Here is a 448,863-nt window from a genome sequence, read left to right on the forward strand (position 1 = left end):
ATCGGCACGCGGTTGCCCTTGTCGTCGATCCGGCCCGGGCCGACAGCGAGGACGGTGCCCTCCTGCGGCTTCTCCTTGGCGGTGTCGGGGATCACGATGCCCGAGGCGGTGGTGGTCTCGGCCTCGTTCGCCTGGACCACGATGCGGTCCTCGAGCGGCTTGATCGCAACCTTGGTCGCGGTAGTCACGGGCATACCCTCCCGGGTACTTGGTGTCGTTGCCGGCCGGCGTGCCGACCAGCGTCAATCTGCCACATGCCACCGGGCGGGGCCGTCGTCGCGGGTGCCGGTCCGCCTGGCGCTCAACCCCCGGGCACGAGGCTCGGGCGTTGGCACCCTCAGGGTGAGAGTGCTAATCGCAGGTTATTCCTCGGCTAGCACTCCGTCAAGGAGAGTGCCAACGCGCGTCGCCCTCCGTGTCGCGCCGGAACCGGCCCGGGAGAATGGGCGCGTGGATCTCGACCTGCTCGCCGTGCTGCGTACCCCCGAGGGGTCGGCGGCGCTCGCCGCGGCCGGGCGGGTGGCCGGCGGCGACCCGCTGGCGGCGGCGGCCGCGCTGCGCTCGGCCGGGATTCCGGGCGACCTCGCCGCCGCCGCGCTGACCCAGGCGGAGCTGCGCCGCCGGGCAGCAGGCAAGTTCGGCGCGGCGGCGGCCGGGATGTTCCTCACCCGACCCGGGCTGGAGCAGGCCACCCGCGGGGTGGTCGCCGGCCGGCGGGCCGCACGGCTGCGCGCCGCGGGCGTGACCACGCTGGCCGACCTGGGTTGCGGCCTGGGCGCCGACGCGCTCGCCGCCGCCCGCGCCGGCATCCGGGTGTACGCGGTGGAGGCCGACCCGCTGACCGCCGCGATGGCCGCCGCGAACGCCGAGGCGGCCGGGCTCGCCGATCTGGTGACAGTCGAGTGCGGCGACGCCACGGAGTTCGACGTGAGCCGCGTCGACGGCGCGTTCTGCGATCCGGCGCGGCGGCGGGCCGGCACCGGGCGGCGCGTCTTCGACCCGAACTCCTACTCCCCGCCGTGGGACTTCGTCACCGGTCTCGCCGCGCGGGTGCCGCGCACAGTGGTGAAGGTCGCGCCGGGGCTGGACCACGCGCTGATCCCGGCGGGCGCCGAGGCGGAGTGGGTGAGCGTGGACGGCGACCTGGTCGAGGCCGCGCTCTGGTGCGGCGAGCTGGCCGGCGTACCGCGCCGCGCCACCCTGCTGCGCGAGAAGGAAGGGCCCCTTCTTAACGCCTCCGGTAGTAAAAGGGTCCCTTCCTATCACCTCACCGGCACGGGCGCGCAGGAAGCGGAGGTGGGGCCGGTCCGGCGCTTCCTCTACGACCCGGACCCGGCGGTGGTGCGCGCGCACCTGGTCGCCGAGCTGGCCGCCGACCTCGACGCCACGCTCGCCGACCCGTCGATCGCCTACCTGTACGCCGACGTGGCCCGGCCCACCCCGTTCGCCCGCTGCCTGGAGATCACCGACGTGCTGCCGTTCTCGCTGAAGCGGCTGCGCGCCCTGCTGCGGGAACGCCGGGTCGGCCGGGTGGAGATCCGCAAGCGCGGGTCGGCGCTGGAGCCGGAGAAGCTGCGCCGTGACCTGCGGCTGTCCGGCGAGGCGGCGGCCGACCTGGTGCTGACCCGGGTGGCGGGCGACCCCACGGTGCTCGTGTGCCGGCCGGTTCCGGTCGGCGGCTGACCCGGCTCACGTTTCCAGCTCGCGGTGTCGCGGCGCGCGGGTTAGCTTGAGCCCGTGGCGGGCCCTGGCACTCCGGCGATCGCGTTGCTGAGCAAGCGGAAGATCGCCCACAGCATCCACCCGTACGACGTCTCGCCGGACGCGCCGAACTACGGCGCGCTCGTGGCCGCGGCGCTCGGGGTGGCACCGGACCGGGTGTTCAAGTCGCTGGTCACCGAGGTCGACGGCGGGCTGACGGTGGCGGTGGTGCCGGTGACCGGCGAGCTGGACCTGAAGGCGCTGGCCGCCGCGATGGGCGGCAAGCGCGCGGTGATGGCGGACCGGGCGGTGGCCGAGCGGGCGACCGGGTACGTGCGGGGCGGCATCAGTCCGCTCGGCCAACGTAAGCGGCTACCGACAGTCGTCGACTCCTCGGCGCTGGCGCACCCGACCGTGTACGTGTCGGCGGGCCGCCGGGGATTGCAGGTGCAGCTCACGCCGACGGATCTGGTGGCGCTCACCGGGGCGGCCACGGCATCGATCGCCGCTGCCTGAGCGGGCTCGTGACGGTACGTGTGGGAGCGTTCCCGGAGCGCGCTCTCCCGGCGGTGTCCCGCGGGTGACAACCGCGTTGCTGAATTGTTACCGCCGCCAACAAACTTCTGACCTCGGCAGTCTTGCGGCGCATGGGAGGCGGGGAATACGTTGCCGGACACAACAAAACATCACCACTCCCCCACCTCCGAAAGGACCCTGCACATGCGCAAGGGCTTCCTCACCTTCGCGGCCGTCGGTCTCCTCGCGACCGGCAGCATGGCCGCCTGCGGTGACAACGGCGGTTCTTCCGACGAGGCCGGCGGCTCCAACGCCAAGAAGCCGAAGATCGGCGTGATCCTGCCGGACAGCAAGTCCTCCGCCCGCTGGGAGGGCGCGGACCGCAAGTACCTCAAGGCGGCGTTCGACGCGGCCGGCGTCGACTCCGACATCCAGAACGCGCAGAACGACAAGACCGCGTTCCAGACCATCGCCGACCAGATGATCACCAGCGGCGTCAACGTCCTGATGATCGTCAACCTGGACTCCGGCACCGGCAAGGCCGTGCTCGACAAGGCCAAGTCGCAGGGCGTCGCGACCATCGACTACGACCGGCTGACCCTGGGCGGCTCCGCCCAGTACTACGTCAGCTTCGACAACGAGGCCGTCGGCAAGCTCCAGGGCGAGGGCCTGAGCAAGTGCCTGACCGACAAGGGCGTCAAGAACCCGTCGATCGCGTACCTCAACGGCTCGCCGACCGACAACAACGCCACCCTGTTCAAGAACGGGTACGACTCGGTGCTCAAGCCGAAGTTCGACTCGAAGGAGTACACCAAGGTCGCCGACGACCCGGTGCCGGCCTGGGACAACGCGCAGGCCGCCACGATCTTCGAGCAGCAGATGACCAAGGCCGGCGGCAAGATCGACGGCGTGCTCGCCGCCAACGACGGTCTCGGCAACGCGGCCATCTCGGTGCTGAAGAAGAACAAGCTCAACGGCAAGGTCCCGGTGACCGGTCAGGACGCCACCAAGGAGGGCCTGCAGAACATCCTCGCCGGTGACCAGTGCATGACCGTCTACAAGGCGGTCAAGAAGGAGGCGGACGCCGCCGCCGAGCTGGCCATCGCGCTCGCCAAGGGGGAGCGGAAGGACACCGGCCAGACGGTCAAGGACCCGGAGGGCAACCGGGACGTGCCGGCCGTGCTGCTGGAGCCCAAGGCCATCTTCAAGGACAACGTCAAGGACGTCGTGGCCGACGGCTACGTCACCAAGGAAGAACTCTGCACCGGTGCCTTCGCGAAGCTCTGCACCGACGCCGGCGTGAGCTGACCCACCCGCCTCAGGCGGCGCCGCCCGGCACGGGTTCTCCCGTGCCGGGCGGCGCCCGCGCCGGACGGGATCCGAGACCTCCCTCCGCCCAAAGGAGAACCCCGTGTCCGCTACCCCCCTGCTGGAGCTACGCGGGATCGACAAGAGCTTCGGTCCCGTCCAGGTGCTGCGCGACGTCGCCTTCGCCGCGCACCCCGGCGAGGTGACCGCGCTCGTCGGTGACAACGGCGCCGGCAAGTCGACCCTGGTCAAGTGCATCAGCGGCATCCACCCCACCGACGCCGGCGAGTTCCTCTTCGACGGCCGGCCGGTGACCATCAACAGCCCCCGGGACGCCGCCGCGCTCGGGATCGAGGTCGTCTACCAGGATCTCGCGCTCTGCGACAACCTCGACATCGTGCAGAACATGTTCCTCGGCCGGGAGAAGCGCAGCGGCATCGTGCTCGACGAGCCGACCATGGAGCAGATGGCCGCCGAGACGCTCGCCGGCCTGAGCGTGCGCACCGTGAAGTCGCTGCGCCAGCACGTGGCCAGCCTCTCCGGCGGCCAGCGGCAGACCGTCGCCATCGCCAAGGCCGTGCTCTGGAACAGCCGGCTGGTCATCCTGGACGAGCCGACCGCCGCGCTCGGCGTCGCGCAGACCGCCCAGGTGCTGGAGCTGGTGCGCCGGCTGGCCGACAACGGCCTGGCCGTGGTGCTCATCTCGCACAACATGAACGACGTCTTCGCCGTCTCCGACCGGATCGCCGCGCTCTACCTCGGCCAGATGGTCGCCCAGGTGAAGACCACCGACATCACCCACTCGCAGGTGGTCGAGCTGATCACCGCCGGCCGATCCGGCGGCCTCGGCCTCACCGGCGAGCCGGGCGGCAACGGCGCCGCGCCCGCCGACACCACCCCAGGAGCCATCCGATGACCGCCATCGTCGTGAAGAAGGAAGGCCCGGCCGGCGTCGCGCCGACACCGACCCTGAACAGCCACGTGAACAACTACTGGCGCCGGGTACGCGGCGGCGACATCGGCGCGCTCCCCGCGGTGGTCATGCTCGTGGCGCTGGCGGTGGGCTTCTCGATCGCCCGCCCGTCGTTCTTCACCGCCGGCAACCTGGCGAACCTGTTCACTCAGGGCGCGGCGGTCACGCTCATCGCCATGGGCCTGGTCTTCGTCCTGCTGCTCGGCGAGATCGACCTCTCCGCCGGCTTCGCCAGCGGCGTCTGCGCCGCGATCCTGGCCAACGTGGTCACCGTGCTCGGCTACCCCTGGTACGTGGCGGTGCTCGCCGCCGTCGTCACCGGTCTGGTGATCGGCACCGTGCTGGGCCTGCTGGTCGCCAAGGTCGGCATCCCGTCCTTCGTGGTGACGCTCGCCGGGTTCCTCGCCTTCCAGGGTGTCGTGCTGACGCTGATGGACGAGGGCGCCAACATCGCGATCCGCGACGACGTGCTCGTCGCGATCGCCAACCGCAACCTCTCCCCGGCGCTGGGCTGGGCGCTCGCCGCGGTGGCCGTCGCCGGGTACGCGGCAGTGCAGTTGCTCCGGTACCGCAACCGGGCCGCCCGTGGCCTGCTCACCGACCCGCTCACGGTGGTCGGCGCGCGGATCGCCGGCCTGGCCGTGATCCTCGGCGTGGCGGTCTACGTCCTCAACCTGGAGCGCAGCCGCAACGTGCTGATCACCTCGCTCAAGGGCGTGCCGATCGTGGTGCCGATCATCGCGGTGCTGCTGATCGTCTGGACGTTCGTGCTCCAGCGCACCAGCTACGGGCGGCACATCTACGCGGTCGGCGGCAACGCCGAGGCGGCCCGCCGGGCCGGCATCAACGTCGACCGGATCCGTATCTCCGTCTTCGTCATCTGCTCCTCGATGGCCGCCATCGGTGGCATCGTGGCCGCCAGCAGGGGCAACTCGGTCGACCCCAACACCGGGGGCAGTAACGTACTGCTCTACGCCGTCGGCGCGGCGGTGATCGGTGGCACCAGCCTCTTCGGCGGCAAGGGCCGGGTCCTCGACGCCGTGCTCGGAGGCGCGGTGGTCGCGGTCATCGACAACGGTATGGGACTGATGGGATACAGCTCGGGCGTCAAGTACGTGGTCACCGGCGTGGTGCTGCTCGCCGCGGCGACCATCGACGCGCTCTCGCGTCGGCGGGCCGCCGCGACCGGCAACCGCTGAGCAGGGGTACGGAAACACCATGGCAGTGGCAATGCGCGCGGGCCCCAGTCAGGACGAGATCCGTCGGCAGAACCTGGGCGCATTGCTCCGATACGTGCACGTCCACGGGGCCACCACCCGCGCCGAGCTGACCACCGCGCTCGGACTCAACCGCAGCACCATCGGCGCGCTGACCGCGGACCTGGCCGGCGCCGGTCTGGTCAGCGAGGGGACGCCGAAGGAGACCGGCCGGGCCGGACGACCGTCACTCGTCGTCCGGCCCGAGTCGGGGCGGGTCTACGCGTACGCGTACAGCGTCGAGGTGGACCGGCTGCGGGCCGCGCGGGTCGGACTCGGCGGTGAGGTGCTCGACCGCCGGGAGATGGACCGGCCGCGCAACCTGGTCGCCGGGGAGGCCGCCCCGCTGCTCGCCGGCGCGGTCAAGGAGATGCACCAGTCGGTGCCGCCGGACGCGATCTGCGTCGGCGCCGGCGTGGCGGTGTGCGGCATGGTCCGCCGCGAGGACGGGCTGGTCCGGCTCAGCCCCACCACCGGCTGGGTGGACGAGCCGATCGGTGCGGCGCTCGCCGTCGAGCTGGGGATAGACGTACCGATCACGGTGGGCAACGTGGCCGACGTGGCCGCGTACGCCGAGCACGCCCGGGGCGCGGCGGTCGGCTGCGACAACGTCATCTACATCTACGGCGACGTCGGTGTGGGCGCGGGCATCATCGCGGGAGGGCGGCGGCTGAGGGGGCACGGCGGCTACGGCGGCGAGGTGGGCCACATGGTGGTGGTCCGCGACGGGGTGCGCTGCGACTGCGGCCGGCGCGGCTGCTGGGAGACCGAGATCGGCGAGCACGGGCTGCTGCGCGCCGCCGGCCGGTCCGAGGCACGCGGCCGGGACGCGCTGCTGGCGGTCTTCGACGCCGCCGACCGGGGCGACGCCCGCGCGCAGACCGCGGTACGGCAAGCCGGCGACTGGCTCGGCTTCGGCGTCGCGAACCTGGTGAACATCTTCAACCCGGAGATGGTCATCTTCGGCGGCACCATGCGTGACCTCTACCTGGCCTCCGCCGCGCAGGTGCGCAGCCGGCTCAACTCCAACGGGCTGCCCGCGTGCCTGGAGCACGTGCGGCTGCGTACCCCGAAGCTGGGCGACGACGCGGCGCTGATCGGCGCCGCCGAGCTGGCGTTCGAACGACTCCTCGCCGATCCGCTGAACTGATCGGCCCGGTGATCCGTACCAGTGTGCGGACGGGCGGCCGGCTTGCGCGGCCGTCCACGACCCCGCGTACCGGTCCGGACCGAGGAGGCACCGCAACCATGGCATCGCTGGAATCCGCACGCCGCAAGCTGGCGCACCGGGTGGTACTGCTGCTCGCCGCGCTGGGCGCGGGGATCGGCGTCGTTCCCGGGACGGCGCAGGCCGCGCCCAACCCCGGCGTGCAGATGAACGCCGCCGACATGACGCTGCTCAACGGCGTACGGCTGGCCGGGCTGTGGGAGATGCCGGCCGGGCAGATGGCGGCCGAGAAGGGCCAGTCCGCCCGGGTACGCGAGGTCGGCGCGGAGATCGCCAAGCAGCACGCGGAGCTGGACCAGCTGGTGGTCGAGGCGGCCAACAAGCTCGGCGCCACCCTGCCGACGGATCCGACGGCAGAGCAGCAGGGGTGGCTGACCGAGATGCGGAACGCCACCGGCGCCCGGTTCGACCAGATCTTCGTCACCCGGCTGCGGGTCGCCCACGGCAAGATCTTTCCGGTGATCGGCGCGGTCCGGGCCAGCACCCGCGACCCGATCGTGCGGAAGCTGGCCGAGGACGCCAACAAGTTCGTCAACGACCACATGACCATGCTGGAGAGCACCGGGCTGGTGCGCTGGCAGCAGTTGCCGCCGGCCGCGCTGCCGCCCGCGCAGAGCGACTCGCTCGTCGCCGCCGCCCAGGCCAACGTGGGCAGCGGCGGTGGGCTCCAGGTCGGCACCGGCCTGGTGTGGGCGGTGTTCCTGATCGCGCTCGGCACCGGCGGGTACGCGACCTGGCGGCTGACCCGCCGCTCCTAGCGGGGCGGCGGCGTCAGCGGTCGACCTGGGCGAAGTCCCAGCTGTGCGGCGGGCGGGCGATCAGGCGCGCCGGTGGCTCGGGCAGTTCCCGGGGGTTGTTCCGCCACTTGGAGATGACCACGAGCCGGTGGTCGGTGGAGGAGAACACCTCGCTGGAGACGTGCATCGGGTCGTGCTCGAACTCGGGCAGCGCGGTCTCGCAGACCCAGGTGATCAGGTCGGCGAAGCCGTACGACTCGGCCTTGGCCTCCCACATCCGGACGATCATGTCGGTTTCCTCCCCGCTCACACACTGACCACTGTCAGCGGCATCGCCGAGTCGGCCGGCAGGTCCAGCCGGCTCGGCGCGACGCCCGCGGCGACCAGGTGCGAGCCGAGCGCGGCCACCATCGCGCCGTTGTCCGTGCAGAGCTTCGGCCGGGGCGTACGCACCCGGATGCCGTACTTGTCGGCCCGCTGCTCGGCCATCGCCCGCAGGCGGGAGTTGGCTGCCACTCCGCCGCCGATCACCAGCGTGTCGATGCCGCTGGTGCGGCAGGCGTCGATCGCCTTGCCGACCAGCACGTCGCAGACCGCCTCCTGGAAGGACGCCGCCACGTCGGCGACCGGGACCGGCTCACCGGCCCGCTGCCGCGCCTCCACCCAGCGGGCCACCGCCGTCTTCAGGCCGGAGAAGGAGAAGTCGAACCGGTGTCCGACCAGGTCCTTCGCGGCGGTCAGCCCGCGCGGGAAGGCGATCGCCGCCGGGTCACCGGCACGCGCTTCGCGGTCGATGTACGGTCCGCCCGGGAACGGCAGCCCGAGCAGCCGGGCCACCTTGTCGAACGCCTCGCCGGCCGCGTCGTCGATGGTGGCGCCGAGCGGTACGACGTCGCGGGCCAGGTCGTCGACGCGCAGCAGCGAGGAGTGGCCGCCCGAGACGAGCAGCGCGATGGCGGGCTCGGGCAGCGGGCCGTGTTCGAGCGTGTCCACAGCGACGTGCGCGGCGAGGTGGTTCACCCCGTACACCGGCTTTTCCGCCGCGACCGCGTACCCCTTGGCGGCGGCGACCCCGACGAGCAGCGCGCCGGCCAGGCCCGGCCCGGAGGTCACGGCGATGGCGTCGATGTCGGCGATGGTGACGCCGGCCTCGCGCAGCGCCCGGTCCATGGTCGGCACGATCGCCTCCAGGTGGGCGCGGCTGGCCACCTCGGGCACCACGCCGCCGAACCGGGCGTGCTCCTCGACGCTGGAGGCGAGCGCGTCGGCGAGCAGCGTGTGCCCGCGCACGATGCCCACGCCGGTCTCGTCGCAGGAGGTCTCGATGCCGAGGATCAGTGGTTCGTCAGCCATGCGCGTCAGTCCTCGTTGCGCTGCATGACCAGCGCGTCGGTGTTGCTCGGTTGGTAATAGCCGCGCCGTACGCCGATCGGCTCGAAGCCGTAGCCGGCGTAGAGCCGCTGCGCCGGGGCGTTGTCCGCGGCGACCTCCAGCAGCGTGCTGCGGACGCCGCGCCGGGCCGCCTCGGCGAGCAGCGCCTCCAGCAGCAGCCGGCCGATGCCCCGCCGCTGCGCGTCCCGGCGGACCGCGACGTTCTGCACCCACGCCTCGTCGGGCGGGTAGACGGCCAGCCCGGCGTAGCCGAGCACGGTGCCGTCGTCGTCGGTGGCGGCGAGATAGAAGTGGCCGTTGGCGAGTTCGTTCCAGAACATCGCCGCCGACCACTGCTCGGCGCCGAACAGGTCCGCCTCGATGGGCAGCACCTCCTCGACGTGCCACCAGCGGAACCGGCCCAGCCTCATGGCAGGACCGGCTTGTGGCCGGTGGCGGCGACCGCGTCCGGGCGGCGCAGGTAGAGCGGGGTGAGCGTCTCGCCGGGCGCGCCCGCGCGGATCCGCGGCGCGGCGAGACGGGCCAGCGCCAGCGGGTCCGGGTAGCGCGGCTCGTCCCGCACCGGCAGGCCGAGCACGTCCGCGTACCGGTGCGCGCCGTCGCCGACCGCGACGCTGACCGCCAGGTCGCGCGCCCGCTGCGCGACCACCGCCGGGGCCGCCACCTCCGGGCCGGCCAGGCGCTGACCGGCGCCGTCGTAGACGGCCCAGTAGATCTCCCGCCGCCGCGCGTCGCTCGCCGCAAGCACCGGCTCGCCGGCGGCCGCCGGGTGGCCGAGCCCGTCCAGCGAGCAGACACCGTACGTGGGGACGCCGAGCACCTGACCCATGGTGGCGGCGGTGACCAGCCCGACGCGCAGCCCGGTGAACGGGCCCGGGCCGAGGCCGGCGACGATCGCGGCCAGGTCGGCGGGACGCGCGCCGACGTCCGCCAGCACGGCGTCGACCTGCGGCGCGAGCAGCTCGCCGTGGGCGCGGGCATCGACGGTGCACCGGGACGCGCGAACCGCGACGCCGTCCGCCGAGACCTCGGCCAGCGCCGCGGTCACCGCGGGCGTCGAGGAGTCCACCACGAGTACGAGCACGGTAAGCCAGCCTAGCCGTCCGCCCCGTCCGCCCTCGGCACGCCCTCGCCGCTGACCCGGTCACGGTGCGTAGTGTCCCGACGGAAGAGGTGACCTGGGAGCGATATACCTCTCGGTCATAAATATGACTCACAGGTATATCGCTCGACGGCGAGTTGCCATCCTCCGGAGATGACGGAGAGTCGCCTGGCCCAGGAGATCGCCCGCGCCCTGCGCCACGAACGGGAACTGGCCGGACTCACCCAGCAGGCCCTGGCCGTGCGGGTCGGGATCAGCCAGGCCGCCGTCGCCCGGATCGAGCGCGGCGACCGGCTGCCCAGCCTGACCACCGCGGAACGTCTGCTCGCCGCGCTGGATCGGCAACTGCGGATCGAGGTCGAGCCGCTGGACAGTCACCTGGACGCGGCGCTTGACGAAATGGCCGGGACCGCGCTGACCGAGCGGATCGATCATCTCCGGCTCGACCCGATCATGGACGCGCTGGGCGACCTGCCGTACGTGCTGGCGGGCGGCACGGCGGCCCTGTTGCAGGGCGCGCCACTGCCGGTGGACGCGGTCGAGATCGCGGTGCGGTGGCGGGACTCCCCGCGGTTCACGGCGTTCCTGGAGCGGGGCCGCGCGCAGCGCTGGGATGCCCGATGGCAGGAGTGGGGCGGGGACCACCCGGAGCCCGAGGAACCGGGCGAGCACCGCTGGCGGACCCGGTTCGGCGAGCTGCGGGCCCGGATGTGCGACGAACTGCCTGAGCCCATCGAGGTCCGCCTCGGTGAACGTACGTACCCGGTGGAGCCGCTGATCGAGGTGGAGGTGACCGACAAGCGCACGGCCGAGCTGCTGTCCCGGTACCGCCGGCGCCTCGCGGCGGCGGGCGAGGCGCCGGACGGGTCAGCCGGCTGAGCGTTCCCAGTCGACGGTGGGCAGCCCCGCGTCGGCGAGCGCCTTGTTTGCCGCGCTGAACGGACGGCTGCCGAGGAAGCCGCGCGGGTTCATCGGGCTCGGGTGCCCGGCCTCCAGCACCACGTGCCGCGGGTTGGTCACCAGCGCCGCCTTCTTGCGGGCGTAGCCGCCCCAGAGCAGGAAGACCACGCGCTGGTCGAGCGCGTCCAGCGCCCGGATCGTGGCGTCGGTGAACTCCTCCCAGCCCTTGTTCGCGTGCGAGCCGGGGGTGGCCTGCCGGACCGTCAGCACCGAGTTGAGCAGCAGCACGCCCTGCGCGGCCCAGCCGTCGAGGTTTCCGCTGCGCGGCTTGGGCACGCCCAGGTCCTCGCTCAGCTCCTTGAAGACGTTGCGCAGCGACGGCGGCACCGCCACCCCCTCGCGCACGCTGAAGCTCAGCCCGTGCGCCTGGCCCGCCTTGTGGTACGGGTCCTGGCCGAGGATGAGCACCCTCGTGTCGGCCGGCGCGCAGTGCCGGTAGGCGGAGAACAGGTCCTCCAGCGGCGGGAAGACCGTGGCGGTCGCGTACTCCCGGGTGACGAACTCGGCCAGCGCGGCGGTGCGGGCCGGGTCGAGGTGGGGGGTGAGCACGGCACGCCAGGCCTCCGGCAACAGCGCCGGCAGGTCCAGGGTGGGGGCGTCGGGCATCGGCAACCTCTCCTAGTCGGTCGCCATCTTCCTACCAGCCGCGACCGACACTCCCGGGCAGCGGCCGGGCCGGGTACTGGACGGGAAAAGTTACCGGAGCGTAACCTACTGGCAAGTTACTTACGCCACACCACCACTGCTAGCTTGCATCCACCACCATCGATGCTCGCTAGGAGTGCCCGTGAGCAGCAGGAACACCCGTCCCCGCACGCCCTCCGCCCGCCGCGCGATCGGCCTCCGGATCCTCGCCGTCGCCGCGGCGGCAGCCACCTACCTGGCCGGATCCGGCGCAGCCGCAGCCGCCGACGACGCCACGCCCGTGGTCTCCCGCGGCGTGACCATCCCCGCCTTCTACCACCCGCCCGCCGACCTGCCCGCCACCAACGGCACGCTGATCCGCACCGAACCGCTGCCGCTCGGCCTGAGCATTCCCGGGCTCGACGGCCGCGCGATGCCCGGCACCGCCACCCGACTCATGTACCGGTCCACCGACTCCAACGGACGGCCCGTCGCGGTGACCGGCGCCTACATCGAACCGTCGGCGGCGTGGCGGGGCGCCGGCCCGCGCCCGCTCGTCGCCGTCGCCTCCGGAACCATGGGGCAGGGCGACCAGTGCGCGCCGTCGTTCTCGCTGCAACACCCGCTCACGCTCACCGGCGACACCCTGTCCGTCGGCTACGAGGCCCTGGCGATCTATCGCCTCCTCGCCACCGGCGCGGCCGTCGTCGTCACCGACTACGTCGGTCTGGGCACGACCGACCGGCTGCACACCTACGTCAACCGCCTCGACGGCGGCCACGCCCTGCTCGACGCGGCCCGCGCCGCCCGCGCCGTACCCGGAGCATCGGTCACCGCCCAGTCCCGCGTCGGTCTGTACGGATACAGCCAGGGCGGGGGCGCCAGCGCCGCGGCCGCCGAACTCCACTCCACCTACGCGCCCGACGTGCCGCTCGCCGGCACCTACGTCGGCGCGCCGCCCGCCGACCTCACCGCGGTCATCGGCGGCATCGACGGCAGCGCGCTGGTGGGGGCGCTGGGATGGTCGCTGAACGGCTTCGCCCAGTCCGACCCGGCGCTGCGTGACGTCATCGAGGCCGCCGTCAACGACACCGGCCGGGCGGCGCTGAAGGACACCTCGACCATGTGCGTCGGCGACGCGATCCTCCGGTACGCGTTCACCAGGAGCAGCAAGTGGATCACCGGCGGCCGGTCCCTCACCGCCGTCATCGCCGCCTCGCCCGAGGCCCAGGCCGTCCTCGACCGGCAGCGCATCGGCACGCTCAAGCCCACCGGCCCGGTACGTGTGGCAACAGGCATCCAGGACGACATCGTGCCCCACCGGCAGGCCCGTCAACTGGCTGTCGACTGGTGCCGCAAGGGCGGCAACGTGACCTACCAGGCGATCAGCCTGCCCAACCTCGGCGACAAGATCCTCACCAACCACCTGGTGCCGCTCATCACCGACCAGGGCGACGCGGTGGCCTGGATGAGCGACCGGCTCGCCGGGCGGACCGCCTACTCCAACTGCTGGACGATGCCCCTTCAGCCCTGACTCAGGACAGTTCGGCGACCCGGGCGGCCCAGTCGCCACCGACCGGTTCCAGCGTGACCGCCCGGGTGTCGTCGTCGCGGCGGTCGATGCGTACCCGCAGGTGCGCGTCGACCAGCTGCTCGACCATTCCCTCGCCCCACTCCACCACTGTCACCGCCTCGTCCACCGAGGCGTCCAGGTCGAGGTCGTCGATCTCCGCCCGCGGGTCGGCGGCCTCACCCAGGCGGTACGCGTCGGCGTGCACGAGCGTCACCCGGCCGCCCCGATCCGGGTCGGGGCGGTGCACCCGGGCGATGACGAAGGTGGGCGAGGTGATGTCGCCGCGTACGCCCAGGCCGGCGCCGATGCCCTGGGTCAGCGCGGTCTTGCCGGCCCCGAGCGGGCCACTGAGCAGCAGCAGGTCACCCGCGCGCAGCACACCGGCCAGCCGCCGCCCGAACTCGTGGGTGTCGTCGACCGTCTTCAGCTCCACGACCACTGTCATAGCGAATCCAGGAACCTCTCCAGCGCCGCGTTCACCTCGTCGGCGTGCTCCAGCATCACCACGTGCCCGCTGTCGTCGATCTTCACGAACTCGGCGTGCGGCAGCCGCCGGACGATCTCCTCGGAGTGTGTCACCGGCGTGATCATGTCCTTGTCCCCCACGATCACCAGCACCGGCGTGCCGGCCAGCGCGGCAAGCGCCGGGAACCGGGAGTGGGTGGCGATCGTCCGCAGGTAGCGGGTGACCGTGTCGGCCGAGGTGCGCGAGTTCATCATCTCGACGTACGACACCAGGGCCGGGCTCGGCGCCGAGGTGCCGAAGCCGTACTTGCGGGTGAGCAGCCAGGCCACGTTCGAGGTCGACCGGCGCGCCCGGTCGATCACCGTGCCGCCGTACCGGGTGGCGTTGCTCATCATGTAGAGCACCGGCGAGCCGACGCGGCCGAGCAGCGCGGGCGCCACCAGCTTCGTCTCCGCCGCCAGACCGCCCGAGGTCGCCATCAGCACGGTGCCGACCACGCGGTCACCGAACATCTCCGGGTACAGCTCGGCCAGCGCCATGATCGTCATGCCGCCCATCGAGTGCCCGACCAGCACCAGCGGGCCCTCCGGGGCCACCTCGTCGAGCACCCGGCGCAGCGTGTGGCCCAGCGCGGTCAGGTCGTACTCGCCGCTCTCCAGCCGGCCGGAACGGCCGTGCCCCGGCTGGTCGTACGCGACCACCCGGTAGTCGCCGCGCTCGGCGAGCCGCTTGCGCTGGAAGTGGAACGTGCCCATGTCCAGGCAGAACCCGTGCACCAGCACCACAGTCGGGTGCCCGGCGACCGGGCGGGTCGGCTCGACCACCTCCACGTGGATGTCGGTGCCGTCCGGCATCTCCAGCCGGTACGCCTGGTCGTAGCGCTGCTCGCCGAAGACCTCGTCGGCGTACCTGTCGGTGGGGTCGTTCTTGAGCCGGCGGACCAGCACCCGCTCGCTGACCACGCCCGCCGCGAGCCCGGCGGCGGCCACCCCGACGGCGGCGCCGACCAGCCCGGCGACCTTGCCGGCGGCGGTACGCGGACGCGGCAACCGGAGACTCATGCGCGCTCGCCGTCGTAGAACCGGGGCACGCGCACGCCGCCGAAACGGGTCACGATCTCGTAGTTGATGGTGCCGACCGCCTCGGCCCAGTCGTCGGCTGTGGGCCCGCCGTCCGCGCCGTCGCCGAACAGCGTCACCATGTCACCGGCGGCCACCTCGTCGTCGCCGCAGTCGACCACGAACTGGTCCATGCAGACCCGGCCGGAAATGTTCCGGCGCTTGCCGGCGAGGTGCACCGGGCCGGTGTTGGAGGCGTGCCGGGGCACACCGTCGGCGTAGCCGAGCGGCACCACCGCCAGGTTGGTCTCCTGCTCGGTGAGGTAGGTGTGCCCGTAGGAGACGCCGGTGCCGGCCGCGACCCGCTTGGTCAGCATCACCCGGGCGCGGGCGGTCATCGCCGGGCGCAGGCCGAACTGCTCGCCCGCGACCGGCGACAGACCGTAGACCGCGATGCCGGGCCGGACCAGGTCGAAGTGCGTGTCCGGCCGGGTCAGCGTGGCGGCCGAGTTGGCCAGGTGGCGGTACCGAGGGCGCAGACCGGCGCGCGTCACCATCTCCAGCCCCTCGTGGAAGACGGCGAGCTGGCGGTCGGTGGTGGGGTGGCCGGGCGAGTCCGCGTACACGAAGTGGCTCCACACGCCGACCACCTCGACCAGGCCGTCGGCCTGGGCCTTCGCGGCGGCCTCCAGCAGCGCCGGCCAGTCGGCGACGGTGGCGCCGCCCCGCGCCAACCCGGTGTCGATCTTGAGGTGCAGCCGGGCCGGGCGGTCCGCCCGGCGGCTCGCCTCGATCATCTCGTCGAGCTGGGTGAGGCTGGCGCAGCCGAGGTCGACGCCGACGGTGATCCCGTCGTGCAGCGGCAGCGCGGGTGTGAGCAGCCAGGCCAGCACCGGCGCGGTGATGCCGTCCTGGCGCAGCCGCAGCGCCTCGTCCAGCGTGCAGACGCCGAGCTGGTCCGCCCCCGCGTCGAGCGCCGCGCGGGCGGCGGGCACCATGCCGTGGCCGTAGCCGTCGCCCTTGACCACCGCCATCAGCTCGGCGCTGGTGCCGGCCTTGAGCCGGGTCACGTTCTCCCGGATCGCGTCCAGGTCGACGCGCACCTCCGACTGCCACATGTCCCCAGCCTACTTCCGTCAGTGATCATCAGCGCCCTGAGCCGTGCGGGCGGTGCCCGTCGCCACCCGGGCGTCGCCGCCCGGATCAGCCCAGCCGGGCCAGTACCGGACGCAACGCCGCCGCCACGTCGGGCGCGGTGACCGGACCGCCGCGCGCCGCCTCCCGGCCGGCCAGCCCGTGCAGGTACGCCGCCGCGGCGGCCGCCCGCTCCGGGGCCAGCCCGGCGGCGAGCAGCGAACCGAGCAACCCGGCCAGCACGTCGCCGGTGCCACCGGTGGCGAGCACCGGCGTGCCGGTCGGGTTCACGTACGCGCGGCCGTCGGGCGTGCCGATGATCGTGTGGTCACCCTTGAGCAGCACCACCGCGTTCATCCAGGCGGCCAGCCGCAGCGCGGCGGCGACCCGGTCCTCCCCCGGCATCTCGCCGCAGAGCCGGGCGTACTCCCGGTCGTGCGGCGTCACCACGATCGGCGCGTCCCGGCCGCGCAGCCGGTCGGCCAGCTTGCCGTCGACGAGCAGCGTCAGCGCGTCCGCGTCGAGCACCACCGGCACCGGCGCGGCAAGCACCGCGCGCAGCTCGGCGGCGGACTCCTCGCCCGTACCGAGGCCGGAGCCGCACACCCACGCCTGCACCCGGCCCGCGTCCGCGACCCGGCCGGTGGCGATCACCGACGGGTGCTGGTGCAGCACCTCGCCCTTGGCGCTCCCGGCGTAGCGGACCAGGCCGGTCGGGCCGGCAAGCGCCCCGGCGACCGAGAGCACCGCGGCGCCGGGGTAGGTGGCCGAGCCGGTGGCCACGCCGACCACACCCCTGGTGTACTTCTCCGACGACGCGCCCAGCTCCGGCCACCAGCCGACCACGTCCGTCTGCTCGATCACCTGGAGCGCCGGGGTGCCGCGCAGCCACGGCGTCAGCCCGATGTCGACCAGCTCGACCTCGCCGGCCAGCTCGGCGGCCGGGCCGACGACCAGCGCCGGTTTGAGCGCGCCGAACGCCACCGTCACGTCGGCGCGGACCGCGCGTGGCCGCCCGGCGTCGGTCAGCGGGACGTGGCCGGTGTCGACGGCGACGCCGCTCGGCACATCGACAGCGACCACCGTAGCGGGCCCACCGTCGCGCCCGCGCTGCCCGGTCAGGCTCGCGGCCAACTGCTCGGCGGTCTCCCGCAGCCCACCGGTGCCGCCGATGCCCACGATCCCGTCGAGCACCAGGTCGGCTCCGGCGGGCGGCCGGTCGACGACGCGCCCGCCGGCGGCACGCAGGGCCGCCAGCCCTTCCGCGTGCGCCCGCCCGGGGCTCAGCAGCAGCGCGGCCACCGCCGCGCCCCGGCGGGCCAGGTGCGCGCCCGCGAAGAGCGCGTCACCGCCGTTGTCGCCGGAGCCGATCAGCAGCACCACCCGGGCGCCGTAGACCCCGCCCCGGTCACCGAGCAGCAGGGCGCAGCGCCGGGCCAGCCCGGCCGCGGCCCGCTGCATCAGCGCCCCGGGCGGAAGGGTGGCCATCAGGCCCGCCTCCGCCGCGCGAACGTCCGCGACGCGCCATACCGGTCTCATGCCACCCCGTCCCGTTCGTCGCGCCGGCTCAGCGCCCGCCCGCCGCTGTCCCGGTCACGGCCTCACCCTACCGGCGGTACGAACCCGGGACCGGCCGACGGAAACGCCCTGTGGAAAACCCCGGCCGTTGTCCACAGGGGTCGGCGGCCGGGTCGCCGGACGGCCTAGCGTCCCGGTGTCCGGGGCCGGTGGGTGGCGTCGGGCGACGTGGGGAGGTCACGTGGTGGAGAAACCGTTCGACGTCGACCCGGAGCTGCTGCGCGCGGTCGCACGGGAGCTGGCCGACGACGCGTACCGGCTGGCCCGAGGGCCGGGGGCGGCGCCGGAGGCGCTGCTGGTGGCGGCGCCGGACGGCTGGCGGGCCGGGGCGGCGCTGGCCGACCTGGAGTCCGCGGTACGGCGCTGGTCCGGCGCGCTCGGCACCCGGGTGGCCGACACCGCCGGGGCGTTGCGCCGCGGGGCGGACGGCTACGAGGCGGTGGACGAGCGCGCCGCGCGCCGCCTCAGCGGGGTGCTCCGGTGACCGGCGGCGCTCCCGGGCGGCCCGATCCGAGCTCCGGAGGGCCCGGCGAGGGCCCGGCGGACGTCGGGTACGCGCAGCTCTGGCGGGCCGATCCGGGCGCCTGGTCCACGGCGGGGGTGGCCTGGCGAGGGCTCGCCGGGCCGGTGCGACGTCGCGCCGACGCGCTGACCGCCCGGATCGGAACGCTCCGGCCCGGGTGGTCGGGCGCCGCCTCGGTCGCGGCCCAGCAGCGGATCGGGGACCTGCGCACCGACCTCACCGACGTGCTGCCCGCCCTGTTCGAGGTCGACCAGGTGCTGGCCGAGTTCGGCGCCCGGCTGGGGGCGGCGAAGGCCCGCCTCGGCGCGGAGGTGGCCCGCGCCGAGTCCGGCGGCCTGCTCGTCGACCGTGCCGGCGCGGTGCGGCCCGATCCGGCCCGCCCGGTGTCCCGGGCCGGTCCGGCGGTGGTGGACGCGCGGGCCGGGATCCGGGGCGCGCTGACACTCGCCGGCGCCGCCGACCGGGAGGCTGCTCGCCGCCTGGCGGAGCTGACCACCGCCACGGTGACCGGCTGGGTCAGCGTCCCGCCCGCGTGGCGTCCGGGCCCCGGCGCCGGGCCGGCCGAGGTGAGCCGCTGGTGGGCCGGGCTGAGCGCGGCCGAGCGGCGCTGGCTGGTCGGGCGGGAACCGGATCGGATCGGCCGCCTCGACGGCGTGCCGGCCGCCGCCCGGGACCAGGCCAACCGGCTGCTGCTCGGCGACCGGCGGGAGCAGTTGCTCGTCCGGCGGCTCGCGCTGCTGCGGCCGCTGCCGGCCGGACCGTTGGAGGCGTCCCGGCGGGTCCGGCTCGCCGGCGTCGAGGCGGCGCTGCGCGGGCTGAACCGGCTGAGCGAGCGGCTCGCCGCGCCCGGGCTGCCGCGGGCGTACCTGCTGGGGCTGGACCCGCGCGGCGACGGGCGCGCGGTGGTGGCGCTCGGCAACCCGGACCGGTCCGCCGCGGTGCTGACCTACGTCCCGGGCATGACCTCGGACCTCGCCGACGCGCCGGACGAGCTGGGCCGGGCCGCCCGGGTGCTGCAGCGGTGCGCGGCGCTGGGGCCGGGCGAGGAGGCGGCGGCGGTGCTCTGGCTGGACTACGACGCGCCCGACTTCCTCACCGAGGCGGCCGGCCCCCGGCAGGCCGAGGACGCCGGGCCGGCTCTGCACCGGTTCCAGGAAGGGCTACGCGCCGCACACGAGGGTTCGCCGGCCCGGCAGACGGTGCTCGGGCACAGCTACGGCTCGCTGGTGGTCGGCGCCGCCGCCCGGGACCACGGGCTGAGCGCGGACGCGCTGGTATTCGTCGGCTCGCCCGGCGTCGGCGTCGACCACGCCACCGAGCTGCGGATGCGCGCCGGCGAGGTCTGGTCGTCGACCGCGCCGGACGACGTGATCCGGCTGGCGCGTCCGCCGGACGAGCTGGCCCGCCGCGCCCTGCTCGCCGGCACGCCGCTCGGCCCGGCGCTGGCCGTGCTCGACCCGCACGCCGAGCGGCTCTGGTTCGGCACCGACCCGAGCGCGCCGGGTTTCGGCGGGCGGCGGTTCCCGAGCGCCCCGCACGGTCACACCGGCTACTGGGACCCGGACAACCCGGCGCTGGACGGGATGGCCCGGATCGTGCTGGGCCGATGAGCCGCCCGATGCCGTCCGGCGGCCGTCCCAAAGGATCCGGGAGCCGCCCGGGGCGGGCCGGAGACGGCGCGGTCCCTCCCCCCCGGCCGACGGGTGGAGGGACCGCTGGCGAAAAGCGGACTACTCGACAGTGACCGACTTGGCCAGGTTCCGGGGCTGGTCCACGTCGTGCCCGCGGGCGGCGGCGATCTCGGCGGCGAGCACCTGCAACGGCACGGTGGTCACCAGCGGCGCCAGCAGTGTCGGCGTACGCGGCACGTAGATCAGGTGGTCGGCGTAGCGGACCACCGCCTGGTCGCCCTCCTCCGCGATCACGATCGTGCGGGCGCCCCGGGCGCGTACCTCCTGGATGTTGGAGACGACCTTGTCGTGCAACATGCCCCGGCCGACCGGCGACGGCACGATGCAGATCACCGGGGTGCCCTGGTCGATCAGCGAGATCGGGCCGTGCTTCAGCTCACCGGCGGCGAAGCCCTCGGCGTGCATGTACGCCAGCTCCTTGAGCTTCAGCGCGCCCTCCAGCGCCACCGGGTAGCCCACGTGCCGGCCGATGAACAGCACCGTCGGCTCGGACTTCAGCTCGCGGCCCAGCTCACGGACCGGCTCGATCCGGTCCAGCAGCTCCCGCAGCTTGCCCGGCATCTCCTGGAGCTGGGCGACCACCGCGCCCACCTCGTCGGCGAACTTGATGCCGCGCACCTGGGCCAGGTGCAGGCCGATCAGGTAGCAGGCGACGACCTGGGTGAGGAACGCCTTGGTGGAGGCGACGGCGATCTCCGGGCCGCCGTGGGTGTAGAGCACGGCGTCGGACTCGCGCGGGATGGTCGAGCCGTTGGTGTTGCAGATGGCCAGCACGCGGGCCTTCTGCTCCTTGGCGTGGCGCAGCGCCATCAGCGTGTCCATCGTCTCGCCGGACTGCGAGATCACCACGATCAGCGTGGACCGGTCCAGCACCGGGTCGCGGTAGCGGAACTCGCTGGCCAGCTCCACCTCGCAGGGGATTCGGGTCCAGTGCTCGATGGCGTACTTGGCGACCAGGCCGGCGTGGTAGGAGGTGCCGCAGGCGACGATGAAGATCTTGTCGACGTCGCGCAGGTCCTGCTCGCTCAGGCGGACCTCGTCGAGGGCGATCTCGCCGGTCTCGGTGAGCCGGCCCAGCAGCGTGTCGGCGATGGCCTGCGGCTGCTCCTCGATCTCCTTGAGCATGAACCAGTCGTAGCCGCCCTTTTCGGCGGCCGACGAGTCCCAGTCGATGTGGAAGTCGGTGCCGCTGGCCGGCTGACCGTGGAAGTCGGTGATGTCGATGCTGTCCGGCGTGATCAGGACGATCTGGTCCTGCCCCAGCTCGACCGCGTCCCGGGTGTGCTCGATGAACGCGGCGACGTCGCTGGCCAGGTAGTTCTCGCCGTCGCCCCGACCGACGACCAGCGGCGAGTTGCGCCGGGCGCCGACCACCGCGCCGGGGATGCCGGCGTCGACGGCGAGCAGCGTGAACGCGCCCTCCAGGCGCCCGCAGACCACGCGCATGGCGGCGGCGAGGAGCTGCGGGCTGTCGGTCTCGCCGGCCGCGCGCAGGTCGGCCAGCGCGCGGGCGATCAGGTGCGCGGCGCACTCGGTGTCGGTGTCGCTGGCGAACTCGACGCCCTCGTCCTCCAGCTCGGCGCGGAGCTTCGCGAAGTTCTCGATGATGCCGTTGTGGATCACCGCGACGCGGCCGTCCGGGGAGAGGTGCGGGTGGGCGTTGCGGTCGGTCGGGCCGCCGTGGGTGGCCCAGCGGGTGTGGCCGATGCCGGTGGTGCCGTCGCCGATGCCGATCGGGCTGGCGGCGCAGTCCTCGGGGTTGTCGGCCGCCCGCTCGGAGAGGACCTTCTCCAGGTTCGCGAGCTTGCCGGCCTTCTTCTCGGTCAGCAGCTCGTCCTCGCAGACCACGGCGACACCGGCCGAGTCGTAGCCGCGGTATTCGAGCCGCCGCAGTCCGTCAAGCACGATGCCGAGCGCCGGGCGGGCACCGGCGTAACCCACGATTCCACACATGGTCCGCAGCCTAACCGAGTTTCGCTCATCGCGCGTGCTCGGAAGGCCGGTTAACGATCACTGAATTTGAGCGAACCGAACACCGGGGTTGCTATGTCGGACAACGCACCAGCCGGGCTCATCTGCCGTTTGCGTACCGGTTCGGGACGTGCCGCGCACCGGGCGGACCGGGTCCACGCGGGTGGCCGCCACGGCCTACATTGGGGCCGGGCTCCGCCCCCGGGCCCATCGTTCCGCGGGCGTCCGCGCCGTACCCCTGTGAGCTGAGCCGATGTCCGAGACGACCCCTTCCCCCGAGCCGACCTCCGGACCGGTCGACCCGACCGCCGCGCCGGTGACCCCGCAGCCCTCCACCTGGACCCCGCCGGACCCGCTGGCCGCTCCGCAGCCGTGGACGCCACCCGAGCCCTGGTCGCCGTCGTCACCGTCGCCCTGGAGCGCCCCCGGCGCCGGTCACCCCGGTCAGGCGGGCGGCGCCGAGGGGCGGCCGGCGGGCGATCCGGGCCGGGCCGCTCCGGCCGACTCGCCGGGCGCCGGCGACCAGGGACAGCCCGGGACGCCGGGCGGGCCCGCCAACCCGGACGCACCGCAGTGGCCGGCCCAGCCGGGAGCGCCGGGCTGGCCGGCGCAGCCGGGCACCCCTGGCTCGTCCCCACCGCCGAGCGCCTACCAGCCCGGCACGTATCCGCCCGGGCCGTACCCGCCCACCGCGTACCCGCCGGGGCCCTACCCGCCGCCGTACGCGTACCCGGGGATGCCGCCGCGCCGCAGCGGCGGCGGTTGGGCGGTCGGGGTGGTGGTCGGCATCGTCACCGTCCTGGCGCTGATCGTCTGCGGCTGCGTCGGGCTGGCCTTCCTCGGCAGCACCATGGACGACGGGACCGCAGCCGGCACCGGGTACGAGGAGCCGATCTACGGCGAGCCCGGCGACTGGACCGACGATCCGAGCGCGCCCCCGGCGAGGCCGGCGACCACCCCGTCCGGCGGCCCCGGCAAGTACACAGTGCTGTACGAGGTGACCGGCTCCGAGGGCGACGCGGAGGTGCAGTACTACGACGCGAACGGCGACTTCCACCAGCTCAACCTGGTGGACTCGTCCTGGCGGCTGAGGTTCACCACGAACAACCGTGAGCGGGTCCAGATCGTCACCATGCCCGGAAGCGCTGCTGGGTTGACCTGCCGGATAACCATCGACGGCAAGGTCGTCTCCCAGAAGTCGGGAAGGTGGGGCGTGACCTGCTTCGGCTGGTGAGCCCGTGGTGGCGGGCCGTAGGCTCGCAGCCGTGACGACGACCGATCCCCTGGTGGCCCGGATGCGGCCGTTCGGCACCACCGTCTTCGCCGAGATGTCCGCGCTGGCCGTGCGTACCGGGGCGGTCAACCTCGGGCAGGGCTTCCCGGACACCGACGGCCCGCCGGAGATGCTCGCCGCCGCCGCCGAGGCGCTGCGTACCGGCCACAACCAGTACCCGCCCGGCCCGGGCATCCCCGCGCTGCGCGTCGCCGTCGCCGCGCACCAGCGCCGGTTCTGGGACCTGGAGTACGACCCGGACGGCGAGATCGTCGTGACGGCCGGGGCGACCGAGGCGATCGCGGCGAGCATCCTCGCGCTGTGCGAGCCGGGTGACGAGGTGATCTGCTTCGAGCCGTACTACGACTCGTACGCCGCCTCGATCGCGCTGGCCGGAGCGGTGCGCCGCCCGGTGACGCTGCGGCCCGGCGCCGACGGCAGGTACGCGTTCGATCCGGACGAGCTGCGCGCCGCGTTCGGGCCGCGTACCCGGCTGGTGCTGCTGAACTCGCCGCACAACCCGACCGGCAAGGTCTTCACCGCCGACGAGCTGACGACGGTGGCCGAGCTGTGCCGGGAACACGACGTGTACGCGGTCACCGACGAGGTGTACGAGCACCTGGTGTTCACCGACGCCGCCGCGCCGCACGTGCCGCTGGCCACGCTGCCCGGCATGCGGGAGCGGACGCTGCGCATCTCGTCGGCCGGCAAGACGTTCTCCTGCACCGGCTGGAAGGTCGGCTGGGTGAGCGGCCCGGCGCCGCTGGTGGCGGCGGTGCTGCGGGTGAAGCAGTTCCTGACGTTCGTCAACGCCGGGCCGCTGCAACCGGCGGTGGCGGTGGCGCTCGGGTTGCCGGACGCCTACTTCACCGAATTCCGGGACGACATGCAACGCCGGCGGGACCAGCTCGCCGCCGGGCTGGCCGACGCCGGGTTCGGCGTGCTCGCGCCGGAGGGCACCTACTTCGTCACCGCCGACGTCACGCCGCTGGGCGGCCGGGACGGGGTGGAGTTCTGCCGGGCGCTGCCGGAGCGCTGCGGCGTGGTGGCGGTGCCCACGCAGGTGTTCTACGACGACGTGGAGGCCGGCCGCCGGCTGGTCCGGTTCGCGTTCTGCAAGCGGCCGGAGGTGCTGGCCGAGGCGGTGACCCGGCTGCGCGGTCTGCGCGGAAACTGAACCGCCCGCTGGAGGGAGATCCCCAGCGGGCGGGCGGCGTGGCTCAGGCGACCGGGCTGGCGGTGCGGACCTGCTCGGCGATGCGCTCGGCGACCTCGCGCGCGGTGTCCTCGGTGGCCGCCTCGACCATGACCCGCACCAGCGGCTCGGTGCCCGACGGGCGCAGCAGCACCCGGCCGGTCTCGCCCAGCTCCGCCTCGGCGCGCTCGACCTCGGCCCGGACAGCCGGTGCGGCGGCACCGACGGTACGGTCGCCGACCGGCACGTTGATCAGCACCTGGGGCAGCTTGGTGACCACGGCGGCCAGCTCGGCCAGCGAGGTGCCGGTGGCGGCCATCCGCGCCATCAGGTGCAGGCCGGTCAGCACGCCGTCGCCGGTGGTCGCGTACGCGGGCAGCACGATGTGCCCGCTCTGCTCGCCACCGAGCGCCAGGCCGGAGGCGCGCAGCTCCTCCAGCACGTACCGGTCGCCGACCTTGGTCTCGACCAGCCGGATGCCGTGCTCGGACATGGCCAGCCGGAGACCGAGGTTGCTCATCACGGTGGCGACCAGGGTGTCCTGGGTCAGCTCGCCGGCGTCCCGCATGGCCAGCGCGAGGATCGCCATGACCTGGTCGCCGTCGACCTCGTCGCCGTCGGCGGTGACCGCGACGCAGCGGTCGGCGTCGCCGTCGTGGGCGATGCCCAGGTGCGCGCCGTGCTCGACCACGGCGGCGCGCAGCGCGTCGATGTGGTTGGAACCGCACTCGTCGTTGATGTTGAGCCCGTCCGGCTCGGCGTGGATGGCGATGACCTCGGCGCCTGCCTCGCGGTAGGCGACCGGGGCGACGTCGGCCGCCGCGCCGTTGGCGCAGTCGACCACGACCTTGATCCCGTCGAGGCGGTGCGGCACGGTGCCGACCAGGTGCTGCACGTAGTGGTCGGCGCCGTCGAGCAGGTCGTGTACGCGGCCGACGCCGGCGCCGGTGGGGCGCTTCCAGGCGGTGGTGGCGTTCGCCTTCACCGCCTCCTCGATCCGCATCTCGATCTCGTCGGGCAGCTTGTGCCCGCCGGCGGCGAACAGCTTGATGCCGTTGTCCGGCATCGGGTTGTGCGAGGCGGACAGCATCACGCCCAGGTCGGCCTTGGCCTCGGCGGTGAGGAACGCCACGGCCGGGGTGGGCAGCACGCCGACCCGGACCACGTTGGCGCCGGCGCTGGTGAGCCCGGCGACCACCGCCGCCTCCAGCATCTCGCCGCTGGCCCGGGTGTCCCGGCCGACCACCGCGAGCGGCGGATGGCTCTTGTCGGTCTCGGCCAGCGTGTGGGCCGCGGCCACCGCGACCGCAAGCGCCAACTCCGGGGTGAGATCCGCGTTCGCCCGCCCGCGTACGCCGTCCGTGCCGAACAACCGGCCCATACCCGCCAACCTCCGTGGAACTGCCGATGAGGAGAGAAACGCGGAACGGCCGGTCCGCCTCCCGGGAAGGGGAAGCGGACCGGCCGTCCGTCAGAAGTACAAGGCGCTTGTGGTGATCAGCGCTTCGAGTACTGAGGAGCCTTGCGGGCCTTCTTGAGGCCGTACTTCTTGCTCTCCTTGACCCGGGCGTCACGGGTCAGGAAGCCGGCCTTCTTCAGGGCCGGGCGGTCGTCGGGCTCGCTGACGATCAGCGCCCGGGCGATGGCGAGCCGCAGCGCGCCGGCCTGGCCGGTGGTGCCGCCGCCACGCAGGTTGGCGATCACGTCGAACGCCTCGGCCTTCTCGGCGGTGACCAGCGGGTCCTTGATGAGCTGCTGGTGCACCTTGCTCGGGAAGTAGGCCTCGAGGTCGCGGCCGTTGCAGGTGATCTTGCCGCTGCCCGGGACGATCCGGACCCGGACGATGGCTTCCTTGCGCCGACCCACGGTCTGGATCGGGCGGTCACCACGGGGCGCGCGCGCGACGGGCGCCGGCGCCTCGGTGGCCTCGGGGGCGACCTCGGTGGCGGTGATGTCGGTCATGCTGCTTCCTTCGCCCGCGCTCACTGCGCGATCTGCTTGATCTCGAACGGCACCGGCTGCTGCGCGGTGTGCGGGTGCTCGGCACCGGCGTAGACCTTCAGCTTCTTGAGAAGCTGACGGCCCAGCTTGTTGTGCGGGAGCATGCCCTTCACGGCCAGCTCGATGGCCCGCTCGGGCCGCTTGGTGAGCAGCTCGTCGTAGCCGACCCGCTTCAGACCACCCGGGTAACCGGAGTGGCGGTAAGCGACCTTGGTCTGGCGCTTGTTGCCGGTCAGCGCGACCTTGCCCGCGTTCACGATGACGACGAAGTCGCCCGTGTCGACGTGCGGCGCGAAAGTCGGCTTGTGCTTGCCACGCAGGAGCGTGGCGGCGTGGGTCGCCAGGCGGCCCAGCACGACATCAGAGGCGTCGATGACGTGCCACTGACGCTCGATCTCACCCGGCTTCGGGCTGTACGTACGCACAGGTCTACCTTGTCTCGTCGTCGGTCTGGGGTCGCGCGCCGAGGTGACCGGGAATACCCAGCCGGACCAGCGCGCACGAACGACCAAGCGTACCTGATGCGGCACGCCTAAGAATGTCGTACAACAGCAGGCAACGATACCCGGCCGCCCGGCGGCAGGTCAAAACGGGGTGGTACCCCGCGTGGCCTGCGCGTTCGCCATGGCGCAGCTCACACGCCGACCAGCGTACGCGGCCCGGGACGCAGGTAGACCACCCAGGTCACCAGGAAGCAGAGCGCGTACCAGGCGATGAATGCCAGGTAGGCGGCGTCAGCCGTGCCGGAGGTCAGGAACGACTGCCGGAACGCCACGTTCACCAGCACCCCGCCCGAGGCTCCGACCGCCCCGGCGATGCCGATCACCGCCCCGGACAGGCGCCGGGCCCGCCGCTGCGCCGCCTCCGGGTCGCCGGTCAGCTCGCTCTCCGCGACGGCCCGGGCCCGGAAGATCGCCGGGATCATCTTGTACGTCGAGCCGTTGCCGATGCCGGAGAAGACGAACAGCGCCAGGAACCCGGCCAGGTAGAGCGGGAACGAGCGCTCCCGGGCCGCGTACAGCACCAGCCCGGCTCCGGCGGCCATGGCCACGAAGTTCCAGAACGTGACCCGGGCCCCGCCCAGCCGGTCGGCGAGCTGGCCGCCCACCGGCCGGATGAGCGACCCGATCAGCGGCCCGAGAAAGGTCAGCCAGGCGGCGTCGACGGGCGTCGGGAACCGCTCGTGGAACTGGAGTTGGAGCACCTGGCCGAAGGCGAACCCGAAGCCGATGAACGAGCCGAACGTGCCCACGTAGAGCAGCGACATCACCCAGGTGTGCGGGTCGCGGGCCGCCGCGCGCAGCGCGCCCGGCTCGTTGCGCGCCCCCGGAACGTTGTCCAGCCAGCGGGCCGCGGCCAGCGTGGCCAGCACGATCAGCGGCAGGTAGACCGCCGGCACCAGCCGGGGGTACGCGGCGCCGGCCGTCGCCAGCACCGCCAGCCCGACCAGTTGCACGGCAGGTACGCCCAGGTTGCCGCCACCGGCGTTGAGCCCCAGCGCCCGGCCCTTGAGCCGCTCCGGGAAGAACAGGTTGATGTTCGCCATCGAGGAGGCGAAGTTGCCCCCGCCTACGCCGGACAGGCAGGCCAGCACCATCAACGTGGCGTACGACACCCCGGGCTCGATCAGCACCGCCATCGGCACCGCCGGCACGAGCAGCAGCAACGCGCTCACGATGGTCCAGTTCCGGCCGCCGAAGCGGGCCACCGCCAGCGTGTACGGCAGCCGCAGCACCGCCCCCAGCGCGGCCGGTACGGCGGTGAGCAGGAACTTCCCGGCGGGGTCGATGCCGTACTCGGGACCCAGGAACAACACGGTCACCGACCAGAGGCTCCACACGGAGAAGCCGACGTGCTCGGCGAAGATCGACACGTACAGGTTGCGCCGGGCGACCCGGGCGCCCCCGGCGGCCCAGAACGCCGGGTCCTCCGGCCGCCATTCGGTGAGCCGTCCGGCGGTACGGGCCGACGGCCGGGTCGGTGCGGAAACGAGCGTGCTCACGGCGACTCCTCCTCGTCGATGACGAGGGGACGCTCTCAGCCGGCGGTTTCCCCGGCGTACCCCGCGCGCGTCGGCGCGGCAACGGAGATCGCACGTCCGCCGGAGGGCGCCGGTGAGGCGGTCACAGCTCCTGGAGGATCCGCAGGGCCCGGCCGACCCGCTGCATGGTCTCGGTGTCGGCCACGTCCACGCACTCGGCGAACCACTTCTTCATCGGTGCGGAGATCCGGTCGGGCATCACCACGTACGGGCCCATCGGCACGGCCAGCGGCGAGTCGCGCAGCAGCGACTCCTCGACCACCTCGGCCACGATCACGATGGGTACCGCAGTGGCGTTGTAGACGTCGGAGCTGATCACCAGACCGAACCGTTCCCGGGCGCCGGAGATGCGCCAGACCTCACCCCTACGCAGCACGCGGACGCCCGCCGAACAGGGCGTCGTCGACGAGCGCGGCCTCCTGGGCGTCGGCCAGGGCGGCGGCTTCCAGGTCCAGGCCGGCACGGCCGACCGCGTCGGCGTGCGCGGTGAAGACCTCGCGCAGCGCCTTCTCCCGGGCGGCCTGGTCCATCCAGGCGGAGAGGGAGAGCCCTTCCCGCTTGGCGAACCGGCGCGCTTCCTCGATCGTCTCGTCGGAGAACGACAGTGTCACCTTGGCGGTCATGCCGGGAAGACTACCCAGCGGTATGACCAGCAGTCATCCTCGTTCCCGCCGATCGCGGAAACGGACAGTGATCAGGGACGCCGGCCGCCGAAGACCGCGAAACGCCATTCCTTGAAGAAGCAGTCCACGTCCACCAGCCCCGCCTCGGTCAGCCACCGGCACTGGTCTGCCACCGTGGCCGGCCGGTCGTGCCGCATCCGCTGCCGGGCGCCGGCGATCTCCTCGGCGTCCGAGCCCAGCTCGGTGATCCGCGCCGTCCACACCTCGTCGTAGCGGCGGTCCAGCGCCGGCGTCGGCCCGGCCACCTGCTCGGCGTTGACGAACACGCCGCCCGGCGCCAGCGCGCCCGCGGCCCGCTTGTACAGCGCCCGTTTGCCCTCGTCGTCGAGGTGGTGGATGGCCAGCGCGGAGACCACCGCGTCGTACCGGCCGGCGGGCAGCGGGTCGGCCAGGTCGGCGTGCACAGTGCGGTGCGCCACGCCGCGTTCTGTCAGGTGTCCGGCGGCCACCGCGAGCATGCCGGGGGCGCCGTCCACGAGCGTCAGGCGGACGTCGGGCACGGCCGCGGTCAGCAGCAGGGACAGCAGGCCGGTGCCCGCGCCCAGGTCCAGCACCTCGGGGGTACGCCCGGCGGCGAGCGCGGCACGCAGCGGCGGCGCGGCCACCTCGACGGCGGTGCCGTAGAAGGCGTCGAAGCAGGGCACCAGTCGGCGTCGGGCCTGGTCGTAGCTGCCGGCCACCGCGTCGAACGCGTCCGCCACGCCCATCAGAGCCTCCCGTTATTTGAGACAACTTTCCCACATTGTAAACCCCGCCGGGGACGACGTCACCTACGTGCGGTGTGAAGCGCTCGTGACAGGACCGAAACAGAGCAGACCCGGACCGGAAACCGCCCGACGGCACGCTTTTCCGACATGACAGACGGTGCACGCACGGCGACGCGAACGGGTTCAGGCCCCGCGCAGGCCGCCACGCACTGCCCGTACTGCGCCCTGCAGTGCGGCATGGTGCTGCGCGCCACCGGCGACGGCGTCGAGGTCGGCGCCCGGGACTTCCCGACCAACCGGGGCGGGCTGTGCCAGAAGGGCTGGACCGCCGCCGACCTGCTCGACCACCCGGACCGGCTCACCACCCCGCTGCTGCGCGACCGGCCCAGCGGCGAGCTGCGCCCGGCGACCTGGGACGAGGCGGTCGACCGGATCGCCGCCGGGGTGCGGGACGTGCAGCAGCGCCACGGGCCGGACGCGGTAGCGGTCTTCGGCGGTGGCGGCCTCACCAACGAGAAGGCGTACGCGCTGGGCCGCTTCGCCCGGGTGACGCTGCGGACCCGGCACATCGACTACAACGGACGCTGGTGCATGTCCTCGGCCGCCGCGGCCGGCAACCGGGCGTTCGGGATCGACAGGGGGCTGCCGTTCCCGCTGGCGGACCTCGGCCACGCGGACACGCTGCTGCTGGTCGGCGCGAACCCGGCCGAGACCATGCCGCCGCTGATGCGGCACGTCACCGACCTGCGGGAACGCGGCGGCCGGCTGATCGTGGTCGACCCGCGCGCCACGGCCACCGCCCGCCAAGCCGACCTGCACCTGCAACCGCTGCCCGGCACCGACCTCGCGGTGGCGAACGCGCTGCTGCACATCGCGCTCACCGAGGGCTGGCTGGACCGGGCGTACGTGGCGGAGCGGACCACCGGCTTCGACGAGGTCCGGCGGACGGTGGCCGGCTACTGGCCGGCGGAGGTGGAGCGGCTCTCCGGCGTGCCGGTGGCCGACCTGTACGCGACCGCCCGCGCGCTGGCCACAGTGGACCGGGCGATCATTCTCACCGCGCGGGGCGCCGAGCAGCACGCCAAGGGCGTGGACACGGTCACCGCCCTCATCAACCTGGCGCTCGCCCTGGGCCTGCCCGGCCGCCCCGGCTCGGGTTACGGCTGCCTGACCGGGCAGGGCAACGGGCAGGGCGGCCGGGAACACGGGCAGAAGGCCGATCAGCTCCCCGGCTACCGGCGTATCGACGATCCGGCGGCCCGCGAGCACGTGGCCGGGGTGTGGGGCGTCGACCCGGACTCGCTGCCCGGGCCGGGGGTGCCCGCGTACCAGCTCCTGGACGCGCTGGGCACGCCGTCGGGCGCGCGGGCGCTGCTGGTGTTCGGCTCCAATCCGGTCGTGTCCGCGCCCCGCGCCGCGCGGGTCGAGTCCCGGCTGCGCGCCCTGGACCTGCTCGTGGTGGCGGACTTCGTCCGCTCCGAGACGGCCGAGCTGGCCGACGTGGTGCTGCCGGTCGCCCAGTGGGCCGAGGAGGACGGCACGATGACCAATCTGGAGGGCCGGGTGCTGCGCCGCCGGGCGCTGCGTGAGCCACCGGCCGGGGTCCGTACCGAGCTGGAGATCCTCGCCGCGCTCGCCGGGCGGCTGACCGACGGCGCGCCACTGCCGAGCGACCCGCGCGAGGTGTTCGCGGAGCTGGGCCGGGCCTCGGCCGGCGGTCCGGCCGACTACGCCGGGATCACCTGGGACCGGATCGACGCCGACACCGGCGTGTTCTGGCCCTGCCCGGACCGGGACGGCCCGGACACCCCCCGGCTGTTCGCCGACCGCTTCCCCACCCCGGACGGCCGGGCCCGGTTCCACGCCGTGACCCACCGGCCGGCCGCCGAGTCGGTGTGCGCCGACTATCCGCTGCACTTCACCACCGGCCGGGTGCTCGCGCAGTACCAGTCCGGCGCGCAGACCCGGCGGGTCGCCGCGTTGCGCCGGGCCGCGCCGGGCGGCTTCGTCGAGCTGCACCCGGACCTGGCGGCACGGCTCGGCGTGACCGAGGGAGCGCCGGTACGTGTGGTCTCCCGCCGGGGCGAGCTACGGGCGCCGGCCCGGCTCAGCACCGCGATCCGGCCGGACACCGTCTTCGCCCCGTTCCACTGGCCCGGCGCGCAACGCGCCAACTCGGTCACCAACGACGCGCTCGACCCGGTCTCCGGGATGCCCGAGTTCAAGATCTGCGCGGTCCGGGTGGAGCCGGCATGAACGAGCGCATCGTCGTCGTCGGCCACGGGATGGCCGGCGCCCGGCTCGCCGCCGAGCTGCACGCACGCGGCGGGGACCACTCGATCACCGTGCTCGGGGCGGAGCCGCACCGCGCGTACAACCGGATCATGCTCTCCACGCTGCTCGCCGGACGCATCGGCGAGCCGGACGTGGAGCTGGTCGAAGCGGTGGGGCCGGGCGTCGAGGTGCACACCGGCGCGGCGGTCACCGCCGTGGACCGCGCCGCCGGCGAGGTGGTCACCGACGACGGCGAGCGACACGGGTACGACCACCTGGTGCTCGCCACCGGCAGCCGGGCCGTGGTGCCGCCGCTGCCGGGCCTCGCGCCGATGCCCGAGCGGGTCGTCCCGTTCCGCACGCTCGGCGACTGCCGGCGGATCCTCGCCGCCGCCGAGGGCGCGCGCCGCGTCGTCGTGCTCGGCGGCGGGCTGCTGGGCCTGGAGGCGGCCCGCGGGCTGGCCGCGCGGGGTCTCGACGTGACAGTGGTCCACCCGGTCGGACACTTGATGGAACGCCAGCTCGACCCGCCGGCCGGCGCGGTCCTCGCGGGCACGCTCGCCGGCCTGGGCGTCCGGTCCCGGCTCGGCGCGGCGGCCACCGCCGTGACGGCCGACGCCGACGGCGTCCGCCTGCACCTGGGCGACGCCGGGACGCTCGACGCCGACCTGCTGGTGCTCTGCTGCGGGGTACGCCCCGACACCGCGCTGGCCGCGGCGGCCGGGCTCGCCGTCGAGCGGGGCGTGGTGGTGGACGACCGGATGCGGACCAGTGACCGGCGGATCTCGGCGATCGGCGACTGCGCGCAGCACGACGGCACGCTGACCGGGCTGGTCGCGCCGGCCTGGGCGCAGGCCCGGGTGGTGGCCGACGTGCTGACCGGCGCGGACCCGCTGGCCCGCTACCGGCCCCGCCCGGCGGTGACCCGGCTCAAGGCGGCCGGCATCGATCTGGCCGCGATGGGCGACGTGGCCGGGACCGGCGACCCGGGCGGGCCGGTCGAGGAGCTGACCTTCGCCGACCCGGCCCGGGGCACGTACGCCCGGCTGCGCATCCGGGACGAGCGGCTGACCGGCGCGATCCTGCTCGGCGACAACCCGGCGGTCGGCACTGTGGTGCAGCTGTTCGACAGGGGCGCGCCGGTGCCGGCGGACCGGCGTTCGCTGCTGCTCGGCCGGGCGTTCGGCGAGGCGCCGGCCGGGCCGGCCGCGTCCCCGGCGCTGATGCCGGACGCCGCGACCGTGTGCCGGTGCAACGACGTGAGCAAGGGCGCGCTGGTGGCGTGCTGGCGGGCGGGCGCCCGGACGGCGGCGGCGTTGTCCGCGTCGACCCGGGCCGGCACCGGCTGCGGCAGTTGCCGGGACGCGGTGGCCGGCGTCGCCGCCTGGCTCGCCGAGGCCGACCCGGAGGCGACCGACGCGGTACGCGAGACGGTGGAGGTGGCGTCATGAGTGAGCTGATTGTCGTCGGGAACGGCATGGTCGGGCAGCGCTTCGTCGAGGCGCTGCGGGCCCGGGACACCGGCGGGCGGTGGCGGGTCACGGTGCTGGCCGAGGAGCGGCGTCCGGCGTACGACCGGGTGCGGCTCTCGGCCGTCTTCGACGGGGTGGACGCCGACGAGCTGACTGTGCACACCCCCGACGCCGGAGTGGACCTGCGCCTGGGTGAACCGGTCACCGGCGTCGACCGGGCACGGCGCGTGGTGACCACGGCGGCCGGCGAGTACCCGTACGACGCGCTGGTGCTCGCCACCGGCTCGTACGCGTTCGTGCCGCCGGTCGACGGCACCGATCTGCCAGGCGTCTTCGTCTACCGGACACTGGACGACCTGGCCGCGATCCGGGAGCACGCCCGGGGCCGCCGCACCGGCGTGGTGATCGGTGGCGGGCTGCTCGGGCTGGAGGCGGCGAACGCGCTGCGGCTGCTCGGGCTCACCACGAGCGTGGTCGAGTTCGCGCCCCGGCTGATGCCGGTGCAGGTGGACGAGGCGGGCGGGTCGATGCTGCGCCGCTACGTCGAGGAGCTGGGCGTCACGCCGTACCTCGGGGTGGCCACCACGGCGCTGCGTCCCGGGCCGGACGGCACCGTGGCCGCGCTCGACCTCGCCGACGGGCGCACGCTCGACGCGGAGCTGGTGGTGGTGGCCGCCGGGATCCGGCCGCGCGACGAGCTGGCCCGGGCGGCCGGGCTGCCGCTCGGCCCGCGCGGCGGCGTGCTGGTGGACGCCTCCTGCCGTACCGCCGACGAGCGGATCTGGGCGGTCGGTGAGTGCGCCGCGGTGGACGGGGTCTGCCACGGGCTGGTCGCGCCCGGGTACGCCACCGCCGAGGTGGTCGCGGACCGGCTGCTCGGCGGCGCGGCCACGTTCCCCGGCGCGGACACCGCCACGAAGCTGAAGCTGCTCGGCGTGGACGTGGCCTCGTTCGGCGACGCGCACGGCGTCACCCCGGGCTGCCTGGACGTGACGTTCACCGATCCGGCCACCCGCGCGTACGCGAAGCTGGTCCTCTCCGACGACGCGCGGACGCTGCTGGGCGGCGTGCTGGTCGGGGACGCGAGCGCGTACCCGGCGTTGCGGGCCAGTGTCGGCGGGCCGCTGCCCGCTCCCCCGCTGGCGTTGCTGGCGCCGGCCGGCGGCGCGGGCGCCGGCGCGGGGGCGCTGCCGGCCGCCGCCCAGGTCTGCTCCTGCAACGCGGTGACCCGGGCCGACCTGGACGCGGCGATCGCCGGCGGGGCGACCGACGTGCCGGCGTTGAAGGCGTGCACCCGGGCCGGTACGAGCTGCGGTTCCTGCGTGCCGATGCTCAAGCAACTGCTGGACGCCGCCGGGGTGCGCCAGTCCACCGCGTTGTGCGAGCACTTCGACCTGAGCCGGCAGGAGTTGTTCGACCTGATCCGGGTGCGGGGCATCCGCACGTTCTCCCGGCTCGTCGCCGAGCACGGGCGCGGGAGCGGCTGCGACATCTGCAAGCCGGTGGTGGCCTCCATCCTGGCCTCGCTCGGCGCCGGTCACGTGCTCGACGGCGAGGCGGCGTCGCTGCAGGACACGAACGACCACTTCCTGGCCAACCTGCAACGCGACGGCAGCTACTCGGTGGTGCCCCGGATTCCGGGCGGGGAGATCACCCCGGAGAAGCTGATCTCGATCGGCGAGGTGGCCCGCGACTTCCAGCTCTACACGAAGATCACCGGCGGGCAGCGGATCGACCTGTTCGGCGCGCGGGTCGACCAGTTGCCGCAGATCTGGCGCCGGCTCGTCGACGCGGGCTTCGAGTCGGGCCACGCATACGGCAAGGCGCTGCGTACCGTGAAGTCCTGCGTCGGCGACACCTGGTGCCGCTACGGCGTGCAGGACTCGGTCGGGCTCGCCGTCGCGCTGGAGCTGCGCTACCGGGGGCTGCGCGCGCCGCACAAGCTCAAGTCCGCCGTCTCCGGCTGCGCCCGCGAGTGCGCCGAGGCCCGCAGCAAGGACTTCGGCGTCATCGCCACCGAGGGCGGCTGGAACCTGTACGTCGGCGGCAACGGCGGCTTCCGGCCCCGGCACGCCGACCTGTTCGCCACCGACCTGAGCACCGCCGAGCTGGTCACGCTGATCGACAGGTTCCTCATGTACTACATCCGCACGGCCGACCGGTTGCAGCGCACCGCCGCCTGGATCGAGGCGATGGACGGCGGCCTGGACCACCTCCGGTCGGTGATCGTGGACGACTCGCTCGGCCTCTGCGCCGACCTGGACGCGGCGATGGCCCGGCACGTCACGAGCTACTCCGACGAGTGGCGCGACGTGCTGGACGACCCGGACCGGCTGCGCCACTTCACCTCGTTCGTCAACGCGCCCGGCGTGCCCGACCCGTCCATCTCGTTCACCCGGGAGCGGGGCCAGCCGGTGCCGGCCCGGGACGCCGGGCACCGCCGACAACCCGTAGCGCTCGGACTGCCGGAGGTACGCCGATGAGCCCCGTCGTCACGCTGGACTGGACACCGGTCTGCCCGCTGGACCGGCTCGACCTCGACCGGGGCGTGGCCGCGCTCGTCGACGGCGTGCAGGTGGCGGTGTTCCGCACCGCGCACGGCCTGTACGCGGTGGACAACCTCGACCCGGTCGGCGGCGCGTACGTCATGTCCCGCGGTCTCGTGGGCAGCCGGGGCGGCGTGCCGACGCTCGCCTCGCCGCTGCACAAGCAGGTCTACGACCTCACCACCGGGCGGTGCCTGGACCTGCCCGGCGTGACGTTGACGCGGCACCGGGTGCGCTGCCGGGACGGCCAGGTCGAGGTGCGGTTACGGCAGGAGCAGTGATGCGCGACGAGCTGGCCGGCTTCACCATCGGGGTCACCGCGGACCGGCGGCGCGACGAACTGGCCGCGCTGCTCCAGCGGCGCGGCGCGCGGGTGGTGCTCGCCCCGGCGCTGCGGATCGTCCCGCTCGCCGACGACACCGACCTGCGTGAGGCCACCCGGGCCTGCCTGGAACATCCGCCGGACGTGCTGATGGCCAACACCGGCATCGGCATGCGGGGCTGGCTGGAGGCGGCCGAGGGCTGGGGGCTGGCCGAGCCGCTGCGCGCCACGCTCGCCCGCGCGTACGTGGTGTCCCGGGGCCCGAAGGCGACCGGGGCGATCCGCGCCGCCGGACTGCGCGAGCACTGGTCGCCGGGCTCGGAGAGCTGCGACGAGGTGGTGGAGCACCTGGTCGCGCGCGGCGTGGCCGGCCACGTGGTGGCGATGCAACTGCACGGTGAGCGGCAACCCGAGTGCACCGACGCGCTGGTGGCGGCCGGGGCCACGGTGATCGAGGTGCCGGTCTACCGGTGGGCGCCGCCGGCCGATCCGGCGCCGCTGCACCGGCTCATCGACCTGGTCGCCGGGCGGCTCGTCGACGCGGTCACGTTCACCTCGGCTCCGGCGGCCGAGGCCCTGCTGCGGGCGGCCGGGGACCGTACCGAGACGGTGCTGGAGGCGCTGCGCGGCGACGTGCTGGCCGGGTGCGTGGGCACCGTCACCGCCGAGCCGCTGGTCCGGCGTGGGGTGCCGGTGAGCGCGCCGAGCCGGGCCCGGTTGGGCGCGCTGGTCCGCACCATCGTCGAGGAGCTGCCCCGGCGCACGGTCTCGGTGAAGGCGGCCGGGCACGTGCTGACGCTGCGCGGCCACGCCGCGGTGGTGGACGGGGAACTGCGCCAGCTCGCGCCGGCCCCGATGGCCGTGCTGCGGGCGCTCGCCGCGTCACCCGGCAAGGTGCTCTCCCGCACCGCGCTGCTGCGTACGCTGCCGCGCGGCGCCGACGAGCACGCCGTGGAGATGGCCGTCGCCCGGCTGCGGGTCGGCCTGAAGGCGCCCCGCGTGGTGCAGACGGTCGTCAAGCGGGGGTACCGCCTGCGGGTCGACTGACCCGCAGGCGGTCAGCCCACCGAGGCCGGGTAGCCGTGCTCGGCCTGGAGGCGGAGCATCGCGTGCTCGACCACTGTCACCAGCACCTGCTTGACCGAGTCGCGCCGACGGGCGTCGCACAGGACCATCGGCACGTCCGGGGAGATGGCGAGCGCCTCCCGGATCTCCTCCATCTCGTAGTGCGGCGCGTCGTCGAAGCGGTTCAACGCCACGACGTACGGCAGCTTGCGGTTCTCGAAGTAGTCCAGCGGCGCGAACGCGTCGGTGATCCGCCGGGTGTCCACGAGCACCGCCGCGCCCACCGCGCCCCGGATGATCTCGTCCCACATGAACCAGAAACGGGTCTGGCCCGGGGTGCCGAACAGGTAGAGGATCAGGTCCTCGGCCATGGTGATACGGCCGAAGTCCATGGCGACCGTGGTGGTCTCCTTGCCCGGCACCTTCGACGGGTCGTCGATGCCCACGCCGGCCGCGGTCATCAGCGCCTCGGTGGTCAGCGGCTGGATCTCGGAGATCGCACCGACCAGCGTGGTCTTGCCCACGCCGAAGCCGCCCGCGACCACGATCTTCGCGGAGATGATCTCCCGGCCGCGGTTCACCCCGTCGGGGTCATAGTTCGCGAAGTCCACTTAGCACCCTTCCAAGCAGGTTCATCCGCGCCGCGAAACCCGTCGCGGGAGCGGCAGTGTGTAGCGTCAGCAGGCCCTCGGCCACCATGTCGGCGACCAGCACCCGGGTGACGCCCAGCGGCATCCGGGTGTAAGCGGCGATTTCCGCCAGCGACTGTGCCCGGCCTTCACAGACCGAGGAGATGCGGTACTTGTCGTGCCCGGCGAACCGCGCCTCGGCCGACTGCGTGGGCGTGCTGGACAGCACCGCCTCGAGCGCGATGTTCTGCAACGGCTCGGTGCGGCCCCGGGTGACCGCGTACGGTCGCACCAGCGCGCCACGCGGATCACGTCGCGGTTCCATCTCGCGATCACCTCCCCTCGTACGGAGCGCAGCGGCTCCGGCTCATGTCGGCGGGCCCGGTCAGGACCGGACGGCGTCCCTCGGCAGCGGGACCAGCGCCTGCCCGACCCGTTCCACGAGCAACGCCATCTCGTAGCCGACCTGGCCCACGTCGCAGCTGCGCGCCGCGAGCACGGCCATCGACGAGCCGTCGCTGATGGACATCAGGAACAGGTAGCCGCTGTCCATCTCGATCACGGTCTGCAGCACCCCGCCGGCGCTGAACATGCGCGCCGCGCCCTCGGTCAGGCTCACCACGCCGGAGGTGATCGCGGCAAGCTGGTCGGCCCGGTCCCCCGGCAGATCCCGGGAGGAGGCGAGCAGCAGCCCGTCCGCGGAGACCGCCACCACGTGGGCGATGCCCGCCACGCTGTCGGCGAAGTTGGTGAGAAGCCAACCCATGTCCTGCATGGCCGCCGGCCTGTTCATCGGTTCGTCTCCTTGGTCGAGGTGCTGTTCAGGTCGGCGCCGGCCGTACGGCCCCGCTGGACGCCACGGTGGTAGGCGGAGAGCAGCCCCCGGACCTCGTCCGGCGTGCGCCGGCTGCGGTCCCGGCCGCTCTTCGGCTCTATCCCACCAGGCACGAGCTGAGCCTGCGGCACCCGCTTGGGCAGGCCGGAACGGGTGGTGCCGCCGGTGGTGGGCTCCGCGGCCCGGCTGGCCCGCGTCCAGCCCTCGTCGGCCGCCGTACGCCAGGCGCTCGGGTCGATGGCGGGTGCGGGCTCGGCGGCGGGTGGCGGCGCCGGGGCGGCCGGTGGCGGCGCCGCGGCAGCCGTGGGCGGCGACGCGACGGCGGGCGACGACGGGGCGGCGTCCGCGGGTGACGCGGACGGCACGGCCGGTGCGTGGTACGCGGCCGGCGTGCTCAGCCCCGACGCCTGGGCGCCCGGGGTACGGGTGGGCAGGGGCGGGCGAGCCGACGCCGCGGGCGGCGGCACGGCCGGCTGGGCCGGCGCGGGCGGCTCGTCGAAGGTGGGCCGAGTGAAGATCGTGGTCTCGTCCTCTCCGTGCGAACGGAACCAGACCGCCTCCATCTCCCGGAATATCGGGGCCTCGGCCCGCTGCTCGGGACGGGCCACCACGGGCGTCGCCGGGGTGGTCTCCACCGCCGGCGCCGCGGCGAGCGGCTGGTAGGCCGGAGGTGCGACCGGCTGGGCGGCCTCGACGCCCGGCGACCGCTTGGGCAGCGGGTCCAGCGCCGGGTACGCCACCGTCGGCCCGCCGGCCGACCAGCCCGCCCCGGAGACCGGGGCCGGCGTTGCCGGAGGCGCCGGGACCGCCGGCAACGTGCCGGTCGCCCCGCCCAGCTGTACGGCGGGAGTGGTGTCCCGCGCCTCGGCGGGCGCCTGCCACCTGGCGGGCGGGGCGGTGGTCGCCCCGCGCCACCCGTCGGCGAGCGTCGCGGTGGCGGCGCCCCGGCCGGCGCCGGCAAGCGCGTCGGCGACGCCGACCTGGCTCAGCGGTGACTGCTCGACGGCCAGCGGCTGGCGCGGCCGGGTCAGCGGGGCCTGACCACGGTTGGCCGGCAGCACCACTGTCGAGTTCGGCAGCGTGACCTGGGCGACAGTGCCGCCCTCGACGTTGCGGCGCAGCTCGACCCGGATCCCGTACCGGGAGGCGAGCCGGCTCACCACGGCCAGACCCATCAGCCGGAACGCTGCCACGTCGACGGTCGGCGGCGCGGCCAGTCGCCGGTTGAGCGAGTCGAGCTGTTCGTCGCTGAGGCCGAGCCCCCGGTCCTCGATCTGGATCAGCACGTAGTCGCGGATCCGGCGGCCGTCGGCCACCACCGAGGTGTTCGGCGGCGAGAACCGGGTGGCGTTGTCGAGCAGCTCCGCGACCAGCCGGACGACGTCGTTGACGGCGTGGGCGGCCACCGAGATGTCGGTGTCGACGGTGCCGAACTCGATCCGGTTGTAGAGCTCCACCTCGGACTGCGCGGCGCGCAGCACGTCGACCAGGAGCGCGTCGTCGCGACGCGGCACCGCCGAGTCGGCACCGGCGAGCACCAGCAGGTTCTCGTCGTTGCGGCGCATCCGGGTGGCCAGGTGGTCCAGCTCGAACAGCTGCGCGAGACGCTTCGGGTCCTCCTCGGACCGCTCGATCGCGTCCAGCTCGCCGATCATGCGGTCGACCAGGCTCTGCGAGCGGCGGGCCAGGTTGAGGAACATCGCCGAGACGCTCGTGCGCAGCGCGGCCTGCTCGGCCGCCACCCGCACCGCCTCCCGGTGGACCACGTTGAAGGCAACGGCCACCTGGCCGACCTCGTCGCGGTTGGTCAGCTTGATCGGGTCCCGGACCTGCTGGACGATCTCGTCCACGCCGCCGTCGCCGATGGCGTTGACGTTCTGCAGCCGGCTCACCGCGTCCGGCAGGTCGTGGTTCGCCACCGCGAGCGCGCCCTCACGCAGCCGGCGCAGCGAGTCGTTCAGCGACCGGGCGAGCACCACGGCGAGCGTCACCGCGACGGCCAGCGTGATCAGCACCAGCAGGCCCTCCACGACCGCCTGCTGGATCACGTCGGCGCGTACCTCGTCGGCGTCGGCGAGCAGGTCGTCCAGGAGCTGGATCTCCGCCCACCGCATCAGCTCGTCGACCGCGCCGATGGCGTCGGACGCCTCCTGGCGGGTGACGAGCGCGGGCCGCCCGACCGAGCGGGACAGGTCGGCGGCGACCCGGTCGGCGAGCTGGACCGCGTCACCGGACACGGTGCGGTCCACCAGGGCCCGCTGGGCCGGCGTCGCGGACCGGGAGAACGTGAGCAGCGCCTCCTGCTGACCGGTCAGGGTCGCCACGAAGGAGGAGAACTGCTCCTCGTCGATCCGGCCGGCGCCGAGCGCGGTGAAGGCGACCGCCTGCTCCTCGGCCACCTCGGCCTTGGCGTGGGCGAACGCGGCCACCGCGCGGCGGGCGTCGGCCAGGCTCTCCGCGCCCGGCTGCTGGGCCAGCGCGTCGCTGTACGCGACCAGGTCGTCCAGGACGATGCCGTAGCGCAGGCTGGCCTCGGCCACCGGCATCTGCGACCGGTCCAGCACCTCCTGGCGCGTGCCGTTCAGCGTGGACAGGTGGGCGTCGATGACCTTGAGCTGGCTGCTCACCGCGCCCGGCACGTCGCCGAGGCGGCGCCGCTCCTCCTGGTACGCCGCGATGCGCTCGTCGGTCTGGCGCACCCGCAGGTTGTACGCGTCCGGCTTCTCGTCCGGCTTGGCCAGGAAGACCGCCGCGGCCATCCGCTCCTTGTGGAGGTCCTGGGTGAGCGCCGAGATGTCGACCGACACGGCCGTCAGCGACCGGACCCGGTCCGCCTCGTACGCGCCCTGCCCCACCGAGACGAGTCGGATAGTTGCCAGTGCGATGACAGCCGCGACCGGAACGACCAGGATGAGGGCGAGTTTCGAGCGGATCCGCGCGTCGCGCAGCCTCGGCAGGCGCCGTCGCCGGTTCCGCTGTTCGGCGTTGGGGCTCCCGGGCAGGGTCGTAGGTCCGGTGCTCACGACATCGCCTCCGTCGTTTCTTCCACGCGCGACCCACTGACCCGTGCCTGGTGCAGCGGCCAGCGCCACGCGCGGCACGGCCGCGATTTCATCAGACGAGATCGTGTTTGGGAAGCCGCAGGGAGGCAGGAAACGGTCGGGGTCGGCGCAACCCGTGATCCGATCACCTAATACCTTCTTTTCTCCAACCCCCTGATCAGGGGATGTCACTCCAGAGTGGTCACACGCTTCTGTGCAGTAATTGTCAGTTAATGTTCCGTGTCCCCAGCATGTGGGATGGCTGTCCCGAAACAGCACTCGAGATCCCGGCTTGACCACAGGCCCCGGCATTGGCAAGGTTTTGCAGGCTTCGCGCACACCGTACGGCACACCAATCCCGTTCCTCCACTGAGGACGGACTAGCGGCGGTGATCGGGCGTCGGCCCGCGCCGCACCTGGAGGACTGAGTTGAGCCCCATCCGCTCCGCGAGCATCGCGGCGCTCGCATCGGCCGTGCTGGCCACCACGCTCACCGGCTGCGGGATCGGCGGGGAACCGCAGGACACCAGCCCCATCGTCATCGCCGCCGACCTGGAACTCTCCGGCGCGTCCGCGCCGGTCGGCAAGGTGTACCAGCGGGCGCTGGAACTGAAGGTCGAGCAGTTGAACTCGTCCGGCGCGCTGGGCGGCCGGAAGATCGATCTGCGGGTCAAGGACAACCGCTCCGACGCTGCGGAGTCCTTGCGGAACATCAATGATTTCAGCGGCGACTCACGGGTGAGCGCCGTCATCATGGGCGGCTGCAACGAATGCGCGGTGGGCGCGGCCCGCACCATCGGCGAGAAGCGCATTCCGACGATCGCACTGGCCTCCTCGAGCGCGGTCACCGAACCGGTGGGCGAACGGCGATATGTCTTCAGGCTCGCCCCGAACGCCGCCGACAGCGCCGCCGCGCTCGCCACCGAACTGGACCGGCGCGACATCCGCAAGGTCGCGCTGCTGCACAGCGCCGACGGTTACGGCCAGGAAGGGCTCACCGCGCTGCGCCGGGAACTGGAAAAGACCACGGTGCGGCTGGTCGGCAACGAATCGGTGCGGCTCACCGACACCGAGGTCGGCACGCAGGTCAACGAATTGATCGCCGCCAAGCCGCAGGCCCTGATCCTCTGGACCACGCCGGAGCAGGCGACGCTGGCCGCGACCACGGCCCGGCAGAGCAAGTTCCGCGGGTCGCTGTTCTTCGACGCCGCGGCCGCCGGCGACCTCTTCCTGGGCCCGTCGGCCCGCTCCACCGAAGAGGCCACGCTGATCTTCACGCAGACCATGGTGATCGACGACGTGATCGCCACCACACCGGCCAAGGCGGCGCGCCGGCAGTGGTTCCAGGAGTACACCGCCCGCTTCGGCGGCTACAACGGCTTCTCCTCGTTCGCGGCCGACGCGGTCCAGCTGATCGTGGACGCCGAGCAGCGCGCCGGTGGCGAACCGGGCACTGTCGACCGGGACGCGCTGCGCGACGTGCTGGAGACCTCGCAGCTGGACGGGCTGTCCGGGCCGATCCGGATGACGCCGGACAACCACTCCGGGTTGATGCCGCAGGCGTTGACGACGCTGGTGGCGCGTGGTGGTCGCTGGCGGCTCGCCGGTTAGTCACTGTTGGGGCGTGGCCCCACCGCAACCGGCTCCGGGCGGTCAGGCTTGATCCCTGCGCCGGTTGCGGTGGGGCCACGCCTGTCGTGGTCGGCCGCCATCCGTGGGTTGAGGTCTACTTCCGAGGGTCAGCGGGCTGAGGTGGTGGCCTTCACCCAGGGCAGGGCCAGGCGCTCCACGAGGCTGAGGGCGGCGTAGAGCGCGATGCTCATCAGGGCCACCAGCACGATCGCCGCCCAGGCGGTGGCGGTGTCGCCGACGCCGTTGTACTGCAGGATCTGGTAGCCCAGACCGGGACGGTCCGAGTAGAACTCGCCGATCACCGCGCCGATCGCGGCCAGCGGCATGGCCACCTTGAGCCCGACGAAGATCTGCGGCAGCGCGGACGGGAAGCGCACCTTGCGGAACGACTGCCACCACGAGGCGTTCAGCGACCGGCTCAGCTCCGCCAGGTCCGCCGGCGTGGTGGTCAGGCCGGTGGCGGTGGAGAGCACGATCGGGAAGAAGCAGAGCAGGAACACCATGGTCAGAATGGGTTTCTGACCCCAGCCGACGGCCACCACCAGCAGCGGCCCGAACGCGATCTTCGGGACCGCGTTCACGGCCACCAGCAACGGCGCGAACATCCGCTCGACCCGGCGGGACGCGGCCAGCGCCATCCCGATCAGCACCCCGGCGGCCGACGAGAGCAGGAAGCCGAGCACCGTCATCCAGGTGGTGATGCCCAACGCGGGCAGCAGCACGTCGGTGGCGTTCGCGAGGGACTCCCCCACCGCCTGCGGCGGCGGCAGCGCGGCCGGGTGCACCAGGTTCAGCCCCGAGGTGACCAGCCACCAGCCGGCCACCGCGATCACCAGGCCGAGCGCCGGCAGCCCGACCGCAGCCGGACGTACGGCGAACCGGCGCCGGACCGCCGGGCGCGGCTGTGGCGCCTCCGGCCGGGCCTCGGTCAACTGTGTCAACGTGTCCTCCTCTCTGCGCCGGTCGGTGCGACCGGCACGGGAAGGGGGTGCGCCCCGCCGGGTGTCCGGCGGGGCGCACCCCCGTTGGCCCGAGCGGACCGGTCAGGCCTTCGGCGCGAGGTCGAAGTCGATGATCTGGTCCGGGGTGAGGTCCTGCTTGAGCGCGCCCGCGCCCTTCAGCAGGGCGATGCTCTTGGCCACCCGGCCGCTGTCCAGCGTGCCGATCGCGGTGCCGGAGTTGCTCGACCGGACGTACGCGGCCATCAGCTGAAGCTCGGCGGAGGCCGCGGCCGGGACGGCGGCCGGCACGTTCTTCTTCAGGATCTCGGCGGCCTCGTCCGGGTTCGCCAGCGAGTACTCCAGGCCCTTGAGCAGCGCGGCGGTGAACTTCTTCACCATCTCCGGCTTCTCCTTGGCGAGCTTCGTGGAAGTGATCAGCGCGTTGCCGTAGAGGTCCTGCATCACGTTGCTGTATGGCAGGATGACCGGCTTCTTCTTGGTCACCGTCTCCACCGTCGGCTGGCCGACGACGAACTGGCCGATGCCGTCCACCGCGCCGGAGCCGAGCATCGGCATCAGGCTCTGCGCCTCACCGTTGACCCAGGTCACCTTGCTGCCGTCGATGCCGGCGAGCCGCGCGTACGTGGGGAAGAGGTTGCGCACGACGGAGGAGGGGGTGTCCGCGAGCTTCTTGCCCTCGAGGTCCTTCGGGGTGGCGATGTTCTTGCCCTCGACCGTGACGATCGCGGCCATGGTGCGCTGCTGGATCGCGGCCACCGCCACGAAGTCCTTCGCCAGGCCGTTGCCGAGCTGGAGGATGCCACCGGTCAGGTCGATCGGGCCGAACTGGGCCTGCCCGCCGGTGATGGTCTGGATGACGGAGCCGGTGCCCTGGCCGGGCTTGATGTCGACGTCGAAACCGGCCTCCTTGAAGAAGCCCTTGTCCTTCGCCACCCAGGCGTAGGAGTCACGGCCGAAGTTGCCGAACGAGGTGAGGTACGTCACCTTTTCCAGCGCGCCGCCGTTTCCGCCGCCGCTCTCGGACTTGTCCGAGTCGCTGCTGCAGCCGCCCACGAGGGCGAGGGCGGTAGCCAGAGCCGCGGCGGCGACCGTACGGGTCAGCCTTCTCATCAGTGCACCATGTCCTTTCCGACCAGGACTTTCTCGCCGGTCGGGTCGTGGGTCCGACGGGGCCGGCAGGAGGGTTGGGCCGACTGGACCGTCGTGAGGGGACTCTTCGCGCGCAACAGCGTACGAGAAGGCGGATGGTGTGCCCCCTCCGTCCCGGTTGCGGAACGGAAACGAAGTTGCGTGACGGAAAGCGGACTGACGTCCACCCCGGACAGTGCTATAAGCACCGTCCGCTACGCTAGCCCGGCTCGCATTCGGACGACGTGGAAGGGAGCCGGCGGAAGATGATCCGACTGTCCGGGGTGTCCCGCACCTTCGACGGCCGATCCGGGCAGGTGGAGGCGCTGCGCGGCATCGACCTCGACGTCGCCGAGGGCGAGTTCGTCGCCGTACTCGGCCGGTCCGGCTGTGGCAAGTCCACGCTCCTGCGCATGATCGCCGGCCTGCTCCCGGTCAGCGGCGGCGAGATCACCGTGGCCGGTACGCCGATCACGAAGCCCCGCCGCGACGTGGCCATGCTGTTCCAGCGGCCGGCCCTGCTGCCCTGGCGCACGGTGCTGGACAACGTGCTGCTGCCGGTGGAGATCTTCGGCTGGCGCCGGGCCGAGCACCGCGACCGCGCCCGCCAGCTGCTGGAGATGGCCGGGCTGGGCGGCTTCGAGAAGCGGCTCCCGCACGAGCTGTCCGGTGGCATGCAGCAGCGCGTCTCGCTCTGCCGGTCGCTCATCGGCTCACCCCGGGTGATGCTCATGGACGAGCCGTTCTCCGCGCTCGACGCGCTCACCCGCGAGGAACTCTCCGGCGAACTCCAGCGGGTGCACATGGAGACGAAGGCCACGATCGTCTTCGTCACCCACTCGATCGACGAGGCGGTGCTGCTCGCCGACCGGGTCGTCGTGCTCAGCCCGCGCCCCGGCCGGATCCGCGAGGTGGTCGAGGTGAACGTCCCCCGGCCCCGCACGCTCGGCCGGCACGAACACCTGGCCGATGTCGCGCGGATCAGCGCCGAGCTGCACGAACTGCTGATGGAGCGGGACGCCCCCGGCGTACCCGTGGGAGGACGGTGACCATGCGGGTCTCGGTCTTCACCGAACCCCACCGCGGAGCGGACTACGACGACCAGCTCCGGTTCGCCCGGCTGGTCGAGGAGACCGGCTTCGAGGGCTTCTTCCGGGCCGACCACTACCGGGCGATGGGGGACGAGCCGGCGCTGCCCGGCCCCACCGACGCCTGGCTGACGCTCGCCGCACTGGCCCGGGAGACCTCCCGGATCCGGCTCGGCACGCTCGTCACGTCCGCCACGTTCCGGCTCCCCGGGCCGCTCGCCGTCATGGTCGCCCAGGTCGACCGGATGAGCGGCGGCCGGGTCGAGCTGGGCATCGGCGCCGGCTGGTACGAGCGCGAGCACACCGCGTTCGGCATCCCGTTCCCGCCGGTCAGCGAACGCTTCGACCGGCTCGCCGAGCAGCTGGAGATCGTCACCGGGCTGTGGCGCACCCCGGCCGACGAGACGTACAGCTTCACCGGCGAGCACTACCGCCTGGTCGACGCGCCGACGCTGCCCAAACCGGTGCAGCAGCCCGGCCCGCCGGTGATCGTCGGCGGCCGGGGACCGAAGCGCACGCCCGAGCTGGCCGCCCGCTACGCCGACGAGTTCAACATGCCGTTCAAGAGCGTGGCCGAGACCGCCTCCGCGTACGACCGGGTCCGGGAGGCGTGCGACCGCACCGGCCGGGACGCCTCCGGCCGGGCCCCGCTGACGCTCTCCGCCGGCATCGTCGTGGCGATCGGACGCACCGACGCCGAGGCGCAGCGCCGGGCCGCCCCGCTGCACGTCACGAGCGCGCTGCCGCCGGAGGACCCGGTGGTCGGCTCCCCCGCCCAGCTCGTGGACCGGATCGGCGAGTTCGCCGCGATCGGGGCCACCCGGGTGCACCTGCGCCTGATCGACTTCGACGACCTCGACCACGTGGAGCTCATCGCCGCCGAGGTGCTCCCCCGACTGGACGGACCACGATGACCGAACTCTCCACCGACCTCGAACTCGGCCCGGTGGGCCAGGAGATCGTGTACGAGAACGACCGGGTACGGGTCTGGCACATCCGGCTGGAGCCGGGTGAGCGGCAGCCGCTGCACCGCCACGACCACCCGTACCTGGTGGTGGCGGTCCAGGGCGCGAAGAACGTGGTGCAGACGATCGACGGCACCACCATCGACGCCGACGAGCCGACCGGCGGCGTCGTCTACCGGGATCCGGGCGCGGTGCACATGCTGACGAACGTCGGCGACACCACCTACCTCGCCCGCCTGGTCGAGCTGAAGTAGCCACGCCGGCAGGTTCGCCGCGCCGCGCGGCGGCAAGGTGGCGATCGGGGGCACCGGGCCGTAACGTGCCGGACATGGCCTTTCGGACGTGGGGCAGGCTGCTGCTCACGGCGCTCGGAGTGAGCGTACTGGCCGGGGCCGGCCAGTTGGGCATCGCGTACGGCTTCGGAGTCGTCCGCCTCGACGGCGCGTTCGTCGACGCCTCGGTGAACAGGTGGCCCGCCCAGCTCGTCTGGGTGGGCTGGTTCGCCGTGGTCGCCACGGTCGCCGGAGCCGTCCTCACCGAGCGCTTCGCCCGCCGCGACGACCTCCTCGGCGGCACCACCGAACTGCTCTCCATCGCCGGCGTCAGCGCGCTGGGCGCGACGGTGGTCGCCCCGCTGTGCATGCAACCGGCCCGCGCGGCCGAGCTGGCCGGATCCGTCGACCCGGTCTGGGCCGCCGGTGTCTGCGCCGCGCTCGGCGCGGTGGTCGGCGCGGGCGCGGCGATCGCCGTACTGCTGAAGCCGCCATTCGGCTGGGGTGTGGCGATCACCGCCGGGATCGTCTGGCTGCTGGCGCTGCTGTCCGTCGCGCCCACCATCGTCTCGGACCGCCCGCTGGCATCCGTCCGTCTCGGCGTCCTCGAACCGTCCTGGCTGGACCCGGCGGCCGCGCAGCGCCTGTCCATGCTGCTGCTGCCCACCCTGGCCCTGCTCGCCGGTGGCGCGGTCGGCGTGCTGGCCCGCCGCGCCGGATGGCCGCCGCTGGTCGGTGGCGCGGCCGGCGCGGCCGGTCCGGTGCTCGTCGCGTTCGCCTACCTGACGGCCGGCCCGGGCGCGGCGACCGACAGGTACCAGATCGCGCCCTACTACGGCGCGCTGATCGCTGTCGTCGCCGGTGCGCTCGGCTCGACCGCCACCACGATGCTGCCCCGGCCGGTCACCGCCGGCGGCGATCCCGATGCAATCGAGGCCACCGACATCCTCGCGCCGCTGCCGCACTCGGCCGCTCCGGGCGTACCGGCCGCGCCGCCCGTGCCTCCGGTGACGAGCGGCGCCGCCGCGCCCGCGCACTGGAACTGGCCGGAGCCCGGCGGCTCGGCCACGGCGACGGCTCCGGCCGGTACCGATCTTCCCGCCGCCGGCCGGCCGGCCCTCGCGGATCTGCCCGCCGCCGATCTGCCGACCGCTGCGGAACGGCCGGCGGGTGAGCGCCCGGCCGTCGCCGACACGAGCCACGGCCAGCCCATGCCGGGTCTGCTGCCCCCGGGGCGCCGGACCTCGGCCATCGACGTCCTCGCCGCGGGCCGCCCCGACCCGGTCGCGGGTCCGGGCACGGGTCCGGGCACGGCCCACGCGGACAGCACCGGCGAGGCGGCCACCACGGACCGTCCGGCCGCTCCCGACCCGGCCGCCGGTTCCGAAGCCGCCGATGGAGCGTCCGGGCAGGCCACCGGCATTCCGGCCGACAGCGAGACCGCTACCGGCACCGGCACCGGCACCGGCACGGACGATGCCGCACCGGCGCCGGAAGCGGCGGCGACCACGCCACGGGTGACCCGGCCGCGCCGCACCCGCGCGGGCCGGTCCAGCGGGACTACCGACGGGCCGGTGTCATCCGCCGACGGCACAGCACCCCGCCCCGGAGACGTCACCACTCCCAGCGCCGGCGCGGGCACCACCGCGAAGGACGCATCACCGGCCACCGCCGACAGCCACGTTCCCGGCCCGCGTACGGACAGCGGCGCCCTCGCCGGGCCGGTCACGGCCGACGCGGGCAGTGACACCCCCGCCGCGCCACCGGCCGAAGCCCCCGGAGACACCGGCGCGGCCGGCCGCGCCGCACGCCCCCGGCGTACCCGCACTCCGAAGGCGCCGCGCGCCACCGGTCCGGCCTCCCCCGGCCCGGCCGAGACCGCGCCGACGACACCGGGCGGCCGAACCGAAGCTGCGCCGAGCGGGGGAGCCGACGCCGAGCCGACCCCCCAGGCCACGAACCCGGACCGGGACGACACGAGCACCGACTCGAACGTGGTGGCGCCGACCGGGCGTACCGGACGCAACTTCTTCTTCGACGACCCGGCGCCCGCCCCGTCGACCCGGCCGCGGTTCGCGATGTTCGAGGACGTGACCGGGCAGCCCGGCGAGGTGCGCCCGGCCTGGCCGATCACCCCGGCGGGCCGGCCGCACCGCGCGACCGCCGAACCGGACGCGCCGGACCGGGACGCCGCGGACGCGGTCGCCCCGGGCGAGCCGGCGCCGCGTCCCCGGCACCGTGGTCTGCCCGAGCCGGGTGCGAGCACCGGTTGGGACGCGCTCGCCACGAACGCCCGCCCGGCGGGGCCGCTCGCCCGGACGGAGGCGGGGATGCCGCTCGCCCGGCCGGAGGCGGCGACTGCCGTACCGGGCGAGGCGGGTGCCGCGCTGCCCGAGGCCACGGAGACGGAGGCGGACTCCCGGCGCGGGCGGCACTCCGGACCGGACGACGCCGACGCGCCCGCCGGGAAGTCGAAGGCCCGGCGCGGCCTGTTCCGGCGCAACCGGGCCAAGGATGAGCCGGAGCCGGCCGAGCGTACGGCCGAGCCGACCACCGCGGCCGACGACGAGTACGTGGACTGGGTCGCCGGTCTCGCCTCGGACGACAACGCCGACGACGCCCGCTCGCTGCGTACCGGGCGGCACCACCGCGACTGAACGAGCACCGGGGCGGGCCGGGACACCAGGCCCGCCCCGGCTCCGGTCACGCCAGTGGCAGGTAGACCCGTGACCCGCCGGCGACGAACTCCTCCGACTTGTCGCGCATGCCCCGCGCGGCGTACTCCTTTAACTCCTGCGTGATCTTCATGGAGCAGAACTTCGGGCCGCACATCGAGCAGAAGTGCGCGGTCTTCGCGGGCTCGGCGGGCAGCGTCGCGTCGTGGTACGCCCGTGCGGTCTCCGGGTCGAGCGCCAGGTTGAACTGGTCTTCCCAGCGGAACTCGAACCGGGCCTTGGAGAGCGCGTCGTCCCACGCCTGCGCGCCGGGGTGCCCCTTGGCCAGGTCGGCCGCGTGCGCGGCGATCTTGTACGCGATCACGCCCGCCTTCACGTCGTCGCGGTCGGGCAGCCCGAGGTGCTCCTTCGGGGTGACGTAGCAGAGCATGGCGGTGCCGAACATGCCGATCATCGCCGCGCCGATCGCCGAGGTGATGTGGTCGTACGCGGGCGCGACGTCGGTGGTCAGCGGCCCGAGCGTGTAGAACGGCGCCTCGTGGCACCACTCCTGCTGGAGGTCCACGTTCTCCTTGATCTTGTGCATCGGCACGTGCCCGGGGCCCTCGATCATCACCTGGACGTCGTACCCCCAGGCGATCTTCGTCAGTTCGCCGAGCGTGCGCAGCTCGGCGAACTGCGCCTCGTCGTTCGCGTCCGCGATCGAGCCGGGGCGCAGCCCGTCACCGAGGGAGAACGTCACGTCGTACTTCGCGAGCAGCGAACACAGCTCCCGGAAGTTGGTGTAGAGGAAGTTCTCCTCGTGGTGCGCCAGGCACCAGGCCGCCATGATCGAGCCACCCCGGGACACGATGCCCGTCACCCGGTCCACCGCCAGCGGCACGTACGGCAGCAGCACCCCGGCGTGTACGGTCATGTAGTCGACGCCCTGCTCCGCCTGCTCGATGACGGTCTCGCGGAACACCTCCCAGCTCAGCTTCACCGGGTCACCGCCGACCTTCTCCAGCGCCTGGTAGATCGGCACCGTGCCGATCGGCACGGGCGCGTTCCGCACGATCGCCTCGCGCGTCTCGTGAATACGCTTGCCGGTGGACAGGTCCATCACGGTGTCCGCGCCCCACCGCGTGGCCCAGGTCAGCTTCTCCACCTCCTCGGCCACCGACGAGGTGACAGCCGAGGTGCCGATGTTCGCGTTGACCTTCACCAGGAACGCCTTGCCGATGATCGCCGGCTCGCACTCCGGGTGGTTCACGTTCAGCGGCAGCACGGCCCGACCGGCCGCGATCTCGTCCCGCACGAACTCCGGCGACACCGACTCCCGGATCGCCACGAACTCCATCTCCGGCGTGACGATCCCGGCCCGCGCGTACGCGAGCTGAGTCGGACGGGTTCCGGCCAGCGGCGTACCGGCGCCGCGTACCGGGGCGACGTCGCCGCGCTCGGCGATCCACGGCCCGCGCAGCGCGGGCAGCCCCACCTCCGGGTCGGAGCCGGGACCGGAGGTGTCGTAGAGCCGTACCGGTGGGTTGTCCCCGGTCAGCGGCACCTCGGCGAACGGCACCCGGATGTCCGGGCGCGGCCCTTCCACGTACACCTTGCGACGTGCCTGCATGACAGCCTCCCTGTCGCTCATGCGGACCAGCCGAAGTGGTCCAGCGGGCCGCGTCCCGCGCCCAGCTCCCAGGTCCGCGCGCCGGTCAGCGCGCGGGTGACGTACTCCTTGGCGGCCGCCACCGCGACCGGCACCGCGTCACCCGCGGCGAGCCGGACCGCGACGGCGGCCGAGAACGAACAGCCGGTGCCGTGGTTGTGCCGGGTGTCCACCCGGGGCGCGCGCAGCAGCCGAGTGGTTCCGCCGCCCGACAGGACGTCCACCGACTCGCCGTCGGCGTCCACGTCACCGCCGGTCACCACCACGAACGCCGGTCCGCGCGCCGCCAGCGCCTCGGCCGCCGCCACCATTTCCTCGACCGTGCCCACCGGGCCTCCGGTGAGGGCCGCGGCCTCCGCGCAGTTCGGCGTCGCCACTTCCGCGTACGGCAGGAGCCGCTCGACCGCCTCCACCACGCCGAGCCGGTGCCCACTGGTGGCGACCAGTACCGGGTCGACGACCAGGTGTGGCAGCCGCCCGGCCCAGGCCGCCTCGGCCACCGCGTCGGCGACCGCCGGGGTGCCGAGCATGCCGCTCTTCACGGCGCGCACGTCGAAGTCGCCGAGCACGCTGTCCATCTGGTCGCGCACCGTCTGCGGGGGCAGCGGCAGGACGGCGTCCACGCCCCTGGTGCTCTGCGCGGTGACAGCGGTGAGCACGCTCGTGCCGTACGCGCCGAGCGCGGCGAACGTCTTGAGGTCGGCCTGGATGCCGGCTCCTGCTCCGGAGTCGGATCCGGCGATGCTGAGAACTGTTTTCGGCGTCACTGGTCTTCTCCGGTGGTTTGACGGCTGCGGCCGACAGTGGTTGCGGTTCGGGGCTGCGGCCGACCGTGCCCACTCCGGGCGGTCAGGCTTGATCCCTCCGTGGGCACGGTCGGCCGCAGCCCTGTCGCGTGCGGGCTTGCGTCGGATCGCGCGGGGTGGGTGCGCGCCAAGTGGGTGGCCGCCTCCTGGAAGGCTCTGCCCAGCGTGGTGGCGGTTTCTCTCGGGTCGTCCGCGCGCATGATCGCGCCCAGCACGGCTACTCCGGCGGCGCCCGCCTCGACGCATGCGTGGACCTGGTCCGGGTTCTCGATGCCGCCCAGCGCGAGGACGGGCACGGGGCTGACCGCGATCAGCTCGCTCAATCCGCCCGGTCCCAACACAGGGCCGTAGCCGGGTTTTGTCTTTGTCTCGTAGAGCGGGGACAGGGTGGCGTAGTGCTCGGTGGTGAGGCGGGCCAGCTCGGCGGTGTCGTGGCAGGAGCGGCCGACCAGGCCGACGGCGGGCGGCGGGTACGGGCCGGCAGCCGGTAGGTGCACCGCGTCCCCGTCGAGCGGGTCGGGTCCGGCGACGACGAGCGTGCCGCCCGCGTCGGCGAGGATCGCGCGCAGGTCGACGGCGAGCGCGAGGCGTTCGGGGCGCGGCAGGTCCTTCTCCCGCAGCACCACCCACCGCACTCCCCCACCCACGGCAGCCGCCACCACGTCGACGAGCGCCCCCCGGGCCACCCGCCGATCGGTCAGCAGCACGACCCCGCTCGGCCCGCCCTGGATCTTGGTACGCGGCCGCCCCTCGGGGGGCGCCTCCGTACCAAGATCCGCTACGCGTGAGGCGGTCACAGGTCGGGCCGTCCCTCGTCGGGGGTGGACGGCAGGGCGTGGAAGCGGCGGGTGATGCGGCCCGCGCCGTACGCGAGGCGGCCGGCCTCGACCGCGTACCGCATCGCCGTGGCCATCGCGACCGGGTCGGCGGCCCGGGTCACGGCGCTGGCGAGCAGCACCGCGTCGCAACCCAGCTCCATGGCGAGGGCGGCGTCGGAGGCGGTGCCGATGCCCGCGTCGAGCACCACCGGCACGTCGACCGCCGCCCGGATCAGCCGGATGTGGTGCGGGTTGCCGATGCCCAGCCCGGAGCCGATCGGCGACCCGGCCGGCATCACCGCCGCGCAGCCCACGTCGGCCAGCCGCCGCGCGAGCACCGGATCGTCCGACGTGTACGGCAGCACGGTGAACCCGTCCGCGACCAGCTCCTCGGCGGCGCGCAGCAGCTCCACCCCGTCGGGCAGGAGCGTGCGCTCGTCGCCGATCACCTCCAGCTTCACCCAGTCGGTGTCGAACGCCTCCCGGGCCAGGTGCGCCGTCTTCACCGCCTCCACAGCGGTACGGCAGCCGGCGGTGTTCGGCAGCAGCCGTACGCAGCACCGCTCCACCAGGTCGAGCAGGCCACCCGACCCGCCGGGCGTGGTGTCGACCCGGCGCAGCGCCAGCGTCACCAGCTCGGTGCCGGCCGCGCGGATCGCCGCCTCCAGCACGTGCAGGTTCGCCGCGCCACCGGTGCCGAGGATGAGCCGGGAGCCGAACCCGACCCCGCCGATCTCAAGCGTGGACATCCTGCTCACCCGCCCTGGGTGGCGCTGAGCACCTCGACCCGGTCGCCGTCGCGCAGAACGCTCGCCGACCAGCCGCCGCGCGGCACCACCTCGCCGTTCACCGCCACGGCGAGCCCGCGCTCCCGGTCGGTGACGGTGCGGACCACCTCGGCGACGGTGACGCCCTCGGGCAGCGTCCGGCCGGTGCCGTTGACGATCAGTTCCACGTGCGCTCCTTCCCGAAGCGGTCCGGGGTGAAGGGGGCGAGCGCGGGATCCGGCTCGCCGGTGACGATCAGCTCGGTGACCAGGTCGGCGGTGACCGGGGTGAGCACGATGCCGTGCCGGTGATGTCCGGTCGCGGCGAGCACACCCGGCTGCCCGGGCAGCGGCCCGATGATCGGCGCGTTGTCCGGCGTACCAGGGCGCAGCCCGGCGACTGCCTCCACCAGCTCGTACTCGACGAGTTCCGGCACCAGCTCCGTGGCGGCGCGCAGCAGTGTCAGCACGCCACCGGCGGTGACAGCGGTGTCCGCGCGCTCCTCGACCGTCGCCCCGACCACGACCTCGCCGCTGTCCCGGGGCACCAGGTAGACCGGCTCGCTGTCCGCGTACCCCCGGATCACGTGCCGGAAGCCCGGCGGACCGCCACCCGGCGCGCGCAGCCGCAGCACCTGGCCCTTCACCGGCCGGACCGGCAGGCCGGTCAGCGCAGCCGCGCCGCAGCCGGCCGCGACCACAGTGACCCGCGCGTCCACCTCGGACAGCGCGCCGACGCGCGCCGGGCGCAGCTCCACGCCGGCGCGCTCGGCGGCCGTGCGCAGCGCGACGACCAGCCGCCGCGGGTCGACCTGGTGGTCGCCGGGCGCGACAGCGCCGCCGCGCACGCGCGGCGCCAACGCCGGCTCGCGGTCGCGCAGCTCCGAGGGACGCAGCGGCGTGATCGGCAGTTCCAGGCCCTGCTGGTACGACCACAGCCGCCTCGCCTCGGCCAGGTCGTCGGCAGTGAGCCCGACGACGAGCGTGCCCTCGGTGCGGTAGCCGATGTCGACGCCGCTCGCCCCGGCCAGCTCGGTCGCGAAACCGGGCCAGCGGGCGGCGGACTCGACGAGCAGCGCGGTGAGTTCGTGCTCACCGAAGTACGCCTCGGCGACCGGCGACAGCATCCCGGCGGCCACCGACGACGCGCCCGACCCGGGCCGGTCGTCGTGCACCACCACGCGCAGTCCACGTTGCGCGCACCGCCACGCGATCGCCCACCCGACAGGCCCGCCCCCCACCACCGCCACGTCGTTAAGGAAGGGCCCCCTGTTAACGCCTCCGGTAGAGGAAGGGCCCCCTGTTAACACGTCAGGGCCCGCAGCAGCTCGGCGGTGGCGTGCGCGGGATCGGCTGCCCCGCTGAGCGCGCCGACCACCGCCACCCCGTACGCCCCGGCGGCCCGCAGCGCCGGCACGCTTGAGGCGGTCACCCCGCCGATCGCGATCACCGGCACGGTCACCGCTTCGGCGACCGCGCGTATCCCCTCGGGGCCGATCGGTTCCGGCAGGCCGAACTTGGTGGTGGTGGCGTGGCACGGGCCCACGCCCAGGTAGCTCGCGCCCGCGTCCACCGCGGCCCGGGCGGTCACCGGTTCGCGGGCGGTCGCGCCGAGCACCGCGTCCGGGCCGAGCACCCGGCGCGCGGCACGCACCGGCAGGTCGTCCGCGCCGACGTGGCCACCGGCGGCGTCCACCGCGAGCGCCACGTGCAGCCGGTCGTTGACCAGGCACTGTGCTCCGTACGGCCGGCAGGCGTCGACCACCAGCCGGGCCAGCTCGTACGCCTCCCGGTCGGTGGCGTCGTCCTCCACGCGCACCTGCACGACGAGGTCTGCGCCCGCCACGGGCAGTGCGGCACGCAACACGGCGAGCGGGTCACGCCCCGGCCGGGTGTCGGTGATGAGATGCAGTCGTCCCAGGGACAGCACGGCAACGCTCCTCCCTGCGCCGGCATTACCCGGATCAGGTTCGACGGTCGGGGGCTCCCAGCCCCCCTCTCAGCCCGGTCCGCACCGGGCTCCCGTGGGTCACTTGCGGCCTACCGTACGACGCCTCCCGCCCGTACGGAAGCCCGGGTGAGGTTTTTCCCAGGAACCAGCCGTCCGCCGGATCGGGGCAGCGGGTGACCGTCCCGTCACGACACGCTGCCTGGGTGTCCGTTCCCGCCCGTGTTCCGCGCCGCCTAGAGATCCTGCCGTTCCGGGGCAGCCGTGCCGTCTCCGAAGGGCTACTCACCTGGACGATGCTGCGCGGGCAGACCTGGATCCGCCTGCTGCCGGACGTGTACGTGCACCGCGACGGGTACCGCGCCGACGACCACCGGATGTGGTGCGAGGCGGTGGCGTTGCGCCTGCCGCCGGGTGCCGTGCTGGCGGGGCGCAGCGCCGCGTGGTTGTTCGGCGCGGACGTGCTCCCCCGCGACGCGCCGGTGACAGTACTGTTGCCGACTGCTGCGCGGCTGCGACCGCACCCACGGTTGCGGTTGGTCCGGTCACCGCTGCCGGAGCGGGACCGCACCCTCGTCGGCGGGCTGCCGGTCACCACGCCCCTTCGCACGGCGTTCGACCTGGGCCGGCAGGGCTCACTCGCCGAGGCGTTGGTCGCCGTCGAGGCGCTGCTGCGTCGCCGGGCCGTGAAGCTGCCCGCCCTGCGGGCCTACGCCGCCGCCCGGCCGGGCTGGCCGGGCGCTCCGCTGTTGCGCGAGGTGCTGGCGCTGGCCGAGCCGTTGAGCGAGTCCCCGATGGAGACTCGCCTGCGGCTGCTCCTGCTCGACGCCGGCCTCGGCCCGCTCACCGCCCAACACGAGGTACGCGCCGGCGGACGCTTCGTGGCCCGGGTGGACCTGGCCTGGCCGGCGCTCCGCCTCGCGGTCGAGTACGACGGCGACCACCACCGCGAACGGGCTCACTTCCGCCGTGACGTGGCTCGCCTGAACGCGCTGCGCGCAGCCGGGTGGCTCGTGCTCCGCTTCACCGCCGACGACGTGCTACGCCGGCCCGACGCCACAGTGGCCCTGGTGCGCCAGGCCTTGGCAGAACGTCGTGCCACCGAGGCGAACCACTGATCCGCGCCCGCGGCCACGAGCCTCACCCCGCTACGCCCCCGGCCCGCCACACGTCACCGCTGGCCCCCATTTCGCCACCTACCACCCACCGGACCACCCACCACCCACCGGGCCCCCATTTCGCCACCTACCACCCACCGGGCCCCCGGCTCGCCGCCCGCCACCCGTTGGGTCCCCGGTTCGCCACCCGTCGAGCCGCCCGAGACACCACGCGCGTCAGAGGCCCGCCCGCAAACACCCATCGCGTTCCACTCGTCGCCAGATCCAGCCCCGAGTGGAACGCCATGGGTGTCATAAGGGCCTTGAGACACCCATGGTGTTCCACTCGTCGTGAGCGCTGCCTCTGGGTGGCACGCCATGGGTGGCTGACGCGTGGGCGAGCCTTGATGGGGCGCAGGCCGCGCGGGCGCGCCCCCAACCGAGGGCGCACAGTCCACGTGCGGGCGGAGCCGAACGCGTGGGTGAGCTGAGCGCGCGGGCAGCCCGGTGTGCGCAGGCCCAAACGGGTGAGCACACGCCCCGACGCACACACCCGACACACGAGCACACGCCCGACGTGCAAACCCGAGCGCGCCAGCACACGCCCGACGTGCAAACCCGAGCGCGCCAGCACACGCCCGACGTGCAAACCCGAGCGCGCCAGCACACGCCCGACGTGCAAACCCGAGCGCGCCAGCACACGCCCGACGTGCAAACCCGAGCGCGCCAGCACACGCCCGACGTGCAAACCCGAGCGCGCCAGCACACGCCCGACGTGCAAACCCGAGCGCGCCAGCACACGCCCGACGTGCAAACCCGAGCGCGCCAGCACACGCCCGACGTGCAAACCCGAGCGCGCCAGCACACGCCCGACGTGCAAACCCGAGCGCGCCAGCACACGCCCGACGTGCAAGCCCGAGCGCGCGAGCGCGGACAGTCAGAGGATGGCGTCCAAGGCGGCCAGGTCCTCGTCGGACGGCTGCCACGTGCCGGCTTCGGCGTTCGCCTTCACCTGGTCGGGAGTGGTGGCGCCGGCGATCACGGACGTCACCGCGGGACGGGCCGCCAGGCCGCCGATGGCCACGTGCAGCATGCTGATGCCGCGCTCGGCCGCGTACGCATCGATCGCCTCGATGACGTCCCAGCGCGCGGCGGCCAGCCGCTCGGCGTACCGGCCGCCGCCGGCCAGCCGGCTACCGGCCGGGGGCGCCTCGCCGCGCTTGTACTTGCCGGTGAGCAGCCCGTTGGCCAGCGGGAAGAACGGCAGCATGCCGAGGCCGAACCGCTCGCACGCCGGGATCACCTCGGCCTCCACCCCGCGTTCCACCAGCGAGTAGTGGTTCTGCGCGGAGATGAACCGGGAACGCCCCTGCGACGACGCGGTCCAGTCGGCGTCGGCGATCTGCCAGCCGGCGAAGTTGGAGTTGCCCAGGTAGCGCACCTTGCCGGCGGTCACCAGGTCGTCGAGCGCGGCGAGCGTCTCGTCGATCGGGGTGCCCGGGTCGGGCTCGTGCATCTGGTACAGGTCGATGTGGTCGGTGCCGAGCCGGCGCAGCGACGCCTCGACGGCGCGGGCGATGTAGCGGCGGGCACCCCGGGCGTCGTGGTCCGGCCCGTTCGCGCCGTGCATGTCCATGCCGAACTTGGTGGCCACCACCACGTCGTCGCGGCGGCCTTTGAGCGCCTGGCCGAGCAGTTCCTCGGAGGCGCCCTGCGGCTCGCCGTAGATGTCGGCGGTGTCGAAGAAGTTGATCCCGGCGTCGAGGGCGGCGTCGACCACCGCCCGGGTGCCGTCGAGGTCGAGTTTGCGGCCGAAGTTGTTGCAGCCGATGCCGACCACTGACACCACGAGCCCGGAGTCGCCCAGCCGGCGATAGGTCATCTCACTCACGAGATCCACCCTATGCCCGCTCCCCGGGGCCCACCCGGGGAGCGGCTCAGGCCACGTCCCAGACCGGCGCTGGCGTCTCCACCACGTCACCGTCGCCCCGGAACAGCACGAACCGGTCGAAGGTACGGGTGAACCACCTGTCGTGGGTGACCGCGACGACAGTTCCCTCGAACGCGGTCAGCCCGGCCTCCAGCGCCTCGGCCGAGGCCAGGTCGAGGTTGTCGGTGGGCTCGTCCAGCAGCAGCAGCGTCGCGCCGGACAGTTCCAGCAGCAGCACCAGGAAGCGGGCCTGCTGACCGCCGGAGAGCGTGCCGAACCGCTGGTCGCCCTGCCCGGCCAGCTCGTACCGGGACAGCGCCGCCATGGCCGCGTGCCGGTCCATGCCGGTCCGGTGCTCGTCGCCGCGCCACAGCACCTCGACCAGCGTCTTCGCCATCAGCTCGGGGCGGTCGTGGGTCTGCGAGAAGTGCCCAGGCCGCACCCGCGCGCCGAGCCGGACCACGCCGCCGTGCGCGACCGGCGCGAGCGCGGCGGCGCCGTCGACCGGGGTGTTGCCGGGCTCCGGGTCGGTGCCGCCGCGGGCCAGCAGGCGCAGGAAGTGCGACTTGCCGGTGCCGTTCGCGCCGAGCACCGCGACCCGGTCGCCGTACCAGAGTTCCAGGTCGAACGGGAACGTCAGGCCGTCCAGCTCCAACTGCTCGGCGATGACCGCGCGCTTGCCGGTCCGCCCGCCGGTCAGGCGCATCCGGATGTCCTGGTCCTTCGGGGGTACGGGCGGCGGCCCGGCCTCCTCGAACTTGCGCAGCCGGGTCTGCGCGGCCTGGTAGCGGGACGCCATCCCGTCGTTGTACGCGGCCTTCTGCTTGTACATCAGCATCAGCTCGCGCAGCTTCTGGTGCTCCTCGTCCCAGCGTTTGCGCAGCTCGTCGAGGCGGGCGTGCCGGGCGACCCGGGCGTCGTGCCAGCTCGCGAAGCCGCCCGGGTGCACCCAGGCGCTGCCGCCCTCCACCGCGACGACCCGGTCGGCGGTCTGGGCCAGCAGTTCCCGGTCGTGTGAGACGTACAGCACGGACTTGACCGACTCGCGCAGCCGCCCCTCCAGCCAGCGTTTGCCGGGTACGTCGAGGAAGTTGTCCGGCTCGTCGAGCAGCAGCACCTCGTCCGGGCCGCGCAGCAGCAGTTCCAGCGCGAAGCGTTTCTGCTGGCCGCCGGAGAGCGTGCGCACCGGCCGGTCCCGGGCACTGTCCCACGGCAGGTCCAGCACGATGGTGGCGACGGTGTCGAAGAGGACCTCGGCGTCGTAACCGCCGGTCTCGCCCCAGGCGGCGAGCGCCTCGGCGTACGCGAGCTGGGCCTTGGCGGCGGCGGAGCTGTACTTGCCGCGGACCTCGGCCGCCCGCATGGCCGCCTCGGTCTCGGCGAGCCGCCGCCCGGCGTCGCGCAGCGCGGGCGGGGCGAGGGAGAGCGCCAGGTCGGCGAGCGTTGACTCGTCGCCGATCATGCCGATGAACTGCCGCATCACGCCCAGCCCGCCGGAGCGCGCGATCGCGCCGGTCTTCACCGGCAGGTCACCGGCGACCATCCGCAGCAGCGTGGTCTTGCCGGCGCCGTTCGGGCCGACCAGCGCCACCTTGGCACCCTCACCGACCCGGAACGAGACGTCGCTGAACAGCTCACGCCCGTCCGGGAGGATGTGCCCGACCGCTGCCACGTCCACGTATCCCACGCGGGCATCCTGCCCGAGCCGGGCCGCTGGACGACACCGGATTACCGGGTGACGCGCAGCACCCGGTAGCCCTTCTGGCTGGCGTGCCGCTCGACGGACCAGCCCTGCTCGACCAGCCAGCGGTGCAGCGAGTCGCCGCCGAGGTGCCGGGCGACGACGAGCCAGGCCACGCCGTCCGGGGCGAGCCGGGGCAGCCAGCGCAGCAGCAGGCCGTGCAGTTCCGGTTTGCCGATGTGGATGGGCGGGTTGGACCAGATCTGGGTGAAGGTGACGTCGTCCGGCAGCTCGTCGGGCGCGACGGCGCGTACCCGGTCGGCGGCGCCGACCCTTGCCGCGTTGGCGGTGGTGAGGGCGCGGGCCCGCTCGTTGACGTCCACGGCCCAGACGGTGGCCTCCGGCGCGACAGTGGCGAGGACGCAGGTGATCGGGCCGAAGCCGCAGCCGATGTCGAGCAGCGCGCCGGTGACGTCGGCGGCCGGCAGGTCGGCCTTGCGCAGCAGCACGGCGGTGCCGGGGTCGAGCCGGTCGGCGGAGAAGACGCCACCGGCCGAGCCGAGCGTGTAGTCGCGCCCGGCGACTGTGAACTCGACCTCGCGCGGGCGGGCCGGGCCCGAGGGCTCAGCGGTGAAGTAGTGGTCGCCGGTCACGCAGGCATTCTCGCACCGGGCCGGGGCGGTTCCGGCAACGGTGTCAGAGGCGGAGCCGGACGCCACTCCGCCAGATTTTCCCGATATTACCCCTGAAAGGGACAATCAGTCCTACTCTATGCCACATGGTGTACCGGTACGAGTCCGATGAGGACGCCTTCCTGGAGTACCCGAAGCCCGGGTCGGCCCCGCACGGGCCCGCAGCCACGACGCCGCCGCCCGCGGGTCCGTCACGCTCCCGGTTCCCCACGCCGTCGCTGCCCCCGCCGCCGCGCCCGCAACCGGCGCTGCCGCCGGCCGGCGCGGCCGGGCAGGACGACCCCGACGGGCAGGCGGTGGCGGACGACACCCGCGCACCTGCTCCGGCGCCACCGGCCCCGGCGCCGACACCGGGACGGCCCGCGCCACCACGGGAGCCGTCCCCGGTGCCGCAGCCCGCGCCACCCATGCCCGCGCCCGTACCGGCGGCGACGAACCGGCCGACAGTGCCGATCCCCGCCAACCCGACCGCCCGCGCCGGCGACGTCTCCGAACTGCCCCGGGCCCGGCGCGCCGACCGCCGCAACGGCGGCAGCCGGTTCTGGCAGACGCTCGTCGGTGGCGCCGCCGTACTGCTGCTGCTCTCGCTCACCGGGCTCGCCGTCGCGGCGCTGCTGGACGAGCGGACGGCCACGCCGTCCGCCGGCCAGCCGACCCCGCAGCCGAGCGAATCGAGCACCCCGGCCGGCGGCACCGACCTGGACTCCCGGGACACCGACCAGGCGACGCTCACCGCCAAGGAGGTCTTCCCGACCAAGGACCTGGTGCTCACCGACGGGAAGCCGGCGTACCGGGTGCTCAAGACCCAGGCCAGTACGAAGTGTCAGGTCGCGGCCACCGGCGAGATCGCCGACCTGCTGGTCCGGCTCGGCTGCAACCAGGTCGTGCGGGGCACGCTCCGCTCCCCCGACGGCGACCACCTGATCACCGCCGGTCTGTTCAACCTCACCGACGTGGCCACCGCCCAGCGGGTACGCGACCGCATCCGGCCGCTGCTCGACGCGCGCCAGGGACGGTTCCGTGGCATGGCGGCGGGCGACGACACCGAGGTGGTGGAGAAGGCCGCGGCCCGGGTCGCCTGGCAGGTACGCGGACACTACGTCGCCTACTGCCTGGTCACGCGCGCCGACGGGGAACGCATCCCGAGCGACGACGCAGCCGCCCGCGAGATCATGTACGACATGGTCGAGCTGCACCTCAACCGGGCTGTGCTGGACCGTCGTGCGGCGGCCGGAACGGCCGGGCAGCCCGACGCGGAGTCGGCCGGGGACAGCGCCGGTCAGCGGGGCACCGACTGACCTCCGGTCAGCCCTCGGCCACCGGCACCCGCAACCGGCGGGTCAGATCGGCGCGGCGGGCGTACTCGGCCGGGTCGGCCGGGTAGCCCACAGCGACCAGGGCGAGGCCGTGCGCTGGCGCCACAGTCACCTCGCTGGAGCGCTCACGCCGGGTCAGCAGGCCGGCCGGCCACTGCACCGGCCGCCGCCCGTCCCCGGCCACCAGCATCGCCCCGACCAGGCTGCGCACCATGTTCTGGCAGAACGCGTCGGCCTGCACGGTGGCGACCAGGATCCCGTCCGGATCGCGCCGCCAGTCCAGCCGGGTCACCTCGCGCAGCGTGGTGGCGTTCTCCTTGCGCCGGCAGTACGCGGCGAAGTCGTGCTCGCCCACCAGCCCGGCCGCGGCCGCGTTCAGCGCCGCCAGGTCCAGCGGCTTCGGCCAGGCCAGGGTGTCCCGGCGGCGCAGCGGCTCGGCGCCCCACGGGGCGTCGGTGACCCGGTACTCGTACCGCCGGAACGTGGCCGAGAAGCGGGCGTCGAAGTCGGCCGGCACCTCGGTCATGGCGCGTACCCGCACATCCGGCGGGAGGAGCCGGGCCAGCCGGCGCAGCAGCCGCCCCTCGTGCTCCCGCCACACCCCGACGGGCAGGTCGAGGTGGCAGACCTGCCCGGTGGCGTGCACCCCGGCGTCGGTACGCCCGGCCACCGTCAGGCCGGTCGCCGTGCCCCCGCCGAGCACCAGGTCCAGCGTCTGCATGAGCACGCCGGCCACGGTGCGCCGGGTCGGCTGGGGCGCCCAGCCGGAGAAGTCCGTGCCGTCGTACGAGACGTCCAGCCGCAGCCGGATCCGCTCGTCCACCTCGTACCTCCTGTCGACGGCGACGGGCCCGGCACCCCCGAGGGGATGCCGGGCCCGGTCGAGCCTGATCTCAGGCCTTGTCGTTCTCGGTGGCCTCGTCGCTGTCCTCGCGGGCGGCGGCGGTGTCACCCGACGCGGAGACCGGGGCCTCGGCGTCCTGGTCTCCCTCGCTGGAGCGCGGCTTCTCCTCGGCCGGGGCCAGGGCCTCGACCTTGTCCTGCTGCGCGGCCTTGCGGGCGGCGGTCTTCTTGTTCGCCTTCGGCTCGGCGACCTGAAGCTCCTCCACCAGCTCGATGATCGCCATCGGAGCGGCGTCACCCTTGCGCGGACCGGTCTTCACGATCCGGGTGTAGCCACCGTTGCGGTTGGCGTACCGGGGCGCGATCTGGTCGAACAGGGCGTAGACCACGTCCTTGTCCTTGACGACGCCCAGCACCCGGCGACGCGAGGCGAGGTCGCCGCGCTTGGCCTTGGTGATGAGCTGCTCGGCCAGCGGACGCAGCCGCCGGGCCTTCGTCTCGGTGGTCTGGATCTTGCCGTGCTGGAACAGCGCGGTGGCCAGGTTGGCCAGCATCAGCCGCTCGTGCGCGGGGCTGCCGCCGAGGCGGGGGCCCTTGGTGGGCGTGGGCATGCTTGGTGCTCCTCAGGTGTGGCGGCAGCGCGGACTAGAGCTGCTCGGTCTCGCGGTAGTCGTCGGTGTCGTAGTCCGCCTCACCGAAGGCGTCCACGACGTGCGCCGGGTCGAAGTTCGGAGCCGAGTCCTTCAGCCCCAGGCCCATCCCGGCGAGCTTCATCTTGACCTCGTCGATCGACTTCTGGCCGAAGTTGCGGATGTCGAGGAGGTCGGCCTCGGTACGCCCGATGAGCTCACCAACGGAGTTGATGCCCTCGCGCTTGAGGCAGTTGTAGGAGCGGACGGTCAGGTCCAGCTCCTCGATCGGCAGGGCCAGGTCGGCCGCCAGCTGGGCGTCCTGCGGGGACGGCCCGATGTCGATGCCCTCAGCGGTCTCGTCCAGCTCACGGGCGAGCCCGAACAGCTCCACCAGCGTCGAGCCGGCCGAGGCCAGCGCGGTACGCGGGCCCATCGACGGCTTGGTCTCGACGTCGATGATCAGCCGGTCGAAGTCGGTCCGCTGCTCGACACGGGTCGCCTCGACCCGGTACGTCACCTTGAGCACCGGCGAGTAGATCGAGTCGACCGGGATCCGGCCGATCTCGGCGCCCGCCTGCTTGTTCTGCGCCGCGGTGACGTAGCCGCGACCCCGCTCGACGGTCAGCTCCATGTCGAGCCGGCCCTTGCCGTTGAGGGTGGCGAGCTTCAGGTCCGGGTTGTGCACCGAGACACCGGCCGGGGGCTGGATGTCACCGGCGGTCACGTCGCCCGGGCCCTGCTTGCGCAGGTACATGCTGACCGGCTCGTCGTGCTCGGAGCTGACGCACAGCTCCTTGATGTTCATGACGAGCTCGACCACGTCCTCCTTGACCCCGGGGATCGTGGTGAACTCGTGCAGCACACCGTCGATCTTGATCGAGGTGACCGCCGCACCGGGGATGGAGGACAGCAGCGTACGCCGCAGCGAGTTGCCCAGCGTGTAGCCGAAGCCGGGCTCCAGCGGCTCGATGGTGAACCGGGAGCGGGTCTCGTTGATCGACTCTTCGGAGAGAGACGGTCGCTGGCTGATGAGCATCTTTTCTCTTCTCTTCCGGGGCGCCCGCTATTTGACGCCCACGACACAACTGTTCCGGTGGCCCGCCCCGGAGGACGGGCCACCGCAACGAGCCCTTACTTGGAGTAGAGCTCGACGATCAGCTGCTCCTGGACCTGGGTGTCGATCACCTGGCGGGCCGGGAGCGAGTGCACGAGGATCTTCAGCTGGCTCGGGATCGCCTCCAGCCACGCCGGAACGGTCCGCGAGCCGGCCTCACCCTGCGCCACGAGGAACGGGGTGAGCTCCTTGCTCTTGGCACGCACCTCGACGATGTCGTGCTCCTTGACGCGGTACGACGGGATGTCGACCTTCTTGCCGTTCACCGTGAAGTGGCCGTGCTTGACCAGCTGGCGGGCCATGTCCCGGGACTTGGCATAGCCGGCCCGGTAGACCACGTTGTCCAGCCGCGACTCGAGGATCTGCAGCAGGACCTCGCCGGTCTTGGCCTCCTTGCTCACGGCCTCTTCGTAGTAGCCGCGGAACTGCTTCTCCAGCACGCCGTAGACACGACGGGCCTTCTGCTTCTCACGAAGCTGGAGCAGGTACTCCGTCTCCTTCGTGCGGCCGCGGCCGTGCTGCCCGGGCGGGAACGGCCGGGACTCGAACGGGCACTTCGGGCCATCGCACTTGCTGCCCTTGAGGAACAGCTTCATCTTCTCCCGCCGGCAACGGCGGCAGTCAGCACCGGTGTAACGAGCCATCTCTCTCTAACCTCTCAGACCCGGCGACGCTTCGGCGGACGGCACCCGTTGTGCGGCTGCGGCGTGACGTCGGAGATCTGCCCGACCTCGAGGCCCACTGCCTGCAGCGAACGGATGGCGGTCTCCCGGCCGGAGCCGGGGCCCTTGACGAACACGTCGACCTTGCGCATGCCGTGCTCCATCGCGCGGCGCGCGGCGGCCTCGGCGGCGAGCTGCGCGGCGAACGGAGTCGACTTGCGGGAGCCCTTGAAGCCGACCTGGCCGGAGGAGGCCCAGGAGATGACCGCACCGGTCGGGTCCGTGATGGACACGATGGTGTTGTTGAAGGTGCTCTTGATGTGCGCCTGCCCGTGGGCGACGTTCTTGCGTTCCTTGCGCCGGACCTTCTTGACGGCGGCTCCGGCACGAGCCTTCGGTGGCATAAGTCTGTGCGCTCCTAGTTACTTCTTGCCGGGCTTCTTCTTGCCGGCCACGGTCCGCTTCGGGCCCTTCCGGGTCCGCGCGTTGGTCTTCGTGCGCTGGCCACGCACGGGCAGACCGCGGCGGTGCCGGATACCGGCGTAGCAGCCGATCTCGACCTTGCGGCGGATGTCAGCGGCGACCTCGCGGCGCAGGTCGCCTTCAACCTTGTAGTTGCCCTCGATGTGGTTCCGGAGCTCGACGAGCTCCTCGTCCGTGAGGTCCCGAACGCGCTTGTCCGGCGAGATGCCGGTCGCGGCGAGCGTCTCCAGGGCGCGGGTGCGACCGACCCCGAAGATGTAGGTGAGCGCGATCTCCATCCGCTTCTCGCGGGGGAGATCCACGCCGACTAGACGTGCCATGTGCGGGCGTACTCCTCGTGATGTTGTGGCGGAGGTGTGGACCCGTCCCACCCCGCTACCCGACCCTCCCTGTCCTTCCGGCGACGAACGCCGGCGACCGGGACGGGTCGCTGCCCGAGCGGGCCCCGGCCTCCGACCGGGGGTCAACCACGAGGGGGTACGCGCTGCGCGCCCGACCGCGGCTGGGACGAGTTGGTGATGTGTGGGGCGTCAGCCCTGGCGCTGCTTGTGGCGCGGGTCGGTGCAGATGACCATGACCCGGCCGTGCCGGCGGATCACCCGGCACTTGTTGCAGATCCTCTTGACGCTCGGCTTGACCTTCACGGTTGCCTTACTTCCCATCTGGCCCGGAGGCGCGACGCAGCGCGACCCGGACGTCGAAGACGGACACGGGAACGTCCCGGCCGCCGTCAGGCTTACTTGTAGCGGTAGACGATGCGCCCGCGGGTCAGGTCGTACGGCGAGAGTTCGACGACGACCCGGTCCTCCGGCAGGATGCGGATGTAGTGCTGCCGCATCTTGCCGCTGATGTGAGCCAGCACCTTGTGACCGTTCGCGAGCTCCACCCGGAACATGGCGTTCGGCAGGGGCTCGATGACCCGACCCTCGATCTCGATGGCTCCGTCTTTTTTCGGCATGTCCTCCGCTGTCCTGACGTCGGTTACTCCGGACGGCCCACAACGTCTTACACGGGAGAACTGACCAAGATCAGGAAACCCGCGCCAGCCGCGGCTCCGACTCCCACCGAAGCGCAGGGTGGGCATGGCGGAGTGGACGCTGTGCGCCGATCTGAAAGTGTACGCCGACCCGCGCGCGCTCGCCAAACCGACCGGCGGGACCGTCACCCGCAGGGCGTGAATATGACACAGCTCACGTCTCCGGCAGCTCCCGCTTCGCCCGGCGGCGCGCCTCCCGCTCGACCTGCTTGCGCCGCCGGCGCTCCGCGTCCTTCTCCGGCGCGCCGTGCGCCAGCCCCTGGATCGTCTGGTAGAGCACCACGGCGCCCCACGGGCCGAGCACCCAGATCGGCCAGTAGTCGTCGAACTCGCCCTCACCCAGTTGGGAGACGAACCAGATCGCGGTGAGGATCAGGGCCACCTTCAGCCAGGGCCCCCACACCCCCAGCAGCCAGACGCTGCGCGTGCTCACGGCCGCCTGGTCCCGATCAACCGCCGGGCTCTTCCCGGCCGTGCGCGGAGCCGGCAGCGAAGTCTCCGCCGGCCGGGAACCGGGCAGGTCGGTCAGCAGCTCGTCCAGCTCGCCGTAGGTCTTCGCCCCGTACGCCCGGCGCAGCCGCTCGTCGTACTCGTTCAGGTCGAGCCGGCCCTCGTTCAGCGCCGCCCGGAGACGATCCGCGGTGGCCTCCCGGTCCGCGTCGGCCGCCCGCATCCGGTTGCGCTCATCCATGGGAGCAAGCATGTCATCCGGCCGCCAGGCCCGCAGCACGGCGCCCGGGACGGGCGTGCGCCCGCTCAGACCGCCGGAGAGTCGACAGACGTCTGCCGGGCGGTCACCAGTTCGCCCAGGCGCCCCCGTCCGCCGTCCTCGGCGGTCAGCACCCACACGCCGTCGTCCAGCAGCGCCATCGAGTGCTCCACGTGCACCGCCATGGAGCCGTCCCGGGTCACCACGGTCCAGCCGTCGGCCAGCTCGACCGTACGCGGCGAACCCATGGTGATCATCGGCTCGATGGCGAGCGCCAGGCCCGGCACCAGACGCGGCCCCTTGCCGGGGCGCCCGTGGTTGAGCACGTGCGGGTCCTGGTGCATCTCGGTGCCGATGCCGTGACCGCCGTAGCCGTCGACGATGCCGTACCGGCCGCCCTTGCGGACCGCGCTCTCGACCGCGTGGGAGATGTCGGTGAGCCGGCCCTTGCCCGAGGCCGCCCCGCGCGCCGCCGCCGCGATCCCGGCCCACATCGCGTCCTCGGCCACCGCCGTCATCCTCAGCAGCGCCGGGTCGACCTCGCCGACCGGCACCGTGACGGCCGCGTCGCCGTGCCAGCCGTCCAGCACCGCGCCGCAGTCGATCGAGATCAGGTCACCCTCGCGCAGCACCTGCTGCGGCGACGGGATGGCGTGCACCACCTGCTGGTTGACCGAGGAGCAGATCGACGCCGGGAAGCCGTGGTAGCCCTTGAAGGACGGCACCGCGCCGGCCTCGCGGATCGTCGACTCGGCGATCGCGTCCAGGTCTGCCGTCGACACGCCCGGCGCCACCGCTTCCCGCATCCGGCGCAGGGCACGGGCGACGACCAGACCGGCGGCCCGCATCAGCTCGATCTGCTCGGGGGTCTTCAGCTGGATGTCCAGCTGGTGACGGCGCATGGTGGTGGTTACCTTTCGTCGCGCGTACGCGGAGCAGCGGGGCACGTCGCACGTACCCCGCTGTTCGCACTCTATCCGCCGGGTGGCGGGTGGGACCTCAGCCGCCGTACGAGCGCAGCGCGTCGATGGCGCGGACGGTGACGTCCTCCACCGGACCGGTCGCGTCGATGCCGACCAGCTTGCCCTGGGCGCCGTAGTAGTCGACCAGCGGCGCGGTCTTCTCGGCGTACTCGCGCAGCCGGGCGGCGATGGTCTCCGGCTTGTCGTCGTCCCGCTGGAACAGCTCCGCGCCGCAGCGGTCGCAGATGCCCTCCCGGCTGGTCGCGTCGAACTCGACGTGCCAGATCTTGCCGCAGCCCCGGCAGGTGCGCCGGCCGGACAGCCGCCGGATCACCTCGTCGTCGTCGACGACCAGTTCCAGGACCAGGTCCAGCGCGGTGCCGAGGTCGGCGAGGAGCTTGTCCAGCGCGGCGGCCTGCGGCGTGGTCCGCGGGAAGCCGTCGAGCAGGAAGCCCTCGCTCGCGTCCGGCTCGGCGAGCCGGTCACGCACCATGTTGATGGTGACCTCGTCCGGGACCAGCTTGCCGGCGTCCATGTACCGCTTGGCCTCGACTCCCAGGGGCGTGCCCTGGGAGACGTTCGCCCGGAAGATGTCACCGGTCGAGATCTTCGGCACCGAGAGGTGAGCGGCGATGAACTCCGCCTGTGTGCCTTTGCCCGCGCCCGGCGGGCCAACCAGAACGAGTCGCATCTACCGCAGGAACCCTTCGTAGTTCCGCTGCATGAGTTGGCTTTCGATCTGCTTCACGGTCTCCAGACCGACGCCAACCATGATCAGCACAGCGGTGCCGCCGAACGGGAAGTTCTGGAACTGCTGGTTGTCCAGCCAGATGAAGAAGAAGTTCGGCAGGATCGCGACGATGCCCAGGTAGAGCGCGCCCGGCAGGGTGATCCGGCTGAGGATGAAGTCGAGGTACTCGGCGGTCGGCTTGCCGGGGCGGATACCCGGCACGAAGCCGCCGTACTTCTTCATGTTGTCCGCGACCTCGGTCGGGTTGAACGTGATCGACACGTAGAAGTACGTGAAGAAGATGATCAGCAGGAAGTAGATCGCGATGTGCTCCGGCGCGCTCGCCTTCACGATGTGGTTCTGGATCCACGCCTGGACCTTGCCCGGGTCGTTCTGATCGAAGAACTGGAGCGCGAGCTGCGGCAGGTAGAGCAGCGACGAGGCGAAGATGACCGGGATGACGCCGGCCTGGTTCACCTTCAGCGGAATGTAGGTCGAGGTGCCGCCGTACATCCGCCGGCCGATCATGCGCTTGGCGTACTGCACCGGGATGCGGCGCTGCGCCTGCTCGATGAACGTGACAGCGGTGATGACCACCAGCACCAGGGCGATGACGAGGAGGAACATCCCCCAGCCCTTGGTGGTCTTGATCTTCCAGCCCTCACTGGGGAGCCGGGCCGCGATCGAGGTGAAGATCAGCACGGACATGCCGTTGCCGACGCCCCGGTCGGTGATCAGCTCGCCGAGCCACATCACCACGCCGGTGCCGGCGGTCATGGTCATGACCAGGATCGTCAGCGTCAGCCAGTCCGGGATGCCGGTGCCGCGGGGCACGATCGGGAACTGGTCGCACTGGTTGTTGAACAGCTGCCCGGAGCGGGCCAGCGCCACGAACGCCGAGGCCTGCAGAACGCCCAGACCCAGCGTCAGGTAGCGGGTGTACTGCGTGATCTTGGCCTGCCCGGCCTGGCCCTCCTTGCGGAGCTGCTCCAGGCGCGGGATCACCACCGTCAGCAGCTGCAGGATGATCGACGCGGTGATGTAGGGCATGATGCCCAGCGCGAAGACCGAGAGCTGGAGCAGCGCGCCACCGGAGAAGAGATCCAGCAGGTTGAGCACGCCGGTGCTGCCACCCTGGATGGTGTCGAGACACTTCTGCACGTTGCCGTACGAGACGCCTGGGCTGGGCATCGTGGCGCCCAGCCGGTAGACCGCGATGATGCCTACTGTGAACAGCAGCTTCTTGCGCAGGTCAGGCGTACGGAACGCACTGAGAAAGGCGGACAGCAACTTCTTCCTCCTGCGCGACGCGGGCCGCCGGTGACGAATCCTGGCGGGGCGGGGTGGTGTGGCCGGGCGGCGTGCCCGGATTCCATGGCTGGGAACGGACTCTAACAGTCCGATCCCCCTCCGGGCAGATGTGCCCGGCTACATAAAACGAATCCGATGTTACCCGGCGCACACGTGGCCGGTAGACCATGGCGCCCGCCCAGTTGCGAACAACTGAGCGGGCGCCATGAACATCGCCTTACAGCTCGGTGACCGAGCCACCGGCGGCGGTGATCTTCTCCTTGGCCGACGCGCTGAACGCGTGCGCCGAGACCTGGAGAGACACGCCACCGAGGTCGCCGGTGCCGAGCACCTTGACCGGGTGACCCTTGCGGACCGCGCCGGCCTCGACCAGCTCGACCGGGCCGACCTGGCCGCCGTTCGGGAACAGCTCGGCCAGCCGGTCCAGGTTGACCACCTGGAACACGACCTTGAACTTGTTCTTGAAGCCCTTCATCTTCGGCAGGCGCATGTGGATGGGCATCTGCCCACCCTCGAACGCCGGCGAGATGTTCTTCCGGGCCTTCGAACCCTTGGTACCGCGACCGGCGGTCTTGCCCTTCGAGCCCTCACCGCGACCCACGCGGGTCTTGTCGGTCTTGGCACCCGGAGCCGGACGCAGGTGGTGCACCTTGATCGTCATTACTCGACCTCCTCGACCTTCACGAGGTGGTTGACCGTGAAGATCATGCCGCGGATCTCCGGCCGGTCCTCCTTGACCACCACGTCGTTGATCCGCTTGAGACCGAGCGAACGCAGCGAGTCACGCTGGTTCTTCTTGGTCCCGATCTCGGACCGGACCTGGGTGACCTTCAGGCGTGCCATCAGGACGCCACCCCCGCCCGCGACGCCAGCATGGCGGCCGGCGCGACGTCCTCGACCGGCAGACCACGACGGGCCGCGACCTGCTCCGGGGACTCGAGCCCCTTCAGGGCCGCCACCGTGGCGTGCACGATGTTGATCGGGTTGGACGAGCCGAGGCTCTTGGAGAGCACGTCGTGGATGCCCGCGCACTCCAGCACGGCACGCACCGGACCACCGGCGATGACACCCGTACCGGCGGAGGCCGGCTTGAGCAGCACCACACCGGCCGCGTCCTCGCCCGTGACCGGGTGCGGGATCGACTGACCGATCCGCGGCACCTTGAAGAAGTGCTTCTTGGCCTCCTCGACACCCTTGGCGATCGCCGCGGGCACCTCCTTGGCCTTTCCGTAGCCCACACCGACGGTGCCGTCGCCGTCGCCCACGATCACCAGGGCGGTGAAGCTGAAGCGACGACCACCCTTCACGACCTTGGCGACGCGGTTGATCGCGACGACCCGCTCGAGGTGCGGGGTCTTCTCGACGGGCGCGTTTCCGCGGCCGCCCTCACGGCGGTTGTCGCGGCGACCACCCTCGTTGCCACCGGACCCGCCGCCACGGCGCTGTTGACCTGGCATCAGCAGCCTTCCTTCTCTCTCGTGACGGGGTTTCTAGAACTCGAGCCCGGCTTCGCGGGCGGCGTCGGCAAGCGCGGCGACACGCCCCGCGTACCGGTTGCCACCGCGGTCGAAGACGACCTTCGAGACGCCGGCGGCCTTGGCGCGCTCGGCGAGCAGGGCGCCGACCTTGCCGGCCAGGGCGCTCTTGTCGCCCTCGGCGCCGCGCAGCGAGGCGTCCATGGTCGAGGCCGACGCCAGGGTGTGACCCTTGGTGTCGTCCACGACCTGGGCCACCATGTGCCGCAGGGAGCGGGTGACGACGAGGCGGGGACGCTCGGCGGTGCCGCTGACGTTCTTGCGGACCCGGAAGTGCCGACGCGCACGCCCGACGGCACGCTTGGCGGCGACGCCGCGGCGGCGCTTGAGCAGCGTGGCGCTCACTTCTTACCTGCCTTTCTCACGGCCTCACGGCCGGCGGACGACCTCGCCCGGGTGTTGATGGCCGCGGTCACTTCTTGCCCGCCTTACCAGCCTTGCGGCGGATGACCTCGCCCTGGTACTTCACGCCCTTGCCCTTGTAGGGCTCCGGCGGGCGGATCTTCCGGATGTTGGCGGCGACCTCACCGACCTGCTGCTTGTCGATGCCGGCCACGTGGAACAGCGTCGGCTTCTCGACCGTGAAGGTGATGCCCTCCGGCGCCGGCACGAGGACCGGGTGCGAGAACCCGAGCGCGAACTCCAGGTCCTTGCCCTTGGCGGTCACGCGGTAACCGGTGCCGGCGATCTCCAGGCTCTTGCGGTAGCCCTCGGTCACGCCGACGATCATGTTGGCCACCAGCGTCCGGCTCAGGCCGTGCAGCTCCTTGGCCTTGCGCTCGTCGTTGGGCCGGTTGACGTGCAGCTCGCCGTCCTCGCCCCGCTCCGCCGTGATCGGCTCGGCCAGCACGTGGCTCAGTTCGCCCTTGGGGCCCTTGACCTTGACGGTCCGGCCGTCGATCGTGATGTCGACGCCGGCAGGCACCGGGATCGACTTACGTCCAATACGCGACATTTCTACCTGTCTCCCGTTACCAGACGAAGGCGAGGACTTCCCCGCCAACGCTCCGCTTGCGGGCCTGCCGGTCGGTGAGCAGCCCCTGGGACGTCGAAATGATCGCCACGCCCAGCCCGCCGAGCACCCGCGGGAGCCCGTCCGACTTGGCGTACACCCGGAGACCGGGCTTGGACACGCGCTTGATGCCGGCCAGGCTCCGCTCGCGGTTCTGGCCGTACTTCAGCTCGACGACCAGTCGCTTGCCGACGGCGCCCTCCTCGGGCTCCTCGACCGACCAGGTGGCGATGTAACCCTCGGCCTTGAGGACCTCGGCGATGTTCGCCTTGATCTTCGAGTAGGGCATCGTCACCCGGTCGTGGTACGCCTGGTTGGCGTTACGCAGACGCGTGAGCATGTCTGCGATCGGGTCGGTCATCGTCATGAAAACTCGTCAACCTTTCTCGCCGGGGTTCCCCGGGCCAGGCCCGGGGCCTACGGCGAAGAGACAGTTCAGCTGACGCGCCGGAGCGCGCCGGGCTATTACCAGGAAGCCTTGGACACGCCGGGCAGCTCACCGCGGTGGGCCATCTCCCGGATGCACACCCGGCAGAGACCGAACTTGCGGTAGACCGCCTTCGGACGCCCGCACCGCTGGCAGCGGGTGTACGCGCGAACCGAGAACTTCGGCTTCGCGGCCGCCTTGAGGATCAGCGCCTTCTTGGCCATCTCAGTTCTCCTTGAACGGGAAGCCCAGGAGCTTGAGCAGCGCCCGGCCCTCGTCGTCGGTCGTGGCGGTCGTGACCACCGTGATGTCCATGCCCCGCTGGCGATCGATCTTGTCCTGATCGATCTCGTGGAACACCGACTGCTCGGTCAGGCCGAACGTGTAGTTGCCGTGCCCGTCGAGCTTGCGCCCGTCCAGGCCGCGGAAGTCGCGGATACGCGGCAGCGCGATCGAGAGCAGCCGGTCCAGGAACTCCCACATCCGGTCGCCGCGGAGGGTGACCTTCGCGCCGATCGGCATGCCCTCGCGGAGCTTGAACTGCGCGATGGACTTGGTGGCCCGCCGGACCTGCGGCTTCTGGCCGGTGATGGTGGCCAGGTCGCGAACGGCCCCGTCGATCAGCTTGGCGTCGCGAGCAGCCTCGCCGACACCCATGTTGACGACGATCTTGACCAGCCGCGGCACCTGCATCGGGTTGGCGAACTCGAACTGCTTCTGCAGCTCGGCCACCACCTCGTTGCGGTACCGCTCCTTGAGGCGCGGCAGGGTCTTGGTTTCGGTAGCCGTGGTCATCAGAGGTCCTTACCGGTGCTACGCGCGATGCGGACCTTCTGGCCGTTGTCGTCGATCCGGTAGCCGACGCGGGTCGGCTTGCCGTCGGAGTCCAGGACCATCACGTTCGAGACGTGGATCGGGGCCTCCTGGGTGACGATGCCACCGGTCTTGGCGCCACGCTGGGTGGTGCTGATACGGGTGTGCTTCTTGACCCGGTTCACGCCCTCGACCAGGACCTTGTCCTGCCGCGGGTAGGCCGCGATGACCTTGCCCTTGGCACCCTTGTCCTTGCCGGCGATGACGACGACCGTGTCGCCCTTCTTGACCTTCACGGTCACAACACCTCCGGCGCGAGAGAGATGATCTTCATGAACCGCTTGTCCCGCAGCTCCCGGCCGACCGGGCCGAAGATACGGGTACCGCGCGGGTCCCCACCGTCCTTGATGATGACGGCGGCGTTCTCGTCGAAGCGGATGTACGACCCGTCCGGCCGCCGCTTCTCCTTGGCGGTCCGAACGACGACAGCCTTGACGACGTCGCCCTTCTTCACACCGGCACCGGGGATCGCGTCCTTGACGGTCGCCACGATGACGTCGCCGATGCTCGCGTAGCGCCGACCGGAGCCGCCGAGCACCCGGATGCACAGGATCTCCCGGGCACCCGTGTTGTCGGCGACGCGCAGTCGCGACTCCTGCTGAATCACGTCTATCTCCTATGTCTGCCGGTTCTCCGGCCGCTCGGGGCGGCCGGAGCCTGGCGGAACCTGCGCCCGACCGAGACCCGGCCGAGCTCGAGCCTTCGCTACTTGGCCTTCTCGAGGATCTCCACGAGCCGCCAGCGCTTGGTGGCGGACAGCGGCCGGGTCTCCATGATCAGGACCCGGTCGCCGATGCCGGCCGAGTTCTGCTCGTCGTGCACCTTCAGCTTGCTCGTCCGGCGCATGATCTTGCCGTACAGCGCGTGCTTGACGCGGTCCTCGACCTCGACCACGACGGTCTTGTCCATCTTGTCGCTGACCACGAGGCCCTCGCGAACCTTGCGGCGGGCCCGCGCGGGGGCGGTGGTGTTCTCACTCATGATGCAGTCACCTCAGTCGGCGCGGCCGAGAGACCCAGCTCACGCTCACGCATGATCGTGTAGATCCGGGCGATCTCCCGACGGATGACCTGCAGCCGCCGGTTGTTGTCCAGCTGCCCGGTTGCGGCCTGCACGCGGAGGTTGAACAGCTCCGCCTTAGCCTCGCGCAACTTCGTGACCAGCTCCTCCTCGGAGAGCTCACGCAGCTCGGAGGGCTTGACGCCCGCTGCCATCAGGATTCACCCACTTCGCGCGTAACAATGCGGCACTTCATCGGGAGCTTGTGGATCGCGCGACGCATCGCCTCTCGCGCGATCTGCTCGTTGGGGAAGGACATCTCGAAGAGAACCCGCCCCGGCTTCACGTTGGCGACCCACCACTCGGGCGAACCCTTACCGGAACCCATCCGGGTCTCGGCCGGCTTCTTGGTGAGGGCCTGGTCCGGGAAGATCGTGATCCAGACCTTGCCGCCACGCTTGATGTGACGGGTCATCGCGATACGCGCCGACTCGATCTGGCGGTTGGTCACGTACGCCGGCTCGAGAGCCTGGATCCCGAACTCGCCGAACACCACCCGGTTACCACCCTTGGACGCGCCGCTGCGGTCCGGGTGGTGCGGCTTGCGGAAGCCCTTCGGGGGCTTGCGCGGCATCAGCATCTGTCAGCCCTCCTGCTGCGTTTCTGCCGGCTGGTTACCGACCGGAGCCGAGGCGGCTGCGGCGACAGCGCTGCTGTCGACCGGCTCACCGGCCGGCGTCTCCGCCTGCTGCGCGATGGTGGTCGCGGCAGCCCGGCCGGCCTCGGTGCCACCGGCGGTCGTACCGGACGAGCCCGAGCGGCCACGGCGCGGCCGGTCCGGCCGGTCGCCACGGTCGCGGCGCGGGCCGCGCGACGGGGCGGCCTCGGCCGGGGCCTCGCGGCCCGGGACGGCGTCGCCCTTGTAGATCCAGACCTTCACGCCGATCCGGCCGAAGGTGGTACGGGCCTCGAAGAAGCCGTACTCGATGTTGGCCCGCAGCGTGTGCAGCGGAACCCGGCCCTCGCGGTAGAACTCGGTCCGGCTCATCTCGGCGCCGCCGAGACGGCCCGAGACCTGAACCCGGATGCCCTTGCAGGCGGGGTTCTTCATCGCGGACTGCATCGCCTTGCGCATGGCCCGACGGAAGCTGACCCGGCTGGACAGCTGCTCGGCAACGCCCTGGGCGACCAGCTGCGCGTCCGACTCGGGGTTCTTGACCTCGATGATGTTCAGCTGGACCTGCTTGCCGGTGAGCTTCTCCAGCTCGCCGCGGATCCGGTCGGCCTCCGCACCCTTACGGCCGATGACGATGCCCGGCCGGGCGGTGTGGATGTCGACGCGGACCCGGTCCCGGGTGCGCTCGATGTCGACCTTGGAGATGCCGGCGCGCTCGAGGCCCTTGGACATCATGCGGCGGATCTTGACGTCCTCGCCGATGTAGTCCTTGTAGAGCTTGTCCGCGAACCAGCGGGACTTCCAGTCGGTCGAGATGCCGAGCCGGAACCCGGTCGGGTGAACCTTCTGACCCATTACTCGGCACCCTCCGTCGTGCTCTGCTCCTCGGCGGCCGGCTTGGCCGGAGCGGCCTTCTTCGCCGACTTCTTCGGCGCGGCCGGCGCGACCGCCTCGACCGCCACGGTGATGTGGCAGGTGCGCTTGCGGATCCGGTACGCCCGGCCCTGCGCACGCGGCCGGAACCGCTTCATGGTCGGGCCCTCGTCGACGAACGCCTCACTGACGAGCAGCGCGTCGGGGTCCAGCCGCTCGTTGTTCTCCGCGTTGGCGATCGCGCTCGCGAGCACCTTGTACACCTGCTCGCTCGCAGCCTGCGGCGCGAACTGCAGCACCGTGAGCGCCTCCTTCGCGGGCAGGCCGCGGACGAGGTTGACCACCCGGCGCGCCTTCATCGGCGAGATGCGCACGTGCCGCGCAACCGCCCGCGCGCCCGGAAGCACCGGAGCGTCGCCCTTTCCTGGCATCGCTGTAACCCCTTGTTCCTCTATCCGTATGCCCGCGGCGTCAGCGCCGGCGGCTCTTCCGGTCGTCCTTCTCGTGACCCTTGAACGTGCGGGTCAGCGCGAACTCGCCGAGCTTGTGCCCGACCATGGCCTCGGTCACGAAGACCGGGACGTGCTTGCGTCCGTCGTGCACGGCGATCGTGTGACCCAGCATCTCCGGGATGATCGTCGAGCGGCGCGACCAGGTCTTGATCACGTTCTTCGAGCCCTTGTCGTTCTGCGTCTCCACCTTCTTGAGCAGGTGGTCGTCGACGAACGGGCCCTTCTTCAGGCTGCGAGGCATGTCTTATCTCCCTCAGCCGCGCTTACGCGTGGCGTAGCGGCGGCGGACGATCAGCCGGTCGCTCGGCTGGCCCTTACGACGGGTGCGGCCCTCGGGCTTACCCTGCGGGTTGACCGGGTGGCGACCACCGGAGGTCTTACCCTCACCACCACCGTGCGGGTGGTCGACCGGGTTCATCGCGACACCACGGACGGTCGGGCGCTTGCCCTTCCACCGCATACGGCCGGCCTTACCCCAGTTGATGTTCGACTGGTCGGCGTTGCCGATCTCGCCGATGCTGGCGCGGCAGCGCACGTCCACACGCCGGATCTCACCGGACGGCATACGCAGGGTCGCGTACGCGCCCTCACGGCCGAGCAGCTGGATGCCGACGCCGGCCGAGCGGGCCAGCTTGGCGCCGCCACCCGGACGCAGCTCCACGTTGTGGATGGTGGTACCGACCGGGATGTTGCGCAGCGGCAGGTTGTTGCCCGGCTTGATGTCGGCGCCCGGACCGGACTCGACGCGGTCGCCCTGCTTCAGGTCCTTCGGCGCGATGATGTAGCGCTTCTCGCCGTCGGCGTAGTGCAGCAGCGCGATGCGCGCGGTGCGGTTCGGGTCGTACTCGATGTGGGCGACCTTCGCCGGCACGCCGTCCTTGTCGACCCGCTTGAAGTCGATCAGACGGTACTGGCGCTTGTGACCGCCGCCGTGGTGCCGCGTGGTGATCCGGCCGTGGGCGTTGCGTCCGCCCTTCTTCGGCAGCGGAGCCAGCAGCGACTTCTCGGGCGTCGACCGGGTGATCTCGGCGAAGTCGGCAACGCTCGAGCCACGCCGGCCCGGCGTCGTCGGCTTGTACTTACGGATAGCCATTGTCTACACCCCTCAGCTGACCGGGCCGCCGAAGGCCTCGATACGGTCACCGTCAGCCAGCTTCACCATCGCGCGCTTGGTGTCCTTGCGCTTGCCGAACCCGGTACGGGTCCGCTTGCGCTTGCCCTCGCGGTTGAGCGTGTTGACCGTCAGGACGCGGACGTTGAAGATCTGCTGGATAGCGATCTTGATCTCGGTCTTGTTGGCGTCCGGGTGCACCAGGAAGGTGTACCAGTTGCGGTTCAGCTCGCTGTAGCTCTTCTCCGAGACGACCGGCGCGACGATGACGTCACGCGGATCGGCGATCGTGCTCACTTGCCATCCTCCTCGGTGGTCTCGGCGGGAACGCCCAGGAACTCGTCCAGGGCCTCCTTGGTGAAGACCACGTCGTCGGCCACCAGCACGTCGTAGGTGTTGAGCTGGCCGGCCTCGATCAGGTGCACCCGGCTGTCCCGCGCGTTGCGCAGGTTCCGCAGCGACACCCAGTTCAGCTCGTCGGTGCTGCTCAGCACGACCAGGACCCGACGGGCCTGGGTCAGCTTGGTCAGCGTGGCCAGGGCCGCCTTGGTGGACGGCTTCTCGCCCGAGACGAACGCCTCGACGACGTGCACCTGGCCGGCGCGGGCCCGGTCGGAGAGGGCGCCACGCAGGGCGGCGGCCTTCATCTTCTTCGGGGTGCGCTGGCTGTAGTCGCGCGGCACCGGGCCGTGGACCACGCCACCGCCGGCGAACTGCGGCGCGCGGGTCGAGCCCTGGCGGGCACGACCGGTGCCCTTCTGCTTGTACGGCTTCTTGCCTCCACCGGAGACCTCGCCGCGGGTCTTCGTCTTGTGCGTGCCCTGGCGGGCCGCCGCGAGCTGGGCCACCACGACCTGGTGCATCAGGGCGATGTTGGCCTGCGCGTCGAAGATGTCGGCCGGCAGCTCCACGGAGCCGCTCTTGGCGCCTTCGACGTTGATCACGTCAACGGTGGTCACTTGGCCGCACCGCCCTTCTTCACCTTCGCCTTGGCCGCGGTGCGGACCAGGACCAGCGCGCCCTTCGGGCCAGGGATGGCGCCGCGGACGAGCAGGAGGTTGTTCTCGGTGTCGACCGCCTGGACGGTCAGGTTCTGGACGGTGTAGCGCACGCCACCCATCCGGCCCGCCATCCGGGTGCCCTTGAAGACGCGACCCGGGGTCGCGCAGGCGCCGATCGAGCCGGGCGAGCGGTGCTTGCGCTCGACACCGTGGCTGGCGCGCAGACCGTGGAAGCCGTGCCGCTTCATCGGGCCGGCGTAGCCCTTGCCCTTGGTCTTGCCGGTCACGTCGATCACGGCGCCGGCCGGGAACTCCTCGACCGTGACCTCCTGGCCGGGCGCGTAGTCCGCGGCGTCGGAGGTGCGCAGCTCGACGATGTGCCGGCGCGGCGCGACGTCCGCCTTGGCGTAGTGCCCGGCGATCGGCTTCTTGACCTTGCGCGGGTCGATGACCCCGTACGCCAGCTGGACCGCGGAGTAGCCGTCCTTGTCGGCGCTACGAACCTGGCTCACGACGCACGGGCCGGCCTGAACCACGGTCACGGGCACAACCTTGTTGTTGTCCCAGACCTGGGTCATGCCGAGCTTGGCGCCCAGGATCCCCTTGACTTGCCTGTCCATTTGTCCGGTCCCTACAGCTTGATCTCGATGTCGACGCCAGCCGGCAGGTCGAGGCGCATGAGCGAGTCGACCGTCTTCGGGGTCGGGTCGATGATGTCGATCAGACGCTTGTGCGTACGCATCTCGAAGTGCTCGCGCGAGTCCTTGTACTTGTGCGGCGAGCGGATGACGCAGAAACGGTTGATCTCCGTGGGCAGCGGCACCGGGCCAGCGACCTGCGCCCCGGTACGCGTCACCGTCTCGACGATCTTCCGAGCCGAGGAGTCGACGACCTCGTGGTCATAGGCCTTGAGCCGGATGCGGATCTTCTGTCCCGCCATGGTGGCTTCTGTTCCTTCTCTCGATGCCGCTGTGTTGCGGGCGCCTGTACCGGCTGGCACAGGCCCACTTCCGCCGACCCCCGCGGTCGGGCGTGTCGCGCCCGTGGGCCAGGCTCCGCCCCGGGACTCCGGAGCGATTCTCTGACCACGCGGTGGGTCATGGCGCCGATCGCGGGGGCCGCGACCTGGACGCCGCGCGAGGGTGGTTGACCGCCGATGGCGATCAACCACCCTACGCGAGACAGTCTGACTCCCGGAGGTCCAGCGTTAACCGGACGCAGGCGACCGACTGTCGTTACGCAACCTGACTAGTATGCCGCACGACCGGCGGCGACGCTAATCGGGGTTACCCAGCTCACTTGATGATCTTGGTGACGCGACCCGCGCCGACCGTACGACCACCCTCGCGGATCGCGAACTTCAGGTTCTCCTCCATGGCGATGGGCTGGATCAGCTTCACCGTCATCGAGGTGTTGTCGCCCGGCATGACCATCTCGGTGCCCTCGGGCAGCGTGACGACGCCGGTGACGTCCGTGGTCCGGAAGTAGAACTGCGGGCGGTAGTTCTGGAAGAACGGGGTGTGCCGGCCGCCCTCCTCCTTGGAGAGGATGTAGACCGTCGCCTCGAACTCCGTGTGCGGGGTCGTGGTGCCCGGCTTGATGACGACCATGCCGCGCTCGACGTCCTCGCGCTTGATGCCGCGCAGCAGCAGACCGACGTTCTCACCCGCGCGGGCCTCGTCGAGCAGCTTGCGGAACATCTCGATGCCGGTGCAGGTGGTCTTCATCGACTTCTCACGGATGCCGACGATCTCCACCTCCTCGTTCGGCTTGAGGATGCCGCGCTCGGCGCGACCGGTCACCACGGTGCCGCGACCGGTGATCGTGAAGACGTCCTCGATGGGCATGAGGAACGGCTTCTCGGTCTCGCGCTCCGGCTGCGGGATCGCGGTGTCCACGGCGTTCATCAGGTCCAGGAGCTTCCCGGTCCACTCCGGGTCACCCTCCAGGGCCTTCAGCGCCGAGACCCGGACGACCGGCAGGTCGTCACCCGGGTACTCCTGCGAGGAGAGCAGCTCACGGACCTCGAGCTCGACGAGCTCCAGGAGCTCCTCGTCGTCGACCATGTCGCTCTTGTTGAGCGCCACGACGATGTACGGCACACCGACCTGACGGGCCAGCAGCACGTGCTCGCGGGTCTGCGGCATCGGGCCGTCGGTCGCCGCCACCACCAGGATCGCGCCGTCCATCTGCGCGGCACCGGTGATCATGTTCTTGATGTAGTCGGCGTGACCGGGGCAGTCGACGTGCGCGTAGTGACGCGCCTCGGTCTGGTACTCGACGTGCGCGATGGAGATCGTGATGCCGCGGGCCTTCTCCTCCGGCGCCTTGTCGATCTCGTCGAACGGCGTGTACGGGTTCAGGTCCGGGTACTGGTCGTGCAGGACCTTGGTGATGGCCGCCGTCAGCGTCGTCTTACCGTGGTCGATGTGACCAATGGTGCCGATGTTGACGTGCGGCTTAGTCCGCTCGAACTTCGCCTTCGCCACTGGTGTCCTCCTGTGGACTTTCTTGGTTCGTTCGCCCCGGCGCGCCGTTCGGCGCTTAGGACTCTGTCGACAGCCTTTCCGGCCGGAAGGCCGGAGAGCTTTTGTGGGTTCTGCGGCGATGAAGCCTACAGGCCCGGTCTCACGCAATCCGATCGAGGTGGCCGCGGGCGGGAGAACCCTCCCGCGACCGCCCTCGTGTCATCGGATCAGCCGAGGGTGAGTGTCACTCACCCGTCGCCTTGGCGATGATCTCCTTGGCCACCGAGTTCGGAACCTCGGCGTAGGAGTCGAACTGCATGCTGTAGCTAGCCCGGCCCTGGGTCTTCGACCGCAGGTCGCCGACGTAGCCGAACATCTCCGACAGCGGCACCAGGGCCCGGACGACGCGAGCGCCGCTGCGCTCCTCCATCGCCTGGATGATGCCACGCCGGGAGTTGAGGTCGCCGATGACGTCACCCATGTTCTCCTCAGGAGTGGTGACTTCAACGGCCATCATCGGCTCGAGGAGAGCGGGGTCGGCCTTGCGGGCCGCCTCCTTCATCGCCATCGAGCCGGCGATCTTGAACGCCATTTCCGACGAGTCGACCTCGTGGTACTGGCCGTCCACCAGGGTGAGCTTGACGCCCACCAGGGGGAAGCCGGCGAGGATGCCGTACTGCATGGCGTCCTGCGCGCCCGCGTCCACCGAGGGGATGAACTCCCGGGGGATGCGGCCACCGGTCACGGCGTTGGCGAACTCGTAGGTCGGGGCCTCGTTGCCGAGCGGCAGCGGCTCCACGCTGATGATCACGCGGGCGTACTGGCCGGAGCCACCGGTCTGCTTCTTGTGGGTGTACTCGACCTTCTCCACCGCGCGGCGGATGGTCTCGCGGTACGCCACCTGCGGCTTACCGATGTTCGCCTCGACGTTGAACTCGCGGCGCATCCGGTCGACCAGGATGTCCAGGTGCAGCTCGCCCATGCCGGAGATGACCGTCTGACCGGTCTGGTCGTCCAGCTTGACGCGGAAGGTCGGGTCCTCCTCGGCCAGCCGCTGGATGGCGGTGCTGAGCTTCTCCTGGTCGGCCTTGGTCTTCGGCTCGATGGCCACCTCGATGACCGGCTCCGGGAAGGTCATCGACTCCAGGATGACCGGGTTCGCCGGGTCGCACAGCGTGTCACCGGTGGTGGTCTGCTTCAGACCCTGCACCGCGATGATGTCGCCGGCCTGGGCGGAGCTGCGCTCCTCCCGCTTGTTGGCGTGCATCTGGTAGATCTTGCCGATCCGCTCCTTGCGGTCCTTGGTGGAGTTGATCACCTGAGAACCGGACTCGAGCGTGCCGGAGTAGATCCGGACGTACGTCAGCTTGCCGAGGTGCTTGTCGGTCTGGATCTTGAAGGCCAGGCCGGAGAACGGCTCGGAGACCGAGGGCTTCCGCTGCAGCGGGGTCTCGCCGTCGGTGGCCGTACCCTCGATCGCCGGGATGTCCAGCGGCGAGGGCAGGTACGCGACGACCGCGTCCAGCATCGGCTGGATGCCCTTGTTCTTGAAGGCGGTACCGGTGAGGACCGGGTTGGCCTTGCCGGCGATGGTGGCCCGGCGGATGGCGGCCTTGATCTCGTCGGCCGAGATCTCCTCGCCCTCGAGGTACTTCTCCATCACCGAGTCGTCGACGTCGGCGAGGGTCTCCATCAGCTTCTCGCGCCACTCCGCGGCGGAGTCGGCGAGGTCGGCCGGGATCTCCTCGACCGCGTAGTCCTCACCCTTCTGGGTCTCGCCGCGCCAGGTGAGCGCACGCATCTCGACCAGGTCGACCACGCCGATGAAGTCGGACTCGGCGCCGATCGGGATCTGGAGCACCAGCGGGGTGGCGTTGAGCCGGTCGATCATCATCTGCACGCAGCGGAAGAAGTCGGCGCCGGTCCGGTCGAGCTTGTTGACGAAGCACATCCGGGGGACGTTGTACTTGTCCGCCTGCCGCCAGACGTTCTCCGTCTGGGGCTCCACGCCGGCCACGCCGTCGTAGACCGCGACCGCACCGTCCAGAACCCGCAGCGACCGCTCGACCTCGACCGTGAAGTCGACGTGGCCGGGCGTGTCGATGATCTGGATCGTGTGGCCCTTCCACTCGCACTTGGTGGCGGCGGAAGTGATGGTGATACCGCGCTCCTGCTCCTGCTCCATCCAGTCCATGACGGCGGCGCCCTCGTGGACCTCACCGATCTTGTACGTGATGCCGGTGTAGAACAGGATTCGCTCGGTGGTAGTGGTCTTACCGGCATCGATGTGGGCCATGATGCCGATGTTGCGTACGTTGGCGAGCGCGTCTGCGGCGGCCACTTCAATCCCTACTTATCGTCGTCTCGACACAACTGGTGGCGGTTCCGGCGCCTGCCGGCGCCGGAACCTCAGGTGTTACCAGCGGTAGTGCGCGAAGGCCTTGTTGGACTCGGCCATCTTGTGCGTGTCCTCACGCCGCTTGACGGCGGCGCCGAGGCCGTTGCTCGCGTCCAGCAGCTCGTTCATCAGCCGCTCGACCATGGTCTTCTCGCGCCGGGCCCGGGAGTAGGTCACCAGCCAGCGCAGACCGAGCGTGGTCGCGCGGGACGGCCGGACCTCGACCGGAACCTGGTAGGTGGCGCCACCGACACGGCGGCTGCGCACCTCGAGGGTCGGCTTGACGTTGTCCATCGCGCGCTTGAGCGTGACGACGGGGTCGGTGCCGGACTTCTCGCGGCAGCCCTCCAGGGCGGCGTACACGATGCGCTCGGCGAGCTGACGCTTGCCGCGCAGCAGGATCTTGTTCACCAGCTGGGTGACCAGGGGCGAGTTGTACACCGGGTCAGCGACCAGCGGCTTCCGCGGAGCGGGTCCCTTACGCGGCATGTCAGCTCTTCTCCTTCTTCGCGCCGTAGCGGCTGCGAGCCTGCTTGCGGTTGCGGACACCCTGGGTGTCCAGCGAGCCGCGCACGATCTTGTACCGCACGCCGGGGAGGTCCTTCACACGACCGCCGCGCACGAGCACGATCGAGTGCTCCTGAAGGTTGTGGCCGACGCCCGGGATGTAGGCGGTCACCTCGATCTGGCTGCTGAGCTTGACACGAGCGACCTTGCGCAGCGCCGAGTTCGGCTTCTTCGGGGTGGTGGTGTACACGCGGGTGCACACGCCGCGCCGCTGGGGAGACCCCTTGAGCGCCGGGGTCTTGGTCTTGGTCGTCTTGGCCTGACGGCCCTTTCGGACCAACTGCTGAATGGTGGGCACCGGGTTTCTCCGCTCCCTTCGGCCGCTGCGAGGCGACCGCGCCGTCTGCTCCAGCCGTCCGGATGGGCGGCTCTCCTACATTCCAACCGGGGCCGCCTGACGGCGTCCCAGCACCCGCGGTCGGGCGTGTCGCCCAAGTCACGGTCCCGGTGCCGGCCGCTGGCGCGTCGTACCGGGTTGTTTGGTCTTGATGGTGCGACCGCGCGATTCACCGGCTGACCGGTTCCAGCGCACGCACGCATTGCCCGGGCGAGCCCGGGCACAAGGGGAAAGAGTACCTACCACAGCCGCGCCGGTCAAAACGGATGGGTCGGGAGGACCGCTGCCGCGGTCCGCCGGGCCGGTCTCCGGATCGCCGACGCGCCCATGATGGGCACCTACAGTGACAAGTGTACCGGCTCGTCCGCCGCGCGGCCCGGCGGCCCCGACACAGCCCACCCCCCCCGGGCACCCGGACATACCGGTCGCGGCAGGTCACCGGCCGCACCGGCCCCACCGGGGACCTCAGGTGATCTGCACCACGAGGGCCAGCCCGAGCCCGACCAGGCTGAACAGCAGCCCCACCCCGCCGCAGGAGAGCCCGGCCACGGCCAGGCCGGCGCCGGTGAACCGCACCGCCGGCGGCGGCGCCGGCCGCCGGATCTGCCGCCGGGCCAGCAGCCCGGCGACCACCGCGCCGACCCCGATCAGCGCGCCGAGCACGGTGAACGCGCCCGCCGCCCAGGCGCCACCGTAGTCCGGCCCGGCGATACCGAAGCAGAAGACCAGAAGAGAAACCAGAATCGCGGCGATCCCCGCGATCAACGAGCCGATGGCGAGCCCCGAGGTGACCGGCGGCACGTCCAGGTGGACCACCCCGAACGGCGTACCCGGCACCGCGTCGACCCGCTTCGGCGGCCGCGGCGCCTCGGCCGGCGGCGGCGGGAACGCCGGCCCCCAGCCCCCGTGGCCGGGCGCGCTTCCCGGCGCCGGCCACCCGCCGCCGTGGGCCGGCGCGTTCCCCGGGTACGCCCCGTGCGGGTGATGCGCCGGCGCGGACGCGGAACCCGGCGGATACGGCCCCGGGCGGTTCGGGTCGCCTCCCGGCGCGGCCGGTTCCGTCACGGTTCCTCCTGTCCACACCCGCCCGCCACCCGGCGGACACCGGCCAGGCTACCGTCGCCGGTCACGGCCGGGTGGGCGGGCGCGGCTCCGCTCCCCCGCCCGGTCAGTCGAAGTTCGGCGCGAAGTCGTGGCCGAACGAGCCGTCGGCGTACCGGACCACGCCGATCACCACCGCCGCCACCACCGCCGCCGCGGTCAGCACCAGCCCGGTCCGCGCCATCTGCTCGCCGCGCCGCAGCCAGTCGCCGCCGGTGAGATAACCACCAGATGTGTACGCCTCGCGGCGCGCCTGCCGGGCCAGCGTGAGCGCGATCGTGGCCGGCACCGCGCCGCCGACGAACAGACCGGTGAGCGCGCCGATCAGGCCGAGCGCGAAGACCGCCCGCGCCTTGGTGGAACGGACCGGCTCCGGGTCGTGCGGATGGCGGTGCGCCTGCGGCACGACGGGCGCCGGCCCGGGCACTGTCGTCATGCCCTCCATCATGCCCCGGATCCGGTTCCCCGCTCCCGGCAAGCCGGCCCGGACGCGACGAGGCCCCCGGCTGCTGCCGGGGGCCTCGTCGTTTCCTGGTGCTTAGCGGTACGACCCGAAGTCGAAGTCGTCCAGCGGAACCGCCTGGCCGCTGGCCGGCCCGAAGCCGTAGTCGGTCTCCGGGTAGCCGGTCATCGAGTAGACCTTGGCCTTCGCCTCCTCGGTCGGCTCGACCCGGACGTTGCGGTACTTGCTGATGCCCGTACCGGCCGGGATGAGCTTACCGATGATCACGTTCTCCTTGAGGCCGATCAGCGAGTCGCTGCGGGCGTGGATCGCCGCGTCCGTCAGCACCCGGGTGGTCTCCTGGAAGGAGGCCGCCGACAGCCAGGAGTCGGTGGCCAGCGAGGCCTTGGTGATACCCATCAGCACCGGGCGACCGGCGGCGGGCTCGCCACCCTCGCCGACGAGCCGGCGGTTCTCCGACTCGAACAGCGCCCGGTCGACCAGCACACCCGGCAGGAACTCGGTCGAGCCGGAGTCGATGACCGTCACCCGCTTGAGCATCTGGCGGATGATGATCTCGATGTGCTTGTCGTGGATGAGCACACCCTGCGACCGGTAGACCTCCTGGACCTCCTGGGTCAGGTGGACCTGGACCGCGCGCGGGCCGAGGATGCGCAGCAGCTCGTGCGGGTCGATGGTGCCCTCGGTGAGCTTCTCGCCGACCTCGACGTGGTCGCCGTCGTGCGCCCGGAGCCGGACCCGCTTCGAGATCTTGTCGTAGACGATCTCGTCGCTGCCGTCGTCCGGGATGACCACGATCTTGCGGGACCGCTCGCCGTCCTCGATCCGGATGCGACCGGGGGTGTCGGCGATGGGCGCCTTACCCTTCGGCACCCGGGCCTCGAAGATCTCCTGGACACGGGGCAGACCCTGGGTGATGTCCTCACCCGCGACACCACCGGTGTGGAAGGTACGCATCGTCAGCTGCGTACCCGGCTCACCGATCGACTGGGCGGCGATGATGCCGACCGCCTCGCCGACGTCCACGGTCTTGCCGGTCGGCAGCGAGCGGCCGTAGCACGCACCGCAGACGCCCAGCTTCGACTCGCAGGTGAGCACGCTGCGCACCCGCACCGTCTCGGTACCGGCGGCGACGATCGCGTCCACCAGGATCGAGTTGATGTCCTGGCCGCGGTGGGCCACCACGGTGCCGTCCGGCCCCTTGATGTCGTCGGCCAGCGTCCGGGCGTGCACGCTGGTCTCGGCGTGCTCGTGCACGACCAGCTTGCCGTCGATGCGCTCGCCGACCTGCATCGGGATGGCGCGGTCGGTGCCGCAGTCCTCCTCGCGGATGATGACGTCCTGCGAGACGTCCACCAGACGCCGGGTCAGGTAACCCGAGTCGGCGGTACGCAGGGCGGTGTCCGCGAGACCCTTACGGGCACCGTGCGTGGAGATGAAGTACTCCAGCACGGACAGACCCTCCCGGTAGCTGGCCTTGATCGGCCGCGGGATGATCTCACCCTTCGGGTTGGCCACCAGACCACGGATCGCCGCGATCTGCCGGAGCTGGAGCAGGTTACCGCGGGCGCCCGAGTTGATCATCTTCCACAGCGGGTTCTCCTGCGGCAGCGCGGTGTCCATCTCCTTGGCGACCTCGTTGGTCGCCTTGGTCCAGATCTCGATGAGCTCGCCGCGACGCTCCTCGGCGGTCATCAGACCACGCTGGTACTGCTTGTCGATCCGGTCGGCTTCCTTCTCGTACCGCTCCAGGATCTCCCGCTTGCGCGGCGGAGCGATGACGTCCTCCATGCCGATGGTGACGCCGGACCAGGTGGCCCAGTGGAAACCGGCCTCCTTGAGCCCGTCCAGGGTGGCCGCCAGGGCCACCTTCGGGAAGCGCTCGGCGAGGTCGTTGACGATCGCGGAGAGCTGGCCCTTGCGGATCTCGTAGTTCACGAAGCGGTAGCCCGGGGGCAGCGTCTCGTTGAACAGGACCCGGCCCAGCGTGGTCTCCACGGTCACCGGCTCGCCCTCGGTCCAGCCCTCGGGGGCGGTCCACGGCTCGGCGCCGGCGCCGTTGTCCACACCGACGACGTCGCGCAGCCGGATCCGGACCGGCGCCTGCAGGTGCAGCTCGCCGTTGTCGTACGCCATCCGCGCCTCGGCGTCCGAGCTGAACGCCCGGCCCTCGCCCTTGCCACCCGGAGTGAGGTGGGTGAGGTGGTAGAGACCGATGACCATGTCCTGGGTGGGCATGGTGACCGGCTTGCCGTCGGCCGGCTTGAGGATGTTGTTCGACGACAGCATCAGGATCCGCGCTTCGGCCTGGGCCTCGGCGGACAGCGGCACGTGGACCGCCATCTGGTCACCGTCGAAGTCGGCGTTGAACGCGGTGCAGACCAGCGGGTGGATCTGGATGGCCTTGCCCTCGACCAGCTGCGGCTCGAAGGCCTGGATGCCCAGACGGTGCAGGGTCGGCGCGCGGTTCAGCAGCACCGGGTGCTCGCCGATGACCTCTTCCAGCACGTCCCACACGACCGGCCGCTGCCGCTCGACCATCCGCTTGGCGGACTTGATGTTCTGCGCGTGGTTGAGGTCGACCAGCCGCTTCATCACGAACGGCTTGAACAGCTCCAGCGCCATCTGCTTGGGCAGGCCGCACTGGTGCAGCTTGAGCTTCGGGCCGACCACGATGACCGAACGGCCGGAGTAGTCGACGCGCTTGCCCAGCAGGTTCTGGCGGAACCGGCCCTGCTTGCCCTTGAGCATGTCGGACAGCGACTTCAGGGGCCGGTTACCGGGGCCGGTGACCGGACGACCACGACGGCCGTTGTCGAACAGCGCGTCGACGGCCTCCTGGAGCATCCGCTTCTCGTTGTTGACGATGATCTCGGGCGCGCCGAGGTCGATCAGCCGCTTGAGGCGGTTGTTCCGGTTGATCACACGCCGGTACAGGTCGTTCAGGTCGGAGGTCGCGAAACGGCCACCGTCGAGCTGCACCATCGGGCGCAGGTCCGGCGGGATGACCGGGACGCAGTCCAGCACCATGCCGAGCGGCGAGTTCCGGGTGTTCTGGAACGCCGCGACGACCTTGAGCCGCTTGAGCGCCCGGATCTTCCGCTGGCCCTTGCCGGAGCGGATGGTCTCGCGCAGGTTCTCCGCCTCGGCCTCCAGGTCCATGTTCTGGACCAGGGCCTTGATCGCCTCGGCGCCCATGCTGCCGGTGAAGTACTCACCGAAGCGGTCGCGCAGCTCGCGGTAGAGCAGCTCGTCGGTGACCAGCTGCTTCGGCTCCAGCTTGCGGAAGGTGTCGAGGACCTCGTCGAGGCGGTCGATCTCGCGCTGGGCCCGGTCGCGGATCTGGCGCATCTCGCGCTCTCCGCCCTCCTTGACCTTGCGCCGGACGTCCGCCTTCGCGCCCTCGGCCTCCAGCTCGGCCAGGTCGGCCTCCAGCTTGGCGGCCCGCTTCTCGATCTCCGAGTCGCGGCTGTTCTCCGCCTGCCGCTTCTCGGCCAGGATCTCGTTCTCGATGGTCGAGAGGTCGCGGTGACGCGCTTCGGCGTCCACGCTCGTCACGACGTACGAGGCGAAGTAGATGATCTTTTCGAGGTCCTTCGGGGCGAGGTCCAGCAGGTAGCCCAGCCGGCTCGGCACGCCCTTGAAGTACCAGATGTGGGTCACCGGAGCGGCCAGCTCGATGTGACCCATCCGCTCCCGGCGAACCTTGGAGCGGGTCACCTCGACGCCGCAGCGCTCGCAGATGATGCCCTTGAAGCGGACCCGCTTGTACTTACCGCAGTAGCACTCCCAGTCCCGCTGAGGACCGAAGATCTTCTCGCAGAAGAGCCCGTCCTTCTCCGGCTTGAGGGTGCGGTAGTTGATGGTCTCGGGCTTCTTGACCTCGCCGTGGGACCACTGACGGATGTCGTCAGCGGTGGCGAGGCCGATGCGCAGCTCGTCGAAGAAGTTGACGTCGAGCACTATGTCCCCTATGTCGTCGTCTTTACAGCTAGATCATGGGCGGGGTCGGGGGCCGGCCGGCCCGCGTCGGGATCAAGCCTGACCGCCCAGAGCGGACCGGTCGGCCCCCGACCTCACCACTTACACCTCTTCGACCGAGCTCGGCTCGCGCCGGGACAGGTCGATGCCCAGCTCCTCCGCCGCCCGGAACACCTCGTCGTCGGTCTCGCGCATCTCCAGGGCCACACCGTCGCTGGAGAGCACCTCGACGTTGAGGCACAGCGACTGCAGCTCCTTGAGCAGCACCTTGAACGACTCCGGGATGCCCGGCTCGGGGATGTTCTCGCCCTTGACGATCGCCTCGTAGACCTTGACCCGGCCCAGGACGTCGTCGGACTTGATGGTCAGCAGCTCCTGCAGGGCGTAGGCGGCGCCGTACGCCTGCATGGCCCAGCACTCCATCTCACCGAAGCGCTGGCCACCGAACTGCGCCTTACCACCCAGCGGCTGCTGCGTGATCATCGAGTACGGACCGGTCGACCGGGCGTGGATCTTGTCGTCGACCAGGTGGTTGAGCTTCAGGATGTAGACGTAGCCGACCGCGATCGGGTCGGGCAGCGGCTCGCCGGAACGACCGTCGAACAGCTGCGCCTTGCCGCTGCCCCCGATGAGCTGGTTGCCGTCCCGGTTGGGCAGGGTCGACGCCAGCAGACCGGAGATCTCCTCCTCGCGGGCACCGTCGAAGACCGGCGTGGCCACGTTGGTGTCCGGCTCGGACTCGTGCGCGTTGATCGAGCGGAGCTGGCGCTTCCACTCCTCGTCGTCGCCGTCCACGCTCCAGCCGGTCTTGGCCACCCACCCGAGGTGGGTCTCCAGGACCTGGCCGATGTTCATCCGGGACGGCACGCCGAGCGGGTTCAGCACGATGTCGACCGGGGTCCCGTCCTCCAGGAACGGCATGTCCTCGATCGGCAGGATCTTGGAGATGACGCCCTTGTTGCCGTGGCGGCCCGCGAGCTTGTCACCGTCCTGGATCTTGCGCTTCTGGGCCACGTAGACCCGGACCAGCTCGTTCACGCCCGGGGGCAGCTCGTCGCCGTCCTCGCGGGAGAAGGTACGCACACCGATGACCGTGCCGGTCTCGCCGTGCGGCACCTTCAGCGAGGTGTCCCGGACCTCGCGCGCCTTCTCGCCGAAGATCGCGCGGAGCAGCCGCTCCTCGGGGGTCAGCTCGGTCTCACCCTTCGGGGTGACCTTGCCGACCAGGATGTCGCCGGGGACGACCTCGGCGCCGATCCGGATGATGCCGCGCTCGTCGAGGTCGGCGAGCATCTCCTCGCTGACGTTCGGGATGTCGCGGGTGATCTCCTCCGGGCCGAGCTTGGTGTCCCGGGCGTCGACCTCGTGCTCCTCGATGTGGATCGAGGTGAGCACGTCCTGCTGCACGAGGCGCTGCGACAGGATGATCGCGTCCTCGTAGTTGTGGCCCTCCCAGCACATGAACGCCACCAGCAGGTTGCGTCCGAGCGCCATCTCGCCCTCGTCGGTGCACGGACCGTCGGCGATGACCTGACCGGCCTCGACGCGGTCGCCCTCGAAGACGACTGGCTTCTGGTTGACGCAGGAGCCGGCGTTGGAGCGGCGGAACTTGTGCAGCAGGTACGTCCGGCGGTGGCCGTCGTCCTGGTGGACCGTGATGTAGTCCGCGCAGAGGTCCTCGACCACACCGCCGACCTCGGCGACGACCACGTCACCGGCGTCGACCGCGGCGCGGTACTCCATGCCCGTACCGACGAGCGGGGCCTCGGCCTTGACCAGCGGCACCGCCTGACGCTGCATGTTCGCGCCCATGAGCGCGCGGTTGGCGTCGTCGTGCTCCAGGAACGGGATCATCGCGGTGGCGACCGAGGTCATCTGCCGCGGCGACACGTCCATGTAGTCCACGGCGCCCGGCGCGACGTCCTCGGTCTCGCCGCCCTTACGGCGGACCAGGACGCGGTCCTCGGCGAAGGTGCCGTCCGACTTCAGCGGGGCGTTGGCCTGCGCCTTGACGAACCGGTCCTCCTCGTCCGCGGTCAGGTAGTCGATCTGGTCGGTGACCCGGCCGTCGATGACCTTCCGGTACGGCGTCTCGATGAAGCCGAACGGGTTGACCCGGGCGAACGTGGAGAGCGCGCCGATCAGGCCGATGTTCGGGCCTTCCGGCGTCTCGATCGGGCACATCCGGCCGTAGTGGGACGGGTGCACGTCCCGGACCTCGAAGCCGGCCCGCTCACGGGACAGACCACCAGGGCCGAGCGCGCTCAGCCGGCGCCGGTGGGTCAGGCCCGCCAGCGGGTTGGTCTGGTCCATGAACTGGGACAGCTGCGACGTGCCGAAGAACTCCTTGATCGCCGCCACCACCGGGCGGATGTTGATCAGGGTCTGCGGCGTGATCGCCTCGACGTCCTGGGTGGTCATCCGCTCGCGGACGACCCGCTCCATCCGGGAGAGACCCACCCGGACCTGGTTCTGGATCAGCTCGCCCACGGTACGCAGGCGACGGTTGCCGAAGTGGTCGATGTCGTCGGCCTCGTAGCCCTCCTCACCGGCGTGCAGCCGGCAGAGGTATTCCACGGTGGCGACGATGTCGTCCTCGGTGAGCGTGCCGGTGGTGATCGGCACGTCCAGCTCGAGCTTCTTGTTGAACTTGTAGCGCCCGACCTTGGCGACGTCGTACCGCTTCGGGTTGAAGAAGAGGTTGTCGAGCAGGGTCTGGGCGTTCTCACGGGTCGGCGGCTCGCCGGGGCGGAGCTTCCGGTAGATGTCGAGCAGGGCCTCGTCCTGGCCGGCGATGTGGTCCTTCTCGAGCGTGGTCATCATGAGCTCGGACCAGCCGAACTTCTCACGGATGCGCTCGGCGGACCACCCGATGGCCTTGAGCAGGACGGTGACGGCCTGGCGGCGCTTGCGGTCGATGCGAACGCCGACCGTGTCGCGCTTGTCGATGTCGAACTCCAGCCAGGCACCCCGGCTCGGGATGACCTTGACGCTGGAGAGGTCGCGGTCGGAGGTCTTGTCCGGCTGCTTGTCGAAGTACACGCCCGGCGAGCGGACGAGCTGGCTGACCACGACGCGCTCGGTGCCGTTGATGATGAAGGTGCCCTTCGGCGTCATCATCGGGAAGTCACCCATGAACACGGTCTGGCTCTTGATCTCGCCAGTGGTGTTGTTGGTGAACTCCGCGGTCACGAACAGCGGCGCGCAGTAGGTGAGGTCCTTCTCCTTGCACTCCTCGATCGAGGCCTTGACCTCGTCGAAGCGCGGAGCCGAGAAGGAGAGCGACATGGTGCCGGAGAAGTCCTCAATGGGACTGATCTCGTCGAGGATCTCCGCGAGACCCGAGCGTGCGTGCGGGTCGTCCGCCGACCGGCCCTGCCAAGCCTCGTTGCCGACGAGCCAGTCGAAGGACTCGTTCTGGATGGCGAGGAGGTTGGGGACCTCGAGGTGTTCGGTGATCCGACCGAAAGAAACTCGGCGGGGCGCGAATGCGCTCGACGTACGACTGGTCTTCGCAGGGCGGGAAGCTGCCAAGATGCGTCCTTCCGAGGACCGGTGCTGCAGAACGGCTGGTACGCGTGCACTCCAATGACCCCACCAGAATTATCCGTAAACGGACATTTCCGAGCAGGGGTCAAGTCGGAAGGCAGCGCAAACTAGCAGTGTAGCCGAGAGGCTAACCGCTGTCCAGCCCACCCCGCAGGTCGTCGCGGAACAAGCCCTGGGACCTCGGAAAACCGGGTCGTCCGGGCCGCTCGGAACGCGACGCTCCTGCCGGTCCGCTCGGGTGCCGCGGCGGCGGTGCTGCCGTTGCCATTACCCGAGTGGCGGCCGTTGCAAGCGCGGAAAGTCTTGCTGATGTCAGCGTGCCTGGCAGGCCGGTGCCGCGTCAAGGGCCGGTTACCGGTCGGGGTGTCTTTCCCACCGACGGGCTACCGACAGACGCCACTGACCAGCCGGCACACGGCCGTCGTACGCCCTGCTCACACCGCTGCCGTCCGGGACCACCAACACGGCGGGCGGCGATCCGATTCCGGATCACCGCCCGCCGCGACGCGGTGTGCCCCGGCTCACGTGAGCCGGACGCGCGTCAGGTGGAGCAAGGTCACTTCATGGTGACCTTGGCGCCCTCACCCTCGAGCTTGGCCTTGGCCTTCTCGGCGGTCTCCTTGTTGACCTTCTCCAGGACGGCCTTCGGCGCGGCCTCGACCAGGTCCTTGGCCTCCTTGAGGCCCAGGCCGGTCAGCTCACGCACGACCTTGATGACCTGGATCTTCTTGCCACCGTCGGCGTCGAGGATGACGTCGAACTCGTCCTTCTCCTCCTCGGCCGGGGCGGCAGCGCCGCCGGCGGCCGGGGCGCCCGCGGCCACGGCGACCGGAGCGGCGGCGGTGACCTCGAAGGTCTCCTCGAACTGCTTCACGAACTCGGAGAGCTCGATCAGCGTCATCTCCTTGAACGCGTCGAGCAGCTCGTCGGTGCTGAGCTTCGCCATGTCTGGCGTCCTTTCTCGCAATGAAAACTAAGAACGTGGTGCGCCGGGAGGGCCTCAGGCCGCCTCGGCGCCCTCCTGCTCGCGCTTCTTGTCCGCCAGGGCGGCCGCCGCGCGGGCGGCCTTGGAGAGCGGCGCCTGGAACAGGGCCGCGGCCTTGCTCAGGTTGCCCTTCATCGCGCCGGCCAGCTTGGCCAGCAGCACCTCGCGGGACTCCAGGTCGGCGAGCTTCGTGACCTCGGCCGCGGAAATGGCCTTGCCCTCGAAGACACCGCCCTTGATGACGAGCTTCGGGTTGGCCTTCGCGAAGTCGCGAAGCCCCTTCGCCGCCTCGACGACGTCGCCCGAAACGAAAGTCAGCGCGGTAGGACCGGAGAACAGCTCGTCGAGGCCGGAGATGCCCGCATCGGCCGCGGCACGCTTGGCAAGCGTGTTCTTCGCGACCGTGTAGCTGGTCTCCTTGCCGAGCGAGCGCCGCAGCTGGGTGAGCTGCGAAACCGTGAGCCCGCGGTACTCGGTGAGCACGGTCGCCCCCGCGTTGCGGAAGCTCTCGGTCAGCTCGGCGACGGCCGTGGCCTTGTCGGCCCGGATCGGCTTGTCCGCCATGTCCCTCCTCTCTCGTTGCTCGGAGCTGGTACGCCGGCGACGAGCCAAGGCTCGACGGCGGCGGCGGAGGCATCACGACAACGAAAAAGCCCCGGCGCAGGGCGCACGGGGCGAGGGCCGGCGGCACGGGCACAGTCGGCGGACCATGCATGACACCGATTTCGCTTACCGCCCTGCGCGGGTCGCCCGTCGTCGCGGGACCTTCGACCGTGCCGGGGCACGGTGACCAGCGGTCTTTGGGTGGAACTACCGCACCAGGTTACGCGACCGGGACCGCAGCGCCAAATCGCGCCCCGGTGCTCCCGGTCACCGCGCCTCAGGCCCGGGTGCGGCGGGCCCAGGCGTAGCCGCTGAGCGCCACCGCCGCCCAGAGCGCCGCCCAGCCGGTGAGCAGCAGGCCGGCACCGGTGGCGACCGGCCCGGTGACCTCCCGCGCGGTCGCCATGACCGGTGGGGCCAGCCACGGCGCGACCGAGCCGGAGAGCCCCAGCACCACCACCCCGACCGCGCCGGTCACCAGCACCGCCACCCCGTAGCCGGCGCTGCGGGTCACGGCCCGGCTGGCCAGCGCGCCGAGCGCCACCGCCGCGGGCAGGGCGAGCAGGTGCGCCCAGAGCCCGAGCGCCACCCCCACGAGCACCGGCCGCTCCCCCGGCGCGACGGCCGCGGTCACCCCGCCGAGCGGCCACGGCAGCGCCAGCGCGACCACCACCACGGCGAGCCCGGCCACCAGCGCGGCGAGCAGCCCGGCCGCCCACTCCCGGCCCGGCCCGACCACCACCCGGGCCAGCCGGCGCTGCACGTCGGGCTCGACGTCCAGCAGGATCTTGGCCTGCCAGGCCAGCACCGGGAACAGGACCACGGCGGAGACGCCGTAGGCCTCCGCCGGGCGGGCCCGGCCGCCGCCGTGGAGGACGCCCAGGACGAGCAGGCCGGCCAGCACCGGCGCCAGCGCCCGTCCGGTACGCAGGAAGCCGGCCAGCCGCAGCCGGACCAGCGCGATCACCGGGCGACCTCCGGCGCCGGCCCGGGGCGGCCCGAGTCCCCGGCCCCGGCGTCAACGTGGCCCACCGGGCCGGATAGCGCGTCCGCATCCGGGCAGTCGTCATCGGCGGACGGGCCGACGGAGGCCGGCACCGGGTGCGTGGCCGGAGGCGGGACGGCGTGGTCGCGTACCCGAAGGATCTGGTGGCCGTCGGCGCGCAGGCGGGCGACGGCGGCGGCCAGCCCGGCGGCCGGCACCGCCAGCTCGACCACGGCGACGGCAGCGCCGCCCGACGGCGCCTGCTCGGTCACCGTGCCGTCGGTGACCGACCAGTGCCGGGCACCGGGCAGCCGGACGGTCTCGCCCCGATGGTCGCTCACGAGTACGGCGCCACCGGCGGCCAGCACCTCGCCGATGATCTCGGGGACCGCCTCGCGGGCGGCGGCGTCCAGCCCCTCCCAGGGCTCGTCGAGCACCAGCAGGCCGGGCGGGCGCAGCAGCGCCTGCGCCAGGCCGACCTTCTGCGCGGTGCCCTTGGACAGCCGGGGCAGACGGACGTCGTGGAACCGGGCCAGGCCGAGGCGCTCGACCCAGTGGCGCACCGCCCGGTCGGCGGCGGGACCGGGCAGGCCGGCGACGCGGCCCATGGCGGTCAGGTAGGCCCCGACGGTGAACGGCTGGTCGGCGGGGAAGCGCTCCGGCACCCAGCCGACCACCGGCGGCCGGTCGGCGACGCGGCCCCGGGACGGACGCAGCACCCCGGCGGTGAGCTGCAGCAACGTGGACTTTCCGGCCCCGTTGCGGCCGAGCACCACGGCGACCTCACCCGGGCCGACGGCGACGTCGACCTGCCGCAGGACCCAGGGGCCGTGCCGGTGGTAGCGGAACCACACGCCGTCGAGCCGCATGCGCCGAGACTGCCACACCGGACAGACGAACGGGGCCCCGCCACGACCTGGTGGCGGAGCCCCGTCCGGGACGTGCTGGTTGCTCAGGCCTCGGTCGAGGCCTCCTGCAGGTTCTTCACGACCTTCGGGTCGACCGGGACGCCCGGGCCCATGGTGGTGGTGAGGGTGACCTTCTTGAGGTACGTGCCCTTGGCCGCGGACGGCTTGGCGCGCAGCACCTCGTCCAGCACCGCGGCGTAGTTGTCGACCAGCTGGGCCTCGGAGAAGGAGGCCTTGCCGATGATCAGGTGCAGGTTGGAGTGCTTGTCCACCCGGAAGGTGATCTTACCGCCCTTGATGTCCGAGACGGCCTTGGTGACGTCCATGGTCACGGTGCCGGTCTTCGGGTTCGGCATCAGACCGCGCGGGCCCAGGATCCGCGCGATCCGGCCGATCTTGGCCATCTGGTCGGGCGTGGCGATCGCCGCGTCGAAGTCCAGCCAACCGCCCTGGATGCGGGCGACCAGCTCGTCGGTGCCCACCTCGTCAGCACCTGCGGCGACGGCCTCCTCGGCCTTCGCGCCGGCGGCGAAGACGATCACGCGGGCGGTCTTACCGGTGCCGTGCGGCAGGTTGACCGTGCCGCGAACCATCTGGTCCGCCTTGCGGGGGTCGACGCCGAGGCGCATCGCGACCTCGACCGTGGCGTCGAACTTGGTGTTGGTGGTGTCCTTGGCCAGCTTGACGGCCTCGACCGGGGTGTAGAGCTTCGACCGGTCGATGACCTCGGCGGCCTTGCGGTAGCTCTTGCTGCGCTGCATTTCTGGTGACTCCTGTGGTCTCTGGCGGGCGCGCGGCGTGCGCGGCCCTCCCACGAACAGAAAGATCGGGTGGAGCGGTGGAGCGAGATCAGTCGGCGACGGTCAGGCCCATCGACCGGGCGGTGCCGGCGATGATCTTCTCGGCCTGGTCGATGTCGTTGGCGTTGAGGTCCGCCATCTTCTTCTCGGCGATCTCGCGCAGCTGGGCGCGGGTGACCGAGCCGACCTTCTCCTTGTGCGGGACGCCCGAGCCCTTCTGCACACCGGCGGCCTTGATCAGCAGCCGGGCGGCGGGCGGGGTCTTCAGCACGAAGGTGAACGTGCGGTCCTCGTAGACGCTGATCTCGGCGGGGACGATGTCGCCCCGCTGGGACTCGGTCTGCGCGTTGTAGGACTTGCAGAACTCCATGATGTTCACGCCGTGCTGGCCGAGCGCGGGGCCGACCGGCGGCGCCGGGGTGGCCTGGCCCGCCGGCAGCTGAAGCGTGAACGTCTTGACGAGCTTCTTCTTCGGAGGCATGTCTCTTCCTGGGGCTTGAAACTGGGATTCTCGCCGGTCCGCGGGCGCGCACGGTCAGCGCGGTGCGGACAGCCGACGTTCTAGGGTAGCGCAGCCGTCGGCCACCCTCCGCGCCGAGGTCGGCAGGCGGCGAAACGGCGCACCGGCGGCCACCCCGGAAGGGGCGGGCCGCCGGTGCCGACGTACGTCAGATCTTGGCGACCTGGTTGAAGTTCAGCTCGACCGGCGTCTCCCGGCCGAAGATCGACACCAGCACCTTGAGCTTCTGCTGGTCGGCGTTGATCTCGCTGATCGTCGCCGGCAGCGACGCGAACGCGCCGTCGGTGACGGTGACCGAGTCGCCGACCTCGAAGTCGAGGACCTTGACCTCGGGCTTGGCCTTCTTCTGCTCGGTCTCGACCGCCGGGGCCAGCCACTTGAGCACCTCGTCGAGGCTCAGCGGCGCCGGCCGGTCGGCCCGGTCGGTCGCGCCGACGAAGCCGGTGACCCCCGGGGTGTTCCGGACGCAGGAGTAGGACTCGGCGGTCAGCTCCATCCGGACCAGGATGTAGCCCGGGAAGACCTTCGCCTGGACCTGCGACCGCTTGCCGTTCTTGACCTCGACCTCTTCCCGGGTCGGCACCTCGACCTGGTAGATGAAGTCCTCCATGTCGAGGGAGGTGATCCGGGTCTCGAGGTTGGTCTTGACCTTGTTCTCGTAGCCGGCGTACGAGTGCACCACGTACCAGTCGCCGGGCGCGTAGCGCAGCTTCTGGCGCAGCTCGGCGACCGGGTCGAAGTCCTCGTCCGGGGCCGGCTCGGTGGTCGGGAACTCCGGCTCGCTGGCGGCCTCGACCGACTCGTTGTTGGCCGCCGTCGCCACCGTGGACTGGTCGTCCGGGGTTCCGGCGGTCTCGTCGTACTCAGGCACGCTCGCTCACTTCCGTCAGTATCGCTGTCCGCAGGTCAGCTCGGCTCGCCGAAGACCCACAGCACCGCCTTGGCGAAGCCGTAGTCCAGGCCGGCCACGATCGCCAGCATCACCGCGACGAAGGTGACCACCACGGCCGTGTAGGTCAGCAGCTCCTTGCGGGTCGGCCAGATGACCTTACGCAGCTCTGCCACGACCTCGCGGAAGAACCGCGCGATGCGGGCGAACAGCCCGATCCGCTCGGTGTCCTTGCGGGTCTTCCGGCCCTCGGCCGGCTCGGCCTGCGCCCGCTTACGGGTCGCGGTGCCGCCCCGGGAGACCGGCTCGTCCGCGTCGGTGGCGTCGTCGTCGGCCACGTCGTCGTCGGCCACGCCGTCGACGGTCGCGTCGTCGTTCAGACGCTCGTCGCCGTCGTCCTCGCCGCGGCGCTTGCTCTTGGCCACTTCGCCCTCCGTGCGGGATATGGGGTCGCACGCCGGGCGGCGTGCGCGGCGTGTTGGTCACGCCGGCCGGACCAACCGTCCCGCGACGGGCCGCGGCCGGCGGACCGGCCGGGAGGGCCCGAGCGCCTCGGAACCACCCCACCGGTGCCACCACCACGGGCCGGACGCCGCCGGTGAGGGCGACGCGACCCACGGAACGGTCAGGCCTGAGGCGCAGGGGTGACAGGACTTGAACCTGCAGCCTGCGGTTTTGGAGACCGCTGCTCTGCCAATTGAGCTACACCCCTGTGCGGCAACTCACCTCCACCCGGACACACTGTGCCGAGCGGGGGTCACTTGCCCCACGGCGGACCAGTGTACGGGTAGTCGTGCGACTTTCCCAACCGGTCTGCCCCTCGCGCGTCGGGCGGACCCTCAGCGCGTCGTGCGGATCAGTGCCCGGGCCTGCGACAGCACCTTCTCGCCCTGGCAGGTGGCGGTGATGTCGAGCCTGGTCAGACCGTCTTCGGTGACCTCCTTGACCACCGCCGACACCTCGATCTCGGTGCCCTCGTCGGTGTCCGGGACGACCACCGGCCGGGTGAACCGGACGCCGAAGTCGACCACCGCGTCCGGCGCGCCGGCCCAGCCGGTCACCGCGCGGCCGACCAGGGCCATGGTGAACATGCCGTGGGCGATGACGCCCGGCAGCCCCACGTCGGTGGCGACGCGGTCGCTCCAGTGGATCCGGTTGAAGTCGCCCGAGGCGCCCGCGTAGCGGACCAGGTCCGCGCGGGTCACCCGGTACGTCTGGGTGGGCAGCTCCATGTCCTCAGGCCTCCCCGCGTACGACGATCTTGGACCAGACGGCGACCACCGGCTCACCGTCCACAGTGCTCACATCGGTGCGGGTGGTCAGGAAGCCGTGCCCGCCCCGGGTGGTGACCTCCTCGATGGTGCTCACGCACACCAGCTCGTCGCCGGCCACCACCGGCCGGGTGTACGCGAACCGCTGGTCGCCGTGCACCACGCGGCTGTAGTCGACGCCGAGCGCCGGATCCTCGACGATCTGCCGGCTCGCCGCCATCGTGACGAGCACCGGGAACGTCGGCGGGGCCACCACGTCGGCGTGGCCGAGCGAACGGGCCGCCTCCGGATCGTGGTGGGCCGGGTCGGTCGCGCCGATGGCGGTGGCGAACTCGCGGATCTTTTCTCGGCCCACCTGGTAGGGGGCGGTCGGCGGGTACGTCCGGCCGACGAAGGACGGGTCCAGGGACATGCCGCCGAACCTACACGGAAAACACGAACGCCGATCCGCCCGGTCGGGCGGCCCGGAGGCCACCCGTCAGGTGGATCGGCGTACGCGGAAGCTGGTGCCGACCGGCTGCGCCGGTCGCGATCAGCGGGTCTCGCGGTGAACGGTGTGCTTGCCGTCCCGGGGGCAGAACTTCTTCAGCTCGATGCGGTCCGGGTCGTTACGGCGGTTCTTGCGCGTGATGTAGTTGCGCTCCTTGCACTCCACACACGCCAAAGTGATCTTCGGCCGAACATCGGTCGCCTTCGCCACGGCGGAGTGCCTTCCTCGCTCACGGAACAACTACGGCGTGTCAGCCTACGCGCTGACAACGCGGACATGCAAAGTGGGCGCCTGTGGCGCCCGTCCCACCGACCACCGGGTGTACCCGGAGGACGAGAGTAGCGGTGGCCGGACTTGAACCGGCGACACAGCGATTATGAGCCGCTTGCTCTGCCATCTGAGCTACACCGCCGTGGCGGGTCCAGCCGGACCCTCTGAGCCCCCTTACGGAATCGAACCGTAGACCTTCTCCTTACCATGGAGACGCTCTGCCGACTGAGCTAAGGGGGCCTGCCCGATCACCCCGGGGGGTGTCGCGCAGGGGAAACAGTACACGACCGCGTCGCCGAGGTGAAATCGGATCCCCCAGGTACGTGTCGGCCCTGCTCAGGGCACCACACGCAGCCGCGGCAGCTCCCCCGTGGCCACCGTCTCCGGGTCGACCTGGGCACCGAACCAGGCCTCCAGACGCTCGTACGGCAGGGGGCGGCTGAACAGGAAGCCCTGGCCGATCTCGCAGCCGATGTCCTGCAGGAGTTCCAGCATCAGCTCGCTCTCCACGCCCTCGGCCACCACCGCCAGGCCGAACTGCTGGGAGAGCGTCACCACCGCGTTCACGATCGCCAGATCACCCGGATCGGTCGCCATGCCCTGCACGAACGACCGGTCCACCTTCACCTCGTGCACCGGCAGCCGGCGCAGCTGGGCCAGGGACGAGTTGCCGGTGCCGAAGTCGTCCACCGAGAGCCGGACACCGAGGTCACGGAGGCTGCGCAGGGTCGGGATGGGACGTTCCGCTCCGTCCAGCACACCGGCCTCGGTGACCTCCAGTGTCAGCCGCTGCGGCGGCACGCCGTACTCGGCCAGCAGATCGCGTACCAGCGCCGGGAAGTGCTGGTCGGTGAGCGTACGCGCGGCGAGGTTGACCGCGACGGAGAGCGGCTGCTCGCCGTGGCTCCAGTCGCGGCTGCGCCGCAGGCTCTCCCGGAGCACGAACTCGGTGAGCCGGCCGAGCTGGCCGGTGTGCTCGGCCACCGCCACGAAGTCGTCCGGCGAGACCGTGCCGTGCGCCGGGTGCTCCCACCGGGCCAGACACTCCACGCCCACCAGGCGGCGGTCCCGCAGCGTGACCTTGGGCTGGAAGTAGACCTCCAGCTTGCCCTCGTCCAGCGCCCGTTGCAGGTCGCCGGCGAGGCCGAGCCGGCGCAGCGACCGCGACTCCAGCGCCGGGCTGTAGAGCTGCACGCTGCCCGGGACCGACTTGGCGGCGCTGGCCGCCAGGTCGACGCGCTGCAACAGCGCCACCGCGTCGCTGCCGTGGTCGGGGTGGACCGCCACGCCGACCACCGTGTCCACGTCCACGGTGAGCGCGTCGAAAACCATCTCGTCGCGGATCTGCTCCCGGAGCTGGGCCGCCAGTTCCAGGGCCGCCTCGGTGCTCTCCAGCCGGAGCGTCACCAGGAACTCGTCCCCACCGGCGCGGCCGACCAGCGCCGAGGAGGGCGCGCAGGCGCGCAGCCGCTCGGCCACCTCGACGAGCACCTTGTCCCCGGCGGCGTGGCCGAGCGACTCGTTGACCTGGCGGAGCCGGTCGACGTCGAAGAGGAGCAACGCGACCACCTCGCCCGGCGCGCCGATCTTCACCGCCTCGGCCACCGCCGCGGTCAGCCGGCGCCGGTTGGGCAGCTTGGTGAGCGTGTCGTGGTCGGCGTCGTGCCGCAGCCGGTCGACCAGGCGAGAGTTCTCCAGGGCGACAGCGGCGTGTGCCGCCACCGTCTCCAGGACCGCGACGTCGCGCGCGGTGAAGTGCGAGGGGTCGACCAGCCGGTTGGTCACCTCGAGCGTCCCGATCACCACCCGGCCCGAGCGCAACGGGACGATGATCGTGTCCTTGACGCCCTGTTCGGCCAGGCTGGCCCGGAACTCCGGATCGCTGCACACGCCCCGGCCGACGGTGACCGGGCGGGCCTTCTGCATCGCCCGCTGGCGCAGCTCCACCCCGGTCGGGGCGGTGTCCAGCAGGCCGGGGTCATCGACCCGCGCGGTGAGCAGAGTCTCCGGGTGCCGGCCCTGGGCGGGCAGCCACAACGTCGCGTACTCCGCCTGCATCAGACCCCGGACACGGCCCAGCAGGGCGTCCGCGAGCGTGCCGTCCTGGCCGCTGGCCGAGATCGCCCGGCTCAGCTCGTACATGCCGCTGAGCGTGCGGTGCTGCTGGAAGAACTCGGTGTACGACCGGTAGACCGCCACCAGCCCCGCGGCCAGCGCGGCCAACGGCACCAGGGACCACCAGGACTGCTCCAGCAGCATCAGCACGATCAGGCCGGCCGACACGTTGATGCCGTTGGTCAGCACGCCCGAACGCAGCGCCCGGAACGTCTCCCGGCCGGCGTGCCAGCCGATGAGCAGGGTCTGGACCGCGGCGATCGAGGTGAGGCTCACCAGGATCACCATCGCCACCGCGAGGCAGAGGCCCAGCCACGTGGCGGGGCCCACGCCCTCGGTCGGCGGCAGGATGGTCAGCACCAGGGCGCCGACCGAGGTGCCCGCCGCCGCACGCGCGACGTTGAACCAGAGCTTCGGCGCCGACAACCGGTGACGCAGGTGCGTCACGAGCGAGGACAGCGTGTAGATCAGGACGACGGTGAGCGGCGGCAGGAAGTAGAAGGCGAGCACCAGCGGCAGCTCGGTGAGCGTCATACCGAGTGACTGCCGGCGGATGACCACGCCGACGACCGGCCCGCTGGCGACGATCATCAGCGCCAGGAGCAGCACCGCCGGAAGCCACCCGCCGATGGGTGGCTTCGCGATCAATCCGGTGACCGTCGAACAAGCCACCGCTACCAGGGCGAGCGGCGCGGTGATTATCCAGGCGTCCTCGGAGGGTCTGCGCCTCGGGTTGTCTCGCCCGCTCATCCCACTCCCTGTCCGGTGGGTCCCACTCCCGGTCCGGCGGGCAGGACCCACCGGCTTCCGCCCCCGTGGAGGTCAGCCCGGGTCGCTGTCAGACCCAGACGTAGTCGAGGAGGCGGAGGTCGCCCAGGCCGGACTTTGCACTGATTACCGAAACGCCCAAGGCGGCGGAAACGAGGAGGAGCGAGCCAAACAGCCGGCCCAGCCTACGACCAGACATGATTGCTCCTGTCGGGAGAGTTACAACCATCGTGAAGGTTCCACGATCGTGCCACACCCCGCTCACGGGCAAAAGCTGCGCGAGCCCTCGCGCAGGGGCAGTGGCAGGGAAATCATCCGTTCGACAGGCGCGGCTCACCCTCCGGCCCAGCATACCGTCACGATCAGCCCCGCAGCCGCTACGGAAGGCGCGCACAACGACTTCGCGCGTAAACCACGCTTAGCGCCTGATTCACCCGTCAGCCGGTCGGCACCCGGCCGCGGCCACAGTAGATGGCGTCGGCGCTCCCGTCGGCCGCCCTCGGACAGCCTCTACCATCATCGATGCCTGAGGCAAGGTTTCACGCCAGGAGAACCGAGTGAATCATCAGCCGGCCGGTGGCGGTTGCCCCGACGGCGTCGCCAGGTGCGACACCCACCCGCCTGACTGCTTCACCGCCGACGAGGCGGGCAACAGCCGGTGGCAGCACCCTGACGGTCGGCTACCGCCTCTGCCCGTTCACGCGGGCTTCGTGCCGGTGACGTCGTACTCGAACAGCGCCTTGTTGGAGTTCCGCTTGCGGATGGTCTCCACCTTGACGTCCGAATAGCCGAGTTCGCGCAGCATCACGGCATACCAGGTGTGCGCTGGCACCTCGTGCTTGTAGAAGGTGGAGTTTCCGACGATGTAGGAAACGCTGCCGCCCGGCTTCAGGTGCTTCGTGACGCTCTGGAAGTGCAGCCACATGTCGTGGTGGTACTTGTGAACGTAGCTGGCAAGCAGCGGACCGTTCTTGCCGCCGTCGGCCGCGATCTTCTCGCAGACCACCTTCATCGCCCCGTCGACAGGCGTCCCGACGTCCGGCTTCCACGTGTTGAGCTTGCTCGTGGCGGTGCCCCACGTGCCACCGATGGCGCGCCAGTCGAGCTCGCCGGCGTCGCCGGCCACATCCAGGTAGCGGAGCCAGTACATGTACGGGCGAAGCTCGCGGATGTAGCTCATCCGATTCACGTACGGCGGTGAGGTCAGCACGAAGTCCGCAGGCTCCAGGCCGTCCAGACCCGTCCGCGAATCGCCCTGCCGGACAACCGCCGTGCCGGCGAGGTCGAAACGGGCGGACTCGATGATCGTCGCCATTTCCGTGGCGTACGTGTCGAGCGCCTTGTCGAGGTCGTCGACCACGAAGAGCGCCTGCTCGGCCGGCGCTTCCTTGAAGGACATCGACTGATGGTTGAAAGCCGCGTTGGAGCAGGAGATCAGCGACCGGCAGAGACCGATCTCCAGCAGGTCGCGGATCTGCCCGTCGAAACGGTCGATCTCGTTCCGAAGCGCCTTGAGGGCGTGGAGCGCGCCCGGCGACCACCACTTCTCGATCCTGAACAGGCTCGGCTGCCAGAGATCGGCGTCCTCGTCGTGCGCCCGCGCCCCGTCGAGCACACTCGTCACGGCGTCAGCGAGCGCGACGAGCGTGTCCTCCGGGTAGTTCGTCGTCTTGACCGTGCCGAGCCAGACCAGGAACGGGTTGATGTCCACCGACTGCCCCCGGTGACCGAGCTCGGCAGCCGCGAGCGGCGTCGTGCCCGTGCCCGAGAAGGGGTCGGTGACGATGCTGCCGCTCGGCATGTGCGACATGCGATCGCGGACGAGGCGTACGCCGTAGGCGGGCGTGAGGCGCAACCAGCCGTGCCTGCCCACACCCATGTTGGCGCGGAACGTCATGTGCTCGTTGCGGCTGTGCGCCGCGCGCTCGACGATCTCCGTCATGTCGCCTCCGAGAGTCGCCGCAGAACGTGCTCCGCACCGGCGCGCAACTCAGTGGTCTCCCGCTGGACGTAGCCGACAACGTCCCGCAGGAAGCCGAAAGTACTGGACAGGGGGTCATGCCCGCCCACGGCTGGGAAGACACTCCAGTTGCCGGTCAGGTATCGCGAGCAGACCATGTGACCTGGTTCTCGGACAGTCCGAACTCCGCCTTGAGGACCTGGCGGAAGATGCGCTCGCAGCCGACGCCGAACTACCTGTGGATCGACGTCACGCCGCCCGCGGCTCTGCGCGGCGAACATCAGGGGCGAGGCGACGCCCATTCAGCGACAGAGCGGGTCAGCGCCGTACAGCGCGGTGAAGCCGGCAAGGTCGACCTCGTCGGCCCCTCCCATCTCGGGAAGGCAATCCGCCGACGTGCGGAGCGGCGCGAGCAGGATCTCGCGGTAGAGCCGGTCCCGCTCCTCAGTGCTCGACGCCATGGGACGGCAGCTTACGGCAAAGCTCAGACACCCCCTCGCACCCACACCAATCAAGCAGTTCAGTCCCATTTGGCGCAGATCCGGCGCTCTGCTCGTCACGAGCGCACTTCAGCAGCGGGATGGGCCGAGGCAGCTGCTGCTTTCCTGCCGACCAGCCAGGGCTTGCCGGTCCACGGCCCCCGTTTGCCCAACGCCCATGGATCCACCCCTGCCACCGTTCCCGGCGCCCAATAACTTCCGCGACACCACCAGCTTGCCGACCGATCATGTGTCGATGACCAGGGAAGCGGCTCTTGCCAACCTTCACGACACCGTCGCCTTCTGGAGCATCGGCTCCGCCACCGCGGTTGACGTGGTCAGGGCCGCCTGCGACTGCCTGGTGGCAGGCGTCGACAGTCCGACCCTCCGGATCCTGGCCGGCGTCTCCCCCGTGAAGGGCAGCGAGGACGACGAGCTGCGTCGCTGGCTGGCTGATGCGTTCGCGGAACTCTCCCTGACCTACTACGGGGAAGCGAGCCGGAAGGCCGAAGAGGAAGTCCTCCGCATCATGGCGCGACGACTGCTCGCCAGGAAGATCGCGCCTCGCGAACTCACGTCCTGGGTCTCACAGTTCATCACCTACGCCGGGACTCCCCTGGCAGGCGAACTGATCAACCTGGAGAGCGCCTACGAGTACGTCGAGGCCGCCAACGAGGTACACATGCTGGTCAGCACCAAGCCCGAGGATCTCGATGCGGAGGTCATCGCCGAAGCTCGACGACTGGTCGGCGACAGCGGTGCCGGCAGGGACCAGGGTTGAGCCACCACGGATCATCCCCGATCTTGTCGTGGACGTCCTTTCCGTGGCCCGCCCGCAATCAGTCGCAGACGGCTGGACTCAGCCGGACTCGGCCAGACGAACGAGAACGGCCCCCGATCAGCATCTCTGCTGGTCAGGGGCCGCATCTGCACCTGGTGGCGGGTAGAGGATTCGAACCTCTGTAGCTTTCGCGACGGATTTACAGTCCGCTCCCATTGGCCGCTCGGGCAACCCGCCAGGGCACACCACCGCGTCGCAACGCGGCGGCGGAAGCAAGGATAGCGGTTGCCCCCGGTACCGCCGCAACCGGGTACCGTCAGGAGGTCCCACGCTGGTCAGCGCGGGACGGACCAGGACAGACCGCCGGACAGCAGGAGCATGAGCATGGCAGCGAACCCCTCGTTCGACATCGTGAGCAAGGTCGACCGGCAGGAGGTCGACAACGCTCTCCGCCAGTCGGAGAAGGAGCTCTCGACGCGGTTCGACTTCCGGGGCACGGGTGCCGAGATCTCCTGGTCGGGCGAGGAGGCGATCAGCATCCAGGCGGAGACCGAGGAGCGCGTACGGGCCGCGCTGGAGGTCTTCAAGGAGAAGCTGATCAAGCGGAACATCTCGCTGAAGTCACTCGATGCCGGCGAGCCCAAGCAGTCGGGCAAGATCTTCAAGATCGATGCCAAGGTGGTGCAGGGCATCGACTCGGACAAGGCCAAGGCGATCAGCAAGAAGATCCGCGACGAGGGCCCGAAGGGCGTGCAGGCGCAGATCCAGGGCGACCAGCTCCGCGTCACCGGCAAGAAGAAGGACGACCTCCAGGCCGTCATCACGCTGCTCAAGGGTGAGGACTTCGGTCTGGCTCTTCAGTTCACCAACTACCGGTAAGAGACTCTGGCCGGCCTGGTCATCGGGCCGGCCGGGCCTTGCCACCCGCGCGGATGTCGGTCGGCCTCTCCTCGACCCGGCGCGCGCTCCGACCCCTCGCGGGCAAGGACCGCTGATGGGACACGACCCCTTCGGCCGGACGCATGATCGGAACGTGTTGCAGGCTCCTCGAAGACCCACGGCGGCCTACCGCAACCACCATGGACCGTGAGCCGTCGGCGGGCCTCCGTCATGCCGAAGGCGGGTGCGACCGGCCGGCCGGTCGCACCCGCCAAGGGATATCTCCTAGTTCGTCGCCTCGACACCAGGCGTGGCGGACGTCGCGGGGCCGAGGACCAGGTGCGGATCGAGCACCACGCCGATTGCCTGGTCCGGTGTCAGTGGCAGAGATCCGTTCCTCGCGGTGAGGCGGAGGGACGCTGCGGACCCGTCGGGCCGGAGCAGGTCCACGCTGAGCGTCTCGTACCGCACGACCTCGGCGCCGCGCTCCGCCGGAAGCCGGTGCTCCCGGAGCGAGGTTCGTACTTTGATCTTCTCGCCCGCGGGGCCCACCTGCTGCACACAGGTGCCGCTCGCCGTGCGGGAGGGGCAGGCAGTGGTGATCATCGACGCGAGGGAGGTACCGGCGTTTCGCGTGAGCTGGACCGACAGGTGAGCGTTGCCGTTCCCGGCGCCGAGGGTGCCCTGACCCCAGTAGCCGGTGAGAGTCGTCTCTCCCTCCGTCCCGCCTTGCTTGTTCCAGTTGCTGAGCAGGTCGGGCCGGGTCGGGCCGCTCAGCTCGGGCGCCTGTCGAAGCAGCGCCGGGATGACGGCCGCGTCGATCCGGGCCCAGTCTTCGGGTGTGCCGGCGGCGGTGGTTACGGTCGGGGTGGGCGACGGCCCAGCCGGTGGCACCGGGTCGGTTTGGCGGGGTGCGCGGACGAGCGCGGTGGCCCCGATGGCCACCACGAGGACCGCCACAGCGGCCAACGCCATCCCGCTTCTGCGGTGCCGACGACGCGAGTCGACGGCGGCCCGGAGATCGTCGAGCGGTGGCTGACGGACGGCGTCGGTGATGGTGTCCACGTCGAACCCGCTGAACTCACGATCGGACATCGGCCCTCCTACGACTGGCTACGGCATCGACGGTGTCGGCTGGGGAGAGCAGCAGGGCGAGCGCCTGACGCCCCCGGGACAGCCGGGACTTGACTGTGCCGACGGAGACGCCCAGGGTTCGCGCCACCTCCTCGACCGGCAGGTCCACGAGGTAGTGCAGGGCCAGCGCGTGCCTCTGCCCGTCCGGCAGGCGCCGCAGCGCGGCCAGCAGCGCCAGATGCTCCGGCGCGCTGTCGGCGACCACCGGCGGCGACCACGTCCGTCGCAGCAGCCCGTCGAGCACCCGCCGACGCCGATGCCGGCTGCGGGCGACATTGACCGCCACCCGGCGCAGCCACGCCTCCGGGTTGTCGAGGCCGGCGAACCGGCGGGGCGCGGCGAGCGCCCGGGTGAACGCCTCCTGTACCGCCTCCTGCGCCTCGCTCAGGTCACCGGTCACCGCGTAGAGCTGAACGACCAGCCGCCGGAAACACCCGGCATAGACATCCGCGATCACGTCGTCGTCGGACACCCTCACCTCCCTGCTCAGCTTGTTCCACTCACGGCGGGGCGGAAAGGTTCCGTCGTTTCCGGCCGGCTTCTGCCCACAGGCAACTTCGTTGTTCCGGAGGGCGGGCGTGGGGTCGGGTGGTAGCCATGACCTCCGCGCTGCTCCTCCCCTACCGTCCGGTGCTCGGCCATCCCGTGCTGCGCCGGCTGCTGCCGGGCCTCGCCACGTCCGCGCTCGGTGACGGGCTGGCCCTGGTCGCGGTGACGTGGCTGGCGCTGCAACTCGCCCCGGAGGGGCAGCGCGGCACCTGGACCGCGTTGGCGGTGGCGGCGTACACGCTGCCGGGGGCGGCCGGTGCGGTGCTGCTCGGTCGCTGGCTGGGTGGGCGGAGCGGGGCTCAGCTCGCGGGCTGGGACGCCACGGTACGGGCGGCCGCGCTGGGCGCGATCCCGGCCGCACACCTCGTCGGGGTGCTGGACGCCGGTCTCTACGTCGCCCTGCTGGCGGTGTCCTCGCTGTTGCACCCGTGGGGGTCGGCCGGTCGGTTCACGCTCGTGGCCGAACTGCTGCCGCAGCGGCACCACCTGGCCGCGAACGCGCTGCTCGGGACCCTCGGCCAGGCGGCGACGATCGTGGGGCCGCCGCTGGCCGGTCTGCTCATCGCCGGGGTGAGCCCGGTGTGGGTGATCGCGATCGACGCGGTCAGCTTCGCCGTGCTGGCCGTCAGCTACCGCCTCGTCATCCCGACCACCCGCCACGTGGGCACAGACCGCCACGAACGCACCGCCGGCACAGACCGCCACGCAAGCAACGCGAGCACAGGCAACCATGCAAGCAACGCCGGCACAGACCGCCACGCGAGCAACGCGGGCACGGGCAACCGCGCAGAACGACCGGCCTCCGGATTCCGGATCATCGCGCGGGACCGGTCGCTGCTCGGTCTGCTGTCGCTGTCCTTCGCGTTCTTCTTCCTCTTCGGCCCGTTCTACGTGGCCATGCCGGTGCACGTCACCGACGACCTGCACGCCTCCGCCGGAACGCTCGCGGCCTACTACACCGCGTTCGGCGTCGGCTCGCTGCTCGGCGGGCTGCTCACCGGGCACCTGCGCGGCTGGCCGCCGCGGACCACGCTCGCCGGCATCGTGGCGTTGTTCGGCACCGCGCTGCTGCCGCTCGGCCTGGGCGCACCGGTGGTGCTATCACTGTCCGCGTTCGCGCTCGCCGGGCTGGTCTGGGCCCCCTACCAGCCGACCGTGACGGTGTTGTTCCAGCGCCGGGCCGGGGCCGCCGACCTGCCTCGCGTACTGGCGGCGAACGGGGCTCTCCTGGTGCTGTCGGTGCCGCTGGGCACCATGCTCGGCGGTCCGGCGACCGCGTTGCTCGGGGCGCGGCCCACCCTGCTGGCGTGCGCGGTGGCGATCCTCGTGCTGGGCCTGCTCGTGGCCGGGCGCCCCGGCCGGGGAGGCGCCGGGAGGGGACCGGGCCGCCGGCCGGCGCACCCGGACACCACCGGTCAGGCGGCCAGTGACTGCTCGGCGCGTACCGCTGTGGCCTCGGCCCGGGAGATCGGGCCGGCGGGCAGCGCGGCGACCGCGGCCCCGACGGCGACCGCCACCCCGGCGAAGACGAACGCCCAGGACACGCCGCCGGCGTGGTCGATGATCAGGCCGGCGATCGAGCCACCGGCGGCGCTCGCCGCGACCGACATGGTCACCACCCAGGTGTACGCCTCGTTCAGCATGCCGGCCGGGGCGATCCGCCCGACCAGCGTGTTCTCCAGGGTGAGCGCGGGGGCGATGGCCGCGCCGCCGAGTACCAGCGCGACGCCGAGCGCGGCCGGGCCGGGCATCACCGCGAAGACGGCGAAGCTGGCCGCGACGGTGCCGAGCAGCCAGGCGAACTGGCGGGTCATGTTGGCGGCGGGCTTGCGTACGCCGAACCAGAAACCACCGATGGCGCTGCCGATGCCCCAGACGGCGAGCAGCACGCCGGCCAGGCTTTCCGGGTCGTCGGCGCCGGAGTTCCCGGCGAAGGCCGGGACGATGACGCCGGAGGCGCCGAACGCGATGCCGAGGCTGGCCACGCAGAGCAGCAGCGCGGGGAAGCCGCCGATCCGCAGCGGGCCGAGGCCCCGGGCGTGGTGCTCGCGCGGGTGCGGGCGCCAGCCGCGCATGACCCGGCCGAACGCGACGGCGCCGGTGCCGATCAGGGTGACCACGGCGGCGCCGACGAGCGCGGCGGAGGCGTCGGCGAACAGCACGAACCCGGCCACCAGCAGCGGGCCGATCACGAAGACGACCTCGAAGAGGGTGGTTTCGGCGGCGAGCGCGGTGTTGCGCAGGTGCGCCCGGCCGGTGGCGGGGGCGGTGAGGTCGTTCCAGGCGCCCCGGATCGCCGCGGTGAGCGGCGGGTACGTGGCGCCGGCCAGGCCCGCCGCCAGGTAGATCAGCGGGAGGTTGCCGGTGCCGGAGCGGGTGGCGACGAGCAGCCCGATCAGGGCGAGTGGGTGGGCCAGCGCGGTGGCCACCAGGACGGGGGTGGGGCCGACCCGGTCGGCGATGCGTCCGGCGACCGGGCTGAGCGCGGCGCCGGAGAGCGCGTAGATGCCGCCGGCGACGGCGGCCAGGGAGTAGCGGCCGGTGACCTGCTCGACGACGAGCAGCAGCGCCAGCGGGGTCATGCCGATCCCGAGCCGCCCGATGATGCCGAGGATCAGCAGCATCGGCGCGCCGGGGATCCGCCAGACGCCCTGGTACTGGCGCAGTGCGGCCACAGTCGACCTCCGAGGGAGTAATGGGTGGGAGACGTTTCGACCCTAACGGCGCGAACTGATCGGGGGAAACGCATTGTGCCCGGACACACCACCGCGCCCGCGTCCTGGGGACGCGGGCGCGGTGCGGGCGTACGGCGGGTCAGCGCTGGAACTGCACCGGCCCGGAGTTGCGGGCCATCTGCTCCAGGCGGGCCACCCGCTGCTCCATCGGCGGGTGGGTGGCGAACATCGCGGCGATGCCGCCGCCCCGCTTGAACGGGTTGTCGATCATCAGGTGCGCGGTGCTGGCGAGCTGGCCCTGCGGCGCGAGCGGGCGCGCCTGCGTACCCATGTGGATCTTGCGAAGGGCACTGGCCAGGGCCAGTGGGTCGCGGCTCAGCTCAGCGCCGGACTGGTCGGCCTGGAACTCCCGGCTCCGGCTGATCGCGAGCTGGATCACCGTGGCGGCGATCGGGCCGAGGATCAGCGTGAGCAGCAGCACGGCCGGGTTCGGGCCGTCCTCGTCGTCGGACGAGCCCAGCGGGATGAACCAGGCGAGGTTCGCCAGCATGGTGATGATGCCGGCCAGGCCGGCCGCCACGCTGGAGATCAGGATGTCCCGGTTGTAGACGTGCGACAGCTCGTGGCCGATCACGCCACGCAGCTCCCGGTAGTCCAGGATCTCCACGATCCCCTGGGTCACGCAGACCGCCGCGTTCTCCGGGTTACGGCCGGTGGCGAACGCGTTGGGCTGCGAGGTCGGGCTCACGTACAGCCGGGGCATCGGCTTGCCGGCGAGCGTCGACAGCTCCCGCACCATCTGGTAGAGCTCGGGGAACTGTGCCTCGCTGACCGGTTGCGCCTTCATCGAGCGCAGTGCGAGCTTGTCGGAGAAGAAGTAGGTGACGCCGTTCATCAGCAACGAGACGACGACGGCGATGACGAGACCGCCGCTACCGCCGAACCAGTAGCCGATCGCGAGGATCAGCGAGGTCAACAGGCCGAGCAGCGCTGCGGTCTTGAGACGGTTGTGATGCACGATCTCTCCTTCGGTGCGCGGGCCCTTGCGGGAGGCCCGCTGACCGGTTCAACACACCGGTACCCGTCAACCATCCGGCTCATGGCTGAAAGTTGGCTGGATGTTGCTGTGCACACGCTGAAGCGGTCGCCCACCAGGGCACGAATCGGTCAGCGCGCCGCCACGTCCAGCACCAGCTGCGGTGCGAAACCGATCACCACCGCCGCCACGGTGGCCACGCCGAGCGCCAGCGCCACGGTCCGCGCCGGCCGGACCGCCGCCGCGCCCGTGGGCGTCGCGTAAAGCGAGGCGGTGACCCGCAGGTAGTAGGCCAGGCCGATCACCGCGTTCAACGCCACCACCAGCGCCAGCCAGCCCGCGTGCCCGGCCAGCAGCGCGCGTACCACTGTCACCTTGGCGAACAGCCCGGCCAGGCCCGGCGGCAGACCGGCCAGCCCGATCAGCGCCAGCGCGAACGCGCCGCCCACCCACGGGTGCCGCCGCGCCGCGCCGCGCAGGTCGGCCAGCGTGCCGCCGTCGCCGTCCGCCGGGCGCAACGCCACCACCGCGGCGAACGCGGCAAGCTCCAGCAGCACGAAGAAGATCGCGTACGCGATGGCTGCCGCGTACGCGGCCGTGCGCGCGTCGCCGGTGCGGCCCGCGGCCAGCGCCAGCGCGCCCAGCGGGGCGAGGATGTACCCCGCCTGGGCCACCGACGACCAGGCGAGCAACCGCACGGTACGCCGCTGACGCAGCGCCACCAGATTGCCGACGGTCATGGTCAGCACCGCCAGCGCCGCCAGCACCGGGCCGGTCTGGTCACCGGGCAGCGCGCGCTGCACCACCGCCAGCAGCGCCACCACGCCACCGAGCTTGGAGGCGGTCGACAGGTACGCGGCCACCGGCAGCGGCGCGCCGTCGTACGTGGCGGGGGCCCAGGCGTGGAACGGCACGGCGGCGACCTTGAACGCGAGCCCGGCCACCACGAGCGCCGCCGCGACGCCGGTCAGCGGCAGGTCGGTCAGGTCGGCGCGGTCGGCCAGCGTGGCGCCGAGCCGGTCCAGGTGTAGCGTGCCGGCGACCGCGTAGAGCAGCGCCGCGCCGAGCAGCGTCACAGTGGTGGCGACCACGCTGACCACGAAGAACGTCACCGCCGCCTCGGCGCCGGCGAGGCTGCCCCGGCGCAGGCCGACCAGCACGTACAGCGGGAGCGTCAGCGTCTCCAGCGCCACGATCAGCGTGATCAGGTCACCGGCGGCGCCGAGCACCACGCCGCCGGTCATCGCGCAGGCGAGCAGGAAGCAGTATTCCCCTACCGGGGTGCGCCCGGCGCGCAGCAGCGGGCCGGACAGCGCCAGCACGCCGAGCGTGAGCAGCGCGATCACGGCCCCGGCCAGCGCGGCCCGGCCACCCCACACCCAGGAGCAGTCCGCGCCCACGCAGAACGTGCGCCGCTCACCGGCCGCCCCGACCAGTGCCGCGCCGGCCGCGGTGCCGGCCGCGCCGAGCGCCGCCACCGCCACCGTGACGGCGGGCCGGGCCACCAGCAGGTCGAACAGGAGCACCAGCACGGCCGTGCCGGCGGCCAGGTACGCAGGCAGCATCGCCAGGTTGTCGACAGGCTGCACCAGGCTCATGGGACGACCCCCAGCAGCGCCTCCACCGGGCCGGAGGCGTAGGACAGGACCAGCGCCGGGGCCAGGCCGACCGCGAGCGCGAGCAGCACCAGCGGCGCCCAGGCGGTCAGTTCCGCGCCGGCCAGCCCGGGTGCGAGCCCGGCCACCGCCGGGCTGGGCCGCCCGTGCGAAACCCGGCGCAGCAGCCGCAGGAAGTACGCGGCGGTGAGCGCCCCGCCCAGCGCGGCCAGCACGGCGAGGGTCAGCCAGAGCGGGCCGCCCCGCTGCACGGCGGCGACCACGGCGAACGCCTCGCCCCAGAACCCGGCCAGGCCGGGCAGCCCCAGCGAGGCGACGGCCGCGAAGCCGAGCAGCCCGGCCAGCCGGGGCGCGGTCTCCCGCAGCCCGGACAGGTCGGCCAGCGAGCCGGTGTGCGCGCGGTCCTTGACCGCGCCGGCCAGGAAGAACAGCAGGGCGGTGATGACGCCGTGGGCGATGTTGCCGATCAGCGCGGCCTGGAGCCCGGTGGCGGTGAGCGTGGCGATCCCGAGCAGCACGAAGCCCATGTGGCCGACGCTGGAGTACGCGATCAGCCGTTTCAGGTCGTCCTGGGCCAGGCAGACCAGGCCGCCGATCAGAATGGCGGCGACGGCGAGCACGCCGAGCACCGGCGCTGCCCAGCGGGCGCCCTCCGGGGCCACCCCCACGGCGACCCGGATCATGCCGTACGTGCCCATCTTGAGCAGCACCCCGGCGAGGATCACGCTGCCGACCGTCGGCGCCTGGGTGTGCGCGTCGGGCAGCCACGAGTGCAGCGGCCAGAGCGGGCTCTTCACCGCGAACGCGAGCGCCAGCAGCGTGAACGCGGCGAGCTGGGTGCCCCGGGACAGCCCGGCGCCGCCGGTGAGCGCGACCAGGTCGGCGGTGCCCGCGGCGGCCACCACCACGTAGACGCCGACCAGCAGCAGCACCGAGCCGAACAGCGTGTAGAGCGCGAACTTGCGGGCCGCCCGACGACGGTCCGCGCCGCCCCAGCCGGCGATCACCGCGTACATCGGCAGCAGGACGACCTCGAAGAACAGGAAGAACAGCACCAGGTCGAGCGCGAGGAACGTGCCGAGGATGCCGACCTCGACCACCAGCAGCAGCGCCACGAGCGCCCGCCCGCTGCCGCCGCCGGACGGCACCCGCCACAGCGTGTACGCGCAGCACAGCAGCGTCAGCAGCGCGGTCAGCACCACCAGCGGCCAGGAGATGCCGTCCACGCCCAGGTGGAAGCGCAGGTCGAGCCCGGGCACCCACGCCACGTCGACCTGGTGCCAGGGCTGCACCGCCGGGCGGGGCCCGTACCCGAACCAGCCGTGGTCACCGCCGACCAGCGGCAGCGTCGCCAGCAGCGTCAACGCGGCGGCGACGGTGCCGACCACCCGGCCGGCCCGGTCACCGGGCACGACCGCGGTGGCCAGCGCGCCGAGCGCCGGGACCGCCACCACGGCGACCAGCAGGACCTGCCCGAACGTCATGACGTGACTCCGATCAGGGCGACCGCGAGGCCGATCAGCAGCGCGCCCGCCAGCACCCCGGCCGCCGCCCGCGGCAGCGCCGCCCGGTGCAGCGCGGCCAGGCCACCGCCCACCTCGACCGCCGTCCGGCCGCTGCCCTCGACCAGCCCGTCCACGCCCAGTTCGTCACCGGTACGCACGACCCGCGCGAGCGCGCCCACCGGGCGTACGACGACTGTGTGCTGGACGTCGTCGAGCCGGAACGCCCGGGCGAAGACCGGCCGCAGCGGACCCAGGAAGCGGGCCGGGTCGGCGGCCGGGTCGCGGCGCCAGCCCGCCCAGGCGACGCCCGCGCCGACGAGCAGCAGCAGGAACGGCAGGACCAGGTTCGGCGCGAGGTGCACCAGCTCGACCGCCTCGCCGGTGTCGTCGCCCGGCACGCGCAGCCGGTCGGCGAGCCACGGCGCGAACGCGGCCAGGCCGAGCAACGCGGCCGGGACCGTGAGCAGCAGCACCGGCCAGCGCAGCAGCGCGGGCGGGTCGTGCGGGCGCAGCAGCGGCGTGCGCGTGGTGCCGAGGAACGTGCGCAACAGCAGCCGGGTCGCGTACCAGGCGGTCACCGCCACGCCGACCAGCCCGGCCAGCCAGACCAGCCAGCCGACCCAGGCCGCGCTCGGCCCGGCGCCGTCGAGCGCGGCCGCCTCGGCGGCGGCGAGCACGCCGTCCTTGCTCCAGAAACCCGAGAGCGGGGGTACGCCGGCCAGCGCGCCCAGGCCGACCACAGTGCACCAGAACGTCACCGGCATGGCGGTACGCAGCCCGCCCATCCGGGACATCAGCGTGGTGCCGACGGCGTGGATCACCGCACCGGCGGCGAGGAACAGCAGCGCCTTGAACGCGGCGTGGGTGAGCAGGTGGAACAGCGCGGCAGCCGGTGCGCCGACCGCCAGCGCGCCGGTCATGTAGCCGATCTGCGACACGGTCGACCAGGCGAGCACGCGCTTGATGTCGTCCTGCGCGGTGGCGGCGAACGCGCCCAGCAGCATCGTGATCGCGGCCATCACGCCCAGCACGGCGAGCGCGGCCGGTGCGCGCTCGAACAGCGGGAACAGGCGGGCCACCGCGTACACCCCGGCGGCGACCATGGTGGCGGCGTGGATCAGCGCGGACACCGGCGTCGGGCCGGCCATCGCGTCGGGCAGCCAGGTGTGCAGCGGGAACTGGGCGCTCTTGCCCGCCACCCCGGCGAGCAGCAGCAGGCAGGCGGCGGTGAGCGTACCGGTGCCGTAGTCGTGGGCCAGCACGTCGGCGATCCGGAAGCTGCCCGCGCCCACGCCGAGCAGCGCGATGCCGAGCAGGAAACCGACGTCACCCACGCGGGTGACAAGGAACGCCTTCACCGCCGCGCCGGGCGCCTCGGGCAGCCGCCGGTCGTGGGCGATGAGCAGGTACGAGCAGACGCCCATCACCTCCCAGCCGACCAGCAGCATGATCAGGTCACCGGACACCACCACGGTGAGCATGGCGGCGGTGAAGAGGCTCAACTGCGCCGCGTACGGCGGGTAGCGGTGGTCGACGTCCACGTCGTCGTGCGGGCCCCGGCGCAGGTAGCCGATCGAGTAGACCTGCACGGCCAGCGCGACAGCCGCCACGGCCGTCGCGACGAGCACTGCCACGCCGTCCAGCCGCAGGCCGAGCGTGACCCGCAGCCCGCCCAGGTCGACCCAGGTGGTGGACGCCTCGACCGGCGCGTCCACGCGGACCAGCAGCGCCAGCGCGGCCAGCAGCGACACCGCCGCACCCGTCACGCCCAGCGCGACCGCCAGCCGCCGGGCCGACGCGCGGTCGTGGCTCGGGGCGGGCGGCAGCAGCAGGCCGAGCAGCCCGGCGACGAGCGGGGCGCCCGGCAGCACCGCCGCGAGCCACAGCGTCGGCGTGCTCACCGGACCGCTCCTTCCGGGCGCTCGGCCGCGGTCACCGCGGGCGCCGGCTCGGCCAGCGGGACGTCGTCGACTGTGACGCTGGCGCGCAGCCGGTAGAGCTGGAGCACGATGGCCAGCCCGACACCGATCTCGGCGGCGGCGAGCACGATCACGAACAGCGCGAACACCTGCCCCGAGTGCGGCAGCACGGCCTTCACAGTGGTGTCGGCGGTGACCAGCACCAGGTTCACCGCGTTGAGCATCAACTCCACCGCCATCAGCACCAGGACGGCGTTGCGGCGGCGCAGCACGCCGTACACGCCGAGGCCGAACAGCAGCGCGGCGGTGACGTACGGGATGACCGGCCTCACGGGCGCCCGCCCTCGTCGGCGGACCGGCGGCCGATGTCGGGGCGGGACAGCACGATCGCGCCGACCAGCGCGGCCAGCAGCAGCACCGACAGCACCTCGAACGGCAGCACCCAGGAGCGGAAGATCTGCTCGCCGAGGCGCTCGGCGGTGCCGGCGGCCGGCAGGTCCACCCGGGACCAGCGGAACGCGTCGATCAGCAGCACCGCCAGGCCGAGGCCGCTACCGCCGCCGACCAGCGCGGCGGCCCAGCCGGGCCGGTCCAGGTCGTCCGACGGGCCGATCGGCGCGCGGGTCAGCATCACCGCGAACAACAGCAGCACCACCACCGCGCCGACGTAGATGAGCACCTGCACCCAGGCCACCAGCTCGGCGGTCAGCACCAGGTAGTCACCGGCGAGCGCGCCCAGGCACACCACCAGCCACAACCCGGCCCGGACCAGGTGCCGGGTCGCGACCACCAGCGCGCCCGCGCCCACCGCCACCGCGCCCAGCGCGAGCAGCAGCACGTCCGCACCGGTCATGAGGCGGTGCCTCCGCCCGGATCGGTGGCGGCGTCCGGGCGTACCCGGGAAGGAGCCGGACGGGCCGACGGACCCGCCGCCTTCCGGGCGGCGGTGGTCTCCTCCTTGGAGGGGTCGCCGAGCGGGTCGTGCGCCGGCGGCGGCGGGACGGTGGCCATCCACTCGCCCAGGTGGTCCTTGTCGTGCAGCAGGTCCTTGATGTCGTACTCGGCGTACTCGAACTCGGGCGACCAGTAGAGCGCGTCGAACGGGCAGACCTCGACGCAGATGCCGCAGTACATGCAGAGCGAGAAGTCGATGTCGAACTTGTCGAGCACGTTGCGCTGGCGGGGGCGGGCGGCGCCGGGCACCGCCACCTCCTCCTTGTGCGAGTCGATGTAGATGCACCAGTCCGGGCACTCGCGCGCGCAGAGCATGCAGACCGTGCAGTTCTCCTCCAGCAGCGCGATCACGCCACGGGAGCGCGGCGGCAGCTCGGGCGCCACATCCGGGTACTGCTGGGTGGTCGAGCGGCGGGTCATCGTCTTCAACGTGACCGCCAGGCCCTTCACCAGACCGCCGCCGGGCACTCCACCGTGCTCGCTCATGCCGCCCATCCTGCCCTGTGACCCGGGCGCGCGCGACCACCACCCGGCGCTTTGGCCCGGGCGTGCGGCCGGATCACGCCTCGCCGGGTGTGAGTGGGGGCAGCATCTCCACGCCGAGCTGCTGGAGCACCTGGAACAGCTCGTTGACGCTCCACACGTCCACGATCCGCCCGTCGTCGTCGAAGCGCAGGAACGTCGCGCCCGAATAGCTGACCACCCGGCCGGTCGGCGGCACCGGGCCGAACTGGCCCGCCTGGGTGCCGGCAGCCCGCCAGCGGACCGCCACCCGCGTACCGGCCGCCACCACGTCGACGATCTTGTAGCGCAGGTCGGGGAACGACGCCCGCCGGTCCCGGTGCCACGCCAGCATCGCCGCCGGGCCGGTGCCGCCCAGGCCCGGGCACTCCGCCGCCACCAGCTCGTACGCGCTCTCCTCGCGCCCGGCGTTCCACACGTCGGCGACGAAACGCCGGGCCGCCGTCTCCACATCGGTCACGGCGGGCAGCCTATGCCTCTTTGTGACGCGCTCGACCTGCCGGGAGCCGCCCGAGCGACCATGATGGGAGCGAAAAGCGAACTCGGAGGTAGAGCGTGGGCGGCAGCGACGACGAGGTCCTGGACCGGACCGGCGGCAAGTACGTGGAGCCGGGTGGCGAGTTCACCCGCGACCAGCGCTACATCGCCACCCGGATCACCGCCGACGGGCGGGACGGCTGGCCGGTGGAACCGGGGCGCTACCGGCTGGCGGTCAGCCGGGCCTGCCCCTGGGCCAACCGGCTGATCATCGTCCGGCGCCTGCTCGGGCTGGAGGACGCCATCTCGATGGCAGTGGCCGGGCCCACCCACGACAAGCGCAGCTGGACGTTCGACCTGGACCCGGACGGCAAGGACCAGGTGCTCGGCATCGAGCGGCTCGCCGACGCCTACTTCGCCCGCTTCCCCGGCTACGAGCGCGGCATCACCGTCCCGGCGCTCGTCGACGTGCCCACCGGCCAGGTCGTGACGAACGACTACGCCCAGATGAGCCTGGACCTCACGACCGAGTGGACGGCGTACCACCGGCCGGGCGCGCCGGACCTCTACCCGGAGCCGATGCGCGCCGAGATCGACGAGGTGAACGCGGTCGTCTTCGCGGACGTCAACAACGGCGTCTACCGGTGCGGCTTCGCCGGCAGCCAGGAGGCGTACGACAAGGCGTACCACCGGCTCTTCGACCGGCTGGACTGGCTGAGCGAACGGCTGGCCGGGCAGCGGTACCTGGTCGGCGACACGATCACCGAGGCGGACGTACGGCTGTTCACCACGCTCGTCCGCTTCGACCCGGTCTACCACGGGCACTTCAAGTGCAACCGGCAGAAGCTCAGCGAGATGCCGGTGCTGTGGGCGTACGCCCGGGACCTGTTCACCACGCCCGGGTTCGGCGACACCATCGACTTCGACCACATCAAGCGGCACTACTACGAGGTCCACCGGGACATCAACCCGACCGGGATCGTGCCGCTCGGCCCCGACCTGAGCAACTGGCTCACCCCGCACGGCCGGGAGGAACTGGGCGGTCGCCCCTTCGGCAACGGCACCCCACCCCCGCCCCCGTCCGAGCAGGTGGACCCCGCCCACACGCCGTTGCGCTGACGCGCTCTCTTCCGCCCCGCCCCGCCCGCCCCGCCCTGCCCCGCCCGCCCCTGCCTCGTCGATCTTGCACATTGAGCCCGGAACCTGCGAGCTCTGCCCCTTTCGCCGGGGCAGAAAGTGCAAGATCGCCGGGGAGAGGGCGAAGGGTGGGGAGGGGGGTGGGTTACAGGGCCAGGCGGACTGCGGCGGTCAGGACCAGCTGGGCCAGGGCCAGGGGGACCAGGACCAGCCAGCAGAGGCGCTGGAGCTGGTCCTCGCGCAGCCTCGGGTAGCTCACCCGCAACCAGATGATCACGAAGGCGACGGCGAACACCTTCAGCAGCGTCCACAGCCAGCCGAGCTGCGCGTCGGCGAACGGGCCCTGCCAGCCGCCGAGGAACAGCACAGTCGTCAGCGCCGCGATCACCACGATGCCGACGTACTCGGCGAGCAGGAAGAACGCGAACCGCAGACCGGTGTACTCGGTCATGTAGCCGAAGACCAGCTCGGAGTCGGCCACCGGCATGTCGAACGGCGGGCGGCGGATCTCGGCCAGCCCCGCCACGAAGAAGATCACCATGGCCGGCGCCTGCCAGAGCAGCCACCACGGCTGCCACGCCTCCACGATGCCGGAGAGGCTGAGCGTGCCGGCCGCCATCGCCACCGAAGCGGCGGCCAGCACCAGCGGCAGCTCGTACCCGAGCAGCTGGGCCGCGCCGCGCAGCCCACCGAGCAGGCTGTACTTGTTGGCCGACGCCCACGCGGACATGAGCACCGCCAGCACCCCGACGCCCACCACGGCGAGCACGAAGAACAGGCCGATGTCCAGCGGCTGGGCGACCAGGTCACCCGGCCCGAGCGGGATCACCAGCAGCACGAGCAGGTACGGCACCAGCGCCACCGCGGGCGCCAGCCGGAACACCTGCCGGTCCGCGTCGCGCGGGGTGACGTCCTCCTTCTGCACGAACTTGATGCCGTCGGCCACCAGTTGCGCCCAGCCGTGGAAGCCACCCGCGTACATCGGGCCCAGCCGGCCCTGCATGTGCGCCATCACCTTGTGCTCGGCCTGGCCCACGATCAGCGGCAGCGTGAGGAACGCGACGAGCACGCCCGCCACGCGCAGGACCAGCTCCAACCAGTCCGGCATCAGCTCTCCCCCGCCGCGTCGGGGTCCGGCTGCTGCCGGGGCGGACCGGTCGGCGGTTCCCCGGGCAGCGGCCGCCCGAGCGGACCCGCCTCATCGGCCGCCGGAGCAGCGCCGGACCGCGCTTGCCCCGCGCCGGTGGAGGGACGGGCAGCACGCGCCGGACGCTCCCGGGCAGGGCGGGCCGGCGTACCCCCGCGGGGGCCCTCACCGGCGCCCGCCGCGCCCGCCGGCGTGGGCGTCGTGCCCCACTCACCCGGCGCGGGCACGCCCGGCGGCCGGACCGGCCGGCGGCCGCCGCCCGCCTCCGACTCGCCCGGCTCCTTCGCGCCGGGCCACGGCTTGGCGACCCGGGAGGCGAGGACGAACTCCTTGCGCAGCGGGTGCCCCTCGAACTCCGGCGGCAGCAGCAGCGGCCGCAGCTCGCCGTGGCCGGCGAAGTCGATGCCGAACATTTCGTGGGTCTCCCGCTCGTGCCAGGCCGCGCCGGGGAACAGGTCGACCACCGAGGCGACGACGGGCGCGTCGCGGGGCACCCGGGTGCGCAGCAGCAGCCCGTGCCGGTGCGCGACCGACCAGAGGTGCAGCACCACGTCGAAGCCGTCGGCCAGCTCGTCCACCGCCGACAGCCAGTCGAGGAAGTCGAGACCCAGCTCGGCGTCGTCGCGCGCCGCACGCACCGCGTCCGCCCAGCTCGCCGGGGGTACGTCAACGGTGGCGCGGGCGTACCCCTGACCGCCGGAGACCGACGCGGTGGCCTCCACGGGCGCGAGCAGCTCGACCACCCGCCGGCCGACCTCTTCCGGAGTCATGCGCTGATCCTATGGCCGACGGCTGCGGACCGGGTCGGGCCGCCCGTGCCGGATCGTCGCTTTGCCGGGCGGACGGCGGGAGCGCGCGGGAGGATGAGGGACGTGCGCGCTGTGACTGTGACCCCCGGTGTCCCGGACTCGCTGCGGCTGGTCGAGGACTGGCCCGAGCCGGCGCCCGAGGAGGGTGCGATCCTGGTGGAGGCGCTGGCGGTGGGCGTCTGCGGCACCGACCACGAGATCGTCGCCGGCGAGTACGGCGAGGCGCCGCCGGGCCAGGAGCGGCTGGTGCTCGGGCACGAGTCGCTGGGCCGGGTGCTGGAGGATCCGACCGGCACGTTGCAGCCCGGCGACCTGGTGGCGGGCGTGGTCCGCCACCCCGATCCGGTGCCCTGCGCGAACTGCGCGGTGGACGAGTGGGACATGTGCCGCAACGGGCTGTACACCGAGCACGGCATCAAGGGACTGCCCGGTTTCGCCCGGGAACGCTGGCGGCTGCAGCCCAAGTTCGCGGTCGGCCTGGACCCGGCCCTCGCGTCGGTGGGCATGCTGCTGGAGCCGGCCAGCGTGGTGGCGAAGGCGTGGGACCACATCGAGCGGATCGGGCGCCGGGCCGAGTGGACGCCGAAGAGCGTGCTGATCACCGGGGCCGGGCCGATCGGCCTGCTGGCGGCGCTGCTCGGCAGCCAGCGTGAGCTGTCGGTGCACGTGCTGGACCGCAACACCACCGGCCCGAAGCCGGACCTGGTCCGGGCGCTGGGCGCCACGTACCACACGTCGTCGGTGACCGAGCTGGACGTGAAACCCGACGTGGTGATCGAGTGCACCGGCGCGCCGACGGTGGTGCTGGACGCCATGTGCAAGGCCGCGCCCACCGGGATCGTCTGCCTGACCGGTGTGTCCAGCGGCGGGCGGACCATCAACTTCGACGCCGGGGCGCTCAACCGGGAGCTGGTGCTGGAGAACAACGTGGTGTTCGGCTCGGTGAACGCCGGCCGGCGTCACTGGGACCTGGCCGCCGAGGCGCTCGCCCAGGCGGACCAGTCCTGGCTGACGTCGCTGATCACCCGCCGCGTACCGGTCTCGAACTACCGGGAGGCGTACGCCCGCACCGGCGAGGACATCAAGGCGGTGCTGGACTTCACGCAGTGAGGCGGGGCGCCGCGGTCGGCGCCCCGCGCCCTCAGATGCCGGGCAGCCGGCCGTTGCGGAACAGGTCCACGAAGAGCTGGTGGTCCTCGCGGGCCCGGATCCCGTACCGGTGCGCGAAGTCGACCAGGTAGTCGACGAACCCGTCCGGGTCGGAGTCGACGGCAGCGACGATCGCCTCCTCGGTGGAGTAGTCGACCAGGTCGTGGCTGGACTCGTCGTCGGCCACCGAGTGCATCCGGGCCACCGCGCGGCCCAGGTCGGCGAGCACCCCGGCCAGTTCCTCCGGCTCGTTCACGTCGGCCCAGTCGAGGTCCGCCGCGTACGGGGAGACCTCCGCGACGAGCTGGCCGACGCCGTCCAGCTCGGTGAAGCCCAGCCACGGGTCGGCGTGCGCCTGCAACGCGCGCTGCGACTCGGCGGTGCGGTGCCCCTGGTGCCGGAAGTACGACCGGACCCGCTCGTCGTCGACGTACCGCGCCACGGCCGGCACCTGCGCCTGCTTCATGTAGATGACGACGTCGTTCTCCAGCGCCTGGGTGTGCCCCTCCAGCAGCAGGTTGTACGACGGCAGCCCGGCCGACCCGATGCCGACGCCCTTGCGCAGCACCACGTCCTTGATGCCGGTGGCCACCGGGCGCAGCCGGGCGGCCGAGTCCGGCAGCGTGTGCAGGTAGTCGGCGAACGCGGCGCAGACCTTCTCCCGGGTCGCGTCGTCGATCTCGTGCACGCCGTCGCCGAGGGAGAACCGGCGCTCGTAGTTGTCGACGGTGGTCTGCGCGGCGAGCAGGTCCACCCGGGTGTTCAGCCGCGCCTGCTGGAGCACCCGGCGCAGCACGCCGTCGGCGTTGTCCAGCGTGATCGAGCCGATCGCGTCGTCCCCGCCGGCCGCGATGGCCCGCAGCTCGGCCAGGTACGACCGGGCGAAGCCGGTGACCAGTTCGCCGATCACCCGGTCGGAGAGGGCCTTCGCGTAGCCGATCAGCGCCACGCTCGCCGCGAGGCGCTTCAGGTCCCAGGTGAACGGCCCGACGTACGCCTCGTCGAAGTCGTTGACGTTGAACACGAGCTGCCCGGAGGCGTTCATGTAGGTGCCGAAGTTCTCGGCGTGCAGGTCGCCGTGGATCCACACCCGGCTGGTCCGTCCGTCGAGGAACCGGTCGCTGCCGAAGTCGCCGCGCTGGTCGGCGTAGAACAGCGCCGCGCTGCCCCGGTAGAACGCGAACGGTGACGCGGCCATCTTGCGGAACTTACGGCGGAACGCCGCCGGGTCGATCGCCATGGACGCGCCGAACTCCTCGGTCAGCACGTCGATGATGAATGCGGAGCGCTTCTCCGCGAAGTCGGTCATGAGCCGCAGGCTAGACCGGCGGCGCCACCCGACGGCTCAGCCGAGCGGCGGACGGACCGGCGGCGCGGTCAGCGCCTCGACCGGCCGCGCCACAGCGTCCGCCGGAGAGGCGAGCGCGTCGGGGCGGGCCACGCCGCCGACGCCGGACTGCTCGGCGGCGATCTTCTCCTGGAGGCGCAGGATGCCGTGCAGCAGCGCCTCCGGGCGCGGCGGGCAGCCGGGCACGTACACGTCGACCGGGATGAGCTGGTCGACGCCCTTGGTGACCGAGTAGGAGTCCCAGTACGGGCCGCCGCAGTTGGAGCAGGCGCCGAACGAGATCACGTACTTCGGTTCGGGCATCTGGTCGTAGAGCCGCTTGACCGCCGGGGCCATCTTGTCGGTGACGGTGCCGCTGACCACCATCAGGTCGGCCTGCCGGGGGCCGTGGGCGAACGGGATCACGCCGAGCCGCATGAAGTCGTGCCGGCCCATGCTGGTCGCGATGAACTCGATGGCGCAGCAGGCCAGGCCGAAGTTGAACACCCAGAGCGAGTAGCGGCGGCCCCAGTTCAGCACGAACCGGATCGGCTCGCCGAGCACGCCCGGCAGCTGCATCTCCGACCTCCCGCTGTCCGTGAACCCCGAGCAGACAGTCAACCACAGCGGTCCGGTGTCGTACCCACGACAGGGAACCCGGGCAACTGTCCCCGGGGCCGGCGGGTGTCTTCACTGTCGGGCGGACGGAACCACCGCCGCCCACCACGGGGATCACGGAGGACCTGTCATGACCACACGCACGGCACGAGTCGCCACCGCGCTGCTGGCCGGGGCGGCAGCCCTGTTCGCGCTGGCCACGCCCGCCGCCGCCACGAGCGGCACCGCGGCGGCACGGCTGACCGTCGACACCGGGCCGCTGGTGCTGACGCCCACCGACCGGGGGTACGTCGGCACGCTGACCGCGACGATCAGCAACCGGGGCCGGGCCGACGGCGTCGCCGACCTGCTCATCACCGAGCCGGCCGGCGCCTCGTTCATCGGCCTCGACGACGGCACGCCGTGGTTCACCGAGGGCCTGGTGGACAACCGCCGGGTCATCGGCAGCTTCGGCGGCCGGGTCGCGGCGGGCGACAGCCGGGCCCTCCGGCTCAACTTCCAGGTCTGGACGACAGCCCGCGCCTACCCGATGATCGCGCCGGGCGGCTCGGTCGCGGTGGTGCCGGGCGGCGGCACCCGGGTCGCGGACCGCGACGCCTTCCCGACCGTGTTCCGGTCGACCTCGGGCAGCGTCCGCGCGCCGCGCGTCTACCGGCAGGCCACCGCGACGGACCTGACCGTCAGCGGTGGTGACGCGACGCTGACCCGCCAGGCGGACGGAAGCCTGCTGGGCCGGATGCCGGTGACCGTGCGCTACGGCAACGACGCGCCGTCGTTCCGGCTCGCCGCGCGGGCGGTCCTGCCCGCCGGGGTCGAGGTGTGGGGCACCGACCCGCAGGACCTGCCCAGCTTCCCGGACTCGTTCGACGTCCCGGGTGGCCGGTTCATGCCGGGCGAGGAGCGCACGTTCGACGTCGTCCTGCGGGCCCCGGCCGGGACGCCGGCCGGCGCGCTGGGCAGCGGCTCGTTCACCGTCGAGGCCCGCTACGTGAACGAGCCGGTCGCAGACGTCGACCCGGCGGACGACACCACCACGTTCAGCATCAGCGCGGCCGGCTGAGACATCGCACGGCGCGGCCCGCCCGGTCTCCGGGCGGGCTGCGTCCGCGTCACCAGGCCGGGCGCTGGAGCAGCCCGACGAACTCGGCGAGCAGCCGCTCCCGCAGCCGGGCCGGCGCGGCGTCGAGGAGCGTGTTGACCACCGCCATCCGCTCCGGCGCACCGGCGCCGTCGGCCAGGCCGAGCCCGCCCGCCAGCCCGGCCACCAGATCGGGGGTGAGCGCCTCCGGGGTGAGACTGCCGGCCAGCGCCAGCAGCTCCGGCGGCAGCACGACCGGCCCGGCGGCGCGGGCCGCCGCGACCGCCTCGGCCAGCGCCGGGCCGAACTCGGCCACCCGGGGCGCCACCGCAGCGGTCACCGTGAGGTGCACGCTGGCCGGCAGATCGGCGTACGTGAGCTGGGGCTGGGTGTGCCAGCCGCGCGCGGTCAGCTCGTCGACCAGCACGAACAGGTCGAGCCCCGGATCGCCGCTGGTGAAGCAGACGACAGTGGTCTCCGGTTCGGCCATCAGCCGCAGCCCGTCGGTGGCCCGGATCGCGTCGGCGAGCCCGGCGACCGCGTCCCGGGTCGCGGCGGCCAGCCGCAGGTACCCGTCCTCGCCGAGGTGCCGCAGCGTGGCGTACGCGGCGGCGATCGGCCCGCCGGAGCGGGTGGAGGCGATCACCGGGTTGACCATCGTGTACCCGGGCCAGTCCGCGTACGCGAAGAACTGCGGGGCGCGCAGCGCCGGATCGCGGTGCAGCAGCACCGAGACGCCCTTCGGCGCGTACGCGTACTTGTGCAGGTCCACCGAGACCGAGGTGACCCCCGGCACGGCGAAGTCGAACGGCGGCACCGGCGCGCCGAGCCGCCGTAGCCAGGGCAGCGCCCAGCCGCCGAAGCAGGCGTCCACGTGGCATCGCACCCCGGCCGCCTCCGCGACGGCGGCGATCTCCGCGACCGGGTCGACCACCCCGTGCGCGTACGACGGCGCGGACGCGACCACCAGCACGGTCTCCGGGCGGATCGCGGCGGCCACCGCTGCCACGTCCGGGCGCAGCGTCACCGGGTCGACCGGCACCGTGTCCAGCGCGACCCGCAGGTAGTGCGCCGCCTTGGCGAACGCGGCGTGCGCGCTGGCCGGCGCCACGATCCGCGGCTCGGTCAGGTCGGGGCGGGCGTCCCGGGCCGCCTTGACGGCGAGCAGCAGCGACTCGGTGCCGCCACTGGTGACGCTGCCCACCACGTCCGGCGCGCCGGTGCCGGGGCCGCCGCCGAGCAGCCGGGCGGCGGCGCCGACGAGCGCGTTCTCCATCGCCAGCAGCGACGGGAACGCGGTCGGGTCGAGGCCGTTGACGTGGGCGCTCTGCGCGTACGCGGCCTGCGCCAGCTCGTCCAGACCGGCCACGCCGGGGTCGTAGACGTACGCGAACAACCGCCCGCCGTGCGTGGGCCGGTCGGCGTCCCGCAGCGCGCGGATCTCGCCGAGTACGTCCGCCGCGGGCATCCCCTGGGCGGGCAGCGCACCGGCGCCTGCCGTGTCGGTCATCGGGTGGTTCCTCTCGTGGACGGGGTGCTCACGCCCGCGCGGCCGGCGCGGCGTCATCGGCCTCGGGTGCGGCGGCGGTCAGCTGGGCCGGGGTCAGGGTGTAGCCGCGCAGCAGCACCAGCGGGATCGCCACCAGCAGGGCGGGCAGCACGGTGAAGCCGAGCAGCACGCCGAGACGTGCCGTGTCGGACTGGGCGGCGGCGGTACCGGTGGACGAGGAGACATAGCCGGACAGCTGGAGCACCAGCCCGTAGATGCCCGGCCCCAGCGCCAGCCCGAACGTCTCCCCGGCGGTCCAGAGCCCGGTGAACACCCCGGCCTGCCGGCGCCCGGTGCGCGCCGTGTCGTACGCGATGCAGTCCGGCAGCATGGCCAACGCGAACACCTGCTGGCCCGCGTACCCGACGCCGATCACCGCGACCACCGCGTAGGCCGCGGCGGCGGGCAGCGCGGGCGCGGCGACCAGGGCCAGCGCGCCCACCGCGAAGATCAGCGACGCGGCGACCAGCGACGCCCGCTTGCCCAGCCGGGCGCCGGCCCGCGACCACAGCGGCATGACCAGCAGCGCGGGTGCGACGAAGCAGGCGAACAGCAGCGTCGGGCCGCTGTCCGGCTCGCGCAGCACCTGGCCGGCGAAGTACTTCACCCCGGCCAGCACGGTGGCCACCCCGGCGGACTGGATCACGAAGCAGATCAGCAGCACCCGGAACGGCCGGTTGCCGGTGGCGACAGCGAGCTGGGCGCGCAGGCTCGGCTCGCTCTCCCCCACCGTGCCGGTCGGCGCGGACCGGGTGCCCAGGAACACGCCGACGGTGCCGGCGACGATCAGCGCGGCGACGAACAGGCCCATCCACCGGTGACCGGGCACGCCGTCGCCGCCCGCGCTCACCACGGCCGGGGCCACCGCGCCGGAGACCAGGATGGCCAGCGCCAGCACCGCGATCCGCCAGGTCATCAGCCGGGTACGCTCCGCCGGGTCGGCGGTCAGCTCGGCCGGCATGGCCACGTACGGCACCTGGAAGAACGCGAACGCGGTGGCGGTGGCCAGGAACGCCAGCGCCACGTACGCGGCGGCGGCCGGACCGTTCGCGAACGGCGCCGCGAAGATCGAGGCGAACAGCACGGCGAGCGCCAGCCCGCCGACCAGCAGGTACGGACGGCGGGCGCCCCAGCGGGAGCGGGTCCGGTCGGAGATCCGCCCGGCGACCGGGTTGACCAGCACGTCCCACGCCTTCGGCAGGAGCACCAGCAGCGCGGCCAGCCCGGCGGCGACGCCGAGCGTGTCGGTGAGGTACGGCAGCAGGAGCAGCCCGGGCACGGTGCCGAACGCGCCGGTGACCAGGGAACCGAGCGCGTATCCGAGGTGCACCCGGCGGGGCAGGCCCGAAGCTGTCATGGAGCCGAATGCTACTCACGTTATGGCTCGCGTCACATCCCCTCCCGGACGCTGCTTGTTCGATGCCGCCAGGCGCTCGCGAGTCGCAACAAGCCGCAGGTCGGCACCGTTACCCTGTAGGGCATGGACCCGGCCCGATCCGTTCGCAGCTCGCGGGCACCGTACGAGGCCCGCCCCGGCCGCCGTGCGGTCGTGGTCCCCGCCCTGAGCGAATTGCAGGGCCCGGTCACCGGCATCGTCGAGTTGCCCCACCGGCTGTTCTGGCAACCCGACCGGCACGTCGACCTCGACGTTCCGGGGCTGCTCGCCTGGATGTACGAGACGGTGCTCACCGAAGCCGTTCATCCCGACGAGCTGCGCACCTGGCTGCACGGACCCACCCTCGTCCGGCTGTGGCCCGAGCTTTACGTGCCCCGCGGTGTCCGCCGCGCCTGGGAAGAGAGCCACCCGGTGCTGCGCGCCCGGGACGTCGCCGCCTGATGTCACCCGCGCCGGACCCGTTCCAGCACGAGGTCGCCCGTATCGCGCTCGCCGTGGCCGGCCGACACGGCTTCGCCCTCGCCGGCGGCCAGGCCCTCATCGCCCACGGCATCGGCGCCCGTCCCACCGAGGACGTGGACCTGTTCACCGATCTCGACGGCGGGGTCACCGCAGCCGCCGAGCTGGTGCACGCCACCCTGCTCGATGCCGGGTTCCAGGTCGAGACCATCGCCGAGCCCACCGAGCTGGACGATGTCTTCTACGGCTTCGAACACGACATGACCGAGTTCGAGGTTCGCCGCGACGACCGGACCGTACGACTGCAACTCGTGCAGCGCCAGCCCGATCGTGCTCGACGTCGGGCCGGTGCTGCACCTGGACGACGTGATCGGCACCAAAGTCGCCGCCATGGTGACCCGTGCTCAACCCCGCGACTACATCGACGTAGCCGCCGCGCTCCGCCGGTACAGCAGGAACGACCTGGTGGACCTCGCACGGCGTGCCGACCCGGCGCTCACCGACGAAGAGTTCCAGGACGCGCTGCAGCGCCTCGACCGCCTCCCCGACACTGTCTTCGCGCTCTACCGCCTCACCCCGGCTGAGATCCACGACCTCCGGCACGCGTTCTCCGAGTGGCCGCGATGACTCGGCCCCGTTGAGCGGAGTCGCGATCGATCGACCGGCCGCCTCCGACGCGGTCGGGTCACCCCTCGTCCGGCGACCAGGACGCCGCCGCCAGGTCCACGCGGTCCCCACGCAGCGGGCACCCCTCGGCGAGCAGCCTCTCCCGCGCCTTGCGCTCGTGACCCGGCGGCAGCCGGCCGGCCGAGTTCACCACCCGGTGCCACGGCACGCCGCCCCCGTGCCGCGCCATGATCGAGCCGACCAGCCGCGGCGACGCCCGCCCGGAGCGGTCGGCGAGCGCGTCGGCCACCGCCCCGTACGACATCACGCGGCCCGGCGGGATCCGCTCGACAAGTGCCAGCACCGCCTCGACGTACTCGTCAGGTGTCACGAGCTGCCACGATATGGGAACGCGCCGCGGCGTCACAGACCGCAGCGCGCAGAATGGTCGGGTGCGCGAAGCAGTCACCTCGGCCCGCCGGATCGTCGTCAAGATCGGTTCGTCCTCGCTGACCACCGCGACCGGCGGCCTGGACGACGCCCGGGTCGACGCGCTCGTCGACACGCTCGGCGGGCTGGCCGCCGCCGGACGCGAGGTGGTGCTGGTCTCCTCCGGCGCGATCGCCGCCGGCCTCGCCCCGCTGCGGCTGCCCCGGCGCCCGCGCGACCTGGCCACCCAGCAGGCCGCCGCCAGCGTCGGGCAGGGCCTGCTGATCGGACGGTACGCTGCCGCGTTCGCCCGGCACGGCCGCACCGTCGGGCAGGTGCTGCTCACCGTGGACGACGTGACCCGGCGCGCGCACTACCGCAACGCGTACCGGACGCTGCGGAAACTGCTCGACCTGCGGGCCGTGCCGATCGTCAACGAGAACGACACGGTGGCCACCGAGGAGATCCGGTTCGGCGACAACGACCGCCTCGCCGCGCTCGTCGCCGCGCTCGTCGACGCCGACCTGCTGGTGCTGCTCTCCGACGTCGACGCGCTCTGGACCGGCAACCCGGCCCGCCCGGGCAGCACCCGCATCACCGAGGTGCACGGCGAGGGCGACCTCGCGGGCGTGGACATCGGCGGGGCCGGCCGGGCCGGGGTGGGCACCGGGGGCATGGTGACGAAGGTCGAGGCGGCCCGCATCGCGACCGGCTTCGGCATCCCGGTGGTGCTGACCGCCGCGCCGCTGGCCGCGCCGGCGCTGGCCGGGGAGCCCGTCGGCACGTACTTCCACCCGAGCAGCCGCCGTCCCGCCGCGCGCCTGTTCTGGCTGGCGCACGCCACCGCGCCCCGGGGCCGCCTGCACCTCGACCCGGGCGCGGTGCAGGCGGTGGTGGGCCGCCGCAAGTCGCTGCTGCCCGCCGGCATCACCGCCGTCGACGGCGCGTTCACCGCCGGGGACCCGGTCGACCTGGTCGACACCGCCGGCGCGCCGGTGGCCCGCGGGCTGGTCAACTACGACGCGGTGGAACTGCCCGGCCTGCTCGGCCGTTCCACCTCCGAACTCGCTGCGGCGCTCGGCCCGGCGTACGAACGTGAGGTCGTCCACCGCGACGACCTCGTCCTGCTGTAAGCAAGGGCCCCTTATTAACAGACGTCTGTTAATAAGGGGCCCCTCCTTAAAACACCTCCGAAGGAGTACGCACGATGAGCGTCGTCGAGCAGGCCCGGCGAGCCCGGGACGCGGCGGAAGCCCTGGCCACTGCCACCCGTACCGTCAAGGACGCCGCGCTGCACGCGATGGCCGACGCGCTCGTGGCGCGTACCCCCGAGGTGTTGGCGGCGAACGCCGCGGACCTGGCGGCCGGGCGCGAGGCCGGGCTGTCCGCGGCCGTGCTGGACCGGCTCGCGCTCGACGAGGGCCGGGTGGCGGCGATCGCCGACGCGCTGCGCCAGATGGCCGCGCTGCCCGATCCGGTCGGTGAGGTGGTACGCGGCTCGACGCTGCCCAACGGCCTGGAGCTGCGCCAGATCCGGGTGCCGTTCGGGGTCGTCGGCATCGTCTACGAGGGCCGGCCGAACGTGACAGTCGACGCGGCCGGGATCTGCCTGAAGTCCGGCAACGCGGCGCTGCTGCGCGGCTCCTCGTCGGCCGCGCACTCGAACGCGGCGCTGGTCGAGGTGCTGCGCGACGCGGTCGCCGGCGCCGGACTGCCGGCCGACGCGGTGCAGCTGCTCGACTCCAGTACCCGTGACTCGGTCAAGGAACTGATGCGCGCCCGCGGCCTGGTCGACGTGCTGATCCCGCGCGGCGGCGCGTCGCTGATCCGCGCCGTGGTCGAGGAGTCGACCGTGCCGGTGATCGAGACCGGCGTGGGCAACTGCCACGTGTACGTCGATGCCGCCGCCGACCTCGGCAAGGCGCTGGCGGTCACGCTGAACGCCAAGACCCAGCGCCTGTCCACCTGCAACACCGCCGAGTCGCTGCTGGTGCACCGCGACGTCGCCGACGCGTTCCTGCCGGCGGTGCTCGCCGCGTTCGCCGAGGCCGGGGTGACCGTGCACGGCACGCCCGAGGTGGCCGCCCACTCCGACGCCGTGGTGCCGGCCACCGAGGAGGACTTCGGCACCGAGTACCTCTCCGCCGACATCTCGGTCGCGGTGGTCGACTCGCTCGACGCGGCGGTCGCGCACATCCGCCGGTACGGTACCGGTCACACCGAGGCGATCGTCACCGACTCGCAGCGGGCGGCCCGGGAGTTCGTGGCCCGGGTGGACTCGGCCGCGGTCATGGTCAACGCGTCCACCCGGTTCACCGACGGCGGCGAGTTCGGATTCGGCGCGGAGATCGGCATCTCGACGCAGAAGCTGCACGCGCGCGGCCCGATGGGCCTGCCGGAGCTGACCAGCACCAAGTACGTGGTGACCGGCGACGGTCACCTACGCTGACCGACCTTGCCCGTTGTGGCGCGCCGGCGCCACCCCCGCACTTTGATGCCACCACCTCCCCGAACTGGTGTTGATCATCAGCTGGCCGGGCTAGGCGATCTGGAGTGGATCTCCGTCGGCCGGTGCGGCGGGGTCGACCGGCGGAACTGTGCCGGGCTGCGGCGGTGCGGCGATCACCTGGGCGGTGGGCTCCGATGGCGGCATGACCAGCGGAGGCAATCCCGGAGACACCGGGGCGGCCGGTGGCACCGCAACCGCCGGAGGCAGAGCGGGCGGCACCGGGCCGGGCAGCAGCTCCGACACCAGCTGCGCGGCAGGCCCGGCGCTCTCGTCGGGAAGCAGATCGGGCGTGACGATCCAGGCGGACCACGGCCCCGGCCCGCTGTCCGCACCGGCCGACACCTCAGCACCGGCCGACGGATCAGGCCCTGCTCCCGATCCGGGCATCGCATCCGGCCCGGTGTCCGGACGGAACCAGGTATCCGGCCCGAGACCCCGGGCCGGAAACAGCTCCGGCGCGCCGTCCGACAGCGCGGGCGCGATCCCGGCCGACGGGTCGGTGCCGAAACTGGACGACAGGTCGGAGCCGAAGCCCGCCGAAGGGTCGGAAGCGGGACCCGCCGATGCGACCGATGCCTCGGCCGGGCCGGTCAACGGGCGAGCCGGGGCGGGCAGCGGAGACACGGGCGCAGGCGACACGGGCGTGGAGGCGGGCGGCCCAGAGTCGGGCGCGGGCGGCGGAGACGTCGATGCGGGGAGCCGGCGCGGGCGCGGGGCCGGCACCGCGGGCGGCGGGGGCAGCTCGGCGGGGCGCGGCGCCACGAACGGCGCGCCGGCTACCGGGGCCTCGGGCGTGTTCGGACGGCACGCCCGGATCGCCCGCAGCGTGGTGTGCACGTCGAACTGGTGGCCGTCGTCGCTGTCCCAGCCGCCGTCGCTGCGCTGGGTCTCGGCGAGCCGCCTGCGCGCGGACACCAGCAGCCACTGCTCCTCGCCGACGTCGACCCGGCGCAGCGTGGCGGCGAGCCAGGCCACGTCGGCCGGGGACATCCGGGGGATCCGGTCGGCCAGCACCGCCTGGATGCGCGCCGACTCGTAGTACATCTGCTGGCGGTGCAGCACCGCCGCGGCGAGCCAGCCGGCGGGCAGGAAGGACGGCCAGCTTCCGTCCGGGGCGAGCTGGGCGGCGAGCGCCTGGGCCGCCGCCTGCACCACACCGGCGTACGCGCCGCCGACCCGGTGGTCCAGCGGCCCGGCGGCCCGGGCGTCCAACCCGGCCACCGTGAGCCAGAATCCGGCGTTGGCGGTCTGGTAGAGCCGGGCCTCCGGATCGCCGGGGGTGGCCCATTCGGGGGCGAGCCCGGCCAGCGACGGATCCTCGTCCCAGCCGCCGTCTGGTAGTTGCCGGGCGGCCAGCCAGTCCAGCGCGTGCCGGGCCGCCGGGCGGCCGAGCGCGCCGAGGTCGTCCAGCTCGGCCAGGCGAAAGCAGGTCGCGTCGATCGAGGCGACTTCGCCGTCGAGTACGGCGGGCCAGCCGCCGCCCGGCGCCGGCCCGGACTCGGCGGCGTCGAGCACGTCGGACGGCACCGGAGCGCCGGTGCGCAGCCGGGAGAGACGGGCACGGTCCACCGCGTCTCCGTGAGCGACGACGAATCCGATCGCCGCGTCCAAGTCCACCACGGCCCTGACGGTACTGGCGCGGCCGGGGTTACGCCTCGGTAGCTCGGTCAGGGCCGGTACCGCCCACCGGTCGCCGAAGGCATCCACCTGCGGGTCGGGCGACCAGGCGTTTGTCCACGCCACGGGGTACGGAGAGCACGACGGGCCCGCCCGGGGAACCGGGCGGGCCCATCGACGTGACTCAGTACGACGGCAGGGACGGGTCGATCTGCTTGACCCAGGACAGCACACCGCCCTGGACGTGCACGGCGTCGTTGAAGCCGGCCGCCTTCAGCGCGGCGAGCGCCTCGGCCGAGCGGACGCCGGACTTGCAGTGCAGCACGATCTGCCGGTCCTGCGGGAACTTCGCCAGCGCCTCGCCGGAGAGGATCTCGCCCTTGGGGATGAGCGTCGAGCCGGGGATGCGGACGATCTCGTACTCGGCGGGCTCGCGCACGTCGACCAGGAAGATGTCCTTGCCGGAGTCCTGCCAGTCCTTCAGCTCCAGCGCGGTGATGGTCGAGTCGACCACCGCCTCCTGCGCCTCGTCGGAGACCGCGCCGCAGAAGTCCTCGTAGTCCTCCATCAGGTCGGTGAGGGTCGGGTTCTCACCGCAGAGCACGCAGTTCGGGTCCTTGCGGACCTTGATCTTGCGGTAGCTCATCTCCAGGGCGTCGTAGACCATCAGCCGGCCGACGAGCGGCTCACCGATGCCGGCGAGCAGCTTGATCGCCTCGTTGACCTGGATCGACCCGATGGACGCGCAGAGCACGCCGAGTACGCCGCCCTCGGCGCAGGAGGGGACCATGCCGGGCGGCGGCGGCTCCGGGTAGAGGCAGCGGTAGCAGGGCCCGTGCTCGGCCCAGAACACCGACGCCTGGCCGTCGAAGCGGTAGATCGAACCCCAGACGTACGGCTTGCCGAGCAGCACCGCGGCGTCGTTGACCATGTACCGGGTGGCGAAGTTGTCGGTGCCGTCCACGATCAGGTCGTACCGGGAGAAGATGTCCCGGACGTTCTCCCGGTCCAGCGCGGTGTTGTGGATCTCCACGTTGACCAGCGGGTTGATCTCGCGGATCGACGCGGCGGCGGACTCGGCCTTGGAGCGGCCCACGTCGGAGACGCCGTGGATGACCTGGCGCTGCAGGTTCGACTCGTCGACGGTGTCGAAGTCGATGATGCCGAGCGTGCCGACACCGGCCGCGGCCAGGTAGAGCAGGGCCGGCGAGCCGAGGCCGCCGGCGCCGACACAGAGCACCCGGGCGTTCTTCAGCCGCTTCTGCCCCTCGACCCCGACGTCCGGGATGATCAGGTGGCGCGAGTATCGGCGGATCTCGTCTACGGTCAGCTCGGCGGCGGGTTCGACGAGCGGGGGCAACGACACGGTGGACTCCCCGGGATCGGCGGTGTGACCGCGCCATTGTCGCTCGCCCGGGCGGGGATCGGCCATGATGAGGGACACTCGGCCCGAACTGCGGGACCGGGAATAACTCAGACCCCGTCGGTGGGCTCGCCGGAGTATCGAGCCCCGTCGACGTACGGCCAGGCGTTCGGCAGGCAGCCGTCCAGCCCGTACGTCTGCTGCTGCATCACCGGGGCGGGCACGCCGGGCGCCGGGCACGCCTGGTGCAGCTCGCCGAACTCGTGCCCGACCTCGTGGTTGATCACGTAGGTCCGGTAGACGTCCAGCGGGGCGCCGTAGTCGGGCACCGCCGTCATCCAGCGGGCCAGGTTGAGCACGACCCGGCCGGGCAGCCGGCAGGAGGTGTACCGGTCGGTGCGCAGTCCGCCCTCGGCGCACATCCGCTCCGAGGTGACGGGGGTGGCGAGGTAGACGGTGAAGTCGGCGGCGGCCGCCTCGGGCACCCGCTGCACCCGCAGTTCCCCCGAGGCAATCCAGCTGCGCGGGTCACCGAGCACCGCGTCCACGGTGGCGGCGAAACCGTCGGCGTCCTGCCCCGTACCGTGCTCGACCTCGACCCGGTAGCGGCGCAGCGGCCCGGCGTGTCCGCGTACCGGGGATCGGCCCTGGGCCACGGCGAACGTGCCGGGGCCGGCGGTGGGGTAGCCGGTCGGCGGCGCGGCCGGGACGTCGGCCTCGGCGGCCCCGCGGGCGAGCGACGGCTCGGCCGCGAGCGACGTCCCGCCGGGCCCGGGGGCGTTCAGCCGGGTGACGCCGACCGCTCCGCTGCCGGCGGCCAGCAGCATCGCCAGCAGCAGCACCGAGCGGCGGCGACGACGGCGCATGCGGCGCACCGTGGGACGCTCGGCCGGGTGACGGGGCGGCGGTCGGCGGCGCGGCTCGGCGTGCATGTCGTAAGGGGACGACGAGGTCATGACATCAGCGTGCCATGCAATTCGGGCATTTAGCTGCTTTTACCGCCTATGCCGCGAATGTTCTTCACGAACCGGCGGTCACAGGCTCGGCCCGGCGTACCGCTTCCCGCCCACGTAGGGCCAGGGGTTCGGGCGGCAGCCGTTGAGGAAGAGCGTCTGCTGCTGCATCACCGGCGCGGCCCGCCCCGCCCGCGGACACCCCTCGTGCCGGTGCCCGAGCTGGTGGCCCACCTCATGATTGATCACGTAGAGCCGGTAGTCGTCGAGCGTCATCCCGGCGGCGACCAGGTGCGGCGCGGAGGTCCGCCACCGGTCCAGGTTGATCACCACCTTGCCCGGAACCCGGCAGGACGTGTACGGCACCCCGCCCACGCGGATGTCGATCCCGCCCGCGCCGCACAACCGCCGCGCCGTCTCCCGGGTGGCCAGGTAGATCGTGAAGTCGTACCCGCTGCCCGGCCCGACCCGCTGCAACCGCAGCCGGCCCCCGTCCACCCAGCTGCCCGGGCCGGCCAGCGCCCGCTGCACCGCCTCGCCGAAGTCGCGGACCTGCTCGCCCGAGCCGTTCTCGACCGCCACCCGGAACCGCTGCAGCGGCCCGGAGCGGCCCAGCACCCCGCCGGGCCGGTCGTCGTAGCCGAAGCTGCCCCGCCCCTTCGCCGGCCCCGGGTCGGACAGCGTCAGCACCGGCGGCGGCGAGGAACTGGGCGTCACCACCGGCGACGGGGACACGCTCGGCGGCGTCCGCGTCGGCGCCGGAGGCTGGGCCACGAACCCGTCGGTGACCCGCGTCCCCGCCCCCGCCGACGGAAGTTGCAGCGCCGCGCCGACGCCGACCGCGGCGACGGCGAGGAAGGCGCACACCACGAGGGCGGAGCGCCAGGGACGAGCGGAGGCCCGGGACCGGGCGGTGCGGGGAGGGCGTGAGCTGGGCATCCGGCTCAGCCTGCCATGTCGCGCCCCGTTCCGCTCTCCCCCGCACCGGCGTCCGGCGACGACGGCTCGCCGAGCAGCCCCAGCACCGCCCGCGCCACCGTCCGCGGGACCTCCAACTGCGCCACGTGCCCGACGCCGTCGAGCATCAGCAGCCGGCTGTCCGGGATCACGCGGGCCGCCTGCGGCGCCACCCGGACGTCGACCAGGCGGTCCTGCCTTCCGCCCACCACCAGCGTGGGCGCCCGCACCGCCGCCGCCTGCCGCCACAGCGCGCCCTCCCCCGGCAGGTACGAGCGCAGGAAACTGCCGACCAGTCCCCGGAAGGTACGCACGTACGCGGCGGCGTGGTGCGCGGCCTCGTACCGGACCCGGATCTCGTCGATCGCCTCCTGCCGGCGCTGCTCGCTGATCCGGGTCAGATCCGCGACGCACGCCTCCATCACCTGCTGCGCCGCCACCTCGGGCGTGAACTGGGCCAGCCGCCAGGCGGCCAGCCGCTCACCACGGGGGATCGCCAGCAGCGGAAGCATCCGCCCCTGCAACGAACGCCGGAAGTCCAGGAACGGCAGGGCCGGCGAGATCAGGGTGAGCGTGCGGACCAGGTCCGGCCGCAGCGCCGCCACCCGGACCGAGATCGCGCCGCCGAGCGAGTTGCCGAACAGGTGCACCGGCCCCCGGTCGGTGTGCTCGATCCAGCGGATCACCCGGTCGGCGAAGGCCGGGATGGTGTAGCGCGGTCCGGGCTCGCTGCGCCCGAAGCCGGGCAGGTCGATCGCCTGGCCGTCGAGCCGGCCGGCGAGCAGGCCGGCCAGGTCGGTCCAGTTCTGCGCGGACCCGCCGAGGCCGTGCACGTACAGCGCCGGTTCCGCGCCGGGCCCGGTCGCCGGGGTCTCCCGGACGTGCACGAGCGTGCCGTCGAGCCGGACGTGCCGGCCGGGCCAGGGCGGCGGGACCTCGTGCGCGGGGAGGCTGTGCTCCGGCCAGAGTGCGGCGCGTTTCATGTCTCCAGTCTTCCCCGCGCGCGCCGTACCGCACACCGTTCAGGCGAGCAGCGCCTCCAGCCGCCGGTTCACCGCCGCCAGCGTGGCCCGCACGACCGCCTGCCGGGGATCCCCGGCGACCAGGGCCGACCCGGCCAGTTGCTCCACCCAGCCGTCGCAGACCAGCAGCACGACAACGGTCGCCACCTCGCAGTTGCCGAACGGCACCACGGCGGCGTGCTCCACGAAGCACCGGCCGTGCTCACCGGCCGGGACGCCCCGGCCGAGCAACTCGTCCACCGCCGCGGCCGCCGCCACCGCGCACAGCCGCAGCACGTACCCGTCGACGGCCGGCCCGGTCGCGTGGCCCTCGGCCGTCCGGTCGCCCGCGATCAGGCGGACCTCAGTGGTGGCGTCCAGGCCGAACGTGCTCACCAGGACGTGCTCGATGACCACCCGGGGCCCGGGCGCGCCGCCGGTGTCGAGCGGTCGCGACGGCGCGGTCTCCGTCGTGGTCATCTGCCCACCGGAGTACGAGGTGCCGAGCGTCACCGGGCTGCCGGTGGACATGCCGGTCGGCGCGGCGGCCAGCGACGTCTCGTCGACAGCGGCCCGGCCCCGGTGGGTGGCCTGCCGGCGGCGGCGCGGCGGCTCGTCGCCCTCGGCCGGGGCGTCGGCCGGACGCGCCGCGCGGTCCGTGCCGCCGAACCGCCCTTCGCCGGAGCGGTTCGCGGCCGGGCGCACCACACCGGTACGCGTCGGCGTCTCGTCCCCGGCCGGTCCGGGCTCGTCACCGTTGCGGGGCGCGGGCACCGCCGTCCGCGTCTCGTCCGGCAGGGCGCGGGCGTGGATCGGCCCGGGTGAACGGCCCTCGCCCGCCCGTGCCTCACCGGCCCGGTCCAGCCGGGCCGATCGGCGGCGCAGTGGGGCCGGCGGCGGCACGACCGGCGCGCCGGGCAGGTTCTGCGGCGCCGCCGCCAGGCCCATCCGTTCCTGGAGCAGCCGGGCCACCAGGCGGCTGACCTCTGCCGGGTCCGCGCCGTCGGCCAGGTCGAGCCGGAGGCTGTGTGCGCCGGCCGGGGTACGGCGCAGCGCCGCGTCCCGTACGCCGGCCACCTCGCGGACCGCGTCCAGGATCGCGTTGACGTCGAAGCCCTCCGGGCGCTCACGCAGCGGCGCGGGTTCGTCGTCCCGGCGCAGGTGGGTGGCGATGCGGGCGAGTTCGGGGGTCTCGGCGGACGGTTCCACTGCGGGCGGCTCCGGCACGACTGGCACGTCCGGCTCGGCGGGGACGCGCTGCGGCAGCACCACTGGGGCCGGTTCCTCCGGTCGGGGCTCGGTGGCCGCGTCGGCGGCCGGCACGGGTTCCGGCGCGGACCGGCGGGCGGCGTAGGGGGGCGCGCTCGCCGGTTGGGGCGCGGAGGTGCGGTCGGTGTGCGCCGCACCACTCGTGGCGGGGACGCCGGAGATCGGCCGCGCCGGCACACCGGAGATCGGCCCGGCCGGGACGCCGGACGTCGGCCGGGCCGGCACGCCCGAGATCGGCTGTGCCGGGAGGCCGGAGGCCGGCTGCGCCGGGACTCCGGAGATCGGCCGGGCAGGGGCGGCCGGCGGCTGCCGGGGATCGTCGGCGGTCTCACCGGTGGCCCGGGTCGCGGGGTTGGCGACGGGCGCGGCGGCAGGCGGCGGCCCGGCGGGCGCGGAGGGGTAGCCGGGGAACGTCGGCGTGTACCCGCCGGCCGGGGCGGGTGGGGCGCTCGCCGGCTCGGGACCGGTGGCCGGGTTCACCGGCGGGACCGGCACCGGCGGCCCGGCCCACGAGGGTCGCTCGTACCCGTGCGGCGGCTCGCCGTCGCCCCGGGCCAGCCGGAACGGCCGGGTCGCCTCACGCGCCGGCTCCGGACCGGCGCCCGGCTCGGACTCGTACTGGCGCGGCGGTTCCGGCTCGTACGGCCGGGTCGGTTCCGGTCCGGCGGCCGGCTCGGCGCGCAGCGGCTCGTACGGCCGTACCGGCTCGGGCCGGGGCGGCTCGTAGCCGGACGGCGGCTCGACGCGGGCCGGCATGTACGGCCGCACCGGCTCGGGCGCCCACTCGGCCGCGCGCTCGTCGCGGGCCGGCCGGTCGTCCCAGCCCGCCCGGTCGTCCCAGCCCGCGCGATCGTCATGGCCGGCACGGTCGTCGTGGGCCGCGCGGTCGTCGTGGCTGACACGGTCGTCGTGGCTGGCACGGTCGTCATGGGCCGCGCGGTCGTCGCGGGCGGCGCGGCGGCCGGCGGTGTCGTCCTCCCGCTCGCGCCGGTCGGCGGGCTCCGCGGCGCGGCGCGCCGCCGGCTCGTCGGTGCGGGCCCACGGCGGGGCCCAGCCGTCGCCCCAGCTCGGGCGGTTCCAGGACGGTCCGGACCAGTCGGGTTCACCGGCGCCCGGGTCGTCCGCGGCGGGCTCCCGGGAGTCGGCGGCGGCCCGGGGCCCGGCGGCGCCCGCCGGTCCGTCCGGCGGGCGGACGTCGCCCACGGGCTGCGCGGAACGGCCGGCCGGGTCGGCGGACGGCTCGCCGGGCGCCCGGTCGGCCCAGCCACGGGAGAGCGACGGGGTGGACTCGGTGTTCGGCGCGTGGAAGCCCGGTGGCACCTCGAAGCCGGATGCGGCGGCGCCGACCGGCGGCACCTGCAGGGCCGGGGGCGCGGAGGCGGGGCCGCTCTCGGCCCAGCGGGGCGCGGCGGCCGGGTCGTCGGCGGCGTGCCGGGAGCCGGCGGCGTCGGCCGGGTTCACCTGCTGCTCGGCCGGGGGCGCCGGTCGCGGGGCCGGTACGGCCAGCCGCTCGCCGTCGCTCTGCCGGGGCGGTTCGTCCGCCGGCGGGGCACTGACCGGCGCCTGGCGGGTCACGCGCGACTCCTCCCCGGCGTGGTGCACGCCGTTGACGTGGCGGCCGTTCACCGGTCCCGGCTCCGGTCGGCCGGGTAGCGGAGCCGGCAGGTCACCGTGCCGGGGCGAGGAGGCGGCCCAGCCGCCGAGATCGCCGTAGGGCCAGCCGCCGGGCGCCGGAGCACCACGGGACCAGCCGTTCGGCGGGGGCGCCCAACCGCCGCCGGTACGGGCGGGTTCGTCCTGCCGGCCCGTCCCGTCGCCGTGCTCTCCCGGGGTGGCGGCTCCGGGTTGCCCTGTTTCACTCACCGCGCGCTCCTTGGTCGCCCCCGCTGAGGCTACCGTGTGGTGACAGTGGCGATAAGTTACAGCGGCGGGCCAATTCCGCGACGGGTTCACGAACCCGCACCGGTTCGGGTGATACGTGCCGGCTCGTACGCAGATACTCGGAGGTTCCCATGACCGCAGTGGGGAACGGTGCACAGACCGCCGGTCGGCCCACCCGCCTGCCCCGCTCGGCACGCCGTAAGCAGCTGCTCGCCGCTGCTCAGGAGGTGTTCGTCGCGCAGGGCTACCACGCCGCCGCGATGGACGACATCGCCGAGCGGGCCGGGGTCTCCAAGCCGGTGCTCTACCAACACTTCCCCGGGAAGATGGAGCTCTACCTGGCGCTGCTGGACACGCACTGTGACGCGATAGTGGCAAACGTGCAGGGCGCCATGAGCAGCACCAGCGACAACAAGGAACGGGTCAGCGCCGCGGTCCGCGCGTACTTCGACTTCGTCGACCACGAGAGCGAGGCGTTCCGGCTGGTCTTCGAGTCCGACCTGCGCAACGACCCGGCGGTGCGGCAGCGGGTGGAGCGGGTCGAGCAGGGCTGCATCGCGGCCATCACCGACACGATCATCTCGGACACCGGCGTCAGCCGGTCGCATGCCGAGCTGCTCGCATCGGGCCTGGTCGGCGCCGCCGAGACGGCCGCCCAGTTCTGGCTCGCCGGCGGCCGTCAGGTGCCCAAGGCGGAGGCCGAGGCGCTGGTCGCGGCCCTGTCCTGGCGGGGCATCGCCAGCTTCCCGCTGCAAGGTGAGTCAGCCTGAACATCGGGCCGCCGGATCGGATAGCCTTCCCACGGTGGCTTTTTCGCCCCAGTTGAGGAGGCACAGTGGAGGTCAAGATCGGCGTGCAGTACGCGCCGCGGGAGCTGGTCCTGGAAAGCGCGCAGTCGCCGGCCGAGATCGAGCAGATCGTGACCGACGCCTTCGCCAGGAGCGAGGGCACGCTCTCCCTGACCGACGAGAAGGGCCGGCGCGTGATCGTGCCGGTCGGCAAGGTCGCCTACGTCGAGATCGCCGAGGCGTCGCCTCGCGCGGTCGGGTTCACCGTTCGCTGATTCCCGCGGCGCCGGCCGCCGTGGCGGGCCTCCCGCCACGGCGGCTCAGTTGTTCAGCCCGACCGCCGTCATCCGCGCGGTGTGCGCCTCGGTCAGCCGGCGCAGCAGCCCCGGCACGTCCCCGCCGGTCCGGCCGATCAACGCGCTGAGCGCGCCCCGGTCGGCGGCGGCGACCCGGCCGGCCTGGGACAGCGCCTCCCCGAGCAGCCGCCGGGCCCACATGGAGAGCCGGCCCGCGGCCCGGGGATCGGCCTCGATCGCGGCCCGGATCTCGGCCGCGGCGAACTCGGCGTACCGGGAGTCGTGCAGCACGTCGAGCAGCAGCGTCCGCTCCGGCCCGTCCAGGCCGTCGGCGATCCCGCGCAGGAAGTCGTCGGTGATCGCGTCGCCCACGTACGCCTTCGTCACCGCCTCCGCCCAGTCCCGCGGCTCGGTCGAGTCGTGGTACGCCCGCAGCGCCTCGACGTAGGGGACCATCGCCTCCTCCGGGGTGACGCCCCACGCGGCGAGGCGGTCGGTCAGCCAGCGATAGTGGGCGATCTCCGCGGCGGCCATCTCGCTGAGCGCGGCGCGGCGGCCCAGGTCGGGCGCGAGGCGGGCGTCGGCGGCGAGGCGGTCGAAGGCGAGCAGTTCGCCGTACGCGACGAGCCCGAACAGGTCGATCGCGGCGGGATCGGGGGCGGTGGGACCGGCGGCGGCAGAGCCGGTCGCGGCGGGGTCGGGGGCGGCCACGAGCGCAGGCTACCGGCGCCAACGCTGTGACTCAAGTCACATCGAGCCGCCCCGCGCGCACGGCCACCACCTGGGAATCGGGACGACTCAGGGGCCGTTCAGGTAGGATGAGACAGTTGCCGTGGGCACCGATTCGGTCAGCTTCGCTGATCAAGACCGGTCCCCGACGCGCGTGCGGCCCGGTCCGGCTCGGCGATTCGCCCCCGACCGCGTGGCCCGCGCCACACACCGAACGCGCCCTGAGGACATGAGGGGCGCACCACGAGAGGGCACCCCCACATCCACATGAGCGACCAGATTTCCGGCCAGCCACTGGCCCCCACCGCTCCGGTCCCGCCGGAGGCACCCACGTTCGCCGCGCTCGGCGCGCGGCAGGAAACCGTCGAGGCGCTGGCCGCCGCCGGCATCACCCGCGCCTTCGCCATCCAGGAGTACGCGCTGCCGATCGCGCTGCGCGGCGTCGACCTGATCGGGCAGGCCCCGACCGGCACCGGCAAGACGCTCGGCTTCGGCATCCCGCTGCTGGAGCGCGTGTTCGCCCCGTCCGAGGGCAGCGACGGCGTCCCGCAGGCGCTCGTCGTCGTACCTACCCGTGAGCTGGGCATCCAGGTCGCCAAGGACCTCGACGCCGCCGGTCGCACCCGGGGCGTCCGGGTGCTGCCGATCTACGGCGGCGTGGCGTACGAGCCGCAGATCGAGGCGCTGCGCAGGGGCGTCGAGATCCTGGTCGGCACCCCCGGCCGCCTGCTGGACCTGCAGAAGCAGAAGCACCTGCGGCTCGACCGGGTCCGCGCGCTCGTCCTCGACGAGGCCGACCGCATGCTCGACCTGGGCTTCCTGGACGACGTCGAGAAGATCCTGGCGATGCTGCCGGAGGACCGGCAGACCATGCTGTTCTCGGCCACCATGCCGGACCCGATCGTCGCGCTGTCGCGGCGGTTCCTGCGCCGGCCGGTGACGATCCACGCCGGGCACACCGCCGAGACCGGCCCGTCCCCGCAGACCACGCAGCTCGCGTACCGCACGCACTCGCTGAACAAGGTCGAGATCGTGGCGCGCATCCTCCAGGCGGAGGGCCGTGGCCTGACCATGATCTTCACCCGTACGAAGCGGGCCGCCGACCGGGTCGCCGAGGATCTCGACTTCCGTGGTTTCGCCGTGGCCGCCGTGCACGGCGATCTCGGCCAGGGCGCGCGGGAGCGGGCGCTGCGGGCGTTCCGCGCCGGCAAGATCGACACGCTGGTCGCGACCGACGTGGCGGCCCGGGGCATCGACGTCACCGGCGTCACGCACGTGATCAACTACGACTGCCCCGAGGACCAGGACACCTACACCCACCGCATCGGCCGTACCGGCCGGGCCGGGGCCACGGGTGTCGCGGTGACGTTCGTCGACTGGGACGACATGCCCCGCTGGCGGATCATCGACAAGACGCTCGGGCTGGACATGCCCGAGCCGCCGGAGACGTACCACACCTCCGCGCACCTCTACACCGACCTGGCCATCCCCACCGACGTCAGCGGCACGCTGCCGACCGCCGAGCGCACCCGCGCCGGCCTGTCCGCCGAGGTCGAGGAGGACCTGGGTGGCGGCGGCCGGGCACGCCGGGGCGCGCGTCGGGGTGACAGCCGGGGCCGCGAGCGCGGCGACCGTGACCGTGGTGACCGCGGTCGGGGCCGTGCGAGCGACGGCGGGGACGCGCCCGCCGGGCAGGCCGAGGCCGGGGACGGCGAGGCGACCCGTACGCCGCGTCGGCGGCGTCGTCGCCGGGCCGGCGAGACGGTGGCCGGCGAGCCGACCGCGGTGATCAGCACCGAGGGCTCGACCGAGACCGCCGCCGCACCGCAGGCCGCGGAGGGTGAGACGGCGAGCAAGCCGCGTCGCCGTCGTCGCCGCCGCAGCGGCAGCACCGGCGCGCCCGCCGAAGCCAGCAACGCCGACTGACGAACACCAACGGAAACGGCCTCCCGGACCCCGGTCCCGGAGGCCGTCCCCGTCCCACGACCGCCGGACCCACGCGGTGATCATGAAGTTGACGGCGCGACACGCCGTGCTCACGTACGGCCAACCTCATGATCAACCAGGCCGGCGGGGTGGGTGGGTGGAGAACTGGAGAGGTAGGTAGGGATGCCGGAAGCGCTGGAATCGGCGCTCGCCGAGGTACGGGCGCTGCTGCTCGCGCCGGGGCTGACCCGGGCGGTGGCCGCCGGGCGGCGTCGTGGGCAGCGTCCCTCGGTGGTACGCGCGGAACTGCGCCCGGTCGCGCTCAAGAGCGGCCCCCGGTTGCAGATCGCCACTTCCGACGGGTCACGGCCGCACACCCGCAACGTGGCGCCGGGCGCCGAGGCCGACGCCGCGGTGGACGAACTGCTCGCCGAGCCGTTCGGCAACTGGCACGTCGAGACCGCCGACGCCACGATCCAGCTCCGGGTGACGAAGTCCGGTGAGGCGCAGGTGCACCGCGCGGCGGCCAGCCGTACCGCCGGCGAGCCGGAGCGGCACGACCGGGCCAAGGAGTGGCTGCTCGACCCGGGTGATCCCCTCTTCAAGGAGATCGGCGGCTCGGCGGCCAAACGCCGGCAGGTCGACGCGTTCCTGCGCGCGCTGGCCGCGACGCTGCCCGACGACCTCACCGGCGCGCTGCGGGTGGTGGACCTGGGCTGCGGCAACGCGTACCTGACCTTCGCCGCCTACCGCTACCTGCTGCGGCGCGGCCTGGACGTGACACTCGTCGGCGTGGACGTACGCGAGGACCAGCGCCGCCGCAACACCGAGCTGGCCGAGCGGCTGGGCTGGGCCGACCGGGTCAGCTTCGTGGCCGGCACCATCGCCGAGGCGCCCGTCGAACCGGCGCCGGACCTGGTGCTCGCGCTGCACGCCTGCGACACCGCCACCGACGAGGCGCTGGCCCGGGCGGTGCGCTGGGACGCCCGCTGGGTGCTCGCCGCGCCCTGCTGCCACCACGACCTGGCCGCCCAGCTCCGGGCCCGCCCGGCGCCGGGACCGTACGAGCTGCTGACCCGGCAGGGCATCCTCCGGGAGCGGTTCGCCGACGTGCTGACCGACGCGCTGCGGGCCGGTCTGCTGCGCCTGCACGGGTACCGCGCCGAGGTGGTGGAGTTCATCGACTCCCAGCACACGCCGCGCAACCTGCTCATCCGGGCACGCCGGACGGCCGGAGCGCCGACCGACGGGCAGCGCGCCGAGTATCGCGACCTGGTCGGCCAGTGGGGCGTGACGCCCCGGCTGGAGACGCTGCTGGCGGAGCGGGCCTGAGGGGCGCGCTACCGCCCCCGGTCGCCCCGGTTGCGATCGCCCCGGTCCAGCACAGACACGCGCTCACCACGGTTGGCGGGCCGCTCGCCGTCCTCGGCCGCGGTCGGGAACGGCACCACCTTCCCGCCGAGCTGCTCGGCGTTGCCGGCGGCGGCGAAGGCGTTCCACGAGATGTCCACGAGCATCCGCTTCAGCTCGGCATGCCGGAGGGCGGCGTTGCGCTGCAACGCCACCCGCGCTCCCAACACGACCGAGGCCAGCGTGGTGCAGATCGCGCCGGTCGCGGCGATCAGGTGTACGCCGGTCGCCTCGCCACCGCGTACCGCCAGCACCAGCAGCCAGATCCAGAAGCCGAGAGCGAACAACGCGGCCTTGGCCACGAAGAAGAGGCTCACCGCGCCGGGGCGATGCGGTACGGGACGGTCCGGCTCGGCCATGCTTCTCCTCCATCGATTCTCAGGGTTCACTCAGCCTATTACCCGAAGCGCATTACCCGAAGCAAGCTTCCGCATTCACCGAGTCCCGCCGACGAGATCTCCGGACCGATCAGTCAGTTACTTCTGCGCCCCGGCGTACTAGGCTCGATCGGCAGAGCCGGGCCACCGGCGGGAGGGGCAGATCCGACAGGGATGGGTTCGGCAGACGTTTCGCCGCAGATGGCCTTCGCGCGCTTCGTACGCCGGGCCATCGACGACGCGCGCGAGGAACGCGGCTGGACGGTCACCGATCTGGCCACCCACACCGGAGTCGGCCGCTCGACGGTGTTCCGCTGGCTGGCCGGCGACTGGCAGGACTACCCCGAACTCGCCAAGGTGCGCGGCTTCTGCGCCGCTCTCGACCTGCCCGTGGCGGCCGCGTTCCGCGCGCTGGGCCTGCCCGACGCCGGTCCGGTGCCGCGCCGCCGAGGTGCCGAGGAGGGTCCGGTGGAGGCCGACGTGCGGGTGATCCTGGACCGGCTGGCCGACCCGAGCGTGCCCGCCGAGGAGAAGCACCACATCCGCGATCTGCTCCGCTACCTGGCCCGCCGCCCGGTCCGCCGCGCCGGCTGACCGAGGGCTCAGGCCACTGTCAGCGTGAACTCGGCGGTCCGCACCACGCCGCCGACCTGGAAGTCCAGGAACATCCGGTAGTTGCCCGGCCCCGGCGCGGTCAGCCAGAACGTCACCTCGTCGCCGTCGCGCACCGGCTCCGGGTGTACGTGCAGGTAACCGAGGTCGCCCTCGCGCAGCGCGACCAGGTGCCCGAACGCGCCGAGGTACGGCTGAAGCGGCGCTGCCGCGCCGTCCGCGCCGGTGATCCGGAACCGCAGCGGCACCGAGCGTCCCACCTCCGGGGTGCCCGTGTACGCGGCGGTGAACGCGTCGACGGTGGCCGACGTCGCGGCGGCGGGCAACGGCCGGGGCCGGTACGCGCCGGGCGCGGCCAGGTCGGCGCCGAGCACCACGGCGACCTGTCCACCGTCGTCGGCGACGGCGGTGAAGTCCGCGTACATCCGCCAGGAGCCCGCCTCGATCGGCCCGAGCGGCACCGACCAGGTGCCGTCGGCGGCCATCGTGGGGTGCAGGTGCAGGTAACCGCTCAGGTCACGGCGCACCACGATCACATGCATCGGCTTGTCGTGCACCACGGCGAACCGGGTGACCGCGCGGCGCTTGTCGTCGCGGATCTGGAAGCGCAGCTCACCGGCGCGGCCGGCGGTCAGCTCGGCGTTCGACGGGACCAGCGTGTAACCGGCCGAGGTGATCGACAGCCCGGCCGCGCCGTCGCCGCCGCCCTGGGTGACGGTGGCGCCGTCGTGGGAGTGAGCGCCGGTGCCGGGCGCGTGGGCGTGCATGCCGCCGTCGCCCGTGGTGGCCCCGCTCGCCGTGGCTGCGGGCCGCGCCGGGTCGGCGGGCGCGTTCATCCGGCCGAGCCCGAAGCCGAGCAGCACGGCGAGCACGAGCCCGCCCACCACCAGGGCCAACCGCAGCGTCTCCCGATCCACCGCGACCGGGCCGCCCGCGGCCACCCCGGCGCGGGGCGGTGTCGCGCCGGCCACGGCGTCGTCGGGGACGACGCCGGTGCCGGACGTGCCGGACGACGACTCAGGCACCGCCGCCGACCAGCTCGTAACCCGCCTCGTCCACGGCGGCACGGACCGACTCGACCGCCAGCGGGGCGTCACTGGTGACGGTGGCGGTGCCACCGGCCAGATCGATCCGGACCTCCTCGACGCCGGGCAGCGCGGACAGCTCCTCGGTCACCGCCCGGACGCAGTGTTCGCAGGTCATCCCGGTCACGGCATACGTCTGGACGACGGGTAGCTGCTCGGTCATGACCCCACGGTACCGCCGGTCACCTGCGGCTCCGCCGACGGTCCGCCGACGGTGGCGACGCTCGCATTCCGGCCGCGCCGGGAACTTTTCGACGGCCGGGACCTGTCACGCGGACGCGACGGATCAGGCGGCCACCGCGAGCGCCAGCGGCAGCACGTCCGGCGCGCCGGCCCGGCGCAGCAGCCGCGCCACCATGGCCATGGTCCAGCCCGAGTCGACCAGGTCGTCCACCAGCAGCACCGGCCCGTCCAGCCCCGGCAGCGCGTCGGCCAGCTCGTCCGGCAGGCGGAAGGCGTCGTGCAGCGCGCGTACCCGCTGGGCGCTGTTGCCGCGCGGCCCGCCGCCGCCGGACGGACCGGCCGGGACGACGTGGCCGAGCAGCGGCAGCCGGCCCACGGCGGCGATCCGCTCGGCCAGCGAGCCCACCAGCAGCGGTCGCGTCCGCGAGCCGACCGCGACCACGCCCACCGGCCGCCGGGGCCACGGGTCGTCGCCGTGCGCCCACGCCTTCAGCACCTCGACCACGGCCGCCACCACGTCGTCGGGCACCGGGCCGTCGGGCGCCTCCGGCCCGACCAGCCCGCGCAGCCGCCCGCCCCACCCCAGGTCGGAGAGGCGTCCCACGGCCCGGCCGGGCAGCGCCTGCTCCGCCGGGGGGATGCGGCCCTTCAGGGGTACGCCGACCGCCTCCAACCCGGTGGGCCAGAGCTTCTTCGGCGGGATCGGCACGCCGGGGCGCCCGAGGAACGTCTGCGCGGCGGTCAGCGCCTCGTCGGAGACGGCTGCCTCGAACAGCGGGCCGGCGCAGTTGTCGCACCGCCCGCAGTCGGCCGCCCCGGTGTCGTCCAGCCCTTCCCGCAGGTAGCGCATGCGGCAGCCGGACGTCGAGGCGTACTCCCGCATGGCCCGCTGCTCGGCGGCGCGCGCGTCGGCGACGCGCCGCAACCGGGCCTCGTCGTAGACCCACGGATCGCCGGTGGCGAGCCAGCCGCCGCGCACCCGGCGGACCGCGCCGTCCACGTCGAGCACCTTGAGCATCAGCTCCAGCCGGGCCCGGCGCAGGTCGACCACCGGTTCGAGGGCCTGGGTGGAGATCGGCCGCTCGGTGTCCAGCGCGGCCAGCACGGCGCGGACCTGCTCCTCGGGCGGGAAGGCGAGCGAGGCGAAGTACCGCCAGATGGCCGCGTCCTCCACGCCGGGCAGGAGCAGCACCTCGGCGTGCTCGACGGCCCGGCCCGCGCGGCCGACCTGCTGGTAGTAGGCGATCGGCGACGGCGGCGCGCCCAGGTGCACCACGAAGCCGAGGTCGGGCTTGTCGAAGCCCATGCCGAGCGCGCTGGTGGCGACCAGCGCCTTGATCTTGTTGTCCAACAGGTCCTGTTCGGCGGCCCGCCGGTCGGCGTCCTCGGCCTGCCCGGTGTAGGAGGCGACCGACCAGCCCCGGCCGCGCAGGAAGTCGGCCGTCTCGGTGGCCGCCGCGACGGTGAGCGTGTAAATGATCCCCGAGCCGGGGAGCCGGTCCAGGTGGTCGGCCAGCCAGGCCAGGCGGTGCGCCGGGGTCGGCAGATCGAGTACGCCCAGGCGCAGCGACTCCCGGTCGAGCGTGCCCCGCAGCACCAGCGCGTCACCGAGTTGCTCGGCCACGTCCTGCGTGACCCGGGCGTTGGCGGTGGCGGTGGTGGCGAGCACCGGCGTGCGCTCGGGCAGGTTGGCCAGGAACGTGCGCAGCCGCCGGTAGTCGGGGCGGAAGTCGTGCCCCCAGTCGGAGACGCAGTGCGCCTCGTCCACCACCAGCAGCCCGGTGGTGGCGGCGAGCTTCGGCAGTACGCCGTCGCGGAAATCCGGGTTGTTCAGCCGCTCCGGGCTGATCAGCAGCACGTCGACCGCCCCGGCGTGGATCTCGGCGGTGATCTCGTCCCACTCGTCCAGGTTCGCCGAGTTGATGGTGCGGGCCCGGATGCCGGCGCGGGCGGCCGACTCGACCTGGTTACGCATCAGCGCCAGCAGCGGCGAGACGATCACCGTCGGCCCGTGCCGGTTGCCCTCGCGCAGCAGCGCGGTCGCCACGAAGTAGACGGCCGACTTGCCCCAGCCGGTGCGCTGCACGCAGAGCACCCGCCGCCGGTCGATCACGAGCGCCTCGATGGCCCGCCACTGGTCCTCGCGCAGCCGGGCGTGGTCACCCGCCAGCCGCCGCAGCACCGCCTCGGCGCGTTCCCGTACGGCCGTCCGATCCTGGCTCATCCGGCATTTCTACCAGGAGCGGCGGGGGCCGCCGTCCCTTCCGCGTGTCAGCGGCCGAGTACGGAACCGCCGTTGACGCCGAGCACCTGCCCGGTGACGTACCCGGCGGACGGGCCGACCAGGTAGCTGACCGCCGCCGCGATGTCGTCCGGCACACCGGCCCGGCCGACGAGCGTGGCGGCGACGCGCTTGGCGTGCCCCTCGGGCGTCATCCGGTCGCCGAAGAACTCGGTCTCGGCCACGTAGCCGGGGCTCACCACGTTCACGGTGATCTGGTCCGGGCCGAGCTGGGCGGCCAGGTCGTACGCCCAGCCGTGCAGCGCGGCCTTCGCGGCCGAGTACGGCCCGCCGCCGCCGCGCTGCGCGGCGATCGAGCTGAGCAGGACAACCCGGCCGCCGGGGCGGCGCAGGGCGGGCAGCAGCGCCTCGGTGAGCAGTACGGCGGTGAGCACGTTGGCGTCCAGGTTGGCCCGCCACCAGTCCGCCACCCCGTCGAGCGAGTCGGTGGACCCGCCCAGGAATCCACCGGCGTTGTTGACGACGGCGTCCACGGCGCGCTCACCCACGGCGTCCACGACCGCGCCGACCTGCCCCGGATCGGTCAGGTCGGCGACGACGGCCGTGACCGCCCCGTCCCGCCCACTCTCGGCACCGATCCGGCGTGCGGCGGCGTCGAGCACGTCCCCCCGCCGCCCCACCACGAGAACGTCGAACCCGTCCCCGACGAGCCCCCGCGCCACGGCAGCCCCGATCCCGGTCCCACCCCCACTGACCACGGCAAGCCGCCGCTCCCCCATGACCGCTCCCCTTCCCGCTGTCCCCGCTCTCCCCGTTGATCAAGGAGTTTGCGTCATCCTAACCGCGAAATCAGGACACAAACTCCTTGATCAACGGGGTGGAGGGAGGGGGCCGGAGGTCAGCGGGGGCGGTGGAGGGCCTTCAGGAGGGGGGTCACGCGGGAGCGCAGGCTGGCCAGGCCGCCGGGGAAGAAGTAGACGGCCAGGATGAACACCGTGCCCAGGACGAACAGCGGCTGGCTCAGCGGGTGACTGAGGAACGCGGGCAGGCTGTTCACCGCGTCGCTGCTGCCGAACGCGGTGAGCCGGTGGTCCAGGTACATGTACAGGACGCCGCCCAGCACCGGCCCCCACCGCGTACCGGGGCCGCCGAGCACCACCATGACCAGCAGCGACAGCGTCAGCTCCGACGAGGTGATGTGCGGGCTGGCGCCGCCGACGATCAGCACGTAGACCACCCCACCGGCCGACGCGAGCCCACCGGCGAGCGTGAACGCGACGAGCTTGAACCGGTACGGGTCGAGCCCGAGCACGCCGATCCGCCGCTCGTCGTCGCGCAGCCCAGCCAGCACCCGTCCGGTCGGCGAGGCGCTGACCCGGTGCACGACCAGGACCACTATGGCCAGGTACGCCAGCGCCAGCCAGTACAGGTTCACCGTGTTGGTGACCCCCACCAAGGCAGCCGGCAGCCCCGACACGTCCAGCGGCAGGCCCTCCTCGCCACCGGTGAGGCCGCCGAAGTCGCGGGCCACCAGGATCGCCCCGACCTGCGCGAACGCCAGCGTCACCATGGCGAACGCGATGCCGACGGTGCGCAGCGCCACCGCGCCGAGCAGCGCGGCGAGCGTGGTCCCGCCGATCACCGTGAGCACGGCGGCCTGCCACAGCGGCAGCCCGGCCTTGGTGACCAGGATGTCGGTGCCGTACACCCCGGCGGCGAAGTAGAGGGCGTGGCCGAAGGAGAGCATTCCGGTCCGCCCGAACAGCAGGTCGTATCCGGCCGCGAGCCCGCCGAACACCAGGCAGATGGCGAGCAGTTGCAGCGTGCCCGGCGAGTTCAGCGGCCCCTCGAAGATCCCGGGCAGGTTCAGCGTCGAGTACGGCAGGATCGCCGCCACCACCAGGGCCACCAACGGCAGGTACGGACGCAGGCCGTGCCAGCGGGAACGCCCGGGGGTCAGTTCGTCGGGCACCTGCGCCGGAGGCGCGTCGACCACCGAGTTGGTCATGCGTGAGCCACCTTTCCGGCCAGGCCCTGCGGACGCAGCAGCAGCACCACGGCGAGCAGACCGACCACGCACAGGTCGCCCAGCCCGGACGTGCCGTAGTAGTTGACGAACTGTTGCAGCAGCCCCACCGCGACCGCCGCGTACGCGGACCCGACCACCGAGCCCATCCCGCCGATCACCACCACGATGAACGCGAAGATCAGCAGTGAGCCGCCCTGCCCCGGCGAGACGGTGCCGAAGTAGACGCCGCCGAGCGCGCCGGCCAGCGCGGCGGCGGCCCCGCCGATCGCGAAGACCAGCGTGAACGCCTTGCGCACGTCGATGCCGAGCGCCGTCACCATCTCCCGGTTCTCCACGCCGGCCCGGATGATCAGGCCGTACCGGGTCCAGCGCAGGAACGCCAGCAACGCGCCGAGCACCACAGCGGCGGCGACGATCAGCAGCAGCCCGGCGTTCGGCACCTGCGCGCCGAGCACCGACGTCACGTTCCGGCTCCACTCCGGGCGCGGGAACGGTCGCGGGTCGGCGCCCCAGGTGGCCTGGAGCAGCGCCACCCCGGCGAGCGACAGGCCGACGGTGACGAGCACCTGCTCGATGGTGCGGGAGTAGAGCGGCCGGATCAGCACCAGCTCCACCAGCACGGCGACGAGCGAACCGGCCAGCACGCCGAAGACGACGGCGAGCACGAAGCCGAACCCGTCCGGCCCGGCGCCGGGCAGGTTGCCCGAGGCCCACCACGTCGCGTACGCGCCCACGCCGAGGAACAGCCCGTGCGCGAAGTTGAGCACGTCGGCGAGGCCGAACACCAGGGACAGCCCGGAGGCGACGAGGAAGTAGAGCGCCGCCAGGCCCAGCCCAGTCAGCGTCAGCAGGACCACGGTGTTCACGCGTGCACCTCCCCGGAGCCAGAACCCACACCGAGCAACGACTTCGTCAACGCGGTCTCCAGCAGCAACTCCTGGGCGTCACCGGTCCAGGCGACCTTGCCGGCGGAGAGCACCACCGCGTCGGTCGCCAGCCGCCGTACCACCGCCAGGTTCTGCTCGACCAGCAGCACCGGCACGGATTCCGCGACCCGTTCCAGCACCTCGGCCACTTCGGTCACCACCTTCGGCGCCAGCCCTTTCGTCGGCTCGTCGACGAGCAGCAGCCGGTTGTCGTTGAGCAGCACCCGGCCGATCGCGAGCATCTGCTGCTGCCCGCCGGACAGCGAGCCGGCCCGTTGCCGTCCGCGCCGCTCCAGCTCCGGGAAGAGCGAGAAGACCTTGTCGTACGCGGGCGTGACGCCGCGCCGTTCGGCCAGCCGCAGGTTCTCCGCGACGGTGAGCCCGGCGAAGACGCAGCGGTCCTCCGGCACGTAGCCGAGACCGTCACGGACCAGCCGGTGGGTGGGGCGGGCGAGCAGGCTGCGCGCCCCCATGCGTACGCTGCCGCGCACCTCGCCGCCGCGCGGCGTCAGCCCGACGATCGCGCGCAGCGTGGTGGTCTTGCCGACGCCGTTGCGCCCGAGCAGCACCGTCACGCCGGTCGGCGCGACCTCGAACGACACGCCCTGGAGGATGTGCAGTCCGGCGATCCGCACGGACAGGTCCGCCACGGACAGGACAGGTTCGGTCATCAGAGCGCCTCCCCCAGGTACGCCTCCTGCACTGTGGCGTTCGCCATCACCGTCTCCGGGGTGTCGCACGCCAGCAGCGCGCCGTGGTGCATCACGGCGATCCGGTCGGCCAGTTCCAGGATCACGTCCATGTGGTGTTCCACCATGAGCACCGCCCGGCCGCTGTCCCCGGTCAGCGACTTGATCACGCTGACCAGCTCGGGCACGTCCTCGGCGCTCACCCCGGCCATCGGCTCGTCGAGCAGCATCACCCGGGGTTCACCGGCGAGCAGCAGCGCGATCTCCAGCTTGCGCTTCTCGCCGTGGGCCAGGGTGCCGGCGAGCGCCGTACCCCTGTAATGCAGGCCGACCCGGTCGAGCGCCGCGTCGGCGGCGGCGGCCACCTCCCGGTCGGCCGCCGCCCGCCGCCACAGCTTCATCGAGCCACCCCGGTGTGCCTGTACGGCGAGCCGGACGTTCTCCCGCACGCTGAGCGAGCCGAAGACCGAGGACGCCTGGAAGGTACGCCCCAGTCCGAGCCGGGCACGCCGGTGCGGCGCAAGCGCGGTGATGTCCGCGCCGTCCAGCAGGACCGTGCCCTCGGTGGGCCGGCGCAGGCCGGTGATCAGGTTGAACAGGGAGGTCTTGCCGGCGCCGTTGGGCCCGATCACGCCGAGGAACTCCCCCGGCGCCAGATCGAGGTAGACGGAGTCGACGATGGCGACCTCACCGATCCGCCAGGTCAGACCGCGGGTGGCGAGCATCGGTCAGCCCTTCATCTGCGCGACCGGCGGCGCGCTCTCGTCACCGGTGAGCGACTTCTGCGCGGTCGCCGTGAAGGTGGTGCCGCTGCCGGAGAGCTTCGCCTGGTACATCGGCTGGAGCAGGGCGTGGTCCTCGGCGCGGATCTTCATGGTGCCCTTGACGCCCTCGAACTCCCAGCCCTCCAGCGCCTTCACCATCTTCTCCACGTCGTCGCCGCCTTCCTGCACGGCCCGGACGACCATCTGCGCGGCGGCGAACCCGTCCGGGTGGAACAGGTCGAGCGTGCCGCCCGGCACCTTCGCCTTCGCGGCCTTGGCGGCCTCGGTGTCGCTCGCGCCGTCGAAGTAGTGCGACAGGAACGAGATCTTGCTGCCGGCCGCGCCGAACGTCGGCCACGAGGCGCGGATGTCCAGACCGGTGACGACGGTGGTGGAGGCGAGGACGCCCTGCTGGTCGAGCGTCTGCCACATGGCGCCCGCGGTGGTGCCGGCCCAGGCGACGAAGAGCAGGTCCGGCTTGGCGGCCTTGATCTGGCTGGCGAACGGCGTGAACTCGGTGGCGCTGGCCGGGGCCCGGACGCTGCTCACGTTCGCGCCCGCGCCGCCGATGACGGCCTTGACGGCGGCCTCGTTGGCGTCGCCGAACGCGCCGTCCTGCGCGAACACCACGACCTTCTTGCCGCCCGCGTCGCCGATGAACGAACGGGCGGTCACCACGTCCTGCCACGACTGCCGGCCGGAACGGAACGTGTACTTGTTCGCGCCGGTCACCGCGTCCGTCGCGGCCGGGCCGGAGATGAACAGCACCTTGTTCTGCGCGGCGATCGGCGCGACCTGGAGCGCCACCCCGGAGGAGGTGGACCCGGCGATGATCTTCGTACCCTTGCCGATCAGGTCCTTCGCGGCGGACACGGCCTTGGCCGGGTCGCCCGCGTCGTCGGCCTCGGTCACCTCGATCGTGCGGTCACCGACCTTGCCGGTGCCCTTGGTGGCGAAGTCGAGGCCGGCCTTGAAGCCCTCGATGTACTGCTTGCCGTAGCTGGCGAGCGGGCCGGACTGGGAGTAGACCAGACCGACCTTGACCGGGGCGGCGGCGTCGCCGCCGCCGGATGCGGTGTCCTGCGGGCTGCCACAGGCCGTGGCGGCCAGAGCGACCGCCACCGAGGTGGCGGCGGTAAGGAACACCCGTCGCGTGTGCCGGATCGTCATTGCGACTCCAGGTGAGGACAGGGGGAATGTCAGTTGTCGGCTCACGCTAGAAGTGACGTCACCCACGGGCTATGTGGTCGGCGCACACAAGTGCCCGGGACAGGGTGGCCGCTCGTTACAACGCCGGACATCGGCACGTAACCGCGCCGACCCGGGATGGCCGCACCCACCACGCGCACCTCGCCGGCAATGTCGTCCCACGCCATCGCGCGCCGGTCAACGCCCGCCGCATTCCCCGTCGTGGTCGGCCGCCCGTGCGCATCGCCGGCCACCGTCGCGCGGCCGGTCGCACCAGACCCAGTGGCGTACCGACTGCTCGTCCTCCCGCGACACGGTCGTCCCGGCGCGCTCCACGTCGGCCAGGAACCCGAGCGCCCGGCAGATGGCCCGCGCGAACCCGCGCGCGCCGTCGAGGTCGGCCGCGAGAACCGGCAGGTGTACGACGAACCGCTCCCGGCTCACCGCTGCGCGCCCGGCGTGAACCGGGACTGCCAGCTCTTGAGCGCCGCCTTGATGCGGGTGTTCTCCTCGGCGTACCGGGACGCGTCGCGCCGGGCCAGCGCCAGGTCACCGGCCACCCGGTAGAGGAAGGCGTGCACCTCCGCCGGGTCGAGTCCGTGCCGCACGGTGCGGAACTTCCGCTCGCGGATCTGCCCGACGCTCAGCGGCCGGCACGACTCCGAGCGGTACCAGCCCTGGTTCGGCGGCCTCCGGGTCCGGTTACGCCGCGCCGACTTGAACAGGTTGAGCACGTTTCGCACGCCGATCCTCCTCACCGAGCCGTGGAGGCGGCCCACCCGCAGACAGGGGACACGGGCGGGCCGCCGACCCCGAGACCGCAGCCCGTTCGGCGGTACGGCCCCGGAGCCCAATCCGGGTCCGACTCCCGAGGTTTGCCGAACCAACCGGAGCCGGACGCGGGTCAGCCTACCCAAAATACCTGTGTAGGTCGAGCGTCCACATCGGGCTTTCTGCTTGTTGCAGTTACTGGTGTAGGCCCGGCATGATCGGAGGTGCCGAACCGACCGGAGTCCTCACCATGCCTACAGCCGAAGCGCCGTATCGTCAGATCGCCAACGAACTCGCCGCAAAGATCAAGAGTGGCGAGTTGAAGCCCGGCGACAAGTTGCCCTCGACCCGTGAACTCGCCGAAGCCTACGGCGTCCACATGAACACGGCGTCCCGCGCTCTCTCACTGCTGCACGATCGCGAGCTGATCACCGGCCAGCCCGGCCGAGGCACCTACGTAGCCGAACCGCCGGCCTGATCAACTCCACTACGCCGAGGTGGCGGCATCATCCCGCCCCGCCCCGCCGATCTTGGAGTTGTGGCGCCTCAGATGCCCGGTTCGCGGCTTACGCGAGGCACCACAAGTCCAAGATCGGTGGGGAGGCCCGAGATCTTGGTACGGGATGGCCCCTCGGGGGGCCGTTTCGTACCAAGATCTCGGGCGCGGGCGAGCGCGACGGACCCCGGGCACGCTAACGGGGTGCCCGCCGCTGCGGCGGGCACCCCGTGAACAGGAGCAGGGGTCAGCGGCCGGCTCGGGCGGCCACCGCCGTGTCGGGATGGTCGCTGAACACGCCGTCCAGGCCCAGGTCGAAGAACAGCTCGTACTCGGACGTGATGTCACCACGCGCGTTCGGGTCGGCACCGATGCGGAAGTCCACCGGCAGGAACTGGTTCTCGGCCCGGAACGTCCACGCGTGCACCACCAGCTTCTGCCGGTGCGCGTCACGGATCACCGAGGTCGGCGCGAGCAGCCGGCCGGCCGAGTCGCGGGGCACGATCAGATTCTTGTTCAGGCCGACGCCGTCGGCGTACCGGGAGATCCAGGCCAGTCCGGCGGGCGTGGCCAGGTCCGCGTAGGTCCGCTTGTCGCCGCCCGCGACGAAGTCGTAGGGCGCGCCGCTGGCGTCCATGAGCTGCACCAGCCGCACGTCGATCATCTTGTCGAGTTTGCGCAGGTTGGCGGTCTCGAAGCTCTGCACGAACACCGGGTCGGCGCGGTGGGTGAGCCGGTTGCGGCGCAGCACCGCCACCAGCGGCTCCTCCAGCGGGCGGCCGATCGAGGCGAAGTAGGTGGGGTGCTTGGTCTCCGGGTAGACGCCGATGGTCCGGCCGCGGGCCTTCGACTCGGCCCGCGCCAGGTCGATGACCTCCTGGAACGTCGGGATCTCGAACCTGCCGTCGAACGCGGTGTTCGCGACGCGCACCTGCGGCAGCCGCTCCTTGGCCCGCAGCGTCTTCAGCTCGGCCAGCGTGAAGTCCTCGGTGAACCAGCCGGTGACTGTCACCCCGTCGATGGTCTTCGTGGCCTTGCGGGCGGCGAACTCGGGGCGGGCGGCCACGTCTGTCGTACCGGAGATCTCGTTCTCGTGCCGCGCGACCAGGACGCCGTCCCTGGTCGCGACCAGGTCCGGTTCGATGAAGTCGGCGCCCTGCCGGATGGCGAGCCGGTAGGCCTCCAGGGTGTGCTCCGGGCGGTAGCCGCTCGCGCCGCGGTGGCCGATCACGATCGGCCGCTGGGTCGCGCGGGCCTGCTCGGCGGCGCGGTGGTCCGGGCCGGCCTGGGCGGCCACGGCCGGCACCACCACAGCCGCCGCGAGCAGCGCGCCGGCCACGCCGAGGGCGGAAAGGGTACGTCGCAACGCCGTCTCCTGTCGTCGATGGGTACGCACAGCAGACCGGGCGCGGTTGACCGCCAGTTGGTCGGTTCCTGACCTGCCGGTGAATCTCCGGACGGAAGATGACGGGATGCGCCGCCTGCTCCGGAAGCCCGTACGGCTGGTGCCGTTGGGGTTCCTGGCGGTGATCCTGGTCGGCACCGGTCTGCTCATGCTGCCCTGGGCCACCAGCGAGGAGCGCTACACCCCGTTCGTCACCGCGCTGTTCACGTCCACGTCGGCGGTGTCGGTGACCGGGATGGCGGTGACCGACACGCCGAACTACTGGAACGGCTTCGGGCTCGTGATGATCACCGTGCTGACGCAGCTCGGCGGCCTGGGCATCCTGACCGGGGCGTCGCTGGTGATCCTGGCGGTCTCCCGCCAGCTCGGCCTGCGCAACCGGCTGCTCGTGCAGGCGGAGACCGCCGAGTTCGGCCTCGGCGACGTACGCCGGCTGCTGTTGCGCATCGCGGCGACCGTCTTCGTCACCGAGGCCCTGATGACGGCGGTGGTCGCCGCGCGCCTGTTCCTGGCCTACGACTACCGGCCGGGCCGGGCGCTCTGGTCGGCGGTGTTCCACTCGGTGCAGGCGTTCAACAACGGCGGGTTCGCGCTCTACTCGGACGGTCTGATCGCGTTCTCCCGCGACGGCTGGGTGGCGCTGCCGCTCAGCATCGGCGCGATCATCGGCGGGCTGGGTTTTCCGGCGCTGTTCGAGGCGGTACGCGAGTGGCGGCAGCCGGCGCGCTGGGCGGTCGCCACGAAGCTGACCGTCTGGGGCAGCGTGGTGCTGACCGTCTTCGGCGTCGCCTACCTGCTGATGGCCGAGTGGGGCAACCCGTTCACGATCGGCACCTTCGACGTGCCGGGCAAGCTGCTGGCGTCGTTCACCCAGATCGCGTTGAGCCGTACCGGCGGCTTCGACGTCATAAACGTCGGGCGGCTCACCGACGAGAGCTACCCCATGCTGATCGGCCTGATGTTCATCGGCGGCGGCAGCGCCAGCACCGCGGGCGGCATCAAGGTCTCCACGTTCTTCCTGCTCGGCTTCGCCATCTGGGCCGAGTTGCGGGGCGAGCCGGACACCACTGTCGGGCGCCGCCGGGTGGCGGCGGCCAGCCAGCGGCAGGCGCTGACCGTGGCGCTGCTGAGCGTGGCGCTCGTGGCGGGCGGGACGGTCGGCCTGATCGGTTTGACCTCGCACGTGTCGTTCTCGGCCGCGTTGTTCGAGGTCACCTCCGCGTTCAGCACCACCGGCCTGACCGTCGGGGTGTCCGGGCAGCTCTCCCCACCCGGTCAGTACGTGCTGATCGCGCTCATGTACATCGGCCGGGTCGGGCCGCTCACGCTCGGCTCGGCCATCGCGTTGAACACCCGTCGACGGCTGTACCGCTACCCGGAGGAGCAACCCATTGTCGGCTAGACGCCCGGAGGAGACCGGCATCGCGGTGATCGGCCTGGGCCGGTTCGGCTCGCGCCTCGCGGACTCGCTGTCCCGCCTCGGTTACGAGGTGCTGGCGATCGACCACGACCCGGCGCGGGTCCAGCACTGGTCGGCCGACCTCGACCGGGTGGTGCAGGCGGACACCACCGAGGAGGTGGTGCTGCGCCAGCTCGGGCTGGCGGACTTCCGCCGGGTGGTGGTCGCGATCGGGGCGTCGCTGGAGGCGAGCGTGCTCACCGTACTGGCCCTGGCCGAGCTGGGGATCGAGCAGATCTGGGCGCGGGCCACCTCGGAGAAGCACGCCAAGATCCTGCACTCGGTCGGCGCGCACCACGTGGTCTTCCCCGAGGCGGAGACCGGTGAGCGGGTGGCGCATCTGATCGTCAGCCGGATGCTCGACTTCATCGAGTTCGACGACGACTTCGCCATCGCCAAGGTCAAGGTCCCGGCGCCGCTGGTCGGGCGGTCGCTGCGCGACATCGCGCCGCAGGACCGGTACGGCGTGATGGTGGTGGGTGAGAAGCAGGCCGGGGAACGGTTCCGGTACGTCGGACCGGACACGGTGCTGGAGGCGGACAGCGTGCTCATCGTGGAGGGCGGCATCACCCAGGTGCAACGCTTCTCCGCGCTGGCCTGACCGTCAGTCCTTCTTCGGGCCCTTGCCCTTGCCCTTGCCCGGCCCACCCCCCTTCGACTGGTCTACTGTGCTTTTCCCTTGGGGCCCTCCTTGCCCTTGCCGGGCTTCGGTGCGGCCTTGGGCTTCGCCGGTTTGGGCTTCGCCGGCCCGCTCTTGGTGGTGGTCTTCGCGGTGGTCTTGGTGGGCGACTTGACCGGCGTCTTCACCGGCGGCGCGGTGGTGGGCGCCGAGCCGGCGATCCCGGACACCTGCACGCCGCAACTCTTGCCGCCGACGGTGAACTCCACCGGCAGCGTGTTGCTCCCGGTGTAGCGGCCGGCCAGCGTGAGCTTCGCCGAGGCGCCGGGCGCCAGCGCCGGGGTCGCGGTGGGCGCGGGAATCGACACGGTACGCCCCTCCTGCCGGGCCGGCGGCTGGGCCGTGGTGACCGTCTGCTTGCCGGGGAACGTGAAGTTCATGGTCCAGCCGCGCAGTTCCCGGTCACCGGTGTTGGTGAGCGTCAACTCGGCGGAGAAGTCCTTGCCGGTGTCGCGGCGCAGCGAGTAGTCGACGGCGCAGGGCGTCGGCTCGGGCAGGCTCATCCGCGCCTCGGTCGGCTCGACACCGCCGCTGGCCGGGCTCCGCGACGTCAGTCCCCACATCGTGGCGGTCACCGCGATCAGGCCGACGGCGGCGACACCGGCCTCCACCTTGCGCCGCCGCGCCACCGCCCGCCGCGTGCGGGTACGCACCGCCGAGAACGGCAACGCGTCGGTCTCCGCCGACCACGGCAGGATCGTGGTGCCCGCGTTCTCGGCGAGCGCCGGGTCCATCCGGCCGAACGCCGGTGACACCGGCACGATCGCCGCGATACCGGCCGCCTCGGCGAGCGTACGGGCCACCTCGGCGGTCGCCGGGCGGTCCTCGGGGCGCTTGGCCAGGCACCGCTGCACCAGCGCGGCGACCGGCTCGGGCAGGCCCGGCACCGGCGGCATCGGGTCCGGGTCGCGGTACATGTGCGCGCGCAGCATCTCGGTGGTGGTGCTGGCCTGCCACGGCAGACGGCCGGTGAGCATCCGGTACAGCAGCAGCCCGACCGCGTACACGTCGGTGGCGGGCGAGACGTGGCCGTTGTCCAGCCGTTCCGGCGCGAGGTAGGCCGGCGTGCCGAGCAGCGCGCCGTCCGGCCCCTTGTCGCTCTCCCCCACCAGCGCCGAGATGCCGAAGTCGACGACCTTCACGCCGGTCGGGGTCAGCATGACGTTGCCCGGGGTCACGTCCCGGTGCACCACGCCACGGGCGTGCGCGGCGGCGAGCGCCGAGGCGACCTCCGCGCCGATGGTCATGGCCTCCCGCCACGGAAGCTGCCCGTCGCGGCCGAGCCGCCCGCTGAGCGGACCGCCGTCGACAAGCTCCATGACCACGTACGGCACGGTCAGGCCGACCTGGACCGACTCGCCGTAGTCGTACACGTTTGTGATGTTGGGGTGGCACAGCCGCGCGGCGGCCTGCGCCTCCACCCGGATCCGGTGCCGGAACGCCTTGTCGCTGGCCAGCCGCGAGGCCAGCACCTTGACCGCCACCTGGCGGCCCAGCACCTCGTCGTAGCCGCGCCAGACGACCGACATGCCGCCCGCACCCAACTGCTCGACGAGCCGATAGCGCTCGCCGAGCAGTTGCACGCCGTTCCTGACCGGTCCACCCATGGTCGGTCCTGTTGCCCGAAGTGGGCCCCGGTACACCTCAGCGGTCGGAATCGGTCAGGAAAGTCACCCGTTCAGGCGGTCGCGAGGAGTTGGTCCACCGGCGCGTAGTCGTCGGTGAGCACCATCGCGTCGCCCACCCATTCGGTCACCGCCGCCTCGTCCATCAGCTCGGCCCGCTCCGGCAGCAGCTTCAGACCGGGCGGGATCGCGGCGAGCGGCAGCGGCGCGTCCGAGGCGACGATCACGAAGTTGGCGCCCTGCTCCCCGTCGATCGCGCCGGGCGGCGCGATCAGCGCGACGTGCGCGAACTCGGCCTTCACCGTGGCCAGCTCGGCCCGGATGAACCGGCCCGGCGGGTAGTCGATGACGTTCTGCACGTAGATCCCGTCCGGGCGCAGCACCCGCCGGATGTCGGCGGCCATCTCCCGGGTCGCCAGGTGCCACGGCACCACCAGGTGCCCGAACGCGTCGCCGACGATGAAGTCGCGGCTGTCGGTCGGCTCGCCGCGCAGCAGCACCCGCGCGTCGCCCACCTCGGCGCGCATCTTCGGGCCGGTGCGCAGGCCCAGCTCCCGCCGGTCCAGCTCGACCAGCCCGCCGTCCAGCTCGAACACCAGGTTGTCGGTGCCGGGCCGGGTCGCGGCCAGGTAGTTCGGCACGGTGAAGCCGCCGCCGCCCAGGTGCAGCGCGTCCATCGGCTGCTTCGCCGGCCGCGCCACGTCCGCGACCAGGCCGATCCACTGCGTGTACGCGTACTTCAGGTGGTTCGGCTCGTTCAGGTCGACGTAGGAGTGCTCGGCCGAGTTGAGGTAGAGCGTGCGTCCCTGCGGCCACGACGGGTCCACCTCGACCCGGGCGCAGTGGTACGCGGTCTCCACGTCGCACGGGTTCGGCGCGGCAGCGGTGAGCCCCGCCGCGGCGAGACCGAGCAACGCCAGCGCGGCCTTGACCCGGCCCGGCGTGGACGGCCCGCCGGCCCCGGCCTGCCGTCGCAGCCACACGCCGAGCCCCAGCCCGGTCACCCCGAGCGCGGCAGCGAGTCCCAGCACGATGACGGAGCTGGACAGCGCGGCCACCAGCACGAAGCCGGTGCCCAGCGTGGCGGTGATGCCGCCGAGCGTGCCGATGCTGGACAGCTTGCCCACCACCTGGCCGGTACGGCGCAGGTCGGCGAGCTGAAGCTTCACCACGAGCGGGGTGATGCCGGCCAGCAGCGCCGCCGGCAGCACCACGGTCAGCGCGGTCAGCAGGAGCACCGCGCTCGCCGCGCCACCGCGCAGCACCTCACCGGCGTACCTGACGATCGGCAGCGTGACGGCGGTGGCGATGCCGGCCAGCACCAGCGCCGGGGCGAGCAGGGTACGCGGGTCACGCCGGTCGGCGAGCCACCCGCCGAACCACGCCCCGTACGCGATCGCGGCCAGCGCCATGCCGATGACCGAGCTGGTCACCTGGAGCGTCACCCCGACGTACGGGCCGACCAGGCGCAACGAGACGGTCTCCAGCACCAGCACCGCGCCGCTGGAGAAGAAGACGAGGAACGCGGCGAGCCCGTTCGGGAGGGCCCGCGGCGGAACCGGGGCGTCGGCCGCCGGTTCCGCCATGACGTCGGACGATGTGCTGCTCACCGTGGCGATGGTACGCAGCGCCGCCGGCGGGCCGCGTCAATACATCGAGATGTGAACATGGTTTGTGTGGTCGGCAGCCGGGCTGCCGCCACCGCTGTACGCGCGCCAGCCGGTGTTCGGCATCCAGATCTGCCGATACCAGATGACGTACATGATGCCGAGCCGGTTCGCGTTGTTCTTCGCCCAGGCGGCGAGGCTGTCGCCGTACGCCTTGTCGCCGCCGGTGGCCGTCTTGTCCTCGAACCCGCCGCTGGCGGCGGAGAAGTCGCAGGCCCGGCCCTTGGGGTGCTCGCCGCCGCCACCGCTGCGGTGACACGAGGCGTAGCGCTTGTAACCGGCCGCCTTGGCCTGCTGGAGCATGTGCAGCGTGCGCGGCGTGATGCAGCCGGACGCGGGCGTCGGGTCGTCCACCGAGCACGACTCCGACGGCCACGAACCGTCCGAGTTGCGCGGCGCGGGCTTCGCCGACGAGGAGGTGCCGTTGAACCCGGACCCGGCGCCGGAGCTGACCTTCGCCAGCGCCACCTCGGCGTCCTTCTTCTTGCGGGCCTGCACCGCGACCTGCTTGGCCTGCTCGCGCACCTCGGCGTCGATGGCGAGCTTCGCCTCGGCCGCCTGCGCCTTCGCGTCGGCCAGCTCCCGCAGCCGTTTGCTGTCCCGCTGGGCCATCACGTCCAGCTCGGCGGCGCGCTTGAGGAAGTCGTTCGGGTCGGCGCTGGCCAGCAGCATCGACGTCGCGGTCAGCCGGCCCATCCGGTACGACTGCGCGGCCACCTCACCGGCCTGCGCGCTGAGCCCGACGAGGCGTACCTCGATGTCCTTGAGCTGGGTGTCGAGCGCCTTCTGCCGGCGCTTGGAGTTCTCCAGCTTGTTCTGGGCCTCGATGTGGCCCTTCGCCGCCGCCTCCAGCGCCGCCCGCAGCTGCTTGCTGCCGCCCTCGTTCGGGGCGTTCGGGCTGGGTACGGCGGCGGCCGGCCCGGCGGCCACGCCGGAGCCGAGAAGCACGGCCAGCGCGGCGAACGCGGCGAGCAGCGACCGCCGGGCGCGCCGGCCGGTAGAGCTGGTCCTGGGCACGTGTTGGTCCTTCCGTCGACCGCCGGCCCCCGTACACCGAGCGGCGTCTCCGCCGGCGCCGGTCGGCGGCCTGCTGGCGGAGACCGCCGGTCACGATACCGGAACACGCGCGACACGCCAGGCCGGAGACGGCGTACGGCGGCTGGCGTCGACGCAGCGTGCCGTGGCCGTCGCGCAGCGCCGCTCAACCACCCAGCAGGGCGGCGCTCACCTCGTCCCAGACGTCCGGGCTGGCCGCCACGAGCAGTCCCGTGCCGTCGTCGGCCGGGTGGTAGTCGGCGCCGTCGAAGCGGCGGGCCACACCGCCGGCCTCGCGCACCAGCAGGGTGCCCGGCGTGTGATCCCACGGCAAGGTGCGCCAGAACAACACGAACTGCTGCGCGCCGGTGAGGATGTCCAGGTACTCCCGGCCGGCGCAGTGCTGGCCGGGCAGCAACTCACCGATGCGGCGCCCGCCCTCCTCCACCTGGCGGCGGAAGTCCGGCGGCAGGAACTTCGTCGCCGCGGTGCCCCGCAGCGCGCCCACCCGCGGCTCCGCCGGCGGCGTCCGCAGCGTCGCTCCGTCCAACCGGGTGCCCGCGCCGAGCCGGCCCGCCGCCATCGTGCCGTCCAGCGGGTCGTACACCCAGGAAGCCACCGGTACGCCGTCCGTGAGCAGCGCCGCCATCAGCGCGAACGGCCGCCGCCCGGCGGCGAAGTTGGAGGTGCCGTCGACCGGGTCGACGAGCCATACGTCACCGCTGCCGCGCAGGTGCCGCAGCAGGTCCGGGTCCTCGGCGACGGCCTCCTCGCCGACCACCACCGAACCGGGCAGCAACTGACGCAGACCCTCGGAGATCAGCGCCTCGGCCTCCCGGTCGGCGACAGTCACCACCTCGCCGGGCGCCTTCTCGGAGATGTCGGCCTCGTCGAGCCGGCGGAACAACGGCACGACGACCTTGGCCGCCGCCTCCCGCAGCAGCGCGCCGACGTCGTCCAGCAACGGGTCAGCCACGCGGAGGCAGCTTGACCACGCTGACGAAGAACTCGTCGATCTGGCGGACCACCGAGATGAAGCGTTCGAAGTCCACCGGCTTGGTCACGTAGGCGTTGGCGTGCAACTGGTAGCTGCGCAGGATGTCCTCGTCGGCCTGCGAGGTGGTGAGCACCACGACCGGGATGCGGCGCAGTTCCCCGTCCTTCTTGATCTCCTCCAGCACCTCCCGGCCGTCGCGCCGGGGCAGGTTCAGGTCGAGCAGGATCAGGTCGGGCGTCACCGCGTCCGCGTACTGGCCCTCACGGCGCAGGTACGCGAGCGCCTCGGCGCCGTCGGAGACGACGGTGAGGCGGTTGCGGAGCTTGTGCTCCTCGAACGCCTCCTGGGTCATCAGCACGTCGCCCGGATCGTCCTCGACGAGCAGGACCTCGATCGGGCTCTTGCCGTCCGCGGGCGCGGTCATCCCACCGTCTCCTTCATGCCACCGTTTGTACCGTGTCCGTCCGCCTCCGCGGGCGGCTCTTCGCGTGCTTCGCCGTCCGGCTGACGCCCGACGGCCGCCGGGTCACCCTCGGCGGCCTCGGCCTGCTCCCCGGCCTCGGCCACCTCCGCCGCTTCCGCCGCCTTGGCGGCCTCGATGTCGGCCTCCAGCGCGGGCAGCGTGAACCGGATCGTGGTGCCCTCGTCGGCGTCGGTGTCCACCCAGACCCGGCCGCCGTGATACTCCACGATCTTCTTGACGATCGCCAGCCCGATGCCGGTGCCCGGGTACGCGTCCTTCGAGTGCAGCCGCTGGAAGATCACGAAGATCTTGTCGGCGAACTCCGGCTCGATCCCGATGCCGTTGTCCCGGCAGCTGATCTCCCACTCGCCGTCGACCAGCCGCGCCGACACGTGCACCTTCGGCGGCACATCCGGGCGGCGGAACTTCACCGAGTTGCTGACCAGGTTGACCAGCAGGTTGGTCAACAGCGGCTCCTCGCCGCGGATGGTCGGCATCTCGCCCCAGGTCAGCTCCGCGTCGGCGTACTGCACGGCCGCCTCGGTCTGCCCCGCCACGTCGCCCATCACCTTGTTCAGGTCGACCTCGGTGAAACCGGTGGTCAGCCGGCCGATCCGGGAGAACGCCAGCAGGTCGTTGATCAGCCGCTGCATGCGCTGCGCGCCGTCCACCGCGAACGCGATGTACTGGTCGGCGCGCTCGTCGAGCTGCCCGGCGTACCGCCGCTGCAGGAGCTGGCAGAAGCTGGCCACCTTGCGCAGCGGCTCCTGCAGGTCGTGCGACGCGACGTAGGCGAACTGCTCCAGGTCACGGTTGGAGCGGGTCAGCTCCTCGGCCTGCTTCTGCAACTGGCTGTTGACCCACTCGATGCGCTCCCGCGCCTCGCGTACCTCGTCCAGCTCGCGGGCGATCTTCATCCGCATCTGGTCGATGTCCTCGGCGAGGCGGCGGAACTCCGGCGGCCCGGACCCCTCGATGCGGTGCCGGTAGTCGCCGTCGGCCACCTCACGCACCTGGCCGACCAGGGCGGCCAGCGGGCGGATCAGGATCCGGTCCAGCGAGAGCAGCATGACCACGCCGGCCGTCGTGACCACCAGCGCGGCGATGATCAGCAGCACGACAAGCGTGTTGCTCGTCGCGTTGACGCGGTCGGCGGTCTCCTGCCGGACGGTGAGGATCTCGTCCTGGAGCGTGTTCACCGACGAACGGATGCCGTCGAACTGCTGCCGCGTCGCGTCGGTGATCAGCGCCTGGCCCGCCGCCGCGCCGTCCCGCTCGACCGTGCTGATCACCGGCTCGGCCACCTGGCTCCGCCACTGCGCGGTCTTCTGCTCCACCACGTCCAGCGACCGGCGCACGTCCGGGTAGTCGGCGGAGAGATCGCGGATCGAGGCGGCCAGGCTCTGCTCGCGCTTCACGCCCTCCTGGTACGGCTCCAGGTCGGTGCGGTCGCCGTTCACCGCGTACCCGCGCACCGAGGTCTCCTGGTCGAGCAGCGCGCTCATCAGCTCCTGCGCCTGCACCCGCAGCGGACCGGTCTTGAGCAGCACCGCGTCGATGTTCTGGCGGTTCTGCGCGGCGACCGCCGCCTCCGCGCCGGCCAACCCGAGCAGCAGCACAACCACCACGCCGAGCAGCGCGGCCACCCGCCGCCGCAGGGTCCACCCCTGCTGGTACGCCTTCACCGGTTCCTCCCCGTCGCCCTTCGCGCTCGCGCTCACCGGCCGCTGCCCCGCGTGACCAGCAACATCGCCACGTCGTCGGCCAGCGGGCCACCGTTTATCTGCTCGGCGCGGCCCACCAGCCAGGCGGGCAGCTCGGACAGCGGCACCGCCCGGTTGGCCGGGTCGGCGAGCAGATCGGTCAGACCGGGCACGTCGAGCCGTTCGTCACCGCCGTCCACCCGGCCCTCGATGAGGCCGTCGGTGTACATCAGCAGAGACCAGTCGTCGGTGTCGAACTCCAGGTCGAAGGCGATCGGGCGGCGCGGCCGTACGCCCAGCAGCAGCCCGCCCCTGGCCGGCACCGGAGCAACAGTGCCGCCGCTGAGCAGCAGCGGCGGCGGGTGACCCGCGAGGCGTACGGTGGCCCGCGCCGACGCCAGGTCGAGCCGGGTGGTGGCCACCGTCGCGAAGATCTCCTGGAGGCGGCGCTCGCTCATCAGCACCTGCTCCAGCGCGGGCAGCACCTCGTCGTCCGGCACCCCGGCCAGCACCAGCGCCCGCCAGGCCACGCGCAGCTCGACGCCGAGCGCCGCCTCGTCCACGCCGTGCCCGCAGACGTCGCCGACGATCAGGTCGATCCGGTCCGGCCGGGTCTGCACCACGTCGTAGAAGTCGCCGCCGATCAGCGCGGCGTGCCGGCCGGGCCGGTAGAACGTGTGCACCGACACCTCGTCGGTGGTCATCAACGGCTGCGGCAGCAGGCCGCGCTCCAGGCGGGCGGACTCGGCCTGGCGCAGCTCCACCTCACGCAGCCGGCGGGCGTTCTCGTCGGCCCGCTTGCGCTCCACCGCGTACCGCAGCGCCCGGGTCAGCAGGACCCCGTCGACCTGGCCCTTGACCAGGTAGTCCTGCGCGCCCTCGGCGACCGCGACGATGCCCAGGTGCTCGTCGGACCGGCCGGTCAGGACGCAGACCGCCGCGCCGCTGGCCATCTCCAGCACCCGGCGCAGCCCGTCCAGGCCCTGCGCGTCGGGCAGGCCCAGGTCGAGCAGCACGCAGTCCACGCCCATCACCCGCTGCCGGGCCTCGCTGAGACTGGTCGCCACCAGCAGGTCGATCATCGAGTTGGTCTCGGCGAGCAGCTCGCCGACCAGGAAGGCGTCGCCCTCGTCGTCCTCGACCAGCAGCACCCGTAGCCGCTCGCCCGGCGGTACGCCGCCGTGCAGCCCCGCCCCGGCCGACGGCACGTGGACGGCGCCCGATGCGCCGGAACCCCGCTGCGGTCGGGTAACCGCCGCGAGTCGCGGGAGTTCGCTGGTGATGTCGGGCTCCTTCCGAATGCCCTGCTGATCCTGACTCAGACCACAGTCATACACAACGCGGCCGACACCGGCGCGGCGGAGCGGGTGACCGGTCCACCTCCACAGCGGCACGGTCGACAGACGATGTTACGCCGGGAGCGCTGTCACGCCCGCAGCGCACCGTCCGAGGACTGCCGCCGCAGCCCCCCGGGGGTGCAGGATGATGCCCACCCCGTTGATCCACCCCGAGGAGTCCCCGTGGGCGCACCCCCCACCCGTCCCGCCGACCGGGCGCTCACCAAGCCCCGCCGCCGGCTGACCAGCGCCGTCGCCGCGCTGATCGCGCTGCTCGCCGTCGGGGCGGGCGTCCTGGTCGGCCTCTCCACCCCGGCGCCGGCCCCGGCGGACGCGCCCGAGCGCGAGTTCAGCGCCGCCCGGGCGTACCGGAACGTCGAGGTGATCGCGGCCGAGCCGCACGTGGCGGGCAGCGCCGCGAACGACCGGGTACGCGAGCACCTGGTGGCGACGCTGCGCGGGCTGGGCCTGCAGACCGAGGTGCAGGACGCGGTCGCGCCCGAGGCCGGGCAGCTGTCCGGCGCGGCCGGCGGGGCCACGCTGGCGCGGGTCCGCAACGTGGTGGCCCGCCTGCCCGGCACCGATCCGACCGGAAAAGTGTTCCTGGTCTCCCACTACGACTCCGTGCAGACCGGGCCGGGCGGCAACGACGACGCCGCCGGCACCGCCACGATCCTGGAGGTGGCACGGGCGCTCACCACCGGCCCGCGCCCCCGCAACGACATCGTCTTCGTGCTCACCGACGCGGAGGAGGCGTGCCTGTGCGGGGCCGCCGGGTTCGCCGGCGACCACCCGCTCGCCCGCGACGGCGGGGTGGTGCTCAACCTGGAGGCGCGCGGCTCCACCGGCCCGGTGATCATGTTCGAGACGTCCCGGAACAACGCGAAGCTGGTCGAGGTGTTCGGCAAGGCCGCGCCGCACCCGGTGGGCACCTCGTTCGCGGTGGAGATCTACCGCGCGCTGCCGAACGACACCGACTTCACCGCGTTCCTCGACCGCAAATTCGTGGGCCTGAACTCGGCGTACATCGACGGCGGCGCGATCTACCACACCCCGCTGGACGTGCCGGCCCGGGTGGACCGGGGCAGCCTCCAGATGCACGGCGACAACGCGCTCGGCCTGGCCCGCGAATTCGGCCGCACCGACCTGGGCGACCTGAGCGCCGACCACGACGACACCTACTTCCCGGTGCTCGGCGGCCTGGTGAGCTACCCCGGCTGGCTGACACTGCCGCTCGCCGTCGCCGCGCTGCTCGCCGTCGGCGCGCTCGGCTGGCTCCTGCGCCGCCGTGGCCGGGCCACCGCCGGCACGCTCGCCGCCGGCTTCGGCCTCACCCTGCTGCCGGTCGTCGTGGCGCCGCTCGGCGCGTGGCTGCTCTGGGCCGCGATCACCACGATCCGCCCCGGGTACGCCGAGCTGCTCGACCCGTACCGCCCGGTCTGGTATCGGCTCGCCGTGGTGGCGCTCTCCGCCGCGGTGCTGTTCTGCTGGTACGCGCTGCTGCGCCGCCGCGTCGGCCCGGCCGCGCTGGCGTTCGGCGGGCTGGCCTGGCTCGCCGTGTTCGGAGTGCTGCTCGCGGTGGCGGTGCCCGGCGGGGCGTACCTGACGACACTGCCCGCCCTGGCCGGCGCGCTCGCCGGTTTCGCCGCGCTCGCCACCCGGCGCGACGGACCGTGGCCGGTGGTCGCGGTGACGCTCGCCGCCGCCGTGGCGGTGGTGATCCTGCTGCCGCCGGTGGTGCTGCTGTTCCCGGCGCTCGGCATGGGCATGGGCGCTGTTGCCGCGCTCGTCGCGGTGCTGCTCGGCCTCGCCGTACTCCCGGTGGTGGACCTGCTGCACCCCCGGGCCGGCGGCCAGCGCGGCCTGCTCGCGCTGCGCGCACGCCGGCTCGGCGCGCTGCCCGCCGCGGCCGCCGCGCTGGCCGCGGTGGTGCTCGCCGGGGTCGGCCTCGCCGTGGACCGCTTCGACGCCGCGCATCCCGTGCCGACCCACCTGATGTACGCGCTGGACGCGGGCACCGGCAAGGCGACCTGGCTCACCCGGGAGGAGAAGCCGCAGCCGTGGACCGACGGTTACGTCGACGGCACGGTCTCGATCGCCGACGACTTCCCCGGGCTGGGCGCGACCGAGTTGCGCGGCGGGCCGGCCACCGCAGCGCCCCTGCCCGCCCCGAAGCTGGACCTGCTCTCCGACACCCGCACCGGTGACCAGCGCGTGCTGCGGGTGCGCGTGACGCCGCAGCGGCAGGTACGCCTGCTCACGCTGCACGTCGACACCAGCACCGCCACCGTGCGGTCCGCCTCGGTGGCCGGGCGGGACCTGCCGGTCGAGCCGGGCGGCGGGAAGTGGGGGTTCGGGATCGTGTTCCACGCCCCGCCGCCGGAGGGTGTCGAGGTGACGCTGACGCTCGTGCCCGGCGCCGGGGCCGTTTCGGTGCGCGCGATGGACGCCAGTGACGGGCTCTCCGGGGTGCCCGGGTTCCGGGAGCGGCCGGAGGGTGTGGGCGTGGTCGGCTCGCACAGCTCGGAGATGCTGGCGGTGGCGCGCACGTACCCGCTCTGACCGCCGCTTACTTGCACCACCTCGCCGAAGTGGCGGTATCCCCGCGCCGGGATACCGCCACTTCGGCGTACTGGAGTGGATCAAGCTAGAGCAAGCCGCGCCCGATCGTGCTGACAGCGATGGGGCGGCCGGTAAACGGCCTGATGTTGAACGGCACTCTCCCCCGACTGCGCCATTAGCCATCCAGGAGTGCCTGAGCGCAACAACCAGGAAATGCTTACGAGCGGTAGTGCTTCGTGACAGACATCATGCCCTTGCGCCCGCTCATCTTCCTCGATAGCTTGCTACGAGCAACGGGCACCGGCCGCTCACGGAAGGTGTGTGGCCCAACTATCGGGGGATTCCTTGCGTCTGATTAAATTGCGGTCCGCTGTTGCGTCGATTCTCATAGCCGCAGGTCTGGTTGGAGTCGCGTCTCCTGCGAATGCCGCCGCAACCGCTTACCTGACCAAGTCGACGAAGCTTGCGCGGATCCCGGCGGAGGGCATGGCCACTGCGTGCATCTCCAGGCAGATCCAGCTCGCCTCGGGTACCTACTCGTGGGGTCACGTCATGCTCAACCAGGAAGGCTATCAGGAAAGAAGCATCTATCTCACTGCCGCGAACTACAACTGGAAAGAGTGCATTGATCCGCGTTCCGGATACTACACTCTCACCGGCTCCCTGCAAGTTATCGTAGACTCGGACCCCCTTCCGGCGGCCCACCTCGAACCGCTCGATATTGATATCCGCGGCATGAGCGATGAAGACCAGAATTGGACCTGGGGTAGCTACATAAACCCCAAGTTCTGACACGGACGGCGGTACGTGCCGGAGCACCCGGAAACGGCATGATCTTGCTTTCGGCCCCCTCTGAACGACCCAGGACGCAGGTCAGGCGGCATGCCGGTTCTACTTCCAGCGGAAATGCACGAACAAACGGCCGAAGTTCTTCGAGTCCTTTTCGACCCGGTGGTAGAGCTGCTTCACGTCCTTCTGGTCGAGGAACCGCAGCACCTTCTTCTTCAGCGCGCCCGACCCCTTACCCGGGATGATCTCCACGAGCGTGGCCTTCTTCGCCACCGCCTCGTCGATGATCCCGCGCAGCGCACGGTCGATGTCGTGGCCCTTGTTGTAGATGTCGTGGAGGTCGAGCTTGAGCTTCACGGTCCCATCCTAGGTACGCGGAAGGGCAGCCCGGGCGGGCTGCCCTTCCGCGTGATCAGTCAACGACCGACCTTGCCCTCCACCCGGCGCAGCGCGGTGGCGTAGTCGGTGTTCGTCGAGTACATCGCGGCCGCGATGCGCAGGTGCCGCAGCGCGTCCACGGGCCGGTTCATCCGCTCCAGCGTGCGGCCGAGCACGTGGTGCGCGTAGTGGTCGCTCGGGTCCCGGTCGACCAGCTCGCGCAACTGCTCCTCGGCCCGGTTGAGCTGGGCCGACTGGAAGTAGGCGCGGGCCAGCAGCTGCCGGACCGACGAGTTGTCCGGCTCGGCCTCGATGATCGGTTCGAGCAGCCGGGCCGCTCCGGTCGGGTCACCCGCTTCGAAGAACATGGTCGCCCGCCGGTACTCCGCCAGAAGATCCACTCGACCCACCTCCTCGTGTCGCGCCAGGCCTTGGTCCGACGCTGGCACAACACCGGCGGGAGCGCGAGTGTTCCTGCGGGGCGAAAGATCAGGTTGTGGGGTCGTACCGGCCGCCGACCAGGTCCCAGGCCCGGACACCGCCCACGATTCCGGCAGTGTTCGGGACGATCACCACGTCGTCGCCCATCCGGGCCACCTGCTCGGGCCGGATCAGCCGGGAGTTGCCGCCGCCGAGGTACAGCCGGTCCCAGCGGAACACCGGCCGCAGGCCGTCCACCACCTGCCGGATCCGCCGGGACCAGAACGCGTCGCCGAGGCGCCGCCGTTCCGGCTCCCCCACGTACGTGTCATAGGTGGTGTTCCACCGCACCGGCGCGTGCGACAGCTCCAGGTGCGGCGCCAGCACCCCGCCGTCGAAGAGCGCGCTGCCGAGCCCGGTACCGAGCGTCAGCACCAGCTCGCAGCCGGTCCCGGCGACCACGCCCGCGCCGTGCACCTCGGCGTCGTTCAACACCAGCGCCGGCACGCCGAAGGCCTCGGCCAGCGCGGTGCGCGCGTCGTACCCGGACCACTCGGCCAGCAGGTCCGGGTCGACGCGGCTGCGCGGCCCGGACCGGGTCACATAGTGCGGCGTGGCCACCACGACGCCGTGCCGGATCATGCCGGGCATGCCGACGGTGAGCCGGTCCGCCGTGGGCAGGCGGGCGCCGAGATCCAGCAGCGTCTTGACGAACAAGCCAGGCGGCAGCGGGTACGGCGTGGGCACGCGCAGCGGCCGGGCGCGCATGGTTCCGGCGGCATCCAGTACGGAGGCCTTGATCCCGCCGCCACCGCAGTCGATCGCCAGTGTGGTCACCACGGCTGTGAGTCTCCCTCAGATCGGTGCCGCCGCAAGCGTGGGTCGCGGTAATCCGGATGCGCGCGCCGGTAGGCTCGGTGCCCTGATGAGCGCCACGTTGATCGCCAAGGACCTCACCGCCGGCCACGGTGACCGCCTCCTCTTCGAAGACCTCGACCTGGTCGTCGCGCCCGGCGACGTGGTGGGTCTGGTCGGGGTCAACGGCGCGGGTAAGTCCACGCTGCTGCGTACCCTCGCCGGGCTGGTCCCACGCGAGCAGGGCACGGTCTCGCTCAGCCCGCCCACGGCAACGGTCGGCTACCTGCCGCAGGAGCCGGAGCGCCGGCCCGGCGAGACGGTCCGCGAGTTCCTGGCCCGGCGCACCGGGGTCAGCGCCGCGCAGGCCGCGCTCGACGCCGCCACCGAGGCGCTCACCGCCGGGGCGGCGGGCGCCGACGACGCGTACGCGAATGCTCTTGAACGCTGGCTCGACCTCGGCGGCGCGGACCTGGACGAGCGGGCCGCGCAGGTCGCCGCGGAGCTGGGTCTCGACGTCGGCCTGGACCACCCGATGACCGGCCTGTCCGGCGGGCAGGCCGCCCGCGCCGGGCTCGCGTCGCTGCTGCTCAGCCGGTACGACGTCTTCCTGCTCGACGAGCCCACGAACGACCTCGACCTGGCCGGGCTGGACCGGCTGGAACGCTTCGTCACCGGGCTGCGCGCCGGGACCGTGGTGGTCAGCCACGACCGCGAGTTCCTCACCCGCACCGTCACCCGGATCGTCGAGCTGGACCTGCATCAGCGGCAGGTCAACCACTTCGGCGGTGGCTACGCGGCCTATCTGGAGGAGCGGGAGGTGGCGCGCCGGCACGCCCGCGAGGAGTACGAGGAGTACGCCGACACGAAGGCCGACCTGGAGGCGCGCGCCCGCACCCAGCGGGCGTGGATGGAGAAGGGCGTCAAGAACGCCCGCCGCAAGGCCACCGACAACGACAAGATCGGCCGCAAGTTCCGCACCGAGTCGACCGAGAAGCAGGCCGCGAAGGCCAAGCAGACGGCCCGGCTGATCGAGCGGCTGGAGGTGGTCGAGGAGCCGCGCAAGGAGTGGGAGCTGCGGATGGAGATCGCCGCCGCGCCCCGCGCCGGCGCCGTCGTGGCCTCGCTGCGAGGAGCAGTGGTACGCCGTGGCGGCTTCACGCTCGGCCCGGTGGACCTGCAGATCGACTGGGCCGACCGGGTGGCGATCACCGGGGCGAACGGCTCCGGCAAGAGCACCCTGCTCGCCGCGCTGCTCGGGCGGCTGCCACTGGACGAGGGACACGCCGCGCTCGGCCCCGGCGTGGTGGTCGGCGAGGTCGACCAGGCCCGGGGACTGTTCCTCGGCGACCAGCCGCTGCTCGACGCGTTCGGTGCCGCCGTACCCGATCTCGCCCCGGCGGACGTGCGGACGCTGCTGGCGAAGTTCGGGCTGCGCGCCGACCACGTGCTGCGGCCGGCGGCGACGCTGTCCCCCGGCGAGCGGACCCGGGCCGCGCTGGCGCTGCTGCAGGGGCGCGGCGTGAACCTGCTGGTGCTCGACGAGCCGACCAACCACCTCGACCTGGCCGCGATCGAGCAGCTGGAGTCGGCGCTGGCGAGCTACCCGGGCACGCTGCTGCTGGTGACCCACGACCGGCGGATGCTCGACGCGGTAAGCGTCAACCGGCGGCTGCGCGTGGCGGACGGACGGATCGCCGAACACTGATCCATGCCGACCGGCGCGCGCGGGTCCACAATGAGCGCATGCTCAAGTGGGAGTACGCGCTGCTGGTCCGTCGTCGTCAACCCGCGTCGACCGACCTCGGGTTCGAGGTCGTCTTCATCTGGTACGGCCCGGACGGCTCCATGATCGACGTGACACCGTACGGCGACACCGCGCTGGCCCACCTGAACCGGGCCGGTGACCAGGGCTGGGAACTGGTCGCGATGAGCGAGGACCCGTCGCTGCCCGGCAACAACGAGCTGCACCGCTACCACCTCAAGCGCCCGAAGGCAGCGGCCGCCCAGCCGCGCCAGCGGATGCGCAGCTCCCGCACCATCCGCCGAACCCTCTCCCCCTGACCCCCTCCCTCCTCCCTCCCTCCCGCCCTCAGCGCGTCGATCTTGCAGTTGCGGCCCCTCGTCTGCCCCTTTTGCGAGCTTGGCCCGGGCCACAACTCCATGATCGACAGCGCCCGCCCCCAAGCCGCCCGTCGGAGCGTGCACCCCCGCCCCGAAACCGGCGGTGATCAAGGAGTTCGTGTGGACGTCGCCCTCGAAATAGGACACAAACTCCTTGATCAACGGGGTGGGGGGTCCTCTCGCGATCGAGGAGTTCGGGTCCATCCACGCCAACGCCAGCACGAACTCCTTGATCCCCGAGTCGCGGGAGATCTTGGAAGGAAAGTGCCCCCATGACCGCCGAAATCTTCCAAGATCTCGGGCGCGCCCCGGTGATCAAGGAGTTTGTGTCCTCGCGGGCGTCTTCTGGTGACACAAACTCCTTGATCAACGGGGTGGGGCGGGGCGGACGGCGGGACGGGGTGGAGGAGGACGGCGGACGGGTCGGGGCATATTGGGGTGAAATGGGGGTAACGGGCCGCCGGAGGTGGCGCATGGTGGCGATGGGGCAGACCGCGCTCTCGGGTGAGCGACTCCGGCAGACCGACGAGTTTCTCGCCGAGGCGTGGGCCGACCTGGTCCGGCACGACGAGCGGCTACGCGGGACGACCGTCGAGGTGCGCTTCGACCGGGGGGTGGCGCACCTGACCGGCGCGGTCGCCGACCCGGCGCAGTTGCGGCTGGTACGGGAGTTGATCGGCCGGCTGTCGGGCGTACTCGGGGTCTGGTGCCGGGTCGCCGTGGGCGGGCGGGCGCCGGTGGTGGTCGACCTGGGCTGCGGCGCGACCAAGCAGTGGCCGGGCAACCTGGGGCTGGACATCTATCCGGCGCCGGGGGTGAACGCGGTCGCCAATCTCGCCGGCTCGCTGCCGCTGCGCGACGCCTCGGTGGACGTGTTCTTCGCGGTGCACATCGTCGAGCACCTGATCGACTTCCTGCCACTGTTCGACGAGTGCCACCGGGTGCTGCGGCCCGGCGGTGTGCTCCACGTGATGAGCCCCTGGTGGCGGCACGTCAACGCGGTGGCCGACCCGACCCACGTACGCCTGCTGGACGTGCAGACGTTCAAGGGCATCTGCGGTCAGCGCCCGCCGGGTACGCCGCGCTGGTATCCGCTGCACGTCGGCTGCGACGGCGCGTCGGTCTTCGCCGACCTCACTCCCCTGCCCCCGGACGCGCCGCCCCCACCCGCATCCCACCTGGCCCGCTTCTTCGACTGACCCCGGCCGAGCCGGACCGACCCCGGCCCCACCCCGGACCCGGACCCGGACCCACCCCGGCCCCGGACCCACCCCGTCGATCATAAAGTTGGCGGCACTCAAGGAGATCGACATCGCCGCCAACTTCATGATCGACGCGGCCGGGACGCGGCTGGGACGCGGCTGAGACGCGGCCGGGACGCGGCCGCGACGCGGGGCTAGAGGGGGGCGGACTCTCGCAGGGCTAGGTGGTGAGGGGTTACCAACTCGCGGGGTGGGGAGTCGCGGTCGGGGCCGAGACGTCCGGCCAGGAGCTCGACCGCCAGGCGGGCGATGCGTTCCTTGTCGGGGGCGACTGTGGTCAGCGTCGGGATCGAGAAGCGACCGTCCTCGATGTCGTCGAAGCCGGCCACCGCGACGTCCTCGGGCACGCGCAGGCCCGCCTCGTGCAGGGCGCGCAGCGCGCCGAGCGCGAGCGTGTCGTTGAAGCAGAAGACGGCGTCGGGGCGTACCCCGGTGGCGAGCAGGTGCCGCATGGCGGCGGCGCCGTCCGCGCGGTACCAGGCCGGCGCGGGCGCCACCAGGCGGTCGTCGTACGCGATGCCGGCCTCGGCCAGCGCGGCGGTGTAGCCGGCCAGGCGGAGCCGGGCGCTGGCGCCCTCGGGGGTGCGCTGGGAGCCGATCGCGGCGATCCGGCGGCGGCCGAGCCCGATCAGGTGGGCGGTGATCTCCCGGGCGGCGGCCACGTTGTCGATCATGATGTGGTCGGCGGGGCCGTTGTCGACCCGTTCGCCGAGCAGCACCACGGGCAGGCCGTGCAGGGCGGCGAGGTCGTCGGAGGTGAGCGCGAGCGGGCTCAGGATCAGGCCGTCGATCATGTGGTCGCCGATGCCGCTGGCGGCCTTGCGCTCCTGCTCGGAGCCGCCGCCGGTCTGGTGGATGAGCACCGTCCAGTCGTGGTCGGCGGCGGCGGTGACGACGTGCCGGGCCAGCTCGGCGAAGTAGGGGATGTCGAGCTCGGGCACGGCCAGGGCGATCACCCCGGTACGCCCTTTGCGCAGGTTGCGGGCCGACAGGTTGGGCCGGTAGTTGAGCGCGGCGATGGCCTCCTCGACCCGGGCCCGGGTGTCGGCGCGTACGTGTTGGTAGCCGTTGACGACGTTGGAAACGGTCTTCACCGACACTCCGGCCCGCTCCGCGACGTCCTTGAGCCTGTGCCGCACTGAACTGTCCTCCCGGTGAACGCTGGCCGCACTGTACCGCCTCACGACGACGTGACGACCTCTTCACACGGAGAGTTACAACGTTGCAGAAATTCACGATCGATCAGGGCGGAGCCCTCCCGACCCGCGCGTCGAGAGGGCTCCGCGGTGCCCGCCTCAGGGGGTGGGGGCGGGCTCGGGGGTGTCCGAGTGCTCGCGCCGGGCGAGCCGGTTCTTGCGGTTGCCGTACCCGAAGTAGATGACCGCGCCGATCAGCATCCAGGCGAGGAACCGCAGCCACGTCTCGACCGACAGGTTCAGGCTCAGGTAGAGGCACGCCACGGCGGTGAGGATCGGCAGCACCGGCGAGAACGGCACCTTGAACGGCCGCTCCAGGTCGGGCCGGCGCTTGCGCAGGATCGGCACCGCGATCGCGACCAGCGTGAACGCGCAGAGCGCGCCGATGCTGACCAAGTCGGCCAGCGCCGACAGCGGAAGGAAACCGGCGAGCAGCGCCACCGCGACGGTCATGATCCCGGCGATCCGGTACGGGGTACCCCAGCGCGGGTGCACCTTGGCGATGGCGGGCGGGATGAGCCCGTCCCGGGCGATGGCGAAGCCGATCCGGCCCATGGCCACCAGGTCGACCAGGATCACGCTGGTGAGCCCGGCGACGGCGGCGATGGAGACGAGCACCGCGGCCCAGCCGGCGCCGACCGCCCGGAACGCGGACGCGATCGGCGCGCCCTCGTCGATCTCGGTGTACTTGACCATGCCGACCACGACCAGCGAGACGCCGATGTAGAGCACCGTGGAGATGAGCAGCGTGCCGAGCAGACCCAGCGGCAGGTCCCGCTTGGGCTTGCGGGTCTCCTCACCCAGGTTCGCCACGGCCTCGAACCCGGTGTACGCGAAGAACACCACGGCGGCGGCGGTGAGCACCCCGACGAAACCGAAGACGGAGGGCTCCAGCCCGAAGATGACCTGGGTGACCGGCTGCTTGATGCCGTCGTCCCCGGCGCCGGCCGGCTCGGCGGCCGGGATGAACGGGCTGAGGTTGGCCGCCTTGACGAAGAACAGCCCGGCGATGATCACGAAGGCGCAGATCGCCACCTTGACCAGCACCAGCAGGTTGGTGACCCGGGCGGACTCCCGGATGCCGACGATGGCGACCACGCCGAGCACCAGCACGATGCCGATCGCGCCGAGGTTGACGACGCTGCCCTCCTCGGCGAACCAGGCGCTGGGCAGGCCGAACAGGTCGGCGAGGTAGCCGGACCAGCCGCGGGCCACCACCGCCGCGCCGAGCGCGAACTCCAGCAGCAGGTCCCAGCCGATGATCCAGGCGACGATCTCGCCCATCGTCGCGTACGCGTAGGTGTAGGCGCTGCCGGCGGTCGGCACGCTGCTGGCCAGTTCGGCGTAGCAGAGCGCGGCGAGCAGCGCGACCAGGCCGGCGATGCCGAACGAGATCACCACGCCCGGCCCGGCGCTGTTGCGCGCCTCGACACCGGTGAGCGTGAAGATGCCGGTGCCGATCACGATGCCGATGCCGAAGCCCATCAGGTCGACCGCGCCGAGCCGACGCCGCAGTCCCGGCTTGCCGTCCTCGCCGTCGGCGTCGCCCTGGGCGAGCACGTCCCCGATCGGCTTGGTTCGCAGGACCGACATCTGATCACCTCCCCCGCCGTGTGGCCGCCACGGTGGCGGTCTGTGACCGGGCTAGCTACCCAGCCGTTTTCCGCTCCAATCCCGCACGGCAGGTATCGGAATCGTCACGATCCGGCCGAGGTCGGACGGCGCGGGACATCGATCACCGGTCAAGGTCTTGCGCCGGGCACGGATAGATGAAAGTTTCCTACCGGAGGCGTGGGCAGTGCGGCGAATCTTGCCGCAACCCCGCCGCCGACCGTCCCCCCGGACCCGACGAAGGGACCGCACCGCATGAAGGCAACTCGGCTCGGAGCCGCCGCGCTGGCCGCGGCGCTGCTCAGCGCGCTGGTCGCCGGCACGCCGGCGCAGGCCGCACCCGACGACACCAGCACCGCCACTTCCCCCTCCACCGACTGCGTCACCGACCCGGCCACCCCCAAGCGCCAGTTCCGGGCCATGTGGATCGCCTCGGTGACGAACATCGACTGGCCCACAAAGGACTCCTGGACCGCGCCGGACCAGGTGGCCAAGCAGAAGGCCGAATACCTGGCCTGGCTCGACCTGGCCCAGAAGCTCAACCACAACGCCGTGGTGGTCCAGGTCCGCCCGACCGCCGACGCGTTCTGGCCCTCGCCGTACGAGCCGTGGTCGGAGTACCTGACCGGCGTACGCGGCAAGAACCCCGGCTGGGACCCGCTGGCCTTCCTGGTCGACGAGTCGCACAAGCGGAACCTGGAGTTCCACGCCTGGTTCAACCCGTACCGCGTCTCCATGCCCGCCCCCGGCGGCGCCGGCGCCGACCTGTCGCAACTGGCCCCGGACAGCCCGGCCCGCCAGCACCCCGACTGGGTCTTCGCCTACCCGCCCGCCGGCGTCGCCGGCAGCCGGCTCTACTACAACCCCGGCGTCCCCGAGGTCCGCGAGTTCGTCCAGACCGCGATGATGGACGCGGTCAAGCGGTACGACATCGACGGCGTGCACTTCGACGACTACTTCTACCCGTACCCGAGCGGCACCCACCAGGTGCCCGACGACGCCACGTTCGCGGCGTACAACAGGGGCTTCACGGACAAGGCCGACTGGCGGCGGGACAACATCAACCTGCTGATCCAGGAGATGAACGCCAAGATCAAGGCGGTCAAGCCGTGGGTGAAGTTCGGCGTCAGCCCGTTCGGCATCTGGCGCAACGCGTCGGCCGACCCGAACGGCTCGGACACCACCGGCTCGCAGTCGTACGACATCATCTCCGCCGACTCCCGCAAGTGGGTGAAGGAGGAGTGGATCGACTACATCGTGCCGCAGCTCTACTGGTACATCGGCCAGTACCCGGCCGCCGACTACGCCCGGCTCGTGCCGTGGTGGGCCGAGCAGGTGCGCGGCACGCGGGTGCAGCTCTACATCGGCCAGGCCGACTACAAGAGCGGTGACCCGGCGTACGGGTCGTTCTGGATGAACCCGCAGGAGCTGTCGAACCACCTGACGCTCAACCGGTCGTACCCGGAGGTGCTCGGCAACGTGCACTTCTCCGCGGTGCAGGTACGGGCGAACCGGCTCGGCGCCACCGACATCTACGCCGCCGAGCACTACTCCCGCCCCGCGCTGGTGCCCACCATGACGCACCTGCCGCGCAAGCCGCTGCTGTTCCCGGTGGTCACCAAGGCCCAGCGGGAGGCGGACGGGGTACGCCTGAGCTGGCGTCAGCCGGCCGACGGCAAGGGCCCGCTCGGCACCGCCGCGTCGTACGCGATCTACCGGTTCGACGGGCACGGCCTGGCCGGGCGCTGCGACTTCGCCGACGCCTCGCACCTGATCGGCACCGTGCGGGCCACCGACGGCGCCGTGCAGTCCTGGGTGGACACCACGGCGGCCGACGGCGCCCGGTACACCTACTACGTGACCGCGCTGGACCGGCTGGCGAACGAGAGCCCGGCGAGCCCGCCGCGCTTCGTCCGCTGATTCACCCCGAATGCCCCCGGGCCGCCTCGCCGGTCCGGGGGCATTCGTCTGTTCAGGCGGATGTCAGCGAGCCGTTCCCCGGGGCATCGCCCCAGCTCACCCCTTTGATCGACACTTGTCGACACCCGGAGATCCCGGCCACCACCACGCGGAGGTTCCCGTGTCCCGTCGCCTCGCCACCACCCTCGCCGCCGGCGCACTCGCCCTGCTCACCCTGCTCGGTCTGGCCACACCGGCCGCCGCCGCGGTGAGCACCCAGCAGAAGCTGTCCGTCCTGACCAGCTGGACGCAGACCAGCGCGTCCAGCTACAACGCCTGGAACAGCGCCCGGCAGAACCGGTCCCCCTGGACCGAGTACGGCTTCGACTGGTCCACCGACTACTGCTCGTCCAGCCCGGACAACCCGATCGGCTTCAACTTCAAGCTCTCCTGCTACCGGCACGACTTCGGCTACCGCAACCACAAGGCGATGGGCGTCTTCTCCGCCAACAAGGCCCGCCTGGACAACGCCTTCTACGCCGACCTGAAGCGGGTCTGCGCCACGTACAACGCGGTGGTCCGGCCCGCCTGCTACAGCCTCGCCTGGACGTACTACCAGGCGGTGAGCGTCTTCGGTTCGGTCGCCGCCGTGTCCCCGGCCGACCTCGACCGCGCCGCCCGGATGAAGGCCGACGCCGAACGCCACGCCGCCGCCCGCGCCTGACGCACCACGCGGGGAGTCCGCCGCACGGCGGGCTCCCCGGCGCAGTACGGAACGGTCGCCCGCCTCAGCCCGCCGTGCTGCGCGGCTGGAACGCCGGCCAGGAGCCCTGCGCGGGAACGCCGAACCGGGGCGAGTCGGCGGCCAGGTCCGGGTGCTCGACATGCAGGGCCAGCGCCGCCACCTCGTCCAGCCGCAGCCCCGTCCCGGCGCCGTAGGCCGCGTCGAACGCCTCGTCGCCGAGCACCCGGCGCAGCTCCGCCTGCCGGGCCGCCCAGTACGGGCCGTATATCCCCGGCGTGGCCCGCAGGTTCGACCGGGTGGCCTGCGCCGCGCCGAACAGCCGGGCCGCGGAGAGCGCGTCCCCGGCCAGCGCGCAGCGCACCGCTATCGCGTTGATCGTGTCGCAGGCCCGGCCCAGGTAGCCGTGGCTCATCCGCGACCGCAACGCCACCAGCAGGTGCTCGTGCGCCGCCACCAGGTCACCCCGGGCCAGCGCCACCATCCCGAGCAGCATGTCCACCGAACGGCCGCCCCGCTCCGCCGGCCGCGACGCCTCGACCGGGCGGGCCGCGGCGAGCACCTCGGCGGCCTCGTCCAGCGCGCCCCGGCGCCAGAGCAGCTCGGCCAGGTTGTAGACGGCGAGCAGCGCGTCCCCGACCACGTCCTGCGCGTACGCCCAGTCGATCACCTCGCGGCAGACCCGCTCCGCCTCGGCGAACTGGCCCATGTCGACGAGCGGCGCGGCGCGCCCGGCCAGCACCCGGGCCAGCAGCCCCCGGTCACCGGACTGCCGGGCGGCCGCCTCGGCCCGCTGCGAGTACCGCAGCTCCTCGCCGAACTCGCCGTCCGCGCCCGCGTGCAGCGAATGCATGTGGTACGCGGCGGCCAGCTCGGCCTCCGGCATCACCTCACCGGTCTCGGCGAGCCGGCCGTAGAGCCGGAACAGCCAGAGCCGCCCCTCCCGGGCCAGCCCGCGTTCCCGCCACCACTGGTCCAGGTCGCCGGCCAGGCGCAGCCCCGCCCGGGCGCTACCGCCGGTCGCGCACCAGCGCAGCGCGGCCCGCAACTCACCGGCCAGCGGATCCAGCGCGTACAGGGAGAGCGTCACCGGACGGCCGTCCGGCCCGAGGCACGCCCGGTCCAGCGCGTGCCGGCACCAGTCCACGTGCCGGTCCCGGGCGCTCTGCTCCTCGCCCGCCTCGACCAGCCGCCGGGCCGCGTACGCCCGGATCGGGTCGAGCATCCGGTACGTGCTGCCCGAGGCGTGCGGCTCGGCCAGCACCATCGACTTGTCCACGAGCACCGAGAGCGGGTCGAGCGGGTCCTCGCCGAGCAGCCACTGCACGGTGGGCAGGTCCACCGGTCCGGCGAACACCGCCATCCAGCGCAGCAGCCGGGCCGAACGCGCGCCGAGCGTCCGGTACGACCAGGTGACGGTCGCCTGGATGGTCAGGTGCCGCTCACTGGCCGAGCGCTGCACCGCGCGGGTCGCCGGCGTGGGCGGTGCGGCGCCGGTCGCCGCGGCCACCAGGTCCACGGTGTCCTGCTGGTTGCCGCTCCAGCCCGCCTCCACCGGCGGCGGCTCCGCCGTCTCCCGTCCCGCGTCGAGCGTGCCCAGCATGTCGTCCAGCCGCTCCGCCAGCTGCCCGGCGGAGAGCACCCGCAGCCGGGCGGCGGCCAGCTCTATGGCCAGCGGCAGCCCGTCCAGGCGGCGGACCACCCGGTGCAGGTCGGCCTGCTCGGCCGCCTCCGGCGCCCGCCCGCCCCGGGCCACCGCCGTGCGGTCCAGCAGCAACGCCACCGCGTCACTGCCACCGTCGGGCCCCTCGTCCACCGACAGCGGCGGGATCCGCCACACCACCTCACCGGGTACGCCGAACGACTCCCGGCTGGTCGCCAGCACCCGTACGCCCCGGCCACCGGCCAGCAGCCGGCTGATCACCTCGGCCGACGCCGCGGTCTGGGCGTCGCAGGTGTCCAGCAGCACGAGCATCCGGCGCGGCGCCGCGTACTCGACGAGGGTGTCGAGCATCGGCCGGCCGGGCTCCGGGCGGAGGCCGAGCACGGCGGCGATCTCGAACGCCACGAGCCCCGGGTCGGTCACCGCGGCGATGTCGACGAACCAGACCCCGTCCGGGTAGTCCTCCACGATCCCGGAGGCCAGCTCCACGGCCAGCCGGGTCTTGCCGGCGCCGCCCGCGCCGAGCACCGTCACCAGGCGGTACGCCTCGACCAGCCGGCCCAGCTCGGCGCGCTCGGCCTGCCGGCCGACGAACGAGGTGACCTGGGTGGGCAGGTTGTGAGCCGCCGCGTCGGCGGTACGCGGGCGTGGGAAACGCCGCTCCAGACCGGGCGCGACGAGCTGGAACAGCCGCTCCCGGTCGTCGAAGCCACGCAGCCGGTGCAGGCCGAGGTCCAGCAGGGACACACCGTCCGGCAGCGGTTCGGCGTGCTTGGCGGTGGCGGCCGAGCAGAGCACCTGCCCGCCGTGCGCGGCGGCGGCCACCCGGGCGGCCCGGTGCACCTCGGGGCTGGCGTACTCGCCGTCGCGCGGCTCGGCGTAGCCGGTGTGCAGTCCCATCCGGACCCGGGGCGTGGCGTCCGGGTTGGGCCAGTCGTGGCCGGCGAGCGCGCGCTGCGCGGTCAGGCAGGCGTGCACCGCGGCGGCGGCGTCCGGGAACGCGAGGAAGAACGAGTCGCCCTCGGTCAGCAGCTCGGCCCCGTCGGTGCCGGCGAGGGTGTCCCGCAGCAGCCGGCGATGCTCGTGCAGCACCGGCCGGTAGACCGGGCCCAGCATCCGGGCCAGCCGGGTCGAACCTTCGATGTCGGTGAACACGAAGGTCACCCACCCGCTCGGGAGGTGGTGTTCTGGCGACATACGTCGAACCTCCGCCCGCTGACGTCGGATCCATGCTGCCCTATGATCGCGCCGTCACGCATCGTGAGAACGGTTGGGCGGATTCCGACCCAAGGTGCCAAAAGATCACACGGGCGGCAAGAGCCGGTTCGACCCGCGGGACGAGCGGCGGAAACTCAGCAGCCGCAGGAGCCGCCGCAGCAACCTCCACCGCTGGGAATCCCACCAGTAGGGCCGGAACCACCACGCCCGGTGACGGCGACAGCGGAGAGCAGCTTCACCGTGTCGGCGTGACCCCGTGGGCAGGTGGCCGGCTGGGCGGCCTCGGCCATCGGGCGGTTGACCTCGAAGGTGTCGCCGCAGGCGCGGCAACGGAACTCGTACCGGGGCATGACATCAGCGTACGGCGGACCTGACGCCGTCACACGGATGGGTGATACTCGACGGGTGGTGGACGGCGAACGGCGAGCGACGGCCCGGCCCCTGCGACCCGCCGTGCCGCCCGACGGCGACGCCCGGCCCGTCCCGCGTCCCCGCCGCGAGCGCGACCCCATTCCCCCGAAGCCGCCCGCCGGCCCGGCCCGCGACCCGGACGCCACGGCTGGCGAGCCGAGCACGGACCCGGGCGCGAAGCCGCAGCCCGAGCCGGACGCGAAGCAGGAGCGCACGCCCGCCGCCGGAGCCGACACGGACACCAAGGCTGACGCGGGCGCCCCGTCCGGCGAGAAGCCGGAGGCGAAGGCCGAGGCGGCGGACGACGCGCAGCCGGCCGGCGGGCGACGTCGGCGCGTGCCGTTCGCGCACGCCGTCCGCACCCGCCCGCGGCAGCTCGCCGTCGGCGCGGCCAGCGCCACCCGCGCCTGGTCCCGCCGCCCCGCCGGGCGGACCACGCTGCCGGCGCTGTTCCTGCTCGCCCTGGTCGGCGCCGCCACCACGGCCGGCGCGGTGATCGTGCCGGCCGCCGTCGGCAGGCCGGCGTCGGTCGACGAGGCCCTGCCGGAGCCGACCGTGGCGCGGACCGCCGCGCCCGCCGCGACGCCCCTGTTCCCGGACCCGTCCGGGCTGTCCGGCACCGCCGCGCCGACCGGAACGCCGCTGCCCGGCGGCGTGACTGTCGCACCACCCACCGGTCGTCCCGCCGACGCCCTCGCCGACTGGGCGAGGCGGGTCAGCGCGGTCACCGCCATCCCGGTGGTGGCGCTCCAGGCGTACGCCTACGCCGAGCTGGTGCTCGCCCAGACCAACCGTGCCTGCCAGCTGAGCTGGACCACGCTCGCCGCCATCGGGCACGTCGAGTCCGGGCACGGCTCGGCCAACGGCGCCACGCTCGGGCCCGACGGCCGGGCCCTGCCGGAGATCAAGGGGCAGCCGCTCGACGGGCAGGGCGGCCGGTCCCGGATCCTCGACACCGACCAGGGGCAGCTCGACGGCGACCGCGTCTACGACCGGGCGCTCGGGCCGATGCAGTTCATCCCGACCACCTGGCAGGAGATCGGCGCCGACGCGGACAACGACGGCGTGAAGAACCCCCACGACATCGACGACGCGGCGCTGGCCGCCGGCCAGTATCTGTGCAAGGGCGGCCGGAACATGACCATCCCGGGTGACTGGTGGGGGGCCATCCTCTCGTACAACGATGTGCGCCGGTACGCCCAGGCGGTCTTCGACAAGGCCGACGAGTACGGCAGGCTCAGCCGCAACGTGAGGTGACCGCTCGCGTACATTCGCGGACTGAACCCTTCCCCCCGGCAGCGGTTGACGGCAAGCTAGACGGGTGATGGTGCGCGAGTGGAACCCTCGGACCGCCTCGTCCGCCGAGATCGCGTCCCTGCTGGACACGCTGAACGCGGTCCTGGCGGCCGACCTGCCGCAGGACCCGCCCTGGCAGGAGAGCTCCATGCGGGAGTACCTGTCCGAGGTGATGCCCGGCGAGCGGCGGATCTCCTGGGTGGCGCAGGAGGACGACGCTCCGGACGGCACGCCCGGAGCGATCGTCGGGCATGTGCACGTGCTGCTGCTGGGCGGCATCGGCGTACTGGAGGTGCTGGTGCATCCGGCGGTCCGGCGCACCGGGCTCGGCCGTGAGCTGGTCCGGGTGGCCGCCCGCCGGGTGTGGGACGAGGGCTTCCAGTCGATCGGCGTGGAGGTGGTCGGCGACACCCCGGCCGTGGCGTTCTACGAGTCGCTGGGCTTCACCCGCGACTATGTGGAGACCCGCAGCGTGCTCGACCTGCGTACGGTGGACTGGCCGGCGCTGACCGAGATGGCCGCCGAGGTGGGCGCGGGCTATCACGTGGAGTTCTGGCCCGGCGGGCCGCCGGACGAGCTGCTCGAGGCGTACGCGCGGGCCAAGGCCGAGGTGCGCGACTCCGACGACGTGGAACTGCGGCCCAGCTCCTACGACCCGGACCGGCTGCGGGACAGTCTCGCCACGTTGCACCGGCGCGGCATGAAGCCGTACATCGTGCTGGCGTTGCACGAGCGGACCGGGGACGTGGCCGGGCTGACCGAGGTGGTGGTGCCGGCGCAGCACCCGACCCGGGCCGACCAGTACGACACGATCGTCGTCCACGACCACCGTGGTTACGGCATCGACCGGGCCATCAAGGCGCGGATGCTGCTGGAGCTGCGCTCGGCCGAGCCCCAGCTGGTCGAGGTGCAGACCTGGAACGCGCAGGACAACGAGTCGATGCTGAAGGTCAACGCCGAGCTGGGTTACCGCCCCGACCGCGACTGGTGCGAGTACGGGGTGGACGTCGCCGAACTGGTGCACCGGCTGGACAGTCACCGCTGACCGTTCACCGGACGGCCACCGAAGGGCTGGACGGTGGACCCACGAGACCCTTAACGTTCGTTAGTTCCTGTCCACCCACCGTGGAGGCCCCATGCGCCCGCGCCGCACCCTCGCCGCGCTCGCGACCACCGCCGCCGTCACCCTCACGGCGATCGCTGTCGCACCCCCCGCGGCCAGCGCCGCGCCCACCGACCTGCTCATTTCCGAGTACGTCGAGGGGTCGTCCAACAACAAGGCCGTCGAGCTGTACAACGGCACCGGCGCCCCGATCGACCTGGCTGCCGCGGGCTACCAGCTCCAGCTCTACTTCAACGGCGCCAGCACGTCGACGAACATCGCGCTGACCGGCACCGTCGCCGCCGGGGACGTGTTCGTCTTCGCCGCCGCGTCGGCCGCGCCCGCGATCCTCGCCCAGGCCGACCAGACGTACGGCGGGTCGCTGTTCAACGGCGACGACGCGATCGTGCTGCGCAAGGGTGACACGGTGGTCGACTCCCTCGGCCAGGTCGGCGTCGACCCGGGCAGTGAGTGGGGCAGCGGGCTCACCAGCACCGCCGACAACACGTTGCGCCGGCTGCCCTCGGTGACCGCCGGCGACACCGATCCGGCGGACCCGTTCGACCCGGCCGCGCAGTGGGCCGGCTTCGCCACCGACACGTTCGACGGGCTGGGCAGCCACACCATCGGCGGAGGCGGCCCGGTCGACCAGCCGCCGACGCTGGCCTGCGGCGGCGCGCTGACGCTGTCGGCGGGCGCCACCGCGACCCGCGAGGTGACCGCGACCGACGCCGACGACACGATCACCGACCTCGCGGTCACCAGCGTCGTGCCGGCTCCGGCGAGCGGCTCGATCAGCCGTACCGCGTTCACCCCGGCGGCCGGGGACGGTGGCACGGCCACCGCCACGCTGACCGCCACCGGCCTGCCGGCCGGCAGCTACGCGGTCACGGTGACCGCCACCGACGACGACGGCGACACCGCCACCTGCACGCTCTCCGTGCAGGCCACCAGCGTGCTGTCGATCGGCGAGGTGCAGGGCCGCACCGGCGACGACGAGGACGGCCGCGCCGACCGGTCGCCGCTCGCCCCGGCCAGCGGCAACGGCACCAGCTCACAGTTGTACGACGTGCGCGGCGTCATCACCGGCATGTCGCTGACCCGCAGCTCGGCCGGGGCCGACCAGTGGGGCTTCTACCTGCAGAGCCGGCTCGGCACCGAGGACGGCGACCCGCTCACGTCCGACGGGCTGTTCGTCTTCATGGGCTCGTTCACCACGCTGATCGGCGGGTACGCCCCCACCGTCGGCGACGAGGTAGTGCTGCGCGGCCGGGTCTCCGAGTACTTCAACCAGACCCAGCTCTCCGGCGCCTCGCTGGTCCGCAAGCTCGACTCCGGCCTCGACGTGGACACCGCGGTCCGGGTCGACGACGCGGTCCCGCCGGCCGAGGCGGCCGCCGCCGACCTGTTCTGGGAGCGGCACGAGGGCGAGCGGATGCGGGTACGCGCCGGCAGCGGCGTATCCGCGCCCCGGCACATCTACTCCTCCACCGCCGACTCCGAGATCTACGTGCTGGACCGGGAGGACCCGGTCATGAAGCGGTCCGACCCGTACGCCCGCCGGGTGTTCCGGGACGCGCACCCGCTCGACGACATCCCCGGCACGCTCTTCGACAACGGCAACAACCAGCGCATCCTGCTGGGAGCGGGCGGCGTGAAGGCGGCCGCCGGTGACTCCCGCGCGCTGCTGCCCGAGGCGCGCACGTTCGACACGCTGACCGAGGACGCCTACGGCTCCGTGTCGTACGCGTTCAGCAAGTACAGCGTGCAGCCCGAGCAGCTCACCCTGACCGGTGGCGCGGACCCGGCCGCGAACCACCCGCCGCAGCCGGCCGACCGCGGCAGCGAGGTCGCGATCGCCACCTACAACGTGGAGAACCTGTACGACTACCGGGACGACCCGTTCGACGGCTGCGACTTCGCCGGCAACACCGGATGTACGGGGGTCAGCCCGCCGTTCGACTACGTGCCGGCGAGCCAGGAGGCGTACGCCGCCAAGCTGGCCGCGCAGGCCCGGCAGATCGTCAACTCGCTGCACAGCCCGGACCTGATCCTGGTGCAGGAGGCCGAGGACCAGGACATCTGCTCGGTGGTCGACGGCGCCCTGGCGTGCGGTGACACGAACAACGCCGACGGCGCGCCGGACACCGTGCAGGAGCTGGCGCTGGCCATCGCGGCCAACGGCGGCCCCGCCTACGCCGCCGCGTACGACCGCACCGGCGCGGACGCCCGCGGCATCGCCTCGGCGTTCCTCTACCGCACCGACCGGCTCACGCTGGCCGAGGCGACCGCCGCGGACCCGCTGCTGGGCTCCGCGCCGACCGTCCAGTACCGCTCGGCGGCGCTCGCGTCCAACACGGACGTGCAGAACCCGAAGGCGTTCAACGCGGTGCTGCCCGCCGACGTGGACCGGTCGACCGGCGTGGACGGCAGCAACGTCTACACCCGCGCGGCCCAGCTGGCCCGGTTCACTGTCAAGGCCGCGCCCGGCTCGACCGAGCGGTTCACGCTCTGGGCGGTCGCCAACCACTTCTCGTCCGGGCCGGACAGCCGGGTCGGGCAGCGCCGCGAGCAGGCCGCGTACGGCGCCGCGATCGTCGCGGCGGTCGAGGCGAGCGACCCGAACGCCCGCGTGGTCTACGGCGGCGACCTGAACGTGTTCCCCCGCCCGGACGACCCGATCGCCACCGCACAGAACCCGACCCCGTCGGACCAGCTCGCCCCGCTGTACGAGGCCGGGCTGCACAACCTCTGGGACGACCTGGTGGCGGACGCGCCCGCGTCGGCGTACTCGTACACCTTCAGCGGCCAGGCGCAGACGCTGGACAACCTGTTCGTGAACGACCCGATGCACGACGACCTGGTGCAGGTACGGACGGCGCACATCAACGCCGACTATCCGACCGACGCGCCGGAGCTGGGTGACCGGGGCGCCAGCGACCACGACCCGCAGGTGGCCCGGTTCCGGTCGCGTGCCTCGCTGCGGGTGGCCGACACCTCGGTGGCAGAGGGCGACAAGGGCACCCGCGCGATGACGTTCACCGTCACCGTGTCCCGCCCGCTCTCCGAGCCGGCGTTGATCTGCGCGACCACCTACGGCACGACCGCCCAGGCGGGGTCGGACTACGACCCGTACGTGGGTTGCAAGCTGCTCCCCGCGGGCCAGACCTCGCTGGCGTTCCCGGTCACCGTGCGCGGCGACCGCAAGCGCGAGGCGGACGAGAAGCTCACGCTGTACGTGGCGGGTGTGCCGGGCCTGCGGCTGGCCGACCCGTCCGGCGTCGGGACGATCCTGAACGACGACTGACAGGTGTTCCGGGCGGCGGCCCGTCGATTCGCTCATGGGCGGATCGGCGGGCCGCCGCGGTATCCGCACCGCTGCGGATCGGGCGGGGGCGGCACGTTCCGGTACTTGGCCACCCGCACCTCCCACTGGCTGCGGCGGCGCAGCGCGTCCCGGACCGCCCGGTCGCGGTAGAAGGTCTCCGGCGGGCGGGCCAGCCCGTACCGGTCGGCCCACCACTCCCCCGGCTCCGGGTCGGTGACGACGTCGAGGTGGGACGGGTACCGCCGCTCCGCGCCGTCACGCAGGTCGGCCCGGTCACGCATCGGCTTGAGCACCGTGCCGGCCTCGTCGACGACCACGAGCCGGAAGCCGGCCGTGCCCACGATGCGCGACAGCATGGCCAGGCTCGGCGTCAGGCTGCCCGCCTCGATCCGCCCGACCGTGCTCGGATGCACCCGGGCGAACCCCGCTCCGCACCCCTGTGGAAAACCTGGAATCCGCCGCCCGACCAAACCTCGCCGTGCGTCAACCGCCCCACTCAAGGCACACGGAGCGTGACATCACTGTGCGTTAGCCAGTACTGCCGAAGCGAACGCCGCACACTCAAGACAAATAACAACCAATCCGGACACGACGCTCGGCATAGCCGAGCCAAGGAAGACCACCTCAGTCGACTTTGCTCTGCAGCCTTCGAAGCACTGCTTACGCTTCGTGACAGTTGCGCCCGTGGCTGCAGAGCAAAGTCGGCTGAGGGGCATAGCGCCTGCCGCCCTGAAAACTACTGTGAGCTACCGCGTCTGGCTGTGGACAACTTGAGGCAACGCACCGCCCGCGGATCTCACCGACGCGCCACGACACGCGCGCCGGCGCGAGCCCGCCCCGGGTCCGACGCCGGGCGGCCGGGCGAGGGTCAGTAGCGCTCGCGCAGCAGCTGGGCCGCCTCGACCGCCCAGTAGGTGAGGATGATCTGCGCACCGGCCCGGCGGATCGAGGTGAGCGTCTCCAGCATCACCCGCTCCCGGTCGATCCAGCCGTTCGCGGCGGCCGCCTCGACCATCGCGTACTCGCCGGAGACCTGGTAGGCGGCGACCGGGACGTCCACCGCGGCCCGGACCGCCGACACCACGTCGAGGTAGGGCAGCGCGGGCTTCACCATCACCATGTCGGCGCCCTCGGCCACGTCCAGCTCGACTTCGCGCAGCGACTCGCGCAGGTTCGCCGGGTCCTGCTGGTAGGTACGCCGGTCGCCCTCCAGCGCCGACTCCACCGCGTCGCGGAACGGGCCGTAGAAGGCGGAGGCGTACTTCACCGCGTACGCGAGCACCGAGACGTCCTGGTGCCCGGCGGCGTCGAGCGCCTTGCGGACCACGCCGACCTGGCCGTCCATCATCCCGGACGGGCCGACCACGTGGACCCCGGCGGCGGCCTGGGCCACCGCCATGTCGGCGTACGCGGCGAGCGTGGCGTCGTTGTCGACCCCGCCGTCCGGGGTGAGCAGGCCGCAGTGCCCGTGCGAGGTGAACTCGTCCAGGCAGAGGTCGCTCATCACCACAGTCGCGTCACCGACCTCGGCGACCACGTCCCGGATCGCCACGTTCAGGATGCCCGCCGGGTCGACACCGCCGGAGCCGGTCTCGTCGCGCGTCGCCGGCACCCCGAACAGCATGATCCCGCCGACCCCGGCCTGGACCGCTTCGACGGCCGCCTTGCGCAGCGAGTCCCGGGAGTGCTGGAGCACTCCCGGGAGCGAGGCGATCGCCCTCGGCTCGGTCAGCCCCTCCTTGACGAACATCGGCACGACCAGCTCGGCCGGGTCGACGCGGGTCTCGGAGACCAGCCGCCGCACGGCCGCGTTGCGACGCAGCCGGCGGGGCCGGATCTCGGGGTACGGCATGAGGGAGCCTCCTGTCAGCGGAACCTCAGGGCGGTCGGGCCCTGCACCTTGGAGCCCCGGCGCTGCTTCGCCGGCATGGCGGCGAGCTTCTCCCGCAGTTCGACGGCGTAGGCGGCGAGCGCCTCCACCAGGTCGGGCACCGAGGCGTGCGGCGGCTGCACGTCGACCCGCAGGCCGAACTCGGTGGCGGTCTCCGCCGTCTTGGGCCCGATCACTGCAACAACCGTGCGCGCATGCGGCTTCCCGGCGATACCGACAAGGTTCCGCACCGTGGACGACGAGGTGAACAGCACGGCGTCGAACCCGCCCGACTTGATCGCGTCGCGGATCTCGGCCGGCGGCGGGGCCGCCCGCACCGTCCGGTACGCGGTCACGTCGTCGACCTCCCAGCCCCGCTCGGTGAGCCCGGCGGCAAGCGTCTCGGTCGCGATGTCGGCGCGCGGCAGCAGCACCCGGCCGACCGGGTCGAGGACCTCGTCGTGCGGCGAGAACTCGGCCAGCAGGCCCTCGGAGGACTGCTCCCCGGAGGGGATCAGCTCCGGCTGGATGCCGAACGCGCGGACCGCCTCAGCGGTGGCGTCACCGATACAGGCGATCTTGACGCCGCCGAAGTGACGGGCGTCGAGGCCGTGCTCGGCGAACTTCTCCCACACCGCCCGGACCGCGTTGACCGAGGTGAAGATCACCCAGGCGTACCGGCCGTCGACCAGGCCCTTGACCGCCCGCTCCATCTGCGCCGGGGTACGCGGCGGCTCGACCGCGATGGTCGGCACCTCGCACGGGATCGCCCCGTACGCGCGCAGCCGGGCGCTCATCACGCCGGCCTGCTCCTTGGTGCGGGGCACCAGCACCTTCCAGCCGTACAGCGGGCGGTTCTCCCACCAGCTCAGCTTGTCGCGGTCGGTGACGGCCGCGCCGACGGTGAGCACCACCCGGCCGGTGAAGCCGAGCGCCGCCGCGACGAAGGAGTCGACAGTCGACGTGGTGGTGTACTGCGTCTCGCCGGTGCCGTCGCCGGTCACCCCGACCGCTGTGGTGCCGTCGACGCCGGCGGCCAGCAGGCCGTCCCGGACAGCGGCCAGGTCACCGGCGTCCACGGCGAGCGCCAGCGAACCCCGGCCCACGGCCGTGGCGAGCGCGTCGAAGTCGAGCGCGGTGACGTCCTCGACGTCGGCGGCGGTGCGTACGCCCGGCAGCGGGACGCCCGCGTAGGTGGCCACGCCCTCGGCCTGGCCGACGCCCGGCACCACCTCGAAGTGCGCTGCGGTACGCGCGACCGCCTGCACCTCCTTGACCACCGAGTCGTGGCCGAACGGGTCGCCGGCGACCAGGTGCACGGCGTTCTGCCCGGACCGGGCCGCGGAGATCAGCACCTTCGCCACGTCCCCCGGCACGCCCTCGGCGGGGCTGAACTCGGCGTCGGGCCGGGCCTGGGCGCGTACGTGCGCCAGGAGCGACTCGGGTACGCCCCGGTCGTAGACCACCTGGTCGGCCTCGACCAGGGCGTCCAGCGCCCGGCGGGTCAGCAGGCCGGGGTCGCCGGGACCGGCCCCGACGAAAGCGATCTGGCCTACGGGCTTACGGGTGCGGGTCATTCTGTGCTCCCAAGTTGCTGGGTCCCCGGGCCGGCCTGTGCGTCCTGGCCGAGGATCGAGTCGGCGCCGAGTTCGAGGAGTTCGGCGGCGAGTGCCTTGCCGATCTCCGCCGCGTCGGCGGGCGTTCCGGTGCGGGACAGCCGGAGGTCACGCGAACCGTCCGGGCTGATCACCGCACCGCGCAGGTAGATCTCCTGAATCACGTCGCCCTCGTCGGTGGGCTCGCCTTCGGCGAGGACGGCGTACGCGGCCACGGGTGCGCTGCATCCTGCCTCCAGGGTGGCCAGCAGCGCCCGTTCCGCGGTGATCGCGGCGCGGGACGGCTCGTGGTCGAGCAGCGCGAGCATCTCGATCACGTCCTGGTCGTCGGCCCGGCACTCGACGGCCAGCGCGCCCTGAGCGGGCGCGGGCAGCATGAGCATCGGGTCGAGCGTCTCGGTGATGACGTCGGCGCGGCCGATCCGGTTGAGCCCGGCGCGGGCCAGCACGACGGCGTCGAGGTCGGCGTCCGGGCCGAGCACCCGGCTGAGCCGGGTGTCGATGTTGCCCCGGATCGGGGTGACCTCCAACTGCATGCCCAGCGCGTGCAGCTGGGCGATCCGGCGCAGCGCGCCGGTGCCGACGCGGGCGCCGGGGGGCAGCTCGGCGAGCGTACGGCCGTCGGTGGCCACCAGCGCGTCGCGCGGGTCCTGCCGGGGCGGCACGGCCGCGACGTGCAGGCCGGGCGCCGCCGCGGTGGGCAGGTCCTTGTACGAGTGGACGGCGAAGTCGATCTCACCGGCGGTCAGCGCGTCGCGCAGCGCGGACACGAACACGCCGACGCCGAGTCGCTGCACCGGGGCGGTCGACTTGTCCCCGGCGGTCACCACCTCGACCAGCTCGACCGGGCGGCCGGTGGCCGCGGTGAGGGCTTCGGCCACGTGGCCGGACTGGGCCATCGCCAGGGCGCTGCCCCGGGTGCCGAGGCGCAGTGGGGCGGTCATCGCGCACCTCCGGTGGGCGGGATGTCGGCGGCGTCGAACGACGGCCGCCCGTCGAGATCGGTGGCGACCACGTCGGGAACGGTGTCGACCGGGGACGTCTGCGGAACGTCCAGGTCGAACAGCTCGCGCAGCAGCGCCGCGTACTGGTCGCCGCCGGGCTCGGCGGCGAGCTGGCGGACCCGTACGGTCGGCTGGTGCAGCAGTCGCTGGACGACCCGGTGCACGGTCCGGGCCACCTCGGCGCGCTGGTCGTCGCTGAGGTCGGGGCGGCGCTGGCCGAGCCGGCGCAGCTCGGTGGCGACCACGTCGTCGGCCCGGCCGCGCAGGGCGGCCACCGTCGGCGCCACGTCGGCGCCGCGCAGCCAGCTCAGGAACGACTCGACCTCACCGGCGACGATCCGGGCCACCTCGGCGGCGTCGGCGGCGGCCGGCCCGTCGGCGAGCACGGCGGCCATCCGATCGATGTCGACGACCTCGACGCCGGGCAGCTCGGCGACGCCGGGCTCGACGTCGCGCGGTACGGCCAGGTCGAGCAGGACCAGCGGGCCGCGGTCGGCGTTCCGGCGGGCCAGTGCCCGGGTCACCACGTCGCGGGTGAGCACCGGCTCGGTGGCGGCGGTGGCGGCGACCACGACGTCGACGTCGGCGAGCGCGGTGATCAGCTCGGCCATCGGCACGGCGGACGCGCCGTACGACTCGGCGAGCCGGACGGCACGGGCGGCGCCCCGGTTGGTCACGGTGAGCGGGCCGGCGCCCAGCCGGGACAGCGTGGCCACGCCCAGCGAGCCCATCGCGCCCGCGCCGACGATCATCGCGGGCCGCCCGGCCAGTTCGCCGTCGAGCATCTCGGCGGCGAGGTCCAGGGCGGCGGTGACGACGCTCTGCCCGGCCCGGTCGATGTTGGTCTCGGCGTGCGCGCGCTTGCCGACCCGCAGCGCCTGCTGCATCAGCTCGTGCAGCAGGCGGCCGGCCGAGTCGGCGCCACCGGCGGAGTGGTAGGCGTCGCGGAGCTGGCCGAGGATCTGCGCCTCGCCGACCACCATCGAGTCGAGCCCGGCGGCCACCCGGAAGACGTGGTCCACGGCGGCGGCGTCGTAGTGCACGTAGAGGTGCGGGGCGAGCGCCGCCGGCTGGCACCCGGCCTGATCGGCCAGGACCGCGCAGATGTCGCCGAGTCCGCCGTGGAACCCGGAGACGGCGGCGTAGACCTCCACCCGGTTGCAGGTGGAGACCAGGACGGCCTCGGCGACGTACGGCTGGGCGATCAGGCGGTCCAGCGTCCGGGTGAGGTCGGCGGGCGGGACGGCGAGCTGTTCCAGGGTGGCGACCGGGGCGGTGCGGTAGGACGCGCCGACGACGAGCAGTTTCACGTGCCGATCGCCTCCTGGGTGTCGGTGGCCGCGAGTCCGCCGGGCAGGGCGGTGAGGGCGGTCCCGCCGGTGGCGGGGAGCGCGGTCAGCGACGCCTTGCGGTGCTCGTGGAAGGACAGGATCTGCAGCTCGATGGCGAGGTCGACCTTGCGCACGTCGACCCCGTCCGGGACCGAGAGTACGCAGGGCGCGAAGTTGAGGATGCTCGTCACGCCGACGGCGACCAGCTGATCGGCGACCGCCTGGGCGGCCGGGGCGGGCGTGGCGATGACGCCGATCGAGATCGATTCCTCGGCGACCACCTGGGGCAGGTCGTCGATGTGCTGGACGACGAGTCCGTTGATCCGCTCGCCGACCCGGGACCGGTCGGCGTCGAGGAGCGCGGCGATACGGAAGCCGCGGTTGGCGAAGCCGTCGTAGCCGGCCAGCGCGTGACCGAGGTTACCCACGCCGACGAGCGCGACGGCCCGGCACTGGGTGAGCCCGAGCACCGAGGAGATCTGGTCGACCAGGAGCGCCACGTCGTAGCCGACGCCCCGGGTGCCGTACGAGCCGAGGTGAGACAGGTCCTTGCGGAGCTTCGCGGAGTTGACGCCTGCCGCGTTGGCGAGCCCTTCGCTGGACACCGTCTCGTGCCCGGAGTCGGCGAGCGTGTGCAGCGCACGCAGGTATTCCGGGAGCCGGGACACGGTCGCCTCGGGCAGGTCCGGAAGCGCCGGTACGGCACCGGTGCGGCCGGGCGCGCCTGGTTGACGGTGCTGACTCATGAGACTCCGTGCGGTGCGATCCTCGACCAGCGACGGGGGCCGGTCGTTTCGGGACTCCCGCTGGCGACCGAGATTGCCGGCTGTGCTAGCAGGGCGCGTCGGAACTACAGAGTAGGCGCTTGTGAAGAGGTGCACAAATCGCGATCTTGAAAGCTCGCGACGCGCCTTCACCTGCCCCTCCATTCCCGCAAGATCGATCGACCGCCTCCCTTGGCGGCGCGTGGCGATTATTGCTCAATCCCGACTTCCCTGACCAATCGCGCGCGGCTCGTAGCGCTCCGTCACCGGCGTGGCGAGGCGAGTCTCACGTTTTGCAGTAGGGAGAACCCCACCCCCAAGAGGCCAGCGTGCGGGATGGGTCGGCGGGGCACGCGCCCATAGCCTCGAACCATGACCGCCGCACCACTGGCCACCGCGCCCACTCCGCTGTCCCCCGTCCACGGGCTGCTGCGCCGCCTCGCCCGCGACACCACCTACGTACTCGTGGGCTTCCCGCTGGCGATCGTCGGCTTCGTGCTCGCGGTGGTGGGGATCTCACTCAGCGCCGGGCTGCTGGTGACCACGCTCGGCCTGCCGATCCTCGCCGGCTTCCTCTACGCCGCCCGTGGGCTGGCCGACATCGAGCGGCTCCGGCTCGCCGCGGTGCTGGACCGGCCCCGGGTACGCCCGGTCTACCGCCGGCCGGAGCCGGGCGCCGGGTTCTGGCGGCGGGTGTTCACCCCGATCCGGGACGCGCAGTCGTGGCTCGACCTGCTGCACGCGTTCGTCCGGCTGCTGGTGGCCCTGCCCACGTTCGTGCTGCTGGTGGTCTGGTGGGTGCTGGCCCTGGGCGGCACGCTCTACGTCGCCTACGACTGGGCCATCCCGCGCGGCGTCGACGACCAGGACCTGAGCCAGCTCCTCGGGATGGGTGACGGCGCCGGCGCGCGGATCGCCCTGAACACCGCGATCGGGCTGTTCGCCCTGTTCACGCTCCCGCTGGTGGCGCGCGGCTGCGCCCGCCTGCAGGCCGGGCTGGCGTACTCGCTGCTCACCGGCGTGGCCGAGATGCGGCAGCGGATCATCACGCTGGAGGAGCAGAAGCGCGCCGCCGCCTCGGCCGAGGCGGTCGCGCTGCGCCGGCTGGAGCGCGACATCCACGACGGCCCGCAGCAGCGGCTGGTCCGGCTCGCCATGGACCTCGGCCGGGCCCGCCACCAGCTCGCCGACAACCCGGACGCGGCCCGGCAGACGCTCGACGAGGCAGTGGCCCAGACCCGGGAGACGCTGGACGAGCTGCGCGCGCTGTCCCGGGGCATCGCGCCGCCGATCCTGGTCGACCGGGGCCTGCCCAGCGCGCTCGCCGCGCTGGCCGCCCGGGCGCTGGTGCCGACCGAACTGGTGGTGGACGACGACCTGGGCACCGCCGCCGGCCGGCTCGACCCGGGGCTGGAGAGCACCGCGTACTTCGTGGTGGCCGAGGCGCTGACGAACGTGTCGAAGCACAGCCGGGCGAACGCCTGCCGGGTGGAGGTCACCCGGAAGGTGGGCCGGCTGGAGATCACCGTCACCGACGACGGCGTCGGCGGCGCGCACCTGGCCAAGGGCCACGGGCTCAACGGCATCGCCGACCGGGTCCGGGCGGCCGGCGGCACGCTGGAGGTGACCAGCCCGGCCGGCGGCCCGACCCGGGTCCACGCCGAACTACCGAGGTGACCCGGACCGCCGGGTCGGGGCGTGATAGACACCGGACCCATGCGGGTGGTGATCGCGGACGACGCCGTACTGCTCCGGGAGGGGCTGATCCGGCTGCTGACCGAGTACGGGCACGAGGTGGTGGCGGCCGTCGGTGACGGTGACGCGCTGGTCGAGGCGGTGGTGGCGCACCGGCCCGACGTCTCGGTGGTGGACGTGCGGATGCCGCCCTCACACACCGACGAGGGACTGCGCGCCGCGGTGGAGGCCCGCCGCCGGGTGCCGGGTACGCCGATCCTGGTGCTGTCCCAGTACGTCGAGGTGTCGTACGCCGACGACCTGCTGGACACCGCGGGCGGGGCCGGCGGCGGCATCGGCTACCTGCTCAAGGACCGGGTCGCCGCGATCGACGAGTTCCTGGACGGCCTGGCCCGGGTGGCCGCCGGCGGCACCGTGCTCGACCCGGAGGTGATCAGCCAGTTGCTGGTCCGTCGGCGGCGCGACGACCCGCTGGCGTCGCTGACCCCGCGCGAGCGCGAGGTGCTGGCGCTGATGGCCGAGGGCCGCTCGAACACCGCCATCGCCCGGGCGCTGGTGGTCAGCGACGGCGCGGTCGAGAAGCACGTCCGCAACATCTTCACCAAGCTCGACCTGCCCCCGGACGCGACCACGCACCACCGCCGTGTCCTGGCCGTCCTGGCCCACCTGCGCGCCTGACCGGGCCGGGTCAGGCGAGCGTGCGGGCCAGCGTCACCGCCTCGGTGAGCGTGTCGGCGGCCGGGTGGCCGCTGCCGCGCAGCCGGTCCGGGTCGGACAGGCCACCGGTGTAGAGGACGCAGCGGGCGCCGACCGAGGCGGCCGCGTCGGCGTCGTCGAGCGAGTCACCGATCAGCACCACCTCGTGGCCGCCCAGCCCCAGCTCGGCCAGGTGCTTCTCCAGCCACTCGGCCTTGTGCCCGCCGCCGACTGTGGCACGCAGCCCGTCCACCCGGCGGAAGTGCGGCGTCAGCCCGTACGTGTGCACCGTCGGCACCAGCTCGTCGTGGAACCACATGGACAGCAGCGACTGGCTGCCCTCCCAGGACTCGATCGCGGTGGTGGCGTCGGCGGCCAGGGCGCAGGTGGTCAGCCCGGCCCGGTAGGCGTCGTGGAAGACCCGGTCCAGCGTGCCGAACGCCTCGGCGTCCACGGCCCGGCCGAGCATCTCGGCGTAGTAGTCGGCGATCGGCCGCCGGAACCGGACCCGGTGCTCGGCCGCGGTGACCGCCGGCCCGCCGGCGCTGGCGAAGGCCACGTTCGTGGCCTGGACCACCAGGTCGAGGTCGTCGAGGAGCGTTCCGTTCCAGTCCCACACGAGGTGGCGTCGCATACCCGTCACCCGAGCACTCTAAGGCTAGAGCTGCGGCGTGGTCAGGTCGCGCAGCAGCCGGTCCTCCTCGACCCGCCAGTAACCGTGTTCCTTGCCGTCGAGCAGCACCACCGGCAGCCGGTCGCCGTAGTCGCGCTCCATCTCCAGGTCGCCGGTGACGTCCCGCTCCACCCACCGGTCGCCGGTGACCGCGACCACCCGGTCGAGCGCGGCCTTCGCGTCGTCGCACAGGTGGCAGCCGGGCCGGGTGATCAGGATGAGCCTCGGGTCACTGGACATCGGATACCTCCGTGCGGATCTGGGTCGGCGACGCCGGCGACGGCACCGCGGGCGCCGGGCGCAGCTCGGTCTTGCGTACCTTCCCGATCGCCGAGTACGGCAGTCTGTCGACGAACTCGACGGCGGTCGGGCACTTGAACCGGGCCAGGTTACGCGCGCAGTGGGCGAGCAGTTCGTCAGCCGTCACCGGCGAACCGGCCGCCCGGACCACGTACGCCCGCACAGTCTCGCCGGTCCGCGGGTGCGGCACGCCGAGGACCGCCGACTCGGCCACCCCGGGGTGCGCCTGGAGCACCAGCTCCACCTCGTGCGGGTAGACGTTGAAGCCGTTTACCAGGATCAGCTCGCCGAGCCGGTCGACCAGGAACAGGTCGCCGTCGCCGTCGGCGTACGCGACGTCGCCGGTGGCCCACCAGCCGTCCGGGTCCGGCCCGCCCCGCCCGTCCGGCCAGTAACCGGCGAACAGGTTCTCCCCGCGTACCACGATCTGCCCGGGGTCGGTGCCGGCCAGCTCGTCGGAGAGGTCCATCTCGTCCTCGTCGGGGGCGTCGGCTGGCACTCCGTCGCGCCACAGCTGGACGCCGTCGGCCCCGGTCAGGCGCAGCTCGACGCCGGGCAGCGGACGGCCGATCGAGCCGGGTTTCGGCTCGCCGCCGACGAGTGTCGACGTGAGCACCGGCGCGGTCTCGGTGAGCCCGTAGCCGACGTGCACCGGGTGCCCGGTCAGCTCGGTGAAGCGCGCCCCGACGGCCGGCGGCAGCGGCGCCGCGCCGCACACCGCGACGCGCACCGAGGCGAGCGCCGCGGCCGGGTCACGCTCCGCCTCGGCCCAGGTCAGGAACATCGACGGTACGCCGACGAGCACCGTGACCCGGTGCCGGGCGATCTCGTCCAGCGCCCCGGACGGGCCGGGCTCGTCGACGAGCACACCCGTCGCGCCGTGCCGCACCACGGCGCCGAGCACCGTGTTCAGCCCGTACGCGTGGAACAGCGGAAGGGCGAGCAGCACGACGTCGTCGGGGCCGACCACCGGCGGCTCGATCCGGTCGGTCTGGTCGTGGTTGGCGGCGAGCGCGCGGTGCGACAGCATCGCGCCCTTGGGCCGTCCCTCGGTGCCGGAGGTGTAGAGCAGGACGGCGAGGTCGTCGCCGGCGCGGGCCGGGAACCCGTCCGGCCCGGTGTCGCCGCGTACCGGCGGCGCGGTGTGCACGGCGCGCAGCCCGGGCAGCTCGGTGCGGTCCACCCGGGCGGTCACCTCGGGGGCGCCGACCAGCACCGTCGCGCCGGAGTCGGTGAGCACGTGCCGCAGCTCGCGGGCGGTGAGCGCGGGGTTGACCGGTACGGCGACCAGGCCGGCCCGGAGCGCGGCGAGGTAGGTGACCACGAAGTCCGGGGTGTTGCCGAACGCGACAGCCACCCGGGGCGGATGTCCCGGTCCGGCGGCCGGCGGCGCGTCGGCGAGCAGCGCGCGGGCGGTGGCGGTGACCGCGTCGTCCAGCTCGGACCAGGTGAGCGTCCACTCGCGCCAGCGCAGCGCGGCCCGGTCGCCCCGTTCGGTGGCGGCCCGGCGGAGCCGGTCGGCGAGGTTCGGCGCGGAGCTTTCGGCGGCGTCCTGCACGGTGGCTGAGTCTGGCACAGCGGCGTCCGCCGGACCATGCCCGGACACGGCACCGGGTCCGCCACACGGGACTGGGAATGCAGTACGGTGGGATTCCCGAGCGCGGGATAACGATCTCCAGCGGCACGAGCCGAGCGACCCGGGGCGACCCGTGCGAGCCGCCCTCGCGACACGCCGAGCGGAAAGAAAATCTGCTCCGACCAGGACTTTCCACTGCGGACCACGATCCGGCGCGAAAGTCAACCACACGCGACGGACAACGGGTCCGCCATTCGTGCGATCCGGCGGGAAATACTTCCGCTCTGTGTAACGGACTTGCCACGCGTGGGTGACGTTGGCCCTATCATCACTCGGGTCGGCTCACCCCATTTGCCGTGAGTCGACACCCCTCAGCCCGAGGAGGCCCCCGTGCCCGTCAGCGCATTGGACCAGCACCTCAAGGGGATCTGCCGCCCGTCGGCACGTCCCGACCCGGCCGTGCCCGGCCGGGTTCCACCCGGTCCCCCGGCACCACAGTGGCGCCCGGTGCGGTCGCTGCCCACTCGGACCGGGGAGGCGCGGTGACCACCTTCGGTTACGCCGAACGGCCGGCCGGCGTCACCGGCCCGACCCAGCGCAACCCGCTCAACGAGCGCGCGGACCCGCCTCCACGCAGCGCCGAGAGCCAGCTCGCGGTACGCGGCGAGGGGCGGCGCGTACGCAGCCGCGCGCACCACACGAACGAGGCGCCGGCGCGTCCCGCGACGCCCGGCGGCAACGCGAAACCCGCGGCCGGCCGCCTCGGCAGCCCGGCCCGCCCGACCATGCCGGCCCAGGCCCGGCGCGGTGACGCGGCCACCGGCGCGGAGCCGTCCGCCGCGGAGACCGCGATCCTGCCGGCGGTGACCACAGGCGACACCGCCGTCCTGCCCGCCGTGCCGGCCGCCACCCCCGCCACCGGATTCCCCAGCCGCCCCGACCCGTCCGACCCGGCGACCGAGGTGTGGACGCTCGTCGAACGCGCGCAGGCCGGCGAGTCCGAGGCGTTCGGCCTGATCTACGACAGGTACGTCGACACCGTCTTCCGGTTCGTCTACTTCCGGGTCGGCAACCGCCAGCTCGCCGAGGACCTCACCTCCGACACGTTCCTGCGCGCGCTCAAGCGGATCGGCAGCTTCACCTGGCAGGGGCGCGACCTCGGCGCCTGGCTGGTCACCATCGCCCGCAACCTGGTCGCCGACCACTTCAAGTCGGGGCGCTACCGGCTGGAGGTGACCACCGGCGACGTCCTCGACGCCGACCGGGAGGACCGCGGTCCGGAGGGCAGCCCGGAGGCGGCGGTGGTGGAGCACATCACCAACGTCGCCCTGCTCACCGCCGTCAAGCAGCTCAACCCGGAGCAGCAGGAGTGCATCGTGCTGCGGTTCCTCCAGGGCTTCTCGGTGGCCGAGACGGCCCGTGCCATGGGCAAGAACGAGGGCGCCATCAAGGCCCTCCAGTACCGCGCGGTACGGGCCCTGGCCCGCCTGCTGCCCGACGGCTTCCACTCCTGACCGGCAGCCACCGTCCCGTTTCCTCACCGGCGCCACCGCCGGGCGCTGTCGCGTGCCCGACGCCCCACGCAGGCCGATCACTCATGGTGATTTCGCCGCCGTCCCAGCCGTAACCGGCGACCGGCGCGGTCCGTTTCTCCGGGTGCGACCAGTGGTTGTCCCGGCGTCCCCCGGGCCACCCGGTCCGGCGGGTCGGGTCGGCCGTTCCGGTCGACTCGGTGCCACACGCTGCCACCGGTCGCTGGTGACGACGACGGCCGCCCGGCCGTGACCAGCGAGAGGGGGTGCCGCGGTGGACAGCGACCTCTTCTCCCGTCGGCGGGCCGAGCGCTTCGCGCAACTCCTCGACGAGGCCAACGGCGGACGCCGGCACCACGTCCGGTCCAAGGCGGACGGTGAACTCACCGCGCTCGTCGAGGTGAGCCGCCGGCTCAGCGCCGAACGGCCCGACGTCGAGGTGGACGCCGAGTTCCGCACCGGACTGCGGGCGATGCTCGTGGCCACCGCCGAACGTGAGGGCGTCGGCACTCCGGCCAAGACCACCACCGGGGTACGCGGAACGCTGCTGCCCGCGATCACCGGACGCCGGGCGCGGGCCCGGGGCGCGATCCTGGTCGGCGTGGCCGCCGGCGCGGTCGCCCTCTCCGGCATCTCCGCCGCCAGCGAGAACGCGCTGCCCGGTGACGCCCTGTACGGCATGAAGCGCTCCACCGAGCGCGCCCAGCTCGCGCTCGCCAGCTCGGACATCAGCCGTGGGCAGCTCTTCCTCGACTTCGCCCGCACCCGGCTGGACGAGGCCGCCTCGGTACGCGGCGACCGGCTCGGTTTCAGCGCCGTCCTGGACGACATGGACGCGGACACCCGCCAGGGCGTACGCCTGCTGACCACAGTCGCGGCGCAGCGTTCCGACCCGGTGGCGCTGGACGCGGTGGACACGTTCCTGGCCGGCCAGCGCCGGGTGGTCAGCGGCCTGCTGGACCGGCCCGACCACGCCGAGCGGGACCGCACCCGCCGCTCGCTGGCGCTGCTCGACGCGGCCGGCAAGCGCGCCGACGCGCTGCGCGAGGCGATCGCCTGCGGACTGCCCGCGCCGCAGGCCAGCGACGCGCTCGGGCCCGCCCCGGCGGCCTGCCCGGCGGACCGCTGAGCGCGTACGCCGACCGCGCCACACTTCTCCCGGCGGACACCCACCCGTCACACCGTGCCGGATACGCTCGACGCGGAGGGCGTACGCGGTCGTCGAGGCAGGGAGGTCACCGTGGCCGGAACCCGGAAGGTGACCGTCAGCACCGACGCGCACGGGCACACCACGGGCTGGTCGGAGGCCCCGTCGGCGCCCGCGACCACGATCCCGCCGGACCCCACCGCCGCCGCCTTCTTCGACGTGGACAACACGATGATGCAGGGCGCCTCGATCTACTGGTTCGCCCGCGGGCTGGCCGCCCGGAAGTACTTCACCACCGGTGACCTGGCCCGGTTCGCCTGGCAGCAGGCCCGGTTCCGGCTGCTCGCCACCGAGCACGCGGGCGACATGTCCCAGGCCAAGGAGGCAGCGCTCGCGTTCGTGCAGGGCTGGCGGGTGGACGACATCGAGCGTCTCGCCGACGAGATCTTCGACGAGCTGATGGCCCCGCGCATCTGGGCCGGCACCCGCCGCCTGGCTCAGCGTCACCTCGACGCGGGCGAGCGGGTCTGGCTGGTCAGCGCCGCCCCGGTGGAGATCGGCCGGGTGATCGCCGCCCGGCTCGGCCTGACCGGCGCGATCGGCACGGTGGCCGAGGTGGTCGACGGCGCGTACACCGGGCGGCTGGTCGGTGACCTGATGCACGGGCCGGCGAAGGCCGAGGCGGTGACCCAGCTCGCCGCCGTGGAAGGGCTGGACCTGGCCCGCTGCGCGGCCTACAGCGACTCGGCGAACGACCTGCCGATGCTCTCCGCCGTCGGCCGTGCGGTCGCGGTGAATCCCGATCCGGCGCTGCTGCGGCAGGCCCGCGAGCGGGGCTGGGACGTGCGCGACTTCCGCACCGGGCGGCGGGCCGTACGCATCGCCGTGCCCTCCACCGCCGCCGCCGGGCTGCTGGCCGGCGCGGTCACGGCCGGACTGGCGCTGCACCGGCGCCGCCACCGCGAGGCCTGAGCCGGCGCGCGTTCGCTCAGGGCCCGAACGGGTCGGGGCGGCGTTCGAGCAGCTTGTGCAGCGTCTGCTGGATCGTCTCGCGCACCTGGTCGGCGAGGTTGAACACCACGAGCGGGTCGTCGGCGGAGTCACGCAGGTGCGCGGTCGGGATCGGCGGGCAGAACTCGATCAGCCACTTGCTCGGCAGTGGCACCATGCCCAGCGGCCCGAGCCAGGGGAACGTCGGCGTGACCGGGAAGTACGGCAGTTTGAGCAGCCGCGCGAGGGGCTTGATGTCGGCGAGCATCGGGTAGATCTCCTCGCCGCCGACGATCGCGACCGGCACGATCGGCGTGCCGGTGCGCAGCGCGGCGGAGACGAATCCGCCCCGGCCGAAGCGCTGGAGCTTGTAGCGGTCGGAGTAGAGCTTGCCGACCCCCTTGAAGCCCTCCGGGAACACGCCCACCAGTTCGCCGTTGCCGAGCAGCCGCTCCGCGTCCGGGTTGCAGGCGACGGTGCCGCCGGTCTTGCGGGCTATCTCGGAGACGACGGGCATGCGGAAGACCAGGTCGGCGCCGAGCAGCCGCAGGTAGCGGCGCGCCGGGTGCCGGTCGTGCAGCGCGGTGGAGAGGATCAGCGCGTCGAGCGCCACGGTGCCGGAGTGGTTGCCCACGACCAGGCCCGCGCCCTCGGCCGGTACGTGCTCGATGCCGCTGACCTCGGTGCGGAACCAGTCCCGGTAGAGCAGCCGGACCAGCGGGTGGACGACCGCGTCGGTCAGGTCGGGGTCGAAGCCGAACTCGTCGACCTCGTAGTCACCGGCGAGCCGCCGCCGCAGGAACGCCAGGCCCTGCGCCACCTTGCGGTCCCAGTGGTCGCCCGGCCGGTCGGCCACCGCCGGTCCGGGCGGCGTGTCACCGGCCGGCGCGTCGCCGGCCACGGCCTTCTTCGCCACGGCCTTCTTCGCGACCGTCTTCTTGGCCACGGTCTTCTTGGCCACCGTCTTCTCGGCCGTCGGGCGGTGCGCGGCCGGACCCGGGGCGGCCGACCCGGCCGGGGTGCCGGGCTCGTCGGCGGAGGTGTCCGGCTCGACCGGCGCGGCCGGGCGGGCGGACGGCGCGGTCACCCGGCGGTGTCCGTTGCGCCGTGCCGGCTCCGCGCCCGGCCCGGGCACGTCCAGCGGTACGTCGTAGCGCGCGTCGCGCCGCTCCTCCGGGCTGGTCACGAACGCTCCCGTACGGTCGAGCGGACCTGCCGGATACTCTCCAGCACCAACCGCTCGGCCGCGGCCAACTGGTCCCGGGTCACCACGACGCCGCCGTGGTGGGCGCGGATGAAGTCCTCGAACGCGGCGGCGGTCGAGCGGGGCGTGAAGCCGAACTCCCGCTCCAGCCGGCTGGTGTCCACCACCCGGCCGTGCACGAACAGGTCCACCTGGTCCAGGCCGTACCGGCCGAAGCCCAGGCTACGGGCGATCGCGGCGACCCCGGCCAGTCCCGGTTCCAGCACCGGCACCGCCACCCGGCCGGCCCGGCGGATCGCCTGCGACAGCGACAGCACGCCCGGCCCGGCGACGTTGTACGTGCCCGGGTGGTCCTCGGCGACCGACCGGTGCAGCACCTCCAGCGCGTCGTCGAAGTGCACGAACTGCAGGCGGGGGTCACGGCCGAAGACGGTGGGCACCACCGGCTGGGAGAAGTAGCGCGTGAGCGTGGTGTCGGCGGCGTACCCGATGAACGGCGCGAAGCGCAGCACGGTCGCGGTGACGTCGGGCCGGCGGCGGCGGAACCCGCGGACGTACCCCTCGATGTCGAGTATGTCGCGGCCGAAACCGCCGCGCGGCACCTCGCGCGGCTCGGTCTCCTCGGTGAAGACGGCCGGATCGCGGAACGACACCCCGTACGCGGCGGTGGACGATCGGACCACGAGCTTGCGCAGCCGGGGCGCGCGCTGCGCGGCGGCGAGCATCTGCATCGTGCCGATGACGTTCTGTTCCTTCATCGCCGACCGGCCGCCCTGCTGCGGGTCGGGGGACGTGACGAGCGCCAGGTGCACCACGGCGTCGACGTCGAGGTCGGCCAGGAGACCGCCGAGCGAGTCCAGGTCGAGACGGACCCGTTCCACGTCGGTGAGCAGGTCGGCCAGCTCGGGGTTGGGCGGCGCCGGATCGACCCCGATGACCCGCTCGATCCGCGGGTCGGCGGCGAGCCGGGCGGCGACGTGCGCGCCGAGCCAGCGACCGACCCCGGTCACGACGACGACCCCCGGGGCACCGGAGGTGTCACCGGGGGTCATGTCGTGCGCCTTGCGCGGCAGGCGGGATCGAGCCGGGACGTCCACGGCCTGATCACCTGAGCCTCCGAGGGTCGACAGTTGGCAAGTGGTGCCGGGTGCCGGGCCAGTGCCCGGCACCGGTCACTTGCCGAGACGGCGACGCTGGACGCGGGTCTTGCGCAGCAGCTTGCGGTGCTTCTTCTTAGCCATGCGCTTGCGGCGCTTCTTGACCACCGAGCCCATACGACAGCCTTTCGATGCAACGTTCGGGGCGGACCGGAAGACACCACCGCCGGTGGCGTCTTGACCGCTTGCGGACAACGGACCGGACCAGCGTGGTGGGCAGGGCACACCAGAGGGCGATCACGGTCGTGGTCCAGCCTAACCGGAGTGCGTCAGCAGGACCAACGCGCCCCCGTCGATGCCCCTTTTCGTCGCACTCGGCGGACCGGCCCGCCGAGTGCTCAGGCGGACTCCTGGAAGGCGCCCCGGAGGTATTCGTGCACGGCGTGCTCGGGCACCCGGAACGAGCGGCCGACCCGCACCGCGGTCAGCTCACCGCTGTGCACGAGACGATAGACAGTCATCTTGGAGACCCGCATGACCGTCGCCACCTCGGCGACGGTCAGGAACCTGACATCCGACAGCCGTGCGTCGGACTGCGACCCGGCCATGGCTCACCGACCCATTCCCGTGCCCGGCGCGTGTCACCGGGCAGGTGCTCCCGCCTCGACGAGCGACGCGCGTGTAACCAGTACGGTAGCGGGACGGCTGTGACCTGCGCGATCCCTTCCACCCTTTGATCATGGCGGGACAGCCGTTCACCCGATGTCCACCAGGGGTTTTTCGCCCGGACGGGTGTCTCGTCCGTAACGCCTACTCGGCGCGCAGCGCCACCACCGGGTCGAGCCGGCCGGCCCGCTGCGCCGGCACCACACCGAAGACGATGCCGACCGCCGCGGAGACGCCGAACGCCAGCGCCAGCGACCACCAGGTGATCGCCGCCGGGATCGGCGAGAGCGCGTCGACGAGCAGCGCGGTGCCCACGCCCAGCGCCATCCCGGTCAGGCCGCCCACCGAGGTGAGCAGCACCGCCTCCAGCAGGAACTGCACGCCGATGTCCCGGGGACGCGCGCCGACCGCCTTGCGCAGGCCGATCTCGCGGGTCCGCTCGCGTACCGAGACCAGCATGATGTTGGACACGCCGACGCCGCCCACCAGCAGCGAGATGCCCGCGATGGCGGCCAGCACACCGGTGAGCACGCCCAGGATGTCGCCGAGCACGCCGAGGATCTGCCGCTGGGTGACGGCGCTGAACTCGGTGTCCGGGTGCCGGCGGGACAGCTCCGCGACGATCCGCTCGCCGAGTTCGTCGATCCGCTCCCGGTCCGGCGCCTTCACCGCGATGCCGTCGATGCGCTGGGTGCCCCACAGCCGTTGCGCCGCCGTCACCGGTACGTGCACCTCGTCGTCCCGGTCCACGCCGAGGCTCTGCCCGAGCGGCGCGAAGACGCCGATCACCCGGAACCGCACGCCGGCCAGCGTGACCTGCTGACCGAGCGGGTCCCGGTCGGGAAACAGCGCCCGGGCCACCGAGTCGCCGAGCACCGCCACCCGGCGGCTGGTGTCGACGTCCGCCCCGGTCAGGTAGCGGCCCCGCGACAGCGACCTGGTGAACACCGACGGGGTGGTCTCCAGCACCCCCTGCACGGTGGTGAAGTCGGACCGGTTGCCGGCCCGGGCGGTCGCGCCGGAGGCCACTGTCACCGCGACCCGGCCGGGGTCGCCGACCACCCGGGAGACGGCGTCGGCGTCGCTGAGGTCCAGCGGCGAGACCACCGGCGCGTTGCCCACCTCGATCCGGCCCGGCACCACCAGCAGCAGGTTCGAGCCGAGCCCCTCGACCTGCTGCTCGACCTGCTGTTTGGTGCCGGTGCCGATGGCCACCAGGATCACCACCGAGGCCACCCCGATGATCACCCCGAGCATGGTCAGCACGCTGCGCAGCCGGTTGGCGCGAAGCGCGTCCCACGCCACCCGCCACGCCTCGGCCAGCCTCATCCCGCGTCCCCGCCGGTCCGCGGACGGCGCTGCTCGGCGCGAGGGCGCTCCCCGGGCCGCGGAAGGCGCCCGGTGGCACCGGCGGCGCCACCGGAGCCACCGGGCGGGTGCCCCGGGCCGCTTCCGGACACGGACCGGGGCTCCGCGCTGGGAGCGGGGTCCAGTGTCGCAGGTACGCCGGAGCCGTCCGACGGCGGTCGATCATGAGCGCTGTCCGAGCGGATCAGGCCGTCCCGCACCGCGATCCGCCGGCGTGCCCGGGCGGCCACCTCCTGGTCGTGGGTCACCATCACCAGCGCCACCCCGGACTCGGCGTTCAGCTGTTCCAGCAGCTCCAGCACCGCCTCGCCGGTGGCACTGTCCAGATTGCCGGTCGGCTCGTCGGCGAGCAGCACCGCCGGTTCGGTGACCAGCGCGCGGGCGATCGCCACCCGCTGCTGCTCGCCGCCGGAGAGCTGGTTGGGCCGGTGGTGCAGCCGGTGGCCGAGCCCGACCCGGCCCAGCATCGCCGCCGCCCGCTCCCGCCGCTGCCGCGCCCCGACGCCCCGGTAGACAAGCGGCAACGCCACGTTGTCCACCGCCGACGTACGAGCCAGCAGATGGAACGCCTGGAACACGAAGCCGATCGTCTCGTTGCGCAGCGTCGCCAGCTCCGGGGCGGTGAGCGTGGTGACGTCCCGGCCGCCGATCACCAGCCGGCCGCCGCTGGGCCGGTCCAGCCCGCCGAGCAGGTGCATCAGCGTCGACTTGCCCGAGCCGGACGGGCCGATCACCGCCACGTACTCGCCCTGGTCGATGGTGAGCGACACGCCGCGCAGCGCGGACACCGAGACGCCGTCCAACTCGTACGTGCGCCAGACGTCGACCGCCTCGACCGCCGGTTCGGTCACGGGAGTTCCTGGCCGTCGCGGACCTGGTCGGCGCCACGTACCACCACCCGGTCGCCGGCCCGTACGCCGTCGACGATCTGCACCAGGTCCTGCCCCTGCACGCCCACCGTCACCGGCACCCGGTCGGCCCGGCCGTCCCGCAACACCCAGACCGCGTCCCGCCCGTCGGCCGAGAACACCGCCGACGCCGGCACCGCCACCGCGTCGGCGGCCTCCCGCACCCGCAGCCGTACCACGGCGTTCATGCCGGGGCGGGGTGCCGGGGCGGCCTCGGCCTCACCGAGGCGGCCGGCGCCCAGGTCGAGCCGGACCCGGTAGGTGACGCCACCCCGCGCCGAGCTGGTCGGCAGCACGTCCACTGACCGCACCGTGGCGTCGTACGTCGCGCCGGTCACCGCGTCCAGCTCGACCGAGGCGGGCACCCCGGCCCGGACCAGCAGCACGTCGGTCTCGTCCACCTCGGCGAGCAGGCCGAGCCGGCCGATGTCCACCACGGTGAGCACCGGCGTGCCGGCGGTGACCCGGCCACCGGCCGGGATCGCGTCGTCCACCCCCGGCGGCGGGCCGCCCTGCCCGCCACCGGCCAGCGCCGACGGGTCGAGACCGGGCACCCCCGCGCCACCCGCCGCACCGAGCAGCCCGGCCAGGTCGGCCGGTGCCGTCGACCGGGTGCCGCCCGGCTGCACCACACCGGCGATCGGCGCGCGCAACGTCAACGCGTCCACAGTCGCCTTCGCCAGGTCGTACGCCTGCTGGGCCTGGAGTCGTTGCGCGGCCGACAGCGCGCCGACGGCGCTGTTCAGGCCGGCGACGCCGCGCTGCACCTGGGCCACGGCCCGGTCGGCGGCGCGGGCGGCCGACTCGTACTGCCGCTGCGCCGACTGGACCTGGAGCAGCAGCGCGGCGCGTACCTGCGGGTCGCCGACCTTGCCCGCGGCGGCGCGGGCGGCGGCGAACGCCTCGTCGGCGGCCCGGTCGGTGCCGCGCCGGCTGCCGCCCAGGTCGCCGGTGCCGGTGCCCCGCCCGGCCCGCTTCGCCGCGCGCAGCGCGTCCCGCGCCTTCGCCAGGCGGTCCCGGGCCGACGGCGAGTCGATCACCGCGAGTACCTGCCCCCGGCTCACCCGCTGCCCCGGCTGCACCCGCAGACGGGCGAGCGTGCCGTCGGCGGGCGCGGTGAGGGTGGCGGCGGCCCGCGCGGTGACTGTGGCGGGCGCGTCGATCACCTCGCTGACCGGCGCGCGGCCCACCTCGGCGACGGTGACCGCCGGGGCGTCGTCGCCGCAGGACGCGGCGGTCGTGCCGGTCAGCGCGACGACGGCGAGCACCGCGGTGACGAGACGGGGGCGGCGGGCCGCGGGCAGCCGCGGCGAGGGAGTGCGGGCCACCCGGCCCATGCTACGACCCCGTCGACAGGCGTCGACGTGTCAGCCGACGACGGCCCGCACGTACGCGACGCACTCGTCGTGCAGCATCGACCACGGGTCGCCGAGCACCTCGTCGGCGGCCTGCGCCGGTGACCGCCGCTCGTGCACCACGGCCCGGTAGAAGTCGAGCATCCGCTGCTCGCCGTAGCGGTCGACCAGGTGCCGCACGGCCAGGTAGCCGACGCCGTAGGCGCCGCCGACCCGGCTGTCGCTCGCGTCCGCCTCGGGCGCCACCGCCTCCAGCCGCCCGGACCAGCCGCCGCGCAGCAGGTCGCGCACCTCGGTCAGTCCCTCGTAGCGGTGGACCGGCTGGCCGTCCGCACCGGCGTACTCGGCCAGCCCCTCCACCAGCCACCAGTCCGCGCGGTCGGCGTACCCCCGGTCGGGCAGCGAGGCGGCGTGGGTGAGTTCGTGCCGCAGCAGGTCGTCGACGCCGTCCGGGGTGACGGTCTGGGCGTTGAGCACGACGTCGTGGCGTCCACCGCCGACGCCGACCGCGTACCCGGCGGTCCACTTCGGCCGGCCGCCGCCGTACCAGCGCCGCCACTCGGTCTTCCCGGCGTAGTAGACGAGATACCGGTCCGGCCGCGCGTCGCCGACCGCGTACCGGTCCGCGACCCGGGCGGCCGCCTCGGCCTGGGCGAGCAGGCCGGGCAGCTTGCTCCGCTGGGCGGTGGTGGTGGCCACCACCACCCGCTTCCCGACCGTCACGGCCAGGTCGTTCGCCTGCCACGGCCGCACACCGGCCGGGTCCGTGCCGGACGGTTCCAGCGCGGTCAGCCGGGGCTCCTCCCCCACCAGCCGCCAGCGCGCGTCCAGCTCCACAGTGCTCGGCGCGCAGCCCGGCGCCACGAAGCAGTACCCCACTGTGATCGTCTGCCGCCACTGTCCGGGCTGCCCGTCGGCCGCCTCCGGCACCCCGTCGGCGGCCGGCCGCCACACGGTGACGCGCAGCGCCCGCAGCGCCGCGTACCGCCGGCTCAGGGCCGGCCGTGCCGCCGGTTCGGCGATGGCGAGGAAGCCGGCCCGGTCGGCGCCGACGAGCGCGGTGGCCTGCCGGTCCAGCAGCGCGAGCATCCGCTCGCCGAGCCGCCGCTGCGCCGCCGTGCCCGGGTCGCTCTTCGCGGCCGACCGTCCGGCCGCGTCCTGCGCGGGCCCGCGCAGGAGTACGCCGGGCACCGCGCCCGCCACCAGGCCGAGCGCGAGTCCGAGCGCGGTCCAGAGCGGCCAGCGCCGCCGCTTCCGCACCGCCCGCGTCGGCTCGCCCACGTGCGCCATTGGTACGGGGTACGGCGCGGGTACCGCGACGAGGTGCGGCAACGACGCCGCGTCCGGTGCCGGTGCCGGTGCCGGTGCCGGTGCCGGTGCCGGTGCCGGTGCCGGTGCCGGTGCAATGGTGTCAACGGCGGCGTCCACCTCGGCGCTGTCGGCGCCGGCGTCAGCCGCGCGGGCGGTCTCGGCGCGGGTGTCGTCAGCGCCGGCGTTGGCGCCGAGGTTGGCCGCGACCGCGTCGGCGGCGCTCGCCTTGTCGACGGCATCGACGGCATCGACGGCGGGACGATGCTCGTCGCCGTCCGTCGTCCGGCCGGGAGGCTGCTCGTCGCCGTCGGTCACCGGCGAAGGGTACGACCAATCGGGCGTTCCGGGAAAGAGTCCCGCCACTGTTCCGCCGCGCTGCGAGATCTTGGAAGGAAAGGGCCCCCAGAGGGGCCGAATTCTTCCAAGATCTCTCAGATCGGGGTGCCGGTCAGCGTCAGCGTGGCCTTGTCGGCTGCCCAGAGGGCCACCAGGGCCACGCCGGGCACGGCATGACCGGCCAGGGCGAGCAGCACGCCGCCGGTGAGGAAGCAGGCGGCCTGGACGGCGAGCTTGGCCGGGTCGGGCAGCGTCACGGCGGCGCGCGGTGAGCAGAACAGTCCCCACACCACGGCGATCACCAGCGGCGCGCCGAGCCCGGCCAGCAGGCGCAGCGGCCAGCCGGCGTCGAGCGTGAAGCCCCAGTACCCGGCCGAGCCCAGCAGGGCCAGCTCCAGCAGGAAGATCACGCCCAGCAGCAGCGCGGTCATCGGTCTCCCCAGGAACGGTAGGCGCGGTCCAGGCCCGCGATCAGCTGGTCGAAGGAGCGGTCGGTGTCGCGGGGCAGCCCGAATCCGCCGGCCGCCTCCAGCGCGACGAAGCCGTGCACGGCGGACCGGAACATCCGGATCGCGTCGATCGCGTCGTCGCCGTCGAGGCCGTACCCGAGCAGGATCGCCCGGATCGCGCCGACCGCGCGCTCACCGGCGGCGAGGTGTTCGGCGTCGGCCGGGTCGGGCGCCCGCTGGGCGGCCGGGTAGCGGCCGGGGTGCTGCCGCGCGTACGCCCGGTAGGCGGCGGCGACAGCGCGCAGCGCGTCGCCACCGGCCCGGCCCGCGGCGGCGGTGGTGAGCACGTCGGCGATCTCGGCGGTGGCGAGCACGGCGAGCTGCTGGTGCAGCGCGTCCACGCCGCGCACGTGCTTGTAGAGGCTGGGCAACGCGACGCCGAGCCGGGCGGCGAGCGCGGCCAGCGTCAGCTTCTCGTAGCCGACCTCGTCGGCGAGCACGGCCGCCTCCCGCACGACTGTGGCCGGGGTCAGGCCGGCCCTAGGCACGCGCGGTCACCGCCAGGAACTCGACCAGGTCGGCGGCGGTGGCGTCGGGCTGGTCGGCGTGCGGGTAGTGGCCGGAGTCGGCGATCATGCGCGCCTCGGCGACGGCGAACAGTCGTCGCGCGGCCCGCGCCTCCGCGCCGGGGTCGGGGAAGTCCGGGTCCTTGGTGCCCATCAGCACCAGGACCGGGCTGCGCACGTCACGCGCCCGCGCGGTCCAGTGCGGGTCGGCCGGCGCGACCACGCCGCGCACGGCGGCCATCCGGCCGCGCAGCTTGGCGACCAGTTCCTTGCGGTACGCGGCGTCGTCCGCCGGGCGTCCGCAGGGGAACAGCGTGCGGTGGAACAGCCCGAACAGGCGAGGGCTGCGCAGCACGACGGCTTGCGCGGCCCGCATCAGCGGGTTCGGCTTCGGCGTGCCGACGAACGGGCCGACCTGCACGATGCCGCTGACCAGCTCCGGCGCCTCGGCCGCGGCGAAGACCACTGCGGCGCCGCTGGAGGAGCTGCCGACCAGGGTGGCCGGGCCTCCGCCGAGCGCCCGCACCACGGCGAGCAGATCGCCGCCGACGTGCTCCGGGGCGTACGTGGGCCAGCGCGGGCTGGAGTCGCCGTGCCCGCGTACGTCGACAGCCGCCACCCGGTAGCCGGCCGCGATCAGCCGGGGCGTCAGGTGCCGGAAGGCGGCCCGGTTCTCGCCCATGCCGTGCGCGAGCACCACGAGCGGGCCCGATCCGTGCACCTCGTACGCGATAGTGCCGCCGTCCCGCGTCACCTGGCTAACTGTCATAGCCTTAAAGCTAATGCTATTAGCCAAGATGCGTCAAGCTTGACCTCAACCCGGGATGAGGTCGCACGATCCCGCACATGCCGATCACCGCCGACACCCACGTACGCCTCGCCCGCCCGAGCCGCGACCTGGTGATGCTCGGCCTGCCCGGGGCCGGCTGGCACCTGGAGCTGGTCGGCGGCTCGACGCTCGCGGTCGAGCCGCGCCCCACCGGCGAGGACCTCTTCGTGCTCTACCTCGACGGACCACCCGACGACGAACTGGTCCCGAGAATCGAACGGGCCGGCGGGACCAGGGTCTCCGCCGGCCCGTACTGGGACAGGTGGGGTGTCACGTTCGCCTACCCGGACGGCTACCGCCTCGTGCTGTGCACCCGGGCCTGGTCGAACGACTGACTCACTTCTTCGACAGCACCGCGCGGCCGAAGAACGCCAGGTTCGCCGGGCGCTCCGCGAGCCGGCGCATCAGGTAGCCGTACCACTGGTCGCCGTAGGGGACGTAGGTCCGCACCGTGTAGCCCTCGCCGACCAGGCGCTGCTGCTCCTCCGGCCGGATGCCGTAGAGCATCTGGAACTCGAACCGGGCCGGGTCGCGGTCGAACCAGCGGGCGCGGTCCTCGCCGATCGCGATCAGCCGCGGGTCGTGCGTGGCGAGCATCGGGTAGCCGTCGCCGGACATCAGCACGTTCATGCAGCGCACGTACGACTTGTCCACCTCGCGGGCCGACTGGTACGCCACCGACTCCGGCTCCTTGTACGCGCCCTTGCACAGCCGCACGCGCGACCCGGCGGAGGCCAGCTCCCGGCAGTCCGACTCGGTCCGCCGCAGGTACGCCTGGAGCACCGCCCCGGTCGACGGGTGGTCCTTGCGCAGCTTCGCCAGGATGTCCAGCGTCGAGTCGGTGGTGGTGTGGTCCTCCATGTCCAGCGTGACGGTGGTGCCCGCCGCTTCGGCCGCCGCGCAGATCGCCCGCGCGTTGTCGTACGCGAGATGCTCGTCGAACATCTGGCCCAGCGCGGACAGCTTCACGCTGACCTCGGCGGCCGGGGTGAGCCCGGCGGCGCCGAGCCGGCTCAGCAGCGTGAGGTACTCGTCCCGGGTGGCGTTCGCCTGCTCCGGGGTGGTGGTGTCCTCGCCCAGGTAGTCGAGGGTGACCGCTTGGCCGTCGGCGACCAGCTCGCGGGTGGCGCGCAGCGCGTCGTCGGTGGCGGCGCCGGCGACGAACCGGCGGACGACGTCCCGGGTGAACGGGGCCGTCGCGACGAGCCGCTCCACCTGGGAAGACCGGGAGGCGGCGAGGATGACGGAACGGAGCATGAGCCGAGCGTAACGCTCATCACCGGCCCTCCGCCGGGCGCGTCCGAGGCCCGCTCGGGTCGGCGCGCGGACCCGGGGCGGGCACCCCCGGCTGGCGTCGATCGGCTACAACGTTCACGTGGATCGACGACACCCCCGGCGGCGGCTCCGCTCGGCCTCCGTGCAGCTCGGCGCGCTAACCGCGCTCGCCCTCGCGCTCTCCGGCTGCAACAACGGCTACGACGACGACGATGACGACTGCGCGCTCGGACCGGCCGGCGGGGGCGGCGACACCGTCGCGGTCGCCCTGCGTGTGCCGGCGACCGCCACCGCCGCGCGCGGCGAGCCGGCCCCGACGACCGCCGCGCTGCCCGAGCGCGGCGGCTTCGGCAGCCACCTCGCCTCCTGCGGCGGCTGACGTGCGCCGCGAGGCCAGCACGCCGCGCCCCGGCTGGGACGAGACCATCCGGGCCCAGGGCCTGGTGTACGTCGACACCGAGCTGCCCGACGGCAACGTCATGTCGTACTGGGACGAGACGGCCGCGTACTCGTTCACGCTCGACGAGGTGCTCCGCCTGGAGGAGGCGACGGAGGAGCTGCACCGGATGTCGGTGGCCGCCGCCGAGCACGTGGTGGCCCGCAACCGGTACGCCGAGTTCGGCATCCCCGAATGGGCCGCCGAGGCGGTCGCCCGCTCGCTGCGGGAGAGCCCGCCGACGCTGTACGGCCGGTTCGACCTCTGGTACGACGGCAGCGGCCCGCCGAAGATGCTGGAGTACAACGCCGACACCCCGACCGCGCTGGTCGAGGCGAGCATCGTGCAGTGGTACTGGCTGGAACACACCCGCCCGGACGCGGACCAGTGGAACAGCCTGCACGAACGGCTGGTCGGCGCGTGGGCCAAGATCGGCGCCGGGCTGCACGAGCGCCGGACGCACGTGCTCTGGTCCGAGGAAGAGGAGTCGGGCGAGGACCAGATCACCGCCGGCTACCTGGCCGAGACGGCCCGCCAGGCCGGGCTGGACGTGACGCTCATGCCGATCCAGCAGGTCGGCTGGGACGGGCGGCGCTTCGTCGACGCCGACGACCGCCCGATCACCACCTGCTTCAAGCTCTACCCCTGGGAGTGGATGCTGGCCGAGCCGTACGGGCGGCCCGCGCTCGACCCGGGCACGCCCACCACCTGGATCGAGCCGGCCTGGAAGCTGCTGCTGTCGAACAAGGCGCTGCTGGCGGTGCTCTGGGAGCTGTACCCGGGGCACGACTACCTGCTGCCCGCGTACCTGGACTCACCGCGCGGCATGACCGAGTACGTGGCCAAGCCGCTGCTCGGCCGCGAAGGCGGTTCGGTACGGATCGTGACCGCCGACACCGAGATCACCAACCCGGGGATCTACGGCGACGAGGGCTTCTGCTTCCAGGAGTTCCGCGCGTTGCCCGAGTTCGAGGGCAACCGGACGGTGCTCGGCAGCTGGATCGTGGACGGCGAGTCAGCCGGCGCCGGCGTACGGGAGAGCGAGAGCCTCATCACTGACGGTTACGCGCGGTTCCTGCCCCACTACATCGACGCACCGCGTCTGCCGTGAGTCGTCTACCGTTGGTGTCGTGAACTTCGACGCGTACGCCCGGACCGGGGTCGAGCTCGTCAACGCCCGGCTGGACGACCTGGACGGCCTACGGGCTGTCTTCTCGGACGAGCAGGGCTGGATGCGCGACGAAGTCGCGGAACGGGACCTGGCGATCTTCCGGCGGGCGCAGAAGCGACTCCGGGACGTCTTCGAGTACGGCACCTCGGGCCGGGACAACGAAGCGGTGGCGGAGCTGAACGCGCTGCTGGAGGCGTTCCCGGTGCAGCCGCGCATCTCCGGCCACGACTCCTCCGACTGGCACATGCACGTGACCAGCCGGGGCGCGTCGGTCTCCTCCGAATACCTGGCCGGCGCGGTCTGGGGCCTGTCGGTGTGGCTCTGCGAGTACGGCAGCGCCCGCTTCGGCGTCTGCGCCGACGACCGCTGCGGCAACGTCTACCTGGACACCTCGTCCAACTGCTGCCGGCGGTTCTGCTCCGAGCGCTGCGCCACCCGCTCCCACGTGGCGGCGCATCGGGCCCGCAAGCGGGCCGCGGTCGGCGAGCAGGCCGTCCCGGCGCAGCCGCTGTCCCCGGTGAGCTGACCTCCGGGGCGGCGCGCCCCGGTCAGGCGTCGACCGGCGAGGCGGCGGTCAGGTTCGCCCGGGCGAACTCCAGCGACTCGCGCAGGTCCGCCTCCCGGACCGCCCGGCTCTTCGCGCCCCGGGTGGTCACCTCTACCGCCACCGTGCCGCTGAACCCTCGGCCGGCGAGCGAGCGGAGCATCTCCGCGCAGGGCTGCCCGCCGCGACCGGGCACCAGGTGCTCGTCACGCCCCTCGCCGGTGCCGTCGCCCAGGTGCACGTGCGCCAGGCCGGAACCCATCCGGTCGGCCATCGCCATCGCGTCGGTGTGCGACGCAGCGCAGTGCGACAGGTCGAGCGTGTACGAGGCGTACCCGATCTCGGTCGGGTCCCAGCCCGGCGCGTACGGGACGAACTGCCGCCCCGCCATCCGCACCGGGTACATGTTCTCCACCCCGAAGTGCAGGCCGCCGAACTGCCCGGCGATCGTGTCGAGCCCGTCGGCGAAGGTACGCGCGTAGTCACGCTGCCAGGTGAACGGCGGGTGCACCACGACAGTCGGCGCCTCCAGCGTCTCGGCCAGCTCGGCGGCCTTGCGCAGCCGCTCCCACGGGTCGGGGCTCCACACCCGCTGGGTGACCAGCAGGCAGGGGGCGTGCACCGACAGCACCGGGACGCCGTAGTGCTCGGCGAGGCCGCGCAACGCGCCCGCGTCCTGGCTGACCGGGTCGGTCCAGACCATCACCTCGATGCCGTCGTAGCCGAGTTCGGCGGCGAGCTGGAACGCCGCCGCGGTCCGTTCGGGGAAGACCGAGGACGTGGACAGGAGTACCGGAACGCGGTAGGTCACGCCTCCGAGGGTAGCTCCAACCGCCAGCGAGCATCGGGACGAGCAACCGCAAAGCAACCCAGAGCGCTCGTACGGTCACATCGGCGCGAGCTGATCCAGCCGACGCAGGATGACGCCCTCGCGCAGCGCCCACGGGCAGATGTCCACGCCGTCCACACCGAGCCGCCGCATCACCGCCTCGGCCACCACCGCGCCCGCGAGCAACTGGTGCGCCCGCTGCGCGCTCACCCCCTCCAGCTCGGGCAACTGGGCCGGCGGGATGTGCCTGATGAACCCCAGCACCTGCCGCAGGCCGGTACGGGTCAGGCTGCGCCGCGCCCACAGGCCCGCACCGGAGGGAGCGGCGCCGGCCAGCCGGGCCAGCGTGCGGAACGTCTTCGACGTGGCGACCGGACGCTCCCAGCCCACCGCCGTCAACTGCTCCACCACCGGGTCGAGCTGCGCGTCCACGTACGCCCGCAGTTCCTCCACGGCCTCGGCCGACGGCGGCGCCGTGCCGGCCGGGTCGACCGCCAGCCGCTCCCGGCTCAGCCGGCCCGCGCCGAGCGGCAGCGAGATCGCCACGTCCGGGTGCTCGTCGATGCCGGCCGCCAGCTCCAGCGAGCCGCCGCCGATGTCCATCGCCAGCAGCCGCCCGGCGGACCAGCCGAACCACCGCCGCACCGCCAGGAACGTCATCCGCGCCTCGTCCGCCCCGGAGAGCACCTCCAGGCGTACGCCCGTCTCGTCGCGGACGCGGGCCAGCACGTCGGCGGCGTTCGTGGCGTCGCGAACAGCGCTCGTGGCGAACGCCAGCAGATCCTCGGCGCCCAGCCCGTCCGCCGCCGCCCGGGCCATGCCGACCGCCTTGACCAGGCCGTCCGCGCCACCGACGGTGAGCGCGCCGTCCGGACCGATCTGCTCGGCCAGCCGCAGCACCACCTTCTCCGAGTGCGCCGGCCACGGATGCGCGCCGTGGTGGGCGTCGACCACCAGCAGATGCACCGTGTTGGAACCGACGTCGAGGACACCCAGTCGCATGGGAAAGACCCTAGGGCCAACACGTTTCGTCGGCTCGGCGGCCGGGCGGGGTCACCGCGCGTACGCTGGTCCGAGTGACAGGGCAGATCGAGCTTCACGTGCTGGTGGACGACCCCGAGGACCCGCGCAGCCGCGAGGTCGGGCTGGACTTTCCCCGGGAGTGGATCGAGTTCGTCGACCCGGCCGACCCGAAGCACGTCGTCCGCGCCGACCTGACCTGGCTGCTCTCCCGCTGGACGTGCATCTTCGGGCAGGGCTGCCACGGCATCATCGCCGGACGGGCCGCCGACGGGTGCTGCTCGCACGGCGCGTTCTTCACCGACTCCGACGACGAGAAGCGGGTCCGGGCCGCGGTGAAGCGGCTGACGCCGGAGACGTGGCAGCACTTCCGGCGCGGGTTCAAGAACTGGACCGAGAACGACACGGTCGACGGCAAGACGCCGGCCCGGCGTACCGCCACCCGCGACGTGGACGCCCCGTGCGTGTTCCTCAACGACGCCGACTTCGCCGGCGGTGGCGGCTGCGCGCTGCACGCCCAGGCGCTGCGCGACGGGGTGCACCCGCTGGAGTACAAGCCGGACGTGTGCTGGCAACTGCCGGTACGCCGCGACCAGGAATGGCACAAGCGGCCGGACAACACGAAGGTGCTGATCTCCACGCTGGCCGAGTTCGACAGGCGCGGCTGGGGCGCGGGCGGGCACGACCTCGACTGGTGGTGCACCTCCTCGACCGACGCGCACGTCGGCGCCGAGCCGATGTACGTCTCGTACGGGCCGGAGCTGACCGCGCTGATCGGCGCGCCCGCGTACGCGAAGCTGGCCGAGCTGTGCGCCGCCCGGCAGCGCCAGGGTCAGATCGCCCCGCACCCCGCAAGCGAGTGAAGGCCGGCACCCCGTCTCGGGGTGCCGGCCTTCATATCTCTTACTTGTTCCAGTGCTCGGCGACGAGGTCGACGGCCTGCTGCTCCCACTGGGCGTAGTGGTCCGGGTACGCGCTCACCTGGACGGTCTGGGCGGCCTTGGTCAGCGGCATGTCCTGCCAGCCGTCGACCTGCTTCAGACCCTTCAGGAACGCGGTCGTGGAGTACTCGGGGTCGGTGATCTGCTCGACCGTGCCCCAACCGGAGGACGGGCGCTGCTGGAACAGGCCCTGCGAGTCGTGGTCGTTACGGTCACCGAGGTGGCCGAGGTTCTCCAGCTTCGACTCCTGCAGGGCGGTCGCGATCGACACGACCGCGGCGCGCTCGTCCATGCCGGCCTTCTTCGTCGCCGCGATGATGGCCTTCACGTTCTTGGTCTGCTCGTCATTGAGGTCGATGCGGGACTGGGCGCCCTGCACGCCGTGCGGGATCAGCTTGTCACCCTGCACGGTGGCCGTGACCGGCTTTGCCGCGTGGGTGGTGTCGGCCGCGTGGGCGGCGACCGGGCCGGCGAACACGCCACCGGTGAAAGCCAGACCAGCAATACCCAGAACGCTCTTACGCAGAATCGTGTTCATGATGGGGGCTCCATTCGGGGGTCGACACACCCCCCGGGGGGACCGGGGGTGCGTGGGCACCGTCAGGCGCTCAAGAAAGTCTCAAAGGGGATCCCGGCTGCTCGCGGGGCTGGGGGCCTCTACGCGGCGCCGGAAGCATGTCCAACGACCGTCGGCCCGGCATCATTCCCGGGCCAGCTCACGCTGTCGGGGGTGCGGCGCGGGGCTCACGTCGTCGGAACCATGCTCAACGACCAGCCGAGCGGGATGATTCCCCGCGGCTCACGCCGCCGCACGTACTCAACGACCGGGGCCTGAGGTCTGTTCCCACAGCCGACGCGCTCCGGGGCGCGGCCTTGCTCGGTCGTTCACCCGGTTACAACGCCACCGGCCCGCCCACGATTCCGCCACCAGAGTGCCGCCCACCACCCCCGAACCCGGCACCCCGCCCACACACGCCAAACCCCCTCCGCGCCCCGGCCCGGCCGCCTCGCTCCACGCCCTGTTGATCAAGGAGTTTGCGGCCCTTTCCGGCACCCACGAGCCCACTAACTCCTTGATCACCGCGATCTTGGAGTTGCGGCACCTCACGAAGGGCGTCAAGCCGGGCATCCCGGGCACCACAACTCCAAGGCCCAACAAACCTCCACCAGGCCCCCACACCGGGTTGATCATGAGGTTGGCGGTGACATAACGGACACCAAGTGCGGCCAAGTTCATGATCGACGCGAGCGGGCAGGGCGGTGCGCTGGACGGGAGCGAAGCGGCCGCGACCGGCCCCGCGATCTTGCAGTTTGCGCCCTCTGGGCACCCGATTTGCCCGGTTTGCGGGGCACCAATGTGCAAGATCGCGCGATCGAGGGAGGGCTGGGCGGAGAGTGGGGATCGAGAACTCCCCCGGGAGGCCCCGAGGGTCGGCGATCTTGGAGTTGTGGTGCCTCGTGAAAGGTGTCAAGCCGGGCATCCTGGGCGCCACAACTCCAAGATCGACGGGGGCGTGGACGGGGGGACGGGCGGGTGGCCGGCCCGGGGGGTCAGGGCTCGAACTTGTAGCCCAGGCCTCGGACCGTGACGATGTAGCGCGGCGCGGACGGCTCCGGCTCGATCTTGGAGCGCAGCCGCTTCACGTGCACGTCCAGCGTCTTGGTGTCGCCCACGTAGTCGGCGCCCCAGACCCGGTCGATCAACTGCCCGCGGGTGAGCACCCGCCCGGCGTTGCGCAGCAGCAGCTCCAGCAGCTCGAACTCCTTGAGCGGAAGCTGCACCCCGGCGCCGCCGACCGTCACCACGTGCCGTTCGATGTCCATCCGGACCGGGCCGGCGGCGAGCGTCGGCGCGCCCGTCTCGTTCGACTCGGCGCTCTGCCGGCGCAGCACCGCCCGGATGCGGGCGACCAGTTCACGCGGCGAGTACGGCTTCGTCACGTAGTCGTCGGCGCCGATCTCCAGGCCGACCACCTTGTCGATCTCGCTGTCCCGCGCGGTGACCATGATGATCGGCACGTGCGAGCGCTGCCGGAGCTGCCGGCACACCTCGGTGCCCGACATCTCCGGCAGCATCAGGTCGAGCAGCACGATGTCGGCGCCGGTCCGGTCGAACTCGGTGAGGGCGTCGGTGCCCGTCGCGGCGACGGAGACCTCGAAACCCTCCTTGCGGAGCATGTAGGACAGGGCGTCGGAGAACGACTCCTCGTCCTCGACCACCAGTACGCGGCTCAACGGGTGTTTCCTTTCCTGTGGTCAGACCTGCCGGAGCTCGGCCGGGCCGGCCTCGATCCCAGCGGAGGCGAGTGTCGTCTCCAGGTCGTCCGGGGGGCGGGCGGGCAACCGGAGGGTGAACGTCGACCCCCCACCAAGAGTGCTCGACACGTCCACCCGGCCGCCATGGTTGCTGGCGATGTGCTTGACGATGGCCAGTCCCAGGCCGGTGCCGCCGGTCGCGCGGGAGCGGGCCTGGTCGGCGCGGTAGAACCGCTCGAAGATCCGGTCCACGTCGTTCGGGGCGATGCCGATGCCCTGGTCGGCCACGGCGATCTCGACGTGTTCGTCGGTTCCGGTGACCGTCACCCGGACCGTGGTGTCCTCGCCGGAGTAGGTGATTGCGTTCTCCACCAGGTTCGCCACCGCGGTGGCGAGTTGGCTGTCGCTGCCGTACACGGTCAGGCCCCGCTGCCCGCCGACGGCGATCTCCACCCGGCGGGCGGCGGCCGCGGTGCGGGTGCGGTCGACGACCTCGGCGAGCACCCAGTCCACCGAGACCGGCTCGGGCGCGGGTTGCGGCTCGGCGCCCTGGAGGCGGGTCAGTTCCAGCAGCTCCTGCACGAGGCGGCCGAGCCGGGTCGACTCGTGCTGGATCCGCTCGGCGAACCGCCGCGCGGCGACCAGGTCCTCGGACAGGTCGGGCGCGCCGTCGGAGGCCGGTTCGGTGGCGTCGACGAGCGCCTCGGCGAGCAGTTGCAGCGCGCCGATGGGTGTCTTCAGCTCGTGGCTGACGTTAGCCACGAAGTCCCGGCGTACCCGGGCGAGACGGTGCGACTCGGTGACGTCGACCGCCTCGATCGAGACGTAGCCGGAGCCCAGTCCCATCGCCCGCAGGTGCACGCCGAGCGGGTTGTCGCCACCGCCGTCGCGGCCCCGGGGCAGGTCCAGCTCGATCTCGCGCCGCACGCCCGTGCGGCGGACCTGCCCGGCGAGGGTACGGATCAACGGATGCGCCGCGATCGAGCCGGGTGTCGCCCCGGTACGCAGCAGACCCATCGCCCGGGCGGCCGGGTTGACGAGGACGGGCACGTCGTCCGGGCCGAGCACCACCACGCCGGCGCGTAGCGAGTCGATCGTCTTGCGTCCGAGCCCGGATAGGCCCCCCTGCTGGTCGTCCGGAATCGTCGGCCTCCCTGCGTCACGACGGGTGGTCCCGCCGCCCCGCGACGCCCGCCGGCGCCGCCACTGCTCAACCGGTCCGGACAGCGTCGCCCCGGCGACCAGCCCGGTCACCAGCGCCACGGCCACCGCGACCGCCACCGCCCATTCCACCCGGCGATCGTAGGGTCATTGTTAACCCAGGGATCGGGCACAAAGGGACGAACCACTCTCGCTTCCGGCAAAGTTCACCTGCGGGCCCCGCGTCGTTCACCCACGTTCATCCTGGTGCCGACCGTTCGGCCTAGCGTGGGGCGCGCACCTGCTCCCGCCGTACCCCTCGGGGTCGCGGCACCGACCCCAGGAAGTGACGATGCGCGACGAGTTCCGGGCCGACCTGCAGATTGTCAGCCAGTTGCTGGTGGACATGGCCGAGGCGGTACGCGCGGCCATGCGGCAGGCCACGAAGGGTCTGCTGACCGCCGACCGGACGGCCGCCGAGACGGTGATCGCGCGGGACGCCGAGATCGACGAGCTGTACCGGCACGTGGAGGAGCGGGTCTGCGACCTGCTGGCCCGGCAGGCGCCGGTCGCCTCCGACCTGCGTGCCATGATCACCGCGCTGCACGTGGCAGCCGATCTGGAACGGATGGGCGACCTGGCCGACCACGTGGCCAAGACGGCGCTGCGCCGGCACCCGTCCCCGGCCGTCCCGGCGGAGCTGCGGCCGGTCTTCACCGACATGGCCGGGATCGCCGACCGGATGGCCGAGAAGATCGGCGCCGTGCTGGCCAAGCCGGACGCCGACGTGGCCGCCGAGCTGGACGGCGACGACGACGCGATGGACGACCTGCACAGGAGCCTGTTCGGTGTGCTGCTCGGCGACGACTGGCCGTACGGGGTGGAGACGGCGATCGACGCGACGCTGCTGGGCCGCTTCTACGAGCGTTTCGCCGACCACGCGGTGAACGCGGGCGAGCACGTGGTCTACCTGATCACCGGTTCGACGTCCGCCTGACCCCGGCCCGCACGCAAGGAAGGGCCCCTTATTAACAGCGAGCGTTAATAAGGGGCCCTTCCTCTACCGCAGACGTTAAAAAGGGGCCCTTCCTTACATCAAGCTCAGCGGCCCTGGTTGGCTACCGCGGCGGCGGCGTCCTTGGCCGCGTCCGGGTCCAGGTACGTCCCGCCGAGCACCTGGGGACGCAGGTCGGCGTCCAGGTCGTAGCGCAGCGGGATGCCGGTGGGGATGTTCAGTTTGGCGATCGCCTCGTCGGAGATCTGGTCGAGGTGCTTGACCAGGGCGCGCAGCGAGTTGCCGTGCGCGGCCACCAGCACCGTCCGGCCGGCCAGGATGTCCGGCACGATCGAGTCGTACCAGTAGGGCAGCATCCGGTCGACGACGTCCTTCAGGCACTCGGTGCGCGGCATCAGCTCGGTCGGCAACAGCGCGTACCGGGGGTCGCCGACCTGCGACCACTCGTCCGCGTCGTCGATCGGCGGCGGCGGCGTGTCGTACGACCGGCGCCAGAGCATGAACTGCTCCTCGCCGTACTCGTCGAGGGTCTGCTTCTTGTTCTTGCCCTGCAGGGCGCCGTAGTGGCGCTCGTTGAGCCGCCACGACCGGCGCACCGCGATCCAGTGCCGGTCGGCGGCGTTCAGCGCCAGCTCGGCGGTGCGGATGGCCCGGCGCAGCAGGCTCGTGTGCACCACGTCCGGCAGCAGGTCGTGCTCGCGGAGCAGCTCGCCGCCGCGCCGCGCCTCGGTCTCTCCCTTGGCGGTCAGGTCGACGTCGACCCAGCCGGTGAAGAGGTTCTTGGCGTTCCAGTCGCTCTCGCCGTGCCGCAGCAGGACCAGCGTCCCGACGGTGGGCCCCTCGCTCGCAGTCATGCCGATCATCCTGCCGTACCGGCGCGACGGACACGCGCCGACCGGTCGTGACGACCACCACGTGGAAAACCTGATGACCACGGCTCCGGCCCGGCACTAGGTTGTAAGGCGTTCTAAACAGATCGGTCATTACCACACGGGGGCGTCGGGATGCGGACGGTACGAGGCTGGTTCCAGGACACGGCGGGTGGCCTGCCACGGACGTTCTGGTACCTCTGGGCCGGCACGCTGATCAACCGGCTCGGCTCGTTCGTCCTGATCTTCCTGGCCATCTACCTGACCCAGGAACGCGGCTTCTCCGCCGCCCAGGCCGGTCTGGTGATCGGTCTCTGGGGCGCCGGCGGCGCGGTCGGCACCACCATCGGCGGCACCCTGACCGACCGCTGGGGACGGCGGCCCACGCTGCTCGTCGCGCACGTCGGCGCGGCGGGCATGATGATCGCGCTGGGCCTCGCCCGGCCGCTCTGGGCGGTCGCCGTGGGCGCGCTGCTGCTCGGCGCGTTCGCCGAGGCGGCCCGCCCGGCCTTCGGCGCGATGATGGTCGACGTGGTGCCGGACAAGGACCGGCTGCGCGCCTTCTCGCTGAACTACTGGGCCATCAACCTCGGTTTCGCCTGCGCCGCCGTGCTCGCCGGCTTCGCCGCCCAGGGCAGCTACCTGCTGCTGTTCCTGGTGAACGCGACCACCACACTCGTGACCGCGCTGATCATCTTCGCCAAGGTCGGCGAGACCCGCGGCCCGGTCACCGCACTGCCGGTCAAGGGGATGCCGTCGCCGGCCGGCGCGCTGCGCACCATCCTCGCCGACCGGGTGTTCCTCGGCTTCGTCGCGCTCAACCTGCTCGCCGCGCTGGTGTTCCTCCAGCACATCTCGATGCTGCCGATCGCCATGGGCGACTCCGGGCTCAGCCCCGCCACGTACGGCTCGGTGATCGCGCTCAACGGCGTCCTCATCGTGGTCGGCCAGCTCTTCGTACCCCGGCTCATCAAGGGCCGCAGCCGCTCGCACGTGCTGGCGCTCGCGTCGCTGGTGATGGGCGCCGGTTTCGGGCTCACCGCGTTCGCCGACACGGTCTGGCTCTACGGCCTGACCGTGCTGATCTGGACCGTCGGCGAGATGCTCAACTCGCCGTCCAACGCCACCCTGATCGCGGAGCTGTCGCCGACCGCGCTGCGCGGCCGCTACCAGGGCGTCTTCTCGCTGTCCTGGCAGCTCGCCGGCGCCGCCGCGCCGATCCTCGGCGGCCTGGTCCGCGAGCAAGCCGGCAACAGCACGCTCTGGCTCGGCTGCGCGGGCATCGGCGTCGTGGCGGCCGTCGCCCACCTGATCTCCGGCCCGGCCCGGGAGCGCCGCGCGCTCGCGCTGCGCGCAGTGGGCACGCCGGTCGCGCCGGTCACCGCCACCGCATCCCCGGCGCCCGAGGCGGCCGAGGCCGCGGCCACCGCACCCGCCGCGCCGGTCCGGGCCGGTTCCTGAGTACGCCCCGACGCAACCGCCCCGAGGCGGGTGGATACCGTACGGGACGGAATCGGTAAGGAAACCTTCCTGGAGGACTGGTGCACGGCCTGCGGCGCTGGTGGGACGACACGGCCGGCGGGCTCCCCGCCACGTTCTGGTACCTCTGGTCCGGCCTGCTGATCAACCGGGCCGGCGCGTTCGCGCTGCTGTTCCTGTCGCTGTACCTGACCGTCGCGCGGGGCGCCCCGCCGTCGCTGGCCGGGCTGGTGGTCGGCGCGTACGGGATCGGCGGCGCGGCCGGCACGCTGCTCGGCGGTGTGCTGGCGGACCGCTGGGGACGGCGGGCCACGCTGCTCGCCGCCCACCTGGTCGCCGCCGGGCTGATGGCGGCGCTGGCGTTCACCACGCACCTGGCGGTGATCGCCGTACTCGCCACGCTGGTCGGGGTGGCGCACTCGATGCCCAGCCCGGCGTTCGTGGCGGCCATCGTGGACGTGGTACCCGAGGCGCGCCGCTCCCGCGCGTTCAACCTGCAGTTCTGGGCGTTCAACCTGGGCATGGCGGTGGCCTCGCTGCTGGCCGGAATCCTCGCCGAGGCCAGCTTCACCGCGCTGTTCCTGGTCGACGCCGCAGCCACGCTGGCGGCGGCGGTGGTGATCGCGCTGAAGGTGCCGGAGACGCTCACCCGGCGGCCGGCGCTCACGCCACGGGCGGTGATGGGACGCCGTCCCGGGCTGCACACCGCGCTCACCGACCGCACGTTCCTGGTGTTCGTCGGGCTGACGTTCCTGCTGGCAGTGCTGACCATGCAGACCTCGACGATCATGCCGCTGGCGATGCGCGCGGACGGCCTGCGCCCGTCGGCGTACGGGCTGGTGGTGGCGCTCGGCGGGGCGCTCATCGTGGTCGGGCAGCTGTTCGTGCCCCGGCTCATCGAGCCGTACCGCAAGTCGACGGTGCTGGCCGCCTCCACCGCTCTGATGGCGCTCGGGTTCGGCACGCTGACAGTCGCCGACGGGCTGCCGCTCTACCTCGGCGCGGCGGTGGTCTGGACGGCCGGGCAGATGCTCGCCGCACCGCCGAACGCGCAGATCAACGCCGACCTCGCCCCACCCGAGCTGCGGGCCCGCTACCAGTCGGTGTTCTACCTGACGTTCCCGGCCGCGTCGTTCGTCGCGCCGGCGCTGGGCGGGCTCAGCCTGGAACATCTGGGCGAGCGGCACTGGCTGGTGGTCGGCGCGCTCGGGCTGCTGGCCGCCGCCGGGCACCTGCTCGCCGGGCCGCCCCGGGAGCGCCGGGTGGCCGCGCTGCGGGCGGCAGCCGTGGAACCGGTCTCGTCTGCCCGCTGAGCGCCGACAACGGCAGAGCGCCCATCCCGACCCCCGTCGAGATGGGCGCTCTGACCGTACGCCCGGCGGCGGCGGGCGACACTCACCCCCGTAAGCGTCGCCCGCTCGCGCCGCCGGTTCCACGGGTGGCACCGTCCCCCAACGGCGTGCTCCACCCGATCTTCGCATCTCGCCTGCGCGGATCTGATCGATCCACCGCTCCCCCGAACGGAAACAAGCGTGACGCGGTGCAATAAAGTTAGTTCGCCCAGATTCCGGATTCAACCCAGATCGCTGTCTTGCCCGTCACAGCGTCCGTGTCGGGAATCCGGCTGTCCGTGCTGCGGTCCCTGGGATGGCAAACACCGGGTTCCCGGGGTCCATTCCCGTAAACCTCAGCCGTCCTCGCGATTCGGGTTCTCGGTCCGGAAGAAGTTGCTCTGCCGCCCGTCCCGCATCTGCTCCTGGTAGATCAGGTTCAGCCGCCGCAGGTCGAACGTCCGGAACCAGTCGTCCCAGGTGATCTCCCGGATCCGGCTGCTCTCCCGGTAGCCGGGGATGTTGAACGTCAGCACCCCGGGCCGGCCCGCACGCTCGGTGCCGGCGATGGTGGCCGGCTTCGCGCCCCGCGCCCGCGCCCAGCGCTGGATCACCTCGTGGTTACGGGTGACCAGGCTGCGGCCCGGACGCTCCGGCCGGTCCGCGAGCGACGTGATGAGCTGCGACGATCCGATCGACCGGCTGGACGCCGGCCCACGGGTCGGCGCGCTCTGCGCCCGAGCCGACGTCGCCTTCCGGGCCGGTGCCGCCTTGGCGCGCGAAGGAGCGGTCTTCGCCCTCGACGGAGCCGCCTTCTTCGCCCGGGCGGGCGCGGCCTTCGCGCGGGACGGAGCCGCCTTCGCGCGCGTCGCGGTCGCCCGCGACGAGGTGGCCTTGGCGCGGGGCGGGGCCGCCTTGCGCGTACCCGTCGCCTTGGCCCTGGCACCGGTGGCCCGCGCGGCCGGCGCGGACTTGGCCGGCGACGTGGCCCGGCGGGCAGTGGTCTTCTTCGCGGCGGTGCTCTTGCGGGTCGCGGCCGGCCGCCCGGCCGGTCCGGAGCTGCGCCGCGCGGCGCCGCCCTCCCCGCGCATCGTCCGCGCCAGGGTCTTCACGAGTTCCGGCTTCCGCAGCGCGGAGATCCCGGAGACCCCGCGCCGCTTGAGCTGGCTGCGGATGTCGTCCACCTTCATCCGGGATATCGCCGACTCCGACACCCTCGGGGTGTTCGGCGTCTGGTTGCCGGGTTGCCGCTTGGTCCGGGTCGCAGTCGTGCCGCGACCTGAGCTGTTGCGCTGAGCCATGGGACACGCTCCTCGACAGTCCGTCCTCGGCCCGCGGTGGGTCCCAATGCTCCGCACCGCGCGGGGCGGCATACCCGTCAGGAGGGCTCCGAACCTCCGGCGGGCGATCCGGCAGTGGCGGACGGCTCGAAGAGGTGCGCGAACGCGGCCAGGTTGGCAGTCGACTCGCCGCGCTTGACCCGCCACTCCCACTCCCGGCGGATGGCCGTGCCGAAGCCGATCTCCAGCATGCTGTCGAACGACTCGTCGGCGTACGTCAGCACGGAGCCCAGCAGCCGGTCCAGCTCGTCGGCGTCGACCCCGGCCAGGTTGACCCGACCGGTCAGGTAGACGTCGCCGACCGCGTCGATGGAGAACGAGACGCCGTACATGCGGGCGTTGCGCTGCAGCAGCCAGGCCCACAGCTCCTCGCGGCGCTCGTCGGGCTGGCGCATCACGAACGCCTCGACCCGCAGCGCGTGCTCGCCCACGATCAGGTTGCAGATCGTCTTGAGCTTGTGCGTGCCCGGCAGGGTCACCGCGTACGACGCCTCGCCGGTCGACTCCCACTCCAGCTCGCGCTCGGCGCAGACGGACTCGATCAGCGCGGCGACCTCACTCCTGCGGCTCATCGCACCCACTCTACGACCGGTCGACCGGGGCCGCCGGACGGGTGATCACCAGGAGCACAGCATCGCCGGGTCGCCGAGCCGCCGCGCCAGCCGGGCCCGGTGCTCGGTGATCGCCTCCCCGTAGACGGCGAGCAGGCCGGAGGCGGTGCGGTGCCAGGAGAAGTCCCGGGCGTGCCGCTCGGCGCCCCGGCCCAGCGCGGCACGGCGTACCGGATCGGGCAGCAGGCGCGCCAGCGCCCGGGCCCAGTCGACCGGGTCGTGGCCGTCGATGAGCATGCCGCTGACGCCGTCGCGTACCGCGGTGACCAGGCCGCCCACGGCGGCGGCCAGCACCGGCGTGCCGCACGCCTGGGCCTCCAGCGCCACGAGGCCGAACGACTCGTTGTGCGACGGCACCGCGACCAGGTCGGCGGCGCGGTAGAGAGCGGGCAGGTCCGCGCCGGTCTGCGGCGGCAGGAAACGCACCCGGTCGGCGATGCCGAGCGCGTGCGCCAGCTCGATCAGGGCGGTGGGCCGGTCCAGGCCACTGCCGCTGGGCCCGCCGCAGATCACCACGGTCAGCTCGTCGGCCAGCGCCGGATCCCGTTCACGCAGCGCGGCGGCGGCACGGACCAGCACGTCCGGCGCCTTGAGCGGCTGGATGCGGCCGACGAACGCGACCACGTACCCGTCGGCCGGCAGGCCGAGCCGGCGGCGTGCGGCCCGGGTCGCGGCGTCCCGGTCACCGACGGCGGGACGGAACCGCTCCAGGTCGACGCCGGGTTCCACGATCGCCACCCGGTCCGGGTCGGCCGCGTACCGGTCGAGCAGATCACGGGCCTCGACCCGGGTGTTGGCGACCAGCCGGTCCGCCTCGGTGACCACCTGCTCCTCGCCGATCACGCGGGCCTTCGGCTCGGGGCGGTCCCCGGCGGCGAGGCGGGCGTTCTTGACCTTCGCCAGCGTGTGCGCGGTGTGCACCAGCGGTACGCCCCAGCGCTCCTTGGCCAGCCAGCCGACCTGGCCGGAGAGCCAGTAGTGCGAGTGGATCAGGTCGTAGTGGCCCGGCGGGCGGGCCGCCTCGGCGCGCAGCACCCCGGCCGTGAAGGCGCAGAGCTGGCCCGGCAGTTCCTCCTTGGTCAGCCCCTCCAGCGGCCCGGCGGTGACGTGCCGGACGGACACGCCGGGCGCCACCTCGACCACCGGGGGCAGGTCACCGGCGGTGGCCCGGGTGAAGATCTCCACCTCGACGTCGGCCTCGGCCAGCCGCCGGGCCACCTCCAGGATGTAGACGTTCATGCCCCCCGCGTCACCGGTGCCGGGCTGGTGCAGCGGCGACGTGTGCACCGAGAGCGTGGCGATACGGCGCGGCCGCGGCCACGGCAGGGCACCTCGCTGACGACCGACACCGGTGTGCAAATCCGCCACGTCCGCTCCCTCTGTCACGGTTGATGCCGTCCCGCACGACCGGCGCTTCTCGGTCAACCCGTGTGCCGGATCTCATCTTCCCCATCGGGGTTCGGAAATGCCCTTCGCCGGGTCCCCGGCGTGACGGACCTCATCACCGCGCGCGGCCGGGCGGCGGTGGACAATGTCCGGATGACTTCAGTCGCCATCGTCACCGGGGCGTCCAGCGGGATCGGCGCGGCCACCGCCCGCCGGCTCGCCGCCGAGGGATTCCACGTGCTCGCCGCCGCCCGGCGTACCGACCGGCTCGCCGCGCTGGTCGCCGAGATCGAGGCGGCCGGCGGCGCGGCGAGCGCGGTGGCCTGCGACGTGACCTCGGACGAGTCGGTCGCCGGGCTGGCCGCCGCGGCCGAGGCCGCCCCCGGGCCGGTCACGCTGCTGGTGAACAACGCCGGCGGCGCGCGCGGCCTGGACCCGGTCGAGACGGCCGACGTGGGCGACTGGCAATGGATGTACGACGTCAACGTGCTCGGCACGCTGCGCGTCACCAAGGCGCTGCTCCCGGCGCTGGAGCGCTCCGGCGCCGGCACGATCGTGATCGTCAGCTCCACCGCCGGGCACGTCGTCTACGAGGGCGGCGGCGGCTACACGGCCGCGAAGCACGCGCAGACCGCAGTCGCCGGCACGCTGCGGCTCGAACTGTGCGGCCGACCGGTCCGGGTGATCGAGATCGACCCCGGCATGGTGAAGACCGAGGAGTTCGGCCTGGTCCGTTTCGGCGGTGACGCCGACCGGGCCGAGGCGGTCTACGCCGGTGTCGCCGAACCGCTGGTGGCCGACGACGTGGCCGACTGCGTGGCCTGGTGCGCGACCCGCCCGCACCACGTCAACATCGACCGGCTCGTGGTCCGCCCGCTGGCCCAGGCCGCACAGCACAAGGTGCACCGGGAGTCCTGATGGAGCGTCCGCTCGGCGTGGCCACCCGGGGCACCACCAACCCCAACCGGCTCCGGCGGGTGGACAACTGGGTCGTCGAGACCTGCGGCGACGCGCTGCGTGCCGCCGCCGACCCGCTCGTGGTCGACCTCGGCTACGGCGCCACCCCGGTCACCCCGGTCGAGCTGCGCGCCCGGCTGGCGTCCGGCGTCCGCGCCGACGTGCGGGTGGTCGGCCTGGAGATCGATCCGGTACGCGTCGCCGCCGCCCTGCCCGCCGCCGACCCGCCCGGGCTGACGTTCGCCAGGGGCGGCTTCGAGCTGGCCGGACTGCGTCCCGCGCTGGTGCGGGCGTTCAACGTGCTCCGCCAGTACGACGAGAGCGAGGTGGCCGACGCCTGGCACACAGTCACCGGGCGGCTCGCGCCCGGCGGGCTGCTGGTCGAGGGCACCTGCGACGAGCTGGGGCGGCTCGGCTCCTGGGTGCTGCTGGACGCCACCGGCCCTCTCACGCTCACGTTGTCGGCGAAGCTGACCACGCTGGAGAGCCCGGCCACGCTCGCCGAGCGGCTGCCGAAGGCGCTGATCCACCGCAACGTCCCAGGTGAACGCATCCACGACCTGATCGAGGCGCTGGAGCGGGCGTGGCGCGCGGCCGCCGGCTACGCCCCGTTCGGCCCCCGGCAGCGCTGGCTGCGGACGGTAGAGGCGGTGAAGGAGTCAGGCTGGCCGATCCAGGACAGCCCTCGTACGTGGCGCCACGGCAACCTCACGCTCCCCTGGCCCGCCATCTCCCCCCGCTGACCCGCCCGCCCCCGCCCCCCACCCACCGCCCACCGCCCACCGCCCACCGCCCCGCCGATCTTGGACTTGTGGCGCCCATCTTGCCCCGTTTGGCCCAGTTCACGAGGCACCACAACTCCAAGATCAAGGGAGGCGTCACCCCTCCCCTGGAACCCTCGGCGGGACCCTTCGAGCCAAGCGTTGATCTTGCACTTGCTGCCCCGGCAGAACGGGTCAAAACGCTCGGACCGAGGGCCGGAAGTGCAAGATCGCGGGGGTGGGAGGGGGAGTGGGAGGGGGCGGGGGGCGGGGGGCGGGGGCGCGGGTCAGATGGTGCAGTTGATCAGGACTGGTTCGGGGTGGAGGGTTACGCCGAAGCGGGACTGGACGCCGTCTCGGATCTCGCGGGCCAGCGCCACCAGCGCGGCCGTGCTGGCGCTGCCGGAGTGGTTGGTGAGCGCGAGCGTGTGCTTGCTGGAGATGGCGACGCCCTCCGGGCCCGCGTACCCCTTGCCGAAGCCCGCCTTGTCGATCAGCCAGGCGGCGCTGACCTTCACCGTGCCGTCGGCGCCCGGCCAGTGCGGCGGCTCACCCACCTCGGCGGCGCGTTCCCGTACCTGCTCGAACACCTCGCCCGGCAGCACCGGGTTGGTGAAGAACGAGCCGACCGACCAGGTGTCCGGGTCGGCCGCGTCCAGCACCATGCCCTTGCCGGCGCGCAGCTTCCGCACGGTGGCCCGGGCTTCGGCCAGCGGCACCCGGTCGCCGACCTCGACACCGAGCGCCCGGGCCAGTTCGGCGTAGCGGACCGGGCCGGAGCGCGGGGACCGGGTGAGCCGGAAGTCGACCGAGAGCACCACCCAGCGGTCGCTGTACTTGAAGATGCTCCCCCGGTAGACGAACCCGCAGTCGGCCGCCGCGATCCGCGCCACCCGGCGTTCGGTCCGGTCGTACGCCTCGACGGCGACGATGGTCTCGGCGACCTCCTGGCCGTACGCGCCGACGTTCTGGATCGGTGTCGCGCCGGCCGAGCCGGGGATGCCGGAGAGGCACTCCAGCCCGGACCAGCCGCGCTCGACGGTGGCGGCGACGAAGTCGTCCCACGGCTCGCCGGCTTCGACACGTACCGTGACGGTGTCGCCCTCCTCGGCCACGGCCTGGAACCCGCGCGAGCGGACGAGCACGACGGTGCCGGGGAAGCCCTGATCGCCGATCACGACGTTGCTGCCGCCCGCCAGCACCAGCACGGCCTGCTCGCGGGCCTCCGCTTCCTGCACTTTTCGCACGATCTGGGCGGCGTCCTCGGCGATCTCCAGCCGCCCGGCGGGTCCGCCGAGCCGGAGCGTGGTGTAGCGCGCCAGGGTGGCCGGATCGGTCGGTTCACCGGCAGTAGCCGGTTCGGCGTAGACGTCTGACACGCCTTTCACCCTAGGCTGAGGGGTAGCCGGCGCACCCACTGGTGGCCCGGTCACCCCCGGGAGGATGGCGATGAGCAGACTGCACCACACGAAGGACTTCTGGATCGGCGCGCTGCGCACGGAGGGTCCCGCCTTCGCCGCGGCGGTTTCGGAGGCGCCGCCCGAGACACCCGTGCTGTCCTGTCCCGGCTGGACGGTCACCGATCTCGCCCATCACCTGACCCGCGTGTACGTCTGGGCGGGCACCGTGCTGACCGCCGGTGGCACCACCCGCCCGGAGCGGCACGACCCGGAGCCGCCGGCGGACCTGACGCCGGCCCAGTGGTACGTGCGGGAGTACGAGCGGATCACCGCGCTGCTGGAGGCGGCGGATCCGGAGGCGCCGGCCTGGAACTTCGCGCCGCAGCCGAAGAAGGCGGCCTTCTGGCCGCGCCGGATGGCGCACGAGACGGCCGTGCACCGCTGGGACGCCCAGCTCGCGATCGGTGCGGGTGATCCGATCGAGGCGAAGCTCGCGGCCGACGGGGTGAGCGAGGTGCTGGACACCTGGCTGCCGGCGGGCCGGCGGGTGCAGCCCGGGCAGTGGCGCGGCGTGGTGCAGCTGACCGCGACCGACGCGGCCCAGGAGTGGTACCTGCGGTTGCGGGGTGAGGGGGTCGCGCTGCTGGACACCGCGACGATCCTGGACCACGACGACCACCGGGCCCGGGCACAGGTGGCCGGCACGGCGAGCGATCTGCTGCTGGCGCTGATGGGCCGAATCAGCTTCGACGCGCTGGACGTGGCGGGCGACCCGGCCCTGCTGGGGGGCCTGCGGGTCGGCTGACGACGGGCACCGGACGGAGAGGGGCGGCGGGCGCCCCTCTCCGTTTCTTTTCGGACAGCTCTGAGAGCGCTCTCTTGACAAGGTCCGTGACCCTCCACCACGCTGTCGTGAGAGCGCTCTCTAAGTTCCGGAACCGCCTTCCACCACCCGTTTCGACGACCCGAGAGGTCAGGACAGCATGCTCACCTTCACGCGCCGCCGCCTGGCGGCGGTTGCAGTGGTCGCCGCCACCGCGCTGCTCGGCACCACCGCCTGCGGCGGCGGCGACGATGCCGCCGCCGACGGGCCGATAACGCTCACCGTCGACGTCTTCGGCCAGTTCGGTTACGCCGATCTCTACCAGGAGTACATGGCCAGCCACCCCGGCGTGAAGATCGTCGAGCGCGGCACCGGCGGCAACCTCGACGAGTACTCCCCGAAGCTCACCCAGTGGCTCGCCGCGGGCAAGGGCGCCGGTGACGTGGTCGCCATCGAGGAGGGCCTGCTCGTCGAGTACAAGGCCAACCCGCAGAACTTCGTCAACCTGCTCGACCACGGCGCGGCCGACCTGAAGGGCAACTTCCTCGACTGGAAGTGGAACCAGGGCCTCACCGCCGACGGCAAGCAGCTCATCGGCCTCGGCACTGACGTCGGCGGCATGGCGATGTGCTATCGCACCGACCTGTTCGCCAAGGCCGGCCTGCCCACCGACCGGGAGGCCGTGTCCAAGCTCTGGCCCACCTGGCAGGACTACATCAAGGTCGGCGAGCAGTTCACCGCGAAGAAGACGGGCGCGTCGTTCCTGGACGCCGCGACCAACACCTTCAACACGATCCTGCTCCAGACCGCCGGCAACAGCAGCGGCTACAGCTACTACGACACCAGCAACAACCTGGTCGTGGGCAGCAACCCGGCGGTGAAGCAGGCGTACGACACCACGATGGACATCATCGACTCGGGGCTGTCCGGCAAGTACGGCTCGTGGTCCGAGGAGTGGGTGTCGGCGTTCAAGCAGTCGAAGTTCGCCACCATCGCCTGCCCGGCCTGGATGACCGGCGTGATCGAGGGCAACGCGGGCGCGGCCGCCAAGGGCAAGTGGGACATCGCCCAGATCCCCGGCAACGGCGGCAACTGGGGCGGCTCGTTCCTCGCGGTGCCGAAGCAGAGCAAGCACCAGGCCGAGGCGATCGAGCTGGCCAAGTTCCTGACCAGCGCCAAGGGTCAGATCGGCGCGTTCAAGGCGAAGGGTCCCCTGCCCTCTTCGCCGCAGGCGCTGGAGGACCCGGCGATCATCGACTCGAAGAACGCCTACTTCTCCGAGGCGCCGGTCGGGAAGATCTTCGCCGAGGGCGCCAAGAGCCTGAAGCCGGTCTACATGGGACCGAAGAACCAGGCCGTACGCACCGAGGTCGAGAACGCCGTCCGCAGCGTCGAGCTGGGCAAGCGCTCCCCGGAACAGGGCTGGAGCGACGCGGTCGCCAACGCCGAGAAGGCCGCCGCCAAGTAACCCGAGCAGCGCGTGCGGGCGGCCACCCGGCCACGGGGGCCGCCCGCACGGCGGAAAGGAGTCCCGGGTCATGGCCGTCCAGCTCGACGCCCGCCCGCCGGTCGCACCGGCACCCCGCCCCACCCGTCCCGGCCTGGGCAACCGGCTCAGCCGACTCGACACGAAGTACTCGCCGTACCTGTTCATCGCCCCGTTCTTCCTGCTGTTCGGCGTCTTCGGGGCGTACCCGCTGGCGTACACGTTCTGGGTCTCGCTGCACGACTGGGACCTGCTCGGCGCCGAACACCCGTACATCGGCTTCGACAACTACACCCAGCTGCTCGCCGACTCGGACTTCTGGCACTCGGTGGTCAACACGCTGGGCATCTTCGTGATCTCCACGGTCCCGCAGCTGCTCGCCGCGCTCTGGCTGGCCAACCTGCTCAACCGGCAGTTGCGCGCCCGTACCACCTGGCGGATGGCGGTGCTGATCCCGAACGTCACCTCGACCGCCGCCGTGGCGATCGTGTTCGCAGTCCTGTTCGGCCGCGAGTTCGGCATGATCAACTGGGTGCTCGACCACGTCGGGATCAGCGCGATCGACTGGAAGGCGAACCGGTTCGCCGCCTGGGTCGCCATCTCCACGATGGTCGACTGGCGCTGGACCGGCTACAACGCGCTGATCTTCCTGGCCGCCATGCAGGCCATCCCCCGCGACCTGTACGAGTCGGCAGCGATCGACGGGGCCGGCCGGGCCCGCCAGTTCTGGTCAATCACGGTGCCGCTGCTCAAGCCCACGATCATCTTCGCGGTCATCATCTCCACCATCGGCGGCCTCCAGCTCTTCACCGAGCCGCGGATGTTCAACTCCGGCACCAACGCGATCCGCGGCGGACCGCTGCGGGAGTCGCAGACGGTGACCATGTACATGTTCGAGAACGCCTTCGCGCCGCACTACAACTTCGGCTACGGGTCGGCGGTCGCCTGGCTGCTGTTCGCGCTCATCGCCGTGGTCGCGGCGATAAACGTCCTGCTCCTGCGCCGGCTCGGCGGCGGCTCCCGCAAGGAGGTCTCCCGATGACCCGCCTCTGGTCGGCAAGCCGGCTCACCTACCTGGCGCTGACGCTCTCGGCCGTCCTGTCGATCTTCCCGATCTACTGGATGTTCGTGGTGGCCAGCCGCACCAGCGACACGATGGGCCAGGTGCCGCCGCCGCTCACCCCCGGCGGCAACCTCGGCGCCAACATCGCCCGGCTGTTCGACAACACCGACGCGTACTTCCTGACCGGCCTGATCAACTCGGCGATCGTGGCCACCACAGTCACGATCTCGGTGGTGTTCTTCTCCACGCTGGCCGGGTTCGCGTTCGCCAAGCTGCGCTTCCGGGGGCGCAACGCGCTGCTGCTGGTCATCGTCGCCACCATGATGGTCCCGACGCAGCTCGGCGTGATCCCGCTCTACCTGCTCATGACGAAGCTGAACTGGAACGACCGGCTGCCCGCCGTGATCGTGCCGGCGCTGGTCACCGGCTTCGGCGTGTTCATGATGCGCCAGTACGCGGGCCAGGCGGTCAGCACCGAACTGATCGAGGCGGCCCGGATGGACGGCTGCAACACCGCCCGGATCTACTGGAACGTGGTGCTGCCCGCGCTGCGCCCGGCCGCCGCCGTGCTCGGCCTGCTCACGTTCATGACCACCTGGAACGACTTCCTGTGGCCGTACGCGGTGCTGAACGACCCGGAGAACCCGACGGTGCAGCTGTCGCTGCGGGCCCTCTCCGACGGGTACTACCAGGACATGTCGCAGGTGTTCACCGGCACGGCCATCGCCACGCTGCCGCTGCTGCTGGTGTTCATCGTCTTCGGCCGCCAGATCATCGGCGGCATCATGGAAGGTGCGGTCAAGGCATGAGCAACGTCCGATTCCCGGAAGGCTTCGTCTGGGGCGGGGCCACCGCCGCGTACCAGATCGAGGGCGCCGCCCGCGAGGACGGTCGCGGTCCGTCGATCTGGGACACCTTCAGCCGTACGCCGGGCGCGGTGTTCGCCGGCCACACCGGCGACGTGGCCTGCGACCACTACCACCGGTACGCCGAGGACGTCGCGCTGATGGCCGAGCTGGGGCTGCGGGCGTACCGGTTCTCGGTGTCCTGGCCCCGGGTGCGGCCGGACGGCACCGGCCCGGTCGAGCCGCGCGGGCTCGACTTCTACGACCGGCTGACCGACGCGCTGCTGGACGCCGGCCTCGACCCGATCGTCACGCTCTACCACTGGGACCTGCCGCAGGCGCTGGAGGACCGGGGCGGCTGGACCGTCCGGGAGACCGCCGAGCACTTCGCCGAGTACGCGCTCGCCGTGCACGGCCGCCTCGGCGACCGGGTCCGCACCTGGACCACGCTCAACGAGCCGTGGTGCTCGGCCTACCTCGGGTACGGCTCCGGGGTGCACGCGCCGGGGCGGCGGAACGCCGGTGACGCGTTCCGGGCCGTACACCATCTGCTGCTCGGCCACGGCCTGGCGGCGCGGGCGCTGCGCGCGGCCGGCGTGGAGACGCTGGGGATCACGCTCAACCTGGCCGACGTGCAGCCGGCGGACGCCGCGAGCGCCGCTGACGCCGAGGCGGTACGGCTGGTCGACGGCCTGCACAACCGGATCTTCCTGGACCCGCTCACCGGCGGCGGCTACCCGGCGGACGTGCTGGCCCACGTCAACCGGATCGTCGCGCCGGACTTCATCAGGGACGGGGACGAGAAGCTGATCGCCGCGCCGCTGGACCTGCTCGGCCTGAACTACTACGCGCCCACCTACGTGGCCGGGCGGGCGGGCGGCGCGGGCGGGGACGCGTACCCGGGCACCGCCGGGACCGTCGAGTTCCTGCCGCCGGCCGGGCCGCTCACCGACATGGGCTGGTCGATCGAGCCGGCCGGGCTGACCCGGCTGCTGGAACGGGTGGCCGCCGACCACCCCGGGCTGCCCCTGATGATCACCGAGAACGGCGGGGCGTTTCCGGACACCGACCTCGACGAGCAGGGCGGGGTGGCGGACACCGACCGGGTCGCCTACCTCGACGGGCACCTGCGCGCCGCGCACGAAGCCATCGCCCGCGGCGTGGACCTGCGCGGTTATCTCGTATGGTCGGTGCTGGACAACTTCGAATGGGCCGAGGGTTACCGGAAGCGATTCGGGATCGTCCACGTCGACTACCTGACCCAGCGGCGCACACCAAAGCACAGCGCCCGCTGGTACCAGGAGGTGATCGCCCGGAACGGGCTGTGACGAGGTGGTGGTTACGGGGATGACGACGGCACAGCGACCGACCCTGGAGGCGGTGGCCCGGCTGGCCGGCGTGTCCCGGGCCACCGTCTCCCGGGTGGTGAACGGCTCGACCACTGTGGCCGAGCCGATCCGGCAGGCGGTACGCCGGGCGGTCGAGGAACTCGGGTACGTCCCGAACCTCGCCGCCCGCAGCCTGGTCACCCAGCGGACCGACTCGGTGGCGCTGGTGCTGCCCGAGGCGGCCACCCGGGTCTTCTCCGACGACCAGGTGTTCCCGGGCATCATCAGGGGCGCGGCGCAGGAGCTGGAGGCGGCGGACAAGCAGCTCGTGCTGATGCTCGCCGGCTCACCGGCCGGACACGAACGGGTGGAGCGGTACACCACCGGCCGGCACGTCGACGGGGTGCTGTTCGCCTCGCTGCACGGCGAGGACCCGCTGCCCGGCCGGCTGGCCCGCCTCGGCATCCCGGTGGTGTGCAGCGGACGGCCGCTGGACGGCGCCGACGTGCCGTACGTGGACGTCGACCACGAAGGCGGCGTGAGCACGGCGGTCCAGCACCTGATCGCGAGCGGACGCCGTCGGATCGCCACCATCGCCGGGCCGCAGGACATGGTCGCCGGAATCGAGCGGCTGATCGGCTACCGCAGCGCGATCACCGAGGCCGGGCTGCCGGAGCTGGTCGCGTACGGCGACTTCACCCGGGAGTCGGGCACCGCCGCGATGCGCGAGCTGCTCGCCGCCGACCCGGAACTGGACGCCGTGTTCGCCGCCTCCGACCTGATGGCGCACGCCGCCCTGCGGACGCTGCGGGAGGCCGGGCGGCGGGTGCCCGAGGACGTGGCGGTGATCGGGTTCGACGACATCGAGACGGCCGCGTACACCGAGCCGCCGCTGACCACCGTGCGGCAGCCGATAGTGGAGCTGGGCCGGTCGATGACCCGGCAGTTGCTGCGCATAGCGGCGGGCGAGACGGTCGAGCAGGCACTGGTGCTGCCCACCGAGCTGGTGCTGCGCGAGTCCGCGTAAGGAAGGGCCCCCTCCTAACGCCTCCGGTAGAGGAGGGGGCCCTTCTTAACAGCCCGCCCCCCGTTAACCGGTCGCGGCGCGGGTGGCGGCGGGTCTAGGGTCCGCCGGATGAACGCAGCCGAGATCCGTCCCGCCCGCCCCGACGACGCGCCCGCCGTGGTGGCGTTACGCGCGCTCGTCTTCCCCTATCTGGTGCGCGGAGTCGAGTCGACCCGCCGCATGATCGCCGAACCGCCGCCCGGCGAGGACTGGGCGGCCTGGGTCGCCGAGGCGGACGGCGAGGTCGTCGGCTGGGCGTCGGCGTACCGCAACACGCAGACCTCGACGCCCGGCGTGGGGATGATCTCCCTGCTGCACGTACACCCGGCGCATCGCCGCCACGGCACCGGCGCGGCGCTGTTCGACACCGCGCTCGGGCACCTGCTGACGCTCGGGTCCACCGAGGTGCTCACCTACGCGCATACCGAGTCGCTGCCGTTCGCGCAGCGGCACGGCTTCACGCCCAGCCGGGAGGTGCGCTACTCGGCGCTGGACCTGAGCACGCCCCCGCCGATGCCGCAGCCGCCGCCGGGCGTACGGCTGGTGTCCGCCGCCGGGCTCGACCCGCGTCTGGTGCACCGGGTCGACGCCGAGGCGTCCCGGGACGAGCCGGGGGACGTGCCGACGGACTCGCTCGGCTTCGACCTGTGGCGCCACGAGTGCTGGGACAACCCCGGGCTGGACCGGGCGGCCAGCACGCTCGCCGAGGTGAACGGGGAACTGGTCGCGCTGAGCCTGGTCAAGCGGGACGGCGACCGGATGTGGTCGGACTTCACCGGCACGCTGCCCGCCTACCGGGGCCAGGGCTTGGCCCGGCTGACCAAGCAGGCCGCGCTTCACGGTGCGGCGGCGCGCGGGGCTCGCACCGCGTACACCTCGAACCACGAGGTGAACGCGCCGATGCTGGCGATCAACGAGCGGCTCGGCTACCGGCCGGTGGACAGCCAGTGGTCGTGCCGGCGCACGCTCAGCTGAGCCCGGCGGCCACCCGCACCGCAGTGGCGTACGTATCGGCGCCGAACAGCACCAGCCGCGCCTCGGTGACGTGCTCCGGGGTGGCCGCGTGCAGCACGGTGAGCGCCTGCGCCACCGCGTCCTCGACCGGCCAGCCGTAGATCCCGGCGGAGATCAGCGGGAACGCCACCCGGGTGGCGCCCAGCCCGTCGGCGACCCGCAGACTGTTGGCGTAGCAGTCGCGCAGCAGCGCCGAACGGTCCTCGCCCGGCGAGAAGACCGGCCCGACCGTGTGCACCACCCAGCGCGCGGGCAGGTTGCCGGCGGTGGTGGCGACGGCCTGGCCGGTGGGCAGCCCGCGCCCGTACCGGGAGGCGCGCAGCGCCCGGCACTCCTCCAGGATCGCCGGGCCGCCGCGCCGGTGGATCGCGCCGTCCACGCCCCCGCCGCCGAGCAGCGACGAGTTGGCGGCGTTGACTATCGCGTCGACCTGCTGCGCGGTGATGTCCCCCTCGATCAGCACGGTGTCCATCTCAGCTCTCCTCGATCGGCTGGCCCAGCGACCGGCGGGCCAGCAGCGCGGCCCCGGCCACGGCGGCCGGCATGACCAGCACCGCGCCGAGCGGGATCAGGAAGCACAGGAAGACCGCCACCCCGAACCCGAGCGCGGTGGGCCGGTCGGCCCGTAGCCGGGACCGCCGGTCCGGCAGCCGCATCCCGCGCCGGTAGAACGGCGCGCCGACCAGCTCCAGCGCCAGGAACCAGCCACCCACCAGGGCACCGACCACCGGGACCACCGTCTGGCCCACCACCGGGATGAAACCGGCCGCGAACAGGGGTACGCCGATCAGCGCGGACAGCGCCACCAGGCGCAACGAGTCGGCGAGGCTGCGTCGCAGCGAGGACCAGAACGGCACGTCCACGGCGCCGGGGGTGCCGCCGAGCCGGTCCTCGACCCGCTCCGAGATCGCCTCGTAGAACGGGTCGCCGATGACGAGCGTGACGGCGGTGAACGTGAGCACCCCGACCAGCCCGGCGACGCCGACCGCCGCCAGCCCGGCGGCGACCCGCAGCAGATTGCGCCAGGGCGACGACCAGTCGTCGGCGAACGGGGTGAGCCAGCCCGCCAGGTCGCCGACGAAGTAGAGCAGCGTGGCGAACAACGCCACGTAGAGCGCGCCGGTGATCAGCGCTGGGATCACGCCGAGCAGCATCAGCTTCGGGCTGCGGACGTACATGCCGAAGCCGCGCAGCAGCAGCCCGGCGCCGCCGAGGAAGCGGGTGGCCGCGCCGGTGACCGGCGCGATCGTACGGGAGGCGTTCACGACGGCACAGCCTAATCTGCCGGTGCACCACAATGGGCCGGTGCGTGCGTCCCGGCTGATCTCGCTTGTGCTGCTGCTCCAGTCGCGGGAGACGATGACCGCTGCCGAGCTGGCCCGCGAGCTGGAGGTGTCCGAGCGGACCGTCTACCGGGACGTGCTGGCGCTCTCCGCCGCCGGTGTCCCGGTGTACGCGGACCGGGGCCGGGCCGGCGGCTACCGGCTGCTGGGCGGCTACCGGACCCGGCTGACCGGGTTGAGCCGGGACGAGGCCGAGGCGCTGTTCCTGGCCGGGCTGCCCGGACCGGCAGGGGACATGGGACTGGCCGACTCGGTGGCCGCCGCCGAGCTGAAGGTGCTCGCCGCGCTGCCGCCGAGCCTGCGGGACGCGCCCGCGCGTACCGGGCAGCGGTTCCACCTGGACGTCCCCGGCTGGTTCCGGGAGACCGCGCCGCCGCCCGCCCTCGCCGAGCTGGCCCGGGCGGTCTGGCGGGACCTGATGGTGGAGCTGCGCTACCGGCGCGGGGACCGCGAGGTGACCCGCACGCTGGCGCCGTACGGGCTGGTGCTGAAGAACGGGGTCTGGTATCTGGTCGGCCGGGTCGGTGACGGCTGGCGGACGTACCGGGTGGACCGGGTTGTCTCGGCCGAGGTGAGCGCCGACGGCTTCGACCGGGACGAGGACTTCGACCTCGGGGCGTACTGGCGGGAGCAGGCCGGCGCGTTCCTGCGCGAGCTGCTGCGGGAGCGGGTCACCGTGCGGCTCGGCCCGGCCGGGTTGCGGGCGCTTCGGCACCTGGTGGACGCGCCGTTCGTCTACACCGAGGCGGTCGACGCGGCCGGTCCGCCGGACGAGCAGGGCCGGCTGGTGCTGCGGCTGCCGGTCGAGTCGGTCGATGTGGCGTACACCCAGTTGCTGGCGCTCGGCCCGGAGGTGGAGGTGCTGGCGCCGCCGCAACTGCGGGCGCGCTTCGCCGAGGCGGCCCGCCGCGCGGCGGCGCTCTACACCGATCCGCCGTCAGACGGTCAGCGGTAGCCGTCCGGGTCGGCCGGCTTACCAGGCTTGACCACCTCCTCGTAGTAGCGGGCCCAGTGCGGGCGGCTGCCGTCGACGTCGGTGAAGCCGTACACCTGGGCCAGACCGCCGCTGTCCAGCGACTTGCCGTTCCAGCGGGCCCGGTCCGGGTCGGCGGCCAGGGCCGCCACCGCGCGCCCGACGAACGCCGGCGTCTCCGACATGACGAAGTGGGGCTCGGTCTTCGCGCCGTCACGCCAGTTCGCCTCGGTGACGCCGTAGTGTTCGAGCATCGCCTCCGAGCGCAGCCAGCCCGGCGTGAGCGCGACGGCGGTGCAGCCGTGCGGGGCCAGCTCGTGCGCCTGGCTGAAGCCGAGCCGGTTCACCGACACCTTCGCCAGGTCGTAGAAGACCGACAGGCGGTACTCGCTGTCGTTGTGCTCCTTGGTGCCGTCGCCGACCTCGACCACCAGGCCGCCCGGGTTGCGGATCAGCAGCGGCAGCGCGAAGTGGCTGGTGATGATGTGCGTGTCGACAGCCAGCCGCAGCGTACGGAAACCGGCGTCGAGCGGCTGCTCCCAGACCGGCTTCTCCCAGGTGATCAGCGGGTCGGCGCCCCAGACGTCGTTCACCAGCACGTCGAGGCGGCCCTGCTCGGCGTCGATCCGCTCGACCAGGGCGCGTACCTGCTCGGGGTCGAGGTGGTCGACAGCGACGGCGATTCCGGTGCCCCCGGCGGCGGTGACCAGCTCGGCGGTCTCCTCGATGGTCTCCGGCCGGTCCATCTCGGAGCGGCGCTCTCGGGTGGTGCGGCCGGTGGCGTAGACGGTGGCCCCGGCGGCGCCGAGCTGCACGGCGATCTGCCGGCCGGCGCCCCGGGTAGCGCCCGCGACGAGCGCGACAGTTCCGGTCAGTGGTGAGTTCATGGGACCACCGTGTCAGCGATACCTGACAACGGAAGTCCGGTTTCCCGAACGAACCGGATGGGCGATCATCACCGGTATGCACCTGCTGTTGTCCGGGGTCGTCGGCTCGGTCGCGTACGGGCTGGCCGGACCCGGCTCGGACACCGACCGGCTCGGCGTGTTCGCCGCGCCCACAGTCGCGTTCCACGGCCTGCGCCCGCCCCGCGAGTCGGTGGTCACCACCGACCCGGACGTCACGCTGCACGAGGCCCGCAAGTACGCGCTGCTGGCGCTGAGCGGCAACCCCACCGCCACCGAGCTGATGTGGCTGCCCGACGACTGCTACGAGACCCGTACCGGGTTCGGTGAGGAGCTGATCGCGATCCGGTCGGCGTTCCTCAGCGCGCCGCGCGTCCGTGACGCCTACCTCGGGTACGCCGCGCAGCAGTTCCGCAAACTCGCCGGCCGGCCCGCCGACGCCGGTGGGCGGCTGCGCTCGGCGAAGCACGCCCGGCACCTGGCCCGGCTGCTGCACCAGGGCCGGGTGCTGTACGCGACAGGCGTACTGGAGATCCGCCTCGCCGACCCGGAGTGGTTCCGCGCGTTCGGCGAACGGGTTTCCGGCGGCGCGCTGGACGAGGCGCAGGCGCTGGTGGCGGACGCCGAGGCGGAGTTCGACCGGATCCGCTCACCGCTGCCGGAGCGCCCGGACGAGGAGACGGTGGAACGCTGGCTGCTCGCCGTCCGGGCGGCGTACCTGCCGCGCTGAGCGGGTCAGTCCGCCAGGCGTACGCGTACCCGGCGGTTGGCCCGGCCCTTGCTCTCCACCTTGACCACCTGGACCTTGCCGATCTGGGCGGTGGAGGCGACGTGCGTGCCGCCGTCGGCCTGCACGTCCAGCCCGACGATGTCGACGATCCGCACCTCCTGCTCCTCCGGCGGGATCAGGTTCGACTGGGTACGGATGATGTCCGGCAGCGCGAGCGCCTCGGCGCGCGGCAGCACCCGCACCGCCACCGACCGGTCGGCGGCCACCTCGGCGTTCACCAGCTCCTCGATGCGGGCCTTGAAGTCCGGCGGCACCTCGGGCAGGTTGAAGTCCATCCTCGCCTCGCCCGGCTCCATGTTGCCGCCGGTGACGAGCGCGCCGAAGTCACGGAACACCACGCCGCAGAGCACGTGCAGCCCGGAGTGGGTACGCATCAGCATGGTCCGGCGGGCGTCCTCCACCGCGCCGACCACCTCGGTGCCGACCGGCGGCACCGGGTCGCCCTCGGCCGGGATCAGCCACAGGTCGTCGCCCTTGCGGGTGCCGACGATCCGGGTCTGTACGCCCTGCCAGAGCAGCACCCCGTGATCCGGCGGCTGCCCGCCCCCGCCCGGGTAGAACGCGGACCGGTCCAGCACGATGCCCTGCTCGGGATCGGCCGCCAGCACCCGGCAGGTCCACTCGCGCAGGGTCGGGTCGGCGAGGTCGAGCCGGTGCGTACGGCCGTGGTGTGTGACGCCCATGGACGGCGACGTTACCCGTTCAGGAACTCCGAGACGCGCCCCCGCAGGTCGGCGCGTTCGGTCCAGAGCACGCCGGGCCTGTCGTACACGTGCAGTGTGGCGTTCGGGAGCGCGGCGGCGAGCCGTTCGGCGACGGCGACCGGGTGCAGGTCGTCGTCGGCGGCGGCGATGACCAGCGCCGGCGCGGTGACCGCGGCGAGCGACCCGGCGTCGTCGAGCGGGGCCTGGGCGGGCAGGTCGGCCAGCCCCGGCGCGAGCCCGTCGCGCAACAACTGGTCGAGCCGCTGCCGCAGGTAGGCCCAGCCGGCCGGGGTGTTGCGCACCGACGGCGGCAACTCCAGCGACACCACGTCGGCCAGCGCCGAGGCGTCGCCCTCGGCCACCGCGTCGAGCAGGCCGGTGAGCCGGGCGCGGGCCACCTCGCCGCGCGGTGTGTCCAGCACGGCGGGCAGGAAGAAGACGAGTCTCTCGAAGCGTTCCGGGCTCTCCGCGAGCAGCCGGCAGAGCGCGCCCGCGCCGAGGCTCGCGCCGAACGCCCGGGTCGCGCCGCTCAGGTCCGCCATCGCGCGCAGGTCACGGGCGAGGTCCAGGTAGGTCCACGGGCCGGGCGGGGAGTCGGAGCGGCCGTGCCCGCGGAACTGGAAGAAGACGCGCCGCCCGGCGACGCCGCTGCCGAACGGGCGGGTGGTGGCGATGCCACTGCCCAGCCCGTGCGCGAACACGGTGACTGGGTCACCGGTGCCGGTGACCAGCCGTTCCAGGCTCACCCCGTGCGGGGTGGCGACCAGCTCCGTCTCCGGCTCGGGCAGCGCGGGACGCCCGGTCCGGGGCGCGCCGGGGCCGGGCCCCCAGGTGCGGGGACCGCCGTCCGGCGGCGGAGGCCAGCGGAAACCTCTCACCAGGACCCTCGGCCGTCGTGCAGGTCCCGCAGGCCGGGCCGCACGTCGAGCAGGTAGATCAGACCGGCGGCGATGCCGATCAGTCCGAACAGGCTGATCGGGCCGAAGCCGAGCAGGGTCAGCAGCAGGCAGACCGCCAGGATGGCGACCCAGCCGCCCTTGGGCAGCGTGCCGAGCGCGGCGAAACCGTCGCCGCGCTGGGTGACCGCGTGCACCAGCGCCACTCCCTGTACGACCAGGGCGAAGACGAGCAGGATCAGCTGGATCACGTCTTGGACTGCGAACGCGAAGATCGGCGCGGCGATGGCCATGGGGGCAAGCTTATGCCGAGACCCCGGAAACGTCCGACAAGACGTTGTCCGGGGTCCGGGGTCCATCAGGTCACTCGGCGGCCGGGCGGGTCCGCTTCGTGGCCTTCGGCAGCTTCGCCGACGGGGTGGCCGGCTTGGTGGCCTTGGTGGCGGTCGTCTTGGCGACGGCCTTGGTGGCGGTCGCCTTGGTGGCGCGGGTGCGCTTCACCGCGGCCGGCTTGGCGGCCACCGCCTCGGCCACCGCGGCCGGGCTGGGCACATCGGTCGTCGCGGCGGCGGTGTCCGGCTTCGCGGCCATCTCGGCCTTCGTCGCGACCGCGGCCTTCGGGGTGACCTCGGCCTTCGGGGCCACGTCGGTGCCGGTGGCCTCGGTGGCCTGGATGTCGGCGTTCACCGTGTCGGCGGCCTCCAGCACGCCGGCGCCGACGACACGCTCACCACGGGCGACCAGTTCGGCGTACGCGGCCAGCGCGCGCTCCTGCGCGGCGTGCGCGCCGGCCACCACGACGGCGGCGTTGCGGGTGGCGGCCTCGCGGAGCTTGTCCAGGTTGGCGGCCTCGCGCAGCTTCTCCAGGTTCGCCGCCTCGCGCAGCTTCTCCAGGTTGGCGGCCTCGCGGAGCTGGTCGAGGTCGGTGGCGACGGCGCGCTCGCGCAACCCGGTCGCGGTCTGGTTGGCGGTCTTCAACGTCTCGGTGGCCTTCTGGCGCAGCTCGAAGCCGGTGACGACGGCCTTGCCGCCGAGGTCGGTCACGACCCGGGTGCCGAGGCCGCTGACCACGGTGGGCAGCTTGCGCAGCTGCTCCAGGGCCAGCTCACCGGCGCCGGCGGCGGCGTAGAGGGGTGCGGGGATGCGGTTGGTCTTCGGCTGGGTGGTCATGACTGCTCCTCTTCGGCCGCACCGGCGGCCTTCCGGGCCGCCCGGCGGGCGGCCGCTTGCTCAGGGGCGGCGGTGGTCGGGGCGGGCGCGGTGGTCGGGGCGGGCGCGGCACCCGCTTCGGTGACGGCCACCGATTCGAGGACCGCCTCGGTCGGCGTGCCCTCCGGCGTGACCGGACCGGTAGCGGCCGCCGCCACTGTCGCCGGGGCCTCCGGCGCGGTGGCCGGCTCGGTCGCGGCGGCCTTCTCGGCCGTCTCCGCCGCCCCGGCGGCCTCGGTCGCCTCGGCCAGGCGGGCGTTCTCGCGCCGGAACGTCTCGTAGATCTGGGTGAGCGACTGCTTCTGGGCCATGGTCAGCTCGGGGTCGACGGCGATCGCCGCGAGCACGCCCTGCCCCTCCTTGTCGTCCAGCAGCCCGGCCCGCAGGTACATCGCCGGGGTGGAGACGCGCAGCGCGCTCGCGAGCTGCTGGAGCACCTCGGCGCTCGGCTTGCGCAGCCCTCGCTCGATCTGGCTCAGGTAGGGATTGCTGACACCCGCCTGCTCGGCGAGCTGGCGCAGTGAGATCTTCGCGTTGCGCCGCAGGTCGCGAATGAACCCGCCGACATCGGGAAGGTCCTTGCTGGTGGCCATGACTCAACGCTAGCTCGGTCCGCTAACTGCTGCAAGCAAAACGCTTGCCAGAGTTAGCAGGGTCACCGATGGCGGGTTGCGGAGCCCATGTCCGTTCCGTACGGTTCTCCCCCGTGACCAAGATCGATATCAACGGTGCCCAGCTCGCGTACGACGAGAGCGGCACCGGCACCGCCGTGGTGCTGCTGCACGCCGGCATCGCCGACCGGCGGATGTGGCGCGGGCAGATCCCGGCACTCGCCCAGCGGCATCGGGTGATCGCGCTGGACCTGCGCGGCTACGGCGAGTCGGAGTTGCCGCCCGCGCCGTTCGCCCACCACGACGACGTGATCGGGCTGCTCGACGCGCTGGGCATCGAGCAGGCCGCGCTCGTCGGCTGCTCGTTCGGCGGCCGGGTCGCGGTGGACACCGCGCTCGCCCACCCGCAGCGGGTCTCGGCGCTGGCGCTCTTCGGCGCGCCCGTCTCCGGCAACGAGTGGTCCGAGGAGACCGAGCAGCTCTGGGAGGACCTGGTCGGCGACGTGGACCCGGAGGACTTCGCCGCCACCGCCGCCGGGGAGGTGCGGTTCTGGGTGGTCGGCCCGACCCGCCGCCCGGAGGACGTCGACCCGGAGCTGATCCGGTTCGCCGAGGAGATGGATCGCCGGGCGCTCGCCGCCGAGCAGGCGCTGAGCGCGGTCGACGTCCACGAGCTGGACCCGCCGGCGATCGACCGGCTGGGCGAGCTGCGCGTACCGGTGCTGGTCGGCACGGGCGCCGACGACCTGGCCGACATCCGCCGCCTGGCCGACCGCATCGCCGACGAGGCCCCCCGGGGCATACGCATGCCGGACGTCCCCGACGCGGCCCACCTGCTCCCCCTGGAGCGCCCCACCGAAACCAACACCGCCCTCCTCCCCTTCCTCCCCTGACCGCTCCCTCCCTCCCTCCCTTCGCCGCGTTGATCTTGCACTTGTGGCCCTCGGTGCGCCTGGAATGCGCGTTTCGCCTGGGCAGCAAGTGCAAGATCGACGGGGATGGAGGGCGGGGTGGGGTTACCAGATGGGGCGGGTTGCGCCTACGGGGAGGCCGCCGCCCAGCACGGGGGTCTCGGCGTACTCGGTGAGGATCGGCGCGTCGACGCCCAGCCGCGACAGCGCCGAGACGAGGACCGGCATGCGGGCCCTGGCCGCGCCGTCGTCGATCTTCAGCGCGACCGCGCCGACCCCCGGGACCGCCGCCGCGATCACACCCTCCGCGCCGATCTTGGCGAGCAGACCGGGTACGCCGCGCATCAGCCGCGTGTCCTCGGCCTGGGTGCCGCCGACCAGCTCCGGGTACGTGCGCATCGCGTCCGCCACGGTCCGCTCGACGGTGCCCGGCTCGGCGTCGACCAGCCGCAGGAACGCCCGCGCCAGCCCGGTGAGCGAAACGGCGAGCACCGGCGCGCCGCAGCCGTCCACCCCGACCGCCGCCGCCCGCTCCCCGGTGAACTCCTCGATCGTGGCGGTCAGGCGCTGCTGGAGCGGGTGCTCGGGCCGCCAGTAGCCGTCCAGCGGCCAGCCGGCGGCCAGGCAGGTGCGCAGCATGCCGGCGTGCTTGCCGGAGCAGTTCATCAGCACCCGGGCGGGACCGCCGCCGGCCCGCAGCACCGCCTCCCGGGCGGCTTCGCCGACCGGCAGGTCCGGCGGGCAGTGCAGCGCGTCCCCGGTGAGGCCGCCGCCGCGCAGCAACGCGGTGACCCGCTCGATGTGGAACTCCTCACCGGCGTGGCTGGCCGAGACGAGCGCCAGGTCGGCCGGGTCGGTGAGCGGCAGCCCGGCCCGCAGCATCCCGATCGCCTGCATCGGCTTGTTGGACGAGCGGGGGAAGATCGGCGAGGTCACGTCTCCGGCCCCGGCGACAGGCGCTCCGGCGGCGTCGAGCACCACCACGGAACCCCGGTGGAAGCCCTCCACGAAACCGGACCGGACCACCTCGGCGAGCGGCGCGCCGCCCTCGTACGTCTTTCCCACGTAATGGACCGTACCGATGGGGCGGGCCCGGCCGACGGCGGGGTGACCTGCGGCGTCGCCCGGGGCCATACAGGGCCGGCGGCCGGTACGCCGCTTACCCGCCGGTGGCCGGAAGACCGAGCAGCGTACGGGCCTCGGCGGTGGTCAGCGGAGGCCGCTGGGCGAGCTGGGCGAAGCCGACCGCCCGCGCGACGAGCTGCATGTTGGACTCCACCGGGCGCCCCTTGGCGTACGTGACCGTGTCCTCCATGCCGACCCGCAGGTGACCGCCGGCCGACAGCGACGCCAGCATCACCGGGATGGTGCTGCGCCCGATGCCGGTGGCCGCGAACGTGGTGCCCTCGGGCAGGTCACGCAGCATCTGCTGGGCCGCCACCAGGGTCGCCGTGGTGCCCGGCATGCCACCCGGTACGCCCATCACGAAGTCGACGTGCACGTGCCCGCCGTGCGGCAGGCCGTACTTGCCGAGCAGCCGCTGCAGGGCGGTGAGGTGGCCCAGGTCGAAGATCTCGTACTCGGGGACGACGCCGCGTTCCTGCATCCGGGTGTGCAGGTCGACGATGAACTCCCACCGGTTGAGGAACACGTCGTCGCCGAAGTTGACGGTGCCCATGGTGCAGGAGGCCATGTCCGGCGCGGCATCGAGCACCGCGAGCCGGGCGGACTCCGGGTCGGTCACCGCACCCCCGGAGGAGAGCTGCACGATCAGGTCGGTGCTCTCCCGCAGCGCCGCCACGGTGTCGCGCAGCCGCCCCTGGTCGAGCGTGGGCCGCGCGTCGTCGTCGCGGATGTGGACGTGGATCACGGCGGCGCCGAGCGCCTCGCACTCCTTGGCGGTCAGCAGCAGCTCGTCGAGCGTCACCGGCAGCGCCGGCACCTCAGCCTTCGCCGATTCCGCGCCGGTGGGGGCAACCGTGATCAACGTCCCTGTCGTCATGCCCCGGATCCTAGACCGGTGCCCGACGTCGGGTCGACCGGAGGATTTCCGGTGCGGGCGGCGTTAAGAAGGGACCCTTCCTCTACCGGAGGCGTTAATAGGGGGCCCTTCCTTACACGTCGATGGCGGCGGCGCTCTCGCCCACGAGCAGGCGGGCGTCGTCGGGCGTGTTGCGCTTCAGCACGGCGAGCGCCACCTGACCCAGCTCGAAGTGCTGCACGGCGGTGCCCACGAAGCCGACCGTCCGGCCGTCGAGCGTCACTGGCGTACCGGCCACCGGCGGCTGGTCGCTCGCCACGCCGTCCAGATGCAGCAGGACCAAGCGGCGGGGCGGCTTGCCCAGGTTGTGCACCCGGGCCACCGTCTCCTGGCCCCGGTAGCAACCCTTGTCCAGGTGCACGGCCGGGGCGATCAGGTCCACCTCGGCCGGGATCGTGCGGTGGTCGGTGTCCACCCCGGCCCGTACCTGCCTGGCGGCGACCCGGACGGCCTCGTACGCCCACAGCCCGGCGACCGGCACCCCGGCGCCGCGCAGTTCGGCGACCACCCCGTCCATGGCGGCGCGGGGCACCAGCAGGTCGACGCCGAGCGCCACCCGGCGGGCCCAGCCGCCGACCGGCAGCGGCTTGACGTCGTACACCACGGAGGGCCGCGCGGGCAGCTCGCCGGAACGGAACTTCGGACCCGGCACCGCCGCTACGTCGGGAGCGGCCAGCCCGGTCACGCCGAGCGTGTCGAGCACGCCGGGCGCCTCCGGCCCGACCAGCGACAGCAGCGCGAACTCGGCGGTGGCGTCGCGCGGGTCGACCTTGCTGAAGAACCGCATCTTCTCCAGGTACGACAGCAGGCCGCCGGTCATGCCCGGCTCGGTGTCCAGCCAGGTGGTCTCGCCGTCGTCGGCGACCATCGCGTGCTGCTCGACGTGCCCGTGCGGGGAGAGCACCAGCAGTTCGGTGCCCTGCCAGGGGGCCAGCGCGGCCAGGTGCTGGCTGGTGAGCGTGTGCAGCCAGCTGATCCGTTCCTCGCCGGGCACCGCGACCACGCCCCGGTGCGAGCGGTCGACCAGGCCCACGCCGGTGGCCAGGAGCCGCTGCTCACGCATCGGGTCGCCGTAGTGCGCGGCCACCGGCGCGACACCGGCCGCCCGGTGGGCCGGCTCGGGCTGGTCCCGGGTCTGGTCGTCGATGCTCTCGGTGGTCACCGCTCCGGCGATGTCGATCATGCGTGTTCCCCGTTCAGTGTGCAGCGGCCGCAGACCCCGAAGAGCGCGACGTGCCCGATGTCGACCTGGAATCCGCGCTGGTCGGCCAGCTGGTCGGCGAGCGGGCGGAGCATCTCGGGTGAGATCTCGTCGATCGCCCCGCACTCCCGGCACACCAGGTGCACGTGCTGGTGCTCGCCGGCCGCGTGGTAGGTGGGCGCGCCGTGCGAGAGGTGCGTGTGCGTGACCAGGCCGAGCCGCTCCAGCAGCTCCAGGGTGCGGTAGATGGTGGTGATGTTGACGCCGGCCGCCACCTCGCGGACCGCCGTGTGTACCTGCTCCGGGGTGGCGTGCCCGAGGTCGAGGACGGCCTGGAGCACCAGCTGCCGCTGCGCCGTCAGCCGCAGCCCGCGCGCGCGGAGCATTTCCGCGAGGGAGGATTCGGACACCCTTCGATCATAGTTCGGCCGCCGCGCCGGTCCGTCCGCCGCCGGGGTACGCCACTACGCTGCGCCCGTGGAGGCGACGCGGGTGGCGGTGCTCGGCCGGGGGCTCGTACCGGCCGGTGAGCCGGTGGTGCGCGGCGACGACCGGGGTGTGCTGCACGGCGACGGCCTGTTCGAGACGCTGCACCTGCGCGACGGGGTCCCCTGGCTGCTGGAGCCGCACCTGGCCCGGCTGCGGGCGGGCGCGGCGGCGATCGACCTGCCGCTGCCCCCGGACGGCGCGCTCGTCGAGCTGCTGGACGCGGTCCGCGCCGGCTGGCCGCCGGAGACCGAGGGCGCGTTGCGGCTGGTCTGCACCCGGGGGCCGGAGGGCGGCGGGCGGGCCACGGTGTACGCCACGCTGGGCGAGGTGCCGGCGTCGGCCCGGCTGGCTCGGCGTACCGGGGTGACGGTGGCCACGCTGCCGCTCGGGGTGGCCGCCCGGTCCCGCCCCGAGCTGGGGTGGCTGCCGAACGGCGTGAAGTCCACCTCGTACGCGCTCAGCACCGCCGCCCGGCGCTGGGCGCAGCGGACGGGCGTGGACGACGTGCTCTGGGTCTCGACCGACGGCTACGTGCTGGAGGGACCCACCGCGAACGTGGTGTGGCTGCGTGGCGGGACGCTCTGCACGGTGCCGGCGGCGCAGACCGGCATCCTGCCCGGCGTGACCGCCCACCACCTGGTGAGCCGTGCCGGAGAGCTGGGCCTGACCCCGGCCGAGCACCTGCCCACAGTGCCCGACCTGCACGCCGCCGAGGCGATCTGGCTGACCAGCTCCCTACGCGGCCCCACGGAGGTCACGACCCTGAACGGAACCCCCCGCCCGAGTTCCCCCCTGACCCCCCGCATCCAGGCCCTCCTGAACTTCCCCCGGTCCTCCCCCCGTTGATCATGAAGTTGGCGGTGACAAATCGGGCAGCCGACGCCGTCAACTTCATGATCGACCGGGGAAGCGGGACGGGTCAGCCGGCCACCCGGGTGAGGCGGGCGGAGAGGTGCGGGCTCAAGGGCTGACCCACGGCGGCCATCTCCTGCGCGTACAGCAGAGCGCCCTCGACGATGCCGAACAGCCGGGCGCCGGCGGTGACCTCCTTCGCCGTCGCGGTACGCACGACCGCGTCGGTGGCGAACTCGATCTGGGTGCCCTTGCGCTTGCCGATGTGCAGCTCCATCACGCCGGTCGGCGTGGTCATCAACGCCTCCAGCTCGTCGGTGACCCGCTCACCGTCGAGCACCGGACGCCACCAGCCCACCTCGCGGCCGGCCGGCCGGACCGGACGGCTCTGCTCGTCCAGGATCCAGGCCCGCGACTCGTAGAACAGGAACGGCCGGCCGTCGTGGCTGATCCGGATCTCCTGCGCGTAGTCGAAGTCCTCGATCGTCGGGAACCCACCCCGGCCCCGGCCGCGCCACACCCCGATGTACGGCAGCAGGCCGTCCAGGCTCGGGTGCAGCTTCGGGCCGACGCGCAGGTCGTGGCTCTCCTCGTACGGGTACTCCTCGACCGGCGGCGCGTTCAACCACGGCGGCTGAAGCGGATTCTCACTCACAGATTCACCACTTACCTCTAGCTATGCGGACCGCGAGATAGGCCAGGCCACCGGCGAGCGCGCCCAGGCCGGCGACCAGCAGGCTGACGAACCCGATCTCGGTAACCATCCGGACCATCCTATGCTGGGTGGCATGGCGCGCTCTCTCGTCGTCAAGGCCACCGCCGGCGCGGACTCCCCGGAACGCTGCGCCCAGGCGTTCACAGTCGCCGCCACCGCCGCCGCGGCCGGGGTGGACGTCTCGCTCTGGCTCACCGGCGAATCGACCTGGTTCGCGCTCCCCGGCCGGGCCGAGTCGTTCGAGCTGCCGCATTCCGCGCCACTGGGCGAGCTGCTGCACGTCGTCCTGGCCACCGGCCGGGTGACCGCCTGCACCCAGTGCGCGGCCCGGCGGGACATCGGCACCGGCGACGTCATCCCCGGCGTACGCATCGCGGGCGCAGCCGTGTTCGTCGAGGAAGCGATGACCGAGGGCGCACAGGCGCTGGTCTACTGACAACCGGCCCGGGTTGTCCATTCTGCCCAGTGCGCCGATCCTGACCCGGCATGTCCGGATGCTGCCTACCATGCGAATGTGAGTCAGGCCATCCAGGAGTTCTTCGCGTCGCTGCCGGCGCGTGCCGCAGCCGTTCTGAACAGCCCGATCGGCGGGACACTCCAGATCGACCTGGCCGACGGCAACCGCACCGAGCACTGGTACGTGACGCTGGCCCCCGGCACGGCACAGGTGAGCCGGGAGGAGCTACGGCCGGCGGACGGCGTGCTGACGCTGTCCACCGAGCTGTTCGAGAAGCTCGTCACCGGGCGGGCGGCCGGCATGGCGGCGGTGCTGCGCAACGAGGCCACGTTCAGCGGCCACGTCGTGCTGTTCCTGGCGTTCCGCCGATTCCTGCCGCAACGGCCCGACGTGCGGGACCCCCGGGACGCCGCCCGCGAGCACGCCCGGCGGCTGGTGTGAAGGACCGGGTCAGCATCCTCGACGGCAACACGTTCCTGGTCAGCGACGATCGCGGCAACATCGAACCGTCGTACGACTTCCCCACCGGGCTGTTCTCCTTCGACACCCGGTTCCTGTCCACCTGGTTCCTCACCATCGACGGGCAACGTCTGCACGCGCTCTCGATCGACGACTCGCTGTCGTACAAGACGCGGTTCTTCCTGGTCCCCGGCGAGCCGACGCACTACCTGGACGCCAACGTCTCGGTGATCCGCAGCCGCGCCATCGGCGGCAGCCTCGACGAGGAGCTGACCGTGCTCAACCACTCCGAACAGGAGCAGGAGTTCCACCTCCGGCTGGACATCGGCTCCGACTTCGCCGACCTCCTGGAGATCAAGAACCGGCGCGACAAGAAGGGACTCACCACGCCGACGGTGGAACCGAACGGCCTGCGGCTCACCTACCGCCGGGAGGCGTTCCGCCGCGAGACGCTGGTGACCAGCAGCGCGCCGGTCGAGGTCGACGCGGACGGGATGACCTTCCGGGTCCGGATCAGCCCGCACGGCGAGTGGACCACCCGGCTGCACGTGAGCACCATCATCTACGGCGCGCGTGGTGAGGACATCCGGGCCATCCTGCCGCTGGGCGGCCAGCGCACGGCGGCCGAGATCGAGGCCGAGCAGAGCGCCCTGATCAGCCGTGCGCCGAAGCTGGGCTGCGACTGTGAGCCGCTGGCCAGCGCGTACCGGCGCAGTCTCAACGACCTGGCCGCGCTCCGGTACGAGTCGATCACGCTCGGCGTCCGGCTGCTCGCGGCCGGCCTGCCCTGGTTCATGACGCTGTTCGGCCGCGACAGCATCTTCACCTCGCTCCAGGTGCTGCCGTTCCTCCCCGACCTGGTCAAACCGACGATCATCATGCTGGCCGGTCTTCAGGGCAGCCGGGTCGACGACTTCCGCGACGAGGAGCCGGGCAAGATCCTGCACGAGCTGCGCTACGGCGAGAGCGCCGGATTCGAGGAACAGCCGCACTCGCCGTACTACGGCGCGGCCGACACGACGGCGCTGTTCGTGATCCTGCTCGACGAGTACGAGCGGTGGACCGGGGACGCCGATCTGGTACGCAAGCTGGAGTACGAGACCCGGGCGGCGCTGACCTGGCTCGACACGTACGGGGACCTGCTCGGCACCGGCTACGTCTGGTACATGTCCCGCAACCCGGAGACGGGGCTGCCGAACCAGTGCTGGAAGGACTCACCGGAAGCCATCTCCTACGCCGACGGCCGGATGCCGGAGTTCCCCCGGGCCACCTGCGAGCTGCAGGGGTACGCGTACGACGCGAAGATGCGCGCCGCCCGCCTGGCCCGCACCTACTGGCAGGATCCGGCGTACGCGGACCGGCTGGAGCAGGAGGCGGCGGCGCTGAAGGAACGGTTCAACCGCGACTTCTGGATCGCCGACCGGGAGTACTACGCGCTGGCGCTCGATCCGCGCGGGCGGCAGGTGGACGCGCTCTCCTCGAACATCGGCCACCTGCTGTGGAGCGGCATCGTGGACGAGTCCCGGGCCCCCGCGGTCGCCGCCCATCTGCTCGGCCCGCGCCTGTTCTCCGGCTGGGGGGTACGCACGCTCGCCGACGACCAGGGCCGGTACAACCCGGTCGGATACCACGTCGGCACGGTGTGGCCGTTCGACAACTCGATCATCGCCTGGGGTCTGTGGCGGTACGGCTTCCGGCAGGAGGCCGGCCGGATCTGCGACGCGCTGCTCAGCGCGTCGCACTTCTTCGACGGGCGGCTGCCCGAGGTGTTCGCCGGCTACGAACGTGGCCTCACCGACTACCCGGTGGAGTACCCCACCGCGTGCAGCCCGCAGGCGTGGTCCGCCGGTACGCCTCTGCTGCTGCTACGGGTGATCCTGGGACTGGAGCCGCAGGGCGAGCACCTGATCATCGACCCGGCCGTACCGCCGGGGATGGGCCGGGTGGAACTGCTCGACATCCCGGGCCGCTGGGGCCGGGTGGACGCGCTGGGCCGCAGCCGGGAACCGCACGAGGAACCGGCACCGCCGCCGCTCGGGCTGCCCGGCCGGTGAGTCAGGCCGGGCAGGGCGTGGTCACCGCCACGCGCACCCGCTCGTCGGCCCGCTCGGCCAGCACGGCCGGCTCGCCGGGGCGCGCGTACCGGTCGGCGGAGTCCACCACCGGCGCGACGCCACCGCCGAACGCGGCGGCGAGCGGCTGATCCGCCGGCGCGGCGGCCTCACCCCGGGCGGTGCGGGCCGCGCCCCCACCGGGGCAGGGCGCGGTCAGGACCTGGACCGCGCCGGTCGCGCCGCCCCACCGGCCCAGCGCCGACGCCAGCGCGGCGGCTTCGGCAGCGGCGTCGGCGGTCGGCGCGCGGTAGCCGGAACCCAGCGGCCGGCAGCCGGTCGCGGCGGTCAGAAGGATCCGGCCCGGGCCGTCGGACCGGCCCTCGACCGCGACGAAGTCGCCCGCGTCGGCGCGCAGCAGCGGCTCGCCGTCGAACGTCGACACGCCCGCCCGCCACGCCTGCGGCAGCCGGTCGGCGACGCGTCGCAGCACTTCGCGTACGTCGTCGCCGCCGATCGCCACCTCGACGCCGCGCTCGAGCGTCGCGCCGGAGTCCATCGGCGTGATCCGGCAGCCGCGTTCCAGGCGGTCCGGTACGAGCGCGGGTACGCCGTCGGCGCCGACCGCGCCGGTCAGCTCGCCGATCGCCCGGTCCACCACCGGACCGGCCTGGTCCAGTGAGCGCTGCTCCTTGACCGTCGGCGGGTCGGTCCGCACCGACCACCAGGTCAGCCCGGCCAGCAGCACGGCCCACGCCATGGTGGCGGCCGTCAGCCAGCGCAGCCGACGCCGGCCGGCACCCGGCTGATCTCCAGGGTTGGGCGGGGCGTAGCCCGTCTCGACGGCAGTCACCCGGCAATGGTGTCACGTGCCGGCGAGGCGCCCGGCCGCGCCTCGGCACGCCCGGTCAGGCCGGGACGGACCGGCGGGACAGCAGCCACAGCAGGTAGAAGGGGCGCTGCCGCAGCTCGCCGCGACGGTCGGCGTACTGGTCGGCGGCGAGCACCGCGGAGAAGAACCCGCCCGCGCCCAGCATGCCGAGCACCGGCGCCAGGTGGGTGCCCTCGACCGCCACCAGCGTCGCGGCGACGGTCGCCACCGCGGCGCCCGCGGCCTGCACCGCCGAGCGCCGGGCCACCCGGGCGACCTCGGAGCGAGCCGCCCGCACCCCCTCCTGGATCTCCGCGTCGAGCTTCGCGAGCTGCACCAGCGCCTTGTCCGGATCCGTGTCGACGTCCAGCATCCGGCCGCGCAGGTACGCCTGGGTCGCGGCGAGCGCGTCGCTCTCCTGGGTCAGGATGGCGCAGTAGTCCCGCAGCGAGGTGCCCTCCAGCATCGGCAGGTCGAGCTGGAGCAGCGGGGTCACCAGCCGCGCCTTCACCGGATCCCCGCTCGGCACGTCGACGACCCGGTGCCCCTTGACGATCAGGTCGAGTGTGCGGTCCGGGTTGTCGCCCAGCTCGATCCGGCCCATCGTGTCGAACGGCGAGGAGGTCGACTGGGAGTCCGGCGCGCGCGACTCCAGGTGGGTGCGGCGGAAGGTCTGCGGGAAGTAGACGAGCTGCCCCAGCTCCAGCAGCGGCGCGCAGTCCCGCAGGTACGCGCCGAGGCGGTCCAGGTCGTCGCATTCGGCGTAGAGCTCGTCGATCCGGATGTCCTCGTACCGGCAGCGCGGGTCGCAGTGATCCGGATCCTTGCCGCACCTCTTGCAGGTCTCCCGGTTGGCCAGGTAGCAGTGCTTGCCGCCCGGCTGGGAGAGGACCAGCTTGCCGGTGACGAGCGTGGCCCGCTTCGTGAGGAACGACAGGTCCGTGTCGAGGCTGGCGACCGAGACGTCGAACGGGCGCGCGCGGCCGGACCCGGCGGTGCGCTGGAGTTCGCGGGCGATCTCCTCACCCCGATTGCCGTCGATGAAGTCGATCAGATAGCGAACTGCGTGGGCGGCGGCGTCGTCGGGCACCTGATCCCCCTCCGGCGCGTCCGGGGCGCGCCGCCGTCCAGCCTGCCAGCCACGGGCAAGCCGCACAGTCACCGGAACGGCTCGTGGCCCGCCACCCGGCTGGGGTGGCGGGCCACGATCAGAGCGTGGGTCAGGCAGCGACCGAGACGGTCACCTCGTTGATCCCGCGAGCCGCGGCGACGGCGGTGTCGCCGTTGCCCTGGCGGGACAGCGCCCGCAGCGTCCACGAGCCCGGCGCGGCGAAGAACCGGAACTGCCCGGCCGGCGACGTCACCACCTCGGCGGTGAACTCACCGGTGGAGTCGAGCAACCGCACATACGCGCCCGGCACGACCTCACCGGACTCGGACAGCACACGGCCGGTGATGACGGTTTCCTTCTCCAGGTCCAGGCTGGCCGGGAGGGGGGCGGCCTGGTCCGGCGCGGCGCAGCCGGCGGCAGCCGTCGAGGCGGCGGAGGTGGCGGTCATCAGGCCTCCCCCGGCTCGTCACCGAGCGCCACCGGCACGCCGACGAGCGAGCCGTACTCGGTCCAGGAACCGTCGTAGTTCTTCACGTTGCGGTGCCCGAGCAGCTCCTGGAGCACGAACCAGCTGTGCGAGGAACGCTCGCCGATCCGGCAGTACGCGATCGTCTCCTTGCTGTCGTCCAGCCCGGCGTCGGCGTAGATCTTGCGCAGCTCGTCGTCGGACTTGAACGTGCCGTCCTCGTTCGCCGCCTTGGACCACGGCACGCTGATCGCGGTCGGGATGTGGCCGGCCCGCTGCGCCTGCTCCTGCGGCAGGTGGGCGGGGGCGAGCAGCCGGCCGGCGAACTCGTCGGGGCTGCGCACGTCGACCAGGTTCTTGGTGCCGATCGCGGCTACCACCTCGTCGCGGAACGCGCGGATCGAGGTGTCCGGCTCCTGCGCGACGTACTGCGTCTTCGGCCGCTCCACCACGTCGGTGACGAGCGGACGGGCGTCCAGCTCCCACTTCTTGCGGCCGCCGTCGAGCAGCTTGACGTCGCCGTGGCCGTAGAGCTTGAAGTACCAGTACGCGTACGCGGCGAACCAGTTGTTGTTGCCGCCGTACAGGATCACGGTGTCGTCGTTGGCGATGCCCCGGTCCGACAGCAGCGCCTCGAACTGGCTCTTGTTGACGAAGTCCCGGCGGACCTGGTCCTGCAGGTCGGTACGCCAGTCGAGCTTGACGGCGCCGGCGATGTGCCCGGTGTCGTAGGCCGAGGTGTCCTCGTCGACCTCGACGAAGACGACGCCCGGGGCGCCGAGGTTCTTCTCGGCCCACTCGGCCGAAACGAGTGCGGTGTCGCGACTCATCAGATCACTCCCTGGTGAGGATGGATGGTGAGCCTGCGCGCGGAGATCGATGTCGATTGTTGTCGCACCACGCGCGGGACCCAGAGCTAGGAACGGATCACGGGTACGTGCGACGGCGCCGCTGCCGGGCGTTGAGGGGAACCGGGAAAGGTTCGTGGACCCTGGGTGGCCGCCGTTCAGGCGGCCGGAGACAGCCCCGCCGTCAGATGACGGGGCGACACAGGCAGGTGGCCACGCGGCACAGGTCGACCGCGCGCCGTTTGGTGAGGTGGGTCCCCATGGGCAGGGAGATTACCAGCCCATGCCACAGCTGCCACCAGGCCGACCAGCATCCGGGACGGCCGGCCCGCTCCCCGGACCGGCCGTGTACGGCTTTCAGCCGGCGGAGTTGATGGGCACGTTCGCCGCGTCCGCCGTGACCACCAGGCCCTCCGGCTTCGGCTCCACCTTGCGCAGGTTGAGCTGGAACGGCAGCTCCGGCAGCGGCACGTCGATCGAGATGCCCTGCGCGTACCGGGTGAGCGCGGCCCGGGCCAGCGGCACGTTCGGCAGGCCGTCGGCGGTGAGGTCGTTGAAGCGCAGCGCCACCTTGCCGCCGGCCACCGTGACGTCGGCGGTGCCGTTGACGGTGAGCTTGACGCCGAGGATGTCCACCGGGGCGGTGACGGCGAGCTTGCCGTTCCGCTCGCCGAGCGTCAGCCCGGGACGGTCCAGCAGCTTGGCCAGGCTCTCGTAGGTGACGGTGCCCCGCCCGTCCACGCTCTCGGCCACCACGTCGCCCCGGCCGGAGCGCAGCGTGTCCAGCGACGCGGTCACGTTGCGCGCGTCCACGTCCAGCTTCGGCACCTCCACGGCGTCACCCTGGACGGCGCCCCGCACGTCGGTGAGCTGGATCGAGATGCGCTCGTACCGGCCGTCGAGCACCTGAGTGAGGAACGGGAAGCCACCCACCTCGACCTGCGGCGCGGCGGACTGCGCGTCCTGCTTGGCGATCTCCTGCCGCACCTGGTCGGCGATCGCCCGCTCGGCGACCCCGGCGGCGACCCGGTCGGCGACGACGAGCAGCCCGACCAGCACCAGCAGCAGGACGACGAAGCCGATCAGCACCTTCCGGCCGCGTCGCCGCGGTCGGCCCTCCGCCGGATACGCCTCTGCCACGCCGCCTCCCGTCCTCGCCGCCGTCACCGCGTCTCGCGGCGCAACCGTACTTACCCGAGGCGAATCTTCCCCAACCGCGTCAGAGGAACAGCACGCACATCGCGTACGCGGCCGGCGCGGCCAGCGCAAATCCGCCCAGCGGCCCCTGCATGTGCCGGGCCACCCACATCGTCGGCGGTTCACCGGCCATCAGGCGGCCCGCCTCGGCGTACCCCACGGCGAGGTCGGCCAGGACGGCGGTGGCGGCGCTGACCACGCCGACCAGGGCGGCGCTGGTCGGGGTGAAACCGACCAGGTAGCTGCCGAGCAGGGCGCTGGTGAGGGTGCCGAGCATCGCGCCCGCGACCACGCCGGCCGCGCCGCGCGGCACCTGCGGGGCGAGCCGCGGCCACGGCGCCACCGCGTCGGTGAGCCGCGCCACCAGCAACGCCACCCCGGCGGCGGTGAGGCAGACCGTGATCGCCTGGGTGCCCTTGGGAATCCGGCTGAGCACGACGAGCGTGCCGAAGGCGACCACGCCCACCACGATGAGCAGGGTGCCGCCGAGCGAGTCGGTCACCCGGACCCGGTCCACCCGCCGGACGAGCTGCCCCAGCACGGCGAGCAGCAGCCCGGCGGCCGCGGCGTAGCCGAGCGGGGCCAGGCCGGCGATGTCCGACTGGACCGCCGCGACGTCGGCGATCACGGCCGTGCCGGCGCTGACCAGGGCGACGACCAGCAGGGCGGGCGGTCGCATGGCCATCGTCCAGGCGAGCACGAAGAGCATCTGGACGCCGAAGATGATGGCCGCGAACGGCAGCCGGTGCCCGGGGCCGGAGGTCTGCGCGCCGAGCACCAGGCCGACGCCGAGCAGCGCGGCGAAGCCGGCGACGGTGAGCGCCAGCGGCCGGCGGACCGGGACCGGTGGCATCTCCTCCTCGGGCGCCTCGTCGGACTCGTCGTCGGCGCGCCGGCCGGGTCCGCCCTTCCGTAGCCGACGCGGTCCCTTCCGCTCCGGCCGGTCGCCCTCCTCGTCGGCGGGGCCGGTACGCGGGGCGGGCGGGTAGCCACGGGCGGGGCCGGAGGGCCCGGCGGACGGGTCGTCGGCCCACGGTTCACGACCGGTGTCGCGCGAGGTGGAGGGAAACACGCCCCGATCGTGCCAGACCCGGGCGGCTCGGCGGAGGTCCCGGTTTCGGTGACGTTAAAACCTGCACCGCGATCAAGGGCAGAAGGGGCAAACGGGAAAGCACCCCGGAGGTGACGGCGGGTCCATCGGTTACGCTCAGGCCGTTACCCGCCCGTCAGCGACGCCGGGACCCACGCAAGTTCACAGCGCCGCCCTCACCCGGGCGTGTCGCTGGTCGCGCGCGGCCGAAGGGCCGCCGGGACGGAGGTGATCGTGGAGCTCCTGCTGCTCGTGACCGCACGGGCCGGTGAGCCGTCGGCGGTGTTGCCGGCACTCGACCTGCTGCCGCACTCGGTCCGCACCGCACCCCGCGACGTCCGCACGCTGGTCTCCGGCCCCACGCCGGACGCCGTCCTGGTGGACGCCCGCTCCGAACTGAGCGAGGCGCGCGCCACGTGCCGGATGCTGCACGCCACCGGGCTCGGCGTACCGCTCGTCGCGGTGGTCACCGAAGCGGGCCTGATCGCGCTCAACGCGGACTGGGGTGTCGACGACGTGATCCTGGCCGGCGCCGGGCCGGCCGAGGTGGAGGCCCGGCTGCGGCTCGCCGTCGGCCGGCTGAGCAACGCGACCGCCGGCGCCGGCGGCTCGATCCGGGCCGGTGAGCTGAACATCGACCCGGACACCTACGCCGCCAAGCTGAAGGGCCGCCCGCTCGACCTCACGTACAAGGAGTTCGAGCTGTTGAAGTTCCTGGCCCAGCACCCGGGGCGGGTGTTCACCCGGGACCAGCTGCTGCGGGAGGTCTGGGGTTACGACTACTTCGGCGGCACCCGCACTGTCGACGTGCACGTGCGGCGCCTGCGCGCCAAGCTCGGCTCGGAGTACGAGTCGATGATCGGCACGGTCCGCCAGGTGGGCTACAAGTTCGTCGTCCCGCCGTCGCGTTCGCTGCCGGAGTCGGAGCCCGCGCCGCTGCCGGTCTGACCGCCCACGCCCCACTCCGGTAGGGGGCATTTCCGCAGAACGCCCTTTTTGCCCGATCAGTCAGACATATCCTGACTGCCGGATTTACCGGGCAAAGGGGGCGGCGGTGCGTGCGGTGAACACGGGGGCGACGAACGGCCGGTGCCGCTGATGCGGGGCCCGACGCTGCGCGCCACCGGGCTCGTGACCGTGGTGCTCGCGGGCCTGCTCGGCTCGGCGTTCGCGCTGGGCCGCAGCCTGGTCCCGGAACACCCGCCGTCGAACGCCGGCGCCACCACCGCGCTCAACGGACCGCGCTACGCCGACCAGCCGCCCAGCACGGACTTCCCCGGCGGCCGGGCCACCGCCGGGCCGAGCCCCGACGCCGCGCCGGACGCCGCCCCGGTCGAACCGGGCGGCGACGGCCCGTACGGCAGCCTGGTCGTCACCGGCTCGTCCCGGGTCGCGCTGACCTTCGACGACGGCCCCGATCCGCGCTGGACCCCGCAGGTGCTCGCGCTGCTGGCCCAGTACGGCGTGAAGGCGACGTTCTGCGTCGTCGGCGAGAACGCCGAGGCCCATCCGGATCTGATCCGGTCGATAGTCGCCGAGGGGCACACCCTGTGCAACCACTCCTGGGAGCACGACGTCGACCTGGGCAAGCGGTCCCCGGCGACGATCCGGGCCGACATCCTGCGCACGAACGACGCGATCCTGGCCGCCGCGCCGGGGGCGCGGATCGCGTACTACCGGCAGCCGGGCGGGGCCTGGACGCGCCCGGTGATCTCGGCCTGCGCCGACCTGGGCCTCACCCCGCTGCACTGGAGCGTGGACCCGTCGGACTGGAGGGCGCCGGGCGCGCTCACCATCGAGTCGAGGATCCGCACACAGATGGGACCGGGGGCGATCGTGCTCATGCACGACGCGGGCGGGGACCGTTCCGGCACGGTCGCGGCGTTGCAGCAACTCCTGCCCGAAATACTGGCGCGGTTCGAGCTGGAGTCGTTGCCCGTCGGCCCGCAGTGACGAGCGCCACCGACCGCCGCCCTCGTCCGGCGCGAACCGCCGCCGGACGGCGGCTACCGTGACTCAGATGAGCCCCGAGACGACCAGTGGCCCCGCAAGCGACCGGATCGACCGGGCGGACCGCCTGACGCCGGCCGAGGTCGCGGAGGTGCTGGCGCTGGCCCGCGCCGCCGGTGACGCCGACGGCGCCGACCCGCTCGACGAGCACGTGCTGCTGCGGCTGCGCGACCCCGAGGCTCCCGCCGTGCACCTCACCGCCCGCACCGCCGACGGCACACTCACCGGGTACGCGCATCTCGACGTCACCGCCCCGGCCGAGGGCGTCGGCGCCGAACTGGTCGTGCATCCCGCGTACCGGCGGCGCGGCGTCGGCCGGGCGCTGGCCCGGGGCGTGGTGGACGCCGCGCCCGGTCCGCTGCGCGCCTGGGCCCACGGCGACCACCCGTCGGCCGCCGCGCTCGCTGTCGACCTGGGCTTCGCCCGGGCGCGGGTGCTCTGGCAGATGCGCCGTCCGCTGACCCCCGAACTGCCCGAGCCGGTGGTGCCGGACGGCGTGACGCTTCGCGCGTTCCGCCCCGGCGAGGACGACGAGGCGTGGCTGGCGGTGAACAACGCGGCCTTCGCCCAGCACCCCGAGCAGGGCAAGTGGACGCTCGACGACCTGCGCGTACGCATCGCCGAGCCGTGGTTCGATCCGGCCGGCTTCCTGCTCGCCGTCGACTCCACGACCGGGCGGCTGCTCGGCTTCCACTGGACCAAGGTGCACGAGCGGCCGCGCTCGGCCCGTATCGGCGAGGTCTACGTGCTCGGCGTCGACCCGTCCGCGCACCGGGGCGGCCTGGGCCGGGTGCTCACCGCCGCCGGCCTGACCCACCTGCGCGACGAGCGCGGGCTGGACCGGGTGATGCTCTACGTGGACGAGAGCAACACCGCCGCGGTCGCGCTCTACGAGCGGCTGGGCTTCGCCATGTGGTCCGCGCACGTCAACTACCAGCGCGGCTGAGCGTTCCGCGGCCCCGGAAAATCGCCATAAAGGCGATACCAGGCTGCTAGTTCACGAAATGGACAACCCTTCCTCAGCGTACGGCCATCTCGTCGGCTGAACGTGTTCACCGCGCGTTCACTTGCGTCCGGCGAACCGTCCACCTGGCCCTCCTACCTTTCGTGTCAGCCGGTCAGCGCCGGCCCCCGGCACTCCGGGCGACCTGACCAAAGACGTGAAGGGAAACCCCTGAAGTGAAGCTCCAGCGGCACGGCGCCATCGCCTGTCTCGCTCTTACCGCGGTTCTCGGTCTCAGCGCCTGCGGCTCGGACAACAACGAGCCCGCCGGCGCCTCCGGTTCCACCGCCGCGGTGGACTGCGCGACGGGCACGCTGAACGCGCAGGGCTCCTCGGCCCAGAAGAACGCCATGGCCGAGTGGATCAAGGCGTACCAGCAGAAGTGCGCCGGCACCACGATCAACTACGAGCCGAGCGGCTCGGGCGCCGGCATCCAGGCCTTCATCGCCGGTACCGCAGACTTCGCCGGTTCGGACTCCCCCCTCAAGCCGGAGGAGCAGCCGCAGGCCGACGCCAAGTGCGTCGGCGGCCAGGCGCTCAACCTGCCGATGGTGATCGGCCCGGTCGCCGTGGTCTACAACGTCAGCGGCGCGGACAACCTCCAGTTCAGCCCGGCCACCCTGGCGAAGATCTTCGCCGGCAAGGTGACCAAGTGGGACGACCCGGCGATCAAGGCCGACAACCCGGACGCCAAGCTCCCGTCGACCGCGATCCAGGCGGTGCACCGCTCCGACGAGTCGGGCACCACCGACAACTTCACCAAGTACCTGTCCAAGACCGCCGAGGCGGACTGGACGCTCGGCAACTCCAAGGCGTGGAAGGCCCCGGGCGGCGTCGGCGCGGCCAAGTCCGACGGCGTGGCCAGCAAGGTCAAGAGCACCGACGGCACCATCAGCTACGTCGAGTGGTCGTACGCCGAGAACTCCGACCTGAAGATGGCGAAGGTCAAGAACGGTAACGGCGAGTTCGTCGAGCTGACCGGTGACTCGGCCGGCAAGACCATCGCCGGCGCCAAGTTCGAGGGTCAGGGCAACGACCTGAAGATGTCGATCGACTACAACACCAAGGAGGCCGGGGCGTACCCGATCGTCCTGGCGACCTACGAGATCGTCTGCAGCAAGGGCCTCGCCGCCGACAAGCTGCCGCTGGTCAAGGGCCTGCTCGGCCACGCCGCCAGCGCCGAGGGGCAGAAGGAGCTGGTCGAGCTCGGCTACGCACCGCTGCCCGAGACCGTCCGCACCAAGGTCGAGGCCGCGGTCAAGAGCCTCTCCTGACGCTCCCGACCGACACCTCCTCAACGCGAAGCGAGCGAGCAGATGGGTGACACCCCTCAGCGCTCGGCCCACGCCGGCACCGGCGGGACTCCCGTGGCCACGAGCCACGAGGGACCCGCCGGTGCCTCGGCGCGTGTGGCCGAGCGCCCCGGTAACCCGGGCCGCCCCGACGGTGGCCTCGGCGGCGGCGGCGCCCTCCCCCGGGCCCGCGCCTTCGGCGCGGAACGGGCGTTCCGCGGCCTGACCCTGGCCGCCGGCACCACGGTCCTGGTGGTCATCGCGGCCATCGCGATCTTCCTGGTCGCCAAGGCCGTCCCGGCGTTGCGGGCGAACACCGAGTCGTTCTGGACGTTCGAGGGCTGGTTCCCGAACGACAACCCGCCGCAGTTCGGCATCGGCGCGCTCGCCTTCGGCACCGTCCTGAGCTCGCTGCTGGCGCTGCTCATGGCGGTGCCGGTCGCGCTGGGCATCGCCCTGTACCTGTCGCACTACGCGCCCCGGCGGCTCGGCAACGCCCTGGGCTTCCTGATCGACCTGCTGGCCGCCGTGCCGAGCGTCGTCTTCGGCCTCTGGGGCCGGGACTACTTCGCCCAGCCGGTCGCCGACCTGTCCGCCTGGCTGAACAGGTACTTCGGCTGGATCCCCATCTTCGGCGACGGCCCGTACGGGAACTCGATCCTGCTCGGCTCCGTGGTGCTGGCGATCATGGTGCTGCCGATCATCACCTCGCTGTCCCGCGAGGTGTTCCGGCAGACCCCGACCGCGAACGAGGAAGCCGCGCTCGCGCTCGGCGCCACCCGCTGGGAGATGATCCGCACCGCCGTCCTGCCGTACGGGCGCCCGGGCGTCATCGCCGCGGTGATGCTCGGCCTGGGCCGGGCGCTCGGCGAGACCATCGCGCTGGCGCTCACGCTCGGCTCCACGTACGCCATCTCGTTCAACATCCTGGAGAGCGGCGGCAACTCGATCGCCGCGAACATCGCCAACCGGTTCGCCGAGGCGAACGACACCGGCCGGGGCGCGCTCATCGCCTCCGGCCTGGTGCTGTTCGCGATCACGTTGATCGTCAACATCACCGCCCGGGCGATCATCTACCGGCGGCGCGAGTTCACGGAGTCGGCCGCATGACCACCACCCTCACCTCCCGCCGCCCGCGCCCGCCGGCCCAGCCGGCCACGCTGCGGGCGAGGCGACTTCCCGCGTACGCCGCTCCGGCCATCGCCGTCGCGGCGCTGCTGCTCGCGGCGGGCATCGTGTACGGCGCCGGCATCGGCGGCCCGGTCCTGGTCGTGGTGGTCGGCGCGCTGCTCTACCTGGCCGGTCTGTTCGTCGCGGCGAACGCGGTGGAGGGCCGCCGGTCGGCCCGCAACCGGACCTGGAGCGCGCTGATCCACTCCGCCTTCGTGCTGGCCGTGCTGCCGCTGGCCTCGGTGGTCTGGACGCTGGTCAGCAAGGGCTCCGAGCGGCTGGACGCGAACTTCTTCGGCACCTCGATGAACAACATCGGGTCGCGGGACGCCAACGGCGGCGCGTACCACGCGATCGTCGGCACGCTGCAGCAGGTGGGCATCGCCACGCTGATCACGGTGCCGCTGGGCGTGCTCTGCGCGATCTACATCGTCGAGTACGGCCGGGGCCGGTTCGCGTTCACCATCCGCTTCTTCGTGGACGTGATGACCGGCATCCCGTCGATCGTCACCGGCCTGTTCGTGCTGGCCTTCTGGGTGCTGATCGTCTCGCCGTGGTTCAACGACGGGCGGCCCGGTTTCTCCGGCTTCGCCGCCGCGCTGGCGCTGAGCGTGCTGATGCTGCCCACAGTGGTCCGCTCCACCGAGGAGATGCTCCGCCTGGTGCCGGCGCCGCTGCGCGAGGGCGCGTACGCCCTGGGCGTACCGAAGTGGAAGACCATCCTGCGGGTCGTGCTGCCGACCGCGCTGCCCGGCATCGTCACCGGCGTCATGCTCGCCATCGCGCGGGCCGCCGGTGAGACCGCGCCGGTGCTGCTCGTCGCCGGCGGCGGCGCGGCGATCAACTTCAACCCGTTCGAGAACAACCAGTCGTCGCTGGCCCTCTTCGTCTACCAGCAGGCCGGTGAGGCGTCGAGGTACTCGCCGGCACGGGCGTGGACCGCCGCGCTGACCCTGGTCGCCCTCGTCCTCGTCCTCACCGTGGCGGCGAAGCTGCTGTCCCGCCGCAACCGGCTCGGCCGATGAACCCCGGAGGTACCGCCACCATGGCCAAGCGCATCGAAGCCACGAACGTGACCGCCTACTACGGCGGGTTCAAGGCGATCGAGAACATCAACCTGACCGTCGAGCCGAAGACGGTGACCGCCCTAATCGGCCCGTCCGGCTGCGGCAAGTCCACCTTCCTGCGGTCGATCAACCGGATGCACGAGGTGCTGCCCGGCGCCCGGGTCGAGGGCAGCCTCACCATCGACGACCAGGACATCTACGACCGCGACGTGGACGTCACGGCGGTCCGCCGGATGATCGGGATGGTCTTCCAACGGCCGAACCCGTTCCCCACCATGAGCATCTTCGAGAACGTGGTGGCGGGCCTGCGGCTCAACGGCGTACGGCGCAAGTCGATCCTGGAGGAGGCCGCCGAGCGGGCGCTCCGCTCGGCGAACCTGTGGGACGAGGTGAAGGACCGCCTCGCCAAGCCCGGCGCGGGCCTGTCCGGCGGTCAGCAGCAGCGGCTCTGCATCGCCCGCACCATCGCGGTCGAGCCGCAGGTGGTGCTGATGGACGAGCCCTGCTCGGCGCTGGACCCGATCTCCACGCTGGCCATCGAGGACCTGATGTTCCAGCTCAAGGACAAGTTCACCATCATCATCGTCACGCACAACATGCAGCAGGCCGCGCGGGTGTCGGACCGGACCGCATTCTTCTCGATCGAGAAGACCGGCGACCCGGGCCGCCTGATCGAGTACGACAACACGCAGAAGATCTTCAGCAACCCGAGCCAGAAGAAGACCGAGGACTACATCACCGGCCGCTTCGGCTGAGGCGGAAGCTGGGCTCGGCGCCGTCCAGCCCCTCGATGTACGGCAGGATCGGCGTACCCGGGTCGCGCTCCGCCGCATCCCGCGCCACGCCGCCGAGGTCGCCCGCGGCGGCGACCTCGGCGAGCGTGACCATGGTCGGCGGCAGCATGGTCAGCTCGCCGGCCTCCGCGCGGGCCAGCGCGTCCGCCGGACGCAGCCACAGCGTGTGGTCGGCCTCGCCGGACACGTCCCGGGTCCGCTGCCCCTCGGGCAGCAGGGCGACGAAGAAGTACGTGTCGAAGCGGCGCGGCTCGAACTCCGGGGTGATCCACCGGCTCCACGGCAGCAGCAGGTCGGACCGGAGCGTGAGGCCGCGCCCGGCCAGCAGGTCCGCGAAGCCGACCCGCCGTCCCTCCAGGTCCTGCCGGGCCGCCTCCCAGTCGTCGCCGCTCACGTCGCCGACCACCGTGTCGGGGTCCGGCCCGGCGAGCAGCACGCCCGCCTCCTCGAAGACCTCGCGGGCGGCGGCGCACACCACCGCCTGCGCGGCCGCCGGGTCGAGTCCGAGCCGCACACCCCACGCCGCCGGGTCCGGGCCGGCCCAGCCGAGGTGCGCCTCCGAGTCGGAGCGGTCCACACCGCCGCCGGGGAAGGCGTACATGCCGCCGAAGGTCATCGCCGCCACCCGGCGGATCATGTAGACCTCGAACCCGTCGCCGGCCGGGCGGAGCAGCAGCACGGTGGCGGCGACCCGGGGCACGGCCGGTACGGCGCCCTCGGCCCGGAACCGGCGAGCGTGCTCCACCAGGGCGGGGGGTGCGGCGAAGCCGTCGATCGTCATGCGGCCGAGCCTAGTTCCCGCCCGAGCGGCCGGGCCGGGGGCGGCCTGGCACCGCCTGGCGCGGTGCGCGCCGCCCGCACGAGCATCCGCACCGCGCGAACCCAACCCGGTCACGTTGTGTAGTTTCGGCCGCCGCCACCATGAACCCCTCCGCCGACTTTGCTCTGCAGCCAGATCCGCAGCGGCAACCTTCCGTAACCAGTGCGCATGGGGCTGCAGAGCAAAGTCGGCGAGAGGCGATTGGCCCAGCCCGAAATCGGGCTGACTTATGTCTGCCTAGTGGCTTTTGGGTACCCGGCTCTGCGAGGAGTCGAACGGGATCCATTACGCTCCGCAACCTTCACGCTAAGTGGTCACTAGCGAAGTGACTTCAGCCGCCTGGAGGACCGCCGCGCACCCACCGGCGCGCACCGGGCAGCGTGCGCCGGCCGCGCCTGGCAGGGTGGTGACCTGTGATCGACGACTTCGCGAAGCAGTATCTGCACAACGACCTGCGTCAGATCCGCGAGGTGCTGTTGTGGAAGCTCGACGGGCTGTCCGAGTACGACGTGCGCCGCCCCCTGACCGCGTCCGGCACCAACCTGCTCGGCCTGGTCAAGCACCTGGCGTTCACAGAGGCCCGGTACTTCGGCGAGGTGTTCGGCAGGCCGTTCCCGGAACCGCTGTCCCGGTGGGACGATCCGGATCCGGACGGCGCCGACATGTGGGCGACCGAGCACGAGACCCGCGAGGAGGTGATCGGCCGCTACCGACGGGCGTGGGAGCACGCGGACGCGACCATCGAGGCCCTCCCCATCGACGCGCCCGGCCACGTGCCGTGGTGGCCCCGCCCCGACGTCAAGCTGTTCAACGTCATGGTCCACGTGCTGGCCGAGACCAACCGGCACGCCGGGCACGCCGACATCCTGCGGGAACAGCTCGACGGCTCGACCGGGGCATGGGCCGCGTACGCGCACCTGGAACCCGACCGGCCGACGCTGGCGACGCGGCGGGCGACGATCGAACTGGCCGCCCTGGCCGTCGCCGACACCCCCCGCTGAGCCGTCCCGACCGGTGGATCACCCTGCCGGTCCCGCAGCGGGAAGGGATAGCGTGCCGGGCATGACGCGTTGGGGAATCCTGGCCACCGGAAACATCGCCGCCCGCTTCGCCGAGGACCTGCGGCTGGTGCCGGACGCCGAACTGGTCGCGGTCGGTTCGCGTACCCGGGAGAGCGCCGAACTGTTCGCGCGCCGGCACGACGTGCCGCGGGCGTACGCCTCGTGGGCGGAACTGGCCGCGGACCCGGACGTGGACGCGATCTATGTGGCCACCCCGCACGCGGCGCACCACGAGGCGGCGCTGGCGTGCCTGGCCGGCGGCAAGGCCGTGCTGGTGGAGAAGCCGTGCACGCTGGACCTGCCGACCACCACCGAGCTGGTGGAGACGGCCCGTGCCCGGGGCCTGTTCCTCATGGAGGCCATGTGGATGCGGACCAACCCGCTGATCCTGCGCGTGCTGGAGCTGATCCGGGACGGCGCGATCGGCGAGGTGACGCACGTACGGGCGGACTTCGGCGTGGCCGGCCCGTTCCCGCCGGAGCACCGGATGCGGGCCCGCACACTCGGCGGCGGCGCGCTGCTCGACCTCGGCGTCTATCCGCTGAGCCTGGCCCACCTGGTGCTCGGCGTGCCGCAGCACGTGCAGGCGTGGGCGAAGCTGACCCCGGAGGAGGTGGACGAGAACACCGGCATGGTGCTCGGCTGGGACTCCGGCGCGGTGGCCACGCTCAGCTGCGGCATGGTCGGCGCGACAGCGATCACCGCGTCGATCACCGGCACGACCGGCCGGATCGACCTGCCCGAGCTGTTCTTCCGGCCCGCGCACGCCGTGCTGCACCGGGCCGGCGCCGAGCCGGAGACGGTCCCGGCGGACCTGACCGGCGGCGGCTACCAGTACGAGGCGATCGAGGTGCAGCGCTGCCTGACGGCCGGGCTGACCGAGAGCCCGCTGGTGCCGCACGCCGCCACGCTCGAGGTGATGGGCCTGATCGACGACATCAAGGCCCGGATCGGCGTCTCCTACGCGTGAGGGGTTCCCCGCCACGGCGGGGAACCCCTCGACGTCGTTGCGCGGGAGCTCAGAACAGGGGGCGGACCAGCAGGTACGCGAGGCAGGCGATCGCGGCGGCGGCCGGGAACGTGATGATCCAGGCGATCACGATGTTGCCGGCCACGTTCCAGCGCACCGCGGAGAGCCGTTTCGTCGCGCCCACACCCATGATCGCCGAGGTGATCGTGTGCGTGGTGGAGATCGGCGCCTTGAGCACCAGCGCGTTGAAGTAGAGCACCGCGCTGGCCACGGTCTCGGCCGCGAAGCCCTCCGCCGGGCCGAGGTCGATGATCTTCCGGCCGAGCGTCCGGATGATCCGCCAACCACCCGCGTACGTGCCGGCGGCCAGCATCGCCGCGGAGGTCCAGAAGACCCAGCCCGGGATGTGGGTCTTGCTCTCCTGGAAGCCACCGGTGTAGAGCGCCAGCACGATGATGCCCATGGTCTTGGCGGCGTCCTGCATGCCGTGGCCGACCGACATGGCGGCGGCGGACGCGGTCTGCGCCCAGCGGAAGCCGCGGCTGAGCTTGCCCGGCTGCCCCTTCCGGAACAGCCACATGATCGCCAGCATCACCAGGAAGCCGAGCACCAGGCCGACCACCGGCGAGAGCACCATCGGGAGGAGGACCTTCTCGATGATGGTGCCCCACTGGACGATGCCGTCGGCGGCGAACAGGGTCGCGCCGACCAGGCCGCCGAAGAGGGCGTGCGAGGAGGAGGACGGCAGGCCGAAGTACCAGGTGATCAGGTTCCAGATGATCGCGCCCAGCACGCCGGCGAAGACCACGCCGAGGCTCTCCACCCCGGTCGGCAACGTGACCAGGCCGTCGCCGACCGTCTTGGCGACGCCGGCGCCGAAGTGCGCGCCGACGAAGTTGCCGACGGCGGCCAGCGCCAGGGCGATCCGGGGGGTCAGCGCCCGGGTCGAGATGCTGGTGGCGATCGCGTTCGCCGCGTCGTGGAAGCCGTTCGTGTAGTCGAACGCCATGGCGACCGCGATCACCGCCAGCACGGCGATGAGTTCGGGACTCACTGGATCAGGACTCCTTGACCGCGATGGTCTCGACGGTGTTGGCGACGTGCTCGAAGGCGTCGCAGGCGGCCTCCAGCTCGTCGGCCACCTCCTTCATCTTCAGCACCGTGAGCGCGTCGTACTCACCGGAGAAGAGGCGTACCAGCAGCATCCGGTACGCCTGGTCGCCGTCGTTCTCGAGCCGGTTGCACTCGATCCAGTAGTCCTCAAGATCCTTCATCGACTTCAGCCGGGGCATCGCCTCGGCGGTGAGCTTGGCCTGCAGGTCGAGCACGTTGACCAGCTCGTGCAGCTCACGCGGAAGGGACGGGAGCTTGGTCAGGCCGTACAGGTAGAGCAGGTTGCCGACCGCCTCCAGGTGGTCCATCACGTCGTCGAGCAGCGAGCCCAGCCGGTAGATGTCCTCCCGGTCGAACGGCGTGATGAACGTGGAGTTGATCTTCTTGTAGAGCTCGTGCGTGATCTGGTCGCTGTCGTGCTCGATGTCGGTCAGCCGCTCGCTGATCGACTGCACGTCGGCGCCGGGCAGACCCAGCTCGTTGAGCAGGTCGGTCCCCTTGACCAGGTTCTGCGCGGCCCTGGTGAAGAGCTCGTAGAAGGCGCCCTCGGTGGGACGGAAGGAAAACTTCACAGCACGGACCTCGTCGTGTCGGTGGAAGGGTGGCCGTCGCCGCCCGGGCGTCTGCATTGCGCATGCTAGGGATCGCGTCCAGGCGGCTTTCGATCGGCCCACCCCTGGTCAAGCCCGATTCACCGCTCGTTCACCTTCCGTTCACCTGATCACCCGCCGAGTTGGCTCCGTAACCGGTCACGCTCCCGTTCAACGTCGAAATCGGCAGGCGGATACCCCAGATGCAACTCGTCGAACGTCTCGCGCAGCAGGTGGGCTACCGCCCAGTCCCGGTACCACTTGCGGTCCGCCGGGACCACGAACCAGGGCGCGTCGTCGGCGCCGCACCGCTCGATCGCCTCGGCGTACGCCGCCTGGTAGTCGTCCCATCGTGCCCGGGTGTCCAGGTCACTGGGGTTGTACTTCCAGAACTTCGTCGGGTCGGTCAGCCGCTGCATCAGCCGCTCGCCCTGCTCGGCGTACGAGATGTGCAGCATGACTTTGATCACGGTCACCGCCTGCTCGGCCAGTTCCCGCTCGAAGTCGTTGATGATCGCGTACCGGGATTGCCAGGTCGCCTCGTCGACAAGCCCTTCGACCCGGGCGATCAGCACGTCCTCGTAGTGCGAGCGATTGAACACGCCCACGTATCCGGGCGGCGGCAGCGCCCGGCGTACCCGCCACAGGAAGTCGTGCCGCAACTCTTCCTCGGTGGGCGGCCCGAACGAGCGGATGTGCAGCCCGAGCGGGTTCATCGCGCCCGCCACCCGCTTCACCGTGCCGTCCTTGCCGCCGCAGTCCATCGCCTGGAGCACCAGCAGCAGCCGGCGCGGCCGGCCCTCACCGAGCCCCGCGCCCGCCTGGGACGGCGCGCTCGTGGCGCTGCCCGGTCCGGCGGCGCCCTGCGCCGAGGCGTACAGCATCTCCTGCTGCCGCCCCAGTTCCGCGCCGACCAGCTCGACCTGGGCCCGTGCCCACTCCTTGCGCGCGGGCCCGCGCCCGGCCACCGCCGGCAACCCGGGCGTCGACCGGGGGTCGATCGCCGCCAGATCCACCGCCCCCGGCCCCACCCGCAGCAGTTCCCGCATCGGCCCGCCCTCGGGCCCCACCACCTCACTCATCCCCCGATCCTCACCCCCGAAGCCCTTTCCCGCCCGCCCCACCCCGCTGATCTTGCAGTTGCGGCCCCTGGTGCATCCGGAAAGCGGCTTTTGCCGGGGCGGCAAGCGCAAGATCGGCGAGGGTGGGCGGCGGGGTGCCGGGGCGGGTGGTGGGGCGGGAGAATGGGTGGGTGGATGAACTTACGGGGGAGTTCGAAGCGGAGCGGGGGCATCTGCTGGCGGTCGCGCGGCGGATGCTCGGCAGCCGCAGCGAGGCCGAGGACGCCGTCCAGGAGACCTGGCTGCGCTTCTCCGGCGCGTTGAGCGACCCCGAGCAGCGCGCCCGCGTACGCGATCTGCGGGGTTGGCTCATCACCACCTGCTCGCGGATCTGCCTGGACGTGCTCCGCTCCGCCCGGGTGCGCCGGGAGGCGTACCCGGGTCAGTGGCTCCCCGAGCCGGTGGTGACCACCGTGCCGGCGGCGGACGGGTTCGCGCCCGACCCGGCCGAGCGGGCGGTACGCGCCGACCAGATCGGCACCGCGCTGCTGGTGGTGCTGGAACGGCTGACGCCGGAGCAGCGGGTGGCGTTCGTGCTGCACGACGTGTTCGCGGTGCCGTTCTCCGACGTGGCGGACGTACTGGCGGTCACGCCGGAGGCGGCGCGTCAACTCGCGTCGCGGGCCCGGCGGGCGGTGCACCGGCCGGACGCGCCGCAGCACAGCGCCGACCTCGCCGAGCAGCGACGGGTACTCACCGCGTTCGTCGCCGCCGTGGAGTCCGGCGAGCTGGAGCAGTTGGTCCGGGTGCTCGCACCCGACGTGGTGGCGATCGGCGACTCCGGCGGCCACTTCCCGGCGGCCCGCCAGCCGGTGGTCGGCGCGGAGGCGGCCGGTCGCCTGCTCCTCGGCCTGTTCAACCAGGCCCGCAAGTGGGGCGCGATGCGGGTCCGGCCGGTGGTGGTGGACGGCACGCTGGGCTGGCAGTCGGAGGTCCCCTACCGGGACGGGCGGACCATGCGGATCGTCACCTCGTTCGCCGTCCACGAGGGGCGGGTCACCGGGGTGTTCAACCAGCTCAACCCGGACAAGGTCGGCGAGCTGCCGCCGCTGGGGCCGGACGCCGCCTGGCCGCCGCGCTGGTGAGCCGGCTCAGACCACCAGCGCCAGCCACTTCCGGTACGACGTGGCGAACGGCTCGGTGCCCTCGCCGAGCGCGCCGAGCAGCCAGCGGGCGGCCGCCTCGGCCTCGGTGACCACGTCGTCCGGGTAGCCCCAGCGGGCCCGGTGCTCGGCGAACTCGTCCTCGTCGCGCAGCTCGACCACTGCGGTCTCGCGGCGGCGCACCACGTCCAGGTCGAGGTCGATCAGGTGGACCGTCTCCGCGCCCTCCCAGCGGGCCGGGGTGGCGATGTCGCAGTAGACCTCGCTGGTGCGCGGCGGCGGGTTGAACATGCCGGTCCACCAGCCGTGGTGGGGCACCAGCAGGACGAACGGGATCTGCTCGACGGACGGGCGGCCGTGGTAGACGGATTCGGTGCCGGCGGGCACGCCGAGCCAGACGCCGAGATCGTCCTCGGCGAGGCGGCGGGCCGGGTAGTCGCGGTGGGCGCTGCCGTCGTACTTGCGGTAGATCACGCGGACCACGTCGCTCGGCATGCCTGGCACCCTAACCGATTCCGGCCACGCCACGCGATCGGGAGGTAACCAGACGCGACCCGCCGTCCCGCCACGCCGCCGGAGCGACCGGACCCCCGTCGGTGCCGGCGGGTACGGTCGCACGGTGACCCCGTCCCGCACCGCCACCGGCCCGGCCGTCCCGAAGAAGCGTCGCAGTGGTCGCGCCGGCGCCGGGGAGCTGCTGACCGCCGCGGTGGGCGCGGTTCCCGGCGGCGCGGCCCGGCCCGGTCAGCAGCAGATGGCCGAGGCGATCGAGCGCAGCATCGCCTCCGGCGAGCACCTGTTGGTGCAGGCCGGCACCGGCACCGGCAAGTCCCTGGCCTACCTCGCGCCGGCGCTGACGGTGGACGGGCCGGTGGTGGTCTCCACCGCCACGCTGGCGTTGCAGTCCCAGCTGGTCGAGCACGACCTGCCCCGGCTGGCCGACGCGGTCGAGCCGGTGCTGGGCCGGCGCCCCACGTTCGCCGTGCTGAAGGGTCGCCACCACTATCTGTGCCTGGCGAGGTTGGACAGCTCGGTCGAGGACGAGCCGGACGACGCGCTCTTCGACGCGCCGCGCCCCGGCAACGGCGGCACCAAGTGGCTCGGCGAGGCGGGCCGCCTGGGCAAGCAGGTGCAGCGGCTGCGTGACTGGGCCGAGGAGACCGCCACCGGCGACCGGGACGAGCTGGATCCGGGCGTGGACGACCAGGTGTGGCGCACCGTCTCCATGCCGGCGCGCGAGTGCGTGGGCGCGAGCCGCTGCCCGTTCGGCCAGGAGTGCTTCGCCGAGGCGTCCCGGGCGCGCGCCCGCGAGGCGGACATCGTGGTGACGAACCACAGCCTGCTCGCCGTCGACATGCTCGCCGGTCGGCACATCGTGCCGCCGCACAAGCTGCTGGTGGTGGACGAGGCGCACGAGCTGGCCGACCGGGTCTCCTCGGCGGCCCAGGCCGAGCTGGTGCCGGAGCTGATCGACAGGTCCACCCGCCGGGCCCGGCCGCTGCTGCGCCCGGACCTGGCCGAGCGGCTCACCGAGGCCGGTGACGCGCTCGCCGTGGGGCTGGCCGAGGCGCCGGCCGGGCGGCTCACCGCCGGTCTGCCGTCCGCGCTGCGCGAGGCGTGCACGCTGCTGGACTCGGCGACCCGGGCCGCGCTGGAGGCGATCGGCGACGTGAAGTCCGACGACCCCGACCCGGTACGCAAGCAGCAGGCCAAGGCGGTGCTGGACGAGTTGTCCACCACCGCCCAGCGGCTGCTGGAGGAGGCCGACCACGACGTCGCCTGGGTCGAGAAGCCGGACAACGGCAGCCGCCGGGCACTGGTGGTCGCGCCGCTGTCGGTCGCGGGCACGCTCGCCACCCACCTGTACGACGAGCGCACGGTCGTCGCCACCTCGGCGACGCTGGCGCTGGGCGGCCGCTTCGACACGGTGGCCCGGGCGCTGGGGCTGGACGCGCCGCCGCCCGCCCCGCCGTCCCCGGCCGCCGCCGCGATCGCCACCGCTGCCGCCGCGGGCCGCACCCCGGTCACGCCGCCGGTGGCCGCCGCCGAGGGCAGCCGGGCGTCGATCGGCACCGTGCCGGCCACCGAGGGGCCGGGCTGGAGTTCGCTGGACGTCGGCTCGCCGTTCGACTACGCCCGGCAGGGCATCCTGTACGTGGCCGCGCACCTGCCCCGCCCCAGCGTCTCCGGGCTGCCCGGGCCGGCCGGTGAGGAGCTGCTGGCGCTGGTCGAGGCGCTCGGTGGTCGTACCCTCGGGCTCTTCTCGTCGCGACGGGCCGCGCAGCAGGCAGCGGAGCTGGTCCGCGCGCGGACCGACCTGCCGGTGCTGCTGCAGGGCGAGGAGGCGCTGCCGCTGCTGGTGCGCCGGTTCCGCGAGGTGCGGGAGAGCTGCCTGTTCGGGGTGATGTCGCTCTGGCAGGGGGTGGACGTGCCGGGTGACGCCTGCCAGCTCGTGGTGATCGACAGGTTGCCGTTCCCCCGGCCGGACGAGCCGCTCGCCGCGGCGCGCGCGGCGGCGGTGGACGCCGGTGGCGGCTCGGGTTTCGCGGCGGTGAGCGTGCCGATCGCGGCGGTCCGGCTGGCCCAGGGCGTCGGCCGGCTGATCCGGGCCACCGGCGACCGGGGTGTGGTGGCGGTGCTCGACTCGCGGCTGGAGACGGCGCGCGGGTACGGCCCGTTCCTGCGCCGTTCGCTGCCGCCGTTCTGGTACACGACCCGGCCCGAGGTGGCCCGGGGCGCGCTGGAACGGCTCGCCAAGAGCTGACGCCCGCGCCTCCCCGGGCGGGGCGACACGGGCGTCAGGGGGTCGTGCGGGTCAGGGCGCCTGGGAGGCGACCACCACCGCGTCCGGTGGGGTGTCCGGCACGGTACGCGCGGCGAGCCGCCGGACCGCGGTGTTGAGCACGGCGATCAGCGGCACCGCGACCAGCGCGCCGGCGATGCCGGCCAGCACCACGCCCGCGGCGATGCCGATGATCACGGCGAGCGGGTGGATGGCCACCGCCCGGCCCATGATCAGCGGCTGGAGCACGTGGCCCTCTACCTGCTGCACCCCGACCACCACGCCGAGGATGATCAGCGCGGTCACCGGGCCGCTGTCGACGAGCGCGACCAGCACTGCCACCACGCCGGACAGGAACGCGCCGACGATCGGGATGAACGCGCCCAGGAAGACCAGCGCGGCCAGCGGGAACGCGAACGGGATGTCGAACAGCACCAGGAAGATGCCGATGCCGACCGCGTCGATGAAGGCGACCAGCACGGTGGCCCGCACGTACGCGCCGAGCGTCGCCCAGGACGCGCGACCGGCGTCGTCGACCTTCCAGCGGGCCGCGACCGGCAGCAGCCGGACCAGGAACCGCCAGATGGAGTTGCCGTCACGCAGGAAGAAGAACGTGGCGAACAGCACGAGCACGGTGCCGGTGAGCACCTCGGCCAGCGTGGCGGCGGTGCTGAGCGCACCGCTGGTGAACCGCTCGGTGTTGCCGTTGATCCAGTTCTGCGCCTCGTTGATGTAGCGGTCGAGCTGGCTGTCGGACAGGTGCAGCGGGCCGGTCTTGAACCAGTCCTGGATCTGCCGGATGCCCTGCGAGGACTTCTCGCTCAGCTCCGGTACGCCCTTGATGAACTCGTTGACCACCAGCGTCAGCGTGCCGACCACGGCGGCCAGGCCGCCGACGAGCACCACACCGGTGGCCAGGGAGCGGGGCAGGCGGGCCCGGAGCAGCCAGCCGACCGCCGGGGCGAGCAGCGCGGAGAGCAGCAGCGCGACGGTCAGCGGGATGATCACGATGCTGATGGTGCCGATGATCTTGATGAGCGCCCAGGTCACGATGCCGATCACGATCAGCCGCCAGCACCACGCGGCGGTGATCCGCAGCGCGTGCGGCACCTCGGTGTCGTCCCGGCTCACAGTCGAGGAGTGCATCGCGGCCGGCGGCTCGACGCCCACCACAGTCGCCTCCGGCGACGCCGACGGTCCCGGTGACGCGGGCGAGGCCACTCCTGCCTCCCCCGGCGCCGCTTCCGGGTCGGCCCGGCGGGTCCGGGCGGCCTCCCGGCCCGACTCGTACGCGCGGCGGAGCCGTCCGCGCATCCGCTCGAAGCGGCTCAAGCGCACCTCCGGCAAAGTCGACCCCACCACGTCGCAGGGGGCACAGGATACGTCTGCTCGCCCCACCCTAGGGCGGCTCGGCCACACATTGCCCGCCCGGCGCTCCTGCGAACCACGGCGGAATCGACAGCCGGGCACGCGGTAGCGTCTTCGCGTGACCGCCGACCAGAGTCTCGACGCCGGGCTGCCGATCCGCCTGCTGCACGACCGCGTGCTGGTACGCACCGAGGGCGCCGAGGGCGAGCGCCGCTCCACCGCCGGCATCGTGATCCCCGCGACCGCCGCCGTGGGCAAGCGGCTGGCCTGGGCGACAGCCGTCGGCGTCGGGCCGAACGTCCGCTCGATCGTGGCCGGCGACCGGGTGCTCTTCGACCCGGACGACCGCTCCGAGGTCGAGTTGCACGGGCGGGCGTACGTGCTCCTGCGCGAGCGGGACGTGCACGCCGTGGCGGCCGAGCGGGTGGAGAGCACCGCCGCCGGCTCCACCGGTCTCTACCTCTGATCCGGCTCTCCACCCTCTGACCCGGCATCGGCGCCGTTTGCGGCGCTTCCCGGCGGGAAGCCCAGGCACCTGAGCGCCCTGGGGAGGGACACCATGCCGGTAGTGATCAAGAAGATCCTCGCCTGGGGATTCCTCGCGTTCCTGATCTACTTCATGGCGTTCCGTCCGGACGGGGCCGCGCAGGTGTTCAGGGGGATCGGGGCCGCGCTCATGGCGATCGCCCAAGGGCTCGGCGACTTTCTGACCGGCCTGATGAGCTGACCCGTCAGCGCCCGGGATGCCAGGGCGCGCCCGGGCCGTGCCAGCCGCCCGGGCCGTAGCCGGGCGGCGGGTACGCGGGCGGCGCGGCGAGCACCACCGGGATCGGCACCACCGGGTCGTCGGGCGCCTCCACCGGGCGCTGCGAACCGTCCGGGAACCGCAGGTGGTAGCGCTGACCGTCCCAGACCCCGACCGGCGCCTGCGGGTCCCGGCCGACGAAGAACGACCGGTACGCGGAGATCGCCTCCAGCAGTTCCCGTTCCTCCCTCGCTGTCCGTTCCCGCTCGGCGGGTTTGCGGTCCAGTCCCCGGCGCATGCCGTCGCGCAGCAGCGCGAGCCGGGTCGCGGCGAACTGGTAGCCACGCATCGCCTTCACCCCGCCGTCACCGGCGACCCGCCGGGCCCACGTACGCGCCGCGTGCCGGCGACCCAGGCTGCCCAGCGCGGCCACCTCGGGCGGGGTGAGCCAGCCCGCCCGCACGTAGTCCGGCAGCGTGCGCTCGGTGAGCCGGCCCTCCCAGGCGCGCAGCCAGATCGCCAGCCCCACCATGGCGAAGAAGATCGGCACCATCACGCCGATGTACCCGTAGAGCACGATCACCGTCTGCCCGGTGGCCTGGGCCAGCGAGGGCAGCAGGTTCCAGGTGCCGTGCAGGATCATCGCCAGCAGCAGGCCGGCCAGCGGGGCGAGCACCCGTACCCGCCGGTCGGCGGTACGCGCCGCGACGCCCAGCCCGACGCCGGTCATCGAGGTGAACAGCGGGTGGGCGAAGCCGAACAGCAGGATCCGGACGATGAAGATCGCGATCACCTGCTGCGCGCCGGTGGCCGGGCCGTACTGCTCCACGCCGGTGCGGTAGCCGTACCCGCCCAGGTAGAGGATGTTCTCGACCATGGCGAAGCCGACCGCGGAGAGCCCGCAGTAGACCAGGCCGTCGGTGATCCCGGAGAACTCCCGGCGCCGGAAGATCAGCACCAGGAGCGGGCCGGCCGCCTTGGTCAGCTCCTCGATGAACGGGGCGACGAGCACCGCTGTCAGCGCGGCGGGCAGCCCCAGGTCGTCGAACAGCCGCGCGCCGGTCTCGTTGACCAACAGCGAGATCGCGGTGGAGACGAAGGCGCCCCACGCGAAGCAGAAGATCAGATACTTCAGCGGCTCCGGCTCGTAGCGGTCGAGCCACAGGAAGCAGGAGACCAGCACCGGCACCGGCAGGATCGCCGCGACCAGGCCCACCAGCAGCGCCTCGGCGCCGAGGCTCTCGCCCAGCGTGAAGACCATGAACAACGCGCCGGCCGCGATCAGCAGCACCACACCGGCCAGCGCGAGGAAGCGCCGCCAGCCGAGCCGGCGCAGCGGCATCCGGGGCGTCGGCGCCCCCGGCGGCGGGGCGGCGGGCGCGGGCGGCGGCGGCAGGGCTCCGCCGGGCGGGGTGTCGGCCATGCGGTCAGCGTAGTCACCCGCGACCCACTGGTCCGGGCCGAACGCTACGGCTATGCTCCCGAACAGGTCACGAGCGCCAGCGTCAAGCCCCGGCTTGCTGGCCGGCAACCCTCGTCGAGGTTCGCGGTGGGGTGCCCCGGGTGATGACCGGGCCCAGCGCCGCTCCGCGTGCTGGGCAAGCGCGGACCCCGTTCCGGCACCACCCGGGGTCCACCTGTGACCCGGGAGGCTCCGGCATGACCCTCACTCTCGTACCCCCGTCGCCAGTGCTGCCCGCGCCGGTCCGGCCCGACCCGCTCGGCGTGCTCGGCGTACCGGGGGAGATCAACCTGGACCACGCCGCCAGCGCGCCGTGCGCGCGGGGCGCGGCCGACGCGGTGGCCGGGCTCCTTCCCTGGTACGCGAGCGTGCATCGCGGCGCGGGCGCGCTGTCCCGGCGCTGCACGCTCGCCTACGAGCAGGCCCGGCAGACCGTCGGCGACTTCCTCGGCGCCCGCCCCGACGACCACGTGATCTTCACGCGGAACACCACAGACGCGCTGAACCTGCTGGCCCGTGCGCTGCCCGCGGGCACCACGGTGATCACGTTCGGCGGCGAGCACCACGCCAACCTGCTGCCCTGGCCGCGCGGCTCGGTACGCCTGCCGGTGCCGGACAGCCCGGCCGGCGCGGTCCGGTCCCTCGCGGCGGCGCTCGGCGAGCTGGCCCGCGACGCCCGGCCCGGCCTGCCGGTGCTGATCGCGGTCACCGGCGCCGGCAACGTCACCGGCGAGGTGTGGCCGATCGCCGAGCTGGCCCGGGTCGCGCACCGGCACGGCGCCCGCATCCTGGTCGACGCCGCGCAGCTCGCCCCGCACGCCCCGGTCGACCTGGCCGCGCTGGACGTGGACTACGTGGCGCTGTCCGGCCACAAGCTGTACGCCCCGTTCGGCGCGGGCGTGCTCGCCGGGCGGGCGGACTGGCTGGACGCGGCCCCGCCGTACCTGGCCGGTGGCGGCGCCACCAGCCACGTCGGCGCGGCCACGCACGAGGTGCGCTGGACCACCGGCCCGGCCCGGCACGAGGCCGGCACCCCGAACCTGCTCGGCGCGGTGGCGCTGGCGGCGGTCTGCGCCGCGCTCGGCGAGGCCGACCGGCAGGCGCTGCACGTACGGGAACAGGCGCTGCTGACCCGGCTGCGCCGCGGCCTCGCCACGCTGCCCGACGTGGTCGAGCTGCGCATGTTCGGCCCGGACGCGCCCCGGGTGGGGATCGTCAGCTTCGTGGTCGCCGGGCGGGACTCGGCCGACGTGGCCGCGCATCTGGCGAGCCGGCACCGGATCGGGGTACGGGACGGCCTGTTCTGCGCCCACCCGCTGACCCGTCGCCTGCTGGCCGAGGCCGCCGCCCGTACCGGCCGCACCGACCTGCCCCCGACCGCCCTGCGCGCCAGCCTGGGCCTGGGCACCACCGAGCCCCAGGTCGACACCCTCCTGACCGCCCTGTCCCACCTCCCCTAACCCAACCCCCTCCCCCTCCCCCTCCCGCCCAAGAGCAACCGGCCCGTCCGCACCCACGACAGCCAGAGATCTTGGTACGGGGACGCCCCGGTGGGGGCGTCCCCGTACCAAGATCTCGCCCCCCGGGGCCCCCATCGGGGCGATCATGAAGTTAGCGGTCACAGAAAGCGCTTTCCCGCCAGCCAACTTCATGATCAGCCGGCCCCCATGGAGGTGATCAAGGAGTTTGGGTCCGAGTTGATCTCCGGGAGGGACACAAACTCCTTGATCAACGCGGCGGGCAGGCGGCGGGGCGGGCAGGCGGGGCCGGGCCGGGCAGGGCGGGCGGCGGGACGGGGGCGGGTCAGCCGACTGGGGGGGCTGTGGGAGGGTGGGCGGCGGGGTTGCGGTCGGTGGGTGGGCCGGTGCGGTGCTCCTTCTCGCCGAACGCCTGCCGGACCAGGCGGTTCGCCTCCTCCTGCTCGATCCCGGAGGCCACCATCAGGTCGCTCGCCGTGGTACGCACCTGCGCGATCACCACGCTGCCGGAGAAGCCGACCCCCTCGGCGTACGCCCGGCCGGCCTCGCTCACCGCGCGCAGCGACCGTTCGCGGGCCTCCTGCGGCTCCTGCCCGGCGGCGAACTCATGGCGGAGCAGGCGCACCGACTCGGCCAGATGACCGATCGCGTCCGGCATCGGCTCGGGGGCCGGTTCGTCGTCCTCGATCATGGTGACCGCTCGGCGGATCAGCGTGCCGGTGTTGCGCATGGCCCGGTCGATCGGGTCGGCCGCCTCCGCGTAGTGGGTCAGCTCGCCGCGCCGGTGCCAGCGGGCCGGGGACAGCGTGCTGGTCTCCTTGGCACCCTCGATCGCCTCGGAGAGGGCGGCCAGTTCCTCCTTGTTCTCCCGCAGCCGGAACAGCGCGCGCTGGGCCGCCTCCCGGTCCTGGTTTCGCAGCGCCTCGGCGCAGGCGTCGAGCTGGTCGGCGAGGAGGTCCAGCGCGGGCCGGGCGGCCCGGTTGATCACCCGTAGCGGGTTGAGCGGCAGCAGGATGGCGGTGACGAGCAGCGCGATGCCGCCACCGAGTAACGCGTCGATGAAGCGGGGGAACTCCAGGTTCTCGGTGGACGGGCTGAGCGTCACGATCAGCACCGCGGTGGCCGCGGCCTGGATCACGATCGCCACGCTCGCCCCGGCGAAGATGCTCAGCAGGATCGCCGAGGTCACCACGAGCGCGAGCTGCCAGGCGCCGGTGCCGACGAAGTAGATGAGCGCGTCGCCGACCAGCACGCCGACGGCCACGCCGGCGATCAGTTCGACCGTACGCCGGAACCGCTGCCCCACCGAGGCGGCGAGCGTGCCGACGGCGGAGATCGGGGCGAAGACCGGCTGCGGGTTCTTCAGCAGCCGGTGCGAGATCAGGTACGCCAGACCGGCGGCGAGCCCGGCCTGCACCGCCAGGCCGAACGCGGTCCGGACCCGGTGCAGCCGGTCGTGCAGGGTCGCCTTGCCCCGGTGCCGCAGCTCCTCCATCGCGGAGGCGATCCGCTGCCCGTCGCGGTCGGCCCGCCCCTCACGCAGCTTTCCGCGACGCAAGAACTGCAGTCGTCCGTCCCGGGCCATGGCCGGTACTACCCGTACCGCCCCGGCTGAATCCCTCTACCCGGGCCGGAGGGGGCAGACTGCATCCGATGGACGACCTGACGGCACGGTGGCGGGAGACGGCGCGAGCGGCGGGCGCGACCGATCCGGCGGCTGTCGAGCGGGCCGGCGCCCGGCTGCTGGCGGGCTGGCGGGAGCCGCACCGGCGCTACCACGACGAGGCGCACCTGCGGGCGGTGCTCGACGTGGTCGACGCGTACGCCGGGCTGGCCCGCGACCCCGACCTGGTCCGGCTCGCGGCGTGGTGCCACGACGCGGTCTACGACCCGCGCGCGGCGGGTGACGCCAACGAGCGGGCCAGCGCCGACCTCGGCGGCGAGCTGCTGGCCGCCGCCGGGGTCCCGGCCGCGACGGTGACCGGGGTACGCCGCCTGGTGCTGCTCACCGCCGGTCACGCGGTCGGGCCGGACGACCCGGACGGCGCGCTGCTCTGCGACGCGGACCTGGCGGTGCTGGCGGCCCCGGCGGAGCGCTACGACAGGTACGCCGCCGCGATCCGCGCCGAGTACGCGCACGTGCCCGAACCGGACTTCCGCGCCGGCCGGTCGGCGGCGCTGCGGCACCTGCTCGCGCTGCCGGCGCTGTACCGGCTACCCGAGCCGCACGCCCGCTGGGAGTCCCGCGCCCGGGCCAACCTGTCCCGGGAGCTGGCCGCGCTGGCCTGAGAAGCGGTGCTTCGGACGGCGAAGGCCGGTGTCCCGCAGCAGCCGGACGATCTCCCGCGAGGGCACGACAGTCGCGCCCAGCCACACCGCCGCCCGGAACCGTTCGGCGGGCACGTCGTAGTGGTCCCGGTCGAAGCCGCGCCGGGGCGCGCCGAGCATCTCCGCGAACGCGTGCAGCTCGGCGTACGAGACGTCGCTGATCAGGTGCGACCAGAGCCGGCCGCGCCAGGGCACGGCGGGCGGGTCCAGGTAGAGCACGGCAACAGACGGTACGCCGGTAGCCTTCCCGGCATGGCCGCCCATCCCCTCCTCGACGACCTGCGGGGCGCGCTCGGCGACGCCGCCGTGCTGACCGACCCGGACCTGCTGGCCGGGCACGCCCGCGACGAGGCCGACCTGTGCGACTCGGGCGTCCCGCTGGTGGTGGTCCGGCCCCGTGACACCGAGGGCGTGGTGGCGGTGGTCCGGGCGGCGGGGCGGCACGGCGTACCGGTGGTGCCGCAGGGCGCGCGGACCGGGCTGGCCGGCGCGGCGAACGCGGTGGACGGCGCGGTGGTGGTGAGCACCGTGGCGATGAACCGGGTCCGCGAGATCGACCCGGTCGGCCGGATCGCCGTGGTGCAGCCCGGCGTGGTCAACGCGGCGCTCGCCCGCGCGGTGCGGGAGCACGGCCTCTGGTATCCGCCGGATCCCGGCTCGTGGGAGTCGTCCACCGTCGGCGGCAACGTGGCCACGAACGCCGGTGGCATGTGCTGCGTGAAGTACGGCGTGACCGGCGAGTACGTGCTGGGCCTGGAGGTGGTGCTCGCCTCCGGCGAGGTGCTGCGCACCGGGCGGCGTACCGCGAAGGGGGTCGCCGGGTACGACCTGACCCGGCTCTTCGTCGGTTCGGAGGGCACGCTCGGCGTGATCACCGAGGTGACAGTGGCGTTGCGTCCGGCCCCGGAGCAGTCACTGACACTGGTCGCGGTCTTCCCCACGGTGGCTACGGCCGGTGGCGCGGTCGCCGGGATCGCCGGGCGGGGGCTCACCCCGAGCCTGCTGGAACTGCTGGACCGGACCCATCTGCGGGCGATCGAGGCGTACCGGCCGATGGGTCTGCGCACTGATGCCGAGGCGCTGCTGCTGGCAGCGGTGGACACCGGCGCCCGGGCCGCCGACGACCTGGCCCGGCTGGCCGAGGTGTGCACGGCGGCGGGCGCCGACGAGGTCTACGCGGCCGGCGACGCGACCGAGGCGGCGGCGCTGCTGCAGGCCCGGCGGCTGGCCCACCCGGCGATGGAGCGGTTCGCGGCGCAGACCTACCCCGGCGGCAACGGTGGCCTGGTCATCGACGACGTGGCGGTGCCGCGCGCCCGGCTGGCGGAACTGCTGGACGGGGTGGCCCGGATCGCCGAGGCGTGCCGGGTGCCGATCGGCGTGGTCGGTCACGCGGGCGACGGCAACATGCACCCGAACATCGTGGTCGACCGGGCCGACCCGGACAGCCTGGCCCGGGGGCGGCGGGCCTTCGACGAGATCATGGCGCTCGGGCTGGAACTGGGCGGCACCTGCACCGGGGAGCACGGCGTGGGGCTGCTCAAGCGGGACTGGCTGGCCCGCGAGATCGGCCCGGTGGGCGTACGGGTGCACCAGGCGATCAAGGGGGCGCTGGACCCGGCCGGGTTGTTCAACCCCGGCAAGGTGTTCTAACCCTTGTCCTCGGCGGGCGTGGCCTGGGTGACGAGCAGCAGCACGTCGTAGGCCACCTTCGGCTTCGGCTCGCCCGGGCAGTCCTGGATGGTGACGGTCAGGCCGGGCGGGACGAGCAACGTCGAGGTCAGCACGCCGATGCAGCCCTGCTTGTAGCCGCGGGCCTCGTCGGTCTCCTTCGCCAGCGCCGGGTCGGCGAGCATCCGCTGGAGCCGCCGGCTCTGCTCGGGGCTCAGCGTGCCGGTGGCGTCCACGCCGTCACCGGCGCAGTCGCGGCACTGCCAGCGGCCGGACGGGTCCACGTCGAGGTGGCGGATCGGGCCCTCGTCGCCGAGCTTCTGCACCAGGGAGACGCGCTTGCCGGCCGGGGTGGGGCTGGCTGTTCCCGCTGTTCCGGGCGCGGTGGCGCCTTCGGCCCGGCCGAAGGCGCATCCGGTCAGAGCGGTCGCCAGCAGGACGGCAGCGGACAGGGCGGGGACGCGCGACGACCATGATGGGCGGACCACGCGGGGAAACCTACACTTCCGTAGGTAGCGCGCACTAGCGGCCGAGCGGCCCGGGGTGGGGATCCCCTACCTGGGGGAGGCCGGAAGTTCAACGCCCGGGCCGTCGGTCCCTCGGTCTGCTGCGAAACCACGCACATCGGGCGCGCCGAGGCGGGCCGCGTCGGCGGCGATGTCGTCCGTCATGAGCTGCGACTCCCGCTCGGCCAGCACCCGCGCCCGGTAGTGGGCCACCTCCCGGTCCCGGGTCGCCGCGTCCCAGCCGAGCACCGCGCCCATCAGCTCCGCGGCGTGCTCCGCCGACTCCAGGCCGCGGTGGCTGGTCTCGATCGAGATCCGGGTACGCCGGGTGAGCACGTCCTCCAGGTGCAGCGCGCCCTCGGCGCGGGCGGCGTACGTCACCTCGGCGGCCAGGTATTCCGGTGCGCCGGCCAGCGGCGAGCCGAGCAGCGGATCGGCGTCGACCAGCGCGAGCAGGTCCAGCGTGAGGTTGCCGTACCGCTCCAGCAGGTGCTCGACCACACCGACCGCGACTCCGTGCCGGCGGGCCAGGTCGGCCCGGTCCCGCCACAGGGCCGCGTAGCCGTCGGCGCCCAGCAGCGGCAGGTCGGCGGTACGCGAGGGGCGGGTCCGGCCGAGCCGGTGCATCGCGCGGTCGACCACGTCCGACGCCATCACCCGGTAGGTGGTGTACTTGCCGCCGGCCACCAGCAGCAGGCCGAGCATCGGCTCCACCACGGCGTGCTCGCGGGACAGCTTCGAGGTGGAGTCCGCCTCGCCGGCCAGCAGCGGGCGCAGCCCGGCGTAGACGCCCTCGATGTCGGCGGTGGTCAGCGGCCGGTCCAGCACCGTGTTGACCTGGGAGAGCAGGTATTCGATGTCGCTGGCGGTCGCAGCCGGGTGGGACCTGTCGAGTTGCCAGTCCGTGTCGGTGGTGCCGATGATCCAGTGCCCGCCCCAGGGGATCACGAAGAGCACGCTCGTGGCGGTACGCAGGATCAGGCCGGTCTCGCCGACGATCGCCGATCGGGGCACCACCAGGTGCACTCCCTTGGAGGCCCGGACCCGCAGCTTCGGGCGGAGCCCGACGTCGTTGAGCATCCGCGACATGTCGTCGCTCCACACGCCGGTGGCGGCGATCACGGTGCGCGCGCGTACCTCGAACTCGGCGTCCGGCGAGCCGGCCGGCGCCTCCAGGTCGCGTACCCGCACGCCGGTGACCTCGCGGGCCTGGCGGGTCAGGCCGACCGCGCGGGCGCTGGTCACCACCGTCGCGCCGAGGCTCGCCGCGGTACGCGCCAGCGTCACCACGAGACGGGCGTCGTCGACCTGACCGTCGTAGTAGCGGATCGCGCCGGCCAGCTTGTCCGGACGCAGGCTCGGGAAGATCCGGCGCGTGCCCTCGCGGCTCAGGTGCCGGTGCAGCGGCATCCCCCGCCCGCCGCCGAACACCCCGGCGAACGCGTCGTACGCGGCCACGCCGAGCCCGTAGTAGGAGCGACGGAAGAACCGCCGGGGCAGGTCCCGCGCGCCGCCCTCGGCGGGCAGCGGAACCAGGATCGGCACCGGACGGACCAGGTGCGGGGCGAGCCGGGTGGCGAGCAGTCCGCGTTCGGTCAGCGCCTCGTGGACCAGGTGGAACTCCAGCTGCTCCAGGTAGCGCAGGCCGCCGTGGATCAGCTTGCTGGACCGGCTGGAGGTGCCGGCGGCGTAGTCGCGCGCCTCCACCAGGGCGACCTTCAGCCCGCGGGACGCGGCGTCGAGCGCGGCGCCCGCTCCGGTCACCCCGCCGCCGATGACCAGGACGTCGAACCGCTCGGCCCGAAGGCGGCGCAGGTCGTCGGCGCGGCGCTCGGCGGAGAGCTGGCCGGCCACGGATCGGGACACGTTGGGGTCGCGCACCCGTCCACGGTAACCGTCCGGGGCGCGCGGCGACACGGCCCGGCCGTACCGTGATGACCATGCTGACCGGCCCGCCGTTCGCGCCCGTACCGCCGCCGCCACCGCGTGAGACCGGGCCGTGGCCGGTCGTCGCGGCCGTGCTCACCGGGTTCTGGGTCGTGCTGGTGACCGTTCCGGGTCAGGTCGGCGGCTGGCTCGTCGAGCAGGTCATGCTGGTCATGGGCCTGGACCGGGCGGTGGCGGTCTGGCCGGTGGTGGCGGTGGTCACCGTGCTGCTGGCCGGGGCGCCCTCGCTGGCGCTGGCGCTGGCGCCCCGCTCCCCCGCGCTGCGGGCGACCGGCCGCGCCTGGACCGCCGCCGTGGTCGCGCTGGGCGCGACGACGCTGCTGCGGACGGTGCCGCCGGTGCACCACGAGGCGTACCTGGCCGCGCTGGCGGTGACCGCCGCGGTGCTCGCGTTCGTCGCCGCCCGGCTGGCCCGCGTGCGTCCGCCCGTCGCCGTGGACGCGGTCCCGGAGGGCCGCTTCGGGACGGTGTCGCTGCTGGCGGTCGCGGCCGGGCTGGCGTCGCTGCTGCCCTGGGCGTGGGTGGGCGCGCTGGGCGGGGCGCTGGAGACGGTGCTCGCCGGGTTGGCCGCCGCCGCGCTCGGCACGCTCGCCGGGGCGCTGCTCGGCGCCCGGTTCTGGGCCGCGTTCGGGCCGGGTCCGGCCCGGTTGGTGCTGGTCGGCGGCCTGGTCGCGGGCGTCGCGTTGACGCCGCTCGCGGCCGCCGCCGGGCAGTCCGGCGTACAACTGCCGGCGCTGTTCCTGCTGCCGCCGCTCGGTTTCGTGCTGGCCGCGCTGGAGGCGGCGGCCCGGCAGTCGGGCCGCCCGGCCGGACCGGCGCCGGTGCGCTGGCTGATCGGGCTGGCGTTGCTGGGGCCGCTGGCGTTCACCGACCCGGAGGAGATCACCCTCCTGCTCGCCACCACCCGGGACACGCCGTTCTGGGTCGCCGTGGGCACCGGCGTCGCGTTCGCCGTCGCGGTCCTGCTCGCCCTCGGGTACGGCGTGCTGCTCGCCCGGTCCCGCGCCCGCGCGCCCCGGCGCGGTCCGGCCGCGCTCGCCGCCGCCGCGCTGCTCGTCGCCGTCGCCGTGGTGTACGTGGTCCCCGGCCAGCCGGGTCTGCACGGCGAGCGGCTGCTCGTGGTGCTGCGCGAGCAGGCCGACCTGACCGGGTTGCCGGCCGGGACGCCGGGACGGGCCGGGCGGGACGCCCGGGCGACCGAGGTCTACCGGCGGCTGGTCGCCACCGCCGACCGCACCCAGGGCGACCTGCGCCGCACGCTGACCGACATGCGGCTGAAGCCGACGCCGTACTACCTGGTCAACGCGATCGAGACGGACGGCGGCCCGGCGGTGCGGGCCTGGCTGTCCGGCCGGCCCGAGGTGGCCCGGGTGCTGGTCAGCCAGCGGCTGCGTCCGCTGCCCGCGCTCGCCCCGACGGCGCGCGGCGACGCCCCGGCGCCGACCGGACCGGCCTGGAACATCTCGCTGATCGGGGCGGACCGGGTCTGGTCGGAGCTGGGCGTCACCGGCTCCGGCGTGGTGGTGGGCAGCTCCGACTCCGGAGTGGACGGCCGGCACCCGGCGCTCGCCGGCGGCTTCCGGGGCGGCGACGACTCCTGGTACGACCCGTGGGAGGACCGCCGCGCCCCGGCCGACCGGGGTGGCCACGGCACCCACACGCTGGGCAGCGCGGTGGGCCGGGACGGCATCGGCGTGGCGCCCGGCGCGAGCTGGGTCGGCTGCGTCAACCTGGACCGCAACCTGGGCAGCCCGGCCCGCTACCTCGACTGTCTCCAGTTCATGCTGGCCCCGTTCCCGCCGGGCGGGAACCCGCTGACCGACGGCCGTCCGGCGCGCGCCCCGGACGTGCTCACCAACTCGTGGGGCTGCCCGCCGCTGGAGGGCTGCGATCCGGGGGCGCTGCGCCCGGCGACCGCGGCGCTGACCGCGGCCGGCATCCTGGTGGTGGCCGCCGCAGGCAACACCGGCCCGTCCTGCGGCTCGATCGTGGACCCGCCGGCGCCGTACCCGGACGTGCTGACCGTCGGGGCGGTGGACCGGCAGCGCCGCGTCACCGACTTCTCCAGCCGTGGTCCCGCGCCGGACGGCGTGGCCAAGCCGGACCTGGTCGCCCCGGGCGCGGCTGTGCTCTCCGCGATGCCCGGCGGCGGGTACGCGACGCTGGACGGCACCTCGATGGCCACGCCGCAGGTGGCGGGCGTGGTGGCGCTGATGTGGTCGGCGAACCCCGCGCTGGTCGGGGACCTGGAACGGACCCGGGCCATCCTGCGCGACACCGCGCAGCCGGTCCCGCGGCCCGCCGAGGCCTGCGGCGGACCGCGGGACGTCTCCGGCGCCGGGCTGGTCGACGCGTACGCGGCGGTGCGCGCGGCCCGGGCGGCCGCCACCGGTTAACAACCCTGTCCATTGGCCTGCCGATGCCCTACTGTCGGCGTCCATGGACGTGGAGATCATCGAGCTGGGCCGGGACCGGCTGCCCGAGGTGGTCGAGCTGTGCCGCGTGTCGCTCGACCTGCCGGAGGACGCGGTCGAGGCGTCCGGGGTGGTGGTCACCGTGGCGGAACGCGCCGGGGCCGACCGCCCGGTGCTGCGGCTCGGCGCGGTACGCGACGGCGCGTTGATCGGGGTGCTCGTCGGGTCGCTGTCGGCAGCCGATCCGCGGCTCGGCCACGTCGACCTGATCGCGGTCGCCCCGCCGGAGCGCCGCCAGGGTGTGGGCGGGGCGCTGCTGGCCGAGGCGGAGAGCCGGCTCGGCGCGCTCGGCGCGGCCGAGGTGCTGCTCGCCGGCAACCCGCCGCACTACGCCTGGCCCGGGGTCGACGTGCGCTACACCCCGGCGGTCTGCGCCGCGCAGCGGCTCGGCTACCGGCAGGACCGGACCGCCTGGAACATGACCGCCGACCTGTCCGAGGGGTCGGTGGCGCTGCGTCCCACCGAGGCCGCCGAGCGGCGGCTGGCCGGGCGGGGCGTGACGGTACGCCGGGCCACCCCGGACGACCTGCCGGCGCTCGCCGCGTTCGCCAGGTCCACGTTCGGCGGCACCTGGGACGGTGAGCTGGCCGGTTCGGTGGGGCGGCCGGACGCGGGCGTGCACCTGGCCGAGCGGGACGGTGAGATCCTCGGTTTCGCCGCCTACGGGTCGGCCCGGCCGAGCTGGTTCGGGCCGATGGGCACCGCGCCGGCGGCGGAGGGCTCCGGGATCGGCGGTGTGCTGCTGCGCCGCTGCCTGCGTGACCAGGCGGCGGCCGGGATCGGCGCGGCGCAGATCGGCTGGGTGGGGCCGGTGCCGTTCTACTCGAACGCGGCGGGGGCCCGGATCGAACGGGTGTTCTTCCTCTACCGGAAAGCCATCAAAGGGGCATAGACGCTAATAGCGCCATTCGACCTCCTTCGTCATCGACCGGGCTCTACGGTCGGGGGCAGAGGAGGCGGTGCATGACCACGAATGACGAACGGGCCGAGGAACCGTCCGACGAGCTTCCCGGCCAGCTCCCGTTCGACCGGCTCGACATCGGCGACGCCGAGCAGCTCGCCGAGCTGACCGGCGCGGACCGGCCACCGGTGGAGGAGCAACGGCAGCCGGTGGACGAGCCGCGGCGGCTGCCGCCGTACGACCGGACGCACAAGCGACGCAACCAGCGCCCGCTGCCCACCTGACACGCACACGGAAAGGGGCGGACCGCTGACGCGGCCCGCCCCTTTCGGCGTACTGGGTGGAGCTGGACTCAGAAGTCCATCTCCCCGCCACCCGGGCCCGCCGGAGCGGCCGGGGTCTTCTCCGGCTTGTCCGCCACGACGGCCTCGGTGGTGAGGAACAGCGCGGCGATCGACGCGGCGTTCTGCAGCGCGGAACGGGTCACCTTGGCCGGGTCGATGATGCCCGCGGCCAGCAGGTCCACGTACTCGCCGGTCGCGGCGTTGAGGCCGTGACCCGGGTCGAGGTTGCGAACCCGCTCGACGACGACGCCACCCTCCATGCCGGCGTTGACGGCGATCTGCCGCAGCGGGGCGTCCAGCGCGATCTTGACGATCTGCGCGCCGGTCGCCTCGTCGCCGGCCAGGTCCAGCTTGTCGAAGGCGGTCTTGCCGGCCTGCACCAGCGCGACGCCACCACCCGGGACGATGCCCTCCTCGACGGCGGCCTTCGCGTTGCGGACGGCGTCCTCGATGCGGTGCTTGCGCTCCTTCAGCTCGACCTCGGTGGCCGCGCCGACCTTGATCACCGCAACACCGCCGGCCAGCTTGGCCAGACGCTCCTGCAGCTTCTCCCGGTCGTAGTCGGAGTCGCTCTTGTCGATCTCGGCCCGGATCTGGTTCACCCGGCCCTGGATCTGCTCGGCGTCGCCGGCGCCGTCGACGATGGTGGTCTCGTCCTTGGTCACCACGACCTTGCGGGCGCGGCCCAGCATCTCGAGGCCGGTCGCGTCCAGCTTGAGGCCGACCTCCTCGCTGATGACCTGGCCACCGGTGAGGATGGCGATGTCGGTCAGCATGGCCTTGCGGCGGTCACCGAAGCCCGGCGCCTTGACGGCGACCGACTTGAAGGTGCCACGGACCTTGTTGACCACCAGGGTGGCCAGGGCCTCGCCCTCCAGGTCCTCGGCGATGATCAGCAGCGGCTTGCCCGACTGCATGACCTTCTCCAGGATCGGGAGCAGGTCCTTCACCGACGAGATCTTGCTGTTGACGATCAGGATGTACGGGTCGTCGAAGACGGCCTCCATACGCTCCGGGTCGGTCATGAAGTAGGCGGAGATGTAGCCCTTGTCGAAGCGCATGCCCTCGGTGAGCTCGAGCTCCAGGCCGAAGGTGTTGCTCTCCTCGACGGTGATGACACCTTCCTTGCCCACCTTGTCCATCGCCTCGGCGATGATCTCGCCGACGCTGGGGTCGGCGGCGGAGATGGAGGCGGTGGAGGCGATCTGCTCCTTGGTCTCCACGTCCTTGGCGAGCTTGAGCAGCTCCTCCGAGACGTTGGCCACGGCGGCCTCGATGCCCCGCTTCAGGGCCATCGGGTTGGCGCCGGCGGCCACGTTGCGCAGACCCTCACGAACCAGGGCCTGGGCCAGGACGGTCGCCGTCGTCGTGCCGTCACCGGCGACGTCGTCGGTCTTCTTCGCGACCTCCTTGACCAGCTCGGCGCCGATCTTCTCGTACGGGTCCTCGAGCTCGATCTCCTTGGCGATGCTCACACCATCGTTGGTGATGGTGGGGGCACCCCACTTCTTCTCGAGCACGACGTTGCGGCCCTTGGGGCCGAGCGTCACCTTCACGGCGTCGGCGAGCTGGTTCATGCCCCGCTCGAGGCCGCGGCGCGCCTCTTCGTCGAACGCGATCATCTTGGCCATACGGCGTTGTCCTCCTGGACACTCACGGGCCACCCGGGATGCCCGGATGGGCCGTCTGGTGTACGCACCTTGGGGACGTCGCCACCTGGCGACGACGACGTCTCCTCGGTCGGGCCGGACAGCCCGCGACGACCGGCCCCGTACCGCTCCGGCGCCACCTGGGACACCGGTGCGGCCGTGGCCCTACCGCCCCGACCTTCTGGCACTCACCGTATGCGAGTGCCAATGACTTGTTTAGCACTCTCCCTAGCCGAGTGCAAGCACGACCGCCCCGCTCAGCCGAGTTCCGCCGCCAGCTGAGCCGCGGTCACCGGGCCTTCCTGGGCCCGCTGCTCGGCGTACGTGACCACCAGCCCCACCTGCTGCGCCAGGTAGGCCGGAGCCGCCACCACGGCGCTGAGAACGGTGAGCGTCACCGCGCCGATCGCGGTGCCCACGGCGCCCATCGGCTCGAGCCCGAAGAGCGCCCCGCTGATCCCGCTCAGCACGACGTCCAGCAGCGTCGACACGACCAACGCCGCCACCACCAGCGCGACCCGGCCCAGCACCATGCCGAACCGGCTGTGGAACATCCGCCACGACCGCCCGACCGGATCCCGCCGCTCGAACAGGTAGACCGGACCGAACAGGGCGAGCGCGAGCGCGGCGTAGAGGCCGGGCAGCAGGCAGAAGCAGGCGCCGAGCGTGACCAGCAGCGACACCACGATGGTCCAGCCCCAGAGGCCGAGGGCTCGGCTCAGCCCGTACCGGAAGGCGGCGCCGAGCCCGGCCGGCTGACCGGCCGCCTGCCGGGCGATCACCCAGGTGCCCGCCGCCCAGCCCATCGCCTGGAGCGCGCCGAAGATCAGCCCGGCGAACAGGATCGCGCCGTAGAAGCCGAGCGTCTGCGCCCAGAAGTCCTCCGGCAGCACCGGCGACCCGTCCGGCGCGGTCGCCATCTGCCCGTCGGGGCTGAGGACGAGCGTGAGGACGCCGATCACCATCGCCGGGGGGACCTGGGTGAGCAGCACGATCGGCAGGAGCTGCCGCCAACCGCGCCGCAGCGCCCCCCAGCAACGGGCGAACCATGGGCCGATGCCCGCGTGCGGCGGGTTGACGAGCGGGTCCTGCGGGTCGATGCCGGGGAACCAGCCGGCGTACGCACCGGGGCCGGCGGCCACCGGGTAGGCGACGCCCGGCATCGGATGAGCCGGGTACCCGGGCCAGCCCGCCTGGGGAGGACCAGCCGGGTAGCCCGGCATCGTGGGGTAGCCCGGCGGCGTGGGGTAGCCCGGCGGCGTGGGGTAGCTGGGGGGCGGGGCGGCACCCGGCGCGGTCCAGCCGGCCGGGTCGCCCCCACCGGGCGGGGTGGCCGGGTCGGCGGGAGTGGCCGGGCCGGACGGGTTCGGGTGGGCGGGCTGCGCGTCGTACCCGGGTTGTTGCGGAATGCTCGGGCCGTAGCCGGTCTGGTCGGCCCAGGGATCGGCGGGCGCCGGGCCGGGAGCGGGCACGGACGGGCCGGCGCTCCCCGACGACGCCGGATCGGTGGCCGGAGGCGGAGGCGCGGTCGGGTCGGCCGGAGAGCCGGACGGCGTCGGCGACACCGGTTCGGTGGAACCCGGCGGAGGCAGATCGGACATGGGCCCTCCTCAGCGGCTACGGCTGGAACGGCTCATGATCTTCCATGGTGCACGCTCACAGCGCAGCCCCCCGGTCGGCGGACCCGGCTGCGGAACCGCCCGGCGGGCGGAGGTCAGGCGATGACGCGGACCCGCTCGGCCTGCGGACCCTTCTGCCCCTGCGCGATCTCGAACTCGACCCGCTGGCCGTCGTCCAGCGCCTTGTAACCGTCCATCTCGATCGCGGAGAAGTGGACGAAGACGTCCTGCCCGCCGTCGACGGCGATGAAGCCGTAGCCCTTTTCGGCGTTGAACCACTTCACGGTGCCCTGTGCCACGGTGCACTTCCTCACTCTGCGCGGCGTTCCAACACCCGGAAACCGGCGGACCGGCACCGGTAGCACACCGGTTCAGCGATCGGCGACGACCACTGAATTCGGTGACCGAAATCGCACGCTACACGAGGCGTGACGACGGCGCACGACCACAAATCGGGCATATTCCGGGCGGTACCCGGCCCCGGTCACGCGCCTGCGCCGGCCCGTCCGGTATGCATGCGGCATGACCAGCGCGCCCACCACGACCACCGTTCGCCGGGTCCGGCCGACCGACGCCGCCCGGATGCGGGCGCTGCGGCTGGAGATGCTGGCCGACTCCCCACTGGCCTTCCTGGAGACGGTGGCCGAGGCCGCCGCCCGGCCGCACGCGGAGTTCGCGGCCCGGGTCGCGGCCGTCTCCCGGGGCGACCACACCGCCCAGTTCGTGGCCGACCCGGGCGGCCGGCTGGTCGGCCACGCCGGTGGCACCGCCGCGCCGGACGAGCCGGGCCTGACGCTCGTCTACGCGGTCTACGTGACGCCGGCCCGGCGGGGCAGCGGTCTGCTCGCCGCGCTCGTCGACGAGGTGGCCGCCTGGTCGCGCGCCTGCGGACGGCCCGAGCTGATGATGGAGGTGGTGGTCGGCAACGACCGGGCCTACCGGGCCTACCAGAAGCTGGGCTTCGTGGACACCGGCGTACGCGTGCCGCACCCCAGGATCCCCCGCCTGCACGAACTCCAGATGCGCCGCCCGGCGTGAGGCCGACCGGACAGCAGTTGTTAAGAGGGGGCCCCTCCTATACCGGAGGCGTTAAGAAGGGGCCCCTCCTTTCAGGAGTGGCGGCGGCTCTGGACGATGCGGAACCGGTTCGCCACGTACGCGCCGTCGGTCAGCGCCGAGTTGGCCGCCGCGTTCGCGCCGGAGCCGTGGAAGTCGGAGAACGCCGCCGACTGGTTGACGAACACCCCGCCGGTGAGGTTGCAGGACAGGTGCACCCCGGCGTCGATGGCCGCCTTCTCGGCCTCGTCCAGCACGGCCTCGTCGGTGGAGTAGACGCCCGCGGTCAGCGCGCCCTTCTCGCCCACCGTCTCGCGCAGGATGCGCAGGCTGTGCTCGGTCGAGTCGGTCGCGATGGCGAACGAGATCGGCCCGAACCACTCCCGCGAGTAGGTGGCGGTGTCGGAGGCGTCCAGCTTCACCACAGTCGGCGTACGCACCACCGCGCCGGGGAAGGACGGGTGCTCGACTACGCGCGACTCCAGCACCGGCTCGCCGACCTTGGTGACCTCGTCCAGCCGCTCCAGCACGCCGTCGTTGACGATCGCGCCGGTCAGCTCGACGCCGCGGGCCGGGTCGGCGGTCAGCTTGGCGACCGCGCCGGCGATCCCGGCGGCCACCTCGTCGAAGCTCTTGTGCCCCTGGTCGGTCTCGATTCCGTCGCGCGGGATCAGCAGGTTCTGCGAGGTGGTGCACATCTGGCCGCTGTACAGCGTCAGCGTGAAGCCGAGGTTGCGGCAGAGCCCGGCGAAGTCGTCGGTGGAGTCGATCACCACCGTGTTCAGGCCGGCCTTCTCGGTGTAGACGGCCGCCTGCCGGGCGTTCGCCTCCAGCCAGTCGCCGTACTCGGTGGAGCCGGTGAAGTCGACGATCTTCACGGCCGGGTCCAGGGCCAGCGTCGTGGCGAGCTTCTCGCCGGGCGCCTCGGGCGCGAGCTGCACCAGGTTCGGGTCGAACCCGGCCTCGGCGAGCACCTCGCGGGCGTACTTCACGGTGATCGCCAGCGGCAGCACCGCGCGCGGGTGCGGCTTCACCACGACCGGGTTGCCGGTGGCCAGCGAGGCGAACAGACCGGGGTACGAGTTCCAGGTGGGGAACGTGTTGCAGCCGATGACCAGCGCGACCCCGCGCGGCACCACGTGGAACGTCTTGGTCATCCGGAGCGGGTCGCCCTTGCCCGCGGCCTTCTCCCAGCCGGCGGTCCCCGGGTGGCGGGTCATCTCGGCGTACGCGTACGCGACCGCCTCCAGCGCCCGGTCCAGCGCGTGCGCGCCACCGGCCTGGAACGCCATCACGAACGCCTGGCCGCTGGTGAACTGCACCGCGTTCGCCAGCTCGAAGACGTTCTTGTGCAGCCGGGCGAGGATCTCCAGGCAGACGCCCACCCGGGCCTGCGGGCCGGCGTCGCGCCAGGCGGGCAGCGCGGCGCTCGCGGCGGACACGAGCTGGTCGGCGCCCGCGTGCGGGTAGCGCACGTCCAGCGCCACGCCGAACGGGCTGACCTCGGTGGCGACCGTGCTGCCGTCACCGGCCTGGTCGAGCGGGAAGTCGCCACCCAGGTACGCCTCGAAGGCGGCCTTGCCGTCGGCGGCGGCGGTCTCGCCGTACACCCGGGGGCTGGGTGACTCGGGGTAGGCCGACCAGTACCCGCGCTCCGCGATGGCGGTCAGCGCCCGGTCGAGGGTCTCGCGGTGCCTGTCGTACAGGGGGTGCGGGGTCTCCGTCATGCCCGCCATCATGCAACAGAAAGGCACCAGATCAGTAGGGGCGTGTCACAACTCAGATCGTCAACTGCCAGTCGACGGAACCGGCGGCCGGGCGGAAGCCCAGTTGCTCGTTGATCGCGATCATGTGCCGGTTCGCGACCGCGTTCCAGGTGTCGACGGCCCGCAACGCCGGTTCGTGTGTCAGCGCGTACTCCAGGTTCCCGGCCTTGCAGAGCAGGCCGAGCCGGCGGCCGCGGTGGTCGGGGTCGACGAGGGTGATCTCCTGCCAGGCGTGGTCGGCGCTGCTCGCGTCCAGGCTGAGCTGGGTCCAGCCGACCAGGCGGCCGGTCGCCTCGTGCACCACGCCGGTGTTGTACCGGCGTACGCCCCGGGCATCGAGCGCCCGCTCCGCGTCGCGTACCCGCGCCGCGTCCATCCGCTCCGGCTTCCAGTCCAGCTCACCCATCGGCGCGTCGAGCAGCAGCCGGCCCTGGAGGTAGGCGACGTCCGCGACGTACTCCTCGGGGGTGTGATCGCGCCACCGCACCGGCCGGTATCCGGTGGCCGCGGTGCGGGCCTGGGCCAGCAGCGCGGCGAGCCGGTCACGGTCGAGCCCGGTCACGTCGAGGCGGCGGCGGACGTCGGCCAGCGCCGGCTTGGCGCCCAGGGCGGCGGCGAACGCGGCGCCGGGGAAGACCCGGTCCTCCTCGCCGGGCAGCGCGGCGGTGGTCGAGCCGACAAGGCGTTTGCCGCCGTGCTCGCGGAGCAGCCGCACGCCGTGCTCGTGCAGCACGCGGCCGATGCCGCGCCTCCGGTACGCCGGGTCGACTGTCAGTTCGACTGTCGCGTTCTCGGTGTTCTCGATCGTGTGCAGGTGCAACCGGAGCCAGCCCACCGGCAGCCCGTCCAGGCGGGCGACGAGCCAGCGTCCCTCGATGCCGGGCATCGGGTGCGACAGCAGCGCCTCGAAGCGGCGGCGGCAGATCGGCGGGAGGTCCGGCTCGTCGACGGCCTGGGCGGCGCAGGCGATCCGGTACGCCGCGTCGAGCGTCTGCCGGTCGGCGGGATCAAGCGGCGTCACGGTCAGCGTCATGTCACCCAGGGTGCGCCGGACACAGCGAAGAGGCCAGCGGTTTTCCGCTGGCCTCTTCGGACGTTGGTCGGGAGGGACGTCCGCACAACGCCTCCGGCGTTGGGTCGCAAGAACTTGAAAAGTCTCCGGCGGATGCCCTCCCGCACGAAGCATCTTGCGCCGTCCGGTTCCTGCCGTCAAGTCCTTGAGGGTGGTTTTCTGGCACTCACCGCACATCACCGGTTACCCACCGGTCTCACCCGATCCCCCACCCGGGCGAGCCCCACCTCCCCCACTCGGCCGAGGCGCCGGGCTCCGGGTCAGGACAGCAGGCCGGCGTCCCGGGCGGCGCGCAGGGACGGCTTGATGCGGTGGGTGGGCCCGACCTGGGCGGCCACCGCGTCGAGCGTCTTCAGGCCCTCGCCGGTGTTGAACACGACCGTCTCGGCGGACGGGTCGAGCCGGCCCGACTCGACCAGCTTGCGCAACACCGCGACCGTCACGCCGCCCGCCGTCTCGGCGAACACCCCGGTGGTACGGGCGAGCAGCCGGATGCCGGCGCGGATCTCGTCGTCGTCGGCGTAGTCCATCCAGCCGCCGGTACGGCGCACCGCCTCCAGCGCGTACAGCCCGGCGGCGGGGTCGCCGATGTTCAGTGACTTGGCGATGCCGGTCGGCTTGACCGGCGTGATCGTGTCGGTGTCGCCGTGCAGCGCGGTGGCGATCGGGTTGCAGCCGGCCGACTGCGCGCCGAACACCTTCCAGCCACCGGCCGGCGCCTCGACCAGGCCGATCTCGACCAGCTCGGCGAACGCCTTGTCGATCTTGGTGAGCAGCTCGCCACTGGCCATCGGGATGACCACCTGGGCCGGGATCCGCCAGCCGAGCTGCTCGGCCACCTCGTAGCCGAGCGTCTTGGAGCCCTCGGCGTAGTAGGGCCGCACGTTCACGTTGACGAACGCGGTGTCCTCGAACTCGTCGGTCTCCACCAGTTCGCCGCAGAGCCGGTTCACGTCGTCGTACGAGCCGTCGATGGCGACCAGGTCACCGCCGTAGACAGCGGTGGTGACGACCTTGCCCTGCTCCAGGTCGCCGGGGATGAAGACGACAGACGGCACGCCGGCCCGGGCCGCGTGCGCGGCGACGGAGTTGGCGAGGTTGCCGGTGGAGGCGCAGGCGTAGCGGGTGAAGCCGAGCTGCCGGGCCGCGGTCAGCGCCACCGAGACGACCCGGTCCTTGAACGAGTGGGTGGGGTTCGCGCTGTCGTCCTTGACCCACAGCGGCGCGGTGAGTCCCAGCTCGGCGGCGAGGTTCGGGGCGGCGACCAGCGGGGTCAGCCCCGGGTCGAGCGTGACCCGGGTGTCCGGGTCCTGACCGGCCGGCAGCAGCGCCGCGTACCGCCAGATGTTCGCCGGACCGGCCTCGATCTGCTCCCGGGTGACGGTGGCGAGCGCGGCGGTGTCGTAGTCGACCTCCAGCGGCCCGAAGCACTCGTAACAGGCGTGCTGGGCGGCCAGCGGGTAGCGCGCCGAACAGGCGCGGCAGACCAGGGCGCGGGCCGGGCTGAGGGTGGTGTCGATGCCGGTGGCGGCGGGAAGCGTCGACGTCATGTCGAGGATTTCCTCTCATCTTTCCCCGCATCGCCGGGTGCGGCGGGGACGGAATTGGCACCTGCCCGCTGTCGCTCGTCGTCGAGCGTGCGGGTGGTTGCCGGGGCGTCGTCGGGCCGTATCCCTCAGCCCCTCTGGATGAGGTATTCAGTTGTGCCGCCGAGTCTATGCGCTGCTCACGGCCGCGCCACCCCGGGATCCCACGCTGTGGGCCGGCTCAGCGTCCGACCACCGCGGCCGGCTCCACCACGGCGGGCCGGTCCACCACCGCGAGCGGCTCCGGCGCCGTCGTGGTCACGGCTGCCGGGCGGGTACGGGTGACCAGGTTCGCGGCCACCAGGGCGGCGATGGTCAGCCCGGCGCCCACCAGCTCGATCGCGACCGGCCGGTACCCGCGCAGGATCTGCACCGCGAACGTGACCACCGGCACCAGGTTCATGAACAGCGCGGCGTCGGCCGGGCCGAGTCGCCGTACACCGGTGTTCCAGGCCAGCACCGCGAGGACGGCGGCGATCAGCACCGCGTACGCCAGTTGGGGGGCGACCGCGACGAGGTCGGCGGCGGCCGGCGCGTGCTGGAGCCCGGTGAGGTCGGCGACGGCGCTGGCGGCGAGCATGGCGAGCATGCCCGTGACGGCGGTCAGCGTGGTGTAGCGCAGCGCCGACCATTCGGGGAACCGGCTCGCGCCGTGCGTGTAGAAGGCCCAGCCGATCACCGCGCCCAGCATGAGCAGCCCGCCGACGCCGAACTGTCCGAGCCCGTCCAGCCGGCCGCGGGTGATCACCAGGCCGACGCCGACCAGGGCCACCAGTGCCAGTCCGAGCAGCGCCGGGCGGGGGCGTACGCCGTCGCGCGCCCAGCGGACCAGCTGGGTGATCAGCGGCACGGTGGCGCCGAACAGCGCGATCTGCTGCGGGGTGGCATGGCCGAGGGCGAGGTTCGTCAGCGTGTTGAAGCCGGCGAAGCCGAGTGCGCCGAGCAGCCACACCTCGGCCGCGCGCCCGCGCGTGGCGAGTGCGGCCAGCCCTTCGCGGGCCAGCAGCAGGGCGACCAGCACAGCGGTGGCGAGGACGTACCGGGCGGTGGTCAGGTTGAGGGCGTCCACCCGGGTCAGCGCGCTCGCCAGCACGGGGAACATGACGCCCCAGCTGAGCACTGCGAAGATCGGGAAGGCGGCGGAACGGAAGCGCATCCCAGCTCCTATGTTCGAGTATCGTCGAACCAAACGCCACGACTCTAGGAGCTTGTTCGACGATTGTCGAACATGGGTTATCGTAGTCACATGGAGCTGCACGAACCCGAGCTGCGCGACGTCCCGGTCACCGCCGTGCTGGCGGCGCTGGCCGACGACGTGCGGCTGCAGATCGTGCGCGCGCTCGCGCCGGGCGGGGAGCACGCCTGCGGCTCGTTCGAGTTCGGCGTCTCCAAGGCCACCCGCAGCCACCACCTGAAGGTGCTGCGCGAGGCGGGGCTGACCCGCACCCGCATCGCGGGCACCACCCGGTACGTGCGGCTGCGCCGCGACGAGCTGGACCGCCTCTACCCGGGCCTGCTCGACGCCGTCCTCACCGCGCCCGCCCGGCCGCAATGATCAGCCTCCCCCGCCACTCCCGGCGGGATGACATGATCGCCTGATGCGGAAGGCGACTGCCCGGATCGGGCTCCTCGCCGGCGCGGCACTGCTCGCCGGCTGCACCCCGGCACCGGCCCCGGTCGACGGGCCGCCGTCGGCACCACCCCGGCCCGGCGCCGAGCCCGCCGCCACGTGCTCCCCGGAGGGCATCCGGATCACCGGGCTCGGGGTGAGCGCGGCGATGGGGCTGCGGGCGATGGGCCTGGACCTGGTCAACTGCGGCGACCGCCCGTACGAGCTGCGTGGCTATCCGGCGGTCGCGCTCCGGGACGCCGACGGGGACGCGATAACGGTACGGATCATCCCGGGCGCCGCGCCGATCACCGCCGGCTTCGACCACCCGCCCACCCGGATCGTGCTGGCGCCGGGCGAACGGGCCGGCGCGGCGCTGATCTGGCGCAACCTCGTCACCGACCCGACCGTGGTGGCCACCGCGGGCGCCGAACTCGACGTCGCCCCGTCGACCGGCCGGCCGGCGAACCCGGTCGAGCTGGACGGGCCGATCGACCTCGGGAACACCGGCCGGCTCGGCGTCAGCGCCTGGAAGCGCCGCGACGCCGACCCGGCGACGCAGACGCCCCCGCGCTCCGATCCACCGGCCCCCTCGACCTCGCCGGTCAACCCGCTCTGACTCAGATCGCGGCACGGAAGCGCCCTCCCGTACCGCGATCTCGCCGGGCGGCGGATCAGACCGGAACCGAGGCGGGCGACGCGGTGGCGGGCTCGGCCGGGGCGGCGCGGCGGCGGGCGAGCAGCGCGTCCAGCGCCCAGCTGCCCGGGCCGAGCACGGCGACCAGCAGGAACGACCAGCAGAAGAGCGCCGCCAGTTCGCCGCCGTTCTGCAGCGGCAGCAGGTTCTGCGGCTGGTGCACAGTGAAGTACGCGTACGCCATCGAGCCGGAGGCGAGCAGCGCGGCCGGACGGGTGAGCAGGCCGACGAGGACCAGCACGCCGCAGACGAGCTGGATCAGCGCCGCCCACCAACCGGGCCAGGTGGCGAACGGGACGGCCTCGCCGGAGCCTCGGTTACCGCCGAGGACGCCGAATATCGACGCCGCGCCGTGGCATAGGAACAGCAGCCCCACAACAGCGCGGAACAGGGACAGGACAGGGCCGCTGAGCTGGGTCGGAATCATGTGTGACCTCCTGGGGCGGGTGTTTGACCGCTCCAGGATGGCGATTGCACGTATCGATGTTAATCAATTTCTTTGCAGGCGGGACAATTGCATGGGAACGCTCCCATGATATGGGCGGACGCGCCAATGCGGGTACCCCCGACAGTCACCTCAGCTGGTGACGTCCTTGCGGGTGAAACGCCAGAAGGCCAGGCTCCAGAACAACGTGGCGTAGACGATTGCCGAGAACGCGCCCTTGACCACGTCGTCGGTCTGCATCGGCGTGGACAGCAGCCCCAGCCAGGCGCTGCTGTAGTGGGTGGGCAGCAGGTTCCGCAGCCCGCCCAGCGCGGTGATCTGATCCAGGATGCTGGACAGGATCCAGAGCAGCACCGCGCCACCGACCGCGCCGAGCGCGGCATCGGTGGTCACCGACAGCAGGAACGCCAGCCCGGCCACCACCAGCAGCACCACCGCCAGGTACCCGAGCACCCCGAGCAGCCGCAGCAAGCCGTCGGCCGGGGCCAGCTCGGCCGAGACCTGGCTGCTCAACGGCTTCCAGCCGTACCGCAGCGTGCCGACCAGCAGCGCGGTGCCCGCGAGCAACAGCAGCGCCAGCCCGGAGTACGCGAGCGCGACGACCAGCTTCACCGCGAGCAGCCGGGCCCGGGGCACCGGCACCGCCAGCAGGTAGCGCAGGCTGCCCCAGCTCGCCTCGCTGGCCACCGTGTCGCCGCAGAACAACGCCACCACCACGACCAGCAGGAACGACGCGGAGACCAGGATCGAGAACAGGGTGAAATTGAGCCCGCCCGAGGTGGCCAGGTCGGCCAGGCTGGAGAACTCGCCCCGCCCGCCGCGGTCGTCGTCCCCGGAGTCGAACTGGAACGCCACCAGGATGATCAGCGGCAGCAGCACCATGAACCCCAGCGCGAGCTGGGTACGCCGGCGCGACGCCTGCCGCCGGAACTCCGCGGCGAACGGAAGCGTGGCCGAGGGCCGGTAACCGGCCGCCGCACCGCCCGCGCCGGGCCCGGACGTGCCGCCACCAGGCGACGATGCCACAGACGAACCCGCCATCACCGGTCCCCGCTTCCCCGAGAGTTCTCGCCGACCAGGGCGAGGAACGCGTCCTCCAGGCGGCGCCGGGGCACCACCCGGTCCACTCCGATACCGGCCCGGACCAGCTCGGCCACCACCTCGCTGCGCGCGGTGCCGTTGGTGTCGACCACCAGCGCGCCCTCGGCGTCGGGCAGCACCCGTACGCCGTCGAGCCGGTCGAGCACCGTACGCGCCGCGTCCGGGTCGCTCACCTCGAACAGCACGCTCGGCGACTCGCCGACGATCTCCTCGACCGGACCCGAGGCGACGATCCGGCCCTTGTTCACCACCACGGCGTGCGTGCAGGTCTGCTCCACCTCGGCCAGCAGGTGGCTGGAGACCAGCACCGCCCGGCCGTCGGTGGCGTAGCGCTGGAGCACCCGGCGCATCTCGGCGATCTGCGGCGGGTCCAGCCCGTCCGTCGGCTCGTCCAGCACCAGCAGCTCGGGCAGGCCGAGCATGGCCTGGGCGATGGCCAGCCGCTGCCGCATGCCGTGGCTGTACTTCCTCGTCCGCCGGTGCACCGAGTCGCCCAGGCCGGCGATCTCCAGCGCCTCGTCGAAGTGCGCGTCCTCCCACGGCCGCCCGGTCGCCCGCCAGTACGCCTTGAGGTTGTCCAGGCCGGACAGGTGCGGCAGGAAGCCCGGCCCCTCGACCAGCGCGCCGATCCGGGACAGCACCGGCGAGCCGGGCACCAGCCGGTGCCCGAAGACGTAGATCTCCCCGGCGGTGGGCTGGGTCAGCCCCATCAGCACCCGCAGCGTGGTGGTCTTGCCCGCGCCGTTGGGGCCGAGCAGGCCGACCACCTGCCCGGGGTGCACCTCGAAGTCGACGTCGGAGACCGCGACGAAGCCGTCCGCGTACTCCTTGCGCAGGTTGCGCACGGCGAGCGGGACGCCCGCGTACTCCGGGTGCACGGAGTTGTCCTGGCGGCGGTGCCGGCGGCGGGTGAGCAGCACGACCACGACGAGCCCGAGCACGATTGCGGCGAGCAGCCCGGCCAGCGCCCAGCGCCACACCACTGCCGTGGTGGGGATGGGCGTGGCCTCGACGGTGGGCAGCGTCAGCGGCCCGTCGGCCAGCGCCACCGTGTGGACGGCCGGCTCGGCCGGCGAGGCGTACGCCTGGTCCGACGTCGCCACCACGAGCCGCAGCCGGTGCCCGGCCTCGACCCGCCGGACGATCCCCGGCAGCGTGACGGTGACCGGCGTGGCCGCGTCGACGGAGCTGGGCAGGCCGGTCAGGCGCACCGGCGCGACCAGGCCGGACGGCAGCGTGGCCGCCCCCTGCGGGTCGACGTCGTAGAGCTTCACGAACAGCACCGCCTCGCCGGTCGGGGAGGCGGCCCGGATCCGCACGGTGGGCGCGCCCACCACGTCGACCGGCTCGTCCAGCGGCGCGGACTCGAAGCGGGCGTGCTGGCCGGGGATGTCACCGGCCACGCCGTCCAGCAGCGAGCCGAGCGCGCCGGCGAACGGCACCGAGGAGATCGCCGCCGGGTTGCCGTTGGGCGGTACGGCGACCGGCTGGGGCGGACCGGCGAGCGTGACCTCGCGGCGGTCCTCCCCGGCCAGGCCCGGATAGTCGGCGGTACGGAAGCCGGTGGCGACCAGGCCCCGGTCGAGCGCGTCGAACCCGGCGATGCGGGAGAACGTGAACGTGTCGCCGGGCGCCGCCCCGTCCCCCTTGACGTAGTGGTCGAGCCACTGCGCGGTCAGGAACTTCACCCGGTCGGAGTCGGAGGTGGGTCCGGAGCCGCCGTCGTGGCCGCCGGTGAACCAGGCGACCCGCACCGGCGTGCCGGCGGCGGCGATGCCCCGGGCGTTGGCGTCCGCCTCGGCCAGCGGGAAGAGCGTGTCCGCCTCGCCCTGGACCAGCAGCGTCGGGGACTTGATCCGGTCCAGCACGCCGGCCGGCGACGACCGGCGCAGCAGCTCGACCGCCGCCGCGTCGGCCCGGCCCGTGGTCGCGATACGCAGGTACGCGGCGCAGACGTCGGCGGCGAAGCGCCCGCAGGACGGGTCGGCGGCGCCGGCCGGCGCACGACCGGAGCCGGTACCGGGACCGGCGCCCGGCTGCGGACTCGGCGGTCCGGCCGACTCGGGCGCGCCCTCCGGCGCGGCGGCGGTGGCCCCGGAGAGCCCGGCCGGACCGGAGCCGGCGTTCCCGCCGCCACCGAAGAAGATCCCCGCCCAGCCCTTCTTGAACACGCCGTCGGTGGGCTGCCGGCCGGTGCTCTCCGGCAGGAACGCGCGGGACAGGTCGTTCCAGGTGATCATCGGGACGATCGCGTCGACCCGCTGGTCCTGCGCGGCCAGCAGCAGGGCCAGGCCGCCGCCGTAGGAGCCGCCGACCACGCCGACGCGGGGGTCGCCCGGCGAGTCGAGGCGGATGTCCGGCCGGGCCGCGAGCCGGTCGAGCAGGCGCTGGGCGTCCCGCACCTCGTAGTCGGGGCTGTCCAGGTGGATCTGGCCGCCGCTGCGCCCGAAGCCGCGGGCGGTCCAGGTGAGCACCGCGTACCCCCGGGCGGCCAGGTCCTCGGCGTCGGAGCGGACCGAGTCCTTGGTGCCACCGAACCCGTGCGCCAGCAGCACCGCCGGCACGCGGTTCGCTTCCGACGCGCGATCCGGCAGGTAGAGCGTGGTGTCCAGCTCGACCGGCTCGTCACCGGAGGGCCCGGAGCGGACCGTCACCAGCGCCGACTCGGTGCGGAAGTCCGGGCTCTGCGGCCGGGCCACCCAGACGAGCGCGGCGGCGACGAGGACTACCACCGCCACGACGGCGACGATCCGGCGTGGGCGTCCGGCCAGGGCGCGCCGGATCCGCGCGACTGGTGATCTCATGCGGCACACGGTACGGGCCGATCGCTGTGCATTCGCTGAGATCCGCCGTACGTCCGTCCGGTTGCGCCGTTCGTCGTTCGCCCACCGTCGTCCGCCAAAGGTCCAGAGCATCCCAGCGGCACATGTTCGGATCATGTGAATTCACATCTACACGCGCAAACCATCGTCGATGTCACTTCTCGGCAACATGATCGGACGCTGAGTGACGTCGAAGCTCACTCAGCGTCGCCCAGAATGGACTGACGTGAAGCCGACTCATCGGCCGAGGTTGCACAGACGTCCGGTTCGGCTACTTTTCCGGTCCGGTGCACGGGACTGCGTACGGCGACCTCCCGGGGCACCGAACGCCCCGCCGTCGCCGGAGGAGACACACCATGACAGTCCCCGCGCCGCGGGTCCGTCGGCGGCCCGCCGTACCGGGCCGCGCGCTTCCCCTGCTGCTGGTGCTGGCGCTGCTCGTACCGCTCGGGTTCATCTTCGCCCAGTCCGAGAGCAGCGCCGCGGACGACCACGACCTGGCGAGCCGGGAACGGCTCGGTGTGCGCTACCTGCGCGCCCTCGGCCCGATCACCGACGCGCTGGTGGAGGCCCAGGCGATAGCGGTCGCCGAGGGAGCCGTCTCCCGGGGCGCGCTCACCGCCGCGATCGAGGGCGTCGCCGAGGTGGACAGCGCCGTCGGCGACGAGTTGCGCACCCACGAGCGCTGGGCCGGGCTGCGGGCGAAGCTCGAGTCGCTGCCGGACCGCGGGCTCGGCGACCCCGAGGCGGCCTTCCGGGCCTACGGCGAGGCGTCCGACCTGCTCCTGGCCCTCTACCGCAAGGTGCGGGAGAGCTCCGGGCTGATCCGCGACCCGCGCTCGGACTCGTTCTTCCTCCAGGACGGCATCGGCGGTGACCTGCCCACCGCGACCGTGCTGGCCGGGCGGCTCGTCGACCTGGCCCGGCTGGCGGCCAAGCGCCCCGCCGCCGAGCGCGCGCGGACCGGCGCGGAACTGGCCGAGCTGCGCGTCGCCGCGCTCGGCCCGGCCACCGACCTCGTCGCCGACCTGCGCTCCGCCGTCGACAGCTCGGAGAGCACCGACCTGGGCGCCAACGTGCTCACCCCGCTGGACACCTACCAGCGCTCGCTGGAGACGTTCTCGGTGTACTCGGCGCCCGGCGGCGGGCGGTCCGCGCCGAGCACCGACCAGCTCACCCAGGCCGGCATCACCGCGCAGAACGCCGCCAAGCAGCTCCGGACGGTCATCCTCGACCAGCTCGACGCGCTGCTGAAGGAACGGCTGGACGCGATCGACCGGGACCGCCTGCTGGGCCGGGCCGCGGCCGGCACCGCTGTCGCGCTGCTCGCCGGGATCGCCGCGCTGCACCTCGCCGCGCTACGGCGGGCGCGGGCGGCCGGCCCTCCCCCGGCGCGCCGCACGCCGGCCGAGGCCGGACCGCCACCGGCGGTCCACGGGGACCCGCCGATCACCGTGTCCGAGGGTGACCGCCAGCCGGTCGCCGTCGGCCGGGGCGGCGACGCCGACCGGTGGAGGCCGTTCGATGCTGCTCGCTAGGTTACGGATCCGGGGCAAGCTCGCCCTGCTGGTGATCATCCCGCTGCTCAGCATGGTCGGGCTGGCCGTTCCGGTGGTCATCGACCGGGTGGCCGCCGCGCAGCGGGCCGCCGACACCGCCGAGACGGTCCGCATCGCCAGCCGGGTCGGCAGCCTGGTCCAGGATCTCCAGCAGGAACGCCTGCTCTCGGTCGGGCTGCTGCTCGGACGGGTGTCCCGCACCGAGCTGATCCAGAAGTCGGCCACCGTCGACGACCGGGTCGCCGATCTGCGCGCCGAGACGCTGCCGGCGACGGTCCGCGAGAGCCTCGACGGGGTACGCAAGCTGGACGACGTCCGCACCGCCACGCTCGCCGGCCGGGCCAGGCCGGACCAGATCCTGACCGCGTTCAGCGAGGTCGACACCGCCCTGATCGACGCGCTGCGACTGCCGTACCAGGTGGACACGGACACCGCCGCCGGGCGGCAGGTGCTCGCCCTGGACGCGTTGCTGCGCGTCGACGAGGCGCTCAGCTCCTGCACCACCCAGATCGTGCTGGTCAAGGCGACCGGCGACCCGCGGATGTCGCGGTCGTTCGTGGCGTGCATGGCGGCGCTCAACGTCGACAACCGGCGCTTCCGCCGGCTGATCACGCCGGAGCAGCTCAAGGTGGCCGAGCTGGACGACGCGGCGGTGGCCGCGCGGACCAGCCCGACGTTCCTGGTGGACAGCCTCCGGGACCCCGACGCGGCGATCGCGCCGGTCTCGCTGGACGTGCTCTTCCCCGCGTCCCGGTCGATGATCACGCTGGGCCAGTTCGTCGAGAAGAAGGTCGTCGCGGACGTCATCGCGGAGACCCGCGCCCGGGAGCGGGAGGCTCTGACCGCGGCCTGGCTGGTCACCGTGGCGGCGGGCGTCATCCTGCTGGTCGTGGTGCTGCTGAGCATGACGGTGGCCCGTACCGTCGCCCGCCCGCTGAGCCGGCTCACCCGCTCCGCCGAGCGGGTCGCCCGGGTCGCCGAGGCGGAGCTGACCCGGGTCGCCGACGACGAGTCCGAGAGCGTGCCCCCGGTACGCCTCGACCCGGTGGAGGTGAGCGCCCGGGACGAGATCGGTGAGCTGGCCCGCGCGTTCGACCGGGTGCAGCACACCGCCGCCCGGCTGGTCGAGCGGCAGGTGGCCGGACGCCGCAACGTGGCGCAGATGTTCGGCCACGTCGGACGGCGTACCCAGAACCTGGTCGGCCGCCAGATCGCGCTCATCGACCGGCTGGAGCGGCAGGAGACGGACCCGGGCCGGCTGGAGCACCTGTACCGGCTGGACCACATCTCCAGCCGTCTGCGCCGCAACGCGGGCAGCCTGGTGGTGCTCTCCGGCGCCACCGGCTCGGACGGCCACGTGGCGCCGGTCCCGCTGGCCGACGTGGTCCGGCTCGCGCTCGGCGAGATCGAGGACTACACCCGCGTCGACGTGGAGGTGCCGCCCGGCGTCGCGGCGGCGCCGGCGATCGTCGGCGACCTGGTGCTGACACTGGCCGAGCTGATGGAGAACGCCACCTCCTTCTCGGCGCCGCACACCCGCGTGGTGGTGACCGGCGAGCTGACCGACGGCGGCGCCCGGCTCGTGGTGGTCGACCACGGCATCGGCCTGACCGAGGAGCGGATGGCCGAGGAGAACGCGCGGTTCGACCGCCGGGAGCGGCTCGACCTCGCCCCGACCGAGGTGCTCGGCCTCTTCGTCGTCGGCCGGCTGGCCCGGCGGCACGGCTGGCACGTCCGGCTGACGCCGACCCCCGGGGGCGGAGTCACCGCCACCCTGGAGGTCCCGGCCGACTCGCTCGTGGTCCGCCGCCCCGAGCCGGTCTTCGCCACCGCCACGCTGGCCGCTGTGCCGCCCGGCGGGCACGAGCACGGGACGGCAGCGGTCGAACCGCCCGCCGGCTTCGACGCGGAGCTGCTGAGCCGGGCCACCCGCAGCATGTCCAGCGGCGACCCGTGGAACGCCTTCGGCAAGCGGGACGACGCTCCGGAGCCGGCCGAGGATCCGGGCCTGCCCACCGCCGGCGCGCCGCCCGCCTGGCCGCCGGCCGCAGGTGCGCCCGCCACCCGGCCGGCCGGGCCGGTGGCGCACCCCGGCCGTACCTCCCCGCCGACACCGGTCGTCGGCCCGGTCCCGGTCGCTCCCCCGGCCGCCGGGCCGACGACCGGCCCGACCCGCACCGCGCCGGCCGGCCCAGCCCTGACCCCACCGGCGGGTCCGGCCCTGACGCCGCCCGCCGGCCCGGCCCTCGCACCGGCCGCCGGGGCCGGCCTGGCCGTCGGGCCGTCGTCGCCACCGGCTGTCCGGCCGGCGCGCACGCCGACCGTCGGGTCCGCGCCCGTACCGACCGCCGGACCGGCGTCGGCCCCGCCGGTCGGTCCGGCCCGCACGGCGCCCCCCGCCGGTGGTCGCCCGTCGGTCCCGGCCGGGCCGGAACCGGTCGGCCCGCCCACCGGACGGCCCGGCACGCGGTCGCCGATCCGGCAGCGGGTGCCCGGCGCGAACCTCCCGGCCCCCGCGCCCACCACCCCGGCCGCCCCGGCGACCGGCGGGCCGCTGGTCGGCGTACCGGCCGATCCGGCCTCCGTCCGGGCCCTGGTCGAGGCGTTCCAGGACGGCGTACGCCGGGCCGAGGGCCACACCACCCTCGTCCCGCCCGCAACGGAGCGTCCCCGGCTGAGCCGGCGGGTGCCGGGCGCGAACCTGGCCGACACCCCGGTCCAGTCCACGCCCCCGGCCAGCTCCGACCCCGGCGACCCCGTCGAGGTCCGCAATCTCGTCAACGAATTCGAGGCGGGCGTCGCCCGCGCTCTGCGCGAAGTCAGCCCAGACCGTCATTACGAAGAGGACCCATCACGGTGACCAGCCCCTTCTTGCACGACAACATCGAACAGAGCGCCGCCGGCGACCTCAGCCCCGAGGCGCGCACCTTCAACTGGCTGCTCGACTCGTTCACCTCCAGCACCGCCGGGGTGATGGAGGCGATCGCGGTCTCCTCGGACGGGCTGCTGATGGCCATGTCCGCCATCAAGGACCGGTCCAACGCGGAACGGCTCGCCGCCGTGGTCTCCGGCATGACCAGCCTCGCCGGAGGCGCCGCGAGCTGGTACGCGCTGGGCGCGCTCAACCGGGTGATCGTCGACATGGCCGAGGGTTACCTGCTGATCAGCGCGATCAGCAGTGGTTCGGTCCTCGGCGTCGTCGCCGACCGGACGGCCAACCTGGGCACCGTGGCGTACGAGATGACGCTCTTCGCCGGCCGGGCCGGCGGCGCCCTGAGTCCCCGCCTGATCGCCGAGCTGAAGAACGCCGTTCAGCAATGATCCCGGGGGCCGCCGGCGCGGACCCGGAGCCGGAACCCGGCATCCGGGTCCGCCCCTTCCTGCACGCGTCCGTTCCGGTTCCGGAGCCGGACGCGGGCGACGGGGAGCCGACCGGCCCGCGCCCGTTCGTGCTGACCGCCGGACGAGTGGACGGCGACCCGGCGATCGGTCTGGAGACCCAGGTCACCGCTCGTCCGGGCAGCACCTCGTGGGCGGTGACGGCCCGGCTGTCCCCGGAACTGGCGGCGATCGTCGCGATCTGCGCCGAGCCCGTCTCGGTGGCGGAGATCTCCGCCCGGACCCGGATGCACTTCGGTGTGACCCGGGTACTCGTCGGCGACCTCCGCGCCGCCGGCCATCTCGACGTGCACGTCGCGGACGGCGACGACGCCCTCGATCCCGACATCATCCTGCGAGTGATTGATGGACTTCGTGCGATCTCCTGAATGGCCGGCGGCGGCCCTGGGCGGGCCGTCCGCGAACAGCGCCCCGAGCCGCTACGGCGGACCGGCCCCGCTGATCGGCCGCGCCACACCGCCACCGCCCACCCCGCCGCTGCCGTACCTGCCGCCCGGGGTGCCGCCCCAGGAACCGGCCCCGATCGTGAGCCGGGTCCCGGCGCCCCGCCCGCCGATCCCGGTCAAGATCCTGATCGCCGGCGGGTTCGGGGTCGGCAAGACCACCACGGTCGGGGCGATCTCGGAGATCGCGCCGCTGACCACCGAGGCCGAGATGACCACCGTCGGGATCGGCATCGACGACCCGGGCGGCGTCGCCGGGAAGACCACCACGACCGTCGCCATGGACTTCGGCTGCGTCACCATCGACCGCAGCCTCAAGCTCTACCTCTTCGGTACGCCCGGTCAGGCGCGGTTCGGTTTCATGTGGGACGACCTGGCCCGGGGGGCGCTCGGCGCGCTCGTGGTGGTGGACAGCGCCCGCCTCGACGACTGCTATCCGGCCATCGACTTCTTCGAACGTTCCGGGCTGCCGTTCGCCGTCGGCGTCAACGCCTTCGACGGGCGGCTGGCCCTCGACCTGCCGTCGATCCGCTGGGCGCTGGCGATCGCGGAGCACGTGCCGCTCGTGCAGTTCGACGCCCGGGACCGGCTCTCCGTCCGGGACGCCCTGCTGGTCGTCCTGGACCGGGCGCTGGACCGGGCGACCCGTTCGGGGCGGCGCGGCGACGGGCCCGCCCCGCAGCCACGGGCGGGCTGAACACCGACAGTCGTTTCGATCCGTTGTCTGGCGAAGGGGTGGACGCCATGAGAGGTGATCTGGACGAGACACTGGCCCGGATGGCGCGGCGCGAGGAGGCGATGCGCCGCCGGGCGCCCGGCGAACCGGCCGGCGGGACCGACCAGGACGTGGTCCCGGAGGAACTGCCGGCCGAGCCGGGCAACGGGCGGGCGGGCCACGGCGCGTACCGGCTGCGGGGCGGCGCGGCGCCGGCGCGGCGTGACCCGGTCGAGGAGGTCGCCGACGCGGTCCGGCGGGTCGTGGCCGACCACCCCGGGGTCGCCGTCACGCTGCGGGTGGAAGTGGGCGACCAGGCGTACCCGCTGCGGGTCTCCTGGTCGGGCCCCGCGGTCACGGTGGGCCCGGCCTCGGCGCCGACGCCCCCGCCGGCGTGGCCCATGTCGGTGAAGACGGTGCCCGCCCCCGGGCAGGACTCGGTCGAGTCGGACCCGGCGGCCCGGCTGGCGGAGATGATCCGGCGGGATCCCTCGCTGCTGGACGGCCCGGACCCGCGCTGAGGCGGCACCTCGTGGTCACGGCGGCTACTGTCGGCGGGTGGCGGAACCCGATCTGACCCTGACCGCGACGCTGCGGCCGGCCGCGCTCGACGCCCGCCGCGGCGTGGTACGCCTGCACCCCGAGGTGCTCACCGCGCTGGCGCTGCGCCCCGGCGATCCGGTGCGGCTGACCGGCCGCCGGACGACCGCCGGCATCGCGGCCGCCGCCGACCCGGGCACCAGCGGCGTCCTGCTGCACGCCGACGACCTGCTGCTCGGCAACCTGGGGCTGCGGGCCGGCGGCCAGGTGACGGTGAGCCCGCTGCCGGCCACCCCGGCGCGCCGGCTCACGCTGGCCGGCCCGGCCGCGGTGGTCGCCGCGGTCCCGCCGGAGATGCTGCGGCTCGCGCTGCTCGGCAAGGTCGTCACGCCCGGCGACGACGTCTCGCTGCTGCCGCAGGACGTGCTCCCGGACGCCGCCGTGCGCGGCCTGATCGAGGCCGCGCGGCGCAGTCTCGCCAGCTCCGTCGGGTACGCCTGGACCAGCACGCTGCTCAACGTCGTGTCCGTCGAGCCGGCGGCCGGCGCGCTCGTCACCATGGACACGGTGGTGGGCTGGGAGCACGGTCCGGCCACCCGGGGCTCCGGCCCGGTGTCCCCGGGCGCGCCCGTCTCCGCCCCCTCGGCCGCGCCGGCCGGGACGGAACGGGCCGAGGGCCTGCTCGGCCCGGAGGACGCCCCGGACGTCGACGAGCTGCCCGGCCTGCGCGCCCAGGCCGAGGAGCTGACCGAGCTGCTGGACCTGGGCTTCCACCACCGTGAGGTGCTGGGCCGGCTCGGCACCACCGTCTCGCTCGGCGTGCTGGTGGAGGGACCGGCGGGCTCAGGCAAGTCAGCGCTCGTGCGCGCCGTCGCGGCCCGGGTCGGCGCGGGTCTGCGCCCGCTCTGGGCGCCGGAGCTGGCCGCGCTCACGAACGACGCGGCGGCCCGCAGGCTCCGCGAGGCGGCGTCGGCGGTACGCGCCGGCGGACCGGCCGTGCTGCTGGTCACCGACGTGGAGGCGATCGCCCCGGCCGACGAGCCGGGTCCGCTGGCCACCGTGTTCCGCCAGGTGGTCGCCGAGGCGCTGCGGGCCGGCGTGGCGGTGGTCTGCACCAGCGGGCGACCGGAGGCGGTGGACCCGGGACTGCGCGGCCCGGATCTGCTGGCGCTGCGGATCACCGTGCCGCTGCCCGACGCGGCGCTGCGCCGGGAACAGCTGACAGTGCTCACCCGGCAGGTGCCGCTGGCCGGCGACGTACGGCTGGACGAGGTGGCCGGCCGTACCCCCGGGTTCGTCGCGGCGGACCTGGCGGCGCTCGTCCGCGAGGCCGGGGTACGCGCGGCGCTGCGGCAGAAGACGGCGGAGACGCCGACGGTGGCGATGACGGACTTCACCGAGGCGCTGGAGGTGGTCCGGCCGACGACGATGTCCGCGTCCACGCTGGAGCTGGCGTCGGTGACGCTCGACGACGTGGGCGGACTGCACGACGTCAAGCAGACGCTCACCGAGTCGGTGCTCTGGCCGCTCACCTACCCGGACACGTTCGCCCGGCTGGGCGTGACGCCGCCGCGCGGGGTGCTGCTCTACGGGCCGCCCGGCTGCGGCAAGACCTACCTGGTCACCGCGCTGGCCGGGTCCGGGCGGGCGAACGTGTTGTCGGTGAAGGGCGCGGAGCTGCTCTCCAAGTGGGTGGGTGAGAGCGAGCGGGCGGTGCGGGAGCTGTTCCGCCGGGCCCGCCAGGCCGCGCCCACGCTGGTGTTCCTGGACGAGGTGGACGCGCTGGCCCCGGTACGCGGGCAGGCCAGCGACGGCGGCACCACCGACCGGGTGGTGGCGGCGCTGCTCACCGAGCTGGACGGGGTGGAGGCGCTGCGCAACGTGGTGGTGGTCGGCGCGACGAACCGGCCGGAGCTGGTCGACCCGGCGCTGCTGCGTCCCGGCCGGCTGGAACGTCTGGTCTACGTGCCGCCGCCGGACGGGCCGGCCCGCGCGGAGATCCTCCGCGCCGCCGCCCGGGGCGTACCGCTCGCGCCGGACGTCGACCTCGACGCGCTCGGCGCCGAGCTGGACGGCTTCTCCGCCGCCGACTGCGCCGCGCTGGTACGGGAGGCGGCGCTCGCCGCCATGCGGGAGTCGCTCAACGCGAGCACCGTGACTGCCGCGCACGTCGGCGCGGCCCGGGACCGTGTCCGGCCGTCGCTGGACCCGGTGCAGCTCGCGCACCTGGAGTCGTACGCCGCCGGCCGGTCCTGACCGGTCAGCGCTCGTCGCGGCGGCGGGCACGCTCCGGCGCCGTGAGGACCGGCTCGTCGGCGTACTCGTCGTCGGCGAAGTCGTTGCCCTCGTCGTAGGCGGCGTACTCGTCGTCGGCCGGCCCGGTCTCTCCCCGCTCCTCCCGGAGCGCGGTCTCGTGGTCCTTGACGACCTGGGAGTCCTCGATCTCGCCGCGCCAGCCCTCGACCGCGTCCGGGTCGAGCACGGTCCGGGTCATCACGTGCCGGACGAAGTGCTTCAGCTCCAGCCGGACCCGGCGGCCCTGGGCCCGCCACAGGTTGCCGGTGTGCTCGAAGAAGCCCTGCGGGTGGTACTGCAGCACGACCAGGATCCGGGTCAGCTCCGGGGCGACCTCGTGGAAGCTGACGCTGCCGTCGACCGAGCCCTTCTCGCCGGTGGACCGCCAGTGGATGAGCCGGTCCGGGATCTGCCGCACGATCGTCGACTCCCAGGTCCGGTGCGACCAGAGCACCTGCGCCTTCCAGGTCATCTTCTCGTCGTCGCAGTCGGCCTGTTCGACCTTCTTCATGAAGCTCGGGAAGTCGCCGAACGTCGTCCACTGGTTGTAGGCGACCCGGACCGGTACGCCGACCTCGATGGTCTCGACGATGTTGGTGACCTTGAGCTTCCGGCCGCCGTCGCCGCCGCCCTTGCGGCCGAACGCCGCCATCAGCTTCTCCCTACCGCCGGCCACGCCGGCATGGAACATGGCCTTCACCGGGGAGCTGCCCTCGGCGAGCTTCCGCGCGCCGGTGGCGGCGGCGACCAGGCCGGGGTCGCCGCCCTGCTGCGCGTACTCGCTGAGTCGTCCGGTCGCGGCGGTGACCCGGTCGCTGATCGCCTGGACGGCCCGTTCACCGAGCGCCGAGGCGAGGTTGCGCAGCTCGCCGCCGATCTCGTCGCGTACCCGGCCGGTCAGATCGGTCGTCGCCATCGTCACCGCCCCCGCTGCTGTCGGTCCGGCGCCTCGGGCTGCTCGTCCAGCTCCGGTTCCTCGTCCGGCGCGGAACGCTCGGCGTCCGGCCGGCCCGGGCCGCTCCGGCGGCGCAGCGCGTCGGCCCCGTCGCGCAGCCGGCCGCCGATCGCGTCGATGCCGCTGCCGGCGGCGGCGGTCGCCGCGGCCCGCCCGGCCGCCACCAGCGGCGGCGCCAGCCCGCCGAGGTTGCGCAGCTGCGGACTGGCGCCCATCAGATCCGCGCCGAGCCGCTTGATGCCGCCGGGACGCTGGCTGGCTCGCCCGGCGGCGACCGCCGCGGCGAGCGTCAACGCGGTACGCATCTTCCTCCGGCGACCCAGCAGGTAGCCGAAGCCCACCGCCAGCGCCACCCGTGCTCCGCTTTTCATCCGCTCTCCTCCGCACTCCCCGGGGCGCGAACTACCCGTCACCCCGTTGGGAAAACATTTCCTCAGGGGAACGGAAAAGGCGGCCGAAACTTCACGTCAAGCGTCAGGGAGCTGCAAGAACGGGTTTCAGCGGATCGGCAGCGCCGAGTCGAGGCACATTCGGGCGTGCACTTCTCCGCCCTCCTCGCGCAATTCCGCACCGCATTTACGAAGAACGGAGAGAGCGCCCGCGTTGTCCGGCGTGGTGTCCGCGACCACTGTGTGCATCCCGGCCGCCGCGGCGGTGTGCAGCAGCTGCCGCAGCGCGGCGGCGCCGAGACCTCGGCCCCGGGCGGAGCGGCCCAGCCACATGCCCGTCTCCACAGTGCCGGGCTCGTCCCGGCGGGTCATCCGGATCATGCCGACGACCTCGCCGCCGGAGACGATCGCGTACATGGCGGTGCGGGTCGGGCCGTCGAGTCCGCCGAGGTTCGCCCGGTGGAACTCCCGGAACGCGTCCCGGCGGGCGAGCGACCAGCCCGCGGGCGCCTGCACCGGAGGCATCACGTCCTCCGGTTCCGCCTCCGCCGCCGCTACGGAGAGCAACGGTTCCAGGTTCCGCTCGTCCACCGGCTCCAGCCGTACCGCACCCGTCACGAGGCGCAGTCTGCCGCTACCTGTCCGGGCCGTCCACCCCTTTGGGCCCGGATTGCCGCTATGGCCGACCGCCTCGGCCGGTCGTACCCCCGGGGTGTTCCGCCTCACGCTGCGTTGTCATCCGACCGGGTGTTCCGGCGTGAGCGTGCTCACGCCGGAGGAGCGAACTCGCACAGCACCACCGAGGCGTCGTCGGTGCGCTTGCGCCGCCGCAGCCGCTCCGGGTGGTCCCGCTCGGCCGCGCGGACCCGATCGATCAGCCCTTCCGGGCCCGCCACGGTCAGCACCTCCAGCAGCCCGGCCCAGTCGAACAGGCCGAACTGGTCGACCGCGCAGGAGGCGCCGTCGCTGAGCAGCGCGGCCCGGCGCAGCGCACCCGGACCGCGCAGCGGAAGCGTGCCGGTCAGCGCGTGGTACGCCGCGTCCGGGTCGCTCGCCGCCGTCCAGTAGCCGTGGGTGCGGTTCATCCGGGTCCGCTGCACCGTCGTCGCCCGCCGGAACCGGGTCGCCGGGTCGGTCTCGCCGTCGGGCAGCGCGGCGGCGCTGCGACGCAGGTCGGCCACCGCGTCCGCGAGCCGGTCGTCGGTGACCACCTCGATCCCGCGGTCGGTGTCGAGCACCAGCGGGCTGTCGCAGAGCACCAGGTAGTCGACCCGGTCGCCGCTTTCCCGCAGCAGGCAGACGGTGGACGAGGGGGTGCCGGGATGGTCCAGGTCGCACGTCCCGCCGTGGTCGGCCCGGACCGCGAGGATCGCCGCCGCGAGGCTGCTCATCAGCGTGGCGGCGGGCCGGGCCGCGATCGCCAGGCCGATCCGGGCGGCCAGGTGCCGGACGTACCAGGCGGGACCGTGCACGCATCCGGTGTCGAAGCCCTCCGGCACGGTGGCCCCGTCGAGGACGCCGACGAGCGGGCCGATCCGGAAGACCACGTCCTCGTTCTCCGGGCGGCCCGGCGCCGGGTCGGAGGCGGAACGCACCCGCATCACCGGCGCCTCCCCGGCCGGGCGGGCCGGCCTGCTGCCGATCGCGTACCGGCGGTCCGGTGCTCCCATCGTCGCCTCCGTTCGTCGTCGCCGGCCGCCTACCCGGCCCGCGCCAGGTCATCCGCCACCGGCCCGATCGCGGTAACCCTGCGTCATCACTCCCGCGCTTTCGGTAGCGTCGGACGCGACCGGGTCGGTCTCGGTGACAGGGGGATTCGAGATGTTGGAGCGGTTGCACGAGGGCGGCATCCGGGCGGAGCACGCATACCTCGCCGGGTTCGTCAGCATCGGCCTCTCGGTCACCAGTTGGTTCCTCTCCAAGCACATGGAGCGCGCCGGAGTGGCGCGGGCGGACCGCTGGGGCATCTTCATCGGCGAGTGGGCGCCGACGTTCTTCGCCATCGGCAACGGGCTGCGCACGTACGAGAAGTGAGGCGGGTCAGCGCCGCCGGTTGCGGGCCCGCGACGAGCGCAGCCGGCGCAGCCGGCCGATCAGCACCGGATCGGCGGCGAGCGCGGCCGGGTGGTCGAGCAGCGCGTTGAGCAGCTGGTAGTAGCGGGTCGCGGAGAGCCCGAACGTGTCCCGGATGGCCTGTTCCTTGGCTCCGGCGTGCTTCCACCACTGCGCCTCGAAGGCGAGGATCCGCTGCTCCCGCTCGGTGAGGCCGGCCGGCGTCGTGCCCGCGGCGCCCGTATCCGCCGCTTCCGGACCGGGCTGCTCGACCGGCGCGGTGGACTCGACGGGCGGCGACCCGGGCCGGACGGACTCCGACGGTGCGGTGGACTCGACGGGCGGAGCGGTGCGCGGTGGCGGAACCGTCCCGCCCGCGTGGCGCGTACCCGCTGCCGGGCCGGACGGGTCGACGGCGGCCCGCTGCGAGGCGTCGGCGGACATGGCGCTCCTCTCCGACGGCGGGTGACCGGCACGCGGAGCGCGCCGGCCGGGGGAGCCCCAGCGTAACCAGGGCCGCCCCCGGCCGCATCGGACGCGGGGTCCGCGCCGCCGGGGGGAGCCGGCGGCGCGGACCAGGTCAGGCGATGTCCCGCCGCCGCATCGTCCAGAACGCGGCCACGACCGCGCCCACCAGGGCCACGCCGAACACCACAGCCGACTGCTGCCAGGTGACCACGTACGTGGCCGGCTCGCAGGCGCCCTGGGAGAACTGACAGGTGTCGTAGTCGAACAGTTCCGCCTGCTTCAGGAACCACGACTGGGCGTACGTGGAGAGCACGTACCGGTCGCCGAACTGCACCCCGAGCACGGCGACCGCGATCCGGATGCCGATCTCACTCACCGCGAAGATGCCCACCGCCGCGCCGAGCGCCATCGCCGTGTGCCGGCCCAGCGAGGCCAGCGCGAACCCGACCGCCGCCACGAGGAGCGTCATGCCCAGCGCGCGCAGCCCGTCCAGCCCGATCGACTGCCACACCCCGGCGGTCATCTTCGCGGTACTGCCCCGCTGGCCGGCGATCAGCCAGAACGCCGCCGTCCAGAGCGCGCCGAGCACCACGGTCAGGCCGAACACCGTGGTCAGCAGGGCGGCCAGCTTCGTGCCCAGCACGGTCAGCCGCTTCGGTCGCCACAACAGCAGGTTCATCATCCCGCCGGTGTTCCACTCGGCGCCCACGAAGGAGGCGCCGACGATGAAGCCGAACAGCGCCACGGAGGCGGCGAACACGGCGATGAACATGGGGAACTCGGCCCGGAAGTCGAACTGGTACGGCAGGTACCACTTCGCCTCGAACATGTCGGGCTGCGGCTGGTAGTCCTTGCCGCAGTTCGGGCCGTACCGCTCCTCGGTCTTCTCGCCGCGCGCCTGGACCGCCTCGCACTCCGCGACGTTACGCTTCCAGTCCGTCATCGCGGACTGGTAGTCGTTGTTCGCCTTGGCCTCGGCCTCGGCCACCACCACGGGCGAGAGCTTCTCGCTGGAGAAACTGAACGCGGTCGCGACGGTGGCCAGGCCGAGCACCAGGAGCACGAGCATCAGCCGGGTCAGCCGGCGCTTGCCGAGCCGGCGCAGCTCGGTGACGAACAGGCTCATGCGCCCCAACCTCCTGCGGTGCCGGTCTGGTCGACCTTGGCGGACTGATCGACCTGACGGTGCTGGCCGGGGACCGGCGCGGTGGCGGTCAGTTCGAGGAAGACGCTCTCCAGGTCGACGGCGACCGGGGTGAGCTCGCTGACGTACAGGCCCTGCTCGGCGAGCAGGCGGCTGACGGTGGCCGGCTTGTCCACACCGGACAGCATCAGGTGGTCCGGCTCGGCGGTCACGCCGACCCCGGCACGGCTGAGCGCGTCGGCGGCCTGGGGCAGGTCGTCGACCGCCTCCAGGCGTACCCGCACGGCGCCCTGGGAGTGGGCCGCGAGCACCTGGTCGACCGGTCCGAACGCGACCCGGCGGCCGAGCGAGATGATGGTGACCGAGTCGCAGATGAGTTGGATCTCGCCCAGGATGTGGCTGGAGAGCACCACCGTCATACCGGCCTCGGACAGCTCCCGCATCAGGCCGCGCATCTCCCGGATGCCGCCCGGGTCGAGCCCGTTCGCCGGCTCGTCGAGGATCAGCAGCTTGGGGTTCTTGAGCAGCGCGGAGGCGACCGCGAGGCGCTGCTTCATGCCGAGCGAGTAGGTCTTGACCCGCTCACCCGCCCGGTCGCGCAGCCCGACCAGCTCCAGCACCTCGTCCACGCGCTGCTTGGGCAGCTCACCCGCCTGGGCGAGCAGGCCCAGCGTGTCCCGCGCGCTGAAGTGCGGGAAGAACTGCGGACTCTCCACGATGGCGCCGACCTGCCCGGCGACGGCCGGCAGCGCGTGCGGCAGCTCCTGACCGAGGATCGCCATCCGGCCGCCGTTCGGCTTGATCAGGCCGAGCAGCGTACGCAACGTGGTGGTCTTGCCCGACCCGTTCGGGCCGAGGAAGCCGTGCACCTGGCCGGCTTCCACTCGCATGTCGAAACCGTCGAGCGCGTGGCGGACCCCGCGCTTCCGGCTCCGGTACGTCTTGCGGAGACCTTCGATCTCCAGGACAGCCGACACAGCTGACCTCCCCCGATAAGTAGGCGTCAGCGACACCATACGCGGTATGCACCGGATGGCAATACCCGGTATGCAGTGTCGGCGTGTCGAGGCGCGTCGAGGCGCGTTAAAAAGGGGCCCCTCCTCTACCGCAGGCGTTAAGAAGGGTCCCTTCCTTGCGCCGTCAGGCGCAGACGACGTGGACGCCGGCCTCGCGGAACGCCGCCACCACGTCCGGGGACGCGCCGGAGTCGGTCACCAGCGTCTCGACCCGGTCCACCGGGCAGATCCGGGCGAACGCGTGCCCACCGAGCTTCGAGGAATCGGCTATCACGACGACCCGCTTGGCGCGGGCGACCATGAGACTGTTCATGGCCGCCTCCCCCTCGTGGTGCGCGGCGGCGCCGAGCTGCGGGTCGATCGCGTCCACGCCGAGCAGCGCGACGTCAAGCGTGACCTCACGCAACAGCGCCCCGCCCAGCGGGCCGACCAGCTCGAACGACTTGGGCCGGACCACGCCGCCGGCCACCACCACCTTCATCCGCGAGCGCACCAGCAGCTCGTTGGCGATGTTCAGCGCGTTGGTGACCACGGTGAGCTGGGCGCCCTCCGCGCTGGTGTTGAGGTCGGGGCGTACGGCCAGCGCCCGCGCGACCTCGGTGCTCGTGGTGCCGCCGTTGAGGCCGACCACGGTGCCCGGGGAGACGAGGGCGGCGGCGGCCGTGCCGATCCGCTGCTTCTCGGCCGAGTGCTTCGCGGTCTTGTAGCGCAGCGGCAGGTCGTAGGAGACGCCGTTGGCGACCGCGCCACCCCGGGTGCGGGTGATCATCTGCTGCTGGGCGAGCTGGTCGAAGTCACGCCGGATGGTGGCCTGGGAGACGTCCAGCCGGTCGGCCGCCTCCTCGACGGTGACCCGGCCGCTGTCGGTCAGCATCTCCAGCAGCGCGTTCCAGCGCGCGTAGCGGTCCACCGCTGGGGCCTCCCTGACTATGCGTGAACGGTGATCGGTTGCGTGCACACTAGTGCGCGAAACTCAGTCCGCGCAAAAGCCTTCGCTGCGCGAACTTGGAGACAGTTGCCACAACCACGCCGCTTCGCGCAGAATGACGCGCGAAAGACGGCAGTATCGCGCCGTATTGCGCAAGGGTTTTTCCCGGCGAGGAGTTGTCATGGCGTACGTGCACGCGGAGATCGCGAGCCAGCCCGACTGCTGGCGGGAGGCGGCGCGACTCGCTCCGACCGTCGCCGAGCGCCTGCCGCGCCCCGGCGAGCGGGTCGCGGTGGTCGGTTGCGGCACGTCGTGGTTCATGGCCATGGCGTACGCCGGGCTGCGCGAGGCCGCCGGCCACGGCGAGACCGACGCCTTCCAGGCCAGCGAGTTCCCCACCGGCCGCCACTACGACCGGCTCATCGCGATCACCCGCTCCGGCACCACCACCGAGGTGCTCGACCTGCTCGCCGCGCTGCGCGGGCGGATCCCCACCACGGTCCTCGTCGGCGACCCGGACTCGGCCGCCGTCGCGTCCGCGGACGCCACTGTCGCGCTCCCCTTCGCCGACGAGCGGTCGGTGGTGCAGACCCGCTTCGCCACCACCGCGCTCGCGCTGCTGCGCGCCCACCTCGGCGAGGACCTCAGCCGGCTCGCCGCCGACGCGGAGGTGGCCGTCCGGGCCCCGCTGCCGATCGACCCGGCCGGCATCGAGCAGGTCACCTTCCTCGGCCGCGGCTGGACCGTCGGGCTGGCCCAGGAGGCCGCGCTGAAGTGCCGCGAGGCGGCCACGTTCTGGGCCGAGGCGTACCCGGCGATGGACTACCGCCACGGCCCGATCTCGGTCGCCGCCCCCGGCCGGCTGGTGTGGGCGCTCGGCGAGATCCCGGACGGCCTGCCGGAGGACGTGGCCGCCACCGGCGCCGCGTTCGTGCACAGCCGCACGCACGGCTGGCGCACGGTGCTGACGAGCTGGGCGGCCGGGCGCAACCCGGTCGACCCGATGGCCGACCTGATCCTGGCCCAGCGTTTCGCGGTCGCGCTCGCGACCACCCGTGGCCTCGACCCGGACGCGCCGCGTCACCTGACCCGGTCCGTGGTCCTGGCATGAGCGAACGCACCGAGCGCAGCGAGGGCCGTGAGCGCATGCCCAGTCAGCACGGCGTGAGCGAGCGAAGCGAGCCCACGGCGTGAGTGGAGGCGACGAGGTCGTCGTCGCGCTGGACGTGGGCGGCACCGGGATGAAGTGCGCCCTGGTCCGGCCGGACGGCACGACAGTGCACACCGAACGGCACGACACCGGCGCGCAGCGCGGCCCGGAGGCGGTGGTCGGCACGATCCTCGACGTGGCCGAAGGGCTGGCCGGCAAGGCCCGCGCCGACGGCCGTGCGCCGGTGGCCTGCGGCATCGCCGTACCCGGAGTGGTCGACGAGGCGCGCGGCGTGGCGGTCTGGTCGGCGAACGTGGGCTTCCGGGACGTACCCCTGCGGGAGCTGGCCCGCACACGGCTCGGACTGCCCGCGGCGCTCGGCCACGACGTGCGTGCCGGAGGCCTGGCCGAGGCGCGCCTCGGGGCCGGGCGGGACGCCGGCCACGTCCTGTTCGTCGCCATCGGCACCGGCATCGCCGCCGCCCACGTGGTCGACGGGTCGGCCGCCACCGGCGCGCACGGCGCCGCCGGGGAGATCGGCCACATCCTGGTACGGCCCGGCGGGCCGCGCTGCGGCTGCGGGCGGACCGGCTGCCTGGAGGCGGTGTCGTCGGCCTCGGCGATCGGACGCCGGTACGCGGAGCTGTCCGGCGCGCCCACCACCGCCGCCCAGGTGGCCGAGCGCGCGGCGGCCGGTGAACCGCTCGCCGTGGAGGTGTGGCAGGACGCGGTCGAGGCGCTCGCCGACGGACTGGCCACCGGGCAGGCGCTCTACGATGTGTCGACAGTGGTGCTCGGCGGCGGGCTGGCCCAGGCCGGTGCCCGGCTGTTCGACCCGCTGCGGGCGGCGCTGCGCGAGCGGCTGACGTTCCATCGCGAACCGCGCCTGGTCGCGGCCGACCTCGGCGACGAGGCCGGCTGCCTCGGCGCCGCCCTGCTGGCCCTGGACACCCTGGTGAAGGAGAGTCGATGACCCGGCGCGTGACCGGCAAGGTGGTGACCCCGACCGGCGTCATCCGGCAGGGCTGCGTGGAGATCGCGGACGGGCGGATCACCGCCGTCGCCGAGTATCCGTCGGTGCGCGACGGGCACTGGATCGTGCCGGGCTTCGTGGACATGCACACCCACGGCGGCGGCGGGCACACGTTCACCACCGGCGACCCGGAGGCGGCGCGGCAGGCCGCCGCGTTCCATCTCGGGCACGGCACCACCACGCTGCTGGCCAGCCTGGTCAGTTCCCCGTTCGAGCTGATGCGCGACGCCACCGCCGCCTACCGCCCGCTGGTCGAGTCCGGCGTGCTCGCCGGCGTCCACTTCGAGGGCCCGTACCTGTCTGCCGACCGCTGCGGCGCGCAGAACCCGGAGTTCCTGCGGGACCCGTCCACGGCCGAGCTGACCGAGCTGATCGAGCTGGGCGGCGGCGCGGTACGCATGGTCACGCTCGCGCCGGAACGCGACGGCGCCACCAAGGCGATCGAGCTGCTTGTCGCGCAGGGCGTGGTGGCGGCGGTCGGGCACACCGACGCGACCTGGGAGCAGACCCGCGCGGCGGTGGCCGCGGGCGCGACGGTCGGCACCCACCTGTTCAACGGGATGCGCCCGGTGCACCACCGTGAGCCCGGCCCGGTGGTGGCGCTGCTGGAGGCCCCGAACGTGGTGTGCGAGCTGGTCGCCGACGGGGTGCACCTGCACGACGGGATGCTCGGTTTCGCCACCTCGGTGGCCGGCCCGGAGCGGGCCGCGCTGATCACCGACGCGATGGCCGCCGCCGGCATGCCCGACGGCGAGTACGAGCTGGGCGGCCAGGCGGTCACCGTGGCCGGCGGGGAGGCCCGGCTCGCCCACAACGGCGCGATCGCCGGCAGCACGCTCACCATGGACGCCGCGCTGCGGCACGCGGTCGGCGCGGGCGTGGCCCTGCCGGACGCCTGCCGCATGGTCGCCACCACCCCGGCCCGCGCGATCGGCCTGGGCGACCGGGTCGGCGCGCTGGTCGCCGGGCTGCGCGCCGACCTGGTGGTGCTTGACGACGACCTGAACGTGGTGCGGGTGATGCGCGGCGGCAACTGGGTGGAGTGACCCGCCCGGCGGTCAGGCGGTGGGCACCTCGACGCCGAGCACCGCCTGCTCGTCCGGCCGGTGCACCAGCACGTCCGCCAGGTACGACTGCACCGCCCGGCGCATCCCCACGTCCCGCCCGGCCTGCTCGGAGAGCAGCCACTTGTGCTCGATGATCTGGGCGAACAGCTCCTGCGGCTCCAGCTTGCGGCGCAGGTGCGCGGGCACCGCCCGGACCACCGGCTCGAAGACCTCGGTCAGCCAGCGGTGCGCCGCCTGCTGCTCGTCGGTCAGATCGCTCTCCACCCGGTAGGCGTCCAGGTCGTTGAGGAGCCGGCGGGCCTGGTTCTCCTCCGCGTCCAGGCCGGTGAGGCGCAGCAGCCGCCGGGTGTGGTAGCCGACGTCGACCACCTTCGGCCGCACCAGGTAACGCCCGTTGTCGACAGTGGACATCGCCACCTCGGCCACGTCGAAGCCCAGCTCGTTGAGGCGGCGGATGCGGCGCTCGATGTCGTGCCGGGCGGCGCGCTCGACCTGCTGCTCGTAGGTGATCTCGTGCCAGAGCTGCTCGTAGCGCCGTACGACCTCCTCGCAGACCACCTCCGGGTCGATCGACTCGTGCAGCAGGCCGGCGGCCTGCAGGTCGAGCGCCTCGCCGAAGATGTTGACCCGGGCGATCTCCAGGTCCTCGCCGCGCTGCCCGTTGGACAGCGACGGGTGCAGCGCGCCGGTCTCCGCGTCCACCAGGTAGGCGGCGAACGCGCCCGCGTCCCGCCGGAACAGCGTGTTGGACAGCGAGCAGTCGCCCCAGAAGAAACCGGTCAGGTGCATCCGGACCAGCAGCACCGCGAGCGCGTCGAGCAGACGGTTCATGGTCTCCGGCCGCAGCGTGCGGGAGAACAGCGCCCGGTAGGGCAGGGAGAACTGGAGGTGGCGGGTGATCAGCACCGGGTCCAGCGGCTCGCCGTCGTCGCTCTGCCGGTCGGCCACGATGGCGACGGCCTCCACCGACGGGAAGTCGATCCGCTCCAGCGCCCGCAGCAGGTCGTACTCGCGCTCGGCGACCCGCTCGCCGGTCTCCTTCACCGCGTAGACGTACCCGCCGAGCCGGACGAACCGCACGATGTGCCGGGAGATGCCCTGCGGCAGCGCCACCAGGTGCTCGGCAGGCCACTGCTCCAGCGGGGTCGACCAGGGGAGGTCGAGCAGCGCCGGGTCGACGAGAGCCGAGGTGATCCGCACGGCAACCAGTGTGACCGCTCACCCCCGGACCGCGCTTCCCTTCGTGGCTCGGCACACAGCCGCCGATGCCCGCGCCGCCCCGGCGCCGTCGGCGGCCGGTAGCGTGGTCGCGTGCGTCAGACCTCAGGGGTACGCGGTCACCTGCGGCTGCGGCCGGTCCGGCCGGCCGGGTGGTGGTTCGACGGGCTGCTGCTCGCGGCAGTGGTGGCGATCACCGTGGCGCTCGCCTCCGGGCACCTGTTCGGGCTCGACCGGGCGGTCGCCGACTGGTCCGACGAGCACCGCCCGACCGCCGCCCGCCGGGTGGCGATGACGCTCAACCTGCTCGGCCAGGGCACCCCGCTGACGCTGCTCGCGGCCGGGCTGGGCGTGCTGCTGGCGCTGCGGCTGCGCTCGGTGCGGCCGATCCTGCCGCCGGTGGTCGCGTTCGTGCTGACGTTCTTCACGATCGGCCCGCTGAAGGTGTGGACGGCCCGGCCGGCGCCGAGCGCCTCGGTCAAGGAGCCGTTCCTGTCGCCCGAGCAGACGCTGCCGCTGTTCCAGCACGACCTGCCGGTCCGCTTCGCCCAGTCGTACCCGTCCGGGCACGTCGCCAACGCGATCGTCTGGTACGGCGTGCTGGCCCTGCTACTGGCCCCGCTCGTGCGCACGGTCGGCCGGACCGTGCCGCCCCGGCTGGTCACCGTGGTCCGGGTGGTGCCCCCGGCGGTGGTCTTCTGCACCACCGTCTACCTGGGCTGGCACTGGCTCACCGACTCGATCGCCGGTCTGCTGCTCGGCCTGCTGCTGGACCGGCTGCTGCGCCGGGTGCCCTGGGACGACCTGCCGCTGCCGCGCCGGCTCGGCGACTGGCGGCGGCCGGTCGACTGGTCCGCGCCGGGCTGACCGGGCGACCGCACCCGCTGTTCACCGCACGCTCCTAGGCTGCCGGTGTGGAACAACTGGCGCGGCGACTCGGCGTACCCGACGCGGTCGTCATCGGTCTCGGCTCGATGCTCGGCGCGGGCGTCTTCGTGGTCTTCGCCCCCGCCGCGGCGGCAGCCGGCGGCGTCGGTCTGCTGGTCGCGCTGGCGGTGGCCGGCTTCATCGCCTACTGCAACGCCACCAGCTCGGCCCGGCTCGCCGCCCGCTACCCCGAGTCCGGCGGCACCTACGTGTACGGCCGGGAACGGCTGCACCCGTTCGCCGGTTTCCTGGCCGGCTGGGGCTTCGTGGTCGGCAAGACCGCGAGCTGCGCGGCCATGGCGCTGACCGTCGGGGCGTACCTGTGGCCGGGGCGGGCGCGGCTCGTCGCCGTCCTCGCGGTGGTGGCGGTGACGGTGGTGAACCTGCGCGGCATCGGCAAGACCGCCGCCGCCACCCGGGTGCTGGTCGCGCTGGTGCTCACAGTGCTCGCCGTGGTGGCGGTGACCGGCGCGCCGCAGGTGGCCGCCGACCGGCTCACCGCCCCCGCCGACCTCGGGGCACGCGGTGTGCTCACCGCCGCCGGGCTGCTGTTCTTCGCGTTCGCCGGGTACGCGCGGATCGCCACGCTGGGCGAGGAGGTACGCGACCCGGAGCGCACCATCCCCCGCGCGGTGCCGCTGGCGCTCGGCGCGGTGCTGGCGATCTACCTGACGCTGGCGGTGGTCGCGCTCGGCGTGCTGGGCGCCGACCGGCTGGCGTCCACCGACGCGCCGCTGGTCGAGGTGGTGACCGCCACCGGGCACCCGGGGCTGGCCTGGCTGGTCCGGGCCGGCGCGGCGGTAGCGGTGACCGGGGTGCTGCTGTCGCTGCTGGCCGGCGTCGGCCGCACCTCGCTGGCGATGGCCCGCCGCCGGGACCTGCCGCGCGTGCTCGCGGCGGTGCACCCACGCCACCGGGTGCCGCACCGCGCCGAGCTGGCCGTGGCCGCCGTGGTGATCGCCGTCGTCGCGGTCGGCGACGTCCGGGGCGCGATCGGCTTCTCCAGCTGCACCGTGCTGGTCTACTACGCGATCACCAACGCGTCGGCGCTGACGCTCGGCCCGGACCCGGCCCGCCGCGTACCGGCCCGGGTGCTCGCCGCGCTGGGGCTGGTCGGCTGCCTGGTGCTGGCGGTCAACCTGCCGCTGCCGAGCGTGCTCGCCGGGTTCGGCGTGCTCGCGCTCGGCGCACTCGGGTACGCCGTCCGCCGCCGTCGGCGACCTGCCTGACGCGGCCGGTCACTCCTCCGGGCGGCGCGCGGCGGGTGGACCGGCGGGCGCCGGCGGCGGCGCGGGCGTGGTCTCCCGCAGCAGCGCGGTCAGCCCGGCCCGCCGGGCCACCACAGTCAACCGGTCACCGGCCTGGATCACCATCCGCGGATCGGCCGTCCAGTCGGCCTTTTGGTTCGGCCGGGTGTACGCGAGCAGGCGTACCTCGCCGGGCCGGGCCACCGCGCTCAGCGGACGCCCGTCCAGCGGTGAGCCCGCCACCACCGGCACCTCGGTGACCAGCAGCGCGTGCCGGTCGACCGGGATGGTGGCGACGACCGCGCGGTCCAGCAGCGCCGCCGCGAACGACGGCGCGGCCAGATAGGACACACTGCGCGAGATGCCGATGCCGAACGCCTGCTGGATCCGCTCGGCGAAGTCGCCGTCGAACAGCCGCAGCACCACGCGCAGGTCCGGGTCGAGCGACCGGGCGATCAGCGCGGCACGCAGGTTCGTCCCGTCGTCGGTGGAGACCACCACCAGCGCCTGGCAGGTGTCGACGGACGCGGACCGCAGCGTCTCCTCCCGGCCCGCGTCGCCGACGATCAGCGGCACCCCCAGCCGGTGCGCCAGCGCGGCGCCACGCGCGTCCGCGTTCTTGTCGATCGCCACCACCTCGACGCCGAAGTCGTGCAGCTGGGCCATCACCCGGGTGCCGATGTTGCCCAGCCCGACCAGCACCACGTGCCCGGAGCGGTCCGGCTGGACCCGCCCGGCGTGCAGGGCCAGCCGGGCGTTTACGACGCCGTCGACCACGGCGGCCGTGATCAGCGGGATCAGCGCCAGCCCGGCCAGGTTGAGCACCACCTGCATGACCTGGGCGGCGACCGGCTTGTTGACGTCCGGGTCCTGGCCGGTGAGCGTGGTGACCAGCGTCAGGTAGACCGCCTCGCTCCAGCTGACGTCGGCGGCCCGCGCGTTGAGCCAGCCCAGCACCGCGATCACCCCGAGCAGCACCAGCACCGCGATGCCGATCTTGCGGGTGGCGAAGTGGCGGACCGCGCGCAGCAGCACCGCCGCCGGCTGCCGTCGCCGCCGCGCCCGCACCAGCCGCCGCGCGGCCACCTCCGTGCCCGCCGGCCGGCCGGTCGCCTCGGCCAGCACCACGTCGGCCGCGGCCTCGTCGGCGGGCAGCACCCGGACCAGGTCCGGGTCCGTGGTGACGGCCAGGCCGCAGACCACGTCCTGGGGGCGTACGTCGTCGCGCCGCGCCACGTACAGCGTGCGCCCGGCGTGCCGGAAGTGGGTCGGCGCCACCTCGCCCAGCGCTGCGGCGACGAAGGCGGGCGCGGCCATCGAGGCGTCGGAGAGCACCGCCGAGTCGGGGAAGAGCTGGCGCAGCCCGTCCGCCAGGTTGGTGTTGAACATGCGCACCACCAGGCGCAGCCGGGACTCGACCTCCTGGGCGCAGAGCGCGGCGTGCATGTTGCCCACGTCGTCCTGGTTCAGCAGCGCCAGCCCGGCCGCGCCGGCCAGCCCGGCCCGGCGGAACGCCGCCTCGTCGAGGCGTTCGGCGGTGACGACCCGTACCCCCGGCACGTCCCGCCCGTCCGGGCCCTCGGACCGGCGGCGGGCCGGCACCACGAGCGTGACCCGCACCCGCCCGTCGGCGCTGTCGGTGGCGAGCAGCGACCGGACCACCCAGTAGGCGAGCGGATCGGAGCCGCAGACCACGAAGTGGGGGCGTTCGTCCCCGTTCATCCGGAGCCGCCAGCCGGTCGCGCGGCGTGCGCGGTCACGCAGGGGCTCGGCCATGTCCGGATGGTAGTCAGCCGCTCGCGGTACGCGCAGCCCCCTCGATCATGAACGCATGGCGTGGCCGGGTACGGGTAGAGCACCGGCATGCAGACGTTCCTGCCGTATCCGGACTTCCTGGCCAGCGCCCGGACGCTGGACCAGAAGCGGCTGGGCAAGCAGCGCGTGGAGACGATCCAGGTGCTGCGCGGCCTGACCCGGCCGGACTACGGCTGGCGCAACCATCCCGCGGTGAAGATGTGGGCCGGGTACGAGGAGGCGCTGACCCGGTACGGGCTGGACATGTGCGCGGTGTGGTGCGAGCCCGGCCGGGCCGACACCTGCGCCGGCACGCTCGCCACCGACCTCGCCACCGCCTGCGGCATCGCCGTGATCCGCACCCAGGACGAGCTGGCCGCCGCCGGTGAGCTGCCGCCCTGGCTGGGCCGCGACGACCTGCACCGCAGCCACCGGTCGTCGCTGCTGCGCAAGGACCCGGTCCACTATGCGCGGCTGTTCACCGACGTCTCCCCCGACCTGGAGTACGTCTGGCCCCCCTCCGACCGCCCCCGCCACTGCCTGGAGTGAAAGGAAGGGCCCCTTCTTAACGCCTCCGGTAGAGGAAGGGCCCCTTGTTAACACCTCCCCCACGCCGCCGCGCGGCGCACTCGGCGCGCGGGCGGCCGGCGCGCGGCGCGGACGTAACCGGGCCGCCCGGCGTTAAGAAGGGCCCCCGCACATCCGTATGCGTTAAAAAGGGCCCCTTCCTTTCACCTCGGGCAGACTGGGGGGACCACCGACTGAAGGATGCCCCGTGAGTCTGTCGCAAGTGGTAGGTCGCCTGATCGGCGTACGCGAGCACGTGGTGGACCCGGGCGGCGGTGGCGCTCCCTGCGTGCCGCGACCGGTCGCGGCGCTGGTGGTCGGCGGCGGCATCGCCGGCATGTCGGCGGCGGTGGTGCTGGCCGAGCGCGGGGTTGCGGTGACCGTGCTGGAGGCCGCGCCGCACCTCGGCGGCCGGCTCGGCGCCTGGCCGGAGGAGCTGCCCGACGGCGTCCAGCGCAACGAGCACGGCTTCCACGCGTTCTTCCGGCAGTACTGGAACTGGCGGTCGATCCTGCGCCGAGTCGACCCGGCGCTGGGCTTCCTCAAGCCGATCCCGGGTTACCCGATCCTGTCCGAGCAGTGGCCCACGGAGGAGTTCGGCAAGCTGCCGCCCGCGCCGCCGGCGAACCTGCTGGCGCTGCTGCTGCGCAGCCCGAGCCTGCGCCTGGCGGACCTACGCACGATGGATCGGGACGCCGCGCTGCCGCTGCTCACCTACGACCCGGTGCGCACCTACGAGGAGTTCGACGAGCGCACTGCCGACGAGCTGCTCACCTCGCTGCGCCTGCCGGACCGGGCGCGGGCCATGCTCTTCGAGGTCTTCTCCCACTCGTTCTTCAACCACGAGGCCGAGATGTCGGCCGCCGAGATGATCGCGCAGTTCCACTTCTACCTGCTCGGCAACCCGGAGGGGCTGGCGTTCGACTGCCCGGACCGGGACTACGCGACGGCGATCTGGGAGCCGCTGACCCGGCACGTGGAGAAGCACGGCGGCCGGGTGCTGACCGGCGCTCCGGCGGCCCGGCTGGACCGTACCCCGGCGGGCTGGCGCGTCACCGGCGCGGACGGCGACGTCTGGGAGGCGCCGCACGTGGTGCTCGCGGTGGACCCGCCGGCGCTCGCCGCGCTGGTCGGCGCCTCGCCCGGCCTGGTCGCGGCGGCGCCCGAGCTGGTGGCGCGGATGCCCGCGTTCGGCACACCCGGGCCGCCGTACGCGGTGGCGCGGTACTGGATGGACGGGGACGTCCGCCCGGACCGGGCGGTGTTCAGTGGCGTCTCCCGGCAGCCCACGCTGGACTCGGTGACGCTCTACCACCGGCTGGAGGACGAGCCCCGCCGCTGGGCGGAGCGGACCGGCGGCTCGGTGGTGGAGCTGCACGCGTACGCCTGCGAGCCGGACGTGCCGGCCGACGAGCTGGCCGCCCGGATGCTGCGGGAGCTGACCGCGCTCTGGCCGGAGGTGGCCGATCTGCGGGTACGCGAGTTGCGCGCCCGGGTCGAGGCGCAGGCCCCGGCGTTCACGCCTGGCAGCCACGCCGGCCGTCCGGGGGTGGAGACCGACGCGGCGGGCCTCTACCTGGCCGGGGACGGCATCCGCACGGAGTTCCCGAGCGCGTTGATGGAACGGTCGGCGGCCACCGGGATCATCGCGGCGAACCACATCCTGCGTGCCGAGGGGGCGGCGGCCGAGGCGGTCCGCTCGATCCGTCCGCGCGGCCTGCTGGCCGGCAGGGTGGGCCCGAAACGGTCATAGGCGGACGAAAACGCCTCTACGCTCGACTGATCCGATGACACGGGAGGTCGGGCGGTGAGCACCGCGACGCGGGAGCGGCGCGACGAGGAGCACGGGACACCACGGGACGAACGGACCGCGGTGGTCACCGCGCTGCGACTCGGCTGGTCGATGGCGGACGCCTACCACCACGCGCAGACCGCCGACCTGACCGACGGCGGGGACCGGCCGACGGTCGCGCCGCCGAAGCTGTCGAACCTGACCGAGCTGGCCGGGTGGCACCGGCTCGGCATGTACCTGGACGGCGTGGACGTGGCGCTGGCCCAGATCGCGCCGCTGACCCCGGCGGGCCGTACCGTGCCGTCCACCGCCGCCGCCCGCCGCGCCACCGGCGCCGACCGGGACCCGTTGCTGCGGGCGCTCGACGACCTCAACATCGACGTGCTGCGCTGGACGATGGCGACGAACCACCGGGTGGGTGTGGCGTACCGGCTCGGGCGCTCGCTCGCCGACACCGTACGGCGCGGCGACGCCGACCGGCTCCCGGGCCGGTTCGGTGGCCGGCACCTCCAGATCGGCAGGTGGCTGGACGAGCTGGCGAGCGTGCTGCCGCCGTACTCGGCCGCCGTGGTGCGCCGCTCGCTCGCCGCCTGGGCCACGGCTGTCGGCCGGGCCACCGTCGGCGACCCGGGCGAGGCCGGACTCGCCGACCTGGCCCGGGAGCTGCGCAACCAGGGCGACCTGTGGCAGGACGTGCTCACCGGTGGGCTGCATCCGCGCGACCTGCTGGACGAGGAGAACTGGGCGGTGATCGCCCGCAACGTCGTCATCCGGGACCGGAAGCTGGTGGCGCAGGCGGCCCGGGGCATCTTCTGGCCGGTGCTGGCACCACTGCTTGTGGTGCTGCTGGCGGTGGTGGGTGTCAGCGCCGCCGCGGCGGCCGGCTCCCCCACCACCCGGGCGACGGTGGCGCTCGTCGGCCTCGGCGCCGGGCTCACCGCGATCTGGCGGTCGATCTCCACGCCGACGCTGTCGGTGGCCGCCGAGGTGAACCGTCCGTTGCTGGACAGCGAGCTGGTGGTGCAGATGACCGCCCGGATCGACCGGCCGCTCGCCGCCGCGCGAAGCGCCGGCCGGGCCGGACGGCAGCGGCGACCCACCGAGGACGGATCGAAATACGTTGGCCACGATTCCCGAATCGATCTACCGTGAGCGAGCAAGGTCAACCACCGTTCCAGGAGCCGTCGATGTCGCTGCGATACGCCACCACGATGACGTCGTGGCTGCTCGGCGACGGCTGCCGGGAACACGGTCCCTGGCCCGGAGGGCACGACTGACGCGCGTCGCGCGTCCCCGTCGTCGCCGCCCGGTCCCGTGGACCGGGCGGCTTTTTCGTCGCCGTACCGCCGATCGTGAAGGGAGAGCCCGGTGGACGCCGTCCTCGTCATAAACGCCGACCTCGGCCCGCTGCACCGGGTCACCGTCAAGCACGCGATCCGGATGCTCTGCCGCCGGGTCGCCGAAATCCACGAGGCCGAGCCGGACCGGGTGATCGGCGTCTTCCCGCTGCCGCGGGTGGTCCGCCTCGTCCGGTACGTGGTGACCCGCTGGCGGTTCAGCGCCGGCCCGGCCTGGTCCCGGGCCGGGGTGCTGGCGCGCGACCGGCGGCGGTGCGCCTACTGCGACGGCGCGGCCAGCACGATCGACCACGTCCTGCCCCGCTCGCGCGGTGGCCGGAACACCTGGGGGAACACCACCGCCGCCTGCTACGCGTGCAACCAGCGCAAGGGTGACCGGACCCCGGCCGAGGCGGGCATGCCGCTGCGGCGGGCTCCGGTGACGCCGAGCTGGGCCGCGCTGGCGCGGTGACGGACGGCCGGCGGGCACAGGGGGCGGTGTCGGGGGTACGCCCCGGCGCCGCGCCCGCCGGTCCCACCAGTGCGCCTACCTGTCGAGACGCCGGGCCAGCCCGTCGAGCAGGAGGTCCAGCCCGCCGCCGAACTCGTCCTCCGGTACGACCACGCCGGCATCGCGCGCGGTCGCGGCGAGCAGGGGGAACTCGTCGCGGGGCAGCGCCGCGATGACAGCCGTGCCGGGCCCGGCCAGCGCGCCGAGGTGTTCCATCTGGATCGCGCCGACCACGTAGCCGAGCAGGGCGCGGAACGCGATCACCCGTCCGGTGCCGGTGAAGCCGGCCCCGGTCAGCACCGCGAGCACCGCCTCGCCCCAGCGCAGGATCGTCGGCGAGCGGTGCCGGTACGCGGGGAGCAACGGCACCACTGCCGGGTGGAGACCGACCGCGCGGCGTACCCGCTCGGCCAGGTCCCGGATGCCGTCCGCCCACGGGACGTCGGGCGGCGGACGGGTGTCGACCGGTTCGAGGACCCGCTCGACGACGAGCGCTTCCAACTCGTCGCGGTCGGCGACGTAGCGGTAGAGGCCCATCGTGCTGGTGCCGAGCTGCGCGCCGACCGCGCGCATGGTGAGGCCGGCGAGGCCGTCCCGGTCGAGCACCGCGAGCGCCGCGTCGGCGAGCTGGGCCGGGGTCAGGGAACGGGGACGGGGCATGGCCTTGACAGCGTACAAGATACGCCTACGGTTGTAGGAGTACGTCGTACGCCTACAACGGGAGCGCGCATGGACGTCGTCACCCCTCGCCATCTCACCAGCGTGACCGGTGCCCAGGTCGCCCTGCCGGACCCGGACCGCCTGGTCCACCTCCAGTTCCGTCGCTTCGCCGGCTGCCCGGTCTGCAACCTCCACCTGCGCTCGATCGTCCGCCGGCACGCCGAGATCGAGGCGGCGGGCGTACGCGAGGTGGTGCTCTTCCACTCCCCCGCCGACGAGTTGCGCGAGCACGTCGCCGACCTGCCGTTCGCCGTGGTGGCCGATCCGGACCGGCGGCTCTACCGGGAGTTCGGGGTGGAGTCGGCGCGGCGGTCGCTGCTCGACCCGCGCGCCTGGCTGCCGATCCTGCGCGGCGTGGCGATCAGCACCTGGTACATCCTGCGCGGACGGGAGCGGTCGCCGTCCCTTACGCCGCACGGCGGCCGGTTCGGGCTGCCGGCCGACTTCCTGATCGCGCCGGACGGGCGGGTGCTCGCCGAGAAGTACGGCGAACACGCCTCCGACCAGTGGCCGGTGGACGAACTGCTGGCCCAGGTCAGCCGGAGCCGGTCGGCGCGGTGACCGCTGGATCGCCGGTCGGGACGTACGCTTCGGGGAGCGCCGGGCAAACGGCGGTCAGTGGGCGGTCGGCGGGGTCCAGCCGAAGCGCGGCGGGCGGCGCTCGTTCATGGCCGCCACCCCCTCGCGGGCCTCGCCGCTGTCCCGCACCTGGGCGTGCCACCAGGCCAGCCGGTCGGCGTCGGCGCGTCCGTCGACGATCTCCTTCGCGGCGGCCACCGTGAGCCGGGAACGCTCGGCGATGGTGGCGGTCAGCGTTGTCACCCGCCCGGCCAGCTCCCCGGCCGGCAGCACCTCGTCCACCAGGCCGATCCGCAGCGCCCGCTCGGCGTCGACCAGCTCGCTGCTGAACAGCAGGTGCTTGGCGGCGGACGGACCGACGAGCGCGGCCAGCCGGCGGGTGGTCGGCGCCGGGTAGACCAGGCCGAGCCGGGCCGGGGGTACGCCGAACCGGGCCTCCGCCGAGGCCAGCCGCAGGTCGCAGGCGACGGCGAGCTGGCAGCCGCCGCCCACGCAGGCACCCTCGATCGCGGCCACAGTGGGACGGCCGAACGCGGCGAGCCGTTCCTCGGCGGCCACCGCGATGCTGCCGTCTCCGGCGGCCAGCAGCTCGTCCAGGTCGCCGAGGTCGGCCCCGGCGCAGAACGTGCCGGCCGCGCCGGTGAGCACCAGCACCCGTACCGCCGGGTCGGCCTCCAGACCGTCGAGCAGCACCGGGAGCTGCCGCCACATGGCCGGGGTCATGGCGTTGCGCCGGGCCGGGTTGTGGATGACCACGGTTGCCACCGGGCCGTCCACCCTGACCGTGAGTTCCGCGTCGGACATGGTGCGACCGTAACGGGCGGGGCCCGGCGGCCACCCGCGTGGGGTGGCCGCCGGGCCCCGGGGTCGGGCGGTCAGGTCAGGAGACGTTGACAGCGGTGTCGTCGAGCACGAACGACGTCTGCAGGGAGACGTCCTCGGTGCCGGTGAACTTCAGCGTGACGGTCTGCCCGGCGTACGACGCCAGGGAGAACGACTTCTGGCTGTAGCCGCTGGCCTTGTTCAGGTTCGAGTAGGTCGCCAGCGTGGCCAGCACCGAACCGGAGGAGTTGAGCACCTGCACGTTCAGCTTGTCGTACTGGACGCTGCTGGTGGTCTCGGCCGAGTCGATGTGCAGCCAGAACGAGAAGGTGTACGTGGAGCAGCCGCTCGGCAGGCTCACCGACTGCGACAGCGAGTCGGTGCGGGTGGTGCCGTAGCCGTTGAGCCAGGCGTTCCACGTACCGGTGCGGGTCGGCTGGCCCTGCGAGCCGTACTGGCCGATCACGCCGGAGGTGGAGGTCCAGACCGTGTTGCCGGACTCGAAGCCCGGGTTGCCGAGCTTCTGGCCCGCGCCGGTGCAGCCGCCGCCGGTGCCGTTCACCGTCAGCGAGAACGTGGCGGTCTTCGTGCCGGACGCCGCGCTGCCGGTGACGGTCACCGAGTAGGTGCCGGTCGGCGTGCTGGAGCTGGTGGAGATGGTGAGCGTGGACGAGCCGCCCGAGGTCACCGAGGAGGGGCTGAACGACGCGGTGGCGCCGGTCGGCAGGCCGGACGCGGAGAACGTCACGGTCTGCGCGCTGCCGTTGGTGGTGGCCGTGGCGACGGTGGCGGTGACCGAACCGCCCGCGGTGACCGACCCGGCGGTCGGCGAGAGCGAGACGGAGAAGTCGTTGCCGGTGGAGCTGCACGGCGCGTCGTTACCGGCGACGTTCACCGCGGTCCAGGCGGCCTGGACGGTCTTGTACTCGGTGGAGCAGTTGCCGTACAGGTCGGTGGCGGCCCGCAGGGTGTACGCGCGGGCAGTGTTGGCCGGGTTGCTCGTGTTGACGTACGAGGTGTTCGAGGTGAAGTACACGTCGAGCGCCCGGTACCAGATCTTCTCCGCCTTGGTGCGGCCGATGCCGGTGACCGCCGGGGCCGAGCCGCAGACCGGCGAGGTGCCGTACGCGGTGGCGCCGGTGCCCTCGGCGAGGTTGAAGAAGAAGTGGTTGCCGACGCCGGAGGAGTAGTGCACGTCCTTGTTCTTCGTGCTGGTGGACCAGCAGGAGTCGGACGAGCCGTCCAGCGACGGGTTGTACATGTAGCGCAGCGGCGTACCGTTGCCGTTGATGTTGATCTTCTCGCCGACCTGGTAGTCGCCCGGGTCGCTCGGCGCGGCGGCGTAGAACTCCACCATGTTGCCGAAGATGTCGCTGGTGGACTCGTTCAGGCCACCGGACTCACCGGAGTAGACCAGCCCGGCCAGCGCCTCGGTGACGCCGTGGCTCATCTCGTGGCCGGCGACGTCCAGCGAGACCAGCGGGCGGGAGTTGCCCGAGCCGTCGCCGTAGGTCATCTGGGCCCCGTCCCAGAAGGCGTTGACGTAGTTGTTGCCGTAGTGCACCCGGCTCGGCACGCCCTGGCCGTTGCCGAAGATGCCGTTGCGGCCGTGCACGTTCTTGAAGTAGTCGAACGTCTTGGCGGCGCCGAAGTGGGCGTCCACGGCGGCCGACTGCCGGTTCGAGGTGGCGCCGTTGCCCCACGCGTTGTCCGCGTCGGTGAACGTGGTGCAGGTGGAGGTCCCGTTGTTCATGTCGCAGGTGCGGCCGTTGCCGCGTACCGGGTCGATCATCTGGTACGTGCTGCCGGAGAGCGTGGTGTCGATGGTGACCGAGCCGGTGTAGATGCCCTGGCCGGTGCCGGCCACCGTCTCGATCTCGTCGTACGAGCCGATCACCTTGCCGGTGGTGGCGTCGGTGACGACGTGCAGCTTCGACGGGGTCTGCTTGTCCGCCTTCCAGCCCGTCGCGACGGTCTCCCAGGCGAGGCGGCCCTTGCCGCTGCTGGCGTCGACGAACAACTCCGGCGTGCCGACCGAGGTGAGCGAGCCGGAGAACGTCTTGCGGGCGCTCGCCTTGGCCGCGTCCGCGCCGACCTTCGCGGTGGTGCTCAGGGTCAGCGGGGCGTCGAGGCTGACCGACGCGCTGGTCATGGTGCCGTTGGGGGCGGTGTGGATGACGAAGTCACCGCCGTACACCCGGAGACCCTGATAGGTCCGGCTGTACCGGGTGTGCGCCGCCCCGGAGGGGTCGACCTTGGTGCGGACGGCCTGATAGGCCTCACCGCCGGCGCCCTTGACGACGCCGGGGTTGGCGCGCAGCAGGCTCGCGGCCTTGGCCGCGGCCGAGGTCTCGGGGCTGGGGGCGGTTGGCGCTGCCGCTTGCGCCGAGGTGGTGACGCAGGCCAGCACGCTGCTGGTGAGCAGCGCTGCGCTGACGGCGGCGACGGATCTTTTCACGGGCCCTCCTGGAAGGCGAATGTTGTGACGGGGGTAGTCACTGATGTAGATATAGCGATACATCGACGAACGTGAAAGAGGCTGGCGGGAACCCGCCGGAGACACTGACCGAACGGATGAGGAGGACCGGTGGACCGGAACCGGGTGGTCCCGTCGCGCGTCCGAACCGGTATGAGAGCTGCCCCCGCCGTGGCGGCCGTCGCCGCCCTTCTCGTCCCGCTCGCCGGCTGCGCCCGCACCGACGCGCCACCCGTCGTCACGGACGGGCCCTCGCCGCTGGCCACCGAGGTCGTGCTCGTGAAGTCGGGCGGCATCGCCGGGCTGACCGACACCGTCCGGGTCGGGCCGGACGGCCACTGGACCCGCACCGACCGTGCCGGCGCCTCCCGAGAGGGGCAGCTCGCCGCGGAGAAGCTCACCCGGCTGCGGCAACTCGCGGCCGACCCCCGGCTGGCCGCCGAAGCCGCCGTCACCGCACCGGCGACCATGTGCGCCGACGCGTTCAGCTACCGGCTCACCGTCGGGCCCAACCAGGTCAGCTACGTGGACTGCCCGCCGCAGGCCGCGCCGCCCGCCGTCACCGCGCAGGTGGTGGACCTGCTCAACGGCGCCACCGGCTGACCGGCGCCGACTTCAAACCCGTTCCGGCTGTGACATCGGCCTATGGCCGGCCGGCCCGCGGCGGGGCCAGCATGGAAGGCATGACTCGCGCACTCATCGCCCTGACCAGTCACTCCGAGCTGGGCCGCACCGGCCGCTCGACCGGCTACTACGTCGGCGAGGCCGCCGAGCCGTGGGAGGTGTTCCGGGCCGCCGGCTACGACATCGACCTGGTCTCAGTGGCCGGCGGCGAGCCGCCGGTCGACGGGCGGGACGAGAACGACACCACCCAGAACGACTTCCTCGCCACCGCCGGCGTCACCGACACCCCGAAGGCCGCAGACGTCGACCCGGCCGGGTACGACGTGATCCTCTTCGCCGGCGGTCACGGCACCATGTGGGACTTCCCCGACGACCCCGACCTGGCCCGGATCGCCCGCTCGGTCTACGAGCGCGGCGGCGTGGTGGCCGCCGTCTGCCACGGCCCGTCGGCGCTGGTGAACCTCACGCTCACCGACGGCTCCCGGCTGATTGCCGGCAAGCGGGTCGCCGGCTTCACCAACAGCGAGGAGGCGGCCGTCGGCCTCACCGACGAGGTGCCGTTCCTGCTCGCCGACAAGCTCACCGAGGCGGGCGCGCAGCACGTGCCGGCGCCGGACTTCACCGAGCACGTGGTGGTCGACGAGCGGCTGGTCACCGGCCAGAACCCGCAGTCCGCCCGCGCCGTCGCCGACGCCGTGGTGAAGCTGATCCCCTGAGCGCCGGGTCAGAACCGGTAGTCGTCGGGCAGGCCGGTGGCCCGCAGCTCGGGCGGCAGGTGAGCGACGTCGTTGAGAGCGACGAGCGTCGGCGGGCCGCCCGAGCTGTACCGGATCACCGTGAGCCCGCAGTTCTGGTGGTTGAGCCCGATCCAGCGGTGCGGCGGCGCCTCCAGCGCGTGCAGCACCAGCCAGGCGACCAGGAAGTTGTGGGTGACGACCAACTCGCGTACGTCACCCTCCGCGGGGGCGGCGGCGAACCGCGCCACCGCCTCCGCGGTCACACGCGGCCCGTCGCGCCGCTCCCGCTCGGTGAACCCGGCCAGGAACTCCGCGTACCGCTCGGGCAGGCCGGCCGGGTCGGTGTCGTGCGGCACGTGGTCGCCGGCGCGGTCGTCCTCGCGTACCGGAACACCCGGCAGCGACGCCGCGACCAGCGCGGCGGTCTCCGCGGCCCGGCGGGCCGGCCCATGGTGTACGGCGGCGAAGCGCGTGCCGCGCAGCCGCTCACCCAGCAGCGTCGCCTGCCGCCGGCCGCGCTCGGACAGGCCGGTGTCGGCCTCCTGGTCCGGGCGGTCCTGCTCGCCGTGGCGGACCAGGTAGAGCAGGCGGCTGGGCATCGGCGCCTCCACGGTCGGGGACCGCGAGACTAGCCCGCCGCCGCGCCGTTCACTGCCCCTGGCGCATCTGCCCGATCCGGATCCGGTTGCCGAACGGGTCGCGGATGCCGAAGTCGATCCCGTACGGCCGGTCGGTCGGCTCGTCGGTCACCTCCACACCCTTCGCGACCAGATCCGCGTACGTCTTGTGCGCGTCGTCGGTGGTGAAGAAGAGGAACCCGCCCGCGGCGCCCTTGGTCAGCAGCTCCCGGACCTGCTCGGCGGTCTTCGGGTCCAGGGCCGGCGGGCCCGGCTTCTCCAGCAGGATCTCCCGGCCCGGGTCCCCCGGCACGTTCACGGTGAGCCAGCGCATGAAGCCGAGGTCCTGGTCGGTGCTGACCTCCAGGCCCAGCTTCCCGACGTAGAAGTCGAGCGCCTCGTCCTGGTCGAGCACGTAGATCTGCGAGCGGGAAGTCGAAGTCATCGTCATGCCGACGACGCTAGAGCAGCGGCCTGACCTGCTGCTTATCCAAAACTGCTCGGTCTGGTCCAGGACTTGGCGAAGCAGCTCGGCACGTCCGGCGGCGCGGCCCGGCGACGCCGGAAGGCCGAGGGCGACGCACCGACGATGCCGTGGAACGTCCGGCTGAACGTGCCGAGGCTGTTGAAGCCGACGGCGAGGCAGATGTCGGTGACGTCGCGGTCGGTCTCCAGCAGCAGGGCCATGGCCCGCTCGACCCGGCGGCGTTGCAGGTAGCGGTGCGGGGTCTCGCCGAAGGTGGCCCGGAAGGTACGGATGAAGTGCGCCTCGGACACGTGGGCGATCCGGGCCAGCGCGGCGATGTCCAGCGGCTGCGCGTACGCCCGGTCCATCGCGTCGCGGGCCCGCAGCATCGCCCGATTGGACACCTCGACCGCTCTGCTCACGCCGTCCCCCCGCCGGCCAGCCTACCGAGACGTCGATCGTCAGCACGGCCGAGGCGCCCTGACCCGTGCCACCCGTTGTCGGCCGCCCCGCCCGGTGGAAGACACCGTCCGGGGCGACCCTGGTGTGCGCGCTGCTGTCATCCGGCCCGAGCGACGGCTCCTGCGGTCACGAGGCGCAGGTGTTGAGCATGCTCTGCAGCGCGGACTTCTCGGATGATTGGAGTGTCAGGCCCCAGTTGTACTTCACGGTGATCCACATCTTGCTGTAGGTGCAGCGGTACGACGTCAGGGGCGGCTGCCACGTCGACGGGTCCTGGTCCCCCTTGGCCTGGTTGACGTTGTCGGTGACCGCGATCAGCTGCGGGCGGGTCAGGTCGTTGGCGAAGCTCTGCCGGCGGCTCGTGGTCCAGGAGTTGGCTCCGGACCGCCACGCCTCCGCCAGGGGCACGACGTGGTCGATGTCGACGTCGGAGGCGGCGTACCAGGTCGCACCGTCGTAGGGGCTGTACCAGCGGCCGGACGTAGCGGCACAGGAGCTGTCGACCACGACGGACGTGCCGTCACGCTTGAGGACCTGCTCGCGGGTGTTGCAGGCGCCGGTGATGGTGATCCAGTGGGGAAACAGGTCCCGCGAGTAGCCGGCCATCGAGCCCTGTGCTGCCACTGTCAGCGCGTTGAGCTGCGACTGCGCCGTTGCCCGGGAGGGGATGCCGGGAGGGGTGGCCGAGGCCGGCTGCGCGTTCACGGCGGCGAGAACGGCGGCTGCGAGGGCGGCGACAGTGATCGCGGCGGCACGGCGCCAGGCACGCGGGGTGAGGGTGACGGACGTGATCGGCATGACGGCGACCCTTCGTCGAGGAAAGTGACAGCAACCTTCCCTGACGATCATGTCCATCGATCGGCGTCCCTGTAAAGAACAGCTGTCCGGTTGTCGAGCATCGAGCCGCCCCGCACCGCCGACGCGCCGACTCCGCCCGCGTCACTCAGGGCAGCGGCGGCGTGACGGTCGCCGTGGCCCTGACCGTGGTGGGCGTGACCGGCATGTTCCTCACGGACCAGGGCAGGTCAGCTGACCTGCGGTGTTGTCGGCATCTTGTCCGGAGTGCGAGGTAGAGGTCCGTTAGCTGCCGTCCACCGGGTCGTCGTACGGCGGCGACACCTCGTCGTTCCAGGAACGTTTCACGTAACCTCCGGTGAGGTCCTGGAGCTGTAGGTTGACCTCGATCAGGGTGTTGATCTCCTGGAGCACCTCGTCGAGATCGTCGAACGTGACCTGGAACCGGCGGTCGTAGGTAGCCATCTCGGGGATGCCATAGTCCTCGGCGACCTCAGCGGCCTCAGCGACAATCCGTGGCCCCGCGTCGAAGGTCACCTCCAGCTGGGGACCATCGGACCATCGGACGGTGAATCGGTCGCTCTCCTCGGCCACCACCATCGACTTCAGGCGCTGCACGGCGTCGGCAAGGGTGACGGACCCGGTGAAGTAGACCCGGAACCCATCGCGCGGCCAGAGGTGAGACGAAACGGGATCGTCCAACAGCAGATCGACCGCAGCGTCGATCCTGGACTCAGCTTCGGTCAGCGGCACACCCAGTTGCGAAACATGGGCGACCAGGCCCGTCGCGTCCGCCACCACGTGCCCGATCCGGTACATGGTCCGGACGAGCCCTTCAGCATCCACGTCACTGCCACTGTGCCAGAACGGCAGATTGATGGCCGTCTCGCCGGACCGGTAGCGCACCGTAATGCCGCTGGGCTGGTGCGTCAGCGTGCGGCTCGGGCCGTCCTCGCCCAGAACCACCTCGCCGACGACGTCCCGTACGCCGGAAACGATGGCGTCCCATGCCTGCGAGTCGGACGGCTCACCCGCACCCTTCCGTTCGCCGTCCGACGCCTTCAGCGAGGGCTGTCCGACGGGCTCGGGTAGCAGGATGAGATCAAGAGTCATGGCCGTCAGGCTAGGGCCTGTGACGGGCGGTCGTGACCCTCGTTGCTGTCATCCGGCCGGATCGCAGCGGCTGCCGCCGCGAAATGCCTTGTGTAATTGGAGCCCCCGGCCGGGATCGAACCGGCGACATCTCGCTTACAAGGCGAGTGCTCTGGCCAGCTGAGCTACAGGGGCGCGTGCGTCGGGCTCAGCATAGCGACTGAGCCCCGGAAATCCCGCCTCGCAGGGCTCCCGAGCACGGAAAACGTCGGCATCCCGACCGGTGCGGCCGATGGATCATCGCCCGGGCACGCTCCCAGCGGGGAGATTGATGCCTCGCAGTGCCCTGCTGACCGTTATGCGTATGCCGTCCATCCCACCCGGAGCGACACGTCTTGGCACGATCGCGAAAGCCGTTTACCGTGCAGTGACACGGACGACACTCCGGCGGGCTTCGGCTGCCTGAGCGACGACCCCGTTGGCCGGTGCCTTGGGCGCCGGTCGCTCCTTCACTCGGATCGTCCGGCACGTTCCTGCCGGTGAAAGGAAGCGCTCCATCATGGCTACGGTCACCTACGCGAAGGCGTCCCGGATCTACCCGGGCACCGAGCGCCCCGCCGTCAACCAGCTCGACCTCCAGATCGGTGACGGGGAGTTCCTCGTCCTGGTCGGTCCGTCCGGCTGCGGCAAGTCCACCAGCCTCCGGATGCTCGCCGGCCTGGAGGACGTCGACGACGGCGCGATCTACATCGACGACCGCGACGTCACGCACCTCCCCCCGAAGGCCCGCGACATCGCGATGGTCTTCCAGAACTACGCCCTCTACCCGCACATGACGGTGTACGAGAACATGGCGTTCGCGCTCAAGCTGCGCAAGACCTCGAAGTCGGAGATCGACCGGCGGGTCAAGGAGGCGGCCGGGCTGCTCCAGCTGGAGGAGTTCCTCAGCCGCAAGCCGAAGGCGCTCTCCGGTGGTCAGCGCCAGCGTGTCGCCATGGGCCGCGCGATCGTCCGCGAGCCGCAGGTCTTCCTCATGGACGAGCCGCTGTCGAACCTCGACGCCAAGCTGCGTGTCCAGACCCGTACCCAGATCGCCTCGCTGCAGGCGAAGCTGGGCGTCACCACCGTGTACGTCACCCACGACCAGGTCGAGGCCATGACCATGGGTCACCGGGTGGCGGTCATGCTCGACGGCGTGCTCCAGCAGGTGGACACCCCGCGGGCGCTCTACGACACCCCGGCCAACGTCTTCGTCGCCGGCTTCATGGGCTCCCCGGCCATGAACATCAAGACGGTGAAGCTGACCGAGCAGGGCGGCGCGTTCGCCGAGATGATCGTGCCGCTGACCCGCGAGCAGGTCCAGGCGGCCAGCGCCGAGGGCGGCGACGGCAAGGTCACCGTCGGCTTCCGGCCGGAGGACTGCGACCTGGTCAGCCCGTCCGAGGGCGGCATGCCGGTAGTGGTCGAGCTGGTCGAGGACCTGGGCTCCGACGCCAACGTCTACGGCCACGCCGCGCTGGAGGGCCACAACGAGCGGTTCGTGGTCCGTACCGACCGGCGCAGCATGCCGAACATGGGTGACACCGTGTTCGTCAAGCCGCGTACCGGCCGCAGCCACGTCTTCCACTCCGCCACCGGCCAGCGGATCTGACGTACCCGAGAAAAGGGGCGGCCCGCCACGGCGGACCGCCCCTTTTTCGTACTCTCGATCAGACCTCGACGGACCGGCGGCGCGCGACCTCGGCCAGCGTGACGGCGGCGGCGACGCTCGCGTTGAGCGACTCCACGTCGGAGACCATCGGGATGCTGACGGTCAGGTCGCAGGTCTCGCCGACCAGGCGGGACAGGCCGCGCCCCTCCGAGCCGACCACCACGACGAGCGGGCCGACGGCGGCCTCCAGGTCGTACAGGTCGGTCTGCCCGTCGGCGTCCAGGCCGACCACGACGAAGCCGGCGTCCTTGCACGCCTTGAGCGACCGGGTCAGGTTGGTGACCTGGGCGACGGGCACGCGCGCGGCCGCGCCGGCGCTGGTCCGCCAGGCGGTCGCGGTGATCCCGGCGGCACGCCGTTCGGGTACGAACACACCCTGCGCGCCGAACGCGGCGGCCGACCGGATGACCGCGCCGAGGTTGCGCGGGTCGGTGACGCCGTCCAGCGCGACGAGCAGCGGGGCGGCCTGTTCCAGCGCGGCGGCCACCAGGTCGTCGAACGGCTCGTAGGCGAACGGCGGCACCTGGAGGCCGACGCCCTGGTGCAGCACCCCGCCGGTCATCCGGTCCAGCTCGGCGCGGCTGACCTCCAGGATCGCGATGCCCCGGTCGGCGGCGGTACGGACGATCTCCTTGACCCGGTCGTCGACGTCGATGCCCTGCGCGGTGTAGAGGGCGGTCGCCGGCACCTGGGTGCGCAGCGACTCCAGCACCGGGTTGCGCCCGACCAGCAGCTCGGGGCTGTCCTTCGCCGGGTTGGCCTTGCGGCCCGGCGCGACCCGGGGGCCGCCCCGGCCGGCCGGCTTTCCGCCCCGCCCCTTCGTCGTGGGCGTGCCCCGGCCACCGCCCTTGCCCCAGGTGGTGTCCTTGGTGCCGGGCTGGCCGATCTTGGGGGCGCGGCCCTCCTCGGCGGCGGCGCGGCGCTCCTTCTCCTGCTTCCAGGCGGTGCGCTGGGGCAGCTTCTCGGTGCCCGAGTACGCCTTGTGCCACGGCCGCTCGTCGGCGGGCAGCGTACGCCCACGCCCGGCGAGGGAGTCCTTGTTCTTGCCGCCGGTGCCCTTGGGGGCGCCCGCCTTCGGTGCCAGTCGCCGGCCTCGGCGCTGTGAGTTGCCGGCCATCAGTCCTGCTCTCCAATAGTCCAACGCGGGCCCTGGGGGGTGTCCTCGACGACCACGCCGGCCTGCTTGAGCTGGTCGCGTACGGCGTCGGCGGCGGCCCAGTCCTTGCGGCCGCGGGCCTGCGCGCGCTGCTCCAGGGCCAGCGCGATCAGGGAGTCCACCACGCCGCGCAGGTCGTCCGTGCGGCCGCCGCCGGTCCAGGCCGGGTCCAGGGGGTCGACGCCGAGGATATCCAGCATCGCCCGGGTGGAGGCGAGCGTCGTGCGGACGGTCACATCGTCACCGGCGGTCAGCGCGGTGTTGCCGTCGCGGACCACCTCGTGCAGCGCCGCGAGCGCCGCCGAGGTGTTGAGGTCGTCGTCCATCGCGGCGACGAAAGCGGCCGGCAGGTCGCCGGGCCGGCCGCCGCCGACCCGCTCGGCCGCCCGCTGCACGAAGCCCTCGACCCGCCGGTACGCCACGGCGGCCTCGCGCAGCGCGTCCTCGGAGTAGTCGATGCGGGACCGGTAGTGCGCGGCGACGTAGTAGTAGCGCAGCTCCACCGGGCGCACCCCGAGCGAGGCCACGTAGTCGAGGTCGAGCGTGTTGCCCAGCGACTTGCCCATCTTGGTGCCGCCGATGCCGAGCAGGCCGTGGTGCACCCAGTAGCGCGCGAACGGCAGGTCGGCGGCCTGCGACTGGGCGATCTCGTTCTCGTGGTGCGGGAACGTCAGGTCGAGCCCGCCGCCGTGGATGTCGAACTCGGGGCCGAGGTAACGCCAGCACATGGCCGAGCACTCGATGTGCCAGCCGGGCCGGCCACGACCCCACGGCGACGGCCACGAGGCGTCGGCCGGCTCATCCGGCTTGACGCCCTTCCACAGCGCGAAGTCTCGCGGGTCCCGCTTGCCCCGGTCGGGGGCGTCACCGGCCGGCTGCATGTCCGCCGGGGACTGGCCGGACAGCGAGCCGTACGCCGGCCAGGAGGCCACGTCGAAGTAGACGTCGCCGGAGCCGTCGGTGGCCGGGTAGGCGTGACCGGTCTCGATCAGCCGGGCGATCAGCTCGTGCATTTCCGGGACGTGCCCGGTGGCCCGCGGCTCATACGTCGGCGGGAGCACGTTGAGCGCCCGGTAGGAGGCGGCGAGGATCTGCTCGTTGGTGTACGCGATCGACCAGAACGGCCGGTCCTGCTCCATCGCCTTGGCCAGGACCTTGTCGTCGATGTCGGTCAGGTTGCGGATGAACGTGACCTCGAAGCCCTTGTCGAGCAGCCAGCGGCGCAGCACGTCGTAGTTGACGCCGGAGCGAAGGTGGCCGATGTGTGGCGGGGCCTGGAGCGTGAGACCACACAGGTAGACCCCCACCTTGCCGGCTTCCCGCGGGACGAAGTCCCGCACCGATCGGGTGGCGGTGTCATACAGGCGTAGCGTCACCTCACAAGGGTAGCCGTCCGCACATTTCGAGGTTGGCCGGAGCCGGGTCGTACGCTGCGTGCTGTGGACACGGCGGCGCGCACGGGAGAGACCGCACAGACCCTGGACCGGGGTCTGCGCCTGCTGCACCTCGTCGCGGACGCGCCGGGCGGGCTCACCGTCACCGAGGCGGCGCACCGGCTGGGCATCGGCCGCGCCGCTGTCTACCGGCTGGTCGGCGCGCTGACCGGCCACGGCATGCTCCGGCGCGACGGCGAGGGCCGGCTGCGCATCGGCGTGGGAGTGCTGCACCTGGCCCGCCGTGCCCAGCCGCTGCTCGCCGAGGGCGCGCTGCCGGCGCTGCGCCGCCTCGCCGAGGGCACCGGGGCGACGGCCCACCTGACCGTGGTCGAGGGCGGCGAGGGAGTGGCGCTCGCGGTGGTCGAGCCGAGCTGGACGTCCTTCCACGTGGCGTACCGGACCGGTACCCGGCACCCCCTGGAGCGGGGCGCCGCCGGCCGGGCCGTGCTGGCCGGGCGGGCCGGCGATCCGGGGCCGGTGAGCACCAGCGGCGAGCTTCAATCAGGCGCGTACGGGGTGGCGGCGCCGGTGCTGGGTGTGCCCGGCCTGGAGGGCAGTGTCGGGGTGGTGTCGCTGACCCCGCTCGACGTGGCGGACATCGGCGCCCAGGTGACGGCCGCCGCCGAGGCGGTCGCCACCGCGCTCTCCTGACCCGCGCGCGCCCTTTACGCCAGCTCGGCGAGGTGGCTGCATCAAGCGGCCCGGACACCACCACCTCCCCGAGGGGGAGTGGATCATGAGCAGGTCGAAGGCCATAGCACGCGGACAGGCCGCGCGGGGGTTGTCCACAGGGCGCGAAGGGCGGCACGGCTGCGGCTGTCCACAGGGGTATCGATCTCGACCCGTGCGCCGCCACGCTCGTCACATGCCACCTCATCCTCATCGCCCACCGGAGCTGGCCTGGCAGGTCTTCCGGGGCTCGGAAGCGATCCGGCACGGGCTGCTGTCCCGGCACCATCTGCGCGGCGCGTCCTGGGTCCGGCTCCGGCAGGACGTCTACGCCGACGCGCGGCTCGACCGCGACCACGCGCTGGCCTGCCGCGCGGCACTGCTGCGCCTGCCACCCGGCGCGGCGATCGCCGGCCCTTCGGCGGCCTACCTGCACGGGGTCGAGCACGCCGCAGGCTTCACCGACGACGTGCACGTCCTGCTGCCGGCCACGGTCCGGGCCGACTCCCAGCCGGGTGTCCGGGTGCACCACGCCCCGATGTCGAGCACCCGCAGCGGCCTCCTGGTCCCCGTCGGCGCCGCCGCACCCGCGCGCACAAGCCCACCCACCGGCACGAGCCCATCCGCAGGCACACGCCCTGCCACCGGCACCAGGTCGCTCGTAGCAGCACCGCCTGCGGCGGACCGCCTCCCGGGCACACCGGGCCGGACCAGATCGCCGGATCCGGCCCACCCCCACAACCACCCCGGACCGCCCGGCCCGGCCGACCCGCAGAACTCAGCCGCATCGAGCCCGTTCGCAGAGTCGTCCCCCGGTGCGGCGTTGACCCTGGCCGGGCCGCCGCCACGCACCGAGCCGGCCGCCTGTGCCTGGGAGACAGCGGTCTGGGCCGATCCGGTGAAGGCGGTCGGCATCATCGACGGGCTGCTGCGTACCGGTTCGGTGAACCGGTCGGCGCTGGCGAGCGAGGCGGCCCGGAACGCCTGCCGCCCCGGTGGGCGGCGGGCGGCGTGGGTGTTCGGCCTGACCGACGGGCTGGCCCAGTCCCCGCCCGAGTCCCACCTGCGGGTCCGTCTCGCCCTCGCCGGCCTGCCCCGCGCGGTGGCCCAGTATCCGGTGCGGGTGTCGACCGGCCTGATCCTGCACCCCGACCTGGCCTGGCCGGAGTTCCGGGTCGCGGTCGAGTACGACGGTCAGTGGCACTCCGACGCGGACCGGATGCACCTCGACCGGCGGCGGCTCAACCAGCTCGTCGCGGCCGGCTGGCTGGTGCTGCACGTGACCGGCCGCCGCCTGCGCAAGGAGTTCCCCGACCTGGTGCGGGAGATCCGCGCCGCACTGGTGGCCCGGGGGTGGCGCCCGTGACACCCGCCGGAACGCCGAGGTGGCGGCGTCCGGGTGATCCGGACACCGCCACCTCGGGGAAACGGTCGTTACGGTCGTACGTTCGGCTTGACCGGGGTCTTCACCGCGGCGTAGGCGTCGACGATGCCGTAGCCGTAGAAGCCGTTGAAGTTCAGCGAGCCCGCGCAGTACGCGTCGAACTCGGCGCTCCGGCCCTCGTTGGTGTAGCTCTGCAGCCGCGGCTCCGGGCAGGCGTGCTCGGCCGCCGTCCGGTAGAGGTGCTGCTCGACCAGGTTCGGCGCCATGCCGTAGCCGTTGCGGCCCTCCTTCTTGCCGTGCTTGCTGACGATCAGCGCCGCCACGCCCGAGACGTGCGGGGACGCCATCGAGGTGCCCTGGAGGTAGGTGTAGTAGCCACACTCACCCTTCGCGGTGCACTGCTTGAACACCGAGTTCTCGAAGCCGGCGACGATGTTGCCGTTCTCGTCGACCGACCCCTCCTCCTGGAGCACCTTCTTCGGGTACGTGGAGAGGATCATGTTGGCGTCGGTGCGGTACGTGTCGGTGCCGAAGCCGTCCCGGAACCAGCCACCCGGCGCCGCCACCGAGATCTGCTCGGTGCCGTAGTTCGAGTAGTCGGACTTCTTGCCGGACGGCCCGACCGCCGACACGCCGATCACGTGCGGGCCCTCGACCGGCAGGTCCCAGCAGGTCGCGTTGTCGATCGGGCGCGGGTACGGGTCGGCGCCGTAGTCCGGGCTGCTCACGTCGGTGCGCGGCGCGCCCAGGTCCTCGTGGTTGTTGCCGAGCGAGCCGACGAGCGTGACGCCCTTGCGGTGCGCGAAGTTGAGCGCCCGCTTCATGGCCTCGATGACGGTGCGCTGCTCGGCCTGCGCCTCCGGCGAGTCGGCCGGGTTGGCGGTGCAGTTGTAGAGCCACGGGTCGACGTAGAAGGACATGTTGACCACGTCCAGGCCGGAGCGGCCCGCGTGCACCAGGGCGTTGACCACCGGGTTGAGGAAGAAGTAGCCGCTGTCCTGGCCACCCTTCAGCTCGACCAGGGAGACGTTCGGGGCCACGCCGGACAGGCCGAAGCCGTTGGCGGCGGCGCCGATGGTGCCGGCCACGTGGGTGCCGTGCCCGCCGTCGTCGGTGCCGACCGGGTCGAGGCAGCTGGCCACCTCGCACGGGCCGTCGACCTCGGGGATGTCCGGGGCGAAGTTGCGCGACAGTGCCCAGTTGAAGTTCGGTGCCAGGTCGGGCTGGCTGGCGTCGACGCCGGTGTCCAGGATGCCGACGGTCACCCGGCGGTCACCCGGCTCGATCTTGCGGGCCTTGTCGGCCCGGATCATGTCCAGACCCCAGAGCTTGTCGTCGAGCGGGTCCATCTTCTTGCCGTTGTTCTTGGCGGCCTTGCCCTTGGTCGCCGCGGCGGCCAGCAGGTGCTCCTGCTCGACCCGGTCCAGCTTCGGCTTGCGGCCGATCGCCTTCTCCTCGGCCGCGCCGACCAGGGCGCCGGCGGCGGTGGCCCGGCTGGCGAAGTCCGCCCGGTCGCTCGTGACCTGGAAGAGGCCGACATCGTCGGTACGGGCGACGACAGTGCCGCCGGCGGCGGTGATCGCGGCGATCGCGGCGTCGGTGGACACACCGCTCTCGGCCAGCACGGTGAAGGTCCGGGTGTCCGACGGCGCGGCGTTCGCCGGGATCCCCAGGCCGGTCACCGTGAGTGCCAGCGAGGCCGCAGCCGCGACCGCGCCGACGGTGAAGCGCTTGCTCACCACATCAGATCCTCTCGTTGAGGGACGTGGTGTCATCCCACATCACGGGAGCGGGTTCCGCCAGATCGACGTCCGTTATCGGCCGCAACTAGGCATTCGCGCTTGTCAAGGTGTTGAGCACCGTGGACAGTCCGGCGAGCGTGGACACTTCGGCGTCCGGTTCGAGGCCCCGAGGCCGGGGCAGCCCGCCCCGGTTGAGCCAGACGGCACGCAGTCCGGCCCGCTGGGCGGCGACCACGTCGTGCTCCGGCGAGTCGCCCACGTGCACGATCCGCGCGGCGGGCAGCCCGCAGGCCGCCACCACGGCCGCGAAGAACTCCCCGGCCGGCTTCTTCGGCAGGCCGCCCTCGTGGGCGTACAACTCGAAGGCGAACTGCCCGGCGAGGCCGCAGCGTTCGGCGCGGCTGTTGCCGTTCGTGGCGAAGCCCAGCACGTGGTGCGGGCGCAGTGCCGCCAACGCGGGCAGCGCGTCGGGGAAGGGCCGGCTCAGCGCGTACCGGCGGGCGAAGAACAACTCCGCCAACTCGTCCAGCTCCGTCTCCAGCCCGGCCCGGGCCAGCGAGCGGGCCAGCGCGGCCCGCCGGATCTCCTGCACCGGGGCGGCGCTGAGCGCGCCGAAGACCGCACCCCAGTCCTCCTCCAGGTCCGCGAGCGACACCGCGGCCGCCGCCGGGGTCCGCCGCCGCATCTCCTCCAGTACGGCGACGAGCGCGCCGGTGACCGCCGGACGCAGGTCGACGAGTGTCTCGTCGGCGTCGAAGACGACAGCGCTGCGCGGCCCGCTCACCGGTCGCCTGCCAGCACCGGCTCGGCGGACGTGGACGCCGAAGGTGTGCCGCGCAGTTCGTCCGCCCGGACCAGGGCGACGCCGCCGAGGATGAGCACCCCGCCGGCCAGCTGGATCAGGCTGGGCAGTTCGTCGAGCACCAGCCACGCGATCAGCACCGCGAACATCACCTCGGTCAGCCCCACGAAGGAGGACAGCCGGGCCCCGAGCAGCCGGGTGCCGGCGACCCCGGCCAGGTACGCGACCACGGCGGCGATCAGCGACAGCCCGGCGATCGGCACCAGCCAGCTCACCTGGTGCCCGGCGAAGGTGACGTCGGCGGTGCCGGCGGCGAGCGGCAGCGCGCCGATGCCGCCGAGCAGGAGCAGCGCCACCGCGCCGACAGCCATGCCGCCGCTGGCCATCACCACCGACGGCAGTTCGGCGTCGATCCGGCCGGCGATGACGAAGTATCCGGCCAGCCCGACGCCCGCGCCGAGACCCCACAGCACGCCCACCGGTTCCAGGCGGCCGGCTCCGGTGAGGTCGAGGACGAGCGCCAGCCCGCACAGGGCGGTAACCGAGCCGGCCACCGTCAGCGCTCGCGGGCGCTGCCCGTGGACCAGCCACATCCATCCGACCACCAGCACGATGCCGAGGTATTCCAGCAGCAGCGCCACACCGACCGGGAGGTAGCGGACCGCGTTGAAGAAGCACGCCTGCGCGGTGGCGACGCCGAGCAGCCCGAACAGCAGCACCGTGACGCCGTTGCGCCGCAGCACCGACCACTTGCCGCGCAGGGCCAGCAGGGCGGGCACGGCGAGCACCAGCGCGGCGATGCCGACCCGGGCGATCACCACCGCGACCGCCGACCACTCGCCGGTGATCAGCGGGCGGGCGAACGTGCCCGAGGTCGCGAACGTGATCGCGGAGAGCAGTGCCAGACCGAGCCCGACGCCGGATCGTTCACGCATCGACAGCTCCAGGTCATGAGTGAAGGACGGTTATGCTGATGACGCTAGGCGGAGCCCCTGACAGGAGTCAAGTTGCTTTTCGCTCATGACACCGAATGCGCGCTGGTCGGTGCCGCCGCACTGGTGAACACCGCCGACGGCGACCGGGAAGGGCTGCCCGACGTGGCCGCCCTGGACGCCTTCTTCACCACCCACGGGTGGAGCGGCCGGCACGAGCACACCGAAACCGAACTGCGCCAGGTCCGCGCGCTGCGGCCCCGGCTGCGCCGCATCTGGTACGCCGACACCGACGAGGTGGTGGCGATCGTCAACCAGCTGCTGCGCGAGTCGCACGCGCTGCCGCAACTCGTCCGGCACGACGACGAGCCGTACCACCTGCACGCCGTGCCGCGGGACGCGCCGCTGGCGACCCGGATGGCGGTCGAGGCCGCGATGGCGATGGCCGACCTGGTACGCATGGGCGAGCTGAGCCGGCTGCGGCACTGCGACCACCCCGACTGCGACAACGTGCTTGTCGACCTGTCCCGGAACCGCTCCCGCCGGTTCTGCGACGCCGGCTGCGGCAACCGGGCCGCGGTGAGCGCCTACCGGGCCCGCAGGGCGGCGTCCCAGTCCTGACGGGTCGCGGGCCAGTCCTCCCGGGACAGCTCGTACTCCACCTCGCCGTGCTCCGTACCCGGGATCGGGTCGTCGAACGCGAGGTGGAACGTGCGGACGTAGCGCAACCCGGCGCGGGCCATGACCGCCCGGGAACGGTCGTTCACCGCCATCGTCTGGGCCCACACGCGGCGGACGCCGACCGTGTCGAACGCGTGCCGCACCAGCGCCCGCGCGCCCTCGGTGGCGAGCCCGTGCCCCCAGGTCGCGCGGCGCAGCCGGTAGCCCAACTCCGCCTCGGTGCCGTCGTCGGACGGGTCGAGCGAGTGCCAGCCGAGGAACTCGCCGGTGAACCGGTCGAGCGTCGCCCAGCGGCCGAGCCCGGGGTGCCGGGTGTACTGCGCGAGCACCCGGGGCAGCACGTCGTCCCGGAATGTCGTGGCCGGAGTCGGCACGCCGCCGGTCAGGAAGCGCATGACCTCCGGGTCGGCGTCCAGCGCCACCAACCGGTCCACGTCGTCCATCGTGAACCGGCGCAGCGTCAGCCGCGCGGTCTCCAGCAGCACCCCGCCGTCGTCACGCACCGTCGGATCATGCCGCGCCCACGGTGACGGGTCGAGGCAATTACCGGCGCCGGTCTCAGGGGTGGGTCATCCGGAGCAGGTCCAGCGCCTCGTCCAGCTGGGTCTCGGTGAGCTTGCCCGAGTCGACGTGACCCCGGGAGATCACCACCTCGCGGATGGACACCTGCTTGGCCAGCGCCTCCTTCGCGATCGAGGCGGCCTCGTCGTACCCGAGGTGGCGGTTGAGCGGGGTGACGATCGACGGCGAGCCCTCCGCGTACGCCAGGCAGACCTCGGCGTCCGCGACCAGGCCGGCCACCAGCCGCTCGGCGAACAGCCGGCTGGACGCGGCGATCAGCTTGATCGACTCCAGCAGGTTGCGGCCCATCACCGGGAGCATCACGTTCAGCTCGAAGTCGCCCTGCGACCCGGCGAACGCCACCGCCGCGTCGTTGCCGACCACCTGGGCGCAGACCTGCCGCATCGCCTCGGCCACCACCGGGTTCACCTTGCCCGGCATGATCGACGAGCCGGGCTGGAGGTCGGGGATGCGCAGCTCACGCAGACCGGCGCGCGGGCCGGAACCCATCCAGCGCACGTCGTTGGCGATCTTGTAGAGACCGACCGCGACGGTACGGAGCTGGCCCGAGGTCTCCACCAGCGCGTCCCGGGCGCCCTGCGCCTCGAAGTGGTTGCGCGCCTCGGTCAACGGCAGCCCGGTGGACTCCCGCAGCTTGCCGATCACCCGCTCGGCGAACCCCAGCGGCGTGTTGATGCCGGTGCCCACGGCGGTGCCGCCCAGCGGCAGCTCGGCCAGCCGGGGCAACGCCGACTCCAGCCGCTCGACGCCGTAGCGGACCTGCGCCGCGTAGCCGCCGAACTCCTGCCCGAGCGTGACCGGCGTGGCGTCCATGAGGTGGGTACGCCCGGCCTTGACCACCGTCTCGAACTCGGCCGCCTTCTCCTCCAGCGCGCCCGCGAGCTGCTTCAACGACGGGATCAGGTCCTCCACCACGAACTGCGTGGCGGCCAGGTGGATCGAGGTGGGGAACACGTCGTTGCTGGACTGCGACGCGTTGACGTGGTCGTTCGGGTGCACGTCGCGGCCCAGCTCGCGGCTCGCGAGGGTGGCGATGACCTCGTTGGTGTTCATGTTGGACGACGTACCGGAGCCGGTCTGGAACACGTCCACCGGGAACTGGTCGTCGTAGCCGCCCTCGGCGACGTGCGCGGCGGCGGTGGCGATCGCCTGCGCCACGTCCGCGTCGATCACCCCCAGCTCACCGTTCACCAGTGCCGCCGCCCCCTTGATCTGCGCCAGGGCCTTGATCTGGGCCGGTTCCAGCCCGCGCCCCGAGATCGGGAAGTTCTGCACCGCGCGCTGGGTCTGCGCCCGCCACAGTGCCTCGGCGGGCACCTCCACCTCGCCCATCGAGTCGCGTTCGATCCGGTAGCCGGTCGCCTCTGGAGTCGTCACGCCTACCATCCTGCCGCGCCGCCGGTCGGAGTGCAGGGAAAGTGGCGGCCCCCTCAGCCCAGCTCGACCAGCAGCTTCTCGGTGTCCCGCTGGTCCGGCGTCTCGACCTGACGGAACAGCGCCAGCGCACGCCCGGCGTACCGGCGGGCCTGGTCCGGGTCGTCGTGGCGCAGGCATCGCGCGAGGCCGTCCAGGGCGCGGGCCTGCTCGTAGCGCAGGCCCAGCCGCTCGGCGTCGGCTAGCACCCGGCGGTGCAGGTCCAGCGCGCTGGCCACGTCACCCTGGTCGAAGATCGCCCGGGCCAGCAGGTTCCGGGAGGCGCACTGCCCGACCAGATCCCCGGCGTCGATCATGGCCACGAGGGCGTCCCGGTGCAGCGAGGCGGCCAGCTCCGGCCGGCCCTCCTCACGCTCCATCATGCCCAGCTCGTTGAGCAGTTCGCCCTCGCCGTACCGGTTGCCCACCCGGCGCTTGAGCCTCAGGCCGACAAGCAGGAGCCGGCGCGCGGGCCCGTGCTCGCCGCGCCGGTGCCGCGCCATGCTGAGGTGCCCGATCGAGTTGCCGAGCTGCCGCAGGTCGCCGGCCTGCCGTGCGACAGCCATCTGGTTGCGGCACATCCGCACAGCCTCGTCGTACCGGCCGTGCGAGATCAGGGTGAACGAGAGGTTGTTCAGCAGGTTGGACAACCACGACGACTCGCCCGACCGGCGGGCGATCGCCGCGGACTCGGTCAGGAGTTCGATACCCCGCTGGTGCTGCCCGTCGACCGCGTACGCGGTGCCGAGGTTGCCCAGCACCTTGCGCAGCTCGCCCGGCCGGTCGAGCCTGCGGTAGATGCCGACCACCGCCTCCAGCCGCCGGATGGCCTCGGCGAACCGCGCCCGGCGGTAGTCCGCCGAGGCGAGATAGTTGAGCATCGTCGCAACGGCCTCCTCGTCGCCCAGGCGCTCGGCGGCCCGCAGACCGATCTGATGCGTCTCGATCAGGTCGTCCAGGCGACCGCCGTAGAAGTTGCTGACCCAGGCGACCCGGGCGAACTGCCAGCTCTGCCGGAGAAAACCCTCGTTCTCCGCCAGCCGGACGAGCGCCGTCAGGGTCGAGCGGTTCTCCTCCAACCATGCTCGGCCGAGGCCGACAGTGGCTGCCACCAGGTCGGGCCGCGCCGGCTCCGGCAGGTCGAACAGGGACGGCTCGGCGCCCGTCTCCAGCGACCGCCCGATGGACGCGGTGACCTGAAGATGGAAGTCGATGAGACGGCCCACCGCCGCCCGCCGCTCGTCGGCGGTCTCGCGTCCGGCGCCGAGCGTGCGCGCGTACTCGCGGATCAGGTCGTGCAGCTGGTAGCGGCCCGGTTCCACCTCCTCGACGAGGTGCGCGTCGACAAGTTCGTCGAGCGCGTCCTGCGCCTGCGGCAGCAGCAGGTCGGCGAGCGCGGCCGGCACCCGGTTGTCGACACACTGACCCGGGTGCAGGCCCAGCAGGCGGAAGACCCGCTGCGCGAGCGGCGACACCTGCTCGTACGACAACGCGAAGGCGCCGGCCACCGACCGCTCTCCCGCGACCAGCTCGGCCAGCGGGTCGGACGCGCCGGCCAGCCGCTCCGCCAGGTCGGCCACCCGCCACCGCGGCCGGTGCGCGAGCCGGGCCCCGGCCAGCCGCAGGGCCAGCGGAAGGTGTCCGCAGCGGCGGGCCACCTCCATCGCCGCCTCGGGCTCGGCGGCCACCCTCTCCGCGCCGGCCACGCGGGCCAGCAGCTCGACCGCCTCGTCGGCGTCGAGTACCGGCAGCGAGGACGGGCGGCCCGAGTCCAGGCCGATCAGGCGACGACGGCTGGTGATCAGTATCAGGCAGTCCGGACCGTTGGGCAGCAGCGGTGCGACCTGGCCGGCGTCGGCCGCGTTGTCGAGCACCACCACGGCCCGACGCCCGGCCAGCTCGGAACGCCACATCGCCAGCCGGTCCGTCGGGTCGGCCGGCACCCGTTCAGCCGGCACGCTGAGCTGCCGGAGCAGGGTGGCGGCGGCCACTGTCGTACTGAGCGGGCTGCGGTCGCTGTGCCCGTGCAGGTCGATGAAGAGCTGCGCGTCGGGGAACCGGCCGGCCACAGCGGTCGCCACCTGCACGGCCAGCGTGGTCTTGCCGCTGCCCGCCATGCCGTCGACGAGCTGGACCCGGCTACCCTCCTCGACCTCCCGCACCAGCCGGGCCACTGTCTGCTGCCGCCCGGTGAAGTCGCTGATCGCGCGCGGCAGCGCCCGCACCGGCGCGGCAACACGGCTCTCCGGGCCGCTCAGCGCCAGGTCGCCGGCGAGTATCCGCTGGTGCAGCTCCTGCAACGCGGCGCCCGGCTCGATGCCCAGCTCCTCGGCGTAGATCCGCCGCCCTTCCCGGTAGACAGCCAGCGCGTCCGCGTGGCGGCCGACCGCCGACAGGGCCAGCATCAACTGCCCCCGCAACCGTTCCCGCAGCGGCTCGCGCTCGACCGCCTCGGTGAGCTCGTCGACCAGCTCGGGCGCCCGGCGCAGCCGCAACTCGATGTCGACGCAGTCCTCCAGCGCGGCGAGCCGCTGTTCGTCGAGCGCCTGCGCCCGCCGCCGGACGCTACGGGCGGGGATGCCGGCCAGCACCGGCCCACGCCACAACGCCAGCGCGTCCCGGTAGTTCTGACGCGCCTCGATCAGCCGGCCCGCTTCGGCGTTCCGGCGGGCCGCCTCCACACCGTTGGCGAACACCTCTGCGTCGAGATCGCCCGGCTCGATCCGGATGCCGTATCCGGCCGGGTCGGTGACGATGGTCACGGTGGGCAGGCCGAGCGCCGCGAACCGCTGCCGCAGTCGAGACACGCAGATCTGGAGCTGGGTCCGCGCGGTCGCCGGGGGACGGTCCTCCCACACGGCGTCGATCAGGTCCTCGGTCGGCACCACCAGGCCCGGACGCAGCAGAAACATGGCGAGGACGATTCGATCTCGACCCGCGGTGACGGTGGCTTCACCGCCGCCGACCCGCAGGGGCCCCAAGATTCCGAACCGCACCGCGCTCCCCCGACCGCCGTATCAACCCTGCAGCAGCGTAGCCCGGCGGTCACCGAGCGCCGCGCCGAGGCGATAGCGATCCGATAGCGGCGGCGCACAGACTCGGTGCGGGTTGCCGATGACGGCATCCGACGGGGGCGGTGCGCCTGTCCGGTGGTCCGACCGGGCAGGCGCACCGATGTCGGAAGATGGATCAGGGCCGTACGAAGCAGGTAGTATGGCTGTTGTCAGGAGCAGTAGCTCCTGAAAGTGGACCCGGCAGCCTTCCGGACGGTGGGTGAGCCGGGTCTCGCGCATTCAGTGCGCGACCGACCGGATCTCCTCCACCATCGGCAGCACCGCGGCCTTCCACTCGCCACCTCTCGCCCAGGACCAGGCAACCGCGTCCGGAAGCGAGAGCAGGCGCTCCTCGTGCGCCCGCATGTGGTCGTACCGGAGGCGTCCGGTCGCACCGGCCAGCCGCATCTCGTGGTTGAGGGTGCGCGTGTCGGCGACGTGCCGGGAATCGTCGAGTTCCAGGACCAGCCGCTCGGCATCGAGCTTGACCGCGTCCAGGACCAGCGCTCGGAGGCACGCCTCCCGCGCGGCCCGTTGGTCTCGATGCGCCGTGGCGTCGTAGAGCACCACCGCCGCGCCGAGTCGGCGGAAGGTCCCGAGGATCTCCCGTCTCCGATCGTTGCGTTCCTTGCAGAAGTGGATGCTGCGTTGCCCGCGCAGCGTAAGAGCGGCGACGGCCTGACGGGCGGCGGCCAGCCGGGGCACGTCGACGATGGCCGCCGCGAGGATCAGGCCGTGCTCCTTGGTCTCGTCCACGAATATGTGTGGTCCCACGCCGCCCACCTCAGCGGTGCCGCAGCGTCTGCAGCGGGGCGGCCGTTCCGGAGATGAGGAAGAAGCTCCAGCCGTTGCGGTGCGGGCTCACGTCCGGGTTGTAGTGCTTGACGATCTCTCGGGCCGCTTGACTCGGGGTCTTGTAGACCTTCCCGGCGAGGGGCCCGGACGTGATCTCGATGCGCCCCGGCCCGGGCACGAACGAGGCGTGGGTGCGGTGCCCCGCGTAGTCGGCGTAAATCCTGACGGTCGACGGTTCACCACTCGGGTCTTCCGGCGCCTCCGGTCGGCTTTCCGCCCGTGCCCGTACTTCGTTGACCAGGCGCGCGACAACCTGCCCCTTCGTCAGACCGGCAATACCGGCAGCGAAGGCGAGATAGGAGTCGGTGTCCTCGTCTATTTCGATGGATGGCATGGTGCCCCCTCGTCGTCTGAGGAAAGCCTACAGGACGAGGAGACTCCACAAACACAAATTTCCCAGGAGTTTCTTAGGAACTCAGTTTTCTTAACGGCGGCCGACGGTGAGCACCGGCTTGGTGACCTCGGCGAAGAAGTCGTTGCCCTTGTCGTCGACGACGATGAAGGCGGGGAAGTCCTCCACCTCGATCTTCCAGACCGCCTCCATGCCCAGCTCGGCGTATTCGAGCACCTCGACGTGCTTGATGCAGTCCTGGGCGAGGCGGGCGGCCGGGCCACCGATCGAGCCGAGGTAGAACCCGCCGTGGGCCTGGCAGGAGCGGGTGACCTGGGCGGACCGGTTGCCCTTGGCGAGCATCACCATCGAGCCACCGGCCGCCTGGAACTTCTCCACGTACGCGTCCATCCGGCCGGCCGTGGTGGGGCCGAACGAGCCGGAGGCGTAGCCCTCGGGGGTCTTGGCCGGGCCGGCGTAGTAGACCGCGTGGTCGCGCAGGTACTGCGGCATCGGCTCGCCCGCGTCCAGCCGCTCGGCGATCTTCGCGTGTGCGATGTCCCGCGCGACGACCAGCGGCCCGGTGAGCGACAGCCGGGTCTTCACCGGGTACTTCGACAGCTCGGCCCGGATCTCGTCCATCGGCCGGTTCAGGTCGACGCGGACGACCTCCTCGGTCTCCAGCGTCTCGTCGGTCACGTCGGGCAGGTAGCGCGCCGGGTCGGTCTCCAGGCGTTCCAGCCAGACGCCGGACGGGGTGATCTTCGCCACCGCCTGCCGGTCCGCGGAGCAGGACACCGCGATCGCCACCGGGCAGGACGCGCCGTGCCGGGGCAGCCGGACCACCCGTACGTCGTGGCAGAAGTAGCGGCCACCGAACTGCGCGCCGATGCCGAAGTTACGGGTCAGCTCCAGCACCTCGGCCTCCAGCTCCAGGTCGCGGAAGCCGTGCGCGCTCATCGAGCCCTCGGTGGGCAGCGCGTCGAGGTACTTCGCGGAGGCGTACTTGGCGGTCTTCAGCGCGTACTCGGCCGAGGTGCCGCCGATGACGATGGCCAGGTGGTACGGCGGGCAGGCCGCGGTGCCGATGAGCCGGAGCTTCTCCTCCAGGAACTGCATCATCCGCGTCGGGTTCAGCAGGGCCTTGGTCTCCTGGTAGAGGTAGGACTTGTTGGCCGAGCCGCCGCCCTTGGCCATGAAGAGGAACTTGTACGCGTCGGCGTGGCCGTCCGGGTCCTCGGCGTACAGCTCCACCTGGGCGGGCAGGTTGCTGCCGGTGTTCCGCTCGTCCCACATGGTCAGCGGGGCGAGCTGCGAGTAGCGCAGGTTCAGCCGGGTGTACGCCTGGTAGACGCCGCGCGAGATCGCCTCCGCGTCGGTGCCGTCGGTGAGCACGTGCCGCCCGCGCTTGCCCATCACGATCGCGGTGCCGGTGTCCTGACACATCGGCAGCACACCGCCGGCCGCGATGTTGGCGTTGCGCAGCAGGTCGAGCGCGACGAACCGGTCGTTCGGCGAGGCCGCCGGGTCGTCGATGATCGAGCGGAGCTGGGCCAGGTGGGCCGGGCGCAGGAAGTGGGCGATGTCGTGCATCGCCTCGGCCGTCAGCGCGGTGAGCGCGCCCGGATCGACGGTCAGGAACCGGCGGCCACCCGGGCCGTTGACGACGTCCACGCCCTCATCGGTGACCAGGCGGTATTCCGTCAGGTCGGGGCCGGTCGGCAGCAGGGGTGCGTACGAGAAGGCGGCGGCACTGCTCATGACCGAAAAGCCTAGGGCAGAGCCGTCGATCGGTGACACCCGCAGGTGGGGTCGTGACCCGACCTCTCACCCGCTGTCACTTGCCGTCGACGCAGAGTTCCCGCTTCGGGCCGCAACTGCCCTGGTCGCCGGGCGGCTGCCAGCTGCCCCCGGGGTTCGGCGCCACCGGCGCGTCGCCCTGCCCCGGCCCGGGCGCGCCGGTCGTGCCGGCGCCCCAGCGGACGTACCCGATCTCCCGGCCCTCCCCGATGATCATGCCGTTGGGGCCGACCGCCAGCGCGTTCGCCGCGGTCCGCAGCTCGACCAGGACGCGGCCCTCGCGCGGTTCGACCGCGATCAGCCGAGACGGCTTCTCCTCGCTGATCAGCGCCGCGTACGGGGTGAGCGCGGCGCCGCTCTTACCGCCGGCGGGCCGGGTCCACCGGGTCCGGTCCGCCGACAGCTCCCGCCCCAGCAGCGACTCCTTGTCGGCGCTGCGCACCACGGCGTAGCGGTCGTCCACGGCGAGCAGCTTCTCACCGTCCGCGCCGACCTGGAGCAGACGGCCGTCGTACCCGTCGAGCACCGCCTCACGCCCGTCCGGGGCGACCCCGATCAGGACGTTGCGCGCGCCCTGCGGGTCCTCCCGCTGTACGCAGCCGGCGTAGTCGGCCGTACGCAGGTTGATCCCGGTCCGACGCCACACCTGCTGACCCGTCGCCGGGTCGACTGCCGTGACGGTGTAGTAGCAGCTCCCGTCGCGGGAGGTGGCCGCGATCCGGAGCAGCCGGCCGCCGACCACCGCCAGCCGCTCCTCCCGGCCCGGCTCGACGTTCTGCAGCACCCGGCCGGTCGCGGTGTCCACCACGTGTACCCGGCCGTCGACCGGGAAGCCGAGCAGCGGCGGTACCGCCTCCGGCCCGGCCACCCCGCCGTCGATCCGGGTGGCGCCCAGCCGCCGCGTACCGAGCAGCTCCGGGTTGTCGGCGAGCACGCCGCTGTGCACGCCGGGCAGGAACGCGCTCCACAGCGGAGCGGTGCCGCGCGGCTCCCAGGCCCGCAACGTGCAGTCGGTGGCCCGCACGCAGTAGGCGTCCAGCAGCAGGTTCCGGTACGTCCAGACGGCGATCGCCCGATCGTCGCGACGCCGGGTCACGCCGCTGACCGGGTCGAGCACCTCGTACCCCTTGTCCAGCAGCTTGCCCACGGCGACGACCGGGTCCCGGTCGCCGCCCGCGACCGCCGACCAGTCGGCCTTGCGCTCCCAGAGCTGGCGGCCGTCGGCGAGGCTGCGCGCCTCGACGCGGGTGCGCTGCTCGACGATCACCGTGTCGCCGGCGATGGTGACGCTGCGCGGGGTGCCGCCGACGCGCTGCTGCCAGACCACGTCCGGCTCGGAGATCGGCTTGCTGCGGTCGACCCAGTCCCACAGCGCCGGGAACGGGTTCCAGACGCCTGTCGCGGCGAGTACGACCACGGTGACGAGCCCGAGCAGCAACCAGCCGCGTACCCCTAGGCCCTTCACACCGCACACGGTAGCGACGATCACCGGTCCCCCGGGTCGCGCGCGGGGCGTGTCGCAGCGCTTCTTGCCCGGGCAGGTGTTAATAAGGGGCCCTTCCACCTCCGCAGGCGTTAACAGGGGGCCCTTCCTTACCCCCGGGCGGCGGAGCGGACCAGCGGCAGCGTGCGGTACGGGATCTGCTCGGCCAGCGCGATGATGGTGGACGCGCGCCGGATCCCCTCGGAGGCGACGATCTGGTCGATGACCCGCTGGAGGTCGGTGTTCGACCGGGCGACGATGCGGCAGAGCAGGTCGCTGGAGCCGGTGATGGTGTGCGCCTCCAGCACCTCGGGAATCGCGGCCAGGTGTGCGGTGACCTGGTCGTGGCCGTGCCGCTGGCTGATCTCCAGCGTGACGAAGCTGGTCACCCCGAAGCCGATCGCGGCGGGCGTGATGTCCGGCCCGAACCCGGTCACCACGCCGCGGCCGACCAGCTTGTCCAGCCGGGCCTGGACCGTGCCGCGGGCCACGCCGAGCCGCCGGGAGCACTCCAGCACCCCGATCCGCGGTTCCTCCGCCAGCAGTTCGATCAAGCGCGCGTCCAGCTCGTCGAGCTGTACATCCTGACCAGTGTTCATGGTGTCCGACGGTACCGAATGCACAACCTGACCAGGAATAACGCCAACTGTTGCCCAACTCACCGTGCGCCGTAGATCCTCCCCGGAAGAGCAGATCCACGGCGGCCCACGAGGCCGGCCGGTACGCGAGGGAGGCCACCATGACCCAGGCGATCGACCGACCCCAGTCGACCGAGGAGGTCGACGTCGACGCTCTCGTCGGCGCCGTCGACCACGACATCAGCCGCGACCCGTTCCCGGTCAAGGGCATGGACCACGTCCACTTCCTGGTCGGCAACGCCAAGCAGGCCGCGCACTACTACTCGACCGCGTTCGGCATGACCTGCGTGGCGTACCGGGGGCCGGAGCAGGGCTACCGCGACCACGCGCAGTACGTCCTGACCAGCGGTTCGGCCCGCTTCGTGCTGACCGGCGCGGTCCGGCCGGACGCCGACGGCGCCGAGCACGTGGCGAAGCACAGCGACGGCGTCTCCGACATCGCGCTGGAGGTGCCGGACGTGGACGCCGCGTACGCGCACGCCGTCGCGCAGGGCGCCACCGGCCTGGTCGAGCCGCACGACGTCAGCGACGAGCACGGCACCGTGCGGATGGCGTCCATCGCCGCGTACGGCGACACCCGGCACAGCCTGATCGACAGGTCCCGCTACACCGGCCCGTTCCTGCCCGGCTTCGTGGCCCGCGGCCCGATCGTGGACCGGCAGCCGATGATCGACGCCGGCCTCCAGCCGAAGCGGTTCTTCCAGGCCGTCGACCACGTGGTCGGCAACGTGGAGCTGGGCCGGATGGACGAGTGGGTCGAGTTCTACAAGCGCGTCATGGGCTTCTCGAACATGGCCGAGTTCATCGGCGACGACATCGCCACCGACTACTCGGCGCTGATGAGCAAGGTCGTCGCCAACGGCACCCGCAAGGTGAAGTTCCCGCTCAACGAGCCGGCCGTGGCCCGCAAGAAGTCGCAGATCGACGAGTACCTGGAGTTCTACCAGGGCCCCGGCGCCCAGCACATCGCGGTGGCCACCAACGACATCCTGGCCAGCGTGGACGCCATGCGCGCGGCGGGCGTCGAGTTCCTGGACACCCCGGACTCGTACTACGAGGACCCGGAGCTGCGCGCCCGCATCGGCAACGTCCGGGTGCCGATCGAGGAGCTGCAGTCCCGCAAGATCCTGGTCGACCGGGACGAGGACGGCTACCTGCTCCAGATCTTCACCAAGCCGGTGCAGGACCGTCCCACCGTCTTCTTCGAGCTGATCGAGCGGCACGGCTCCCTCGGCTTCGGCAAGGGCAACTTCAAGGCCCTGTTCGAGGCGATCGAGCGGGAGCAGGAGAAGCGCGGCAACCTGTAACACTGTCGGCGTGACCCAGCCTCCCCCGAACCCGACGCCGCCGCCTGCCGGGCCTGCACCCGCGGGCGGCGGCTTCGCGCCGCCCACCGGGCCCGCGGTGCCCGCGCAGCACGTTCCTCCGGGGTACGCCGGCCCGCCCGGCTACCCGCCGCCCGGTTACCCCCCACCGGGGTACGCCCCGAGGCCCGTCCCGCCCCCGCTGGCGCCGAACGGGCAGCCGCTGGCGAGCTTCGGTGACCGGCTGATCGCCTACCTGATCGACACCGCCGTCGCGATGGCGGTGACGATGGTGCTGTTCCTACCGGTCTTCGCCCTCGTCTTCGTCCGGATGATCGACGAGATCGAGCAGGCGGGCCCGAACGGTCCCGAGCCGGCCGAACTCTGGACCGGCGTGTTCCTGCCGCTGCTCGCCGCCGAGCTCGGGGTCCTGCTGCTCATGCTCGTCTTCTACTGGGTCTACCACGTCGAGTACGCCCGCCGGACCGGCCAGACGCTGGGCAAGAAGGTGATGAAGCTGCGGATCGTGCCGGTGCAGCCGGACGCCGCGCTGAGCCGGGGCATGCTCGGCAAGCGCTGGGCCGTCGAGTTCGCCGGCGGGATGTTCGTGCCGTTCCTCAACTACCTCGACGGTTTCTGGCAACTGTGGGACAAGCCCTGGCAGCAGTGCCTCCACGACAAGTTCGCCGGAACGGTCGTCGTTAAGGTTGGCCCGTGAGCGCGAGGAGTGAGCCGGGCCTGCGAGCCCCGCAGTCGCGAACTGAGGGGAGCACTGTGAGCGCGAGGAGTGAGCCGGGCCTGCGAGCCCCGCAGTCGGGAACAAGGACGGCGCTGTGAGCTTGGAACCTGGATGGTACGTCGACCCCGCCGACCCGGAGACCCGCCGCTGGTGGGACGGCGAGGGCTGGATCGGCGCGCCGATCCCGGTCGACGTCACCCCGCCCGACGGTCCACCGCCCGCCGAACCCGAGCCGGCCGCCGCCGCGACGCCCGGTGCCGGGACGGGTAGCGGGTCCGAGGTCGCCCCGTCGTCCGGCGCGCCCGCCCAGCCGGGCGGACCGTGGCCGGGCCAGCCGGGTCAGGCCGGCCCCTGGCCCGGACAGCCCGGTCCCTGGCCGGGACAGCCCGGGCAGCCCGGGCAGCCGGGGCCGGGCGGCCCGTGGCCGCGGCAGCCCGGTCAGGCCGGGCCGGCGCCGCAGGGACCGCCGCCGGGCTGGCCGTACCCGCACTGGCCGGGCGCGCAGCCGATTCCGCGCCCGCACGGGCTGCCGCTCGCCTCGTACGGCGCCCGGCTGGTCGCCCGCCTGATCGACTTCGGCGTGGTGTTCCTGCTCAACGCGGTGGTGAACGGCTGGTTCGTCTGGCGCTACTTCGAGGCCGTCGCGCCGTACCTGCGTGAGTCGGTGCGCCGCGCGATGAACGGTGACACCTCCACCGAGGGGCTGCCCCAGATCGACGACCAGGCCGGTGGCCTCCAGATCGCCATCCTGGTGATCGCCACCGCGCTCTGGTACGCCTACGAGGTGCCGTCGATGGCGGCGCGCGGGCAGACGTTCGGCAAGCGGCTGATGGGCGTACGCGCGCTGCCGGTCGAGGCGGACCAGCCGCTCGGCTTCGGCCGGGCCACCCGGCGCTGGAGCACGCTCGGCCTGCCCACGCTGCTCTGGTACTGCTGCGGGCTCGGTCTGCTGCTGCAGCTCATCGACGCGGTCTCGCCCCTGTTCGACCAGCCGCTGCGCCAGGCCCTGCACGACAAGCGGGCGCAGACGGTGGTGGTCCAGCTTCCCCGTAAGCGGCCCGACCCCCGTACCACCCCGCGCGACCGCGCCGACACCCCGGGAGACACCCCATGACCGAGACCGGACGCCACCAGCCTCCGCTGCGGCTCACCCGCGCCGACCTGGACGCGTTGCCCAACTACGTGCCCGGCCGCAGCCCGGCCGACCTGGCCCGGGAGCTGGGTTTGCCCGAGGCGATCAAGCTGGCCAGCAACGAGGTGCCCTACGGCCCGCTGCCCGGCGTGGTGGAGGCGGTCGCCGAGGCGGTGGCGGGTTCGCACCGCTATCCGGACATGGGCGTGGTGGCGCTGCGTCAGGCGCTCGCCGAGCGGTACGGCGTGGACGCCGACCGGATCGCCACCGGCTGCGGCTCGGTGGCGCTGGCCGAGCACCTGGTCCGCGCCACCTGCCTGCCCGGTGACGAGCTGCTCTACTCGTGGCGCTCCTTCGAGGCGTACCCGATCATCGCGGCGACCAGCGGCGCGACCAGCGTGCGGGTGCCGAACGACGCCGGCCACGGTCACGACCTCACCGCGATGGCGGCGGCGGTGACCGACCGGACCCGGATGATCCTGGTCTGCAACCCGAACAACCCGACCGGTACGGCGGTGCGCCGGGCGGAGCTGGACCGCTTCCTCGACGCGGTGCCGGACGACGTGCTCGTGGTGATCGACGAGGCGTACCGGGAGTTCGTCACCGACCCGGAGGTGCCGGACGGCCTGACCTACCTGGACCGGCCGAACGTGGCGGTGCTGCGCACGCTGTCCAAGGCGTGGGGCCTGGCCGGCCTGCGGATCGGCTGGCTGGTCGCGGCGCCGGAGGTGGCCGCCGCCGTGCGCAAGGTGGTCACGCCGTTCTCCACCAGCATGGCCGCCCAGGCCGGCGCGCTGGCCGCGCTGGCACAGGCCGACGAGGTGGAGCGGCGCTGCGCGCTGGTAGTGGCCGAGCGGGACCGGGTCACCGAGGCGCTGCGCAAGTTCGTCCCGGACGTGCCGGAGAGCCAGGCCAACTTCGTCTGGCTGCCGCTCGGCGAGCGGGCGGTGGAGTTCGGCCGGGCGTGCGAGGCGCGCGGCGTGATCGTCCGCCCGTTCCCGGGCGACGGCGTCCGGGTCACCATCGGCACCCCGGCCGAGAACGACGCGTTCCTGGCGGTGGCCGAGTCCGCCCTGGCCTGACCGGGGCGCGCCCGGGGCCGGTCCGTCAACCCCCTACGGACCGGCCCTGGGCGTCTCATCCGACAACAATAGTGGCTTTTGTCCGTTTTGCAGGCCGAACCGCCGGTCAGGTGGCGGCGAGCAGCACCGGCTCGGCCATCAGGAAGTAGCCCTGGTCGTCGTCCTCCGGCGTGGCGCTCTCCCGCAGCCGTTCCACGGCGACGTAGCCGTCCACCGCGTACGCCCGGCCCGGCCGCCAGCCGATCCCGTCCCGCCCGACGTCGAGCACGAAACTGGACCGGGTCGCGCCGGTGAGCGGGTCGACAGTGACCAGCTCCCGCCGGTCGGTCAGCAGGTGCACCCGCCCCGGCTCGGTCGCGAGCACCCGGGCCGGGTGGATGTCCGCCCTGCGCCACAGCTCCGCGCCGGTACGCGCCGAACGCCCGACCACCACCGGGCCGGACGTGTCCACCACCCGCTCGCCGTCCAGCACCGTGTCCATCGCGTCCAGGCCCGGCGCGGCGCTCGGCTCGCCCGGGTCGGTCACCAGCCAGCCCTTGCCGCCCGCACCGCCCGGCCCGGCGGTACGCAACCCGCGGCAGCCGGAGTGCCCGTGCGGGCAGCCGACCGGCGTGACCACGAGCTGATCCGGCGCGTCCGGGGGACGCCAGCGGGTCCGCACCGTGCCGGTCGCCGCGTCCCGCAGCTCGACCACGGGCGGCCCCTCGCAGCTGTCCACCCCGACCACATCGCCGCTGGCTGTCGTACCCACGTCGGCCCGGCAGTCGCGGGGCAGGTCGGCGCGCCAGAGCCGGCGCCCGTCGGCGAGGTCGTACCCGCCGACCCCGCCGGGACCCGCCGACACCAGCACGGATCGGCCGGCGGCACGAGCGACGTGCAGCCCGGCCGGGTCCCAGACCGTGCCGGCGTAGGTCCGCCTCGGCTGCGGCACCGACCCCGGCTCCGGGCCGTCGGCCCGCCAGGCGACCCGTCCGGTACGCGCGTCCAGTGCCACCAGCTTCCCGTCGGACCAGCGGCTGACCACCGTGGTGTCCTGGGCGAGCACCCCGGTCAACGTGGCCGGCCAGCGACGGTACGACCAGAACGGGGTGACCCGGTGCCGCCCGGTGACCGGCTGGTCCGCGTACACCTGACGGGCGCCCGCGTAGACGCGCAGCCGGCCGTCGACGACGAGCGGCGCCACCGGCAGCCGCCCGATCACCCCGGCGGTCGGCGCGGGCGCCGCCGGGTACGGCTCCCGGGCGACGGTCTCGACCTCGGCCGGCGCCAGCACCCGGACCACCACGGCGACCGTCGCCGCGACGGCGAGTACCGCCACCAGCGCCACCACGGCCCGCCGCCTCGCGGCCTTCGCCATCCGTCACCTCCGACCCGGCACCCTACCGGCCAGGTCCGGGCCGGGCGCGGCGAGCGGCCAGGTCGGCTCAGGCGGCCTCGGAGGACCGGGCCGGTCCGGCGGCCGACGCCAGGTCGGCCAGGTCGCGTCGGAGCGCGCCCTCCACCGCGCGGGCGGCCAGGCCGCCGAGGATCAGGGCCAACACCCGGCCGTACGGGCGGGTCGGCGCCGCCTCCTGCTCGACCGTGACCTCGGTGCAGCCGCGGCGTCGCCGCTCGACGGTGCGCAGCGTCCAGGTGATGCGGTAGTCCGCGCCGGCGCCGCGCGAGCCGAGCACCAGGCGGCTCGGGGCGACCGCCTCGATCACCTCGAACTCCTCCGGTTCGGCGCCGCCGTCCGGCCGGACGCGGGTCTCCCGCCAGGTCGAGCCGGGCCCGAACCCGCCGGCGCCGAGGACCTCGACCGCGCTCACCGCCGAGAGCCAGTCGGCGCGGGCCGGGAGGTCGGTCAGCAGGCGCCACAGGTCGGCGGCCTGCGCTTCGATGAATGCGGACACCGTGACCGTCGACATGGCACCTCCCGTGTCGTACACGGTACGGGCCGTGACCGGAAACGGGGAGCCTCGCTGTGACATTTCCACCGCCGGTGCCCCGATCGTCGGGGCACCGGGGTGTGGCACTGACGGTCAGCCGCGGAACGAACCGCCCCGCAGCGCGGTGACGAACGCGGCCCAGCCCGGGGGGCTCACCGCGAGCGCCGGGCCGTCCGGGTCCTTGGAGTCGCGTACGCCCACCACGCCGTGCGCGGCGACCACGTTCGTCGCCACCTCGACGCAGAGGCCCTGATCGTTCGAGCGGCTGCTGGTGCGCCAGACGGCGCCGGTCAACTCGGTCATGCTCGTCCTTCCTGTTCGGCTACCCGGGTACGCCCCCCGACCCGGCACCATCGGCGGCTCCGTTCCGGCCGGGAGCCGCCGTCCGGGGCGTACGTGATCCGGAGCGATAAACGCGGAAGGAAACGGCCCCGGTCGCACATCGGGTGCGACCGGGGCCGTTCGGGAAGGCAGAACTCAGCGGGCCGGGAGGATCGTCCCGGTGACCTCGCCCAGCGCGACAGTGGTGCCGTCCGGGCCGGGCGCGGTGGCGGTGATCGTCACCGTGTCGCCGTCCTCCAGGAACGTCCGCTCGCTGCCGTCGGCGAACTTGACCGGCTCGGACCCACCCCAGGTCAGCTCCAGGAACGACCCGACCTGGCCGCGCTCCGGCCCGGAGACGGTGCCGGAGGCGTAGAGGTCGCCGGTACGCAGCGATGCGCCGTTGACGGTGAGGTGGGCGAGCTGCTGCGCCGGGGTCCAGTACATGCCGGCGAACGGCGGCTCGGCGACCCGCTCGCCGTTCCACTGCACCGACAACGTCAGGTCCAACCCGAGGTGCGGCGTGTCGCGCAGATAGTCCTGCACCGGCGGGTCCTGGTCCGGCGCGGGTACGAACGCGTCGGCGAGCGCCTCCAGCGGCGTCACCCAGGCCGAGACGGACGTGGCGAACGACTTGCCGAGGAACGGCCCGAGCGGCTGGTACTCCCACGCCTGGATGTCCCGGGCCGACCAGTCGTTGACGAGCACCACACCGAAGACGTGGTCGGCGAAGTCGGCCACCGGCACCCGCTCGCCCAACCGGCTCGGTACGCCCACCACGAAGCCCACCTCGGCCTCGATGTCCAGCCGTACCGACGCGCCGGTGGTCGGGCCCTGCGCGCTGGCGCGCTGCCCGGTCGGGCGGATCACCGGGGTGCCGGAGACGACCACGGTGCCGGCCCGGCCGTGGTAGCCGATCGGTACGTGCTTCCAGTTCGGCAGCAGCGGCGGCTGGCCGGGCCGGAAGATCTGTCCGACGTTCGAGGCGTGGTGCTCGGAGGAGTAGAAGTCGACGTAGTCGGCCACCTCGAACGGCAGCAGCATCTCGACCTCGCGCAGCGGCATCAGCAGCGGCTCGACCGCCGCCCGGTGCTCCGGCTCGGTGAGCAGCTCGACGACCCGCTGCCGGACCGCCGTCCACTGCGGGCGGCCGAGCGCCATGAAGGCGTTGAGCGTCGGCCGGCCCAGCGCCCCGCCGGCCAGCACCAGACCGGCGGCCTCCGCGCCGGCCAGGTCCAGTGCGAAGTCACCGATGCGGACGCCGATACGCGGCTCGCCCTCGCCGTGCCGGAACACGCCGTACGGCAGGTTCGTCACCCCGTACGGCGACCCCGCCGCCCCTGGTACCCAGGTCATACCGTGCCGGCCGGGCACGCCCTCACGGCCCTCGCTCCGCTCGGTGCGTTCGGTCATGCCTCGAAGCCTCCGTTCACCAGCCCCAGCCGGATCAGATCGGTAAGTGGTTCGGAGATGCTGCACGAGCCGTACCCGACCCAGAGCGGACGCTCGGCGTCGCGGTGCGCCCGCGCCGGCTCGACCACACGGACCGGGTCGGTGGCGGCGAGCAGCTCGGCCACGCCGTCCACCTCGGCGCCCCCGACCGCGGCGAGCGTGGCGCCCAGCACGTTGACGAAACCGTGGTGGTTGAAGCCGGTCTCCGGGTCGCGGTGCCGGATCGCGTGGTGCAGCCCGGCGGTGAGCTTGAACGGCAGCTTACGGTCCCGGCAGGCGCAGATCACCGCGGCCAGCTCGACCGGGGTGGGGAACAGCTCGGCGGCGAGCCCGCCGGTACGGAACTTGGCGGCCACCGGCAGCCCGCCCGCGCGCGCCTCGGCGAGCGTGTCGAGCGCGCCCGTCAGCCCGAAGGTCAGCGGGATCTCCGCGTAGACAGCGGTGCCGTCGAGCTGGTCGGCGAGCGCGACCAGTTCGGACAGCCCGGGTTGCGGGTCCTCGCCGCGCTTGGCGACCGGCGCCTCGATCTGCCGGGCGGTCACCCCGTCGGGCGCGAGCGCGTCCAGCGCCTGCGGGAGCTGGTCCAGGCCGGTGTCGCCGATCAGCCCGATGACCAGCCCTTCGGCCGGGTCCACCAGGCCGCGCAGCGACCCGCGCTGGATCTCCGAGGCGGGCAGCAGCAGCGGGCCGACCATGTCGGCGTACCAGGCGGCGCGGTGGGTGCGGTGCGCGGTCACCGCGTCGGGCAGCGCGGCGTTTCCGGGCGGAAAGACCGCGGCGTCGTCCACCAGGCCGGAGAGGAGGCGGGGCACCTGCGTTGACACGAGACAAGAATGTACGGGACGCTACGAGGAACGGACAACAGCGTCCGATTATCGGACGCCACCGGCCGGAGAACGGGACATATCGGGAGGCGAAATGCCGTACTACCGCAGCGTCGGCGACGTGCCGCGCAAGCGCCACACCCAGTTCCGCCAGCCCGACGGCACGCTCTACGCGGAGGAACTGGTCGGCCAGGAGGGCTTCTCCTCCGACTCGTCGCTGCTCTACCACCGGCACGCGCCGACCGCGATCCTCGCCGCCGAGGAGTTCGCCCCGCCCACCGTCACCCGCGTGCCGAACCTGCCGCTCAAGCCGCGTCACCTGCGCACCCACAAGCTCGACGGCACCGGCGCGGACCCGGTGCTCGGCCGGCAGTACCTGCTCGCCAACGACGACGTACGCATCGCGTACGTGCTCGCCGACCGCCCGTCACCGCTGTTCCGCGACGCCACCGGCGACCACTGCCTCTACCTGGAGGCCGGGTCGATGCGGGTGGAGTCGCCGTTCGGCGTGCTCGACGCGGTCGCGGGCGACTACGTCGTCATCCCCACCTCGACCATCCACCGCCTGGTGCCCACCGGCGACGAACCGACCCGGCTGCTCGCCGTGGAGGCGTCCGGCCACATCGGCCCGCCCAAGCGCTACCTCTCCGTACGCGGACAGTTCCTGGAGCACGCGCCCTACTGCGAGCGCGACGTCCGCGGACCGGACACGCCGCTGCTCGTCGACGGCGAGGAGGTGGAGGTGCTCGTCAAGCACCGCCGCGGGTGGACGAGGTACGTCTACGCCAACCACCCGTTCGACGTGGTCGGCTGGGACGGGCACATGTACCCGTGGGCGTTCTCCATCCACGACTTCGAGCCGATCACCGGGCGGATCCACCAGCCGCCGCCCGTGCACCAGACGTTCCAGGGCCCGAACTTCGTGATCTGCTCGTTCGTGCCGCGCAAGGTGGACTACCACCCGGCCGCCATCCCGGTGCCGTACAACCACCACAACGTCGACTCCGACGAGATGCTGTTCTACACCGGCGGCAACTACGAGGCCCGGCGCGGCTCCGGCATCGAGCAGGGCTCGATCTCGCTGCACCCGTCCGGCTTCACCCACGGCCCCCAGCCGGGCGCGGCCGAACGCTCGATCGGCGCGGAGTTCTTCGACGAGCTGGCGGTCATGGTGGACACGTTCCGCCCGCTCGACCTCTGCGACGCGGCCGCCGACTGCGAGGACGACGGCTACGCCTGGACCTGGGCACGCAAGCCCTGACGTACGCGAGAAGGGGCCGCGCCCGGCACGAACGCGGCCCCTTCGCACGCGGTCGTCAGAACGTGGACGCGTCGATGACGAAGCGGTAGCGCACGTCGGAGGCGAGCACCCGCTCGTACGCCTCGTTGATCTTCTCGGCTCCAATGACCTCGATCTCGGCGCCCAGCCCGTGCTCGGCGCAGAAGTCGAGCATCTCCTGGGTCTCCGCGATGCCGCCGATGTTCGACCCGGCGAACGACCGGCGGGCCGGGATCAGCGAGAACGCGTGCACCGACAGCGGATCCTCGGGCGCGCCCACGTTGACGAGCGTCCCGTCCACCGCGAGCAGCCGCAGGTACGCGTCCATGTCGAGGGTCGCGCTGACCGTGTTGATGATCAGGTCGAACGAGTTGGCCAGCTCACGGAACGTCTCCTCGTCCGAGGTGGCGTAGTAGTGGTCGGCACCGAGCCGCAGCCCGTCCTCCCGCTTCTTCAGCGACTGCGACAGCACAGTCACCTCGGCGCCCATCGCGTGGGCCAGCTTCACGGCCATGTGGCCGAGGCCGCCCATGCCGATCACCGCCACCCGGGTGCCCGGCCCGGCGTTCCAGTGCCGCAGCGGCGAGTACGTGGTGATACCGGCGCAGAGCAGCGGCGCGGCGGCGTCCAGCTCGATGCCGTCCGGGATGCGCAGCACGAAGTCCTCGGTGACCACGATGGCCTGCGAGTAGCCGCCCTGGGTCGGCTTGCCGTCCCGCCCCACCCCGCCGTACGTGCCGGTGCTGCCCTTCAGGCAGTACTGCTCCAGCCCCTTGCGGCAGTTGTCGCACTCCCGGCAGGAGTCGACCAGGCAGCCGACGCCGACCCGGTCGCCGACGGCGAACTTCGTGACCGCCGAGCCGACCTCACGCACCACGCCCGCGATCTCGTGGCCGACCACGATCGGGTAGCGGGTCGGGCCCCACTCGCTGCGCGCGGTGTGGATGTCGGAGTGACAGATGCCGGAGAACTTGATGTCGATGAGAACGTCGTCCGGGCCGAGATCCCGCCGCTCGATGGTGGTCGGGACGAGCGGTTCGGTCGCGGACGTCGCCGCGTAGGCATTGACGGTGAGCACGGGTCCCCGCATTCCTTGAGCCGGTGTTTCCGGTCCTCCTACCCTCTCACCGGCGAGCGAACGCGGTGAGTCCGGCCACCACCGACGCGGTCACCACCCCGGCCAGCGGCCACGGGCTGCCGACCAGCGCGTACACGAGAAGCAGCAGCACCGCGGCGGCGGCCGCCCAGACCGGCACGGCCAGGCCGCGCGACATCGCCTCCCGCAGGCCGGGCCGCCACGTCGCCGGACGCCGCAGCAGCACCGCCACGCCGGCCACCGACAGCGCCGCGAACAGCCGGGACGCGCCGGACGAGGCCGGGGCCAGGACGCCGGCCAGCAGGCTCGCGAGCAGCGACCAGCCGGCCACCGACAGCAGGAGCCGCCGGATGCCGTCGTCCACGGTCCGGACCGGGTCGGGCCGGGCCACCGGCAGGTCCGCCAGCGCGGTCAGGTGCTCCAGCGTCTCGGCGTAGCGGCGTCGCTCCAGCCGGGCCACGCCCACGTCCTGCCCCGCCTCGCCCAGCTCCGGGTCCAGCCGCAGCGCCTCCCGGTAGGCCCGCTCGGCCAGGTCGAACAGTTGCAGCCGCACCGCGACCAGGCCCAGCACCAGGTGCGCCTCCGGCTCCTCCGGGGCCAGCTCGACACCCCGCCACGCCGCGTCCAGCGCCGCCTGCCCGTTGCGCGACGCGGAGAGAATGGCGGCGGCGCTGCGCTGCGCGTACGCGTCGCCCGGACCGCGCGCCAGGATCTCGTCGGCGGTGGCCGCTGCGGGCTTCCAGCGTTCGAGGTCGAGCAGCGCGAAGCCACGGGCCACGAGCACCGGCAGGACACCCCCGGCCGCTTCGGCGGCACGCGTCCCGGACGTCTCAGCGGCAGTGGGCGGCTCGACGGCGGACGTTTCGCCGTCGGCTGTCACGGCGTCCGGAACTGGGGTCACGGCCGTCTCGGCGACGGCCAGCGCCTCCACCGGACGCCCGGCGGCCAGGTGCATCCGGGCCAGCATGGTCAACGCGGGCAGGTGCCCGGGCTCGTCCGCGAGCAGCGCGGTGAGTTCGCCGATGCCCTCGTCGTAGCGGCCCAGCTCGGCGAGGAGATGGGCGCGTTGCAGGTAGCCGTCGGAGGCGGACTGGTCGGGTGCGGCGTCACTCGGCATCCCGGCGAGCGTATCCGCCCCGGCCCACCAGCTGCCGACAGCTCCCGTCGTCAGGAACTCCGGCAGGCGACGCCCGCCCGGCCGCCGCACGTCCCGAGGCTGCACCACCGGCGCAGCCCGCTCTCGTCCAGGAACAACCACCCGCAGCTCCGGTCCGGGCAGGCCCGCACGGTGAACCGGGCCGGATCGGCGAGCAGTTGCGCGCCGCTGAACGCAGCGGCGTGCACCGGCACCCGAAGGCCGGCGGCGAGGTCCGGCCACCAGCGACCGCGTCCGTCGACCGCGCGCCGGAACGCGAGCGTACGGGCGGCGGCCTCGGCGGCCCGGGCGACCGCTTCGAAGGCCGGGCCGTCGTCCGGGTCGACCAGGCTGGCGTAGAGCGCGGCGCGGAGCGTACGGGCCTCGTCGAGCACCACCTCCGCCGCGCCGGGATCGCGCCGGGCGAGGTGAAGCAGACGGTTCATCGACACCTCGTCCACCAGCCCGACATGACCGGCCCAGACAGCAAGGGTGCGATAGCCGCGCAGCCACTCGGCGCCGGGCAACGGGGACTCGCGCCCCCAACCGGCGAGGGTGTTGCAGAAGTCCAGGGCCGGGTGGCCGCCCACGCTCCACGGCAGGCTCTCGTCGTTCACCCGGATCTCGTGCATCGGCCGGCCGACCCGGTCCAGGCGGTCGTCGCCCGCGAGCACCCGCCGCTGCACCTCGCGGAGCCGGGGCCCCGGCTCGACACCGAAGTCGGCCACGAGCAGGTCCCGCGTGGCGCGGTAGAGGCGCAGCGCGTCGGCCCGCCGGGCACCCCGGTACAGGGCGGTCATCAGGACCGCCACGAGGTGTTCCCGCGTCGGGTGCTCGGCGGCCAGCGGCAGCAGTTCGGCGATCGCCCGCGTGTGCTGGCCCAGCGCGAGCTGCGCCTCGGCCCGTAGCTCCACGGCCACCAGGCGCAGCTCCTCGACAGTGCCGTGCAGCCGGTACCGCAGCTCATCGTCCGCCGCGTCGGCGAGCAACGGCCCGCGCCAGAGAGCCAGCGCCCGGTCGAGCGACCGCACCCGCTCGGCGGGATCGGCGGCTCTCCCGGCCCTCCGGACCAGTTCGGCGAACTCGTCGACGTCGACCCGGTGCCCGTCCTCCTCGACCACGTAGCCCTCGCCCCGGGTGCTGATCCGCACCCCGTACGCGTGGAGCGAGCCCCGCAGCCGCCCGACATACGTCTGCACCACGCCCCGAGCGGCGGCCGGCGGCCGGCCGTTCCAGAGCAGGTCGATGAGGCGGTCGGTCGGCACCACGCGCCCCACGTCGAGCAGCAGCATCCCGAGCAGGCATCGCTCCTGGCGTCGGCTGCCGACCTCGACCGGCCGACCGTCGTGGCGGGCCTCGAACGGCCCGAGCAGGCGGAACTCCATACCGAACAGGACCGGTCGATCCGGGCCGGAGGTTGCCGTGCGGCGGTGATCGCATGGTCAGCCGTCCGGTCGTCCGGTCCGCCCGCTCGGAACGGCTCCGCACAGTGCGGTCAGCCCGTGGTGAGCCGGCCCGGCGATCCTGACCGCCCTGACCCCCGACGAGATGGAGAGCGGACATGCGTTTCAGGATGAGCGTCGCGGTGGCGGCGGTTGTGGCAGTGGTTGTCGCGGCGCTACCCGGCTCGGCGACCGCCGCGCCGGACCGGCACCACGGCGTCGGCGCCTGGGAGCCGGCCCCGCAGGCGCCATTCGAGTTGCCCGCCGGCGCGCGATGCGAGTTCGCGGTACGCGTGGAGCCGATCGTGGACGAGGTGCGCAAGTTGACGCTCGCCACGTATCCGGACGGCGCACCGAAGCGGGAACTGTTCACCGGCGCCCTGATCAACCGGGTGACGAACCTGGAGACCGGCGCCACGTCCACCGCTGACGCGAGCGGCACCTCGCTCGTCGACTACCGCACCGACGGCTCGATGACCTGGTACGTGACCGGGCCGGTGCTGCTCGGCTTCCGGGAGAACGCCGGCACGCTGCCGAAGGGGCTGTGGATCGTCGACGGCCAGTTCCGGGTGGAGTTCTCCCCCACCTACGACAAGACCATCACGATGCTCCACGGCACGACCCACAACGTCTGCACCGACGTTGACTGATCGGGTGACGCGGTGACCGGCGTCCCCGGTCACCGCGTCAGCCGGCCGGGGCCTTGTAGACCAGGGCCACCGCGATCCCGGCCAGTCCTTCCCCACGCCCGGTGAAGCCGAGGCCGTCGGTGGTGGCGGCGGAGACGGTCACCGGCGCGCCGACCGCCTCGGAGAGCACCCGCTGCGCTTCCTCCCGGCGCGGCCCGATCTTGGGGCGGTTGCCGACGACCTGCACCGACACGTTGCCGATCTGGAAGCCCGCCGCCCGTACCCGGCGCGCGCTCTCGGTCAGCAGCGCCACCCCGGAGGCACCGGCCCACTCCGGCTGGTCCACCCCGAAGTTCGCGCCCAGGTCACCCAGGCCGGCGGCGGAGAGCAGCGCGTTGCAGGCGGCGTGCGCCGCCACGTCGGCGTCGGAGTGACCGGCCAGGCCGTCCTGGTCCGGCCAGTGCAGGCCCGCGACCCAGCAGGGCCGCCCGGCCGCGAACGCGTGCACGTCGGTGCCGACGGCCACCCGAGGAACGATCATGACCAGAGGGTACGCGCTGCGCCTTGACGGCCGCCCGGGCTGTGGTTAGCTTGGTTTCTGTACGCCCCAGTGTCGCCTCTGCCTCGCGCATGCGCCTGGGGCTCTTTCTTGCCGTCGGCGCGCCGGACAATCCGCCGCGATCGTCACGCTTAGCATCCAGTCCGTGACGCCACACCCCCATGCGCGAACCGTGCATCACTGGATCTCCCTCGGCAGGTTCCATCCCTATCTGGCTGCCGCCGGTGGCGACGAGAGCAAGGCCTGTGAGCTTTACGAGTGGAGCGTCGCCCTGACGGGCGCGTCGTTCGAGGCGTTTCACTACGTCGAGGTCGTCACCCGCAACGCGATAGATCGGGAGATGAGGGCGCACCTCAACGAGCCGGGCCGCGGTATCCCATGGTTCCTTCTGACGGTCAGCGGTAAGCGCCAGGTGCAGGATGGAATCGATCGAAACGTCTCCGAGGTCCGCGCGCGCTTGCGTCGAGAGCACTCCCAGAAGGAAACCCGCGACCAAATCATCGCGGGCTTGAGCTTCGGCTTCTGGGTCTCGATGTTGGGTTCGGAGCACGAGCAACTCTGGCGGGAGGCCCTGCACCGCGCCTTCCCCTACTCGTCCGGCAAGCGCCACGATGTCGCCAGCGCCATGAATGCCCTCCGGGTGTTCCGCAATCGGCTGGCTCATCATGATTCGCTTCTCGCCACCGACGTGCCGTTCCGCCTCAGCCAGATGATCGATGTCGTCGCGTGGGCGGACCCGGACGCCGCCCGCTGGCTCAGGAGGATCGAGCGGGTGACCGAGGTGCACCGACTGCGCCCAGCCGCCCGCAACGACACCGTGGTGGTCCCCGCCAGGAACGCATGGGGGCTCTATCAGTCTACGCGAGCGTACGTCTGCCAGGCGGGCAGATCATTTCAACCTGTGGATCATCTGGCCTTCTACTCTCAGCGCCAGATCCTTCCAGAGGTGCCCAAGATTCTCTTTCGGCTCGACAACGTCGATTGGACAGTCGGTGAGGTGAACCGGCTCCGAGCGACGGGCGAACGGCGCGACGCCCTCCTCGCCGACATCATCGAGGTCAGCCGCAAGCAGGGGTGGACCGAAGGGCGCTATCAGGTATTCGGCCTCACCGCGCCAGGTTCGGCTGGCCACCTGACGCTACCGACGCCCATCCCGCATCACAGCCGAGGCAGAGGTAGCGCCTTCACCCAGGGTCAGCGGTATGTCGTCCGAGACCGCCTGCGCCGGGCTCGATCCACCGCCGACCTGTGAGGAGTACGTCAGACGCCGGTGGACAGCAGGTGTTCGGCCAGGGACAGGTCGAACGGGCGGGTGATCTTCAGGGCCAGCTCGGAGCCGGGTACGCAGCTGACCGCGATCCCCTGCTTCTCGACCAGCCCGGCGTCGTCGGTGAGCGCGTCACCCGCCGACCGGTGGGCCGCGAGCAGTACCGAGCGGCGGAAGCCCTGCGGCGTCTGGACCGCCCGCAACGCGGACCGGTCGACGGTGCCGAGCACCCGCTCGGCCGCGTCGACCTCCTTGACGGTGTCGACCACCGGCAGCACCGGGATCACCGCGTCGTGCCCGTCGCGGACCGCCGCCGCCACCGACTCGACCAGGCCCGGCGGGGTGAGCGCACGGGCGGCGTCGTGCACCAGGACGATCTCCGGACCGGCGGGCACCGCTGCGAGAGCCGCCGCCACCGACGCCTGGCGCTCGGCGCCACCGGGCACCACTGTCACCGGCGCCACGGGCGCCAGCATCGCGCGTACCGCCTCGACCTCGGTGGCCGGTGCGGCCACCACGATCGTGTGCACCGAGGGCGCGGCGGCGACCCGGCGGACGGCGTGCACGAGCAGTGGTTCACCGGCGAGCGGGCGGAGCGCCTTGGGGGCGCCGGGTCCGAGGCGTACGCCGGCACCGGCCGCAGGAACGAGGACCGCGACGTCACCGCGCGGATTGAGCTGCGCGGTCACGTCGCGGTCCTCGGATTCGTTCGCTGCGGGGTGGGTAGAGGCAGAGGTGTGGATCAGGCCTCGGTCAGCACCTTGTCGAGCAGCGTCTCGGCCTCGTCCTTGGTGCTCTTCTCGGCCAGCGCGACCTCGCCGACGAGAATGTCACGAGCCTTGGCGAGCATCCGCTTCTCGCCCGCCGACAGGCCCCGCTCCCGCTCCCGGCGCCACAGGTCGCGGACGACCTCGGCCACCTTCAGCGGGTTACCGGAGGCCAGCTTCTCCAGATTCGCCTTGTAACGCCGCGACCAGTTGGTCGGCTCCTCGGTGTGTGGTGCACGGAGCACGTCGAAGACCTTGCCCAGGCCCTCTTCGCCAACCACCTCGCGCACACCCACGATCTCGGCGTTCTCGGCGGGAACCCGGACCGTCAGGTCACCCTGTGCGACCCTCAGGACGAGGTATTGCTTGGGCTCGCCCTTGATGACCCGAGTCTCGATTGCCTCGATGAGTGCGGCCCCGTGGTGGGGGTAAACAACGGTCTCGCCGACACTGAAAACCATAGGTTCGAAACCCCTTTCGCTGTGTCTAGGGTAACACGCTCAGGCACCGATGTCTCACCGCTGTCCTGACCGTTGGCGCAGCTCAGGGGCCCTGTGAGAGGTATTTCTTCAGCTTGACAGGCGGCCAAACCGATGGTTTCAACACGCTCCGTGAGGATCACGTGACAACCCGGTAAGGGGTGACGGGAGCGTCCAGATCTAGGGCAATGCGCTCCTTCCATGGTAGCTCCGCAAGTCCGTCCGCGCCCAGGTGTGGCGTTACGGCGGCCGGTGCGGGACGCTGGGAGAGGACGCGACGTCCGCTCACCGAGACGTTCCTGGGGGTCCGATGGGCGTGCCTGACGCTGACGGCCAGGGGCCGCCGGACGGGCTCCCCGGCCTGCCCCCGGAGTGGGGCCGCGTGGTCGTCCCGGACGACGCCTCGGCGCTCGCCGACGAGGCCCGGCAGGTCCGCCGGGAGCTACGGCGGGCACGAACGGCCGCCGGCCGGCGCACCGGCTCACTCCGCCTCGGACTACCGGCGCTGATCCTGCTCGTATCGGTGCTGATCACACTCGCCGGCCTCGCGGCGGTCACCTGGCCACGCGCCACCCGGTCCGGCGCACCGACAGTGCTCCCCCACGGCGGCGGCGCAGCGCCGCAACCGGTCGGCCCGCTTCCCGCGCTGGACCTGGTCGGCGCAGACGACGTGCCGGTGCCGCTGCGCAGCATGCTGCCCGCCATGATCATCCTGACCGACGCCTGCGCCTGCGCCGAGCAGGTCACCGCGGCGGCCGGAGCCGCCCCGCCCGGCGTCACGGTGGTCACCGTGACCGCGGGCCGGCGGGCCGGCTCGGCGAGCGTCCCGGGGGTACGCCCACTCGGCGACCCGGCCGGCGGGCTGCGCTCCTACCTGCACCTGTCCGCCCAGCCCGGCATCGCCCCGGCGCTGCTGGTGGACCGGCAGGGCGCGCTGGTGCGGGTGGTGCCGGAGCTGGGCCCGCTGTCGGACTACCGGGCCGACCTGGCCCGGCTGGCCGGCTGAACGACCGTCAGTAGAGCGCCTCGAGCCGGGCGTCCAGGTCGGCCCGGCCCCTTATCGCGACGAACCGCATCTGCACCAGCTCGCCACTGCCGCCCACCACCGGCACGTCCAGCTGCCCGCCGCAGCGCAGCGCCCGCCGGAACTCGTCGTCCCCGAGGCCGGAGACGAGTACGACGACCAGCCCGTCACCGGCGCAGCTCACCGACAGCCGGTAGTTGTCGCCCCGCGTGGGCCGTACCTGCCGGACGACAGGCGGCCCGCCCGGCGTCAGCCGGGACCTCTCCCGCCACACGACGTGCGACACCTGGAGCAGACGCGTCGTGCCGTCGTCCTCCACCCGTATCACCACCGAGCGGTCCGGCTCGGCACGCGGCACGCGGCGGTTGTCCAACGCCGCTTCGCGCCCGGCGCGTGGCACCGGACGCGCTTCGCCCGTCGACGGGTCGACCCGCCAGTTGCGCGGGGCCAGATCCACGCTCGCGGGCGCGGCCGACGTGGCCGGGCCGGGCTGCGGGGCCGCCGACCGCCACCAGGCCGAGCCGAGCAACAGCGCCAGGACGGTCAGGCCGGCCAGCAACGCCCGCCCGTCCCGCTCCTCGGAGGCCATGCGGGCAGCGTATCGGCGCGGCGCGACCGGGGCGACCCGTCAGCCCACGCGTTCCAGCAGCGCCGCGTAGAGCGTCAGCCCCGGCCCGAACGCGAGCATCACCACCCAGCGCGGTGGTGACGGCTCCGTACGCCACAGCCGGTCCAGGATCAGCAGCGTCGTCGGGGACGAACAGTTGCCGTGCTCGGCGAGCGTCCCCCGGGAGGCGGCGAGCCCGTCCGGCGGCAGCGCCAGCTCACGCTCCACCACGTTGAGGATCCGCGGCCCGCCCGGGTGCACCGCCCAGCCGTCCACGTCGGAGCGTTCGCACCCGTGCCGTGCCAGCAGCTCGTCGACCAAGGTCCGCACGTGCCGGGAGAGGACCTGCGGCACCTTTGGCGACAGCCCCATCCGGAAGCCGGTGTCGGTGACGTCCCACGTCATGTGGTCGGCCGTGGAGGTGTCGGTGACCGAGGTGACCTCGCGCAGCGCGTACCCCCGGCCCCCGGGGACGACCACGGCGGCGACCGCGGCGTCCGAGAACAGCGCGTGGGAGACGATCTGCTGGGTGTCCACCCGGGCGCCCGGCGGCTGGATGTGCAGGCTGGTCAACTCCGCGCAGAGCAGCAGCGCGGGACGCCCCCGGGCGGTGACGAAGTCGCTCGCCGCGCCCAGCCCGGGCAGGGCCGCGTAGCAGCCCATGTGCCCGACGAACATGCGCTGGGTGCTCGGCGACATGCCGAGGTCCCGGGCGAGCAGGATGTCCAGCCCCGGGGTGGCGTACCCGGTGCAGGAGCAGACGATGAACATCCCGATGTCGGCGGCGTCCAGGCCGGCGGCGGTGAGCGCCCGGCTGACCGCCTCCTTGCCCAGCGGCAGCGCCTCGACCTGGTAGCGGCGCATCCGGCGCTCGGTCGGCCACTCCGAGACGTCCTCCAGCAGCGGGTTGACCGCCGCCTGCCGCCGGGTGACGCCCGAGTTAGCGAAGATCCGCTGCGCCAGCGCCCGGGTGTTCCCCTGGAAGTGCCCCGCGAAGAAACCCGTCCACAGCTCGTCCTGGTCCGCGCCCGGCGGATGCGCCGTACCCAGGCCCGCGATCACCGGCATGCCCACGTCCCCCACCCCTCCCTCATCTCTCGCACCAACCCTGGTCACCCGGCAGCCTTTCGTTCGCGACTGCGGGGCTCGCAAAACCGGCTCGCTCCTCGCGCTTCACCAACGAGGGAGCGCGCTGTCCCGGTCCGGGTCGCCGCCGAGCGCGGCGATGCCGAGCCAGTCGGCGCACACGTCGGACGTGGCCGGGTGCAGCGAACCACAGCGGGCGTCCCGGTAGAGCCGCTCCAGCGGATGCCCGCGCCGGGTCGCCGAGGTGCCGGCCGCCTCCAGCATCGAGGCGGCGACCTCGGCGGCGGTGGTGCCGGCCAGCAGCTTGGCCCGCCACACCCAGCGGTTCGTCTCGGCGTCGCCGGGCGCCTCGTCGACCCGGCGGGCCGCCTCGGCGACCACCAGTTCGGCGGCGGCGGTGGCCGCGTCCGCCCGGCCCAGGCGGGCCCGCACCGCGGGCAGCCCGGCGAGGTTGCGGGCGTTGAGGTGCTCGGCGGCCGCGTCGATCGCGGCCCGGGCCACGCCCACGTAGACCGCCGCGTAGCTCGCCACCAGCCAGTGCGGCATGAGCTGCGCGACCACCAGAGCCAGCCCCTCGACGCCGCCGAGCAGCCGGTCGGCCGGAACCGTCACGTCCAGGTGCACGTCGTGCGACGAGGTGGCCCGCATGCCGAGCGAGTCCCAGGTGGGCTCCACGGTGATCCCGTCCCCGGCCGGGACCAGGAACTGCGACACCACCGACTGGTCGGCGGCGCTGCGGGCAGCCACCAGGTAGCCGTCCGGGTGGCCGGCGCCGGAGCAGAACGTCTTGCTGCCCTTGATGTGCCAGCCGCCCTCGACCGGCTCGTAGACGGTGCTGAGCTGCGACAGCCGGGCACCGGCGCCGCGTTCGCTCATCGCCACCGCGTACCAGGCGCCGTCGGCCGCCGCGCGCAGCAGCCGGTCCCGCGCCGCAAGCGCCTCATCCGGTACGCCGAGCGCCTCGGCCAGTTCCTCGGTGACCGCGCCCAGCGCGCCGGTGACCGAGGCGTGCATGTTGAACACCAGCGCGGTCGCGCCGTTGCCCCGGGCCAGTTCGGTGGCGACCGCCGCGTACTCGGCGAAGCTCGCGCCCGCGCCACCCAGCTCGGGCGGCACCATCAGCCCGAACAGCCCGGCCGCCCGCAGGTCCGCGAAGTCTTCCACGGGGAACGAGCCGTCGCGGTCGTGCCCGGCCGCGCGGGCGGCCAGTCGCGGCGCCAACCGGCGGGCCGCCTCCAGCGCGTGCACAGTCATGTCGCCCCCTTCTCGGCGTCCCTTTACCCCGGGCGGCCCCGGCTACCCGCCCCGGCGCCCCCAGCCCTGGTACAGCACCGCCGCCGACCGGGTCGGCACCATGCGCGGCTCGGTCCTCGCCGGACGGTCGCCGCCGCGCATGCGGCGCAGCAACCAGGCAAGCGTGCCGCCCAACTCCGGGCGGACCCCGCGTACCTCGAGCGACACGCCGTGCCGGGCGCACTCGGCGACGAGCGCGCGGGCGTCGACGAACAACCGGGGGTCGTGGATGCCGCGCGGCACTGTGGGCAGCCGTTCGCCCAGCTCCACCGCGACCAGCCGGGCCAGCAGCGTGTCGTTCAGCGTGTCCAGCACCAGCAGGCCGCCGGGCTGCAGCAGCCGGCACGCCTCGGCGACCGCGCGCCGCCAGTCCGGCACGTGCTCCAGCACCTCTCCGGCGGAGACCACCGCCGCGCAGGCGTCGGTCAGCGGCACCGCCGTCGCGTCGCCCTGGACCGCTGTCACCCCGTGGTCGGCGGCCTGGTCCAGCGCGGAGCGGGTCAGGTCCACCCCGACGTGGCGGTAGCCCTTGCCGGCCAGGTGCGGGGCCAGCAGCCCGGCGCCGCAGCCCAGATCGACGAGCAGCTCGTCCGGCGTGGACGCCGGTGGCACCAGCGCCGCGCGCGCCCGCGCCAGCCAGTGCAGCATCGCGAACGCGCCGTCCGGCCGCCACCACTCGTCGGCCAGATCGTCGTACTGCCGGGGGTCGTTCGGCGGCAGCACCCGGTGCGGAGTGGACACCCCGGGCACGTCAGGCATGCGTCGAGCGTGGCACGACTGCCCGGTAACGACCAGACTTCCCTTATGTCGACACGGGTGTTAGGGCTGGTCAAGGCGAGCCATCCGGAACCCGCTGCGGCGGTCACCGTGGTCGCCGCGCTGCTCGCCGCCGGCGCCGGGCACTCTGCGGCCGGCGTCGCGGCGGTGGCGCTGACGGTGCTGGCCAGCCAGCTCGCTGTCGGCTGGAGCAACGATCTGATCGACGCCGAGCGGGACGCCGCGGTGGGGCGTACCGACAAACCGGTGACCACCGGCGCGGTCAGCCGGCCGGCGCTGGCCCGGGCCGTCGTGGTCGCCGCCGTCGCCACCCCGCTGCTGGCGCTGGCCGGCGGCCCGGCCGCGGCGGCCTGCGCCACGCTGGGCCTGGTCTCCGCGCTGCTCTACAACCGGCCGCTGAAGTCGACGGCGGTGTCGGTGCTGCCCTACGCGGTCTCGTTCGGCGCGCTGCCCGCGTTCGTGGTGCTGGCGCTGCCCGGCTCGCCCGCGCCGCCGGCCTGGCTGGTGGCCGCCGCCGCGCTGCTGGGCGCCGGCGCGCACTTCGCGAACGTGCTGCCCGACCTGGCCGACGACGCCCGGACCGGGGTGCGCGGCCTGCCGCACCGGCTGGGCCCCGCCGGCAGCCGGCTCGCCGCCGCCGGGCTGCTCCTGGCGTCCACCGTCGCGCTGGTCTTCGGCCCGCCGGGACCGCCGTCGTGGGCCGGGCTGTCGGCCGTCGCCGCCGCCGTCGCCGTGCCGGCCCTCGGCTGGTACGCGGGACGCGCCGCCGCCGGACGCTCGGCCAGCGCCTTCCGGGCGGTGCTGGTGGTGGCGCTCATCGATGTGCTGCTGCTGGTGACGAGCGGCCGGGTGGTCTGACGGTCTCCCTCGCCGGGTGGCATTGCCGGGTCCGCGTGCGGGCCTCGATCAGCTCCAACTACCCTGGAGCGCGGTCTGCGCGGGTATGGCCACCCCGTGCCCGGTGGTCGACCGGGCGGGGATCGTGACGAGGAGGACCGACGTGACGCGCTCGATCAGGGGTTCCCGGGGGCCGGCCCTGCTGCTGGCCGGCACGGCGGCGGCGAGCCTGCTGCTGTCCGGGTGCGGCACCGGGCAGATTTCCGAGACCGCCAACAAGATCCCGTCGGTACAGGGCGTCAACGTCCAGACCTCCGACAACCTGTACAAGGTGCGCGGTCTCTACGTGCGGACGCCGGGGCCGAAGGGCTACGAGGCGGGGTCGAACGCGCCGGTCAACGTGGTGATCTACAACGACAGCGAGAAGCCGGTGACCGTGACGGTCACCACCGACAGCGCCCGGGAGATCGTGCTCACCGGTTCCGGCGCGGGCGAGAGCGGCGCCGCCACCCCGACCGGTTCACCCACCGAGCCGGGCACCGCCTCGCCGACCGCGAGCGATCCGAGCGCGTCGCCGAGCCAGTCGCTGGGGACGTCCGAGTCGCCGTCGGCCAGCCCGTCGCCGAGCGAGACCGGGTCCGCGCCCGCCGGTCAGCCGGCCCGGATCGAGATCCCGGCGCTCAGCTACGCCCAGCTCAACGCCGACAACCCGCGGTTCCTCCAGCTCGTCGGCCTGAACCAGAAGCTGCTCGTCGGCCAGCAGGTCAACCTGACCTTCGACTTCGGCGACGGCAAGGTCATCACGACCCCGGCGCCGATCGGCATCCCGCTGACCGCGGAGCCCACCCCGTCCAAGATCGTCAACCCGCGTGAGCACGGGGCCGAGGACGGTGGCGTCGAGGGCGGCCACTGACCCCCGTCCTCCTTCCGTCGGCACCGCCGCTGTGGCCAGCGCCACGCCGGCGGTGTCGCCGTTTCCGGTGGGCTTTCGTCGTACGGGCCGGTTAGCGTCCTGTGGTGACCACGCCCCGATCGACCCCCTCCCGTGCCGGCGCCGGCCGCGGTCGCGCCGCCCGTGAGCCCCGTCCGGCCTACGAGTGCGACGCCTGCGGTCACCAGCCCCCGAAGTGGGTGGGCCGGTGCCCCGAGTGCGGCGAGTGGGGCTCGGTGGTCGAGTCCACGATCACCGGCCCGCTGGTCTCCGGCCGGGTGGTCAGCTCGCGGATGCCGGCCGAGCCGGCCCGGCCGATCGCCACCATCAGCGCCGCGCCCGCCCGCGCCCGGGCCACCGGCGTCAGCGAGCTCGACCGGGTGCTCGGCGGCGGCCTCGTTCCCGGCGCGGTGGTGCTGCTCGCCGGTGAGCCGGGCGTGGGCAAGTCGACGCTGCTGCTCGACGTGGCCCAGCAGTGGGCCGCCGGGGCCGGCAGCCCGTCGCTGGTGGTCAGCGGCGAGGAGTCGGTCAGCCAGGTGCGGCTGCGCGCCGAGCGGATGGGCACCCTGCACGACCAGCTCTACCTGGCCGCCGAGAGCGACCTGTCGGCGGTGCTCGGCCACCTCGACGCGGTCAAGCCCGGCCTGCTGGTGCTCGACTCGGTGCAGACCATCTCCACCACCGGCACCGAGGGCGTGCCCGGCGGCGTCACCCAGGTCCGCGCGGTCACCGCCGCCCTGGTCGCGGTCGCCAAGGAGCGCGGCATCGCCACCGTGCTGGTCGGCCACGTCACCAAGGACGGCCAGGTGGCCGGCCCCCGGGTGCTGGAACACCTGGTCGACGTGGTGCTGCACTTCGAGGGCGACAAGCACTCCTCGCTGCGCATGGTGCGCGGCGTGAAGAACCGCTTCGGCGCGGCCGACGAGGTGGGCTGCTTCGAGATGCACGAGGGCGGCATCAGCAGCCTGGCCGACCCGTCCGGCCTGTTCCTGACCCGCTACTCCGAGCCGGTGCCGGGCACCTGCGTGACGGTGGCGATGGAGGGGCGCCGGGCGCTGGTGACGGAGGTGCAGGCGCTGATCGGGGCCACCGTCGCCGGTTCGCCCCGGCGTACCGTCTCCGGCCTCGACAGCGCCCGGCTCGCCATGGTTCTCGCGGTGCTCCAGCGCCGGACCGAGCGGCTCACGCTGCACGACCGGGAGGTCTTCGCCGCCACTGTCGGCGGCATCCGGGTGGTCGAGCCGGCGGCCGACCTGGCGGTGGCGCTCGCGGTCGCCTCCGGCGGGCTCAACCTGGCGCTCAACCCGCATCTGGTGGCCATCGGCGAGGTCGGGCTCACCGGCGAGGTCCGTCGGGTCGGCGCGGTGCCCCGCCGGCTGTCCGAGGCGGCCCGGCTGGGCTTCCGGCTGGCCCTCGTGCCGCCCGGGTGCGGGCCGGAGAGCAGCGGCGCCGGGCCGGAGAACATGCGCGTGATCGAGGTCACTGACGTGCGGGCCGCCCTCCAGGCCGCCGCCCGCGCATCGGCGGAGTGACACGGTGGGATCCGCCGGGCGTTCCCGGACACGCGGCGCAGCCCGTGAAGAGCCGCCCGAGCCGGGCATCGTGACACATCACAGTAACCACGAGAGCACCCACCGCACGGCAGTCCGTAGACTGTGCCCGTGCCGATCGACCGCGATGCCACCAAGCCCGCAACGGCGACGCCGCACGCCCGTACCGGCGCCGTGAGCGGCAACCCCGCTCGTGCCATCAGCGTGAGCGTCAACGGAAGCGTCGGCGGCGGGGCCGGTGGCGACCCGCTGCGCGCCAACCTCGCCCTGATGGCTCCCGGCACCGCCCTGCGGGACGGCCTGGAGCGGATCCTGCGCGGCCGCACCGGCGCGCTGATCGTGCTCGGCTACGACAAGGTGGTCGAGCAGATCTGCACCGGCGGCTTCCCGATGGACGTGGAGTTCTCCGCCACCCGGGTCCGGGAGCTGTGCAAGATGGACGGCGCTGTCGTCCTGTCCAGCGACGGCACCCGGATCGTGCAGGCCGGCGTGCACCTGATGCCCGACCCGTCGATCCCGACCGAGGAGTCCGGCACCCGGCACCGCACCGCCGAGCGGGTGGCCCGGCAGACCGGCTACCCGGTCATCTCGGTCAGCCAGTCGATGCGGATCATCAGCCTCTACGTCAACGGCCAGCGGCACGTGCTGGACGACTCGGCGGCCATCCTGTCCCGCGCCAACCAGGCGCTGGCCACGCTGGAGCGCTACAAGCTGCGGCTGGACGAGGTCTCCGGCACGCTCTCCGCGCTGGAGATCGAGGATCTGGTCACCGTCCGCGACGCGGTGGCTGTGGTGCAGCGGCTGGAGATGGTCCGCCGCATCGCCGACGAGATCGCCGGTTACGTGGTCGAGCTGGGCACCGACGGCCGTCTGCTGGCCCTTCAGCTCGACGAGCTGATGGCCGGCGTGGACGCCGACCGCACCCTGGTCATCCGCGACTACCTGCCGGTCGGCCGCAAGTCGCGCACCCTGGACGAGGCGCTCGTCGAACTCGACCTGCTCAGCGCCACCGAGCTGATCGATCTCGTGGCTGTCGCCAAGGCGATCGGCTACCCGTCCGCCTCCGACGCGCTCGACGCGGCGGTCAGCCCGCGCGGGTTCCGCCTGCTCGCCAAGGTGCCCCGGCTGCCGGTCGCCGTGGTCGACCGGCTGGTGGTGCACTTCGGCAGCCTCCAGCGGCTGCTCGGCGCGACAGTGGAAGACCTCCAGGCCGTCGAGGGCGTGGGCGACGCACGCGCCCGTGGGGTCCGCGAGGGCCTGTCCCGGCTCGCCGAGGCATCCATCCTCGAACGGTACGTCTGACCGACCGCTCAGCCGGTGATGGTCAGCTTCACCGGCTCGCTGATCTTGGTGCCGACGCGGGCGAACACCTGGTACGCGCCGATCGCCGCGAACTCACCGTTCGCGAGCCCGTTGGCGCACCGGTTGTCCACCCGGCCGTTCCAGCCCAGCTCGTAGGAGCGCTCGAAGTTCGGCGTGAACGACTGCGGGTCCGAGCCCTTGCCGGTGCCGCACGTGTCCGAGGACCAGATCTTCTCCGCGCCCGCCTTGATGTACAGCTCCTGCAGATCGGCGCCCACGTCCCGGCTGCACGTCCGGTTCGACACGTTCTTGACCTTGAGGCGCAGCGTGACCACAGTGCCCCGCTGGGCGGTGGCCGGCACCGCGACCGGCGTCACCAGCAGCTCCGAGTCGGTGCAGTTGCCGTCGTCCGAGACCGGCTGCCCGTTCGCGCCGCCGTTACCGGTGCCGCCGCCGTTGTTCGCGCCGCCACCGGTGTTGCCGCCGCCGTCGCCCGTACCGCCGCCGGTGCTGCCGCCGCCCGCGTCACCGGCCGTCGGTGACGGGCTGCCCGACTGCGGGGTCAGCACCGAGCCGGACGGGGCCGGCTCAGCCCCGGCGGAACCGGTCGGCGACGGGTCCGTGCCCGGCGCGCCGGTGTTGCGGTCCGTGCCGGTGCACGAGTAGAGCAGGACAATCAGGAAGAGCAGGCCCGCTCCGAGCACGACGGCACGACGCCGCCAGTACACGGCAGGGGGCAGGGGGCCGACCGTCAGACGCATGATGCGCCTACCGTAGCCGCGCGGCGCACGGCTCGCCGGTCCGACGCGCCGGGAACCCGCCGCCGTACGGCCGCCTCCGTCCACACCGGATAGCCGCCACCACCGTCAGAGGTAGACCTTGCGCTGGTAGATCGCGTGCGCGCCGGCCACCCGGTCGAGGAAGAGCAACCCGGCACAGTGGTCGATCTCGTGCTGGAGCGCGCGCGCCTCGAAACCGTCGGTCACCAGCCGGACCGGCTCCCCGGTGCCCGGCAGCACGCCCTCGACCACCAGCCGGCTGGCCCGCTTCACGTCGCCGGTCAGGTCCGGCACCGACATGCAGCCCTCCCGGCCGGCCTTCCACCGGCTCGCCTCCACCACCCGCGCGTTGCAGAGCACGAACGTGCCGTGCACGGTGACCGCCTTCGGGTGCCCGGTGACGTCCACCGCGAACACCTGCGCGCTCACCCCCACCTGCGGCGCCGCCAGACCCACACAGCCGGGCGAGACCCGCATCGTGGCCACCAGATCGGCGGCGAGGCGTACCACCTCGGCAGACGTCGGGTCGACCTCCGGGCCGGGTTGGCTCAGCACCGGCTCCGGGGCGGTGACCACCGGACGTACCTCGCCGGGGACGCCGAGCTTCTCCGGGGTCCAGCCGCCCAGGCCCGCGTACTCCGGCCCGGTCACAGCAGATCCGTGTCCGCCGGGCGGAGGCTTACCCCGACACCCAGCTCCGCCGCGACGCGGGTGAGCCGGCCGGCCACCTCGTCGGAGACGCCCGGCGGCAGCTCGACCTCGGCGACCACCACGTAGAGCGAACCGGTCAACCGCGTGCTCAGGTCGGTCACGTTCCCGCCCGCGTCGGTGAGCACCCGGGTCATCGCCGCCACGATGCCCATCCGGTCGGCGCCGTGCACCGCCAGCACGTACGGCTCCCCGGTGGGCTCGCTGCCGCCGTCCGGCGTGACCGCGCGTACGGTGGCCAGCAGATGCCCGTCGGCGGCGAGCGGGGCCAGCGCGGCCTCGACGTCGGCGGCGGCCGGGCCCACGCAGATCAGGGTCATCGCGAAGTGTCCACGCAGCCGGGTCATAGTCGAGTCGGTGAGGTTCGCGCCGAGCCGGGCGAGGACCTCCGCGACGTCGGCCACGATGCCCGGCCGGTCCCGGCCGATGACGGTGATCGCGAGCTCGTTCATTCGGACATTCTGCCCCGTCGCCCATGATCGATCGCGCCCGGCCACCCGCCCCGCCCAACCTGCGGGAAAGACAGCCGTGACATGATCGGCGGCGCGATGTCCGAGCCCACATTCGCCACCCAGGTCAGCCGGTGGTACGAGCGCAACGCCCGCGACCTGCCCTGGCGCAAGCCGGGCATCGGCGCCTGGGCGATCCTGGTCAGCGAGGTCATGCTCCAGCAGACGCCGGTGGTCCGGGTGGTGCCCGCCTGGGAGGCGTGGCTGGCCCGCTGGCCGGATCCGCGCGCGCTCGCCGAGGACACCCCGGCCGAGGCGATCCGGATGTGGGGACGGCTCGGCTACCCCCGCCGGGCGGTACGCCTGCGCGAATGCGCGGTGGCCGTCGTGGAGCGGCACGGCGGCGTGGTACCCGACCGGCTCGATCATCTGCTGGCGCTGCCCGGCGTCGGCACGTACACGGCTCGCGCGGTCGCCGCTTTCGCGTACGGGCAGCGGCACCCCGTGGTGGACACGAATGTCCGGCGGGTGGTGTGCCGGGCGATCGCCGGTGAACCCGACGCCGGTCCGACGACCCGCCCGGCCGACCTGGTCGCGACCGAGGAACTGCTGCCGATCGAGCCGGCCGCCGCCGCGCTGGCGAGCGCCGCGTTCATGGAACTCGGGGCGGTCGTCTGCACCGCCCGCGCCCCGCGCTGCGCGATCTGCCCCGTCGAGTCGAGCTGCGCCTGGCGGGCTTCCGGCCAGGCGGCCCCCACGGGACCGACGCGCCGCCCGCAGCGCTACGCCGGCACCGACCGGCAGGTACGCGGGCTGCTGCTCGCCGTGCTGCGGGAGTCCACCGGGCCGGTGCCGCATCAGCGGCTGGACCAGGTCTGGCACGACGACGTGCAGCGGGCGCGAGCGCTGGCCGGCCTGGTCACGGACGGCCTGGTGGAACCGGTGGGCGAGGAGTCGTTCCGCCTGGCCGGCGACGGCCCCGCCGTCCCCCTCCCCTGACCGCCCCCACCCCACCCCTCCCACCCCGACCCCGCCTCCGCCTCCCCCCGTCCTCGACTCGCCCTCGACTCGCCCCGTTGATCATGAAGTTAGCGGCGACAAATCGGGCGCCAAGTGCGGTCAACCTCATGATCGACCACGGCGGGGCTGGGGCGAGGAGGGCGTGGTGGGTGGGCACGGAAAGGCGACGGCCCCGGTGGCTTTCGCCTACCGGGGCCGTCGCCCTCGAACTGTTCTTGCCTACGCGGCGTCGTCCGCGCCGGTGGCGGCGGTGCCGCCGAGGTCCGCCGGGACCGCGTCCGGCACGGCGTCCGGCCGGTCCGCGCCCCGGAAGACAAGCTTGGACTTGTCGATGTTCTCCGGGTCGCCCTCGCAGTCCACGACCACGATCTGACCCGGGGTCAGCTCGTTGAACAGGATCCGTTCGGACAGGTTGTCCTCGATGTCGCGCTGGATCGTGCGGCGCAGCGGCCGCGCGCCCAGCACCGGGTCGAAGCCCTTCTTCGCGAGGTACTTCTTGGCGTTGTCGGTCAGTTCCAGGCCCATGTCCTTGTTGCGGAGCTGGGTTTCGATGCGCTGGATCATGATGTCGACGATGGAGAGGATCTCGGTCTCGCGCAGCTGGTGGAAGACGATGGTGTCGTCGATGCGGTTGAGGAACTCGGGCCGGAAGTGCTGCTTGAGTTCGTCGTTGACCTTCTGCTTCATCCGGTCGTAGTTCGACTCGGAGTCCTCCGACGCCTGGAAGCCCAGCGACACCGCCTTGGCGACGTCGCGCGTACCGAGGTTGGTGGTCAGGATGATGACCGTGTTCTTGAAGTCCACGATCCGGCCCTGACCGTCGGTGAGACGCCCGTCCTCCAAAATTTGCAGGAGGGTGTTGAACACGTCCGGGTGGGCCTTCTCGATCTCGTCGAAGAGGACCACGGAGAACGGCCGGCGGCGCACCTTCTCGGTCAGCTGCCCGCCCTCGTCGTAGCCGACGTAGCCGGGAGGGGCACCCACGAGGCGGGACACCGTGTACCGGTCGTGGAACTCCGACATGTCGAGCTGGATGAGGGCGTCCTCGCTGCCGAACAGGAACTCGGCGAGCGCCTTGGACAGTTCGGTCTTACCGACGCCGGACGGGCCGGCGAAGATGAACGAGCCGGACGGGCGCTTCGGGTCCTTCAGGCCGGCCCGGGTACGCCGGATCGCCTTCGAGACCGCCTTGACCGCGTCTTCCTGGCCGATGACGCGCTTGTGCAGCTCGTCTTCCATGCGCAGCAGGCGCGAGGTTTCCTCCTCGGTCAGCTTGTAGACCGGGATACCGGTCCAGTTGCCGAGCACCTCGGCGATCTGCTCGTCGTCGACCTCGCTGACGACGTCCAGGTCACCGGCCTTCCACTCCTTCTCCCGCTGCGCCTTCTGCCCGAGCAGCTGCTTCTCGGTGTCACGCAGCTGCGCGGCCCGCTCGAAGTCCTGCGCGTCGATCGCGGACTCCTTGTCGCGGCGCACCTGGGCGATGCGCTCGTCGAAGTCCCGCAGGTCCGGCGGCGCGGTCATCCGGCGGATCCGCATCCGAGCGCCCGCCTCGTCGATCAGGTCGATCGCCTTGTCCGGCAGGAACCGGTCGGAGATGTACCGGTCGGCCAGCGTCGCGGCGGCGACCAGGGCGGCGTCGGTGATGGAGACGCGGTGGTGGGCCTCGTAGCGGTCCCGCAGGCCCTTGAGAATCTCGATGGTGTGGGCCAGCGACGGCTCACCCACCTGGATCGGCTGGAAACGACGCTCCAGAGCGGCGTCCTTCTCCAGGTGCTTGCGGTACTCATCCAGCGTGGTGGCGCCGATGGTCTGCAGCTCACCCCGGGCCAGCATCGGCTTGAGGATGCTGGCGGCGTCGATCGCGCCCTCGGCCGCGCCCGCACCGACGAGCGTGTGGATCTCGTCGATGAACAGGATGATGTCACCGCGGGTGCGGATCTCCTTGAGCACCTTCTTCAGACGCTCCTCGAAGTCACCGCGGTAGCGGGAACCGGCGACCAGGGCACCGAGGTCGAGGGTGTAGAGCTGCTTGTCCTTCAGCGTCTCGGGCACCTCACCCTTGATGATCTTCTGCGACAGCCCTTCGACGACGGCGGTCTTGCCGACGCCGGGCTCGCCGATCAGCACCGGGTTGTTCTTGGTGCGGCGGGACAGCACCTGCATGACCCGCTCGATCTCCTTCTCGCGCCCGATGACCGGGTCGAGCTTGCCCTCCCGGGCGGCCTGGGTCAGGTTGCGGCCGAACTGGTCCAGCACGAGGCTGGTCGACGGCGCGGCCTCACCCGGCGCCGCACCGGCGGCGGCCGGCTCCTTGCCCTGGTAGCCGGAGAGCAGCTGGATGACCTGCTGGCGGACCCGGTTCAGGTCGGCGCCCAGCTTCACCAGGACCTGGGCGGCGACGCCCTCGCCCTCGCGGATCAGGCCGAGCAGGATGTGCTCGGTGCCGATGTAGTTGTGGCCCAGCTGCAGCGCCTCGCGCAGCGACAGCTCCAGCACCTTCTTCGCCCGCGGCGTGAACGGGATGTGCCCGCTCGGCGCCTGCTGACCCTGGCCGATGATCTCCTCGACCTGCTGACGCACGCCCTCCAGGGAGATGCCGAGGCTCTCCAGAGCCTTCGCCGCGACACCCTCACCCTCGTGGATCAGGCCCAGCAGGATGTGTTCCGTACCGATGTAGTTGTGGTTGAGCATCCGGGCCTCTTCCTGGGCCAGGACGACAACCCGTCGCGCTCGGTCGGTGAACCGCTCGAACATGCCCTCGTGCTCCTCACGTGCCGTGCGCCTTGATGGTCAGATCTCGGCGGGGCCGGTGCGCGGACGTCCGGGACGGGCGTCCGTGCCTCCTTACTCTATCGCCGCGGACCGTCTCCGCTGAGGTCGTGTGGCCCCGCGAATGCTCGTTCCGACGTCGTTTCAGACAACCGTCCACGCTCAGGAGGTGTTCCGGGACCCCTGCCTGTACGCGCAGAGCGAAATTCGACCGGCGGCAGAGGGCCGGCCGAGCAGACCTGGGCGGCGTCACACACCCGCCGCGCTTGTCCACAACCTGTGGACGGAATCTCCACCGCCTGTGGACAACTTCCCCGGGGGGAGATTTCTTCCCACCCCACCCGCCTCGCGGCCAGGCGGATCGGACATCCGCCACTCGGCGGGACGCCGGCCGCGAGCGTGACAACGGGGGCGGAAACGGCGACGCCGGGCCGGAGTCGCACTCCGGCCCGGCGTCGCGTCGCCCGTGACGAAGGTGGGGTCAGTGCCCCGCCTTCGCGTGGTACTCGTCCACGATCTCCTGCGGGATCCGGCCCCGGTCGGAGATGTCCTTGCCGGCCTTCTTGGCCCACTCGCGGATGGCCCGGTTCTGCTCGCGGTCGGCGGTCGCGCCGCCCCGGCCCCGAGCGGCCCGGCCACCCACGACCACACCCCCGCGACCGACCTTCGTTCCGTTCGCGATGTACGGCGCGAATACGTCACGCAATTTCTCCGCGTTGGATGCGGAGAGGTCGATCTCGTACTGCACGCCGTCGAGCGCGAACTTGACGGTCTCGTCAGCGTCCCCGCCGTCCAGGTCATCGACCAGCTTGTGAATGATCTGCTTGGCCACGTCCCACATTCCTTTCGAGCAGGGTGCTGCTCCTGCAATACTCGCAAGAGCACAATAACCCGTCCGGCGCTTGTTCCGTCAATAGGACGGGGTAACGAGCCGGAGAAGCTTTGCGGGAGCGCCTACTCCGGCCGGACCAACGGGAACAGGATCGTTTCCCGAATTCCCAGCCCGGTCAGCGCCATCAGCAGGCGGTCGATTCCCATTCCCATGCCACCGGACGGCGGCATTCCATACTCCATCGCTCGGAGAAAATCCTCGTCCAGCCGCATCGCCTCGTCGTCGCCGCGCGCCGCGAGCTGCGCCTGGGCGACCAGCCGATCCCGCTGCACGACCGGGTCGACCAGCTCCGAGTACGCGGTACCCAGCTCGAATCCCAGCACGTACAGGTCCCACTTCTCGGCCAGGCCCGGCTCACTGCGGTGGGCCCGGGTCAGCGGGCTGGTCTCCTCCGGGTAGTCGCGGACGAACGTGGGCGCCTGAAGCGACGGCACCACGAGTTCCTCGAACAACTCCTCGGCCAGCTTGCCCGGTCCCCACTTCGGGTCGACGGAGAGACCGACCTTGTCCGCGTACTCGACCAGCCGCGCCCTTTCGGTGCGGACGGTGACCTCCTCACCGAGCGCTTCGGAAAGGACACCGAACAGTGTCACCGAGCGCCACTCGCCACCCAGATCGAACTCACGCCCGTCGGCGTGGGTCACCACGGTCGATCCGGCGACCGCGATCGCGGCCTGCTGTACGAGATTTCGGGTCAGCTCGGCCATCGTGTCGTAGTCGCCGTACGCCTGGTACGCCTCCAGCATCGCGAACTCCGGCGAGTGCGAAGAGTCGATGCCCTCATTACGGAAGTTACGGTTGATCTCGAAGACGCGGTCGACGCCACCGACCACCGCGCGCTTGAGAAACAGTTCCGGCGCGATTCGCAGATACAGATCCGTGTCGAGCGCATTGCTGTGGGTCACGAATGGGCGGGCCGCCGCGCCACCGTGCAGCAGTTGCAGCATCGGGGTCTCGACCTCGATGAAGTCCTGCCCGTGCAGCGTGTCCCGCAGGCTGCGGACGGCGGTGGCCCGGGTGCGGACCATCTGCCGGGCCTGCGGGCGGACCACCAGGTCCACGTAGCGCTGGCGGACCCGGGACTCCTCGCTCAGCGGCTTGTGCGCCACCGGCAGCGGGCGCAGCGCCTTGGCGGTCACCGCCCATTCCTCGGCCAGCACGGACAGCTCGCCGCGCCGGCTGGTGATCACCTCGCCGGTCACGCCGACGTGGTCGCCGAGGTCGACCAGGCGCTTCCAGTCCGCCAGCCGCTCCGGCCCGACCCGGTCCAGCGAGAGCATCGCCTGGAGTTCGGTGCCGTCACCGTCGCGAAGGGTCGCGAAGCAGAGCTTGCCGGTGTTGCGAATGAAGATCACCCGGCCGGTGACCGAGGCGCGGTCGCCGGTGGCGGTGTCGGTGGGCAGGTCGGCGTAGCGCTCGCGCAGCTGCGCGAGCGTCGTGGTGCGCGGGAAGCCCACCGGGTACGGCTCGGTGCCCTCGGCGAGCATCCGGTCCCGCTTCTCCCGGCGGACCTTCATCTGCTCGGGAAGGTCGTCGGCGGGGTCTGCTGGCAGGGCGTTCTGCTCGGTCACGGCACGCTTCCTCAGGCCTTGGGAACATCGGCGGGGTCAGCACATGAGCGTACTCAAGCGGCCTGGCGGCCGTTACGGGATAACCTGCCCGTCATGACCGACCCCACTGCGGCGCTCTCGTTCGGCGCCGCCGCGGCCGAGTACGACCGGTTCCGTCCCCGTTATCCCCGGGCCGCGTTGCGCTGGGCACTGGACGGGCTGCACGACGCCCGGGTGGTCGACCTCGGCGCGGGCACCGGCATCCTCACCCGGGGACTGCTGGCGCTCACCGCGGACGGGACGGTGGCTCAGGTCGTACCCGTGGAACCGGATCCGGGGATGCGGGCGCAACTGGCCGCTGCCACGCCGGGCACGACGGCGCTCGCGGGCAGCGCCGAGGCCGTGCCGCTGCCGGACGGGTCGGTGGACGCGGTGCTGGTCGGGCAGGCCTACCACTGGTTCGACAGGGAGCGGGCGCACGCCGAGGCCGCGCGCGTCCTGCGCCCGAGCGGCACGTTCGCGCCGGTCTGGAACATCCGGGACGAGCGGGTCGGGTGGGTGGCGGAGCTGACCCGGATCGCGCACCTCGGGGACAACGCGGGCGACGTGACGCAGCGGTACGCGGACTTCGGCGCCGCCTTCACCGCTGTCGAGGTCGGCGAGTTCGCCCACACGACCACGCTGACGCCGGACGAGGTGGTGAGCATGCTGCACACCCGCTCGTTCTGGCTGACCGCCGACGCGGACGAGCGGCGACGGGTGGACGCGGAGCTGGCGGAGCTGTTCGCCACCCACCCCGACCTGGCCGGCCGGGAGACGGTCGAGCTGCCCTACCGCACGATGGTGCTCCGGGCCCGGCGGCGTTAAGAAGGGGCCCCTCCTCTACCGGAGGCGTTAACAGGGGGCCCTTCCTTGCACCTCAGGTGTTGCGGTCGTAGACCATCCGCAGGCCGATCAGCGTGATCATCGGCTCGTGGTGGGTGATGGTGTGGCACTCGCCGAGCACCAGCGACGCCAGGCCGCCGGTGGCGATGACCGCCTTGACCCCGCCCAGTTCCTCGGACATCCGCTCGACGATGCGGTCCACCTGACCGGCGAAGCCGAAGTAGAGCCCGGCCTGGAGACACTCGACCGTGTTCTTGCCGATCACCGAGCGCGGGCGGGTCGCCTCCACCTTGCGCAACTGCGCCGCGCGGGCGGCCAGCGCGTCGAAGGAGATCTCGATGCCCGGCGCGAACGCCCCGCCGAGGAACTCACCCCGGCTGCTGATCACGTCGAAGTTGGTGGTGGTGCCGAAGTCCACCACGATCGACGGCCCGCCGTAGAGCGTGTACGCGGCAAGCGTGTTCACCACGCGGTCCGCGCCCACCTCCTTCGGGTTGTCGATGGCGAGCTGGACGCCGGTGCGGACGCCGGGCTCGACGATCACGCTGGGCAGGTCGGCGTAGTACCTGTCGAGCATGGTGCGCAACGAGCGCAGCGCGGCCGGCACTGTCGAGCAGGCGGCCACCCCGGTGATCTCCACAGCGTCACCGGCGAGCAGCCCGCGGAACATCAGCCCCAGTTCGTCCGCGGTGGAGCGGGCGTCGGTCTTGATGCGCCACGAGTGCACCAGCTTGTCGCCGTCGAAGGTCGCCAGCACGGTGTTCGTGTTTCCGATGTCGATGCAGAGCAGCACAGCGGCAGCCTAGACGTCGCGCAGGTCGAGGGCGATGTCCAGGATCGGCGAGGAGTGGGTGAGCGCGCCGACGGAGAGGAAGTCGACGCCGGTCGCGCCGTACTCGGCGGCCATCGGCAGCGTCAGCCCGCCGGTGGCCTCCAGCTCCGCCCGGTCGCCCACCGACGCCACCACCTCGCGCAGCTGTGCCGGGGTCATGTTGTCCAGCAGCAGGAACTTCGCGCCCGCCTCGACCGCCTCCACCGCCTCGGCCGGCGTGTCCACCTCGACCTGCACCGGGACGTCGGGGAACGCCTCCCGGACCCGGCGGAACGCGGCGCTGATCCCGCCCGCGGCGACCTTGTGGTTGTCCTTGATCATGGCGACGTCGTACAGGCCCATCCGCTTGTTGGTGCCGCCGCCGGCCCGGACCGCGTACTTCTCCAGCGCCCGCAGGCCCGGCGTGGTCTTGCGGGTGTCCAGCACCGTCGCCTTCGTACCGGCCAGCTCGTCGGCCCAGGCCCGGGTGTGCGTCGCCACGCCGGACATGCGGGACAGCAGGTTCAGCGCCGTCCGCTCGGCGGTCAGCAGCAGCCGGGTCGGGCCGGTCACAGTGGCCAGCACGTCGCCGCGCGCCACCCGCTGCCCGTCGTGGGCCACCACCGACACCTCGACCGTACGCCCGGCGCCGGTCACGTCGGCGACCAGCTCGAACACGGCGGCGGCCACCGGCAGCCCGGCCACCACGCCGTCGGCGCGCGCCACCAGATCGGCCGTGTCCTGCTGCTCGTCCGGGATGGTGGCCACGCTCGTCACGTCGAGGAAGTCGGGCCCGAGGTCCTCGTGCAGCGTGTCCAGGATGATCCGCCGGACCCGCTCCGGGTCCAGGCCACCGTCGCGCAGCGCCTGCTCCGTCGACTCCCTCATGAGTGCTTCTCCTCCCAGCGCTCGGCCACCCGGCCGTCCGTACCCACCTCGGCCACCAGGTGGCCCAGCCACCGCTCGTCGGCCGTCGGGAAGTCCTCCCGCCAGTGACAGCCCCGCGTCTCCTGCCGGGCGTACGCGGCCGCGACCAGCGTCGACGCCACGGTGAGCAGGTTCGTCGCCTCCCAGTCGGCGGTACGCGGCACGCCCCGCCCCGCGCCCAGCCCGGTGAGCGCGGCGGCGGTGGCCTCCAGCGTCCGCGCCGACCGGAGCACGCCCGCGCCCCGCGTCATCGCCCGTTGCAGTTCCGCCGTGCCGGACGCCGGCACCAGCGCGCCCGGGCCGCCGATCCAGGCGCCGGTCTCCGCCGGGCGGGCCTGCTCGGGCAGCCCGGCGGCGATGTCCTCGGCGATCCGGCGGGAGAAGACCAGCCCTTCCAGCAGCGAGTTGCTGGCCAGCCGGTTCGCGCCGTGCACGCCGGTGCAGGCGACCTCGCCGCAGGCGTACAGGCCGGGGATTGAGGTACGGCCGCGCAGGTCGGTCCGGACGCCGCCGGAGGCGTAGTGGGCGGCCGGCGCGACCGGGATCAGGTCGGTCGCCGGGTCCACGCCGATGGCCAGGCACGACGCGACGATGGTGGGGAACCGCCGGGCCAGGAAGTCACCGCCGAGGTGCCGGGCGTCCAGGAACACGTGGTCCGCGCCGGACGCGAGCAGCACCCGGTGGATGCCCTTGGCGACCACGTCCCGGGGCGCCAGCTCGGCCAGTTCGTGCTGGCCCACCATGAACCGCTTGCCGTCGCCGTCGACCAGGTGCGCGCCCTCGCCGCGCAGCGCCTCGGAGACCAGCGGCTGCTGGGCCAGCCCCGCGCCCGGCCCGCCGGGCGGCACGATCAGCGCGGTCGGGTGGAACTGCACGAACTCCACGTCGGTGACGGCCGCGCCGGCGCGCAGCGCCAGTGCCACCCCGTCGCCGGTGGACACCGCCGGGTTGGTGGTGGCGGCGAAGATCTGCCCCATCCCGCCGGTGGCCAGCACGACCGCGCGGCCGAGGATCGCGCCGACGCCGTCCTCGCTGCCCTCGCCGAGCACGTGCAGCGTGATCCCGCAGGCCGGACCGAGCCCGCCCGGCCCGTCGCCGGGGGCGCGCAGCAGGTCCAGCACCAGCGCGTGCTCGACCAGCCGGATCCACGGGTCGCGGCGTACCGCGTCGTGCAGCGCCCGCTGCACCTCCGCGCCGGTGGCGTCACCGCCGGCGTGCACGATCCGGTCGGCGCGGTGGCCGCCCTCCCGGGTCAGCATCAGCGACCCGTCCGCGTTGCGGTCGAACTCCGCCCCGATCCGCATCAGCTCGCGCAGCCGGGTCGGGCCCTCGGCCACGAGCGCGCGGACCGCCGCCGGGTCGCAGAGGCCGACGCCGGCCACCTCGGTGTCGTACGCGTGCGCGTCCGGCGTGTCCGCCGGGTCCAGTACGGCGGCGATGCCGCCCTGCGCCCAGCGCGTCGAACCCTCGTCCATGTCGACCTTGGTGACCACAGTGACGTGCAGACCCGCCTCGCGCAGGTGCAGCGCGGCGGTCAGCCCGGCCACGCCGGAGCCGACCACGATCACGTCTGTCGTCTCCACCCACCCGGGGGCGGGCGCGGCGAGCAGCCGGGGCAGCGTCGGCAGGTCGACGGTGGGTAGGTCCATGAGCACAGTCAACCCGAAGCGAACTCGGCTCGGGCGCGGGGGGCGTGACGAGTGCCCTCGGCTACCTCGTCCGGCGCGGCAGGGCAGCCGGTCCGGCGCCCTTGAGCGAGGTGGTCACCGTACGGTCGCTGAGCCACAGGTAGCAGCGCACGCCCCGGTCGCCGACCGCCCAGCGACCGGCGGCGGGCGGGCGGACCACCACGTCGCTGCGGTAACGCAGGAACGCGTCGGCGGGCACCCCGGCGTAGCGGGCGATCACGGCGAAGCAGCCGTCGTAGAGGGGAACCCAGTCCTCCGGCTTCTTCGGGTACGGGCGGTCCGGCGCGGCCCACACGCCGACGAACTCGGCGTCGTGCGCGACAGCGCAGTCGACCGGGGTGAGCCGCTGCACCCGGCCCGCCTCCCGGGTGGTGCGCTGGCAGCCCAGCCGCAGCGGGGAGGGCGGCTTGAGCGCGTCGCGCAGGCTGCCGGTACGGGTGACCACGGTGGCCGCCGCCTCGACCGTGGTCAGCTCGGTCAGGTCGCACCGGTACCAGCGGGAGCCGGCCGTCCAGCCGAGGGCGGTCGGCACCGCCACCGCCAGCCGGAGGCGTCCGGCGCGCCAGTCGTCACCCACGTACCCGCTGGCCCGTTTGTCGCAGTCGGCGAACGCGGTACGCATCTCCGGTGAGGCGAGCGCCGGCGGGGCGGGCCGGTCGGCGGTGAACGCCCCGACGTGCACGGTCTCCACCCGGTGCGGCAGTTCGCAGCCGACCGGCGCGTACGCGGACAGGCCGACGCTCGGGATGAAGTCGGCGACCTGGCAGACCTCTGCGGCCGGGGTGAACGGCCCGGGTGCGGCCATCGCAGGCCAGTCGTCGGCGAGGTCGCCGTCCAGGCCGCCGGTGCCGGCGCAGCCGGTCAGAGCGGCGCTCGCGACCATCGCGGCGACCAGGAAGCTCATCGCACGGCGCATCGCGGCCTCCCCCAGCCGACGACCGTCGATCCCCGACGGTCCGCCCAGGGTAGCCGAAAATGACCTTCCGGTGACAGACCGCGTTCCCGCCCTTCCGCCCCGTCGATCTTGCGCTAACCGCCTCGACAAACCGCCTGAAAGGGGTGGCGGAGGGGCCGCGACTGCAAGATCAACGGGGAGAGGCGGCGAGGGGGTTGGGGACGGGGGCGCCTGCGGTGCCGGGGGCGGCCGTGGCCGGGTCGGCGGTCAGGTCCACGACCCTGTTGTCGGCGTCTACGTGGACCACCTTCGGGCGATACGTGCGGGCCTCGGCGTCGTCCATCTGACCGTACGAGATGAGGATGACCAGGTCACCGGGGTGCACCAGGTGCGCGGCGGCGCCGTTGATGCCGATCACGCCGCTGCCCCGCCGCCCCGGGATCACGTACGTCTCCAGCCGCGCGCCGTTCGTGATGTCCACGATCGCCACCTGCTCGCCGGGGAGCAGGTCCGCCGCGTCGAGCAGATCCTCGTCCACAGTCACCGAGCCGACGTAGTGCAGGTCGGCCTGGGTCACGGTGGCGCGATGGATCTTCGACTTGAGCATGGTCCGGAACATCGGGGTGCCTTTCCGCATTCGTGGTGGGGTCAGGGACGCGGCGCGAGGTGGATCGCCGTGTTGTCGATCAGGCGGGTGGCGCCGACCCAGGCCGCGATCAGCAGCCGGGCCGGGCCGGTGACCGGGCCGGGCTCCAGCTCGGTGTCGGTGAGCACCAGGTAGTCGAGGCGGGCGGCCGGGTTGTCGAAGGCCCGGTGGGCGGCCGCGAGCACCGCGCCCGCGTCCTCGCCCCGCTCGGCCGCCGCCGCCCCGGCCCGCAGCGCTACGGACAGGCTCAGCGCCGCCTCCCGCTCCGCCGCCGACAGGTAACGGTTGCGGCTGGACAGGGCCAGGCCGTCCGGTTCCCGTACGGTCGGCACGCCGACGATCTCGGTCGGCACGTCGAGGTCGCGGACCATCCGGCGCACCAGGGTGAGCTGCTGGTAGTCCTTCTCGCCGAAGAAGGCCAGGTCGGGCTGCGTGAGCTGGAGCAGCTTCATGACCACCGTGAGCACGCCGTGGAAGAAGCCGGGACGGCTCAGACCCTCCAGGTCCTCGCCGAGCGGCCCCGGGTTCAGCCGTACCGTCGGCTGCCCCTCCGGGTACATCTCGGCCACCGGCGGCGCGAACACCGCGTCCACCCCCACCCGGCGGCAGATCTCCAGGTCCGTGTCGAGCGTGCGCGGGTAACGGTCGAAGTCCTCGTTCGGGCCGAACTGCAGCGGGTTCACGAAGATCGTCACGATGACGTGGTCGGCCCGCTCGCGGGCGGCCCGCAGCAGCATCTCGTGCCCGGCGTGCAGCGCGCCCATGGTCATCACCACGCCGACCGTGCCGGTCATCGCCTCGCGGGCGGCCGCCAGCTCCTTGCGCGTGTGCAGCACCTCGGCCATCAGGCCGCCACCTCGATTCCGTCCAGCACGTCCCGTAGGGCGGCCGCGTCCGCCGGGCGCAGGCGGCCGACCGCGACGGCGCGGTCCGCCGTCCGTCGTGCCAACGCCAGATACGCGGGTACGGATTCCGGCGCGGTCCGCGCCAGCCGGTCCAGATGCCGGCGTACGGTGCCCGCGTCGCCCCGCGACACCGGGCCGGTCAGCGCGTCGTCGCCCAACCGCAGCGCGTTCTCCAGCGCGGCCCGCAGCAGCGGGGCGAGCACCTTCTCCGGCCGCTCCACGCCGGCGTCACGCAGCCGGTCCGACGCCTCGTTGACCAGCGTCACCAGGTGGTTCGCGCCGTGCGCGAGCGCCGCGTGGTAGAGCGGCCGGTCGGTCTCGCCGACCCACTCCGGCACACCGCCCAGGTCGGCCACCAGCCGGGCCGCGAACGCGCGCAGCTCGGCCGGGGCGGTCACGCCGTACGAGATGCCGGGCAGGCGGGACAGGTCGTCCGGCGTACCGGTGAAGGTCATCGCCGGGTGCAGCGCGAGCGGCCGGGCGCCGGCCTCGGCGGCCGGGGCCAGCACGGCCAGCCCGTGCGCGCCGGACGTGTGCGCCACCACCTGGCCGGGGCGCAGCGCGCCGCTCGCGGCCAGGTCGGCGATCACGCCCGCGAGCGCGTCGTCGGGGACGGCGACGATCAGCAGGTCGGTGGCGGCACGCGCCACCTCGGACGCGGAGCGGTGCGGGGTCTCGGGCAGCAGCAGCGCCAGCCGGGCCCCTGTCGCGCCCGAGGCGCCGGACGCGGCGACCACGCGGTGGTCGGCGGCGGCGAGAGCCGCGCCCAGCGTGGCGCCGACCCGGCCGGCGCCCAGCACGCCGACGGCGAGGGTACGCGGGAAGACGAGCGGGGCAGCGGTGGCCCGGTGGCGCAGCGGTGCGCTCATGGCGGCGATCCAGTCCTCGAAGGGGGTACCGGTCGATGGCAAGTATGCGCCCGGGTGACAGACCGGAAACAAGAAGGTGTGAAAACCTTCACCGGCCGCCCGAAGAGGCCGCTGCGGTGGCGGGCAAACCGCACTTTCGGGTACGTCCCGTAGGGTCGGCGGGTGACCACCCCGCTGCGCTGGCGCGACGCGATGGAGCAGGCGTTGTACGGGCCGGACGGGTTCTTCGTCTCCGGCGCCGGCCCAGCCGCGCACTTCCGCACGAGCGTGCACGCCTCACCCGTCTTCGCCGCCTGCCTGCTGCGGCAACTCGAAGCGGTGGACGCGGCGCTGGGCCACCCGGACCGGCTGGACGTGGTGGACGTGGGCGCGGGCCGGGGCGAACTGCTCCGGGCCCTGCTGGCCCGGGCCGCACCCGAGCTGTCCGCCCGGATCCACCCGGTGGCAGTGGAACGAGCCACCCGCCCGCCGGACCTGCCTCCGGAGATCGACTGGCGAACCGACATCCCCGACGGAATCACCGGCCTGCTCCTGGCCACCGAATGGCTGGACAACGTCCCGGTGGACGTGGCGGTCCACACCCAGGCAGGCTGGCGCCTCCTCCTGGTGAACCCGAGAACCGGCGAGGAGACGCTGGGCCCGCCCCCGTCCGCCACCGAAACCACCTGGCTGACCCACTGGTGGCCCCCGGCCCTCCCGCGCAACGCCCCGTTGATCAAGGAGTTTGCGGACGTGGAGAGCTCGGATCAGGACACAAACTCCTTGATCAACGCCGTTGGTGGGGGCGGCAGCAGCGGTGGGCGGGCGGAGATCGGGGTGGGGCGGGATCTGGCCTGGGCGGGGGCCGTCGGAAAGGTGGCGCGGGGGCTGGCGCTTGCGGTGGACTACGGGCATCTGCAGGACTCGCGTCCCCTGGACGGGACGTTGACCGGGTATCGGGCTGGGCGGCAGGTGCCGCCGGTTCCAAACGGGTCGTGCGACGTGACGGCGCACGTCGCCATGGACTCGGTCGCCTCCGCCGGTGAGCGGGTCGCGCGGTGCGCGTACTCCCTGGTCTCTCAGCGGGAGGCGTTGCGGGCGCTCGGGGCCGACGGCGGGCGACCGCCGCTGAGCCTGGCCTCCCGCGACCCGGCCGGCTACCTGCGGGCGCTCGCCGCGGCGTCGGCGGCGGCCGAGCTGACCGACCCGGCCGGGCTCGGCGGGCACCTGTGGCTGCGGCAGCCGGTCGGCGTCGCGCTCGACGCGGTCGTGGCACGATGACGGGCATGACCACGGACGCCGCCGACCTCCGCGAGCTCACAGTCGGCACCGGCGCGGGCGGTGAGCAGCTCGGCACCGACATGGTGCTCAACATCGGGCCGCAGCACCCCTCGACGCACGGCGTGCTGCGGCTGAAGCTGGTGCTCGACGGCGAGCGGGTGGTCGCCGCCGAACCGATCGTCGGCTACATGCACCGGGGAGCGGAGAAGCTCTTCGAGGTACGCGACTACCGGCAGATCATCGTGCTGGCGAACCGGCACGACTGGCTGTCGGCGTTCTCCAACGAGCTGGGCGTGGTGCTCGCGGTCGAGCGGCTGATGGGCATGGAGGTGCCGGAACGCGCCACCTGGCTGCGGATGGCACTGGCCGAGCTGAACCGGGTGCTCAACCACCTGATGTTCCTCGGCTCGTACCCGCTGGAGATCGGCGCGATCACGCCGATGTTCTACGCGTTCCGGGAACGGGAGACCATCCAGGCCGTGATGGAGGAGGTCTCCGGCGGCCGGATCCACTACATGTTCAACCGGGTCGGCGGCCTGAAGGAGGAGGTGCCGTCCGGCTGGACCGGACGCGCCCGCGCCGCCATCGCCGAGGTACGCCGCCGGATGCCCGACCTGGACAACCTGATCCGGCGCAACGACATCTTCCTGGCCCGTACCGTCGGGGTCGGCGTGCTCTCCGCCGCCGACGCCGCCGCGTTCGGCGCGTCCGGGCCGGTCGCCCGCGCCTCCGGGCTCGACCTCGACCTGCGTCGCGACGAGCCCTACCTGGCCTACGACCAGCTCGACGTGCCCGTGGTGACGAAGACCGCCGGGGACTGTCACGCCCGCTTCGAGGTGCTGCTCGACCAGGTGTACGTCTCGCTCGACCTCGCCGAGCAGTGCCTGGACCGGGTGGACCGGATCAGCGGGCCGGTGAACACGCGGCTGCCGAAGGTGCTGAAGGCGCCGGAGGGGCACACGTACGCCTGGACCGAGAACCCGCTCGGCATCAACGGCTACTACCTGGTGTCCCGGGGCGAGAAGACGCCGTGGCGGATGAAGCTGCGCACCGCCTCGTACGCGAACGTGCAGGCGCTGTCGTCGCTGCTGCCCGGCTGCCTGGTGCCCGACCTGATCGCCATCCTCGGCTCGATGTTCTTCGTGGTCGGCGACGTCGACAAGTGATCGTGGGCGCTCAGCGCCAGCGGTCGGCGGTGTCCCGCTGCTGGCCGTGGGCGCCGCGCTCCGAGCCTCGCCATTCCGGTTCCGGCTGACGCCACTGCGGTTCCGGCTGACGCCACTCCGGCTCGGCCGGACGCCACTGCGACTCGCCCTGGCGCCACTCCGGTTCGGGTTGACGCCAGTCCGGCTCGGGCTCGCGGCGCTGCGAATCGGCCGGACGCCACTCCGGCTCCGGCGGACGCCACTGCGGTTCCGGCTGACGCCACTGCGGCGCGGGCTCGGGCTCGCGGCGCTCGGCTTCGGGCTGACGCCACTCCGGGGGCGGCTGGCGCCACTCCGGCTGGCCGCTGCGCTGGGTCGGCGGCCGCCACTCGTCCGGCACCGGCACCCCGCCAGCCGGCAACGCCGGGTGGCCGTCACCCGGCCCACCCGCGTCCGCCCTGCCGCCGCGCACCGACGCCCATCGGTCCTCGATCCGGTACTCCGTGCCGGCGCTGTCGGCGTGCATCGCGGCCCGTCGCTCCCCGAGGCGGATCTCCCGGCCCGCGTCGTCGTCGCGGACCGCCGCCCAGCGGTTACTCGCACGCAGCTCGGACCAGTGATCGCCGTCCGCCCGGTCCCGGCCTTCCCGCGCGTCCAGGGCCCCGGACGCGCCCGGTTCGCTGTGCCGGACGGCCGGTTCGCTGTGCCGCGCGGCGGGTTCGCTGTGCCGCGCGGCCGGTGACCAGGCCGGAACGTCGGCCGCGCCGCCCGGCGCCCAGCCGGCCCGGTCGTCGCCCGACCACTGTCGCTGCTCCTGGGCCGCAGCCCGGCCCTGGTCGTCCGACCAACGGCCACCCACGGACCAGCCCTGCTCCCCGCCGACGCCCGCCCACGGATGCTCGGCGCCCGCGCGTCCGGCGTCGGCAGGCGAGTGCCCGTCACCCGGCCCGAAGCCGTCGTCCCGCGCACTCCCGACCCGGCGGCCGTACCCGGAGCGCTCGCCACCCGCCGGAGCACCCCAGCCGCTGTCGTCCGTGCCGGTCCATCCCGCGTCGGCCCGGTCCTCGCGGCCCCGCTCACGCTGCCCCGCGCCCCGGTGATCGGCCGGGTCGCCGCCCCGGGAGCGGTCCTCGTCCGACCAACCGCCGGGGAATCCGCCGTACCGGGAGCCGGTCGGCTCGGTGCCACCGCCGACGATGGTGTGCCGGGTGGTGACGTGCACGGTCTCGGTGTGGTGGACCACGCCCACCGGGCGGGACTCCGGCCGGGCGGCCGGTTCGGACACGCGCGCCGACCCGTACACGCCGCTCCCGGGCCGGTCCGGCGGGCGCACCGCCGCCCGCGCCGGCTCGGCGTCGTGGCGGCCCGCCCGCGGCGGTTCGCCGTCGGGCTCGCCGCCGTAGCGGCCACCGGAGTACGCCGGACGAGCCGGTTCGTCCTCGTCGCGACCGGCCGGGTGACCCCGATCCGCCTCGTACGCCCCGGCGGCCGGCACCCGGGCCGCGCCGCTCGGGCGATCCTGGGCGGGCGCGGAGGCCAGTCCCGCGGCGGCCGCATCGAGCCGATGCCGCACCGCCCCGGCCGCCTCCTCCGCCCGGCGTGCCTGGTCCAGCGCCTGGTTGCCGCGTTGAGCGGCGGCCACTATCTCGGCCCGCAGCTCCCGCCGGAGCTGCTCCAGCTCCTCGCGCAACTCCTCGGACGCCGCGCCGCCCGAACCGCCCTCCGGCCGCAGCGCGATGGACAGGCCGATCAGCACGACGGCGAGGATCGCCAGGACCGCGCCGAACCGGAGCGAGCCGTTGCCGTCGGCGATCAGCAGGATGAGCGCGGCCAGCGGCGCCAGCCCCACACCGGCCCAGAACAGGACTGTCAGCGGGGTGGGGTTGCGCTTGTCGGCAGGAGCGACCGAGGCGGGCATGGCTGAGCACAGTACCGAGAGTTCCACCTGAGGGGAACGGGTCGGCGTGACTCGATGTGCGGGCCTGCTGAGCAGGCAACCGCCCGGGGTGCGCGGCCGGCCGGCGCGCGTGGCGCCGGCCGGCCGCGGCGCGTCAGCTCGTGGCCAGCGCGGCGTCGGAGGAGAAGACCAGGCCGACGCTCGCGGCGCCGGTCTTCAGCGCGTTCTTGGTCTGCGGGCCGCCCGCGTCCAGCGAACTGAACGAGCCCGCCTTGAAGTCGTAGACCTCGACCAGACCGGCCTGGCACTTCGGCCGCTGCGGGCACTCCGGCGGACCGGCGAGCACGGTGGCCTGCCCGGAGCACTTCGCGGCCAGCTCGGAGAGCGTGGACACGCCGTACTTGTCGGCGAACGCCTTGGTCACCGCGAACGCGTTCTGGTCCTGCGCCTGGGACGGCTGGCCGAACACCAGGCCGGCCTTGTCGCCCTCGGTCTTCAGCGCGGCGACCGTCTTGTCCAGCTCCGGTGAGGAGACGGGCTGGGCGTCCTTGCCGTTGGCCTTGGTGTTGAGGAACTCCGCCATGGTGGCGGCGTACTCCGGGACGACCTGGATCTGCCCCTTCTCCAGGGCCGGGCCGTACAGCTCCCGGTTGCCGATCGTCTGCACCTTGACCTGGTAGCCGGCCGCCTCCAGCGCGATCTTGTAGAGCTCGGCGATGGTCTGGCTCTCGCTGAAGTTGCCGGCGCCGACGGTGATCTGGCCGCCCGGGCCCTTCTCGATCCCGTCGGTCACGCCGTTGGCGGACGCGAACTCCTTCGCCGCCGCCTGGGGCGTCTTGCGGTCGACGTCGACCGCCCGGTTGAGCTGGATCAGCTTCGGGGTGTCGAGCTTCGCGGAGACCTTGTCCAGCGCGGCGACGAGCTGCGGCGTGGCCGCCTTCGCGTTGATCGCGGGAATGACGTTGTCGGTGTTCTGGAGCTTCTTGTCGTCGGTCAGGACGACGAGCTGGTCGCCCGCCACCGGGGCACAGCCGGCCCCCGAGGCGCCCTGCTCGGGCGCGTCGGTGCCGGACGAGCCGGCGTCGCCGCAGCCGGTGAGGAGAGCGGCCGCGGTGAGTGCGCCGAACGCCCCCGCGACCAGTCGTGTACGCGCACGCATGAGTGCCCGCCTTCCGTGTCCCGGCGCGACCCGTCGGGCCGGCCGCGTGTCCGACGGGCGAACCGGACGGCCACCCGCGACTCCAGCCAATATCCTCCGGACCCGACCGACAAACTCGGAGCGGTTTTCGTCACCCGATCGTCACCGGCGGCTCAACTTCCGGTCGTCGCAGCCGTCGCGCGGCGGTTCGCCCGGCGGCGGACCGGGCGCAGCGGACGCGGCGTGACGAGCCGCTCCACGATCGCGAGCAGCCCCTCGACGAGCAGCGCCAGCCCGGCGACCAGCACCCCGCCGGCGATGATCTGGCCGCCGCCGGCGGCGATGTCGAGCCCGAAGCCGGCCCGGATGATCTGGCCCAGCCCGCCGCCGTTGACGAACGAGGCCAGCGCGGCGGTGGCCACCACCTGCACGGCCGCGGTACGGAAACCGGCCGCCAGGTAGGGCACGGCAAGCGGCAGCTCCACCCGGCGCAGCACCTGCCCGCCGGACAGCCCCATCCCATGTGCCGCGTCCCGCGCCTCCGGGTCGGCCTGCCGCACCCCGGTGTACGCGTTCGCCAGCAGCGGCGGCACCGCGAAGACCGCGAGCGCCACCACCACCGCCGGCCGGCCGAAGCCGAGGAAGGTCAGCGGGAGGATGGTCAGCAGGGCCAGGGTCGGGATCGCCAGCGTGACGTTGGAGACCAGCAGCACCAGCCCGCCGCCCCGGCCGCTGTGCCCGAGCCAGAGGCCGATCGGCCAGGCCACCAGGCATCCGAGCAGCACCGCCAGGGCGGACATGCTCAGGTGCTCGCCGAGGCGGTCCAGCACGCCGCCGGGATTGGTCCAGTTCAGCGGGTCGTTCAGCCAGACGACCGCCTGCTCGACGGGGTTCACCGGGCGGACCTCCCGCGCAGCCACGGGGTGAGCAGGCGGCCCACGCCGGCCAGCACCAGGTCCAGCACCAGCGCCAGCAGCACGCACAGCACCGTGCCGGTCATGATCTGGGCCTTGTAGAAGTTGTTCTGGAAGCCGGCGAAGATGAGCTGGCCGAGCCCGCCCCGGCCGACCACCACACCCACCGTGACCAGCGCGACAGTCGACACCGTCGCCAGCCGTACGCCGGTGAGGACGCCGGGCAGCGCCAGCGGCAGCTCGATCCGGAACAGCCGTCCCCACCGGCCGTACCCCATGCCCTCGGCGGCCTCCCGCACCTCCGGCGGCACCTGGTTCAGCCCGGCCAGCGCGTTGCGCACGATGACCAGCAGCGCGTACAGCGCCACCACGGTGAGCACGGTGATCGCGCCGATGCCCAGGTAGGGCGCGAGGAAGGCGAACAGCGCCAGCGACGGGACGGTGTAGAGCACCCCGGTCAGCGCAAGGATGGAGGCCGACAACGACCGGAACCAGTACGCGAGCACCGCGAGCGGCAGCGCCACCAGCGCGGCGATCACCACGGCCCGGGCGGTCAGCCAGGTGTGCTCACGCAGCGCGGCCAGGATCGTGTCAGAGTTGTCCCGCACGTACTGCCAGGAGAACCACGGATTACCCGGGTCGGCCCGGTAGCTCAGGTGGAGGGACACAGGTGGACGGTACCCCGGGGGACGCTGCCGGACACGGCGCGGCGTCGATCACGCTGGAACGCATCCGCAAGCGCTACCCGGACGGCACCGAGGCGGTACGCGAGCTGAGCCTGCAGGTCGGCGCCGGTGAGCTGGTGGTCCTGATCGGCCCGTCCGGCTGCGGCAAGTCGACGGTGCTACGGATGATCAACCGGCTGATCGAGCCGACCGGCGGGCGGATCCTGCTCGGCGACGACGACGTCACCCGGGTCGACCCGGTGGCGCTGCGCCGCCGCATCGGGTACGTCATCCAGAACGTCGGCCTCTTCCCGCACCAGACCGTCGCGGCGAACGTGGCGACAGTGCCGGGACTGCTGGGCTGGCCGAAGCAGCGCACCCGCGCCCGCGTCGGCGAGTTGCTGGAGCTGGTCGGCCTCGACCCGGCCCAGTTCGGCCGGCGGTACCCGCACGAGCTGTCCGGCGGGCAGCGGCAGCGGGTCGGGGTGGCCCGGGCGCTCGCCGCCGACCCGGTGGTGCTGCTGATGGACGAGCCGTTCTCCGCGGTGGACCCGATCGTCCGGACCCGCCTGCAGGAGGAGTTCCTGCGCCTGCAGGCCGAGGTACGCAAGACGATCGTGCTGGTCACGCACGATCTCGACGAGGCGGTCCGGCTCGGCGACCGGATCGCGGTGCTCTCCGAGGGCGGCCGGCTGGAGCAGTACGACACGCCCGCCGCGCTGCTCGGGTCACCCGCTTCGGACTTCGTCCGCGAGTTCGTCGGCGCCGACCGGGGCATCCGGCGCCTCGCGGTGACCCCGGTGACCCGCGCGGTCCTCGACCCGCTCCCGGCCGACGGGGGCGCCGGCCTGCCCACTGTGGCGCTCGGCGACTCGGCGTACGACGCGCTCGGCGCGCTGCTCACCTCCGGCGCGGAGCACGCCGTGGTGACCGAGGAGGGCCAGGCGGTGGGCCTGCTCGCCCGTACCCGGGTGCTGGCGCTGGGCGCTGTGGACTGAGCTCAGGCCCGGCCGCCCAGGCTGGCCAGCCCGACGATCCAGCCGGCGAAGAAGCCGTACGTGACGCCGGTGCTGGCGGACTGGAACGCGGCGAACAGCGAGCCGTGCGGGCCGAGGAGCGTGGCGAGCAGGGCGCTGAGCCCGGCGGCGAGCACGTACGCGCCCCAGCCGGAGAGGAACTGGCTGCCTGAGGACGCCACCCGGTCGACCTGCGGGCCGGGCAGCAGGTAGAGCAGCGCAGCGGCCAGCACGATCAGCAGGATCGCGCGCAGGTTGGTGGCGAACACGCCCTCGTCGGCGTGCCACCGCCAGGACGGCCAGGCCAGCAGCCGCAGGAACCAGCCGCCCGCCCCGGTCGGGTCGGTGGCGCGCTGCGCCCAGTCCACGTACATCGGACTGCCGCCGACGGCGACCAGCAGGAACGCGGCGAGGGTGCCGGTGCCGGCGGCCGTGCCGTACCGGGAGACGGCGCGGGGGCGGTTGCTCAGAGCCATGCGACGGTCAGTTCCCGGCCGGTCGCGCCGGGCAAACCTGCGCAACCGTCCGGCCGTCGCCGGCCGGCGGGTCGTCATCGACGTCAGTGCTTCATCAGGTAGTCGATGAAGGCGGCGCGCAGCAACGGCGCGGACTCCTCGTAGCCGTGCCCGGTCAGCTCGCGCCAGAGCGCGTTCGCCTCGTCGATGGTCGGGCCGATCGAGTTCGGCGCGCCGTCCAGCGCGGCGGCCTCGTCGGCGTTGGGCAGGTGCCGCAGGACCGACCAGAAGAAGCCCACGTCGCGACGCTCGCGGGCCAGGTTGAACGCCTGCTCGCGCAACTCCTCGGTGGAGAGCTTGTCGAGCTCGTCGAAGGTGCGGCCGCCGGGGGCAGGAGTCTCGCTCATGCCGCCGAGCCTAACCGGCGAGATCAGCTCCGGCGCGCCGGACGCACGGCCACGGTCGGGTCAGCGTTCGTCGGCGTCCCAGCGCCGGGGCTCGCTCTCCCAGCGCGGGGCCTCCCACGCCTCCACCGGGGTGTCGTTCTGGCGTACCGGCAGCACCGACGGCCAGGTGTCGGCCGGCTCGGGCGCCGGGGTCATCCCCCAACCGCCGCTCGTCGCGCCGTCCCGCAGCGGGCGGACCGGAACCGGTCCCACAGTCGCCGGCGGCGCCGGGCGGGGCCGGCCGAACGTCTCCACCAGCCGGGTGACGAGCAGCCCCGCGCCGAGCGTGGCGCCGCCCAGCGCCCACCGGCCGACCGACCAGCCCTGCGGCACGGTCCAGGCCAGGAACACCACCACCAGGCATACCGCGAGCAGGGTGCCGAAGATGCCGCCGCGACGGCCGTACGCGCTGGTGCCGCCGAGCATCACCGTTCCGACCGCCAGCACGGTCCAGTCCAGGCCGGTGCCGGGGGCGACGGCGCCGTCCCCGTTCGCGGCGATCAGCACGCCGCCGAGCGCCGCCAGCACGGTGGACGCGACCAGCGCCAGCGCGGTCACCGTGGCGGCCACCGCGCCGCGCCGCCGGGCCGGGTCGGCGACCGGCCGGAACCGGCCGATCAGCCGGCGCACCGGCATCATCGCGGCGAACAGGCCACCGAGGACGGCCACCGCGGCGAAGCCCACGAAGAGGTACAGCGCGTTGCGGCGCGGGTCGTAGTCACTCTGCACCGCGACCGGCACGCTCCGGCGCTCCAGATAGACGATCACGCCGGCCGCCCCGGCCAGGCTCGCCGCCCAGCCGGGCACGTGCAGCACCACCACGGCCAGCGCGAGCGCCAGCCCGGCCGCCGCCGCCACCGCGAGCGCCGGCAGCAGCGCCTCCCGCATGCCGCGGTCACCCTGCTCGGCGAAGTGCAGCGCGGCGGCCAGCGCGACCGGGCCGACCGCCAGGTTCACCGCGCCGGCCCGCAGGCTCAGGCCCGCGGCCAGGGTGAGCAGGCCGAGCGCGGCCACGTCGACGAGCAGCGTCTTCAGGGAGCCGCCGCGCAACGCGTCCGCGTTCTCCCGCCAGAGCAGCCAGGTCACCGCCACCAGCGCGGCGAGCAGCACGAACTCCCAGAGCACGTGCACCGCGATGCGGTCCCGGCCGGGCTCGCCGTGCGCCGGGTCGTCGAAGACGTGCTCCAGTACGGCGGCGGGCACGCCGGACGATGTCTCCGGCGGCGCTGTCCGACCCGCGTCGTCGTACGCCATAGACCCGCGCCTCCCAGGTGGCCGCGTCCGGCCCACGGGCGGGCGGACCGTGGCGGCCGTCGCTCTCCGGTCGCCAGGGACGGTACCGCCGGGCCGGGGTGTGGGGAACCCCGGATCAGAGACGCCCGCGCGGCGTCTCGCGGTCGCCCGGCTCGCGGTCCTCGTCGTCCTCCTGCTCCGGCACCCGGCAGGAGCGTTCCAGCCAGAGCGCGGCGGCGACGAGCGCGAGCGACGCGATCAGACCGCCGAGCGCGGCGGGCCGGTCGCCCTGGGCGGCATTGGTCCGTTCCACGAAGAGCCAGCCGGTCAGGCCGGCGTAGAAGCCGGCGAAGATGGCACCGGCCAGCGCGGACGCCTTGGCCAGCACCACGAACCGGGCGACCAGCAGTGGGTTCACCGGCTCGCGGCCGGGCCGCCGCTCGATCCGGCTGCGGGTGTTCACCGCCGCGTAGCCCTCCAGCACGGCCAGGCCGGCCAGCGTGATCACCGGCAGCCAGGGCAGGTCGGGCGCGAAGTCGTAGTAGAAGCCGCTGATCAGCAGCCAGGCCACCGCGGCGGCGGCCAGGCCGGCCACCACGAGCGTGGAGGCCCGGGTCGGCCCCATCCGGAAGCGGTCGGGCCCCTGCGGGGAGCGGTCGGTGCTCACCGCGCCTCCTCAGCTCGCCACTGCCGGGCCACGCTCCTGCGGGTCATGTGTCCGACTCTAGCGTCAGATCGGGTCGTGGGCTCAGTTCCAGGGCGTCACCGGCCAGCGGCTCGGCGTTGAGCAGATCGGTCAGCCAGCCGTGCCCGGGCAGCCGGCCGTGCGGCTCGACGTCGATCCACGGGCGCAGCACGAACGCGCGCAGGTGGGCCCGGGGATGCGGCACCGTCAGCTCGGGGTCGTCGCGGAGCACCGGCTGGCCGCCGTCGTCCCAGACCGCGATCACGTCCACGTCGAGCGTGCGCGGCCCGTACCGCCGCTCCGGGTCGCGGGCCCGCCCGGCCGCCGCCTCCGCGGCCCGGGCGCGGGCCAGCCAGTCCTCCGGCGTCGCCGCCGGGTCCGCGACCATCACCACCGCGTTCAGGTACGCGGGCTGGTCCGCGTCCCCCCACGGTGGAGTCTCGTAGACACCGGAGACCAGCAGGACCCGGTCGCCGAGCGCGGCCACCGCGCCGCGCAGGTGGCCGAGGCGGTCGCCCAGGTTGCTGCCGATCGACAGCACGGCCCGGGTCACCGGGTACGCCTCATCGTGACGGCGACGTCCCGGAAGGCGTGCGGGATCGGTGCCTCCGGCTTGTGCACGGTCACCGTCGCCGCGGCGACCAGCGGCTCGGCCAGGCAGACCGCGAGCAGCCGGTCGGCGAGTGTCTCGATGAGGTTCACCGGTTCGCCGGTGATCACCGCGACCAGCCGTTCGGCGAGTTCCCCGTAGTGCACGGTGTCGGTCACCTCGTCGGAGCGGGCGGCCGGGCCCAGGTCCAGTTCGAGCACCGCGTCGACCACGAACTCCTGCCCCTGGGCGCGCTCGAAGTCGTAGACGCCGTGCCGGCCGTGCGCGCGCAGGCCGGTCAGCTCGATCCGGTCGGTCACCTGTCGCCTCCACTCGCGCCGGTGGCCGCTTCCGCCTGGCGGCTGCGGGTGACCGCTTCGGTCGGCGGCGCGGTCGCGGGCCGCCTGCCGGTCGCGGTGACGAGCCGCGGGCTGCCGGTGGCCTGCCAGACGGCGAGCGCGTCGGCGGTGCCGCGGACGTCGTGCACGCGTACCCCCCAGGCGCCGGCCGCGACGGCGAGCACGCTCGTCGCGACGGTCGCGGCCTCCCGCCCGGCGGTGGGCCGCGGCTCGCCCGCCGCGTCGGCGAGCAACCGGCCCAGGTAGGACTTGCGGCTGGCCCCGAAGAGCACCGGAAAGCCCAGGTCGACCAGCTCGGGCAGGCGGGCGCTGAGCGCCCAGTTGTGCGCGGCGGTCTTCGCGAAGCCCAGACCCGGGTCGACGACGATCCGGTCGGCGGCCACCCCGGCGGCGAGCGCGGCGTCGACCCGCCGGCTCAGCTCGTCCCGGACCTCGGTCACCACGTCGGTGTACGTGGCCAGCTCGCGCATCTCCCGCGAGTGTCCCCGCCAGTGCATGAGCACCCACGGACAGCCGGCGTCGCGGACCACCCGGGCCATGTCCGGGTCGGCGAGGCCGCCGGAGACGTCGTTCACCAGGTACGCGCCGGCGGCGAGGACCGCCTCGGCGACCCGGGCCCGGCTGGTGTCGATGCTGACGACGATGCCGGCGGCGCTCAGCTCACGGACCACCGGCAGCACCCGGGCGGTCTCCGTCTCCGCGTCGACCCGCTCGGCGCCGGGCCGGGTGGACTCGCCGCCCACGTCGATCAGGTCGGCGCCGTCGGCGCGAAGTCGCACCCCGTGTGCGACTGCCGCGTCCAGATCGGCGTATCTGCCGCCGTCGGAGAAGGAGTCGGGCGTGACGTTCAGGACGCCCATCACCACCGGGGTCTCCGCCCGTACCAGATCGGTCACGGAGCCGACAGTACCGCTCGCGGGCGGGGCTTCCGGCGACCGGGCGAGCCGCCGACGCAGCAGCCCTGACATGCGGATTGGAACAGGTGTACGATCGGTCTTCCGGGCGATTCACGGTCGACTCTTCGCGGCTTGTCGCAAAGGTGGCCGGGCCGTACGCTTTGGAATTGCCCAGCATCGAGATGGCGAAGCCTGGAGGGAGGGCCGAAGCGGGAAGAATCCGCCCAAAACTCACCACCCAGCGTGGTGGGTCACGGACACAGCGTTGACCACTTCCGTGTCCGCCGAGCACCATCCCGCCAGGCTTGCCTACTTGCACCAACGCGGCACCGCCGGCCGCGACCTTGGGGAGGTTTCCAGTGATCGCCATCGAGCTCATGGCAGCGGCGTCGAGCGCCGTCGACCACGCGCTCCACACCCTGGCGTCGACTCCACTCGCCGAGCCGGCTCCGAAGGGCATCGACACCGACAACGTCGTCACCTTCTTCGCCAGCAAGATCGCACCGATCCTGCTCGCCGTCCTCGGGGTGATCTTCATCGGCCGGGCCAGCCGGGGTGAGATCTCCAAGGTGCTGACCAGCTCGGCCATCGCCATCATCGGCCTGGCCTTCATCGCCGGCGCCGCCACACTCTTCTTCGTCGGCGACTACCTGATCAACCTGATCTTCGAGTAGGACGCTGGGCGACGATGCGGCTGCGCACCGACGACGACATCTACCGGGCACGCCTCGTCTACCTGGGGCCGCCCGGGTACACCCTTCCCGTTCACCTGCCGTACGCCCAGTACGGCCTGTTCATGCTGCTCGTACCCCTCTACATGTTCATCCACTGGCTGTTCACGCTCCAGGTCGAGCTCTTCCCCGCCTGGGAGATCTCGCTGGCGATCGTGACGACCTCGTTCATCTTCCGGTACGTCGACCCGGACCGGCCCGCGCGCATGGTGATCCGGACCGCGCTGACCGACTGGCGACGCACCCGGGAACCGGCCACCGAGCAGCGGGATCCGCGGCTCGTCGCGAGCCGGATCAGGATCCGGGAGGAACTGGCATGACCGGGCGTACGACAACCGTGCAGACGAACGACGCGGGTGAGGCGGTCGCATGAGTCGCTCTTCCACGCCGGGTTCCCCGGCCGGGCGTCCGGCCGGGCCGAATGGTAACCGTCAGCGATCGTTCGACTACCCACCGGACGAGGATCTGGACGAGGTCGTCCTGGACGGCGCGCTCGTCACCAGCCCGGGACACAGCCGGGTCGGTGTCTTCCAACCGCCGCGACCGATCACGCCCCGCGAGCCGGTACGCCCCGACGGCGACATCGACTCGCCCTTCCTCGACCTCTTCGGCGGCGCGCAGCCCCGGGTCCGGCGACCCGCCCCCACCCCGCCCCCGCCGGTCGAGCCGGTGGTGGCGCCGCCCCGCCGCGGCGTCGGCCGTGAGCCCCTGCCGATCCCGCACCAGCACGCCGCGCCGGTCGAGCCCGCGCCGCGGGCCGAGCCGGAACCCCCGGCCCGCGAGCAGACCCCTGGGGTACGCGCGGTCGGACGCCCCCGTCCCGAGCCCGCACGCGCCGCACCGCTGCCGGCCGAGCCGGCCCTGCCCGACCCGCCGGCCGCGCTCGCCTCGCCCCCGCCGTCCCGGAGCCGGGTGCCGCAGCAGGCCGGTGACCGGCTGCCCGCGCTCCGGCCCCCGACCGAGCCGGAGCCGGCACTCCCACCGCCCCCGCAGATCGCCGCGCCCGGACCCGCGCCCGCCGAGTACCGGGAACCGGATCTCGCGCCGGCGGAACCGCTCGCGACCGGCGCCGCGCCGTCGCGGGAGGTCGGCCGTCCGGCGCACCGCGAGGTCGCGCCGCCCCGGCAGCGCACGCCGGAACGCCGCAACCGGCCGACCAAGCCGGTCCGGGTCCGCGCCCCGAAGATCAAGTTCGGTGACCGGGACCCGTCGGTCGAGCTGGCCATCACCGAGATCGCCGGCCACCTCACCTTCACCCCCAACACCGTCACCGCCTGGTACTGGCTGCCCGAGGTGCGGTGGGCGTTCCGGCCCGACGCCGAACGCGAGGCACTGCTCTCGGCGATCTCCGAGCAGTACGCCGGACTCGCCGGGTTCCGGCTGCACCTGCGCCGCACCACCCGGCCCTTCCCGGCCGACGAGTGGGCCCGCACCATCGACGCGCACACCGCCGCCCCGCTGCCCGACGTACCGGGCACCACCGGCTGGGCCGACCACCTGGTCGCCGCCCAGCGGCACCTGATGGCGGTCAACCACGCCGAGGGCCAGACCTACCTCGGCGTCACGTTCGCCCGCCGGTCGCTCGGCGACTCGCTCACCGAACGACTGCTCCGCACGTTCGGCCGGGGCACCGCCGACGGCGAGCGGCGCCGGCTGAGCCGTACCGTCGAGCAGTTCGACGAGGTCCTCGGCGCGTTCGGCATGCGCGGGCGGCGGGTCACCGCGCCCGAACTGGAATGGCTGCTCTACCGGTCGGTGGCGCTGTGCATGGCGCCGCCCGGCGTCCTGTCCCCGATCACCAACGGCCGGTGGGAACGCGGCGACCTGCTGGCCCTCACCGAGCAGGTGGAGCGCTACCGCACCCCGTACGGCTCGACGGTGAAGCTGGTCAACCGGATGACCGGCGAGGAACGCCACGTCGCGGTGCTCGCGGTCGGCCGGATGGAGCCGCTGGAGATCCCCGAGCGGCACGAGCCCTGGCTGCACTTCCACGAGCGGCTGCCCTGGCCGATGGAGCTGTCCACCCGGGTCGACATCCTCGGCCCCAACGACTCGTTCCGGAACCTCGAACACCGGCTGCGGATGATCCGCTCCCAGCAGCTCGACTACGCCGAGCACGGCATCGACGCGCCGCCCGAGCTGGAACGCCTGGCCAAGCGCGCGCTGGTGATCGGCGACGAGATGACCACCGGCCTGCCCGTCGACTCGGCCCGGGCACACGGCTGGCACCGCATCGCCGTCGGCGGCCGGACCCGGGAGGAGTGCCTGGAGCGGGCCCGGCGGCTCATCCAGCTCTACTCCCGTGAGCTGCGGATCTCGCTCCAGCACCCGAAGAACCAGGACTGGCTGGCCCGCGAGTTCATCCCCGGCGAGCCGATCGCCAACACCGGCTACGTCCGGCGGATGCCGGTCAACCTGCTCGCCGCCGCGCTGCCGCAGGCAGCGTCCACAGTCGGCGACCGGCGCGGCGACCTGATCGGGCGTACCGCCGGCACCTGCCGCCGTCCGGTCTTCCTCGACCTGCACTTCCCGATGGAGGTACGCGAACGCTCCGGCCTCGCCGTCTTCGTCGCCGAACCCGGTGGTGGCAAGTCGACGCTGCTCGGCGCGCTCGGCTACCTGGCAGCGCGCCGTGGCGCGCAGGTGACGCTGCTCGACCCGTCCGGCCCGCTGGCCCGGCTCTGCGCCATGCCCGAACTCGCCCCGTACTCCCGGGTTCTCAACCTGACCGGCTCGGAGCAGGGCACGCTGGCGCCGTACGCGCTGATCCCGACGCCGCTGCGCACCGAGTTCGGCGCCGGGGCGGCCGGTGACCGCGAGTTCGAGATCGCCGTGTCGAACGCCCGCGCCGAGCGCCGGATGCTCGTGCAGGACATCTGCATGATGCTGGTGCCGCCGCAGGTGGCCCGGGAGGCGTCCACCGCCACGCTGTTCCGGCACGCCGTACGCCAGGTGCCCGCGGAGGAGACCTCCACGCTCGACGACGTGGTGACCTGCCTCCAGGGGCTCGACGACGACGCCGGGCGCGAGCTGGCCCACCTGCTGCTCGACACCGCCGAGATGCCGCTGGCCATGCTCTTCTTCGGCCGGCCACCGGAAGGGCTGCTCGGCGCCGACGCCGCGCTCACCGTCATCACCATGGCCGGTCTGCGGCTCCCCGACCTCAAGATCGAGCGGGAGTACTGGTCGGCCGAGGAGGCGCTCGCGCTGCCGATGCTGCACACCGCGCACCGGCTGGCCGTACGCCGCTGCTACGGCGGGTCGATGTCCTCCCGGAAGCTGGTCGGCCTCGACGAGGCCCACTTCATGGAGGGCTGGCGCTCCGGCCGGTCGTTCCTGGTCCGGCTCGCCCGCGACTCCCGCAAGTGGAACCTCGCCGCGCTCGTCGCCTCGCAGAACCCGAAGGACATCCTCGGCCTCGACGTGCAGAACCTCGTCTCCACCGTCTTCGTCGGCCGGATCGCCGAGGACAGCGAGATCGCCTCCGAGGCGCTGCGCCTGCTGCGGGTGCCCGTGGACGACGGTTACGAGGCCACACTCGCCTCGCTCTCCCAGGCGGACAGCGGGTCGGCCAACCGGCTCGGCTTCCGCGAGTTCGTCATGCGCGACGTCGACGGTCGCGTGCAGAAGGTCCGGGTCGACGTGTCGTACGTCGACGGGCTGCTGGAGCACCTTGACACCACCCCCGCCGCGGTCGCCCAGGCCGCCGGGATACTGCCGACCGTCCTGGCTGACCTGGAGGCGTGACATGGCGAGGGCACGGATCGCGGCGCTCCTCCTCGCGCTCGGCGTACTCGCCGGGGCCACGATCTCCTGGCCGGTGATCGGTGCGGCCACACCCGCGTACGCCGCCGCGCCGGTCACCCAGGCGCGAGCCGAGTTGTGCAGCACCAAGGAGTGGCAGGCCGACTTCCGCGCCTGCGTCGGCCGCCTCAAGGCGGTCAGCGAGGACCAGGTCGAGTGCCGCAACGCGCCGGTGCCCGCCGCGCCGGACTCGGGCCTGGCCGGCTGGTTCGCGTCCCGGCCCGACTCGGCGAAGGAGCCCGGCCCGAAGGGCCTCTACAGCGACTACGGGTACGCCGGCTACAGCTACAACACGTACGACGTCGACGGGGGCTGCGCCTCCTCGGTGCTGCATCCGGACTACCGCTTCACCACGATGGTCGCCAACGGCGAGTTCATGTTCGCCAACGCGGTGATCGGCGCGTCCAACGCGCTGCGGGAGCGCGCCTGGGATCCGCGCACCATGTGGAGCTGGGCCGACCCGCTGGTGGAGCAGGCCACGAAGGCCGTCTACCAGAAGGTGTTCAGCGTCTTCGGCATCATCACGGTCTGCGTGGTCGGCCTCTACCTGCTCTGGCGGTCCCGCCAGTCGGACATGAGCAACGCGATGACCACTGCGGGCTGGGCGCTGCTGGTGATGGTGGCGGTGACCGCGCTGGCCGCCTGGCCGGTCAAGTCCGCGAACATCGCCGACAGCACGCTGATCACCACACTGGGCGTGGTGCACGACGCGGTCGGCCCCTCCTCCAAGACCGTTCCGCCGGACAAGTGCGCGCTGCCGAACCCGAGCGCCTGCGTCGACAAGCGACCACCCGCCGTGCGCGCCAGCGACACGGCGACCGAGACAATGCTCTACCGGAACTGGCTGCGCGGTGTGCTCGGCTCGGCGGACAGCGAGACCGCGAAGAAGTACGGCCCGGCCCTGTACGACGCCAAGTCACTGACATGGGGCGAGGCGGAGGCTATCCGGTCCAAGCCCGCCACTCGCGACGTCGTCATCAAGGCCAAGCAGCAGCAGTGGGCCAAGGTCGCCGAGCAGATCAAGACCGAGGACCCCGAGGCGTACGAGTACCTCCAGGGCACGCGGGACATGGATCGAATCGGTGCCGGGTTCATCGCGGTGCTGGCCTCGGTGCTGTTCGCCATGTTCGACCTCACCGCGTCTCTGCTGGTGCTGCTCGGCTTCCTGATCTTCCGCTGGGCGGTGATCGCCGCGCCGATCCTCGGCACGGTCGGCCTGATGCGCCCGGCCAGCGCCGGCCTCCGGCGGCTGGCGAACGCGGTGGTCGCCGCCGTCTTCAACATCGCCATCTTCGGCACCGGCGCGGCCATCTACCTCTTCGCCGTCGACCTGATCATGAACACCGCCACGCTGCCCGGCTGGCTCCAGGTGGTGCTGGTCTGGCTCTGTGGCGTGGTCGGCTGGCTGCTGCTGCGGCCGTACCGCCGGATCACCCAGCTCGGTGGCAAGGACAGCAGCGAGGCGGTCAGCTCGGCCGGCTCCTGGCACCGCCGGTTCTTCCGGGACATGCGGATCGCCGCGCGGCTGGACGTGGCCGAGCCCGGCGGCACCAACGAGCCGACCATCGGCAAGCGCCGCACCGTCACCGCCGACCAGCGCAGTCTCCGGCCGGAGGCCCGCCACGAGGATCCGGCGCACAGCGCCACACCGGCCGAACGGGAGCGGCCGGACGGGCGGGAACGGCCGGAGGGGGCGCCCGCGAGCGGACGGCCGGGCGGGAGTCCGGCCGGTGCGCCCCGACCCCGGCGCGCGCCGTCGACCTGGACCGAGCCGGACGTGCCGGAGGAGGCACCGTCCTACGCCGTCTACCGGCCGGACTCGGCGGGCCGCGGCACCGCCCCGGCCCGGCCGGCGCCGCGCATCCGCTCCGAGGCCCGGTGAGTCCGGTGCGGCGCGCGCTGGAGTTCCTCTTCACCCGGGTCCTCCGGTCGAGGCTCGGCATCGCCCTGGTGATCGCCGTGCTGGTCTTCGGTGTGATCGGCGCGGCCCGCCTGGTCGGTGGGCCCGGCGACTCGGGCCTCGGCCTGACCGGCCGGCCCAGCCAGCCGATCAGCACCGCGGACCCGGAGGCCGGTGACGACGGCGTGCTGGCCAGCCCGCCGACCGCTGTCGCCCCGAAGACGCGGCCGGGCGAGGCCACGCCGGAGCAGGTCGCCGGGCGGTTCACCACCGCGTGGCTGAGCGGCCCGGGCAGCACCGGCGACGCCTGGCAGGCCCGGCTTCGACCGCTCTCCACCCCCGCGCTGGCGGAGAAGATGACAGACGCCGACCCGGAGACAGTGCCGGCACGGAAGACGACAGGCGCGCCTACTCTCCGGCCCCGCACCGAGTCGTTCGTGGAGGCGCTCGTTCCGCTGGACAACGGCACGCTCCGGCTCGAACTCGTCGCGCCGGACGGCCCCTGGCTGGTGGACGCCGTCGACTGGGAGCGGTCGTGACCGCCGGCTCGGCCGTCGCCGGACAGGTCCGCCGGAAGCTGCGCCTGGGCGTGGTCGCCACCGCCGTCACGAGCGTGCTCGCCCTGCTCTGCTGCGTCGGCGGCGCCGGCGCCTTCCTTCTCACCGAACTCGGCGGCGACGAGGACGACCCGAAGCTCGCGGCCCTGAACTGCGATCCCACCTACCAGGTGAACCTGACCGGCGACATGCCGCGCTTCGCCGAGTACGGCGAGCGGCAGCTGCGCAACGCCGCGGTCATCATCAAGGTCGGCCAGGACATGAAGCTCCCCGCGCGCGGCTGGGTGATCGCGCTGGCCACCGCGATGCAGGAATCAGCGCTGCGCAACCTGGCGAACAGCACGGTCCCGGCGTCGCTGGCGCTGCCGCACGAAGGGGTCGGCGCCGACCACGACTCGCTCGGCCTGTTCCAGCAGCGGCCCGGGTGGGGCAGCGTCGAGCAGCGGATGACGCCCTCGTACACGGCCCGGAAGTTCTACCAGAAGATGGTGAAGGTGCCGAACTGGCAGCAGCGCCCGCTCACCGTCGTGGCCCAGCAGGTCCAGGTGAGCGCCTACCCCGATGCCTACGCCAAACACGAGGAACTGGCCGGACGCATCGTCGACGCGCTGGCCGGCGGCGCCGCCCGGACCGTGGAGATCGCCGGCAAGGCCGTGTGCGACGCGGCGGCCGGAGACCGGATCGCCGCCTCCGGCTGGACCGCGCCGCTGCCCGGCGGCGTGGTCTCCGGCTTCCGGACCACCGCCCGTCCCAGCCACCACGGCGTGGACCTGGCTGCCTCGAAGGGCACGCCGATCCACGCCGCCTCGGCGGGCCGGGTGCTGGTGGCCCGTTGCGATCCCGACAGCGCCGGGCGGAAGGACTGCGACCGGGACGGCTGGCCGAACAAGGGCGGATGCGGATGGTTCGTGGACATCCTGCACGCCGGCGGGTTCATCACCCGCTACTGCCACATGGTCGAGCGTCCCCGGGTGGTGCCGGGTCAGTCGGTCGCGGCGGGCGAGGTCATCGGGCTCTCCGGCAGCAGCGGCAACTCGTCCGGCCCGCACCTGCACTTCGAGGTGCACAGGAACGGCGACCGGTCCAGCAACGGCGCGGATAACCCGGTGCCCTTCATGCGCAAGCGGGGCGCGCCCCTCGGCGAGACCGAGTGAGGCCGGGCGGATGAGCAACCCCCTGCCCGACCCGTTCGCCGACCGGCCGGACTGGGCACCGCTGCCGCCCCGGCCGGTCGAGACGGTGCCCGCCACGAGCGGAACCGAGCTGCGCGGCCGGCGGGTACTCGTCGGCCTTCCCGGCCTCGGCTGGCGCGGGGACCTGCGGGCTGACGAGCGCGTGGTGCAAGGCAGCCGCACCTACGTGCCGGTCATCCCCGAGCACGAGTGGTACCGGGCCGAATCCGAGCAGGTGGAGGTGTTCGCCCCGCTGGTGCCCGTGGAACGGGTCTGGGTGGAGACGATCGGCGAGCGACCCCCGCCGACCGCACCAGCCCCCTCGGGAATCCGGCTGGTCTCGCTGGACGCCCCGAACCGCCGGCCGCCCACCCCGGTGTTCGAGGCCGACGCGGTGACCGGCCGGCGCGTGGTGCACGTGGACAACGGCGTGGAACGGCGTGACCTGCGCGCCGTCACCGAGACCTACTCCGGGGCGGACGGCGACATCTGCGTCCGGGTCACGCCGGAACTGGAGTGGTACCGGTGGGCCTGGCGCGGCCAGGCACCGACCACGCTGGAGATACCGGTGCACGTGCTCTGGCTGGAGTAGCTGGATCAGGCGCCGCGTTGCGCTGAGCACACGCCCCAGCCGCCTTGGCGCCTTGTCTCGAAAACCCAAGTCTGGCGATCGCTTTGGCGGATCTCATCCACAACCGCTGAGATCACCAGGTCCACCCGCACCTGAGCCTTGTCCCCCGTCTGCTCAACGCTGAGGTTCTCCCAGCTGACAGAGATCGTCGTGTTGAACCGCTGCTCCCGTGCGACGAGGTCATCGCGGAGCGATCGCAGATCGTCAAGGTCGGTGTCGTTTCGGCACTCGAACTCCGAGGCCTTCACGTCATTGCGTTGGTCGACCAGGTACTGGATGTAGCTCGCGACGACAACCTCGGGAGAGCCTTGGTCCGGCGCTGTCGCGCGGTCGTACAGCACGAATCCGGCCACCGCTCCACCCGTGCACAGCAGCGCCAGCACCCCCGCGACGACGCCGACGACCGTCCGCAGCGACCGCTTGGGGCGTACCGGCGCGGGAGCGGGCGCGGGAGGCGCCAACTGCTCCGGCGGGGTCCGCTGCGCCGGTACTCGGGACACCTGGGAACCGGCGGGGGGCTGCACTGATTCCACCTCCTGAGGCTATCGGCTGCGCGTCGCGTACCCAATGCCTGGAACCGGCGGATCGTGGCGAACCGCCGGGCGGAGGCCGCCCGGCGGCGGGGTGAGGCTGCTCACCGCCGACCAGCTCACCGCGCCGACCGACATCCCGGTGGACGGCCCCCGGCTGGGTTACCGTCACACCTCGGGGAGGACATGTCGGCCTCGGGAAGAGAGGTGGACGCGGTGGCGACTCCGAAGGCGCGCGCCGGCCGGGCCGCCGCGCTGCACCGCCGGGCCGAGGCCGCCGCGACGGCGGCGGCGGGCATCCTCGACGAGATCCGGCCCGCGCCGGCCGACCATCACCGGCAGTACGAGCTGGCCGAGCGTCTGCGCGCGGCTGCTGAACTGGCCGCGCCGGGCTGGGCCGGCGGTCCGCTGGAGACGCTGACCGCGGCGACGCCACCCGGTGACGGCCCGCCGCCACTGGTCCGGATGGGCACCGCCGCGCCGCTCGACGACGCCCGGTTCCCCGCGCTCGCGCCCCTGTTCGGCAGCGGTCACGTGAGCCTCGACGCCGACGCCTCGGACCCTCGGGTGGCGGGGCTGCTCCGCGCGCTGCTGCTGCGCGTGTTCGCGACGACGCCGGCGGGAGCGCTACTGGCTCGCGTGGTGGACGGCGGTTCCGGTGACACCTTCGCCGGGTACGCGCCGCTCGCCGACGCCGGCCTGCTGCCCCCGCCCGCCACCGACCTCGCGGGGATGCGCGCGGTGCTGGCCGAGGCGGAGCAGTGGGTGGCCGCCGGCACGGCCCGGCAGCGGGCGCACGACCGGACGCTGCTGCTCGTGGTGGCCGCGCTGCCGGAGGGTACTACCACTGCCGACCTGGACCGGCTCGCCGGCCTGGCCGAGGGCGGGCCGCGGGCCGGGCTGCATCTGGTGGTCGCCGGCTGGCCGGACGGCGGTCCGCTGCCGCGCGCCACGGCGATCACGGTCCGCACCGCGTACGCGCTCGTCGGCGACCCGCCCGGCGCCGGGTTCAGCAGTCCCGGCGCGGAGCCGCCGGGCGGGCTGAACTCGCCGGTGTTCCTGGACGACGACCCGCCCGCCGAACTGGTCGCCGCTGTGTGCGCGCGGCTGGTCCGGCAGATCGAGGACGGCTCCCGCCTCTCGCTGGGTGACCTGCTCCCGGCGGACGGTTTCTGGACCGACGGCTCGGCGGACGGGTTGAGCACCACCGTGGGTGATGCCGCCGGGCGCCCGGTCAGCCTCGGCTTCACCGAGCTGACCCCGCACTGGCTGGTCAGTGGCCGGGGCCAGGCCGGCCGGTCGGCGTTCCTGACCGACGCGCTGTTCGGGCTCGCCGCCCGGTACGGCCCGGACGAGCTGGCGCTCTACCTGGCCGACCTGGCCGACGGCGAGTCCTTCGTGGAGTTCCTGCAGACCGAGCGGGACCGTTCCTGGGTGCCGCAGGTGCGCGCCGCCGGGATGGCGGCCGACCGGGAGTACGTGGCCGACCTGTTCGGCGAGCTGGAGGCGGAGTTGCGCCGCCGCGAAGAGGCGTCCCGGCGGGCCGGCGGGCAGCGCTACGCCGAGCTGCGGCAGCACCAGCCGTTGCCCCGGATCGTCTGCGTGATCGACAACTTCCCGCTGGTGCTGCGCGAGCGGGACCGGCTCGCCGCCGACCTGCTGGCCCGGCTGGACGCGCTGGCCCGCGCCGGCCGGTCGTACGGCATCCACCTGGTCCTCGCGGGCGAGGGTGACCTGGGCATCGGCGGCCCGCGGGATCCGCTGCTCGGCCAGTTCCCGGTGCGGGTGGCACTGCCCGGCGGCTCGGCGGTGCTGGAGCCGGCGAACGACTCGGCGGCCGGGCTGCCGGTGGGCAGCGCGGTGGTGAACACGGCGGGCGGTCTGGGCGGTCCGCGCGGCGCGACCCGCGGGCATGAGCGGATGATCCGCTTCCCGGACCCGTACGAGGATCCGGAGGTCCTGGCCGGCCTGCGGCGACGCCTCTGGGAGGCGCGGGGCGAGTCGGCGACGCCGCCGGTGGTGTTCGCCGGGTACGCCCGCCCGCTGCTCGCCAACGACCCGCGGCACCGGGCCGCGCTGGCCGGCCGGGCCCACGCTCCCGCCGCCCTGCTGGGCCGGGGGGTGGACGTGCGGCGCTCCACAGTGACGGTGCCGCTCGGGCCGGGCGCCGGGCGCAACCTGGCCGTCCTGGGCCGGGACGAGGAGGCCGAGCGGCTGTTGGTGACGGCGGTCCGCAGCGCGGCGGCGGCGCATCCGGGCGCGGCCCGGTTCGTGCTGGCGCCGCTGGCGAACGGGTCGGCCGAGCCGGCCGGGGTGCTGGCCGCCGAACTGGCCGGGCGGCATCGGGTGGAGACCGTCGACGCGGCCGGGCTGCGGACCGCGATGGCGTCGGACGAGCCCGGCTACCTGGTGGTGTTCGGGGTGGACGTGCCGGACGCCACCGAGTTGCCGCCGGAGTTGCTGCGGTCGCTGCTGCTGGAGGGCCCGCCGGCCGGGCGGCACCTGCTCGGCTGGTGGCGGACGCCGGCGCCGCTGGCCGGGCTGCTCGGCCCGGAGGGTGAGTTGGACAAGCTCACCGCCGTGGCGGTCACCGACGTGCCGGGCGGGCGGCTGGAGCAGCTCTTCGACCGTCCGGTCTGGTGGCGGCCCCGGCCGGGTCGCGCGATGCTCTGGGACGGCCCGGACGAGCAGGGCATCGTTTTTGTACCGTTCGGCGCCGGGGAGGGGTCGGCATGAGCGAGACCGGCACGACCGTGCCCGGGCCCCGCAACGGCGGACCGACAACAGTGGCGGAACCCGCCGAGTCGGCCTGGACGGAGTACGTCGCGGCCGCACGGGCGCTCGACGGCGTACGCCGGGCGGCGGCCACCGCCGCCGGGGAGCAGGCGCGGTCGGTGGCGGCGGCCCGCGAGGAGTTGACAGCGGTACGCGAACGGCTGGCGTCGCAGCAGTCCCGGCTGCGTGAGCTGGGCGTACCGGCGTTGTCGCTGGTACCGACGCCGCCGGAGGTGACCGAGGCGGCCCGGTCGATGGCGGGTGGGCCGTCGGCGGTGCTGGCGGCGTTGCGCGCCGCCGGGGGCTGGGCGGACGCGGCGGACGACACGCTAGCCGCGCGGGGCCTGCCCCGGCTGGCGCGGTGGCCGTCCCGGCCGCGCAACCTGCTGGTGTACGGGCCGCTGGCGCTCGTGGTGCCGCTGCTGCAACTCGTGCTGTACGCGGTGGCCGGGCCGGGGGCGGTGACGGTGCTGGCGCTGCTGGTGGGGCTGCCGCTGCCGGCCGTCGCGTTCATGCTGGGCTGGCTCGCTGTGGGGCGGCTCTTCCGCCCGCGTCCGACCGACCGGGTGGACCGCACGCCCCGGTTCGGGGCCCTGGTCTGCCTGATCCCGGCCGTGCTCACCGCCGCCGGCCTGCTGCTGGCCATGCTGCCGAGCTGACGACGGCCGCGTCTCCCGGGCGGGAGTACGCGGCCGTCGGTGTCGGTCCAGGGTCAGCGGGCCATGATCAGCGCCATCGCCTCGGCCCGCGACTTCGCGTCGTTCTGCAGGCCGCCGCGCACCGCGGACGTGATCGTCTTCGCGCCGGACTTCTGGATGCCGCGCATCGCCATGCACATGTGCTCGCACTCCAGCACCACTATCACGCCGCGCGGGGCGAGGCTGGACATCAGCAGGTCGGCGATCTGCGAGGTGAGCCGCTCCTGCACCTGCGGCCGCCGGGCGAACACCTCGACCAGCCGGGCCAGCTTGGACAGGCCGGTGATGCGGCCGTCCGGGCCGGGGATGTAGCCGATGTGCGCGCTGCCCCGGAACGGCAGCAGGTGGTGCTCGCAGAGGCTCATCACGTCGATGTCCCGGACGAGCACCAGTTCCTCGTGGTTGGCCTCGAACGTGGTGCGCAGCACCTGCGCCGGGTCGACCCGCAGGCCGGCGAAGAGCTCGGCGTACGCGCGGGCGACCCGGGCCGGGGTCTGCTGGAGGCCGTCGCGGTCCGGGTCCTCGCCGACCGCGATGAGGATCTCGCGTACCGCCTTCTCGATCCGGGCGAGGTCGACGCTGTCCTCCACCGGGCCGCCTGTCAGCTTTCCGCTGATCAGGCGCGCAGCCACGTAGTCGAGCGCGTCGTCGCCGTCGGGCTCGGTCGCGGAGACGGCCGACTCCCTGTGCGGGGAGCCGGCCGTCGTCGGATCGCTGTTCAGTGCGTACCGTCCGAGTTGTTGCTGGAACCACCGATCGAGCTGGAACCACCGATCGAGGCGGCCGCGTCGGCGCGGGCCTGCGTCGCCAGCGCCTCCTTCTCGGCCGGGGTGAGCACCGGCGGCTCGGTGGAGGGCTGACGCTTGCCGAAGCCGTGGTACGGGGCCATCGGCGGGCGCTTGACCACCCGGGCGCAGATGCGGGCCATGTCGGCGGTGGAGAGGGTCTCCTTCTCCATCAGCTCCAGGACCATGTT

The 448,863-nt window shown here is 73.0% G+C and carries 440 protein-coding genes, 5 tRNA genes, 2 pseudogenes and 3 riboswitches (2 of these 450 running past the window's edge); of the genes and pseudogenes, 154 read left to right on the plus strand and 293 right to left on the minus strand.

Annotated features, from left to right (window positions below):
- A protein-coding gene (gene groES, locus A4R25_RS10180; protein WP_018222648.1) for a co-chaperone GroES crosses the window boundary here: on the minus strand, window positions 1-194 show its 5' portion. 121 nt of this gene lie to the left of the window's left edge; only the first 194 of its 315 coding nucleotides appear in the window; it begins with the start codon at window positions 192-194; the stop codon falls past the left edge of the window.
- 256 nt (window positions 195-450) lie between these two features.
- Between groES and A4R25_RS10185 the strand changes: the two genes are divergently transcribed.
- From A4R25_RS10185 to A4R25_RS10215, 7 genes are all read left to right on the plus strand, one after another.
- Window positions 451-1,683, plus strand: a complete 1,233-nt coding sequence (locus A4R25_RS10185) for a methyltransferase domain-containing protein (protein WP_064446580.1) — start codon at window positions 451-453, stop codon at window positions 1,681-1,683.
- Between the two features lie 54 nt (window positions 1,684-1,737).
- On the plus strand, window positions 1,738-2,217 hold the full coding sequence (gene ybaK / locus A4R25_RS10190) for a Cys-tRNA(Pro) deacylase (RefSeq protein WP_064446581.1): 480 nt from the start codon (window positions 1,738-1,740) through the stop codon (window positions 2,215-2,217).
- A gap of 204 nt (window positions 2,218-2,421) precedes the next feature.
- Window positions 2,422-3,525 carry a sugar ABC transporter substrate-binding protein gene (locus A4R25_RS10195; protein WP_043328325.1) on the plus strand — a complete coding sequence of 368 codons (1,104 nt, stop codon included), beginning with the start codon at window positions 2,422-2,424 and terminating at the stop codon, window positions 3,523-3,525.
- A 103-nt stretch (window positions 3,526-3,628) separates the two neighbouring features.
- Window positions 3,629-4,441 carry an ATP-binding cassette domain-containing protein gene (locus A4R25_RS10200; protein WP_043328323.1) on the plus strand — a complete coding sequence of 271 codons (813 nt, stop codon included), beginning with the start codon at window positions 3,629-3,631 and terminating at the stop codon, window positions 4,439-4,441.
- A complete protein-coding gene (locus tag A4R25_RS10205) occupies window positions 4,438-5,697 on the plus strand; it encodes a sugar ABC transporter permease (protein ID WP_043328321.1) in 1,260 nt (419 codons plus the stop codon). Before A4R25_RS10200 ends, A4R25_RS10205 begins: the two co-directional genes overlap by 4 nt.
- 31 nt (window positions 5,698-5,728) lie before the next feature.
- The gene (locus tag A4R25_RS10210) at window positions 5,729-6,904 is read left to right on the plus strand and encodes an ROK family protein (RefSeq protein ID WP_030501547.1); all 1,176 of its coding nucleotides are present in this window, start codon (window positions 5,729-5,731) and stop codon (window positions 6,902-6,904) included.
- 98 nt (window positions 6,905-7,002) lie between these two features.
- Window positions 7,003-7,740, plus strand: a complete 738-nt coding sequence (locus A4R25_RS10215; protein ID WP_043328319.1) for a DUF4142 domain-containing protein — start codon at window positions 7,003-7,005, stop codon at window positions 7,738-7,740.
- 13 nt (window positions 7,741-7,753) lie between these two features.
- Here the strand turns inward: A4R25_RS10215 and A4R25_RS10220 are convergent, their stop codons facing one another.
- The 4 genes from A4R25_RS10220 to tsaB are packed head-to-tail and all read right to left on the minus strand — an operon-like array spanning window position 7,754 to window position 10,195.
- Window positions 7,754-8,008: a hypothetical protein gene (locus A4R25_RS10220; RefSeq protein ID WP_030501549.1), complete on the minus strand. Its 255-nt coding sequence runs from the start codon at window positions 8,006-8,008 to the stop codon at window positions 7,754-7,756.
- Between the two features lie 17 nt (window positions 8,009-8,025).
- Window positions 8,026-9,072: a tRNA (adenosine(37)-N6)-threonylcarbamoyltransferase complex transferase subunit TsaD gene (gene tsaD / locus A4R25_RS10225; protein ID WP_064446582.1), complete on the minus strand. Its 1,047-nt coding sequence runs from the start codon at window positions 9,070-9,072 to the stop codon at window positions 8,026-8,028.
- Window positions 9,073-9,077: 5 nt separating this feature from the next.
- Window positions 9,078-9,521, minus strand: coding sequence for a ribosomal protein S18-alanine N-acetyltransferase (gene rimI / locus A4R25_RS10230; protein WP_064446583.1), 444 nt, complete (start codon window positions 9,519-9,521; stop codon window positions 9,078-9,080).
- A complete protein-coding gene (tsaB, locus tag A4R25_RS10235) occupies window positions 9,518-10,195 on the minus strand; it encodes a tRNA (adenosine(37)-N6)-threonylcarbamoyltransferase complex dimerization subunit type 1 TsaB (protein ID WP_064446584.1) in 678 nt (225 codons plus the stop codon). Before tsaB ends, rimI begins: the two co-directional genes overlap by 4 nt.
- A gap of 171 nt (window positions 10,196-10,366) precedes the next feature.
- Between tsaB and A4R25_RS10240 the strand changes: the two genes are divergently transcribed.
- Window positions 10,367-11,092, plus strand: a complete 726-nt coding sequence (locus A4R25_RS10240) for a helix-turn-helix transcriptional regulator (protein WP_064446585.1) — start codon at window positions 10,367-10,369, stop codon at window positions 11,090-11,092.
- On the opposite strand, the gene ung is transcribed toward A4R25_RS10240, so the two are convergent.
- Window positions 11,081-11,779 carry a uracil-DNA glycosylase gene (gene ung / locus A4R25_RS10245; RefSeq protein ID WP_043328313.1) on the minus strand — a complete coding sequence of 233 codons (699 nt, stop codon included), beginning with the start codon at window positions 11,777-11,779 and terminating at the stop codon, window positions 11,081-11,083. The two genes, A4R25_RS10240 and ung, sit on opposite strands and share 12 nt — an antisense overlap.
- Before the next feature lie 181 nt (window positions 11,780-11,960).
- On the opposite strand from ung, the gene A4R25_RS10250 reads away from it, so the two are divergent.
- A complete protein-coding gene (locus tag A4R25_RS10250) occupies window positions 11,961-13,331 on the plus strand; it encodes a lipase family protein (RefSeq protein ID WP_064446586.1) in 1,371 nt (456 codons plus the stop codon).
- 1 nt (window position 13,332) lies between these two features.
- On the opposite strand, the gene tsaE is transcribed toward A4R25_RS10250, so the two are convergent.
- The 4 genes from tsaE to A4R25_RS10270 all read right to left on the minus strand — a co-directional run bounded on the left by tsaE (window position 13,333) and on the right by A4R25_RS10270 (window position 17,567).
- Window positions 13,333-13,815, minus strand: coding sequence for a tRNA (adenosine(37)-N6)-threonylcarbamoyltransferase complex ATPase subunit type 1 TsaE (gene tsaE, locus A4R25_RS10255; RefSeq protein ID WP_043328309.1), 483 nt, complete (start codon window positions 13,813-13,815; stop codon window positions 13,333-13,335).
- Window positions 13,812-14,897, minus strand: a complete 1,086-nt coding sequence (locus A4R25_RS10260; RefSeq protein WP_043328307.1) for an alpha/beta fold hydrolase — start codon at window positions 14,895-14,897, stop codon at window positions 13,812-13,814. The genes tsaE and A4R25_RS10260 overlap by 4 nt, the downstream gene beginning before the upstream one ends.
- Window positions 14,894-16,012, minus strand: a complete 1,119-nt coding sequence (gene alr / locus A4R25_RS10265) for an alanine racemase (protein WP_064446587.1) — start codon at window positions 16,010-16,012, stop codon at window positions 14,894-14,896. The genes A4R25_RS10260 and alr overlap by 4 nt, the downstream gene beginning before the upstream one ends.
- A gap of 85 nt (window positions 16,013-16,097) precedes the next feature.
- Window positions 16,098-17,567, minus strand: a complete 1,470-nt coding sequence (locus tag A4R25_RS10270) for an NAD(P)H-hydrate dehydratase (RefSeq protein WP_064446588.1) — start codon at window positions 17,565-17,567, stop codon at window positions 16,098-16,100.
- A 220-nt stretch (window positions 17,568-17,787) separates the two neighbouring features.
- Between A4R25_RS10270 and A4R25_RS10275 the strand changes: the two genes are divergently transcribed.
- Both A4R25_RS10275 and A4R25_RS10280 read left to right on the plus strand, forming a co-directional pair.
- Window positions 17,788-18,090, plus strand: coding sequence for a type VII secretion target (locus tag A4R25_RS10275; protein ID WP_064446589.1), 303 nt, complete (start codon window positions 17,788-17,790; stop codon window positions 18,088-18,090).
- On the plus strand, window positions 18,087-19,739 hold the full coding sequence (locus A4R25_RS10280; protein WP_064446590.1) for an alpha/beta hydrolase: 1,653 nt from the start codon (window positions 18,087-18,089) through the stop codon (window positions 19,737-19,739). Before A4R25_RS10275 ends, A4R25_RS10280 begins: the two co-directional genes overlap by 4 nt.
- A gap of 120 nt (window positions 19,740-19,859) precedes the next feature.
- Here A4R25_RS10280 and glmS read toward each other — a convergent pair whose 3' ends face one another.
- Window positions 19,860-21,773, minus strand: coding sequence for a glutamine--fructose-6-phosphate transaminase (isomerizing) (glmS, locus tag A4R25_RS10285; protein WP_064446591.1), 1,914 nt, complete (start codon window positions 21,771-21,773; stop codon window positions 19,860-19,862).
- 271 nt (window positions 21,774-22,044) lie between these two features.
- Here glmS and A4R25_RS10290 point away from each other — a divergent pair, with 271 nt between their 5' ends.
- Together A4R25_RS10290 and A4R25_RS10295 are read left to right on the plus strand one after the other, a co-directional pair.
- Window positions 22,045-23,025 carry an MmpS family transport accessory protein gene (locus A4R25_RS10290; protein ID WP_064446592.1) on the plus strand — a complete coding sequence of 327 codons (981 nt, stop codon included), beginning with the start codon at window positions 22,045-22,047 and terminating at the stop codon, window positions 23,023-23,025.
- A 31-nt stretch (window positions 23,026-23,056) separates the two neighbouring features.
- Window positions 23,057-24,241: a pyridoxal phosphate-dependent aminotransferase gene (locus A4R25_RS10295; protein WP_064446593.1), complete on the plus strand. Its 1,185-nt coding sequence runs from the start codon at window positions 23,057-23,059 to the stop codon at window positions 24,239-24,241.
- A 43-nt stretch (window positions 24,242-24,284) separates the two neighbouring features.
- Here the strand turns inward: A4R25_RS10295 and glmM are convergent, their stop codons facing one another.
- From glmM to A4R25_RS10330, 7 genes are all read right to left on the minus strand, one after another.
- Window positions 24,285-25,640, minus strand: coding sequence for a phosphoglucosamine mutase (glmM, locus tag A4R25_RS10300; protein ID WP_030501566.1), 1,356 nt, complete (start codon window positions 25,638-25,640; stop codon window positions 24,285-24,287).
- A gap of 116 nt (window positions 25,641-25,756) precedes the next feature.
- Window positions 25,757-26,221 (minus strand): 30S ribosomal protein S9, encoded by a 465-nt coding sequence (rpsI, locus tag A4R25_RS10305; protein WP_030501567.1) that lies wholly within the window; start codon window positions 26,219-26,221, stop codon window positions 25,757-25,759.
- Window positions 26,222-26,241: 20 nt separating this feature from the next.
- Window positions 26,242-26,685: a 50S ribosomal protein L13 gene (rplM, locus tag A4R25_RS10310; protein ID WP_013288574.1), complete on the minus strand. Its 444-nt coding sequence runs from the start codon at window positions 26,683-26,685 to the stop codon at window positions 26,242-26,244.
- A 209-nt stretch (window positions 26,686-26,894) separates the two neighbouring features.
- Complete coding sequence (locus tag A4R25_RS10315; protein WP_064446594.1) at window positions 26,895-28,262, minus strand: MFS transporter; 1,368 nt, start codon at window positions 28,260-28,262, stop codon at window positions 26,895-26,897.
- Between the two features lie 121 nt (window positions 28,263-28,383).
- Window positions 28,384-28,677: a type II toxin-antitoxin system PemK/MazF family toxin gene (locus A4R25_RS10320; RefSeq protein WP_043328292.1), complete on the minus strand. Its 294-nt coding sequence runs from the start codon at window positions 28,675-28,677 to the stop codon at window positions 28,384-28,386.
- The gene (locus A4R25_RS10325) at window positions 28,667-28,924 is read right to left on the minus strand and encodes a DUF6364 family protein (RefSeq protein ID WP_030501570.1); all 258 of its coding nucleotides are present in this window, start codon (window positions 28,922-28,924) and stop codon (window positions 28,667-28,669) included. Before A4R25_RS10325 ends, A4R25_RS10320 begins: the two co-directional genes overlap by 11 nt.
- A 71-nt stretch (window positions 28,925-28,995) precedes the next feature.
- Window positions 28,996-29,691, minus strand: a complete 696-nt coding sequence (locus tag A4R25_RS10330) for a class I SAM-dependent methyltransferase (protein WP_064446595.1) — start codon at window positions 29,689-29,691, stop codon at window positions 28,996-28,998.
- Window positions 29,692-29,838: 147 nt separating this feature from the next.
- Between A4R25_RS10330 and A4R25_RS10335 the strand changes: the two genes are divergently transcribed.
- From A4R25_RS10335 to A4R25_RS10355, 5 genes are read left to right on the plus strand one after another with little or no spacing between them, the layout of a single operon-like run.
- Window positions 29,839-31,947, plus strand: coding sequence for a molybdopterin oxidoreductase family protein (locus tag A4R25_RS10335; protein WP_064446596.1), 2,109 nt, complete (start codon window positions 29,839-29,841; stop codon window positions 31,945-31,947).
- Entirely contained in the window at window positions 31,944-33,416 is a 1,473-nt protein-coding gene (locus A4R25_RS10340; protein WP_064446597.1) for an FAD-dependent oxidoreductase, read from the plus strand. Before A4R25_RS10335 ends, A4R25_RS10340 begins: the two co-directional genes overlap by 4 nt.
- Window positions 33,413-35,920 (plus strand): nitrite reductase large subunit NirB, encoded by a 2,508-nt coding sequence (nirB, locus tag A4R25_RS10345; protein ID WP_064446598.1) that lies wholly within the window; start codon window positions 33,413-33,415, stop codon window positions 35,918-35,920. The genes A4R25_RS10340 and nirB overlap by 4 nt, the downstream gene beginning before the upstream one ends.
- Complete coding sequence (gene nirD, locus A4R25_RS10350) at window positions 35,917-36,264, plus strand: nitrite reductase small subunit NirD (protein ID WP_064446599.1); 348 nt, start codon at window positions 35,917-35,919, stop codon at window positions 36,262-36,264. Before nirB ends, nirD begins: the two co-directional genes overlap by 4 nt.
- Complete coding sequence (locus tag A4R25_RS10355) at window positions 36,264-37,352, plus strand: uroporphyrinogen-III synthase (protein ID WP_064446600.1); 1,089 nt, start codon at window positions 36,264-36,266, stop codon at window positions 37,350-37,352. Before nirD ends, A4R25_RS10355 begins: the two co-directional genes overlap by 1 nt.
- A gap of 11 nt (window positions 37,353-37,363) precedes the next feature.
- Here the strand turns inward: A4R25_RS10355 and A4R25_RS10360 are convergent, their stop codons facing one another.
- The 4 genes from A4R25_RS10360 to A4R25_RS10375 are packed head-to-tail and all read right to left on the minus strand — an operon-like array spanning window position 37,364 to window position 41,857.
- Window positions 37,364-37,981, minus strand: coding sequence for an ATP/GTP-binding protein (locus A4R25_RS10360; RefSeq protein ID WP_030501577.1), 618 nt, complete (start codon window positions 37,979-37,981; stop codon window positions 37,364-37,366).
- Window positions 37,962-38,324 (minus strand): DUF742 domain-containing protein, encoded by a 363-nt coding sequence (locus A4R25_RS10365; RefSeq protein ID WP_030501578.1) that lies wholly within the window; start codon window positions 38,322-38,324, stop codon window positions 37,962-37,964. Before A4R25_RS10365 ends, A4R25_RS10360 begins: the two co-directional genes overlap by 20 nt.
- 60 nt (window positions 38,325-38,384) lie before the next feature.
- Window positions 38,385-38,792: a roadblock/LC7 domain-containing protein gene (locus A4R25_RS10370; RefSeq protein ID WP_013288588.1), complete on the minus strand. Its 408-nt coding sequence runs from the start codon at window positions 38,790-38,792 to the stop codon at window positions 38,385-38,387.
- Window positions 38,789-41,857: a nitrate- and nitrite sensing domain-containing protein gene (locus A4R25_RS10375; protein WP_064446601.1), complete on the minus strand. Its 3,069-nt coding sequence runs from the start codon at window positions 41,855-41,857 to the stop codon at window positions 38,789-38,791. The genes A4R25_RS10370 and A4R25_RS10375 overlap by 4 nt, the downstream gene beginning before the upstream one ends.
- Window positions 41,858-42,304: 447 nt before the next feature.
- On the opposite strand from A4R25_RS10375, the gene A4R25_RS10380 reads away from it, so the two are divergent.
- Window positions 42,305-43,486 carry an ABC transporter substrate-binding protein gene (locus A4R25_RS10380; protein ID WP_043328278.1) on the plus strand — a complete coding sequence of 394 codons (1,182 nt, stop codon included), beginning with the start codon at window positions 42,305-42,307 and terminating at the stop codon, window positions 43,484-43,486.
- 128 nt (window positions 43,487-43,614) lie between these two features.
- Here the strand turns inward: A4R25_RS10380 and A4R25_RS10385 are convergent, their stop codons facing one another.
- Both A4R25_RS10385 and A4R25_RS10390 read right to left on the minus strand, forming a co-directional pair.
- The gene (locus tag A4R25_RS10385; protein WP_064446602.1) at window positions 43,615-44,448 is read right to left on the minus strand and encodes an ABC transporter permease; all 834 of its coding nucleotides are present in this window, start codon (window positions 44,446-44,448) and stop codon (window positions 43,615-43,617) included.
- 102 nt (window positions 44,449-44,550) lie between these two features.
- The gene (locus A4R25_RS10390; RefSeq protein ID WP_064446603.1) at window positions 44,551-45,579 is read right to left on the minus strand and encodes an ABC transporter substrate-binding protein; all 1,029 of its coding nucleotides are present in this window, start codon (window positions 45,577-45,579) and stop codon (window positions 44,551-44,553) included.
- A 284-nt stretch (window positions 45,580-45,863) separates the two neighbouring features.
- On the opposite strand from A4R25_RS10390, the gene A4R25_RS10395 reads away from it, so the two are divergent.
- The 4 genes from A4R25_RS10395 (at window position 45,864) to A4R25_RS10410 (ending at window position 50,579) form a co-directional block, all read left to right on the plus strand.
- Window positions 45,864-46,646, plus strand: a complete 783-nt coding sequence (locus A4R25_RS10395; protein WP_064446604.1) for an ABC transporter ATP-binding protein — start codon at window positions 45,864-45,866, stop codon at window positions 46,644-46,646.
- A 2-nt stretch (window positions 46,647-46,648) separates the two neighbouring features.
- Complete coding sequence (locus A4R25_RS10400) at window positions 46,649-47,599, plus strand: LLM class F420-dependent oxidoreductase (RefSeq protein ID WP_064446605.1); 951 nt, start codon at window positions 46,649-46,651, stop codon at window positions 47,597-47,599.
- Window positions 47,596-47,904, plus strand: coding sequence for a cupin (locus tag A4R25_RS10405; RefSeq protein WP_043328269.1), 309 nt, complete (start codon window positions 47,596-47,598; stop codon window positions 47,902-47,904). Before A4R25_RS10400 ends, A4R25_RS10405 begins: the two co-directional genes overlap by 4 nt.
- 74 nt (window positions 47,905-47,978) lie before the next feature.
- The gene (locus A4R25_RS10410; RefSeq protein WP_064446606.1) at window positions 47,979-50,579 is read left to right on the plus strand and encodes a hypothetical protein; all 2,601 of its coding nucleotides are present in this window, start codon (window positions 47,979-47,981) and stop codon (window positions 50,577-50,579) included.
- 46 nt (window positions 50,580-50,625) lie between these two features.
- Here A4R25_RS10410 and thiC read toward each other — a convergent pair whose 3' ends face one another.
- From thiC to thiE, 7 genes are all read right to left on the minus strand, one after another.
- The gene (gene thiC, locus A4R25_RS10415; RefSeq protein ID WP_082930980.1) at window positions 50,626-52,209 is read right to left on the minus strand and encodes a phosphomethylpyrimidine synthase ThiC; all 1,584 of its coding nucleotides are present in this window, start codon (window positions 52,207-52,209) and stop codon (window positions 50,626-50,628) included.
- Between the two features lie 17 nt (window positions 52,210-52,226).
- Entirely contained in the window at window positions 52,227-53,015 is a 789-nt protein-coding gene (gene thiD / locus A4R25_RS10420) for a bifunctional hydroxymethylpyrimidine kinase/phosphomethylpyrimidine kinase (protein WP_064446608.1), read from the minus strand.
- Window positions 53,012-53,785: a thiamine phosphate synthase gene (locus A4R25_RS10425; RefSeq protein ID WP_082930997.1), complete on the minus strand. Its 774-nt coding sequence runs from the start codon at window positions 53,783-53,785 to the stop codon at window positions 53,012-53,014. Before A4R25_RS10425 ends, thiD begins: the two co-directional genes overlap by 4 nt.
- Window positions 53,786-53,847: 62 nt before the next feature.
- Window positions 53,848-54,621 carry a thiazole synthase gene (locus A4R25_RS10430; RefSeq protein WP_064446609.1) on the minus strand — a complete coding sequence of 258 codons (774 nt, stop codon included), beginning with the start codon at window positions 54,619-54,621 and terminating at the stop codon, window positions 53,848-53,850.
- A gap of 5 nt (window positions 54,622-54,626) precedes the next feature.
- The gene (gene thiS / locus A4R25_RS10435; protein WP_013288601.1) at window positions 54,627-54,827 is read right to left on the minus strand and encodes a sulfur carrier protein ThiS; all 201 of its coding nucleotides are present in this window, start codon (window positions 54,825-54,827) and stop codon (window positions 54,627-54,629) included.
- The gene (gene thiO / locus A4R25_RS10440) at window positions 54,818-55,948 is read right to left on the minus strand and encodes a glycine oxidase ThiO (protein WP_064446610.1); all 1,131 of its coding nucleotides are present in this window, start codon (window positions 55,946-55,948) and stop codon (window positions 54,818-54,820) included. The genes thiS and thiO overlap by 10 nt, the downstream gene beginning before the upstream one ends.
- On the minus strand, window positions 55,942-56,568 hold the full coding sequence (thiE, locus tag A4R25_RS10445) for a thiamine phosphate synthase (RefSeq protein WP_064446611.1): 627 nt from the start codon (window positions 56,566-56,568) through the stop codon (window positions 55,942-55,944). Before thiE ends, thiO begins: the two co-directional genes overlap by 7 nt.
- Window positions 56,563-56,674: riboswitch (TPP riboswitch) on the minus strand. (Overlaps the previous gene by 6 nt.)
- A gap of 118 nt (window positions 56,675-56,792) precedes the next feature.
- Between thiE and A4R25_RS10450 the strand changes: the two genes are divergently transcribed.
- A complete protein-coding gene (locus tag A4R25_RS10450; protein ID WP_064446612.1) occupies window positions 56,793-57,704 on the plus strand; it encodes a DUF559 domain-containing protein in 912 nt (303 codons plus the stop codon).
- A gap of 916 nt (window positions 57,705-58,620) precedes the next feature.
- On the opposite strand, the gene A4R25_RS10455 is transcribed toward A4R25_RS10450, so the two are convergent.
- Genes A4R25_RS10455 through A4R25_RS10465 form a run of 3 tightly spaced genes read right to left on the minus strand, consistent with a single transcriptional unit; the run spans window position 58,621 to window position 61,947 of the window.
- The gene (locus A4R25_RS10455; protein WP_197494889.1) at window positions 58,621-59,583 is read right to left on the minus strand and encodes an aldo/keto reductase; all 963 of its coding nucleotides are present in this window, start codon (window positions 59,581-59,583) and stop codon (window positions 58,621-58,623) included.
- Window positions 59,584-59,620: 37 nt separating this feature from the next.
- Window positions 59,621-61,300, minus strand: a complete 1,680-nt coding sequence (locus A4R25_RS10460; protein ID WP_064446614.1) for an ABC-F family ATP-binding cassette domain-containing protein — start codon at window positions 61,298-61,300, stop codon at window positions 59,621-59,623.
- A gap of 41 nt (window positions 61,301-61,341) precedes the next feature.
- Entirely contained in the window at window positions 61,342-61,947 is a 606-nt protein-coding gene (locus tag A4R25_RS10465; RefSeq protein ID WP_064446615.1) for a class I SAM-dependent methyltransferase, read from the minus strand.
- A gap of 125 nt (window positions 61,948-62,072) precedes the next feature.
- Here A4R25_RS10465 and A4R25_RS10470 point away from each other — a divergent pair, with 125 nt between their 5' ends.
- Complete coding sequence (locus tag A4R25_RS10470) at window positions 62,073-63,284, plus strand: hypothetical protein (RefSeq protein ID WP_231915497.1); 1,212 nt, start codon at window positions 62,073-62,075, stop codon at window positions 63,282-63,284.
- A 7-nt stretch (window positions 63,285-63,291) separates the two neighbouring features.
- On the opposite strand, the gene truA is transcribed toward A4R25_RS10470, so the two are convergent.
- From truA to A4R25_RS31080, 58 genes are all read right to left on the minus strand, one after another.
- Window positions 63,292-64,125 (minus strand): tRNA pseudouridine(38-40) synthase TruA, encoded by an 834-nt coding sequence (truA, locus tag A4R25_RS10475; protein ID WP_064446616.1) that lies wholly within the window; start codon window positions 64,123-64,125, stop codon window positions 63,292-63,294.
- Between the two features lie 70 nt (window positions 64,126-64,195).
- The gene (gene rplQ, locus A4R25_RS10480; protein WP_030501600.1) at window positions 64,196-64,756 is read right to left on the minus strand and encodes a 50S ribosomal protein L17; all 561 of its coding nucleotides are present in this window, start codon (window positions 64,754-64,756) and stop codon (window positions 64,196-64,198) included.
- 34 nt (window positions 64,757-64,790) lie between these two features.
- Window positions 64,791-65,813 carry a DNA-directed RNA polymerase subunit alpha gene (locus tag A4R25_RS10485; RefSeq protein WP_007073009.1) on the minus strand — a complete coding sequence of 341 codons (1,023 nt, stop codon included), beginning with the start codon at window positions 65,811-65,813 and terminating at the stop codon, window positions 64,791-64,793.
- Window positions 65,814-65,908: 95 nt separating this feature from the next.
- Complete coding sequence (gene rpsD / locus A4R25_RS10490; protein WP_018784565.1) at window positions 65,909-66,535, minus strand: 30S ribosomal protein S4; 627 nt, start codon at window positions 66,533-66,535, stop codon at window positions 65,909-65,911.
- 14 nt (window positions 66,536-66,549) lie between these two features.
- The gene (gene rpsK / locus A4R25_RS10495) at window positions 66,550-66,957 is read right to left on the minus strand and encodes a 30S ribosomal protein S11 (RefSeq protein ID WP_013288613.1); all 408 of its coding nucleotides are present in this window, start codon (window positions 66,955-66,957) and stop codon (window positions 66,550-66,552) included.
- A gap of 18 nt (window positions 66,958-66,975) precedes the next feature.
- On the minus strand, window positions 66,976-67,356 hold the full coding sequence (gene rpsM, locus A4R25_RS10500; protein WP_013288614.1) for a 30S ribosomal protein S13: 381 nt from the start codon (window positions 67,354-67,356) through the stop codon (window positions 66,976-66,978).
- A gap of 210 nt (window positions 67,357-67,566) precedes the next feature.
- On the minus strand, window positions 67,567-67,680 hold the full coding sequence (rpmJ, locus tag A4R25_RS10505) for a 50S ribosomal protein L36 (RefSeq protein ID WP_012184307.1): 114 nt from the start codon (window positions 67,678-67,680) through the stop codon (window positions 67,567-67,569).
- Window positions 67,681-67,772: 92 nt separating this feature from the next.
- Window positions 67,773-67,994: a translation initiation factor IF-1 gene (gene infA / locus A4R25_RS10510; RefSeq protein ID WP_007073013.1), complete on the minus strand. Its 222-nt coding sequence runs from the start codon at window positions 67,992-67,994 to the stop codon at window positions 67,773-67,775.
- Window positions 67,995-68,226: 232 nt separating this feature from the next.
- Complete coding sequence (locus tag A4R25_RS10515; protein ID WP_043330929.1) at window positions 68,227-68,745, minus strand: DUF1707 domain-containing protein; 519 nt, start codon at window positions 68,743-68,745, stop codon at window positions 68,227-68,229.
- An 83-nt stretch (window positions 68,746-68,828) separates the two neighbouring features.
- Window positions 68,829-69,683, minus strand: coding sequence for a type I methionyl aminopeptidase (gene map / locus A4R25_RS10520; protein WP_064446617.1), 855 nt, complete (start codon window positions 69,681-69,683; stop codon window positions 68,829-68,831).
- 97 nt (window positions 69,684-69,780) lie between these two features.
- Window positions 69,781-70,434 carry an adenylate kinase gene (locus A4R25_RS10525; protein WP_030501603.1) on the minus strand — a complete coding sequence of 218 codons (654 nt, stop codon included), beginning with the start codon at window positions 70,432-70,434 and terminating at the stop codon, window positions 69,781-69,783.
- Entirely contained in the window at window positions 70,435-71,763 is a 1,329-nt protein-coding gene (gene secY / locus A4R25_RS10530) for a preprotein translocase subunit SecY (RefSeq protein WP_043328244.1), read from the minus strand.
- Between the two features lie 238 nt (window positions 71,764-72,001).
- Entirely contained in the window at window positions 72,002-72,445 is a 444-nt protein-coding gene (gene rplO, locus A4R25_RS10535) for a 50S ribosomal protein L15 (protein WP_018784561.1), read from the minus strand.
- On the minus strand, window positions 72,445-72,627 hold the full coding sequence (gene rpmD, locus A4R25_RS10540; RefSeq protein ID WP_013473693.1) for a 50S ribosomal protein L30: 183 nt from the start codon (window positions 72,625-72,627) through the stop codon (window positions 72,445-72,447). Before rpmD ends, rplO begins: the two co-directional genes overlap by 1 nt.
- A complete protein-coding gene (rpsE, locus tag A4R25_RS10545) occupies window positions 72,627-73,241 on the minus strand; it encodes a 30S ribosomal protein S5 (protein WP_013288621.1) in 615 nt (204 codons plus the stop codon). The genes rpmD and rpsE overlap by 1 nt, the downstream gene beginning before the upstream one ends.
- A 33-nt stretch (window positions 73,242-73,274) precedes the next feature.
- Window positions 73,275-73,664: a 50S ribosomal protein L18 gene (gene rplR, locus A4R25_RS10550; RefSeq protein ID WP_030501605.1), complete on the minus strand. Its 390-nt coding sequence runs from the start codon at window positions 73,662-73,664 to the stop codon at window positions 73,275-73,277.
- Window positions 73,665-73,731: 67 nt separating this feature from the next.
- Window positions 73,732-74,274, minus strand: a complete 543-nt coding sequence (gene rplF / locus A4R25_RS10555; RefSeq protein WP_013288623.1) for a 50S ribosomal protein L6 — start codon at window positions 74,272-74,274, stop codon at window positions 73,732-73,734.
- Between the two features lie 16 nt (window positions 74,275-74,290).
- The gene (gene rpsH / locus A4R25_RS10560; protein WP_013288624.1) at window positions 74,291-74,698 is read right to left on the minus strand and encodes a 30S ribosomal protein S8; all 408 of its coding nucleotides are present in this window, start codon (window positions 74,696-74,698) and stop codon (window positions 74,291-74,293) included.
- A 98-nt stretch (window positions 74,699-74,796) separates the two neighbouring features.
- Window positions 74,797-74,982: a type Z 30S ribosomal protein S14 gene (locus A4R25_RS10565; protein WP_007073023.1), complete on the minus strand. Its 186-nt coding sequence runs from the start codon at window positions 74,980-74,982 to the stop codon at window positions 74,797-74,799.
- A gap of 1 nt (window position 74,983) precedes the next feature.
- Window positions 74,984-75,553: a 50S ribosomal protein L5 gene (gene rplE, locus A4R25_RS10570; protein ID WP_018784556.1), complete on the minus strand. Its 570-nt coding sequence runs from the start codon at window positions 75,551-75,553 to the stop codon at window positions 74,984-74,986.
- Entirely contained in the window at window positions 75,553-75,873 is a 321-nt protein-coding gene (rplX, locus tag A4R25_RS10575; protein ID WP_013288626.1) for a 50S ribosomal protein L24, read from the minus strand. Before rplX ends, rplE begins: the two co-directional genes overlap by 1 nt.
- Entirely contained in the window at window positions 75,870-76,238 is a 369-nt protein-coding gene (rplN, locus tag A4R25_RS10580) for a 50S ribosomal protein L14 (RefSeq protein WP_007073026.1), read from the minus strand. The genes rplX and rplN overlap by 4 nt, the downstream gene beginning before the upstream one ends.
- Window positions 76,239-76,336: 98 nt before the next feature.
- Complete coding sequence (gene rpsQ / locus A4R25_RS10585; protein WP_030501606.1) at window positions 76,337-76,612, minus strand: 30S ribosomal protein S17; 276 nt, start codon at window positions 76,610-76,612, stop codon at window positions 76,337-76,339.
- The gene (gene rpmC / locus A4R25_RS10590) at window positions 76,609-76,845 is read right to left on the minus strand and encodes a 50S ribosomal protein L29 (protein ID WP_013288628.1); all 237 of its coding nucleotides are present in this window, start codon (window positions 76,843-76,845) and stop codon (window positions 76,609-76,611) included. Before rpmC ends, rpsQ begins: the two co-directional genes overlap by 4 nt.
- Window positions 76,845-77,270 (minus strand): 50S ribosomal protein L16, encoded by a 426-nt coding sequence (gene rplP / locus A4R25_RS10595; protein ID WP_007465292.1) that lies wholly within the window; start codon window positions 77,268-77,270, stop codon window positions 76,845-76,847. The genes rpmC and rplP overlap by 1 nt, the downstream gene beginning before the upstream one ends.
- A 3-nt stretch (window positions 77,271-77,273) precedes the next feature.
- Window positions 77,274-78,161 carry a 30S ribosomal protein S3 gene (gene rpsC / locus A4R25_RS10600; RefSeq protein ID WP_013473694.1) on the minus strand — a complete coding sequence of 296 codons (888 nt, stop codon included), beginning with the start codon at window positions 78,159-78,161 and terminating at the stop codon, window positions 77,274-77,276.
- Window positions 78,161-78,610 carry a 50S ribosomal protein L22 gene (gene rplV, locus A4R25_RS10605; protein ID WP_018784552.1) on the minus strand — a complete coding sequence of 150 codons (450 nt, stop codon included), beginning with the start codon at window positions 78,608-78,610 and terminating at the stop codon, window positions 78,161-78,163. The genes rpsC and rplV overlap by 1 nt, the downstream gene beginning before the upstream one ends.
- 40 nt (window positions 78,611-78,650) lie before the next feature.
- Window positions 78,651-78,932, minus strand: coding sequence for a 30S ribosomal protein S19 (rpsS, locus tag A4R25_RS10610; RefSeq protein ID WP_007073032.1), 282 nt, complete (start codon window positions 78,930-78,932; stop codon window positions 78,651-78,653).
- A 12-nt stretch (window positions 78,933-78,944) separates the two neighbouring features.
- Entirely contained in the window at window positions 78,945-79,784 is an 840-nt protein-coding gene (gene rplB / locus A4R25_RS10615; RefSeq protein ID WP_013288631.1) for a 50S ribosomal protein L2, read from the minus strand.
- A 12-nt stretch (window positions 79,785-79,796) separates the two neighbouring features.
- Window positions 79,797-80,099 carry a 50S ribosomal protein L23 gene (gene rplW / locus A4R25_RS10620; RefSeq protein WP_013288632.1) on the minus strand — a complete coding sequence of 101 codons (303 nt, stop codon included), beginning with the start codon at window positions 80,097-80,099 and terminating at the stop codon, window positions 79,797-79,799.
- The gene (gene rplD, locus A4R25_RS10625; protein ID WP_013288633.1) at window positions 80,096-80,761 is read right to left on the minus strand and encodes a 50S ribosomal protein L4; all 666 of its coding nucleotides are present in this window, start codon (window positions 80,759-80,761) and stop codon (window positions 80,096-80,098) included. The genes rplW and rplD overlap by 4 nt, the downstream gene beginning before the upstream one ends.
- Window positions 80,758-81,423, minus strand: a complete 666-nt coding sequence (gene rplC, locus A4R25_RS10630) for a 50S ribosomal protein L3 (RefSeq protein ID WP_030501609.1) — start codon at window positions 81,421-81,423, stop codon at window positions 80,758-80,760. Before rplC ends, rplD begins: the two co-directional genes overlap by 4 nt.
- An 11-nt stretch (window positions 81,424-81,434) precedes the next feature.
- Window positions 81,435-81,743 (minus strand): 30S ribosomal protein S10, encoded by a 309-nt coding sequence (rpsJ, locus tag A4R25_RS10635; protein WP_007073037.1) that lies wholly within the window; start codon window positions 81,741-81,743, stop codon window positions 81,435-81,437.
- 355 nt (window positions 81,744-82,098) lie between these two features.
- Entirely contained in the window at window positions 82,099-83,292 is a 1,194-nt protein-coding gene (tuf, locus tag A4R25_RS10640) for an elongation factor Tu (RefSeq protein ID WP_013288635.1), read from the minus strand.
- Window positions 83,293-83,515: 223 nt separating this feature from the next.
- Window positions 83,516-85,612, minus strand: coding sequence for an elongation factor G (fusA, locus tag A4R25_RS10645; RefSeq protein ID WP_030501610.1), 2,097 nt, complete (start codon window positions 85,610-85,612; stop codon window positions 83,516-83,518).
- A 75-nt stretch (window positions 85,613-85,687) separates the two neighbouring features.
- The gene (gene rpsG, locus A4R25_RS10650) at window positions 85,688-86,158 is read right to left on the minus strand and encodes a 30S ribosomal protein S7 (RefSeq protein WP_013288637.1); all 471 of its coding nucleotides are present in this window, start codon (window positions 86,156-86,158) and stop codon (window positions 85,688-85,690) included.
- 1 nt (window position 86,159) lies between these two features.
- Window positions 86,160-86,534, minus strand: coding sequence for a 30S ribosomal protein S12 (gene rpsL, locus A4R25_RS10655; protein ID WP_007465318.1), 375 nt, complete (start codon window positions 86,532-86,534; stop codon window positions 86,160-86,162).
- Between the two features lie 504 nt (window positions 86,535-87,038).
- Entirely contained in the window at window positions 87,039-87,410 is a 372-nt protein-coding gene (locus A4R25_RS31445; protein WP_176722859.1) for a hypothetical protein, read from the minus strand.
- Between the two features lie 331 nt (window positions 87,411-87,741).
- A complete protein-coding gene (locus A4R25_RS10665; RefSeq protein ID WP_064446843.1) occupies window positions 87,742-88,110 on the minus strand; it encodes a hypothetical protein in 369 nt (122 codons plus the stop codon).
- A 102-nt stretch (window positions 88,111-88,212) separates the two neighbouring features.
- The gene (locus tag A4R25_RS10670) at window positions 88,213-92,100 is read right to left on the minus strand and encodes a DNA-directed RNA polymerase subunit beta' (RefSeq protein WP_043328234.1); all 3,888 of its coding nucleotides are present in this window, start codon (window positions 92,098-92,100) and stop codon (window positions 88,213-88,215) included.
- A 120-nt stretch (window positions 92,101-92,220) separates the two neighbouring features.
- Entirely contained in the window at window positions 92,221-95,652 is a 3,432-nt protein-coding gene (locus A4R25_RS10675) for a DNA-directed RNA polymerase subunit beta (protein WP_030501613.1), read from the minus strand.
- A gap of 571 nt (window positions 95,653-96,223) precedes the next feature.
- On the minus strand, window positions 96,224-96,613 hold the full coding sequence (rplL, locus tag A4R25_RS10680) for a 50S ribosomal protein L7/L12 (RefSeq protein ID WP_043328232.1): 390 nt from the start codon (window positions 96,611-96,613) through the stop codon (window positions 96,224-96,226).
- 54 nt (window positions 96,614-96,667) lie between these two features.
- On the minus strand, window positions 96,668-97,216 hold the full coding sequence (gene rplJ / locus A4R25_RS10685) for a 50S ribosomal protein L10 (protein ID WP_013288643.1): 549 nt from the start codon (window positions 97,214-97,216) through the stop codon (window positions 96,668-96,670).
- 316 nt (window positions 97,217-97,532) lie between these two features.
- Entirely contained in the window at window positions 97,533-98,222 is a 690-nt protein-coding gene (locus A4R25_RS10690) for a hypothetical protein (RefSeq protein ID WP_064446619.1), read from the minus strand.
- Window positions 98,219-99,109 (minus strand): ATP-binding cassette domain-containing protein, encoded by an 891-nt coding sequence (locus tag A4R25_RS10695; RefSeq protein ID WP_064446620.1) that lies wholly within the window; start codon window positions 99,107-99,109, stop codon window positions 98,219-98,221. Before A4R25_RS10695 ends, A4R25_RS10690 begins: the two co-directional genes overlap by 4 nt.
- An 83-nt stretch (window positions 99,110-99,192) precedes the next feature.
- Window positions 99,193-99,909: a 50S ribosomal protein L1 gene (rplA, locus tag A4R25_RS10700; protein ID WP_064446621.1), complete on the minus strand. Its 717-nt coding sequence runs from the start codon at window positions 99,907-99,909 to the stop codon at window positions 99,193-99,195.
- A gap of 88 nt (window positions 99,910-99,997) precedes the next feature.
- Window positions 99,998-100,429: a 50S ribosomal protein L11 gene (rplK, locus tag A4R25_RS10705; protein ID WP_013288647.1), complete on the minus strand. Its 432-nt coding sequence runs from the start codon at window positions 100,427-100,429 to the stop codon at window positions 99,998-100,000.
- A gap of 187 nt (window positions 100,430-100,616) precedes the next feature.
- Window positions 100,617-101,339 (minus strand): transcription termination/antitermination protein NusG, encoded by a 723-nt coding sequence (gene nusG, locus A4R25_RS10710; protein ID WP_030501618.1) that lies wholly within the window; start codon window positions 101,337-101,339, stop codon window positions 100,617-100,619.
- 35 nt (window positions 101,340-101,374) lie between these two features.
- Complete coding sequence (secE, locus tag A4R25_RS10715) at window positions 101,375-101,782, minus strand: preprotein translocase subunit SecE (protein ID WP_030501619.1); 408 nt, start codon at window positions 101,780-101,782, stop codon at window positions 101,375-101,377.
- A 214-nt stretch (window positions 101,783-101,996) separates the two neighbouring features.
- A tRNA-Trp gene (locus A4R25_RS10720) sits at window positions 101,997-102,069 on the minus strand.
- Window positions 102,070-102,196: 127 nt separating this feature from the next.
- Window positions 102,197-102,589 carry a MaoC family dehydratase gene (locus A4R25_RS10725; protein ID WP_030501620.1) on the minus strand — a complete coding sequence of 131 codons (393 nt, stop codon included), beginning with the start codon at window positions 102,587-102,589 and terminating at the stop codon, window positions 102,197-102,199.
- A 4-nt stretch (window positions 102,590-102,593) separates the two neighbouring features.
- The gene (locus A4R25_RS10730) at window positions 102,594-103,040 is read right to left on the minus strand and encodes a MaoC family dehydratase N-terminal domain-containing protein (protein ID WP_030501621.1); all 447 of its coding nucleotides are present in this window, start codon (window positions 103,038-103,040) and stop codon (window positions 102,594-102,596) included.
- A gap of 120 nt (window positions 103,041-103,160) precedes the next feature.
- Window positions 103,161-103,328, minus strand: a complete 168-nt coding sequence (rpmG, locus tag A4R25_RS10735; RefSeq protein ID WP_013288652.1) for a 50S ribosomal protein L33 — start codon at window positions 103,326-103,328, stop codon at window positions 103,161-103,163.
- Between the two features lie 129 nt (window positions 103,329-103,457).
- Window positions 103,458-103,530 (minus strand) — tRNA-Met (locus A4R25_RS10740).
- A gap of 25 nt (window positions 103,531-103,555) precedes the next feature.
- Window positions 103,556-103,628: transfer RNA gene (locus A4R25_RS10745), tRNA-Thr, on the minus strand.
- Window positions 103,629-103,724: 96 nt separating this feature from the next.
- Window positions 103,725-106,253 carry a bifunctional diguanylate cyclase/phosphodiesterase gene (locus tag A4R25_RS10750; RefSeq protein WP_030501622.1) on the minus strand — a complete coding sequence of 843 codons (2,529 nt, stop codon included), beginning with the start codon at window positions 106,251-106,253 and terminating at the stop codon, window positions 103,725-103,727.
- A gap of 715 nt (window positions 106,254-106,968) precedes the next feature.
- The gene (locus A4R25_RS10755) at window positions 106,969-108,213 is read right to left on the minus strand and encodes a hypothetical protein (RefSeq protein WP_064446622.1); all 1,245 of its coding nucleotides are present in this window, start codon (window positions 108,211-108,213) and stop codon (window positions 106,969-106,971) included.
- 320 nt (window positions 108,214-108,533) lie between these two features.
- A complete protein-coding gene (locus A4R25_RS31080; RefSeq protein ID WP_157539029.1) occupies window positions 108,534-108,692 on the minus strand; it encodes a hypothetical protein in 159 nt (52 codons plus the stop codon).
- A 196-nt stretch (window positions 108,693-108,888) separates the two neighbouring features.
- Between A4R25_RS31080 and A4R25_RS10765 the strand changes: the two genes are divergently transcribed.
- Entirely contained in the window at window positions 108,889-109,491 is a 603-nt protein-coding gene (locus tag A4R25_RS10765; RefSeq protein WP_157539031.1) for a hypothetical protein, read from the plus strand.
- 153 nt (window positions 109,492-109,644) lie between these two features.
- Here A4R25_RS10765 and A4R25_RS10770 read toward each other — a convergent pair.
- Window positions 109,645-109,728 (minus strand) — tRNA-Tyr (locus A4R25_RS10770).
- Between the two features lie 147 nt (window positions 109,729-109,875).
- Here A4R25_RS10770 and A4R25_RS10775 point away from each other — a divergent pair.
- Window positions 109,876-110,370 (plus strand): YajQ family cyclic di-GMP-binding protein, encoded by a 495-nt coding sequence (locus A4R25_RS10775; RefSeq protein ID WP_064446624.1) that lies wholly within the window; start codon window positions 109,876-109,878, stop codon window positions 110,368-110,370.
- Between the two features lie 285 nt (window positions 110,371-110,655).
- Here the strand turns inward: A4R25_RS10775 and A4R25_RS10780 are convergent, their stop codons facing one another.
- Both A4R25_RS10780 and A4R25_RS10785 read right to left on the minus strand, forming a co-directional pair.
- On the minus strand, window positions 110,656-111,435 hold the full coding sequence (locus A4R25_RS10780) for a hypothetical protein (RefSeq protein ID WP_157539033.1): 780 nt from the start codon (window positions 111,433-111,435) through the stop codon (window positions 110,656-110,658).
- 16 nt (window positions 111,436-111,451) lie between these two features.
- On the minus strand, window positions 111,452-111,976 hold the full coding sequence (locus A4R25_RS10785; protein ID WP_043328223.1) for an RNA polymerase sigma factor: 525 nt from the start codon (window positions 111,974-111,976) through the stop codon (window positions 111,452-111,454).
- A gap of 125 nt (window positions 111,977-112,101) precedes the next feature.
- Between A4R25_RS10785 and A4R25_RS30590 the strand changes: the two are divergent.
- Window positions 112,102-113,469 (plus strand): annotated as a pseudogene (locus A4R25_RS30590) (MFS transporter); the annotation flags it as partial.
- Here A4R25_RS30590 and A4R25_RS10790 read toward each other — a convergent pair.
- From A4R25_RS10790 to A4R25_RS10830, 9 genes are all read right to left on the minus strand, one after another.
- Window positions 113,469-114,728: an MFS transporter gene (locus A4R25_RS10790; RefSeq protein WP_043328221.1), complete on the minus strand. Its 1,260-nt coding sequence runs from the start codon at window positions 114,726-114,728 to the stop codon at window positions 113,469-113,471. The pseudogene A4R25_RS30590 and the gene A4R25_RS10790 overlap by 1 nt on opposite strands.
- Before the next feature lie 139 nt (window positions 114,729-114,867).
- Window positions 114,868-115,746, minus strand: a complete 879-nt coding sequence (gene htpX, locus A4R25_RS10795) for a zinc metalloprotease HtpX (RefSeq protein WP_064446626.1) — start codon at window positions 115,744-115,746, stop codon at window positions 114,868-114,870.
- Between the two features lie 149 nt (window positions 115,747-115,895).
- On the minus strand, window positions 115,896-117,362 hold the full coding sequence (locus tag A4R25_RS10800) for an NADH-quinone oxidoreductase subunit N (RefSeq protein WP_064446627.1): 1,467 nt from the start codon (window positions 117,360-117,362) through the stop codon (window positions 115,896-115,898).
- Window positions 117,359-118,864 carry a NuoM family protein gene (locus tag A4R25_RS10805; protein WP_064446628.1) on the minus strand — a complete coding sequence of 502 codons (1,506 nt, stop codon included), beginning with the start codon at window positions 118,862-118,864 and terminating at the stop codon, window positions 117,359-117,361. Before A4R25_RS10805 ends, A4R25_RS10800 begins: the two co-directional genes overlap by 4 nt.
- Window positions 118,861-120,786, minus strand: a complete 1,926-nt coding sequence (locus A4R25_RS10810; protein WP_064446629.1) for an NADH-quinone oxidoreductase subunit L — start codon at window positions 120,784-120,786, stop codon at window positions 118,861-118,863. The genes A4R25_RS10805 and A4R25_RS10810 overlap by 4 nt, the downstream gene beginning before the upstream one ends.
- On the minus strand, window positions 120,783-121,136 hold the full coding sequence (gene nuoK / locus A4R25_RS10815) for an NADH-quinone oxidoreductase subunit NuoK (protein ID WP_043328211.1): 354 nt from the start codon (window positions 121,134-121,136) through the stop codon (window positions 120,783-120,785). The genes A4R25_RS10810 and nuoK overlap by 4 nt, the downstream gene beginning before the upstream one ends.
- Window positions 121,133-121,657: an NADH-quinone oxidoreductase subunit J gene (locus A4R25_RS10820; protein ID WP_064446630.1), complete on the minus strand. Its 525-nt coding sequence runs from the start codon at window positions 121,655-121,657 to the stop codon at window positions 121,133-121,135. Before A4R25_RS10820 ends, nuoK begins: the two co-directional genes overlap by 4 nt.
- Window positions 121,654-122,244, minus strand: a complete 591-nt coding sequence (locus A4R25_RS10825; RefSeq protein ID WP_051611348.1) for an NADH-quinone oxidoreductase subunit I — start codon at window positions 122,242-122,244, stop codon at window positions 121,654-121,656. The genes A4R25_RS10820 and A4R25_RS10825 overlap by 4 nt, the downstream gene beginning before the upstream one ends.
- Window positions 122,245-122,317: 73 nt before the next feature.
- Complete coding sequence (locus A4R25_RS10830) at window positions 122,318-122,740, minus strand: ester cyclase (RefSeq protein ID WP_064446631.1); 423 nt, start codon at window positions 122,738-122,740, stop codon at window positions 122,318-122,320.
- A 95-nt stretch (window positions 122,741-122,835) separates the two neighbouring features.
- On the opposite strand from A4R25_RS10830, the gene A4R25_RS10835 reads away from it, so the two are divergent.
- On the plus strand, window positions 122,836-123,876 hold the full coding sequence (locus A4R25_RS10835) for a glutathione S-transferase family protein (RefSeq protein WP_064446632.1): 1,041 nt from the start codon (window positions 122,836-122,838) through the stop codon (window positions 123,874-123,876).
- A gap of 163 nt (window positions 123,877-124,039) precedes the next feature.
- Here the strand turns inward: A4R25_RS10835 and nuoH are convergent, their stop codons facing one another.
- Together nuoH and A4R25_RS10845 are read right to left on the minus strand one after the other, a co-directional pair.
- Window positions 124,040-125,002, minus strand: a complete 963-nt coding sequence (nuoH, locus tag A4R25_RS10840; protein ID WP_064446633.1) for an NADH-quinone oxidoreductase subunit NuoH — start codon at window positions 125,000-125,002, stop codon at window positions 124,040-124,042.
- The gene (locus A4R25_RS10845; protein WP_064446634.1) at window positions 125,002-125,811 is read right to left on the minus strand and encodes an NADH-quinone oxidoreductase subunit C; all 810 of its coding nucleotides are present in this window, start codon (window positions 125,809-125,811) and stop codon (window positions 125,002-125,004) included. The genes nuoH and A4R25_RS10845 overlap by 1 nt, the downstream gene beginning before the upstream one ends.
- Window positions 125,812-125,913: 102 nt before the next feature.
- Between A4R25_RS10845 and A4R25_RS10850 the strand changes: the two genes are divergently transcribed.
- Window positions 125,914-126,960 (plus strand): glucose 1-dehydrogenase, encoded by a 1,047-nt coding sequence (locus tag A4R25_RS10850; protein WP_176722782.1) that lies wholly within the window; start codon window positions 125,914-125,916, stop codon window positions 126,958-126,960.
- A 31-nt stretch (window positions 126,961-126,991) separates the two neighbouring features.
- Here A4R25_RS10850 and A4R25_RS10855 read toward each other — a convergent pair whose 3' ends face one another.
- Window positions 126,992-128,308: a DUF2252 domain-containing protein gene (locus A4R25_RS10855; RefSeq protein WP_043328199.1), complete on the minus strand. Its 1,317-nt coding sequence runs from the start codon at window positions 128,306-128,308 to the stop codon at window positions 126,992-126,994.
- A gap of 36 nt (window positions 128,309-128,344) precedes the next feature.
- Entirely contained in the window at window positions 128,345-128,905 is a 561-nt protein-coding gene (locus tag A4R25_RS10860; RefSeq protein ID WP_043328197.1) for an NADH-quinone oxidoreductase subunit B, read from the minus strand.
- Window positions 128,906-129,074: 169 nt separating this feature from the next.
- On the opposite strand from A4R25_RS10860, the gene A4R25_RS10865 reads away from it, so the two are divergent.
- Window positions 129,075-130,004, plus strand: coding sequence for a hypothetical protein (locus A4R25_RS10865; RefSeq protein ID WP_064446636.1), 930 nt, complete (start codon window positions 129,075-129,077; stop codon window positions 130,002-130,004).
- A gap of 49 nt (window positions 130,005-130,053) precedes the next feature.
- On the opposite strand, the gene A4R25_RS10870 is transcribed toward A4R25_RS10865, so the two are convergent.
- Together A4R25_RS10870 and A4R25_RS10875 are read right to left on the minus strand one after the other, a co-directional pair.
- Window positions 130,054-131,532 carry an aminotransferase class V-fold PLP-dependent enzyme gene (locus A4R25_RS10870; protein WP_064446845.1) on the minus strand — a complete coding sequence of 493 codons (1,479 nt, stop codon included), beginning with the start codon at window positions 131,530-131,532 and terminating at the stop codon, window positions 130,054-130,056.
- A 28-nt stretch (window positions 131,533-131,560) separates the two neighbouring features.
- Complete coding sequence (locus tag A4R25_RS10875) at window positions 131,561-132,928, minus strand: MFS transporter (protein ID WP_064446637.1); 1,368 nt, start codon at window positions 132,926-132,928, stop codon at window positions 131,561-131,563.
- Between the two features lie 123 nt (window positions 132,929-133,051).
- Between A4R25_RS10875 and A4R25_RS10880 the strand changes: the two genes are divergently transcribed.
- Window positions 133,052-133,408 carry a hypothetical protein gene (locus A4R25_RS10880; protein WP_043328193.1) on the plus strand — a complete coding sequence of 119 codons (357 nt, stop codon included), beginning with the start codon at window positions 133,052-133,054 and terminating at the stop codon, window positions 133,406-133,408.
- Window positions 133,409-133,410: 2 nt separating this feature from the next.
- Here the strand turns inward: A4R25_RS10880 and A4R25_RS31775 are convergent, their stop codons facing one another.
- On the minus strand, window positions 133,411-133,818 hold the full coding sequence (locus A4R25_RS31775) for a hypothetical protein (RefSeq protein ID WP_231915498.1): 408 nt from the start codon (window positions 133,816-133,818) through the stop codon (window positions 133,411-133,413).
- On the opposite strand from A4R25_RS31775, the gene A4R25_RS31780 reads away from it, so the two are divergent.
- Window positions 133,817-134,053, plus strand: a complete 237-nt coding sequence (locus A4R25_RS31780) for a hypothetical protein (RefSeq protein ID WP_146074908.1) — start codon at window positions 133,817-133,819, stop codon at window positions 134,051-134,053. The two genes, A4R25_RS31775 and A4R25_RS31780, sit on opposite strands and share 2 nt — an antisense overlap.
- A 58-nt stretch (window positions 134,054-134,111) precedes the next feature.
- Here A4R25_RS31780 and A4R25_RS10890 read toward each other — a convergent pair whose 3' ends face one another.
- Entirely contained in the window at window positions 134,112-134,423 is a 312-nt protein-coding gene (locus A4R25_RS10890) for an MGMT family protein (protein WP_043328189.1), read from the minus strand.
- Between the two features lie 13 nt (window positions 134,424-134,436).
- Here A4R25_RS10890 and proB point away from each other — a divergent pair, with 13 nt between their 5' ends.
- Window positions 134,437-135,594: a glutamate 5-kinase gene (gene proB / locus A4R25_RS10895; protein ID WP_051611346.1), complete on the plus strand. Its 1,158-nt coding sequence runs from the start codon at window positions 134,437-134,439 to the stop codon at window positions 135,592-135,594.
- 74 nt (window positions 135,595-135,668) lie between these two features.
- Window positions 135,669-136,910 (plus strand): glutamate-5-semialdehyde dehydrogenase, encoded by a 1,242-nt coding sequence (locus A4R25_RS10900; protein WP_064446638.1) that lies wholly within the window; start codon window positions 135,669-135,671, stop codon window positions 136,908-136,910.
- 861 nt (window positions 136,911-137,771) lie between these two features.
- On the opposite strand, the pseudogene A4R25_RS32145 reads toward A4R25_RS10900, so the two are convergent.
- The 6 genes and pseudogenes from A4R25_RS32145 to A4R25_RS32150 all read right to left on the minus strand — a co-directional run.
- A pseudogene (locus A4R25_RS32145) lies at window positions 137,772-138,641 on the minus strand (hypothetical protein); the annotation flags it as partial.
- A gap of 130 nt (window positions 138,642-138,771) precedes the next feature.
- The gene (gene moeZ / locus A4R25_RS10910; RefSeq protein WP_176722780.1) at window positions 138,772-140,019 is read right to left on the minus strand and encodes an adenylyltransferase/sulfurtransferase MoeZ; all 1,248 of its coding nucleotides are present in this window, start codon (window positions 140,017-140,019) and stop codon (window positions 138,772-138,774) included.
- A gap of 41 nt (window positions 140,020-140,060) precedes the next feature.
- A complete protein-coding gene (locus tag A4R25_RS10915; RefSeq protein WP_064446639.1) occupies window positions 140,061-140,906 on the minus strand; it encodes a DUF3152 domain-containing protein in 846 nt (281 codons plus the stop codon).
- A gap of 78 nt (window positions 140,907-140,984) precedes the next feature.
- The gene (locus A4R25_RS10920; protein WP_064446640.1) at window positions 140,985-141,842 is read right to left on the minus strand and encodes a DUF3152 domain-containing protein; all 858 of its coding nucleotides are present in this window, start codon (window positions 141,840-141,842) and stop codon (window positions 140,985-140,987) included.
- Window positions 141,843-141,847: 5 nt separating this feature from the next.
- On the minus strand, window positions 141,848-142,843 hold the full coding sequence (locus A4R25_RS10925) for an alpha/beta fold hydrolase (protein ID WP_043328177.1): 996 nt from the start codon (window positions 142,841-142,843) through the stop codon (window positions 141,848-141,850).
- 39 nt (window positions 142,844-142,882) lie between these two features.
- On the minus strand, window positions 142,883-145,993 hold the full coding sequence (locus A4R25_RS32150; protein ID WP_064446641.1) for a hypothetical protein: 3,111 nt from the start codon (window positions 145,991-145,993) through the stop codon (window positions 142,883-142,885).
- Between the two features lie 149 nt (window positions 145,994-146,142).
- Between A4R25_RS32150 and A4R25_RS10935 the strand changes: the two genes are divergently transcribed.
- Both A4R25_RS10935 and A4R25_RS10940 read left to right on the plus strand, forming a co-directional pair.
- A complete protein-coding gene (locus A4R25_RS10935; protein ID WP_030502929.1) occupies window positions 146,143-146,781 on the plus strand; it encodes a TetR/AcrR family transcriptional regulator in 639 nt (212 codons plus the stop codon).
- Window positions 146,782-146,846: 65 nt separating this feature from the next.
- Complete coding sequence (locus A4R25_RS10940; RefSeq protein WP_030502928.1) at window positions 146,847-147,074, plus strand: DUF3107 domain-containing protein; 228 nt, start codon at window positions 146,847-146,849, stop codon at window positions 147,072-147,074.
- 45 nt (window positions 147,075-147,119) lie between these two features.
- Here the strand turns inward: A4R25_RS10940 and A4R25_RS10945 are convergent, their stop codons facing one another.
- Window positions 147,120-147,806 carry a ferritin-like fold-containing protein gene (locus A4R25_RS10945; protein ID WP_043328173.1) on the minus strand — a complete coding sequence of 229 codons (687 nt, stop codon included), beginning with the start codon at window positions 147,804-147,806 and terminating at the stop codon, window positions 147,120-147,122.
- A 285-nt stretch (window positions 147,807-148,091) separates the two neighbouring features.
- Here A4R25_RS10945 and A4R25_RS10950 point away from each other — a divergent pair, with 285 nt between their 5' ends.
- Window positions 148,092-149,750 (plus strand): DEAD/DEAH box helicase, encoded by a 1,659-nt coding sequence (locus tag A4R25_RS10950; RefSeq protein WP_064446642.1) that lies wholly within the window; start codon window positions 148,092-148,094, stop codon window positions 149,748-149,750.
- Window positions 149,751-149,933: 183 nt separating this feature from the next.
- Window positions 149,934-151,082, plus strand: a complete 1,149-nt coding sequence (locus A4R25_RS10955) for an SAM-dependent methyltransferase (RefSeq protein ID WP_064446643.1) — start codon at window positions 149,934-149,936, stop codon at window positions 151,080-151,082.
- Between the two features lie 8 nt (window positions 151,083-151,090).
- Here A4R25_RS10955 and A4R25_RS10960 read toward each other — a convergent pair whose 3' ends face one another.
- Window positions 151,091-151,519, minus strand: coding sequence for a hypothetical protein (locus A4R25_RS10960; RefSeq protein WP_043328168.1), 429 nt, complete (start codon window positions 151,517-151,519; stop codon window positions 151,091-151,093).
- A gap of 192 nt (window positions 151,520-151,711) precedes the next feature.
- Here A4R25_RS10960 and A4R25_RS10965 point away from each other — a divergent pair, with 192 nt between their 5' ends.
- The gene (locus tag A4R25_RS10965) at window positions 151,712-152,131 is read left to right on the plus strand and encodes a helix-turn-helix domain-containing protein (RefSeq protein WP_043328166.1); all 420 of its coding nucleotides are present in this window, start codon (window positions 151,712-151,714) and stop codon (window positions 152,129-152,131) included.
- Window positions 152,132-152,139: 8 nt separating this feature from the next.
- Here the strand turns inward: A4R25_RS10965 and A4R25_RS10970 are convergent, their stop codons facing one another.
- The 11 genes from A4R25_RS10970 to A4R25_RS11020 all read right to left on the minus strand — a co-directional run bounded on the left by A4R25_RS10970 (window position 152,140) and on the right by A4R25_RS11020 (window position 161,998).
- Window positions 152,140-153,174 carry a hypothetical protein gene (locus A4R25_RS10970; RefSeq protein ID WP_064446644.1) on the minus strand — a complete coding sequence of 345 codons (1,035 nt, stop codon included), beginning with the start codon at window positions 153,172-153,174 and terminating at the stop codon, window positions 152,140-152,142.
- On the minus strand, window positions 153,167-153,397 hold the full coding sequence (locus A4R25_RS10975) for a heavy-metal-associated domain-containing protein (protein WP_043328162.1): 231 nt from the start codon (window positions 153,395-153,397) through the stop codon (window positions 153,167-153,169). Before A4R25_RS10975 ends, A4R25_RS10970 begins: the two co-directional genes overlap by 8 nt.
- A gap of 123 nt (window positions 153,398-153,520) precedes the next feature.
- A complete protein-coding gene (locus tag A4R25_RS10980; protein ID WP_064446645.1) occupies window positions 153,521-155,641 on the minus strand; it encodes a RecQ family ATP-dependent DNA helicase in 2,121 nt (706 codons plus the stop codon).
- Window positions 155,642-155,688: 47 nt separating this feature from the next.
- Window positions 155,689-156,438, minus strand: a complete 750-nt coding sequence (locus tag A4R25_RS10985) for an SDR family NAD(P)-dependent oxidoreductase (RefSeq protein WP_064446646.1) — start codon at window positions 156,436-156,438, stop codon at window positions 155,689-155,691.
- Window positions 156,439-156,557: 119 nt separating this feature from the next.
- A complete protein-coding gene (locus A4R25_RS10990) occupies window positions 156,558-157,667 on the minus strand; it encodes a branched-chain amino acid ABC transporter permease (RefSeq protein ID WP_043328156.1) in 1,110 nt (369 codons plus the stop codon).
- Window positions 157,664-158,554 (minus strand): branched-chain amino acid ABC transporter permease, encoded by an 891-nt coding sequence (locus A4R25_RS10995; protein WP_043328154.1) that lies wholly within the window; start codon window positions 158,552-158,554, stop codon window positions 157,664-157,666. The genes A4R25_RS10990 and A4R25_RS10995 overlap by 4 nt, the downstream gene beginning before the upstream one ends.
- On the minus strand, window positions 158,551-159,285 hold the full coding sequence (locus A4R25_RS11000) for an ABC transporter ATP-binding protein (protein ID WP_064446647.1): 735 nt from the start codon (window positions 159,283-159,285) through the stop codon (window positions 158,551-158,553). The genes A4R25_RS10995 and A4R25_RS11000 overlap by 4 nt, the downstream gene beginning before the upstream one ends.
- Window positions 159,285-160,028, minus strand: coding sequence for an ABC transporter ATP-binding protein (locus tag A4R25_RS11005; protein WP_064446648.1), 744 nt, complete (start codon window positions 160,026-160,028; stop codon window positions 159,285-159,287). The genes A4R25_RS11000 and A4R25_RS11005 overlap by 1 nt, the downstream gene beginning before the upstream one ends.
- 3 nt (window positions 160,029-160,031) lie before the next feature.
- Window positions 160,032-161,237, minus strand: coding sequence for a substrate-binding domain-containing protein (locus A4R25_RS11010; RefSeq protein WP_030502914.1), 1,206 nt, complete (start codon window positions 161,235-161,237; stop codon window positions 160,032-160,034).
- Between the two features lie 216 nt (window positions 161,238-161,453).
- Window positions 161,454-161,699: a hypothetical protein gene (locus A4R25_RS11015; RefSeq protein ID WP_064446649.1), complete on the minus strand. Its 246-nt coding sequence runs from the start codon at window positions 161,697-161,699 to the stop codon at window positions 161,454-161,456.
- A complete protein-coding gene (locus A4R25_RS11020) occupies window positions 161,696-161,998 on the minus strand; it encodes a DivIVA domain-containing protein (RefSeq protein WP_064446650.1) in 303 nt (100 codons plus the stop codon). Before A4R25_RS11020 ends, A4R25_RS11015 begins: the two co-directional genes overlap by 4 nt.
- A 278-nt stretch (window positions 161,999-162,276) precedes the next feature.
- Here A4R25_RS11020 and A4R25_RS11025 point away from each other — a divergent pair, with 278 nt between their 5' ends.
- Entirely contained in the window at window positions 162,277-162,504 is a 228-nt protein-coding gene (locus A4R25_RS11025; RefSeq protein WP_064446847.1) for a GntR family transcriptional regulator, read from the plus strand.
- 265 nt (window positions 162,505-162,769) lie between these two features.
- Here the strand turns inward: A4R25_RS11025 and A4R25_RS11030 are convergent, their stop codons facing one another.
- Window positions 162,770-163,888, minus strand: coding sequence for a glycerophosphodiester phosphodiesterase (locus A4R25_RS11030; protein WP_064446651.1), 1,119 nt, complete (start codon window positions 163,886-163,888; stop codon window positions 162,770-162,772).
- Between the two features lie 106 nt (window positions 163,889-163,994).
- Here A4R25_RS11030 and A4R25_RS11035 point away from each other — a divergent pair, with 106 nt between their 5' ends.
- A complete protein-coding gene (locus A4R25_RS11035; RefSeq protein ID WP_064446652.1) occupies window positions 163,995-165,329 on the plus strand; it encodes a TrkH family potassium uptake protein in 1,335 nt (444 codons plus the stop codon).
- Complete coding sequence (locus A4R25_RS11040) at window positions 165,319-165,987, plus strand: TrkA family potassium uptake protein (RefSeq protein ID WP_064446653.1); 669 nt, start codon at window positions 165,319-165,321, stop codon at window positions 165,985-165,987. The genes A4R25_RS11035 and A4R25_RS11040 overlap by 11 nt, the downstream gene beginning before the upstream one ends.
- A 62-nt stretch (window positions 165,988-166,049) precedes the next feature.
- Here A4R25_RS11040 and A4R25_RS11045 read toward each other — a convergent pair whose 3' ends face one another.
- The 7 genes from A4R25_RS11045 to A4R25_RS11075 form a co-directional block, all read right to left on the minus strand.
- Window positions 166,050-167,672: a serine/threonine-protein kinase gene (locus A4R25_RS11045; RefSeq protein ID WP_064446654.1), complete on the minus strand. Its 1,623-nt coding sequence runs from the start codon at window positions 167,670-167,672 to the stop codon at window positions 166,050-166,052.
- A gap of 71 nt (window positions 167,673-167,743) precedes the next feature.
- On the minus strand, window positions 167,744-169,276 hold the full coding sequence (locus A4R25_RS11050; protein WP_176722783.1) for a fused MFS/spermidine synthase: 1,533 nt from the start codon (window positions 169,274-169,276) through the stop codon (window positions 167,744-167,746).
- A 60-nt stretch (window positions 169,277-169,336) separates the two neighbouring features.
- On the minus strand, window positions 169,337-170,374 hold the full coding sequence (locus tag A4R25_RS11055) for a hypothetical protein (RefSeq protein ID WP_064446656.1): 1,038 nt from the start codon (window positions 170,372-170,374) through the stop codon (window positions 169,337-169,339).
- Window positions 170,375-170,558: 184 nt separating this feature from the next.
- Window positions 170,559-171,368: an inositol monophosphatase family protein gene (locus A4R25_RS11060; RefSeq protein ID WP_064446657.1), complete on the minus strand. Its 810-nt coding sequence runs from the start codon at window positions 171,366-171,368 to the stop codon at window positions 170,559-170,561.
- A complete protein-coding gene (locus tag A4R25_RS11065) occupies window positions 171,361-171,813 on the minus strand; it encodes a response regulator (protein ID WP_043328130.1) in 453 nt (150 codons plus the stop codon). The genes A4R25_RS11060 and A4R25_RS11065 overlap by 8 nt, the downstream gene beginning before the upstream one ends.
- Complete coding sequence (locus A4R25_RS11070) at window positions 171,810-173,537, minus strand: ATP-binding protein (protein WP_064446848.1); 1,728 nt, start codon at window positions 173,535-173,537, stop codon at window positions 171,810-171,812. Before A4R25_RS11070 ends, A4R25_RS11065 begins: the two co-directional genes overlap by 4 nt.
- 32 nt (window positions 173,538-173,569) lie before the next feature.
- A complete protein-coding gene (locus A4R25_RS11075; RefSeq protein WP_064446658.1) occupies window positions 173,570-174,763 on the minus strand; it encodes a PP2C family protein-serine/threonine phosphatase in 1,194 nt (397 codons plus the stop codon).
- 312 nt (window positions 174,764-175,075) lie between these two features.
- On the opposite strand from A4R25_RS11075, the gene A4R25_RS11080 reads away from it, so the two are divergent.
- On the plus strand, window positions 175,076-177,454 hold the full coding sequence (locus tag A4R25_RS11080) for a M28 family peptidase (protein WP_064446659.1): 2,379 nt from the start codon (window positions 175,076-175,078) through the stop codon (window positions 177,452-177,454).
- Window positions 177,455-178,006: 552 nt separating this feature from the next.
- Window positions 178,007-178,246 (plus strand): hypothetical protein, encoded by a 240-nt coding sequence (locus A4R25_RS31450; RefSeq protein ID WP_147265155.1) that lies wholly within the window; start codon window positions 178,007-178,009, stop codon window positions 178,244-178,246.
- A gap of 99 nt (window positions 178,247-178,345) precedes the next feature.
- On the opposite strand, the gene A4R25_RS11090 is transcribed toward A4R25_RS31450, so the two are convergent.
- From A4R25_RS11090 to A4R25_RS11100, 3 genes are all read right to left on the minus strand, one after another.
- On the minus strand, window positions 178,346-178,600 hold the full coding sequence (locus tag A4R25_RS11090; protein ID WP_064446661.1) for a Smr/MutS family protein: 255 nt from the start codon (window positions 178,598-178,600) through the stop codon (window positions 178,346-178,348).
- A 59-nt stretch (window positions 178,601-178,659) separates the two neighbouring features.
- Window positions 178,660-179,022 (minus strand): M48 family metallopeptidase, encoded by a 363-nt coding sequence (locus A4R25_RS11095; RefSeq protein ID WP_018787684.1) that lies wholly within the window; start codon window positions 179,020-179,022, stop codon window positions 178,660-178,662.
- A gap of 88 nt (window positions 179,023-179,110) precedes the next feature.
- The gene (locus tag A4R25_RS11100) at window positions 179,111-179,881 is read right to left on the minus strand and encodes an ROK family protein (protein ID WP_064446662.1); all 771 of its coding nucleotides are present in this window, start codon (window positions 179,879-179,881) and stop codon (window positions 179,111-179,113) included.
- 85 nt (window positions 179,882-179,966) lie between these two features.
- Here A4R25_RS11100 and A4R25_RS11105 point away from each other — a divergent pair, with 85 nt between their 5' ends.
- From A4R25_RS11105 to A4R25_RS11115, 3 genes are all read left to right on the plus strand, one after another.
- On the plus strand, window positions 179,967-181,604 hold the full coding sequence (locus A4R25_RS11105; protein WP_064446663.1) for an ABC-F family ATP-binding cassette domain-containing protein: 1,638 nt from the start codon (window positions 179,967-179,969) through the stop codon (window positions 181,602-181,604).
- Between the two features lie 38 nt (window positions 181,605-181,642).
- Entirely contained in the window at window positions 181,643-181,960 is a 318-nt protein-coding gene (locus A4R25_RS11110; RefSeq protein WP_043328117.1) for a hypothetical protein, read from the plus strand.
- Between the two features lie 533 nt (window positions 181,961-182,493).
- A complete protein-coding gene (locus A4R25_RS11115) occupies window positions 182,494-183,219 on the plus strand; it encodes a methyltransferase domain-containing protein (RefSeq protein WP_043328114.1) in 726 nt (241 codons plus the stop codon).
- A 197-nt stretch (window positions 183,220-183,416) separates the two neighbouring features.
- Here A4R25_RS11115 and A4R25_RS11120 read toward each other — a convergent pair whose 3' ends face one another.
- Both A4R25_RS11120 and A4R25_RS11125 read right to left on the minus strand, forming a co-directional pair.
- Entirely contained in the window at window positions 183,417-184,421 is a 1,005-nt protein-coding gene (locus A4R25_RS11120) for a LacI family DNA-binding transcriptional regulator (RefSeq protein WP_064446664.1), read from the minus strand.
- 156 nt (window positions 184,422-184,577) lie between these two features.
- Window positions 184,578-186,071 (minus strand): amino acid permease, encoded by a 1,494-nt coding sequence (locus A4R25_RS11125; protein ID WP_064446665.1) that lies wholly within the window; start codon window positions 186,069-186,071, stop codon window positions 184,578-184,580.
- Between the two features lie 273 nt (window positions 186,072-186,344).
- Between A4R25_RS11125 and A4R25_RS11130 the strand changes: the two genes are divergently transcribed.
- Both A4R25_RS11130 and A4R25_RS11135 read left to right on the plus strand, forming a co-directional pair.
- Window positions 186,345-188,009: a glycoside hydrolase family 10 protein gene (locus A4R25_RS11130; protein WP_064446666.1), complete on the plus strand. Its 1,665-nt coding sequence runs from the start codon at window positions 186,345-186,347 to the stop codon at window positions 188,007-188,009.
- A gap of 160 nt (window positions 188,010-188,169) precedes the next feature.
- On the plus strand, window positions 188,170-188,712 hold the full coding sequence (locus A4R25_RS11135) for a phospholipase (RefSeq protein ID WP_064446667.1): 543 nt from the start codon (window positions 188,170-188,172) through the stop codon (window positions 188,710-188,712).
- A gap of 64 nt (window positions 188,713-188,776) precedes the next feature.
- Here the strand turns inward: A4R25_RS11135 and A4R25_RS11140 are convergent, their stop codons facing one another.
- Window positions 188,777-191,590, minus strand: a complete 2,814-nt coding sequence (locus A4R25_RS11140) for an adenylate/guanylate cyclase domain-containing protein (RefSeq protein WP_064446668.1) — start codon at window positions 191,588-191,590, stop codon at window positions 188,777-188,779.
- 155 nt (window positions 191,591-191,745) lie between these two features.
- Entirely contained in the window at window positions 191,746-191,961 is a 216-nt protein-coding gene (locus A4R25_RS30595; protein WP_043328103.1) for a zinc ribbon domain-containing protein, read from the minus strand.
- Between the two features lie 37 nt (window positions 191,962-191,998).
- Here A4R25_RS30595 and A4R25_RS11145 point away from each other — a divergent pair, with 37 nt between their 5' ends.
- The 3 genes from A4R25_RS11145 (at window position 191,999) to A4R25_RS11155 (ending at window position 197,727) form a co-directional block, all read left to right on the plus strand.
- The gene (locus A4R25_RS11145; protein WP_231915499.1) at window positions 191,999-193,279 is read left to right on the plus strand and encodes a lytic transglycosylase domain-containing protein; all 1,281 of its coding nucleotides are present in this window, start codon (window positions 191,999-192,001) and stop codon (window positions 193,277-193,279) included.
- Window positions 193,280-193,346: 67 nt separating this feature from the next.
- Window positions 193,347-194,363 carry a GNAT family N-acetyltransferase gene (locus A4R25_RS11150; protein WP_043328100.1) on the plus strand — a complete coding sequence of 339 codons (1,017 nt, stop codon included), beginning with the start codon at window positions 193,347-193,349 and terminating at the stop codon, window positions 194,361-194,363.
- A gap of 91 nt (window positions 194,364-194,454) precedes the next feature.
- Window positions 194,455-197,727 (plus strand): lamin tail domain-containing protein, encoded by a 3,273-nt coding sequence (locus A4R25_RS11155; RefSeq protein WP_064446670.1) that lies wholly within the window; start codon window positions 194,455-194,457, stop codon window positions 197,725-197,727.
- 32 nt (window positions 197,728-197,759) lie between these two features.
- Here the strand turns inward: A4R25_RS11155 and A4R25_RS11160 are convergent, their stop codons facing one another.
- The 6 genes from A4R25_RS11160 to A4R25_RS11185 form a co-directional block, all read right to left on the minus strand.
- Complete coding sequence (locus A4R25_RS11160; RefSeq protein ID WP_223201302.1) at window positions 197,760-198,161, minus strand: XRE family transcriptional regulator; 402 nt, start codon at window positions 198,159-198,161, stop codon at window positions 197,760-197,762.
- A gap of 455 nt (window positions 198,162-198,616) precedes the next feature.
- Entirely contained in the window at window positions 198,617-199,600 is a 984-nt protein-coding gene (gene hemB, locus A4R25_RS11165) for a porphobilinogen synthase (protein ID WP_043328097.1), read from the minus strand.
- 14 nt (window positions 199,601-199,614) lie between these two features.
- Complete coding sequence (locus A4R25_RS11170) at window positions 199,615-201,195, minus strand: uroporphyrinogen-III synthase (RefSeq protein WP_030502883.1); 1,581 nt, start codon at window positions 201,193-201,195, stop codon at window positions 199,615-199,617.
- Window positions 201,192-202,178 (minus strand): hydroxymethylbilane synthase, encoded by a 987-nt coding sequence (gene hemC, locus A4R25_RS11175; protein WP_064446671.1) that lies wholly within the window; start codon window positions 202,176-202,178, stop codon window positions 201,192-201,194. Before hemC ends, A4R25_RS11170 begins: the two co-directional genes overlap by 4 nt.
- The gene (locus A4R25_RS11180) at window positions 202,175-203,548 is read right to left on the minus strand and encodes a glutamyl-tRNA reductase (RefSeq protein WP_064446672.1); all 1,374 of its coding nucleotides are present in this window, start codon (window positions 203,546-203,548) and stop codon (window positions 202,175-202,177) included. The genes hemC and A4R25_RS11180 overlap by 4 nt, the downstream gene beginning before the upstream one ends.
- Entirely contained in the window at window positions 203,545-204,315 is a 771-nt protein-coding gene (locus A4R25_RS11185; RefSeq protein WP_043328093.1) for a redox-sensing transcriptional repressor Rex, read from the minus strand. The genes A4R25_RS11180 and A4R25_RS11185 overlap by 4 nt, the downstream gene beginning before the upstream one ends.
- Before the next feature lie 390 nt (window positions 204,316-204,705).
- Here A4R25_RS11185 and A4R25_RS11190 point away from each other — a divergent pair, with 390 nt between their 5' ends.
- Window positions 204,706-206,010: a sensor histidine kinase gene (locus tag A4R25_RS11190; RefSeq protein WP_064446673.1), complete on the plus strand. Its 1,305-nt coding sequence runs from the start codon at window positions 204,706-204,708 to the stop codon at window positions 206,008-206,010.
- Window positions 206,011-206,049: 39 nt separating this feature from the next.
- Window positions 206,050-206,706, plus strand: a complete 657-nt coding sequence (locus A4R25_RS11195; RefSeq protein WP_030502878.1) for a response regulator transcription factor — start codon at window positions 206,050-206,052, stop codon at window positions 206,704-206,706.
- A 10-nt stretch (window positions 206,707-206,716) separates the two neighbouring features.
- Here the strand turns inward: A4R25_RS11195 and A4R25_RS11200 are convergent, their stop codons facing one another.
- The 3 genes from A4R25_RS11200 to A4R25_RS11210 are packed head-to-tail and all read right to left on the minus strand — an operon-like array spanning window position 206,717 to window position 209,303.
- Window positions 206,717-207,358, minus strand: coding sequence for an HAD family hydrolase (locus A4R25_RS11200; protein ID WP_013475152.1), 642 nt, complete (start codon window positions 207,356-207,358; stop codon window positions 206,717-206,719).
- Window positions 207,359-207,382: 24 nt separating this feature from the next.
- Complete coding sequence (locus tag A4R25_RS11205) at window positions 207,383-207,637, minus strand: glutaredoxin family protein (RefSeq protein ID WP_013288752.1); 255 nt, start codon at window positions 207,635-207,637, stop codon at window positions 207,383-207,385.
- Window positions 207,627-209,303 (minus strand): AMP-binding protein, encoded by a 1,677-nt coding sequence (locus A4R25_RS11210; RefSeq protein ID WP_064446674.1) that lies wholly within the window; start codon window positions 209,301-209,303, stop codon window positions 207,627-207,629. Before A4R25_RS11210 ends, A4R25_RS11205 begins: the two co-directional genes overlap by 11 nt.
- Window positions 209,304-209,815: 512 nt before the next feature.
- On the opposite strand from A4R25_RS11210, the gene A4R25_RS11215 reads away from it, so the two are divergent.
- The 3 genes from A4R25_RS11215 to A4R25_RS11225 all read left to right on the plus strand — a co-directional run bounded on the left by A4R25_RS11215 (window position 209,816) and on the right by A4R25_RS11225 (window position 212,924).
- The gene (locus tag A4R25_RS11215; protein ID WP_043328086.1) at window positions 209,816-210,787 is read left to right on the plus strand and encodes an ECF subfamily RNA polymerase sigma factor, BldN family; all 972 of its coding nucleotides are present in this window, start codon (window positions 209,816-209,818) and stop codon (window positions 210,785-210,787) included.
- A gap of 292 nt (window positions 210,788-211,079) precedes the next feature.
- Window positions 211,080-211,934 (plus strand): DUF5667 domain-containing protein, encoded by an 855-nt coding sequence (locus A4R25_RS11220; protein WP_064446675.1) that lies wholly within the window; start codon window positions 211,080-211,082, stop codon window positions 211,932-211,934.
- A gap of 111 nt (window positions 211,935-212,045) precedes the next feature.
- Entirely contained in the window at window positions 212,046-212,924 is an 879-nt protein-coding gene (locus tag A4R25_RS11225) for an HAD family phosphatase (protein ID WP_043328083.1), read from the plus strand.
- A 16-nt stretch (window positions 212,925-212,940) separates the two neighbouring features.
- Here the strand turns inward: A4R25_RS11225 and A4R25_RS11230 are convergent, their stop codons facing one another.
- The 11 genes from A4R25_RS11230 to A4R25_RS11275 form a co-directional block, all read right to left on the minus strand.
- Window positions 212,941-213,843 carry a lysophospholipid acyltransferase family protein gene (locus A4R25_RS11230; RefSeq protein ID WP_051611579.1) on the minus strand — a complete coding sequence of 301 codons (903 nt, stop codon included), beginning with the start codon at window positions 213,841-213,843 and terminating at the stop codon, window positions 212,941-212,943.
- A gap of 281 nt (window positions 213,844-214,124) precedes the next feature.
- Window positions 214,125-215,198 (minus strand): NAD-dependent epimerase/dehydratase family protein, encoded by a 1,074-nt coding sequence (locus A4R25_RS11235; RefSeq protein ID WP_064446676.1) that lies wholly within the window; start codon window positions 215,196-215,198, stop codon window positions 214,125-214,127.
- Between the two features lie 120 nt (window positions 215,199-215,318).
- Window positions 215,319-215,420: a 30S ribosomal protein bS22 gene (locus tag A4R25_RS30605; RefSeq protein WP_007465623.1), complete on the minus strand. Its 102-nt coding sequence runs from the start codon at window positions 215,418-215,420 to the stop codon at window positions 215,319-215,321.
- Between the two features lie 221 nt (window positions 215,421-215,641).
- The gene (locus A4R25_RS11240) at window positions 215,642-215,851 is read right to left on the minus strand and encodes a helix-turn-helix domain-containing protein (protein WP_013288759.1); all 210 of its coding nucleotides are present in this window, start codon (window positions 215,849-215,851) and stop codon (window positions 215,642-215,644) included.
- Window positions 215,852-216,053: 202 nt separating this feature from the next.
- The gene (locus A4R25_RS11245; protein WP_064446677.1) at window positions 216,054-217,238 is read right to left on the minus strand and encodes an ABC transporter permease; all 1,185 of its coding nucleotides are present in this window, start codon (window positions 217,236-217,238) and stop codon (window positions 216,054-216,056) included.
- Complete coding sequence (locus A4R25_RS11250; RefSeq protein WP_064446678.1) at window positions 217,235-218,128, minus strand: ABC transporter ATP-binding protein; 894 nt, start codon at window positions 218,126-218,128, stop codon at window positions 217,235-217,237. Before A4R25_RS11250 ends, A4R25_RS11245 begins: the two co-directional genes overlap by 4 nt.
- The gene (locus A4R25_RS11255) at window positions 218,125-219,522 is read right to left on the minus strand and encodes an efflux RND transporter periplasmic adaptor subunit (RefSeq protein WP_064446679.1); all 1,398 of its coding nucleotides are present in this window, start codon (window positions 219,520-219,522) and stop codon (window positions 218,125-218,127) included. The genes A4R25_RS11250 and A4R25_RS11255 overlap by 4 nt, the downstream gene beginning before the upstream one ends.
- A gap of 30 nt (window positions 219,523-219,552) precedes the next feature.
- Window positions 219,553-221,166, minus strand: coding sequence for a hypothetical protein (locus tag A4R25_RS11260; RefSeq protein WP_064446680.1), 1,614 nt, complete (start codon window positions 221,164-221,166; stop codon window positions 219,553-219,555).
- 116 nt (window positions 221,167-221,282) lie between these two features.
- The gene (locus A4R25_RS11265) at window positions 221,283-221,618 is read right to left on the minus strand and encodes a YrdB family protein (protein ID WP_064446681.1); all 336 of its coding nucleotides are present in this window, start codon (window positions 221,616-221,618) and stop codon (window positions 221,283-221,285) included.
- A complete protein-coding gene (locus A4R25_RS11270; protein WP_064446682.1) occupies window positions 221,615-222,184 on the minus strand; it encodes a TetR-like C-terminal domain-containing protein in 570 nt (189 codons plus the stop codon). The genes A4R25_RS11265 and A4R25_RS11270 overlap by 4 nt, the downstream gene beginning before the upstream one ends.
- Window positions 222,177-222,971: an alpha/beta fold hydrolase gene (locus A4R25_RS11275; RefSeq protein WP_064446683.1), complete on the minus strand. Its 795-nt coding sequence runs from the start codon at window positions 222,969-222,971 to the stop codon at window positions 222,177-222,179. The genes A4R25_RS11270 and A4R25_RS11275 overlap by 8 nt, the downstream gene beginning before the upstream one ends.
- A gap of 77 nt (window positions 222,972-223,048) precedes the next feature.
- Here A4R25_RS11275 and A4R25_RS11280 point away from each other — a divergent pair, with 77 nt between their 5' ends.
- Window positions 223,049-223,366 carry a hypothetical protein gene (locus tag A4R25_RS11280; RefSeq protein ID WP_064446684.1) on the plus strand — a complete coding sequence of 106 codons (318 nt, stop codon included), beginning with the start codon at window positions 223,049-223,051 and terminating at the stop codon, window positions 223,364-223,366.
- A gap of 1 nt (window position 223,367) precedes the next feature.
- On the opposite strand, the gene A4R25_RS11285 is transcribed toward A4R25_RS11280, so the two are convergent.
- Window positions 223,368-224,288: a proline dehydrogenase family protein gene (locus tag A4R25_RS11285; RefSeq protein ID WP_064446685.1), complete on the minus strand. Its 921-nt coding sequence runs from the start codon at window positions 224,286-224,288 to the stop codon at window positions 223,368-223,370.
- A gap of 118 nt (window positions 224,289-224,406) precedes the next feature.
- Between A4R25_RS11285 and A4R25_RS11290 the strand changes: the two genes are divergently transcribed.
- The 3 genes from A4R25_RS11290 to A4R25_RS11300 are packed head-to-tail and all read left to right on the plus strand — an operon-like array spanning window position 224,407 to window position 226,439.
- On the plus strand, window positions 224,407-224,685 hold the full coding sequence (locus A4R25_RS11290; RefSeq protein WP_223201299.1) for a hypothetical protein: 279 nt from the start codon (window positions 224,407-224,409) through the stop codon (window positions 224,683-224,685).
- A 1-nt stretch (window position 224,686) separates the two neighbouring features.
- Window positions 224,687-225,853 (plus strand): glutathionylspermidine synthase family protein, encoded by a 1,167-nt coding sequence (locus tag A4R25_RS11295; protein ID WP_043328075.1) that lies wholly within the window; start codon window positions 224,687-224,689, stop codon window positions 225,851-225,853.
- 19 nt (window positions 225,854-225,872) lie between these two features.
- On the plus strand, window positions 225,873-226,439 hold the full coding sequence (locus tag A4R25_RS11300) for a CGNR zinc finger domain-containing protein (RefSeq protein WP_018787720.1): 567 nt from the start codon (window positions 225,873-225,875) through the stop codon (window positions 226,437-226,439).
- A 22-nt stretch (window positions 226,440-226,461) separates the two neighbouring features.
- Here A4R25_RS11300 and A4R25_RS11305 read toward each other — a convergent pair whose 3' ends face one another.
- A complete protein-coding gene (locus tag A4R25_RS11305) occupies window positions 226,462-227,268 on the minus strand; it encodes a sugar phosphate isomerase/epimerase (protein WP_064446686.1) in 807 nt (268 codons plus the stop codon).
- A 75-nt stretch (window positions 227,269-227,343) separates the two neighbouring features.
- Window positions 227,344-228,288 carry a Ppx/GppA phosphatase family protein gene (locus A4R25_RS11310; RefSeq protein WP_043328071.1) on the minus strand — a complete coding sequence of 315 codons (945 nt, stop codon included), beginning with the start codon at window positions 228,286-228,288 and terminating at the stop codon, window positions 227,344-227,346.
- Between the two features lie 74 nt (window positions 228,289-228,362).
- Between A4R25_RS11310 and A4R25_RS11315 the strand changes: the two genes are divergently transcribed.
- Window positions 228,363-229,169, plus strand: coding sequence for a hypothetical protein (locus A4R25_RS11315; protein ID WP_043328070.1), 807 nt, complete (start codon window positions 228,363-228,365; stop codon window positions 229,167-229,169).
- A 40-nt stretch (window positions 229,170-229,209) separates the two neighbouring features.
- On the opposite strand, the gene A4R25_RS11320 is transcribed toward A4R25_RS11315, so the two are convergent.
- The 3 genes from A4R25_RS11320 to A4R25_RS11330 all read right to left on the minus strand — a co-directional run bounded on the left by A4R25_RS11320 (window position 229,210) and on the right by A4R25_RS11330 (window position 232,796).
- Complete coding sequence (locus A4R25_RS11320; RefSeq protein WP_064446687.1) at window positions 229,210-229,785, minus strand: hypothetical protein; 576 nt, start codon at window positions 229,783-229,785, stop codon at window positions 229,210-229,212.
- Between the two features lie 1,013 nt (window positions 229,786-230,798).
- Complete coding sequence (locus A4R25_RS11325) at window positions 230,799-231,482, minus strand: response regulator transcription factor (protein WP_030504594.1); 684 nt, start codon at window positions 231,480-231,482, stop codon at window positions 230,799-230,801.
- A gap of 21 nt (window positions 231,483-231,503) precedes the next feature.
- A complete protein-coding gene (locus tag A4R25_RS11330; RefSeq protein WP_043328065.1) occupies window positions 231,504-232,796 on the minus strand; it encodes a cell wall metabolism sensor histidine kinase WalK in 1,293 nt (430 codons plus the stop codon).
- 199 nt (window positions 232,797-232,995) lie between these two features.
- Between A4R25_RS11330 and phoU the strand changes: the two genes are divergently transcribed.
- Window positions 232,996-233,640, plus strand: a complete 645-nt coding sequence (phoU, locus tag A4R25_RS11335; protein ID WP_064446849.1) for a phosphate signaling complex protein PhoU — start codon at window positions 232,996-232,998, stop codon at window positions 233,638-233,640.
- A gap of 104 nt (window positions 233,641-233,744) precedes the next feature.
- On the opposite strand, the gene A4R25_RS11340 is transcribed toward phoU, so the two are convergent.
- A complete protein-coding gene (locus A4R25_RS11340) occupies window positions 233,745-234,512 on the minus strand; it encodes a phosphoglyceromutase (RefSeq protein ID WP_043328063.1) in 768 nt (255 codons plus the stop codon).
- A 150-nt stretch (window positions 234,513-234,662) separates the two neighbouring features.
- Here A4R25_RS11340 and A4R25_RS11345 point away from each other — a divergent pair, with 150 nt between their 5' ends.
- Together A4R25_RS11345 and A4R25_RS11350 are read left to right on the plus strand one after the other, a co-directional pair.
- Window positions 234,663-235,988, plus strand: coding sequence for an MFS transporter (locus A4R25_RS11345; RefSeq protein WP_064446688.1), 1,326 nt, complete (start codon window positions 234,663-234,665; stop codon window positions 235,986-235,988).
- An 80-nt stretch (window positions 235,989-236,068) separates the two neighbouring features.
- Complete coding sequence (locus A4R25_RS11350; RefSeq protein WP_043328060.1) at window positions 236,069-237,319, plus strand: MFS transporter; 1,251 nt, start codon at window positions 236,069-236,071, stop codon at window positions 237,317-237,319.
- A 374-nt stretch (window positions 237,320-237,693) separates the two neighbouring features.
- Here A4R25_RS11350 and A4R25_RS11355 read toward each other — a convergent pair whose 3' ends face one another.
- The 3 genes from A4R25_RS11355 to mshA all read right to left on the minus strand — a co-directional run bounded on the left by A4R25_RS11355 (window position 237,694) and on the right by mshA (window position 240,656).
- Window positions 237,694-238,638, minus strand: a complete 945-nt coding sequence (locus A4R25_RS11355) for a hypothetical protein (protein ID WP_064446689.1) — start codon at window positions 238,636-238,638, stop codon at window positions 237,694-237,696.
- A gap of 77 nt (window positions 238,639-238,715) precedes the next feature.
- Entirely contained in the window at window positions 238,716-239,249 is a 534-nt protein-coding gene (locus A4R25_RS11360) for a YbjN domain-containing protein (protein ID WP_043328058.1), read from the minus strand.
- Window positions 239,250-239,294: 45 nt separating this feature from the next.
- Window positions 239,295-240,656, minus strand: a complete 1,362-nt coding sequence (gene mshA, locus A4R25_RS11365; protein WP_043328056.1) for a D-inositol-3-phosphate glycosyltransferase — start codon at window positions 240,654-240,656, stop codon at window positions 239,295-239,297.
- A gap of 171 nt (window positions 240,657-240,827) precedes the next feature.
- Between mshA and A4R25_RS11370 the strand changes: the two genes are divergently transcribed.
- Window positions 240,828-241,592, plus strand: a complete 765-nt coding sequence (locus A4R25_RS11370) for an SDR family NAD(P)-dependent oxidoreductase (protein ID WP_064446850.1) — start codon at window positions 240,828-240,830, stop codon at window positions 241,590-241,592.
- On the plus strand, window positions 241,592-242,374 hold the full coding sequence (locus A4R25_RS11375; RefSeq protein ID WP_064446690.1) for a hypothetical protein: 783 nt from the start codon (window positions 241,592-241,594) through the stop codon (window positions 242,372-242,374). Before A4R25_RS11370 ends, A4R25_RS11375 begins: the two co-directional genes overlap by 1 nt.
- 305 nt (window positions 242,375-242,679) lie before the next feature.
- Here the strand turns inward: A4R25_RS11375 and A4R25_RS11380 are convergent, their stop codons facing one another.
- Entirely contained in the window at window positions 242,680-243,771 is a 1,092-nt protein-coding gene (locus tag A4R25_RS11380) for a UDP-N-acetylmuramate dehydrogenase (RefSeq protein WP_043328055.1), read from the minus strand.
- Between the two features lie 70 nt (window positions 243,772-243,841).
- On the opposite strand from A4R25_RS11380, the gene A4R25_RS11385 reads away from it, so the two are divergent.
- From A4R25_RS11385 to A4R25_RS11415, 7 genes are all read left to right on the plus strand, one after another.
- Complete coding sequence (locus tag A4R25_RS11385) at window positions 243,842-244,597, plus strand: maleylpyruvate isomerase family mycothiol-dependent enzyme (RefSeq protein ID WP_043328053.1); 756 nt, start codon at window positions 243,842-243,844, stop codon at window positions 244,595-244,597.
- A gap of 178 nt (window positions 244,598-244,775) precedes the next feature.
- Window positions 244,776-246,083, plus strand: a complete 1,308-nt coding sequence (locus A4R25_RS11390) for an ABC transporter substrate-binding protein (RefSeq protein WP_064446691.1) — start codon at window positions 244,776-244,778, stop codon at window positions 246,081-246,083.
- A 70-nt stretch (window positions 246,084-246,153) separates the two neighbouring features.
- On the plus strand, window positions 246,154-247,143 hold the full coding sequence (locus A4R25_RS11395; protein WP_064446692.1) for a carbohydrate ABC transporter permease: 990 nt from the start codon (window positions 246,154-246,156) through the stop codon (window positions 247,141-247,143).
- Window positions 247,140-247,973: a carbohydrate ABC transporter permease gene (locus A4R25_RS11400; protein WP_030504579.1), complete on the plus strand. Its 834-nt coding sequence runs from the start codon at window positions 247,140-247,142 to the stop codon at window positions 247,971-247,973. The genes A4R25_RS11395 and A4R25_RS11400 overlap by 4 nt, the downstream gene beginning before the upstream one ends.
- Window positions 247,970-249,337 (plus strand): GH1 family beta-glucosidase, encoded by a 1,368-nt coding sequence (locus A4R25_RS11405; protein WP_064446693.1) that lies wholly within the window; start codon window positions 247,970-247,972, stop codon window positions 249,335-249,337. Before A4R25_RS11400 ends, A4R25_RS11405 begins: the two co-directional genes overlap by 4 nt.
- A gap of 19 nt (window positions 249,338-249,356) precedes the next feature.
- Window positions 249,357-250,364 (plus strand): LacI family DNA-binding transcriptional regulator, encoded by a 1,008-nt coding sequence (locus A4R25_RS11410; RefSeq protein ID WP_064446694.1) that lies wholly within the window; start codon window positions 249,357-249,359, stop codon window positions 250,362-250,364.
- 108 nt (window positions 250,365-250,472) lie between these two features.
- Entirely contained in the window at window positions 250,473-251,378 is a 906-nt protein-coding gene (locus tag A4R25_RS11415; RefSeq protein WP_064446695.1) for a GNAT family N-acetyltransferase, read from the plus strand.
- Here A4R25_RS11415 and A4R25_RS11420 read toward each other — a convergent pair.
- Window positions 251,371-251,889, minus strand: a complete 519-nt coding sequence (locus A4R25_RS11420) for an O-acetyl-ADP-ribose deacetylase (protein WP_064446696.1) — start codon at window positions 251,887-251,889, stop codon at window positions 251,371-251,373. The two genes, A4R25_RS11415 and A4R25_RS11420, sit on opposite strands and share 8 nt — an antisense overlap.
- Before the next feature lies 1 nt (window position 251,890).
- Complete coding sequence (locus A4R25_RS11425; RefSeq protein WP_064446697.1) at window positions 251,891-252,682, minus strand: EI24 domain-containing protein; 792 nt, start codon at window positions 252,680-252,682, stop codon at window positions 251,891-251,893.
- Between the two features lie 40 nt (window positions 252,683-252,722).
- On the opposite strand from A4R25_RS11425, the gene A4R25_RS11430 reads away from it, so the two are divergent.
- Window positions 252,723-253,715 (plus strand): YafY family protein, encoded by a 993-nt coding sequence (locus A4R25_RS11430; RefSeq protein WP_064446851.1) that lies wholly within the window; start codon window positions 252,723-252,725, stop codon window positions 253,713-253,715.
- On the opposite strand, the gene A4R25_RS11435 is transcribed toward A4R25_RS11430, so the two are convergent.
- Window positions 253,706-254,620 (minus strand): SDR family oxidoreductase, encoded by a 915-nt coding sequence (locus A4R25_RS11435; RefSeq protein ID WP_064446698.1) that lies wholly within the window; start codon window positions 254,618-254,620, stop codon window positions 253,706-253,708. The genes A4R25_RS11430 and A4R25_RS11435 overlap by 10 nt on opposite strands.
- A 76-nt stretch (window positions 254,621-254,696) precedes the next feature.
- Between A4R25_RS11435 and A4R25_RS11440 the strand changes: the two genes are divergently transcribed.
- The gene (locus A4R25_RS11440) at window positions 254,697-255,368 is read left to right on the plus strand and encodes a DNA polymerase beta superfamily protein (protein WP_064446699.1); all 672 of its coding nucleotides are present in this window, start codon (window positions 254,697-254,699) and stop codon (window positions 255,366-255,368) included.
- A 5-nt stretch (window positions 255,369-255,373) separates the two neighbouring features.
- On the opposite strand, the gene A4R25_RS11445 is transcribed toward A4R25_RS11440, so the two are convergent.
- From A4R25_RS11445 to A4R25_RS11465, 5 genes are all read right to left on the minus strand, one after another.
- Window positions 255,374-256,111 carry an alanyl-tRNA editing protein gene (locus A4R25_RS11445; RefSeq protein WP_064446700.1) on the minus strand — a complete coding sequence of 246 codons (738 nt, stop codon included), beginning with the start codon at window positions 256,109-256,111 and terminating at the stop codon, window positions 255,374-255,376.
- An 11-nt stretch (window positions 256,112-256,122) separates the two neighbouring features.
- On the minus strand, window positions 256,123-257,010 hold the full coding sequence (locus A4R25_RS11450; protein ID WP_043328034.1) for an alpha/beta fold hydrolase: 888 nt from the start codon (window positions 257,008-257,010) through the stop codon (window positions 256,123-256,125).
- Window positions 257,007-257,321: a DUF2516 family protein gene (locus tag A4R25_RS11455; protein WP_013288803.1), complete on the minus strand. Its 315-nt coding sequence runs from the start codon at window positions 257,319-257,321 to the stop codon at window positions 257,007-257,009. Before A4R25_RS11455 ends, A4R25_RS11450 begins: the two co-directional genes overlap by 4 nt.
- 70 nt (window positions 257,322-257,391) lie before the next feature.
- The gene (locus A4R25_RS11460; protein WP_064446701.1) at window positions 257,392-258,198 is read right to left on the minus strand and encodes a hypothetical protein; all 807 of its coding nucleotides are present in this window, start codon (window positions 258,196-258,198) and stop codon (window positions 257,392-257,394) included.
- Entirely contained in the window at window positions 258,195-258,830 is a 636-nt protein-coding gene (locus tag A4R25_RS11465; protein WP_064446702.1) for a helix-turn-helix domain-containing protein, read from the minus strand. The genes A4R25_RS11460 and A4R25_RS11465 overlap by 4 nt, the downstream gene beginning before the upstream one ends.
- Before the next feature lie 113 nt (window positions 258,831-258,943).
- Here A4R25_RS11465 and A4R25_RS11470 point away from each other — a divergent pair, with 113 nt between their 5' ends.
- Complete coding sequence (locus A4R25_RS11470; protein ID WP_231915500.1) at window positions 258,944-259,741, plus strand: alpha/beta fold hydrolase; 798 nt, start codon at window positions 258,944-258,946, stop codon at window positions 259,739-259,741.
- A 123-nt stretch (window positions 259,742-259,864) separates the two neighbouring features.
- Here A4R25_RS11470 and A4R25_RS11475 read toward each other — a convergent pair whose 3' ends face one another.
- From A4R25_RS11475 to A4R25_RS11490, 4 genes are all read right to left on the minus strand, one after another.
- Window positions 259,865-260,893: an asparaginase gene (locus A4R25_RS11475; RefSeq protein WP_082930985.1), complete on the minus strand. Its 1,029-nt coding sequence runs from the start codon at window positions 260,891-260,893 to the stop codon at window positions 259,865-259,867.
- A 25-nt stretch (window positions 260,894-260,918) separates the two neighbouring features.
- Window positions 260,919-261,761 carry a 3-keto-5-aminohexanoate cleavage protein gene (locus A4R25_RS11480; RefSeq protein ID WP_064446705.1) on the minus strand — a complete coding sequence of 281 codons (843 nt, stop codon included), beginning with the start codon at window positions 261,759-261,761 and terminating at the stop codon, window positions 260,919-260,921.
- 112 nt (window positions 261,762-261,873) lie between these two features.
- On the minus strand, window positions 261,874-262,983 hold the full coding sequence (locus A4R25_RS11485; RefSeq protein ID WP_064446706.1) for a folate-binding protein YgfZ: 1,110 nt from the start codon (window positions 262,981-262,983) through the stop codon (window positions 261,874-261,876).
- Complete coding sequence (locus tag A4R25_RS11490; RefSeq protein ID WP_082930986.1) at window positions 262,980-263,387, minus strand: Fur family transcriptional regulator; 408 nt, start codon at window positions 263,385-263,387, stop codon at window positions 262,980-262,982. Before A4R25_RS11490 ends, A4R25_RS11485 begins: the two co-directional genes overlap by 4 nt.
- Window positions 263,388-263,478: 91 nt before the next feature.
- On the opposite strand from A4R25_RS11490, the gene A4R25_RS11495 reads away from it, so the two are divergent.
- Complete coding sequence (locus tag A4R25_RS11495) at window positions 263,479-264,336, plus strand: aminotransferase class IV (protein ID WP_064446707.1); 858 nt, start codon at window positions 263,479-263,481, stop codon at window positions 264,334-264,336.
- A gap of 73 nt (window positions 264,337-264,409) precedes the next feature.
- On the opposite strand, the gene A4R25_RS11500 is transcribed toward A4R25_RS11495, so the two are convergent.
- Together A4R25_RS11500 and mtfM are read right to left on the minus strand one after the other, a co-directional pair.
- Window positions 264,410-264,997, minus strand: coding sequence for an FABP family protein (locus A4R25_RS11500; protein ID WP_030504451.1), 588 nt, complete (start codon window positions 264,995-264,997; stop codon window positions 264,410-264,412).
- Between the two features lie 4 nt (window positions 264,998-265,001).
- Window positions 265,002-265,106 carry a small membrane protein MtfM gene (mtfM, locus tag A4R25_RS32105; RefSeq protein WP_043330899.1) on the minus strand — a complete coding sequence of 35 codons (105 nt, stop codon included), beginning with the start codon at window positions 265,104-265,106 and terminating at the stop codon, window positions 265,002-265,004.
- A 12-nt stretch (window positions 265,107-265,118) separates the two neighbouring features.
- Between mtfM and A4R25_RS11505 the strand changes: the two genes are divergently transcribed.
- From A4R25_RS11505 to A4R25_RS11515, 3 genes are all read left to right on the plus strand, one after another.
- Window positions 265,119-265,493 carry a DsrE family protein gene (locus A4R25_RS11505; protein ID WP_043328020.1) on the plus strand — a complete coding sequence of 125 codons (375 nt, stop codon included), beginning with the start codon at window positions 265,119-265,121 and terminating at the stop codon, window positions 265,491-265,493.
- A 78-nt stretch (window positions 265,494-265,571) separates the two neighbouring features.
- Window positions 265,572-265,955 (plus strand): SCP2 sterol-binding domain-containing protein, encoded by a 384-nt coding sequence (locus A4R25_RS11510; protein ID WP_064446708.1) that lies wholly within the window; start codon window positions 265,572-265,574, stop codon window positions 265,953-265,955.
- Window positions 265,952-268,027, plus strand: a complete 2,076-nt coding sequence (locus A4R25_RS11515) for a glycogen debranching N-terminal domain-containing protein (RefSeq protein ID WP_064446709.1) — start codon at window positions 265,952-265,954, stop codon at window positions 268,025-268,027. The genes A4R25_RS11510 and A4R25_RS11515 overlap by 4 nt, the downstream gene beginning before the upstream one ends.
- Before the next feature lies 1 nt (window position 268,028).
- On the opposite strand, the gene A4R25_RS11520 is transcribed toward A4R25_RS11515, so the two are convergent.
- The 7 genes from A4R25_RS11520 to A4R25_RS11545 form a co-directional block, all read right to left on the minus strand.
- On the minus strand, window positions 268,029-268,877 hold the full coding sequence (locus A4R25_RS11520; RefSeq protein WP_064446710.1) for a hypothetical protein: 849 nt from the start codon (window positions 268,875-268,877) through the stop codon (window positions 268,029-268,031).
- 55 nt (window positions 268,878-268,932) lie between these two features.
- Window positions 268,933-269,985, minus strand: a complete 1,053-nt coding sequence (locus tag A4R25_RS11525; RefSeq protein ID WP_064446711.1) for a hypothetical protein — start codon at window positions 269,983-269,985, stop codon at window positions 268,933-268,935.
- 130 nt (window positions 269,986-270,115) lie between these two features.
- The gene (locus A4R25_RS11530; RefSeq protein ID WP_064446712.1) at window positions 270,116-270,454 is read right to left on the minus strand and encodes a DUF1416 domain-containing protein; all 339 of its coding nucleotides are present in this window, start codon (window positions 270,452-270,454) and stop codon (window positions 270,116-270,118) included.
- Window positions 270,454-271,302 (minus strand): sulfurtransferase, encoded by an 849-nt coding sequence (locus tag A4R25_RS11535; protein WP_030504459.1) that lies wholly within the window; start codon window positions 271,300-271,302, stop codon window positions 270,454-270,456. Before A4R25_RS11535 ends, A4R25_RS11530 begins: the two co-directional genes overlap by 1 nt.
- 202 nt (window positions 271,303-271,504) lie before the next feature.
- The gene (locus A4R25_RS32220; RefSeq protein WP_310503780.1) at window positions 271,505-271,582 is read right to left on the minus strand and encodes an Ms5788A family Cys-rich leader peptide; all 78 of its coding nucleotides are present in this window, start codon (window positions 271,580-271,582) and stop codon (window positions 271,505-271,507) included.
- A 95-nt stretch (window positions 271,583-271,677) separates the two neighbouring features.
- Window positions 271,678-272,460 (minus strand): DUF2993 domain-containing protein, encoded by a 783-nt coding sequence (locus tag A4R25_RS11540; protein ID WP_030504460.1) that lies wholly within the window; start codon window positions 272,458-272,460, stop codon window positions 271,678-271,680.
- A gap of 79 nt (window positions 272,461-272,539) precedes the next feature.
- Window positions 272,540-273,589, minus strand: coding sequence for a hypothetical protein (locus tag A4R25_RS11545; protein ID WP_064446713.1), 1,050 nt, complete (start codon window positions 273,587-273,589; stop codon window positions 272,540-272,542).
- Window positions 273,590-273,835: 246 nt separating this feature from the next.
- On the opposite strand from A4R25_RS11545, the gene A4R25_RS11550 reads away from it, so the two are divergent.
- The 7 genes from A4R25_RS11550 (at window position 273,836) to pstB (ending at window position 280,904) form a co-directional block, all read left to right on the plus strand.
- Window positions 273,836-274,555, plus strand: coding sequence for a response regulator transcription factor (locus A4R25_RS11550; protein WP_176722767.1), 720 nt, complete (start codon window positions 273,836-273,838; stop codon window positions 274,553-274,555).
- 150 nt (window positions 274,556-274,705) lie between these two features.
- Window positions 274,706-275,560 carry a polysaccharide deacetylase family protein gene (locus A4R25_RS11555; protein WP_043330897.1) on the plus strand — a complete coding sequence of 285 codons (855 nt, stop codon included), beginning with the start codon at window positions 274,706-274,708 and terminating at the stop codon, window positions 275,558-275,560.
- Between the two features lie 67 nt (window positions 275,561-275,627).
- Window positions 275,628-276,563 (plus strand): mycothiol synthase, encoded by a 936-nt coding sequence (mshD, locus tag A4R25_RS11560; RefSeq protein ID WP_064446714.1) that lies wholly within the window; start codon window positions 275,628-275,630, stop codon window positions 276,561-276,563.
- A gap of 233 nt (window positions 276,564-276,796) precedes the next feature.
- Window positions 276,797-277,894 (plus strand): phosphate ABC transporter substrate-binding protein PstS, encoded by a 1,098-nt coding sequence (gene pstS / locus A4R25_RS11565; protein ID WP_043328009.1) that lies wholly within the window; start codon window positions 276,797-276,799, stop codon window positions 277,892-277,894.
- A 42-nt stretch (window positions 277,895-277,936) separates the two neighbouring features.
- On the plus strand, window positions 277,937-279,022 hold the full coding sequence (pstC, locus tag A4R25_RS11570) for a phosphate ABC transporter permease subunit PstC (protein ID WP_064446715.1): 1,086 nt from the start codon (window positions 277,937-277,939) through the stop codon (window positions 279,020-279,022).
- Entirely contained in the window at window positions 279,019-280,107 is a 1,089-nt protein-coding gene (gene pstA / locus A4R25_RS11575) for a phosphate ABC transporter permease PstA (RefSeq protein ID WP_043328005.1), read from the plus strand. Before pstC ends, pstA begins: the two co-directional genes overlap by 4 nt.
- Window positions 280,108-280,127: 20 nt before the next feature.
- A complete protein-coding gene (pstB, locus tag A4R25_RS11580; RefSeq protein ID WP_013288829.1) occupies window positions 280,128-280,904 on the plus strand; it encodes a phosphate ABC transporter ATP-binding protein PstB in 777 nt (258 codons plus the stop codon).
- Here pstB and A4R25_RS11585 read toward each other — a convergent pair.
- Window positions 280,885-281,724 carry an NUDIX domain-containing protein gene (locus tag A4R25_RS11585; protein WP_043328003.1) on the minus strand — a complete coding sequence of 280 codons (840 nt, stop codon included), beginning with the start codon at window positions 281,722-281,724 and terminating at the stop codon, window positions 280,885-280,887. The genes pstB and A4R25_RS11585 overlap by 20 nt on opposite strands.
- A gap of 452 nt (window positions 281,725-282,176) precedes the next feature.
- Between A4R25_RS11585 and A4R25_RS11590 the strand changes: the two genes are divergently transcribed.
- The gene (locus A4R25_RS11590) at window positions 282,177-282,764 is read left to right on the plus strand and encodes a DinB family protein (RefSeq protein ID WP_064446716.1); all 588 of its coding nucleotides are present in this window, start codon (window positions 282,177-282,179) and stop codon (window positions 282,762-282,764) included.
- A gap of 61 nt (window positions 282,765-282,825) precedes the next feature.
- On the plus strand, window positions 282,826-283,794 hold the full coding sequence (locus tag A4R25_RS11595) for a Gfo/Idh/MocA family protein (RefSeq protein WP_064446852.1): 969 nt from the start codon (window positions 282,826-282,828) through the stop codon (window positions 283,792-283,794).
- 49 nt (window positions 283,795-283,843) lie between these two features.
- Here A4R25_RS11595 and A4R25_RS11600 read toward each other — a convergent pair whose 3' ends face one another.
- The 3 genes from A4R25_RS11600 to A4R25_RS11610 all read right to left on the minus strand — a co-directional run bounded on the left by A4R25_RS11600 (window position 283,844) and on the right by A4R25_RS11610 (window position 286,579).
- Complete coding sequence (locus A4R25_RS11600; protein WP_064446717.1) at window positions 283,844-284,848, minus strand: inorganic phosphate transporter; 1,005 nt, start codon at window positions 284,846-284,848, stop codon at window positions 283,844-283,846.
- Window positions 284,849-284,852: 4 nt separating this feature from the next.
- On the minus strand, window positions 284,853-285,479 hold the full coding sequence (locus tag A4R25_RS11605) for a DUF47 domain-containing protein (RefSeq protein WP_030504473.1): 627 nt from the start codon (window positions 285,477-285,479) through the stop codon (window positions 284,853-284,855).
- Between the two features lie 149 nt (window positions 285,480-285,628).
- Window positions 285,629-286,579, minus strand: coding sequence for a PPK2 family polyphosphate kinase (locus tag A4R25_RS11610; protein ID WP_064446718.1), 951 nt, complete (start codon window positions 286,577-286,579; stop codon window positions 285,629-285,631).
- Between the two features lie 170 nt (window positions 286,580-286,749).
- Here A4R25_RS11610 and sigJ point away from each other — a divergent pair, with 170 nt between their 5' ends.
- A complete protein-coding gene (sigJ, locus tag A4R25_RS11615; protein ID WP_043327998.1) occupies window positions 286,750-287,703 on the plus strand; it encodes an RNA polymerase sigma factor SigJ in 954 nt (317 codons plus the stop codon).
- A gap of 6 nt (window positions 287,704-287,709) precedes the next feature.
- Here the strand turns inward: sigJ and A4R25_RS11620 are convergent, their stop codons facing one another.
- Entirely contained in the window at window positions 287,710-288,216 is a 507-nt protein-coding gene (locus A4R25_RS11620) for a DUF402 domain-containing protein (RefSeq protein WP_064446719.1), read from the minus strand.
- Window positions 288,217-288,340: 124 nt separating this feature from the next.
- Between A4R25_RS11620 and A4R25_RS11625 the strand changes: the two genes are divergently transcribed.
- Window positions 288,341-290,485 (plus strand): ATP-dependent DNA helicase, encoded by a 2,145-nt coding sequence (locus tag A4R25_RS11625; protein WP_064446720.1) that lies wholly within the window; start codon window positions 288,341-288,343, stop codon window positions 290,483-290,485.
- Window positions 290,486-290,536: 51 nt separating this feature from the next.
- On the opposite strand, the gene A4R25_RS11630 is transcribed toward A4R25_RS11625, so the two are convergent.
- Window positions 290,537-291,835, minus strand: a complete 1,299-nt coding sequence (locus tag A4R25_RS11630) for an AI-2E family transporter (protein ID WP_231915501.1) — start codon at window positions 291,833-291,835, stop codon at window positions 290,537-290,539.
- 154 nt (window positions 291,836-291,989) lie between these two features.
- Here A4R25_RS11630 and A4R25_RS11635 point away from each other — a divergent pair, with 154 nt between their 5' ends.
- Entirely contained in the window at window positions 291,990-292,337 is a 348-nt protein-coding gene (locus A4R25_RS11635; protein ID WP_043327996.1) for a co-chaperone GroES, read from the plus strand.
- Between the two features lie 102 nt (window positions 292,338-292,439).
- Window positions 292,440-292,598 carry a hypothetical protein gene (locus tag A4R25_RS31455; protein ID WP_197494901.1) on the plus strand — a complete coding sequence of 53 codons (159 nt, stop codon included), beginning with the start codon at window positions 292,440-292,442 and terminating at the stop codon, window positions 292,596-292,598.
- Window positions 292,599-292,602: 4 nt separating this feature from the next.
- On the opposite strand, the gene A4R25_RS11640 is transcribed toward A4R25_RS31455, so the two are convergent.
- Window positions 292,603-294,039, minus strand: a complete 1,437-nt coding sequence (locus tag A4R25_RS11640) for a PrsW family intramembrane metalloprotease (RefSeq protein WP_064446722.1) — start codon at window positions 294,037-294,039, stop codon at window positions 292,603-292,605.
- Between the two features lie 65 nt (window positions 294,040-294,104).
- A riboswitch (SAM riboswitch) is annotated at window positions 294,105-294,227 on the plus strand.
- 48 nt (window positions 294,228-294,275) lie between these two features.
- On the opposite strand from A4R25_RS11640, the gene A4R25_RS11645 reads away from it, so the two are divergent.
- A complete protein-coding gene (locus tag A4R25_RS11645; RefSeq protein WP_064446723.1) occupies window positions 294,276-295,538 on the plus strand; it encodes an aminotransferase class V-fold PLP-dependent enzyme in 1,263 nt (420 codons plus the stop codon).
- A gap of 343 nt (window positions 295,539-295,881) precedes the next feature.
- Here A4R25_RS11645 and A4R25_RS11650 read toward each other — a convergent pair whose 3' ends face one another.
- The gene (locus A4R25_RS11650) at window positions 295,882-297,141 is read right to left on the minus strand and encodes an aromatic acid exporter family protein (protein WP_043327993.1); all 1,260 of its coding nucleotides are present in this window, start codon (window positions 297,139-297,141) and stop codon (window positions 295,882-295,884) included.
- A 68-nt stretch (window positions 297,142-297,209) separates the two neighbouring features.
- On the opposite strand from A4R25_RS11650, the gene A4R25_RS11655 reads away from it, so the two are divergent.
- A complete protein-coding gene (locus tag A4R25_RS11655; RefSeq protein WP_064446724.1) occupies window positions 297,210-297,845 on the plus strand; it encodes a hypothetical protein in 636 nt (211 codons plus the stop codon).
- Here the strand turns inward: A4R25_RS11655 and A4R25_RS11660 are convergent.
- Window positions 297,771-298,103: a DUF4031 domain-containing protein gene (locus A4R25_RS11660; protein WP_043330893.1), complete on the minus strand. Its 333-nt coding sequence runs from the start codon at window positions 298,101-298,103 to the stop codon at window positions 297,771-297,773. The genes A4R25_RS11655 and A4R25_RS11660 overlap by 75 nt on opposite strands.
- 33 nt (window positions 298,104-298,136) lie before the next feature.
- On the opposite strand from A4R25_RS11660, the gene A4R25_RS11665 reads away from it, so the two are divergent.
- Window positions 298,137-299,537, plus strand: a complete 1,401-nt coding sequence (locus tag A4R25_RS11665) for an FAD-binding oxidoreductase (protein ID WP_064446725.1) — start codon at window positions 298,137-298,139, stop codon at window positions 299,535-299,537.
- On the opposite strand, the gene A4R25_RS11670 is transcribed toward A4R25_RS11665, so the two are convergent.
- Both A4R25_RS11670 and A4R25_RS11675 read right to left on the minus strand, forming a co-directional pair.
- Entirely contained in the window at window positions 299,534-300,043 is a 510-nt protein-coding gene (locus tag A4R25_RS11670; protein WP_043327989.1) for a hypothetical protein, read from the minus strand. The genes A4R25_RS11665 and A4R25_RS11670 overlap by 4 nt on opposite strands.
- Window positions 300,044-300,109: 66 nt before the next feature.
- Window positions 300,110-301,927, minus strand: coding sequence for a glycerol-3-phosphate dehydrogenase/oxidase (locus tag A4R25_RS11675; protein ID WP_043330892.1), 1,818 nt, complete (start codon window positions 301,925-301,927; stop codon window positions 300,110-300,112).
- A 68-nt stretch (window positions 301,928-301,995) separates the two neighbouring features.
- Here A4R25_RS11675 and A4R25_RS11680 point away from each other — a divergent pair, with 68 nt between their 5' ends.
- From A4R25_RS11680 to A4R25_RS11690, 3 genes are all read left to right on the plus strand, one after another.
- Window positions 301,996-304,404 carry a S8 family serine peptidase gene (locus A4R25_RS11680; RefSeq protein WP_064446726.1) on the plus strand — a complete coding sequence of 803 codons (2,409 nt, stop codon included), beginning with the start codon at window positions 301,996-301,998 and terminating at the stop codon, window positions 304,402-304,404.
- A gap of 43 nt (window positions 304,405-304,447) precedes the next feature.
- Complete coding sequence (locus A4R25_RS11685; RefSeq protein WP_064446727.1) at window positions 304,448-305,374, plus strand: GNAT family N-acetyltransferase; 927 nt, start codon at window positions 304,448-304,450, stop codon at window positions 305,372-305,374.
- Window positions 305,375-305,445: 71 nt separating this feature from the next.
- On the plus strand, window positions 305,446-305,667 hold the full coding sequence (locus tag A4R25_RS11690; protein WP_030502772.1) for a hypothetical protein: 222 nt from the start codon (window positions 305,446-305,448) through the stop codon (window positions 305,665-305,667).
- A gap of 68 nt (window positions 305,668-305,735) precedes the next feature.
- On the opposite strand, the gene groL is transcribed toward A4R25_RS11690, so the two are convergent.
- The 3 genes from groL to A4R25_RS11705 form a co-directional block, all read right to left on the minus strand.
- A complete protein-coding gene (gene groL, locus A4R25_RS11695) occupies window positions 305,736-307,358 on the minus strand; it encodes a chaperonin GroEL (RefSeq protein ID WP_018787968.1) in 1,623 nt (540 codons plus the stop codon).
- A gap of 275 nt (window positions 307,359-307,633) precedes the next feature.
- Window positions 307,634-308,977: a hypothetical protein gene (locus A4R25_RS11700; protein ID WP_064446728.1), complete on the minus strand. Its 1,344-nt coding sequence runs from the start codon at window positions 308,975-308,977 to the stop codon at window positions 307,634-307,636.
- A 113-nt stretch (window positions 308,978-309,090) separates the two neighbouring features.
- Window positions 309,091-309,294, minus strand: coding sequence for a cold-shock protein (locus A4R25_RS11705; RefSeq protein ID WP_013288855.1), 204 nt, complete (start codon window positions 309,292-309,294; stop codon window positions 309,091-309,093).
- Between the two features lie 223 nt (window positions 309,295-309,517).
- Between A4R25_RS11705 and A4R25_RS11710 the strand changes: the two genes are divergently transcribed.
- Complete coding sequence (locus tag A4R25_RS11710) at window positions 309,518-310,033, plus strand: GNAT family N-acetyltransferase (RefSeq protein ID WP_043327984.1); 516 nt, start codon at window positions 309,518-309,520, stop codon at window positions 310,031-310,033.
- 71 nt (window positions 310,034-310,104) lie between these two features.
- Here A4R25_RS11710 and paaN read toward each other — a convergent pair whose 3' ends face one another.
- From paaN to A4R25_RS11730, 4 genes are all read right to left on the minus strand, one after another.
- Entirely contained in the window at window positions 310,105-311,778 is a 1,674-nt protein-coding gene (gene paaN, locus A4R25_RS11715) for a phenylacetic acid degradation protein PaaN (protein ID WP_197494891.1), read from the minus strand.
- Between the two features lie 52 nt (window positions 311,779-311,830).
- Entirely contained in the window at window positions 311,831-312,850 is a 1,020-nt protein-coding gene (locus A4R25_RS11720; RefSeq protein ID WP_064446730.1) for a GNAT family N-acetyltransferase, read from the minus strand.
- Between the two features lie 299 nt (window positions 312,851-313,149).
- Entirely contained in the window at window positions 313,150-314,439 is a 1,290-nt protein-coding gene (gene thrC / locus A4R25_RS11725; protein WP_064446731.1) for a threonine synthase, read from the minus strand.
- A gap of 12 nt (window positions 314,440-314,451) precedes the next feature.
- A riboswitch (SAM riboswitch) is annotated at window positions 314,452-314,584 on the minus strand.
- A 72-nt stretch (window positions 314,585-314,656) separates the two neighbouring features.
- A complete protein-coding gene (locus A4R25_RS11730) occupies window positions 314,657-315,631 on the minus strand; it encodes a DMT family transporter (RefSeq protein ID WP_051611342.1) in 975 nt (324 codons plus the stop codon).
- Between the two features lie 90 nt (window positions 315,632-315,721).
- Between A4R25_RS11730 and A4R25_RS11735 the strand changes: the two genes are divergently transcribed.
- Together A4R25_RS11735 and A4R25_RS11740 are read left to right on the plus strand one after the other, a co-directional pair.
- A complete protein-coding gene (locus A4R25_RS11735) occupies window positions 315,722-316,030 on the plus strand; it encodes a helix-turn-helix transcriptional regulator (protein WP_043327981.1) in 309 nt (102 codons plus the stop codon).
- Between the two features lie 43 nt (window positions 316,031-316,073).
- On the plus strand, window positions 316,074-316,703 hold the full coding sequence (locus A4R25_RS11740) for a DUF4232 domain-containing protein (protein ID WP_064446732.1): 630 nt from the start codon (window positions 316,074-316,076) through the stop codon (window positions 316,701-316,703).
- 55 nt (window positions 316,704-316,758) lie between these two features.
- Here the strand turns inward: A4R25_RS11740 and A4R25_RS11745 are convergent, their stop codons facing one another.
- The 3 genes from A4R25_RS11745 to A4R25_RS11755 all read right to left on the minus strand — a co-directional run bounded on the left by A4R25_RS11745 (window position 316,759) and on the right by A4R25_RS11755 (window position 321,131).
- Entirely contained in the window at window positions 316,759-317,208 is a 450-nt protein-coding gene (locus A4R25_RS11745) for a DoxX family protein (RefSeq protein WP_064446733.1), read from the minus strand.
- A 150-nt stretch (window positions 317,209-317,358) separates the two neighbouring features.
- Window positions 317,359-318,267, minus strand: a complete 909-nt coding sequence (locus tag A4R25_RS11750) for an ABC transporter permease (protein ID WP_043327978.1) — start codon at window positions 318,265-318,267, stop codon at window positions 317,359-317,361.
- Window positions 318,267-321,131: an alpha/beta fold hydrolase gene (locus A4R25_RS11755; protein WP_064446734.1), complete on the minus strand. Its 2,865-nt coding sequence runs from the start codon at window positions 321,129-321,131 to the stop codon at window positions 318,267-318,269. The genes A4R25_RS11750 and A4R25_RS11755 overlap by 1 nt, the downstream gene beginning before the upstream one ends.
- 374 nt (window positions 321,132-321,505) lie before the next feature.
- Here A4R25_RS11755 and A4R25_RS11760 point away from each other — a divergent pair, with 374 nt between their 5' ends.
- From A4R25_RS11760 to A4R25_RS11790, 7 genes are read left to right on the plus strand one after another with little or no spacing between them, the layout of a single operon-like run.
- A complete protein-coding gene (locus A4R25_RS11760) occupies window positions 321,506-322,687 on the plus strand; it encodes a hypothetical protein (protein ID WP_064446735.1) in 1,182 nt (393 codons plus the stop codon).
- Window positions 322,674-325,568, plus strand: coding sequence for a nitrate- and nitrite sensing domain-containing protein (locus tag A4R25_RS11765; RefSeq protein WP_064446853.1), 2,895 nt, complete (start codon window positions 322,674-322,676; stop codon window positions 325,566-325,568). Before A4R25_RS11760 ends, A4R25_RS11765 begins: the two co-directional genes overlap by 14 nt.
- The gene (locus tag A4R25_RS11770) at window positions 325,565-326,029 is read left to right on the plus strand and encodes a roadblock/LC7 domain-containing protein (RefSeq protein ID WP_043327977.1); all 465 of its coding nucleotides are present in this window, start codon (window positions 325,565-325,567) and stop codon (window positions 326,027-326,029) included. Before A4R25_RS11765 ends, A4R25_RS11770 begins: the two co-directional genes overlap by 4 nt.
- Window positions 326,026-326,475, plus strand: coding sequence for a DUF742 domain-containing protein (locus A4R25_RS11775; RefSeq protein ID WP_043327976.1), 450 nt, complete (start codon window positions 326,026-326,028; stop codon window positions 326,473-326,475). Before A4R25_RS11770 ends, A4R25_RS11775 begins: the two co-directional genes overlap by 4 nt.
- Entirely contained in the window at window positions 326,453-327,247 is a 795-nt protein-coding gene (locus tag A4R25_RS11780; protein WP_176722823.1) for an ATP/GTP-binding protein, read from the plus strand. Before A4R25_RS11775 ends, A4R25_RS11780 begins: the two co-directional genes overlap by 23 nt.
- Window positions 327,248-327,294: 47 nt before the next feature.
- On the plus strand, window positions 327,295-327,786 hold the full coding sequence (locus tag A4R25_RS11785; RefSeq protein WP_043330885.1) for a hypothetical protein: 492 nt from the start codon (window positions 327,295-327,297) through the stop codon (window positions 327,784-327,786).
- 37 nt (window positions 327,787-327,823) lie between these two features.
- Window positions 327,824-330,061: an AAA family ATPase gene (locus tag A4R25_RS11790; RefSeq protein ID WP_043327975.1), complete on the plus strand. Its 2,238-nt coding sequence runs from the start codon at window positions 327,824-327,826 to the stop codon at window positions 330,059-330,061.
- Window positions 330,062-330,065: 4 nt separating this feature from the next.
- Here A4R25_RS11790 and A4R25_RS11795 read toward each other — a convergent pair whose 3' ends face one another.
- From A4R25_RS11795 to A4R25_RS11810, 4 genes are all read right to left on the minus strand, one after another.
- Window positions 330,066-331,016, minus strand: coding sequence for an SRPBCC family protein (locus A4R25_RS11795; protein WP_082930987.1), 951 nt, complete (start codon window positions 331,014-331,016; stop codon window positions 330,066-330,068).
- Between the two features lie 2 nt (window positions 331,017-331,018).
- Window positions 331,019-331,426 (minus strand): hypothetical protein, encoded by a 408-nt coding sequence (locus tag A4R25_RS11800; protein WP_043327974.1) that lies wholly within the window; start codon window positions 331,424-331,426, stop codon window positions 331,019-331,021.
- Between the two features lie 126 nt (window positions 331,427-331,552).
- Entirely contained in the window at window positions 331,553-332,062 is a 510-nt protein-coding gene (locus A4R25_RS11805) for a GNAT family N-acetyltransferase (RefSeq protein ID WP_043327973.1), read from the minus strand.
- 149 nt (window positions 332,063-332,211) lie between these two features.
- A complete protein-coding gene (locus A4R25_RS11810; protein WP_064446736.1) occupies window positions 332,212-333,114 on the minus strand; it encodes a hypothetical protein in 903 nt (300 codons plus the stop codon).
- A 151-nt stretch (window positions 333,115-333,265) separates the two neighbouring features.
- Here A4R25_RS11810 and A4R25_RS11815 point away from each other — a divergent pair, with 151 nt between their 5' ends.
- Window positions 333,266-333,478, plus strand: coding sequence for a hypothetical protein (locus tag A4R25_RS11815; protein ID WP_013288875.1), 213 nt, complete (start codon window positions 333,266-333,268; stop codon window positions 333,476-333,478).
- Window positions 333,479-333,484: 6 nt separating this feature from the next.
- Here the strand turns inward: A4R25_RS11815 and A4R25_RS11820 are convergent, their stop codons facing one another.
- The 4 genes from A4R25_RS11820 to A4R25_RS11835 all read right to left on the minus strand — a co-directional run bounded on the left by A4R25_RS11820 (window position 333,485) and on the right by A4R25_RS11835 (window position 337,034).
- On the minus strand, window positions 333,485-333,940 hold the full coding sequence (locus A4R25_RS11820) for a DUF3263 domain-containing protein (RefSeq protein WP_064446737.1): 456 nt from the start codon (window positions 333,938-333,940) through the stop codon (window positions 333,485-333,487).
- A 136-nt stretch (window positions 333,941-334,076) separates the two neighbouring features.
- Entirely contained in the window at window positions 334,077-335,090 is a 1,014-nt protein-coding gene (locus A4R25_RS11825; RefSeq protein ID WP_064446738.1) for an ABC transporter permease subunit, read from the minus strand.
- Entirely contained in the window at window positions 335,087-336,085 is a 999-nt protein-coding gene (locus tag A4R25_RS11830; RefSeq protein ID WP_043327969.1) for an ATP-binding cassette domain-containing protein, read from the minus strand. Before A4R25_RS11830 ends, A4R25_RS11825 begins: the two co-directional genes overlap by 4 nt.
- Window positions 336,086-336,248: 163 nt before the next feature.
- On the minus strand, window positions 336,249-337,034 hold the full coding sequence (locus A4R25_RS11835) for a DeoR/GlpR family DNA-binding transcription regulator (RefSeq protein WP_043327968.1): 786 nt from the start codon (window positions 337,032-337,034) through the stop codon (window positions 336,249-336,251).
- Between the two features lie 199 nt (window positions 337,035-337,233).
- Here A4R25_RS11835 and A4R25_RS11840 point away from each other — a divergent pair, with 199 nt between their 5' ends.
- The 3 genes from A4R25_RS11840 to nagA all read left to right on the plus strand — a co-directional run bounded on the left by A4R25_RS11840 (window position 337,234) and on the right by nagA (window position 340,281).
- Window positions 337,234-338,163 carry an SIS domain-containing protein gene (locus A4R25_RS11840; protein ID WP_043327967.1) on the plus strand — a complete coding sequence of 310 codons (930 nt, stop codon included), beginning with the start codon at window positions 337,234-337,236 and terminating at the stop codon, window positions 338,161-338,163.
- A 79-nt stretch (window positions 338,164-338,242) separates the two neighbouring features.
- On the plus strand, window positions 338,243-339,175 hold the full coding sequence (locus A4R25_RS11845; RefSeq protein ID WP_064446739.1) for an ROK family protein: 933 nt from the start codon (window positions 338,243-338,245) through the stop codon (window positions 339,173-339,175).
- Complete coding sequence (gene nagA, locus A4R25_RS11850) at window positions 339,172-340,281, plus strand: N-acetylglucosamine-6-phosphate deacetylase (protein WP_064446740.1); 1,110 nt, start codon at window positions 339,172-339,174, stop codon at window positions 340,279-340,281. The genes A4R25_RS11845 and nagA overlap by 4 nt, the downstream gene beginning before the upstream one ends.
- A 12-nt stretch (window positions 340,282-340,293) precedes the next feature.
- On the opposite strand, the gene A4R25_RS11855 is transcribed toward nagA, so the two are convergent.
- Window positions 340,294-341,502: a DUF4032 domain-containing protein gene (locus A4R25_RS11855; RefSeq protein WP_030502801.1), complete on the minus strand. Its 1,209-nt coding sequence runs from the start codon at window positions 341,500-341,502 to the stop codon at window positions 340,294-340,296.
- Between the two features lie 111 nt (window positions 341,503-341,613).
- On the opposite strand from A4R25_RS11855, the gene A4R25_RS11860 reads away from it, so the two are divergent.
- Both A4R25_RS11860 and A4R25_RS11865 read left to right on the plus strand, forming a co-directional pair.
- Entirely contained in the window at window positions 341,614-342,387 is a 774-nt protein-coding gene (locus A4R25_RS11860) for a phosphatase PAP2 family protein (protein ID WP_064446741.1), read from the plus strand.
- A 47-nt stretch (window positions 342,388-342,434) separates the two neighbouring features.
- Window positions 342,435-343,676: an APC family permease gene (locus A4R25_RS11865; protein WP_064446742.1), complete on the plus strand. Its 1,242-nt coding sequence runs from the start codon at window positions 342,435-342,437 to the stop codon at window positions 343,674-343,676.
- A gap of 9 nt (window positions 343,677-343,685) precedes the next feature.
- Here the strand turns inward: A4R25_RS11865 and A4R25_RS11870 are convergent, their stop codons facing one another.
- The gene (locus A4R25_RS11870) at window positions 343,686-345,470 is read right to left on the minus strand and encodes a TrkA family potassium uptake protein (protein ID WP_369799321.1); all 1,785 of its coding nucleotides are present in this window, start codon (window positions 345,468-345,470) and stop codon (window positions 343,686-343,688) included.
- An 87-nt stretch (window positions 345,471-345,557) separates the two neighbouring features.
- On the opposite strand from A4R25_RS11870, the gene A4R25_RS11875 reads away from it, so the two are divergent.
- The 4 genes from A4R25_RS11875 (at window position 345,558) to A4R25_RS11890 (ending at window position 349,656) form a co-directional block, all read left to right on the plus strand.
- Window positions 345,558-346,037 (plus strand): MSMEG_6728 family protein, encoded by a 480-nt coding sequence (locus A4R25_RS11875; protein ID WP_043327962.1) that lies wholly within the window; start codon window positions 345,558-345,560, stop codon window positions 346,035-346,037.
- A 226-nt stretch (window positions 346,038-346,263) separates the two neighbouring features.
- On the plus strand, window positions 346,264-347,808 hold the full coding sequence (locus A4R25_RS11880; protein WP_064446743.1) for an FAD-dependent oxidoreductase: 1,545 nt from the start codon (window positions 346,264-346,266) through the stop codon (window positions 347,806-347,808).
- Between the two features lie 54 nt (window positions 347,809-347,862).
- Window positions 347,863-348,999 (plus strand): hypothetical protein, encoded by a 1,137-nt coding sequence (locus tag A4R25_RS11885; RefSeq protein WP_064446744.1) that lies wholly within the window; start codon window positions 347,863-347,865, stop codon window positions 348,997-348,999.
- Between the two features lie 216 nt (window positions 349,000-349,215).
- On the plus strand, window positions 349,216-349,656 hold the full coding sequence (locus A4R25_RS11890) for an HNH endonuclease (RefSeq protein ID WP_043327959.1): 441 nt from the start codon (window positions 349,216-349,218) through the stop codon (window positions 349,654-349,656).
- A 75-nt stretch (window positions 349,657-349,731) separates the two neighbouring features.
- Here the strand turns inward: A4R25_RS11890 and A4R25_RS11895 are convergent, their stop codons facing one another.
- A complete protein-coding gene (locus A4R25_RS11895; RefSeq protein ID WP_187693837.1) occupies window positions 349,732-350,355 on the minus strand; it encodes a TetR/AcrR family transcriptional regulator in 624 nt (207 codons plus the stop codon).
- 69 nt (window positions 350,356-350,424) lie between these two features.
- On the opposite strand from A4R25_RS11895, the gene A4R25_RS11900 reads away from it, so the two are divergent.
- Window positions 350,425-350,976, plus strand: a complete 552-nt coding sequence (locus tag A4R25_RS11900; RefSeq protein ID WP_064446746.1) for a peroxiredoxin-like family protein — start codon at window positions 350,425-350,427, stop codon at window positions 350,974-350,976.
- 54 nt (window positions 350,977-351,030) lie between these two features.
- Here the strand turns inward: A4R25_RS11900 and A4R25_RS11905 are convergent, their stop codons facing one another.
- A complete protein-coding gene (locus A4R25_RS11905) occupies window positions 351,031-351,798 on the minus strand; it encodes an enoyl-CoA hydratase/isomerase family protein (protein ID WP_064446747.1) in 768 nt (255 codons plus the stop codon).
- Between the two features lie 76 nt (window positions 351,799-351,874).
- Window positions 351,875-354,274: a M4 family metallopeptidase gene (locus A4R25_RS11910; protein ID WP_043327955.1), complete on the minus strand. Its 2,400-nt coding sequence runs from the start codon at window positions 354,272-354,274 to the stop codon at window positions 351,875-351,877.
- Window positions 354,275-354,463: 189 nt separating this feature from the next.
- Between A4R25_RS11910 and A4R25_RS11915 the strand changes: the two genes are divergently transcribed.
- Both A4R25_RS11915 and A4R25_RS11920 read left to right on the plus strand, forming a co-directional pair.
- The gene (locus A4R25_RS11915; protein WP_064446748.1) at window positions 354,464-354,895 is read left to right on the plus strand and encodes a protealysin inhibitor emfourin; all 432 of its coding nucleotides are present in this window, start codon (window positions 354,464-354,466) and stop codon (window positions 354,893-354,895) included.
- 80 nt (window positions 354,896-354,975) lie between these two features.
- Window positions 354,976-355,632: a type 1 glutamine amidotransferase domain-containing protein gene (locus A4R25_RS11920; RefSeq protein WP_231915502.1), complete on the plus strand. Its 657-nt coding sequence runs from the start codon at window positions 354,976-354,978 to the stop codon at window positions 355,630-355,632.
- A gap of 8 nt (window positions 355,633-355,640) precedes the next feature.
- On the opposite strand, the gene A4R25_RS11925 is transcribed toward A4R25_RS11920, so the two are convergent.
- The 6 genes from A4R25_RS11925 to A4R25_RS11950 all read right to left on the minus strand — a co-directional run bounded on the left by A4R25_RS11925 (window position 355,641) and on the right by A4R25_RS11950 (window position 359,280).
- Entirely contained in the window at window positions 355,641-356,252 is a 612-nt protein-coding gene (locus A4R25_RS11925) for a histidine phosphatase family protein (protein WP_043330878.1), read from the minus strand.
- Between the two features lie 49 nt (window positions 356,253-356,301).
- On the minus strand, window positions 356,302-356,721 hold the full coding sequence (locus tag A4R25_RS11930) for a VOC family protein (protein ID WP_043327953.1): 420 nt from the start codon (window positions 356,719-356,721) through the stop codon (window positions 356,302-356,304).
- A gap of 35 nt (window positions 356,722-356,756) precedes the next feature.
- Window positions 356,757-357,158 (minus strand): helix-turn-helix domain-containing protein, encoded by a 402-nt coding sequence (locus tag A4R25_RS11935; protein ID WP_064446750.1) that lies wholly within the window; start codon window positions 357,156-357,158, stop codon window positions 356,757-356,759.
- A gap of 166 nt (window positions 357,159-357,324) precedes the next feature.
- The gene (locus A4R25_RS11940) at window positions 357,325-357,996 is read right to left on the minus strand and encodes an HNH endonuclease family protein (protein WP_064446751.1); all 672 of its coding nucleotides are present in this window, start codon (window positions 357,994-357,996) and stop codon (window positions 357,325-357,327) included.
- A 282-nt stretch (window positions 357,997-358,278) separates the two neighbouring features.
- Complete coding sequence (locus A4R25_RS11945; RefSeq protein ID WP_064446752.1) at window positions 358,279-359,106, minus strand: hypothetical protein; 828 nt, start codon at window positions 359,104-359,106, stop codon at window positions 358,279-358,281.
- A gap of 97 nt (window positions 359,107-359,203) precedes the next feature.
- Window positions 359,204-359,280 (minus strand) — tRNA-Thr (locus A4R25_RS11950).
- 364 nt (window positions 359,281-359,644) lie between these two features.
- Here A4R25_RS11950 and A4R25_RS11955 point away from each other — a divergent pair.
- Entirely contained in the window at window positions 359,645-360,736 is a 1,092-nt protein-coding gene (locus tag A4R25_RS11955; protein WP_043327950.1) for an ABC transporter ATP-binding protein, read from the plus strand.
- A gap of 58 nt (window positions 360,737-360,794) precedes the next feature.
- On the opposite strand, the gene rlmB is transcribed toward A4R25_RS11955, so the two are convergent.
- Together rlmB and cysS are read right to left on the minus strand one after the other, a co-directional pair.
- Window positions 360,795-361,913 carry a 23S rRNA (guanosine(2251)-2'-O)-methyltransferase RlmB gene (gene rlmB, locus A4R25_RS11960; RefSeq protein ID WP_043327949.1) on the minus strand — a complete coding sequence of 373 codons (1,119 nt, stop codon included), beginning with the start codon at window positions 361,911-361,913 and terminating at the stop codon, window positions 360,795-360,797.
- Window positions 361,913-363,328, minus strand: a complete 1,416-nt coding sequence (gene cysS, locus A4R25_RS11965) for a cysteine--tRNA ligase (protein WP_043327948.1) — start codon at window positions 363,326-363,328, stop codon at window positions 361,913-361,915. The genes rlmB and cysS overlap by 1 nt, the downstream gene beginning before the upstream one ends.
- Window positions 363,329-363,391: 63 nt before the next feature.
- Here cysS and A4R25_RS11970 point away from each other — a divergent pair, with 63 nt between their 5' ends.
- Complete coding sequence (locus A4R25_RS11970; protein WP_043327947.1) at window positions 363,392-364,039, plus strand: IclR family transcriptional regulator; 648 nt, start codon at window positions 363,392-363,394, stop codon at window positions 364,037-364,039.
- A gap of 214 nt (window positions 364,040-364,253) precedes the next feature.
- Window positions 364,254-365,423: a hypothetical protein gene (locus A4R25_RS11975; RefSeq protein ID WP_064446753.1), complete on the plus strand. Its 1,170-nt coding sequence runs from the start codon at window positions 364,254-364,256 to the stop codon at window positions 365,421-365,423.
- 68 nt (window positions 365,424-365,491) lie between these two features.
- On the opposite strand, the gene A4R25_RS11980 is transcribed toward A4R25_RS11975, so the two are convergent.
- The 3 genes from A4R25_RS11980 to A4R25_RS11990 all read right to left on the minus strand — a co-directional run bounded on the left by A4R25_RS11980 (window position 365,492) and on the right by A4R25_RS11990 (window position 368,920).
- Window positions 365,492-367,180, minus strand: coding sequence for a S8 family serine peptidase (locus A4R25_RS11980; protein ID WP_064446854.1), 1,689 nt, complete (start codon window positions 367,178-367,180; stop codon window positions 365,492-365,494).
- An 88-nt stretch (window positions 367,181-367,268) separates the two neighbouring features.
- Window positions 367,269-367,967: an HAD family hydrolase gene (locus tag A4R25_RS11985; RefSeq protein ID WP_043327944.1), complete on the minus strand. Its 699-nt coding sequence runs from the start codon at window positions 367,965-367,967 to the stop codon at window positions 367,269-367,271.
- A complete protein-coding gene (locus A4R25_RS11990) occupies window positions 367,964-368,920 on the minus strand; it encodes a DMT family transporter (protein ID WP_043327943.1) in 957 nt (318 codons plus the stop codon). Before A4R25_RS11990 ends, A4R25_RS11985 begins: the two co-directional genes overlap by 4 nt.
- 72 nt (window positions 368,921-368,992) lie before the next feature.
- Here A4R25_RS11990 and A4R25_RS11995 point away from each other — a divergent pair, with 72 nt between their 5' ends.
- Complete coding sequence (locus tag A4R25_RS11995) at window positions 368,993-369,538, plus strand: CGNR zinc finger domain-containing protein (RefSeq protein ID WP_043327942.1); 546 nt, start codon at window positions 368,993-368,995, stop codon at window positions 369,536-369,538.
- On the opposite strand, the gene A4R25_RS12000 is transcribed toward A4R25_RS11995, so the two are convergent.
- The 8 genes from A4R25_RS12000 to A4R25_RS12035 all read right to left on the minus strand — a co-directional run bounded on the left by A4R25_RS12000 (window position 369,505) and on the right by A4R25_RS12035 (window position 379,714).
- A complete protein-coding gene (locus A4R25_RS12000; RefSeq protein WP_064446754.1) occupies window positions 369,505-370,101 on the minus strand; it encodes a GNAT family N-acetyltransferase in 597 nt (198 codons plus the stop codon). The genes A4R25_RS11995 and A4R25_RS12000 overlap by 34 nt on opposite strands.
- 55 nt (window positions 370,102-370,156) lie before the next feature.
- Window positions 370,157-371,566 (minus strand): class II fumarate hydratase, encoded by a 1,410-nt coding sequence (locus tag A4R25_RS12005; RefSeq protein WP_176722885.1) that lies wholly within the window; start codon window positions 371,564-371,566, stop codon window positions 370,157-370,159.
- Window positions 371,567-371,610: 44 nt separating this feature from the next.
- Window positions 371,611-374,589: an AfsR/SARP family transcriptional regulator gene (locus A4R25_RS12010; protein WP_064446755.1), complete on the minus strand. Its 2,979-nt coding sequence runs from the start codon at window positions 374,587-374,589 to the stop codon at window positions 371,611-371,613.
- Between the two features lie 297 nt (window positions 374,590-374,886).
- Window positions 374,887-375,420, minus strand: coding sequence for a hypothetical protein (locus tag A4R25_RS12015; RefSeq protein ID WP_043330874.1), 534 nt, complete (start codon window positions 375,418-375,420; stop codon window positions 374,887-374,889).
- Between the two features lie 10 nt (window positions 375,421-375,430).
- Entirely contained in the window at window positions 375,431-375,835 is a 405-nt protein-coding gene (locus tag A4R25_RS12020) for a hypothetical protein (protein WP_197494892.1), read from the minus strand.
- A 90-nt stretch (window positions 375,836-375,925) separates the two neighbouring features.
- A complete protein-coding gene (locus tag A4R25_RS12025) occupies window positions 375,926-377,593 on the minus strand; it encodes a fumarate hydratase (protein ID WP_030502831.1) in 1,668 nt (555 codons plus the stop codon).
- 76 nt (window positions 377,594-377,669) lie between these two features.
- Complete coding sequence (locus A4R25_RS12030) at window positions 377,670-379,070, minus strand: PQQ-binding-like beta-propeller repeat protein (protein ID WP_043327938.1); 1,401 nt, start codon at window positions 379,068-379,070, stop codon at window positions 377,670-377,672.
- Window positions 379,071-379,225: 155 nt separating this feature from the next.
- Entirely contained in the window at window positions 379,226-379,714 is a 489-nt protein-coding gene (locus tag A4R25_RS12035; RefSeq protein ID WP_013288920.1) for an Lrp/AsnC family transcriptional regulator, read from the minus strand.
- Between the two features lie 140 nt (window positions 379,715-379,854).
- Here A4R25_RS12035 and hppD point away from each other — a divergent pair, with 140 nt between their 5' ends.
- The 4 genes from hppD to hisC all read left to right on the plus strand — a co-directional run bounded on the left by hppD (window position 379,855) and on the right by hisC (window position 384,010).
- Complete coding sequence (hppD, locus tag A4R25_RS12040) at window positions 379,855-381,060, plus strand: 4-hydroxyphenylpyruvate dioxygenase (protein WP_043327937.1); 1,206 nt, start codon at window positions 379,855-379,857, stop codon at window positions 381,058-381,060.
- Between the two features lie 10 nt (window positions 381,061-381,070).
- Window positions 381,071-381,775 (plus strand): RDD family protein, encoded by a 705-nt coding sequence (locus A4R25_RS12045; protein WP_064446756.1) that lies wholly within the window; start codon window positions 381,071-381,073, stop codon window positions 381,773-381,775.
- Between the two features lie 115 nt (window positions 381,776-381,890).
- The gene (locus A4R25_RS12050; RefSeq protein WP_064446757.1) at window positions 381,891-382,910 is read left to right on the plus strand and encodes an RDD family protein; all 1,020 of its coding nucleotides are present in this window, start codon (window positions 381,891-381,893) and stop codon (window positions 382,908-382,910) included.
- Window positions 382,907-384,010, plus strand: coding sequence for a histidinol-phosphate transaminase (gene hisC, locus A4R25_RS12055; protein ID WP_043327934.1), 1,104 nt, complete (start codon window positions 382,907-382,909; stop codon window positions 384,008-384,010). The genes A4R25_RS12050 and hisC overlap by 4 nt, the downstream gene beginning before the upstream one ends.
- A 106-nt stretch (window positions 384,011-384,116) precedes the next feature.
- Here hisC and A4R25_RS12060 read toward each other — a convergent pair whose 3' ends face one another.
- The 5 genes from A4R25_RS12060 to A4R25_RS12080 form a co-directional block, all read right to left on the minus strand.
- The gene (locus A4R25_RS12060; protein ID WP_064446758.1) at window positions 384,117-385,367 is read right to left on the minus strand and encodes a PQQ-binding-like beta-propeller repeat protein; all 1,251 of its coding nucleotides are present in this window, start codon (window positions 385,365-385,367) and stop codon (window positions 384,117-384,119) included.
- A 67-nt stretch (window positions 385,368-385,434) separates the two neighbouring features.
- A complete protein-coding gene (locus tag A4R25_RS12065) occupies window positions 385,435-385,917 on the minus strand; it encodes an SRPBCC family protein (RefSeq protein WP_064446759.1) in 483 nt (160 codons plus the stop codon).
- Window positions 385,918-386,031: 114 nt separating this feature from the next.
- Window positions 386,032-386,241, minus strand: coding sequence for a DUF397 domain-containing protein (locus A4R25_RS12070; RefSeq protein ID WP_043327931.1), 210 nt, complete (start codon window positions 386,239-386,241; stop codon window positions 386,032-386,034).
- A gap of 174 nt (window positions 386,242-386,415) precedes the next feature.
- Complete coding sequence (gene fahA, locus A4R25_RS12075; protein ID WP_064446856.1) at window positions 386,416-387,615, minus strand: fumarylacetoacetase; 1,200 nt, start codon at window positions 387,613-387,615, stop codon at window positions 386,416-386,418.
- A gap of 53 nt (window positions 387,616-387,668) precedes the next feature.
- On the minus strand, window positions 387,669-388,535 hold the full coding sequence (locus tag A4R25_RS12080; protein WP_064446760.1) for a hypothetical protein: 867 nt from the start codon (window positions 388,533-388,535) through the stop codon (window positions 387,669-387,671).
- A 94-nt stretch (window positions 388,536-388,629) separates the two neighbouring features.
- On the opposite strand from A4R25_RS12080, the gene A4R25_RS12085 reads away from it, so the two are divergent.
- A complete protein-coding gene (locus tag A4R25_RS12085; RefSeq protein ID WP_043327929.1) occupies window positions 388,630-389,796 on the plus strand; it encodes a homogentisate 1,2-dioxygenase in 1,167 nt (388 codons plus the stop codon).
- A gap of 55 nt (window positions 389,797-389,851) precedes the next feature.
- Here A4R25_RS12085 and A4R25_RS12090 read toward each other — a convergent pair whose 3' ends face one another.
- From A4R25_RS12090 to A4R25_RS12100, 3 genes are read right to left on the minus strand one after another with little or no spacing between them, the layout of a single operon-like run.
- Window positions 389,852-390,892 (minus strand): NAD(P)-dependent alcohol dehydrogenase, encoded by a 1,041-nt coding sequence (locus tag A4R25_RS12090; protein ID WP_064446761.1) that lies wholly within the window; start codon window positions 390,890-390,892, stop codon window positions 389,852-389,854.
- 46 nt (window positions 390,893-390,938) lie between these two features.
- Window positions 390,939-392,027, minus strand: a complete 1,089-nt coding sequence (locus A4R25_RS12095) for a lipopolysaccharide assembly protein LapB (RefSeq protein WP_064446857.1) — start codon at window positions 392,025-392,027, stop codon at window positions 390,939-390,941.
- Between the two features lie 50 nt (window positions 392,028-392,077).
- Window positions 392,078-393,430: a BTAD domain-containing putative transcriptional regulator gene (locus tag A4R25_RS12100; protein WP_064446762.1), complete on the minus strand. Its 1,353-nt coding sequence runs from the start codon at window positions 393,428-393,430 to the stop codon at window positions 392,078-392,080.
- A 176-nt stretch (window positions 393,431-393,606) separates the two neighbouring features.
- On the opposite strand from A4R25_RS12100, the gene A4R25_RS12105 reads away from it, so the two are divergent.
- The gene (locus A4R25_RS12105; RefSeq protein WP_043327926.1) at window positions 393,607-394,137 is read left to right on the plus strand and encodes a hypothetical protein; all 531 of its coding nucleotides are present in this window, start codon (window positions 393,607-393,609) and stop codon (window positions 394,135-394,137) included.
- Between the two features lie 37 nt (window positions 394,138-394,174).
- Here A4R25_RS12105 and ispF read toward each other — a convergent pair whose 3' ends face one another.
- Window positions 394,175-394,657: a 2-C-methyl-D-erythritol 2,4-cyclodiphosphate synthase gene (ispF, locus tag A4R25_RS12110; protein ID WP_064446763.1), complete on the minus strand. Its 483-nt coding sequence runs from the start codon at window positions 394,655-394,657 to the stop codon at window positions 394,175-394,177.
- Between the two features lie 163 nt (window positions 394,658-394,820).
- Between ispF and A4R25_RS12115 the strand changes: the two genes are divergently transcribed.
- Window positions 394,821-395,927, plus strand: a complete 1,107-nt coding sequence (locus A4R25_RS12115; protein ID WP_197494894.1) for a hypothetical protein — start codon at window positions 394,821-394,823, stop codon at window positions 395,925-395,927.
- An 8-nt stretch (window positions 395,928-395,935) separates the two neighbouring features.
- Here A4R25_RS12115 and ispD read toward each other — a convergent pair whose 3' ends face one another.
- Window positions 395,936-396,631 carry a 2-C-methyl-D-erythritol 4-phosphate cytidylyltransferase gene (gene ispD / locus A4R25_RS12120; RefSeq protein ID WP_064446765.1) on the minus strand — a complete coding sequence of 232 codons (696 nt, stop codon included), beginning with the start codon at window positions 396,629-396,631 and terminating at the stop codon, window positions 395,936-395,938.
- Between the two features lie 53 nt (window positions 396,632-396,684).
- Entirely contained in the window at window positions 396,685-397,170 is a 486-nt protein-coding gene (locus A4R25_RS12125; RefSeq protein WP_007073334.1) for a CarD family transcriptional regulator, read from the minus strand.
- Between the two features lie 328 nt (window positions 397,171-397,498).
- On the opposite strand from A4R25_RS12125, the gene A4R25_RS12130 reads away from it, so the two are divergent.
- Entirely contained in the window at window positions 397,499-398,194 is a 696-nt protein-coding gene (locus A4R25_RS12130) for a hypothetical protein (protein ID WP_043327922.1), read from the plus strand.
- 7 nt (window positions 398,195-398,201) lie between these two features.
- Here A4R25_RS12130 and A4R25_RS12135 read toward each other — a convergent pair whose 3' ends face one another.
- The 4 genes from A4R25_RS12135 to A4R25_RS12150 form a co-directional block, all read right to left on the minus strand.
- A complete protein-coding gene (locus A4R25_RS12135; RefSeq protein WP_064446766.1) occupies window positions 398,202-398,801 on the minus strand; it encodes a hypothetical protein in 600 nt (199 codons plus the stop codon).
- Window positions 398,802-398,840: 39 nt separating this feature from the next.
- On the minus strand, window positions 398,841-399,887 hold the full coding sequence (locus A4R25_RS12140) for a type III polyketide synthase (protein ID WP_205798899.1): 1,047 nt from the start codon (window positions 399,885-399,887) through the stop codon (window positions 398,841-398,843).
- 105 nt (window positions 399,888-399,992) lie between these two features.
- Entirely contained in the window at window positions 399,993-401,159 is a 1,167-nt protein-coding gene (locus A4R25_RS12145) for an acyl-CoA dehydrogenase family protein (RefSeq protein ID WP_043327919.1), read from the minus strand.
- 42 nt (window positions 401,160-401,201) lie between these two features.
- Entirely contained in the window at window positions 401,202-401,957 is a 756-nt protein-coding gene (locus A4R25_RS12150) for a methyltransferase domain-containing protein (protein WP_064446767.1), read from the minus strand.
- 45 nt (window positions 401,958-402,002) lie between these two features.
- On the opposite strand from A4R25_RS12150, the gene A4R25_RS12155 reads away from it, so the two are divergent.
- From A4R25_RS12155 to disA, 4 genes are all read left to right on the plus strand, one after another.
- The gene (locus tag A4R25_RS12155; RefSeq protein WP_064446768.1) at window positions 402,003-402,833 is read left to right on the plus strand and encodes a UbiA family prenyltransferase; all 831 of its coding nucleotides are present in this window, start codon (window positions 402,003-402,005) and stop codon (window positions 402,831-402,833) included.
- Window positions 402,834-402,975: 142 nt separating this feature from the next.
- Window positions 402,976-403,725, plus strand: coding sequence for a hypothetical protein (locus A4R25_RS12160; RefSeq protein ID WP_043330867.1), 750 nt, complete (start codon window positions 402,976-402,978; stop codon window positions 403,723-403,725).
- Between the two features lie 104 nt (window positions 403,726-403,829).
- Window positions 403,830-405,275: a DNA repair protein RadA gene (radA, locus tag A4R25_RS12165; RefSeq protein ID WP_064446858.1), complete on the plus strand. Its 1,446-nt coding sequence runs from the start codon at window positions 403,830-403,832 to the stop codon at window positions 405,273-405,275.
- 129 nt (window positions 405,276-405,404) lie between these two features.
- Window positions 405,405-406,595: a DNA integrity scanning diadenylate cyclase DisA gene (gene disA, locus A4R25_RS12170; RefSeq protein ID WP_030502855.1), complete on the plus strand. Its 1,191-nt coding sequence runs from the start codon at window positions 405,405-405,407 to the stop codon at window positions 406,593-406,595.
- Window positions 406,596-406,603: 8 nt separating this feature from the next.
- Here the strand turns inward: disA and A4R25_RS12175 are convergent, their stop codons facing one another.
- The 3 genes from A4R25_RS12175 to A4R25_RS12185 form a co-directional block, all read right to left on the minus strand.
- The gene (locus A4R25_RS12175) at window positions 406,604-407,356 is read right to left on the minus strand and encodes a hypothetical protein (protein ID WP_064446769.1); all 753 of its coding nucleotides are present in this window, start codon (window positions 407,354-407,356) and stop codon (window positions 406,604-406,606) included.
- A 105-nt stretch (window positions 407,357-407,461) separates the two neighbouring features.
- Window positions 407,462-408,025, minus strand: coding sequence for a peptide deformylase (locus tag A4R25_RS12180; RefSeq protein WP_043327917.1), 564 nt, complete (start codon window positions 408,023-408,025; stop codon window positions 407,462-407,464).
- On the minus strand, window positions 408,022-408,534 hold the full coding sequence (locus tag A4R25_RS12185; protein WP_013288949.1) for a glycine cleavage system protein R: 513 nt from the start codon (window positions 408,532-408,534) through the stop codon (window positions 408,022-408,024). Before A4R25_RS12185 ends, A4R25_RS12180 begins: the two co-directional genes overlap by 4 nt.
- A gap of 96 nt (window positions 408,535-408,630) precedes the next feature.
- Here A4R25_RS12185 and A4R25_RS12190 point away from each other — a divergent pair, with 96 nt between their 5' ends.
- Window positions 408,631-409,530, plus strand: a complete 900-nt coding sequence (locus A4R25_RS12190) for an A/G-specific adenine glycosylase (protein ID WP_064446859.1) — start codon at window positions 408,631-408,633, stop codon at window positions 409,528-409,530.
- A 240-nt stretch (window positions 409,531-409,770) separates the two neighbouring features.
- Here A4R25_RS12190 and A4R25_RS12195 read toward each other — a convergent pair whose 3' ends face one another.
- The 3 genes from A4R25_RS12195 to lysS all read right to left on the minus strand — a co-directional run bounded on the left by A4R25_RS12195 (window position 409,771) and on the right by lysS (window position 414,786).
- Complete coding sequence (locus tag A4R25_RS12195) at window positions 409,771-412,308, minus strand: ATP-dependent Clp protease ATP-binding subunit (protein WP_064446770.1); 2,538 nt, start codon at window positions 412,306-412,308, stop codon at window positions 409,771-409,773.
- 496 nt (window positions 412,309-412,804) lie between these two features.
- A complete protein-coding gene (locus tag A4R25_RS12200) occupies window positions 412,805-413,155 on the minus strand; it encodes an Lsr2 family protein (protein ID WP_166457523.1) in 351 nt (116 codons plus the stop codon).
- Between the two features lie 122 nt (window positions 413,156-413,277).
- Window positions 413,278-414,786, minus strand: a complete 1,509-nt coding sequence (gene lysS, locus A4R25_RS12205) for a lysine--tRNA ligase (RefSeq protein WP_043327915.1) — start codon at window positions 414,784-414,786, stop codon at window positions 413,278-413,280.
- Between the two features lie 93 nt (window positions 414,787-414,879).
- On the opposite strand from lysS, the gene A4R25_RS12210 reads away from it, so the two are divergent.
- On the plus strand, window positions 414,880-415,632 hold the full coding sequence (locus tag A4R25_RS12210) for a class I SAM-dependent methyltransferase (RefSeq protein ID WP_064446771.1): 753 nt from the start codon (window positions 414,880-414,882) through the stop codon (window positions 415,630-415,632).
- Window positions 415,633-415,684: 52 nt separating this feature from the next.
- Here the strand turns inward: A4R25_RS12210 and A4R25_RS12215 are convergent, their stop codons facing one another.
- From A4R25_RS12215 to A4R25_RS12245, 7 genes are all read right to left on the minus strand, one after another.
- Window positions 415,685-416,443 (minus strand): type III pantothenate kinase, encoded by a 759-nt coding sequence (locus A4R25_RS12215; RefSeq protein WP_030504826.1) that lies wholly within the window; start codon window positions 416,441-416,443, stop codon window positions 415,685-415,687.
- A 9-nt stretch (window positions 416,444-416,452) separates the two neighbouring features.
- On the minus strand, window positions 416,453-417,349 hold the full coding sequence (gene nadC / locus A4R25_RS12220; RefSeq protein WP_064446772.1) for a carboxylating nicotinate-nucleotide diphosphorylase: 897 nt from the start codon (window positions 417,347-417,349) through the stop codon (window positions 416,453-416,455).
- Window positions 417,346-419,037, minus strand: coding sequence for an L-aspartate oxidase (locus A4R25_RS12225; protein ID WP_043327912.1), 1,692 nt, complete (start codon window positions 419,035-419,037; stop codon window positions 417,346-417,348). Before A4R25_RS12225 ends, nadC begins: the two co-directional genes overlap by 4 nt.
- 61 nt (window positions 419,038-419,098) lie before the next feature.
- Window positions 419,099-419,992 carry a septum formation family protein gene (locus tag A4R25_RS12230; protein WP_064446773.1) on the minus strand — a complete coding sequence of 298 codons (894 nt, stop codon included), beginning with the start codon at window positions 419,990-419,992 and terminating at the stop codon, window positions 419,099-419,101.
- A gap of 169 nt (window positions 419,993-420,161) precedes the next feature.
- Window positions 420,162-420,590 (minus strand): aspartate 1-decarboxylase, encoded by a 429-nt coding sequence (panD, locus tag A4R25_RS12235; RefSeq protein WP_064446774.1) that lies wholly within the window; start codon window positions 420,588-420,590, stop codon window positions 420,162-420,164.
- 29 nt (window positions 420,591-420,619) lie between these two features.
- Window positions 420,620-421,462, minus strand: coding sequence for a pantoate--beta-alanine ligase (panC, locus tag A4R25_RS12240; protein WP_043327909.1), 843 nt, complete (start codon window positions 421,460-421,462; stop codon window positions 420,620-420,622).
- Window positions 421,462-422,391: a Rossmann-like and DUF2520 domain-containing protein gene (locus A4R25_RS12245; RefSeq protein ID WP_064446775.1), complete on the minus strand. Its 930-nt coding sequence runs from the start codon at window positions 422,389-422,391 to the stop codon at window positions 421,462-421,464. Before A4R25_RS12245 ends, panC begins: the two co-directional genes overlap by 1 nt.
- 192 nt (window positions 422,392-422,583) lie before the next feature.
- Between A4R25_RS12245 and A4R25_RS12250 the strand changes: the two genes are divergently transcribed.
- Both A4R25_RS12250 and A4R25_RS12255 read left to right on the plus strand, forming a co-directional pair.
- Window positions 422,584-423,651, plus strand: coding sequence for an SAM-dependent methyltransferase (locus A4R25_RS12250; protein ID WP_064446860.1), 1,068 nt, complete (start codon window positions 422,584-422,586; stop codon window positions 423,649-423,651).
- Window positions 423,648-424,817, plus strand: coding sequence for an NADH-quinone oxidoreductase subunit D (locus A4R25_RS12255; protein ID WP_197494895.1), 1,170 nt, complete (start codon window positions 423,648-423,650; stop codon window positions 424,815-424,817). Before A4R25_RS12250 ends, A4R25_RS12255 begins: the two co-directional genes overlap by 4 nt.
- A 10-nt stretch (window positions 424,818-424,827) precedes the next feature.
- Here A4R25_RS12255 and A4R25_RS12260 read toward each other — a convergent pair whose 3' ends face one another.
- The 4 genes from A4R25_RS12260 to A4R25_RS12275 all read right to left on the minus strand — a co-directional run bounded on the left by A4R25_RS12260 (window position 424,828) and on the right by A4R25_RS12275 (window position 429,413).
- Window positions 424,828-426,714 carry a hypothetical protein gene (locus tag A4R25_RS12260; protein WP_064446777.1) on the minus strand — a complete coding sequence of 629 codons (1,887 nt, stop codon included), beginning with the start codon at window positions 426,712-426,714 and terminating at the stop codon, window positions 424,828-424,830.
- A 133-nt stretch (window positions 426,715-426,847) separates the two neighbouring features.
- Window positions 426,848-427,852, minus strand: a complete 1,005-nt coding sequence (locus tag A4R25_RS12265; protein WP_043327905.1) for a glycine betaine ABC transporter substrate-binding protein — start codon at window positions 427,850-427,852, stop codon at window positions 426,848-426,850.
- A 152-nt stretch (window positions 427,853-428,004) separates the two neighbouring features.
- The gene (locus A4R25_RS12270) at window positions 428,005-428,727 is read right to left on the minus strand and encodes an ABC transporter permease (RefSeq protein WP_052165690.1); all 723 of its coding nucleotides are present in this window, start codon (window positions 428,725-428,727) and stop codon (window positions 428,005-428,007) included.
- Complete coding sequence (locus A4R25_RS12275) at window positions 428,724-429,413, minus strand: ABC transporter permease (RefSeq protein ID WP_064446778.1); 690 nt, start codon at window positions 429,411-429,413, stop codon at window positions 428,724-428,726. The genes A4R25_RS12270 and A4R25_RS12275 overlap by 4 nt, the downstream gene beginning before the upstream one ends.
- Window positions 429,414-429,415: 2 nt before the next feature.
- Between A4R25_RS12275 and A4R25_RS12280 the strand changes: the two genes are divergently transcribed.
- A complete protein-coding gene (locus A4R25_RS12280) occupies window positions 429,416-430,408 on the plus strand; it encodes an ABC transporter ATP-binding protein (protein WP_064446779.1) in 993 nt (330 codons plus the stop codon).
- 2 nt (window positions 430,409-430,410) lie between these two features.
- On the opposite strand, the gene A4R25_RS12285 is transcribed toward A4R25_RS12280, so the two are convergent.
- The 7 genes from A4R25_RS12285 to folP form a co-directional block, all read right to left on the minus strand.
- A complete protein-coding gene (locus A4R25_RS12285; RefSeq protein ID WP_064446780.1) occupies window positions 430,411-430,902 on the minus strand; it encodes a hypothetical protein in 492 nt (163 codons plus the stop codon).
- Between the two features lie 83 nt (window positions 430,903-430,985).
- Complete coding sequence (locus tag A4R25_RS12290; RefSeq protein ID WP_030502043.1) at window positions 430,986-431,288, minus strand: hypothetical protein; 303 nt, start codon at window positions 431,286-431,288, stop codon at window positions 430,986-430,988.
- Window positions 431,289-431,348: 60 nt separating this feature from the next.
- Window positions 431,349-432,581, minus strand: a complete 1,233-nt coding sequence (locus A4R25_RS12295; protein WP_043327900.1) for an ABC transporter permease — start codon at window positions 432,579-432,581, stop codon at window positions 431,349-431,351.
- Between the two features lie 115 nt (window positions 432,582-432,696).
- A complete protein-coding gene (locus A4R25_RS12300) occupies window positions 432,697-433,185 on the minus strand; it encodes a DUF3180 domain-containing protein (RefSeq protein ID WP_104114026.1) in 489 nt (162 codons plus the stop codon).
- Between the two features lie 85 nt (window positions 433,186-433,270).
- Window positions 433,271-433,798, minus strand: a complete 528-nt coding sequence (gene folK, locus A4R25_RS12305; protein ID WP_064446781.1) for a 2-amino-4-hydroxy-6-hydroxymethyldihydropteridine diphosphokinase — start codon at window positions 433,796-433,798, stop codon at window positions 433,271-433,273.
- A complete protein-coding gene (gene folB / locus A4R25_RS12310; protein ID WP_043327897.1) occupies window positions 433,795-434,154 on the minus strand; it encodes a dihydroneopterin aldolase in 360 nt (119 codons plus the stop codon). Before folB ends, folK begins: the two co-directional genes overlap by 4 nt.
- Entirely contained in the window at window positions 434,151-435,089 is a 939-nt protein-coding gene (folP, locus tag A4R25_RS12315) for a dihydropteroate synthase (protein ID WP_231915503.1), read from the minus strand. The genes folB and folP overlap by 4 nt, the downstream gene beginning before the upstream one ends.
- A gap of 359 nt (window positions 435,090-435,448) precedes the next feature.
- Between folP and A4R25_RS12320 the strand changes: the two genes are divergently transcribed.
- Genes A4R25_RS12320 through A4R25_RS12350 form a run of 7 tightly spaced genes read left to right on the plus strand, consistent with a single transcriptional unit; the run spans window position 435,449 to window position 443,845 of the window.
- On the plus strand, window positions 435,449-435,763 hold the full coding sequence (locus tag A4R25_RS12320; protein ID WP_043327895.1) for a hypothetical protein: 315 nt from the start codon (window positions 435,449-435,451) through the stop codon (window positions 435,761-435,763).
- A gap of 14 nt (window positions 435,764-435,777) precedes the next feature.
- Window positions 435,778-436,140: a hypothetical protein gene (locus tag A4R25_RS12325; protein WP_013288977.1), complete on the plus strand. Its 363-nt coding sequence runs from the start codon at window positions 435,778-435,780 to the stop codon at window positions 436,138-436,140.
- Between the two features lie 49 nt (window positions 436,141-436,189).
- Entirely contained in the window at window positions 436,190-439,567 is a 3,378-nt protein-coding gene (locus A4R25_RS12330; protein ID WP_064446783.1) for an ATP-binding protein, read from the plus strand.
- A gap of 1 nt (window position 439,568) precedes the next feature.
- A complete protein-coding gene (locus A4R25_RS12335) occupies window positions 439,569-441,506 on the plus strand; it encodes a hypothetical protein (RefSeq protein ID WP_064446784.1) in 1,938 nt (645 codons plus the stop codon).
- Entirely contained in the window at window positions 441,503-442,063 is a 561-nt protein-coding gene (locus A4R25_RS12340; RefSeq protein WP_064446785.1) for a hypothetical protein, read from the plus strand. The genes A4R25_RS12335 and A4R25_RS12340 overlap by 4 nt, the downstream gene beginning before the upstream one ends.
- Window positions 442,060-443,235, plus strand: a complete 1,176-nt coding sequence (locus A4R25_RS12345; protein WP_064446786.1) for a M23 family metallopeptidase — start codon at window positions 442,060-442,062, stop codon at window positions 443,233-443,235. The genes A4R25_RS12340 and A4R25_RS12345 overlap by 4 nt, the downstream gene beginning before the upstream one ends.
- A 10-nt stretch (window positions 443,236-443,245) precedes the next feature.
- On the plus strand, window positions 443,246-443,845 hold the full coding sequence (locus A4R25_RS12350) for a hypothetical protein (RefSeq protein WP_064446787.1): 600 nt from the start codon (window positions 443,246-443,248) through the stop codon (window positions 443,843-443,845).
- Window positions 443,846-443,850: 5 nt separating this feature from the next.
- Here A4R25_RS12350 and A4R25_RS12355 read toward each other — a convergent pair whose 3' ends face one another.
- Complete coding sequence (locus A4R25_RS12355; protein WP_043327889.1) at window positions 443,851-444,408, minus strand: hypothetical protein; 558 nt, start codon at window positions 444,406-444,408, stop codon at window positions 443,851-443,853.
- Between the two features lie 213 nt (window positions 444,409-444,621).
- On the opposite strand from A4R25_RS12355, the gene A4R25_RS12360 reads away from it, so the two are divergent.
- Window positions 444,622-447,150: an FtsK/SpoIIIE domain-containing protein gene (locus A4R25_RS12360; protein WP_197494896.1), complete on the plus strand. Its 2,529-nt coding sequence runs from the start codon at window positions 444,622-444,624 to the stop codon at window positions 447,148-447,150.
- Complete coding sequence (locus A4R25_RS12365) at window positions 447,147-447,848, plus strand: hypothetical protein (RefSeq protein ID WP_064446789.1); 702 nt, start codon at window positions 447,147-447,149, stop codon at window positions 447,846-447,848. Before A4R25_RS12360 ends, A4R25_RS12365 begins: the two co-directional genes overlap by 4 nt.
- Before the next feature lie 53 nt (window positions 447,849-447,901).
- On the opposite strand, the gene folE is transcribed toward A4R25_RS12365, so the two are convergent.
- Complete coding sequence (gene folE / locus A4R25_RS12370; protein WP_013288986.1) at window positions 447,902-448,519, minus strand: GTP cyclohydrolase I FolE; 618 nt, start codon at window positions 448,517-448,519, stop codon at window positions 447,902-447,904.
- Window positions 448,520-448,605: 86 nt separating this feature from the next.
- A protein-coding gene (gene ftsH / locus A4R25_RS12375; protein ID WP_043327886.1) for an ATP-dependent zinc metalloprotease FtsH crosses the window boundary here: on the minus strand, window positions 448,606-448,863 show its 3' end. It continues 1,773 nt past the right edge of the window; 258 of the gene's 2,031 nt are visible here — the last part of the coding sequence; its start codon lies beyond the right edge, outside the window — the gene reads right to left on this strand; its stop codon occupies window positions 448,606-448,608.

It is taken from the genome of Micromonospora sp. NBRC 110037 (assembly GCF_001652995.1).
In the GTDB taxonomy this organism is placed as follows: Bacteria; Actinomycetota; Actinomycetes; order Mycobacteriales; family Micromonosporaceae; genus Micromonospora; species Micromonospora chalcea.

What these genes read in the sequence shown, in the direction of transcription:
- A4R25_RS11555 (WP_043330897.1), top strand. Translation starts at nt 274,706, where the DNA reads ATGCGGGGCCCGACGCTGCGCGCCACCGGGCTCGTGACCGTGGTGCTC.
- A4R25_RS11810 (WP_064446736.1), bottom strand. Translation starts at nt 333,114, where the DNA reads ATGGGAGCACCGGACCGCCGGTACGCGATCGGCAGCAGGCCGGCCCGC.
- A4R25_RS10755 (WP_064446622.1), bottom strand. Translation starts at nt 108,213, where the DNA reads ATGACGGAGATCGTCGAGCGCGCGGCGCACAGCCGCAACGAGCACATG.
- A4R25_RS12195 (WP_064446770.1), bottom strand. Translation starts at nt 412,308, where the DNA reads ATGTTCGAGCGGTTCACCGACCGAGCGCGACGGGTTGTCGTCCTGGCC.
- A4R25_RS10855 (WP_043328199.1), bottom strand. Translation starts at nt 128,308, where the DNA reads ATGACCGACTTCGCGGAGAAGCGCTCCGCATTCATCATCGACGTGCTG.
- A4R25_RS11280 (WP_064446684.1), top strand. Translation starts at nt 223,049, where the DNA reads ATGCCGATCACCGCCGACACCCACGTACGCCTCGCCCGCCCGAGCCGC.
- A4R25_RS10980 (WP_064446645.1), bottom strand. Translation starts at nt 155,641, where the DNA reads ATGAGCCAGGATCGGACGGCCGTACGGGAACGCGCCGAGGCGGTGCTG.
- nirD (WP_064446599.1), top strand. Translation starts at nt 35,917, where the DNA reads ATGAGCCCCGTCGTCACGCTGGACTGGACACCGGTCTGCCCGCTGGAC.
- A4R25_RS10525 (WP_030501603.1), bottom strand. Translation starts at nt 70,434, where the DNA reads ATGCGACTCGTTCTGGTTGGCCCGCCGGGCGCGGGCAAAGGCACACAG.
- A4R25_RS10195 (WP_043328325.1), top strand. Translation starts at nt 2,422, where the DNA reads ATGCGCAAGGGCTTCCTCACCTTCGCGGCCGTCGGTCTCCTCGCGACC.
- nuoH (WP_064446633.1), bottom strand. Translation starts at nt 125,002, where the DNA reads ATGCCGGACTGGTTGGAGCTGGTCCTGCGCGTGGCGGGCGTGCTCGTC.
- A4R25_RS11795 (WP_082930987.1), bottom strand. Translation starts at nt 331,016, where the DNA reads ATGGCGACGACCGATCTGACCGGCCGGGTACGCGACGAGATCGGCGGC.
- rlmB (WP_043327949.1), bottom strand. Translation starts at nt 361,913, where the DNA reads ATGGCCGGCAACTCACAGCGCCGAGGCCGGCGACTGGCACCGAAGGCG.
- A4R25_RS11700 (WP_064446728.1), bottom strand. Translation starts at nt 308,977, where the DNA reads ATGTCCGATCTGCCTCCGCCGGGTTCCACCGAACCGGTGTCGCCGACG.
- A4R25_RS10370 (WP_013288588.1), bottom strand. Translation starts at nt 38,792, where the DNA reads ATGAACAGGCCGGCGGCCATGCAGGACATGGGTTGGCTTCTCACCAAC.
- A4R25_RS12260 (WP_064446777.1), bottom strand. Translation starts at nt 426,714, where the DNA reads ATGCCCGCCTCGGTCGCTCCTGCCGACAAGCGCAACCCCACCCCGCTG.
- thrC (WP_064446731.1), bottom strand. Translation starts at nt 314,439, where the DNA reads ATGACGTCGACGCTTCCCGCCGCCACCGGCATCGACACCACCCTCAGC.
- A4R25_RS12265 (WP_043327905.1), bottom strand. Translation starts at nt 427,852, where the DNA reads ATGCGTGCGCGTACACGACTGGTCGCGGGGGCGTTCGGCGCACTCACC.
- A4R25_RS11655 (WP_064446724.1), top strand. Translation starts at nt 297,210, where the DNA reads ATGGACGACCTGACGGCACGGTGGCGGGAGACGGCGCGAGCGGCGGGC.
- A4R25_RS10845 (WP_064446634.1), bottom strand. Translation starts at nt 125,811, where the DNA reads ATGACTCCGGAAGAGGTCGGCCGGCGGGTGGTCGAGCTGCTCGCGCCC.
- A4R25_RS11760 (WP_064446735.1), top strand. Translation starts at nt 321,506, where the DNA reads ATGACAGTCCCCGCGCCGCGGGTCCGTCGGCGGCCCGCCGTACCGGGC.
- A4R25_RS12060 (WP_064446758.1), bottom strand. Translation starts at nt 385,367, where the DNA reads ATGGCGAAGGCCGCGAGGCGGCGGGCCGTGGTGGCGCTGGTGGCGGTA.
- A4R25_RS11460 (WP_064446701.1), bottom strand. Translation starts at nt 258,198, where the DNA reads ATGACCACCCAGCCGAAGACCAACCGCATCCCCGCACCCCTCTACGCC.
- A4R25_RS11620 (WP_064446719.1), bottom strand. Translation starts at nt 288,216, where the DNA reads ATGCCGAGCGACGTGGTCCGCGTGATCTACCGCAAGTACGACGGCAGC.
- A4R25_RS11105 (WP_064446663.1), top strand. Translation starts at nt 179,967, where the DNA reads ATGAGCGCCACGTTGATCGCCAAGGACCTCACCGCCGGCCACGGTGAC.
- glmS (WP_064446591.1), bottom strand. Translation starts at nt 21,773, where the DNA reads ATGTGTGGAATCGTGGGTTACGCCGGTGCCCGCCCGGCGCTCGGCATC.
- phoU (WP_064446849.1), top strand. Translation starts at nt 232,996, where the DNA reads ATGCGCGACGAGTTCCGGGCCGACCTGCAGATTGTCAGCCAGTTGCTG.
- A4R25_RS11125 (WP_064446665.1), bottom strand. Translation starts at nt 186,071, where the DNA reads ATGTCGGTCCTGCGAACCAAGCCGATCGGGGACGTGCTCGCCCAGGGC.
- A4R25_RS10470 (WP_231915497.1), top strand. Translation starts at nt 62,073, where the DNA reads ATGGTGTACCGGTACGAGTCCGATGAGGACGCCTTCCTGGAGTACCCG.
- A4R25_RS12335 (WP_064446784.1), top strand. Translation starts at nt 439,569, where the DNA reads ATGGCGAGGGCACGGATCGCGGCGCTCCTCCTCGCGCTCGGCGTACTC.
- A4R25_RS12095 (WP_064446857.1), bottom strand. Translation starts at nt 392,027, where the DNA reads ATGCCGAGTGACGCCGCACCCGACCAGTCCGCCTCCGACGGCTACCTG.
- mshD (WP_064446714.1), top strand. Translation starts at nt 275,628, where the DNA reads ATGAGCCCCGAGACGACCAGTGGCCCCGCAAGCGACCGGATCGACCGG.
- A4R25_RS10990 (WP_043328156.1), bottom strand. Translation starts at nt 157,667, where the DNA reads ATGACCAACTCGGTGGTCGACGCGCCTCCGGCGCAGGTGCCCGACGAA.
- A4R25_RS12325 (WP_013288977.1), top strand. Translation starts at nt 435,778, where the DNA reads ATGCGGCTGCGCACCGACGACGACATCTACCGGGCACGCCTCGTCTAC.
- A4R25_RS12230 (WP_064446773.1), bottom strand. Translation starts at nt 419,992, where the DNA reads ATGCGCCGTGCGATGAGCTTCCTGGTCGCCGCGATGGTCGCGAGCGCC.
- A4R25_RS12255 (WP_197494895.1), top strand. Translation starts at nt 423,648, where the DNA reads ATGACGGGCATGACCACGGACGCCGCCGACCTCCGCGAGCTCACAGTC.
- A4R25_RS11925 (WP_043330878.1), bottom strand. Translation starts at nt 356,252, where the DNA reads ATGCCCAGCCGCCTGCTCTACCTGGTCCGCCACGGCGAGCAGGACCGC.
- A4R25_RS10915 (WP_064446639.1), bottom strand. Translation starts at nt 140,906, where the DNA reads ATGACCTCGTCGTCCCCTTACGACATGCACGCCGAGCCGCGCCGCCGA.
- A4R25_RS11390 (WP_064446691.1), top strand. Translation starts at nt 244,776, where the DNA reads ATGCTCACCTTCACGCGCCGCCGCCTGGCGGCGGTTGCAGTGGTCGCC.
- A4R25_RS10860 (WP_043328197.1), bottom strand. Translation starts at nt 128,905, where the DNA reads ATGCAGCTGCCGGGCGTGCTCGGCGAGCCGATCCGGTTCGTGCTGAAC.
- pstC (WP_064446715.1), top strand. Translation starts at nt 277,937, where the DNA reads ATGGGTGACACCCCTCAGCGCTCGGCCCACGCCGGCACCGGCGGGACT.
- A4R25_RS10485 (WP_007073009.1), bottom strand. Translation starts at nt 65,813, where the DNA reads ATGCTCATCAGCCAGCGACCGTCTCTCTCCGAAGAGTCGATCAACGAG.
- rplE (WP_018784556.1), bottom strand. Translation starts at nt 75,553, where the DNA reads ATGACCACGGCTACCGAAACCAAGACCCTGCCGCGCCTCAAGGAGCGG.
- A4R25_RS10410 (WP_064446606.1), top strand. Translation starts at nt 47,979, where the DNA reads ATGGCCTTTCGGACGTGGGGCAGGCTGCTGCTCACGGCGCTCGGAGTG.
- rpsG (WP_013288637.1), bottom strand. Translation starts at nt 86,158, where the DNA reads ATGCCGCGTAAGGGACCCGCTCCGCGGAAGCCGCTGGTCGCTGACCCG.
- hemC (WP_064446671.1), bottom strand. Translation starts at nt 202,178, where the DNA reads ATGACCGCCCCACTGCGCCTCGGCACCCGGGGCAGCGCCCTGGCGATG.
- A4R25_RS10400 (WP_064446605.1), top strand. Translation starts at nt 46,649, where the DNA reads ATGCGGGTCTCGGTCTTCACCGAACCCCACCGCGGAGCGGACTACGAC.
- A4R25_RS11145 (WP_231915499.1), top strand. Translation starts at nt 191,999, where the DNA reads ATGGGTGATACTCGACGGGTGGTGGACGGCGAACGGCGAGCGACGGCC.
- A4R25_RS12185 (WP_013288949.1), bottom strand. Translation starts at nt 408,534, where the DNA reads ATGAACGAGCTCGCGATCACCGTCATCGGCCGGGACCGGCCGGGCATC.
- A4R25_RS10955 (WP_064446643.1), top strand. Translation starts at nt 149,934, where the DNA reads ATGCCGGAAGCGCTGGAATCGGCGCTCGCCGAGGTACGGGCGCTGCTG.
- A4R25_RS12065 (WP_064446759.1), bottom strand. Translation starts at nt 385,917, where the DNA reads ATGTCGACGGTCACGGTGTCCGCATTCATCGAAGCGCAGGCCGCCGAC.
- A4R25_RS11585 (WP_043328003.1), bottom strand. Translation starts at nt 281,724, where the DNA reads ATGACGATCGACGGCTTCGCCGCACCCCCCGCCCTGGTGGAGCACGCT.
- rpsD (WP_018784565.1), bottom strand. Translation starts at nt 66,535, where the DNA reads ATGGCTCGTTACACCGGTGCTGACTGCCGCCGTTGCCGGCGGGAGAAG.
- A4R25_RS10985 (WP_064446646.1), bottom strand. Translation starts at nt 156,438, where the DNA reads ATGGGGGAGCGGCGGCTTGCCGTGGTCAGTGGGGGTGGGACCGGGATC.
- A4R25_RS11255 (WP_064446679.1), bottom strand. Translation starts at nt 219,522, where the DNA reads ATGGGCCGGGTGGCCCGCACTCCCTCGCCGCGGCTGCCCGCGGCCCGC.
- A4R25_RS10395 (WP_064446604.1), top strand. Translation starts at nt 45,864, where the DNA reads ATGATCCGACTGTCCGGGGTGTCCCGCACCTTCGACGGCCGATCCGGG.
- A4R25_RS11840 (WP_043327967.1), top strand. Translation starts at nt 337,234, where the DNA reads ATGGCGTACGTGCACGCGGAGATCGCGAGCCAGCCCGACTGCTGGCGG.
- map (WP_064446617.1), bottom strand. Translation starts at nt 69,683, where the DNA reads ATGCGCCGTCACCAGCTGGACATCCAGCTGAAGACCCCCGAGCAGATC.
- A4R25_RS11115 (WP_043328114.1), top strand. Translation starts at nt 182,494, where the DNA reads ATGGTGGCGATGGGGCAGACCGCGCTCTCGGGTGAGCGACTCCGGCAG.
- A4R25_RS11745 (WP_064446733.1), bottom strand. Translation starts at nt 317,208, where the DNA reads ATGATTCCGACCCAGCTCAGCGGCCCTGTCCTGTCCCTGTTCCGCGCT.
- rplK (WP_013288647.1), bottom strand. Translation starts at nt 100,429, where the DNA reads ATGCCTCCGAAGAAGAAGCTCGTCAAGACGTTCACGCTTCAGCTGCCG.
- A4R25_RS10355 (WP_064446600.1), top strand. Translation starts at nt 36,264, where the DNA reads ATGCGCGACGAGCTGGCCGGCTTCACCATCGGGGTCACCGCGGACCGG.
- rpsE (WP_013288621.1), bottom strand. Translation starts at nt 73,241, where the DNA reads ATGCCAGGTCAACAGCGCCGTGGCGGCGGGTCCGGTGGCAACGAGGGT.
- A4R25_RS11475 (WP_082930985.1), bottom strand. Translation starts at nt 260,893, where the DNA reads ATGGCCCCGGGCGACGCCGCAGGTCACCCCGCCGTCGGCCGGGCCCGC.
- A4R25_RS11780 (WP_176722823.1), top strand. Translation starts at nt 326,453, where the DNA reads ATGGACTTCGTGCGATCTCCTGAATGGCCGGCGGCGGCCCTGGGCGGG.
- A4R25_RS10730 (WP_030501621.1), bottom strand. Translation starts at nt 103,040, where the DNA reads ATGTCCCTGGACCCGTCCTTCGTCGGCCGGACGTACCCGCCGACCGCC.
- A4R25_RS11110 (WP_043328117.1), top strand. Translation starts at nt 181,643, where the DNA reads ATGCTCAAGTGGGAGTACGCGCTGCTGGTCCGTCGTCGTCAACCCGCG.
- A4R25_RS11140 (WP_064446668.1), bottom strand. Translation starts at nt 191,590, where the DNA reads ATGTCGCCAGAACACCACCTCCCGAGCGGGTGGGTGACCTTCGTGTTC.
- A4R25_RS11465 (WP_064446702.1), bottom strand. Translation starts at nt 258,830, where the DNA reads ATGGCCACCAGCAAGGACCTTCCCGATGTCGGCGGGTTCATTCGCGAC.
- A4R25_RS11645 (WP_064446723.1), top strand. Translation starts at nt 294,276, where the DNA reads ATGACCCTCACTCTCGTACCCCCGTCGCCAGTGCTGCCCGCGCCGGTC.
- A4R25_RS12025 (WP_030502831.1), bottom strand. Translation starts at nt 377,593, where the DNA reads ATGAGCAGTGCCGCCGCCTTCTCGTACGCACCCCTGCTGCCGACCGGC.
- A4R25_RS12225 (WP_043327912.1), bottom strand. Translation starts at nt 419,037, where the DNA reads ATGGACCTACCCACCGTCGACCTGCCGACGCTGCCCCGGCTGCTCGCC.
- pstB (WP_013288829.1), top strand. Translation starts at nt 280,128, where the DNA reads ATGGCCAAGCGCATCGAAGCCACGAACGTGACCGCCTACTACGGCGGG.
- A4R25_RS11130 (WP_064446666.1), top strand. Translation starts at nt 186,345, where the DNA reads ATGAAGGCAACTCGGCTCGGAGCCGCCGCGCTGGCCGCGGCGCTGCTC.
- A4R25_RS11005 (WP_064446648.1), bottom strand. Translation starts at nt 160,028, where the DNA reads ATGCTCGCCACCCGCGGTCTGACCTGGCGGATCGGTGAGGTCGCCATC.
- A4R25_RS10340 (WP_064446597.1), top strand. Translation starts at nt 31,944, where the DNA reads ATGAACGAGCGCATCGTCGTCGTCGGCCACGGGATGGCCGGCGCCCGG.
- A4R25_RS31080 (WP_157539029.1), bottom strand. Translation starts at nt 108,692, where the DNA reads ATGGCGTCGAGCACTGAGGAGCGGGACCGGCTCTACCGCGAGATCCTG.
- A4R25_RS10695 (WP_064446620.1), bottom strand. Translation starts at nt 99,109, where the DNA reads ATGCGGCTCGACGGCGTGTGGTTCCGCTACCACCGGCACGGCCCCTGG.
- A4R25_RS11050 (WP_176722783.1), bottom strand. Translation starts at nt 169,276, where the DNA reads ATGGCGGAACCGGCGGCCGACGCCCCGGTTCCGCCGCGGGCCCTCCCG.
- A4R25_RS10825 (WP_051611348.1), bottom strand. Translation starts at nt 122,244, where the DNA reads ATGAGCGAGCACGGTGGAGTGCCCGGCGGCGGTCTGGTGAAGGGCCTG.
- rplO (WP_018784561.1), bottom strand. Translation starts at nt 72,445, where the DNA reads ATGACGATCAAGGTGCACCACCTGCGTCCGGCTCCGGGTGCCAAGACC.
- A4R25_RS12350 (WP_064446787.1), top strand. Translation starts at nt 443,246, where the DNA reads ATGAGCAACCCCCTGCCCGACCCGTTCGCCGACCGGCCGGACTGGGCA.
- A4R25_RS11595 (WP_064446852.1), top strand. Translation starts at nt 282,826, where the DNA reads ATGACGCGTTGGGGAATCCTGGCCACCGGAAACATCGCCGCCCGCTTC.
- A4R25_RS11690 (WP_030502772.1), top strand. Translation starts at nt 305,446, where the DNA reads ATGACCACGAATGACGAACGGGCCGAGGAACCGTCCGACGAGCTTCCC.
- A4R25_RS11185 (WP_043328093.1), bottom strand. Translation starts at nt 204,315, where the DNA reads ATGAGTCAGCACCGTCAACCAGGCGCGCCCGGCCGCACCGGTGCCGTA.
- A4R25_RS12245 (WP_064446775.1), bottom strand. Translation starts at nt 422,391, where the DNA reads ATGAGCGCACCGCTGCGCCACCGGGCCACCGCTGCCCCGCTCGTCTTC.
- A4R25_RS12005 (WP_176722885.1), bottom strand. Translation starts at nt 371,566, where the DNA reads ATGGTAGGCGTGACGACTCCAGAGGCGACCGGCTACCGGATCGAACGC.
- A4R25_RS11045 (WP_064446654.1), bottom strand. Translation starts at nt 167,672, where the DNA reads ATGGGTGGACCGGTCAGGAACGGCGTGCAACTGCTCGGCGAGCGCTAT.
- A4R25_RS31775 (WP_231915498.1), bottom strand. Translation starts at nt 133,818, where the DNA reads ATGGCGGCGACTTTGGTGCCGATCACGTCGTCCAGGTGCAGCACCGGC.
- A4R25_RS31780 (WP_146074908.1), top strand. Translation starts at nt 133,817, where the DNA reads ATGGTGACCCGTGCTCAACCCCGCGACTACATCGACGTAGCCGCCGCG.
- A4R25_RS10405 (WP_043328269.1), top strand. Translation starts at nt 47,596, where the DNA reads ATGACCGAACTCTCCACCGACCTCGAACTCGGCCCGGTGGGCCAGGAG.
- fahA (WP_064446856.1), bottom strand. Translation starts at nt 387,615, where the DNA reads ATGACCTGGGTACCAGGGGCGGCGGGGTCGCCGTACGGGGTGACGAAC.
- A4R25_RS11420 (WP_064446696.1), bottom strand. Translation starts at nt 251,889, where the DNA reads ATGGACACCGTGCTGATCGAGGGGGACATCACCGCGCAGCAGGTCGAC.
- A4R25_RS11310 (WP_043328071.1), bottom strand. Translation starts at nt 228,288, where the DNA reads ATGCGACTGGGTGTCCTCGACGTCGGTTCCAACACGGTGCATCTGCTG.
- A4R25_RS12250 (WP_064446860.1), top strand. Translation starts at nt 422,584, where the DNA reads ATGGAGCAGGCGTTGTACGGGCCGGACGGGTTCTTCGTCTCCGGCGCC.
- A4R25_RS10335 (WP_064446596.1), top strand. Translation starts at nt 29,839, where the DNA reads ATGACAGACGGTGCACGCACGGCGACGCGAACGGGTTCAGGCCCCGCG.
- rplV (WP_018784552.1), bottom strand. Translation starts at nt 78,610, where the DNA reads ATGCCAGGAAAGGGCGACGCTCCGGTGCTTCCGGGCGCGCGGGCGGTT.
- A4R25_RS11825 (WP_064446738.1), bottom strand. Translation starts at nt 335,090, where the DNA reads ATGAGCCTGTTCGTCACCGAGCTGCGCCGGCTCGGCAAGCGCCGGCTG.
- rpsI (WP_030501567.1), bottom strand. Translation starts at nt 26,221, where the DNA reads ATGACCGACATCACCGCCACCGAGGTCGCCCCCGAGGCCACCGAGGCG.
- A4R25_RS10210 (WP_030501547.1), top strand. Translation starts at nt 5,729, where the DNA reads ATGCGCGCGGGCCCCAGTCAGGACGAGATCCGTCGGCAGAACCTGGGC.
- paaN (WP_197494891.1), bottom strand. Translation starts at nt 311,778, where the DNA reads ATGACGGAGACCCCGCACCCCCTGTACGACAGGCACCGCGAGACCCTC.
- rpsC (WP_013473694.1), bottom strand. Translation starts at nt 78,161, where the DNA reads ATGGGTCAGAAGGTTCACCCGACCGGGTTCCGGCTCGGCATCTCGACC.
- A4R25_RS10330 (WP_064446595.1), bottom strand. Translation starts at nt 29,691, where the DNA reads ATGGGCGTGGCGGACGCGTTCGACGCGGTGGCCGGCAGCTACGACCAG.
- A4R25_RS11665 (WP_064446725.1), top strand. Translation starts at nt 298,137, where the DNA reads ATGGCCGCCCATCCCCTCCTCGACGACCTGCGGGGCGCGCTCGGCGAC.
- A4R25_RS11930 (WP_043327953.1), bottom strand. Translation starts at nt 356,721, where the DNA reads ATGACGATGACTTCGACTTCCCGCTCGCAGATCTACGTGCTCGACCAG.
- A4R25_RS11870 (WP_369799321.1), bottom strand. Translation starts at nt 345,470, where the DNA reads ATGGCCGAGCCCCTGCGTGACCGCGCACGCCGCGCGACCGGCTGGCGG.
- A4R25_RS11065 (WP_043328130.1), bottom strand. Translation starts at nt 171,813, where the DNA reads ATGACCGCGCCCGCGGACGGCAAGAGCCCGATCGAGGTCCTGCTCGTC.
- A4R25_RS12175 (WP_064446769.1), bottom strand. Translation starts at nt 407,356, where the DNA reads ATGCGTCTGACGGTCGGCCCCCTGCCCCCTGCCGTGTACTGGCGGCGT.
- A4R25_RS10290 (WP_064446592.1), top strand. Translation starts at nt 22,045, where the DNA reads ATGTCCGAGACGACCCCTTCCCCCGAGCCGACCTCCGGACCGGTCGAC.
- A4R25_RS11485 (WP_064446706.1), bottom strand. Translation starts at nt 262,983, where the DNA reads ATGATCGACATCGCCGGAGCGGTGACCACCGAGAGCATCGACGACCAG.
- A4R25_RS10750 (WP_030501622.1), bottom strand. Translation starts at nt 106,253, where the DNA reads ATGAGCGGGCGAGACAACCCGAGGCGCAGACCCTCCGAGGACGCCTGG.
- A4R25_RS11385 (WP_043328053.1), top strand. Translation starts at nt 243,842, where the DNA reads ATGAGCAGACTGCACCACACGAAGGACTTCTGGATCGGCGCGCTGCGC.
- hemB (WP_043328097.1), bottom strand. Translation starts at nt 199,600, where the DNA reads ATGCCGTACCCCGAGATCCGGCCCCGCCGGCTGCGTCGCAACGCGGCC.
- rpsJ (WP_007073037.1), bottom strand. Translation starts at nt 81,743, where the DNA reads ATGGCGGGACAGAAGATCCGCATCCGGCTCAAGGCCTATGACCACGAG.
- A4R25_RS11800 (WP_043327974.1), bottom strand. Translation starts at nt 331,426, where the DNA reads ATGAAAAGCGGAGCACGGGTGGCGCTGGCGGTGGGCTTCGGCTACCTG.
- A4R25_RS10865 (WP_064446636.1), top strand. Translation starts at nt 129,075, where the DNA reads ATGACCACACGCACGGCACGAGTCGCCACCGCGCTGCTGGCCGGGGCG.
- rpsM (WP_013288614.1), bottom strand. Translation starts at nt 67,356, where the DNA reads ATGGCACGTCTAGTCGGCGTGGATCTCCCCCGCGAGAAGCGGATGGAG.
- A4R25_RS12285 (WP_064446780.1), bottom strand. Translation starts at nt 430,902, where the DNA reads ATGGCTCTGAGCAACCGCCCCCGCGCCGTCTCCCGGTACGGCACGGCC.
- A4R25_RS10975 (WP_043328162.1), bottom strand. Translation starts at nt 153,397, where the DNA reads ATGACCGAGCAGCTACCCGTCGTCCAGACGTATGCCGTGACCGGGATG.
- A4R25_RS10515 (WP_043330929.1), bottom strand. Translation starts at nt 68,745, where the DNA reads ATGCGGGCGGCCGACGCGGACCGGGAGGCCACCGCGGATCGTCTCCGG.
- A4R25_RS12300 (WP_104114026.1), bottom strand. Translation starts at nt 433,185, where the DNA reads ATGGGGCCGACCCGGGCCTCCACGCTCGTGGTGGCCGGCCTGGCCGCC.
- A4R25_RS10260 (WP_043328307.1), bottom strand. Translation starts at nt 14,897, where the DNA reads ATGAGTCTCCGGTTGCCGCGTCCGCGTACCGCCGCCGGCAAGGTCGCC.
- A4R25_RS10665 (WP_064446843.1), bottom strand. Translation starts at nt 88,110, where the DNA reads ATGACGACAGTGCCCGGGCCGGCGCCCGTCGTGCCGCAGGCGCACCGC.
- A4R25_RS11245 (WP_064446677.1), bottom strand. Translation starts at nt 217,238, where the DNA reads ATGAGGCTGGCCGAGGCGTGGCGGGTGGCGTGGGACGCGCTTCGCGCC.
- A4R25_RS32220 (WP_310503780.1), bottom strand. Translation starts at nt 271,582, where the DNA reads ATGGGGACCCACCTCACCAAACGGCGCGCGGTCGACCTGTGCCGCGTG.
- pstA (WP_043328005.1), top strand. Translation starts at nt 279,019, where the DNA reads ATGACCACCACCCTCACCTCCCGCCGCCCGCGCCCGCCGGCCCAGCCG.
- alr (WP_064446587.1), bottom strand. Translation starts at nt 16,012, where the DNA reads ATGTGGCAGTCGGAGGTGCGCGTCGACCTGGACGCGATCCGGGAGAAC.
- A4R25_RS10430 (WP_064446609.1), bottom strand. Translation starts at nt 54,621, where the DNA reads ATGTCCACGCTTGAGATCGGCGGGGTCGGGTTCGGCTCCCGGCTCATC.
- A4R25_RS12085 (WP_043327929.1), top strand. Translation starts at nt 388,630, where the DNA reads ATGCCGTACTACCGCAGCGTCGGCGACGTGCCGCGCAAGCGCCACACC.
- A4R25_RS11235 (WP_064446676.1), bottom strand. Translation starts at nt 215,198, where the DNA reads ATGACCCCCGGTGACACCTCCGGTGCCCCGGGGGTCGTCGTCGTGACC.
- rplJ (WP_013288643.1), bottom strand. Translation starts at nt 97,216, where the DNA reads ATGGCGGACAAGCCGATCCGGGCCGACAAGGCCACGGCCGTCGCCGAG.
- A4R25_RS11370 (WP_064446850.1), top strand. Translation starts at nt 240,828, where the DNA reads ATGACTTCAGTCGCCATCGTCACCGGGGCGTCCAGCGGGATCGGCGCG.
- glmM (WP_030501566.1), bottom strand. Translation starts at nt 25,640, where the DNA reads ATGGGCCGGTTGTTCGGCACGGACGGCGTACGCGGGCGGGCGAACGCG.
- A4R25_RS11775 (WP_043327976.1), top strand. Translation starts at nt 326,026, where the DNA reads ATGATCCCGGGGGCCGCCGGCGCGGACCCGGAGCCGGAACCCGGCATC.
- A4R25_RS12365 (WP_064446789.1), top strand. Translation starts at nt 447,147, where the DNA reads ATGAGCGAGACCGGCACGACCGTGCCCGGGCCCCGCAACGGCGGACCG.
- A4R25_RS11375 (WP_064446690.1), top strand. Translation starts at nt 241,592, where the DNA reads ATGGAGCGTCCGCTCGGCGTGGCCACCCGGGGCACCACCAACCCCAAC.
- nagA (WP_064446740.1), top strand. Translation starts at nt 339,172, where the DNA reads ATGACCCGGCGCGTGACCGGCAAGGTGGTGACCCCGACCGGCGTCATC.
- A4R25_RS10900 (WP_064446638.1), top strand. Translation starts at nt 135,669, where the DNA reads ATGAGCGTCGTCGAGCAGGCCCGGCGAGCCCGGGACGCGGCGGAAGCC.
- A4R25_RS11975 (WP_064446753.1), top strand. Translation starts at nt 364,254, where the DNA reads ATGCCACCTCATCCTCATCGCCCACCGGAGCTGGCCTGGCAGGTCTTC.
- A4R25_RS10875 (WP_064446637.1), bottom strand. Translation starts at nt 132,928, where the DNA reads ATGACAGCTTCGGGCCTGCCCCGCCGGGTGCACCTCGGATACGCGCTC.
- rpsH (WP_013288624.1), bottom strand. Translation starts at nt 74,698, where the DNA reads ATGACGATGACCGACCCGATCGCAGACATGCTCACGCGTCTGCGTAAC.
- A4R25_RS12135 (WP_064446766.1), bottom strand. Translation starts at nt 398,801, where the DNA reads ATGGCCTCCGAGGAGCGGGACGGGCGGGCGTTGCTGGCCGGCCTGACC.
- A4R25_RS10215 (WP_043328319.1), top strand. Translation starts at nt 7,003, where the DNA reads ATGGCATCGCTGGAATCCGCACGCCGCAAGCTGGCGCACCGGGTGGTA.
- A4R25_RS11360 (WP_043328058.1), bottom strand. Translation starts at nt 239,249, where the DNA reads ATGAGCCGCAGGAGTGAGGTCGCCGCGCTGATCGAGTCCGTCTGCGCC.
- rpmC (WP_013288628.1), bottom strand. Translation starts at nt 76,845, where the DNA reads ATGGCAGCGGGCGTCAAGCCCTCCGAGCTGCGTGAGCTCTCCGAGGAG.
- A4R25_RS30595 (WP_043328103.1), bottom strand. Translation starts at nt 191,961, where the DNA reads ATGCCCCGGTACGAGTTCCGTTGCCGCGCCTGCGGCGACACCTTCGAG.
- A4R25_RS10920 (WP_064446640.1), bottom strand. Translation starts at nt 141,842, where the DNA reads ATGCCCAGCTCACGCCCTCCCCGCACCGCCCGGTCCCGGGCCTCCGCT.
- A4R25_RS12035 (WP_013288920.1), bottom strand. Translation starts at nt 379,714, where the DNA reads ATGAACACTGGTCAGGATGTACAGCTCGACGAGCTGGACGCGCGCTTG.
- tsaE (WP_043328309.1), bottom strand. Translation starts at nt 13,815, where the DNA reads ATGACAGTGGTCGTGGAGCTGAAGACGGTCGACGACACCCACGAGTTC.
- A4R25_RS11905 (WP_064446747.1), bottom strand. Translation starts at nt 351,798, where the DNA reads ATGTCCGACGCGGAACTCACGGTCAGGGTGGACGGCCCGGTGGCAACC.
- A4R25_RS11240 (WP_013288759.1), bottom strand. Translation starts at nt 215,851, where the DNA reads ATGGCCGGGTCGCAGTCCGACGCACGGCTGTCGGATGTCAGGTTCCTG.
- A4R25_RS11815 (WP_013288875.1), top strand. Translation starts at nt 333,266, where the DNA reads ATGTTGGAGCGGTTGCACGAGGGCGGCATCCGGGCGGAGCACGCATAC.
- A4R25_RS11735 (WP_043327981.1), top strand. Translation starts at nt 315,722, where the DNA reads ATGGAGCTGCACGAACCCGAGCTGCGCGACGTCCCGGTCACCGCCGTG.
- A4R25_RS12295 (WP_043327900.1), bottom strand. Translation starts at nt 432,581, where the DNA reads ATGGCGTACGACGACGCGGGTCGGACAGCGCCGCCGGAGACATCGTCC.
- A4R25_RS11650 (WP_043327993.1), bottom strand. Translation starts at nt 297,141, where the DNA reads ATGGCCCGGGACGGACGACTGCAGTTCTTGCGTCGCGGAAAGCTGCGT.
- A4R25_RS10205 (WP_043328321.1), top strand. Translation starts at nt 4,438, where the DNA reads ATGACCGCCATCGTCGTGAAGAAGGAAGGCCCGGCCGGCGTCGCGCCG.
- A4R25_RS12210 (WP_064446771.1), top strand. Translation starts at nt 414,880, where the DNA reads ATGACCGACCCCACTGCGGCGCTCTCGTTCGGCGCCGCCGCGGCCGAG.
- A4R25_RS11345 (WP_064446688.1), top strand. Translation starts at nt 234,663, where the DNA reads ATGCGGACGGTACGAGGCTGGTTCCAGGACACGGCGGGTGGCCTGCCA.
- A4R25_RS10870 (WP_064446845.1), bottom strand. Translation starts at nt 131,532, where the DNA reads ATGACCGACACGGCAGGCGCCGGTGCGCTGCCCGCCCAGGGGATGCCC.
- groL (WP_018787968.1), bottom strand. Translation starts at nt 307,358, where the DNA reads ATGGCCAAGATGATCGCGTTCGACGAAGAGGCGCGCCGCGGCCTCGAG.
- A4R25_RS12330 (WP_064446783.1), top strand. Translation starts at nt 436,190, where the DNA reads ATGAGTCGCTCTTCCACGCCGGGTTCCCCGGCCGGGCGTCCGGCCGGG.
- ung (WP_043328313.1), bottom strand. Translation starts at nt 11,779, where the DNA reads ATGCCCGACGCCCCCACCCTGGACCTGCCGGCGCTGTTGCCGGAGGCC.
- A4R25_RS10925 (WP_043328177.1), bottom strand. Translation starts at nt 142,843, where the DNA reads ATGAAACGCGCCGCACTCTGGCCGGAGCACAGCCTCCCCGCGCACGAG.
- A4R25_RS11680 (WP_064446726.1), top strand. Translation starts at nt 301,996, where the DNA reads ATGACCATGCTGACCGGCCCGCCGTTCGCGCCCGTACCGCCGCCGCCA.
- A4R25_RS11990 (WP_043327943.1), bottom strand. Translation starts at nt 368,920, where the DNA reads ATGCGTGAACGATCCGGCGTCGGGCTCGGTCTGGCACTGCTCTCCGCG.
- hppD (WP_043327937.1), top strand. Translation starts at nt 379,855, where the DNA reads ATGACCCAGGCGATCGACCGACCCCAGTCGACCGAGGAGGTCGACGTC.
- A4R25_RS12100 (WP_064446762.1), bottom strand. Translation starts at nt 393,430, where the DNA reads ATGGAGTTCCGCCTGCTCGGGCCGTTCGAGGCCCGCCACGACGGTCGG.
- A4R25_RS10765 (WP_157539031.1), top strand. Translation starts at nt 108,889, where the DNA reads ATGGATCCACCCCTGCCACCGTTCCCGGCGCCCAATAACTTCCGCGAC.
- A4R25_RS11000 (WP_064446647.1), bottom strand. Translation starts at nt 159,285, where the DNA reads ATGACCGAACCTGTCCTGTCCGTGGCGGACCTGTCCGTGCGGATCGCC.
- moeZ (WP_176722780.1), bottom strand. Translation starts at nt 140,019, where the DNA reads ATGGCCGATCCCCGCCCGGGCGAGCGACAATGGCGCGGTCACACCGCC.
- A4R25_RS11720 (WP_064446730.1), bottom strand. Translation starts at nt 312,850, where the DNA reads ATGACGCTGACCGTGACGCCGCTTGATCCCGCCGACCGGCAGACGCTC.
- A4R25_RS10960 (WP_043328168.1), bottom strand. Translation starts at nt 151,519, where the DNA reads ATGGCCGAGCCGGACCGTCCCGTACCGCATCGCCCCGGCGCGGTGAGC.
- rplP (WP_007465292.1), bottom strand. Translation starts at nt 77,270, where the DNA reads ATGCTGATGCCGCGCAAGCCCCCGAAGGGCTTCCGCAAGCCGCACCAC.
- A4R25_RS10805 (WP_064446628.1), bottom strand. Translation starts at nt 118,864, where the DNA reads ATGACGTTCGGGCAGGTCCTGCTGGTCGCCGTGGTGGCGGTCCCGGCG.
- A4R25_RS10880 (WP_043328193.1), top strand. Translation starts at nt 133,052, where the DNA reads ATGGACCCGGCCCGATCCGTTCGCAGCTCGCGGGCACCGTACGAGGCC.
- rpmD (WP_013473693.1), bottom strand. Translation starts at nt 72,627, where the DNA reads ATGGCACGCCTGAAGGTCACCCAGGTCCGGTCCGAGATCGGGACCAAG.
- A4R25_RS11170 (WP_030502883.1), bottom strand. Translation starts at nt 201,195, where the DNA reads ATGACCCGCACCCGTAAGCCCGTAGGCCAGATCGCTTTCGTCGGGGCC.
- A4R25_RS10800 (WP_064446627.1), bottom strand. Translation starts at nt 117,362, where the DNA reads ATGAGCCTGGTGCAGCCTGTCGACAACCTGGCGATGCTGCCTGCGTAC.
- rpsQ (WP_030501606.1), bottom strand. Translation starts at nt 76,612, where the DNA reads ATGAGTGAGAACACCACCGCCCCCGCGCGGGCCCGCCGCAAGGTTCGC.
- A4R25_RS10365 (WP_030501578.1), bottom strand. Translation starts at nt 38,324, where the DNA reads ATGGAACCGCGACGTGATCCGCGTGGCGCGCTGGTGCGACCGTACGCG.
- A4R25_RS11750 (WP_043327978.1), bottom strand. Translation starts at nt 318,267, where the DNA reads ATGGCGGGTTCGTCTGTGGCATCGTCGCCTGGTGGCGGCACGTCCGGG.
- A4R25_RS11415 (WP_064446695.1), top strand. Translation starts at nt 250,473, where the DNA reads ATGAACGCAGCCGAGATCCGTCCCGCCCGCCCCGACGACGCGCCCGCC.
- rplB (WP_013288631.1), bottom strand. Translation starts at nt 79,784, where the DNA reads ATGGCTATCCGTAAGTACAAGCCGACGACGCCGGGCCGGCGTGGCTCG.
- panD (WP_064446774.1), bottom strand. Translation starts at nt 420,590, where the DNA reads ATGTTCCGGACCATGCTCAAGTCGAAGATCCATCGCGCCACCGTGACC.
- A4R25_RS11920 (WP_231915502.1), top strand. Translation starts at nt 354,976, where the DNA reads ATGACTCGCGCACTCATCGCCCTGACCAGTCACTCCGAGCTGGGCCGC.
- A4R25_RS10325 (WP_030501570.1), bottom strand. Translation starts at nt 28,924, where the DNA reads ATGACCGCCAAGGTGACACTGTCGTTCTCCGACGAGACGATCGAGGAA.
- A4R25_RS11285 (WP_064446685.1), bottom strand. Translation starts at nt 224,288, where the DNA reads ATGCTCCGTTCCGTCATCCTCGCCGCCTCCCGGTCTTCCCAGGTGGAG.
- infA (WP_007073013.1), bottom strand. Translation starts at nt 67,994, where the DNA reads ATGCCGAAAAAAGACGGAGCCATCGAGATCGAGGGTCGGGTCATCGAG.
- A4R25_RS11820 (WP_064446737.1), bottom strand. Translation starts at nt 333,940, where the DNA reads ATGTCCGCCGACGCCTCGCAGCGGGCCGCCGTCGACCCGTCCGGCCCG.
- A4R25_RS11490 (WP_082930986.1), bottom strand. Translation starts at nt 263,387, where the DNA reads ATGCTCCGCGCGCGCGGGCTGCGGCTGACGGCGCAGCGGCAGCTGGTG.
- A4R25_RS12105 (WP_043327926.1), top strand. Translation starts at nt 393,607, where the DNA reads ATGCGTTTCAGGATGAGCGTCGCGGTGGCGGCGGTTGTGGCAGTGGTT.
- A4R25_RS12150 (WP_064446767.1), bottom strand. Translation starts at nt 401,957, where the DNA reads ATGCCTGACGTGCCCGGGGTGTCCACTCCGCACCGGGTGCTGCCGCCG.
- A4R25_RS12020 (WP_197494892.1), bottom strand. Translation starts at nt 375,835, where the DNA reads ATGCCATCCATCGAAATAGACGAGGACACCGACTCCTATCTCGCCTTC.
- A4R25_RS10220 (WP_030501549.1), bottom strand. Translation starts at nt 8,008, where the DNA reads ATGATCGTCCGGATGTGGGAGGCCAAGGCCGAGTCGTACGGCTTCGCC.
- A4R25_RS11640 (WP_064446722.1), bottom strand. Translation starts at nt 294,039, where the DNA reads ATGGCCGACACCCCGCCCGGCGGAGCCCTGCCGCCGCCGCCCGCGCCC.
- A4R25_RS31450 (WP_147265155.1), top strand. Translation starts at nt 178,007, where the DNA reads ATGCTCAACCAGGAAGGCTATCAGGAAAGAAGCATCTATCTCACTGCC.
- A4R25_RS11195 (WP_030502878.1), top strand. Translation starts at nt 206,050, where the DNA reads ATGCGGGTGGTGATCGCGGACGACGCCGTACTGCTCCGGGAGGGGCTG.
- A4R25_RS11730 (WP_051611342.1), bottom strand. Translation starts at nt 315,631, where the DNA reads ATGCGCTTCCGTTCCGCCGCCTTCCCGATCTTCGCAGTGCTCAGCTGG.
- A4R25_RS11395 (WP_064446692.1), top strand. Translation starts at nt 246,154, where the DNA reads ATGGCCGTCCAGCTCGACGCCCGCCCGCCGGTCGCACCGGCACCCCGC.
- A4R25_RS11900 (WP_064446746.1), top strand. Translation starts at nt 350,425, where the DNA reads ATGGACGTCGTCACCCCTCGCCATCTCACCAGCGTGACCGGTGCCCAG.
- hisC (WP_043327934.1), top strand. Translation starts at nt 382,907, where the DNA reads ATGACCGAGACCGGACGCCACCAGCCTCCGCTGCGGCTCACCCGCGCC.
- A4R25_RS11505 (WP_043328020.1), top strand. Translation starts at nt 265,119, where the DNA reads ATGCTGGGTGGCATGGCGCGCTCTCTCGTCGTCAAGGCCACCGCCGGC.
- A4R25_RS12070 (WP_043327931.1), bottom strand. Translation starts at nt 386,241, where the DNA reads ATGACCGAGTTGACCGGCGCCGTCTGGCGCACCAGCAGCCGCTCGAAC.
- A4R25_RS11340 (WP_043328063.1), bottom strand. Translation starts at nt 234,512, where the DNA reads ATGACTGCGAGCGAGGGGCCCACCGTCGGGACGCTGGTCCTGCTGCGG.
- A4R25_RS10270 (WP_064446588.1), bottom strand. Translation starts at nt 17,567, where the DNA reads ATGAGACCGGTATGGCGCGTCGCGGACGTTCGCGCGGCGGAGGCGGGC.
- A4R25_RS11445 (WP_064446700.1), bottom strand. Translation starts at nt 256,111, where the DNA reads ATGGGCGTCACACACCACGGCCGTACGCACCGGCTCGACCTCGCCGAC.
- A4R25_RS12140 (WP_205798899.1), bottom strand. Translation starts at nt 399,887, where the DNA reads ATGCCGGTGATCGCGGGCCTGGGTACGGCGCATCCGCCGGGCGCGGAC.
- A4R25_RS10390 (WP_064446603.1), bottom strand. Translation starts at nt 45,579, where the DNA reads ATGAGAAGGCTGACCCGTACGGTCGCCGCCGCGGCTCTGGCTACCGCC.
- A4R25_RS10725 (WP_030501620.1), bottom strand. Translation starts at nt 102,589, where the DNA reads ATGGAGCTGCCCACCCAGACGTACCGGGTGACCCGCGCGGACCTGGTC.
- rplL (WP_043328232.1), bottom strand. Translation starts at nt 96,613, where the DNA reads ATGGCGAAGCTCAGCACCGACGAGCTGCTCGACGCGTTCAAGGAGATG.
- A4R25_RS11320 (WP_064446687.1), bottom strand. Translation starts at nt 229,785, where the DNA reads ATGAACACGATTCTGCGTAAGAGCGTTCTGGGTATTGCTGGTCTGGCT.
- A4R25_RS12290 (WP_030502043.1), bottom strand. Translation starts at nt 431,288, where the DNA reads ATGAGCGAGACTCCTGCCCCCGGCGGCCGCACCTTCGACGAGCTCGAC.
- A4R25_RS11355 (WP_064446689.1), bottom strand. Translation starts at nt 238,638, where the DNA reads ATGGCTCAGCGCAACAGCTCAGGTCGCGGCACGACTGCGACCCGGACC.
- ispF (WP_064446763.1), bottom strand. Translation starts at nt 394,657, where the DNA reads ATGATCGTTCCTCGGGTGGCCGTCGGCACCGACGTGCACGCGTTCGCG.
- A4R25_RS10240 (WP_064446585.1), top strand. Translation starts at nt 10,367, where the DNA reads ATGACGGAGAGTCGCCTGGCCCAGGAGATCGCCCGCGCCCTGCGCCAC.
- A4R25_RS12145 (WP_043327919.1), bottom strand. Translation starts at nt 401,159, where the DNA reads ATGACTGTGCACGCGCTGGAGGCGGCCCGCCGGTTGGCGCCGCGACTG.
- nadC (WP_064446772.1), bottom strand. Translation starts at nt 417,349, where the DNA reads ATGAGGGAGTCGACGGAGCAGGCGCTGCGCGACGGTGGCCTGGACCCG.
- A4R25_RS11405 (WP_064446693.1), top strand. Translation starts at nt 247,970, where the DNA reads ATGAGCAACGTCCGATTCCCGGAAGGCTTCGTCTGGGGCGGGGCCACC.
- A4R25_RS11035 (WP_064446652.1), top strand. Translation starts at nt 163,995, where the DNA reads ATGCGCCGCCTGCTCCGGAAGCCCGTACGGCTGGTGCCGTTGGGGTTC.
- A4R25_RS11895 (WP_187693837.1), bottom strand. Translation starts at nt 350,355, where the DNA reads ATGCCCCGTCCCCGTTCCCTGACCCCGGCCCAGCTCGCCGACGCGGCG.
- A4R25_RS11200 (WP_013475152.1), bottom strand. Translation starts at nt 207,358, where the DNA reads ATGCGACGCCACCTCGTGTGGGACTGGAACGGAACGCTCCTCGACGAC.
- A4R25_RS11765 (WP_064446853.1), top strand. Translation starts at nt 322,674, where the DNA reads ATGCTGCTCGCTAGGTTACGGATCCGGGGCAAGCTCGCCCTGCTGGTG.
- A4R25_RS11400 (WP_030504579.1), top strand. Translation starts at nt 247,140, where the DNA reads ATGACCCGCCTCTGGTCGGCAAGCCGGCTCACCTACCTGGCGCTGACG.
- A4R25_RS10775 (WP_064446624.1), top strand. Translation starts at nt 109,876, where the DNA reads ATGGCAGCGAACCCCTCGTTCGACATCGTGAGCAAGGTCGACCGGCAG.
- A4R25_RS11275 (WP_064446683.1), bottom strand. Translation starts at nt 222,971, where the DNA reads ATGACAGTTAGCCAGGTGACGCGGGACGGCGGCACTATCGCGTACGAG.
- A4R25_RS11685 (WP_064446727.1), top strand. Translation starts at nt 304,448, where the DNA reads ATGGACGTGGAGATCATCGAGCTGGGCCGGGACCGGCTGCCCGAGGTG.
- A4R25_RS12155 (WP_064446768.1), top strand. Translation starts at nt 402,003, where the DNA reads ATGTCGACACGGGTGTTAGGGCTGGTCAAGGCGAGCCATCCGGAACCC.
- panC (WP_043327909.1), bottom strand. Translation starts at nt 421,462, where the DNA reads ATGGCCGAGGTGCTGCACACGCGCAAGGAGCTGGCGGCCGCCCGCGAG.
- A4R25_RS11010 (WP_030502914.1), bottom strand. Translation starts at nt 161,237, where the DNA reads ATGACGATCCGGCACACGCGACGGGTGTTCCTTACCGCCGCCACCTCG.
- A4R25_RS11455 (WP_013288803.1), bottom strand. Translation starts at nt 257,321, where the DNA reads ATGGCCATCGCCGCGCCGATCTTCGCGTTCGCAGTCCAAGACGTGATC.
- A4R25_RS11530 (WP_064446712.1), bottom strand. Translation starts at nt 270,454, where the DNA reads ATGACCGCCACCTCCGCCGCCTCGACGGCTGCCGCCGGCTGCGCCGCG.
- A4R25_RS11480 (WP_064446705.1), bottom strand. Translation starts at nt 261,761, where the DNA reads ATGACGACAGGGACGTTGATCACGGTTGCCCCCACCGGCGCGGAATCG.
- A4R25_RS11955 (WP_043327950.1), top strand. Translation starts at nt 359,645, where the DNA reads ATGGCTACGGTCACCTACGCGAAGGCGTCCCGGATCTACCCGGGCACC.
- nirB (WP_064446598.1), top strand. Translation starts at nt 33,413, where the DNA reads ATGAGTGAGCTGATTGTCGTCGGGAACGGCATGGTCGGGCAGCGCTTC.
- rpsK (WP_013288613.1), bottom strand. Translation starts at nt 66,957, where the DNA reads ATGCCACCGAAGGCTCGTGCCGGAGCCGCCGTCAAGAAGGTCCGGCGC.
- A4R25_RS11875 (WP_043327962.1), top strand. Translation starts at nt 345,558, where the DNA reads ATGCAGACGTTCCTGCCGTATCCGGACTTCCTGGCCAGCGCCCGGACG.
- A4R25_RS11785 (WP_043330885.1), top strand. Translation starts at nt 327,295, where the DNA reads ATGAGAGGTGATCTGGACGAGACACTGGCCCGGATGGCGCGGCGCGAG.
- rplF (WP_013288623.1), bottom strand. Translation starts at nt 74,274, where the DNA reads ATGTCGCGTATTGGACGTAAGTCGATCCCGGTGCCTGCCGGCGTCGAC.
- A4R25_RS11265 (WP_064446681.1), bottom strand. Translation starts at nt 221,618, where the DNA reads ATGACCGCGCTGCTGCTGGGCGTGATCTTCCTGCTGGAGCTGGCCCTG.
- A4R25_RS11155 (WP_064446670.1), top strand. Translation starts at nt 194,455, where the DNA reads ATGCGCCCGCGCCGCACCCTCGCCGCGCTCGCGACCACCGCCGCCGTC.
- A4R25_RS11610 (WP_064446718.1), bottom strand. Translation starts at nt 286,579, where the DNA reads ATGAGTGAGGTGGTGGGGCCCGAGGGCGGGCCGATGCGGGAACTGCTG.
- A4R25_RS11410 (WP_064446694.1), top strand. Translation starts at nt 249,357, where the DNA reads ATGACGACGGCACAGCGACCGACCCTGGAGGCGGTGGCCCGGCTGGCC.
- A4R25_RS11755 (WP_064446734.1), bottom strand. Translation starts at nt 321,131, where the DNA reads ATGAGATCACCAGTCGCGCGGATCCGGCGCGCCCTGGCCGGACGCCCA.
- tsaD (WP_064446582.1), bottom strand. Translation starts at nt 9,072, where the DNA reads ATGGCTGACGAACCACTGATCCTCGGCATCGAGACCTCCTGCGACGAG.
- A4R25_RS11150 (WP_043328100.1), top strand. Translation starts at nt 193,347, where the DNA reads ATGGTGCGCGAGTGGAACCCTCGGACCGCCTCGTCCGCCGAGATCGCG.
- A4R25_RS11440 (WP_064446699.1), top strand. Translation starts at nt 254,697, where the DNA reads ATGCACCTGCTGTTGTCCGGGGTCGTCGGCTCGGTCGCGTACGGGCTG.
- A4R25_RS11940 (WP_064446751.1), bottom strand. Translation starts at nt 357,996, where the DNA reads ATGCCGATCACGTCCGTCACCCTCACCCCGCGTGCCTGGCGCCGTGCC.
- A4R25_RS10965 (WP_043328166.1), top strand. Translation starts at nt 151,712, where the DNA reads ATGGGTTCGGCAGACGTTTCGCCGCAGATGGCCTTCGCGCGCTTCGTA.
- mtfM (WP_043330899.1), bottom strand. Translation starts at nt 265,106, where the DNA reads ATGGTTACCGAGATCGGGTTCGTCAGCCTGCTGGTCGCCGGCCTGGGC.
- A4R25_RS10935 (WP_030502929.1), top strand. Translation starts at nt 146,143, where the DNA reads ATGACCGCAGTGGGGAACGGTGCACAGACCGCCGGTCGGCCCACCCGC.
- rplA (WP_064446621.1), bottom strand. Translation starts at nt 99,909, where the DNA reads ATGCAGCGCAGCAAGAGCTACCGCAAGGCCGCCGAGGTCATCGACCGG.
- A4R25_RS11710 (WP_043327984.1), top strand. Translation starts at nt 309,518, where the DNA reads ATGACCAGCGCGCCCACCACGACCACCGTTCGCCGGGTCCGGCCGACC.
- A4R25_RS11535 (WP_030504459.1), bottom strand. Translation starts at nt 271,302, where the DNA reads ATGAGTCGCGACACCGCACTCGTTTCGGCCGAGTGGGCCGAGAAGAAC.
- A4R25_RS10820 (WP_064446630.1), bottom strand. Translation starts at nt 121,657, where the DNA reads ATGACCGGTGCGGACGTGCTGCTGCTCGCGCTGGGCGCGGTGGCGGTG.
- proB (WP_051611346.1), top strand. Translation starts at nt 134,437, where the DNA reads ATGGGAACGCGCCGCGGCGTCACAGACCGCAGCGCGCAGAATGGTCGG.
- rimI (WP_064446583.1), bottom strand. Translation starts at nt 9,521, where the DNA reads ATGAGGCTGGGCCGGTTCCGCTGGTGGCACGTCGAGGAGGTGCTGCCC.
- A4R25_RS30605 (WP_007465623.1), bottom strand. Translation starts at nt 215,420, where the DNA reads ATGGGCTCGGTGGTCAAGAAGCGCCGCAAGCGCATGGCTAAGAAGAAG.
- A4R25_RS12190 (WP_064446859.1), top strand. Translation starts at nt 408,631, where the DNA reads ATGTCCGAGCCCACATTCGCCACCCAGGTCAGCCGGTGGTACGAGCGC.
- A4R25_RS11190 (WP_064446673.1), top strand. Translation starts at nt 204,706, where the DNA reads ATGACCGCCGCACCACTGGCCACCGCGCCCACTCCGCTGTCCCCCGTC.
- A4R25_RS11025 (WP_064446847.1), top strand. Translation starts at nt 162,277, where the DNA reads ATGCCTACAGCCGAAGCGCCGTATCGTCAGATCGCCAACGAACTCGCC.
- rplQ (WP_030501600.1), bottom strand. Translation starts at nt 64,756, where the DNA reads ATGCCCACGCCCACCAAGGGCCCCCGCCTCGGCGGCAGCCCCGCGCAC.
- A4R25_RS11945 (WP_064446752.1), bottom strand. Translation starts at nt 359,106, where the DNA reads ATGACTCTTGATCTCATCCTGCTACCCGAGCCCGTCGGACAGCCCTCG.
- A4R25_RS12130 (WP_043327922.1), top strand. Translation starts at nt 397,499, where the DNA reads ATGGGCGTGCCTGACGCTGACGGCCAGGGGCCGCCGGACGGGCTCCCC.
- rplC (WP_030501609.1), bottom strand. Translation starts at nt 81,423, where the DNA reads ATGGACAGGCAAGTCAAGGGGATCCTGGGCGCCAAGCTCGGCATGACC.
- thiC (WP_082930980.1), bottom strand. Translation starts at nt 52,209, where the DNA reads ATGCAGGCACGTCGCAAGGTGTACGTGGAAGGGCCGCGCCCGGACATC.
- A4R25_RS11435 (WP_064446698.1), bottom strand. Translation starts at nt 254,620, where the DNA reads ATGAACTCACCACTGACCGGAACTGTCGCGCTCGTCGCGGGCGCTACC.
- A4R25_RS11205 (WP_013288752.1), bottom strand. Translation starts at nt 207,637, where the DNA reads ATGTCCAGTGACCCGAGGCTCATCCTGATCACCCGGCCCGGCTGCCAC.
- A4R25_RS10565 (WP_007073023.1), bottom strand. Translation starts at nt 74,982, where the DNA reads ATGGCCAAGAAGGCGCTGATCCTCAAGGCGGCCGCGAAGCCGAAGTTC.
- A4R25_RS11740 (WP_064446732.1), top strand. Translation starts at nt 316,074, where the DNA reads ATGCGGAAGGCGACTGCCCGGATCGGGCTCCTCGCCGGCGCGGCACTG.
- A4R25_RS12125 (WP_007073334.1), bottom strand. Translation starts at nt 397,170, where the DNA reads ATGGTTTTCAGTGTCGGCGAGACCGTTGTTTACCCCCACCACGGGGCC.
- A4R25_RS10950 (WP_064446642.1), top strand. Translation starts at nt 148,092, where the DNA reads ATGAGCGACCAGATTTCCGGCCAGCCACTGGCCCCCACCGCTCCGGTC.
- rpsS (WP_007073032.1), bottom strand. Translation starts at nt 78,932, where the DNA reads ATGCCTCGCAGCCTGAAGAAGGGCCCGTTCGTCGACGACCACCTGCTC.